We start from the raw sequence: 453152 nt of genomic DNA on the forward strand, positions 1-453152 counted from the left end.
GACTGGTAATGGCAAGCGGATCACCGAGCGGCCAACACACCAATCCACTGAGCAAAGCCGACAGACAGGCGGCCGGCATGATCGGGATATTCCGATACCGCCGCGCGATAACCATCATGATGGCCATACAGACGGTCATTCCAAATGCGAGGACATCGCCCAACAGTCCGCCTTCCACGCCTAGCCCCATCATCAGCGCCACACCGGCAAGAGCAAACAAACTTGCAATGATGGCGCTGCGCGTGGGTTGTTCATTCAGAACGAGCCAGCTCAAACCCGCGGCAACGAACGGGACCGTGGCGTAAATGACCGCGCCATGGGCGACGGTCGTGTGCCTGAGCGACGTGATGAAAAAGATCATTCCAATGGCGGATACGGCCGCGAACATCCATCCCGGCAAACCCATCGTTCGGAACGCCAGCCAACTCTTTCGACCTTCCAACGCGAAAATCACCAATGCAATAGCAATCGCGCCGAAGATGCCGCGCCACGCCAGCATCGTCCAGCTATCCAGTTGAATAAGCCGTGTGAAAAATCCTGCCGTGCTCCAAGCCACCGCAGAACCCGTAACAAACACCAGTCCCAGTCGATATCCCGCCGCACTCATCGATCCGCCTTTGATTGAACAGAAACAATATAGGCCCGCTGCTGACATCCTGGTGTCAGGAAACAATGAGATTTGAAATTGGATTTCTCGTTGCCCAATATGGCTTCTTCCCCTGCATGTAACCGACCGGCCGTTGACCACATTGAAGCTGAAGGTTGTTCAGCATTTTACAGGCCATACAACAGTAAAGCTCAATGAGCAGGTAGACCCTTTGTTTAGATACATTAATGTGAAATGGAACATTGGGGAGGACAATGCCCATAGCCAAAATTTTGAAGTCGATGAATTCCTTAAAATAGTCGATGGGATCGTCGCCGATCTCCAACATATAGCAGCCGAAGTTAAGCAAGCAAATTTAGCGCCATGAGTGAACGAGCCATAGCGGCAGCCATATGCAACCGATACCGAATGCACACCGGCTTTCAGGCAATATCACTCATCCTACGAGCGCCTGAGGAAATGGATGTGTGGATGAATGCGCTCACTGAAGAAGCACCAAAGCTTCAAAGGCCCCTGCCCGACAACGATCTTATAGCGGTGGCATGAGGATGCTTCGTTTTTCGATTATTGCTGCCTGTCTCGCTTACAGTCTTTGGCGTGCGGGCCGAGACTATTTGTTTTATCTGCGCAACAAGTGGGATTTTACAAAGGATAGCGGAATTTCATACGACTGGAATTCCGATGGTCCGCCAATCTGGCTTGGTCCACGACGACGGCTGTTTATGGCCCATCCAATCCAGCTTGCTATCAATGCGTTCTTTGCGTAGCACTTCTATCCCAATTGATTTGCGTCGCGTCGGAGGAAGCGCCATGCTCGACGCCTATAGAACTCACGGCGAACATTTCATTCTCGGTGACGGAAAAGTCTGTGCATCTGAAAAAAAGCCTCAACTTGCTACCGATCAAAAGTTGGTCAACTGAAGGTACGTCCATTAAGACTCTTCTGTCCTGACCGCTTCGAGGATTGCCCGACGGCAATCGAAGAAGTGTTCGTTCAATTGGTTGTCGAAGCGACCCGCGCCGGATGGCATCACGAGGAAGTATTAGCGGCGATCACAGCGGTTGCCGACATCACGACAATTGCCCTAGATACCAAGACTAAACTGTCAGTCTGCATTCTATATGTGGATAAACATACTGAAAACTGTTCTGGTGTTTGGCTCCGTCGCATACGTTGCGATTTATCTCGGCATGGTGTGTGCAGCATTTCGGCACTGAAACGGTATTGATTGATGAACGAGGCGACAAAAACAGTCAGATGGATCAAAGGAATAGCGGCCCTTGTTGTTACAACTTGGGTCTTTCTTGCTGTCCTGCCCCTGTTTGCACAAACATTTGGCTCCAATTATTTGCCATCCACTGATTGGATGGAAACGACCAAATCCTATGGGCTTGCCCTCGGTCTAATTATGGCTGTTGCAGTTTTTGTATTTGCTATCAAGAAAATCGACACCAACAAAGGAGAGCTGAGAAAGATCGGCGCAATATTGGTCGCGCCCTTCATGGGGTATTTTTTGGGGAGCACCCCAATTACTGTCGGCGTACCAATGATTGCCTCCATTGTCGCAGGTCATCACATCGAACTCCCGTATGAAGTCGTCCGAGCGGACGCTCCCAGCAACAGGGGGTGCAGCAGACCGATTGAACTCCAAGGTCTGCCATTTATGGTGAACAGTCTTTGTGGCTATTCAGACGACGTGAGACGAAATCTTAATCCGCACATGCGGATCATGGTCGAAGGCCGTGGAACCAGCATGGGTGTCCATGTGGCGACCTTTCATCTCATCAAGTGATGATTTCAAACCATAGAAACTACGATGGTCGAATTGTCCGATGCGGCAAGACATCAGACAGCGAGGAATACTGACTCCGGGACATGTAGGGATTACCGCCGCATCATATTGCTGCTTAATTTAGTGCGATAAATGTACCGCTGGTGGCGATGCATGATTCAATAGCAGGAAGCGCGCCATCTGTTCTTTCAAATGACCAAAATCGCATGTTCGGCCCGGTGAGGCCCGACAGTAATGGCCGAGAGGGACATGCCGAGTGTTCCGTAGTATCGGGTTAACACCTGCCTTCTCCCCTTACAGCCTATCCTTGCCGCCTCATCCATCAGCAAGGGAGGATATGCGATGGCGAAGATCCTGATGATCACCGGCGATTTCACCGAGGACTATGAAACCATGGTCCCGTTCCAGACGCTGCTTGCAACTGGCCACAGCGTTGATGCGGTTTGCCCCGGCAAGAAGGCCGGCGATACGGTCAAGACCGCGATCCATGACTTCGAGGGTGACCAGACCTATTCGGAAAAACCCGGCCACAATTTCGCACTGAATGCGGATTTCGATGCCGTCGACCCCGCACATTATGATGCGCTGGTCGTTCCCGGCGGCCGCGCGCCGGAATATCTGCGCATGAACCCGGACGTCATCAAGATGGTGCAGCACTTCTTCGACGCAGGGAAACCCGTTGCCGCCATCTGCCATGGTGCGCAATTGCTCGCCGCTGCCGGCGTTCTGAAGGGGCGGACCTGCTCGGCCTATCCTGCCTGCGCGTACGAAGTGACGGCATCAGGCGGCACCTTTGCCGATATCCCGGTGACAGAGGCCGTCACTGATGGCAATCTGGTAACAGCACCTGCGTGGCCTGCCCATCCGGCGTGGCTGAAGCAGTTTCTGGCGATCCTCTGACATCCGGAAGACGGGAGGCCCTTACAATGTGTGAGCTCTTTATCAAGGCCGATGCCAGTCAATGGCAGAGCCGTACGCACAGCCTACGCATTGACGGGGTCGCCACCTCGATCCGGATCGAAAACCATTTCTGGGATACGCTCGCCGAGATCGGCCAGCGCGACGGCATGACCGTCGCGCAACTCATCACGAGGCTCTGGCATGAGGCGATGGACGCCGACCACGACCTCGGCAACTTCACATCGTTCCTGCGCGTGTGCTGTGCGCGTTACCATGCCCTGATCGCCGCTGGCGAAATCTCGCAAGACCTCAACATCCCAATCGCTGACCACGCCGCCCGGGAAATCCTTGCCCGGGAAACGGCCCGGCGCAATGCCATCATGAATTGAACTCCTTTGAGGGCCTAGTCACAGGAACGATAGCGGTCCTGGCTGGTATGGTCAGTTCGGCATCGATGACCAAATTCAGGAAGAGCCTCCCGCGACAGTCCAGCAGAAAGGCTATCCCCGCGCATTTAAATGCCAACCCCATCGTCTTGCTTGCGCCGCCCATAATCCGTTGAAACGGCGGCAAGCAACTCAAAAGGCAATCGTCATTGCGCCGATACGACCGCCGGCGGTGTCCAGCTCCCATCAACGACCTCAGATCTCGGCCAATATGCCCGGATATAGAGTGAAAAATCACCCTCGCGCGGCGCAGGCAGCCAGTTGTCGCGATGTTCATCTGCAGGCGGCTTTGCCTGGACATAGACAGTCAGCGAACCGTCGGCATTGTATTTCAGGGACTTGTTCTTTGTACCCAGTGAATATCGCTTGATGTCGTTGGGCTCGAAGAAATGATGTTGGTTGTAGAGGGTGAGCGACCAGAAGCCATTGACGGCCGGCGTTGCGTCCTTCGGGAAGGTCACGGTGAAGCTGTCTTTTCCGTTGAGCCGCTTTCCCTTCTCATCGAAATCCTGGTAAAAATACTTGGTTTCATTCGAGGCATTGACGAAGATGTTTGATTTGGCAACGGCGGTACGGGTGAAGTAATCGGTCCCGAATGCGGCGTTGTTCGAGGTGGTCGTCCAATTGTGCGGCAGCGTCAGGCCGTAATTGTGAAAATCGAACAGCGGCTTCACCAACTGATTGTTCGCCTCGGCAGCAGCTTGAACCATCGCCTCCATAAGCGCCGGATCAGTCTTGGCCGCCTCAACAACAGCAAGAACCTGCGCATAGCGCGCCTCTTCGCCGGGCAATGGCGGGGCATCGGTCAATGCCAGTGGCAAGGTTTCAAAGAAGCTCTTCGGAACGACCCATTCGGTTTCAGCATCCCCCGAAGACGTCGCCGGAATTTTCGGTACTTTACGCCAATCATTCGTCTTGAACTTGCCGTCGAATTCAGAAAGCGGATAGGCAGCTATTTCACCGAGAACCTGCTGCACCGCGCGCTTGTCTTCGGGAGTGTCATCCTGAAAGACACGTGGGATTACATTGGCCGTGTTGGTGGAGGCGCGGAACACTTTCGTGATCCCTTTGGGTACTTCCCCCTGCCAGTTCGGTCCCACGAGCAGGTAGAAGCCGGGCATTGTCCCATACATTTTGCCGAGCGAAACAAAGCTGTCTGTCCTCAGATCAACGATCTGGTAAACCCAGAAACGGTCTCCAAAGTCCGGCACCTGTACAACGACAGGCGATTGATCCAGCGCGAGCATTCCCGCACCGTAAACGACATCCTGGTTTGGACAGGCAACGAGGCGCTCGTCCGGTTCGATATAGTCTGTCAGCATAGCCAGCCTGTTGAGAGGGGCCATGGGTGCCGCTCCGGCGATCACCGTTTCGGTTATCTTCGTAAATGTGAGGCGGCGATTGTACATGTTGACCAAGGGCCAGGCCCAGAAATAAGCGTCACGGGCAACCGAAGCCGCATATTCTTTGGTGATCCTTGTTCCAGCGACCGGACCGCTGGGCATCGCTGCCGACCAACGCGGCGAAGGCGAAAGCGGTGACGCGGCAACCACGGGAACCAGGCCGGCACCCGTCAAAAAAATGGCAGCACCTATCGTGGCCGTTCCATAAGTTCGATACATTTTCGTGTTCCTTATCAAGCTGCTTGGTGCGTCCGTTGTCATCTGTACTTGGTGATATCGCCAGGCTTCCACGACTTGTCGAAAAATGCCTTTGTTGGGCCGTAGAGGCGCAGGAGCGTGAACCAGCCCTTTCCAGGAATGGTGGCGATCCAGTTTTTCCCCTTACCCGGGGACTTGGGTCCGAAATAGATATCGGTCGAGCCATCCGCATTTGTGACGGGTTTATCCATCGTGTTTAGGGATGGAAACGGTTGTCCGTTGTCGAGTCCGGATCCCGTTATGGGATCGTAGACCGTCACCGACCAGAAGATTTTTGCAGGGATATTGGCGGGCAGCGTTAGTTTGTAGCTGGCATCGCCGGACAGGAATTGTCCATTGGCATCACGGTACGCGGCGGGATATTTTGCACCCACATTCTCCATGTTGATCGCCATGCCCGGGCTGGTCGAATATGCATAGGTGAAGAACCCGGTCCGCACGTCGATTTGCCGGAAGGAATCGCCAACGAATTCTGCATTGTCGGGAAACGGATTCAGCCACTGGCGATCCCCGTAATAGGTGTTGTTCTCGACGACTGCCGACGGCGCATAGGCAAATGTGTGCCCCATCCGCGATGCCGTGCGCGCGGCATCATCAAGGAGTTTCCTGGTCTTGGCGTCAGGAGCGAATGTCTTGCCTTTGACGATACCGATTGAAGCCGCCATGCCACGCATCTCAAAGTCAGACCGATCGACATATTCGTGATCGATGAAGCGGGAAAGCATATCGAAAGCGGTTCCGTCCTGGGGATAGAGCATATTGACGGCAACCCCCGAGGCGTCGGGGAACTCCATGGGTTTGGCACTGTCCTGTTTACCCAACGGATAGATTTTCGTCTGCTCCATGACCTTAACGGGTTCATCGAGCTGTTTTGGGTCCTTGAAGAACCCGCGCCAGAACACGAAGACACCGTAGGTCCCGGACCGATAGGTGAGATAGCCTTCCGGAACATCTCCCTTATAGTCAGGCGGCAAAATCAGATATTTGCCACCTTTCCCCTTGTCCGGTCCCGGAAGTCCCACATCGCCGGCCCATTTTCGACCGTCAATCTCACCTTCTGACGGAATGGGGCGCTGAAAAAAGTCGTCGATGATGCCCTGCAATCCCGGCGGCACTTCGATCACCATTGGACCGTCCTCCTTGAGGTCAAGATAACCCAAGGCATAGATAACGTCGGAGTTGGGCGTCGTGATCAGCGTCTTCGCGTCGAGGCGACGCTTGAAGATCGGCAGCACATTGTAGCCCTTGCCGAACTTTTTCTCCGACCCTTCCTTCATGCCATACATGTTGAGAGCGGGAAGTGCCCAGAGATAGGTTTGGACGGCGCGTTGGAAAAGCAGTTCATCCTGAAGTCGCGACGAATCCGCTTTCGATAGATAGCCCTTTACGAATGGCAGTTTCGCCAGTTCGCTATAATGATTTGAACCTGCCGCTGAATTCCCGGCAATTGCGGGCATCGCCGCGGCCAACACAAAAGCCAAAGCGGACAGAGGCAGTGTCCTGGCATACTTCAACGTTAACATTGAGGAGACTCCTGTTGCTCTTCGGCATCCGTCCGCCATTCATAATTTGGGGACAAGTACGTTACGGTAAAATTGGTCTCATTTACGCGAAGCGTTCTGCTTCACCCCGTGCGCTCGGCAGGATGACGTCAATCGATCCGGTTCGACTCGATCATTCCGCCAGCGAGGGTTGCAAGTCAGGCTTCCTGGTCGCCCATTGAATGCCAGACGAGCCTTCGCGGCGGGAGGCATTGAGCTCGCGACACGCGAGCCTCCAAATTTCGTTGACAGGTCGCCCTCTCCGCCCGAGCCACGTTGAAGGGCGACAGCAGAAAGCGTTCATCGCCCCAATATTTTATACCATCCAGAGGGCCTACAGATCGCACGCCGCTTTGCGCGGCAGCATCGCGCCGGGGATCTCGGGCTGCGTCCATTTTTGGGCAGCAGTGCCTGCATCATGCGGCCACAGCAGCGAGACGCGTAATATTAACAGTAACGTACTTGTTTCCTGGGTCTCGTAAATCACTATCCGGCTGCCGAATTCCCAATTTGTCCGGCCAACGGTCTGAACCAAGGAGAACGAGCCATGAGTGCAGCTGACGACATCGACGAGACCTCCCCTACATCCGAGACTGACATCTCTCCGCTCAATCTCAGTCGCCGCAGCCTTCTCATGGGCGGCACGGCACTCGCAGCCGCATCGATGATGACGTCAAGCGCGTCAGTCGGCACCGCGCAGGCTCAACAACAGCCCGCGACCCCGGGCGGCAAAAGGCCGAATATTCTCGTCATCTTTGGCGACGATATCGGCCAGACCAACCTCAGTGCCTATTCATTTGGCTTGATGGGATATTCGACGCCCAACATTGATCGGGTCGCCCGCGAAGGCATGATGTTTACCGACTACTATGCGGAGCAGAGCTGCACGGCGGGCCGTTCGACCTTCATTACGGGCCAATGCACCCTGCGCACCGGACTGTCAAAGGTGGGTTTGCCCGGCGCGAGCGTGGGTTTGCAAGCGAGAGATGCGACCCTCGCGGAGCTGCTCAAGCCGCTCGGCTATGCCACCGGGCAGTTCGGCAAGAACCATTTGGGCGATAAAGATGAATATCTGCCGACCAATCACGGCTTCGACGAGTTCTTCGGCAATCTTTACCACCTTAATGCCGAGGAGGACCCGGAGAACCACTTCTATCCTCAGGACCCGGAATTCCGCAAAAGGTTCGGTCCCCGTGGCGTGCTCAAAGCGTCCGCCGATGGCAAGATCGAGGACACCGGGCCGCTGACGAAAAAACGCATGGAGACAATTGACGACGAGACGTCCGCCGCCGCCATTGATTTCATGCAACGCAAGGCGAAGGCGGACCAGCCATTCTTCTGCTGGTTCAACTCAACGCGCATGCACTTTCGCACACATGTGCGCGCATCGCATCGCGACAAGCCGGGCCTCAATTCGAGAACGGAATACGCCGACGGCATGATCGAGCACGATGCGACCATCGGGCAGGTTCTCAAGGCAGTGGACGATCTTGGCATCGGCAACGACACCATCGTCATCTATACCACCGACAACGGCCCCCATCAGAACTCCTGGCCGGATGCCGGGACGACGCCGTTCCGCAGCGAGAAGAACACCAACTGGGAAGGTGCATTCCGCGTGCCTTGCATGATCCGCTGGCCGGGGCGGATCAAACCCGGCTCGGTCTCCAATGAGATGATCAGCGGGCTTGACTGGCTGCCGACCTTGATGGCAGCGGCGGGCGATCCGGACATCAAGGACAAGCTGCTCAAGGGCCATCAGGCCGGAAACAAAACCTTCAAGGTGCATCTCGACGGCTATAACCAGCTCCCCTACCTCACGGGCAAAGAGGAACGCGGGGCGCGCAAGGAGTTTATCTATTTCAATGATGATGGCGCGGTCGTGGCGCTGCGGTTCGAGAACTGGAAGGTCGTGTTCGAGGAACAGCGCGTCGAAGGCACGTTACGAATCTGGGCCGAGCCATTCACGCCCCTGCGTGTCCCAAAACTATTCAATCTGCGATCCGACCCCTATGAACGCGCCGATGTCACGTCAAACACCTACTACGACTGGCTCATGTCGGACGGCGCGGGAATTTTCCTGGCCGCACCACCCATCGTCGGTGCATTTCTGGCGACCTTCAAGGAGTATCCACCCAGTCAGCGCCCGTCGAGTTTCAGCATCGATCAAATGGTCGAGAAGCTGCAACGGAGTTTCGACACCGCAAAATAGCGATGCGGCAGCATCCGGCCAAAGAAAAGCCTTTGGCCGGATTGGATGCGAGGCTCTCGATCCAGCTCCACCGCGCGGGCGGCGACGACCAGAGCATTGCCGTTGCCGGCCTTAAAACGCTCCTGCGGACCAACCGTGATGATCTTGTCGCCATTCAATATCTGCCAGGCTTTGGTGCCCTGCATGAGGGCCTCATGCGCAACGGGTTCCTCGGGCGTTTCGGGCGGTCCATGCACCTTGATATTGTCCGGGCTCGCGACGAACTTCCCATGGATCGGTCCGACGCGTCTTGCGATCAAGTTGGAGTCCTGAAGATAGCCAACCCGTATAACCCTCTGTGATGAGATCGACGAAGCGATCACCGTAGCAGGTGTGGATTTGGAGCTGGGGGTGGCGTCACGCCATTTCCGCAAGGATGGGAGCGAAATGGGTCGATCCGAAAGAAAGCGGCACAGCAACCGCAAGCGGCCGCGAAGGTTACCGGCGGGCAAGACCGCTTTGCCAATGAAACCGTCAGGTCACTCAGTTCAACTTGAACTCACCATCGACGTGGCGCCATTCACTGGGGCCAATAAGGCGTCGATGGCAGTAGCGAACGGAATGCAGCGGGCCATCCAGTTTTCTTTGCCAGAAGTCCAGGAATTTCCTCATCTCGGGAAATTCCGGAGCAAGATCGTAGTCCTGCCAGATATAGGTCTGCAGAACGGATTGAAAATGGGGAATGCGGTATAGAATATGAGCAGTTGTGATACCGTAGCCCTTCAGCTGGCGTTCCATTTCTGACGAAAAGTGCATCGCAATCTCCGTTGTTCTCACATTGGAGATATGATGCCGCACTTGTTCGCCGACTTCAATGAAAAATCGATGGAATACACATAATAACCATTAGAATACAATATATTAGCAGCGATCGACCGTGACTGCTAATGTCTCGAGAATGCCACCTGTGTGCCTGTCCGGGTGAATGGCAATTCACTCGTCAAATCTCCACGCCGCGGCCAGGTCTGCACCCTGCCGGGTATCAGGGAGATTGTTGCTATTCACGGCTTACCTGCAAGGCAAAGCTCTTTCGGTGGCAGCTATACCCAGGCTCAGGTCTGTGATGCCCAACCAATCCGGTCATTGCTTGGCCGTCCATGACAGATCGCGCTCCCACCTGTCTCTATCGTGAGCTGACGCATGCGATTGGGCACCAAGCGGCTGACTTTCAGGACTTGCCGTGATCGAAAAAGTCCGGCTGCAATTTCCCGGATTTCAACAAATATTGGAGCGTGTATGCCACGGAAAGGGCATCGTCGAGTGCATCGTGTCCCTGCAGCGGGGGATGTTTCACATGATAGTAATCGGCAAGCCTGTTGCTGGGCGTCTTGGCCAAATCCTCAATTGGCATCCCGGCCGCAATCAGCAGCTTTACCGCATTATCGAACCGGCCAGCCGGAATGGGTGGCTGAATGCCGGCGACATAGCAACTGATGGCAACCATGTTCAGCTCATCCTTCCCCCACGACCAGAATCGCGCACCATTGGAGAAGCGATCGACGCCTGCCAGTGCGTCCTGCAACGGTACGCCCTCCGCTTCCATGGTTTCATCGGTGATCCCCGTCAGCTTGGTGAAAAACGGATCGAGTGCATATCTGTTGCCAAATCGGTCGACTGGCTGAACGTGAGATCGGTACGTATCCAAAAGAGGAAAATCTCCCTCCAGCCCGAGTTTCACCGCCCCGATTTGCGCAATAACCGGATCAGGATCATCAGCCGCACACCAGAATCGACGCTGGGACCCTTCGCGGCAAAGAAACTCGCAATCGAAAATGATGGCAGTCTGCATGGTTTGCGCTTCCCGGTTAAAGCGGGTGATTGACTATGATTGTCGCGTCGGCTGACTGCATCCCATTCATCTCCTTGCAGCCGCCGTGAGCATTGGCTGTGTCTTAAAACCGGTACGTCAAGCCCAGAACTGGCCCGGACAACCGCGTGTCATAGACATGGCCGCCACGCTCGCAAACGATATCAAGCACTTTGTAGCCTGCCAAGGCCTGCGGTGAGCGTCACATTGTTGGAGATGTGCCAGAAACGGCCCCATACATTGATAAAATGGCAATGGCAAATCTGTTCAAGCCCCCTTCACGCTTACAGTGTATTCTTGTGGATGCGCCCCTCCTTCATGATGAGCTGCATCGTCCGCTCAGGATCGGCGATCAAGGCGATGTCTTTGAGCGGATCGCCGTTGACCACCAGAATATCGGCATGGGCACCGGGCTCGATCCGGCCGAGCTTTCCCGGATAGGGATTGCGCGGTCCGGAAAGACCTGCGAGCTCGGCATTGCCGCTGGTCAGAAGCCGCAACACGTCGGTGTTATCATACCACCGGGCGAACTTGGCGAGCTGCTTGCCCTGCGTGGCGGTGCCCTTCGGGTTGAACAATATGTCGGTGCCAAGCGCCATCCGTACGTTGTGCTTGCGTCCCAGTTCGATCGCCCGGACCGTTCCGTCTGCGATCATCTGCTGCTGCGCGCGCTGTTCAGGTGAGGCGTAGGTGTTGGCATCTTCATCGGCAAGAAAAGGCTGGATGCTCCACCACGCGCCCGCATCTGCAATGCGCCTGACAGTCTCCTCGTCGGCAAGCTGGCCGTGCTCGATGGATTTGACGCCGCATGCGAGGGCGCGCTGAACGGCGGCGGACGTGTAAGCGTGGATGCACACATAGGTGCCCCAGTCCGTCGCCGCAGACACTGCTGCCTTCATCTCGGCTTCGGTATATTGGAGCGCATCAATCGGGTCGTAGGCAGAAGCAACGCCGCCGCCGCCCATGATCTTGATCTGGCTGGCGCCCAGCATGAGTTGCTCGCGCACCCGGCGCAGCACTTCCGCTTCTCCGTCGGCGATAGCCGAAATGCCCGCCTGCTCGGCAACGCTGAGATCGCTTTGCGCCGTTCGCGGCAGATCCGTGCGCATGCGAAAGTCGCCGTGTCCGGACGTCTGCGAGATCATGGCGCCGGAAGGATAGATACGCGGCCCCGCAATGCGCCCCTCATCGATGGCGCGTTTCAGGGCGAATGAAGGACCGCCCACGTCGCGGACCGTGGTGAAGCCACGCAGCACCGTGCGCTCTGCCTCTTGTGCGGCGACAAGGTGGACGTAAGGGATATCGGCAGTCATTGCCGCAATCTGTGAAATGCCCGCCAGGATCGAATGCCAATGCGCGTCGATCATGCCCGGCATCAGCGTCCGTCCGCCGCAGTCAACGACGTCGGCATCGGCAACCGTGTCTGCGGACGTGACCAGGGCCTTGATGAATTTACCTTCGACCAGGACACCCTGACCTTCGACAAGTTTTCCGCTTGTCCCGTCGAAAATATTCACATTGGTGAGCAGGATCGGTTTGGCGGGACTCTGCGCGAAGCCAGGGCTGACCATTCCAAGCACAGGAGCGGCAAGGCTCGCCGCGACACCTTTCAGAACGGAGCGGCGCGACAGTCCCTTGTCGACGCGTGCAAATAGCTGCTGTGCTCGCAGGCTGTGGCAGGCGCAGCCGCCTTCATGGCTCAAGTGCTGGTATTTCTGGCCCAGCCAAAACAGCAAGCGATACACTCCCGCCAGTTCCCTGGCTCAAGCCGGTCGATGATCGATAAGGCAGTTAAACCGATTTGACTTCCTCGAACAAGGAGACCTTTCAGTATCTGGTGGCAAAATACTTTGCTCTGCGGAATGAAAGGCGGCCATTTTGCGATTCAAGCCGACCTTCGTCTTCCATCTTCCTATCAGTACTCAAATATGACCCATGACAAAATACCACCCAATCCCCGCCGCTGACGAAATCAAAAGCGTCGGGATCATTCCAAGCTTGAAGCGGAAGATGGCAACGACGGAAGCAAGCGTCAGCAGCAACGATGGCACATTGATTGAATGCGCCACGGGAACATCCAGATTGATGCCATATGCCTGCCAGTGGATGATTTCGCTGAACAGCAGGTGAAGGGCAAACCAGATTGCCAGATTCATGATCACACCAACAACTGCCGCCGTGATTGCTGACATGGCTCCCGTCAGTGCTTTGTTGTTGCGCAAGCCTTCGATGAAGGGGGCTCCAAGAAATATCCAGAGAAAGCACGGAACAAAGGTGACCCAGGTCGTCAGGATCGACGCCAGTGTGGCAGCGGTCAGCGGAGACAGCGTACCCGGATCACGAAATGCGCCGATGAAACCGACAAATTGCACAACCTGTATTAAAGGCCCCGGCGTGGTTTCAGCCATGCCAAGGCCGTCGAGCATTTCGCCCGGCTTGAGCCAGCCGTAATTCTGCACAGCTTCCTGTGCCACATAGGACAGCACCGCATAAGCGCCGCCGAAGGTCACCATCGCCATCTTGCTGAAAAAGATACCGATCTGGCTGAACACATTATCCGGCCCGAGGATCAGGAGAAGGGCAGCAACAGGGATGAACCACAGGAGCAGGAAGGCGGCCGATATCTTCAACGACCAGAGAAGGTTTGGACGCGCGTGGGCCGGCGTCTCCTCGCCAAGGGCGGAATCCCGATCCGCAAGTCCGGGACCTGAACGTCCATGTCCGCCCCCCACCTGGAACAATGGCGATCCCGCACGCCCGCCAAAATATCCAATGATTGCAGCGGTCAGAATGATGAGCGGGAACGGCACACGGAATGCAAATATTGCCAAGAACGCCGCGACCGCAATAAGCACCATCACCCTATTCTTGAGCGCTCGTCTGCCGATCCTTGCGACCGCCTGCAACACGACGGCAAGGACCGCTGCCTTCAGGCCGAAGAACAATCCCTCAATGACACCGACAGTGCCAAAGATGACATAGATGTAGCTTAGGGCAAGTATAGACAGGAAACCCGGCAGCACAAATAGAACGCCTGCGACAAGGCCGCCCCTGGTCTTGTGCAGAAGCCATCCGATGTAGATGGCAAGCTGATGGGCTTCAGGCCCGGGCAACAGCATGCAGTAATTGAGCGCATGCAGAAACCGGCCCTCGCCGATCCATCGTTTCTCATCGACAAGGATGCGGTGCATCACCGCTATCTGCCCGGCTGGCCCGCCAAAGCTCAATGCGGCAATGCGCACCCAGACACGGACAGCTTCAGCAAAGGCAATATCGTGGTTCCCGGAGGTTGCCGAAGCAACCTCCCTTTCAGCGCCGACAATCTGGACCATCTCACGCTCCCGGCCTTCTGTTGGGCCAGTTATGTGTTTCGTCGGTGGCATCCCGGCACCATCGGTAAAACGCGTCGTAGAGTATCATGCCGGCTTCAAGCTGCTCCAGATCGTCGGAGTACATGCGCGACAGACCAAGTGATGCTGCCAGCAGCCCCGGTGCTTCCGGTGCAAGCTCAGGACGGGCCGTATCGGCACCTCGCACAATGGCCGCCAGCCGCGACAGCGGCTCGGCGTTCAATCCGAATTCTTCGATCATGACATCGAAGGTGCACAGCGCGCCGCGATGGCTCCAGAAGACATCCTCGATGTCGAAGGATGCCGCGTTGAACCGGTCGGCAACCGCTTCCACTTCCGCGGGCGTGACGAAAAGGAAGACTGCATCTGGATCAACAAAACGCCGGATCAGCCAGGGACAGGCAATCCTGTCCACCTTCGGCCGTGCCCGTGTCACCCATACCGTCCGTCCCTTCGGGTCGAGAGCAGGCAGTTTTGCCACGGGAACGAGAGGAAGCCCGGCATTGCTCCAGGCTTCATGGCCGCCGACCAGATTTTCCGCAGCGACACCATGATATCGCAACAGGGCAGCGGTGCCCTCGCTCAGTTTCTTGCCCTGCTGGCAGATGATGATTGACCGCTTGCCCTCAAGCTCATTTGCCCAGGTGTTGACGTTCCTGTGGGATCGCCGGCGCGCGCCGGGGATCAATCGCGGGTCAAGGTCAAAGTCCTCATCGATCCGCACGTCAATGAGAACCGGGCTGCCGGGTGTTCCGATCAGCCGTGCCAATTTATCATGTGTAATAGTTGTGGTCGAAGACATGTCGCGTCCTTCCGTCAAATCGGGTTTATTGGACGCGATACTTGGGCTGACGCCTCGTGGGGAGATCGCAATCCCCATGCGTATTAATTTGGCACGAACCGGAATTATGTCAAGTATAACCGAGCGGACATATGTTTCGGGGATAGGCACTTTGAGGCAAGTTCAGAAGTCACGCGGCCACACATCATGATAACGGTCTATAACAAAGGCATGGGCGTGTTTGAAACCCCTTCTGCCAGTTCCCTCCTCCCAGTGCGGATGATCATGTGCAAGTCCAGCATGACTGTGCTCAACCACATCAGGATCGCCTGCGGGCCAAACCAGGGCGGCTAACAGGAGAGAGAAGCCGGCGATGCCTGCCAGTACGACGAACGTGAATGACAGCCCGAATTCCGCTCCAAGCCATCCTGCCAGGGGATAAGTGATCAACCAGCAGGCGTGAGAAAGAGCAAACTGCGCTGCAAACAGTGCTGGCCTGTCCTCGGCGTGTGCGGAGCGTCTGAGCAGGCGGCCCGATGGTGTCTGCGCAACCGAGTAGCCAAGACCGAGCAAAAACCACAACACCAATAGTGGCACAAATGACGGCACTGCCACACCGGCAAGCAGCCCGGCGAACAAGACGACCACTCCTGCCAGCATCGCCCTGCGATCCGGAACTGTCTCAAGGAGACGAGGCAGAAGAAGCGCGGCAAGCATGGAACCGCCGCCAAAGGCTGCAAGCGCCAGTGCAGTCGACCGCTGTGTCAAGCCAAACTCGGATTGGATGATGACAACCGTGTTGACAATGACCATCGCCCCGGCAGCAGCAACACCCAGATTAATGGCAAGCAGTCCACGCAAGCGTGGTGTCGCCATGTAAATGCGCATCCCGCGTGTTGTACGGTCATAGATGCCACGCCGTTCAGATGGTTTCGGGCTGGGCAGCGTGACGGAGACAACAAGTGCAGCCGAAAACAGAAACCCGATAACCGTGCCGGCAAACAGGCTATGGAAACTGATGACCGTCAGAAGCGCCGCCGCCAGCATCGGACTGACGAGACTTTCCATGTCATAGGCGAGCCGCGACAGCGAAAGTGCCCGTGTGTAGTCCTTCTCTTCAGGCAGAACATCGGGGATCGTTGCCTGAAATGTCGGCGTGAAGGCGGCCGATGCCGACTGAAGCACGAAAATCAGGACATAGACCTGCCAAATCTCGCTGACAAACGGCAAGGCCATCGCTACGGCGGCGCGGACCAGGTCAAGACTGACAAGCATGGCACGTCTTGGCAACCGCTCGGCAAACGCAGCAGCAATCGGCGCAACACCTACATAAGCAATCATCTTGATGGCCAGGGCGGTACCAAGAACGGCGCCCGCGTCTTTTCCAGCAAGGTCATAAGCGAGCAGTCCGAGGGCAACTGTCGCCAGCCCCGTACCGATAAGGGCAATGACCTGTGCCGCAAACAAATGGCGGTATGTCCGGTTATAGAGAACGAAAAGCATCGTCGATCACGCCTTACAGATATTTGGTGATGGTCTTGAACTCATCAATCGAACCGCGCTGCTCAGTCGAAATCGAACTGACGGCATCTTCCAGGCAATGATCGATGTGGTCCTGAATCAGTGTTTTCTTGGCCTGACTGATGGCCTTTTCGACAGCGTGCAACTGCTGAGCGATGTCGACACAGGCTCGGCCGGTCTCGATCATCTCGATGACCTTCTTCAAATGGCCATCCGCCCGCTTCAGGCGAAGAGCTATTTCTCTGTGGTGGGAATGCTTTTGATCAATGTTCATCAGGCGTTCATATCCCCCCAGGGGGGATATGGTCAAGTGCGGGGCTCAGGATATCCGACGAGGTGGAGCGGAGAACGCATCAGCAAATACAATGCGGCGACGTGTGTGATCATCAGCAGGGGGACATAGATGATCGGAATCCAGTACGCGCCGGCCAACTGCCCCGCGAGCGCGGGAAGACCGAGCTGGATGCCGTGATAATAGTCAATGAGGATGTCGGCCACCCCCACCAGATTGAATGCAACGACAAACAGCTGGAAGAGCGGGCGCGTCCTGACGCTGAGAAGAGCCAGCATGGCCAACAGGCCGGTGGTAAAGTCGCCATAGGCGGCGACTGTCGCGAAGTCGGAGGGCAGATTGGGACCAACAACGCCCGGAATCATGAAGACGAGACCGAAGAAGCGAAAACTGTGCAGCGTGGCGATGGCACGTTGCGCCTCGGCCTGGTCCATGGACTTGAGCCTGGGCCAGACATAGGCGCCAAAGCAAAGCAGCCACGGGACGTAACCGAGAACCAGATGCACATTGAAGATGAATGCCGGGGACATTTTGGGTTCCTATCCATTCTGCCGGATGTCAGGTGACATGGCGGCCATGACCGGCCGTCGCGTGATGCCCTGACTTGCATACCGGTATAGGACTGCTTCCCGCGATCGACTATTCGCGATAATGTTGACGGGTTATGAAACGCAACTTCACAGTCAGGCAGGGCGCTCTCGACGGCGTCGAGGCGTTCCTGAGCGTCGCGCAGCACCGCAATTTCCGCAAGGCGGCTGCGGATCTTGCGGTGACGCCGTCTGCGATCAGTCAGGCCGTACGCACGCTTGAGTCCCGTCTTGGCGCGGCACTCTTCATCCGCACGACGCGCAGTGTCGGCTTGACCGAAGTCGGCGAACGGTTCCTTTCGCGCGCAAAACCCGCCTTCGAAGAACTTGTTGCGGCAAGCGAGATTGCACGCGATCTTGGGCGGCGACCGGCCGGACTGCTGCGGCTTGCGGCCCCCCGGGCCGTGGTGCCGATCCTGCTGGAGCCGCTGATCGCTTCCTTCTGCCAAGCCTATCCCGATGTCGAGGTGGAGATCGCCACGGGCGCGGAGCTGGTCGACATCGCTGCGGAGGGATTTGACGCCGGCATCCGGCTCGGCCAGTTCATCCAGGCCGATATGATCGCGGTGCAGCTGACGCCGTCGCTCCCGCTGGCCGTGGTCGGCAGCCCCGACTATCTGTACCGGCGGGGACGGCCGGAGCGCATCGACGATCTGCGCTATCATGCCTGCATCCGCATGCGCCGCTCGAACGGGTCGATCGCTCCCTGGTCCTTTGTCAGCGGCAACGAACCGGTGGACGTCGTGGTTTCCGGGCCTTTTATCGCCAACGACATGCCGACGGTGATTGGTGCGGCGGTGGAAGGATTGGGGCTCGCGCAGGTGCCCGGGCCCGTCGCCTCCAGCGCGGTGAAAGCGGGCAAGCTCATCGGGGTGCTCGAACAGTTCGCGCCGATGATGCCGGGTGTCTATCTCTATTATCCCAGCCGCCATCAAATGCTGCCGAAACTGCGCGCTTTCATCGATCACGTGAAGAGCCGCCCGGGTGCCGGCAACAAGCCGCAGTGATAGGGACGACAAGCCCAACACGCGAGATGACAATGCGCAGACATGGGGGCCGGTTTCCCGAGGAAGCGGCAATCCCGGGGTCAGTTGAGCGTCACGATGCCAATCGACGCCAGAATATTCTCGTGCTGGTCGCGGCTCACCACCATTGCCTTATAGGAAAACATCGACGCCAGGTCGATCTCATCGAAAGTTGCGTTTGCGAGAACCGCATTGTCGAGCGTGGCACCCGACAGATCGATATTGTTGATGCTGGAACCGATAAAACTTGTTCGGGTCAGATTGCTTCCCGCGAGGGAGACATCGCGGAGATCGCAATGTTCAAACCTGCTCTCCTCGTAGTTTCCAGGGACAAAAACGGCATATTGCATTTTGCAATCGGAAAAGCGCACGCCCCCGGTCAGGATCCGTTTGCCGACCTCTCGATGGACCCCAACTTCCAATGACATGCCGCTGGCGGCGCATTCCATGCACTCGAGGAGATAAGCATCACATTTATCAAGTTTGTTCAGGCTTAAATTGCTGCGTGAAAATTTGGCCTCGGTCAGATTGCAAAACGACCATTGGGATCCCGTTTGTTCGATCTCATCGTAGAATGAACAGTTTTGAAATTCAGCCTCGCGAAATGAGCAATGAACAAAACGGCAATTGATAAATTCGGACGAATGGATTTTACTCAGGTCGAAGTTGCAATTCTTGAAATGACAATTGCGGAATTGCGCTTCCACGATGTGATATTCACTCACGTCATCGCCATTGAAGCTCAGATTTTCGATCAAACCGGCTGATTGCAACGCGGTCTCTAAAGCTTCATTGGTCATTTTATTCGCCCCTTGGCTCCGCGTTACGAAATCTGCTTCTGTTTTATGCGCATGGAAGGCTCAAACAAGACGGAAAACTTAGTTCCACAGCGAAAGGATCACGCAATGGCAAAGAATACGATTTGTCTCTGGTTCGATAAGGATGCCGAGGAAGCCGCCCGCTTCTACGCCGGGGTGTTTCCTGACAGCACGGTGCGTGCCGTGTTTCGTTCACCCAGTGACTACCCATCCGGCAAACAGGGCGACGTGTTGACGGTCGATTTCACGGTTGCCGGCATTCCTTGTCTCGGTCTCAACGGGGGCCCTGTGTTCAAGCATAACGAAGCTTTCTCGTTCCAGATCGCCACCGACGATCAGGAGGAGACCGACCGCTACTGGAATGCCATCGTTGGCAATGGCGGCGAGGAAAGCGCCTGTGGCTGGTGCAAAGACAAGTGGGGGATTTCCTGGCAGATTACGCCGCGCGTGCTGACCGACGCGCTGGTGGCTGGCGGCGGCGAAGCAAAGCGCGCGTTCGATGCAATGATGGGCATGAAGAAAATCGACGTCGCCGCGATCGAGGCAGCCCGGCGTGGTTGACGCTGCAACGCGAACGCCAAGGACGACCATGTCCCGGCGCCGCTTTGCCGTCATCCGCTTGTCGCCATGCCCAACAATCTACTGCACCCGACAAGACTAAAGCGTCCTGGCTTTGGCTGTCCCGGTGCCGGGCTCCGCATCCGCACGCTTGCTGCGGATGCGCAAGACACCCAGCCCCGACCGGACATAGGGCGCGCACGCCGCTTTGAGAAACGCAATCGCCAGACTGCAAGCCGTTAAAACCAGATTAGCGTCCATCTGTGCCGCCTATTTGCAAACCATCCCATGAAAATCGGGCGCTGCCCCGGGAAAACGGCTCATTGCGCCCGCGGCGGCACACGATGCGGCGCCCACGGGTGTTTCCGCTCGGAATCGAGAAACATCGCCTGCTGATCCGGCGTCAACACCTCAAGCAATGCCGTTCTGGCTTGCTTGAAGATTTGCGCTTTCGCACCGCGCTCTATCGCAAGGTCCGCCATGCGATCCGCCGTCAATGGTGGCCTTTCATGCGGCTTGCCGGGTTCGTCTCTTGGTTTTTCCGGCAAGGATTCAGTGCCGGGACCAGCCGGCGACCGATCGACAAACGCCAGGAGCGTCGACGTATAGCGTCTCCAGGCATCCAGTTGTGCACTCTGGATGCCGACAATGGTCTCCTGGGCCGACAGCCAGCTTGCCAAGGGAAAGGCGCCATCCTTCGGCGGCCCCGCATGCCGCTCGCGACTATGCTCAGGGACAGCGGACTTGTCTGCCGGCTCCCCGCCGCACGCATTCTCGCCGTTGTAATCGTCATCGTCACCGAGAATGGATCGGGCGAGCTGGGTGAAGGAGATGCGGACAACGGTTTTATCCGGGATCACATTATCCGCGCGAGCCATCGGACCCGCCCCGCCCGAGCCCGTTGCAAGGCCAAGTACCATCGCTGCGGCCAATCCCGCCGTCAGAACCGTATGTGTCATTCGTCACCTCGCATCAGGGAAAGTCTTGCTGCTGGAACATGAAACGTGCGGGCGTCGGAAATCCGTCTCAATCATTTCGGAAACTTGCTCGCGGCCTTATTTTTGTAACTGAACGTAAACGAGCGCATATCCGGCAATGTTTCGTTACAAAATTGTTCTGCCGGGCTTTTGGAAAAACCGTTAGGAACGGCGATGCGATTAGAAATGCGTTGAGCGATGCAAACTGCAGCCCATATCATGGTCGTCGATGACGATGCCGAAATCCGTTCGCTTCTCGGGCGCTATCTGAGGGAGCAGGGTTTCCGCGTCTCAGTGGCCGCCAACCGGCGCGAGTTCGATGCGTTCTTCGCCGAGCGCAACCCGGACCTGCTTGTGCTCGATGTCCTTCTGCCGGATGGGTCCGGTCTCGATATCTGCCGGGTCATGCGCAGCCAGAGGCAGCAGGTTCCGATCATCCTGCTGACCGCGCTCAAGGAAGACGTCGATCGGATCATTGGCCTCGAAATCGGTGCCGATGATTATATGAGCAAACCATTCAACCCGCGTGAGCTGACCGCCCGGATCAAGGCAGTGCTGCGCCGGTCAAACGGTGACAAGCCGGCTGCGGAAGAAATCAGCACGTTCGAATTTGCCGGCTTTGTCGTCGAGCCGCGATTGCGCCGGGTGCTCGGTCCGTCGGATAGTGCGGTCGATCTGACTGGCGCGGAATTCGACCTCTTGAAGGTTTTCCTGGAAAGAGCGGGAAAGCTGCTGTCCCGCGACCAGCTGCTTGATCTGACACAGGGGCGTGACCGCGATCCGCTCGACCGGTCCATCGATGTCCTGATGAGTCGCCTGCGCAAGAAACTCGGCGACTGCGAGCAGCGTCCCTTGTTCAAGACCGTGCGCAACGGCGGTTATCAATTGACTGTTCCCGTCAAACTTATTGCCGTCCAACCATGAACTCCCTGCGCAACCGGATCGCCCTTCTGCTGTTTCTGGCGATTGTCACCGTGGTGCTTCTGGCCACGCTGACCGCCGTGACCGTGCTGCGCGGGCCTCCGCCCGAAGCCGTGCTGTCGCCGGTCATCCAGAAGATCAGTCCCGTCATCCGCATGATCGAGGCAAATCCGGCCAGCGCGGCGTCACAGGAATTTGCAATACAACCCATGCAGGCCCCCGGCTTTGACGACAGGCGGTTGTCCGGCATGTTCATGCGCGAGCTTGCCCAAGCCGGACTTACCCGGACAGTCATCGTCACCCGCAATGCTGGGCGGCAGGGCCTTGCCGCTTCGGTCAGGCTGCGGACAGGCATGTGGCTGGTTGTCGACGTTCCGGATATGACACCGCGCATGTGGTGGATACTGACGGCATGGATAACCCTCATCACGCTGGGCAGCACCGCCGTATCCATCTTTGCCGCATCGAAAATCACCAAGCCGCTCCTGCTCCTGGACAATGCGGTGACGGCGGTCAGCGCTGACGGGACCCTGCCCCATGTTCCGGAAACCGGTTCGCAGGAAGTCCGCGCCACGGCACAGACGATCAACCGGCTGTCGGAGAGGCTGAAAACCGCCACGGAAAGCCGCATGAGGCTGATTGCGGCGGCCGGTCACGACATGCGCACTCCGATGACCCGCATGCGGCTGCGCGCCGAATTCCTGCCGGATGATCCCGATCGCCAGAAATGGCTGAATGATCTGGAGGAACTCAGCAATATTGCCGACAGCGCGATCAGTCTTGTTCGCGAGGAAACAGTCCGGGATACATTCGCAAGCACGCGGCTCGATCTCACCCTGCGGGAGATAGCCGACGAACTTTCCGGTCTGGACATGAAGGTGAATGTCCAGAACCTTGCGCCACTGTCAATTGCGGCGAGCCCGCTGGCGCTGAAGCGGGCCTTGCGCAATCTCATCATCAATGGCGCGACCCATGGCAATGGTGCTGACATCGTCATGGAACAACGGCAGCAAGCGGCTGTGATCACCATCACCGACAATGGGCCCGGTATTCCGTCCGAACTCCTGGACAAGGTGTTTGAACCATTTTTCCGTGCGGACCGTTCGCGGCGCAAGACCGTGCTTGGCGCCGGTCTCGGACTGGCAATCGCCAAGGAGATCATCGAGCGTTTCGGCGGTACGGTCACCATTGCCAACCGCGAACCGTCGGGTCTTCTCCAGACCATCCTGTTCACCGTCGAAACGCGGCCGCAAGCTTAGTTTGGCCGGCGGCACGGGAAACACTGGTTAACGAAACCGCGGCAGCCAGAAATCTTCTGAAACCGGCGGAACGCATTCTCAACATCGTGTCCTGCAACTTTTGACCGACAGGCCACCGTTGGACCGACAGGGTCCAGCCGTTGCCCGTACAGGTTAAACGGGCCGCTCGAATGCGGCGCAAAGCGATTTGCGGAACGCCATGACGCCAGATCACCCATGCCGGAGCAGTGCGAGGTTCATGCGCGGCGCCTGCCTCGTCTTCGCCCTTGCCGGACTGTTGCCAATGTCCGCTCAAGCGGGTGTCGACAACAAAACCCTGCTTGATCAGGTGCTCAGCGAGCGCAGGCAGGCATCGGGACCCAGACAGGCCCACGCGAGCCCGCAGGATCCGCTTACCGTGAAATTGTTGTCGCCGTCGCAGGAGGAAACATTCCAGAACTGGTCGCTGCTTTGCCAGGAAATGGAGGCCGGGAATGATTGTTTCCTGTCGCAGACCCTTGTGGACAATCGGGTTCCCGACGGCAAAATACTGTTGCAGATCAACGGCATTGATGAAAACGGCGTGCGCGGACATGTGATGCTGCCATCCGGCTTCCTGCTGCAGGAAGGCATCACCATCCGCATCGGCACCGCATCCCTGCAATTTCCCCTGATGTCGTGCATACCGGAGGGGTGCGTTGCCGATATCCGTTTCAATCAGCAGCAATTGGCATTGCTGCAAACCAGCACGCAGGTCGATATCGCAATCATACTCAGGTCCGGCGAAGCCATGCATTTCCCGTTCGCACTGCAGGGGTTTCAATCGGCATTCCAGAAGATGAGCGCGGCCATCCGTCCATAGGACCTTCGCTGCACCGTGCCAAAACTGTTTCCGGTGCTGCCCACCCACCAGCAACGTTCGATTACAAAACGGCCGCCTGCAGCAAAAGTTCGAGACAATACGGACTGATTTTGGACATCGCCCGCAGGGAATGTCGAGCCCAACGCGCGCATCCGGTTGCCGCAATTCTTGAGTGCCCTTCCCGGAATGACAAGACAGAGTTTGGATAGTTGATGGCGGCAAGTTCAAAATTCACTGGTGCAGCGTCGGCGCTCGCCATTTCAGCGGTTCTGATAAATTCGGCAGCGATCGTTGCGACGGTCGCAGGGACGACGGCGGCGCAGGCGGCAACCGTCAGCCGCATCGACGTGCGCGGGAATGCCCAGGTGGATGCTCAAACGGTCAAGGACAATCTCGGCATCACGCCCGACAAGCCATTCTCCAGCGCCGATATCGATGCGGCAACCAAACGGCTGTTCAATACCGGCCTGTTCAGCGATGTGCGCATCACCCAGTCCGGCGGTGCGCTGATTGTGACGGTGTCTGAACACCAGATCGTCAATCAGGTCATTTTTCAGGGCAACAAGAAGATCAAGGATACGCAGCTTGCCCAGGCGGTAAAGCTGAAGCCGCGCAGCCCGTTTGATCAGCAGACGCTCGATGCCGACACCGAGGCTGTACGCGCTGCTTATCACAATACTGGCCGTAATGACGCGACGGTCAGTTCGCGCCTCATGAATCTGGATGGCGGCCGCGTCAACGTTGTCTTCGACATCAACGAAGGCGACCGTACCAAGATCGCCAACATCGTGTTTGTCGGCAACCGCGCTTTCAACACGCGCCGGCTGCGCGATTTGATGACGACACGCCGATCCAATTTCCTGTCCTGGCTGACGCGCAATGACGTCTACAGCGAAGAGCGGATGCGGGCGGATGAAGAAATCCTGCAGCGGTTCTACTACGAGCACGGCTATGCGGATTTCCGCGTGATTTCATCGACGGCCAATCTCGATGCGGCAACCAATGAATATACGATCACCGTTACGGTCGACGAAGGCGAAAAGTATACGTTCGGCGGCGTCGAAATCCAGAGTTCGGTCGACGGTGTCGATACATCGAAACTTGGCGGTTTGGTACACACAAAGGAGGGTACGACCTACAACGCCAGGGAAGTCGAGGATTCCGTCAGCAAGCTGTCGGAGCAGGTTGCCGGCCAAGGATATGCCTTTGCCAAGATCGACCCGCGCGGCGACCGCAATTTCCAGAACCATACGATTTCGGTCGTCTACAACATCGACCAGGGTCCGCGCGCCTATCTCGAACGCATTGAAATCCGCGGTAACGCGAAAACCCGGGATTACGTCATCCGCCGTGAATTCGATGTGAGCGAAGGCGACGCGTTCAATCAGGTTCTGATCCAGCGCGCCAAGAAGCGCCTGGAGCGTCTCGACTTTTTCCAGAGCGTCAATATCTCGACGACACCCGGTTCGCAGCCCGATCAGGTCGTGCTCATCGTCGATGTCGTCGAAAAATCATCCGGCGATTTTTCGATCGGCGGCGGCTACACTACCAGCGGGGATCAGTCCGGTCCCTCAGTCGAAGGCTCGATTACCGAGAAGAACTTTCTCGGGCGCGGTCAGTATCTGCGTCTGTCGGCTGGCACAACGCTCTTCAACAGCCAGAATTATCAGTCCTATGCCCTGTCCTTCACGGAGCCCTATTTCCTCGGCCAGCGCATTTCAGCCGGCTTTGATATCTACAAGCGGCAATCGGGTGTAACCGACAAATACCTGACGGACACGACGGGCGGATCGATCCGGTTCGGCCTGCCGATCAGCACGGATCTCACCGCCGGCGTGGCATACAACCTGTCGCAGCAGAAAATAACGATTGACGATGCGGCCCTGACCGCAAGCGGCGTTCCTGACCCGACACTGGTGTCGCAGGCCTATATCGATGCCGCCAGTCAGGGAACGTGGATCAAGTCGTCGGTCAGCTGGTCACTTGTCTACAACACCATCGATGATGGAAAAAACCCGCACGACGGCCTCTACGCGAAATTCGAACAGGAGGCGGCCGGGCTTGGCGGCGATGCCAGCTTTCTCAAAACCACCTTCAAAAGCAGCTTCTACAAGACGCTGTCGGCACAGCAGGATATTGTCGGTCTGGTTCGCGTCGGCGGCGGTTACATCAAGGAGCTCGGCAACAACGGGCTGAGCGTCTTTGATACGTTCCAGAGCAGCAGCGACATGATCCGCGGCTTCAGCTATGCCGGAATCGGCCCCCGCGACTCCCGTGTTACCGATGCGGACGGCAGCTTTGTCGGCGGCACGACCTATGTCAATGCAACTGCCGAAACCCAATTTCCCGTGCCTTTGATACCCGAAAGCGTTGGAATCAGGGGCGCTGTCTTTTCCGATGTCGCCACCCTGTTCGGCAGCGACAATGCCTACGCCATCAACACAGACATGCAATGGCGCGCTTCCGTTGGCGCCGGCATCATGTGGGCATCGCCATTCGGCCCCCTCCGGTTTGACTACGCCATTCCCGTGCTGAAAGTCGATGGAGACCAGGTGCAGAACTTCAGCTTCAACATGTCGAGCAAGTTCTGACGGTTGGTTTGATATGCGCCAGTGTCTCGCTTGACAGTCTCCCGCCCCGCATGAAACAAATCCGCGTACCAATTGCTGAAAGCAATCACATTGTACTTTGCTGCCGTTTCAGAGAAACCCATGCGGACCGTATTTCTGTGCCTGATCCTATGCATATTCTCGTCCGCTGCTTTCGCACAACGAACGATATACCTTACCTTCGACGATGGCCCGCTTGAGGGAACGTCGAACATCCTGGACGTCATTCAAGCGCAAAACGTTCCGGCCACGATGTTCATGGTGGGCTTGCATGCCGACGCGAGCAGCGAGCGGGCAGCATTGGTGACAAAGGCCAAGTCGATACCCTTCATCACGGTGGGCAACCACAGCTACACCCATGCGAACAATCACTATCGCCTTTTCTATTCCTCCGTTGAGGAGTTGCTGGCCGATCTGGCGCGCGCCAACACCTCGCTGGGGCTGACCGGCAACCCAATCCATGCGCGTCTGCCGGGACGCAATGTCTTCCGCCTTCCCGACCTGTCATCGGACGATCTGTCGATTGGCAAGCCGGAAGACCGGCGTGAAGAACCGGACTTCGAATTTGTCGCGGCGAGCGGTTATTTTCTCTACGGTTGGGATCACGAATGGGTCCATGAGAACAGCGGCAAACCTGTCCAGACCGTCGATCATTTGCTCGGCGAGATCGATCATCTCTTCGGCTTCGGCAAACTGGCCCAGCCCAACAAGCTGATACTTCTGATGCATGACGAGATGTTTCAGGACATGTTCAACGGTGCGGACAATCTGAAAGCGCTGATTACAGGACTGAAGGCCCGGGGTTATACCTTTGGCCGGATCAAGGATTATGACGCCGGCTGAACCTGCCCCGGCGTGCGCCCCTGCTCATGGCTGTTGAACTCCAGTATCACGTTGCAGCCGGTTTTCTGCTCCCCAAGGCTCAAGTCGATGCCATGCAGGCGCGCGATCGCCGCCACGAGGCTCAAGCCAAGCCCGTTGCCCGGTTCATGGCGGCTTCTTTCACCCCGGTGAAATCGCTGCAGCACCAGTTCCTTTTCCTGTGGGGGAATGCCGGGGCCGGTGTCTTCCACTGAAAGCCGCGGCCGCTTCAGATGCCCGTCCAGGCTGACTTTGACGGCGCCGCCACGCGGCGTGAACTTGATGGCGTTGTCGACAAGATTGCCCACGGCTTCAAACAGCAGGCTAGGATCGCCGAGAATGCTGAGGGGAACCGCACCGAAATCAACGGACAGTTCGACCCCGCGCTCCTCGGCAAGCGGCTCGTACAGGTCCACCGCATCCGATACGACGGTTTTCATATCCACCGGCACAAACCCTGCCCGGCGCGCACCGTCTTCAATCTCCGAAATACGCAGGAGCGCGCTGAACGTCTTCAACATTGATTGCGTTTCCACAATCGCGCCATCGACATATTCGGCATATTCATCTGCAGTCACCGCCCTGCGGCGGGCACGCTCCAGCCCCGCCAGCATGCGCGTCAGCGGGGTCCGCATATCGTGCGCGATATTGTCACAAACCCCTTTCACTTCGTGCATCAGCCGCTCGATCTCATCGAGCATCGAATTGACGACCTTCACCAGCCGGCGCACATCGCCGCTGCCGCCCAGGGCGGGCAGCCGCTGTGTCAGATCTCCGCTCATGATGTTGCGGGTCGCATCTGAAATCGTGTGGATCTGCCTGACGGAACCGGCACCGATAAACGCCGCACCGAGCAAGCCCAGGGCCGCCGTTACGGCAGCGCCCAGGATCATGGCGTTGGTGAGGACATCATTGAATTCGCGCAGCTCCCCGACATCCTGCGCAATGAGAAGCGTGTTGCCGGATGGCAATGACCTCATAACCCCGCGGAAATGCGCACGTTTGCCAGCCCTCAATGTCGCGAAATTGTGGGGATCTGGCTTGATCTTATCCGCTGCGGGCAAAGCCATGGGGCTGCCTGCAAGAAGCACACCGTGCGGGTCGAACAAGGAAATCGGGCGTTCCTTGACGGCGTTCACGGATTCCCTCGTCGCCAATCGCGACGTGATGGCCTGATCGTCAAGCGGGGAAAAGGTAGTGACCTCCCGCAGCAGCCACTCATCCGTGCGGTCTGTCAGAAAGTCGCGGGTTTCCCATGAAAGAAAGGCAAACAGCGCCCCTGATGCGACTGCAAAGAGAACCAGAAAAGCGATAGCCAGCCGGAAACTTGTTGTGTGTACGAGTTCAATCAGGCGCATCAAGCACATATCCCGAGCCGCGGACTGTTCTGATCACCGCCGCTGCTCCGGTGGCTTCGATCTTCTTGCGAAGCTTGCTGACATGAACGTCGATGACATTCGTCGGCTCGTCATAACGATAGTGCCAGACTTCCTCAAACAGCATTGTACGGGTCACGATCTGGCCCGCATGGCGCATCATGTATTCCAGCAACCGGTACTCTCGTGGCAGGAGATCGATGAGTTTTCCGGCCCGCTTCACGGTATGGGTCAGGAGATCGGCTTCCAGATCACCGGCGCGAAGCGACGTTTCCGGCATGGCGACCGACCGCCGCCGTGCCAGCACGTCGATGCGTGCCGTCAACTCCAGGAATTCGAACGGCTTGGTCAGGTAGTCATCGCCCCCTGCCTTCAATCCCCTGACCCGCTCGTCCACGGCGGAAAGCGCACTCAGGATCAGCACCGGCGTGTGGATGCCGGCAGCTCTCAGGGTCGACAGCACGCCCAGCCCATCCAGTTCTCCCGGCAGCATGCGGTCAAGAACGATGGCATCATACTTGCCCGTCACGGCTTCGAGCAGTCCCGCTCGGCCATCGGCGGCTATTTTGACGGCACAGCCATTGTCGATCAGCGCAGCTTCGATTTCGGACGCTGTCCGGACATCATCCTCGATTACAAGAATTGTCGACACGTCACCTCCATGAAAACGCCCAATTGAGATTGAATCTGAGAGGCGGGCCTTTGCTATACACCATAATTGGTGCGACCCTGATGCGACTTCGCCAAAACATTAAATGCATTTTATAAATGGAAACGTCATCCATGCGAATATTGATCGTCGAAGATGACAAAAAGACGGCGCGCTTCCTGACGCGCGGCCTGAACGAAAGCGGCCACGTGGCCGATCATGCCGCGGGCGGCGAACTCGGGCTGACCCTCGCAATGGAGGGCATTTATGACGTGGCCATCATCGACCGCATCCTTCCGGGCCTGGACGGTCTGGCCGTGGTTGCGGAACTGCGCCGGCTGAAGATCAATCTGCCGGTGCTGATGCTCAGCGGCATCGCCACCGCCAAGGACAGGATTGAGGGATTGCGCAGCGGTTGCGATGATTATCTCGGCAAGCCCTATGCATTTTCGGAAATTCTTGCCCGTGTCCAGGCATTGCAGCGACGAAACGACCGGACGGCTGGAGCCGATATACTGAGCGTCGGAGATTTGACGCTTGACGTGAAGAAGCGGCAGGCCGCACGCGCCGGTTCCGCCATTGACCTGCAGAACCGCGAATTTCTTCTTCTGCGCACGCTCATGCAGCATGCCAATGCGGTCGTTACCCGGTCCATGCTGCTCGAGGCGGCGTGGGATTATGATTTCGAGCCGAAGGGCAACATCGTCGACATGCATATTCACCGGTTGCGGAAGAAGCTGAACTCCGGTTTCGAAGAGTCCATTCTGCATACCATCGCCGGTGCCGGTTATCTCATCGGGCGGATGCCGGAAGACCAGGCGCTTGGCGGCGATTGACCTCACACCGTGCCCGGCGCGCACTTTCTAAAATACATTTCATGTTCGCGCGAAGTCGAGAGCATGACCAGGCATCCATTATCGGGGCAGCAGCAAAATTGATTGCCGCATTTTCTTGCCTCGGTGGTGCCAAAGATGGAATTAGACGCTGTTGTTTCTGTACAGAACCCCCGCCGGTTCTGGCCTATCGGGCACGTTGGCCGAAAACGACCCAATGGGCCGTCATGTGCTGCTCACGCGGCACGCTCGCCATCGGTTGATTGCGCCGTTGCCTATCTTGGTGCGTGCCCATGCTGAACCGCGGCCCCAATGAATTCCGTCAGGACGATGGTCATCTGAACGAGCCCGCCGAGCCGAGGCCGGGTGGCCGCAGCCGCCGCCGGTTTTTTGTGATCGGCGGCCTTGTCATGCTGGCCGCAGCCGGTTTCGCCGGACAGCACTATTGGTCGTCTCTGAACGGTCTCCCGGTAAAATCGGCTTCCGCGCCGACTGCTATCCCCGTCACCACCGGGAAAACCGACATTCGGGATCTATCGATTGAACGTTCCGCCCTCGGCACCGTGACAGCGCTGTCCACCGTGACGGTGCGAACCAAGGTCGATGGCCAGCTGCTCAATCTGGCCGTTCAGGAAGGTCAGGATGTCAAGGCCGGCGACGTCCTGGCCCGGATTGATCCGCGCCCTTATGAAGCCGAACTCGCCCGTGCCCAATCCACGCTGGCCAAGGACAGTGCCCAGCTGATTGTTGCAAAGGCCGATTATGACCGCGCGTCCAAGCTATCGAGTTCGGGCTATGGTGCAGTCCAGATCGCCGATACCGCCAAAGGTCAGGTGGCTATTCTGGAAGCAACGATTGCCGGCGATCAGGCCGCCATCGATGCCGCCAAGCTCAATCTGGAATTTGCGACGATCACTGCGCCGGTGAGCGGCCGCACCGGCCTGAAGCTGGTCGACGAAGGCTCGATGCTTCATGTATCGGACGCCGCGGGTCTCGTGACTATCACCAAGATGAAACCGATTGCAGTCCAGTTCTCGCTGCAGCAGGACGACCTTCCCGATCTCCTGGCCAGCCAGAACAGCGGCGAGCTGACGGTCGCCGTCGACAGCCGTGACGGACGACAACATCTTGCTGACGGCAAGATCACCGCCATTGACAGCCAGGTGGACCAGAATACCGGCATGATCAAGCTGAAGGCCACCTTTCCCAATGAAAACCTGAGCCTGTGGCCCGGCGAGCTGGTGACGGCGCGGGTGGTGACACGAACGGACCGCAACGTCATCGCCGCTCCCGCCTCGGCGATCCAGAACGGGCAGAGCGGACCATACGTCTTCGTTGTGAAGCCCGATAACAAGGTGGCGACCGTTTCCGTCGAAGCGGGTGTGACTGCGGGCGGATTTACCGCCTTGAAATCCGGTCTCGGGCCGGAACAGGACATCGTCGTCAGCGGACAATCCCGCCTGAGCGACGGCGCTTCGATTTCGGCAAAGAACGCCAAGCCGAATGTTGCAAGCGCTGCGGAGACAAAGCCATGAGCATCTCCGAGGTCTTCATCCGCCGCCGCGTGGGAACATGTCTGCTTGCACTGGGAATGATGCTTCTTGGCGCGGTCGCCTACTTCATGCTTCCCGTCGCCTCGCTGCCCCAGGTGGACTTTCCAACCATTCAGGTGGAAGCCACCCTTCCCGGCGCCAGTGCCAACACCATGGCAACATCGGTCGCCACGCCGCTGGAAAATCAGCTCTCCAATGTTTCCGGGGTCAATCAGATGACCTCGACCAGTTCTTCGGGCCGGACCAACATCACCATTGAATTCGATCTGTCGCGGGACATCAACGCCGCGGCGCAGGATATCCAGGCGGCCATCGGCGCGGCGGCGGGCAGCTTGCCCAAGAGCCTGCCAAGCCCTCCCACCTATCATAAATCCAACCCCGCCGAAGCCACGGTGCTGACGCTGGCCTTGACCTCCGACCGCCTTCCGCTCACCGAACTCGACCACTACGCCGAAGACATCGTTGCGCAGCAGGTGTCGCAGATGAACGGTGTGGGGCTCGTGGATTTTCACGGACCGCAGCGTCCCTCCGTGCGCATTCAGATCGACCCGGACAGACTGGCCGCACGTGGGCTCACTCTGGAGGATGTCCGCAGCATCGTTGGCAGCCAGACAGTCAATACACCCAAAGGCTCGATCAGCGGCGACGGCCGCACCACCGTCCTCGATGCCACGGACCAGATCGTCGATGTTCCGACCTACCGCAACACCATCATCGCCTACCGCAACGGCGCTCCGATCTACCTCAAGGATGTGGGCAAGGTGATCGCGGGGCCTGAAGACAACAAGCAGGCCGCATGGCTGCAGACGAAACGCTCGGTCATGATCGATGTTCACAAAATGGCCGGATCGAACATTCTCGAAACCATCAGCAACATAAAGGCCAGGTTGCCCGCACTGGAAGCCGGGCTTCCAGCTGGCGTCAAACTGTCAGTCGTCGGCGACCGCACGCAGATCATCGACGCATCGGTGTTCGACGTGCAGATCACGATGCTGATCACCGTCGCGCTCGTGGTCATGGTCATCTTTTCGTTTCTGCGAAACTTTTGGGCAACGCTCATTCCGAGCATAACGATCCCGCTGTCGCTGCTCGGCACGTTTTGCGTCATGTACCTTCTCGGCTACAGTCTGGATAATCTGTCGCTGATGGGACTGACAATTGCTGTCGGCTTTGTCGTGGACGATGCCATCGTCGTCATCGAAAACATTGTGCGCCACCTCGAAAACGGAAAATCCAAGCTGCAGGCCGCCATCGAAGGCGCGCGTGAAGTCAATTTCACGATCATCTCGATGACCATATCGCTTGTCGCCGTTTTCATCCCCATCCTGCTGATGGGCGGCATTGTCGGGCGCCTGTTCCGCGAATTTGCCGTTACGGTCAGCGTCGCGATCCTGATGTCCGGCCTGATATCCCTGACCGTCACGCCGATGTTGTGCGCCTGGCTGATCCGCGACGAGAAACACACATCGCACGGGCGCATCTTCAACTGGTCCGAGCGACTGTTCAATTCGATCACGCGCGCCTATGGCCGCGGACTGGATTTCGTTCTCCGGCACCGCAGCATCACGCTCGTCGTCACCTGCATCACCCTCGTATTGACGGTGTGGCTCTACGTCATCGTCCCCAAGGGATTCCTGCCCGAACAGGATACGGGTTTCATTCAGGCGCAGGCACAGGCAGCAACAGATATTTCCTTCGATGCGATGTCTGTCAAAATGCAGAACCTTGGCGACATCATCATGCGGGATCCGGCCGTCGACAACGTGGCCTACTGGATCAACCCCAGCCCTTCCACCGCCGTGGGACAGGTCCAGATCAATCTGAAGCCGTTCGGCCAGCGCAGCACCGCCCAAGCGGTCATGGCGCGCCTGAAGAAAGCCGTCGCGGGCATGGAGGGACTGACCCTCGGCATGCGGATACGTCAGGATATTCAGGTCGGCGGCCGCTCATCGGCATCGCAATACCAGTACACGCTTCAAGCTCAGGACACGGACGAACTGACCAAATGGGCTGCCGTCATGTCCAAGGCCCTCAGTTCATTGCCCGAGGTCCAGGACGTGATCTCCGACAAGCAGAACGAAGCCACGAGCGCGACACTGAACATCGACCGTGCCACCGCATCGCGTCTCGGCGTGAGTGTTCAGGCCATCGATGACACGCTCTACGATGCCTTCGGACAACGTCAGGTCGCAACCCAGTTCACGCAGGTCAGCCAGAACCACATCGTGCTCGAGGTCGACCCGCGCTACAGCCTGTCCACCGATGCACTCAATCATCTGTTCGTGCGCTCGTCGACGCTGAACCAGCTCGTTCCGCTGAGCCTGCTGGCATCCGTGAAAACAACCGTGTCACCGGTGACGATCAATCATCAGGGGTCAATGCCGGCAACGACACTCTCCTTCAATCTGAAGCCCAACATAGCCCTCGGCGACGCGGTGACGGCCATCCACACCGCGGAGTTGAAGGCAGGGCTCCCAATCACCGTCACCGGCACGTTCCAGGGTACGGCACAGGCCTTCCAGAGTTCCCTGAGCACCCAGCCATGGCTCATCCTGGCGGCGGTCATAGCGGTCTACATCGTGCTCGGCGTTCTCTATGAAAGTGCCATTCATCCTCTGACAATCATATCCACCCTGCCCTCGGCCGGTCTCGGCGCCTTGCTGGCCCTGCTGCTGTTCGGCCAGGACCTGTCCATCGTCGGGATGATCGGCATCATTCTCCTGATCGGGATCGTGAAGAAGAACGCGATCATGATGATCGACTTTGCCCTGGAAGCCGAGCGCCATCAGGGTCTGGCCCCGGCCGAGGCGATCCATCAGGCCTGCCTGCTGCGCTTCCGGCCGATCATGATGACGACCATGGCCGCTCTCCTCGGCGCATTGCCCCTGGCGCTCGGCACAGGCCCCGGCGCGGAACTGCGCACGCCGCTTGGCATTGCCATCGTCGGCGGACTTGTCGTCTCGCAGATCCTCACGCTCTTTACGACGCCGGTCATATATCTGGCGCTCGGCGGTTCGGGCAAAAAGGATTATGCGCTGGACGATACAACGCCTGATATGCTTCCCAGCAAAGGAACAGTTCTAACCCATTGATACAGAATATATTTTCAGGCGTCGCTCTCGGGATGACCGGAGAGCACGCCTGATTGTTTTTGTGCTCCTCGTGGCGGCGGCCGCGCGCCCTGTGTGCACAGGAATGCCATACTTGTCCTGTAAGGGTGCGCAGGATACGGTTGTTAACCGGCTTGCAAACCCAACGGCCCGTGATGGCCAGGAGATACCCATTGATGACTGTGCGAAACGCTATTTTCTCGTGTCTTTTCCTTGCGGCGCTGACTGGCCAGTCCGTCGCCGAGACACAGGATATCGCCGGAACCTATGTCAATGATACCGGCCGCACGAAGGTTCGGCTGAGTGACTGCGGCGCCGGGATTTGCGGCACGGTCGTCTGGATGAGCGCGCCCGTAAACGATGTGAAAAACCCCGATGCGTCCAAGCGCAACCGGCCTGTTGTCGGCATTCAGGCCGTAACGTTGAAGCCAAACGGCGTAGGAACCTATTCCGGAACCCTCTACAACACCGAAAATGGCCAGACCTATACGGGCAAGGCAAAGGTTTCGGACCAGGGCATAGAACTGTCCGGCTGCGTCCTTGGCGGATTGATCTGCAAGGTCTCGGTCTGGCGCCGCGCCGACTGAGCCGCCGCCAACCTCTATCCGCTGGCCAGCGCTTGCATGCCGCCGACAGCACACCTATGTGCAACGTGAGGCATTAACCGGCATTCACTGGAGGGCTTTCATGAGTCGTCGTGCTGCAGCTGTCGTCCTTGCAATCCTTGGCATTGCCGGTTCAAGCCCGATTGCATGGGCTGCCCCATCCGTCAATGCGGGCAGGAATGTACCGAGCACCACCACCCCTTTCACGGCAACGACCGTTGCACGTTTTGATACGCCGTGGGCCATAGCCTTCCTCCCCGATAGCCGCATGCTTGTTACGGAAAAGCCCGGCCGGCTTTTTCTGGTTACCCGCGAGGGAAGCAAGACGGAGATTAGCGGCGTTCCCAAGGTGGCCTATAGTGGCCAGAACGGCCTGCTCGACGTGGCGGTCGCGCCGGATTTTGCAAAGAAACCCGTCATTTACCTGACCTACGTGGAACCGGGGGCTGGCGGCAGCAGTCTCGCCCTCGCCCGCGCCGAACTCTCGCTGACCGGAAAGACCGCCGCATTGAAGGGGCTGGAGGTCATCTGGCGGCAGATGCCGAAGGGCAGCGGCGGCCAGCCCGGCGGAATCGTCGCGTTCTCCCCTGACGGTCGGCACCTGTTCCTCACATCGGGGGATCGCATGCGGCCAGACACCGCCCAAGACCCCGATCAGGCGCTGGGAAAAGTGCTGCGCCTCAATCTCGACGGATCGACCCCTCCCGACAATCCCTGGGCCAAGCAAGGCGGTATCAGAGCACAGATCTGGACCCTCGGGCATCGCAACCCCTACGGCCTTGCCTTTGATGCCAAGGGCAGGCTCTGGCTGGATGAAATGGGTCCGAAGGGCGGCGATGAACTCAACCTCCTGAAGCCGGGACGGAATTACGGCTGGCCGATTGTCTCCAACGGCGACAATTACAATGGGACACCCATTCCGCGCCATGATACCCGTCCGGAATTCGAAGCGCCTCTTGTCTACTGGACGCCGGTCATCGCTCCCGCCGGTCTTGCATTTTACCAGGGCGACCTCTTCCCGCAATGGAAAGGCTCGGCCTTTATCGGCGGATTGGTCGAGAAGGGCTTCGTGCGGATCAGCTTCGACGCCGATGGCGGCGCCCGGGAAGCGGACCGATGGGTGCTTGGCCATCGCATCCGCGATGTCGCCGTGGCACCGGACGGCGCGCTTTGGCTGATCGAAGACGAAAGCAACGGCCGCCTGCTGCGGCTGACGCCGAAATAGGAGCATGGCATCGTCAGTGCCGTTGCTTTGACGCAATGCTCACCGCGATATGAGCATCGGCAGTTCGGTGTTGGACAACAGCGATCGCGTCACGCCGCCAAACAGGATTTCGGTGGACCGCGGGTGACTATAGGCGCCGATGACCAGCAGATTTGCCCCTACCCCACGGGCTTCCCGCACAATCGCGTGAGCAACCGGTTCATTTGACGAAACGACGAGAACGGTCGCCGGCACATCGTGCTTAGCCAGATGGCTCAGGAGATCCGCGCCCGGCTCATGATTGCAATCGGCCGCAGCGCGACCGTTTTCGATGACCAGTATCGTGACCTGCTTTGCCGTCACGATAAACGGCATGGCATCGTAAACCGCCCGGCGCGCCTCCCGGCTGCCATTCCAGGCGATAACCACCTTGTCACCGATAGTCCCTCCATCCCACTCCCGCGGAACAACCAGAACGGGAATTCCCGTTGCAAGGAGCAATTGTTCGGCCGACCAGCTCATCGGAAGATCACCCAGCGGCGGTTGTGCGGCAACGATGAGGTCCGCATTCAGGCCTCGGACCATGTTCTGGTCATCAAGCCTGTCCTGCCATGCAACACGAAACTCGGAACCGACGCCCTCGGCTTCGGTTATCCGGGCGAAGTGCCGGCCCGACCTGATCAGTTTGTTCTCGTCAGCGCTTCTTTGGCGAACGATCACCTGTCGGATTGCTTCCGACCCGCGCGCAAAATTTTCGGATGCCGAGCCGTAGGCGGCCCGCGTCAAACCGTAAACACCGACGAGATAAGCCCCATGCTTCTTGGCGAGGCGCGCCGCGTGCGCACCAACTTTCTCGCCGGGGAGAGAGGCATCCAGGAAAACGACGATATCACGCCACACGGAAAGCATCGGAATACTCCTTGAACCATGTCCTTCTCAAGATATGGTATCGGGATTTCCATTTGTCACCCATCATGGGGCGTGCGGCGTGTTAAATTGTCGATATGGTTGAAATGCTTGACCACCTGCCTGTCAGGTGTCATTCGCCTTGCGGCTTACTTCCCGGCAAGCACACCATCCAGTGTTGAAGCGAGACATCCATCGCCGTTCTGATCACCGGCCATCCTGGTAAAAACCTCAGCCATGGCGTGGAAAAGCGCTGCGCCGGGATCGTCAGGTCCAAGGAACTCGGCAATCTCTTCCATCTCGGCAACCCATCGATAGGCCTTAGGGTACATATCGGGTATTGAGCGTTGAAAACGGGCGAGAAGCTCCGGCATGCTCTCCGCCATCTCGGCGTGCAGGCTTGCCGCGGAACCCGATCCGGCTGCGGCCAGCAGCATGGTCGTTCCAAGCCCGACCAGTCCCTTGTTGATGCCGGCATAGACCATCTTCAGGGCGGAGGCTGCACCGATCGAACCGTCGACGCGGTGGGTCCGCAAGCCGAGCGCCTTGAGACGGTTGACAATCCCCTCGTCACCGCCGCTCACATAGAATTTCGGTCCTGCATTATCGGGTTTCGGCGGCAGGCCGATAATAGCGCCATCGAGTATATCCCACCCTGTCCCGGACAGAACTGATGCGACTTCGCGCATCGAATGCGGATTGATCGCGTTGAAATCGATGAACGTGCCTTTGGCACCCGCTGCCGACAAAACCGTTGCGAACCCGTGCGCGACGCCGACCGCTTCCGCCGGAGGAACAATGGAAAATATCAGATCGGCCCTTGCGATATCGGCGATGGCTGCCGGTTCAATGCCCGCCGCCCGGACGCGGTCCAGTGTCCGCTGGCTTCGCCCTTCGGTAAAGGAAAGGACGCGGGCTCCGCCCTGTATCAGGCGTTGCCCGACGGCGCTGCCCATGGCCCCGGCTCCGATGATGGCGATGGTTGTCGGCATGAGTTCATCCTCAAATGATCTGAACACTCCGACCAAGCCTCGCCAAGCGCCGTTCGATTGTCAACGGCTCAATCAAGAGGCCGAAAGCCCTCGGATGCGCTCCAGCAGTGTGCGGACGGCACGCCGTGGGCTCCCCCGTTCTGTGATGGCATGGAATTTCAATTGGCTGGCTACCGGAGCGCCGGAAATCGGCACAAGGCTGCCGTTTTGGACAAATATCTCGCCATAGGGCGCGCGTAGGAGGGCCACACCGCTTCCCGCAGCCGCCGCATGCAAACCCAGATCATAGTCCGGATAGCGGCGATCCTGCGGACGCGGGCGATACCGGTGCCCGCGCTCGGCCAGCCAAATACGCCACGCATCGGGATAAGCGTCGTGAATAAGAGGATGGCGGAGAATATCGCCCGGCTCAGGTTCATCTCCCAAGACGAGGGCCAGCTCGGGCGATGCGACGGGAAGGAGGACTTCGTCGAAGAGCGGCATGGCCACACCATCGCTCCAGTCACCGCGGCCATAGCGTATCGCCACGTCAACCTCGCCGAGCGGCGCATATCGTCGGTCAAGCTCCAGTTCGATCCGCAGATCGGGTGGAGAGCCCTCCAGTTTGGCAAGGTTCGGCAAAATCCACAGCCGCGCGAAGGACGGCAGGACGCTGATCCTGACGGTTTCGGGCTGGCGGTTCTCCCGCCATTCAGCCGCCCCGCTATCGATCAGGTCAAGCGCCTGCTCGAACAACCGCACAAGCCGTTGCCCTTCGATCGTCAGGCGAACCCCGCGCCCGTGCCGTTCGAACAATGCCGTCCCGGCCCAGGCCTCGACAATGGCGACGCGCCGGCTGATAGCTCCATGCGTCAAATCGAGTTCATCGGCAGCGCCGGAGAACGAGCCGGTGCGATTGGACGACAGAACCGCCTGTATGGCATCGAAGGACGGGAGATCCGAGCTGTGCTTCATTCTCACAGCTCACGCCATATCAGCACTCTATGTCAAGTCTGGAACGTGTTTTACAGTCTCCGCATGACCTCATCCCGCCCCACACTTTTACCGATCCTGGCTATCTCCACGACCATTCTCGTCTGGGCGACAGCTTTTCCCGCAATCAAGCTTGCGCTCACACAACTGGAGCCCTTGCCACTCGCATCGATCCGCTATGCCATCGCCGCACTGCTGGCCGCGATATGGCTGGTCTGGAAGCGCCCTGCCCGCATGCCGCTGCCTCATTTCCTGCTCTGTGCCGGCTGTGGCATTGTGGGCGGCGCCGGTTACAGCGTTCTGCTGAATATTGGACAGCAAACCGTAGCGGCGGGCGCAGCAAGTTTCCTCATCAAGACTGAATCGCTCTGGATGGCGACATTCGCCGTCGTGCTCCTGAAGGAGCGGTTTCCGCCCATTGCCTGGGGCGGAACCCTGTTGTGTATTATCGGCATTGGCTTGATAGCCAGCGCACAGGCTGGCGGGCTGACCCTGAACTCAGGTGCCGCCTTTGTACTCGGCGCTGCCTTGTGCTCGGCAACGGGCTTCACGGTGCAGCGCCAGCTGGTTTCGCGCTATGGTGCCCTGCATGTGGCGGCCATCATGTTTGTATCAGCTGCGCTCGCGCTTTCGCCATGGCTGTCGCAGGCCATAGCGCAAACCGGCGATGCATCGCTTGCCGTGCAGGGCTGGATCGGCTTCCTCGGCATTTTTCCCACCGCAATCGGCCTGGTTTGCTGGGCCTATGCGCTCGGCACGTTCGGCGTCGCCCGGGCCGGAAACTTTCTCTACCTCATTGCCCCCATCGCCATGCTGATCGCCTGGCTCATTGCCGGCGAACCGCCGAAAATGAGCACGGTCCTTGGCGGCATGCTCATCCTGGCCGGGGTTGTAATCGTGAACATGCGCGGCAAGACAGTGCAGACACCGGTTGACGTCCGCACCGAAACGCCGGCGACCGATACCGCACCATTGCCTACAGCGTCGATAGTTTCAGACCAATCAGTCCCGCAACGATGAAGCCGACGCTTGCAAGCCGGAAAAGCGTGACCGCTTCACCGAGGAAGAATATGCCGACGAGGAATGCGCCGACCGCGCCGATACCGGTCCAGATGGCGTAGGCGGTGCCGAGCGGCAGGGATTTCATCGCCACGGCGAGCAAGCCAAAGCTGATGATCATCGTGACGATGGTGATCACACTCGGCACAAGCCGCGTGAAACCGTCGGACTGTTTCATTGTGGAAGCCCAAATCACCTCAAACAGGCCAGCAAGAGCAAGATAGATCCATGCCATGATCGTTCCTTTCACAGGGGTATTGGTTTCAGTGGCCGGGATGAAGCGCATCGTTCAGATACATGCATGTCAGCATCGCGAAGACGTAGGCCTGAATGAAAGACATCAGCAGTTCAAGTCCGGTCAGGGCGACGGCCATGGCCAGCGGCAGAACGGCGGCCAGAAGTCCGACGCCGCCCGCATCAACCAGATCAGCCACAAAGCCGGAAAACACTTTCAGGGTGATGTGCCCTGCCAGCATCACCGCAAACAGGCGCACGGAATGACTGAGCGGGCGTGACAGGTATGAGATGATCTCGATGGGGATAATCACCGGTGCGAGCACAACCGGCACGCCGGCCGGCATGAACAGCCTCAGGAATTTCAAACCGTGCCGCCGGAAGCCGTAAATGGTGACCGTGAGGAAAACGAGAATTGCCAGGGCAAAGGTGACAATGATCTGGCTGGTTACCGTAAAGGCATAGGGAAACATGCCGATCAGGTTTGCCACGAGGATGAAGATGAACAGCGAGAAGACAAACGGAAAGAACCGCATCCCCTGTTCACCCGCATTTTGCCGAAGCAGGCCGGCGACGAACTCGTACAGCATCTCCGCCGTGGACTGCAGACGTCCCGGATTGAGCCTGCGTTTGCGTATGGACATCATCAGGAACGCACTGGAAACAGCAACGGTCAGGACCATATAGGCGGACGCGTTGGTGAAGCTGATCTCATGGCCCGCGATCTCGGCCAGGCGGACGAGCGGCTTGATTTCGAATTGTTCGATAGGGCCAGCCATCACAGACCTCGCCCGGTCTGACGATGAGAGCTGGCTGGAACGGCGACGGTCAAACAGGAAAAATTCAGTCCGGTGTGGGACACCATCATCTCCTTCAATCGAGATAACGGGGCCGTCCCCATGCGCAACCATGACACAGGTCGTCCTGTGCATGGCTGTCCTAGCCGCCAATCCGCAGCAATTCAAGTCAACAAATCGTCAGATGCAGATCGAAGGGCCGGCTAGTCGACGGAAATCACCTCGCCCGTGCGCCGGTCGACGCTGACGCGAACATCATTGCCGCGCCGATCTGTCCCCTCCACGATGAAACGGGACCTCGTCCGGTCTATATTATCCACGTTGCGCAAACCTTCGGCGCGGGCGATCCGTACTGCTTCACGCTCGCTGATATCCATGCCGCGCCGCATGGGCCGCTCGGCACCCGGTTCGACAAGACGCACACCGCCCGGCCCGATTTCGAGTGATTGAGCGAAAGACGGGGCCGCCGACAGGACTGTCACCGCCGCAATGGCTGCAATAGCAAAATGTTTAAACATGATAGCCTCCCAAAGAACATTGTTAAAATGCATGGTCACCAAGGGAAACGCCAAGCGAGGGATGTTGTTCCGTTCAAATGCCCGAGGCTTGCTGATCTGCCGGCTTCTTGTCGTAGAAGAGTTCTCCCGTTCCCATGGTCAAATCGGCTTTCACCGCAGCGAAGTCGCTGGCCGATGTCCAGTATCGCAGGGTGATGGCGATGGATTCATCCGTGAGATCCGAGGCGAAGACCTGCGGGGCCGGATCCCGCAAAATGCGCTTGTCATTGGCGGTCAGCGCCACCAGGTTCTTGCGTATCCGGTCGATATCCTCGCCATGATCGGCCCCGAGTGTAATGTCATTGCGGCGGACACCGTTGCGCGTGTAGTTTTTGACGGGCTGGGTCCAAAGGGTTGAATTGGGCGCAAGGACATAGACGCCGTCCGCAGCCCGCAAGCGCGTGGCAAACAGCCCGATTTCCTCCACCGTACCGGAAATGCTGCCGACTTCGACATATTCCCCGATACGCAGAGGCCGCAAGGCCAGGAGCATGATGCCGGCCGCGATATTCTGCAGGGTCCCCTGCAGGGCAAGGCCAATGGCCAGGCCGACAGCGCCGATGGCGGCAATGACCGACGCGGTCTGAATGCCGAACTGGCCGAGCACCATGACCGCCACCAGTCCCAAAACCGCATAGCGGGCGATTTTTGAAAAGAAGCGGCGCAGTGTCAGGTCGAAGCCGCCGACCTTCCCCAATCCGGCATAAAGCCAGCGTTCCACCAGTCCGGCAACGATGTAGCCGATCACCAGCAGCAATATGGCGCCAAGGACCGAGAACGAATAGGTGACAACAAGCGCGCTTGCCTGATGAATACCGGTCTGTATGGCGGTGACAGCGTTTTGGGGATCAAGTTCCATAGGCCAATTCTCCTGATCAGAAACTGTGGGTGGGAAATATCAGAGTGTTGGGACGGTTCCTTCGTGAACTATTGCGTCAATCTCAAGGACATTGCATCCGCGATGTCCTTCCGCCCGTCGTTCCGGACATACTTTTGACAACCCATCCGGGCGATATGCCATTTCAGGGCTTGCGCCGAAACCCGCTGTCTGATTCTTTGCCGGACATTGGGGTACGGAGAGGCTTTGATTCTCCGAGTGAGCTCCGTCATAACATTACGTACCTGCACGCCGATACAGACCATCGGCCGGGAATAAGGATTGCACGATGTCAATTAACCTCAAGAAGCCGGAAATTTCCGAGATGAAGCCGAATATCACCGTGTTCGGTGTCGGCGGCGGCGGCGGCAATGCGGTTAACAACATGATCCGTGAAAACCTGCAGGGTACGCAGTTCATTGTGGCCAATACGGATGCCCAGGCACTGGCCATGTCCAAGGCAAGCCGGCTGATCCAGCTCGGCGCCAATGTGACGCAGGGGCTTGGCGCAGGCTCCCATCCGGAAATCGGACGGGCTGCTGCGGAAGAAAGCATCGATGAAATCATGGATCATCTTGCCGGCACGCACATGTGCTTCGTAACGGCAGGCATGGGCGGCGGCACCGGCACCGGCGCAGCGCCGGTCATTGCCCGCGCAGCCCGCTCGGCCGGCATCCTGACGGTTGGCGTCGTGACAAAGCCATTCTCGTTCGAAGGCACGCGCCGCATGCGCATGGCTGAAGAAGGTCTGGAAGAACTGCGCGACAGCGCCGATACGCTGATCGTGATCCCCAATCAGAACCTTTTCCGCGTCGCCAATGCGTCCACAACCTTTGCCGATGCCTTTGCCACGGCCGACCGCGTTCTCTATTCCGGTGTTGCCTGCATCACGGATCTGATGGTCCGCGAAGGCCTGATCAATCTGGATTTTGCCGACGTGCGCTCGGTCATGCGCGACATGGGCCGCGCCATGATGGGAACGGGCGAAGGCACCGGCGAAGGCCGCGCACAGGCAGCCGCCGAAGCTGCAATCGCCAATCCGCTTCTCGACGTGGAATCGATGAAGGGTGCCAAGGGCGTCCTGGTATCGATTTCCGGCGGACGCGACATGACCCTGTTTGAGGTCGATGAAGCCGCAACCCGTATCCGCGAAGAAGTCGACGATCAGGCCAACATCATTCTCGGCGCGACCTTTGACGATGCGCTGGAAGGCGTATTCCGGGTATCGGTGGTTGCAACCGGCATCGATGTTGCCCGCGCTGCCGCATTGTCTGATGCAGGCACACCCGGCTCCGTCCTGTCGATGACAAGACGCCAGGCCTGAATTCCCTTGCATGAAATCCCATACGGCGCCGCTTCCGGCGCCGTATGGGTTTAGACATCAGTCTTTTTTCTTGCCTGATTCTATATCCAGCGCTGCCTGCTCAAGAATCTTGCGAACCCGGTCCGCCTCCTCCGCATCCCAGCCGTGACTGTGCAGGTGGAGCGCGGTGCGCAGCGTGTCCATCGCGTGGGCGATGGCCTCCGGTGCGCGCTGTCCGGCCATGGAACGGGCAACCATGCCCATCCGCGTGCGGACCGCATCCACCAGGTTCTTGTTCTCGGCGAGATAGGCAAGCCCCTCCGCCGTGATGGTATACAGCTTTTTCGAGCCTTCGCTCGCCGCTGCCGTTACCTGCCCTATTTCCTCGAGGAAAGTCAGGGACGGATAGACAGAACCGGGGCTCGGCGCATAGGCGCCGCCGAACAGCTCTTCGATGTCCTTGATCAGCTCATAGCCATGGCGTGGCCGCTCGGCGACCAGCGCCAGCAGAACCAGACGCAGGTCGCCCGATGCGAACACCCTGCCTCCGCCGCCCCTGCGGCCGAAACGTCCGCCGCCGCCGGGTCCATCGTGACCGCCGCCGTGGCGGCCAAAACCGCGTCCCATGCCGTATATGACAAAACGCTCATCGCGTTCGTGCCGTTCGTGATGACAATTTCCAAACATTGCAAATTCTCCTTTCATGCACAAACGATATATCTTTTGAGTCTATCTGTAAATACAAACTTCAATATGCATCGGGTGCTTGCTCCGTTGGAAGGGCTAGGTGCATGATTGTGCTGAGGAAAAAATTGCAGTGCGAACCGGCAAAATGACCCGGAAACCGCGAAAACAGGCTCGGTCGTGAATGGAGGACCGGCGCCGCCTGATGCCGCCTATGTGACGCGCCTTGCGCATATCGTGGCCGGGCGATAGCAGTATATGCGGAAATCTCGCTCCTGCGAATGAAGCACGTAAGCCAATGTAAGGACGCTCAAGCATGCTCACCGTCTATGGCGAAGGTCGTGGGTTCCGTGTCGTTTGGCTGCTCGAGGAATTGGGATTGGCGTATCGGCTGCGCCCGGTCGATCTGCTCGCTGTCGGGAATGATCCCGATTTTCTTGCCATCAACCCCGCCGGCTTTATCCCGGCGCTACAGGACGGCGAGACGATCATGGTCGAATCGATCGCGATCCTCGAATACCTGCTCGCCCGCCACGGCCCGAGCCCGCTCGCCGTCGCGCCGGATGATCCGGCTTTCGCCGCCTATCTGCAATTCCTCCATCTGGGAGAGGCTGGGCTCGCTGAACCAATGAATGCCGTCTTCGTTGGTCGTGCGCTTGCGCCCGAAGCAGAGCGAAATGCCAGGGTTACACGCTGGGCACTGGAGACCTTTCACAGTCGGCTCGGATTGGTCATCCGGCGTCTCGCAGATCATCCGTTTCTCGCCGGAGATCAATTCACCGCTGCTGACATTTCAGTGAGCTACGCTCTTTTGTTTGGTCTGCGTACCGGCAACTATATCCCAGGTTCGGTCGAGCGTGCCTATCTCGCCCGCACGACGGCACGCCCCGCATACGCCCGAGCGATGGATATCTGCCAAGCCACCAAAGCTTGGGCGGAGCGATCACCGACGTTGTAGAGCCAAGTCGTGAATCCATGGAAGGGATTCGCGCGGGCGGTGTACCGCGTGTCGATGTCGAGGCTACGGTCCAATCAGCGGCGGCGGCGATCAATTTCCCGGGCTTCCTCCCGCGTTATGCCGATATCATCGAGCAGATGATCACTGAGCTTGCTGACCCGCGGATCGCCCGCCCGTTCTCCGCGATAACGCAGATAGATGTTCCAGATTGCCATCGCAGCGGTTTTGACGAATACCGCAAACGCGTTACCGCTGTGTCTTTGTAGTAGACCAGTCGTCTCTATATGGGACATAATAAATCTCCTATGGATGGTTTGTGAGCAAGCAATCGAGCGTCATGGTCGTGAACCGCTTGAGCGGTGCGATGCTGCCTTCCGTCTTCATACGGATCAGCGCCCCTTCATAGGCATCGATCAGAAAGGCTGCCGTCTCGTCGGGATCGAGATGCGCGGGCAATTCGCCCTGCGCGCGCGCCTGCCGCAGAACCGTCTGGAAATCGCGTTGCCACGCGGCGAAGGCCCGGTGCAGTTCCTGCCTGAGGACGTCGCTGTGGGCGGCAATCGATTGGGCGAGATTGCCGAGCAGGCAGCCGCCGATCGGATTCTCCCGGGCGAATTCCTGCTCGTAATATTCGAAATAGGCACGCAGGCGTTTAAGCGGCGTCTGGCTTTCATCGCCCAGGATCCGCGTCCGGACGATCTGGTTGCCCTCGGTGTAAAAGCCGAGGACTGCGGAGGCAAATTCCTCCTTGCTGGCAAAGAAATGGTAAAACGAGCCCTTCGGCACGCCAGCCGATTTGAGCACGGGGCCGATGCCCGCCCCTTCATAGCCATGTGAAAGCAGGGCTTTCAGCCCTTCCTCAATCAGTACGGTGCGTGTGTCGATCTTTCCCATGCCGCTAGAATAGACCAGTCGTCTAGTAAAGTCAAACATCCGGACGATTCCCGGCCGCGCGATGCGCATAAAAGCAAAAAGGCCCGCCGGACGGCAGGCCTTGTGCACTCTCTGAACGACAAGACGAAAATTACCGATGCCGGCCTGCGGCGGCCGCCCGAAGGAATCGCCGGTCGACCGGCTCGTTGTGCGTCACCATATCGGGCGAAGCATCTGCCAATCTGCGCAGGTTGCGCTCGCTTTCAAATTGCATCACCGACAATGCAATGCCGACGGAGGGCTTGCAGCGCCCATGCAGGGATGCCACCAGAATTTCGCGGCAGGAGAAAAAAGTGCTCAGATCACAGTTGGCGAGATAGGCGTCGACGGCGGCACGCGCATTCAGAAACGCCGATTTCCAGACCTCCATGATCTCGCTGTGCAGGACGACCGCAAGCCGCCATCGCTCGAGACGCTCAGCCGCATTGGCGGCACTGTGGTAGGAATCCAGACGCAGGCGCAGCGCGTCGCAGAGCGCGGCCAGCGGGCCGATCTCCTGTTGAATGACCGCTTCCGCACCCTGGATCAGTTTTGCGGTTTCCGGATGGGCATCTATAGGTTGGGATTTATCCCAATTGCTCGGCATAGTGGTCTATTCCCTCGAAAATGGAGGCACTTGAGGAGGCGCTTTCCTATGCGATGCGAAGTCCTGTCAGGCGTGCAGAACCAGAATTTCACCGCATGTACCGGTTCGATTTACTGGCATTCCGACTGTGGTTGTGCGATCAGCCTCTGCAGGATTGAAAACAGTTCGTACTTGTCCAAACTGTCATCGTCCTCCAGCAGAAGAGAACAGATATGCTGTGCCTTCGCCGCAAATTCTTCCAGCGTTTTTGCCGGATACCTCAACATGGCAACGCGCGCACGATGTTCCGCGTCGGTTGCCGCCGCCAGGCGCCGGTCTGACGATGCGTTGTCCTGTTCGGAGTCCGCACGATCGGTGCATGTCCGGACAATCCATTGCAATTCACGTCTGGAATGCCTGTGCCATTCAAGCACAGTTGCAATCGAAGCAACGCTTTCGGTCGGATCAACCCGGACACCATCGATGGTAATGATAGCCAAAGTCACGCCGCATACCCTCTCAATGCAACTCAATGCACCGTTTCGCGTTTCGGTCGGAACACTATGCGGTTATGTCCAGAAAAATAGGGACAACCCTGTCCCTATTTTGCGCTTTGCATAAATCGCACTACTCTGTAGACGCAACTCCTGTAATTTGAACAGAGTGGCGCGCAACTGTTGGTACGCGTGAGAGCGATGTCGGAACAAACGTCCAAGCATACACATGTGCTGGTCATTGAAGATCAACACCTCATGAGGCTGGCCCTGATCCATGAATTGCAGGCAGCATTGCCGGCATCCATTGTTCACGGCGCGGCCAATGTCACCATTGCGCTGGATCTGCTGGAGTCGCATCAGTTCGACCTTGTGGTCATTGACCCCGGCATGCCCGGCTATGACCCCAAATCGCAGGACGACCGCTTGGACGTTGTACAAGTCATCCTCGATCTTTCACCGGACGCAATCCATTTTGTCGTCACGGGTTCCGATACGGATGAAGAATGGGAGCATTGTCAGAAACTTGGCGTGGTTGGCTACCTCGCCAAGAACAATATAAGGCCAGGAGCCCTCGTCGACGTTCTGCAGGAGGTTGCAGAACGGGGCTACAGCGTGAGGTTGTCCAACGAAACAACGGCTCCACCGGAATTTTACCATTCCGGCCTCACGCCGCGTGAACAGGAAATACTCGGCTGGATGCGACAAAGACCGTCGGGGATCAGCCGCAAGGAAATATATGAACAGCTTGGGGAACGCTTTGATATAGACGCGGCATCGGCAGAAAAATACTACAAGCGAGCACGCGCAAAGCTTTTAAAAACCGGGCTCCTACCAAAGGGGTTATAATGGGGTTGGCTCTGGACATTAAAAAAACTGAAGAATCGATGGCAAAGGCAGTGTCGGAAGAACCCTTCCCTGCCGCCATCTCCAACGAAGACAAAGGCGCATCGCGCGCCTGGAAATATCTTGCATTCTTTTTCGCGGCACTGTGGATCGGTTCGCCGCTCTGGTACGGCACGGCATTCGCAAATGACGACCCTGCGGTCATTCAAATGCAGGACACGGCAGGCAAGCCTCTGGGGACCTTTACCCAGGAGCAGCTGAGACAGCAGTTTCCCATGCATGATCTGGTCACGGAAACGCCTTGGACCAACGGGGCAAAGGTGCATTTTCGCGGCCCTTCCCTGCAGGAAATGATTGCGAAATACAAAATCGGCGACAAAGCCAATCTCGAAGTTGCCGCATTCGACAATTTCATTGTAAAAGTCACGATGGAAGAAGTTGTTGAATTTGCGCCCATCATCGCAATTGAGAGAGCTTGTACCGATGCCGACAAGCAAAGCGGGGCCTGTACCAAGGATCAGAATTTCAGACCGTTGTCGCTCGATGATGGCGGCCCGTTCTACATTGTCTGGCCACTCTCCAAGCTTCCGAAAGCTTATGTCCCCGCACGCAACACGATATGGGTTTGGTTTGTTACCTCGATCCGTCCGGTTGACTGAACATGAAGCTGGATAAATACCTCGATCCGCTCTTCTACATCATTCTGATCAGCGCAGCTTTGGTGTGTTGCTGGTCATTCATCCGGGCGGACACGTATCGTATCCAGTCAAACGAAATCATGAGCCAGAGCTTCGAGGTCCAGGTCCGGGCTTCGCAGGCGCGCGAAAAGATTGCCAGCATCAAGGGTTACCTGACGCTGGCAACCCGGACAGGTGAAGTCGAGCCGCGCCTGCTGTCGGAGGTCACGCTCATGAACTTCAACCTCAAATCGCTGCAGCAGCTGGACTATGCCGATCGGTTCCTCGATGCACCCGATATTGCGGCCCTGCAAAAGACGATCTCGACGGTGGACACCGTACTGGTTCCGCAGATCAAGGCGGGAAACCAGTTCGACAAGGCGCTGAAAACCATACAGACAATCGAAACGGACATTTTTCGCACTGCCGGTTCGACACTGGCTCACAGCATCACCCTTCAGGGAACCGCGACAATTGCCGCGGATGTCGCCAGAAACAAGCTCTTGGGCGCCGCCGGCGCACTTATCCTGGTGGGATTGCTCATGCATCAGCGCAGCCTTCTGGCCCGGCGCAAGGATCAGCACATCCGCTCCTTCTCCACCCTGTTTGCCCACATGACCCGGACGCGGATTGCAGCCCTGCGTCTTTTTCTCGGCTATGTCGGCAACAACGCCATTCCGTCCTCTGAAATGACCGCGGCGGCCCGCAACACCATTGCCGAGCTTGAAAGCATCAATGAGGGATTGATGATGATCGGGCACTCCAAGACGCAGTTCCGCAAGGTGCCATTGGGCGAATTGCTTGCGGACATCGTGTCGAAGAGCGCGGTCAACCTGCAGCTGGACATCGATCAGGCCGCGCGCAATTCGCTTATTCCGGCATCGCAGTTCCACCTGATCATCGATGAACTTGTCCGCAATGCGATCAATGCCGTCGCCACCCGCGCCACCCCCGTCATTGCCATCAAGGCCAGTATCCACCGGCGCTTTCTGCAGCGCCCGCGGCTGATACTGGTCGTTGCCGACAACGGCATCGGCATGAGCCCGTCGACGCTTGCCAAGGCCAAGGAGCCGTTCTTTTCAACCAAGGCAGGCGTTCATCTTGGTCTCGGACTGACCAACTGCATGGAACTGGTGAAAACCATGGCCGGCAAGTTCAAGATCACCTCGACGCCCGATGTCGGAACCACCGTGCGCATCAGCTACGCCCTGGACAGTTAGGGTGCCGGCCATTTCCGAACAGAATAATTCGAATTAAACACAAGCGGGCATGGCTTTCTTCATTTGTTTCGGGCTTGAATACCGCTGCTTTCAACCGACCCGGCAAATGAGATGAATATCTACGCTCTATGGATGACCAAATTCGGCGCGCTCTCGCCCTTGAGACAGGTCGCGATCATGGTTGGCATGGCCACCATATCGTCGGATATTCTGGCTGCTCTGGCCTTTTACGTGATTGGCCTGCAGACGCCCTATCGCGTTGTCGGCGTCACCACCGTCATCGTTGTGCTGGTCAGCCTCCCCCTGGGTGCATTCCTCATCGGCCTGAACTTCAAGCTGAAGCAGCTTGCCGCCCAGCTTGATCTGGAATCCCGCCGTGACGATCTGACCGGGCTTCTCAACCGGGCGGAATTCTATCTGCAGACGCAGCGCTTGTTTCTCGCATCGAGGCCCATGGACAGTGCCGGGGCCCTCCTCTACATCGACGCCGATCATTTCAAGGCAATCAACGACCGGTTTGGCCATGCCACCGGCGACGAGGTCATCCATGAGATCGGCCAGGTGATCAAGGCGAACATCGGCGCACGGGATTTGGCGGCGCGGATCGGCGGCGAGGAGTTTACCGTATTTCTGACCGATGCGGATCTTGGCCGGGCCAACTGGATCTCGCATAAAATCCTCATTGCAGCCCGCACCATCGGCCGGGAACTGGAGCTCGACAGAACGCCAATCACCGTCAGCATCGGCATTGCCCTGCATGAACCCGGACAATCGCTGGAGGAAACCTTGGCTGTGGCCGACAAATATCTCTATTCAGCCAAGCATCAGGGCCGCAACCGCGTGGTTTACGGCTAGGGCATTTTCGTCCGGTGCAGGTTTTGGTTCGTGGTTCGACAAGCTCACCATGAGGGAGTTGGGTGGGCTGCAATGCTCATCGTAAAGGTTGCAGAGTATAACTACCTGCAATTCTCACTCTCCCTCATGGTGAGCTTCCTGAGCTCGTCGAAGGGCGAACCACGCGCCAGAGGTTTTGCAGCCATCAATATAGAAACCCGCGCCCTAACCCCTTCCGCCCGCAGAACTTTCCCACTATGGTCCGCGATGAGACTGGTCGAAACGGATCGGTCTTGGGGCTCGTAACCCCTCCGCAAGCGGTCGGTGTCGACCGCAAAGGCACCTCCTCAGCCCTATGGCCGGGAGGGCCCCGGCGTATGTCCAGAGCTTCGGCTTAAAGGCCGTGGCGGTCGTCTTGCGGCGGCTTACGAACCTCCCGGTCACCAGAGGCCAAACCTCGGGTGACCGCTTTCCTCGCGAGACAAGGGAGTGCACATGGACAACTACAATTTCTGGCAGGATTTGTTCGATACGTACCAGTCGCTATCCGACTGGCTCAAAATTCTGTGGCTGATCGTCCCGCCGGCCTTCGTGCTGGCGCTCGTAGCGCTGACCATGCGTTTCCGCATCGAGAGCAGAAAGGTGGAAAGACGTTTTGACGGCGAGTTGGTCTATTCCATCCACCGCGATGCGGATAACCGCGTCCACATTCTCCGGCATAGTCCGGGCGCGCAGGAAAGTCCCGCACTGCTCCTGCCCGATCCGGCAGGCACGAAAAAAGCGAAAGACTTCAGCCGATAGGCTCAAAAGGAAAAAGCGGGACATTCATCCCGCTTTCTGTTTTGCTTTGCCGTGATCAGCCCTTCAGGCGGGAATTGCAGAGGCTGTAATAGCCGCCGCCCTTCTGGATCCACTTGAGGCCGCCAAGCGTGTTGTTCTGCTTGTTGGCGTAATACTGCTCAAGGCACGTCTGCATACGGGCCTTGCCGGCGCTTTCGGTGGAATATTTGCTGGAAACGGCGCTCGGGAAAACAACGCCCTTTGGAGCAGCGGTCGTGGCTGCCGGCGGCTCATCCTTGTAGGTCGCCGTCTGCGGTGTCGGTGCCGTCTCATCGGCAGCAGCAGGAGCAGCGGCAGCTGTTGCACCGGCGGCACACTGGGTCTTACGGAAGTCATTCCACTTCACGTTGCCGAGTGTACCGGCGGTTTTTGCAGCCTGATACTTGGCACTGCACTCTTTCATGCTCAGGCCTGTCGCAGCCGGTGCGGCTGCAGCGGCTGGAGCGGCGGCCTTGGGTGCTGCGGCTGTCGCCTTGGCAGCGGGCTTGGTCGTGGCAGCAGGAGCCGCCGGCGCTGCTGCAGCGGCCGGTGAAGCATCGGCGCACTGGGTCTTACGGAAGTCGTTCCACTTCACGTTGCCGAGCGTACCGGCTGTTTTGGCCGCCTGATATTTGACACTGCATTCCTTCGCGGTCAGTGCATAGGCTGGCACAACCGTAAATGATGCCGCGCCAATAATTCCGGCGAGTATGAGATTCCGAGTGATAGTCATTTTTGAACTCCCTCAATTTCAACAGTGCAGATTCAGAAACTGTCACCAACTACAGGTTTCCCCAGAACCCATAGTCTTCCCATGTGATGAAATGATTATGGCTTAAATTTGAGAAGTAACCAACCAGAATCGTTCGGGGAAAATATTCACCAAACATGACAAATTATTACAAGATTTCAAATGATTACGAACGAGTTTTGTTAAAATACTACTTTATCAAACATGTCCGGCAAATAACAAGAAAATGGCGGGAGAAAAAGCAATCGGACCAGATCGAAAGAATCGCCTGCGAATAACCGTCTGCAGGTGCGCAGATCAATCTGCAGTTGCTGAATGGATCCTTGCCGCCAAGACACACTTATGCGCCATTTACGCAGCACGGTCTTTCGTTGTTATATGGGATAAACGCCTAATCTCCGGAAAAACTGTTTTATCAAGGACGCCGCATTGCCCATCTCCTCGCCCCGCCCGCTACCGGTATTCGCCTTCCGCAACTATAGCGTGGCAGAATTGTGGGCCGATGGCGTCGTCCACATCGCGGGTGTCACGCTGGCAATCATCGGATCGATTCTGCTTCTTGCCTTTGTTCCGGAGGAAGCAACCGCCGGCGCCTATGCGGCAACCGCAATCTATCTGGCGACCCTCGTTCTCTCCATGGCCCTGTCGGCGATGTACAACATATGGCCGATTTCCCCGACCAAGGGGTTTCTGCGGCGTTTTGACCATTCGGCCATCTATCTGCTGATCGCCGGTACCTACACCCCCCTCATGGCCAAGAGCGGCACGTGGTGGCTCCTGTCCATCGTCTGGTCGATTGCCATAGCCGGCGTCCTGTTGAAGCTGTTGATGCCCAACAGGTTCGACAGGCTTTCCATTGTTCTCTATCTTGCCCTGGGATGGAGCGGCGTTGCCGCCTATCAGGAACTGACGATTGCCCTGTCCGCCACGGTCTTGTGGCTGATCCTCGCCGGCGGCCTCGTCTACTCCTTCGGCGTCATCTTTCATGTGTTGGAACGGCTGCCCTTTCACAATGCGATATGGCACGGCTTCGTTCTGACGGCGGCAAGCATTCACTTTGCCGCCATATGCACGGCGGTCGCCTGAGTCCGCCCGGCACACTCCTGCCATTCTGGTGATAAATGCTGACATATCAGGCTTGAGACATCGCCTGAAATAGGACAAGCTCACGGGCGAACGAAAAGCTGCAAATTTTTCGTTGCATGATCTTTTCGCGAAAATAAATGCCCGGACCGATCACTGTAATCGTGATTAAAAGGTCGCCTCAACTCGGGATATGCAAAGGGAACGAAAAGAATGTCTACCAGCAAAACCTTTCTCGGCGTGGCGCTTGCTCTGGCGCTTTCTCTCGGATCTGCCAGTGCGCAGGTCGTTGTTTCTTCCAAGATCGATACCGAAGGCGGTGTCCTCGGCAACATTATCCTGGCCGTTCTCAACGCGAATAAGATTCCAACCACCGATCGCATCCAACTGGGCGCCACCCCGATCGTGCGCAAGGCGATCACGGCCAAGGAAATCGACATCTATCCCGAATATACCGGCAATGCCGCGTTCTTCTTCGAGAAGGCCGATGATCCAGCCTGGAAAGACGCGGCCAAGGCCTATCAGACCGCCAAGAAACTCGACTACGATGCCAACAAGATCGTCTGGCTGACACCCTCGCCCGCCAACAATACCTGGGCCATTGCCCTGCGCAAGGAAGTGGCGGACGCGGAAAAGCTGGCAACCCTTTCCGACTTCGGCAAATATGTCACCAAGGGCGGAACAGTGGTGCTTGCCGCCTCCTCCGAATTCGTCAATTCGGCTGCCGCCCTGCCGGCGTTCCAGACAACCTACGGCTTCAAGCTGAAGCCCGAACAATTGATCACCCTCTCCGGCGGCGATACCGCCGCGACCATTGCCGCTGCGGCCAACAAGACCAACGGTGCCAATGCAGCCATGGTTTACGGCACCGATGGCGGCATTGCGCCGTCCGGGCTGGTGGTTCTTCAGGATGACAAGGGTGTTCAACCGGTCTACCAGCCGGCGCCGATCATTCGCGAAGCGGTTCTGAAGGAACATCCGCAGATCGAAGCCCTGCTGAAGCCGGTGTTCGAAAAGCTCGATCTCGTCACGCTGCAGGAACTCAACGGCCGCGTACAGGTTGGCGGTGAACCGGCAAAGGCCGTTGCGGAAGACTTTCTGAAGAAAAACGGCTTCCTCAAGTAAATCCGCTCTTTGCCGGAATTGGGTGCGCCAATCGGAATCTCACCCTGTTCCGGCGAAAAGGAGGCCATGGCGTGCGTCTGGACAAACTCGGTGTCGCGATTGCCCTGATCGCCGGATATGCCGTGGCGGCGGCGCCCTTCGCCACGTTCCGTGCCAACCGGATCGTCGCCGGTGAACCGCAAACGCTGTTGGCGGCCTTGCCCTCCGGGGCGGGCCCCACGCTTCTGGCGGTCATTGCAGCAGCCGTTCTCATTGGACTGTTCCGCACGCCCTCGACACTGCGGCTGGCAGCCAGCTTTGCCGCCTTGGCCGCCCTGCTGCTGCTGATCGGCACGGCGGCCGACCATCTGACACCGCCGGGCAATACCTATGCGCGCGTGTCTCCCGCATCGGGCTTCTGGCTGCTGCTCTTTGCCTTCGCCCTGCTTGCGGCGGATGCCCTGACGCGTCTGCGCCCGACACCGCCGTTCCGCATCCTCGTCCTGGTCCTGGCCGGGGCCTTCCTCGGTTTTGTCCTGTTCACCGGCAGTTGGGACAAGTTGTCGATTCTCAAGGAATACAGCGCCCGCGCCGACAGTTTCTGGGCGGAGGCCAGCAAGCACGTGACGCTGGCACTCGGCTCGCTCGCCGCTGCGGTGATCGTCGGCATACCGCTTGGCGTCCTGTGTCACCGGGTGCAGAAGCTGCGCGCTGTCGTTTTGAACGTACTCAATATCGTCCAGACCATCCCTTCCATCGCTCTGTTCGGCATTTTGATCGCCCCGCTCGGCTGGATCGCTGCACACGTGCCGGGTGCTGCGGAAATCGGTATCAAGGGCATCGGCATGGCACCCGCCTTCGTCGCGCTGTTTCTCTATTCCCTGCTGCCAGTGGTGGCCAATACGGTGGTCGGGCTTGCCGGCGTACCGCCACAGGCCAATGATGCCGCGCGCGGTGTCGGCATGACAGAATGGCAGCGCCTGTTCCGGGTGGAATTTCCCCTGGCCTTTCCCGTGATCCTGACCGGCGTGCGCATCGTCCTTGTGCAGAACATCGGTCTTGCCACCATCGCCGCGCTGATTGGCGGCGGCGGTTTCGGTGTCTTCGTGTTTCAGGGCATCGGCCAGACCGCCATGGACCTGGTTCTGCTCGGGGCCGTTCCCACCGTGCTTCTCGCCTTTGCCGCGGCGATCATTCTCGACGCGGCAGTCGAACTCAGCTCCCCCTTTCACTCGAGGGCATCCGCATGATTGAAATCGAGAACATCACCAAGCGCTATGGTGCTGCAACGGTCGTCAACGACGTCTCGCTGGTCGTCGAGCCGCGAACGATCACCGTCATCGTCGGCACGTCGGGCTCTGGCAAGACCACGCTGATGCGCATGATCAACCGGCTGGTCGAACCGACAGCGGGCGTGATCAAGCTCGATGGCGAGGACAACCGTACCCTGCCCGGATACGAACTGCGCCGCCGCATCGGTTACGCCATTCAGGGTCATGGCCTCTTCCCGCACCGCACTGTCGCCCAGAATATCGCTGTGGTTCCCGAGCTTCTCGGCTGGGACAAGGCAAAAACCGATGCCCGCGTCAGCGAACTGCTTGCCCTGTTCCAGCTCGACCCGGAAACATTCGGCCCGCGCTATCCGCATGAACTCTCCGGCGGCCAGCAGCAGCGCATCGGCGTTGCCCGGGCGCTGGCAGCCGAACCCAATGTGCTGCTGATGGACGAACCCTTCGGCGCGCTCGATCCCGTCATACGCTCGAAGGCGCAGGAGGACCTGCTTGCCATCCAGAAACGGTTCGGCACCACGATCATTCTCGTCACGCATGACATGGAGGAAGCGATCCATCTCGGCCACAAGATCGCGGTGATGGATGGCGGCAACCTGCTGCAATATGCGACGCCGGCAGAAATTCTCGCCAATCCGGCGACGGATTTCGTCGCGACGCTGGTCGGCACCGGTGACCGGCCGTTCCGCTTCCTGTCCCTCAGTCCCACAGGTGATGCGGTGGAACCCGGCACAGCTGAGGGCGAAGCCATTCCGGCCTCTGCCACCCAGCGCGATGCCCTGGCCGAGCTCCTGTGGTCGGGCCGCCCCGCTTTGCCTGTCGTCAACGAGGCCGGAAAAGCCATCGGCCGGGTCACCGTCGATGGCCTGGTCAAGCGGGCATCGAGGCCCGCGGCATGAAACTGCGCCTGCCCACCATTCTGCGCATCGGCATTCTGGCGCTGCTGATCGTGTTTCTCCTGCGGCCCGATTGGTTTGAACCCATCTTTCGCCCGCTGACGCAGAACAACGCTCCGGTGATCTACAATCAGGGCAGCCTGCTGACCCTGACGCTGCTCCACCTGCGCACCGTTGCCATTGCAACGGCGGGCGCGACCATTGTGGCCGTCGCGCTGGCCATTCTGGTCACGCGCCCCTTCGGCGCGGAGTTTCTGCCGCTGTCCCGCAGTCTGGTGAACATCGGCCAGACATTTCCGCCCGTGGCGGTGCTCGCGCTTGCCGTCCCCGCCGTCGGCTTTGGTGAAAAGCCCACGCTGATCGCGCTGTTTCTCTACGGATTGCTGCCGATCTTCGAAAATTCGCTGACCGGCCTGACCACCCTGCCACCGACCGTCACCGATGCGGCGCGCGGCGTCGGCATGACCGGCTGGCAGCGGCTTGTCAAAGTCGAGCTGCCGTTGGCGATGCCGATCATTCTTGCCGGCATACGCCTCTCCGTGACGATCAATCTGGCGACGGCCACCATCGGCTCAACGGTTGCCGCCAAAACGCTGGGCGAAGTGATCATTGCCGGGCTGCAATCGAACAACCTCTCCTTTGTCCTGCAGGGCGGCCTGATCGTCGGTGTTCTCGCCGTCATGATCTATGACGGATTGTCGGCGATGGAACGTTTCATTTCGCGGCGCATGGGCCTTCTCCAGCAAAGCTGACCACCCCATATGCAAATGAGCCACAGACTGTTTCCCATACAGCCCCCATTGTAAAAGGACATGCGATGAGCACGACACGCAAGCTGCATCTTGGCGCCTTCATGCGGCCCGTCAGCATCCATACCGGCGCATGGCGTTATCCCGGCGCCTATGCGGATGCAAACTTCAATTTCGGGCATCTCAAGCGCTTCGCCCAGACGCTGGAGCGCGGCAAGTTCGACGCCTTCTTCATGGCCGACCATCTGGCCGTCTTGAACATGCCGGTGGAAGCGCTGAAGCGCAGCCACACGGTGACATCCTTCGAACCGTTCACCTTTCTTTCCGCCCTGGCCGGCGCGACGGAGCATATCGGGCTGATCGCCACCGCTTCGACGACCTTTGACGAGCCCTATCACATCGCCCGCCGCTTCGCCTCGCTCGACCATATCAGCGGCGGACGTGCGGGCTGGAACATCGTCACCACCTCCAACCCGGACGCCGCGCTCAACTTCGGGCTGGAGGACCACATGGAGCATGATGAGCGCTACCGCCGCGCCCGGGAATTCTTCGATGTGGTTACGGGGCTGTGGGACAGTTTTGCCGACGACGCCTTTATCCGCGATGCGGAGAGCGGCATCTATTTCGACCCGGAGCGCATGCATGTGCTCGACCACAAGGGCGAATTCCTGTCGGTGCGCGGCCCGCTCAACATCGCCCGTCCTGTGCAGGGCTGGCCGGTCATCGTGCAGGCGGGCTCATCGGAGCCGGGTCGCCAGCTTGCGGCCGAAACCGCCGAACTGGTCTTTGCCGCGCCAGGCCGTCTTGTCGACGGTCAAAGCCTCTATGCGGATATCAGGGCCCGCATGGATAAAATCGGGCGCCCGCGCGATCATTTGAAAATTCTCCCCGCTGCGTTTGTCGTGGTGGGCGATACGGTTGAGGAAGCCAAGGCAAAGCGCGCGCATCTCGACAGCCTTGTGCATTATGCCAACGCCGTCGGCTCCCTGTCGATTGCGCTTGGTCATGATGCCTCCGGTTTCGATCCCGATGGGCCTTTGCCCGAGATCACCGACACCAATGCCAGCAAGAGCAGTCTTGAACGTACGGTCAATCTGGCGCGGCGGGAGAACCTGACGGTGCGCCAGCTGGCGCAGCGCCTCGGCGGCTATGCCGGTCTCGCCTTCGTCGGGACGCCGGAAACCATCGCCGACGAGATGCAGCAATGGCTTGAGGAGGAAGGCTCCGACGGGTTCAACGTCATGTTCCCCTATCTGCCGGAAGGCCTTGATGATTTTGTCGAAAAGGTCGTGCCGGAACTGCAGCGGCGCGGCATTTTTCGCACCGAGTATGAAGGCAGGACGCTGCGCGACAATCTGGGCCTGCAGCGCCCCGCCAATCGTTTCTTTTAAATGCGGTGATCGAGCCGCTTGACCAGCCTGTCGCCCACCCACTGGATGCCGCAGACAAGGACAATCAGCACGATCACCACGGCAATCATGATCGAGGTTTCAAAGCGCTGGTAACCGTAGCGGATGGCCAGATCACCCAGACCACCGGCACCGATGGCACCGGCCATGGCCGATGCGCCGATCAGGGTGACGAGCGTTACCGTGAAACCGGCAACGATGCCCGGCAACGCTTCGGGCACCAGCACTTCGCGGATGATCGTCCAGCGGTTGCCGCCCATGGCGCGTGCGGCCTCGATCAGCCCGCGATCGACTTCGCGCAGCGACACCTCGGCAATCCGGGCATAATAGGGCGTCGCGCCGATGGACAGCGGCACGATGGCCGCCCACGTGCCGATGGACGTTCCGACAATGAACCGCGTTATCGGGATCAGCGCCACCAGCAGGATGATGAAGGGCACGGACCGAAAGGCATTGATGACAGCACCAAGCACACTGTTGACCCAGGGATTGGGCGCAATACCGCCACGGTCCGTTGCCACCAGAGCGAGGCCCAGCGGCAAACCGGCAGCCAGCGAGATCAGACCGGAGGCGCCGGTCATGACAAGCGTTTCCCAGATGGATTGAACGAGAAGATCAAGCATGACCGGTGACATAGCCGAGCACCTCCACACGGGCCGAACGGGCCTCGAGAAATTGAATGAATATCTGGACAGCACCGGCAGGCACTGCCGGAACCGCAAGATAAAGCCGGGCGACCGCTTGGTCCTGCACATGATCGACACCGCCATGCAGCAGGCGGAACGGCCGTGGCAGCTCGGCAAGCAATGTGCCCTGCGCCGCCGCACCGGCGAGATCGACACCCAGCACGGCTTCGCCGCCGGGTTCCGGCGATAGGGCATCGGCGATATGCGCCGGAAGCTGCGGGCGAATACCCGCCAGCAGGCTTCTGGTAATATCCGTCTGCGGATCGGCGAACACCGACCAGACAGGCCCCTCCTCGACGATCTTTCCGGCGTCGATAACCGCCACGCGGTCCCCGATGGAGCGGACCACCTCCATCTCATGCGTAATCAGCAGAATGGTGAGGCCAAGCTTGCGGTTGATATCCTTCAGCAGCGCAAGAATCGAACGGGTTGTCTCAGGATCAAGCGCCGATGTCGCTTCGTCCGAAAGCAGCAGCGCCGGGCGCGCCGCCAGCGCCCGCGCAATGCCGACGCGCTGCTTTTGCCCGCCGGACAGGGAGGACGGATAGGCCCTTGCCTTGTCGGAAAGGCCGACAAGATCGAGCAGTTCGCGCGCGCGGTTGAGCCGTTCAGCCCTCGGACGGCCCTCGATCTTCAGCGGCAGCGCCACATTTTCTTCCACCGTCTTGGCCGACAGCAGGTTGAAGTGCTGGAAGATCATGCCGATACGGCGACGGAAAGGCTGCAATTCCCGCTCGCTGAGCCCGGTGATCTGCCTGCCTTCGACGAAAATGGCGCCGGATTCCGGCCGTTCCAGCCCGTTCAGACAGCGGATCAGCGTCGACTTTCCCGCGCCGCTGCGGCCGATGATGCCGAGGATTTCACCCTTGCGGACCGTCAGGGACACACCATCCAAAGCCGGCGTTTCCCCAAAATGCCGCTTGACATTCTCAAGCCGCACGACAGCGTCGGCAAGCGGCGTATCGGCCATGATTGCACCCGTCTGGCCGGGAACGGAGACATGCGAGTTCATATGTTTTCCTCTTGGAGGGATGCCGCAACGGCACCCGCCTCAACCGGGAAAGCGGCCCGCGGCATATATCGATGCTGCGAGCCGCTTTGTCGTGATTGCTTGTAAGATCAACCGGTTATCAGTAAGCGCTGATACCTGTTCCCTTGTACACCTTGTCGAATTCCGTCTTGACCTTGTCGTTCTGATAGGAGGACACGAGGGTCTTCACCCATGGCTCCTTCTCCTGCCCGGCCTTCACGGCAATGAAGTTGCGGTAAGGATTGTCGGCGATCTTTTCCTGGGCGATACGGTTTGCCGGTGTCAGGCCGCTCTTCAGCGCCCAATCCGTATTGACCACGGCTGCGTCGAGATCTTCGACCGAACGGCCGACGATACCGGCGTCGAGTTCCTTGATCTTCACCTTCTTCGGATTCTCGGCAATGTCGGCAATGGTGGCGAGAATGCCCGTGCCGGGCTTGAGCTTGATGACGCCCTGGTCTTCCAGCACGCGCAGCGCACGGCCCTCGTTCGACGGATCATTCGGCACACCGATCACGGCGCCCTGCGGCAGTTCGGCAATCTTGCTGAACTTTTTGGAATAAAGGCCGATGGGCCAGACGCCGGTGTAGCCGACCGGAACAATGTGGTAGCCCTGCGTCTTGATCTGGTTGTCGAGATAGGGCTTGTGCTGGAATGCATTGGCGTCGAGATCGCCACGTTCCAGCGCTTCGTTCGGCTGGGTATAGTCATTGAAAACGACCGTCTGGATTTTCAGGCCGTTCTTGGCCGCTTCCGCCGTCACGACTTTCCAGACATCTTCGTCCTCACCGCTGATGATGCCGACCTTGATGGCCTTGTCAGCCGCCTGGGATGGCTGTGGCGCGGTGAAGCTGGCAATGGCGATGGCCGAAGCCGCCAGCGCAAACAGGCCCACGCGCCGCGTGATTTTCCCGTTTTTTCCGAGATTTTCTATGGTTTTTGTCATGTTCTGGCCCCCGTAGGCAGTGTGAATAGCGAAAAGAGAAACGTCTTGTTTCGTCCCGGATATTCGCGAATGCACACGGATTGAGCGAGGGATGGCTATCTTTTGTGCAGAGCAGCAGGCGAAAAACCTTTCAACAATTGCCGCAACCGGAGCTAGAATTTTCCACAATGTGGAATACAGCCGGGTTTTGCCGCGAAATGAATCTGCCAGCGGGTTTTGCATGGCGCGCCGCCGCCAGAAAATATATGCCTTTGAGCATCCTGCCCGCTACCCCCGCAAACCTGTCACAAAGGGATATTTCCCATGAGCCGCATTTCCCCGATTGTTTATGAAGACGCAGCACCGGATGTTCGCGCGGAGCATGACCGGGAGCTGCAGTTGCGCGGCCGCATGACCAATATGAAGCGCATCATGCTGCATTCACCCGTCGCCCACCGCATCTATGCCGAATGGTTCACCTTGCGCGATCTGCTGCGCCCGGCCCTGCCGGATCGCGCCATCTGGCTTCTGTCGCTCGCCATCGCGCAGGCAAGCCATGCGGATGTGCCCGTTACCTTTTTCCGCCGCGCGCTGATCGATTCTGGCCTGCAGCCCGAGACCATCATCCCGGATGCGGATGAAACGGTGCTGATGGACTTCGGCAAGGCCATTGTTGCCGATGCCAATGCGGTACCCCAGAGGCTGTGGAACAAATTGGCCGCGCGTTATGACGAGCCGACGCTGGTCAACCTTGTCGCCTTTGCCGGCATCATGATCGCCACGGCGGTCTTCACCAATGTGGTGGAGGTGGAGCTCGATCCGGAACTGCATTCCTACAGGGCATGAGCCGATTGCCATATCCGCGACCCCGGCCGTCATCTGGTCGGGATCGCAAATGATGCAGTGTGATTAAAGGGTTACATGCTTTTCATCAGGTCCGCACAGGCCTGCCAGGCCAAGCGTGGCAACGGCCGCAACGGCTGCAAACACCGCAACAGGCCAAAAGCTCGCCTCGGGAAGCAGGACCACAGCCAGCGTTCCAGCAGCCCCGACAATCACACTTTGGATGAAATAGTAGATGGCTGTCGCCGTTCCCGCGATATCGCCAAAGTCGCGCAAAGCCCCGTTTGCCGCAACGGCAGATGTCAATGATATGGCGCACGCCATGATCCACATCGGCACCATGAACGTTGCAATGGAGATTGGCAGGATTATCTGCCCCGCAATCAGCAACACCGCGCCGGCCAGGAACAATGCCATGCCCCTGACCAGACATCCCTGTTGGCCCCAGCGCCTGACGAATACACCACCGAAGCGGCTGCACACGATCATGACAAGGGCAACGGTTGCAAAGACGAGGCTGAACATGGTCGAGGACAAGCCAAGCGCCTGCATGAGAATGCGCGGCGCCGTCGAGAAATAGGTGAAGAATGTCCCCATGGCAGTGCTGAAACCCATTGTGTAGGTCCAGAACGTGACGCTGGAGAACACCCTGCCAAAACTGCCTTGGAGTGTCGCCGGATGTGTCTGTACCGGACATGTTTCGGGCCAACGCAGAAACGCATGCAGCCCGGACAAAGCAGCAAGGCCGGCAAGCAACCAGAAAATGGCCCGCCAGCCGAACATATGGTCAACCAGCGCGCCGATCATGGGTGCGAAAGCCGGGGCGAAGGCCAGCATGGAGCCGAACAGACCATAGATGATGGCGCCTTCCGGCCGCGCTGCATAGACGTCGCGGACAGTGGCAAAGGTTGCCACCAGGGCCGCCGCCCCGCCCGCCGACTGGAGAACCCGCAGCGCTATGAAAACGCCGGCCGAACTGGTCATGGCCAATCCGGCGGAGGCAAGCGCGAACAGGAATGCCCCGCCGAGCAGGACGGGCCTGCGCCCGATTCGGTCGGCCAGCGGGCCGAACAGCAATTGCCCGCAGCCAAGAACGATCATGTACAGGCTGAGTGTCAGCTGGATTGTTGCCGGTGTGGTTTGGAGAACCGAGGGCATGCGGACGACGACGGGCAGATAGATATCCATGCCCAGCGAAGCGAGCAGGTCAAAGGGAGCCATCAACAGCAAGGCCGCCGGCAGCGAATAAGTCCAATTTTTGGGGTAAAGCATAACAAAAAATCCCACGCGAACAGGAAGGTTCGGCGGCGATCATTGATCCCAACGCAAGAAGCATGGTGAGAACTTTGAATGCCGCAACAACGGTTGAAAACGGTTGTTACGGCCTAGCGGGTTGCGAGCGTGGTGGCTTTCATCGTAGGTGCAGCTCTCGGTTGAAGCGCCGATATAGAGCCGTGATGTGCGAGCGTCAAGCAGCTGCAAACATGGCCGTTTCATGGAAAAAAATTAATGTGGATGCACACAAAGAAAACACGGTCGATCAATATTCTGTGACTCGAGCAATGTTGGCATGACGTATAGCGCCGCGCATCTCATTGATTTGCAAGGGCTTGGCGAAATGCAAGCAGTGCTCAGGTGCAACCGTAGCGCGAGAAAACTTCGCGTCATGACGCGCTACAAAACGGGTTTGTAACTCAAAGGAAACGACCATGAGACTAGTTGCCACCCTTACCGCCACCGCGATCCTTGCCTTTGTCGGCACAAGCGCAATGGCACAGACTGCAGCCCCCGCAACGACAGCGCCAGCGACCACAACCGCACCGGCAACCACGATGAAGCCGGCGGCCAATTCCATGGCCAAGAAGCCCGCTACTGCCCCGGCTGCCACAGCAACCACCACCCCGGCCAAGACAGCCATCTCCAAGGCTTGCTCGGCTCAGGCTGATGCCAAGGGCCTGCATGGCAAGGAACGCCACAAGTTCCGCGCCGAATGCAAGAAGAACGGCGGCAAGAGCTAACGCCCGATCTGTCTGCTGGCGGGAGCGGCAAATCCGCCTCCCGCCAATTTATACCCGCCTGTCAGGCTTTCAGCCCGATATCGCTTGGGCGGTATCGTTTCCGTTCTGCTACAGTCGTTTGTGCCGCGGCAAAAACAGAGCAGACGACGAGGAACTGAATTCATGAGCAACCACCTGTTTGACGCCATCCGGCATGCCATTCCAGCCGGCAACACGGTGTTCATTGAAACAGGCGACGGCCGCACATGGACCTATGGCGACATGCTGCGCTGCTCCGGCCAGATCGCGAGCACCCTTGGCGACCTGGGCGTTGTGCCCGGCGACCGTGTGGCCGTTCAGGTGGAAAAAAGCGCCGAAGCCTTGATGCTCTATCTCGCCTGCATCCGCTGCGGTGCGGTCTATCTGCCGTTGAACACCGCCTACACCCTCGCTGAACTTGACTACTTCATCGGTGATGCCGAACCGCGTCTCGTCGTGGCAACTCCGCAGGCAGCCGATGGCATCAAGGCCGTGGCATCGAAATATGGAGCATCGGTTGAGACGCTCGATGACCACGGCGGCGGCTCGCTCATGCATATCGCAAGCGGTCAACCGGCGGATTTTCCCGACAGTCCAAGAGCACCGGACGATCTCGCCGCCATCCTCTACACATCGGGCACGACAGGCCGTTCCAAAGGCGCGATGCTGACCCATGACAATTTCCTGTCGAATGCCCTGACGTTGCGGGCCTACTGGCAGTTCACAGCCAAGGATCGCCTGATCCATGCTCTGCCGATCTTTCACACCCACGGGCTTTTCGTCGCCACCAACGTCATCCTGATGTCCGGCGCATCAATGTTCCTCTTGCCGAAGTTCGACCCGGCGGAAATCCTGTCGCTGATGCCGCGCGCCACCACCATGATGGGCGTTCCCACCTTTTATGTCAGGCTTTTGCAGAATGAGGGATTGACCCGCAATGCCGTCCAGGGAATGCGGCTGTTCATCTCCGGCTCGGCGCCTCTGCTTGCCGATACGCACCGCGCATTCCAGCAGCGCACCGGCCATGCCATTCTGGAACGCTACGGCATGACGGAAACCAATATGAACACCTCCAATCCCTATGACGGCGAGCGGATTGCCGGAACGGTCGGCTTCCCGCTTCCAGGCATTGCCGTGCGTATCACCGATCCAGAAACCGGCGCGATGCTCCCGGCCGATGCAACCGGTATGATCGAGGTCAAGGGGCCGAATGTGTTCAAGGGGTACTGGCGCATGCCGGAGAAGACCAAGGCGGAGTTCCGCGATGACGGCTTCTTCATCACCGGCGATCTCGGCAAGATCGATGCGGGTGGCTATGTGCACATTGTCGGCCGCGGCAAGGATCTGGTGATATCGGGCGGCTACAACATCTATCCCAAGGAAGTGGAAACCGAAATCGACCAACTGCCGGGCGTCGTGGAAAGCGCGGTGATCGGCGTTGCCCATCCGGATTTCGGCGAGGGCGTGACCGCCGTCGTGGTCAGGCACCCCGGCGCCGATATCGATGAGAAAGCCATTCTCGACGCGCTGCAGGATCGCCTTGCGCGCTACAAGCAGCCCAAACGGATCATTTTCGTCGATGACCTGCCGCGCAACACCATGGGCAAGGTGCAGAAGAATGTGCTGCGCGAACAGTACGGCAATCTCTATGCAAGTGGTCCGATTCTGACATTTGCATCCCGTTGATACAGGCCGTTCAGGCGAATGTCAGAATCAAAGGACCACTAGCAGCGATAAGATTCTAGTGGAACTTTGAATTCGACATTCGCATGCTGCGCGTCATGTGAAATGGGATGCGAATGTCAAATTCGTTCCACTAGTCGGGCGAACGCCTGAACGCCCGGTCCCGTTCGCCCTACCGGCTGACGATGGAGATTTTCCCGTCAGTGCCGACACTGGCGGCGATGGTGTCGTAGCTGGCGATTGTCGGGTGAGCGGTCGCAATCGCGTGCACCTGCGTCGCCGTCACCACGATGACCTCGGCACCTGCCGCCTCACCCGCTTGAATACCGGCTGGCGCGTCTTCAAAAACCAGACAATCCGCAATATCCACCCCGAGTTTTTCGGCACCGAGCAGATAGCATTCGGGATTCGGCTTGCCGACCGAGACATCCTCGGCCGTCACCATCGTTTGGGGAACAGGAATACCCGCAGCTTCCAGCCGCCGCAGCGCCAGTGCAAGGGGAGCCGATGTCACGATCGCCCAGCTCTGCGGCGGCAGAGAGTTCAGAAAAGCCACCGCTCCGGCAATCGCGACGATACCTTCAACATCGTCGATTTCCTCCCGCTCGATCTCCGCTGCCTCCGCTTCCGGGTCCACCCCCGGCAAAGCCAGCCGGCGGATCGTGTCGACACCGCGAACGCCGTGCATGGTTGGCAGGAACGTTTCCACATCAAGGCCCCGGCGGCGTGCCCAGTTGCCCCATATGCGCTCGGCGGAAGCCAGCGAATTGAGGATCGTGCCATCCATGTCGAAAAGCAGTGCCGCAAACGGCTTGCTGAAAACGGCGGAAGTGGTTGGAGACAATTTGAATTTCCTTTCATGGGCAAAACCACCGATACACAATTGCAGCGCTTGCCCGCAACGCCCGCCGTGCTAATTTCCGGCGCAAATCCGAATCCGGCAGCGCTGTGCGATTTCACGGCCGGAGCGCAGGGCGACCAAGGGGGACATCCATGTTTTCGCATGTTTACGTCGGCACCAATGATTTCGCGCGCGCGGTCGCCTTCTACACCCCGATCATGGAGATATTGGGCAATCAGCTGCGTTTTTCCGATCCGCAGAAACCGTGGGCAGGCTGGCAGCCGCGGAATGGCGGGCGCCCGCTCTTTCTCATCGGAACACCTTTTGACGGGGAACCCGCCCGATCCGGCAACGGTCAGATGATTGCATTTCTTGCGCCGGACCGGGCAAGTGTCGACAGCATCCATGCCCTGGCTCTGGCCAGCGGCGGCCGTTGCGAGGGCCCGCCCGACCTTCGGCCGCATTACCACGCGCATTATTACGGCGCCTATTTCCGCGATCCGGACGGCAACAAGATCTGTGTTTGCAACCACGACACGCCAGCGCTGCCCGCATGAGCATCACGCGTCTGACGCAGTTCTGGATCGGTGATCCTAACAATGGCCGGATCGGGATCTTTTCTGATATCAATGAGATGATTCTGCAGGAATTGAAGAACAAGACGATCGATCTGGCCTGACAAAGAAGCGGCAGATCATGACAGTGGGTTGGGAGGCACGCATGTCACTGAACGAAACGGTCGATCCGTACCGTAAAATAAGCCTGCGCATCATTCCTTTCATGATGGTGCTCTATCTCGTCGCATTTCTCGACCGGGTGAATATCAGCTTTGCGGCCCTCACCATGAACGACGATGTCGGCCTGACACCCTATGTCTATGGATGGGGTGCGGGCATCTTCTTTCTCGGCTATTTCCTGTTTGAAGTGCCCAGCAACGTCATTCTCGAAAAGGTCGGGGCGCGGCTGTGGATCGCCCGGATCATGATCACCTGGGGACTTGTCTCCGCCGCGATGGCCTTTGTACAGGGGCCATGGAGTTTCTTCATCCTGCGCTTTCTGCTCGGCCTTGCCGAGGCGGGGTTTCTTCCCGGCATGATCCTTTACCTCACATACTGGTTTCCGGCGGCGCAGCGGGCGAAATTCATCGGCCTGTTCATGGCAGCGGTGCCGCTGGCAAGCGCCGTCGGCGCACCGCTTTCCAGCCTGATCATCGGGATCGAGCATGCCTGGGGGCTGAAAGGCTGGCAGTGGCTGTTCATCATCGAGGGCATCCCGTCCTGCCTGCTCGGCCTTGCGGTGCTGCGCCTGCTGCCCAATGGCCCCGCGCAGGCACCCTGGCTGACACTGACCGAACGCCGCATCGTCCAGGAGAGACTGGACAAGGATCACCTCGCCCATTCCGGCCGCGCCCAGCACAGGCTCTGGCCCGCCCTGGTCGACAGGCGGGTGCTGCTCCTCGGCCTTGTCTATTTCGGCATCGTGATCGGGCTCTACGGCATCGGCCTGTGGCTGCCGCAAATGATCAAGGCGATGGGTTTTTCCAACACGCAGGTCGGCTTCATCACCGCGCTCCCCTATCTCGTCAGCGCCATCGCCATGCTGCTCTGGGGCAGGCACAGCGACAAAACCGGCGAGCGGGTCTGGCATGTCGCCATTGCCGCGGCGGTCAGCGCCATCGGCTTCATCGGCAGCGTCTATCTCCAGTCCAATCTGGTGGCCCTGCTCTGTCTCGGCATCGCTTCCATCGGCATCTATGCGAGCCTCGGACCCTTCTGGGCTATGCCACCGGTCTTCCTGCAGGGAACGGCGGCGGCCGGCGGCATCGCGCTGATCAATTCTGTCGGCAATCTCGGCGGTTTCGTCGGTCCCTATCTCGTCGGCTGGATCAAACAGAGTACCGGCAGTTTCCAGATCGGTATGGGCGTGCTTGCCTGCTGCCTTGCGGCAGCAGCAGTCATGGTCCTGTTTCTCGGCCGGGAGCTGAAGTCGAGCCGGCATGATGCGATAAGCTGACCCTTATTCGAACAGATCCGGATGGTTTTTCTCGACCTCCGGCAGAGCCCGCAATATTTCGGTGAGGTGGTGGCGCATCGCCGCTTCCGCCGCTTCGGGATCGGCTGCATCGATGGCGGTGACAATTGCCTGATGCTGCTGGATGAGAAGCTGCATGGCTGCCGCATTCAGCAGGGTAAGCTGGCAGGCCCGATCCATATGGGCCTTGAGGTTGCCGACGACCGACCACGCCATGGGGCAGCCCGCGCCTTCCGCAAGCGCAATGTGGAACTGCTCGTCGAATCTCTGGAAAGCGCTGTGGTCGGTTCGCGCGGCGGCACGCGCCTGCGCTTCAAGCGCCTCATCGATCTTTTCCCGGCTTGCCGGATCAAATGCTTCACAGGCACGGCGCACAACGGCACTTTCGATGACCTCGCGCAGAAACCGTGCCTCGCGCATCTTGGCAATGGAAATCTTGACCACCATCGTGCCCCGCTGCGGCAGCACTTCGACAAACTGCTGTTTGCTGAGTGCGATCAGGGCTTCGCGCACGGGCTGGCGCGACACGCCGTAGCGCTCGGCAATCTCCTGCTCCGACAAGCGCACGCCCGGATATAATTCCAGCGAAACAATGGCCCTGAGCAGCTCCTTTTCGAGCCGGTGCGCCGTTGAGCCACCACGGCTGAGATCAATCGTCAAACCTGCTCCTCCAATCCGCTTGCATTGCATCGATTACCATATCATACTACCATACTAGTATATGCCGTGCCAGCCGCGGTCAAGCGACGGCCTGTTTGTGAATCTGAATCCGGTGCCGGATAAACATGGCACCCATGCTGTTTCGCACAGGAATCCGCCTGAACCAAGCAAAGCGTGCATAGAGCCAGCAACACGGCGGGCGGATTGAGGAGTCCGCCATCGTGTCCGAAGCCGTCCTGAGGAAGAACGGCAGCATGGGGTGACGCCGATCATGTCTGGCGTCGGGAACAATCAAGGCCACGGGGAGTGGCCGATGTGGAGGAGAGACTATGAAGGATTTTCGCCTGACACGCCGTGCATTTGGCTTTGGCCTTGCCGGTGCCGGAACATTTGCCATTCTTGGCCGCGCGACACGCGCCGAAGCCGCCCCGGTGACCCTGCGCATGTCGTCGTCCCTGCCCGCCGATCCGAACTCGGCGCACTGGTTGTGGTATGACCGCTTCCAGAGCAGCCTGAAGAACAAGGCCGGCGATGCCGTCGAGATCAAATATTTCCCCGACAATCAGCTTGGCAAGGAAGCCGACATTGTCGGCCAGGTGAAGCTCGGCATTGTCGACATGATGATTTCCGGCTCCTCCATCTGGGGCACGCTTGCGCCGGAAATCGGTGTTCTCGATCTCGGCTATCTCTTCAATTCGATGGATGCGGCCGGACCGGTGCTCGATGGCAGCGCGGGCAAGGTGCTGAACGGCATTTTTGCCGACAAGATTGGCGTCGAGGTGGTCAGCTGGGCCTATAGTCTTGGCGGACGCAATGTGACGGCGCGCCAGCCCGCCAACACGCCCGAACTGCTGAAGGGACAGAAGATTCGCGTTCTGCCGGTTGCCAATTTCGTCGCGACGCTGAAGGCGATGGGGGCTTCGCCCACGCCGATGTCGCTGGGCGAAGTCTACACCGCCCTGCAAACGGGCGTCATTGACGGGCTGGAACATGATGCACCGACTGTCCTGGCGCTGAAGTGCTACGAGGTGGCCAAGCACATTTCCCTCACCCAGCATATCTGCAATCCGCAGACCATCGTCATCGGCAGGCGCGCACTGTCCAAAATACCGGCGGAACACCTGCCCGCCTTCCGCGAGGCCGCGGCGGAAGCCTCCGCCTTCCAGCGCAGCAAGGCAAACGAGATCGAAGCCAGCGCGCTGGCAAAACTGCGCGGCAATGGCGTGACGACGCACGAGGTCGACCGTGCCGCCTTCAAGCAGCTTGTCATGCCGCTCTGGGACGAGTTCGCCAAGGCCTACCCGAGCACCAAGCCCGTGCTTGAATCCATCACCAAGGCCTGAGGTCGCCCATGTCAGTCGAGGCCGCCTTGCCCACCGCCCATGCACCAGCTGTCAGGGGGGCGCCGTTTGTCGGCGCTCTCCTGCGCATCGTCGAAATTCTTGCTGCCATCGCCCTGGCCGCCGATCTCGCGCTGGTCATCATCGCCGTCCTCTGGCGCTTTGTCTTCAACGACACCATTCTGTGGGCCGATGAAGTCGCACGCATGCTGCTTATCACCGTCGCCTTCCTGGGTGGTGCTGCAGCGGTCGCCAAGGGCAATCATGTCGGTATCCGTATCCTGCGGGACAAGCTGGCGCCGCAGCATGCATCCCGCGTGGAAGCGGCCGGTTTGTGGATCGAACTCGGTGTGACACTCGCCGTGGCGGTTTTCGCCATTGAATATTGCGAGTCTGCCTCCACGCAGGTCACCTCCACCGGCCTGCCGCAAAACCTCTTCATGTATCCGCTTATTGTCGGCGGCTTCTGCATGGCCATTTTCACCGCGGCACGGCTGCTGGCCTATCCCAGGGCGGATATCGCAATGGGCCTGGCCGGGCTTCTTGTTCTGGCAGGTGTGGTGACACTCTGGTCAACACTTCTGCCTGATCATGCGCCCAGCCCGCTGGTTCTCATGCTCGGCGGGTTTGCCATTTGCCTGTCCAGCGGCATTCCCATTGCCTTTTCACTGTGCGTCGGCGCCTTGCTCTACATTCTCGGCGATGGCTTCATTCCATTCGCGGTGTTTGCCCAGCAGGCATCCAGCGGTATCGACAATTTCGTGCTGCTTGCCGTACCGTTCTTTGTCCTGACTGGCCTTGCCATGGAAGTGAACGGCATGTCGGTGCGGCTGATTGAGTTGCTGCGCCGGGGTGTCGGCGAGCGCAAGGGCGGGCTCAACATCGTCACCATTCTCAGCATGGTGCTGTTTTCAGGCATTTCCGGCTCGAAGCTGGCGGATGTGACCGCCGTCGGTACGGTCATGATCCCGGCCATGCGGAGGTCGGGCCATGATCCCTCCGAAGGCGTGGCCCTTCTGGCGGCCAGTGCCGTCATGGCGGAAACCATCCCGCCCTGCATCAACCTCATCATTCTCGGCTATGTGGCGAACCTGTCCATCGGCGGCCTGTTTGCGGCAGGCATTTATCCGGCAATCCTGATGGCTGGAGCCCTCATCCTTGGCGTCATCATCTTCTCCAAGAAAGCGCCGCCCGCCCCGGTGGAAACATCGGGCCGTAGTCTCAACAATCTCCTATGGAGCGGTGCAGTCAGCCTTGGTGTCATCGTCATCATTTTTGGCGGCTACCGCTCCGGCTTTGCAACGGCGACTGAAATCGGTGCCTTCGCCGTGGCCTATGCGCTCCTGGTCGGGCGCCTCGTGTTCCGGGAGCTGACATGGCGCAGCACAGTACACCTGTTCATCCGCTCCGCGACGCTTGCCGGTATGATCCTGTTCGTGGTGGCGGCGTCCCAGACCGTTGCCTTCTCGCTGACCATCGACCAGGTGCCGCACATGCTGGCGGAAGCCATGATCAACCTCAGCCACGGTGCTGGCTCCTGGGCATTCATCGTCGCCTCCATCCTGATCCTCATCGTCATGGGGGCGGCACTGGAAGGCGCACCGGCCCTGATCATCTTCGGCCCGCTGCTCATTCCGGTGGCGCAGAGCTTTGGCATCCATCCCCTGCACTACGGCATTGTGCTCATCGTCGCGATGGGGCTCGGCCTGTTCGCACCGCCATTGGGGCTCGGGCTCTACACGAGTTGTGCCGTGGGCGGCGTATCCCTGGAAGCGACGGTCAAGCCAATCGCCAAATATCTGGCGATCCTGTTCATATGCCTCTTGCTGATCGCGTTCATCCCGGACATCACATTGTCGCTGCCGCGCCATATGGGCTTTGTGCACTAGCGGGGAACCACAGCAATCTCGATCCCTTGCGGGAGGGATCGAGCCCCGCGTCAGGCCGTCTTTTCCTCGATTCTGGTATCGTCCTGAATTGCTTCGTCAGGTAAACAAAAAGCAAAGCTACATGAAGCACGCCTGAACGCATCAGCCACCGCCCGGGCAGACGAGTTCAGGCTGGCATCGCCGTGCATCAGAAACAGTTTCCGGGAAAATGGCGGATCAAGCGGACGCACGACACAGCCATCGACAATAGCCGGCAGCGCCAGTTCAGGCACCATGGCCAAGCCGACATGGGACCGGACCATCGAAAACAGCGTTTCCTTTTCCCTCACGCGCACGACAACATCGATTGCAACACCGGCCTCCTCAAGCATCGCGTCGATCTGCGGTCCGCACCCCGTTGCCGATACGACAAAGCGGGCATCCTGCAATTCGGCCAGGAATACGGTCTCGTGCCCGGCCAGGACATGATCGTGCGGAACGAGGAGAAGCAGTTTGTCCTCCATGAAGTGCTCGGCATTCAGACCATCGCATATACCGGCTATGCCGATGTCGATCAGGCCATTTCTGACCCATTCATGCACTTCCTGGTCAGTTCCATCCCAGATATCGAGCCGGATATCGGGAAAATTGCGGCGCAGGTCGCGCAAAGCCGCCGGCGTAATCCGCGACGCGATGCTGGCGACAACGCCGACGCGCACCGTGCCGCAGACATTCCGGTTCTGGCCGAGTTTCCGCAGCCGCTCAATGGCCTGCAGCACGCCGCGTGCTTCTTCGGCAACTTTCTGGCCCATCGCCGTCAGCTCCATATTGCCCCGCTGCCGCTCGATCAGCGGTGCGCCTATCGCGAGTTCCAGGCCGCGGATGGCGTGGCTGACGGCAGACTGGCTTACGCCGATCCGGTCGGCGCCGCGGGAAAACCCGCCTTCTTCCACGATAGCAATCAAAGCCTTCAGCATGGTCAGGTTGATATGAATCTTGCTCATGATGCGCGTCCAGAAGTTTTCATTTTACATGTTTCGATGGCCTATCTATCAGCTCCCCTTGTTTCCGGGCAAGTCAATTTTTTGTATTATAACCCGGTAAAATGCAAAATGAGGCGGCGCCATCCCTAACAGTCTCCCAGGAATCGCGGATTGCACCCCACATCGCCAAGCCACCGATGAACACCCGGCGGCACAGGCTCATACCCTGGCGAATGCAACTCAACTGACCATTGACAGGAAAAATCATGTTCAACCACTTCACGAAATTATGTGTCCGCACCAGCCTGATCGTGGCCATGATGGCAACAGCCGCATGGGCGCAGGAAACAGCGCTGCCCAAGAAGGACATTGCGGGCGCATCGGACAGCCCGGCACTGAAGCGCTATGAAGGCTCGCTCATCCTGAGCCATCTTCACCAGAAATTCACCGACTTCACCTTTCCGCTGTCTCCGCTCGTCGACACGGGCGAGAAGACCGAACAGAGCTATATGGAGATATTCAAGCCCAAGCAGAAGCAGACGGTCGAAGGCGAGCTGACCCGGCTCATTTATCTCACCCCCGAAGGCCGCTCCACGCTCGAGGTCACGCGGAACTATCAGGATGAAATCGCAGCGAAGGGCGGCAAGGTTCTCTATTCCTGCAAGGGCGAAGAATGCGGCGGCAGCGCCGATCTGTCGGCCCGCGTCCCCACGGGCGGCAATGAAGACACCAGCCTGATGATGTACTTCATCGACGAAAGCAAGCTGCAGGCAAAATTCGATGATGCATTGGGCTGCTCGGCCCTGCCGTACAAGATCGATGACCAGCGCTTTTTTGCAGCCAGCTTTCCGCAGGGCGGCGCGGACGCCTATGCGACGGTCCATACCTATCGCATTGCCAAGAGCTTCACCGACGATTGCGCCCGTTTCACCGACCGGACGATCGCCCTCGTCAACGTGGTGGAACCGGAAAAGCGTGAACAGAAAATGGTCACCGTCAATGCCCGCGAAATGGCAACGGCCCTCGATACCAGCGGCCGCGTTGCGCTCTATGGCATTTTCTTCGACACAGACCGGACCGATATCAAGCCGGAATCCGACGCCGCATTGGCGGAGATCGCCAACATGATGAAATCGAACCAGGACCTCAATGTTCTGATCGTTGGCCACACGGATGACGTCGGCAATTTCGACTACAATGTCGACCTGTCCAAGCGCCGGGCTGCATCGGTGACCAGAACGCTGGCGGATCGCTACGGTATCGCGATCGGGCGGCTGCGCTCCTTCGGTGCGGGCATGTCTGCCCCTACTGCAAGCAATGCAACCGAGGAAAACCGCTCAAAGAACCGGCGCGTTGAACTCGTCAAAATGCGCTAACACGCACAATCCGTTGGCGGCGCAAATGCCGCCAACGCGATGTGTTTCAGAGCTTTTAATCTCCGCAGGCGGTTGAATGGCCGACATGGCAATCAGGCACGCCAGCAGGTGTACATTCTCAAAGATCAAGCAGGACACTCATGTGGAACTTCAGTATCAGCCGTTCACTCGGCCTCATGGCGCGCACGGCCCCGTTCATCGCGCTTAGAATTGCGATCTATTTCGGCATGGTCATCGCCTATGTGCTTGTCACATCAACCGGCGCCGGTATCGGATGGGGTATCGGCGGCCTCGGCGACGAAAATTTCCGAGCCAATTCCATCTTCATCGGCGGGCTGTTGGGCTTCTGTATGACCGCAGGAGCACTCTATCTCATGCGGGAATATATCCTCTACGTCGTCAAGGCAGGGCATATTGCCGTGCTGGTGGAGCTCCTCGATGGCAGGCCATTGCCGGACAATCAGGGGCAGATCCAGTACGCCAGAGGCATCGTCGCAAACCGGTTTGCCGAGGCAAGCGTCCTTTTTGCCGTTGACCAGTTGATCAAGGGTGTGCTGACGGCCATCACCGGACTGGTGCAGGGTATCGCAGCCTTTCTGCCCCTTCCCGGCCTCGACCAGCTCATGTCGCTGATCCGGGCATTCCTGCGCATCGCCGTCGGCTTCATCGACGAGGTCATGCTTGCCTACATCATCCGGACCCGCAGCCCCAATCCCTGGCAATCGGCACAGTCGGCACTGGTGCTCTACGGCCAGAATGCGGGAACGATGCTGCGCAACGCCGCGTTCCTGACCGTCATCGTCTACGGCCTGTCGATCGCCGTGTTCCTGGTGATGCTGGCGCCGGCAGCGGCCCTGCTCTACTGGATTCCAGGCGGTTGGACATCAGGCGGTTTCCTTCTCGCCCTCATCTTTGCCTGGGCCGTCAAGGCGGCCCTCATCGAACCGTTTGCCATCACATGCATGATGCAGGTGTTTTTCCGGACGATCGAAGGCCAGTCGCCCAATCCCGAATGGGAAGCCAAGCTGTCGCAACTGTCCGGCAAATTCAGAAAACTCAAGGAAAATGCCGGTCTGGCGGCAACGGCATAAACCGCCAGGACACAAGACGGCCTGCACCCGGAGAGGAATGCCCGGGAGCAGGTCGCAATATCTCACGCGTGATGCCTGCTCACATCCGCATGAACATCGTCCAGAATCTGCTTCAGGACATCCAGCAACTGCCCGATCTGGTCAAGCGTGGCAATGAATGGCGGCGCCAGAACCACGGAGGCGCCGAGCGGACGAATGATGAAGCCGAGATCGCGCGCCGCCTTGGCGATCCGGTCCCCGACGCGATACTCCCCCGCATAGGCGGTCTTGGTTTTCTTGTCCGCCACCATCTCCAGCGCACCCATCAGGCCAAGGCCGCGCGCCTCGCCAACCATGGGGTGTTCGGCCAGCGTGCGCAATCCGGCCTGGAAAACCGGGCCGACCGTGCGAATGTTGTCGAGAATGCCCTCTTCCGTGATGATGCGGATCGCTTCCAGCGAAATGGCGCATCCAACGGGATGACCGCCGGTGGTATAACCATGCGGAAACTCTTCCCAGCGTTCGCAGGCGGCGGTCGCCCGCTTGTCCATGTCGGCCGACAGCATCACGGCGCCCATCGGGAAATAACCCGCCGACATGCTCTTTGATGCCACGATGATATCCGGCCGCAGGCCGACCGCCTGCGCCCCCCACAGATGCCCTGTCCGGCCGAAGCCGCAGATCACCTCATCGGCGACGAGCGGGATGCCATAACGCTGCAGAACCGGCTGGATCATGCGGAAATACCCATCCGGCGGCACGATGACACCGCCCGCCCCCATCACGGGCTCGGCGAACATGCCGGCAATGGTCTCCGGGCCTTCCGCCAAAATCTGCTGTTCGAGCCGGGCGGCAAGCCGGGCGCAATAGTCCTCATCGCTTTCACCCGGCAGCGCAAAGCGCCAGCTATGCGGACAGTCAAGGGTAACGATCTCGGCATTGGGCAGACCGAAGGCCCGCACGTAATCCTTGCCCGTCAACGCCGAGGCCATGACGGTGGCGCCATGATAGGCGTTCTTGCGTGTCAGCAGCTTGCGCCGTCTGGGCTGGCCTTCCGCCGCCCACATCATCCACAGGAGCTTGATGACGGATTCATTGGCATCCGAGCCCGAGTTTGTGAAAAAGACACGGCTCATCGGCACCGGCGCCAGTTCAAGCATGCGCTCGGCCAGAGCAACGGTGGGCTTCGAGTTACGGCCAAAGAAGGTGTGATAACCGGGAAACTGCGCATATTGCCGGGCGGCAACGTCGGCCAGGCGCGTTTCGGAAAATCCCAGCGTCATGTTCCAAAGGCCGGAGTTGCCCTCGAAATAGCGCTTGCCGGCGGTGTCGAAGATATAGGCGCCATCGCCTTTCTCGACGATGGCCGGTCCATCCTCTCGCAGTGATGCCAGATCCGAGAATGTATGGAAGAAGCTGCCAAGTTCCCGGCGCTCCCAAGACTGTACTGTTGCGTCCATGAATCCCTCCAGAAGTAACGATGCGTTGATCGCATCTGCGCTTCATGAGAATTCACATATTGCATTTTGTCAATACAAAATGCTTTTATTGACATTGCAGCATCATCACTTTGACGAACCATATATCGCAACAACATCTTGCGGCTCGGCATAAACATGTCCGCTTTCCGGTGTATTCACTACGATGTTTCTTGAAATGGGGATTTAGCCGGCATCAGGCGATACCAGCGTGAAAATTCTCTATTGCACTATATTTGAGATAAATGCGGAAGCGACCCAAGCAGAACACCAATGTCCTGCCTGCGGATCAGCACGGTGCCGCGACCGGCGGGTGACGTATCAGTCCTTTTCCAGGGAAAGATGCAAATCCCCCGCCCGGACCCGCTCAAGATCGTCCTCGATGTACTTGAATGTCTCATCCCTGGAGATTTGCAGATGCAGCCGCATCAGGGCCGCAGCCACCTGCCTCTCGCCGCGCAGCAGGGCTGCGATGATATTGCGGTGTTCACCGAGGGAGTCGCGGATGCGGTCGAGCCGGACAAACCCGATATATTCGTTGACCCGCCGGATGTTGTTCTGGCGCTCGATGGCGTCAACCAGATGCGCAGACTTGGCGCCGAGCGCGATCAGCCGGTGAAATTTGGCATCCAGATCGAAAAGCCGGCGCTGATCAACCTTTTCGATATTGGCGATTGTATTGGCATGATCGCGGTCAATCGCCTGAAAGGCCTCGACATCGACGAAGTAGGGATCGGCCAGAATGGTGGCCGGTTCAAGAATCTGGCGGAACTTGTATCCGCTCTCCAGGGCAGTGGCACTGACGTCGGCAAAAATCCATCCGTGACCGACGGACGGTTCGACCAGTTGGTCGCGCATCAGGCGACGCAGGGTCGACATGAGAATGCCGTGCGGAACCGCATATTTCTGCATCAGCGCCCGCTCGCTGATCACGCTGGCGAGCTGGCCGAGCGCCATGTCGCGCATCACCCTTTCATCCAGCAGCTCATTCTTCTCGGCATCCGTATCAAACACGTCGGCGCTTGCATCCGCGAGGCGAAACCCGCGGTGCTGCTCGTAGCTGACGACACCTTCATTCTGCAGCTGCCAGAGCACCTTGCGCACGGGCGTGCGCGAAATCCCCAGGGCATCGGCAATTTCCGCCTCATTCACCCGGTCGCCGACATGCAGGTCCTCACCGAACCGTCGTTGCAATTGATCGCGAATCCGTGTCTGAAGTGGTGTGTGCTTGGTCAAGTTCCAATACCCCTTGTAATATTAATTGTACTTTTTCCCAACAAAGAACTTTTATCAATCCTTATACGGTCATTTCCAACATAAAAACGCACTTTTCTGCTTCAAATCATCACATTTGTTCGTTTGCGGACCGCAATGGGGATATCTCCAGGCTGGCGCTAAGCCATTCATCAGCCCAGATCATGGCATTGGTCCATGTCCATGCCCGCATGCCCTGACGGGTTGCCGCTCGAAGAATCCTGTAGCGCTTCCATGTTAGCCGGAATAGGAATTGGCAAAAGGAAGGAATCAACCATGGCTCTACGCTTATTCGGATCACTCACCGCAATTGCCATGCTGGCTTTGACCGCCGGCACGGCGCCCGCCTGGAGCAGCGACAGCGTCCAGACGATTGCCTTTATCAGGCATGGTGAAAAGCCGGAAAAAGGCCTGGGCCAGCTCAATTGCCAGGGATTGAATCGCGCCCTCGCCCTTCCCCCGGTGATTGCCAGGACACTGGGCAAGCCCGATTATATTTTCGCACCGAACCCCTCCGATCAGAAGGAAGACGGCGGCGAGAACTATGACTACATCCGCCCTCTGGCCACGATCGAGCCGACGGCCATCTCGTTCGGCCTGCCGGTCAACGCGAGCATCGGCGTGTCCGAGCGCAAGGACCTTACCAAGGCCCTGAGCAAGCAAAAATTGCGCAATGCCCGCATTCTGGTCGCCTGGGAACACAAGAAAATCGACAACATCGTCAGCGACCTTCTCGAAGCCAACAATGGCGACGCCGGAGCCGTGCCGAAATGGCAGAAAGATGATTTTGACAGCATCTATGTCGTCACGATCACCCGAAATGGCGAAACGTCAAAATCGACGTTCGAAATCAAGCATCAGGGCTTGAACGGACAGCCGCAGACCTGCCCGCACTGACGGCACAGGCGTCGAATTCACGCCACCGCATCAGCCCATCAACGGTCGTTGCAATGGGCTGCATGTCTCCGCGCAATTTCCAGTTGTTCTCCGCGCCTATTACCAATAGTTTGGTGACGGGCTGATTGGGTTGTGACGGCATGTTTTGCGTGCCGTTTCGGGGGTAAAAATGATTTTTTGCGATTCAGCGGGACCGGTCTACTCGCCGCAAGACCTGGCAATCATGCGAAAGGCTTATGCTGAAGCTTTCCGCATGCTGGATCTTGGCCCGCGCTCAAAGGTCTATGCGCAGGAAATCTCCCTCATCGTCCTGCAGATCTATACATCAGGCGTATCGGATGTGACGCGGCTTGCCGCGCTTTCGCTTGACCGTGCGGTCCGCAAGAATTTTGAACTGCGCCTGACGCTCGATGCTGCGCGAGCCCATCAGCTGCGCCGCGAACAGGCCGAAGCGGCGGCACGCAAGGCTGCCCTGGTGAAGCCAGGGCCCAGCGCGCCGTACCGGCCCGGCTACACACGCGGCTGAAGCCAAAATCCGGTCGCTTGGCGTGCCTCTTGTTTTGACGTGGCAGCGCCTTGGGTATAAACCTGCACGGGCAACTTTCCTCGTCCCTGCAGTCTAAAATGCTCCGAAAATTCAACATTCGCCGCCTCGGTGTCCTTTCCATTCTTCTGGCACCCAGCCGGCTCCGGGCCTTTGCGCGCGGCAGCGAGCTCGGGCTTGTTCTGGCTGCTGCACTGATCGGTCTGGTTGCGGGTGTCGTGGTCACGGGCATGAGCCTGATCACCCAGGAAATGCATCAGCTCATTTTCAAGATCGAAGAAGGCGAACGCCTGAGTTCCATGAGCGCGCTGGATCAGATGATCGTTTTTTCCGCTCCGCTCGCCGGTGGCATTCTGCTCGGAATTCTGGTGCTGATCCTGGCCCGCTGGCGCAAGCGCCCCATGGTCGATCCCATCGAAGCCAACGCCTTGCATGGCGGCCGCCTTTCTCTCAACGACAGTATCATTGTCGCCGTGCAGAATGTCATTTCCAATGGTTTTGGCGCATCCGTGGGATTGGAAGCCGGCTATACCCAGCTGGCATCGGGCCTGGCCTCGAAACTTGGCCTGTCGCTGCAGCTGCGCCGGGCTGAACTGCGCATTCTCGTTGGATGCGGCGCAGCGGGCGCCATTTCCGCGGCTTTCAACGCACCGCTGACCGGATCGTTCTACGCCTTCGAGCTGATCATCGGCTCCTACACCATCACCAGCCTCGCGCCGGTTGTCGTGTCCGCCCTTGTCTCCACCATTGTTGCGCGCGCTCTTGTCGGCAGCGATTTCATGATTGACGTCGGCAGTTTCGGCACGGTCGTCACCGCCGATTATGTGCCGGCCCTGCTGCTCGGCATTCTCTGCGCCGGTGCAGGCATCCTGCTGATGAAGGGCGTCTCCTTTGTCGAGGAACTCGCCCGCAAAAGCTCGGTTCCATCATCGATCCGTCCGGCGATCGGCGGAGCTGTCGTGGGTGCGCTCGCACTGATTTCGCCGCAGGTGCTGTCCGGCGGTCATGGTGCCCTGCACCTCAATCTCGATCATACCGCAACCATTGCCTCGCTGCTTGGCATCCTCCTGCTCAAATCGACGGCCTCGGCAGTGTCCATCGGCTCTGGCTTTCGCGGCGGTCTGTTTTTCGCGTCGCTGTTCATGGGGGCGTTGCTCGGCAAGATATTCGCTTATTCCGCGCCCTTCATTTTTGCGCATGCCACGCTGACACCGGTAATCTACGCCGTGGTCGGCATGAGTTCCCTTGCGGTCGCCGTCATTGGCGGACCGTTGACCATGACCTTCCTGGCTCTGGAAATCACCGGGGATTTTCCGATCACCGCGCTGGTTCTGGCCGCCGTCATCACCGCGTCGCTGACCGTGCGCAACACCTTTGGCTATTCCTTCGCCACGTGGCGCTTTCATCTGCGTGGGGAAAGCATCCGCAGCGCCCACGATGTCGGCTGGATCCGCAATCTCACCGTCGACCGTCTGATGCGCCGGGATGTGCGCACCGCATCGACGCATATGACCATCGCCGATTTCCGCCACGATTTTCCCCTCGGCTCCACCCAGCGCGTTGTGGTTCTCGACGATGCGGGCAAATATGCCGGTATTGTTCTCGTACCCGAAGCCCATTCGGAAATTGTCGATGAATCGGCCCGCACCCAGGAAATCGGCAGCCTGATGAAATACCAGAGCGATTATCTGCACCCGCAGATGAATGCCAAGCAGGCGGTCGGCATCTTCGACAAGACGGAAAGCGAAGCGCTGGCCGTCATCGACAACCTCATCGAGCGCAACGTCGTCGGGCTTCTTACGGAAAGCCATACGCTGCGCCGCTACAGCGAAGAACTCGACCAGCGGCGGCGGGAGATTTCGGGTGAACTGTGAGGCCGGAAACGCGCTGAAACCATCACCGGCACGCCCCGGCCCGATACCTGCGGTAAACTTCATAAAACTGTCATCTGGCAGAAACGGAATATTCAAGGATAGGCGGAAATTATCCGGCGGCAATTTGCATCCATGCCGGAGTACCTCATGTCCTTCCAACCTGCCGAAATGCTGGTCCTGCGCCGTTTTGGTGACGATCAGCTCGTGACCCTCGCCAAGCTGGCCATAGAAACCGCATTCCAGCCCATCGTCGAGGCGGCAACGGGGGCGACCTTCGGCTATGAATCGCTTATGCGCGGGTTTGACCGGCTGGGTTTCGGTTCGCCGCCCGAACTGCTCGACAAGGCGCACGATGTCGGCCAGCTGGCCGAACTGGAACAGATGATCAATGGCCGGGCCTTTGCCGGGTTTTCCGGCCTGCCCGGCTTCACCCACCGCATGCTGTTCATCAATATCGACGCACGCCTGATCAGCCTGGGCACCAATTTCATCGAGCGCCTGACCCAGCAGCTGATCAAGGCCGGCATTCGTCCCTCCTCCATTTGTTTCGAACTGTCCGAGCGCTTCGACAACACCAAGGATGCGGCGTTCACCGCACTGATCAACAAGCTGCGCCATGGCGGCTTCAAGCTTGCCATCGATGATTTCGGCGTTGGGTTCAACGGGCTGAAACTGCTTTGCGACTATCCGACAGACTATGTGAAGATCGACCGCCACTTCATCTCTGGCCTCGATGCCAGCCCGCGCAAACGCCACATCGTCAAGCAGATTGTCCAGATGGGGCATATGCTGGGCGCACGCGTCATCGCTGAAGGCGTGGAGACCGAAGCCGAATATATTGTCTGCCGCGATCTCGGCTGCGATCTCGTCCAAGGATATTACATCGCGCGCCCCACCACCAATGTCGGGGAGCTGCAGGATATTTATCCCCATCTGGAACAGGCCGGTAGCGGGCGCCGCCAAACCACGACGCTCGACAGCATTCTCATCCGGGCGCAGGTGCAGCGCCTGCCCGCCGTGCGCGAGAATGACGATCTCGACAATGTCTTCGAGCTTTTCCGCAAAAACCCGCAGCAGAGCTTTTTTCCGGTGCTCAGCGCCAATGACGAGCCGCGCGGCGTTTTGCACGAATACCACGTCAAGGCGATGATCTATCATCCCTTCGGCCGCGATCTCCTGAAGAACCGCATTTATCAGCGCGGCATCTCGCATTTCGTCACCGGCACCCCGATCGCCGATCTCGATACGCCCGCCGAGCAGATGCTCAAGATTTTCGCCGGGATCGACGGCAGCGACTGCGTGATCCTTACCGAGAACCTGCGCTATGCCGGTGTGCTCTCCGCCTCGTCCCTGCTGAAAATCATCAACGAAAAGCAGCTGAAGACGGCACAGGACCAGAATCCGCTGACCGGCCTGCCGGGCAACCGGTCCATCCGCGACTACGTGCAGGATATCATGCGGGACAGTTCGGTGACCCGCTTCTTCTGCTATTGCGACTTCGACAATTTCAAGCCGTTCAACGACCATTACGGCTTCCAGAAGGGCGATCTGGCCATTGGCCTGTTTGCCTCACTGCTCCGCCATCATTTTGTCGGGGAAGACAAGTTCCTCGGCCATGTCGGCGGCGATGACTTCTTCATCGGCATGAGCGGCGGCAGCCGGGCGGAAATCGAGGAACGGCTGACCGCGCTCTTGGGCGATTTCCAGACCAATGTACTCGATCTCTATACGCCGGAAGACCGCGCCGCCGGTGCGATCCGCGCCCACGACCGATCCGGCGGCGAGCGCCACTTCCCGCTCATGCGCTGCAGCATCGCCGTGCTGGAGATCGCCGAAGGCCTCATGCATGCGGATGTCAATCGGGTCAGCGCATCCATCGCAGCGATCAAGGCTTCAGCCAAGGCCAATCCGTCGGGACTGGTGTTCAGCAATCTGACGGAAGTTTAACCGGCATTCTGGAAATTGCGGACATTCGACAGGATTTCCTTCGACAGCGCCGCGATCAGCTCGCCGTCGGCGCCCTTGCGCGGAACCAGCACGAATTCCACGTCCTCGAGTGTGGGCAGCCGGCCAGCGGGAAGCTCCTGCAAGCCTGCCGGAACCATGCTGCGCGGTTGCACCAAGACGCCCATGCCGGCTCTCGCTGCCGCAATCAGCCCGCTGAGGCTGCCGCAGGTACAGACGATGCGCCAGGGAATCTGGTGCTTTTCCAGCGTCTCCAGCGCTACGCGGCGGGTGATGCTCGGCGGCGGAAAGGCGATCAGCGGCAGCGCCTTCTGCTTTCCAACCAGACGCGCCGGATCGCGCGTCAGCCAGACCAGCGGCTCGCGATAGACTAGTTCGCCGCGCGGATCGCCAAGACGGCGCTTGGCCAGGACCAGATCGATCTCGCCCCGGTCGAGCATCTCGTAAAGGACACCGCTCAGGGACACGGTGAGTTCCAGGTCGACGGACGGGTGCGCCCGCCCGAAATCCTCCAGCACATCAGGCAGACGGCTGGTGACGAAATCCTCGGAAACGCCAAGGCGCAGATGGCCGCGCAAGCTGTTCTCGGCGAAAAGCGCCTGCACTTCGCCATTGATCGTCAGCATGGTCCGCGCATGGGCAAGCAGCGCCTCGCCATCCGGCGTCAGGGCAAGACGATGCGTATCGCGCTGCACCAGACTGCGGCCAAGCTGCGTCTCCAGCCTCTGGATGTGCTGGCTGACCGTGGACTGCCCAAGCCCCAGCTTTTTCGCCGCCATGGAAAAGCTGCCCATCTGCTCCAGGGCGACGAAACTGCGCAATTGCATGAGATCAAGCATATGAAATCCTGAATCATGATAAGTGTTATTCCTTGCATCCTATATCATGATAGTGGATGCTACCGCAAATCTATCGTACCGGAATGACCACCATGTCCCGTTTTTTGCCTGACAATTTCACCCTGATGCTTGTTGCGACCGTCGTGCTGGCATCGTTTTTTCCTGTCAGCGGCGTCGCCGCCGGTTATTTCGGTCTGGCGACGAAAGTGGCCATCGGGCTTCTGTTCTTCCTGCACGGCGCGCGCCTGTCGCGGGATGTGGTCATTGCCGGGTTCCTGCACTGGAAGCTGCATCTGACGATTCTCGCGGCCACCTTCGTGCTGTTCCCGATTTTCGGCCTGGCTGCCGGTGTGCTTGTGCCGACAATCCTGCCGCCTGCCTTCTATACGGGCATCCTGTTTCTATGCGTGCTGCCTTCAACGGTGCAGTCGTCCATCGCCTTTACATCGATTGCCGGCGGCAATGTACCGGCCGCCATCTGCTCGGCGTCCGCCTCGAATATTTTCGGCATGTTCCTGACGCCGCTTCTGGCGGGCGTGCTGTTTTCCGCCAGCGGTCACGCCGGGTTCTCGCTGGATGCGCTGCAATCCATTCTGCTGCAATTGCTGGCACCCTTCATCCTCGGACAGGTGCTGCAGCCATGGATCGGCGATTTCATCCGCAGCAAGAAGAAAATCCTGATGCCGGTGGATCGCGGCTCCATTCTGATGGTTGTTTATCTCGCCTTCAGCGAGTCGGTGAATGAAGGCCTGTGGAAGACCATGTCGCTGCGCGATCTTGGCGTGGTCATTGCCGTCAACATCGTGCTTCTTGCACTGGTCCTGCTCACGACCATGTATGGCAGCCGCTGGCTGGGTTTCTCCAAGGAGGACGAGATCGCCATCACCTTCTGCGGCTCGAAGAAGAGCCTTGCCAGCGGCGTGCCCATTGCCACGGTGATTTTCGCCGGTCAGAACATTGGCAGCATCGTGCTGCCGCTGATGCTCTTTCACCAGATCCAGCTGATGGCCTGTGCCGTCATTGCCCAGCACTATGCGGATGCCCGCAAGAAACAGGCATCCGCGGCATTGGTCCAATCCGCCGGGGATAAAAAGGCTGCAACCACCGCTGCCGGTTAGGCAGCGCGGGTTTCCAGGCTCGGATCGGCAAAGACCTGACCGAGCCAGACACCGCGAAGCGTGCGCGCGCTGACCACGAGCCAGACCATGGCAAGGGCGATCACCAGCACTTCCGCAAACAGGGCGATGCTGACGACCGGGAAAATATGGCTCAGGCGCAGGGTTGCCACGGCATAGACGCCCAGCGGGAATGTATAGCCCCACCAGCCCATGTTGAACGGAATGCCGTCGCGGAAATACCGGATGGTGATCATCACGGCCATGGCCAGCCACCACAGGCCGTATCCCCAGAGGATCACACCGGCAAGCAGGCTCGCGCCGGAGACAGCACTGGCGACAGCACCCAATCCATGGGCGGTGAAGATGTCGGGTGCATTGGCGCTGAGCACGAACATGCCGAGCGCGCCGGTCCCGATCGGTCCGAGGGCAAGCCAGCTCGACGCGGCCATGTTCGGCGCCGGCAGCTTGTGCAGCGCCATGCGCAGGAACAGCACAACGAGAATGCACATCGCCAGCGGCACGGACAGGGCCCAGAGCACATAGCTGGCAAGAAGGACGGAGAGCTGCGTCGAAGCATCGGCAATGTGCGGCAGGAGCAGGCCGCCACTGACCGCCGCAACTTCGCAGGCAACCACCGGCAGAAGCCAGACGGACGTCATCTGCTCCATCGCGTGGGATTGCCGGGTGAACATCATGAACGGTATGGCAAGGCCTATTCCGACGGAAAGGACCACGTCCAGCCACCAGAGCGCATAGGCGATGGCAATGGCGCTCTCGCCCAGCCGGGCAATACCGAACACCAGGAAACCGTTGATGATGGTCGCAAGCCCCATGGGAATGCAGCCGAAGAACATCGACATGACGGGATGATCGAACACCCGCTTCGCCTCTTGGCGATAGCGGAGCCAACGGGTGACATAGGCCAGGCTGCAGGCGGCGAAGAGCAACATATTGACCAGCCACAACGCCTCGCCCAGGGCGAACACCGCGGCTTGGCCGGGGAATTGCCCCAAGGCAATGGAAAGAATGCCCGTCCCCATCGTCGTTGCAAACCAGTTGGGCGTGAACTGACGGACAATACCCAGTCTTTTGGGCGCAATCGAACGGGGAACGGAGCGTGTCGAGGTCTCAAGCGTGGTCATGATGAATCTCTGCGTCATTGGCAGAGCATCCTTAGCAAGCGCCAACCCATCAATTCCAACGCATTAAACTTGTCAAACCAATCGACTAAATCGAATGATCGCCTATACCCGCTCTTCCGCAAGGGAAACAAAGGCATCCGCCGCCTTGCTGTGATAGCGCTCGCGGTGATGCAGGAGATAGAACGGCCGCGGCACGGTCGGATAGGCAACTTCCCGCAACAGTCTGGCGCGAAGCTTGGATGAGGCAACGCTGCGCGATATCAGCGTCGCTCCCACGCCGGCCTCGACAGCTCCGATCACCGCCTCGTTGCCCGGCAGCACCATGGCGATATCAAGCATGGTCACATCCATGTCCACTGCGCCAAGCAACTGTTCAAAAGCCGAGCGGGTGCCGGAGCCCTTTTCGCGCAGGACCCAGGCGACATCGCGGAAATCCCTCGCATCGACAGTGCGGTGCGCGGCCCATGGCTGACCGGCAGCAACCACGATCACCATGTCATCCGTCGCCACGACCCTGGTCGACAGCAACGCATGCTCAACCCTGCCTTCCACCAGCCCCAGTTCCGCCTCGCCCGCTTCCACGGCCGCCGCAACCTGCCGGGTGTTGCCAATGCGGATATCGAGCGTAATTCCGGGATAACGTTTCCTGTAAGCGGCCAGCATGTCCGGCAGCCAATAGCCGGCAATCGTCTGGCTTGCCATGATCGAGAGCTCACCGCGCATCAGACCGGCCAGATCGGTCAATGCGGTTTCGGCGGCCTTGGCCCGCGCGACCACGGCGACAGCTTCCTTTAGAAACACACGCCCGGTCTGGTTGAGAACGATGGAACGTCCGATCCGGTCGAACAGGGTGACGCCATGTCTGGTCTCAAGCGCGGTGATGGCTGCACTCACCGCCGACTGCGTCATGTTGAGAGCCGCCGCCGCATGGGTGATGTGCTCGCGCTCGGCAACCGCGATGAAGATGCGCAACTGGTCCAGCGTCATAAACAGTCTCTCAGCAAGGATTCGGCAACAGCTTCGCCAGATTACACATATTGCCGAGCCGCGCGGGGCCTAAATTTCCGGTTGCAGACAAAACAAAGGGGCCGCACACCGTGCAGCCCCTGTTTCGTCCAGCCCGGCCCGCCTATTACTGCGCCGCCGGCTGTGCCTGCACCCGGGACGCAATGGCTTCCATCAGCTTGGCAGCCAGGGTGTCATATTTTTCATCGTAATGATGATCGCCCTGCAGCTGTATCTTTTGCACCGTGCTGAGCGACGGGTCGTTGCAGGCGGTGTCATCCTCCTGCGTACCATAGACGCACAGCACCTTTGCCGGCGGCAGTTTGGCAACGGCGGGTGCCACCTCGTTGTCGCCGCCAAGACCGAGCCACGCGCCGACCGAAACCTGGAACGGCGTGGTTTCCTCCGTGCCGATCAGACCGACCATGGCGATGCGCTGCTGCAGGTGCTCGGGAATGAAGGGCCAGGCGAAGGGTACCGTGTTGGCCCCGAAGGAATAGCCGAGAAGAACCACGGGCAGCTTGCCTGTCGGATCGGCTTTCTTGATGATGCGGCCGATATCCTTGGCGATGTCTTCCGGCTTGCGCACCGACCAGTAATAGCGCAGGGAATCGACGCCGACGACATGCACACCCTCCTTGGCGATGATATCGCCGACGGATTTGTCGATATCGCGCCAGCCGCCATCGCCCGAGAAGAACACGGCGAGATATTTCGCCGGGCCGTTGCTGCTCGGAATATCGACGATCGGCAGGGTATCGGCGGAGGCATCTTCCTTGGCAATTTCCACTGCCGCGTCGGCCGCCATCTGCATGCGCTCAGGCTTAGCCGCAGCCAGCTTCTCCTGCGCCTTGAAATAACCGGGGGTCGGCGGGCCGGACGGTGCCGGATCGGCCTTTTCCCGCACGATCACCGCCGGATTGGGCAGGTCAGCATCATAGGAATAGCTGTAGCCCTGTCCGGCCACCGGCTCGAAATCCGCCCCTTCACAGGATGGCAGCTTGGTGTTGAGCGCAACGGTCGGGTCGAGCGCGACAGCCCCCGCAAGGGTTGCCGCCGGTGAATTGGCGACCGAGGCATAGGACATCACGCCGCCTTCACCAATGCCGATCATCACAGGATGCATATAGGTATCAAGAGAAATCATGCGCTGAGCTTCCTTCGCAAGGCCCTCAAGATCGGAGACGAAATAGGTGCATTCGCCCGTATCCTGATTGAGTTGCTGACGCCATCTTTCCAGATCGACCGTCAGGACGAGGAAACCGCGATCAAGCAGCAGCTTGGACAGCGCCTCGTCGTCAGCACGGATACCGCCGGTCTGCGACACGAGGATGGCAATACCGGTTGGTTTCATGCTCGGCTGCAGCAGCGGGACTTCGCTCAGGCGTTCGGACGTGACCAGAATGCGCCCGGATGTCCAGAAAGCAAGCCTTGGCACATAGCGATAGGTGACGGAAAGAATGATGCTGATAATCACAAGCGCAGCAACAAGATACAGATAAGGCCTGCGTAGAAATTTCATCGTTTAAAGACCTCGAAGGGGCTGCCGCTCACCAGATTCGTTGCATCGATCAGGGAACGTGGTGTGGCAAGGCCTGGGGGGCAAATCAGATAATAGGGTGTCCATTTCGGACCGAACTTATCCTTGAACGCGCGCAATCCGTCAAATCGATAAAATTCAGCACCACGCCGGTAGATGAACGAACCGATGCGGTTCCAGCGGGACGCGAGATGACTGTCGGAAAGGCCGGACAAGGGAGCCGCACCAAGATTGAACCACTCATAGCCCTCTGCCTTCGCCGCCATCAGCAGATTGGCAAACAGGCCATCCATGATCACGCTCGACGCATCCGGCCGGTGCCGCATCAGATCAACAGCAATTTCCTTCTGCCCCGCGCCGCGCCAGACATTGGCAAAGGCGACGATCGCGCCGTCCTTGCGCAGGACCGCGATGTCGAAATGCGAGAGGTAAGCCACTTCGAACGAGCCGAGCGAAAAACGCTTTTCGGAGCCTGATTTCATTTCCAGCCAGGCATCGGACACCTCGCGCAATTCGTCCATGACCGCCGGCGTCTGCTCCTTGGGCAGGATTTCAAAGGAAATGCCTTCCTTTTCCAGCCGCCTCGCCGCATAGCGCAGCGGCTGGCGTTTTGAACCCTCCAGCGAAAAATCGCGCAGTTCGACGCGCGCAACTTCGCCCAGCTTGAGCGCCGTCAGGCCCATATCGAGGAACAATGGCAGGCGTTCCGGTCCAACGCCATAGAAGACGGTACGGGCGCCAGTGCGGTCTGCCATGTCGCGAAATGCCCAGGCAAGCCCCCCGACGACCCCGTCATCCCCGCCGACCGGTTCGCCCATCGATACCAGGCTGCCACCGGAGCGGGCGAACATCACAAAGCCACGCCCCTTGCCGTCCATCAAAAACCGTTTGTCGCCCAGAAGCGCCAGCGCATCGGAGGCGCGCGGCGACTGCGCCACCAGATCCGGCACCTCTTCCGGAATGGGTTGGGCACGCAATTTGCCGCGCCCGACGCCATTGATCACGGTGTTGATGGTGATCGCCGCCAGCAGGGTCAGCAGCAGAACGCTGCCGCGCAGGAAGCGGGATGCCTGCGCATCCCAGGCAAATTCCCACCAGAGCTGGTTGGCATATTCCACATGGCGATAGGCGAAGAAGCCGAGCCACAGCACGGCAAAGGCCGTGGTGCCGATACTGGCGAGCCAGCCCCAGGTCAGCTTGAAGCTTTCCCCCATCGGCTTGCGGTAGAAGGAATCGCCAAACAGCAGGAGGACGCCTGCCATCAGGGTCAGGGCCAGTGCTTCTTCCCAGTCGAGCCCCTTTGCCAGGGAGAAGACCGCTCCAAGGCTGAAGAGAACAACGGCCATCACCCAGGCGCGCCACAGCCGCCGCGCCAGTCCCCGCGCCACGATGAGCAGCGCCAGACCGACGAAGCTCGCACCGAGATGCGACATTTCCAGGAACGGCATCGGCACGAAATCGGAGAGCACCTCCAGGCGGCGGGTGAAGTCCGGCGTGACCGAGGAAATCAGAAGGACAATACCGCCGAGAAAGGCGATACCGGCGGAAAGCGGCGGTATCAGCGTTTCGAACACCCGCACGGCCAGCATGGTCGGCCCGGCAATAAGGTGACGGCGGCGCAGTATTTCCGAGATGACGAAGCCGATGATGGCGACAAGGAACGGAATGAGGGTATAGATCGCCCGGTACGCCAGCAACGCAGCAATCGCGTCGGGATTTGTGCCAATCCCCAGACCGGCAATCATCGTGGCTTCAAACGCACCGATGCCACCCGGCGCATGGCTGATGATGCCGAGGGCCACGGCGACCACATAGATCAGCGCAAAGGCGGCGATACTGGGCACGGCCCCGTGGGGCATCAGGACATAGAGGGTTGCCGCCGCTGCGGCCACGTCGATCAATCCCGCAATGATCTGCAGCATGGCGCCCTGCGACGACGGCAGGCGCACGGAAACACGGCCGATACGCAGCGTCCGCTCGCGGCGCGACAGCCAGAAGAGCAGCACCGCGACCGCGAGAAGAACGGACGCACCGATCATCTGGTCGATCGCCGGACCGAACGACACAATCCAGGGAATGCGCGTGGGATCGATCACCAGCGCAACGGCAATCATGATGGTGAAGGCAAACCAGATCGCCAGCCATGACGTGCCGATGATCCGGCCGATATCGGCCACATTGATGCCTTCGGCGGCATAGACCCGGTAACGCAGCGCGCCGCCGGTCAGCAGCGAGAATCCGAGCGCATTGGAAATGGCATATCCGGCGCCGCCGGCCATGGCGGAGATATAATAGGGCACACGCTTGGGCGCGATGGTTTCCACAGCCACCACGTCATAGAGCGCGACCGCGGCAAAACTGACAAAGGTAAAGAACAGCGCCAGCAGCAATGTGCTGTTCGGTATCGCATGGATCGAATGCTTGACGGCCTTGAACGAAATCTCGCTGGACAAATGCGTCAGGACCAGCAGGCTGAGGACAGCCACGCCGACGCCGAAGAAGGCGAACATTGCCGATTTCGTCCGTTTTCCCCACGGCAATTTGAGCTGCGAGCGCGCGTTAATTCGCTGCAGCGCTTTCTCGTTGCTATGAACCGGAGACGTGGCGGGGTCAGAAATCAATGCGTCGTCTTTCCAATGGCGCCAAAATCCCCATGACTTTGGCCAGGCGTGATAAGCTATGTAATAATGGCGGCAGTATGCCACAACACAAACGCTCGATTTTGGCCGGGCCAAAATCGAGTGCACTATTGTGTGCTAGTTATTGCATTCTGATGAATTGCGCTACTGGGAGTAGGATTTGCTGCGCTAGGCCGCCTGATCCAGTGCAAGGTGGCGGTACGACCCCGGAGCCCGTACTCTTCCGACAGCTGCGGATGGCGGAGCAAGCCCCATCCCTTCGGCAATGGCCGTTGCCACCGAGTTGCTGTTCTGGATCAGGAACGAATAGCCCAGACCCGATGCGCGGATGCGCGACGCCACATCCACCGCTGCACGCCATTTTGTGGCGATGGCCGTATAATTTCCTTCGAGCAACAGTGTGGTGCGCGATGTCGGGCGCACATAGAACTCGGGGCAGTAGATCAGGTCGCGCTTGGAATAGTCGGTTACAACCGCCGTCAGCCGGCCGCGAATGGCGCAGTAGTTGAAACTGCCGTCCGCATTGGCTGCACCGCCATTGATCTCATAAAGCGGCCTGCCCGTCTCGTCGGTCCACACCACAAAATTATGGCTCGCAATCCCGGCAAAGCGCGGGATCGGATAGGAGCCAAAGAGAATGCGGTGGTTCATAAACGGGTGCTCTGGAGTTCTGGTTCGAGGAAATCAGAATCTTCAATAGACCATTTGATTTCAAAGACAACAGGGGCGTTTCTAACAAAAATGTCATACGGATTTGTTTAGCCGGAACACCATCAACCTACAGACACAAAACTGTCAAACTTGAGCGCCTGCCGGTCCATTTTGTCGCGGTTTGACGCTGACCCGCATAAAACTGATCGAGATATCCCCGCAGATCAGCGTCGAAATTTATTTTGCATGTTTTCGCTGCTGACACCGCGAAAACACTTCCCTTCGCTGGCAAAATTCAGCGCAACGGGTCTTGAGATCAGACGACCCGCGCCCGAATCTCGCCGATACCATCGACGCCGCCATGCATTTCATCGCCGCGGACGATGGCGCCCACACCGGCAGGCGTGCCGGAAAAGATCAGGTCGCCCGCCTTAAGCGTGAACAATGTCGAGAGATAGGCGATGGTTTCCGGGACATTCCAGATCAGTTGCCTGAGATCGCCACGCTGGCGCTCCTGACCGTTCACCTTGAGCCAGATGGCACCGGACGACGGATGGCCGATTTTTGCAGCCGGAACGATAGCGGAACAGGGTGCGGAAGCCTCGAATGCCTTGGCCACGTCCCACGGGCGCCCGAGTTTCTTGGCTTCCCCCTGCAAGTCGCGCCGGGTCATATCGAGGCCGACCGCGTAGCCGAAGACATGATCGAGTGCGCTGTCGACGGCGATGTCGGTTCCGCCCTTTCCCAGTGCAATGACCATTTCCATCTCATAGTGAACATCGCTGGAGCCGCTGGGATAGGGAAAATCGCCATTGCCGGTGACCAGCGCATCCGGATTCTTCTGGAAGAAGAACGGCGGCTCGCGGTTCGGATCATGACCCATTTCGATGGCGTGATCGGCGTAGTTTCGCCCGACACAGTAAATCCGGTGCAACGGGAACAGCTTTTCCGAACCGGTCACCTGCAAAACCGGCTGGGAAACGGGCTGGAAAACAAATTGATCGTTCGGCATTATGGGCCCTTCACATGAGATTGATGACCGTGATCGGATTCGATCTTGGCAAGCTGTTTGGCACGCTACACATGGTATAGAAGTCAGACAATCGTCCAATGCAATCCGGCAAATGCAGCGTCATTGTGCCCTGTAGCAGGAATGTTCAGCCTTTATGGATCAAAGATTCGTGCATGAAAGAACAGGCGTCACCGACGATGACGCGGGGTTGCTGGACCTGGTCCAGCATGCGTGTTTCCAGTATTTCTGGGACGGCGCTCATCCCCATAGCGGGCTCGCCCGCGACCGCACCGGTAAAAATGCCGACCCGAAGAACGATCTCGTTGCAGCAGGGGCGAGCGGGTTTGGTTTCATGGCCATTCTGGTGGCTGTTGAACGCGGCTGGATCGAGCGGCAGGCGGCCCTCGGCCGGATCGCCACAATGCTGACGGCGCTGGAACAGACCAAACGCTATCACGGCGTGTTTCCGCATTTCTTCCATGGCAGAGACGGGTCCACCATCCCCTTTTCCAGGCGCGATGACGGCGGCGACCTCGTCGAAACCGCGTTCTTGCTGCAGGGTCTGATCTGCGTGCGGCAGTATTTTGCCGCGCCAGCCCCGGAAGAGACGGCGCTGCGCGACCGGATCAACCATCTCTGGCACGCTGTCGAGTGGACAGCGCACATCAAGCATGACGAAAAGGTCCTGTACTGGCATCACAGCCCCCGCTATCACTTCGCCCGCAATGTACCGATCCGCGGCTGGAATGAAGCGCTGATCGCCTATGTCCTGGCGGCAGGCGCCCCAAGGCACGGCATTGATGCCGACATCTATCATGAGGGTTTTGCCACCGGCAGCCAGTTCATCAACGGGCGGGATTATTACGGCATCACCCTGCCGCTCGGCCCCGATTATGGCGGGCCGCTGTTCTTCGCCCATTATTCGTTCTGCGGCCTCGATCCGCGCGGGCTTTCCGACCACTATGCCAATTACTGGCAGCAGAACTGCAACCATGCCCGCATCAATTACCAGCACTGCGTCGAGAACCCGCATGGGTATCGCGGTTATGGCCCGGACAGCTGGGGCCTGACCTCGAGCCACGGCCCCACCGGCTATGTCGTCAGCTCTCCGGCCTCGGATTTCGGCCTGATCGCGCCCACGGCCGCCCTTTGCAGCCTGCCCTATCTGCCCGAGGAGGCCATGAATGCCTTGCGGCACTTTTTCCAACTGCCCCAGGCCAAGATGTGGGGACGCTTTGGCTTTGTCGACGCATTTTCACCGACCAGCGGATGGTTTGCCCGTACCTATCTCGGTATCGATCAAGGACCCGTGGTTGCCATGATCGAGAACCATCGCACCGGCCTGTTGTGGAACCTGTTCATGAGCGCTCCGGAAATTCAGGACGGGTTGCGCAAACTCGGTTTTTCCAGCCCGCATCTCGCCGCTGCCCGGCAGGAAATTTTGGAACCATTGGGCTGATTGTGCATTGCCACAAGCGGAGCGGCCGGCCACATTCTGCCGGATCGCGGCAGCCATCGGGGAGCATTCATGCAGGTTCATGCCGTTTTCAACCGCGATGGCGGCACCTTTCGCACCCTCGACATTGCGGCATTCGCCCTGAAGGCGAAAGAAATCTTCGAACAGCATGGCCATACCTTCCAAAGCGATATCGTGGCCGGCAAGGATATCGTGAAGGCGCTCGAGAATGCGGCCGCGAGGGATCGGGACGGCGTGCTGATGGCAGGTGGCGGCGATGGAACCATTTCCGCCGCTGCAGCCGTCGCCTGGAAGACCGGAATTCCGCTGGCAGTGCTGCCCGCCGGAACCATGAACCTCTTCGCCCGGTCGCTGAAAATACCGCTTGAACTGAATGCAGCGCTCGAGAGCGTCGCCAGCGGTGTGATAAGCGCAGCCGATATCTCGACCGCCAATGAGCGCGCTTTCGTGCACCAGTTCGCCATCGGCTTTCAACCGCGGATGATCAAGCTGCGCAACACGCTGGAATACAGTTCCCAGTGGGGAAAGCGCCTGGCCAGCATGCGGGCATTTGCCAAGGTGATAGGGCGTCCGCCCCGCTTTGCCGTCCAGCTGACCATCGACGGCGCATCAACCGAGCGGACAGTCTCGGCGATTTCCGTCTCCAACAACCCCTATGGCCGGGGCTTGCTGCCAATCGCCGACAGCCTGGATCAGGGGAAGCTTGGCGTGTACATCGCCGACCGGATATCGCTTTCATCCCTCGCCAAATTGGCCGCCACCGTCCTGATGGGGTCATGGCGCAACAACAACGACGTGGACGAGATATTGGCCGGGGAGGTCGACCTGCATTTTCCGCATCTTCATGGCCGTAAAAGAGCCACCATAGATGGTGAGCTCATCCCGCTGGAACGCGACGTCGTCATCAAGGTGCATGCGGGCGCGTTGCGGGTGCTGGTTCCGGCAGAGCCTTCACCCAAATGAAAACGGCGTGACTCTCGCCACGCCGCTTGAACGGAAGCTGGAGGCAATCAGCCTTCCTGCTGCTGCGCCTGCTTCTTCTTCGACTTCTTGGCTGGTGCTGCCGTGCCGCCAGCGGCTTTCTTGGCAGCAGCCGCCTCTTCCGCGGCAACCTGGTCGGCGCTCTTGGGCATTGTGTCGACGACGGAGCGGACTTTGCCCTTGTCGGTGACGGTGCACAGCGCATTGCGGATATCGACTTTCAGGGAGACTTCGTTGACGCCACCGCCGACAGCGCGTTCATCGACGGCCTTGATATTGCTCGCCGAAAGCACGTATTTGCTCGCTGCGGCAGCAATGCACGGCGCTGCGAGTTCCGAACTGACGGGCGGGCGGACCGGAGAGAATGTTGCGAATGTCGGGCCTGCACTCGGCTCGCCGGTTGTGGAACATGCGGCAAGGGGAATGAGAACTGCCAAGGGGGCAATCCGGCTTAGAATAGAGGTAGGCAGGCGCATGGCTTTCTCCGCAAAGTCTCGTCGCAGGATGATGTCTGTTTAGGCCGGAAACTATTCGCTTTTACCCATTTGTCTAGTGGCACAATCGCCACAATGGGACTTTATTGCCACAATCCCCAGATCGCTCCTTATGGTGTAACAGTGAGCATCCAGTTCAGAACGCCGCGCCAATCCGACATGCGGATGGGCGTTCCGTGGTTGCCTGTCTCGAAACGGACGAACCGCACCGGATAACCTTTCGTCGTACTGCGTATTTTCTGGTAGAACGCTTCCTGATTGTCGATCGCGAACACCGGATCGCGGCTGCCGTGACCAAAGAAAACCGGTATGCGCCGCTTGTAGGCGGGCGAACCGATGAACTTGTCCTCCCACAGGGAACCCAGCATTACCAAGCCGGAAATGTTTTTCGCTGCTTCCGCATCCTGCGCCAGTCCCCAGCACAGCGAGCCACCCATGGAACCGCAGGCGACAAACAGCTTTGCCTGCGGCGATTGCGACTTGAAGTAGGCAATGAGCCCGGCAACCTGTGCCACACCCTTGTCGCCAAAGTCGCGGAAATCGGGCGTGAGATAGAGCCCGCCATTGAGAACCATCAGGTTCTTGATGCGGTTGAAATTGCCGCCGAAGGTAAAATCATTCATGCCCTGCTGGCGGTTGCCGCCCTGCCCGTGCAGATAGATCGTGATCACGGATGCGCCGGGCTCGATTTTCCCTGCAGCCATCACCTTGACCGGGCCGATGGCGGTGGTCACCACCAGATCCTTCTGCATCCGCTTGGCGGCAAGATCGATATACCGGCGCTTGACCCGCAGTTCCGGCACATCGTCGCGGCCATTGATATCGCGCATCTCATTGTAATCGACCACGGTGTAGTCGCCGCCATCGGCTGTCTTCATGATGCCGGGATAGGCGAACAAGTCATCCTTGAAAGGCGCAAGCTGCGCGGCACATGCCGCGCTGGAAAGACCGATGGCAGCCAGCGCGCCAAGAAAAATAGTCCTGAACAAATGCAAATCCCCTGATTATCGTGCCGCTGCCACGATGGTGCCTCCGGCCAGCCGAAGCATATCGGGCGTGTCGACGTCAATGGCCGCCGCTTCGCCAAGCTCTACATCAATGACCGGAATATCGCCACGCTCCACCAGATGCCGTGCGCCGACATCGCCGGCCAGCGTAAAAACCTCGTCGAAGAGGAAGCGCGGCAGGATGACGGGATTGCCACGTTTGCCCTTGAAGGTTGCGCGGACGACCGTTTGCCCGCCGACACCCTGGAATTGCCGGATCATGGTTTGCAGATCGGACGCGGACAAGGCAGGCATATCCGCGAGCATGATCATGACGCCGTCCGAGGATGCCGGAACGTGACGGATGGCCGCGTGCAATGACGAGGCAAGCCCGCTGGCATGATCCGTGTTGAGCACAATGTTCACGGGCAGCCCGTCCAGCGCGGCGCTGCATTCCTGCGCCATGTAGCCGAGGACGGCAATCACCGGCTCGCCTCCGGCCTGGACGGCCAGTTCCGCTGACCGGCGGATCAGCGGCACGCCATCGAATGTGGCCAATAATTTGTTGGCGCCGCCCATGCGGCTCGACCGCCCGGCGGCAAGAACGGCTATGGCGACCGCCGGCCTTGGCAGCGGCGGCCTGGGGTCTCTTGGCTGTGGCCGGGTCGGAATTTCCATCAGGAGGCCGCCAACGCCCATACCGACAATATCCGCCTTGGTGACCGGAATATCGGCCAGGAGCCGGTCGATCACCCAGTCAAATCCATTTTCCTTCGGGCTTCGGGCACAGCCGGGCGCGCCAATAACCGGCTTGCCGCCGAGTTCGCCCAGCACCAGCAGGTTGCCGGGATCGACGGGCATGCCAACATGATGAACAATGCCCCCCACGTCCCGGATGGCTGCGGGAACCACGTCATCCCCATCGACCACGGCGGACGCGCCGAAAATGATCACCATATCGCTGTTGCGATGCATCTGCCGGATGGATGCCGCCAGCGCGGCTGTCTCGTGGACCGGGCGTAATTCTCCGATCAGGCTCCCGCCGCTGGCGCTCACACGCGCATCGACAACCCGCATGGTCTTGTCGAGCACCGAGGATTTCACCGACGCGAGCGTCGTCTGGATCAGGCCGACGCGCGCACCGGAAAAGGCATGAACACCAAAAGCATCACGCTGGTGTGCAAGCGTGGCGATTTCATCGAGAACGGCCTTCGATACGGCAAACGGGATGATCTTGATGGTGACAACCATCTGCCCCGGCTCCACCCGCTCGAATGGTTTGAGCGTGGCTATCGTGACCGACGCATCCACCGAATTGATCGCATTGATCAGGTCGGCATCCACCGTAAAAAGCCCGGCGGTCTGCGCGTAGCAGTTCACCCGTCCGGTGGAGGCAGGGCCGGCCTGAATGCCGAAGCACTGCAGGGCAGCGGTTATCTGCCGGGCGGCAGCATTTTCCTCGACGTCACCGGCATCAAGGCGCGCCGCCGTGACATGGGTAACACCGGCACCGCGCAATTGCGCGATATCGTCTCCAGTCAGGACATGTCCCTTTTTCAGCTTGACCGCGCCCGCATGGGTGGAATGGGCAAGAATGGCGCCGATGGCCTGATCGAGGGGGGTATCGCCGAAAATCATGCGGTCTTTTCCAGTGTTTGGGCCGTACGCAGCCGGCGTGCCCGGAAGGCCTTGATGACTTCCGCCAGCACGGCGACGGCAATTTCCGCCGGACTTGCCGCACCGATGTCGAGGCCGATCGGCGCATGGATGGCGGCAATGCTTTGCTCGTCCAGGCCGAGTGCCTGCAACCGCTCCACCCGCTTGGCATGGGTTTTGCGGCTGCCGAGCGCACCGATATAGAAGCATCCGGCCTTCACGGCCTGTTCCAGCGCATAATCGTCAATCTTCGGGTCGTGAGTCACCACGGCAACAGCCGTATAGGCATCGAGCGGGCGGCCTTTCAGCGCATCCTGCGGCCATTCGGCCAGAAGCCGCACATCGGGAAAACGGTCCGGCGTGGCGAAGGCCGTGCGCGGATCGATGATCTCCATGTCATAGCCCGCCAGCCGTGCCATCGGCGCAAGCGCCTGGCTGATATGCACGGCACCGATCACCACGAGACGCGGCGGCGGCAGGTGAACGTTGAGAAAGAACGACCGGCCGTCCACCGCGGCGACGCCGGACTGTCCGGACAGGAATGCCTTCGCGATCACTTCACCCAGTTGCCCGGCGACAGGATCGCCCTCCCGGATGACCCGGTCGCGGCCGTCGCCGAGATCCGTCAACAGCAGCGCCGCCCTGCGGGCCCGGCGTTCAATATTCAGTTTCTTGAGGCAATAGGGATCCATGATGCAATCTCAGCCAAGCCGTTCAACATAGACTTTGATGCGGCCGCCGCAGGACAGGCCGACCTGCCATGCCGTTTCGTCGGCAACACCAAACTCCAGCAGCCGGGGTTCGCCGGTGGTGATCACATCCATGGCCTCGGCGATCACCGAACCCTCGACACAGCCGCCGGAAACCGAGCCTTCAAAATTGCCCTTTTCATCAATGACAAGGTGGCTGCCGACCGGACGCGGCGCCGATCCCCAGGTTTCGATGACCGTGGCAATGGCAACGTCACGCCCGCCGGACATCCAGCGCTCGGCGACGAGCAGCGGATCGTGTTCACTTGTGCTTTGCTGTGTCATGGCCATGCCTCCCGTACCATTATGCGTATAAGCTGGGTTGCTGGGAAGAACTTTGCAACCAGCGCTTGGGATCATCGCGCTTTTCCGATGGGCGGCTCAATGCCTGGCACAAATCCTCCAGCGCATCGAGATTGTGCACGGCGCGAAAATCATCGACATAGGGCAGCATGGCCCTGACGCCGCGGGCGCGCGGCTCGAAACCTTCAAAGCGCAGCAGCGGGTTCAGCCAGATCAGGCGGCGGCAGGATTTTGCCAGCCGTTCCATCTCCGCCTCAAGCCCGCTGGTTTCCTCGCGCTCAAGGCCATCGGTAATCAGCAGCACCACCGCCCCCTGCCCAAGCACCCGGCGCGACCACTGACGATTGAACACACGCAGCGTCTCGCCGATGCGCGTTCCGCCCGACCAGTCGTGCACGGCGCCGGTGCAGTGCGCAATCGCATCGTCCGGGTCGCGGTAACGCAGCGGGCGGGTGATATTGCTCAGGCGCGTTCCGAAGACAAAACAATGCACACGGCGGCGCTTGGCCATCATCGCATGCATGAAATGCAGGAAAATGCGGGTATACTGGCTCATCGAGCCGGAAATATCGGCAAGAACCACCAGGGGCGGGTGAATTTCCCGCCGCGACCGGAATTTCGGCAGGATGAGGTCGCCGCCGGTTTTCAGGCTCGACCGCATCATCGCCCTGGGATCGATGCGCGGGCCCTTCGGATCGGCCCGGAAGCGACGCGTCGCCACTTCATCGACCGGCAGGCGGAGCTGATCCATGGCGCGCCGCGCCTGCGCCAGTTCATCGGCAGTCATCTGGGCGAAATCCTTCGACCGCAGCACTTCCCTGCCGGAAAAGGTGAAACGCGCATCGATATCGATATCCGGCGGCCGCTCTTGCGGCGCGTTGCGGGCCGTGCCCTTGAACAGCGCTTCAGCAACACGGGCTTCCGCGGCCTTCGGCTTCGACCGTTCCCGTGCCACGGCAACCGGCGAGAACATCGCCAGCATTTTCTCGATCAGCTCGCGCGAGCGCCAGTACAGCCGAAATGCCTCGTCAAAGGTGGCGTGATCCTCGCGCCTGGTGACAAGCACGCTGTGCAGCGTCCAGTAAAAATCGTCGCGCGAACCGATGCCGCCGGCAAGCACCGCCTCGATGGCGTCCTTGACCGCCGCCGGGCCGACCCGCAAACCCGCGTTGCGCAAGGTCCTGGCGAAATAGACGATGTTATCCGCCAGCCGGCTGTCCTGCCGGGGAATTTGCGGGGAAGAAGCGAATGTCTCCATGTCAAGCCGCGTTCAATTCTGCCTTGACCTCATCGAGAATGCGCCGTCCTTCGCCCGTTGCGATGCGCGCAATATCGTCCTGATATTTGAGCAGTACACCGATGGTGTCGGAGATGGTTTCCGGATCGAGCGCCAGCTTGTCCATTTCGGTCAGGGCCCCCGCCCAGTCGATGGTTTCGGCAACGCCGGGCAGTTTGAAGAGGTCCATGTCGCGCAATTTCTGCACGTAGCGGACAATTTCCGCCGACAGCCGCTCATTGGCGGCAGGCACCTTGCGCCGGACGATTTCCAGCTCCCGTTCCGCCGAGGGATAATCCACCCAGTGATAGAGACAGCGGCGCTTCAGGGCGTCGTGGATTTCCCGCGTGCGGTTGGTGGTGATAATGACAATCGGCGGTTCGGCGGCGACAATGGTGCCGAGTTCCGGCACCGTCACCTGATAGTCCGACAGAACCTCCAGCAGAAAAGCCTCGAAGGCCTCATCGGTCCGGTCCAGCTCATCGATCAGAAACACCGGCGCCCGGCCAGGTTGGCCCGAAAGCGCCTGCAGAACCGGCCGCCGGATCAGGAATTTTTCAGAAAAGACATTGCGTTCGATGGCTGTCTTGTCGGCTATGCCGGTCGCCTCATCCAGCCTGATCTCGATCATCTGCGCGGCGTAATTCCATTCATACACGGCGGAGGAGATATCGAGGCCTTCATAGCATTGCAGGCGGATCAGCGGCCGATCCAGTGTCGACGCAAGAACCTTGGCAATCTCGGTCTTGCCGACACCGGCTTCGCCTTCAAGAAACAAGGGCCGTTTCATCCGCAGGCTGAGAAACAGCACCGTCGCCAGCGCCCGGTCCGCCACATAGCCGCCGGTTTCAAGCAGTGCCAGCGTCGCGTCGATCGATTGCGGCAATGATGAAACAGTCTGGTCGGCCATGAAATCTCCGTTTTGGACCTATTCCCCTACACCATGATAGGAGCGGTTGAGATAGACAAGCGATTGGCCGCGCTCCCCGGTATTGAGCGCGGTGACCTTGCCATAGATGACATAATGCGTGGCAACCTCATGGGTGGCAATGATGCGGCAATCAAAACTGGCGAGTGCGTTCATCAGCACTGGCGCACCGGTCTGCAGCGTTTGCCACTGCCCGAGGGCGAACCGGTCCTCCTGCGGCAAATCCCCCTTGCCGGAAAAGGCCTCGGAAATCGCCCGCTGGTCCGCCGAAAGCACGTTCAGCGCGAAAACCTGGTTTTCGATGAAAAGATGATTGAATTCGTGTTGCCGGTTCAAACAGACCAGAATGGTGGCCGGATTGTCGGATACGGAACATGCGGCAGAAATGGTCACGCCGCGTCTGCCCGCCGGTCCATCGGTGGTAATGACGTGGACCGCTTCCGCAAAATGACTCATGGCATTGCGGAATGCGAGAGGTTCTATTTTCTGGTCCTTGGCGATGAGCACAGTTTTATTTCCGTTGTCCAAATCATCACTAACGCAACACGCGGCCGAACTATAGCTGTAGAATATTTTTTCTGCGGCTTGGACTCTTTCCGGCGGAACGAGCCAATATTATCGCGCTATGCTTACCCTTTTATATAGAGCCGGATTGCACAGAGTGAAGGAAACAGTTACCCAAATCGAAAGTTTCGTCATCCGCCATCTCGAAGGTACGGCAATATCGCAATGAATCCCATGATACGAGCCGCGACGCTTGGTCTGTGCCTGTTGTTCGGCAGCGTCGCCTATGCACAGGACAAGATCGGCGTCATTGCACCGCTCTCCGGTTCCTTTGCGCGGCTTGGCAATCAGTTGGTCGACGGTGCCAATGCCGCGGTTGCCGGCAACAAGCAGGGACAAGACATCAGCGTTGTGACCGCCGACGACAAATGCGATGCGGCAGGCGGGGCCGCCGCCGCCCGGGAAATGGTGCTGGCCAATGCGACGATTGTGGTCGGTTTTCTCTGCACGGAATCGCTTGAAGCCGCCCTGCCCATCCTCGGGCAGAAGGGCATTGCCGTCATTACACCCGGGGTTCGGGATTTGACCCTGACGGAAATGCGCGCAGATACGCCCTATCCGGTGTTCCGCATTGCCTCCTCCGAGCGCAATGCCGCCCGTGAGACCGGCGACATACTGGTGAACCTCTGGCGGACCACGCCCTTCGCCATCATCGACGACGGCACGATTTTCGGCCGTGAGATCGCCGCCACGGTGCGGGGGCGGCTGGAGGAAAAGGGCCTGAAGCCGGTGTTTGCCGATACCTACCGCCCCGGCCTCGACAATCAGAATGCGCTGGTCGGGCGCCTGAAGCGGGCCGGAGCGACACAGGTTTTCGTCGGCGGCGAACGGGATGATGTCGCTGCCATCGGTCGCAGCACCGTGGCGCTCAACTATCCCCTGACGATCATCGGCGGTGAATCGCTGAAAGCGACCGCCAGCGGCAGCGATCTGTCCGTGGGAACGCTGATGATCGCACCGCGCGATCCGGAGACCCTCGAAAGCGCCCGCAATGCCAGCAACGCCATGGAACTCGCCGGCAAGGTGCCCGAAGGTTATGCCATTCCCGCCTACGCCGCAGCGGAAGTTGCTGTCCAGCTGCTGACAACCGCGCAGGCCCAGGCCGCTTCCCTGTCCGATCTTCTCAGGAAAAACGTGTTTGAAACCGCCATCGGGCCCGTGCAGTTCGACGCCCACGGCGAGCGCATTGCCGATACGTTTCGCCTGCAGCGCTATGATGGAAAACAGTTCGTGCAGGAGACCAACTGATGCCGCTGAAGACAGGACCGCGCAACCTCATCACCGATGTCGCTGGTCTGAGCATCGGCAATACAGCGGATGCAACCATCAAATCGGGAACCACCGTCATCCTCTGCGATGAACCAGCGACAGCCGCCGTACAGGTTCTTGGCGGCGCGCCCGGCACCCGGGAAACCGATCTGCTCGAGCCGCACAACACGGTTGAAACCATCAATGCACTGGTTCTGTCAGGCGGTTCGGCCTTTGGCCTCGATGCCGCATCGGGCGTGCAGGCGGCCCTGCGCGAAAAGCGCATCGGCTTCAAGGTGGGCGGCCAGCGCATTCCGATCGTCCCTGCCGCCATCCTGTTTGACCTGATCAACGGCGGCGACAAGGATTGGGGCCTCTATCCGCCCTATCGCGAGCTTGGCTATCAGGCCGTGCAATCCGCATCGCGCGATTTTGCCCTCGGCAGCACCGGCGCCGGTACGGGCGCGCTGGTGACCGGCCTGAAAGGCGGGCTCGGCTCAGCCTCATCCATCCTGCCGAACGGCGCGACAATGGGCGCGCTGGTGGCCGTCAATGCCCTGGGATCGGTGACCGTCGGGCGCAGCCGCCACTTCTGGGCCGCTCCCTTCGAAATTGGCGACGAGTTCGGCGGACTTGGCCTGCCGCATCCGCTTCCCGCCGACGCGGCAGAGATCAAGACAAAATTCAAGGAAGCGGCAACGGATACCAACACGACCATCGGTGTCATCGCCACGGACCTGCAATTGACCAAGGCACAGGCCAAACGTCTCGCCATCGCGGCGCATGATGGTTTTGCCCGCGCCATCTGGCCCTCGCATACGCCATTCGACGGCGATCTGGTGTTTGCCCTTGCAACCGGCACCGCCGGCCGCGCGCCCGAGATCGACGAATTCATCGAATTGTGCGCAGCAGCGGCTTCCACCATGGCACGGGCCGTCGCGCGCGGCGTGTTTGCGGCAACAGCGGCTCCAAACGACCTGTTTCCTGTGTGGAACACCCGGCCCTGACGGTTTTCATTGTGCGGTCCGGACGCGCGTGGTAACGGGCGCGCACAACATTTCTACCGGAGAACGCCATGAGCCGCCCGCTTGTCATCGCCCCGTCCATTCTCGCTTCCGACTTTTCGAAGCTCGGTTCGGAAGTCACCACCGTGCTCAAGGCAGGGGCCGACTGGGTGCATATCGACGTCATGGACGGCCATTTCGTGCCGAACATCACCTTCGGTCCCGAAGTGGTCAAGGCCATCCGCCCGTTGACCTCAGCGGTTTTCGACACCCATCTGATGATTGCGCCGTGCGATCCCTATCTCGAGGCCTTTGCCAAGGCTGGCTCGGACATCATCACCATTCATGCCGAGGCTGGTCCGCACGCCCACCGCTCGCTGCAGGCCATTCGCGCCCTTGGCAAGAAAGCCGGCATCGCCATCAACCCCGGCACGCCAGAATCTGCCATCGAATATATGCTGAATGACGTCGATCTCATCTTGGTCATGACCGTCAATCCCGGCTTTGGCGGCCAGAAATTCATTTCCGAGACCCTGGACAAGATCCGCAAGGTCAAGGCGATGATCGGCGACCGCCCGATCGATCTGGAAGTGGATGGCGGGATCACCGCCGACACCGCCGGATTGGCAACACAGGCGGGCGCCAATGCGCTGGTTGCCGGTTCTGCCGTGTTCAAGGGCGGATCGGAAGCAAGCTACCGCGCCAATATCGAATTGATCCGCAACGCAACCATCAAGGGCTCGTGATGCGCCTTTCCCTCCTGCTTCGCGCCGCCCTCGCCGTTCTGGTCGTGGGTTTTTCGCCAGTGGCGGCACGGGCAGGAGACGTTGCAAAACTCGACATTCTTGGCTTTTCCAAAGACGGCAAGGTTTTTGCCTTCGAGGAATATGGTGTCCAGGATGGCTCCGGCTTTCCCTACGCCAACCGCTATTACATCGACACGGCGACCGACGCCTTTCTTCCCAAGACACCGGTGCGGGTGCGCCTCGACGATGAAAAGGCCTCTCTCGCCGATGCTCGCGAAAAGGCTGGCCGGGATGCACAGGGGCTCACCGGGCTTTCCGACACGGAACTGCGCGCCAATGCAGGCGATACGGTCGCAGCCAACCCGATCACCGAACTGTCGGCCGACAAGTTCAAGACAACGTTCAATCCGCGCCCGGTTTTCCCTCCCATGGACGAGCCGCTGACGGTGCAACTGCAGGAAATCGATGTCCCGCGTCCGGACAAATGCCCGGAACCGGAGATGTACAAAGGGTTTCGCCTGACGATCCAGCAGGGCGCATCCACCGATATCAGGACGCTACACGAAGATAAATCCATCCCGTCGAGCCGCAATTGCCCGCAAGGCTACAGCATCGGCGCCGTCCAGACTTTCTATCTGCCGGATGGCAAACCTGCCCTCGCGATTCTGATCGCTGTCCGTTCCATCGGCTTTGAAGGCCCCGATTACCGCTGGCTGGCGGTCACCACGCAACAGTGATTCCATGGCCATATAGCTGTGCAGGCTGAAAAGCCACGTTGAGTACGGCGGCTTGGTCTGTTAGAGCAGGTTTCACACTCATCCGCCCACCGATTGCCTATAGGAACACACAATGATCCCGCGTTATTCGCGGCCCGAAATGGTCGCCATCTGGTCCCCGGAAACGAAATTCCGCATCTGGTTCGAAATCGAGGCCTATGCCTGCGATGCACTGGCGGAACTCGGCGTCATTCCCAAGGAAGCTGCTGCGACAATCTGGGAAAAGGGCGGCGCTGCCACATTCGATATCGACCGCATCGACGAGATCGAGCGTGAGACCAAGCACGATGTCATCGCCTTCCTGACGCATCTGGCTGAGATCGTCGGTCCCGACGCGCGCTTCGTGCATCAGGGCATGACCTCGTCCGATGTGCTCGATACCTGTTTCAACGTCCAGCTGATGCGGGCCAGTGACATCCTTTTGGCTGACCTCGACAAGCTGCTGGCAGCCCTGAAGAAGCGCGCCTTCGAGCACAAGGACACGGTCACCATCGGCCGCAGCCACGGTATCCATGCCGAGCCGACGACGTTCGGCGTCAAGCTGGCACAGGCCTATGCCGAATTCGAGCGCTGCCGCACCCGTCTCGTGGCCGCACGCGCCGAGATCGCCACTTGCGCCATTTCCGGCGCTGTCGGCACCTTCGCCAATATCGATCCCTATGTCGAAGAACATGTGGCCAAGTCGCTGGGCATGGAGCCGGAACCGGTCTCCACGCAGGTCATCCCGCGTGACCGCCATGCCATGTATTTCGCCACGCTCGGCGTCATCGCCTCGTCCATCGAGCGTCTTTCCGTTGAAATTCGCCACCTGCAGCGCACGGAAGTTCTGGAAGCGGAGGAATATTTCTCCCCCGGCCAGAAGGGTTCCTCCGCCATGCCGCACAAGCGCAATCCGGTGCTGACGGAAAACATGACCGGCCTCGCCCGCATGGTGCGCGCCTTTGCCCTGCCTGCCATGGAAAATGTGGCGCTCTGGCACGAACGCGACATTTCGCATTCATCCGTCGAGCGCATGATCGGCCCGGACGCGACGATCACGCTTGATTTTGCCCTTGCCCGCATGACCGGCGTCATCGACAAGCTGCTGGTCTATCCGGACAACATGCTGAAAAACATGAACAAGTTCCGTGGCCTGATCCACTCGCAGCGCGTTCTGCTTGCCCTCACGCAGGCCGGTGTGTCCCGCGAGGATTCCTACCGCCTCGTCCAGCGCAACGCGATGAAGGTCTGGGAACAGGGCAAGGATTTCCTCGAGGAGCTGCTGGCCGACGCGGACGTCCGCGCCGCGCTGCCGGAACAGACCATCCGCGAGAAATTCGATCTTGGCTATCATACCAAGCATGTCGACACGATTTTCAGGCGCGTGTTCGGCGAAGCTTGAACGCGTCCCGTTAATCAAAAGAAAAGCCCGCGGTTTCGCGGGCTTTTTATTGGCAGAAAGCGGTCAGGCCTTTGCCGGTACGATGCGCATCACATTGCCCCAGGGATCGACGATTTCCCGCTCGCCCCGGGCATCGCTCGACACGAATTCGGCCCAGGCGAGACCGGAACGATCATTGTCCCGCTTGCCCGCACCCTTGCTCTGCCAGGAATTGGCAGCAACATGGTGATGGTAGCCGCCGGTCGACAGGAACACGGCACTGCCGCCGAAACCAGCGACGGTCTGCATGCCGAGCTCACGATGCCACCATGCCTCCGCGTCCCCGGCATTGCCGACCCGCAGATGCAGATGGCCAACCATGGCGCCATCGGGCGCGCCATTCCATTCCGCCGTATCCGGCTTCAGCTCGCCAAGCAGATTACCGACATCCAGCGCAGCGGTGCCCATCTCGACGGATGAACCGTTCCATTGCCAGTTCTCATGCGGGCGATCCGCATAAATCTCGATGCCATTGCCTTCCGGGTCCGTCAGATAGATGGCCTCGCTGACAATATGGTCCGATGCACCGACAATCGGTGTGCGCTGGTCGATGGCGCGCCGCGCCCACCGGGCAAGATCGACCCGGCGCGGCAGCAGAAAAGCCGTGTGATAAAGGCCGGCGCTGTGCGGATCGTCGGCACGGATCGCCGCCGCCTGCTCGATTTCGAGCAAAGGCATCTCACCTGCTCCAAGGATGATCGTCTGCCCCTTGCGGGAAAGCTCCCGCAAGCCGACAACCTCGCTGTAATATTTCGCCAGCTGATCGGCATCCCTCGCCTTGATGCCAACTTTTGACACATGGGTCGGGGCCGTTGCTGCAAAGGGAACGCTGTTCATATCTGTCTCCGCGCGGGCTGATCCCGCAATCGCCTGGAAAGCCAGCATTCCGGCACCGCTGACGACATCTCTGCGTGTGACCTTCATGTGCACTCCCGGCGATCCACCTGTTATACCGCCTCTAAAATCGGCCGTTACATCAACGGATACAAGCCATGCAGCGGCGAACAGCATGTTCACCATTCGCGAACCATCAAATCCGGATTGTTTACAATCTTGTGGCGTTGCGGTTCCCCGATATTTTTCCTAAATGGGGAGCATGAAAGTCAAAGACGCTGATATCCTCATCATTCCCGGTTACACCAATTCCGGTCCCGATCACTGGCAGACGCGCTGGGAGGCCAAGCTTTCCACGGCACGGCGCGTCGAGCAGAAGGAATGGTCGAAGCCTGTCCTTGCCGACTGGGTGGCGGAAGTGGTCAAATCCGTCAACGAAGCGACCCTGCCCGTTGTCGTTGTCGCACATTCCCTGGGGGTGCCGACCTTTGTGCACGCATTGCCGCAGATCGGCAGCAAGATCAAAGGCGCTTTCCTGGTGACGCCGCCTGACGTGTCAAACCCGAAAATCCGGCCGAAGCACCTGATGACATTCGGCCCCTACCCGCGCGAGCCTTTCACATTTCCATCCATCGTCGTTGCCAGCCGCAATGATCACTATTGCGAATATGCCGTTGCAGAAGACCTGGCGGCGGCCTGGGGATCCCTGTTCATCGATGCCGGTGAATCAGGCCACCTCAACGCCGAATCCGGCCATGGTCCGTGGCCGGAAGGCACGATGGTGTTTGCGAAATTTATTTCGCAACTATGATTTGATGGCTGCCAGTAATGTCTGCACACCCAGTTGCAGATAGGCCGTGTCGACGGAGATCGGCACATAGGTGAAACCGAGACCGGTGAACCGTTTTGCAAGCTCCGCATTGGGCGCGTAGATGCCGCAGAGTTTGCCTGCGGCGTGCGCCTTGGCGGCGATTTCCCGCAGCGGCTCGATGATCGCCTGCGACCCGGCATCCACCTCGGCACCGTTGCTCCAGCCGATGGAGAAATCCGCAGGGCCGACAAAAACGCCGTCGATACCATCGATGGCCAGAATACCGTCCAGCGCGGCAAAGGCGGCGCGTGTCTCGATCATGGCGAAAGCCAGCGTCTTGGCATTGACCTCAGTCAGATAGCCGCCGGAACCGCTGGCGCCATAGCTTGCCGGACGCCCGCGCAACTGCCCCCACGACCGCTCGCCGACTGGCGGATATTTCATGGAAGCAGCAAAACGCCGCGCATCTTCAACCGAATTGATCATCGGGGCGATAATGCCCTCGGCGCCGAAGTCCAGTGCCCGGCTTGCCATGTCGAACCGGTCGACGGGAATGCGCACCACCGTATGCTTGCCTGCGCTCTGGATGATACCGATGCTTTGCAGAACCGATTGCGTATCGAACGGGCCGTGCTGCATGTCGAGCATGAAGGCGGTGAAATCCGTCCGGCACAGGGTTTCCATGACCAGCGGATGAGGCAGGTTGCACCAGGCGGAAAAAACCGTTTCTCCCGCCCTCAGACGTGATGCTAGCGACATGATCTCTCCCGGAAATTGTTGCTTGTAGTCGAATCGCCTTGGAGTGAAGCAAAAACAACGGAATAGCACCAACAAAAAACCGCCCTGGAAGGGCGGTTTTTACGAAGACCGATCAGGACAGATCAGGATCCCTGGATCTGGCGGATGGCTTCTTCCAGCATTTCATCCATTGTACGGCGGATGCGGTGGTCGGATTTGTCGACACCTGCCGCATCGAAATCGGCACGGATCTTGCGGAACACGTCATCATCACCGGCTTCCTGGAAATCCGCCTTGATGACTTCAAGCGCATAGGCTTCCGCTTCTTCGCCGGTCTTGCCCAGCTTTTCCGCTGCCCAAAGGCCAATCAGCTTGTTGCGCCGTGCCTCTGCCCGAAAGCGAACCTCCGCGTCATGCGCATATTTGCTTTCAAAGGCATTTTCGCGATCTTCCATTGTCATCCTCTCTTGCTCCCGCAAAATGAATTGGTCATTCCGGTGAAAGATGCCTCCCCGGTCTTGGCGTTTTTAGGGCAAGTCCCTGATAGGCATTGTTTCTTAGGTTCATATAACCATTCTGCACGAAATCGGAAGTCTGAAATGAACCTCTTCAGGCAAACATGGGTCACATTGTCGTAAAAAGCCCATATAACCCATAAATCCGGGGACCTACTAAGGGATCGGCACCATTAATCTGGTCGAAATGGTACGAGGCCATTTGCTCGGATCCGAGGAGCAAAGGCGATGGGAATGTTTATCCATTCTCAAGTCCTTTGCGACGATGGAGCCGGGCAAATGGACCATATCCTACGGACGCCGAAACGGCTGCAAGCTGCAGTGTCGAGCCGCTCGGCCGGGGGAAAGACCCCGCCCTTCGCACCTCTCCTCGCATCTTCTTGCCGTTTCTGGCGCCATTTCGATCATATTAATGGTGCCGATCCCTAAAGTATCATTGTAGAATGCTTGCTTTTACGATAGTTAGCGCGCCAACATGACGGCTGTGACCAAGGCCGACCGATAACTCCAATACCAGAGACCTGCAATGAACCGTCGCCGCCGTGTCTACGAAGGCAAAGCCAAAATCCTTTACGAAGGACCCGAGCCAGGAACGCTTGTCCAACATTTCAAAGACGACACCACCGTGCTGCATCCAAAAAAGCACGAAGTCATTGATGGCAAAGGTGTTTTGAACAACCGGATTTCCGAGTACATTTTCACCCAGCTCAACCGCATGGGTATTCCGACGCACTTCATCCGCCGCCTCAACATGCGTGAGCAGCTGATCAAGGAAGTCGAAATCATTCCCCTGCAGGTGGTCGTCCGCAACATTGCGGCGGGTTCGCTGGCAAAACGTCTTGGAATCGAAGAGGGCACGGTCCTGCCGCGCTCGATCATCGAATTTTACTACAAAAACGACGTTCTGGACGATCCTATGGTCTCCGAAGAGCACATCACGGCCTTTGGCTGGGCTGCGCCGCAGGAAATCGATGACATCATGGCACTGGCCATTCGCGTCAACGACTTCCTCAGCGGCCTGTTCCTCGGCGTCGGTATCCAGCTCGTCGATTTCAAGATCGAATGCGGCCGTTTGTGGGAAGGCGATATGATGCGTATTGTCGTCGCCGACGAGTTTTCCCCCGATTCCGCCCGCCTGTGGGACAGCCAGACCAGCGAAAAGCTGGACAAGGACCGGTTCCGTCGTGATATGGGCGGTCTGATCGAGGCCTATCAGGAAGTCGCCCGCCGTCTGGGCATCATGAATGAAAATGAACAGTTGCGGCCAACCGGGCCGGTTCTCGTTAAATAATCGCTGATTGAACAATCTCGGAGAAGACGATCGATGAAGGCACGTGTCACTGTAACCTTGAAGAATGGCGTCCTTGACCCGCAGGGCAAGGCAATTGTCGGCGCGCTGGGCAGTCTTGGTTTCGATGGCGTTGCATCCGTACGCCAGGGCAAGATCTTTGATGTGGAGATCGACACCAAGGACCGCGCCGTTGCCGAAGCCAACGTCAAGGCGATGTGCGAAAAGCTGCTCGCCAATACCGTCATCGAAGATTACGCGGTGGAGCTCGTTTAAAAAATGAAATCAGCTGTCGTTCTTCTCCCGGGCCTCAATCGCGACCGTGACATGATTGCGGCGCTGACGAAGATCTCCGGCCAGGCACCGCAGACGGTCTGGCAGACGGACACGGAAATCCCCGATGTCGATCTGATCGTCATTCCCGGCGGGTTCTCCTATGGTGACTATCTGCGCTGCGGCGCCATTGCCGCGCGCATGCCCGTCATGCAGGCGATCCGCGAAAAGGCCGACAAGGGCGTCATGATCATGGGCGTGTGCAACGGCTTCCAGATTTTGCAGGAAGCAGGCCTCCTGCCCGGCGCCCTGATGCGCAACGCGTCGCTGAAATTCGTCTGCCGCGAAGTGAAGCTGGAAGTGACCAACGCCAACACCGCCTTCACCCGCGGCTATTCGCATGGCCAGATCGTCCGCTGCCCGGTTGCCCATCATGACGGCAATTTCTTCGCTGACGAAACGACTTTGGCCCGCATCGAAGGCGAAGGCCAGGTGGTTTTCCGCTATGCGGAGGGTACAAACCCGAACGGCGCCATGAATGACATTGCCGGTATCATCAGCGAAAAAGGCAATGTTCTCGGTATGATGCCGCATCCGGAGAACCTGATTGAGGCTGCCCATGGCGGCTCCGATGGCCGCGCCCTGTTTGCGGGCATTCTTGGGATTGCCGCCTGAGTAAAATTCTATACGCTTGAGCCATGCCGTTCCGGCCCGCCATGGGCCGGAACGGCACTCAAACGGAGGAATTGAGAATGAAACTGTATTCGCGGCCGCTCTCCCCCTACTCCTCGATTGTTCGTTGCATCGCCTATTACAAAAAGGCACCCATCAAGGTCGTAGCGCCGCCGCCGGGTTTTCCGATACCCGAAGAGTTCCGCAGCATTTCCCCGTTCAACCGTATTCCGGTGCTGATCACAGGCTCGGGCCTGACCATCATCGAAGCCACGGTAATCTCCGAATATCTCGAAGAACATTTTCCTGAACCGGTTCTGTTGCCGGCGGACTCGCGTGACCGCGCCGTGGTGCGCATGGCTGCCCGTATCGCCGAACTGGAAATCCTCGTTCCGGTCATGGAGCTTTTTGAGCTCGTTCACACCAAATCCAAGGACGATGCGCGCATCACCAAGCTTTTTGCCCAGCTGGAAGCCGGTTTGCGTGAAATCGAACACCGCATGGGAGATGGCCCCTATGCGCTGGGCAAGCAGATGACGATGGCGGATGCCTGGCTGACACCGATCCGCTTCCTGTTCAACCATTTCCGGGTGATGACGCGCCGCTCGCGCCTGCTTGAACCATTTCCGAAATTCGACGCCTATGAGCAACTGATTGTTCAGGATCCGGTGCTATCGCTGGTCTGGTTCGAGATGACGGATGCCTTGAAAGTGTTCCTCGGGGAACTTGAGGCAAGCTGATCAACCGCCCTTGTATCATTGGAGATAGCTGGATGAAAATGCAGACGATTGGCGTTGCCATGATGATTTCGCTCGTGGCGCTCGCCGGATGCCAATCACCCAGCAAGCCGGGGCCTGGCTCTCTGGCCTTCGGTTCGGACAAGGCCGCCCTCGCCACCATGGAGAGGGTGGCCCTTGCCGCCAATAATTGCTGGTTCAAGTCGAAGGATTCGGCGTTCAAGCCCTACCATCTCGCGCCGGAGCTGAATTCCTATTCCGGCCGCCCGCGCATCCTCGTCGTCCCGGCGGGCAACCCCGGCGGCCGTCCGCTGCTGGTCGTTCACGCGGAAGGCAACCCGGCCAAAGTTGAGGCCTTCGGCCCGCTGATGGGACATTCCATGGGAAATCGCATTGAATCCGACATACGCCGCTGGGCAGCAGGGCAACCGTCCTGCACCGCGCGCGGCTGAAGAATGAAAACGCAAGCCGGTGCGGTTGTGCACCGGCTTGAGGCATCACGTCGACAGATAACGGTCGAGATCGGCTTCGACATGATCGCGGGTCAAGGCAAGATCCTTGAGCCCTTCGTCGCTCAGCTTGCCGAGCTGCAGCCGCGTGCGCCGTTTCATCAGGGCGCTTTCCACCCAGCCGGCAAATTGTGACAGGAAGTCCGGCTGTGAAGCATAGGTCAGCCCCCGGATAGCGGGACGGTTAGGTTCTACAAAAGTCGTACCCATATGCGCCTCCCTGAAACGATTGAATATGCAATATATAGGTAAATCACAAAAGATTCATTCAATATTACTGAGGGCGGGTATCAGCGGTCCTGATCGCGGCGCGCAAGGCCGTTCGCACCGACCTGCAATTGTCCGCAGGGCTGCTGTTCGGCGCTTCGGTCCTGCCCTAATCCCAGAAGAAACGGCGTGACTCACGCAACGCGTCAAGAGGCGTCATTCCGATGTCCTTCAGCTGTTCAGCGGAAAGTTCACTCAGATGAATGCGGGTGTTGTGCTTTCTCACAGCCACGTACAACCATTCCATCATGCGGCGGAACGCCGCCGTATTGTCACCCAATACGCGTGTTGGCAAATCACGGCTTGCACGCTTTACATCGGAGCATTCTCTTTCAATTGCATCAATTGTACTCATAGCATCCATCCTATCAAGCCGAATTGACTCGAATTGTACCGCTAATTGTAATGGATTGACTCAATTGGAATCGCAATATACATAATTGTCACCATGACAAATTGGCTTCCAGAACTGAAACACGGCAAAGGCCCGCTCTATCTGCAGCTTGCGGAGCGGATTGAAGCGGACATTGCAGACGGCGTGCTTGCACCGGGCGCGAAATTGCCTCCGCAGCGCAATCTTGCCTTCGATATCGGGGTGACAATCGGCACGGTCGGTCGGGCGTACAATCTCATCCGCGAGCGCGGTCTTGTCAGCGGAGAAGTGGGTCGGGGCACCTATGTGATTGATCACAAGGAGACGAAGCTGATTGAGCTTCCACCCGCCCAGCACTCCGAACCCTTCGGCGGCACGCGCAGCGCCGTCATTGCGCCCGGCAATATCCGGCTCGACAGCACGGCAGCAATCGATGTCGGGCAATCGGTTGTGATGGACCGCTTTCTGCGGGATATCACCCGATCCTATCCCGGCGAAATCGCCAGCTATTCCCGCACCCTGCCCCCGTCATGGCAATGGGCGGGCAGCCGCTGGCTCGGGTCGGCGGACTGGCGGCCCGATGCCGCTTCGATTGTACCGACGCTCGGCGCGCATTCAGCCATTCTGGCGATCATTGCCGCGGTTACCACACCGGGCGACCGTATCGCCTTCGAGGATTTGACCTATTGTTCCGCCGCGCGCAGCGTCAATCTGATGGGGCGGCGCAGCATCATCATGAACACCGAGAACGGCAGCGCTACACCGGATGACTTTGAACGGCTCTGTGCGCAGCAGCACCCGAAGCTGGTGTTCCTGATGCCGTCGCTGCAGAATCCGACGGCCACAACCCTCTCCGAGGAACATCGCCGCGCCATTGTCGAGATTGCCCGGCGTTACAATGTCTGGATCATCGAGGACGAGATTTACGGTTCGCTCCTCTGCCTTGATCACGTCAAGCTTGCAGAACTGGCGCCGGAACGGACCTTCCACATTGGCGGCCTGTCGAAATCCGTTGCGGCGGGTGTACGCGGCGGCTGGGTTGCCTGCCCGCCGCATCTGGCATCGCGCGTGCTGACAGCCCACAAGATGGTCACCGGCGGCATGCCGTTCCTCATGGCGGAACTCGGGGCGCAACTGGTCAATTCCGGCGAGGCCGACGCCATCCGGGTCAAGGTCCGGGAAGAAACCACCGAACGGGAAGCGCTGGCAAGATCGATCTTTGCCGGTTTCGATATCAACTCGCATCCCTATTCGCCGTTTATCTGGGTGAAACTGCCGGAACCATGGCTGTCGGCGACCTTCAAGAGCGCGGCGCTCAATGAGGGTGTCCTCATTGACGACGAGGACGAGTTCAAGCCGGGCCGGACGGAAAAGACCTTCCACCGGGTGCGGTTTGGCTATTCGGTGCCTGCAACGCGCGGTGAAGTGGAAAACGGCCTGTCCATCCTGCGCCGTCTGATGGAAACCGACAATGCGAGCTATGACAGCTATTCGTGAGTGCTCTGAAGGCTATTGCGTAAGCATTGTGCGTGGTTCGACAAGCTCACCATGAGGGAGGGTCAGGATTGCAAGGAGTTATATTCTGCAACCTTTGCGATTGGCATTGCAGCCAAACCACTCCCCTCATGGTGAGCTTGTCGAACCACGTACCAAGCGCCATGCAAGGCTGATACGATTTACCATCCGACACCACCTGTTGACGAAACGCGGCAAGCGACAATTTTTCCGCCTTAGACGGTGTATTCCCCGCGCAAATTGCTCTAAGAGAACCCAAGAAAAGCGCAATGGAATTGGTATTACCGATGGTTCTCTCCAACACAATCCAGATCACGCCGGAACTCGTTGCTTCGCACGGGCTCAAGCCGGACGAATATCAACGCATTCTCGACCTGATCGGACGCGAACCCAGCTTTACCGAGCTCGGCATCTTCTCGGCCATGTGGAACGAGCATTGCTCCTACAAATCCTCGAAGAAATGGCTGCGTACCCTGCCGACAACCGGACCGCAGGTCATTCAGGGCCCCGGCGAAAACGCCGGTGTTGTCGATATCGGCGATGGCGACTGCGTTGTCTTCAAGATGGAGAGCCACAACCACCCCTCCTATATCGAGCCCTATCAGGGTGCGGCGACCGGTGTCGGCGGTATCCTGCGCGATGTGTTCACCATGGGTGCCCGGCCGATTGCGGCCATGAATGCGCTGCGCTTCGGCGCACCGTCACACCCGAAGACGCGCCACCTCGTGTCGGGCGTGGTTGAAGGTGTCGGCGGTTACGGCAATTCCTTCGGCGTTCCCACAGTCGGCGGTGAAGTCAATTTCGATGCCCGCTACAACGGCAACATCCTCGTCAACGCTTTTGCCGCCGGCCTTGCCAAGACCAATGCGATCTTCCTGTCCGAAGCCAAGGGCGTCGGCCTTCCCGTTGTCTATCTCGGTGCCAAGACCGGCCGCGATGGCGTTGGCGGTGCCACGATGGCATCGGCGGAATTCGATGAATCGATCGAAGAGAAGCGCCCGACCGTTCAGGTCGGCGATCCCTTCACGGAAAAATGCCTGCTTGAAGCCTCGCTGGAACTGATGGCATCGGGTGCCGTCATCGCCATTCAGGACATGGGCGCTGCGGGCCTCACCTGCTCCGCCGTGGAAATGGGCGCCAAGGGCAATCTCGGCATCCGGCTCAACCTCGATGACGTGCCGGTGCGCGAAGAGCGCATGACCGCCTATGAAATGATGCTGTCGGAAAGCCAGGAGCGCATGCTCATGGTTCTGCGTCCGGAAAAGGAAGCGGAAGCCGAGGCGATCTTCAAGAAATGGGGCCTGGATTTCGCCATCGTCGGCTACACCACGGACGATCTGCGCTTCCGCGTCATCCATCAGGGTGAGGAAGTCGCCAATCTGCCGATCAAGGATCTTGGCGATCAGGCGCCCGAATATGACCGTCCATGGATGGAACCCGGCAAGCATGCACCGCTGCCCGCTGCCAGCGTTCCCGATGTCGACGATTACGGCGCCGCACTGCTCAAGCTGATCGGCTCGCCCGATCTGTCGTCGCGCCGCTGGGTCTACGAACAATATGACACACTGATTCAGGGCAACTCGCTGCAGGTACCCGGCGGCGATGCCGGCGTCGTGCGCGTCGAGGGTCACCGCAGCAAGGCGCTTGCCTTCTCGTCCGACGTGACCCCGCGCTACTGCGAAGCCGACCCCTATGAGGGTGGCAAGCAGGCTGTGGCCGAATGCTGGCGCAACCTGACCGCTGTCGGCGCTGAACCGCTCGCTGCCACCGACAATCTCAATTTCGGCAATCCGGAACGGCCTGAAATCATGGGACAGCTGGTCAAGGCCATTGGCGGCATCGGCGATGCCTGCCGCGCGCTCGCCTTCCCCATCGTTTCCGGCAACGTGTCGCTCTACAACGAAACCAACGGCCAGGCGATCCTGCCGACACCCACCATTGCCGGTGTTGGACTGATCCCCGACTGGTCGAAGACAGCCAAGATCGGCGGCATGCACGACAGTGACGTGCTGATCCTGATCGGCGGCGACGGCACGCATCTCGGCCAGTCGGTTTACCTACGCGACCTGCATGGCCGTGCCGACGGCCCGCCCCCGCCGGTTGACCTCAACATCGAGAAGCGCAACGGCAATTTTGTCCGCTCGGCCATCCGCAACGGCCAGATCACCGCTTGCCATGACCTGTCCGATGGCGGCCTTGGCATTGCGCTCGCCGAGATGTGCATGGCTGCGGCCAAGGGCGCCAAGGTCACCGTCGGTGAAGGCCCGGCACATGCCCTGCTTTTTGGTGAAGATCAGGCGCGTTATCTCATTGCCGTTGCGCCTGACATGGCCAACTTCGTCACGCTCAATGCCGAGGGGTCGGGCGTTCCGTTCCGCAAGCTGGGCACTGTCGGCGGCAGCACATTGACGATCGAGGGCCTCGCCTCCATATCAGTAGCAGACCTGACAAAAGCACACGAATCGTGGTTCCCTGACTACATGAGCGGTCAGGACGGCGAAGAAACACAGGCTGCATGATCCTGTCCCGGTAAAGGACAGGCGAAAGTTTGGGAGACAGAACATGGCTATGGACGCGCGCGACATCGAGAAAATGATCAAGGACGCGATTCCTGACGCGCAGGTGACCATTCGCGATCTGGCAGGCGATGGTGATCACTATGCCGCGGAAGTCGTCGCCGAGAGTTTTCGCGGCAAGTCGCGCGTTCAGCAGCACCAGATGGTCTATGATGCGCTCAAGGGCAATATGGGGGGCGTCCTGCACGCCCTCGCCCTGCAGACCAGCGCCCCGGAATAATCACTTCGAATAATCACTTCTTTGCGAACACGGCGAGAATCGGCCCCACGGGGTCGATCCCGCCAATCAGGGTTTTGCGGTTATTGGCGACGGCCGAGATCGTACCGTCGAGAAAGAGCGCGTTGGCGCAATTCAGCCCATCCCTGAACAGACGGGCGAAACTTCCCAGACTCACCGGCTCGATGGATATCGCCAGGATGACCGTGTTGGCGTCGCGAACGCCGACGGCGTTGCGGATCAGGCGTGATGTTCCGTTCGGCTCGAATCGCGGATGCACCTGCCCGTTGATGACCAGCATCGGCCCCGACTGGGTAGCTATGCGGACATCGGGCTTTGCGGCATCAAACGCCGCTGTTTCCAGAATGCCGGCGGAACCATCCTTCCCGATGAAGAAAACCCCGTTCGGCTTCATGTAGAAATTGCCGTCGCCGTCATCGGTCTGCAGTTCCGATGTCTCCTTGCCATCCTCGACATAGAGGCCGACCGGAGAAAGGTCCTTTTCATACATGCCGGCATTCATCGCCAGGATCGGGCGTGTGTCCAGCAGCCGGGATTCCATGAACGTCTTCAGCGATCCGTAGGGTTCGCCGTCGGTGCCCGTGCGCACCAGATCGACGCGATGCGAGCGCAGGTCGATCTCGCAGACGATGGAATCGACATCCTCGAAGGTCATCTTCCGGCAAATGTCGGGCAGATCGCCATCGGAGATATTGATCGGCGGGTTGGGCGCAGGCTTGGGCGGTGATACCGGGCGCATGAACCAGAAAATTCCTCCCAAAATTGCCAGAACGACGAAGCTGACCGCTATAATGATACGAGATGACACAGTGACCAGCCTTGTTTTGCCAGATTTGAAGCGCTATTTGTTTAAACGAGATCAATTTGGACCATTGATGACGATTCGTTGTCATTTGGTATGAAAGGTTGCCGAAATGAGCGGTATCAATGAATTTATCGACAATGAGGTCAAGAGCAACGACGTCGTCCTTTTCATGAAGGGAACGCCGGGCTTTCCGCAGTGCGGCTTTTCGGGCCAGGTCGTGCAAATTCTTGACTACATCGGCGTCGATTACAAAGGCGTGAATATTCTGACATCCAATGAACTGCGTCAGGGTATCAAGGATTATTCCAACTGGCCGACCATCCCGCAGCTTTATGTGAAGGGCGAATTCGTCGGCGGTTGTGATATCATCCGTGAAATGTTCCAGGCGGGCGAGCTACAAACCCTGCTCAGCGAAAAAGGCATCGCCACAAAGGCGGCCTGACTACGCAACAGTTTCAATCGGTTCCGGGGAAATCCGGAATCATTTTCTCAAGGCGTCGGCTATTCCGACGCCTTTGTCTTTGTTTTGCAGGTCTCATAATGGATACCACCACCCCAACGACAGCGCCGCGCCTGATGGGCATGGGCAAGGTCGAATTCATCGGAATGATGGCCATGCTCATGGCGATCAACGCGCTTGCCATCGACATCATGCTGCCCGGCTTGCAGCAGATCGGCGCAAGCCTTGGCGTAACGAATGAAAACCACCGGCAATACGTGATTTCAGCCTATCTGCTCGGCTTCTCGGTATCGCAGCTGTTCTATGGCCCGCTGTCTGATCGCTTCGGCCGCCGCAAGCCGCTTCTGTTCGGTCTGGTTGTCTACGTCATCGCCGCAGCCAGCGCGGCCTTCGTGCCAAGCTTTGCCTCCCTGCTCCTCTTCCGCCTGATCCAGGGTATCGGTTCGGCCGCCACCCGCGTCATCACCATTTCCATCGTCCGTGACGTCTATGGCGGCCGGCAGATGGCCGAAGTCATGTCGCTGATCATGATGGTGTTCATGATCGTACCGGTGATCGCACCGGGCACGGGTCAGGCCGTCATGCTGTTCGGCGACTGGCACCTGATCTTCATGTTCATGGCCGTCGTGGCGGCGGCTGTGACCGTCTGGATGTATTTCCGCCTGCCGGAAACCTTTGACCCCGCCGACCGGCGTCCGTTTACGCTGGCATCGGTGGCGCAGGGCTTCAAGATCGTTCTGACCAACCGGGTGGCGCTCTGCTATACGCTGGCCAGCGCCTTCCTGTTCGGCTCGCTGTTCGGTTTCATCAACTCGGCCCAGCAGATCTATATCGGCATCTATGATCTCGGCATCTGGTTCCCGGTGGCGTTTTCATCCATCGCGATCATGATGGCGTTTTCGTCCTTCGTGAACTCGCGCTTTGTCGGCCGGTTCGGCATGCGCCGCCTGTCGCATGGTGCGCTGATGGGCTTCCTGACGATCAACACGGTCTGGCTGCTCCTGACCATATTCGGTCCGCATCCGACACCGTTCCCGATCTACCTCCTGCTCTTCGCCATGGCGATGTTCCAGTTCGGTTGGATCGGCTCCAACTTCAATGCGCTTGCAATGGAGCCGCTCGGCCACGTCGCCGGCACGGCATCGTCAGTGCTTGGGTTTATGGGAACGGCAGGCGGCGGCGCCATCGGCGCCATCATCGGCCAGTCCTATGACGGGACAACCCTGCCGCTTGTCATGGGTTTCTTCGTTGTTTCGGTGATCGGCCTGATGTTCGTGCTGATTGCCGAGAAGGGCAAGCTCTTCCATCCCCACAATCCGCGGGTTTAAACCCGCGGATTATTCAGACCAAAGAGTCCGGCGCAAATCCTGCCAGTTCGCCTTGTCGGGCGCAATCAGCAGGCCGCCGTCCAGATGCCTTGGAAGATAGGCGGAACCATCGAAGCGGGCCGCATGGCCGCCCGCTTCCTGATGGATGAGAACACCGGCCAGATGATCCCATGGCATCAGCTTGTTGAAGACGGCGAAATGCGCATTGCCCGATGCAATCAGCCGGTATTCATGCGCGGCACAGCGGAAACCGAACGATGCCTTGCACTTGGCATGGTTGCGCGCCAGCGTCGACCGCAGGGGATCGGCCAGGAACTGCCATGAAATGGCCCCTAGCATCTCGCTGACCGCTGCTGGCGGCGCGACAGACACTTTCTGCCTGACATTGAAGGCCGAGCGGATGTGGCTTCCCGCCCCTTTGACGCCGATGATCCAGTCCTTGCCGACGGGATCATGAATGATCCCGGCCACCGTCTCGCCATTGACAACGACCGCAAGCATCACGCCGAACAGCGGCACGCCGGTGGCAAAATTATAGGTGCCGTCGACCGGGTCGATGATGAAAGCCAGCGGCGCGTCCTTCAGCTTGCCGAGCAGCGATGCATCGAGTTCGCAGGCTTCCTCCCCCAGCACGAAGGCATCGGGATAACGCTCGCGCAGCCGCGCCGTGATCACCCGTTCGGCGCTGGTGTCGGCTTCGGTCACCAGATCAAGCGCCGAGGTCTTCTGCTTGATATCGCCGGTGCCGAGCTGGCGAAAGCGCGGCATGATTTCCTGAACCGCAACGGCGGCAAGCAGATCACTCAACCAATCGACGTCATTGTCATTAAACTGCACTGGCTTCGGCTCCATGTGTGGCAAGACCGGCAAAGTCGAAAATACTGCGGTCGAGAAGATGGCTCGGGCGTGTATTGGCGAGCGCGCGGATCATGATTTCCTTGCGGCCCGGCATGCGCTTTTCGATATCGGTCAGCATTGCCTTCATCATGTTGCGCTGCAGCCCGTCCTGACTGCCGCAGAGATCGCAGGGGATGATGGGAAACTGCATCGCGGCGGCAAATTTTTCCAGATCATCCTCGGCGCAGTAGCTGAGCGGCCGCAGCACCATGACGTCGCCCTCGTCGTTGAGCAGTTTCGGCGGCATCGCCGCCAGCCTGCCGCCGTGGAAGAGGTTCATGAAGAAGGTTTCAAGAATGTCCTCGCGGTGATGGCCGAGCACCAGCGCCGAACAACCCTCTTCCCGCGCCACACGGTAGAGATGGCCGCGCCGCAGGCGTGAACAAAGCGAGCAATAGGTCTGGTTTTCCTGCACCTTGTCCGTGACGATCGAATAGGTGTCCTTGTACTCGATACGGTGCTCAATGCCGTTCTTTTCAAGGAATTCAGGCAGGATATGCTTGGGAAAATTCGGCTGCCCCTGATCGAGATTGCAGGCCAGCAGTTCGACCGGCAGCAGGCCCCGCCATTTCAGGTCGAGCAGCAATGCCAGGAGCCCGTAGGAATCCTTGCCGCCGGATAGCCCGATCAGCCAGCGCTCGCCCGGCTTGACCATGGCAAAGTCATCGATGGCCTGCCGCGTATTGCGCAACAGGCGCTTGCGCAGCTTGTTGAACTCGACGCTGGACGGCACCCCGAGAAACATCGGGTGGCAACCGGCAGCATCGGTCAATTCCTGATCGTGAATGGTCATCGTAACACCTCTGGCGCCTTCATTGCCTTGGCTTGAAGGCGAAGGCAAGGGATGATTGCGGCTCAATCACCCCCCTCTGGGTTGCCACCCATCTCCCCCACAAGGGGGGAGATCAGCCTTCACAATTGTTTCAGTTAATCTTCAACGCTGAAAATGACGCGATATCCCCAATGCCGATGTGATCTCCCCCCTTGTGGGGGAGATGTCCGGCAGGACAGAGGGGGGTGAAAACCACCCTAATGCCCGAACACCGACCAGCCTGTCCGTTGCGCCAGCAGTTCCAGTGCAGCCGAACCAAGCAGTGAATTGCCGTTTTCGTTCAGCCCCGGCGACCAGGCGGCAATCGATGCCTTGCCCGGCGCAATGGCGAGAATACCGCCGCCAACGCCGCTCTTGCCGGGCAGGCCGACGCGATAGGCGAAATCGCCCGAGCCGTCATAGTGCCCGCACATCAGCATCAGCGCATTGATGCGGCGTGCCCGGCCCGATGACACCACACTGCCGCCACTCAGCGGATTGCGGCCCGCCGAGGCCAGATACAGCCCCGCATGAGCCAGTTGCCGGCAGGACATGGCAATCGCGCAATGGTGGAAATAGACGCCAAGCACGTGTTCGGCCGGATGGTTGAGATTGCCGAAGGAACGCATGAAATTGGCCAGCGCCACATTGCGATAACCCGTATTGGTCTCCGACCGCGCCACATCGTGGTCGATGGCGATGGTCTCGTCATCGGCGAGATAGCGGATGAACTGGACGATTTCGCCGATTGCCTCCTTCGGCAGGTGTCCGGCCAGGACGACATCGGCCACGGCGATCGCTCCGGCATTGATGAACGGATTGCGCGGCTTGCCCTTCTCCTGTTCGAGCTGGACGATGGAATTGAAGGCATTGCCCGAGGGCTCGCGGCCAACGCGCTTCCACAACCCGTCGCCGATCTTGCCGAGCGCCAGCGTCAGCGTGAACACCTTGGAAATACTCTGGATGGAAAAGGACGTGTCGGCATCGCCTGCGGTATGCACCTGACCATCGACGGTGCACAGGGCCAGCCCGAACTGTTTCGGATCGACCGTGGCCAGTTCCGGAATATAATCCGCCAGCTTGCCTTCGCCGATGCGGCTGGCAAGATCCTGATAGACACTGTCGACGACATCCTGAAGATCGGTCATGCGTGCTCCGGCAAGGGATAAGACAAAAAAAGCCGCCCGGATTTCTCGGGGCGGCTTTTCTTAAACTCAGAACTGCGTACTGCGCCATGCGTCCTATTGGACGCATAAAGGACGCAGTACCAACATGAGTGACGCATAATCCTTTCCAAAAATTCAAGAAGATTTTTGGGGTTATGCGTTACCGCGAATAGAATTCGACAACCAGGTTCGGTTCCATCTGTACGGCGTATGGCACATCGGAGAAGGCCGGAACGCGGGTGTACTTGGCAACCATCTTGTTGTGATCAACTTCGAGATATTCAGGAACGTCACGCTCAGCAAGCTGAACGGCTTCCAGAACGATCACGAGCTGCTTCGACTTTTCGCGCACTTCAATCACGTCACCTGCCTTGCAGATGTAGGACTGGATGTTGACGCGGCGGCCGTTGACGTTGACGTGGCCGTGGTTGACGAACTGGCGCGCTGCGAAGATCGTCGGAACGAACTTGGCGCGGTATACCACTGCATCCAGGCGCGACTCGAGCAGGCCGATCAGCTGTTCGCCGGTATCGCCCTTGCGGCGGGCGGCTTCTTCATAGGTCTTGCGGAACTGCTTTTCCGAGATGTCGCCGTAGAAGCCCTTGAGCTTCTGCTTGGCGCGCAGCTGTACGCCGAAATCGGAAAGCTTGCTCTTGCGGCGCTGGCCGTGCTGGCCGGGACCATATTCACGACGGTTAACTGGGGACTTCGGACGGCCCCAGATGTTTTCGCCCATACGGCGATCAATTTTATACTTGGACGATTCGCGCTTGCTCATCGCATTTCCTTTCAACCAAACACAAATCGAAGCTTGCGCCCCGATTCAAGGAAACGCGCCCTCCTCTGCCTCCTGTTTTTGAAGACTGACAGAATGATTCACGCACGCTTTGCGAAATCACTCACGGGACACGTCAAATGAAACGCAGAGCTGTTAAGCCCTGCGCTGGGGTGGCTTCTAGTGTGAAGGTTTCGCGATGTCAAGCGAGACGGCGCATTTCACGGGTTTATAAAGTTTGAAACCGATCCGGCGGATCAGACGTTAGGCTAGACGCTTAACAGGAGTAGAGCCGGAAATGACCCTATCCTTACAGCAGTCGCGCTGCTCGACATTGATCCTTTTATCCCTCACCGCATGTTTTGCAACAACGGCTTTGCTCGGCACGGCTGACATTGCCGATGCGCGCCAGCGGCGGCATCACAATGCCGCCAGCCGACCCGCGCTACCCGTTGTACCGCCGGTCCCGCAAAGCAAACCGGGCAGCGAGCCTGCACAGGAAACGCCCAAACCCGAAGAAAAGCCCGAGGTAAAACCGGCGGAGCAGTTCGGCCCGGATCGTCCGGCGGATGCCAAGTCTGATTCAAAGCCGGATGACGAAGACACGGCGGAGAAAGCCGATCCCGCAACGTCTCCCGACCGGGTATACCAGAATGCCTGTCCCGCGCTGATGAACGGCGATGTCCAGGGTGAAATCGTCCCGCCGCTTGCCGAAGGCACCTGCGGTGAACGCTCACCGCTCAGGATCACCGCCATCGGCAAGGACAATCCCGTAAAGTTTGCCGCGCCCATCACCACCAACTGCACCATGGCCGGAACGCTCGCCGACTGGATCGGCGATGTGGAGAAAGCCGCGCAGGCATCTTTCGGCGCCGGGATCGCAAGCATTGCAACTGGTTCCGACTACCAGTGCCGCAAGGTCAACAACGGCAATAAGGGCCGCGTATCGGAACACGCTTTTGCCAATGCGCTCGATATCGTTTCATTCAAGTTCACCAACGGCAAAACCACGGAACTCGGCTCCGGCTGGAAAGGCACGCCGGAAGAACAGGACTTCTGGCGCTCGATCCACAAGACGAGTTGCGAGCGGTTCATGACGGTGATCGGGCCGGAGGGCGACGCCGCGCATCAGGGCAATCTGCATCTCGATCTCGGCTGCCACGGCAAGGCATGCAAGGCGCGCATCTGCCAGTAGCGGCAGATGCGCCGCCATGTCATGTCTTCGGTTTGACCTTCTCGGGCAGACCCTTACGCGCCGTCTCGGCAAACTCTTCCAGCTGCTCTTCGCTCATCGATTCATACATGCTCTTCGATGCACCCTTAAGCTGGCTTTTCCGGGTTTCGCCGCGCTTGGCCGACAAGGCGGCCCCTGCAGCCTTCTGCTGCGCCTGGGATTTTGCAGGCATTGTCTGTCTCCCTGTCCGTTTCATACAGGGAAACAACGCTCATGCTGCGGGAGGGTTCCGAAATGGTCAGCTCTGCTGCGCCTCGTCGAAAACCGTGCGGGCTTGCCGCAAATGATCACGATTCCTTACCGCCCAGTCGCCCAGGGCACCGATGGGAACGGCAATCGAATGACCGATCGGGGTCAGCGCGTAGGTGACCTCCGGCGGCGATGTCGGCTTGACGGTACGCGATACCAGACCGTCACGCTCCAGCGACCGCAGCGTGACCGTCAGCATGCGCTGCGAAATCCCCTCCACCATGCGGCGCAGCACATTGAAGCGGCGCGGACCGTCCTGAAGATTGATGATCACCAGAAGGCTCCAGCTGTCGCCGACAATGTCGAGCACTTCCCGCATCGGGCATCTGCCTGCACTGTCGGCGACCATCGCAGCCGAGGTTGACAGCAGAGGCACATCGCCATTGGTTTTCGCATGTATACTCATCGGATAAAACCTCCAGTGTTTCCAGGCCGGTTACCTCAGTGTTCCCTGAAACGGAAAAAGTGCGTTCTTCACAGGAAGCAGCTTCTAGCATAGATGGTTATGAATAGTAACCAGAAAACAAACCGTACCCAAGCACTCAGGAGATCAAAATGAAAATCGCACTGATCGGCGCCACCGGCTTCATTGGCAAGGAACTGCTGCCGGAAGCTGTCTCGCGCGGCCATAGCGTGACAGCGCTCGTTCGCAATGCCGACAAGGTTGAAAAGCGCGAGGGCGTCAAGGCCGTCAAGGCGGATGTGCTCGATGTCGCCGACCTCACTGAAAAGCTGAAGGGCCACGACATCGTACTCTCGGCCTACAATCCGGGCTGGGGCGAGCCTGATATTCAGGCCATTCATATCAAGGCGAGCAAGGCAATCACCGAGGCCGCCAAGCAGGCGGGCGTCAAGCGCCTGATCGTTGTCGGCGGCGCAGGCAGCCTGTTGAATCAGGAAGGCAAGCAATTTGTCGATGGCCCTGATTTTCCTGCCGAATATCGTGAAGGCGCCCTCGGTGCCCGTCAGGCCCTGAACGACCTGAAGACGGAAAACGGTCTGGACTGGAGCTTTGTCTCTCCGCCATTCGCCCTCGTGCCTGGCCCACGCACCGGCACCTACCGGCTTGGCAAGGACAATCCCGTGGTCAACGCCGAAGGCCACAGCACCGTCAGCGTGGCTGACCTTGCCGTCGCCATTCTCGATGAAGCCGGGACGCCAAAACACGTCAGGCAGCGTTTCACCGTCGGGTACTGATATCTGATGGCATGACCACACAGCCGCCCCATCCGGGGCGGTTTCCTTTTGGTGCCTCGGCAACTCCAATGTGCGTTCTTCACAAGCAACCGGGCTGTGCTTACCTAAGCAGCAACACAAGACATGAAGGTGAAGATCATGGAACTCGGCATCTATACATTTGCGGGCATGAGCCCTGACCCGACGAGCGGCGTTGCCATCGATGCGCACCAGCGCATGCAGAACCTGCTGGAAGAGATGGAACTGGCGGATCAGGTTGGCCTCGACGTGTTCGGCATCGGCGAGCATCACCGCCCGGATTTCGTCATTTCCACACCCGCCGTGGTTCTGGCGGCGGGTGCTGCACGCACCAGGAATATCCGGCTGACCAGCGCCGTGACCGTCTTGAGCTCGGAAGACCCGGTTCGCGTGTTCCAGGAATATGCGACGCTCGACCTGATCTCCTCGGGCCGTGCGGAAATCATGGCGGGGCGTGGCTCGTTCATCGAGTCCTTCCCCCTGTTCGGCTATGACCTCAACGACTACGACGAGCTGTTCACGGAAAAGCTTGACCTTCTGTTGAAACTGCGTGCCAGCGAACGCGTGACCTGGAAAGGCAATCTGCGTGCGCCGATCAGCAATCTCGGCGTTTATCCGCGCCCGCTGCAGAACCCGCTGCCGGTATGGATTGCCGTTGGCGGCACCCCTGCTTCGGTCATCCGCGCCGGAACGCTCGGCCTGCCGCTCGCCATTGCCATCATCGGCGGCGAGCCGCACCGCTTTGCACCACTGGTCGAGCTCTACCGTGAAGCCGGGGCCAAGGCCGGTCATGCGCCGGAGACGCTGAAGGTCAGCATCAACTCGCATGGCTATGTCGCCGAGACATCGCAGGCCGCAGCGGATGGCTACTGGCCGTCCTATGAGGTGGTGATGAACAAGATCGGCCGCGAACGCGGCTGGCCGCCAAGCAACCGGGCGCAGTTCGAAGCAGGCCGCACGCCGCGCGGTGCGCTCCTGGTCGGCTCACCGCAGGAGGTCATCGACAAGATCATGCTGCAGCACAGCTACTTCAAGCATGATCGCTTCCTGCTGCAAATCGATCTGGGCAGCCTGCCGCACAGGAACACGCTGAAGGCCATCGAGCTGTTCGGCACAAAGGTTGCCCCGGTCATCCGCAAGGAGCTTGGCCAGCCCGCCAAGACGGAAGAAACGGCTTTGGCATAATACCAGCGGCGGCGGGGCTTCAGTCCCGCCGTTCACTGAAAATCAAGCCATGGCGAGCCCGAAACCCTGCATCAGGCGCCGGGTGGAAAAGTCCGGATTGCCCGAGGTGAACACGGCAATGTCGTCGCCATGCTCCGGTTCGCTGCCCGCACCGTTCGGCTTGAGCAGCGACAGGGCGCGGCGCGCGATCGCTTCAGCCGGATCGAGCCAATCCACCGGCCACGGCGCAAGACGCCGGAACACATTGGCCAGAAACGGATAATGCGTGCAGGCCAGAACGACGATATCGGTGCGCTTGCCATCCATTTCGACAAAGCACGGCGCGATTTCCGCCTCTATCGCCGCATCGTCGAGATGATCGCCGCGTATATGCGCTTCCGCCATGCGCGCCAGGTTCTGGCTGCCGACGAGCCGCACATGGCATTTCGTGGCAAAGGATTGGATGAGATCACGCGTATAGGCGCGCTTGACGGTGCCCGGCGTTGCCAGAACAGTGATAAGACCCGACGAGGTGCGCTCTGCCGCCGGTTTGATGGCGGGAACAGTGCCGACAAAGGGCACGGCCGGAAAGGCCCGGCGCAGATCATCCAGCACCAGCGTTGACGCCGTATTGCAGGGAATGATCACGATCTCCGGATCGTAGGTGGCAATGAAGCCCTCGAACAGGCCGAGAATGCGGGCGCGCAGCGGCTCTTCATCCCAGTCGCCATAGGGGAAACCGGCATCGTCGGCGATATAGACAAAGCGCCGGTCGGGGATGAGCACCCGCGCCTCGCGCAGGACGGTCAAGCCGCCAATGCCGCTGTCAAACGCAATGATCGGCCGGTCCGCTGTGTCACTCATCGCCTGGTATGTCCTCGCGTCCCGCTGGCTTGGCGGCCGTTTTCTTGGCCGCCGGTTTTTCCCGCTTGCGCCCTTCCGGTGCACCGGAGCCGCGCGGCGTCTTCGGGCTGAAATAATCCAGAGAGACAACGACGCCGCGCAGAAGCCTCAGTTCCGAGTCGGAAAAACCGGCACGGGTCAAAACGCCGCGCAGATTGTTGACCATGATCTCCTTGCGGGCCATGGGCCGGAAATAGCCGCGCGCCTGCAGCGCGTCTTCCAGATGGTTGAAAAAGCCCTGCAGCTGTTCCTTTGGCGCGGGCTCGAGTTCTGGACCGCGGAAAGCCGTGTCCGTTTCCTTCTCCAACCCTGACTTCATCCACTCATAGGACATGAGCAAAACCGCCTGTGCGATGTTCAGCGACGAAAATGCCGGGTTGACCGGAAATGTCACCAGTTCATCGGCGAGACTGACTTCGTCATTATTGAGGCCGAAGCGCTCGCGCCCGAAAAGAATCCCGGTTTTCTCGCCCCGGTTGAAGCGCTGGCGCAGTGTCTGCCCTGCTTCGACGGGTCCGCGCACCTGCTTGAACGCATCGCGTTCCCGCGCGGTCGTCGCGTAGACGAAATGCAGATCCTCGATAGCCGACGGCAGATCGTCATAGACCTTTGCCCCATCGATGATGTGGTCGGCACGGCTTGCGGCGGAGCGCGCCTTGTCGTTGGGAAATTCCTCGCGCGGCTTGACGAGGCGCAGTTCCGCCAGCCCGAAATTGGCCATGGCCCGCGCCACCATGCCGATATTCTCCGGCAATTGCGGCTCGACCAGGATGATTGCCGGCCCTTCGGCAATGAGTGTGCGCTGTCTGTCTGTACCTGCCATGATCAATCCATTGTGAATGCCGCCCTCATACAACGCGTTTTTTCAACGGGCAATCGTGCATCGGGCCTGTGCCCGGCTCATATTCCGCCAAGATTGCGATTAAACACTTAAAGCCAGTCTTTGCGTTCTGGTTTGCGAGTGCTATAGGGGCGCGAACCCTCAATGAAAACCGATGCTGGCATTCCCAGACCAGTAATAAAGAGGCTGATTATTCATGGCAAAGATCAAGGTTGCAAACCCGGTCGTCGAACTTGACGGCGACGAGATGACCCGCATCATCTGGCAGTACATCAAAGACAAGCTGATCCATCCCTATCTCGACATCGACCTGAAATATTACGATCTGGGCATCGAACATCGCGATGCGACCGACGATCAGGTGACCATCGATGCGGCCAATGCAATCAAGCAGTATGGCGTCGGCGTCAAGTGCGCCACCATCACGCCCGACGAACAGCGCGTTGAGGAATTCGGCCTGAAGAAGATGTGGAAGTCGCCCAATGGCACCATCCGCAACATTCTCGGCGGCGTCATCTTCCGCGAACCGATCATTGCCAAGAACGTTCCCCGTCTGGTTCCCGGCTGGACCCAGCCGATCATCGTTGGCCGCCATGCCTTCGGCGATCAGTACCGCGCCACCGATTTCCGGTTCCCCGGCAAGGGCAAGCTGTCGATCAAGTTTGTCGGCGAAGACGGCAAGACCATCGAACACGACGTCTATGATGCGCCAAGCGCCGGCGTTGCCATGGCCATGTACAATCTGGATGATTCCATCCGCGATTTTGCCCGTGCCTCGCTGAACTATGCCTATAACCGCGGCGTTCCCTGCTATCTCTCAACCAAGAACACCATCCTCAAGGCCTATGACGGCCGCTTCAAGGACATTTTCCAGGACGTGTTCGACGCCGAGTTCAAGGACAAGTTCGCCGAGAAGAAGATCACCTATGAGCATCGCCTGATCGATGACATGGTTGCCTCGGCGCTGAAGTGGTCCGGCGGCTATGTCTGGGCCTGCAAGAACTATGACGGCGACGTGCAGTCCGACATCGTGGCACAGGGCTTTGGCTCGCTCGGCCTGATGACCTCCGTGCTGATGACGCCGGATGGCCAGACGGTGGAAGCGGAAGCCGCTCACGGTACGGTGACACGCCACTACCGCCAGCATCAGAAGGGCGAGGAAACTTCGACCAACTCCATCGCCTCGATCTTCGCCTGGACGCGTGGCCTTGCCCACCGCGCCAAGCTCGACGGCAACACCGAACTCGACCGCTTTGCCAACACGCTGGAAAAAGTCTGCGTCGATACGGTTGAATCCGGTTACATGACCAAGGATCTGGCGCTGCTGATCGGTCCGGACCAGCCCTGGCTGTCCACCACGGGTTTCCTCGACAAGATCGACGAGAACCTGCGCAAGGCCATGGCTGCCTGATCAGGGGCCGCCTGATCTGGGCCGCCTGATCAGGCATCGCCATCGAACAACACAAGCCCCGGTTCGCCGGGGCTTTTCTTTGATCGCCTGGCTTTCCCCGCGGGGCTTCCCGGCCTCGATTCCTGGCCGGTCATTTCCCCGGCAGTTTTCCCGCAGCTCCATCTCCCTGCGGTTTTCCGATCCGGGAGCCCTTTTTACAGGACCTCCGGCCTGCCGGATTCCTCATCCGACCATCTCCTCATCCTATCATCCGGTTATCCCGCAATTTCTTTCGCCGGCATCCTGATCAACCGATCTCCTTATCTCCCCATCCCTCGCCGCCCATCCGCCGAAATCGCCTCCTGTTTACTGCCCCAAGCGATACCGCAAGCCGAGGTTTACGGGGCATTAGTCGTCGTCAATGTTCGCGTCCTCTTCGGCAGGCGCCTGCGCTTTTGCCGGTGGCGCCCTGATTGCGGCCGCGGGCGGCAGTTTCATGCTCGATTTGAGATCCAATACCCGGCGGAAGGCATGGGCCGGAATCCTGCCGACAATTTTCCCGGCCTTGCCAGCCAGTTCGAAGTCGAGCCCCTTCGTGGCGGCGGCAACAAAATCGGCCTCATCCATGGCCACCACGCCGGTTTCCTCGCGTATGGGCAGGCAGGGCCGAAAGAAACAGGCCACCCGTCTGCTCACCCCCTTTTCGAACCGCATCTGCCGGCCATAGCTCCAGGCCTGCGAGAGGTGACTTTTGCCCTGGCCGGTATAAAGCGTCTTGAATCCATATCCCACCGTCGTCGAATAGTAGGGCTGCGCGTTCAGCGACATGAACAGATCCAAATAGGCCAGGACATCCGGCCCGAAGGCCGTATCGCTGCGCATATGAACATCCTTGACGACCGTCGAGGTCTGGCAGGAAACCAGCAGCACCGCGGCGAACAGAAGAGCCAGTATTGTCTTCACGACAGTTCTCGAAATGAGTGGCTAAAAACAGTTTTTGAAAATGCGAAACAAAATTGCGATGCAGCAAAAATACCGGAAAATCAATCTCTTGCCCACCCAGCAATTAGTATAAGCGGGTGGCATTTCCGGCCGCATCACGCTGCGGCCGGAAAGACAATGCCTGGTGTCAGCCGGCGAGCGCGTCGCGTACGGCAGCCACGGCAGCCTCGGCCTTGGAGCCGTCGGGACCGCCGGCCTGCGCCATGTCGGGACGGCCGCCGCCGCCGGCACCGCCGAGCGCGGCGGACGCGATCTTGACAAGGTCGACGGCGCTGAACGTGCCGACGAGATCGTCGGTGACGCCGACAACCGCGCTGGCCTTGCCATCTTCCGACACGCCAATGAACGTCACGATGCCGGAACCGACGGTCTTCTTGGCATCGTCGGCCAGCGGCTTCAGGTCACGCGGATTGACGCCGGTAACCACCTTGCCGATGAAGCCGACACCATTGACTGTTTCGGACTGCGCGGCGCCATTGCCGGAGCCGCCAAGCGCCAATTGCTTGCGCGCCTCGGTGAGTTCGCGTTCCAGCTTGCGGCGCTCATCCAACAGCGCCGTCACGCGCGCCAGTGCGTCGGCAGGCGTGGACTTCAACGCACCGGCAATCGCCTTGACCCGGTCGTCCTGTTCTTCGAGGTAGCGGCGCGCGGCTTCGCCGGTCAGCGCCTCCATGCGGCGCACACCCGCCGCCACGGCGCTTTCCGAGACAATGCGGATCAGGCCGATATCGCCGGTGGCGCGCACATGCGTGCCGCCGCACAGTTCCGTCGAATAGCTCTTGCCCGATTTCTCACCGTGCAGCGCCGTTCCCATGGAAACCACGCGCACTTCATCGCCATACTTCTCACCGAACAGCGCCATGGCGCCTTCCGCGATGGCATCGTCGACCGCCATCAGGCGGGTGCTGACCGGTGCGTTCTGCAGGACGATTTCGTTGGCGAGGTCTTCGATGACGGCCAGTTCCTTGTCCGAAATCGGCTTCGGATGGGAAAAATCGAAACGCAGGCGATCCGGCGCAACGAGCGACCCCTTCTGCGCGACATGCGTGCCGAGGGTTTCGCGCAGCGCCTCATGCAGCAGGTGCGTCGCCGAGTGGTTGGAGCGGATACGCGTGCGGCGGGCGCTGTCGACCGTCAGTTCCACCGGAACATCCAGCTTCACCGTACCCTTGAGCACCTTGCCCAGATGCACGAACACCCCGTCATTCTTCTTCTGCGTGTCGGTGACAACAACGGTGAAGCCGTCACCGGAGATGATGCCGGTATCACCCTGCTGGCCGCCGGATTCGCCGTAGAACGGCGTCTGGTTGACCACGATGGCGATGGCCTCGCCTTCCCCGGCGCTGTCCACCTGCGCACCGTCCCGCACCAGTGCGGTGATGACGCCTTCGGCCTTTTCCGTCTCGTAGCCGAGGAATTCGGTGGCGCCGACCTTGTCGCGCACCGCAAACCAGACCGTTTCTGTCGCCGCATCGCCGGAACCGGACCAATGGGCGCGGGCTTCTGCCTTCTGCCGCTCCATGGCCGCCGCAAAAGCATCGGTATCGACAGCGATACCGCGCTGGCGCAGCGCATCCTGGGTGAGATCCAGCGGGAAACCGAAGGTGTCATAGAGCTTGAACGCGGTTTCGCCATCGAGACGATCGCCTTCGCCAAGACCTTCCGTGGCATCGCTGAGCAGGCCGAGGCCGCGATCCAGCGTCTTGCGGAAGCGGGTTTCCTCGAGCTTCAGCGTTTCCGAAATCAGCGCTTCGGCGCGGATCAGTTCCGGATAGGCCTGCCCCATCTCGCGGATCAGTGCCGGCAGCAGGCGCCACATCAGCGGCTCCTTGGCACCCAGCAACTGCGCATGGCGCATGGCGCGGCGCATGATGCGGCGCAGCACATAGCCGCGGCCTTCATTCGACGGCAGCACGCCATCGGCAATGAGGAAGCTCGATGAGCGCAGGTGATCGGCGATCACCCGGTGGCTGGCGCGGAATTTTCCTTCCGCCTTGACGCCGGTCGCATCTTCCGACGCGCGGATAAGCGCCCGGAACAGGTCGATATCGTAATTGTCGTGCTCGCCCTGCAGCACTGCGGCCAGACGCTCGAGACCCATGCCCGTATCGATGGACGGGCGCGGCAATTCAATGCGCTGCTCCTTGGTGATCTGCTCGAACTGCATGAAGACGAGGTTCCAGATCTCGATGAAGCGGTCGCCATCCTCGTTGGCGCTGCCGGGAGGGCCGCCCCAGATGTCTTCGCCATGGTCGTAGAAAATTTCCGAGCACGGGCCGCACGGGCCGGTATCGCCCATGGCCCAGAAATTGTCGCTGGTGGCGATACGGATGATGCGGTCATCGGACAGACCGGCGATCTTCTTCCAGAATCCGGCCGCCGCATCGTCCGTGTGGTAGACGGTGACGAGCAGCTTGTTCCTGTCGAGACCATATTCCTTGGTGATCAGGTTCCAGGCCAGACTGATCGCCTCTTCCTTGAAATAATCACCAAAGGAAAAATTGCCCAGCATTTCAAAAAACGTATGATGCCGGGCGGTATAGCCGACATTGTCCAGGTCATTGTGCTTGCCGCCGGCGCGCACGCATTTCTGCGATGTCGTGGCGCGGCTGTAGGGCCGCTGCTCCAGACCAGTGAAAACGTTCTTGAACTGCACCATGCCGGCATTGGTGAACATCAGCGTCGGGTCGTTGCGCGGCACAAGCGGGCTCGACGCCACGATCTCATGGCCGTTCTTCTTGAAATAGTTCAGAAATGTCGACCGGATTTCGTTGACGCCACTCATGTGCATTGCCTTCTGACTTGTCTCTAACCAAAGCGAAATAGCCCCTTTCTGCAACAAAAGGGCGGAACGCAACGCTTGTAGCGATGCGACCGCGGCCTGTCCAGAAAATCCCTGTGATAATGGGCCTTGCTTATGAACAGCACAGTCTTCGAATACGTGCACTCTCCCTCATGCTGAGCTTGTCGAAGCACGCAGAGCAGTTGTGCGTGCTTCGACAAGCTCAGCATGAGGGAGGCCTGCTCAATATGTGGGAAGGTAGCGCTGCGTGCGGTGAAGCACAGCCTCGGCCCGAGGGACGTTCTTACAGCGTGAGAGCATTTCAAAAGAAAAACCCGCATCCGGCGGCCGGATGCGGGTTTGAATTGCGGACCGCAACGGCCCGTCCTGGGAGATCAGCCTTCGGCGGCCTCGGGTCCGTCATTGTCCTCGATATCGTCCGGGCCCTTGTCCAGCATCTGCTCGGCAATCAGACCGGCATTCTGGCGCAGGACCAGCTCAATCTCATTGGCGACTTCGGGATTGTCCTTGAGGAAGAGTTTTGCATTGTCGCGGCCCTGCCCCAGACGCTGGGAATTGTAGGAGAACCACGAACCGGATTTTTCAACGATACCCGCCTTGACACCGAGATCGACCAGTTCGCCCGTCTTGGATACGCCTTCGCCATACATGATGTCGAATTCGACCTGCTTGAAGGGGGGCGCCAGCTTGTTCTTGACCACCTTGACGCGGGTCTGGTTGCCGACCACCTCGTCACGTTCCTTCAGCGCACCGATGCGGCGGATATCGAGACGCACCGACGCATAGAATTTCAGCGCATTGCCGCCCGTCGTGGTTTCAGGCGAACCGAACATCACGCCGATCTTCATGCGGATCTGGTTGATGAAGATGACCATGCAGTTGGAGCGGGAAATGGATGCGGTCAGCTTGCGCAGCGCCTGGCTCATCAGGCGGGCCTGCAGGCCAGGGAGAGAATCGCCCATCTCGCCTTCGATTTCCGCACGCGGGGTCAAGGCGGCAACGGAATCGACCACGAGAACATCGATCGCACCGGAACGCACCAGCGTGTCGGTGATCTCCAGCGCCTGCTCGCCCGTATCGGGCTGCGAGATCAGCAGATTTTCCAGATCCACGCCCAGCTTGCGGGCATAGACCGGGTCCAACGCATGTTCCGCGTCGACGAAGGCGCAGATGCCGCCCTTCTTCTGGGCTTCCGCAATCGTATGCAGCGCGAGGGTTGTCTTACCGGAGCTTTCCGGCCCGTAAATCTCGACAATGCGGCCTTTCGGCAGACCGCCGACACCAAGGGCTATATCCAGGGAAAGCGACCCGGTCGATACCGTCTCGATTTCCACAACCTGCTCATTGCGTCCAAGCCGCATGATCGAACCCTTACCAAAGGCTCTCTCGATCTGTGACAATGCCGCATCCAGCGCTTTCGTTTTATCCACCGAATTACCCTCAACTAACCGCAAAGAATTTTGAGCCATGTTACACTACCCCTGTGCTATCCATGAAGCCCGGATGCTCCGGCCTTTGAAGATATTTGTATCCGTTTTGTTCTCATTTGGCAATATGCACAAGCCATTGAAAAACAATAATAACACAAAAATGTTCTTAAAATGTTCCGAAAATGGGCTGCCTGCGCTTGTCCACATGTTCCTCGTGTCCGGGCAGCATGAACGGGAAAACCGCAGCCGGCAAATTCGAATCGTTGCGGCGATTGCGTCGGGGCAGCAGGCCATCTAGAGAAGGAAAGGACCAAGTGTCTTGCAATCGATCATTTTGTTCAGCAAAAGCCACCAACCATGACTCAGGATTACACACCGCTGCTGTTTGCTGTCGGCGGCGCCCATATGGACCGGCGCGGCCAGAGCAGCGTTCCCTTCATTCCCGGCGCTTCCAACCCCGGCATCATGCGCGAAGAGCCCGGCGGCGGCGTGTTCAATGCTTTGCGCCTTGCCGTGCGGCGCGGTGTGCGGGCTGAAATGCTGTCGGTGCGCGGCGGCGACCGGGTTGGCGATGTCATCGGCGCCGCCTTTGAGGCCGCCGGAATCAAGGACAGTTCCGCCGTGTTCATCGACCGGGCGACGCCGAGCTATACGGCGATTCTCGATGAACAGGGTGACGTGGTTGCGGCCATCGCCGATATGGCGCTGTATGAGCTCGCCCTGCCCCGGCAGCTCAGGCGGCGCAAGGTGCGCGATTCCATCGATGCCGCCGATGCGGTTTTCGGCGATGCCAATCTGCCGTCGGAAGCGTTGCAGAAACTGGCGGAGCTTGCCGGCGGCAAACCGCTCTATGCGCTGGCGATTTCCCCGGCCAAGGCGGTGCGGCTGCGGCCGGTTCTCGGCGGTCTCGCCTGCCTGTTCCTCAACCGGCGTGAAGCCTTTGCGCTGACGGGGCTCGGCGCTGATGCCAGCCTGCCCGATCTGCACCGCGCCCTGATGGCAGAGGGGCTGCAGGCGGCCGTTGTCAGCAATGGCGGGCAGGCTGCGCTGGTCTATTCCAGCGGCGGCGCATTTTCCCTTTTGCCGCCCGCGCTGACCGGCATTGCCGATGTGACCGGCGCGGGTGACGCACTGGCCGGCGGCACCATATCGGCGCTGATGCGCGGCCTTCCCCTCGCCGAAGCCGTGCGCGAAGGCTTTGCCGCCTCGGCGCTGACACTGCAAACCCATTCGGCAACGCCGATCTTCACATCCAGGATTTTCGACGCGGCCCTCGCGACCATACCGGAGGCCATCCCGCTCGCATGAGCCAACGGCCTGATACGACAAAGGAAAGAACCATGACCACAACAGCCCTCAACCCGTTCACCGACATTGCACCGGAGGTGCAGAAAGCGCTTGCCGCCGGGCAGCCGGTGGTGGCGCTGGAAAGCACGATCATCACCCATGGCATGCCCTACCCGGACAACAGCCGCATGGCCGCCGATGTCGAGACGATCATCCGCGATGGCGGTGCTGTCCCGGCAACCATCGCCATCATCGATGGCCGCCTGAAGATCGGCATTTCGGCCGAGGAACGTGAGGCGCTGGCGCAGGTCAAGGGCGCCATGAAGCTGTCGCGCGCCGATCTGGCGTTTGCACTGTCGGAAGGCCGCACCGGCGGCACCACCGTTGCCGCCACCATGCTGGCCGCACACATGGCCGGCATCAAGGTATTTGCCACGGGCGGCATTGGCGGCGTGCACATGGGCGCGGAGACCAGTTTCGACATATCGGCTGATCTGGAAGAATTGGGCCGCACCCCGGTGATCGTCGTCTCGGCGGGCGCCAAGGCGATTCTGGATATTGAAAAGACGCTGGAAGTGCTTGAAACCAAAGGCGTACCCGTTGTGGTGCATGGGGCGGACGTTCTGCCGGCCTTCTGGTCGCGCCAGTCGCATCTCAAGGCCCCCTTGCGCCTCGACACGCCGGAAGCCATCGCCAGGTTCCAGGCAACGCGCAGCGCCATCGGCGTCAACGGCGGCATGCTGATCGCCAACCCGATTCCGCTGGAAAGCGAAATTCCGGCCGACATCATGGGCGGATACATCCGTGAAGCCCTGTCGCGCGCCACAAAAAATGGCGTCACGGGCAAGGCCGTAACGCCATATCTTCTTTCGGAAATTCTCGACATCACCAAGGGCGAAAGCCTGAAGGCGAACATCGCCCTGGTAGAAAACAATGCACGCCTTGCAGCGCGCATTGCTGTCGCCCTGACACTGGTCAGGTAAGCGGCGAAATCTGCAGTTCGACGCGGCGATTCTGCGACCGGCCGGCTTCCGAATTGTTGGAAGCAATCGGCCGGTCCATGCCGAAGCCGCGAACGGAGAAACGCCGGTTGTCGATGCCCTGCTGGGTTAGGTAGTTCGAAACGGACAGCGCGCGGCGCTCGGACAGGAGCTGGTTGTACTGCTGGCCACCGACATTGTCCGTATGGCCATAGACATCGATGATGCTCCGGTCGAACTTGCGCAGCACCACTGCAACCGAATTCAGCGTTGCAAAGAACTGCGGCTTCACCGCATCCTGATCGGTAGCGAAGGTGATGTTCGACGGCATGTTCAGGATGATCTGGTCGCCATTACGGGTCACCGACACGCCGGTGCCCTGCAGCTGGGCCCGAAGCTCCGATTCCTGGCGGTCCATGTAATTGCCGACGGCACCGCCGGCCAGTGCGCCGATACCGGCACCGATCAGCGCCGCGTTGCGGCCGGATTTGCCACCGCCACCAACGGCGAGACCACCCAGCGCACCAACCGCTGCGCCAATTGCCGCGCCACCGGCCGTATTCGATATTTTTTGCTCGCCGGTATAGGGATCGGTGGTGGTGCAACCGGCCAAAAACGTCGCGGCAAGACAGCCGATGGCAAACTTCTTGATCATGGAATCAGGTCCCCGTTGGAAATGTTGCGAAATATAGCATCGAATACGGCAAAATATGGAAAGCAAACGGCTAAATCAGCCGTAGCCGCGCCATGGCCAGAGCATCGACAAATCGCCCGTTCTTGAAGGCATAATCCCGGTGCACGCCTTCCCGTTCGAAGCCGCATTTTTCGTAGAGACCGATGGCTTTGGCATTGTCGGCATGGACCGTCAATTCCAGGCGCCGGATGTTGAGCCAGTTGTCCGCCGCATCGATCAGGGCAAGCAGCAGCGCCTTGCCGATGCCGCGCCCGGTGAAATCGTCATGCACGCCGAGCCCGAGATGCGCGGTGTGCGCCCGCCTGCCATCGGAGCGATGCAGGCCCGCGTGGCCAACGATCTGCTGATCGATCTCGGCAACGATGCTTGTCGTCCCCGCGCCCAGACTTTCGAGCCATTTGCGGGTCTGCTCCGCACTTTGAAAGGGCAGGCGCAGAGTACCGGCACGAAAACCGGGTAAATTGGTCAATGCGTTGATCTGTTCAAAATCGGCGACACGCGCCGCCCGGATCGAGAACGCGCTATCGTGGGGTGGTGATAAAGGTTGGTCTTGCATCTTGCTCTCCGTTTGTTCGAGGAGAGCGAAGGTCAGACCCTGCTCGCCTCGTGGCAGGGTCTGGTGAAAGATCGCGTCGACGTCAGCGCAACAGCTCTCCACCACCCCTGAAAAGGAGTGCGGTACCAAGCATCATGATATTCGAACGACGGATCATGCCGCCATCTTTCACCACAATATCAGTGATTTCAAGAGCGTTTCTGATTCAAAACCTGATCCCGGTTCAAAAATTTTGACTGATATGCCGGGCGGAATTCGTTTGCGCCGGCGGTCTTATTCCAACATGCTCCGCGACACCCAAACGACACCGACAGGATTTCGCATGACTGAGACCTCACAATCACCCGTAGCAATCATCACCGGCGGCGGACGCGGCATGGGCGCAGGCATAGCGCGCGAGCTGCACGCCAGAGGCTACCGGCTCGGCCTGATGTCGCCGTCCGGCAGCGCCATCGAGCTGGCAGCGGAATTGGGTGCAATCGGCATCAAAGGTTCGGCTGGAGAAGCCAAGGATCTGGAAACGCTCGTCGCCAGGACAGCGGAAGCCTATGGGCGTATCGACGCCGTGGTCAACCATACGGGCCATCCGCCGAAGGGTGACCTCATCGACATCACCGACGAGAAATGGGCGCTTGGCAATGATCTGATGGTGCTGAGCGTCGTGCGCATGGCGCGGCTCGTCACACCCTATATGCTGAAGCAGGGCAAAGGCGCCTGGGTGAACATCACCACCTTCGCCGCCTTCGAGCCAAGCCTCGTCTTCCCGGTGTCCTGCGCCTATCGCGCCGCCGTTGGCGCCTATACAAAACTCTACGCGGATCGCTACGCCGCCGACAATATCCGCATGAATGCGGTGCTTCCCGGCTTTATCGACAGCCTCGATCACAAGCCGGGCACCGAGAGCGGCATCCCGATGAAACGCGTCGGCACCATGAACGAGATCGCCAAGACAACCGCGTTCCTGCTGTCGGACGATGCGGGTTACATCACGGGGCAGAACATTCGCGTGGATGGCGGGATCACCAAACACGTCTAGACAGCGTTAAGGGCAGCACATCGAAGGCTGCCCTGCCATATGGTGCGTGGTTCGACAAGCTCACCATGAGGGATGAAGTGGGTTGCAGGGAGCTAATCCTGCAATGTTTCCTAGTAGCCTTGCAGGCAAACCACTTCCCTCATGGTGAGCTTGTCGAACCACGCACCTCTTAATCCCGATCTACATCAGGTTGACGCCGAGGGCTTCACGCAGATGCCGCTGGCCGTTCGGGGTCACGGATACGGCGCGCGTGCCGTCGACGCGCCGGATCCAGCCCCTGTCGAAGCAGTGGCTGCACAATGCGGCACCGATGGCACCGGCCAGATGCGGGCGCCGCTCGCTCCAGTCGAGACAGGGGCGGCACAGGATGCGCCCCTTCTTCTGATGGATCGCACCGACATCCATGCCCAGCCTGTCGAAAAGCGACAGGCCGCTATCCGTCAGTTCACCCGCATCGAGCCCGAGTTCCAGATGCCCGGCCCCGACGAGCGCATCGGTGATCGACACACCGAGCTTTCCCGCCAGATGGTCATAGCAGGTGCGCCCGGCCCGCAATGCGGCATCGCGCGGCCCGGTGCGCACGGTCTTGCTGGGCGTGCCGGGTGTTGCAATCTGCATGATGCTTTCGATCATCTGTGCAACCGCTGGTGATGCCAGCCGGTGATAGCGGTGCCTGCCCTGCTTTTCCACCTGCAAAAGCCCGGCCTCCGTCATGCGCGTGAGATGGCTGCTGGCCGTCTGGGCCGTAATCCCGGCGAGCTGCGCCAGTTCACCCGCTGTCAGCGCGCGTCCATCCATCAGCCCCGTGAGCATGCTGGCGCGCCCGGGATCTCCGGCCAGCGCGGCGATTTCGGCAAATCTGGCTGTGTTCGACATGGCATTCTTCCGTGGCTGCTTCCGGGCCGATACTGGCCTGTCCACGGCAAGGATGCTTCGAAAACGCTCGAAGTATCAAGTACGTCCTCTATTCGCTTTCCAGCATTTCCTTGACCGACGTCGCCAGCTGCTTCAGCGAGAAGGGCTTTGGCAGGAAGCCGAATTTGGCATCTTCCGGCAGGTTGCGGGCAAAGGCGTCTTCCGCATAACCGGAAACGAAGATGAACTTGATATCCCCGTATTCCTTGCGCAGTTCGCGCAGCAGCGTCGGGCCGTCCATCTCCGGCATCACCACGTCGGAAACGATGATATCAACCTTGCCGCCCAGTTCCTTCATCACTTCAAGCGCTTCGACACCGCTGGACGCCTCGTGCACGGTATAGCCGCGCGACTGCAGCGCCCGCACACCGCCCATGCGCACCGCATCCTCGTCCTCGACGAGGAGAACCGTTGCCGAGCCGGAAAGATCGGTGGCCTTCTCGACCTTCTTTTCCTTCTTCGGCGCTTCAACCGCAATCACTTCACCTGCCGCGTTGAGGACCGGAGCCTCCACATGGCGCGGCAGGAAGATGCGGAATGTGGTGCCCTTGCCAAGTTCGGATTCGCAATGGATCGAGCCGCCGGTCTGCTTGATGATACCGTAGACCATGGAAAGCCCGAGACCCGTGCCCTTGCCGACTTCCTTGGTGGTGAAGAACGGTTCGAAAATCTTCTCGATGACCTCGGGCGGCATGCCGGTGCCGCTGTCCTGCACCTCGACCAGGACATAGTCGCCCGGCAGGAGATCGCGGTAGTTCAGCGCCGCGCTTTCGCTCTCGCCGATATTGCGGGTGCGGATGGTCAGATCGCCGCCCTCCGGCATGGCATCGCGCGCATTGACGGTCAGATTGACCACCACCTGCTCGAACTGGCCGAGATCGGCACGCACTGGCCACAGGTCACGGCCATGCTCGATCTTGAGGTTGACCTGCGTTCCCGCAAGCCGTGTCAGCAGCATGCGCACATCGGCGATGACATCGGTGAGGTCAAGCACTTCCGGACGCAGGGTCTGGCGCCGCGAGAATGCCAGGAGCTGCCGCACCAGCGATGCCGCGCGGTTGGCGTTCTGCTTGATGTTCATGATATCGGCAAAGGACGGATCGGACGCCCGGTGATTGGTGAGCAGCAGGTCGGACGACATGATGATCGCGGTCAGGACGTTGTTGAAGTCGTGGGCGATACCGCCCGCAAGCTGGCCGACGGCCTGCATCTTCTGGCTCTGGGCCATGGTGGCTTCGAGCGCCTTCTGCTCCGTGGTTTCGACAACGGAAACAATGGCCGCTTCCTCGGCACCCTCTTCCGAACCCGCATCGAAGACCGGGCTGATGTAGAAGCGCAGATGACGCTCCTCATGCCCGGGAATGACCGTATCCACCGGCGAAATCTCCGCCTTGCCGGCAAAGGCAGCGGCCAGCGCCCGGTCGAAAGCTTCTCTGTCGCGCTCATGCACGACGGTTTCCAGTGGCGTGCGCCGGTCGATGGCATCGCGGTCCACCACGGGCGAGAACAGGCCGAGGAACCGCGCATTGGTGCGCAGGATCTTGCCTGAAGCATCGACGGCGGCAATCGCCATGGACGCCGAGTTGAAAAAGCGGGTGAACCGCACTTCGGCGGCGCGCAGGGCGGCGGAATTGTCCTCGCCTTCGGCGCGGTTGAGCACGATTGTCCGGGTCGGGCCGCGCTTGCCGTCGCGCTGCGCCTGCACACGGTGATAGAAGCGCACGGCGAGGCTCTGGCCGTTCGCCTTGGCCAGATCGAGATCGATCACCGTGTTGCGGCTGGTACCCGGTTCCGTCTTCACCGCATTGATCAGCGCCATGCCGTTGCCCGCGACGACATCGCGGACCGTCATGGAACCCGGCGTGAACTTGGTCAGGTCAATCCCGAGCCATTCGGCCAATGTCGCATTGATATAGGTGATGCGCCCGTCAGGGTCGGCGGAGAAAAAGCCCGCCGGGGCATGGTCGAGGTGATCGATAGCCTCCTGAATATCCTGGAAATAGCGCTCCTGCTCGGCGCGCTCGGCGGAGATATCGGCGATCTGCCATGCAAAAACCGGCGCTGTCTGACCGGGAATACCCGCAACGGCACGGGCCTTGACGCGATACCAGGTCGGTATCGGCGCGCGCGCGGGGTCGAGCGGCCGCGACAGGCGCAGCTCCTCCTGGCCGGAAATACCGTCCCGCACCGCATTGGCCAACCGGTAGATCGGATCGGAAGCGGCGCTTTCACTGGAAAGGATGTGCTCTATCGCCCGGACATCGCTGGAATTGGTCACGCCCGTCAGCTGGGCATAGGCGCGGTTGGCGTAGACGATACGGCCCTTCTGATCGGTGACAACCGTGCCCTCGGGAAACGTATCGACAAAGGCGCGCGTCAGTTCATCGCTGGTGCCGCGCGGTGTGAACTGGATGACATTGATGGCCGAACCGAAGAGATAAAACACGCCGGTCATAGCCAGCGTGCCGAGCAGTCCCAGCAGGAACTGCTGCCCCAGCTGGTCGCGATAGATAAAATAAAGGATGGAAACGCCGACCAGCACAATGCCGAGAATGACAAGACGCAAGGCCGCCTTGATCGACTTTGTGTTCGCAATGATCGGTTCTGGATAAAGATCGTTGTTCGTCTCTTGAGACATCCGTCTCAAACCCCTTCTTTTCATCGCGGAAGCTGCCCGGGCAGGCCACAATATTTTGAACCGGCTGAGGTCCGTATGACCAATGCTGGTTCCGAATCGTTTGGATCATATCTTTGATGCCGTATAAACCCCAAGCGTGCAGAACCAGCCATTATTTCACGGTTTCGCACGGCAATTGCGGCACAAGATCGGCACGACCAGCCGATAGCCACAGGCCAGACGATGCGTCAGGGTTGCAGCAGGCAAAGGCTCGCACTAGTGTCACACAGATTATTGCTCCGGGTTCCATGTCGGGGGACGTGCCTTTTGGCCCGGAGAATGTAAAGGAGAGTTCGTCATGCATAATTGGCTGGTCGCTGTCGTCGGCGAAACCGCTGCCCCGATTGTCGGGTTCATCCTTCTTTTCGCACTGGTCATTGTCCTTCTGCTGCTGGTCTTTGCCGTTCTGCGGCGCGTCACCGGCGGAACCTTCGTCGCCGGAGGGCGCAACCGTCAGGTCCGCCTGTCGGTGACCGATGCCGCCGCTGTCGATAATCGCCGCCGTCTGGTTCTGGTGCGGCGCGACGACGTGGAGCACCTGATCCTGATCGGCGGTCCCAGCGATTTGGTGATCGAGCAGAATATCCGTCAGTTTGCCAAGCCGCAGTCGCGCGTCGAACCCGCAGCCACCATTGCTCCGGCGGATGCCGAGCCGAAGGCCGAGGCGCGGCCGGTTGAGGCACCCCGCCCGCAGCCCGTGGCTCCGGCGCGCGTTTCACCGCCCGTCACTCCGGTCAGCCGGCCCGCAGCGCCTGTGCAGCCTGCAACACCGCCCGCGCCGGTTCGTCCGGCCGCTCCGGTTCAAGCGGCGGCTCCGCAACGCGAAACGGTGCAGCCTGAACCACAGCGCCCCATCACGGCAGCAACGCCGCTGCCGCCCGTTCCACCCATGGCGCCCATTCCTCCGATCGCCAGTGCGCCCGATCCCGTCTCGCCGCCCGCCGCCGTGCAGCAGCCTGCCGGGTCACCCCATATCGAGGCGCCGCATAGGGACAATGGCTGGCAGCGGACGGCCTCGCCGTCCTTTGGTGCAAGCCAGCGCAGTGAACCGCACATCGATGCCCTGCCGCATTTTGACGAGACACATCCGGAAACCAAGACGCCTGTGGAAACCAGAACCACCACGGCGGCGGCATTCCCGTTCGCCGTGCAGAGTGAAGGCGTAAGGTCCATCCACGAAGATTCGTCGCTGGAAATTCTCGGGCCGGCCAAGGCTAAGGAACCGGACATCAATCTGGCGGACCTTGATTTCGGCGATGCGTTCGAGTCGGATCTCGAAGGCGAGCTCCACATCACGCCCGATGAGGAAGTGCGCAAGGAGACCGGCAGCATCGAGGACGAAATGGAGCGCCTGCTCGGCGATCTGTCCAGGCCGGAAAAGCGTTAGTCTTCTAAAGAGACTTCTCCAATAAAAAAGCCCGGATCGTTCCGGGCTTCTTTATTGGTTTCATCAAGGTCGCATCAATCGTCGCGGTAGACTTTCTCGCGTCGTTCGTGACGTTCCTGCGCCTCGATGGAAAGTGTAGCTATCGGCCGTGCATCCAGACGCTTCAAGCTGATCGGATCACCGGTCTCCTCGCAAAACCCGTATGTTCCGTCATCAATGCGCTGCAAGGCTGCATCGATCTTTGAGATCAGTTTGCGCTGCCGGTCACGCGCCCGCAACTCGATCGCACGGTCCGTTTCGGATGACGCACGATCAGCGATATCTGGCAGGTTCGCATTTTCCTGCTGCAGGATCTCAAGCGTTTCACGCGCCTCCCGCAGAATGTCGTTCTTCCAGTTGATTAGTTTTTCACGAAAATAGGATTTCTGCCGATCACTCATGAAAGGCTCGTCATCCGTGGGCTTATAGTCAAGATCGATAAGTTTATTCATCTTTGAATCACCCTGCACCTATGAGACGCGAGGAGGCCTATATAGGTCGTGTCACAAAGCCGCACAACTGCAAAACGACAGGCTGTTAAGGGATTCGAACAAAGCGATTTTGCTTAAATAATCGGCAAACAATCCGCCAAATACGGGCCATCTCGACTTAAAATGCGATATTCCGGCCGAAAATACGGCAAAATCCAGGTTTTGGCCGCCTGTATCCGCTGGCGCTGTTTAACCAATGCCTCGCAGAAATGCAGGCCGCCCATAAATAGGACAGTCCGGTTTTGCACAATTATTTGAGAATTGCGTCATTTGCCGCAGAGGTTTATCCATTCATTGTGCCCTAAAAGAACCAAAACACTGTGGGGTTAAGGGTCCAGACCCATTAATCTGATCGAAAGGGCGCCTGAAACGGCAAGAAGATGCGAGGAGAGGCGTGAAGGGCGGGGCCTTTCCCCCGACCGAGCGGCTCGACACTGCAGCTTGCAGCCGTTTCGGCGTCCGGAGGATATGGTCTTTTCGCCCGGCTACATCGTCGCAAAGGCTTGAAAATGAACCACATTGCCATCGCCTTTGCTCCTTGTATCCGAACGAAAAGCCTCATACCATTTCGACCAGATTAACGGGTCCGGACCCTAAAGATGAGCCAGGTCTATTTACTCCGCCATGCCAAAGCAGTCTGGCCATCTCCCGGGCAAAAAGACTTTGACCGGACTTTGGATTCCGTCGGGATTCAATCGGCAACCGTTCTGGGCGAAGAGATGAAGCGGTTCGGGCTGCGGCCGGACATCGTCCTCTGCTCGACCGCCGTTCGGGCAAGGCAGACACTGGAGCACATCGCCCTGCAGCCCTCATTCATTCTGGAAGACCTGGAAAAGCTCTATTCCGGCAGCGCCGACAACTATCTGACAGCCATCCGCATGGCGGGGCTTGAGTATGAAAATGCCCATTCCGTCATGCTGGTCGGCCATAATCCGATGATGGAGGATGTGGCCATTGCCCTTGCCGGGCGCGGCGATCCGCCCGCTCACCCCACCTTCGCAGCCGGTTTTCCCACAGCGGGGCTCGCCGTCATTGATTTTGCCGTTCCCCTGGCGGAAATCCGCCATGGAACCGGGACGCTGAGCACGTTCCTGTCGCCTTCCGAGCACCTCTGAAAAAAGCCAACGTCTTGTCATTGGACGTGTCACCCCTATATCCGGGCCGAGAACGGGCGAAAGTGCAGGACGATTGACTTGGGAACACTGACAACACTGACCGACGAGGCAAAGATCGCCCTCGATACACTGGCGGATCGGACCGCGGGGCTGGTTTCGCCCTCGCTCCGGCTTGGTGTGACCGGCCTTTCGCGGGCGGGCAAGACCGTTTTCATCACCGCGCTGGTGCACAACCTCATCCACGGCGGCAGGCTGCCGATGTTCGAAGCGCAGAAATCCGGCCGGATCGCCAAGGCCTATCTGGAGGAGCAGCCGGACGACGCGGTGCCGCGTTTCCAGTATGAGGACCACCTCAAGGCGCTCATCGAGGACCGTGTCTGGCCGGATTCCACCCGAGCCATTTCGGAGCTGCGGCTGACCATCGAATACGAATCCGCGTCGATGTGGAACCGCATGTTTTCCGGCGGCAAGCTTTCTCTCGATATTGTCGACTATCCCGGCGAATGGCTGCTCGACCTGCCGCTCCTCAACAAGTCCTATGCCGAATTCTCCAGCGACTCCTTCGATCTGGCGCGCCTTGAAAGCCGCCGCGAGCTGGCAAGCGAGTGGCTTGCCGTGGCGGATGCCATTGACGCCGATGCGCAGGCCGACGAAGTAACGGCGCAGCGACTTGCGCGCAGTTTCACCGGCTACCTCAAAGCGGGAAAGGCAGACGAGCGCGCATTGTCGACGCTGCCGCCCGGCCGTTTTCTGATGCCCGGCGATCTCGACGGCTCACCCGCCCTCACCTTCGCACCCCTGCCCAATCTCAAATCCGGCAAGTTCCGCCCCGGCTCGCTGGCCGCCATGATGGAGCGCCGCTACGAGGCCTACAAGACCCATGTGGTCAAACCGTTTTTCCGCGAGCACATTGCCCGGCTCGACCGGCAGATCGTGCTGGTCGATGCCATGCAGGCGATGAATGCGGGATCGTCCGCCATTGCCGATCTCGAGCGTGCCCTGACGGAAATTCTTTCCTGCTTTCGCCCCGGCAGCACCAATTTCCTCACCGGGCTTGTCCAGCGGCGCATCGGCCGCATTCTCATTGCCGCAACGAAGGCCGATCATCTGCACCATGAAAGCCATGACCGGCTGCAGGCCATCGTCCGCCGCCTGGTGGACCGGGCCGTCGGCCGTGCCGACTTTTCCGGCGCGAATGTCGACGTGCTGGCCATGGCGGCCGTGCGCACCACGCGCGAGGCAACCGTTACCCAGGGCAGGGAAATCCTCCCCGTCATCGTCGGAACGCCGCTGAAGGGCGAAACGATCGACGGCGAATACTTCGACGGCAAGACGGAAACAGCCATATTTCCCGGTGACTTACCGGAAAGACCGGATTCAATTTTCGAAGGACCGGAATCGGCTTCTGAAGATCCGGCCATTCGCTTCGTCCGGTTCCGTCCGCCGGTACTCGAAAAGACCGCAGAAGGGTTTACACTCTCGCTGCCGCATATCCGGCTTGATCGCGCGCTTCAGTTCCTGATCGGAGACCGCCTCGCATGACCGACAGCACCCCACGCAAACCCGCAGCCTTCCGCATGGCCCCGCCGGAGGCAACCGCGCACGCCAGGACGGAAACGACGCACAAACCCGCCGAAGCCCGCAGGCCCACCGCGATCAGGGATATCGCGGTGATCACACCGGCACCCGTTGATGTGTTCGACCTCGATGCCGCAACGGCAGATGAACTGGATGCCTTGACCCCGCCACCGGCCCTGCCGCGCAAAAAACGGTTCTCCTTTGCGTCGGTGCTGACCGGCTCCCTCGGCGTATTGGTATCGCTCGCCGTCGGGCTATGGGCCGACAATCTCATCCGCACCCTGTTCGAGCGCGCGCCCTGGCTTGGCTGGGCGGCGCTTGCCGTCGGCATCGTCGCCGCTCTCTCGCTTTTCGCCATCGTCATCCGCGAAACCCTGGCCCTGCGCCGCCTCGCGTCCGTACAATCGCTGCGCGATGAGGCGGCCAAGGCGGCGGCCGACAATGACGCACGGCAGGCCAAGACCGCCGTCGCGCGGCTGGTTACCATCGCCGAGACCATGCCGGCGACCGCCAAGGGCCGTGCCCTGCTGCACGACCTGCGCGACGACGTGATCGACGGACGCGATCTCATCCGCCTGACGGAAACCGAATTGCTGCGCCCGCTCGACCGGCAGGCGCGCGAGCTCATTCTCGCCGCTGCAAAGCGCGTTTCGGTTGTCACCGCCGTCAGTCCGCGCGCCCTCGTCGATATCGGCTATGTGATTTTCGAGTCGGCCCGGCTGATCCGCCGCCTGTCGGAACTCTATGGCGGGCGCCCCGGCACGCTGGGCTTCCTCAAGCTGACCCGCAACGTGATCGCCCATCTCGCCGTCACCGGCACCGTGGCCATGGGCGACAGCATCGTCCAGCAGCTTGTCGGCCACGGGCTCGCCGCAAAGCTCTCGGCGCGGCTGGGCGAAGGCGTCATCAACGGCCTGATGACCGCGCGCATCGGCATTTCCGCAATGGATCTGGTCCGCCCGTTTCCGTTCAATGCGGAAAAACGCCCGGGGATCAGTGATTTTATTGGGGATCTTGCCCGTATCGGCGGCGGGAAAAAACAATAATCCTGTGGACGGGGTTGCAATTTCGGCAGGAATGGCAACCATCCGTTAACCATTCCAACCGATGATCGGTCATCGTCATTTCAATGATTTGTGTTGAGTAACCCGAATGAAAACACGCGCAGCTGCCGCTACCATATCTTTGTTCGCATGCGCGCTCTTCGCGTTTTCCGCACAAGCCAAGGACAAAGACAAGGACGCCGAGTTCTTTCAGACCGTCGAAGGCCAGTGGGTTGGTCCCGGCGAGATCGTTGCCGGCAAGTACAAAGGCACGAAATTCACCTGCACGCTTGACGGTTCAACGCCCGATGAGACCGCAGGCATGACGCTGGACGGCAATTGCCGTGTCGGCATTTTCAACCAGCCGATGAAGGCAACCATCGCCCGTTCCGGCGGCACCTATAAGGGCACGTTCCTCGACGGTGCAGCGGGCAAGGGCCTTGATATCACCGGCGGCAGTGTTGCCGGCGACCGGGTTGTCCTGAACATCACCCGCAAACAGCTGACCGGCGCAATGCTGGCCAAGTTTACCGGCGACAACACGCTGAACGTCACCATATCCGTGCGGCTCGAAGATACGCTGATCCCGGTTGTCGGCATGACCCTGAAGCGGGTGGACAACACCGCGGTCAGCAGCATCGCCAAGAACTGATCAATCCGTTCGGTTGTCGCGCCACCAGCCCGCCTCGTCGCGGGCTTTTTCTATGCCGGAACGGTCACACAGGAGAGCCCATCCGGCAATGCTTTTGCCGCCGACCACAAGATCCGGCGCGATATCGCCGAGCGGCACCAGCACAAAGGCCCGTTCCGTCATGCGCGGATGCGGCAGTGTCAGCGTCGGGCTTTCAAAGTGCTCCCTGCCCTCATAGACCAGAAGGTCGATGTCGATGATGCGCGGCCCCCAGCGTTCGATCCGCTCCCGTTTCATCCTGCGCTCGATATCCAGCGTGGCCGCCAGCAAAGCTTCCGGTTCGAGGGATGTTTCGACACAGGCACAGGCATTGTGAAACCACGCCTGATCGATCTTTCCCCACGGCGGGGTCCGGTAAACCGGCGAAACGGCAGCAACCCGCGTATCATCGCGGCGGTCAAGGGCCTGCAGGGCTTCCGCCATCGACTGCACGGGTTCGCCGATATTGCCGCCCAGTCCCAGCCACGCCTTGTGCACGGGGCTCATGTTCCGGCACTCCGGGTTGCAAGCATGGCATCGGCAATGGCCAGCGCATCCCGGTTCATCCTGACATCATGCACGCGAAACACATCCGCACCGGCCAGCCGCAGGATCGCGGATGTCGCGGCCGTGACCACGTCGCGCTGGTCCGCATCGCGCCCTGTCACGGCGCCGAGAAAACGCTTGCGCGACGTACCCGCCAGGAAGGGATAACCAAAGGCCCGCAGCTCGCCGAACCGCCGCATCAGGGCGAGATTTTCCTCGGTTTCCTTGGCAAAGCCGAATCCGGGATCGAGCACGATCTGCTCTTGCGCCACCCCGGCAAGCTTCGCGATCTCAAGCGACCGGTTGAGGAAAGCGAACTGGTCAACGATGACATCCGGATCGCGCTCCCGCTCCCGGCCCGTATGCATGATGACAAGCCCGGCACCGGTTTCCGCCGCAAGATCGGCAATCGCCGGTTCGCGCTGGACACCCCACACGTCATTGACGATATGCGCACCGGCGGCAACGGCCAGCCGCGCGGTTTCCTCGCGATAGGTATCGACGGAAATGAGCACATCGGTTTGCCCGGCCAAGGCTTCAATCACCGGAAGTACCCGCGCTTGTTCGGTCCGGGGATCGACGCGGGTTGCGCCGGGACGGGTCGACTCGCCGCCGACATCGATGATGGTTGCCCCCTCGGCAATCATCGCCCTCGCCCCCTCGATGGCCTTGTCCAGCGCCAGATGCACGCCGCCATCGGAAAACGAATCCGGCGTGACATTGAGCACACCCATGATGACAGACACCGGCCCGAGCGTGAGGGATCGCCCATGCGCCAGACGCCACTCTCTTTGCATGGGATGCTCCTTTCAAGACTGTACTGCTGCCGTTGTTTTTGAACAGAACGACCGTCACGTCAATTCATCCGCAACGTTTTTGGCGCTACAGTATCGGCAGCACAGGCAGGCTTTGGCCGAAATGAAGGACCAGTCCCCATGAAAACGATCGTCAGAACGGCGGCTCTCGCACTTGCATGCCTGCTCGCGACAGAAAGCGCCAATGCGGCTGTGGTCCTGCGCAATTACAAGTATTTCACGCTGTCTGGTACCACCGCCGCCGATCTCGACCGCGAGTTGAGCCGGCGTGGTCCGCAACTGCACAAGACCGGGCCTCGCCATCCCGGCGCGACACAGATGCGGTTCAACACCAAGGTGAAATACGGCTCCGACGGCAAGAGCTGCCGGGTTGTCGAGGCAAACATCACCATTCACGCCCAGGTTCACCTGCCGCGCTGGAAACAGCGCGCTTCGGCCAAGCCCGATCTCGCCATGATCTGGGATACGCTATCTGCCGATGTCAAACGTCATGAAGAGAGCCATATCGTGATCGCCCGCACCGCCGCCGGCGATATGGAACGGGCGATGAAAGCCCTGCCCTGGCGCAGCAATTGCGAAGAGATGAAAGCCGATGCGGCCAAGCTCATGGTGAAGCTGATGAAGGAGCAGGACGCTGCGCAGATTCAGTTTGACCGCGTGGAGGGAAAGAATTTTGAGCGCCGCTTCGAACGGCTGCTCATATTCCGCATCCAGCGTGAGATGGAAAAGAAAAAGGGTTAGTGTGACCGGCGCTGACGCGCCGGTTCATCTTTCAAGCGACGCCCAGCTTCTTCTGCAGGCTGGTCGATGAGGTCGTATACTGGAACACCACCCGTTCGCCGGGGCTGACGATGCGCTTGGCCGCCTGGGTCATCAGCGCGGCCTCATGGAAACCGGAGAGGATCAGCTTGAGCTTGCCGGGATACCAGTTGATGTCGCCGATGGCGAAAATCCCCGGTTCCGACGTTTCGAAGGTTTCGACATTCACCGGTATGAGATTTTCATGCAGGTTGATCCCCCAATCGGCGATAGGGCCGAGTTTCATCGTCAAACCGAAGAACGGCAGCAGGCGGGTGACCGGAATCGCCGTCTCGCCCTCCGCGGCCTTGATCGTAGCGCTGGATAGTTGCCCATCGGCGCCCGTCAGGCCGGAAACCTGTCCAAGCTCAAACCGCACGCTGCCACGTTCGACCAGTTCGAACATTTTCTTGACGCTGTCGGGTGCCGCGCGGAATTCGGCACGGCGATGCACCACGGTCAGGCTGCGGGCGATGGGCTGCAGGTTCAGCGCCCAGTCCAGCGCCGAATCGCCGCCGCCGACAATCAGCACGTCTTCGTCACGGAACTCTTCCATGCGGCGCACCGAATAAAAGACGCTCTTGCCCTCGAAGGCCTCAATACCGGGAACCGGCGGACGCTTCGGCTGGAACGAGCCACCGCCGGCGGCGATCACCACCACTTTGGTCTCAAAAATCTCGCCTTCGTCCGTTTCCACGTGGAACTGGCCATCGGGCTGGCGCTCCAGCCGGGTGACCATGCGATTGAAATGAAATTGCGGCGCGAACGGCTTGATCTGCTCCATCAGTTTGTCCGTCAGACCCTGCCCGCTGATCTCGGGCCAGGCCGGAATGTCATAGATCGGCTTTTCCGGGTAGAGCTCGGCGCATTGGCCGCCGGGACGGTCGAGAATATCGATCAGATGGCATTTGAGATCGTAAAGGCCGAGTTCGAATACGGCAAAGAGGCCGACAGGCCCGGCACCAATGATCACAACGTCCGTTTTGGTTATTTCACTCATCGACAATTCCTCATGACAAACCAGTGCAGTATTTCATACCCGCCCGCGGTCTGGAATGGAGCAATTCTAATCGGTCGGTGAGAAAATATCAGGCAAAATATGCGGAATGTCAGGCCTGACGTTCCGGAACATGCACGACAAGCCCGTCCAGTTCATCGGAAACGCGAATCTGGCAGGACAGGCGCGAGCTCGGACGCACGTCATAGGCGAAGTCCAGCATGTCTTCTTCCATGGCTTCCGGCTCTCCGGCCGCGTCCTTCCATGCCCCATCGACATAGACATGGCAGGTCGCGCAGGCGCAGGCACCGCCGCATTCCGCGTCGATGCCCGGCACGGCGTTGCGGATGGCACTTTCCATCACGGTCGAGCCGTTCTCGGCTTCCGTTTCAATCCGGACGCCATCGAAAGTGACAAACGTGATCTTTGCCATGAAAAGAACCCCAAGCAGAAAAGTTACCGCTGAGATAGGGATTTGGGCAGGGAAGTCAATTGCACTCCCTGACGCAGCCTGGGGGGCCTGCCCCCGGGGCCGAGGCCCTAGCGCGTGATCGCCGCTATATAATCACGTACACCGTCGATTTCGGGATGAAGTTCGCTGAGCAGCTTCGTGTTGCCGGGCGACTGTTCAATCGATTCGGCCAGATCGGCCACACGGAAGGCACCAACGGCGCGCGCCGAACCCTTGAGCGATTTGGCAAGACGGACCCGTTCATCGGCATTGGCCTGGCTCAACCGGTTGACGATTCCGGAGATCTGCCGGGAGAACAGGCTGAGGATTTCGGTCTCGAGTGCGCGGTTGCCGAATGTCTCGCGGGTAAGATGCACAAGATCGATCGGCCGTTTGCGCGATGGTTTGGACGTTTCGCCGCCCGGCAGCGCAAAAGCCATTGACGCTTGTTGTGGCAGTGCCATGATACTCTCCTGAACTCAGACTCAAATGAATGCACAAGTTTAATCAAATGCCGGATATTCTGGGTTAAAGCGTGGCCGCTACCCCCCGAATTGGCCCGATGTGGTGAACGAAGGGTTAATTCAGGCATTCCGGCAAAATTTGGTTCGGGCCAAAAAAATTAACCTTGTGTTTAAACTTTTAAGCATTTCCCGAATCCATTGTTTCTTTCCAATCCATGTGCCAGTACGATAGACTTAAGGCGTAAAGAGTATGGCGCAGTCGACTCCACATGTGGTCACTGCCCAATATTGCGAGGTAAACATGGCCACAGCCCCGAAGAACAAAGCAGCGAAAGCCGAGGATGAACTTGGTGAAGCTCTTGAAAAGGCTCTAGAAATTGATTTCGATGAGTCGACACTCGGCATGGATATGGATCTTTCGCCAGTCGATGACGATCTGATCTCTTTCAACGATCTCGAAGCGCAGATTTCCCAGGCAGCGCAGGAACTGGCAGCGGAAAAACATATTCCGCCCGTCGTTCCGGAACCCGTAAAGCCCGTGGAAATCAAGGAAAGCCTTGCAGCGGAGAACACGATTCCGCTGCCGGCGCCCAAGCCGCAGATTCAGGCTGCCAACCCGATTCCCGCTGCTCCGCCCGCGCCGCCAAAGGCGCCCGCCGTGCCGCCGCAGACATTCAAGCCGGCAAATGACGATTTGCTGCAGAATACCCAAACGACCCGCTCGCCGGTTTCAAACCAGGCGCCGCGCTCCTATGGACTGGTCACCGCAATCGTCAGCGTGCTCTGGGCCGCCGGCGTTCTTGCGCTTGGTCAGGCGCTCTACGGCTCGTCCCTGTGGTCGATTCGGTCCTTCGCCGATTTTGCCGCTGCGCCCTATGCGATTGCGCTTGCCGTCGCGATCATCGTTCCGATCATGCTGTTCTGGGCCTTTGCCCTGATGGTGCGCCGCGCGCAGGAAATGCAGTATGCCGCCCGCTCCATGGCCGAAGCCGCCATGCGTCTTTCCGAGCCGGAAATGCTCTCGTCCGACCGCGTGGCCTCGCTGGGCCAGGCCGTTCGCCGTGAAGTCGCCGCGATGAGCGAAGGTGTCGAACGCACTCTCGCCCGTGCCGTTGAGCTGGAAACGCTTGTTCAGACCGAGGTCAACCAGCTGGAACGCGTCTATACGGACAACGAACACCGCATCCGCACGCTGGTCGACCGTCTTGGCGGCGAACGCGAATCGGTCATCGGCCATGCCGAACGGGTTCGTGCGTCGATCTCCAGCGCACATGAACAGCTGAAGGATGAACTGTCCCTGGCTGGCGATTCGCTGCGTGACAATCTGCTCAACGCCTCGACCAACCTGACCATGTCGATCAACCAGTCCGGCGATACGCTCATCGATCGCCTGACCCAGAGCGGGCACACAATTGCCGAATCGATCGGCTCGCGCTCCGACGACATCTCGGCCAAGATCACCACTTCGGGCGAAGCCTTTGCAAATCTTCTGGAAATGCGGATTGCAGCCCTGTCCGAACAGACCGATTCGGTGACGATGAAGCTGGCCGATACGCTGGATGGCCGCACCAACAGCATGCTCTCGCTGCTCGGCAACGCCACCCAGACCCTGGTCGGTGAATTCGATACGCGTCTCGCCGGGCTCGACACCACAATCAACGAGCGCGGCCGTTCCCTGCTCGCTGAATTCGAAACCCGCGCCCAGTCGCTGGATGCCAGCACCGAACGCCTGAATTCAGCGCTGGAAGCCCGTGCGCGCCAGATCAATGAACAGTTGATCGAACGTACCCGCGACATCGCCAAGACCTTCACTGACGGCCGCGCTTCGATTGACGGTATCGTCGACGAGACGAAGGCGAAGATCGGCAACGACCTGTCGAGCCTTTCCGAATCGGTTGGAAGCCTGCTGTCCACCAATACGACACTCTTTGCCGACAGGCTGGCCGAAAGCCGCGAAGCCCTCGCTGCGACCCTTTCCGGCGAAACGGAACGGGCTGCCTCGATCATTCGCGATCAGGCCGGACAGCTTGGCGACCATACGTCGACCCTGCGCTCCGTTCTCGAAACCAGCACGGCAGCCATCGGCCAGATCATCGACGGTCACACCGCATCGCTTGATGACCGCACCTCCGGTCTGCGTGCGGCACTGGCCGACAATGATGCCCGTATCGGCGCGACGCTCGATTCCCATGCCAAGGCCATCGAGGACCGCACGTCGGGCATGCATGCTGCATTCTCCGACACGGATGAAAAGATCCGCCAGACCCTGGACGAACATGTGCGCAGCATCGATGCCCGCAGTGCCGGCGTTGAAGCCGCGATCCTGGCTGGCGATGCCCGCATCGGCCAGACGCTCGAAGCCCATGCCAAGATCATGGACGACCGCACGTCCGGTATGCGCGCCGCCTTTGTCGACACGCATGCCAAGATTGCCCAGACTCTGGACCATCATGCCAAGAGCCTGGACGAACGCAATCAGGACATCCAGCTGGCTCTGGCTGGCAGCGATGCCAAGCTCGACGAGACGCTGGCTGCCCACACGCAGGCCATTGACGCCCGCAACGCGGAAATCCAGTCGACCCTGCTCAACAGCGGTGCGCGCATCGACGGCACACTCAGCGGCTTCATTGAATCCGTTGATGGCCGGACAAGCCGCATTGAAAGCGCATTGACCAGCAGTGACGAGCGCATCAGCAATGTCCTGGCATCGCATGCCAGCGCCATTGAGGACCGCACCGCCGGTATCGAACAGGCGCTTGCCAACAGCGATACACGCATCGGCAACACGCTTTCTTCCCATGCCTCGGCATTGGATGAGCGCACGGCGGCCATCCAGGCGGCGCTTGAAAACACCCATGCGCAAATCGGCCAGACCCTGGCCGGTCATGCGTCGATCATCGACGAACGCACTGCCGGCATCCGCTCTGTTCTCGACAGCAGCAATGCCCAGATCGGCAATGTGCTCACCTCGCACGTCACCGCCATCGACGAACGTGCCGCTGGAATCCGGGCAACGCTCAACGACAGCAATGCCCAGTTCGGCGATACGCTCGCCTCGCATGTCAATGCGATTGACGAACGGGCAGCCGCAATCTCGGCAGCGCTTTCGAACAGCAGTGCGCGCATCGATGACACGCTCGCCTCACATGTCGGCGCTATTGACGAGCGGGCTGCGACGATCACGTCGACGCTTGCCAACAGCACCGCCAAGATCGGCAGCACACTTGCCTCGCACGTCAACACGCTCGATGAGCGCGCGGCAGCCATCCAGGCAACGCTTGCCAACAGCAATGCCGGTATCAGCGATACGCTTGCCGCCCATGTCGGCACGATCGACGAGCGGGCCGCGGCCATCGCGGCAAGCCTCGCCGACAGCGATGCCCGCATTGGTGAGACACTCAACACCCATGCCAGCGTGCTCGACGACCGTATCAGCGGTATTCGCGCGGCAATGGAACATGGCAATACGACGCTCAGCCAGACCCTTGACAGTCAGGCCAGCGCCATCAGCGATCGTACCGTTGCCCTGCAGGCCGTTCTGCACGACAGCGCCGAAGTGCTCGCCAAGGCGTTCGAAACCCATGGCGGCACCATCGACGAACGCACGACGACCATGCAGAGTGCGCTCGCCATGGGTGTCGACAATGTCCGCAAGTCGCTTGAACAGAGCGCCTCGGTCGTTGCCCGCACCCTGCGCGACAAGATCACCGAAGCTGCTTCCACCCTCACCGGCGAAGCACAGAAGGCCGGTGAAGCACTCGACGGCCACGGCGAGGCATTCAGCCAGCGCATGAATGAAAGCCTGGCTGAAACCGAGAAGCGTCTTGGTCAGCGGGCAACGGAAGCCGCCGCCAATCTGGAAGCACTGGAAGCCCGCTTCACCGCGGCCACGGATTCCACCGCCTCCAAGCTGGCCGAAAGCACCCGCGAACTCAACGAAGTGTTGGCAGCCCGCTCGCAGGAAATCATCAGCATCCTCGACAACACGGCGCAGCCGCTCGTCGAGAGCCTTGCTGACAATGGCCGTACGCTCGCTTCGCAGCTTGTCGAAGCCACCACGGCGGCGACAGAACGCCTGCGCGTGGAAAATGCGGCCCTGATCAATGCCATCGCCAGCCGCACCGCGGAAACCATCACCGCTGTCCAGGAAGCCAAGGCAGGCCTGACCGACGACGTCAGCAACCTGATCGACCGCCTCTCCTCTTCCAATGCGAAGCTGGGCGAGCTGATCGACATGGCCACCAAGAACCTTGGCGACATCGACGGCCGCCTGCTCGACACGACAACCACCTTTGCCGAAAACGCAACGCGTGCGGCCGAGTCCTTCCAGTCCTCGACACGCCTGATTGACGGCAATATCGGCAAACTCTCGCAGCTGTCGAACACGACACTCGTCGACATTGCTTCCATCGCCAAGCGTTTCGACGACCATGGCAAGATGCTGGGTGCTGCATCGGAACTGATCAACTCGTCGCAGTCGAACCTCGCTTCGACCTTCGACGAACGTCAGGCCGCCCTGCAGAATCTGGCAACCGGTCTGGTGGAGAAATCCGAGCACATCGAAAAGACCATGCGGTCGTTCGAATCCCTCGTCTCTTCCGCCTTCGACCGGGCCGAAGGCCGTGCCACGCAGACAACCGAACAGATCCGCAATTCAATCGCGGAAGTTGTCGAACAGGCATCGCAGAAGTTCGCCAATGCGACGGACGAAATCCGCCGCTCCTCCGCTGCCATCCGTGCGGAACTCGAAGAGACCCGTTCCGAATTGCAGCGCGGCGTCATGGACATGCCGGAAGAAGCCAAGCAGTCGACCGCGCAGATGCGCAAGGCTGTTTCCGAGCAGATCAATGCGCTGAAGGAACTGTCGGAAATCGTGCAGAAGTCCGGACGCCTGACCGACGTCGGCGAAGCCCGTGCAGCCCGCGCCCCTGCTCCTGCCCGGACGGCAGCTGCCGTTGCACAGGCCCCGCAGCCGCAGCGCAGCGAGCCGGTTGCAGCACCACGCGCCGTTGCTGCGGCACCCGCTGCTCCGGCCCCGGCCATGCGCGGCAGCCTCGACGTGCGCGGCAACCCGGAACAGCCCAAGCAGGGCAATGGCTGGGTTTCCGACCTGCTCCGTCGTGCATCCAGTGATGAAGCTCCGGCCGAGCCAAAGGCAAAGGCGCCCGAGGCACGCTCGCCCGGTCAGGTGGTTGAATCGCTGAACTCGCTTTCGGTCGATATCACCCGTGCCATCGACCACGAGGCTTCGGTTGAACTGTGGCAGCGTTACCGCGCCGGTGAACGCAATGTGTTCACCCGTCGCCTCTACACGCTGAAGGGTCAGCAGACGTTTGACGAGATCAAGCGCAAGTACCAGGCAGACAGCGAATTCCGCCGTGCCGTCGACCGCTACATGGATGACTTCGAGCGCCTGCTGGAAGACGTTGCCCGCAATGATCGCGACAATGTCCTGACCCAGAACTACCTGACGTCGGATACCGGCAAGGTCTACACCATGCTGGCCCATGCGAGTAACCGCCTGCGCTAAGGCGCGTTACCAGCCGGAACTGAAAAACGCGGCCTCGGGCCGCGTTTTTTGTTGCCCGCGCACCAACGCCGGAGACAGGCCTGCAGCGAATGGAATATCTCCCGTTGCAGGCCGGCGGCTTCGGCGCTATACATGCCGCGTCGGAAAAGGCAGACTTGGTTTGGTAAGCCCAAGTCCTTTCGGAAACGGAAGCTCTGTCCCTGCCTCGTGCATGTGTTCCCCTCGACGAACAGCCAACGCTGTCCAAGCGTTTCTTGTTCGTCCGTGTGGTTCGCAGAACGATGAACCGCTCCGGTCGAACGACCACAAAGGAGTAGTTCATGCCCGATTTTCCCGAGATTTATGATGTTGTGATTGCCGGCGCAGGCCCTGTCGGCCTGTTTCTCGCCTGCGAGCTGCGCCTCGCCGGCCTCTCGGTCCTGGTGCTGGAGCAAGCCGAGAACCCGCACTCCCCCCTGAAAGGGCTGCCGTTCGGCATGCGCGGCCTTTCCGCCCCCACCGTCGAAGCCTTCTATCGCCGCGGCCTGCTGGATGATATCCCGGCCAAGCAAAAAGAACCATCGGATGGCAACAGGACACCGGCTACGGCGCATTGGGTGCAACAGCCGCGCCGCGCGGGCGGCCATTTCGCCGGCATCCAGTTTTTCCAGGACACGATCGACACCTCAAAATGGCCCTATCGCCTGCCCGGCCCTGCCGCCGCCAATCTGGCCACCACCATGCAGCAGGTGGAATCCGTCCTTGCCGCCCGCGCTGACGCAATGGGCGTCGAGATCAGGCGCGGCCTCGGCGTGGAGCGTTTCGACCAGTCGAACGATGGCGTGACCGTTCATACCGGCGGCACCGCCTTTCACGCACGCTGGCTCGTCGGCTGCGATGGCGGGCGCAGCACCGTGCGCAAGGCTGGCGGTTTTACGTTCACCGGCACCGATCCCGAATTCACCGGCTATTCCGTAGAGGTCGAGATCGCTGATCCGGACATGCTTGCCCCCGGCCGTCAGTATACGCCGACGGGCATGTACACCTACCAGAAGCCCGGTACCATCGCGATGGTCGATTTCGACGGCGGCGTTTACCACCGGACCCGGCCGATCACGCTCGACCACGTGCAGGCGGTGCTGCGCCGCGTCTCCGGCACCAGCGTCACATTGACGGCGCTCACGCTTGCCACCACGTGGACGGACCGCGCCTGTCAGGCCACCGCCTACCGCAACGGACGGGTGCTGCTCGCCGGTGACGCTGCGCACATCCATTCCCCGCTCGGCGGACAGGGATTGAATCTCGGGCTTGGCGACGCGATGAACCTGGGATGGAAGCTCGCATCAACGATCCGCGGCACCGCGCCGTCCGGCCTGCTCGACAGTTATGAGAGGGAACGGCACCCGGTTGGAGCGCAGGTGCTTGACTGGTCGCGTGCCCAGGTCGCGCTCATGCGGCCGAGCCGCAGTTCCCGTGCGCTCGAAGCCATCATGCGTGATCTCATCGATACGCGCGATGGTGCAACCTACTTCGCCGAACGCGTCTGGGGCGTGTCGCTCCGCTACGATCTAGGGGACAGCCATCCGCTCGTCGGTCGCAGCGCGCCCGACTTCGAGCTGGCCGACGGGACGTTCCTTGGCGGGCATCTTGGAAGCGGGAAAGGCCTTCTCCTGGACTTTGACGCCGCTGCACCGCTTCAGGCGCTGGCACGCCGCTGGGGCGGCCGGATCGGCTATCTCGCACAAGATGCCAGAAACCGGCTTGGCCTGCGCACCGTGCTCATACGCCCTGACGGTATCGTCGCCTGGGCCGGTGCGACCGCTTCCGATCTGAAAGACCTTGCGCAGACCGCGGCGCAATGGTTCGGCGAGCCTGAATAGGCAGGTGAACGATACGTGGTGCGTGGTTCGACAAGCTCACCATGAGGAAAGTGGTTTGGTTGCAAAGCCAGTCACAGGCGTTGCAGAACATGACTCCCTGCAGCCCACGTCATCCCTCATGGTGAGCTTGTCGAACCACGCACGCTGTTGCTTGCCGTGGTCCTCACGCCGTCTGCAGCGCCTTCTCTCCGCCGAACATCTCGCGGTAGGCGGTGGGCGTTGTTGCCAGCTGCTGGCGAAAATGATGCCGCAGGGTGGCAGCCGTGCCGAACCCGGTGGTCTCGGCGATGATCTCGACCGAAAGCGCGGATTGCTCGAGCAGTTCCCGTGCCTTGGCCAGCCGTTCTGACAGCAGCCACTTAGCCGGCGTCGTGCCTGTAGCGGCCTCGAAGCGGCGCAGGAAGGTGCGCGGGCTCATGCCCGCCGCCTTGGCCAGCGTTGCAATGGAAAAATCCTGCCTGAGCTCGGTGCGCATCCGCTCGAGCAGCGGCGACAGCCTCTTCCCCTCATGCGGGGGCGGCACGGCCCGTTCGACGAACTGCGCCTGCCCGCCTTCACGGTGCGGCGCCACCACAAGCCGGCGCGCCACCTTGTTGGCGGCCTCGGTACCAAAATCCCGGCGGATCAGATGCAGGCAGAGGTCAATGCCCGCCGCGCTCCCGGCAGAGGTCAGGACGCTACCCTCATCCACGTAAAGCACGTTGGGCTCAACCGCGATATCCGGATAGCGCTCTGCCAGGAGATCGGCATAACGCCAATGCGTCGTCGCCCTGCGCCCGGCCAGGAGACCGGCGGCCGCCAGGACGAACACACCGGAGCAGATGGAGAGAATCCGCGCGCCATTGGCATGCGCCCGCCAAAGGGCCTGTGCCAAAGCGTCCGGCACTGCATGCTCGACACCGCGCCAGCCCGGCATGATGATGGTGCCTGCCTGTTCGAACAGGTCAAGCCCGCCATCGGCCAGAATGCGCACGCCGCCGGTGGCGCGCAATTCGCCCACCTCGATACTGGCGACGGCGAACCTGTACCAGTCATCGCCCATTTCCGGGCGCGGCAGTCCGAACATTTCGACGACCAGGCCGAACTCGAACGTGCAGAGCCCGTCATAAGCAACGGCGACAACCAGCGGATTCTCAAGGCGGGGGGCAAGGGATGCGTTTGACATGATATCGACGATATATGGCAATCTTGCCAACTACCAGTGCCTTGTTGCTTGCCTTACGAATTGGGCAGCAACACAGGAGAACGCCATGAGCTACGTTACCGAAACCCCTGCCGCCGCACCACAGATTGTCATCGAGCATTTTTCCCGGCGTCTCGCGCTTGAGACCGATTGTGCCGATGTGGCCGCATCGCTGAAGGCGGGCGAACAGGATTTTGTCCTCCTGCACGTGGTGGGAACACCGGCGGCCTATGAACGTCGCCATGTGCCGGGAGCCATCCATCTTCCGCATCGCGAGATCACCGCCGAGCGCATGGCCGCATGGCCCAACGATACGCTGTTCGTCGCCTATTGCGCCGGTCCACACTGCAATGGAGCCGATCAGGCGGCGCTGAAACTCGCAAGACTGGGACGCCCGGTGAAAATCATGATCGGCGGCATTACCGGCTGGGCCGACGAGGAACTCCCCTTCGCCACCGGCCCGGCAGCGGGCGAGCACAAAAAGGTCGCCTGAGTTTCCGGTTTAGATAACGGACAGCGTCCAGGTGACGATATCGCCTGCGGCGCTGTCAAACGCATGGTTCAGTGCGGTGACATAGGCCGCATTGCCCTGGCCGCTGACCGGCGATGTCGAGCGGAACACGCGGGTTGCGCGCACGGCGCCGTTCTTGTCATTGAGGATCTTGATGGCGATCTCGACAACGGCCGTTTCCTTGCCCGAAGCATCGATATCGAACGTGCGGATATTGCTGATCACCTGATAATCGATGGCAAGGCCTTCGCCGGGACGGCCGACACCGCCGAAGCGGCCCGAGCTCTCGAAGGCCTGCACGAGCCGCGTCTGCACGATGTTCGGCAGGCGGTCGGACCACTGTGCGCCCTTCAGGAACGAAATGGCGTTCGGTCCGGAGCGGACAACGACATTCTCGCCATCAAGCGCTTTGAGGGCCGATGGCGCGGCGATCAGGATCTGCCGGCTGCCATGTTTTCTGGATGAAGTGTCGGACAGCGACGGGCCGGACAGATCGAATGTATCAAGCTTCTTGGTTCCGGCGCAGGCGGAAACGGACAAAGCCATCAGCAGAGCGGCAATTGTCGTTCTTGAATTCACCAATGGTATCATCCCTGTCACGCAAAGCTTCACGATTCATTAACCTTCATGCGATGCAGCATCGTCAAAGTCAACGGCGCGTGCGACCGTCATACTCCGGCACATTGCCGCTGCCGCCGAAAATCACCCGCTGCGGATTCTTCTCAAGATCGCTGATCGCCCGCTCGATGCGCTGGACCGACTGGCGGCTCTCGGTGACGAGCGCCTGCACGTCGCGCAAGCCCTGTCCGGAGAAGCGGTTGAGGTTGTCCGTGATCGGGCCGAGCTTGGTGTTGAGATTGTCGGCGACCTCGCGGTAGGATTTGAGTGTGTTCTTGGCCTCGGCAACAACACTGCCGTCCCCGTCGGACACCAGATTGTCGACCTTGGCCAGGACGCCATCGACCCGGGCGGAAGCGGCATTCAGGCGCGTCATCATTTCACGCGCCTCGCGCACCACCGACTGCACGTCCTCGGCGCTCTGGCTGAACTTGTCGATCACATCGGAGTTCTTGGCCAGCGCATCGGTGAACTTCTTGGTGTTGTTGACCGTATCGACCAGCGGCCCCTTCACCTCGGTGATGAAACTTTCGATCGAGCTCATCGCCGTGTTGACGCGTTCGAGAATGTCCTGCGCCTTCTGCAGAAGGTTGTTGACCACCGACGGATCGGCATCGATACGCGCGACAGCGCCATCCTTGTCGGCTTCTTCAAGCAGATTGGGTTCATAGACCTTGCCGCCCTTAAGCTCCACGAAAGCCAGACCGGTCAGGCCGGTAAAGCCGAGGGTTGCCTGCGTCGAGCGGGTGATCGGTGTCGTGCTGTCAATTTCCGCGGTGGCGATCACCGCGTCAGGATTGGTCTTGTCGATATTCAGGCGCCGCACGGTGCCAACCTTGATGCCGTTGAACAGCACCTGGCTGCCCTCGGCCAGGCCGGTGACCGAACCGGCAATGCGGATTTCCAGCGTCGTCATTTCCTGCCTGTCGCCGTAGCGGGCGATCCAGTAGACGAAGACGAACGCCGCGACGCAAACCGCAAGCGTGAAAATCCCGACCAGAACGTAGTTGGCTTTGGTCTCCATCGATTATTCCACCTAACCCTGTTCCTTCAGCAACGGCCCGGATTGCCGGGCGCTTTGCACACGATCAGACTTTCGCCTGCTGCTGCCGTTCGGTACGATCTGGCGCGCGCGCTTGCCATGAAAATATTCCTGAACCCACGGGTCATCAAACGTCAGCATGTCGTCGATGGTTCCTTCCACAAGAACCCTTTTCTTACCCAATACCGCGATTCGGTCGCAAACGGCGAACAGGCTGTCGAGATCGTGCGTGACCATATAGACCGTCAAACCCATGGTATCGCGCAGATTTGCGATCAGTTCATCGAAATCCGCGGCACCGATGGGATCGAGCCCCGATGTCGGCTCATCGAGAAAGACGATGTCGGGATCGAGCGACAAAGCGCGGGCGAGCGCCGCACGCTTGATCATGCCGCCAGACAGTTCCGACGGAAATTTCTCCGCCGTATCCGGTTTCAATCCAACGAGATCGATCTTGAGGCGCGCCAGTTCGTCCATCAGGCTGTGCGGAATGTCGAGATATTCACGCATCGGCACCTGAATGTTCTCCAGAACCGTCAGCGACGAGAACAAGGCACCGTGCTGGAACAGGACGCCCATGCGCATGTCGACGCTGAGTTTTTCCTGTTCCGTTGCATGATCGATGTCATGGCCGAAAATGCTGATATTGCCGTGCTGTTTCTGATTGAGACCGAGGATCGTCCGCATGAGGACGGACTTGCCGGTCCCCGATGCGCCGACAAATCCCAGTATCTCGCCGCGATAAACGTCGAGATTCAGGTGCTCAAGCACCGATGAACGGCCGAAGGACACGCTGACATCCTTGACCGAAAGGATGATATCGCTGGGCTCCTGCTCTCTGCTCTGGCCGTTGTCTGTCGAATTCATTCGCCTCGGGCGTCCCTGGATCTGAAAATCAGTACATAAAGCTCTGCGGGCCTTGTTGCCATCCATGCCGCATAGAAATGGCGTCCCGTGACAGCAGAAGCACTTGAATTGTTTGCTCTATCGGTCAACATCCCCCACACATATCGAGTCTCGGACTTGATGTCACTGTAGCAATTAGAGCCTTTCCTGCTTAAACAGAACCAGTTCTGTTTCCCGGATGGCGAGACAACCCACGAGGAAGGTAGCGAGGCCGATGTTTACCCATCGGACGAAGCTGCCTGACAAAGTGGGTGTCCGCCAGCCGGAAACCCGAAGGGCCGGGTGAATTTGGCCCAATTCCATCGGGCTTCGGCGTCGCCCGATGGAAAGGCATCGGCCTTGCCAAACCCCTCGACCTTGAACCAAATTCCCTCCGGCAGAACGATTCTTTTTAAGCAGGAAAGGCTCTAAGGCGCACATAATGACTGTTATCATGGAGATTACCGTTGAACGTTGGCCCATTGCCGGAACGTTTACAATCTCGCGGGGTTCCAAGACGGAAGCAGCCGTGGTGGTTTGTACCCTGCGCGACGGACTGCACACGGGGCGCGGCGAATGCGTTCCCTATGCCCGCTATGGCGAAAGCCTCGATTCCGTCTGTGCCGAAATCGAAAAACTGCGCAGCGTGCTCGCCGCAGGGGCCAACCGGCACGATTTGCCCGGTTTGATCGGCGCCGGCGCGGCCCGCAATGCCGTCGATTGTGCGCTCTGGGATCTCGAAGCCAAACGGACCGGCCGGCGCATTGCCGATATCATCGGCTTGTCGCCGCTCAAAGCCCTCACCACGGCCGTGACCGTTTCCTTCGGCGATGCACAGACCATGGCTGCCTCGGCCCGCGCCCTGTCGGGCCGTCCGGTCATCAAGGTCAAGGTGGGCGGCGAGGATGACGAAGATCGCATTCGGGCCGTAGCGGAAGCTGCGCCCGACAGCCGCATCATTCTCGACGCCAATGAGGGCTGGACCGACCGGAATATCGTCCGGCACATGCTGGCCGCCGCAAAGGCGGGGGTCGTGCTTATCGAGCAGCCGCTCCCGGCTGGCAAGGACGGCATTCTCTCGACAATCCCCCACCCCGTCCCCCTGTGTGCCGACGAGAGCGCCCACGGTACGGACGATCTGCACACCCTCCTTGGTCGCTACGACAGCATCAACATCAAGCTCGACAAGACGGGCGGCCTGTCCGAGGCCCTGCGCATGCAGAAACGGGCGCGCGAACTCGGGTTCGGCATCATGGTCGGCTGCATGGTGGGCACGTCCCTGGCCATGGCGCCTGCCATCCTCGTCGCGCAGGACGCCGACTTCGTCGATCTCGACGGTCCGCTGATCCTGAAGGAGGACCGCCAGCCCGGCCTCGTCTTTGAAGGCAGCCGCGTCTCGCCACCGCAATCGGAGCTTTGGGGCTAGCGCTCGCGCTGCTCCAATCGAAGCGAAACATTGGCCAGGACAAGCCCGACTGCCGCCAGTGCCACCATGGCATAGAAGCCATAGATGCCGGTGGCGCTGTAAAGCGGTCCGGACACCATGGTGACGATGGCCAGCGACGTGCCGATGAAGAAGGTGGATATGCCCTGCGCCGTTCCACCTTTCTCCTCGGGAATGGTCATGGCGATCATTTTCTGCATGCCGAGGAAAGACAGGGCGAAGGAGAAGGCATGCAGGCTCTGCACGACGAAAAAGCCGGCGACGCCGAGACCGGCGGGCACGATCAGCGGGAAGACGGTCCAGCGGAATATGGCGACGGCTGAACCGATCATCAGCACCCTGGCCGGATGCAGGCGTCCGAAAACCCGGCGAAAGCAGGTGAACATGATCACCTCGGCCACCACGGCGATGGACCAGAGCGCGCCGATCACCGTCTCTTCAATGCCGATGGACTTCCAGTAGATGGCCGAAAAACTGTAGCCGTAGGCGTGGCTTGCCTGCGTGATCCCCGTGGCGATCAGGAAGGTCACGAACGCCGGGCGGCGCAGCGCCCTGCCTGCATCCGCCATGTCGATATCCGACAGCGGCGACAGGCGGCGCGGCTTGCCGATGCGCGGCACCACGAAGCTCATGCCGCATGCGGCTACCAGCGCCCCCAGCAGCACCGTCGGGATGATCCACTCGCCCGTGTGCTGGATCAGCACACCGCCGGCAAAGGAAGCCAGCAGGAACGCAATCGATCCCCAGACGCGCATTCTGGCAAAATCCGCGCCGTAGCGGCGCACGCCTGAAAGCGCAATCGTGTCGGCCAGCGGAACCTGCGATGTCCACGGTGCGGCAAGCACCAGCGACACGACCAGTATCCCGAAGAAATTGAACGGCAGAAAGTAGAACGCCGCAACGATCACCGCCAGAACGGTGGCAATGGTCAGGATATGCGCCCGGTCGCTGGATTGATCAGCCAGAATGGAAACCAGCGGCGCGGCGATGACGCGCACGAACAGCGGCATGGACAGGACGATCGATATTTCCGTCGGCGACAGCGAACGGAACTCCAGCCACAGGGGGAAATAGGGCAGATGCAGGCCGCTTGAGATGAAAATCGCGAAATAAGCCAGAGCCAGCCGAAACTCGAACCGAGATGGCTTGTCGTGAAAAGTGTCCGCAGTGGCGGCTGTCATGGAGGAACTTTCGGAGGATCGAGGAACGGCGCACGAATATATGAATAGCCGTATTCCGAAATACCATGATTTGGCCCAACTGCCTAGAAACGCTGAAGGTTTTCCAGCTCAATTATCATGAATACAGAAAATATAAATTAGCCGGCGGAGGCGATCCTCGCAGCGTTCGCTTCGTGGCCGAGCTGCGGCTTGGCACCGGCAATCGCCGTGAGAATATCCTCGAATATATCGGCGCAGGCTTCCCAGCTGAATCCCTGCAGGGTGGCATCGGGATCGACGCGACCCATGGCAAGTGCGCCCAGCGCAGCCTCCTGCAGGTCGGTTGACAGAACGCCTGCGCCCGTCGCACCGATGACATCCTTCGGGCCGGCCACCGGATAGGCCGCGACCGGCAGCCCGCAGGCAATCGCCTCCAGCAGCACCAGGCCGAACGTGTCGGTGCGACTGGGAAAAACAAACACATCGGCACCCGCATAGTGGCGGGCGAGTTCCTCGCCCTCCTTCTTGCCGGCGAACACGGCGTCGGGAAATTTGCGCTTCAGCTCATCCATATCCGGCCCGTCGCCGACGACAAGTTTTGTTCCCGGCAGATCCAGCGCCAGAAAGGCTTCAAGATTCTTTTCCGGCGCAACGCGGCCGACGCAGAGAAAGACGGGATGCGCGAGACCAAGATCGACATCCGCCTGCGGCCGGAACAGATCGCGGTCGACACCGCGCGTCCACACGCGCAGCGTGTCGAAGCCGCGCTCGGTCAGTTCCTCGTAGATGGACTGCGTCGGGACAAGGCAGGTCTCGGCGGCATTGTGGAACCGGCGCAGAAAGCCGTAGGTCCAGGCCAGCGGAATGGGCAGGCGCTCGCGCAGATATTCGGGAAAACGCGTATGAAAGCTGGTGGTAAAGCGCCACTTGTTCTTCAGGCAGGCGCGCCGCGCCATGATGCCGAGCGGGCCTTCCGTGGCGATATGCACGAAGGCGGGCTGCAGCGCCTCGATCCGGGCTTTCACCGCCGCAGGATAGGTCAATGCCAGGCGGATTTCCGGATAGGTGGGGCATGGCGCCGAAGGATAGTCCGCGGGTGAGATGATCGTCACCTCGACGCCCCGCGCCTCCATCTGCTCGCGCAATTGGGTCAGGGTGCGCACCACGCCATTGACCTGCGGATGCCAGGCATCGGAGACGATGACCAGCCGCTTCATCGGATCGATCTCTGCAGGAGACGCCATTCAGGCTGCATTCGCCGCCTTGGGACGCTTGTCCTCGAGTTTGACGACAGGCGCAAAGCCCGCCTTCTCCCCGATCAGATGCGTCCAGGAGATGAGTTCCATCTTGCCGTCATGATGTTCGACAATGGCGGTGCAGCTTTCAACCCAGTCGCCGGTGTTGATGTATTCGATGCCGTCGATTTCTTCGATGGTGGCGTGGTGGATATGGCCGCAGATGACGCCGTCGGCGCCGATGCGCCGGGCCTCGTCGGAAACGACAGTCTGGAAGGAACCGATGAAGTTGACGGCCTTCTTCACCCGGAATTTCGCCCAGGCGGAGAACGACCAGTAGCGCAGCCCGAGCATGCGCCGCACCTTGTTCATGATGGTGTTGATGGCCAGCGCCGCATCATAGGCCCAGTCGCCGAGATAGGCGATGTGGCGGGCATTGCGCACGACGACGTCGAACTGGTCGCCGTGGATCACGAGAAATTTACGGCCGTCAGCCGTTTCGTGCATCGTGCGGTCCATGACCTCGATACCGCCGAAATGCGTGCCTTGGAAATCGCGCAGGAATTCATCGTGGTTGCCGGCGATGTAGAGGATGCGCGCGCCCTTGCGGCTCTTGCGCAGGAGTTTCTGCACGATGTCGTTGTGCTCCTGCGGCCAGTGCCAGCTGCGGCGCAGACGCCATCCATCAACGATATCGCCGACCAGATAGATCGTATCCGCATCGTGATACTTCAGAAAGTCCAGGAGGAAGGTCGCCTTGGCGCCTTTGGAACCAAGATGCACATCGGACAAAAAGAGCGTGCGAAACTTACGTGTCTCTGGCTCAACCATGAGGCTGATCTCCGTTCAGCGCCGGTACGCATCGGTACCTCTGGTCTGACAGAAACCTGATTCATGTCACAGTCTTATGACGCCGCTAAAAAGTCTATGGTTTCCTGCGATAAACACTTGTAACAAAATGGACTTCATTTATGGCTCTTCGTGTCATTTATGCATGCTAAAAAGATTGAATCGCAAATCCCAAGTTGCGACCAGCCAATTTCCGGAGGATATTATCCATGGCCAAGGACAATTCGCCCAACCAGTCCGACCTCGAAGAAAGCGCCCTGTTTTACCACCGCTTTCCTCAGCCGGGTAAACTGGAAATCCAGGCGACGAAGCCGCTTGGAAATCAGCGCGATCTTGCCCTTGCCTATTCCCCCGGTGTCGCCGCGCCCTGCCTGGCCATTCATGAAAACCCCGCTACAGCCGCCGATTATACCAGCCGCGCCAATCTCGTCGCCGTCATCTCCAACGGCACTGCCGTCCTTGGCCTTGGCAATATCGGCCCCCTCGCCTCCAAGCCGGTGATGGAAGGCAAAGCGGTTCTCTTCAAGAAATTCGCCGACATCGACGTCTTCGACATCGAGATCGACGCGCAGGAGATCAACAAGATCGTCGATGTCGTTGCCGCGCTCGAACCCACCTTTGGCGGCATCAACCTCGAGGACATCAAGGCGCCGGAATGCTTTGACGTGGAGGAAATCCTCCGTTCCAAGATGAACATTCCGGTGTTCCATGACGACCAGCACGGCACGGCGATCATCGTCGCCGCTGCCATCCTCAACGGCATGGAGCTGGCCGGCAAGGATCTGTCCAAGGTCAAGATCGTGGCGTCCGGCGCCGGTGCGGCAGCGCTCGCCTGCCTCAACCTTCTGGTCAAGCTCGGCGCCAACCGCAAGAACATCTGGGTCTGCGATCTCGACGGCGTCGTCTATGACGGACGCAACACGCTGATGGACCGCTGGAAATCCGTCTATGCCCAGAAGACCGATGCGCGCGTGCTGGCCGATGTCATCGGCGGTGCCGACGTGTTCCTCGGCCTGTCCGCGGCAGGTGTCCTGAAGCCGGAACTTTTGAAGCAGATGGCGCCGAACCCGCTGATCATGGCGCTGGCAAATCCCAATCCGGAAATCATGCCGGAAGACGCACGCGCCGCACGCCCCGACGCCATGATCTGCACAGGACGTTCCGATTTCCCCAACCAGGTCAACAACGTCCTCTGCTTCCCCTATATTTTCCGCGGCGCGCTGGATTGCGGCGCACGGGCGATCAATGAGGAAATGAAGATGGCGGCGGTCAAGGCCATCGCGGCGCTCGCCCGCGAGGAGCCATCGGATGTGGCGGCTCGCGCCTATTCCGGCGAAACGCCGACCTTCGGCCCCAATTATCTCATTCCCTCGCCGTTCGATCCGCGCCTGATCCTGCGCATCGCGCCGGCAGTGGCCAAGGCGGCCATGGAAACCGGCGTTGCCGACCGCCCCATCGAGGATTTCGAGGTCTATCTCGACAAGCTGAACCGCTTTGTCTTCCGCTCCGGCCTGATCATGAAGCCGATCTTCACCGCAGCGCGGACTGCCGAGAAGAAACGGGTGATCTATTCCGACGGCGAAGACGAGCGGGTTCTGCGCGCGGCACAGGTGGTGCTTGAGGAAGGCACGGCGATCCCGACGCTGATCGGCCGCCCGCAGGTCATCGAGACACGTCTCAAGCGCTATGGCCTGAAGATCAAGCTCGGCACCGATTTTGACATCATCAATCCGGAAGACGATCCGCGCTACCGCGACTATGTCGACCTTCTGGTGAACCTGACCGGCCGGCGCGGCACCACGCCGGAAGTCGCACGCACCATGGTCCGCGCCAGCGGCACGGTGATTGCAGCGCTGGCCATCATGCGCGGCGAAGCCGATGCCATGATCTGCGGTCTGGAAGGCCGGTTCGAGCGCCATCTGCGCAATGTCGACCAGATCATCGGCAAGCTCGAAGGCATCCGCAATTTCTCCGCACTCAGCCTTTTGATTTCACAGCGCGGTGTGCTGTTCCTGACCGATACCTATGTCAGCATCGATCCGACAGCCGAAGAGATTGCGGAAAAGACGGTTCTGGCCGCCAACGAAATCCGCCGCTTCGGCATCGAGCCCAAGGCCGCCCTGCTCTCGCACTCCAACTTCGGTTCGCGCGATTCCGAAAGTGCCGCCAAGATGCGCGCCGCTTCGGAAATCCTGCGCTCCAAGGCACCGGACCTGGAACAGGATGGCGAAATGCATGGCGATTCCGCCCTGTCGGAAATCCTGCGCGAACGTGTGCTGCCGCATTCCCGTTTGAGCGGCGAAGCCAACCTTCTGGTCTTCCCCAATCTCGATGCGGCCAACATCACGCTCAACGTCGTAAAGACGGTCACCGACGCACTGCATGTCGGGCCCATTCTGCTCGGCGCCGCCAAGCCTGTGCATATTCTGACGCCGTCGGTGACATCGCGCGGTATCGTCAACATGACGGCTCTGGCCGTGGTTGAGGCGTCACAGCGCCTGGAATAGCGCGCTGCCGTCTTATTGCTGCCGCACGTTCATGGATGGTTCAGGCGCAGTCAGCCAGGTAGGCTGCGCATGATCTTGCAGGACTAGACCATATGAAACGGTTCATACACTTCGCGGCACTCGCCATGGGCACGCTGCTGTTGTCAACACAACTGGCAGCGGCCCAGTCGGACGTTTGCAGCCGCATGGAACAGCGTCTGCGCGAACTCGACAATGATTTCGTCACCGACGAGTATGAGCTGAACCTGCGCCGCGACCGGGTGGAAGCTGCCATGGACGCCAACAATTGCTCGGCATCCTACGAGCCTGACCGCGAAGTCTTGCCGCGCGAAGTCGAACCGCGCGACGGGGAGCCCCGGCGTCGCCCCTATGAAGTCCTCGGAGGCCAGCGGCCGCTGGAAAACGAGCCGCTGGAAAGCACCGCGCCGGTCTACGGCGGACAATATCAGACGCTCTGCGTGCGCACCTGCGACGGCTATTATTTCCCCATTTCCTACGCGACGGGCGCGGAGAATTTCCACCGCGACGAAGCGCAGTGCCAGGCGCAATGCCCGGGCGCGAAACTGTTCTATCATTCGACCAACGGTGAAACCGTCGATCAGATGATTTCCCTGCGCGGCCAGGCCTATACGGATATGCCCAACGCGTTCAAATTCAGGAAAGTCGGCGCCAATGGCACGCCGCAATGCTCCTGCCAGCGCACGGCGGGCAATTACACCACGCTTGGAAATCCCAAGGAAATAGCCCGGCAACCAGCGCCGAAACCGGCGCCAGCGCAAACACAGCCAGCACTCAAACCGGCGGAACCGATCAAACCTGTCGAGCCAGTCAAGGCCGAACCATTGCCATCGGCCGAGCCGGCGAAAAACCCCGAACCGAACAAGCCAGCGGCACCGGCCGAGGCCAAGGCCGAACCGGCTGCGCCTGTGATAGAGCCGGAGAAAAAACCGTCATCGATTATTCAGCTGGGGACACCCGCCGTGCCGAAAGTCGAAGCGGAACAACCGAAACCGCTGTCACCGGACAAGCCGATCGATCCCAACCGCAAGGTCAGGGTCGTCGGGCCAACGTTCCTTCCCGACCAAGAAGGGGCAGTAAATCTGCGAGCTCCGGACCAGAAGCCAGCCCGGTAAGGGCAATGCGCAGGGGCATGAACAACGGCTTGCCCTTGCGTCCGCTCTGAACCTTCACCGCTTCCGTCCACTGCTTCCAGGTCTCGCGGCTCCACGGCTCCTGCGGCAACACGTCAAAAGCCGCCGCAACGAAATCATGGTCCTCTTCGGCAAGGACTTCGTCACTGACGGGACCGTCCTGGACGATCTTCCACCACAGCGCCGCATCGGCGACGCGCGTGAGATTGCCGCGCACCGCAAGCCAGAAGGCTTCGGCCTTGTCTCCTGTTATCCCCATGTCCCGCAGGCGTTCTTCAGCCACGTCGAACGGCATGGCGTGGATCAGCGTGCGGTTCAGCGTATCGAGTTCCGCCGGATCGAATTTCGAGGATGATTTCGATGTTGCCTTCGGATCGAAGATTGCGGCGAGCGATGCCATGTCGGGCATGGCGACCACATTCTCCGACGTTCCCGTCAGCACGGCGAGGCTGACCACGGCCATCGGCTCATAGCCGTCGCGGCGCAGGCTGCCGACGGACAGGGCGCCGGTGCGCTTGGACAAGCCCTCGCCCGACACCGTCGTCAGCAGATTGTGATGGCCAAGTGCCGGCGTTTTCGCACCGAGCGCTTCGAAAATGGAAATCTGCACGCCGCTGTTGGTGACGTGATCGTCGCCGCGGATGATGTGCGTGATGCCCATGTCGATATCGTCGACCACGGAGGTCAGCGTGTAGAGATAGGTGCCGTCTTCGCGCACCAGCACCGGATCGGAAAGCGATGCGAGATCGACGGTCTCTTCGCCGCGCACGATATCATCCCAGTGGACAATAGTGCGCGCAGGCGCGAACGGATCGTCCTTGAAGTTCGGCAGCAGGAAACGCCAGTGCGGACGATGTCCCTCGGCTTCCAGCTTCGCGCGATCCTCCGCCGTCAGTTTCAGCGCATCGCGGCCATAGACCGGCGGCAGGCGGCGCGCGAGCCGCAGCTTGCGCTTGCGTTCGAGCTCTTCCGGGGTCTCGTAGCAGGGATAAAGCACGCCAGCCGCTTTCAGCTTTTCGACAGCCGCATCGTAGAAGGCAAAGCGTTTCGACTGGTATTCCACCCGCACCGGCTTGATGCCAAGCCAATCAATATCAGCCGCGGTCGCTTCGGCATATTCGGTCTTCGAGCGCTCCACGTCGGTGTCATCGAAGCGCAGGATCAGTTGGCCATTGTGTTTCAGCGCGAACAGCCAGTTGAACAGGGCTGTGCGCGTGTTGCCGATGTGGATATAGCCGGTCGGAGATGGTGCAAAACGGACGGTGATGGTCATGCTTCGGGCATATCGGAACGACGCGTGAAGATCAATATGCGGACCATGAGGAGGTACGTTGCAAGACCGTCATGCGTCCTTCGACAAGCTCAGGATGAGGGAGACGGAAGGGTTGCAAGGCAATTGACGAAAGTCACAAAACCTCCGCTCCCTGCAAATCTCCAGCCTCCCTCATGGTGAGCCTGTCGAACCACGCACAATGATCACGCCAGCATTCTAGCCGTCATTGAGAACAAGACCCTTGGTCAGTTCCAGCGCCTGCCGTTCGAACAGGCTGCGGTAGATGCCGCCGTTCAGGCGGATCAGGGCTTCGTGGTTGCCCTCTTCCGCAATCCGGCCATGGTCGAAGACCAGCAGCCGGTCGAGCGCCCGCACGGTGGACAGCCGGTGCGCGATCACCAGGGTCGTCCGGCCCAGCATCAGCCGTTCCATGGCCTGCTGGATCAGCACTTCCGATTCCGAATCGAGGCTCGACGTTGCCTCATCCAGGATCAGAACCGGCGCATCCGCGAGGAAAGCCCGGGCAATGGCCACGCGCTGACGCTCGCCACCGGACAGCTTCACACCGCGTTCACCCACCAGCGTGCCATAGCCCTTCGGCAGGGCCATGATGAAGTCATGCGCGCTGGCCTGCCGGGCCGCTTCCTCGACCTCGCTTTGCGTGGCTGTCGGCCGCGCATAGGCGATGTTCTCGGCCAGCGTCCGGTGGAACAGGATCGGCTCCTGCTGCACGATGGCAATCTGCTGGCGCAGCGATGCCTGGGTGACGGTGGAAATATCCTGACCGTCGATCAGGATGTGCCCCGCCTTCACGTCGTGCAGGCGCTGGATCAGCTTGACGAACGTCGTCTTGCCCGAACCGGAGTGGCCGACAAGGCCGACGCGCTCACCCGCCCGGATCGTCACCGAGAACCGGTCATAGAGCGGTGCCCGATGCGCCCCGTAGTGGAACGTCACATTGTCGAACACGATCTTGCCATTGGTGATCTGGATCGGCTTGGCGCCGGGCCGGTCATCAATGCCGAGCGGCTGACTCTGGATGTCAACAAGCTCTTCCATATCGTTGATCGAACGCTGCAAATTGCGGATGTGCATGCCGACTTCCCGCAGGTAGCCCTGCAGGATGAAGAACGACGTCAGCACGAAGGTGATGTCACCCGCACTCGCCTGCCCCTTGGACCACAGCCACAGGGCAAAGCCGATGACCGATGCCCGCAGGATGAGCAGCAGCGAGCCCTGTGTCGTTCCGTTGCGGGTACCGCGGATCCACGTGCGCCGCGTCCGGTCCTGCCACTTGGCAAGAACTTTCAGCAGCCGTGCATCCTCGCGCTTTTCCGCGCCGAAACCCTTCACAACCATGTTGCAGCTGACCGCATCGGCCAGCGAACCGCCGAGCTTGGTATCCCAGCGATTGGCAAGGCTCGCCATCGGCGCGACATAGCCGAGCGACATCGCCACCGTCACGCCGACGAACACGAGGGATCCCAGGCCGATGATGACACCCATCATGGGCCAGTACCAGGCCATCAGCACGGTCGAGCCGACAAGCATGACAACGGACGGAAACAAGGCTACCAGCAGCGTATCGTTCAGCAGGTCGAGCGCCCACATGCCGCGCGTGATCTTGCGCACCGTCGAGCCGGCAAAGCTGTTCGCATGCCAGTCCGTCGAGAAGCGCTGGACACGGAAAAAGGCGCCGGAGGCAATCTCCGACATCATTTTCAACGTCAGCTTGACGATCGTCATGAAGGTGACGTGCCGCAGGATGATGGCACCCAGCGACAGGGCCATCAGGGTCCAGAACGCGGCCATCGCCGCATCCCAGGCAATCGCATCCGTTGCCGCGCCATTGACCACCGCGTCGACCAGCCGCCCCGAATAGAGCGGCGTCAGCACGTCGGCCAGTGTCGAGAGCAGCACTGCACCAAGAATAAGAGCCAGACGCACCGGCTGCTTCTGCCAGTGAATCCAGGTGAATCCGAGAACGCTGCGGAAGGCTCCGCCGCGCAAGGCGTTACGTAAAAATGCCATGACGATCGTCCGGTGCCAAAACGCACCGGCCTCAAATATGAATTTCAGACGAGAATGCCGCGCAACAGAACGAGGGAATCAATGCGGCACAATTGGCTTGGCGACTTGCCTGAATACAGGAAAGGCCAATATCGGCGATGAGTGTTCTTGACCGGTGAAGTCAATTGAAAAGCCCTGGGGCTTTTCATCATCACATGTCAGGAACGGACGCCGCCCCGAGGGGACATTGAAACAGCTGCCATTCTAAACCTCCCGGGCTTGATTGCCGGAGAGATGGCTTATAGGTGAATCGCAATCACGCGCCAAGCGCCTATTTTTTGTGCAGCCACTTTTCGAAATAAAGTGAGGCGCGATTGCAACACTAGACTTTAGTCGCAGTCAAAAACGACGATTGCGGGACGACCCGTGCGTGGTTCGACAAGCTCACCATGAGGGATGGAGAGGATTGCAGCGTGTTATATCCTGCACCCTTTGCGATTGGCATTGCAGCCAAATCACCTCCCTCATGGTGAGCTTGTCGAACCACGCACCCGACACATGCAATCAGCCCTATCCCCGATCACGGAACTTGTTGGTGATGGGATAACGCCGGTCGCGGCCGAAATTCTTCCGCGTCACCTTCACACCCGGCGCGGACTGCCGGCGCTTGTATTCGGCGAGATAGAGCAGGTGTTCGATCCGCTCCACCGTCTTGCGCTCATGGCCGCGCTCGACGATCTCGTCCACGCCCATCTCGTTCTCGACGAGGCATTCGAGAATGTCATCGAGCACCGGATAGGGCGGCAGCGAATCCTGATCCGTCTGGTTCTCGCGCAATTCGGCGGAAGGCGCCTTGCTGATGATGTTTTCCGGGATGACGATACCCGATGGACCGAGGCCGCCGGCGGGCACATTCCGGTTGCGCCATTCCGACATGGCGTAGACCTGCATCTTGTAGATGTCCTTGATCGGATTGTAGCCGCCGTTCATGTCGCCATAGAGCGTGGCATAGCCCACCGACATTTCCGATTTGTTGCCCGTCGTGACCACCATCGAACCGAACTTGTTGGAGATTGCCATCAGGATCGTGCCACGGGCCCGGCTTTGCAGATTTTCTTCGGTGATGCCCTCTTTCGTCCCTTCGAATGTCGGCCCGAGCGCTTTCAGAAAGCCTTCCACCGGCTCGAAGATCGGCACGATGTCGTAGCGACAGCCCAGCGCCTTGGCGCAGTCTTCCGCATCTTTCAGCGAATCCTTCGATGTATAGGTATAGGGCATCATCACGGCGCGCAGCCGCTCCTCGCCCAGCGCGTCGACAGCCAGCGCCGCGCAGATCGCCGAGTCAATGCCGCCGGAAAGCCCGAGGACCACATCCTTGAAGCCGTTCTTGTTGACGTAATCGCGCAGGCCCAGCATGCAGGCGCGATACTGCGCCTCCTCGCCCTCGGGGATTTTCGACATGGGGCCTTCCGAGCAGGACCACCCGCCCGTGCTGCGCCGCCACGTGGTGACAACAAGTTGTTCCTCGAACTGCGACATCTGGAACGCGATGTTCTTGTCCGGATTGAACGCAAACGAAGCACCGTCGAAAATCAGATCGTCCTGACCGCCGAGCTGGTTGGCGAAAATCAGCGGTAAACCGGTTTCGATCACCTGGCGCAGCACCACCTGATGGCGCACATCCACCTTGCCGTTGTAATAGGGCGAGCCATTGGGCACGCAGAGTATCTCCGCGCCGCTCTCGGCCAGTGTCTCGCACACGCCGAGGTCGCCCCAGATATCCTCGCAGATCGGAATGCCGATGCGGATGCCGCGGAAATTCACCGGCCCCGGCATCGGCCCCTGCTGGAACACCCGCTTCTCGTCGAACTCGCCATAGTTGGGCAGATCGACCTTGAAGCGTTCCGCAATCACCTTGCCGCCATCCAGCACCATGACCGAATTGTGCAGGCCGCTCTCGCGCCGCAGCGGCGTACCGATAATCACCCCCGGTCCGCCATCCGATGTGTCGGCCGCAAATTCTATTGCCGCCTTTTCGCAGGCTTCGATGAAGGCTGTCTTCAGCACCAGATCTTCCGGCGGATAGCCTGAGATAAACAGCTCCGTGAACAGGATGAGATCGGCGCCCTGCCGCGCGGCGTCGGCCCGTGCTTCACGCGCTTTTGCCAGATTACCCTTGATGTCACCCAGGACAGGATTGAGCTGGGCGATGGCGATACGGAGGATGTCGGGATTTTTGCTCATATTGAACATATATCATTTCGCTGGAGATTAAACAATGCGACTCACACGCGGTTTCAGGAAAGAAATACGTGCCATAGCGTATAGAACCAGACGATGGCGACGAGAACAACCGAGATCAGCACAGCCAGCGATCCGCAATCCTTGGCGATCTGGATGTCGCGCTGGAAATCCCGTGACACGGCGTTGCACGCCGCTTCAATGCCGGTGTTCAGCACCTCGATCATGATCAGGATAAGCACCGAGCCGGTCAGGACCAGGAAAACCAGCACGGATGGCGCAATCGCTGCCGCGACGGGAATCGAGAGGATGAAAAGGATGAGTTCCTGCTGAACCGCCTTTTCATGCACCGCCAGGTGCCTGAGCGCGCGCATGGAATTGACGAATGCCAGTATTAGCCGCTGCATGGTTTGCTCCCGTCCGTCCGTAACGGCAGCTATAAAGCCAGATCGGGCGGCGTCAATCCTTCACCCGTTCCCGGCCCCTCAGTCGCCCGCCACGACGATACCGCCGCCGCTCGCCACATATTTCGGCAGATCGTCGCCGATTTCGTAATAGTCGCCCTTGTCGCCGACGAAAATATGCACTTCGCCCTTGAGACTGGTCGGCTTGTCGAACGATCCGGCCATCACCGAGATGTAGTCGAGATCATGGTGTTTCCAGAACATCACCGATCCGCAATTGCGGCAGAAACCGCGCGCCGCATATTCGCTGGCGGCATACCATTTGATGTTTTCCTCACCCGTGATGGTGATGGCATCCTTCTGGACATTGGTCGCCGCATAGAAATGGCCGGATTGCTTGCGGCACTGCGAGCAATGGCAATAGACGATCCCGCGCAGCTTGCCATGCGCCTTGAAGCGGATGCCTCCACACAGACACGATCCACTATGCAATTCCGACATCAGGCGGACTCCTGTTCAAAACAGCAAAAGACTAGGCTTGCGCCAGCGTCCTGCCTTGCGCGATCACGCCTTTGCCGACCGTGTCAGCGACATGCGCAAAAGCGCGGCGCCGACGACGGCGGAAAGCAGTGATCCGAGCAGCACGCCCAGCTTTGTTTCATCCTGCAGCAGGGGCGAATTCGCATAGGCGAGGAGGCCAATGAACAGGCTCATGGTGAAGCCGATGCCGCACAGCATCGAAACCCCATAGATCTGGAACCAGCTTGCACCAGCCGGGCGTTCTGCCAGCCGCAACTTTATCGCCAGCAGCGCAAAGGCAAAGACGCCGATCTGCTTGCCGACGAACAGGCCGGCCGCCACGCCAAGGGGGACGGGATCGGCAAGGTTGGACAGCGAGACGCCGCTGAAGGACACGCCCGCATTGGCAAAACCGAAGATCGGCACGATGGCAAAGCCGACCCAGGGCTGGATGGCGTGCTCCAGCTTGAGCAGCGGCGATTCGGTTGCCCCCTGCCCGTCCTTGGCCCCGCGCATCGGAATGGTCAGCGCCAGGAGGACACCGGCCACCGTGGCATGCACGCCCGATTTGAGCACAAGAATCCACAGAATGACGCCGAGGACGAGGTAGGCCCAGAGCCGCACCATGCCGAGACGGTTCATGGCCATCAGGATGACGAAAACACCGGCTGCACCGGCAACGGCGGGAATATTCAGCCCGTCCGAATAGAACAGCGCGATGATGAGGACCGCGCCCAGATCGTCGATAATGGCAAGCGCCGTCAGGAAAACCTTCAGGGACAAAGGCACGCGCGAACCAAGCAGGGACAAAACACCGAGCGAGAAGGCGATATCCGTTGCCGACGGAATGGCCCAGCCCCGCGCCGTTTCGGTGCCGGCATTGAAGGCAAGGAAGATGGCCGCCGGAACGACCATGCCGCCGACCGCGGCGAAGCCCGGCAATGCGCGCCGTGACCAGCTGGACAACTGGCCGCTGATCATTTCACGTTTGATTTCCAGCCCGACCAGCAGGAAGAAGATCGCCATCAGCGCATCATTCACCCAGTGAAGAATACTCAGGCCGCCGACATAGGTCTTCAGAAGGCCGAAATAACCGTCACTGAGCGGTGAATTGGCAATGATCAGCGCCAGCGCGGCCACCACCATCAGGATGATGCCACCGGAGGCTTCGCTCTCGATGAAGGAACGGAAAGACGCTGTCAGGCGGATTCGGCGCGAAGGTTTTGTTGTCATGGAACCTTGATAGAATCCAAAGACATAAATTTCCAGCCAAAACGGCCCTGCGTTCTGACAGATGCGTGATCAGGTCAGGATTGTTACCCCAATCGCCCAAAACAAAGGGCGGCCCTTTTGGAGGCCGCCCTTGCCGTTCATGCCAGTTGTTCAGACGGATCAGCCGTTGACGGCGATCTTCTGCGGATGCGCGTTGCGCTCCTTCTTGAGAAGTTCTGCAACGAGGAACGCCAGCTCCAGCGCCTGGTCGGCGTTGAGGCGCGGATCGCAATGGGTGTGGTAGCGGTCCGACAGATCTTCCGCCGAAATCGCCCGTGCACCGCCCGTGCATTCCGTCACGTTCTTGCCGGTCATTTCGATGTGGATGCCACCGGGATAGGTGCCTTCCGCATGATGAACGGCAAAGAAGCCTTCAACTTCCTTCAGGATACGGTCGAAGGGCCGTGTCTTGTAGCCATTGGCCGTGATCGTGTTGCCATGCATCGGGTCACAGGACCAGACCACATCGCGGCCTTCCTTCTGCACGGCGCGGATCAGCTTGGGCAGATGGTCGCCCACCTTGTCATGGCCAAAACGGGCAATGAGGGTCAGGCGGCCGGGTTCGTTTTCCGGGTTGAGCAGATCGATCAGCCTGATCAGACCGTCGGGCTCCAGCGAAGGGCCGCATTTGAGGCCGAGCGGGTTCTTGATGCCACGGCAGTATTCCACATGGGCATGGTCCGGCTGGCGGGTACGGTCGCCGATCCAGATCATGTGGCCCGACGTGCCATACCAGTCACCGGACGTGGAATCCACGCGGGTCAATGCCTCTTCGTAGCCAAGCAGCAAGGCCTCGTGGCTGGTGTAGAAATCCGTCTCGCGCAGCGTGTGGTTGGTTTCCGACGTGATGCCGACGGCACGCATGAAGTCCATCGTATCGGAAATCGTGCGGGCCAGGGATTCATAACGCTCGCCCTGCGGGCTGTCCGAAACGAAGCCAAGCATCCACTGGTGCACGTTCTCGAGGTTGGCATAGCCACCCTGGGCGAAAGCGCGCAGAAGGTTCAGCGTTGCAGCCGACTGGCGATAGACCATTTCCTGGCGGTTCGGATCGGGGATGCGGGCAGCCTCGGTGAACTCCATGCCATTGATGATGTCACCGCGGTAAACCGGCAGCTCGATACCATCCTTGGTTTCCGTATCGGCAGAGCGCGGCTTGGCGAACTGACCGGCAATGCGGCCGATTTTCACGACCGGCTGCGATGCCCCGAAGGTCAGGACAACCGCCATCTGCAGGAACACGCGGAAAAAGTCGCGGATATTGTCCGCGCCATGCTCGGCAAAGCTCTCGGCACAGTCGCCGCCCTGCAACAGAAAACCCTGCCCTTTGGACACGGCTGCGAGCTGGCGCTTCAGCTTTCGCGCCTCACCTGCAAAAACCAGCGGCGGATAGGTACGAAGACGGCCCTCGACATCGCTCACAGCCTGAGCGTCCGGATAAAAAGGCGCCTGCTTGATTGGCTTGCCTCTCCAGGAAGTCGGTGTCCAGTTCTTCGTCATTATTGCACCTGTTTTCTATTGTCCGCACTGGGTAGCGGTGGTTTGCGTTTTCCGGTTGCTCCGGAAGGCGCTCATATAGTGGAAATATCCCTATTATACCAGTCCTGTTAAGGTTTGCGGCGGAAACACGAAATCGAGATTGTCGCAGGCGGCATTTTGATTTACGTTGACGTTAAAGTCAAAGTTGGAGCCGCCGATGCGCGACATTGCTTTTCAAGCCTCTGATGGCTTTCCCCTGCATGGCACCATGTTTGACGGAAAAGGTGCCGGGCCGGCGGTCCTGATCTCCTCCGCGGCCGCCGTTCCCAACACATTCTACCGGCACTTTGCCCATAAACTGCTCGATTGCGGTGCCTCCACGGTGCTGACCTACGATTATCGCGGCGTCGCGAAATCCGGAACGCCGAAGGGATGGACCACGCGCCTCGGCATGAAAGACTGGGGCGTGCTCGATTTTCCCGCGGCAGTCGATGTTCTCAAGCGCGCAGCCGGCGACAGGCCTCTGGTGGGCATCGGCCATTCCTATGGCGGCCTGGCGCTTGGCCTCAGCAACCGGTCTTCCGACTTTGCCCGCTATACATCGCTTGCTTCGCTCTCCGGCTATTACCGCTATACGGCCGAACCGTTTTCCGTCTTTGCCAAGATGAACTTCCTCGCCCTGCCCCTGGCGCTCTCGCTCGGACGCGTGCCCAAATGGAGCGGTATCGGCGAGGAACTGCCCGGCAGTGTCTTCCAGGACTGGGCACGCTGGTGCCGCAATCCCAATTTCCTTTTCGGCGACGCCAGAACGCCGGAGTCGAAGCATTTTCAGTCGGTGCGCACGCCCCTCCTTGCCGTCGGATTGACCGATGATCCCTGGGGAACGCCGAAGGCAATCGATCACCTTTTGACCCACTACGGCAATGCGCCGACAAACCAGCTGTGGCTATCCCCGCAGCAATCGACCGGCGGCGCAATCGGCCACCTCGGCTTCTTCCGCAAGCACCATACCGCCACGCTGTGGCCGCCCGTCATCGACTGGCTGCTGCACGGGAAGGTGCCGCACGGCGCAACGCACCGCGCCGAACAACGCGTTGCCTGAAGGAATGCGTTGATGTCTCAGGCGTAGGGCGTACCCGCCATTGCGGCTTTGAGGCCGAGGGTTCCCTGGTCGACAAGCCCGAGGAAGACGGCTGTCGCTTCCCGCGCATCCTGTTTCAGCTGAAAGGAGCGGTGCGCCTGGACGAAAGCCGTGGTCCATGTCGCCAGAAGCAGCCCGGCGGCAAGAGCGGCATCGGAATCGTCTGGTTCCCGCCCCGCGCTCTCGGACAGGGCCAGACTGATGGTCTGCGCAAGCTCGTCACGGATCGCTCTCGCCCGGGCCTTCAGGGTTTCACTGCCCTCGATCGTCGCCATGAAGGCCTGGCTCCTGACCGAAAACCGGAGATAAGGAACGTCCTCCGCAGCCAGCCGATGGGCCAGCAGACGCAATGTCTCGACCGGGGTGATGCCGGGCTCGCGCCGCTGCAACGCGTCACGCAGCATCTCGTGCCCCTCTTCCTCGCGATCGAAGAACATGTCCTCCTTGCGGGGAAAGTGATTGAACACCGTCATCCGCCCGACATCGGCGGCGGACGCAATCTCGTCTACCGTCACATGATCGAAGCCACGCTGCATGAAAAGCCGGGTGGCGGCGATGGAAATGCTTTGCCGGGTGGCGAGGCGCTTACGGGATCGGCGGTCGGATGGCACTGTCATGCCTCCGCTGATAGCACGATTTATATACTGAGTACAATTTTGTATTGACACGCAGCGCTGGATGATCCCATATAAGTGTACTGAGTACATATTAGGATCAAGTATATGAGAAATGACATTGATGTCGTGGTCGTGGGAGCCGGCCCAGTCGGGCTCCTCACCGCCATTGAACTAACTTTGGGCGGTGCGCGCGTTCTCGTGCTGGAGCGCCTCGCCACGCCGAGCCTGGAAATGAAGGCCGGCGGGCTCGGGCCATTGGGGCTTGAGGCGTTGCAGCGGCGCGGCATGACGGCCGCCATCGCCGCCGCCGAGGCGAGCAGTTTCGCGGCGATGGCGCAGTCCGGGCTGGACCCGCGGGCGAAAGGATCGAAGTACAGCGGCCATTTCGCCGGCCTTTCCCTGATCCGGAAGGATGCGCAGACAGAGCCGGAACGCCGCGCCCGCCCCGTGGACCAGCAGGCCCTCGAAGCCATGCTGGCCGACCGCGCACACGCGCTTGGAATCGATGTCCGCCGCGACTGTGAAGTCACCCACTTCATCCAGCATGCGGATGGCGTCGATGCGGAATGGACATCTCCCGCGGGCACAAACCATGTGCGCTGCGCCTACCTCATCGGATGTGATGGCGGACGCAGTTCGATCCGAAAAATGGCCGGCTTCGATTTTCCCGGCACGCCGCCCTCGTCCACCTTCTACCAGGCCGTTGCCGAAATCGATCATCCCGACCGCCTGGCACCGATGGGCTGGCGGCGCACGTCGGGCGGTATCTTCTCCTACGGGCCTTTCCCCGGCCGGCTGGTGATGATCGAATTCACCGGTGCGCCGCAGGACCGGCAGGCGCCGGTCACGCGGGAGGAGATCGAAGCGGTTCTGCGCCGTGTCAGCAGTGCCGATGTCCGCGTCAAGGCGCTCGAAAGCGGCAGCCGATGGACTGACAACACGCGGCTTGTCGACACCTACCGCCAAGGCCGGGTGCTGCTGGCCGGCGATGCGGCGCATATCCATACACCGTTCGGCGGTCAGGGCCTCAGTCTCGGGCTCGTGGATGCCGCAAATCTCGGCTGGAAGCTCGCCGCCGTCATTCGCGGCGAGATGCCCGAAACCCTGCTCGATACCTATACGGACGAGCGGCGCCCCGTTGCCGAAGCCGTTCTGGCAAACACGCTTGCCCAGATGGCCATCATGCGGCCCGATCCGCAGGCGGGCGCGATGCGCGATATCATCGTCAACCTCATGCAGTTCGATGACGTCAACCGCTTCATTGGCGAAATGATGAGCGGCCTCTCCATCCGCTACGATCTCGGCCCGGAACGGGACGAGGTTGGCCGGCTGACGGGCGACCGGCCGGTAAGCCCTGGCGATGCCGGAACCTCGCTCTACGATCTGATGCAGGATGGCATGGGCGTTCTGCTCGACGCCTCCGCCGGAGGGAAGGCCTCCAGCCTCGTTGCCGCCCGCACAGGAAGAGTGCGGTGCATCGCCGTCGATGCAGGACCTTCCCTGCTGATCCGTCCGGACGCCTGCATTGCCTGGGCGGGTGACAACGACAGCACGGACGGTTTGGAGCAGGCACTCCGGCGCTGGTTCGCGCCATCACAACCGTGACCCCGTCCGGGTCGAGCCTTTAGCGGAGCAAAGGCTCGATATCAATCAACGCGCGCGCCGTCGACGATCCGGTATGTCGGCTTGTACATTGTCACCAGTTCCTCGGCGGCAGTCGGATGCACAGCCATCGTCCTGTCGAAATCTTCCTTGGTGCATCCGGCCTTCATGGGAATGGCCAGGAGCTGTGCCATTTCACCCGCATCGGGGCCAAGAATGTGCGCGCCGACCACTTTCCGGCTGTCTGCATCGACAATCAGCTTCATCAGCATCTTTTCCGTGCTGCCCGACAGCGTATTGCGCATCGGGCGGAACACCGCCCGGTACACCTCGACCGCTTTGAATGCGCGCGCCGCGTCCTGCTCAGTCAGGCCGACAGTACCGATCTCCGGCTGCGAAAACACCGCTGTCGCGATCAGCGCGTGATCCGGCTGCGTCGGATTGTTCTTGAAGGCAGTCTCAAGGAAGCACATGGCTTCGTGAATGGCGACAGGCGTCAATTGCACCCGGTTGGTGACATCGCCGACCGCCCAGATGTTTTCCCTGCTCGTGCGGGAATAGCCATCCACCTTGATCGCACCCATCTCATCCACAGCAACACCAGCCGCCTCGAGACCGAGCGATGTCGTGTTCGGCACGCGGCCGATGGCCAGCATCACCTGATCGGCAACAATCGCATCACCGCCGGACAGATGCACCAGTTTGCGTCCATCATCCTGGCGTTCGACCCTGGTGATGATTTCCGTGCAACGGATATGAATGCCCTTTTCCGCCATGGCCGCATGCAGCATGTGGCGCAAATCCTGATCGAAGCGCGACAATATCTCCTTGCCGCGATAGACAAGCGTGGTGTCGACGCCAAGGCCATGGAAAATATTGGCGAATTCCACCGCGATATAGCCGCCGCCCTCGATGACAATGGCTTTCGGCAGCGTATCCAGATGAAACGCTTCATTTGAGCTGATGCAGAATTCATTGCCCGGCAGCGAGGGGTGCGGGCTTGGGTGACCGCCGACGGCGATCAGAATCTGGTCAGCGGTCACCTGCTTGCCGGTCTTGAGAATTTCGATCGTGTGATCGTCGATCAGCAAAGCGCGGCTCTCGAAAATCTCCACGTCGGAGTTTTCCAGCCCCTTGCGATAAAGCCCTTCCAGACGGGCGATTTCGCGGTCCTTGTTGGCGATCAGCGTCGGCCAGTCAAAGGTGTTCTTGCCAACGGTCCAGCCATAGCCTGCCGCCGCATCGAAATGTTCCTGGAATTGCGAGGCGTAGACGAAGAGCTTTTTGGGCACGCAGCCGCGAATGACGCATGTGCCGCCCATGCGGTATTCCTCCGCCAGCCCGACCCGCTTGCCCATGGCACCCGCCAGGCGTCCCGCGCGCACGCCGCCGGACCCGCCGCCGATGACAAAGAGGTCATAGTCATAGGTCGCCATTTGCATTCACTCCGAATCTGTTCCGCTGCTGATCACTTTATATGGGTTTATAACGCCGCTTTAAAAGAACAAAGCCCGGCTTGGACACCGGGCTTTGCAAATGGTCAGGAAGCGGAAAGGATCAGGGCTTCGGCTTGGCAGGCGCTGCCGGCTTGGCCGGAGCCTTTGCCGGGGCTTTGGCAGGCGCTTCCGGCGCTGCCGGTGTTTCGGGCGCGGGCGCCGGCGTTACCGGTGCTGTCGCCGCAGCGGCCGCAACGACCTTTTCGGCCACAGCCTGCGCAAGATCGCGGGCAATACCGGCGCGCCAGATGCTGGCGGCCTTCAACACTTCGCGCATTGCGATTGGGTCTTCAGACAGGAATTTCTTGCCTGCGGGAGAATTGTAAAAGCCGGTGATGGCGTTCAGCTCTTCTTCCGAAAACGACACGGCATAAGCACGGGCAGCTTCGTTTTCGAGATCCGCACGACGCGCCGCCAGGGCCAGTGCCTGCTCGTCCACGGTGGAGCTGATGATGGACTCAAGATTGGGATCTTTATCGATCAGCTGAACTTTCAGGTTCTGTGCCGCATCTGGCAAAATCCCGTCAAACATATCCGTCTTCTTCATCGCTGCAATTGCAGCGCGTGCGGCAGCAAGATGTGATGCGGTGATTTCCTGCGCCTGCGCGGTACAAAGACTGCCCAGCATGATCGCGATAGACAGAGGTGCAATCAAACGGCGAAAGCCAGTTGCTCGGTTCATGGATTTATTGCTCCGTTTTTCTCAAGACTTTGCCTGTCAAGGCTGTGTTCGTGTTCGTATGCCGTCAGCACCGGCCAGAATAGCCACGCGCGCCAGCCCTAGAAATAGTCCATGCTCCACAACGCCCGGTATGGCGTGCAGAGCGTTTGATAACGCTCTTGTATCCGGAATGCGGCCAAAAGATGCATCCAGGATCAAATGCCCGCCGTCTGTAACAAATGCTTCGCCTCCCGTCATCCTCAATGTAACGGAACCGGACAGATCAAGCGCTGCAGCAGCTTTTTCGATGGCGATGTGCGTTGCCGCAAGACCAAAACGGTTCACTTCAATCGGCAATGGGAACCTGCCGAGCACCTCGACATTCTTCGACTCATCCGCAATCACCAGCATTTGCGCCGACGCGGCAGCCACGATCTTTTCACGCAGCAGTGCGCCGCCGCCGCCCTTGATCAAGGCGAGTTCCGGGCCGATCTCGTCGGCTCCGTCAATGGTCAGGTCCAGCTCCGGCGTTTCTTCCAGCGTGGTCAGCCTGACGCCAAGCTCCCGGCACAGCGCCGCCGTGCGTTCCGACGTCGGCACGCCGATGACATCAAGGCCCGCGGCGACCTTTTCCGCCAGAAGGCGCACAAATTCTTCGGCCGTGGAGCCGGTGCCGATACCCAGGCGCATGCCATCTTTGACATAGGTCAGCGCTTCGGCAGCTGCCTTGATCTTCAGTGTCCTGGCATCCATCCTTGGCGCCCTCTCCCTGCTTTGACTTGACACTAGTGGTCCTATTCTGACATTCGCATATGGCGCGTGATGTCAAATGGGATGCGAATGTCACATTCGTTCCACTTGGCTCCCTAACACGTCAGACAGACGGGTCAAGGCTCGATACATGATTTCGCCCTATACATAAGCGGATCGTACCACGCCTGAAATGCATAAATCGCGGAACTCCTCATCCGAACCTTAAAATCGCAGGTGCACAGAATGTCCAAACCTATTGTTGTTTTCGATCTCGATGGCACCCTGGTCGATACCGCCCCGGACTTGCTCGACAGTCTCAACCACTGCCTCGAAGCGGCCGGCATGCAGAAAGTAGACCCGGTTGCGCTGCGCCGTTATGTCGGGCAAGGCGGCCGCGTGATGATCGAGCGGGCGTTCGAGGCACAGCAGAAAATTCTCAGCCCGGAACAGCTCGACTGGCTGGTCGGTCTTTTCCTCGAGCACTACGGCAAGAACATGCCCGGCCATTCCGCGCTTTACGACGGCGTGGAAGATGTGATGAACAATCTTGCCAAGGCCGGCTACCTCCTTGCCGTGTGCACCAACAAGTTCGAGGGCCTTTCCGTCAGCCTTTTGACGGCGCTCGGGCAGAAGCAGCGCTTTGCCGCCATATGCGGATCCGATACGTTCGCGTTCCGCAAGCCCGATCCCCGCCACCTCTTCGAGACCATCGCCAAGGCGGGCGGCGACCGCGACCGCGCCCTGATGATCGGCGACAGCCGGACAGACATCGATACGGCCAAAGCCGCGGGCATTCCCGTGATCGCCGTGGATTTCGGCTATTCCGACCTGCACGTGTCGAGCTACGAACCAAGCAAGGTCATTTCACACTATCGTGAATTGAACCTCGACCTCGCCGAACGTCTGATCAACGCGGTCAATGCCTGATTTGGCTTGAATCGGAAAGGCTTAGCTTTCCCGACGGCAAGTACCTGAAGATCCCGGATGGAACAAAGTCTGCAATCATGCGTTGCATATTTTGATCGATACCACGCCCATGGGTGTAGTATCCGCAGCCTATTCGCGCATTCATGACAACGAAGATGTGCATCTTCGGGATTTCAGGAGGAAATATGAGAAAGCTTGTTTCGTTGTTCACGGCGGCCGTCATGTCGATCGGCATGGTTTCCGCAAGCTCCGTGGCCAGTTATTCCGCCCCGATGGTGCCCTTGTCCATCGAAGGCTCGAATCCCGTCAAGCAAGTCCGGGATCACGGCAACTGGAGGATGCGCCATGGCTGGCGCGGCGGCGGTCATTGGCGCGGCAATCGCGGCTGGCACGGTAATCGCGGCTGGTATGGCGACCGGGGATATCGCGGCGACCGCTACTGGTACAGAGGCCATCGCGGATATCGCGACTACCGTCCCGGCTACCGCTATTATAACGGCGCATGGTTCCCGCTGGCTGCCTTTGCGGGCGGCGTGATCATCGGCAACGCCATCAACAATGACCGCGTTGTCAGACGCGGCTCGAGCTATCACACACGCTGGTGCTACAATCGCTACCGGTCCTACCGGGCGTATGACAATACATACCAGCCCAACAATGGCCCGCGCCGTCAGTGCGTTTCGCGATAAGGCGGAACAGAACGCGCTTGATTCACGTCCCCGGTCACCGCTGTGACCGGGGACGTACCGAAGCGTTGCCGCCTATGCTTTAGACGGAAGTAGCAGCCAATTTGCCTCAAACTCGCAACCATTGCCCATTTTTTGGGCGATTATCCGCGTTGCAGCGTAAATAGCGGAATGTGCTTGCATTTTTTTCCCAACGCGCTTGAATGATCGTGTGTGAAGGGGATTATGAGTGAAGCCATTTGATGAGATGATCAAAACCGGCGGTCAGGTACGCCCGCCATATGAACAACTGCAATGCTGGCTTAATACCCAGAACCCGGAACGGTTTGCGCAGAAGGCGCGCGATGCAGAAAATGTCTTCCGCAAAACCGGGATCACCTTCGCCGTCTACGGCGATGAGGAAGCGGCAGAACGCCTGATCCCCTTCGATATCATCCCACGCATCATCACCGGCAATGAATGGCGACGCCTGTCGCAGGGCATCGAACAGCGTGTGATGGCCCTCAACGCCTTTCTCGATGACATCTACCACCGCCAGGAAATCATCCGCGCGGGCCGCATCCCGCGGGAATTGTTCACCCACAACGATGCCTTCCTGCCGGAGATGGTCGGCTTCCGCCCGCCCGGCAATGTCTATACCCACATTATCGGCGTCGACATCGTCCGGACCGAAGAAAACCAGTTCTACGTTCTCGAAGACAATGCCCGCACGCCATCGGGCGTTTCCTACATGCTGGAAAACCGCGAAACGATGATGCAGCTGTTTCCGGAGCTGTTCCAGCAGATCAAGGTGCGGCCTGTCGAAACCTATCCCAAGCAGTTGCGCCAGTCCCTGGCCGCCGTCGCGCCACCCGGCTGCAACGGCACGCCGACCATCGCCGTCCTGACCCCCGGCATCTACAATTCAGCCTATTTCGAACACGCCTTCCTGGCCGACCAGATGGGTGTCGAGCTCGTCGAGGGCAGCGACCTGAAGATCGAGAACGGCAAGGTGGTGATGCGGACCACGGAAGGCAACCGCGCCATCGACGTGCTGTACCGGCGTGTCGATGACTCCTTCCTCGATCCCCTCACCTTCCGCCGCGATTCAGCGCTCGGCGTTGCCGGCATCATGGATGTTTACCGCTCCGGCAACATCACCATCGCCAATGCCCCCGGCACAGGCATCGCCGACGACAAGGCGCTCTATTCCTATATGCCGGAGATCGTCGAATTCTATACCGGACGCAAGGCAATCCTCGAGAATGTGCCGACGCACCGCTGTTCGGAACCGGATACGCTGAAATATGTCCTGGAAAACCTTGCCGATCTTGTCGTCAAGGAGGTTCACGGTTCCGGCGGCTACGGCATGCTGGTCGGGCCGGCGGCCACCAAGCAGGAACGCGAGGATTTCGCGCTGAAACTCAAGGCCAATCCGAAGAACTACATCGCCCAGCCGACGCTTGCCCTGTCGACGACGCCGATCATGACGGAAAAGGGCCTGGCGCCACGCCACGTCGATCTGCGCCCCTTCGTTCTCGTATCCGACCGCATCCGCATCACGCCGGGCGGCCTGACCCGCGTGGCGCTGAAAGAGGGCTCGCTCGTTGTCAATTCCAGCCAGGGAGGCGGGACAAAGGACACCTGGGTTCTCGACGACTGACCACTCTGAATGGGGAATGAGGGCTGCCACAGACGGCCCCATCAAGAAATAAAAGAGGGATACAACCAAAACATGCTTCTTGGTCGCACCGCGAATGGTCTCTACTGGATGTTCCGCTATATCGAGCGGGCAGAGAATATGGCACGCCTGATCGATGCCGGTTTGCGGATGGCTTTGACGAAAACCTCCGATGCGCCGGAGGAATGGTCCTCCGTGCTGATGAGCGCCGGGGTGAAAATCGGCTACGACGCGAAATACGGCGAATACAACGCCAGCCTGGTCTCGGATTTTCTGCTGCGCGACCTCGGCAATCCGTCCAGCGTGATGTCCTGCATCGAAACAGCCCGCTCCAATGCCCGCATGGTGCGCACCGCCCTCACCCGCGAAGCCTGGGAAAGCGTCAATGAAACCTGGATGATCCTCAAATCGACGCTCGCCGAGGCGGTTCCCGAAACGGATCTTCCGCGCGTCCTCGACCAGATCAAGCGTGAAACCGCCATCATCCGCGGTGCCTTCCACGGCACGATGCTGCGCAACGAGATCTTCAATTTCGCCCGTATCGGCACGTTCATCGAACGGGCCGACAACACGGCGCGCATTCTCGACGTGAAATATTACGTGCTGCTGCCGTCGATTTCCTATGTCGGCACGACACTCGACAATTTTCAGTGGGAGTCGATCCTGCGCTCCGTCTCGGCCCATCGCTCCTATCGCTGGGTCTACGACGTCGAATACAATCCGGTGAACATCGCCGATTACCTGATCCTCAATTCGCGCATGCCGCGCTCGCTGAACTTCTGTTACTCGAATATCGTCGACAATCTCACGTTTCTCGCCAATGATTACGGCAAGCGGCACGAGTGCCACGACATGGCGGAAAGCATCATGACACGGCTCGAAAACAACGACATCCGCACCATCTTCGACAACGGCCTGCATGAGTTTCTCAGTGACCTGATCTATCAGACATACGGCCTGGGCAGCAAAATTGCCGAAGCCTACAATTTCGATTGAACGCCATGCTCCTGACCATCAAACACACCTCGCGCTACCAGTATGATTTCCCGGTGCAGTATGCTGTCCAGCGTTTGCGCCTGCACCCCTCGAGCTCGCCCGGCCAGAAGGTCATCGACTGGACCGTGACGGTTCACGGCGCCGAGCAGGAAGCGAATTACCGCGACGGTTACGGCAACCGGACGCAGCTCGTGCGGCTTAACCGCGATGCGAGGGAACTGGTCATCGAGGCTGCGGGCCAGGTGGAGACGGAAGACCGCTCCGGCGTGCTCGGCAAGGTCTATAATTTCATGCCGATCTGGCTCTATGAGCGCGAAACCGCACTGACGAAGCCGGGAGATGCCGTCCGCCAGCTTGCAGCCAGCCTGAACGTCAAGGACGACAAGCTGGCGCTCATGCATGAACTGATGGACACGCTGCACAGTGCCGTGGCCTATACGCCGGGCACCACCGACATCGCCACGACGGCCGAAGAGGCGCTGACACTGGGAACGGGTGTCTGCCAGGACCACACCCATGTTTTCCTCGCCGTCGCCCGTGTCCTGAAAATTCCTGCCCGCTATGTCTCGGGCTATCTCATGATGCTCGACAGCATCGAACAGACCGCCACCCATGCCTGGGCGGAAGCCCATATTGACGGGCTCGGCTGGGTCGGTTTCGATGCCGCCAACAACATCTGCCCGAACGAGCATTATGTGCGCATCGCCTGCGGCCTCGACTACAATGAAGCGTCGCCCATTTCCGGCATGCGCTTCGGCCCGGGCATGGAATCGCTTGCCGTGGACCTCAATGTAGAGCAGTAATCGCCGGGATTTTTTAAATTCGGGATTCGCTATGACCTATTGCGTCGGGCTTAAATTGGATCGTGGTCTTGTGTTCATGTCGGACACCAGAACAAATGCCGGCGTCGACAACATCTCCACGTTCAAGAAGATGTACACATGGGCAAAGTCCGGTGACCGTGTCATCACGCTTCTGTCGGCCGGCAATCTTGCCACGACGCAGACCGTCATCAGCATTCTCAACGAACGCACCAAGATTCCATCCGAGCGGGCACCGTCGATCTTCGACATGCCCTCGATGTTCCAGACGGCGAAGCTGGTGGGCGATACGATCAAGAATGTGATCCATGACGTGGATTCCAATGGCCAGCGTGCCGATTCCTTCGGCGCCTCGATCATTCTCGGCGGGCAGATCAAGGGCGGCGAGCCGCGCCTGTTCCTGATCTATCCCGAGGGCAACTTCATCGAGTCATCACCCGACACGCCGTTCTTCCAGATCGGCGAGCACAAATACGGCAAGCCGATCATCGTGCGTTCCTACGATCCGGCCATGACGTTCGAGGAAGCAACCAAACTGCTGCTGGTGTCCTTCGATTCCACCCTGAAATCCAACCTGTCGGTCGGCTTGCCCCTGGACATGCAGTTTTACGCGGCGGACAGCCTCAAACTGGGCTTCGAAAAGCGCATCGAGCGCAACGATCCCTATTACGAGGCCATTTCCGACGGCTGGTCGCAGGCTCTCAAACTGGCGTTCCAGAGCCTGCCTTCCTTCGAGATCGATTAGGGTGCGTGGTTCGACAGGCTCACCATGAGGGGTGTGGTTTGGCTGCAATGCCAATCGCAAAGGTTGCAGAGTATAACTGCCTGCAATCCTGCCCCTCCCTCATGGTGAGCCTGTCGAACCACGCACCGGAGCTTTTGCAGCCAATCCATACAAAACGTCAAACCTTGGCCGCAAACTCACAGCCTAACCCCTTCCACCCACTCCACTTTCCCATTATGGTCCGCGATGAGGCCGGTCGAAACGGATCGGTCTTGGGGCTTCATAACCCCTCATACAGCGGTCGGTGTCGACCGCAAAGGCACCTCCTCAGCCCTATGGCCGGGAGGGCCTCGGCGTATGTCCAGAGCTTCGGCTTAAAGGCCGTGGCGGTCGTCTGTGTGCGGCTTATGAACCTCCCGGTCACCAGAGGATAACCCTCGGGTGACCACTTTCCTCGTGTGAAAAGGGAGTGAGCATGGACAATTACAATTTCTGGTCAAATCTGCTCGACACGTTCCAATCCTCGCCCGATTGGATCAAGGCGCTGTGGCTGATCGTCCCGCCCGCCTTCGTGCTGGCGCTCGTCGCCTTAACGCTGCGCTTCCGGATTGAGAGCAGGAAGGTGGAAAGACGTTTTGACGGCGAGCTGGTCTATTCCATTCACCGCGATGCGGGCAACCAGCTGCATGTCGTCAGCTACCTCAAGCCAGCGGGACATAACCCGTCGCTGCTTTTTCTCGATCAGGGCGACCGCGATGCTTTTGAACACCCGCAGGTCGAACCGCCATCCGAAAACCGGTAGCCTACAGCTTTGTGGTCTGGCACGGACGGACGTATGGCTCCAAATGCTAAATGTGTGAGATTAAACAGCACCGCCCGTTAATTAAAGAAATTGCATTTTTCTTTATTAATGACGATGGCTAATTAAGAAAGGCGCCCATGATGACGATCATCATTGGCTGCGGTCGCGGCTCGCAGCCTTTATCATCGCTTACAACTTCGCCCGCAAACCGGTAGCTTACAGCTTTGCCGTCGTCTGCGGAACGTCCGCCTGGCGCACCGCCGTCGTCTTGACGATGGCCTTTTCCATGTAGAGATCGCGCTGATAGACGTCGTCGAAATACTGGATGGCGCCCGTCCTGGCATCCGGCCACGCGGTGAAATACGAGACGTAAACCGGCAGCGGGTCCTTGACCCGGACGCTGCGCTCATTCTTGCCGAAATACTGGTTCAGTTCCTCGACCGGCACGCCGAGCACGGCCGCAGCCATGTCACGCGGACGTTCCAGACGGATGCAGCCGTGGCTAAGCGCCCGCATATCCCGCTTGAAGTAGGACTTTGCCGGCGTGTCGTGCATGTAGATGTCATGGCTGTTGGGGAACAGAATCTTCAGCTCGCCCAGCGCATTGTCGAGGCTCGGCTTCTGGCGGATGCCCACACCGCCGCCGCTCGAAGCCACCTGCGCCCAGTCCACGGCGCTTGATGGAATGACACGGCCGGACTTGTCATAGACCTCGTAACCGCTGTTCTCGAGATAGGAGGGGTTATTGAGAATTTTCGGCATCATCTCATTGAGAATGATCGACCGCGGCACGCCCCAGGACGGGTTGAACACGACGGTCTGGATCGTGTTGTCGAAAAAGTAGGTCTGGTTGGTCGGCGAACCGACCACGATGTTCATCGCCAGCTTTTCCGCATTGTCGTCAAAATACTGCGCGCGATAGGCCGGCTGGTTGATGAACACGTAGCGCTTGCCGAAATCGTGCGGCAGCCAGCGCAGGCGCTCCATGGAATAGAGAATGCGGTCACGCTTGGAACTGTTGGTCTCGCCCTGCAGCGAACTGATGGTGCCGCGCCCGATCACGCCATCGGGCTTCTTGCCCTGGCTGGTCTGGAAATCCTTGATCGCCTCGACCAGGCTCGGGTCATAAACCGTCGCATTCTCATGTTCCTGCAGCACGGCTTCATGCTTGGCGAGAAAATCCTTCGGCGCCTTCGCCTTGATCAAGGCGACCACGTTGCGGATTTCCGGGTTTTCCTCGCCGGGACGGATCATGGTGCCGGGCGCAACGCGCACTGTCGGCTCGGCACTGGTCCCGCCAAGCTCATGCAGATTCTGCTTCAGTTCCGCATACCATTTGTTCTGCGGCTCAAAACTCTTGAGCAGCGCAGCGGCATCATTGGTTGACGCAAGCTGCTCGATCACCGCACGCGGCTTGACCCGGTCAACGGCGAAATCGTGGAACCCGCTCAGCCGGTTCGGATTGATGCGCCCGTCACCCTGGTCCATCGCATAGCGCAGCGCCCGCGCCGACATGGTCAGTTCGAAATCCGCCAGTTCCTTCAGCCGCGCCGGGATGTTGGCCCGGTCATAATCATCGCTCGGCAGCTTGACCGCATAATCCTTTGGATCAAGCCCGTCGGCGCCCGCCGCATTGAACACCGCCGCGACCGCCTTGGCCTTGGCCGAGACATCATAGGAGGACGTCCAGATGGGCTGCTGTTTCAGGGCATAATAGGCAACGATAGCGTCCGCTATGTCCTTTTCCGCCAGAATATGGGCTTCCCTGATCTGCTCGAACTTCAGGCCGAACTGTTCCAGCGGAATCTGCGGTGCGGCATCCCGGTTCTGATTGGCCGATGCCGTCAGTTGCAGGTCGATCCTGGAAAAATCCACCCGCACCAGCCCGTCGGGTTTGTAATCGTAATTCTTCGGCGCGGTCACCGTCACGCGCTTGACGGGCGCTGCCCGGGCAACGGGCTGCTGCCGCGGCAGTTCAGGCTTCGGCGCATAGACCGGCTGTGCCTGTACGCGGCGGCTGCCAAACAGGAAATCCATCAAATTGTCGGCGGCCAGTGCCGGAGACATGGAAATGGCTGTGGCCGACAACATGGCAGCTACAAAAATCGCATGCTTTTTCGAATTGGAATTCATAATGCTCGCCCAGATGGTACAGTCACGCCCGCAACGGATGCAGGCCACGAATGGTGATTCACAGCCAGTTTCGCCGCATCCTATTTACAATCTTTTAACAATAACCCGCCCCTTCGATTTATATTCGCGCGCGCCGCTCGAGCACCCTGATGATGGCTATCGGCTCATTTAACGCGATTCACCGCAGCTTTCACACCGATTCGCGCATCACGGCCCTGACCCAATCAATTCTTTTGCAGAACATGCAATAATGTCACAGCTCAAGTGACGCGAAACTTGAATTGCGCTATTCGGCGCATAAATATTTCCAAGTATCCTTACTGTTGTTCATTATAGCATTAATAAGTACTTTGAGCACACCCGCCAAAGCAGGTTATAGTCTTCTGAAGAAAATATTTCTCACGGGAAAGCCCGCGCGGATATCGGTACTATTGCTCAGCAGCAGGGATCAGTGGCGATGACGGGTCACGACGGGCTCGCGGCTTAAACCTTTCGCCGCCAGTTCATCGAGATAGGCCTGCCAGCGCTCGTCGCGGTTGCGGCCGAGGTCGATCAGGTAATCCCAGCTGAAAAGGCCGGTATCGTGCATGTCATCGAAGGTGATGCGCACCGCATAATTGCCGACGGGGTCCATCTTGGCGATTTCGACATTCATCTTGCCCGGAACCGTCACACGCTGTTCCGGCGAATGCCCCTGCACTTCCGCCGATGGCGAAGCCACGCGCAGCAGTTCCGCGCTCAACATGTAGGTTTCGCCGGTATCGAATGCGATCGTCAGGGAACGGCGATCCTTGCTCACCCGCAGTTCCTTGGGCCAGGCAGTGGTCATGGCAGATGCTCCTTTATGCGCACTCTTCTCTATGCGCCCCGACATTTGGTCGCAAGTGAACAATCGTCCGCATGCGGAATCCTATAGAGACTGGACAAGCCGGGGCCGCCACCCTATCTCTTCTCAAGGAGGTTTGCTTGGACCACGTCGCATTGCTCGAGAAAACGGCTGTACAAACACCGATGGTTGATCCTTTCGGCAGGACGATCAGCTATTTGCGTGTGTCTGTCACCGACCGCTGCGACTTCCGCTGCACCTATTGCATGTCCGAGCACATGACCTTCCTGCCCAAGAAAGACCTTCTGACGCTGGAAGAACTGGACCGCCTGTGCACCGCCTTCATCGGAAAAGGCGTCAAAAAACTGCGGCTGACCGGCGGCGAACCGCTGGTGCGCAAGAACATCATGCATCTGATCGGTGAGCTGTCGCGCCATCTGCGCAGCGGTGCTCTCGAAGAATTGACCTTGACCACGAATGGCTCGCAGCTCGCCCGCCATGCGGCTGAGCTGGCCGAGCACGGCGTCAAACGCATCAATGTATCGCTCGATACGCTCAATCCGGAAAAATTCCACGCGATCACCCGCTGGGGCGATCTGGCGCGGGTGATGGAAGGTATCGACGCGGCGCAGGCTGCCGGCATCCGGGTCAAGCTGAATGCCGTTGCCCTCAAGGGGTTCAACGACCTGGAAATCCCGGAGATGATCCGCTGGGCCCATGGCCGCGACATGGACCTGACGCTGATCGAAACCATGCCGATGGGCGAAATCGATCTGGACCGGACCGATCAGTATCTGCCGCTGTCCATGGTCAGGGCCGACCTTGCCCGGCAATTCACGCTGGATGACATTCCATACAAGACCGGCGGCCCGGCACGTTACGCGCATATTCGCGAAACGGGCGGGCGCATCGGCTTCATCACGCCGATGACGCACAATTTCTGCGAGAGCTGCAACCGCGTTCGCCTGACCTGCACCGGCACACTCTATATGTGTCTTGGACAGGAAGACGCCGCTGACCTGCGCGCGCCGCTGCGCGCCTCGGAAGGCAATGACCTCTTGAACGAGGCGATCGACGAAGCCATCGGCCGCAAGCCGAAGGGGCATGATTTCATCATCGATCGCCGCCACAACCGCCCTGCGGTCTCGCGCCATATGAGCGTGACCGGCGGCTAGAGCATTTTCCAACATTCCGGATGCACGAAGCCTCGCCGCTTGATATATCAAACAGAGCGATTCCGGGGGAGAATCGCCTGCTCTCATTCGGATGAACGCCTTGGCGCTTACGCCCAATCTTCGCGGCAGCCTGTACATGGCCATCGGCATGGCTAGTTTCACCTTCAATGACGCGACAGTCAAACTGGTTGGCGCGCATATGAACATGGGCCAGGTGATGCTGGTGCGCGGCGTGATGGCGACCACGCTCATCCTGCTGCTCGCCTGGCGGCAGGGTATGCTGATACCGCTGCGCCACGCCTTGCACCGCATGACGATCCTGCGCGCCGTCGGCGAAGTCGTGGGAACCGTGAGTTTTCTCATCGCGCTTGTTCATGTTCCCCTCGCCCTCACCTCGGCCATTCTGCAGGCCCTGCCGCTGGCCGTCACGCTGGGCGCGGCGATGTTCCTCGGCGAACCCGTGGGATGGCGGCGCTGGATCGCCATCGCCGTCGGCTTCTGCGGTGTCCTCATCATTGTTCGCCCGGGTTACGAGGGCGTCAGCCCCTACGTCCTGCTGATCGCCGTAACCGTGATCTTTGCTGCGATGCGCGATCTCGCCACGCGGCGCGTGCCCAAAGCCATCCCGGTGCTGATGATATCCGCCCTGACATCGGCGGGCGTATCGCTGGCCGGCATCGGCCTGATCGGCCCGCTGGGCGGCTGGACGCCGATGACCTGGCTGAACACCGGCCTCCTGTTCTTCGCCTCCTGCTGCGTGATCGTCGCCTACCATTTCATCATTCTCGCCATGCGCGAGGGCGAAATTTCCTTCGTCGCACCGTTCCGCTACACAAGCCTCGTCTGGGCCATTCTTCTGGGTTTCCTGTTCTTCGGCGACCTGCCGGATTTTCCCATGATCATCGGCGCCATGATCGTTATTGGCAGCGGCCTCTATACGCTTTACCGTGAGCGGATTGTGGGACGGAGGCTGCCCGCCGCAACGGCTGTGGCGGCCGGTTCTTCGCCCGATGGAGTGTAAGCGGTGCGCATTGCAGGGATTATTCTGGCCGGCGGCCGCTCGAGCCGCATGGACGGGCACGACAAGGCGCTTTTGCCGTTCGGCACGGCGCGGCTGATCGATTTCATCGTCGCGCGCCTGTCACTTCAACTGGAAACCCTGGCCATCAACAGCAATGGCGATCCTGCGCCCCTCGCCGATCTGCGCCTGCCCGTTGTCGCCGACAGCGTCACGGGATTCGCCGGCCCGCTCGCCGGTATCGTTGCCGGCATGGAATGGGCCGCAGGCTGCGCGCTTCCCCTCACCCATATCCTGACCGTCGCCACGGACACGCCCTTCTTTCCGCATGATCTCGCCTCCAGACTTGGCGGGGCCATCGCCGATGCCCCGGATCACATCGCCGTCGCTGTCTCCGATGGGACATGGCACCCGGTGTTCGGGCTCTGGCCGGTTGCGATGAAGGAGGACCTGAAGCAATGGCTGCGCGATCCGGAGAACCGGCGGGTCCGCACCTGGATCGAAGATCACGCGCACCGCACGGTGGATTTTCCGCTGATGACGGCGCAATCAGGCGATTCATTCGATCCGTTCTTCAATATCAATCGCCCGGACGATCTCGGCCAGGCCCGGTCGATGATCGCAGAATCACGCGATTGGAAGACATGTTCATGACCCACCGCATCTTTGGCATCACAGGCTGGAAGAACTCGGGCAAAACAACCCTGACGGTCAAGCTCGTAACGGAACTGACGCGGCGCGGCTGGAAGATTTCAACCGTCAAACACGCCCATCATGATTTCGACATCGACAAGGAAGGCACGGATTCCTTCCGCCACCGCAAAGCGGGTGCCGGAGAAGTGGCCATTGTTTCCGACCGCCGCTGGGCGCTCATGCATGAACTGGCGGATGAGGCGGAACCGTCCCTCGAAGAGATTGTCGCGCGGCTTGCCCCATGCGATCTCGTTCTGGTCGAGGGCTACAAGCGCGAAGGCCACAAGAAGATCGAGACGCGGCGGCTGGAGGGACGCCCCGGCGGGAGCCTGGCGCAAAATGATCCCGGCATCGTCGCCATCGCCAGCGATTTTCCGGTGACGGACGAGCAGATTCCCGTCTTCGACCTGGATAACACGACAGGATTGGCCGACTTTATCGAGCATGAGATGGGGCTTGCCCGCTAGGCGGGTCAGGAAATGACGTTTCGCGCGGAAGCTGCGCAAGAAAAATATAATCCTCAAACAATTATGTGGTTTTGCCGTCCTGAATCGCCGCCCGGTAAAAGATTCCCGGTTGCTTTTATCAGAAAACTAGTGGGAATATCGCCGGTCAGGAGCAGCGAAAAAACTGCGACCTTGCCCGGAAGGCTGTCCAAAAGAACAGGGGAACAGCCGGGCCACAAAAGAGAGGTTGAATAATGCGTATCACCAAGCGTCTCGCACTCGGCGTTGCTGCCGTTGCCTTTGCATTGTCCATGGGAGCGGCCCATGCAGAGGACGCCCTGAAGCTGACCATCGCTTCAGAGGGAGCCTACCCGCCCTTCAACAACCTGACGCCGGACGGCAAGCTGGAAGGCTTTGACATCGATATCGGCAAGGCGCTTTGCGAAGAGATGAAGGCGCAGTGCACCTTCGTCACCCAGGATTGGGATGGCATGATTCCCGCCCTGCAGGCCGGCAAGTTCGATGCCATCATCGCATCCATGTCTATCACGGATGAACGCCTGAAGAAGGTCGATTTCTCCAAGAAGTACTACAACACGCCTCCGGGCATTGCCGTACCGAAGGATTCCAAGCTGAAGGACGTCACGCCGGAATCCCTGAAGGGCAAGACACTGGGCGTGCAGGCATCGACCAGCCACTCCAACTTTGCCGAAGCCAAATACAGCGGCGCCGACATCAAGATGTATCCGACCGCCGACGAATATAAGCTCGATCTGGCCAATGGCCGCATCGACGCTGCCATGGACGACTCCGTCGTTTTGGGTCAGTGGCTCGACAGCGATGCCGGCAAGTGCTGCAAGCTCCTTGGCACGATCACCCCGGATCCGGTCATCCATGGTCCGGGCGCTGGCGTCACTGTCAAGAAGGGCAACACGGCCCTGGCTGACAAGTTCTCCGCTGCCATCGCTGCGATCCGCAAGAACGGCAAATACAAGCAGATCAACGACAAGTACTTCAAGCTTGACGTTTATGGCGCCGAAAATTGATTTTAGCCTTGTGAATTGACCAAGGGGGATGGCGGATCTGTTCCGCCATCCCTTCCTGAACTCCATATTCGAACCTGAACTTTAAATTCAAAAATGACGGGCCGGCCCGAAAAATCGGGCACTGGGGAATGGCCTGCAAAAGAATGAAAGAAGCCTATGGGCTCAATTGCGTTATTGGGATTTGGTGAAGGCGGCTGGGGCCTGAGCATAGCAAGCGGCATTCTTGTGACTGTCACTCTTGCGCTTGCGACATTGCCCGTCGGACTGCTCATCGGATTTTTCGTCGCTCTCGGCAAACAGGCCGAAGAACCGTCCATCCGGCTTGCGGCCAATATGTACACCACGATCTTTCGTGGCTTGCCCGAGCTGCTCACCCTGTTTCTCGTCTATTTCGGCGCACAGATCGGCATCCAGAAGCTCGGCGTCCTGCTGGGTTTTTCCGGAACCATCGAAATCAACTCGTTTCTGGCCGGCATGTTCGCCATGGGCGCCGTGTTTTCGTCCTACGCCAGCGAGGTCTTTCTCTCCGCATTCCGCGCCATCCCGCGCGGCCAGTATGAGGGCGGCTATGCCATCGGCCTCTCCTACGGCCAGACAATGTGGAAAGTGGTCCTGCCGCAGCTGATCCGCGTCGCCCTGCCCGGCCTTTCCAATCTGTGGATGATCCTGCTCAAGGATACGGCGCTGGTGTCCGCGATCGGACTGGCGGATATCCTGCGCCAGACCGGCGTTGCGGCGCGCGTCACCAAACATGCCTTTCTGTTCTACGGTACGGCCTGCCTGATCTATCTGGTGCTCGCCATTCTCTCGTCCTTCGTGATTCATGCCATTGAACGGCGCACGACAGCCAGCGGAGTGCGGCGATGACCGAAAGCTTCCTCAATGCCCGCACAGCCGCGATAAGCCGCCCGCCCGCTCCGGCGAAACGCTGGACCAGGACGCGGATTATCGGCCATGTGCTCGTCGCGTTCTGGGCCGCCCTGATCATCGGGCTCCTGCTCGATCTCTATGCCGCCTGGGATATCGTTCTCATCCAGACCTATGGCCCGAAATACTGGCAGGGCCTGGTCACCACCCTGACGCTGGTATTCAGCTCCATTATTTTCGGGGCCATCCTGTCGGTCCCCGTGGCCTATGGCCGAATGACCAAGAACAAGATCGGCGCGGCGATCGCCTATGGCTACGTCTATTTCTTCCGCGGCACGCCGCTGATCGCCCAGGTCTTCCTGATGTATTACGGGGTCAGCGAGTTTCGCGGCTTCCTCGAAACAATCGGGCTGTGGTGGTTCTTCCGTGAAGCCTGGTATTGCGGCTTCCTGGCCTTCGCGCTCAATACGGCAGCCTATCAGGCGGAAATATTGCGGGGTGCCATCCAGAGCGTGTCGCTCGGGCAATGGGAAGGCGCGGCGTCCCTTGGCATCTCCAAATTCGTCACATTCCGCAAGGTCATCCTGCCCCAGGCGCTGATTGTTGCCCTGCGCCCCTACGGCAACGAGGTCATCCTGATGATCAAGGGGTCGGCCATCGTCGCCCTGATCACCGTCTACGATCTCATGGGCTACACCAAACTCGCCTATTCACGGACTTTCGATTTCCAGGCCTATCTCTGGGCCGCTATCATCTATCTGCTGCTGGTGGAAATACTGCGTCACATCTGGGACTGGATGGAACGCCGCATCACCCGGCATCTGATACGCTGATTCAACTGACTGAAAAGAAACAAATGATGCTGAAAATCTGGGGCCGCGGCAACTCGACCAATGTCAAGAAGGCACTTTGGGCGGCCGAAGAACTGTCCATTCCCTATGAAAATATTCCCGCTGGCGGTGCTTATGGCATCGTTGCCAGCCCGGAATATCGCGCCATCAACCCCAACAGCCGCGTGCCCGCCATTGAAGACGACGGCTTCGCACTCTGGGAGAGCAACACGATCGTGCGCTATCTCGCGGCGAAATACGGCAAGTCGACCTTGCATATCGAAGATGCCGCGGCGCGTGCCAGCGCGGAAAAATGGATGGATTGGGCCACGTCAAGCATCGCCATCCCCTTCCGCGACGTGTTCTGGAACACGGTGCGCCTCGCACCGGACCAGCAGGATCACGCCGCCAGGGACAAGGGTCTGGCGGAATGCAGCGCGATGTTTGCCATTGCCGATGCGACGCTGGCCTCCCAGCCCTATCTCTCCGGTGCAGACTTCGGTGTCGGCGACATCCCGCTTGGCTGTTTTGCCTATGCGTGGTTCGAGATGCCGATCAAGCGCCCCGATCATGCGCATCTGCTCGCATGGTATGAACGCCTCAAGAGCCGCCCGGCCTACCGGAAGGCCGTGATGACGCCGCTCACCTGACGGACTTACTGCGGCTTCAACCGCCAGATCCCCAGCAAGCCGTCCTGATAGGCCTTTTCGTCCGTCGGGATGGTAATTCCCTGCGTATCGGCCCATTTCTGCGCGAAATCGCGATAATTGGCTGAGAACACATTGCCGGACTGGCCGGTCGTCTGGATATAGGTCGACCGGTTGAGATCGGCCAGATCGAACAGGCCGCGATAGCTGCTGCCGTGCGTGGCACGGTACGGATTGCTTTCATCCGTGAGCTGCGATTTTGCCCGGTCGAGCGTGAAAGCGCCGCCGGAGGCCGGCACATCCACATTGAAGATGCGGTCGAGCGGGCTGACCTGCGCGAACGGCCGGTGCGCCCCATAGGCATAATGCAGCGCGCCCCAGTTCCATTTCGAACGGTCCGCCCCGAGGCGGCCATCGAGATCCTTCAGGGCATCGGCCAGCGCCAGGGCAAGCACGTCGCTGCAGCTTTCCTTCTCCGGCGTCCGCCCGTCGTCACACCAGTCGCGCGCCGGATTGGGTCCGAGCCAGCGCAGCATCGCCGACACCCGGACCTGCCAGTAGGTTGGGAACGCCTCGCCGAGATCATCCTCGACAATCCGTTTGGTGGCCGCGCGCAGCCAGGCATTGAACAGCAAGGGCTCGATGCGGTTGCGGTCTTCCACATAATCCCATTGGCTCAATTGCTTGAACGCGGCCTGATCGATGTCCTTTCGTCCTTCGATCAGCTTGAGCATCACCGGCCCCAGCACCGCATAGGCGTTGGAATAGGCATCGCCCTGCGCCTTGCGGTTGCTCTCCATCGATTGCCGGTCCGCGCCATAGATCAGTGCCTTGATCCGGTCGAACCGCCATGTCTCGTCCCAGTCGAATGTCAGGAAATGCGGATAGGCTGCATCCACCATCTTGGTATTGGCCGTGCCGATGACATTTTCCGGAGGGTTATAGCTGCGGGGCAGCTCCTCATAGGGAATGGTGCCTTTCCAGTCATAGGTCGCATCCCAGCCCGGCGACGGCGCACGCCCCATGATCCGGTTGGCCGGATCGCGGACCGGCACCCTGCCCGGTGCGATCAGCCCGATATTGCCGTCGACATCGGCAATCACAATCGATTGCATCGGCGTGACGAAATCGCGCATCCCGTTCTGGAAATCCGCCACACTGGCAAAATCCCAGAGTTTCAGGCCAGCCGATATGGTTCTGTCGTCATCGGCAAGTGCGGTCCATGCCAGCGCTGCAACCGTGTTGTCAGGCAGATAATGATCAAGACCACGATAGTCCGCAGGCAGTACCGGCCCGTGCCGCGTGACCAGCCGGTCGAAGGTCACGTCACTGCCGCCCTTGACCTTGATCGTGACAGGCTGCTTGCGGAACGGCGCAAAGCCCTCCGGCGTCTGATATTCATTCCGATTGGCCGGATTGATCCGTTCGACAAAAATATCCTGAACGTCGGAGCCGGTATTGGTGAAACCCCAGGCAATGCGATCATTGCGCCCGAGCAGCACCAAAGGCACGCCTGGAAGCGTCACGCCGACGAGATTCTTGCTGCTGCCATCGGCGTTCTTCACTTCCAGATGCGCCAGATACCAGACGGCAGGCGCCGTCAGCCCGAGGTGCGGATCGTTCTCCAGGATGGGCTTGCCCGTTTCGGTTTTCGCCCCGCCCACCACCCAGTTGTTCGATGCGCCGGTCGACATGACGGCATTGAGCGCGGCAAACCGCTGTTCAGCTTGCAAAGCGCCGGTCCTGATCGGCCCGCTTGGTAAGCCCAGAAGCTGCTTCAGGTCCGGCAGCGGCGGCGGTGCGTCATCGGCCACGGGCGGCAGGAGATCGGTGATTTCCGCGTCCGTCATTCCCAGCCGGGCAAATTTGAGACGCAACACTTCCTGATCGATATTGGCGGCCAAAGTCACGGACATCATCTTCAGCGTCACGATCACATCGGCCGCCGTCCATTCATCCGGCTTGTAGCCGAGGACGACAAATTCAGGCGAATATTTCGATGCGAAGGAGCGGCCCTTGCTGTTGATGAAGGCGTTGATGCCGCGCACATAGGCATCGATGCGCTTGCGATCCGCCGGATCGAGCGAAGCGGCCGACGCGACGGCGGATTCATAGACACCGAGCGACCGCAAAAACCGGTCCGTGGAAACCGTCTTGTCGCCGAACATTTCTGACAGGCGCCCCTGCCCGGCCATGCGGGTGACCTCCATCTGCCACAGGCGTTCCTGCGCGTGGACAAAGCCGAGAGCGGTCAGAACGTCCTCGACATTGCTGCCGACGATATGCGGCACCGCGTTCTTGTCCCGCGTCACCGTGACGGGCGCCGCAAGGTCCGTCAGCACCATCTCGCCGGTGGCCGGGGCCACCGAGCGGGCCAGCCAGACGTAACCGGCGCCTCCTGCGATCAGAGCGAGCGGAATGAGGGAAAAAACAATCCACAATAGGCCTTTGATGATCCGCCGCATTGTCCTAACCTCTCCCGCAATCCTTCGAACACATAGCCTATCTGACAGAGGAAATTACGGAATGGCAACAGTCACATTTATCGGTCTTGGTGTAATGGGTTACCCGATGGCGGGTCACCTGAAGACTCGTGGGGGCCATGACGTCACCGTCTTCAACCGCAATGGCGAAAAGGCCAAGAAGTGGGCTGATGAGTTTCACGGCAAGCATGCACCGACCCCCGGAGAAGCCGCTGCGGATAAGGATTTTGTCTTCTGCTGCGTCGGAAACGATGACGATCTGCGGGCTGTCACCACAGGCGAGAAGGGTGCTTTTCATACGATGAAGAAGGGCGCGATTTTCGTCGATCACACCACCGCATCGGCGGAAGTGGCGCGTGAACTCGATGCGGAGGCGCGCAAGCGCGGCTTCCATTTTCTCGATGCGCCGGTCTCGGGCGGCCAGGCCGGTGCCGAAAACGGCGTGCTGACCGTCATGGTCGGCGGCGAATCGGAAGCCTTCGACCGGGCAAAGCCGGTCATCGAATCCTTTGCCAGAATGGTCGGCCTCATGGGCCCCGCCGGTGCGGGCCAACTCACCAAGATGATCAACCAGATCTGCATTGCCGGTCTGGTGCAGGGGCTGGCCGAAGGCATTCACTTCGGCAAGAAGGCCGGCCTTGATATCGAGAAGGTCATCGAGGTCATTTCCAAGGGCGCAGCAGGATCGTGGCAGATGGAAAACCGCCACAAGACCATGAACGCCGGAAAATACGATTTCGGCTTTGCCGTCGACTGGATGCGCAAGGATCTGGGCATCTGCCTCGACGAAGCCGACCGCAACGGCGCACAGTTGCCCGTTACGGCATTGGTCGACCAGTTCTACAAGCAGGTGCAGACCATGGGCGGGAACCGCTGGGATACGTCATCCCTGCTGGCACGGCTGGAGAAATAGCCCGGCCGGGGCATCGGCCTGAGACGATCAGGCCGATGTCCCAGCAAACGCCTACCGGGCGCGCGAAATGTGCGCCACCAGGTCAAGGCAACGGCAGGCATAGCCCCATTCGTTGTCGTACCAGGCAACAAGCTTGGTCAACCCGCCTTCAATCTGCATGCCGGCGAGCGCGTCGAAGATCGATGAATGCGGATTGCCGCGCATGTCGGTCGAGACGACGGGTTCGTCGCAATAGGCAAGGATGCCGGCCATCGCGTTCGCCGCCTGCGTGCGGATCATCGCGCAGATGTCCTTGTAGGACACGTTTTCCCTGAGACGGCATGTGAGATCGATCATCGATACGTCAGAGACCGGCACGCGCACCGCCATGCCGTTGATCCGTCCGTTCAATTCAGGCACCACCTTGCCGACCATGCGCGCCGCGCCGGTCGTCGCCGGGATGATGTTCTCGAGGATACCGCGCCCGAAACGCCAGTCCTTGCGTGCCACGCCGTCGACCGTGTTCTGGCTCGACGTTGTGGCGTGAACCGTCAGCATCAGTGCTTCTTCGAGGCCGAAAGCGTCGTTCACCGCCTTGGCGAGCGGCGCGACACAATTGGTCGTGCACGAGGCGTTCGAGACAATGCTCTGGCCGGCATAGCCGGTCGCGTTGACGCCCATGACGAAGACCGGCGTGTCGTCCTCCGGCGGCGCCGAGAGCAGAACCTTGCCGGCGCCGCCGGAAAGATGTCCTTCCGCCGCAGCCTGCGTCAGGAAGCGGCCGGTCGCCTCGATAACCACATCGACACCCGCCTCGCCCCATCCGATTGTGCCCGGCTCCCGTTCGCTGAAGGCCCTGACCCTGCGGTCATTGATATCGAGCGCGCCGTCTGCGGCGCTTATGCTGCCCCGGAAACCGCCATGCACGCTGTCATATTTGAGGAGATAAGCGAGATGATCGGTTGGCAGCAGATCGTTGATCGCCACGATCTCGACGTCGTTGCGCGCCATCGCGGCCCGTAGAACCGTCCGGCCAATGCGGCCGAACCCGTTGATGCCGATACGGATTTTGTCAGTCATCGATTGTCCCTTTTGTCCAGGCGGAGAAATGGCGCGCCTCTTCTTCGAGAGGGATTGCTTTCCGTGCCGCTGAATTTTAGACTACTTCGCATAAAAATTTTTGCAACGAATTTATTGCGATACGGTACAAAAATGAAAGAGCAATCCGCCCGCGGCCGTCCGCGCCAATACGATGCCAAGGCTGCGCTCGGTGCCGCACTCCTCGAATTCCGGCGTCGCGGCTACACCGCCACATCGCTCGACCACCTGTCGGAGGCGACGAAAATGGCACGGCCGAGCCTTTATGCCGCCTTTGGCAACAAGCGCGCGATCTACCTGCAGGCCGTCGCCCATTACGCCGAGGACAGTGCCGAGCGCTGGAACCGCGCCCTCTTCGGCGAACCCTCGCTGGCAAAGGCGCTCAATGACTATTTTTTGATGATTGTTGCCATCTATTCGGAAGGGGATGACCGCCCGCTCGGCTGCCCCGTGCTCAGCGTCATCACCGGCGAGGCGACAGCCGACCCATTGATCGGCGCCGAACTGTTTGCCGCTCTCGGACGCACGGACGCGCGCTTCCGCGAGCGGATCGCGGCGGCGCGCGATGACGCCCAACTGCCGCCCGCGACCGACATCGATGCGGTCGCCGACTTGCTTGCCGCCCTGCAGCACAGCCTTGCGCAGCGCGCCCGCGCCGGGACGGCCCGGGCCGACCTTGAGCGCATCGCGCGCAACAGCATTGCGCTGATCCTCAAGGCCGCAGGCGCGACCACCGCGCCGTAGGCACCATGGCGGGTCTATGCGCCTGAGGCGATCAGGCCGATTCCTTTTCGATGCTCATGTAATCGAGCGGCAGTTCCGTCGTGTACTTGATCTGCTCCATGGCGAAGGCCGAGGACACGTCTCGAATGTCGATCTTGGCGATCAGGCGCTTGTACACGGCATCATAGGCGGCAATATCAGGCACGACGACCCGCAAGAGATAATCGACATCGCCGCTCATGCGGTAGAACTCGACCACTTCGGGAAATTCCTGCACCACTTCGGAAAAACGCTTCAGCCATTCATTGTTGTGCGCCCCGGTGCGGATCGACACGAACACCGTGACACGCGTATTGACACGGACAGGATCAAGGATGGCAACGCGGCGCTGGATCACGCCATCCTCTTCCAGTTTCTGGATACGGCGCCAGCACGGCGTCGTCGACAACCCTACCTTCTTGGCGACATCAGCCACCGCAAGCGTTGCATCCTCCTGCAGGAGGCGAAGAATTTTTCGGTCGAGTCTGTCCATGATCTCTTGTCCCTTTGGAATGGGATACTTTATGGTCCGTAATTCCCCCACCGTACAAGAAAAATATTCTAAACTTTATAAATCTGAAAAAAATTTCATCCGTAAACCGGTCAAATTAGAATCCTGACCTTCTGCCGGAGCACAGGGAGAACGTTCTGCTCGAACCATGGATTTCGGCGCAGCCAGCCGCTGTTGCGCCAGGACGGGTGCGGCAGGGGCAGAATCGAGGGTCCGGACGCCGCATCGAAATAATCCCGCCAGTGAAAGACCGTATCGGTCATGCTGGCACGGCGGCGCTTTCCCAGATGGTAGGCCTGCGCATACTGGCCGATTGTCAGGATAAGCTCGACTTGGCGCATGGCGGCGAAAACCTGATCGTGCCAGATGTGACGGCACTCCTTGCGCGGCGGCAGATCGCCGCCATGCGCATCATAGCCGGGGAAACAGAATCCCATCGGCACGATGGCAAATTTGTCCGGATCGTAAAATGCTGTGCGATCAACCCCGAGCCAGTCGCGCAACCTATCGCCCGAAGGATCGTTGAACGGCAGGCCACTGTTGTGAACGCGGATACCGGGCGCCTGCCCGCAGATGACGATGCGCGCGGTCTGCGACAGCACGCAGACCGGATTGGGCTCATGCGGCAAAGGCGGCAGATAATGCGGCGCATCCCGGCACAGGCGGCATGCCTTGATCTGCGCGGCCAGGACCTCAAGCGCCGGGGCTGGCATGGTCAGCGCCTCATGCCTTGGCACTCGGGCGGCTTGCAACGGCATCGTACCAGCGCTTCACATGCGTGACATGGCCGGGCATCTCGATCCGGGCAGGCTTGAAGAAGTCGATGGCCACAAGCCCGGTAATATCGGCGATGGAATAGTCGTCGCCCGCGATGAAGGCGTTGGTTGCAAGCTGCGCGTCGAGAATATCCAGGAATGCCACGGCCTTTGGCTTGTTTGCCTCGCCCCATGCGGGAATTTGCGGCACCTCCCATTCGATCATCGCCGGGTGGATATGACGGAAGGCGGCGGCGACGCTGGCAAACAGGTGCAGTTCCACCCGCCGCTGCCACATTTCCACCAGCGCCTTGCCAACCGCACCCCGGCCGAACAGGGCAGGTTCGGGATAGATTTCCTCGAAATAGCGCGAGATCGCCACGGACTCGGTGATAACAGTGCCGTCATTGAGTTCAAGCACGGGCAGGCGCTGCATGGGATTGAGCGCGGTCACTTCGGCCGAGCGATGCCCCATCGCGCCCATGTCGACAGGCACGAGCGGCACTTCGACACCCTTCTCCGCCAAAAATATGCGCACGCGCCGCGGGTTTGGCGCCCGTCCTCCATCATATAGCTTCACCAGATCTCTCCCAATTTCTCACGCACCCAGTCATAGACGCCATTGACGATATCGGCCAGCCGGTTCCGCGCCTCGGGCGGTGCTTCGATGTCCTGCTGGTGCATTTTCCGCCAATCCTGCGGCCTGTCGAAAGAACTTTTCCACAGACCCTTTCGTTCCGTCCGCGCCTGCATTTCCGCGTCGCGGTAGTCGCCATAGGCGACGGCCTGCCCGGTCTCGACCATGGCGCGGTTGAGATCAGCATCGCCCGCAAAACAGGTGCCGAGATCGCGCTTGTACTTGTCCCGCCCGCTTGTCTCGCAGCGGATGGGCCGGCCACCGATCAGCCTGACCAGCGCCTGCCGCGCCTCTTGCCCGCAGGCATAGCCGCCCTGCCCTTCGCCGCAACGCTGGGCGAGTTCCGGCGCATCGATCCCCTTGAGGCGGACATGCTGCCCCGTCACGACCACCGTATCGCCATCGATGACATAGGCCTTGCCCGTTATCTCCCGCACCTCGCGCGGCACCGACAACCGCGCCGCCAGCAGCGCAACCAGAGCGAAGAACACCAGCATCAGCAGATAGTCGGCCAGTTTCCTGGCGAGCGAACGCGGCGCCGCCGCAGGACGCCGCCAGCGCCGGCGATAACGGCCAAACCGCCCGTTCATTGCGACGTACCATCCATGCCGGTTGATTCTCCCCACCGATTGGCCAGATTTGAAAGTCTTTTAATCATTTATGAATAGGCTTGCGATGCAATGCTGCCGGAGTGCAGACAAAACGGCGATCTGGAACGGGGCGCATGGCATTACTCGACGCAATCAGTGCAGACAAAAACATTGTTGACCGGCGAAAACTGCCGCGCAACAAGGATTTGTCCGTTGTGGTTCGCCGCGCCCGCGACCGTCTGATGGAACATGCCGGCATCAGGCACTTCGAACGCGAACTGCTGTTCATGCACACCCGCGCGCTGATCGTCAACGCGGCAATGCTGCCGCTGTTCATCGCCCTGATCGCCGTGGCCGGCGTCCTCGCCGGATTTGGCCGGGACATGGTCGTCTGGGCCGGCATCACGATCGGCCTCTATATGGTGCTCGGCCTTCTCGCCCGCCGCCTGGAAAAAATCGGCATCACCAACGAACAGGTCAAGAACTGGCAGATCATCTATCTCGGCGGCCATTTTCTCACCAGCATGGGATGGGCGTATTTTTCCTTTCTGAGCTGTGCCACCTGCGGCATCAGCCTGTTTCCGGTCATTCAGGCGGTTGTCCTGATCCTGGCCATGGCGATTACCGCCATCATCTGTTCGGCCCTGCGCGCGGCCATCCTCGCGGCATTCACCGTGCCGGTCATCACCTACACGATCCTCGCCACCAGCCATCTGCAGAGCCCGATACAGGCGACGATGGTCGTCATGCTGTTTGCGGGGCTGGCCTTCTTCTATCTCGTGGCGACACGGCTCAACCGCTCGGTATCCGTCTCCCTTGCCCTGCAGGCGGAGAAGGATGCCCTGATCGCCGAGCTGGAAACGGCCAACGCCATGTCCGACGAAGGCCGCCGCCGCGCCGAGGAAGCCAATCTTGCCAAATCCCGTTTTCTCGCCTCCATGAGCCACGAACTGCGCACGCCGCTCAACGCCATCCTCGGCTTTTCCGAAGTCATGGCCAAGGAAGTGCTCGGGCCGATACAGAACGCCACCTATCGCGAATATGCCGGGGATATCCATACCTCCGGCGTCCACCTGCTCAACCTCATCAACGAGATCCTCGATCTGAGCCGGATCGAAGCCGGGCGCTACTCCATCAACGAGGAGCCGCTGCTCCTGACCGACATCGCCGAAGAATGCATCCACATGATGGATCTGAAGGCCCGCAACAAGGGGATACGGCTGCTGCCCCAGTTCGAAACCGGCATGTGGCCGATGCAGGCCGACGAGCGCTCCATACGGCAGATCGTCCTCAACCTTTTGGCCAATGCGGTGAAATTCACCCCGCAGAACGGCCGCATCGACATCAAGGTCGGCTGGACGGCGGGCGGCGGGCAGTATGTCTCGGTGCGCGACAATGGCCCGGGCATCCCGCCGGAGGAAATCCCGGTGGTCCTGTCCGCCTTCGGTCAGGGCTCCATCGCCATCAAGAACGCCGAACAGGGCACAGGCCTTGGCCTGCCCATCGTGCAGGCCCTCGTGCACATGCATGACGGCGAGTTCCACCTCTTCTCCAAATTGCGCGAAGGCACGGAAGCGCTTGCGGTTTTCCCGCGTGCGCGGGTCCTGCAAAACATGGATTCCGCCACGAAATCCGCCGCCGCCAAAAAAGTTGCCTAGAACACTCAGGTTCAATTTATTGTCATTTGCGCGTTATGCGGCACCCCGCCATTGCTGGCCCATTGCAACAGGTTCATATGGGGAAGCTTCATGAACGCAAATGGAAACAACCGTCCTCTGATCATTCCGGCCCTTGGCGGCATCTACACCGGCCTCGCACAATTTTCGGAAACGCTGCTGCGCGTCATTGCCGGCGGTGCACTTGTCGTGCACGGCTCGGGCAAGATCGCCAATCCGTTCGGCGCCGTCGAAATGGTCGAGGGTCTGGGCTTTTATCCCGGCGTGTTCTGGTCGCCGCTGCTGGCGGCAACGGAGTTTTTCGGCGGCATCCTGCTGGCGCTCGGCTTCCTGACGCGCCCTGCGGCCTTTGCCACCACCATCGTGCTGGCCGTGACAATCTATTTCCACTGGATCGCGCAGGGTCAGGGCTGGGCGGGTTCGGAAAAATCCATCCTGTGGGCGGCGATCCTGTTCTTCTTTGTCATCCGCGGCGCCAGCAATCATTCGGTCGACGCAAAAATCGGCAAGGAATTCTAGCCAGCAGTGCACCGCCGGCATGCGCCCCGCGTGCCGGCGGTATCACTCCGTCCGCTCAGGCGGCAAATCGGGCAATCACCATGCAGACGGCGGTGACCGCCAGCAGACCGGCTGCGATGCGGTGGGATATCTCCGGTTTTTTCCGCAACGCACCCTGCACCCCCGCTGCGGCGATGGCGGTGAGGATGCCGATCCCGAGAACCGTCTCGGAGCCTGACAGCCAGCTGCCGTGGTAAAGCCCCATCAGCGTGGCACCGCTCAAAAAGGCCACGGTCGCCGCCCCCATTTGCGGCCGGAAGAACTGCTGGCTTCCCGCACCGCCCGTACGGGCAAGCGTAAACGTCGATCCCGCCCAAAAGATTGATGACAGGACGTGAATGGCGAGCAAAATCATCAGAAAGACTGGCATGATGAACCTCCCTGTTGGCGTATTGACGCGAATTGGTATGTTGATCGATACGATCGAATAATACATAGATATCTAACCGTTCGATGTCAAAGGAATATGATGGAACCCGTACACCCACCCATCGGATTGCTGCTCGCACGCTCGGCCAAAGCTGTCAGCCGTGCCTTCGATGATGCCCTGGCCGCCGAAGGCGGCTCCGTATCGGTCTGGCTCATCCTGCTGGCGCTGATGCGCGGCGGCCACCGGATACAATCGGAACTGGCCGATGAGGTGGGCATCCAGGGCCCGACCCTGACGCATCACTTGAATGGCATGGAGGATGCAGGTCTTTTGCTGCGCAAAAGGGAACCGGACAACCGGCGTATCCACCGGATCGAGCTGACCGATGGCGGGCGCGCAATGTTTCATCGCCTGCGGCGTGTCGCCATGGCCTACGACGCGCGATTGCGCTCCGGCTTTACGGAAGCGGAGCTGGACATGGTGCGGGATTTGCTGGAGCGGCTGGCCGGCAACGCCAATCCAGCCCCCGGATGATTGGCCGGGGGCTGCTGCGCAAAATCTCAGTCCCGGTTGCTGACGCCTGCCTGGTCGAATGTCGCCATGCCGCTGTGGCAGAGCGCTGCCGCCTTGACGATACCGGCGGCGAGCGCCGCACCTGTGCCCTCGCCCAGCCGCATGCCAAGGTCAAGCAATGGCTTCTTGCCCAGCTTTTCCAGAACCTTGCGGTGGCCGGGTTCTGCCGAGACATGGCCGAACAGGCAATGATCGATGGCTTCCGGGTTGGCCGCATGCAGGATCGCGGCGGCCGAGGTGGCGACATAGCCGTCGATGATGACGGGAATGCGTTCAACGCGGGTCGCCAGGATGGCGCCCGCCATCGCCGCGATCTCGCGCCCGCCCAGACGGCGCAATACTTCCAACGGATCTTTCAGGTGTGAGCCATGCAGCGCCACCGCCGTGCGCACTGCATCGGCCTTGCGCTTCATGCCGTCACTGGTCGCGCCCGTGCCGGGTCCGACCCATTCCTCCGCCGTTCCGCCATAGAGGGCGTGGAAAATCGCCGCCGCAATGGTGGTGTTGCCGATACCCATTTCGCCGATGCACAGAAGGTCCGTACCACCCGCGATGGATTCCATGCCGAAAGCCATGGTGGCGGCGCAGGTCTTTTCGTCCATGGCCGCTTCTTCGGTGATATCGGCGGTGGGATATTCCAGCGCCAGATCGAAGATTTTCAGGCCGAGATCATTGGCGATGCAGATCTGGTTGATCGCCGCGCCGCCCGCCGCGAAATTTTCCACCATCTGCGCCGTCACCGATGACGGATAGGGCGAAACACCCTTGGCGGTGACGCCGTGATTACCGGCGAAAACCGCGACCAGCGGCCGCGTCACCTGCGGACGCGAGCGGCCTGTCCAGGCGGCCAGCCACTCGACGATCTCTTCCATGCGGCCGAGCGCGCCCGGCGGCTTCGTCAGGGTCGAATCGCGCTTGCGCACGGCGGCGACAGCGGCCTCGTCCGGTCCGGGCAGAGTTTCGATGAGAGTGCGGAAATCGTCAAATGGCAGGCCAGTGGTCATGATGTTCCTTGAACCAAGTCTTCATGGCAAATTATCGATGCACGTCCTATAAGCTTTGGCAGACAAAACGCAAAGGCCATCGGGCGGCATTGAATGTCGCGCCCCGGCCGCCGGCTTTGCTGAACGGGAACAGGTCATGGAACTGCTGAAGGAAACGATGCGCGCGCTGGCCTTTCTGTCGCGCTGGCCGGTATCGCCGCAATGGTTCGAGGATTATCAGGGCTCGCTGCACGACACGGTGCGCGGCTTTCCGCTCGCAGGTATCCTGATCGCCGTGCCCGCCGCGGTGGTCATCCTTGTCGGACACACCCTCGACCTGCCGGAATTCGTGACCGCGCTGCTGCTGGTCACCACCTCGATCATTGTCACCGGCGCCCTGCACGAGGATGGCCTTGCCGACGCTGCCGACGGCTTCTACGGCGGGAAAACCAGCGCGCGGCGGCTTGAGATCATGAAGGATTCGGCTATCGGCTCCTACGGAACGCTGGCGCTGATCCTCTCCGTGCTGCTGCGCATTGCGTTCTACATGGACATTCTCAGCGATCTCAGCCCCATTGCCTCCATCGCCGTTCTCGTGGCGACGGAGGCGGCAAGCCGGGCCATCCTGGTTAAATTCTGGCAGATGCTCCCCTCCGCCCGCTCCGGCGGCGTTGCCGACAGCGCGGGTACGCCGACGGAAGACGCCGCCAATTTCAGCCTGATCATCGGCGCGGTCATCCTCGTGATCGGCTATGGCGCAGCCGGGGGACCTTTTGCCGTGATCGTACCCGCCTGTCTCGCTGGATTGGTGTTTTATGGCTTTGCAGCCCTCTGCCGCGACAAAATCGGCGGGCAGACCGGCGATACTTTGGGGGCCATGCAGCAACTGGCAACGATTTCGCTTTTGCTCGGGCTTGTGATTGCGGTCTAACTGTACCAAATCTGGGATATGAGCACCATCGAGTCACCCTGCATCCTCGTCTGCGCCATCGATATGAAGACCGGCTATTGCTTCGGCTGCGGGCGCACGCGCGAGGAAATCGGTGCCTGGCTGACGATGACGCCGGACAATCGCCGGACGATCATGGCTGGCCTTGCCGCCCGTCTCGACGTCATCGAACGCCGCCCGCGCCGCGAAACCCGGCGCACCCGCATGGCCCGCGAGAAGGAACAGGAGATCTGATGCCCCGCCTGTTCTGGATCATCATCGCCCTCATCGCCGGAACAACCCTCCTCCTCATCGCCAACAATGGCAGCGGCACGACGCTGGGTCTGGCCAATGACCAGTTCGCCCGCCTTGCCTATATGAGCATCTGGGGCATCGTGATTGCGGCAGGCCTGCTCGGCTCCGGCATCCCGCTCAGCCACTTCCTGCGCAACATGGCCATGTGGCTGGTTATTCTGATGGCCCTGGTTGCCGGTTACCAGTATCGCTATGAACTGCAGGACATCGGCCACCGCGTCACGGCGGGGCTCGTTCCCGGCAGCCCGATTTCCGCAAGGGATGGCGATGGCGGCGTGACAGTGACGCTGGCCAAGGCGGAAAACGGTCATTTCGAGGTCAAGGGCTCGGTCAACAATGCCTCGATCGGCTTCATGGTCGATACCGGCGCATCCTCCATCGTGCTCTCCTATGACGATGCGCGGCGGGCGGGCCTCAATCCGGACAAGCTGGCCTACAGGACGCCGATCATGACGGCGAACGGCGCAGCCACTGCCGCGATCGTGATGCTGGACGAAATCAGGATCGGCGCCATCCTCCGGCGCAATATCCGTGCCATGGTCGCGCAGGAGGGCCGCATGGACGGCAGCCTGCTCGGCATGAATTTCCTCAACACCCTCAGCGGTTTTTCCGTGCGCGGCGATCGCCTGATCCTGTCGGATTAGACGCTTCAGGCGGCCTGGTCGGCCGATCCGGCCTGCACGGCTTCATAGGCACGGCGGATGACGCTGCTGTCCGCATCCGGCCTGTTGGCTTCAGTCGACAGGATCTGGCGCCAGCGCCGCGCACCGGCTGCACCGTGGAACATGCCGACCATGTGGCGGGCTATATGCGAGACGCGCCCGCCCTGCCGCACATGCTCATCCGCATAGGCGCACATATGGTCGATGATCGCATCGACCGATGCGGCCGGACGGGCATCGCCATAGATCGCCTTGTCCACATCGGCGAGCAACATGGGATTGTTGTAGGCGGCACGGCCGAGCATGACACCATCCACATGATTCAAATGCTGAAGCGCTTCATCGAGCGTCTGAATACCGCCATTGATCCCGATGAATTGACTCGGGTTTTGCCGCTTGAGCCGGTAGACACGGTCGTAGTCCAAGGGCGGAATATCGCGGTTTTCCTTCGGTGACAGCCCCTTGAGCCAGGCTTTGCGCGCATGCACCCACAGGGCATCGGCCCCGGCCGCGAACACGCCGCCAGCGAGATCGTCAAGCGCCGGTTCGATATCCTGATCATCGACGCCGATCCGGCATTTGACCGTGACGGGGATGGACACTGACTGCTTCATCGCAACGACGCAGTCGGCCACCAGATCCGGCGTTTTCATCAGGCAGGCACCAAACGTGCCGGACTGCACGCGGTCCGACGGGCAGCCGACATTCAGGTTGATCTCGCGGTAACCGAAGGTTTCCCCCACTCGCGCCGCTTCGGCGAGCTTGGCCGGATCGGAGCCCCCGAGCTGCAAGGCAACGGGGTGTTCAGCGCTGGAAAAACCCAGGAGCCGTTCGCGGTTGCCGTGGATAGCCGCATCCGCCACGATCATTTCCGTGTACAGCAAGGCATGGCGCGTGAACTGGCGGTGCAGCGCCCGACAATGGCGATCGGTCCAATCGATCATCGGCGCAACCGCAAAGCGGTTATGCGTGTAGCCATTGTTCTGTTCAGCCGTCATTGCCACGTCCGGATGCTTTCGATTGGTGTTGGCGCGTTTGCGCAATGCGCGATCGGCAATGTGACGGTCAAACGGCCGAATTCTCCCGGCCTTCGCCACAGATTGCGCCGCTCCTCATAATGCGCGGCGGCCGTTTTGTCCACCGGAGCATGACTTTCGCGCCGCAATGGCCCGGCCTGATAGGGTACATTCAGTAGCGTGATAAAACCGCAACAAAGTCTACCGAACCGCCGGTTCGGCATTTTTCAGTTTTACACCGTCATAAAAACCGGCCTAAAACAGATTCATCGATTTGCATGGAGGCTCCCGATGAACATCAAAGCTATTCTTCTTGGCTCGGCGGCGGCGTTGGTTGCCGTTACTGGCGCCCGCGCAGCGGATGCTATCGTGGTGGCGCAGCCAGAACCGGTTGAGTATGTTCGCGTCTGCGATGCTTACGGCAAGGGCTTCTTCTATATCCCCGGTACTGAAACCTGCCTGAAGATCGGCGGGTATGTGCGCTACGATGTCGGCGCGGGTGACAATGTCTACAGCGGCGGCGAATTCGGCACCTGGAACAAGCATCTGCGCACGGAAATCCGCTTCGATGCCCGCTCGGAAACCGAACTCGGCACGTTGCGTTCCTACATCCAGACCCGTTTCGAATACACCAATGGCGTGAACAGCGGCGGCACCATTCCGCAGGCCTTCATTGAGCTCGGCGGCTTCCGCATCGGTGTTGCCGACGAAATCTTCGGCTCATGGACCAATTATGCCGGCAACATCATCAATGACGATGTGATCAACTACAACAGCTGGGCAAGCAATCAGGTCAGCTATACCTACGCCGCGGGCAATGGCTTCTCGGCCATCATTGCCGCCGAACAGGGTTCGACCAATGACGGCTATTCCGGCTATGTCATCGACAGCTACCTGCCGCACATGATGGGCGGTGTGAAGTTCGAGCAGGGTTGGGGCGGCGTCAGTGCAATCGGCGGTTATGACTCCAACGTCGAAGAATTCGCCGGAAAGTTGCGCTTCGACCTGAAGTTCACCGATGCGTTCTCGGCCTTCGTCATGGGCGGCTATCAGTCCGGCTACGACACCACCCGCGTCAACCGCAACTTCCTCGCGCCATGGCACGGCGAGTGGGCTGCCTGGGGCGGACTGGCCGCCAAGGTTTCCGACAAGGCAACCATCAACGGTCTCGTCGGCTATGAATCGGAAGGCACCGTGGCTGCGGCTTTGAACGTTGCTTACGAGCTCGTCCCCGGCTTCACCATCACGCCGGAAGTGAACTACACCAAGTTTGACGGCGACCGGAAGGACACCTCGCTTGCCAATGGCGGCAACGATGATGCCTTCGGCGGCACGATCCGCTTCCAGCGCAATTTCTAAGGCGATCGAAGAGTAAACAAAACCGGGGGCTTGCCCCCGGTTTTTGCATATTCGGATAAGGCTCGTTCATATCTGCTCGGAAACGGCGGCAAATGCCGAGGATTTCCTGAGAACAGCGACAAACGCGCTGCCCGCGACGGCAACCTCGCCCGAATTGTCGATCATCACGGCATCGGAGGGATCGCACGGGTTTGGCGCAGCCCGCATCAGGCGGCGCTTGATTTCCTCGGCATCCTCGCGGCCGCGCGCGGCCAGACGCTGCGCCAGGACCTCGGGCGACGCGGTAATGTGCACGACGATGAAATTAGCATAGGACTGGCGCAACGCCGGCAGGACACCGCGCGACACATTGGCAATGGCCACCGCGCCCTGCTCAACCTGCTGGTCCACCGAGACGGGCAAGCCGTAGCGCAAACCGTGGGCTTCCCAGCAATGGCAGAACGCCCCTGCCCGCTGCGCGGCCAGAAACTCTTCCTCACCCAGGCTGTCATGGTCTTCCGCATCGACCGTCGATGGCCGTGTCACCACCCGGCGCACGAAATGGAAATCCGGCTGGCCGCGCAATGCGTCGCGGGCAAAATCCATGATCGTGTCTTTGCCCGCCCCGCTCGGGCCGACAACGGCGACAAACACACCGTTGCGCAACGGCGCCGATGCCGGATTGAGCGCGCGTTCGATCGTTGCCGCTGCCATCAGACCACCCGGCGGCCTTCGCGCCACACCGTGCGGACGACCGGAATGTGCTCGTCAACCCGGACCCGCACCAGATCGGCGCGCTTGCCGACTTCAATGACACCGCGGTCGTCGAAACCGACCGCCTCGGCCGGGTTCTTGGTCACCAGCCGCACCGCATCCGGCAGGGTGATCCCCTCGACCACGTCGCTCAGGAAGAATGTCGACTGGATCAGGCTGAACGGAATGTAGTCGGAGGACAGGATGTCGAGGTGGCCATGTTCGACCAGCTCACGCGCCGAAACATTGCCGGAATGCGAACCGCCGCGAACGACGTTCGGCGCGCCCATCAGCACGGCAAGACCGGCCTGCTTCGAGGCCGCCGCCGCTTCCAGCGTCGTCGGGAATTCCGCCACGTGGATGCCCTGCTCCACCGCTTCATCCACATGGGCTATCGTCGCGTCGTCATGGCTGGCCAGCACGATGCCGCGCTCGCGGCACAGATCGGAAATGGCTTTCCGGTGCGGTGCGGAATGGCGGGCCGATTCCTCCATGCGCTGTTCGCAGAACACGTTGAATTCGAGGTCGGACAGCTTCAGCTTGCGCTGGTAGTAATAGGCATAGGTTTCGAGGTCGACGAACTGACGCTGGCCCGGCGCATGATCCATCAGCGAGGCCAGCCGCACCCGGCTGTCATTGTCGAAGTAATGGAACCCGTCGAGGCAGTCGGCGACCGACACTTCGCAGCGCAGATGGAAATAGTGATCCGCGCGCAGGCGATCCTGCTGCACGCTGTCTTCAATCGCGTCGGCCAGCTTGCGGATTTCCCCGGCGGACATGTCCGCATCGCGGTCGAGGCCGATGCGCAGCGCATCGAGCACCGTGGTGATACCGGATGAGGCAATCTGTGCATCATGCGCAAGCACGGCTGCAATCGGGTTCCAGCGCACACGCGGACGCGGCGCATAGTGGCCTTCCAGATGGTCCGTGTGCAGTTCGACAAGCCCCGGAATGAGATAGTCGCCGCCAAAATCCTCGCCGCCCGATGCTGTCCCGGTTGAAATATCGGCAATCTTGCCGTCACGGATCAGGACGGACCCCTTGATGACGTCATCTTCGAGAACGATTTGCGCGTTGTTCAGGATCAATTCGGCGGACATGATCAGGCAGTCTTTCTACGGTTGGTTCCGGCCAGCGGATGCAGCGAGTGAATTTCAAAGGGGAAGCCCGGCTCGGCTTCCGTAAACAAAGCGAGATTGTTGATTTCGACTGGCTCTTCGAGGACTGGTTCCAGGAATTCACTCAAAATACGTTCGATTTTGGGCCGGTCACGCTCGGGAACCGGTCCCGTCAGGGTCATATGGAAGCGGAAATCCTCGAAAACATAGGGATAGCCCCATTGTTCCAGATTGCGGCGCTGGGCCGGCGACAGTTTTTCCGGGTTGCGGCGCTTGATCTCCGCTTCGCTCGGCGGCGCGCGGAAACGGTCGAAGGCCACGGTCACGTCATTGGCCAGCTGGTTCAGCCTGTCCACCGGTTCCTCCGGCACGAGGGCGAAAAAGCCGTCAAGATTGGCGATCGTCAGCTTGGGAATTTCGACGGGTTCGATGGAGGAGGCAAAATGCATGAGGGCCGAGAGAAGCTCGCGCTCTTCGATCCCGTCAGCCAGATGGAACGGCGCCTTCAGCGTCGCGTGGAAACCGTAGCGGCGCGCCGACTCGGTCAGCTGGGCAAAATCCTCGTGCGCCAGATCGCGGATCTGCGGCGGCCGCACCGGCTGGCCGGTGAAGGCGTTGCGGCCGAGCCAGTTTGCCGCCACTTTCAATAGCGGGTCGGCCGATGGCGGCGTGAAATAGATTGCATAGCGCATGGATGATTCCTCTGGAACAGTCTCGCGTTACGCTTCAAATATGACAAGCCTTTGAACGTCGAGATTTAGAGCAAGTTTTATTTATTCGGAGCCATTCTGTCGGAGGGAATTTGGTTCAAGATCGAGGGGTTTGGCGAGACCGATGTCTGTCCATCGGGCGAAGCCGAAACCCGATGGAATTGGGCCAAATTCACCCGGCCCTTCGGGTTTCCGGCTGGCGGCCACCCACTTTGTCAGGCAGCTTCGTCCGATGGGTAAACATCGGCCTCGCTGCCTTCCGCGTGGGTTGTCTCGCCATCCGAGAAACAGAATTGGCTCCGCATAAACAAAATTTGCTCTAATGTTGGCTCTTTCCGGTCAAACGGGATCGCAGCGCATTCGATATGCCGTCGAAAATGAATATCACAACGAGGATGAGGACGACCATATAGGCGACATTGTGCCAGTTGGTGTTGGTGCGCATCGCTTCCCACAATTTCAGGCCGATGCCGCCCGCCCCCATGGCACCGATGATGGTGGCCGAGCGCGTGTTGGATTCCCAGAAATACAGCGCCTGGCTGGCGAAAACCGGCAACACCTGCGGCAGGACACCGTAGCGCTGCACATTGGCCGGTGACGCGCCGACGGACTTGACGCCCTCGCGCTGCTTGTCGTCGATGTTTTCAAGCGTTTCCGAATAGACCTTGCCCAGCGTGCCTGTATCGGTGAAGAAGATCGCCGAAATACCGGCGAGCGGTCCCGGGCCAAAGGCGCGGGTGAAGAACAGCGCCCAGATCAGCATATCAACCGAGCGCAGGAAGTCGAAGAAGCGCTTGGTGATCTGGTTGGCAAAGACATTCGGCGTGATGTTGCGCGCGGCAATGAAGGCCAGCGGAAACGACAGCAGCGACGCCATCAGGGTGCCCATGAAGGCCATGACGATGGTCTGCAGCAGTTTTGTCCAGACATCGCCGTGCTGCCATGAGGAGTTGAACCAGATATTGTCGAAGGCAAGCGATGCATTCGACATTTCAGGCTTGATGCGCTCGCCGCTGACGATCAGCGAGGCCACCTCGCCAAAGGACTTGCCCCAGAACGGCGAACTCGTATCGAAGACGAAATTCGCCCAGCCGAGGAACCGGCGGCTTACCACGACCCGCTGCGGAATGATGTCGGCCTGCCCGGCAAAGCCGAAACTCACCGTCACCTGGTCTTCCTTCAGGGTTGCCCAGCCCGGCAGCGGCCCTTGGGGCTTGGCGCCGTCTGCCGCCAGCAGCACCGTCAGGGTCTCGCCGCCCCGCGTGACGATCACGCGCTGATCGTTGATGTCGAGCTTCTTGTCCGAACCGAAGAGGATAGCGACATTGTTGCCGTCCTTCACCACCCAGCTCGGGTTCGGATTGTCGCCGAGCTCAGAAAACCGGGGATAGCTGACGGTCGTGTCCGTCGGCCCCGGCCGAACCGTGGTCTTGATGGCATAGGACACCCAATCGCGGGCATAGAGTTCGGCACGCTGCCATTGGCCGCCGGCAAGCACGGTGCCGATGGAAAAGAACCACCAGCAATAGAACACATAGGCCACAATACCCGCTGCAATCAGAACAGGCATGAAACGGCGCCAGAACGGCGGATTGAAAACGGCGGGATACCGGGTTTCGAAATCGGCAATGGTGTCGGCTGTGATAGCGCTCATGATATTATCCTAACCACCGGCAGTGAAGGCCTGCTCGCCCACGAGGCGGCGGCGCAGCCATGCGGAAAACTGATCCACGGCAATGATCGTCACGAACAGGAGCAGGATGATCGCCAGCGTCTTGGCCTGATGCCCGCGTCCGATCGACAGGCGCAGCTCCTCGCCGATACCGCCGCCGCCAACCGCGCCGATGATGGTCGAGGCGCGCACGTTGATCTCAAGCCGCAGCAGCGCATAGGACATGAAATTCGGCATGACCTGCGGCACGATGCCGAAGCCGACGCGCTCGAACCAGTTGGCACCGACGGCGCGCAGCCCCTCATCCGCCTTCATATCGGCATTCTCGACCACTTCGAAGAACAATTTGCCGAGAGCGCCGATCGTGTGGATGCCGACGGCGAACATCGCGGGGATGGGCCCCAGCGACAGGATGGCAGCGAAGAAGCCGGCAATGACGATTTCCGGAAAGGCGCGCAGGATTTCCATATAACGGCGCGCGGCAAACCGGATGAAGCGGTTTTTCACAAGATTCTTGGCCGCGAGAAAACAGACCATGAAGCCGAAAATGAAACCGGCGAGTGTCGCCAGGATCGCGATATTGAGCGTTTCCAGCATCTTGTAGAAATATTCGGGCATGTAGAACCCGCCGAAGAGATAGACCCGCCCTTCCGGATAGTCATATTTCAGGCTTCCGTCGAAATAGGGCGACGGCAGATCGAACATGGCGCGCCAGACTTCCCATCCGTCGCGCGGAACCAGATCCCCGGCAAAATCGAAGAGATGCGGCAAACGGTCGAAGAACTTGCCCGCATTGGATTCATTGGCAAACCACAGGGACCCGGCAATGGTGACCAGCAGTCCTATGGCGATGATCCAGCTATAGGCACGGCGGCGTCCGGCAAGCTCCTGCCAGTGCCGTTCGATCTGGATGCCGTCGGACGACAACTCAGGGGAAGCGGTTCTGCTCATTGCAAACATCCTTCAAGGTGCCGCAAACAAAATCACGGCCAGATCCGCAGAACTGGCCGTGATGATGTGTGTCTGGCTTATCCGCCGATCTGCGCTTTGCGGGCGTCGATGATGGGCTGATAGAACTGGGTGTTGACCTCAGTATAGCTCTTGAAATCGCCGCCCATGGTGGCTGCGAAGCAGGCAGGATCGCTCTTCGGCAGATCGAGCATGAAGGCCTTGAACTTGTTCTTCAGGTCGGCATCCAGCGAGGTGCGGATAACGATCGGGCCGTTCGGGATCAGCGGCGACTTCCAGAGTTCGACGAAATCCTTCATGTCGATCAGGCCCTTGTCGACCATCTTGCGCAGATTGCCTGACGTATAGCCTTCGTCGAACTTGCCGACGCCGGAGCCGAATGTCGTGCCCGCATCGAACTTGCCGTCCTTGACGGCGAGAACGAGGTTTTCATGGCCGCCGCCGAAACCGGTTTCAGAGAAGTATTCCTTGACCGAGGTCTTGATGTCCTTCGGCAGCGAGGTAACGGGGATCAGGTAGCCGGATGTGGAGTCTGGATCGGCAAAGCCGAGCTTCTTGCCCTTCATGTCGGCCAGCGTCTTGATGCCGCTGTCCTTGCGGGCAACCATGATCGAATAGTAACCGGTCGCACCATCCGTCTGGACGGTGGTCAGGATCGGCTCGACAGCCTTCGGATTGGTCAGGTAGATCTTGGCAAAGCCAGAAGCGCCCAGTTCCGCATAGTCGAGGGTGCCGCCGAGCAGGCCCTGGATGACGCCATCATAATCCGTCGCCGGGAACAGTTTGACATCCTTGACGCCGAGAACCTTTGGCAGCTTGTCGACGATGCACTGGTAGTTGCGCAGACGGTCTGCTTCGTTTTCGCCGCCGATGATACCGACGCGAAAGGTCTCAAGGTTCTCGGCACGAGCCATCGAGCCTGCAAACACGGCGCTGATTGCAATCGCACCCATAAGGGCTTTCTTAAGCAACATGACTATCTCTCCTGTCAAAGCTTCCAGAGTTTTTTATGTGGACTTGAGCCCGTTACGTGGGCAAGCCGATCAGTCTGCACTGCATTTTCCAGCCATATCTGCCGGAAAACACTCTACCGCGCGGCCAAAATGGCCTCCAATTCGGGGATTGGTGTCGGCGCATGACGCGCAATGCTTGTCGATGTGATGGCTTCCGAGAAAGCATCCTTCAGGCCATCAGCACCATAGATACGGCGGGCGGCAGCCTCGGTCAGATCATCCGGCGTTCCGTCGAAGACCACCTTGCCGCCCTGCATGCCGATGATGCGCTCGCAGAAATGCCGCGCCGTATCGAGCGTATGCAGGTTGGTGATGACGGTGAGGCCCTCTTTTTCGTTGATGTCACGCAAGGATTCCATCACCACCTGCGCATTGCGCGGATCGAGGGAGGCGATGGGTTCGTCGGCGAGAATGACTTTGGGGTTCTGCATCAGCGCCCGGGCGATGGCGACCCGCTGCTGCTGTCCGCCGGAGAGTGTTCCGGCCCGCTGCAGGGCGGTTTTGGCAATATCGAGCCGCTCAAGGGCGGCGATTGCCATGGCACGTTCTTCGCGTGAGAATATGCCGAGAAGGCTTTTGATGGTGGATCGGTGGTTCAGGCGTCCAAGGAGGACATTGGTCAGGACATCGAGGCGGGGAACAAGATTGAACTGCTGAAAGATCATCGCGCAATCGCGTTGCCAGGTTCGCAGCGCCGAGCCGTTGAGCTTGGCCACATCCTTGCCGTCAAAGATGATCGACCCTTCGGACGGGTCGATCAGGCGGTTGATCATGCGCAGCAGCGTCGACTTGCCTGCACCCGAGCGACCGATGACTCCGACCATCTGCCCCTGCGGGATTTCAACATTGACATTGTCGATGGCAATATTGCTGCCAAAGCGACGCGTCACGTTTTCAATCTTCAGCATAGGCCAATCCTTGTTGGTATTGCCCTGTCCTAAAGCCCTAGTGTGAAGGTGCGATGGCACTTTTATTGCACTTACGTGACAACTGGGGATAGCAGAAGTCAGCCTGAATGTTTTTCGAGAAATGCCTCGATATCGAGGGCGCGAAAATCATCCAGAGCACCACGCAGGCGGGCATGGTCCCAGTCCCACCACGCCAGTGTTTGCAGGCGTTCCGCCGTCTTTTTGTCGAAACGGTCGCGGATTTTGCGGGCGGGAACACCGCCGACAATCGTATAGGGATCAACATCGCGTGAGACCACTGCCCCTGCCCCGATCACGGCGCCATCGCCGACGGTAACGCCGGGCAGAACCGTCGCGCCATGGCCGATCCAGACATCATGGCCGATACGCACCTGATTGGTCCGGCGCCATTCGAAAAACGATTCCTCCGGACCCGCATCGTCCCAGTAATCGCCGGCGCGATAGGTGAAGTGATGCAGCGTTGCCCGCCAGGTCGGATGGTTGGTCGCGTTGATGCGCACGCTCGCCGCGATGTTGGCGAACTTGCCGATCGTGGCGCACCAGACCGCACCGTCCTGCATGATGTAGGAATAATCGTCGAGTTTGGTTTCGCTGATGCGGCAGCGCTCGGAAATCTCCGTGTAGCGGCCGAGTTCGCTGTCCTCGACGTGCGCGGTCGCGTGAATGAGCGGTGTTGGGGAAAGCCGGGTCATGCTGCCTCGCTCTGCACGGCAAATGCGGTCACGTCGATGATGCGGTCGGCCACGGCCTCGCGCACATCCTCGTCGTGGAAGATCCCGAGCATGGCGATACCCGCTTCTTTTTTGCTGCGGATCATCGCAACGACCACTTCGCGGTTTTTGGCATCGAGCGAAGCCGTGGGCTCGTCCAGAAGCAGGATCGGGTGATCGGTGATGAAACCGCGCGCAATATTGACGCGCTGCTGTTCACCGCCGGAGAAGGTGGCAGGTGGCAGCGACCAGAGCCGTTCGGGCAGATTGAGCCCGGCAAGCAGGGCTGCAGCCTTGTCACGCGCTTCGGTGCGGTCGATACCGCGCGCCACCAGCGGTTCGGCAACAACATCGAGCGCCGACACGCGCGGCACGGTACGCAGGAACTGGCTGACATAGCCGATCATGTCGCGGCGCACGCCCAGAACCGTGCGCGGATCAGCGCTGGCAAGATCGACCAGCCGGTCGCCATAGGGCACGATGATCTGGCCTTGGTCGACGGCGTAATTGCCATAGACCATTTTGAGGATCGAGCTCTTGCCCGCCCCGGACGGACCGCCAAGCACGGCGCATTCACCCGCCTTGATGGAAAACGAGACATTCGCCACCACGGGCAGACGGATACCGTCGCGCAGATGCATGGTGAAGCTTTTGGCGACATCGGAAACAACGAGAGGTGTTGGCATGATGCTAGACCTGCAGGATGGAGGAAACGAGAAGCTGGGTGTAAGGCGCCTGCGGATCGTCAAGCACCCGGTCGGTCAGACCGGTTTCAACGATATGGCCATCCTTCATCACCATCATCCGGTGCGAGAGCAGCCGGGCAACCGCCAGATCGTGGGTGACGACGATGGCCGCAAGCCCGAGATCGCTCACCAGTCCGCGCAACAGATCGAGCAGACGGGCCTGCACCGACACGTCGAGGCCGCCTGTCGGCTCATCCATGAACACAAGCCGGGGATTGGTGACGAGGTTGCGGGCAATCTGCAGACGCTGGCGCATGCCGCCGGAAAAGGCGCGCGGCTGGTCGTCGATACGGTCTGAAGCAATTTCCACGCGGCCGAGCCAATCCGTCGCCGTCGCACGGATATTGCCATAATGCCGGTCGCCGATGGCCATCAGCCGCTCGCCGACATTGGCACCGGCGGAAACAGTCATGCGCAAGCCATCGGCCGGATTCTGATGCACGAAACCCCAATCGGTGCGCATGAGAAAGCGGCGTTCCGCCTCGCTCAGCCGGTAGAGATCACGGAACTGGCCGTCGCGCATGCGGTATTCCACCGAGCCCGCCGACGGGGCAAGACGCGTAGCCAGGCAGTTGAGCAATGTCGTCTTGCCCGACCCGGATTCACCGACAATCGCCAGCACTTCGCCCGGCCACAGCTCGAACGAGACATTCTGGCAGCCGATACGGCTGCCATAGAATTTGGAGAGGTCCTTGACCTTCAGAAGGGGTGTATCGCTCATATTCATTCTGCTGCCTCCGCAGTATCCGCCGCCAGCGCACCGCAGTGCCCCTTGGCCTGCCGGTCTTCACAAAAATCCGTATCCGAACAGACGAACATGCTGCCGCCCTTGTCGTCGAGAATGACCTCGTCCAGATAGCTGCCCTTCGCCCCGCACAGGGCGCAAGGCTGGGAAAATGTCTGGATTTCAAAGGGATGATCCTCGAAATCGAGACTGACGACTTCCGTATGGGGCGGAACCGCATAGATGCGCTTTTCGCGCCCTGCCCCGAAAAGCTGCAATGCCGGGGACATATGCATCTTCGGGTTGTCGAATTTCGGTGTTGGCGACGGATCCATCACATAACGCCCCTCGACCTTCACCGGATAGGCATAGGTGGTGGCGATATGGCCGTGGCGGGCAATGTCCTCATAGAGCTTGACGTGCATCAGGCCGTATTCTTCCAGCGCATGCATCTTGCGGGTTTCGGTCTCGCGCGGCTCCAGGAACCGCAGCGGCTCGGGGATCGGCACCTGATAGACGAGGATTTGGCCCGCCTGCAGCTGTGCTTCGGGAATGCGGTGGCGCGTCTGGATGATCGTGGCATCCGCTGTTTTCGTGGTCACGCGGACATTGGCGACTTTCTGGAAGAAAGCCCGGATCGACACGGCGTTGGTCGTGTCATCGGCGCCCTGGTCGATCACTTTCAAGGTATCGTCCGGTCCAAGAACGGCGGCGGTCACCTGCACGCCGCCGGTGCCCCAGCCATAGGGCATCGGCATTTCGCGCGAGGCGAACGGCACCTGATACCCCGGAATGGCAATGGCTTTCAGGATGGCGCGGCGGATCATCCGCTTGGTCTGTTCATCCAGATAGGCGAAATTATAGGTCGCTAGATCGGTCATTCTGCTGCCTCTTTGGTTTCGACGCCGGTGAGCCGGTTGCGCTCGTGTTCGGCGCGCATGCGCCGGATCAGATCGAGTTCGGCCTGGAAATCCACGTAGTGCGGCAATTTCAGGTGCTCGACGAAGCCCGTCGACTGCACGTTGTCACTGTGGGAAATGACGAACTCCTCGTCCTGCGCGGTGGCGGTGATATCTTCGCCCAGCTCCCTTGCCCGCAGGGCACGGTCGCACAGCGACATCGACATGGCCTTGCGCTCGCTCTGGCCGAACACCAGACCATAGCCGCGGGTGAACTGCGGCGGTTGCTTTGCCGATCCCTTGAACTGGTTGACCATCTGGCATTCGGTGACGCGGATGGTGCCGAGCGTCAGCGGGAAATCCAGCTCCGCCACCTCGAGTTCAACCTCGACCTCGCCGATACGGATTTCACCGACAAAGGGATGGCTGCGGGCGTAGCCACGCTGGGTCGAATAGGCGAGCCCGAGCAGAAAACCTTCATCGCCGCGTGCCAGTGCCTGCAGGCGCAGATCGCGTTCCAGCGGAAAGGTCAGCGGTTCGCGGGTCAAATCCCCGGCGACAGCGCCTTCCGGCAGGTCGCCATCTTCCTCGATCATGCCGTCATGGCCGAGGATGTCGGTGACCCGGGGTGTGAAAACCTCCGGCTCGTCGCGCTGGTCCGGCGCTGCAACCGGTGCATCCACGGCAAGCTCAGGATCGAGCAGACGGTGCGTGTAATCGAATGTCGGGCCCAAAAGCTGCCCGCCGGGAAGATCCTTGAACGTGGCGGAAATGCGCCGTTCGATCTGCATCTGCGCTGTTTCCAGCGCCTTGGTATAGCCGAAACGGGGCAATGTGGTCCGGTAGGCACGCACCAGGAAGATCGCCTCGATCAGATCGCCGCGCGCCTGCTTGATGGCGAGCGCCGCAAGTTCGGGATCGTAGAGCGAGCCTTCGGCCATGACCCGGTCGACGGCCAGCGACATCTGCTCGACAATCTGATCGAGCTGGATCGGAGCCACATCCCGGTCACCGCGGCGCCGGTCGGCCAGAAGCTTGTGCGCATTGCGGATGGCGGCTTCACCGCCCTTGACTGCAACATACATGGTTCAGGCCTCCGTCTTCTTGATGCGCGTGGTTCGGGGCAGCGCGGCAAGCGCACCCTTGCCGGCGAAGATCAGGTCGACACCGCGCGGGAAAGCCGCGCGATTGGCGATCCATTGATCGATGAACATTTTCGGCAGCTGGCTGGGTGAGAACGCCATGGAGTCCTTGATCCCAGGTCCTTCGAGAACGAGCGTTTCCGCGCCGTCGAAACCATCGATCTGCAGGATCAGCGTCGTCGAACGATCAGGGTATTCCGACGTGCCGCGGCAGAAGGATTCCAGCGAGGGCATCGTTGCCACATCGCTGATCAGGGCAAAATCCGCATCCGCCGGTTCGCCGGTCAGTTCGAGGCCGGTATGGAATTTCAGCCATCCCGTGCATGCCGTTGAACCGGAGATCGCCCGGTCGCACCACACGGTTGCGTCGTGATCGAACAGGGTCGCGGCAATCGACGCGGCCAGAGACGTCAGCGGTGCAGGCGGCACGGCGAGATCGCTCACGTCCACGATCCTGCCGGGATTGGCCATGGCGTCCATCAGCGCGCGGAAAACGGTTTGCGCGTTCAGCACGCTGTCGCTGAAACCGCCCTCGAAGATTTGTGTGTCCGAATGCATCAGTCGTCACCCCGTACCATTGTGAAAAAATCGACCTTGGTCGCAGCGGTCTCGGCGCGCTTTGACATGCGGTCGCGTTCGAGACGATCGGCAATCGGCGCAAGCACCGCGCGCTCCACCGCATCGCGGCACTCCGGCTGCTGCCACAGCGCATCGAAGACGGCGGCAAGCCGCACCTTTTCCCGGTGGCGGCCGAGCGCATAGGCATGGCCGACCGCACCATTGCCGAGCCGCACCGTTGCGCGCGTCACGGTCGCCTCACCCAGGTTGAAGGGCGCGCCGCCGCCGCCGATACGGCCGCGCAGCATGACGAGGCCGGTTTCCGGGCCGCGCAGGGTCTCGACCTCGGGCTTGTCGCCCCATCCGGCCCACAGGGCCGCTATTTCAGGCGCGGTCGCCTGCGCCAGCAAGGCCATGGCCGCCTTGCGCTGCAGATCCGGCCCGCTGCCGGTTTGCGTGGACTGAATATTTTCTTTGATCATTGACATCTCGCTCAGATTTGTCTATTTATCTATACAACTAGACAATAAACACACCTATAAATCCCGTCAATGACAGGAGCATGACAAAACGTGAAATCCGCACGATTCATCACCCGCAACAGCGGCGTTGCCATCTGGCGGCAGATTGCCGACCAGATTCGCGGCGATATCACGGCGGGCAAAATGCCGAGCGGTGCCAGGCTGCCGCCGGAGGTAACCCTGGCCGAACGCTTCGCGGTCAACCGCCACACCATCCGCAGCGCCATTGCCGCCCTGACCAAGGAAGGCGTGCTGCGCGCCGAACAGGGCCGCGGCACCTTCGTCGCCAACAGCAAGAAGCTGACCTACCGCATCGGCGAGCGGACGCGGTTTTCCGAAATCCTGGCGACGCAGGTGCGCGAGACCAGAGGCATATTGCTGGGTCACCGCATCGAGGACGCGGCGGGAGAAGTCGCCGCAGCCCTCGGCATGACGGGTGGCCAGGTGATCAGGATCGATTCCATGCACACGGCGGACGGCAATCCCGTTTCCTGCGCCACCGCGTGGTTCGATGCGGCGCGCGTGCCCAACGTGGCCGAGGATTATCGGGCGTCAGGTTCCATCACCGCCGCCCTGAAGGCGGCCGGCATCGACGATTACCTACGCAAATCGACCATTATTGCCGCGCGCCATGCGGATGCGGAGGATTTGCGGCACCTGCGCCTGTCGCCGGGCGCCATCGTTCTGGTCTCGACGGCGATCAATGTCGATATGGACGGCCATCCCATTGAATATGCCAGAAGCCGCTTTGCCGCCGACCGCATGGAGATCGCAATCGACGGCAAGTCGATGGTCTAGTTATCGGCAGTCGATTGCATTGCGCGTGGTGCGTGGTTCGACAAGCTCACCATGAGGGAGGTCGAGAGTTGCAGGGAGCCTTATTCTGCGACGTTCGCGATTGGCATGCAGCCAAACCACCTCCCTCATGGTGAGCTTGTCGAACCACGCACGATGGGAATGCCAAGCGTCAATTCATTCCTAATCCGTCACCGGCCCGCACCAGCCCGGCAGATAGCCGGCGGCATCGCCCTTGGCTTCCTTGAGGGCGCGGTTGAGAGCGGCGTCAAAATCGGCTTCCACCGTCTTGCGGCCTATCCGGCGCCGCAGAAAATCCGCCCAGAGGAACTCGCTGAACGGCGTGGTGTCCTTGGCATAGCCGCCGGCACGGCGCAGTTCACCCGCAAGGCTGCGGAACGGATCGTCGTCGAGATCCTTGATCGCCTTGGGAATGGCCGCATAGTCACGGCGTTTGCCCTCGGCATCGAAGGGATGCATCCAGCCGCGATTGTCGAGAACCACCATGAACGCATCCTTCTCCAGCGATGACAGGTCGCTGACGACAGTGACAAGAATGTGTTTTACCCCCTCCTCGTGCAGCGCGCGGGCAAGATGGTGATGGTCGATGACGTAATTGCGCCTGTTCGGTCCAAGCACCACGGGGATCATGTGTTCGCCGAGAAACTTGCCGCCCTTCTCGCCCTTCTGCTGGCGCCATTTCCTGCGCTTTTCGTCCACTTCGCGCATGCCGACGGTGATCTGGGTCGGCCGCAGATCCTTGATCGCAACCGGCGTTACAATGGGTTCTCTTGTTCCGGATATCTGCATGATCATTCCCCTACGCTTGGTGCCAGTTTTCGGATGGCATCATCGACACTGTGAAAGATGTTGCCCGGCCCGAGCAAGGCGATAAGCCCGAACCGGGACAAGGCATTCTGCGCCCGGACCGATTCCAGCCGGGCGATGGCGAATTTCACATCGGCGTTCCGGCAGTAATTTATCACGTCCGTCAGGGCCTGCGATGCCGTGTAATCGATCTCGATAATGCTGCTGGCTTCGAGGACAACGAGGTTGAGCGCCGGCCCGCTCGCATCGATGGTGCTGCACAGACCGCGCTTGAAATCATCGGCGTTGACAAAGGAAAGCGGCGCCTGGAACGCCACGACCAGCACACCGGGTATCTTCTCGCCGTCCTTGGCAGCGCTCGGCGGCCACCAGATCGAACTGCCGGGCACTTTTTCGAACTCGATGGGGCGGGCACGCATCACGGCCCACAGGCCATGCAGCAGCGACAGCCCGATGCCGATGGTCACCCCCGATTCGATGGGCAGGGCGACGATCGCCGCCATGGTGATGAGGATCAGGCCGAATTCGCCCCGCGCTTCCCGGTAGACAGCGATGATCGTCGGCCAGCGGATGATCCTCTGGGCGACAAAGAGCAGGATGCCCGCCAGGGCAGCGTGCGGCACGCTCGCCAGCAGCTGGCCGCCAAACGCCACCAGCGCCAGGACAATTGCCGCTGCGATCAGGCCGCTGATCTGCGACGTCCCGCCGGTCTCCGTGACAATCGCCGTGCGCGGCGGGCTGGCATTGACCGGAAAGGCGCCAAACAGCCCCGACAGGATGCTGCCTGCCCCCACGCCGACAAAATCGCGGTTGACGTCGGGCGCATCGCCGTTCTTGGACACGAAAGACCGTGTCGTGGCGGCCGTTTGCACCATCACCACCACGGCGACCAGCAATGCGAGGGGCAGCAGGCTGCGCAATTGCTCAAAACCGATCTGCGGCAGGGCAACATGCGGCAGGCTGTTGGGAAGCGGGCCGAGAACCGTCACGCCGCGGCTTTGCAGGCCGAGCAGCACCACCGCAAGGGTGGAGATGACAAGCCCCAGCAGGGCGCCGGGTATCCGCGCATTGATCCGCTCGGACAGGAACACGATCAGGAACACACCCGCCCCGATGGCAACGCTGTACGGGTTGATCTGTCCAGCGCTGGCAATGGTTGCCGAGACGCGCTGGAACACATCGCCCGACTGCGCGGCGATGCCCAGGAGGCCGGGCAATTGCGAGATGATGATATGGATGGAAATACCCGCGAGAAAGCCCGTCGTGACCGGCACCGACAGAAGGTCGGCAATCCAGCCGAGCCGGAAGATGCCGCTTGCCACAACGATCAGCCCGACAATCAGGCCGAGCGCCGCAGCCAGCAGACCGAATTCGGGCGAGCCGCTGCTGGCCAGCAGCGCAAGGCTGCCGGCAAAGATCGGCGTGATGGTTGAATCGGCCCCGGCGGAGAGATGGCGGCTGGCGCCGAAGATGGCAAAGGCCAGCGAACCCGCAATGAAGGCAAAGAAACCGATCTCGGGGGCAAAACCGCCAAGGCGTGCCGTCGCCATCTGTTCGGGGATGGCGATGGCCGCCAGCGTCAGGCCGGCAATGACATCGCCGTTGAGATCGGACAGCCTCCACCCCGCAAGCGAGCGGAACGGCAGCCAGTTCCTACCTCCGGTCGCCGGATTGGAAGCACTCACCTGTTTCACCGAACGCCTCCATTGGATTGATGCAGTCTACCACATGGTTTTGGCCGCGCGTGCGGCCCATTCATTGTCATAGGTTTCACCGCCCACGCGGTTTTCGCTCAGCGCCGCCAGCATCTGGCCCGGTGTCGGGAATTCCTTCGGCGAGCGGAATTTCTCCGGGTTCCACAATTCCGAGCGGATGAGCGCCCGCGCGCACTGGAAATAGGCTTCCTCGACTTCCATGACGAGAACGGAGCGCGGCGCCTTGCCATCCATGATGAAGCTGTCCAGCAGCGCCTGATCCGTATCGACGAACGCGCGGCCGTTCACACGGAAGGTCGTGTTGAGACCGGGAATGAGGAACAGCAGGGCGACGCGCGGATCGCGCACGATATTGCGCAGCGAATCGATGCGGTTGTTGCCACGCCGGTCGGGCATCATCAGCGTGCGCTCGTCATGGATGCGGACGAACCCGGCCAGATCGCCGCGCGGCGAGCAATCGAGCCCCTCCGGCCCGCTCGTTGCCAGCGCCACAAAGGGCGAACCTTCGATCAGTTGCCGGTATTCCGGAATGATGCGGTCCGCCACCTTGGCGGTCGATGCTTCCGCTATCGCGCCATTGCCGTAAATGACCTCAAGTTCATCAATTGTCGTAACGCGGGACAACGCAACCTCCTTCTGTGTCGTGCAAATGCGTTTGCCGCCTAACATCGCATGTTTAAGTCTTGATGACAGCCGGTATTTTTACCGAATGACAGCGGCATCGCACTCGTATATCAGTCGCACCGGATGCATGTTGAGGAGGTTTTCATGGGCGGGTTTGCAGCCATCGGCGAGTGTATGATTGAGCTGTCGGGAGCCAGTGGCGACCAGTGGCGCATGGGATTTGCCGGCGATACGCTCAACACCAGCTGGTATGTGCGCGCGCTCACCGACGCCGATTTTGCCGTCGATTACATCACCGCCTTCGGCGATGATCCGTTCTCGCTCAAGCAGCGGGCGTTCCTCGCGGAAAACGGCATCAACACCGCCCATAGCCCGGTTATAACAGGTGCACGTCCGGGCCTTTATGCCATCACGCTGACGGGTGTCGAACGCTCCTTCACCTATTGGCGCACCGATTCCGCCGCCCGCCATCTCGGCGACGATCCGCACGCCCTGGCGCTCAGCCTCGATGGGCGCAAGATCATCTATTTCTCCGGCATCACCATGGGTATCTTGAGCCCGAAGAGCCGCCAGAACGTGCTGAACGCCGTCAGCAATGCGCGCCGTCAGGGCACGCTCGTCGCCTTCGACGCCAATTACCGGCCGCGCCTGTGGGAAAACGCCGAGACGGCCAGACAGGCGCTGATCGATGCCTACCATGTCGCCGACATCGCCCTGCCGACCTTCCCCGATGAAAACGCCCTGTTCGGCGACGCCACGCCCGAAGAAACGGCCGCGCGCATCGCCAGCTATGGCGTGCGGGAAATCGTGGTGAAGGACGGCACCGACCCGGCGCTCGTGGTTGCGGACGACCGGCAAAGCCGCGTGCCCGCCGTCCGCGCCAACGCCGTGGACACGACAGGGGCCGGCGACAGTTTCAATGGCGGTTATATCGCTTCGCGTCTGGCCGGTCTTGCGCCTGTTGACGCCGCCGCCCGCGCCCACCGGGTCGCGGCGCGGGTCGTTGAGTTCCATGGCGCGCTGGCGCCAATGGGGGAAGCGCGCAAGGCCTTCAGCAGCTAGAAGCGGCCACCGTGTCGAACCACCCACCACGTATCACGATCTAAACCTTGTGTTTCTTGAAGGTGTAGCGGGTCATCTGGCTGTATGTCTCGTCCGGACGGAGGATCGACTGCGGAAAATACGGGAAATGCGTCGAATCCGGCCAGTTCTGCGCTTCAAAGCAGAACCCGGCATAATCGGCATAGATCTGCCCCGTCAGGCCGAGCGGCGGTCGCCCGCCCAGCGTATTGGCCGCGTAGAACTGCACACCCGGCTCCGTGGTCAGCACCTGCATCTCGATGTTGCTGCGCGCGCCCTTGGCGGATGCCACCCATTGCAGGGGATGGCGCTGGCTGGAAACGCAGAAATTGTTGTCATAGACAACCTGCTTGCCGTCCTCTTCCCGCCGGATCGTCCGGTATTCGCGGAAATCATGCGCCGTTCCCGCAACAGGCAGGACGCGCCCGTCCGGAAGCAGGTCGCCATTGACGGCGAGGTAAGCGTCAGCACCGATCTTGACCTGATGGTCCAGCACGTCGGTCAGGCCGCCATCGTCGAGATTGAAATAGCTGTGATGCGCCAGGTTGCAGATCGTCGGCTTGTCCGTCACCGCATCGAGGCGGATGGCCAGCGTCCCCTTGGATTCCAGCATATAGGTGCAGGTGATGGTGAGATTGCCGGGAAAGCCCATCTCGCCGTCGCCAAGCATGATCGTCAGCGTGACATAATCAGGACCGACGGCCACGACGTTCCAGGTGCGCCGTCCCGCCCCGGCATCGCCGCCATGGATGTTGTGGATGCCATGGAAATTGCGTTGCAGGGCAAAGGTCTGGCCGTCAATGACGAGTTCGCCATCGCGAATGCGGTTGACCGTCCGCCCGATGGTTGCCCCGAGATAGGGCGAATGCGCGGGATAGTCGGCAAAGTCCTGATAGCCGAGAACCAGCGGGTGATCGTGATCCTTGAGGCGCAAATCCTGGATGACTGCGCCCCAGGTCAGGATTTTGGCTGTCAGCCCGCCGCCCGAGATGGTGATGCGGTGAACTGCCTCGCCATCGGGCGTATGGCCGAAAATTTCCGTATGCATCAAACTTACAGCCCCAGGCCGCCGACGCAGATATATTTGGTGTCGAGATAGTCTTCGATACCCTGATGTCCGCCTTCCTTGCCGAGACCGGATTCCTTCAGGCCGCCAAACGGTGCTTCCACCGTGGTGATCATGCCTTCATTGACGCCGACCATGCCGTATTTCAGGCCTTCCGAAACCCGGAACACCCGGCCAAGGTCCTGCGTGTAGAAGTAGGAGGCAAGGCCGAACTGGGTGTTGTTGGCCAGATCGATCGCTTCCTGTTCCGTCTCGAATTTGTAGATGGGCGCGACAGGGCCGAAAATCTCTTCCGTGGTGAAGAGCATGTCGGGCGTGGCATCGCCGATCACCGTCGGTTCGAAGAAGCTGCCGCCGAGCGCATGGCGCTTGCCGCCGGTGACAATCCTGCCACCCTTCCCTTTGGCGTCGGCAATGAATTCCTCGACCTTGGCAACAGCCTTGTCGTCGATCAGCGGCCCCTGCTGCGTCCCCGCATCGAGACCGTTGCCGACCTTCAGCTTGTCCGTTGCCGCCGCGAATTTCTCGACGAAGGCGTCGTAGATGCCGGACTGCACGAGGAAACGGTTGGTGCACACACAGGTCTGGCCGGAATTGCGGAATTTGGCCGCGATCGCACCGTCCACGGCGCGGTTCAGATCCGCATCGTTGAACACGATGAACGGCGCATTGCCGCCCAGTTCCATCGACACCTTCTTCACGGTGTCGGCCGCCTGCTTGATCAGGATCTTGCCGATTTCCGTCGATCCGGTGAAGGTGATCTTGCGCACCAGCGGATTGCTGGTGATCTCGCCGCCGATTTCCGAGGCCGAACCGGTGAGAATGTTCACGACACCCTTGGGAATGCCGACCTCTTCGCACAGCGCACCCCACACCAGGCCGGAATAGGGTGTCTGCGTTGCCGGCTTGACCACGGCCGTGCAGCCGGACGCCAGCGCCGGGCCGATCTTGCGGGCAAGCATCGAGGACGGGAAATTCCATGGCGTGATCGCGCCAATGACGCCAAGCGGCTCTTTCGTCACGAGAATGCGCCGGTCGGCCCACGGCGACGGCACCACGTCGCCATAGGTGCGGCGCGCCTCTTCCGCATACCAGAGGATATAGGCCGCCGACATGCCGATCTCGCCCTTGGCTTCGGTCAGCGACTTGCCCTGCTCCAGCGTCAGAAGCTCGGCCAGCGCGTCCTGATTGTCGAGGAGGGCGTCGTGCAGCTTGCGCATCAGCTTGGAGCGTTCGAGCACGGATGTCTTGCGCCATGTCTTGAAGGCTTCGGCGGCGGCGTTGATGGCGCGCCGCGTTTCCGCCTTGCCGGAATTGGGAACGGTGCCGATCTTCAGGCCGGTTGCGGGGTTGATGACGTCAATCGTCTTGCCGGAATCTGCGGCCACCCATTCGCCATTGATCAGATTGGCCTGTTTCATGAACTGGCTGGATTTCTGCAACATCATGTTTCTCCCTGAAATGTAAGGCGGAGCGTTTGGTCCACTGATTTTGTGAGTTCCGTAAAAGGCAGCCCGGAGTGGCGCCCGTGGCCGTCACCCTGCTCCTTTTTCGTCAAAGCTGCAACAACCTTCCCTATCCGAAGAAGTGCGTCGCTATCGTGACCCAGAACACCATCGTCACCGCCGACAGCGCCGTCGCGATGACCATCGAGTTGGAAGCCAGGGCCTCGGCGGTCCGGAATTTTGTTGCTATGAGGTACGAATTCACGCCTGCCGGCAGTGCTGCCGATACCACGGCGATCTTGGCGGTGAACGGCGGCAGGCCGATGGCCAGCGCGAGCCCCAGCACGACCGCAGGCATGACGAAGAGCTTGATCGTCGCGATGACCAGCGACGCGGCGAGATGGCCGGATATGCCGAACTTCTTCAAGCCCATGCCCATGGCGAACAGCGCCACCGGTCCGGCGACACTCCCCAGGAGTTGCACCAGGGAATCGACGACGGACGGCAGGTGCAGGCCGGTCGAGCGCCACAGCCATCCCGCGAGAATGCCGAGAACGAAGGGATTGCGCAGGAGGCTGCGGAAAAACGACACGATGACCGTGCGCAGGCTCCCCTCTCCCTGGAACACGCCGTCCCGCCGCAGGGCGATCTCGTGCAGGGTGATCGAGGCGGCCATGACGCTCGGCATGTGAACGGCAACGATCAGCGACAGGATGGCAAACCCGTCCTGACCATAGACCCCGAGCATGAGCGGCATGCCGAGGAATACGAGATTGGAAAAGGCGCCGGAAACCCCGGCAACGACACCGGCGCGATTATCCCGGCCAAAGATCACCTTGATCGCCAGATCGGACAGCGCCCAGGCGACGGCAAGCCCGATGAAATAGGCGGCCCACAGGCCCCACGGGGCCGAACCGTGGAAATCCGCAGTCACCATGGTGCGGAACAGCAGCAGGGGAGCGGCGATCATGAAAACAAATTCGGAAAGCCCGTCGCCCACCCGTTCATCGAGCAGCTTGAAGTGCGCTGCGGCATAAGCCACGGCAATCACTCCAAAAACCACGATGATTGTTTGAACGAGACCCATTGTCTCCGCAATAGGCCCGCGGCAGTGCCTGCGCAAGGCAATCGAAGTTCTTCACTTTATTTTTTTTGGCCAAAACCCCATCTGCGCTGCTAAGGAGATTGAATGTTGAAGCATTCGCGATTTTACGTCCTTCCGGCACTCTCGCTCGTTCTGGGCGTATTCCTATCCATTCCAACGGCATTGGCGACCGATGCAGCCTGGGCCAGGCTGACGCGCGGCGGCTATACCGTCCTGCTGCAGGGCGCCGATGCGTCGGGCAGTTTGAGCCCCTCCACGGACACTTCCACCGACTGCACGCAGGTCCGCACGCTGTCCGACCGCGGTCATCAGCTGGCGCAGAAGCTCGGCGCCCGCTTTGCCGCAAAGTCGGTGCGAATCGACAAGGTTCTGAGCAGCCCCGTCTGCAACGCGCAGGAAACCGCCCGGCTGGCCTTCGGCGCAGCGCCCATGGAAATTGTCAGCGCGCTTGGACCTTTGGCGGATGACGACGCGGGAAAACAATCGCAGATTGACCAGATTCGCGCCATGATCGCGGAATTCAAAAGTTCCGGCAATCTGGTAATGATGACCGACCGTGCCAATATAACCGCACTGACCGGCATTGTTCCGCGCCCGACGGAAGCGGTGGTGGTCTCGCCTCCCGCAGCGGGTGAAACGGTTCATATTGCGGGCAGGATCATTTTCGACTGACGGCGGAATATGCTGGAGTAACAAGGGATAGGGCAATTCGGTCTTTCCCTTGGCCGTGAAAAACGCTAGATACCGCGTCATCAGACATCAGTGCCTTTACGAGGCACCGGAAGCAAAAGGAAACTGAATTGACCTCAACATTCGACAAGGTCGCCGATATCATCGCTGAAACCAGTGAAATCGACCGCGATTCCATCACGCCGGAAAGCCACACGATTGACGATCTCGGCATCGATAGCCTTGACTTCCTCGACATCGTTTTTGCCATCGACAAGGCCTTCGGTATCAAGATCCCGCTCGAGCAGTGGACGCAGGAAGTCAATGACGGCAAGGTTCCGACCGAGGAATATTTCGTGTTGAAGAACCTGTGCGCCAAGATCGACGAACTCGTCGCCGCCAAGAAGGCCTGATTTCTGGAAATCCATTCTAGTGGTACCATCCACCTAACCGGGTGCACCGTATAAGCGGTGTTGCGAGACAATGCAGAACAACACCGTCGTTATCACTGGCATCGGACTGATTTCATCCCTGGGTGAAGGCGCCGATGCCCATTGGCAGGCACTGAACGGTTCCGCCGGTCCGCGCGTCGATAGCGAGACGTTCAAGCCCTATACGGTTCACCCGCTCGGTGAGGTCGACTGGAACAACCAGATCCCGAAGCGCGGCGATCAGCGGCAGATGGAGACCTGGCAGCGCCTGGGAACCTATGCCGCCGGCCTCGCCCTCCAGGATGCCGGGATCAAGGACAATGAAGCGCTCTGCTCGACCATGGACATGGTCGTTGCCGCCGGTGGCGGCGAGCGCGATGTCACCGTCGACACCCAGATTCTGGCCGAAGCGCGTGTGCGCAACGATCTCGGCACCATGCTGAATGAAAAGCTGACGACGGAACTGCGCCCCACCCTGTTCCTGGCGCAGTTGTCCAACCTGCTCGCCGGCAATATTTCAATCGTCCACAAAGTGACCGGCTCATCGCGCACATTCATGGGCGAAGAAGGCGCCGGCATTTCCGCTCTCGATACGGCTGCGGCCCGCATCCGCTCCGGCCAGAGCACGCATGCGCTCGTCGGCGGCTCCTACAATTCCGAACATCCCGACATGCTGCTCGGCTACGAGCTCAACGGCATGCTGAAGACCGACGGCTGGGCACCGCTCTGGCAGCGTGAAGGCACGCCTGGCGGCGGCATCGTCACCGGTTCCGGCGGCGCATTCCTCGTTCTGGAAAGCGCCGAGCATGCGGCCAAGCGCGGCGCCCGCGTCTATGCGGCCATTGACGGCATCTACAGCGCGCAGATCCGCCGCAAGCGCGAAGACCTGAAGGAAACCATTGCCAAGCTGGTCGGTGCCGCCAGCGCCGACAGGCCTGCCGGGCTGATCGTATCCGGCGCAACCGGTGCGCACGGCATCACCGCAACGGAAAAGGCCGCGCTCGATGTGTTTGCCTCCGCCGCTGTGCGCGGCGTTGCCGGCAGGATCGGCCATCTGCGCGAAGCGCAGTTCCCGCTTGCCGTCGGCCTCGCAGCCCTCAGCCTGTTTCATGGGGCAGCGTTCCCGCCCATCGATGCAAAGCATGAAAAGGCCGCTTCCGGCGGTCTCGATACGGCACTGGCGACCTCGATCGGCGCAACCCGGGGCGAAGGCGTCGCTCGCCTCGTCAAAGTTTGAGAGATTGGCACATGTCCAAATACACTGACCATCTTGGCCGCCCGCTCGTTGCCGTCACCGGTCTTGGCGTTGTCTCCTCGCTCGGACAGGGCAAGCAGGATAACTGGGCCGCACTGACTTCGGGCACATCGGGCATTCACACGATCACCCGCTTTGCCCTCGACAATCTGCGCACGCAGATCGCCGGCACCGTGGATTTCCTCAAGGAGAGCGACGAAGGCGCGTCGGCGTTGTCGGAAAAACTGGCCTCGCTTGCCGCCGAGGAAGCCATCGCGCAGGCCGGTTTCGACACGGAGAATTTCGGCGGACCGCTGTTTCTCGCCGCGCCGCCGGTGGAACTCGAATGGCGCAACCGCTTCGCGCTCGACGCATTGGTGAAGAGCGAGGGCGAGCCGGGCTATGACCTGCTTCTCGCCGCCTGCCGCCGCGGAACGCAGGAAGCCATGTTCCACACCACCGAATTCGGCTATATCGCCGAGCGCCTTGCCGACACGTTCGGCACGCGCGGCCTGCCGATCACGCTGTCGACCGCCTGTGCATCGGGCGCCACCGCCATTCAGCTCGGCGTCGAGGCCATCCGGCGCGGCGAAAGCGACCGCGTCCTGTCCATCGGCACGGACGGTTCGGTTTCCGCAGAAGCGCTGGTCCGCTTCTCCCTGCTGTCGGCGCTATCCACCCAGAACAATCCGGCCCACAAGGCGGCAAAGCCCTTCTCAAAAGATCGCGACGGTTTTGTCATGGCCGAAGGTTCCGGCGCGCTTGTCATGGAATCGCTGGAATCAGCCGTCGCGCGCGGCGCCAAGATTCTCGGCATCATGCGCGGCTGCGGCGAAAAGGCCGACGATTTCCATCGTACCCGGTCGAAGCCCGACGGCTCGCCGGCCATCGGCGCGGTGCGTGCAGCGCTTGACGATGCGGGCATCAAGGAAGACGCGATCAACTACATCAACGCGCATGGCACCTCGACACCCGAGAACGACAAGATGGAATATCTCGCGCTCTCGACCGTCTTCGGTGAGCGCATTTCCACACTGCCGCTCTCGTCCAACAAGTCGATGATCGGCCACACGCTGACGGCTGCCGGTGCGATTGAAGCCGTGTTCTCGATGCTGACCATCGGGACGGGAACCATCCCGCCGACGATCAACTATGACAATCCCGATCCCGCCATCGTGCTCGATGTGGTGCCCAATGTGAAGCGTGAAGCCAGCGTCTCCGCCGTGCTTTCCAGCTCTTTTGGTTTCGGCGGGCAAAATACGTGTCTTGTCATGACGGCAGAACCGCACTAATCCCTCTCCGAAAAGGAAAACGGATAATATGCGCGCATTACAGCTGATCGAAGACCGCAAGCTCGAGATTGTCGACATTGCACCCCCGCCCCCGCCCGGCCCCGGTGAAGTAACGGTCAATATCAGGGCTGTCGCTCTCAACCACATCGACGTCTGGGGCTGGCGCGGCATGGCTTTTGCCAAGCGCAAGATGCCGCTGACCATCGGCGCGGAAGCATCCGGCGTGGTCGATGCCATCGGCCCCGGCGTTGCCAATCTCCTGCCCGGGCAGCTCGTGTCGATCTACGGGGCGCAGACCTGCGGACTGTGCCGCCCCTGCCGCGAAGGCCGCGACAATCTCTGCGAGCATGTCTCCGGCGTACACGGCTTCCATCTCGATGGCTTTGCCCAGGAAAAAGTAAATCTCAAAGCCCGCCTGCTGGTTCCCGCCCCTCCCGGCGTTGACGAGATCGGCGCAGCTGTTGCCCCCGTCACGTTCGGCACGGTCGAGCACATGCTGTTCGACAATGCCAAACTCGAACCCGGCGAGACCATTCTCGTGCATGCGGGCGGTTCCGGCATCGGTTCGGCGGCGATCCAGCTGGCCAAAAAAATCGGCTGCACGGTCATCACCACCGTCGGCTCCGACGAAAAGATCGAAAGAGCCAAGGCGCTCGGCGCCGACCACGTCATCAACTACCGCGAAGACCGCTTTGAAGGCGTCGTGCGCAAGCTGACCAAGAAGAAGGGCGTTGACGTCGTCTTCGAACATGTCGGTGCCGATACCTGGGCCGGGTCCATGCTGTCGCTGCGGCGCGGCGGAAGGCTGGTGACCTGCGGCTCGACCTCGGGCGTTTCCACCAGCATGAACCTGATGATGCTGTTCCAGCAGCAGCTGAAGCTGCTCGGCTCCTTTGGCTGCCGCATGGAGAACATGGCCGATGCCATGCAGAAGATGGCGCGCGGTCTGGTCCATCCGGTCATCGACACGGAAGTCGGTTTCGACGACATCGATACGGCATTGAAGCGGATGGAAGGCCGGGACGTCTTCGGCAAGATCATCCTGCGCGTCAACTGAGCCGCGCATGAATCTGAAATTCAAACTTGCCCTGTTCCGCTGGGGCCAGAAGCTGAAGACATTCAACTACTGGCTGTCGGCGCATGCGATTTTCGGCGTGCTGTTCCTCCTGCGGCTGCTGCCGGCGAAGGCGGCAACGAATTTCATCGATGCTTCGGCACGCCGCATAGGCCCGCTCATGGGGCGTCATCGCGTCGCCATGACTAATCTGCGCATGGCCTATCCGGAAAAATCCGAAGAAGAACTGCAGCTGATCGCCCGCGACATGTGGAGCAGCATGGCCCGCCTCACCGCGGAATATGTCTTTCTCGATGCAATCTTCGATTATGACCCGCACAGCGACACGCCGGGCCTGATCGAAGTGCAGGGCCGGGAAATCTTTGAGCGCATCCGCGACGAGAGCGACCGCCCGCATATCTTCTTCACGGCCCATTCCGGCAATTTCGAGCTGCTGCCGATCTGCGCCGCGACGTTCGATCTCAACGTCACCGCGCTGTTCCGCCCGCCGAACAATCCCTATGTCGCGAAGAAAATCCTCAGCGCGCGCCGCACCAATATGGGCCACCTCGTGCCGTCCAAGGCGGGTGCTGCATGGTCTCTGGCCAGCGTTCTCAACACCAACGGCAATGTCGGCATGCTGGTCGACCAGAAATTCCACCGCGGCGTTGCCTCGACCTTCTTCAACCGCCCCTGCAAGACCAATCCGCTTCTGGCCAAGCTGGCACGGCAGTATGATTGCGATGTCTATCCCGCGCGCTGCGTCCGCCTGCCCGGCGGCCGCTTCCGGCTGGAGCTGGAAGAAAAAATGGAACTGCCGCGCGACGAAACCGGCGCGGTCGACATCGCCCGCACGGTTCAGCTGGTCAATGACAAGGTCGAAACCTGGGTACGGGAATATCCCGGCCAATGGATGTGGTTCCACAAGCGCTGGAATGCCTAAGTGAGCGGCTGATGCCGCTCGCGCCGTCAATAATAATTCATCACCGCATGTTTCGCCTCGGCGAAGAACAGCCAGCGCTCGACGAACAGGCCGACGAGGTGCGTGAGAACGGCAATGATCATCAGGCAGAGGCCAAGAACACCGCCGACAGCCATCGCCGTCAGTAGCGCCAGAACCGGCAGCAGAATGCCGCTGACAAAGGCGATGGCCCAGAGTTTTTCAGCGTGTTTGCGCGCAACGCGAAATCCCATTTCCCGGGTGAGATAGTTGTCCAGCGCGTGCGGGCGTTCGAGCAGCCGCACTGTGCCGATACCGCCCAACCCGGTGGCGCTTTCCGGCGTCGACAGCGGGACCAGCGTCCTTGCCCGCTTGCGCCAGACCATCTTTGCCACAAGTGCCAATAGCAGAAGCAGCAATGCCAGGAGGTGCAGCGGCAATCCGTTCTGTCTGGCGAAACCGGATGCCAGCAGCGCCCCGCCCGCCAGGGAAAACAGCAGGAAGCAGAGCGGTGTCAGCCGGGTATGCCAGGAATCCACGGTTTTCAGCGATGCATAGATCATCGAGGTGCAATAGACCGTAACCAGCGCGCCGAGCACGGTGATCAGGCCAAGAATGCCATCCTGCCGGTTCATGAAGAGACAGAGAGCAGCGTTCGACGTCAGCGGAACGAAGGTGGCAATCGCCATCACGCCTTCGCGCGATAGCCAGCTCGACCGCCATTGGCTCAGTGCCCGCCATGCCCGCTGCGGGTTGCCGAGATGCAGGAGCGATGCCAGGAGCCCGATGCTGATCAGCGCGAGGGCTGTCACATAAGCGATTTTGGTCGGCAATGCCGACGGATCGAGAAATCCCAGCCCCAGCATGACGGCAAGGCCATAGCCAAGACCCGACAGCGTGGTGAAGATGATGATCGAATAGGCCGGATGCATTCAGTGCATCCTCGGGGTGTCAAAAAACAAATGCATGTTCAAATCCGGTCCAGCGTTTTGTCGAGCCAGGCAAAGAAGCCGCGCGCACCTTCGGTGTTCTCAGCCAAAGGAATCATCGGCGCGGCGCTGGCCAGCGATGTGCGGGCGCGTGGCGGCAGATATTTGTTGGTCGGCCGCGTCGCCTGCTCCGGCATCAGGTCAAAACCGCCCCGTTCCGCCACCATCACCGACACGTCGGACGTGGGATCACCGAGATCGCCGTAATGGCGGGCATTGGCCGGGCATGTGCGCACGCAGGACGGCACCCGGTCCTCCTGCTGCAGGGTTTCATTGTAGATCCGGTCGACGCACAGCGTGCATTTCTTCATCACCCCGGCCGCCAGGTCCATTTCGCGTGCCCCATAGGCGCAGGACCAGGCACACAGACCACAACCGATGCACTTGTCCTCGTCGACAAGCACAATGCCATCTTCGGCACGCTTGTACGATGCACCGGTCGGACAGACGGTCACACAAGGCGCGTCTTCGCAGTGCAGGCAGGATTTCGGAAAATGCACTACCCGCGCATCGCCCGCCTCGCCGATCACCTGCCCGCCGTCCGGCACCACCTCAAAACTGTGAATGCGGTTAAGAAAGGTGCCGGAAACATCGTCGCCGTAGGGATGCTGGTCCGACAGCGCGTTGCCATAGGCGCCGGTGTTCCACTCCTTGCAGCTGATGACGCAGGCATGGCAGCCGACGCATACATCGAGATCAATGACGAGGCCGAGCTTCTTGGCACTGCGGGTTTGCGGCAGGCTGGTCATGCCGTCCACTCCTGTCCGTAGCGTAATTGATCCACCGGTTCCGGCTGGCTGCCGGGCCGGTGCAGCGTCGGGAAATGCGGCTCGCTCACCGCCTCACCCGCCTCCGCTTTCTCGATCTGCACGCGCAAGTCGTACCAGGCCGCCTGCCCGGTGATCGGATCGGAATTCGACCAGCGCATGCCATCGGCTTTCGGCGGCAGCAGTTCATGGATGAGATGGTTGAGCAGAAAACCCTTGGTCGCCTCCGGGGCATGCTTGTCGAGCGCCCAGGCGCCGCTGCGCTTGCCGATGGCATTCCAGGTCCACATGGTCCTGCCGTTCACCGCCTCGGTGCGCGCGATCTCGCATTTGATGCGGCCGTGATGCGACGTCACCCAGACCCAGTCACCATCCTTCAGCCCCAGCGCGTCGCAAATGCCGCCGAGCACATAGAGCGGGTTCTTGGTGTGGATCTGCCGCAGCCACGCATTCTGCGATCCCCAGGAATGATACATCGCCATGGGGCGCTGCGTGATCGCATGGTAGGGGAAAGCCTCGGTATCGACGCCCTGTTCCTCGAACGGCCGGTACCACAGGGGCAGCGGATCGAAACATTCGAGCAGCCGCTGCCGGTATTGTTCCGGCGCAACCGGCTGGCGGGTGCCCAGCGCCGACAGGCGGAATTTTTGCAGCGTCTCCACATAGAGCTGGATCGTCACCGGCTGCGGCGTATCGAAAAAGCCGGTATCGATGGCGAACTGCTGGTAGGCGGCATTGTGGTGCTTGAAATACAGCGCCTCTTCCGGGATGTGCTTCATCCAGAAGGCGCCATTGCCGATGTAGTTTTTCAGCTGGTCCGGGTTCGGCGTTCCGCGCCCCTCGCCCGCCCCATCCGCATCGCGCCAGCCGGACAGCGGACCGATGCCCGGCTTGCGCTGGTGATTGACGATGTAATCGGCATAATCCTTGTAGAGCGCACCGCCCTGTTCATCGACGAAACCCGGCAATTTCAGCCGTGCACCGAGATCGATCAACACCGACTGGAAGCCGCGCACATTGCGGTCCGGCTCCAGCACAGGCCAGCGGATGGCATCACAGGCGGCTTCCGGCTCGGAAATGGGCCGGTCGAGCAGCGAGATGCAATCATGCCGCTCAAGATAGGTCGTATCGGGCAGCACCAGATCGGCATAGGCGACCATCTCCGAGGAATAGGCATCGGAATAGATGATTTTTGGAATCTTGTATTCGCCGGTCGCTTCGTCGCGCGCTTCCAGCATTTTGATGGTGCCGCGCGTGTTCATCGACGAATTCCACGCCATGTTCGCCATGTAGAGGAACAGCACCTCCACCGGATAGGGATCGCCCACATGGGCATTGGCGATCACCATATGCATCATGCCGTGCGCCGACAGCGGCGCTTCCCACGAAAACGCCTTGTCGATGCGCTGCGGCTTGCCATCCGCATCGACCAGCAGGTCTTCCGGCCCAAGCGGATAGCCGAGATGCGGCCCGGCCAGCGGCTTGCCCGGCGTCACGTGCTCCGCCCGGCCGTGCGGGCGCGGGTGCGCTGTGGCCGGTTTCGGATAGGGTGGCTTGTAGCGATAGCCGCCGGGGCAATCGATGGAGCCGATGATGGTCTGCAGCACGTGCAATGCCCGCGCCGATTGAAAACCGTTGGAATGGGCCGAGATACCGCGCATGGCATGAAAAGTCACCGGGCGGCCGATCATCACATCGTGCTGCTCGCCCTTCATGTCGGTCCATGGCTGGTTGAGGATGATCTCCTCCTCGAACGCCACCCGCGCGATTTCCGCAGCCAGCCCTTTGATGGTCGCTGCCGATATGCCGGTTTCAGCAGCGACGGCATCGGGCGCGTATTGCGGATCAAGGTACTTTTCCGCCATCAACCGTAGGACACTGCGCACTTTGCGGCCGTCATCCGTGGTGAAATCGGCGTTGAGATCGGCAACATGGCCCGGCTCGTCAAAACGCACCAGCGCACCCGTTTTGCGGTCACGCACCAGCGCCTTGCCGAGATCGTCACGCAGGAACAGGCCGTGATCCTCCTTGCCCTCGTCGTCAATCACCAGCCACGGCGCATTGGTGTAGCGCTGGAGATAATCGAGATCGATCTGGCCGTTGCGGAACAGTTCGTGAATGATGGCGAGGATCAGCAGCCCGTCCGTACCGGGGCGGATGCCGATCCAGTTGTCGGCCACCGCGGAATAGCCCGTGCGCACCGGATTGACCGAAACGAACCGCGCGCCGTTCTGCTTCAGCTTGGAAATACCCATCTTGATCGGGTTGGAATCATGATCCTCGGCGACCCCGAACAGCACGAACAGTTTCGTCTTGTCCCAGTCCGGCGCCCCGAATTCCCAGAATGCGCCGCCGATCGTGTAGATGCCCGCCGCCGCCATGTTGACGGAACAGAAGCCGCCATGGGCGGCGTAGTTGGGCGTGCCGAAATTCTGCGCCCAGAAACTGGTCAGGGCCTGCGACTGGTCGCGGCCGGTGAAGAAGGCCAACTTCTGCGGCGCGGTCTCACGCACCGGCTGCAGCCAGTCGACGGCAAGCGACAGCGCCTCCTCCCAGCTGATTTCCTTGAATTCGCCCGAGCCGCGCGGGCCGGTGCGCAGCAGCGGCGCCCGCAGCCGCGCCGGCGAATAATGCTGCATGATTCCGGCCGAACCCTTGGCGCACAGCACCCCCTTGTTGATCGGGTGATCGCGGTTGCCTTCGATGTAGCGGACCTTGCCGTCCTTCAGATGCACGTTGATGCCGCAGCGGCAGGCGCACATGTAGCAGGTTGTCTTGGCGATCGTATCCCCCACCGGCGCCGACAGGGCAATGTACGGTTCGGTTTGCATGGGGTGATTGCCTCGCTTGTCACAGAATCCCTGTTTTATAAGAACAATTCCAATCCACCAAACACACAAGCGACATTGCACAGAGAAATCGCCGCGATGCTACTGCCAAGAAGTTGCCTCTTGCCAAATCAGGACATGGCCTGATTTGATATACCAATGGATGAAAAACTCTCCCATGCCATTGAAAAACGCCGTGACGATCTTGTCGCGCTGACCCGTGATCTCATACGCTTTCCCACGGTCAATCCGCCGGGTGAAGCCTATACGCCCTGCGCCGAATTTATCGCGCAACGGTTGAAGAAGAGCGGTTTCGAGACCCAGCTGATTCGCGGTGAAGGCACGCCCGGCGACACGGACCGCTATCCGCGCACCAATATCGTCGCGCGTTTCGATGGCCGGACGCATGGCCAGACCGTACATTTCAATTCGCATATCGACGTGGTCGACGCGGGCGAAGGCTGGACGGTCGACCCGTTCGAGGGCGTGGTAAAAGACGGGAAAGTCTACGGGCGCGGCGCCTGCGACATGAAGGGCGGGCTTGCCGCTTCGATCATCGCCGCCGAAGCCTTTCTTGAAGTCTATCCCGACTTTGCCGGTTCCATCGAGATTTCGGGCACGGTGGACGAGGAATCCGGCGGTTTCGGCGGCGTCGCCTATCTCGCCAGCAAGGGCTTTTTCTCAAAACCGCGCGTCGACCACGTCATCATTCCCGAACCGCTGAACAAGGACCGCATCTGCCTCGGCCATCGCGGCGTCTGGTGGGCCGAGATCGAGACCAAGGGCGAGATTGCCCATGGCTCCATGCCGTTTCTCGGCGATTGCGCCGTGCGCCACATGGGCGCGGTGCTCGACGCCTTCGAAAAGGAACTGTTTCCGGCGCTCGACAAGAAGCAGACCCGCATGCCCGTGGTGCCGGAAGGCGCCAAGCGCTCCACCATGAACATCAATTCCATTCATGGCGGCCAGACCGATGACTATTCCGGCCTGCCCTCGCCCAACGTGCCGGATTCCTGCCGCCTGACCATCGACCGGCGTTTCCTGCTTGAAGAAGACATCACCGAGGTCAAGCGCGAGGTGACGTCGATCCTCGACCGGCTGCAATGGGAACGGCCGAAATTCCACTACAACATCCGCGACATCATGGAGGTGCAGCCGCTGATGACCGAGCGTGATGCACCTGTGGTCACCGCCGTTGCACAGGGCATACGCGACGTGTTCGGCAAGGAGCCGGAATATGTCATTTCGCCCGGCACCTATGACCAGAAGCACATCGCCCGCATCGGCCTGCTGCATGACTGCATCGCCTACGGGCCGGGTATTCTCGACCTCGCCCACCGGCCCGACGAATATGTGGGCATCGAGGACATGGTCGAGTCGGCAAAGGTCATGGCGCTCGGCCTGAAAGTTCTGCTGTCCGGCTCAATCTAGGCATGGTTCTCAAAACAAAAATGTGCTGATCTGCACGGGGTTTACGGCAAAGTCCTTGGGAGACGTTGAATGAACAAATTCTGGAAGTCGGCCCTTGCGGCCAGCGCGCTTGTCCTGCTTTCCGCCACCGCATCCCTTGCTGCCAAAACCGACCTCGTGCTGGGCGTCGTCTTGGAACCGCCGCACCTCGATCCGACTGCCGGTGCAGCCACGGCGATCGGCGAAGTGGTCTACGCCAATGTGTTCGAGGGGCTGACACGCATCAATGCCAAGGGCGAGGTTCTGCCAGCCCTTGCCGAGAGCTGGACCGTGTCGGACGACGGCAAGATCTATACCTTCAAGCTGCACAAGGACGTGAAATTCCACGATGGCACGGCCTTCGACGCGCAGGATGTCAAATTCTCGCTCGACCGGGCGCGCGACGAAAAATCCGTCAACCCGCAAAAGCCGCTGTTCGCGGCCATCGATACGGTGGAGGTCGTCGATCCTCTGACCGTCAAGGTCACGCTCAAACAGCCCAATGGCGATTTCCTCTACAATATGGGTTGGGCCGCCGCAGTCATCGTCGCGCCGGAAAGCGCCGACACCAACAAGGAAAAGCCCGTCGGCACCGGGCCTTTCAAATTCGACACCTGGGCGAAGGGCTCGCAGATCGTCATTTCGAAAAACCCAGCCTACTGGGGCACGCCGGTTGCCCTTGATAAGGCGACGTTCCGCATCATCCCCGATCCGGCCGCCGCGACGGCAGCACTGCTTGCCGGCGACGTGCAGGCGTTCCCTGTGTTCCCGAGTTATGAGGCCGTGCCGCAGTTTCAGGCCGATCCGCGCTTCAAGGTGGTCATCGGCACCACGGAGGGCGAGACCGTCCTTGGCATGAACAATCAGAAGCCGCCCTTCGACAATCTCAAGGTCAGGCAGGCGATCGGCCACGCCATCGATCGCAAGACCCTGATCGACGGCGCCATGTTCGGCCTGGGAACGCCCATCGGCTCGTTTTTCCCGCCGCACCACCCCGCCTATATCGACCTGACTGGAGAGTCCGCCTACGATCCGGCACTGTCGAAGAAACTGCTGGCGGAGACCGGCCATCCCAACGGCTTCAAGACCACGCTGAAACTGCCGCCTCCCGTCTATGCCCGCCGCGGCGGCGAGATCATTGCCGCGGAATTGCGTGAAATCGGCATCGAAGCGGAAATCATTCCGGTGGAATGGGCGCAGTGGCTCGAACAGGTGTTCAAAGGCAGGGATTACGACATGACCATCGTGTCGCACACCGAGCCGAACGACCTCAACATCTTCGCCCGCGACAATTACTATTTCAACTACACCAGCCCGGCCTTCCGTGAGGTGATCAAGCAGATCGAGGCGACCTCCGATAAGGCCAAGCGCACCGAACTCTACCAGCAGGCGCAAAAAATTCTGGCTGCCGACGCCCCGGTCGCCTTTCTCTTCCAGCTGCCGAAAACCGGCATCTGGGATGCCAAGGTCGAAGGACTGTGGGAAAACGGACCCATACCGGCCAATGACCTGACGGCAGTGAAATGGGCGGAATGATAGGTTGATGTATCTGGGTTCTTTCACCCCCCTCTGGGCTGCCGCCCATCTCCCCCACAAGGGGGGAGATCAGCCTACATTGCCGTCTTTGCAAAATCTGAAACGGCTCCTGTTGTGCGAAAGCGTTCATGTCGATGTGATCTCCCCCCTTGTGGGGGAGATGTCCGACAGGACAGAGGGGGGTGAGTATCCCCGTCTTCCATGCTGAATTACGTGTCGAAGCGGATCCTGATCGGCATCCTCACGCTTTTGGCCGCTTCCGTCGTCGTGTTCATCGTGCTGGAGGTCGTGCCCGGGGATCCGGCGCGGCTGATGCTCGGCATGAACGCCACCGAGGAAGCCGTGCGGGCCCTGCAGCAGCAGATGGGGCTCGATCAGCCCCTGCTCGTCCGCTATGCCAGCTGGATCGGCGGGCTCCTCGTCGGAGATTTCGGCAAATCCTATACCTATTCGGTTCCCGTCCTGAACCTCATCACCGAACGCATTGCCGTTTCTCTGCCGCTGGCCCTGATTTCGCTGTTTCTGTCGACAATCATCGCCATTCCCGTCGGCCTGTTTTCCGCGTCGCGGCGCGGCACGATGGCTGACAGCGGCACGATGGCGATTGCGCAGGTCGGCGTTGCCATTCCCAATTTCTGGTTCGCGCTGCTGCTGGTCTATGTCTTCGCCGTCAGCCTGCGCCTCGTTCCGGCGGGTGGCTTTCCCGGCTGGAATGCCGGTGTCTGGGCCGGGTTCAAATCGCTGATTCTGCCCTCCATCGCGCTTGGCCTGCCGCAGGCCGCCATCCTTGCCCGCGTCACCCGCTCGGCTCTGCTCGACGTGCTTGGCGAGGACTATATCCGCACGGCCCGCGCCAAGGGCCTCACCCGCCGCAAGGTGCTGTACCGGCACGCCCTGCGCAACGCCCTGATTCCGGTCCTGACCATTCTCGGCCTGCAGTTCGCCTTTCTGCTGGCGGGTACGATCATCATCGAGAATGTCTTCTACCTGCCTGGCCTCGGCCGTCTGGTGTTCCAGGCGATCACCCAGCGCGATCTCATCGTGGTCCAGGGCGTCGTCATGCTGCTGGTCGCCACGGTCATCCTCGTCAATCTTCTGGTCGATCTCTCCTATGCGCTGGTCGATCCGCGCTTGCGGGGCCGCTCATGAGCGCGCCCACGGAATGGCAGGCCAATATCTCGAAGGCCTTTTCCAACCGGTCCTTCGTCATCGGCCTGACGATCACGGTCCTGCTGGCATTGATGGCGGCGCTGTCCTTCGTCTGGACACCCTATGCCGTCGGCTCCTTCGACATTCTCGGCAAGCTGAAACCGTCGTCCTCGGCCCATTGGCTCGGCACGGACCATTTCGGCCGCGATATCCTGTCGATGATCATGGTCGGCAGCCGCAACTCCATCGCCGTGGCCTTCGTGTCTGTTGTGATCGGCGCCGGCATCGGTGTACCGCTCGGCCTGTGGGCGGCAGCAAGGGGCGGCATGATCGATGAAGCCCTGATGCGCTTCAACGATCTCGTCTTCGCCTTCCCGGCCCTGCTCTCCGCCGTCATGATCACCGCCGTGTTCGGCCCCGGCGCGATCAACGCCATCATCGCCATCGGCATTTTCAACATTCCGGTCTTCGCCCGCGTCGCCCGCGGCGCGGCGCTGTCGCTGTGGCCTCGCGAATATATTCTGGCCGCCCGCGCAGCGGGCAAGAGCAGCCTGCTCATCACCATCGAGCACATCCTGCCCAACATGATGAACATTCTTGTGGTGCAGGGCACCATCCAGTTCTCCCTCGGCATTCTGGCCGAAGCGGGCCTGTCCTATGTCGGCCTCGGCTCGCAGCCGCCGATGCCCAGCTGGGGGCGGATGCTGTTCGAGGCGCAGACCATGATCAGCCTGGCGCCGCACATGGCGCTTTATCCCGGCCTTGCCATCGTCATCACCGTGCTCGGACTCAATCTTCTCGGCGATGGCCTGCGCGATGTTCTCGACCCGAAAATGCGGCGGGAGCGGTCATGAACCTGCTTGAAATCAGCAAACTGACCCTGCGCATCGGCGCGTTCGAGGCGCTGAAAGGCATCGACCTTTCGGTGAGGACAGGTGAAATCCGCGCGCTTGTCGGCGAATCCGGTTCGGGCAAATCCATGACGGCGCTGAGCATCATGAAGCTGCTGCCGGGCGGCGCGCGCACCGGCGGGCAAATCAACTTCGGCGGCAGGGATCTGCTCACAGCCAGCGAAGCGGAGATGTGCCGCCTGCGCGGCAACGAGATCGGCATGGTGTTTCAGGAGCCGATGACCGCCCTCAACCCGGTCAAGACAATCGGCGAACAGGTGGCCGAAGGCATCAGGCTGCATAGCGGCGCAACCCGCGCCATCGCCGAGGAGCAGACGCGCGCCATACTCGACCGGGTCGGCCTGCCCTCGACAACATTTCCCCTCAGCCGCTATCCGCATGAACTGTCCGGCGGCCAGCGCCAGCGCGTGGTGATCGCCATTGCCTGTGCGCTCAAACCCCGCCTGCTGATTGCCGACGAACCCACCACCGCGCTCGATGTCGTCCTGCAGGCGCAAATTCTCGACCTACTGCAAAGCCTCGTCGACGAGGAACGGATGGGCCTCCTGCTGATCAGCCACGACCTCGCCGTGGTCGCGGGCATGGCCCATTCGATTACCGTGCTGCGGCATGGCGAGGTCATGGACACCGGCGAAACCACGCAGATCCTGAGCGAGCAGACGCATCCCTATACGCGCCAGCTGGCACAGGCCTCCATGCATGTACCGGAGCGCACCGCGCATCACCCGACCCAGGCAACCCCGGATGGCCCATTACTGGCGATCCGCAACCTCACGCGCACCTATCCGGGCCGCCGCAAGGGATTGTTCGGCCGCGATCCGGATTTCCGGGCGGTGGACGACGTCACTTTCGATATCAAGCCGGGGCAGTCCACGGCCCTTGTCGGGCGGTCCGGCTGCGGCAAGTCCACCCTCGCCCGCATGGTTCTGGCGCTTGACCGGCCGACTGACGGCCAGATTCATTTCGCCGGGCGGCGCATCGACAAGCTGGCGCCGGACGATCTGCGCCCGGTGCGGCGCAACATGCAGGTGGTGTTTCAGGACCCCTACGGTTCCTTCAATCCGCGCCACAAGGCCGAGCGTCTGATCGCGGAGCCGCTTTATCTGCTCGACCGCGAACTGTCCGACGGCGAGCGGCGCGACCGGGTGCACCGCGCACTGGAGCGGGTCGGCATCCCGCGCGCCGACAAGGACAAATATCCGCATGAGTTTTCCGGCGGCCAGCGCCAGCGGCTCGCCATTGCCCGCGCCATCATCACCGAGCCGAAACTTATTGTCGCCGACGAGCCGGTGTCCGCCCTCGATGTGTCGATCCGCGCGCAGATTCTCGATCTCTTCGCCGACCTCAACGACCGGCTGGGCATCGCCTACCTGTTCATCACCCACGATCTTGCCGTGGCGCGGGCCATCACGGATACGGTCATGGTCATGTCCGAGGGAAAGATCGTCGAGCGCGGCAAGACCGAGGAAATCCTGCGCCAGCCGCTGTCGGAGGCCGGCCGAGCACTGGTCCGCGCCTCACCCGACCTGCACAAGGCCCTCGCCCGCAGGATCACCGAGCAGGGCTAAAACAGCCCAAGAAAGAACAACACCAGCAGCACGCCCATGAAAAGCGCGGTTGCAACGCTGTAGACGCGCAGCGCCGCATCGATGTGCGCGGCACCGGCATCGCGATGGCCTGATCCGTTGAGCATCGGCTCGTTGGCAACCACGCCGCCATAGATGCGCGGTCCGGCAAGCGCGACATCGATGGCCCCGGCCATGGCCGCCTCGGGCCAACCCGCATTGGGCGAGCGATGCAGCCGCGCATCGCGCATCATCACGTCGAACGAACGGGCTGCGGCTTTTCCGCCATGCACGATCCACGCGGCCGCAGCGATCAGCAATCCGGTCAGGCGCGCCGGGATCCAGTTGGCGACATCATCCAGCTTGGCGGCGAACCGGCCAAAGTCGCGATGGCGGTCATTGAGATGACCGATCATCGAATCCGCCGTGTTCAGCATCTTGTAGGCGAGAAGCCCCGGCAGGCCGAGCAGCGCAAACCAGAACGCCGGGGCAATGATCCCGTCTGACGTGTTTTCGGCAAGGCTTTCAATCGCAGCGCGCGTGATGGCCGCCTCGTCGAGCACTTGCGGATCACGCCCGACAATCATCGACACGGCACGGCGCGCACCCACCAGCCCGTCATTGCGCAGCGCATCGGCAACCCGTGCGACGTGCTCGCCCAGGCTTTTCTGCGCCAGGAATACCGCGACGATCAGGGCTTCGATCAGCCCGCCGAACGGCGGAATCATCGTCAGCGCCCAATGGATCAGCACGCCGATACCAGCGGCGGCAAGCAGGAGGACGAGCATGGCGAGAAAACCGTTGCGGCGCTTTTCCTCCTCGGTATGCCCGGCCCTGTTGAAACGCTTGTCGATGAAGGCGATGGCCTTGCCGAACAGCACGACGGGATGCGGCACCCGCTGCCACAACCAGTCGGGATCGCCGACATAACGGTCCGCCAGGAGGGCAAGAAACAGAATCAAAAGGTTGATTTCCATGGATGATTCGATCCCGTTGATTCAAAATCTCAGCTTCGCACAGCGTCCATTGCTATAATGGCACGCTGCCGAAATGTCTCTGCGTCATTCTCATCCAGTGGCAGGCCAAAGCGCAACCACCGCGGTGCATAGGCGAATTTGCGCACCAGCACGTGCTGCGCGCACAAGGCCTCGAACAGGGCATGGGCGCGCCCGTGCTCGACCAGCGCAAACAGATCGGTACCCGCGATTTCCTTCAGGCCGATTCCGGAAAAAACCGCCGAGAGGACCTTGCGCCGGCGGGTCAGCCGGGCGCTGAAAGCGGCAAGTGCTGATGTGTCGGCAAAGGCGTGCCGGGCAATCGCCAGCGCCGGACCGGACACAGCCCACGGCCCCATGCGCTCCGTCAGCTTCGCCGCAAGCGGCGGGCTGGTCAGGGCAAAACCGAGCCGCAGGCCGGCAAGGCCGAAGAACTTGCCGAAGGATTTGAGTACGATCAGGCCATCGCGCCCGCACTGCGCGGCAATGCTGGTTTCGGGATGCGGATCGGCAAAGGCTTCGTCGACGATCAGGAAACCGCCCCGTACCTGCAATGTTCTGGCCAGCGCAATCAGCGTGTCCTTCGCAACAATGCGGCCGTCCGGATTGTTGGGATTGACGATCACCACCACTTTGGCGGAGTGCGGAATCCCGGAGACATCGCTGCACGGCGTTACTTTCCAGCCTGCGCGCTCGAACGAGGACTGGTGCTCCTGATAGGTCGGACCAACGATCGCCACCTCGCCGCGATCCGTCAGATCCGGCATGATCTGGATCAGCGCCTGCGTGCCCGGCGCCGCGGCAATGCCTGCGCCCGCCGAAGCGCCGTAGTAAACACGGGCTGCCTCAAGCGCCGCTGCCAGCAGGTTTTCATCGGGCAGACGGTTCCACACGTCCGGATGAATGGATGGCAGCGGAAAGGCCTCCGGGTTGATGCCGGTGGACAGGTCAATCCAGTCTTCACGCCGCCCGCCAAACCGGCTTATGGCGCGATCAAGCGCGCCGCCATGCTCAATCTGCATCATCCGGCCATATCGATCATGTGCATGTAGGAACCCGATACCGAGCCGACCCGCAGGCCCGCCTCGCCGAGATCTTCGCCCAGCGCATCGCGGACGCGAAACAGCCGCGCGGCATCCCCTTCGCGCACAATGCTGGCATAGTGGAATTCATGCGCGGTGAAGGGAAAGGGAAACGGCGAAGCCGCCAGCGGCTCGATCCGGCGGTAGCCCAGATGCATCCGGCGCTCGGCAAAGCTGGTCTGCAGCGGCAGCAGGCCGAGCATGCCATGGGCTTTTCCGGCGGCATCCTCGATGCTTTCACCCAGCACCATGTAGCCGCCGCATTCCCCGTAGATCGGGATGCCGCGCTGCGCCGCCTGGCGGATACCGGCGGTAAAATTGGCAGCCGCAGCCAGCTGTTCCGCATAAAGTTCGGGATAGCCGCCGGGCAGATAGACCGCATCGCTGTCCGCTGCCGGGGCTTCGTCGTTCAGCGGCGAAAAGAAACTGATCTGCGCACCGCGGCGGCGCCAGCCATCGAGCAGATGCAGGTAGGAAAAGGCAAAGGCATTGTCGCGCGCCACTGCAATGTGCTGGCCGAGCGGCGGCACGCGCGCAATATTGGCCATGGAGGCGACGGGCCCCAGACGCCCGGCGATCTGCTGCAGCGCGGCAAGATCGATCTGCCTCCCCATGACCTCGCCCGCATGGGCCATGAACGCATCGAGCGCGCAATGCTCCCCCGCCTGCACCAGCCCGAGGTGACGCTCCGGCAGATGCAGCCTCGGGTCGCGCGCAATGACGCCGAGAACCGGAATGCCGACCGGCTGCAGCGCGGCGCGCAGCATGGCCTCGTGCCGGGCGCTGCCGACGCGGTTGAGCACGAGACCCGCGATCATCAGCGTGCGGCGGAAATCCCGGAAGCCGCTGACCACGGCGGCAATCGAATGCGACTGCTTTGCGCAGTCGAGCACCAGAATGACCGGCAGCGACAGGCGCACGGCGAGATCGGCCGCCGATCCCTTGCCGTCCAGCGCACCGTCGAAAAGCCCCATCATGCCCTCGACCACCAGCGTCTTGCCGCCTTCCGCATGACGCGATGCCAGGGCGCTGATCAGGTCGGGCCGCATGGCCCAGGGATCAAGATTGATGCAGGGTACACCGCTGGCCACGCTGTGATAGGCCGGATCGATATAGTCGGGGCCCGCCTTGGCCGGCGCGATTTTCACGCCGCTGTCGCGCAGCGCGCGCAGCAAACCCAGCGTTACCGTGGTCTTGCCGCTTCCCGAAGCCGGGGCGGCGATGACAAAGCCCTTCATCCCGCATCCTTTTCGCGGCGTGTTCCCAGCGGATCGACCTGCAGCACACGCCCGTCCAGTGCCCCCAGCCAGTCGAGCGCATTGCGCAGGCGCACCACCTCGCCGATGACAACGATGGCGGGCGGGCGCAGTCCCGCCTGTTCCACAGCGTTCTCGGCCTGCGCAAGGGTTGTTTCCAGCACTGTCTGCGCGCCCGTCGTGGCATTGCAGACAAAGGCCATGGGTTCGTCCTTCGCGCGGCCCGCCGCCATCAGCTTGGCGGCGATCACGCCGATATGCTTCATCGCCATGTACATGACGATGACGGAGGAACCCTTGGCGATGCTCGCCCAGTCCATCGTATCGGGAATGAGGCCGGTTGCGTCGTGGCCGGTCAGAAAGGTCACGCTCTGGTTGGTCTCGCGGTGGGTCACCGGAATGCCCGCATAGGCGAGCCCGCCGATACCGGCGGTGATTCCCGGCACGATGCGGAAGGGAATGCCATGCTCGACCAGCGTCAGCGCTTCCTCCCCGCCCCGGCCGAAGACGAAGGGATCACCGCCCTTCAGGCGCAGCACCCGCTTGCCGGCCTTGGCCAGTTCCACCAGACGCAATGAGATATCGCGCTGCTGCGGCGAAGGCTTGCCGCCGCGCTTTCCGGCATATTCGAGTTCCGCGTCCGCACGGGCGAAGGAAAGGCATTCCTCGTTGACCAGCGCGTCATAGACAATGGCATCGGCCTGTTCGAGCGCATTGACCGCATGCAGCGTCAAGAGCCCGGGATCACCCGGCCCGGCCCCGACCAGCCAGACATGACCCGTTTCGAACTTCGGCAATTTTGACGTCACTGCGCTCATCGCGCTCCCCGTATCTGTTGCATCGCGCATAGCATAATTTTCCGCATCGCAAGCATGAACTTATCGGAAAAATCATGCAACTCTATCCCAAGCTGGTCTATAAGACGCGCATGAGCGACGAACCCGATGCCGGATTGCGAAAACCAGACGATGCCAACCCTGCTCCCCTGCGCCGGGGCTGGACCACGGGCGCCTGTGCGACCGCCGCAACCAAGGCCGCGCTGATTGCCCTGATAACGGGTGAATTTCCCGATCCGGTCGCCATCATCCTGCCAAAGGGCGAGGTCCCGCATTTTCCGCTGGCGCTCGAATCAATCGGCGACGGCTATGCCATCGCCGGGATCGTCAAGGATGCCGGCGATGACCCTGACGTTACCCATGGCGCCACCATCATCTCCACGGTCCATCCCGCCGCGCCCGGCAGCGGTATCCGGTTTGTCGCAGGCGAAGGCGTTGGCACCGTCACCCTGCCGGGCCTGCCGATTCCGCCGGGTGAAGCGGCCATCAACCCCGTGCCGCGCGCCATGATGACCGCCATCTGCGAGGAAATCTGCGCCCAGTACGACCTGCCCGCCGATCTTGTCGTGACCATCTCCGTACCGGAAGGCGAGGAACTGGCGAAGAAAACCTGGAACCCGCGCCTCGGCATCATCGGCGGCATCTCCATTCTCGGCACGACAGGTATCGTCCACCCCTTCTCCTGCGCGGCATGGATACACTCGATCCATCGCGGCATCGACGTATCCCGCGCCGCAGGGCTTACCCATGTGCTGGCGGCAACCGGTTCGACCTCCGAGGATGCGGCGCAGGCGATCTACGATCTGCCCGATATAGCGCTGCTCGACATGGGCGATTTCGCCGGGGGGCTCCTCAAATATCTGCGGGTCCACCCCATCGACCGGCTGACCATCGCGGGCGGCTTCGCCAAGCTGACCAAGCTGGCACAGGGCGCGCTCGACCTGCACTCCGCCCGCAGCCAGGTCAGCATGGCATTTCTGGCCGACGAAGCGGAAAAGCTTGGTTTCGACAAGGATATGAGGGAGCGGATTCTGAATGCCAACACCGCGCAGGAAGTGCTTGAAATGACTCAAGGGTTTGGCATCGACCTGCCGAAGTCCATCGCCGAAAAAGCCAAGGCCGTGGCGCTCGCCACCCTCAGGGGTGCGCCTGTCGCGGTGGAAATAATCGTGACCGACCGCAAGGGGACAATCCTTGCCCGCCTCTGATCGTCCTGTGCTTATCCTCGGCGGCACGGCGGAAGCGGTCAAGCTTGCCGCCGCGCTTGTCGCCCTTGGCTATCGGACAATCTCATCGCTGGCAGGCCGCACCAGCAATCCCGGCAGGATCGACGGCGACGTGCGCACCGGCGGTTTTGGCGGCGCGGACGGCCTTGCCGCCTATATCCGCAGGGAAGGCATAGCCCTGCTCGTCGATGCGACCCACCCCTTCGCCACGCAGATATCGGACAATGCGCGCGCGGCGGCGGATGCCACGGGCGTACCCTTCGTCCGGCTGGAGCGGCCGGACTGGCAGCGCAAGCCCGGCGATGCCTGGACCAGCGTCACAAGCCTTGACGAAGCGGTTTGCGCCATTCCCGCAAAGGCCCGGATATTGCTGGCGCTCGGCCGCCAGCACATCGCCCCCTTCTCCAGACGAAGCGACGTGTACTTTGTCGTGCGCATGATCGATCCGCCGGAAACGCCGCTCGACCTGCATGATTTCGAGCTGGAACTGTCCAAGCCGGGCAAGAAGGATGAGGAAGCCGCGTTTCTCACCCGCAAGCGCCTCACCCATATCGTCTGCCGCAACTCCGGCGGCGCCGCATCCTATGCCAAGATCGCCGCGGCGCGGGAGCTTGGATTGCCCGTCATCATGATCGAGCGGCCGCACCGCCCCACCGGTCACACCCTGCCCGACACATCAGGCGTCCTGCGGTTTATTGAGGAAACGCTGGGCTAGCGGGAGAGGTGTTGTTTGTGGGATTTAACACCCCCCTCTGGGCTGCCGCCCATCTCCCCCACAAGGGGGGAGATCACATCGGCATCAACGCTTTTGCCCATTTTGCAATGTCCTGAAACTATTCGAACGGTAATGACAGCTGATCTCCCCCCTTGTGGGGGAGATGTCCGGCAGGACAGAGGGGGGTGAAACTTTATCTCCCCTCAATGCCTGTCACTCCGAGCGTGACCGCAAGGTGTGGCTGTGGTCCTCGTGGTAAAGCGCGGAATCGCGGAACGCATCCGCCGACAGGCCCTTGCCGACAAAGATCATGGCCGAGCGCGTCAGGCCCGACTCCCGCACTTTTCCGGCAATATCCGCCAGCGTGCCGTGAATGAACTGTTCATCCGGCCAGCCGACGCGGTAGGCCACGATGACGGGGCAATCGGCGCCGTAGAGCGGCACAAGATCGGTCTCGATCCGGGGGAGGTTGCGGATGGAAAGGTGAATGACAAGCGTCGCGCCGGATTTGCCCAATGTCACGAGATCCTCGCCCTCCGGCATGGCCGAGGACTTCATCGAGGTGCGGGTGAGGATGATGGTCTGGCACACTTCGGGAACCGTCAGTTCCTTTTTCAACGCAGCGGCGGCGGCGGCAAAGGCCGGAACCCCCGGCGTCACGTCATAGTCGATGCCGAGCGCATCGAGCCGCCGCATCTGCTCGGCCACCGCGCCATAGATGGAGGGATCGCCGGAATGCACCCGCGCCACATCCTTGCCTTCCGCATGCGCCCGCTCGAATTCGGCGATGATCTCGTCCAGCGTCAGTGACGAGGTATCGACAACGCGCGCGCCCTCCGGCACCTCGGCCACCATTTCCGGCGGCACCAGCGATCCCGCGTAGAGGCAGACCGGGCAGGACTGGATCAGTTTCAGGCCGCGCACGGTGATGAGATCGGGGGCGCCGGGGCCGGCGCCTATAAAATGAACCGTCATTGTCTATCTCTTTCTTGCCAATGCAGCCGTTGCATGGGCGGATTTTGTCTTACCGATCACCAGCGCGCCGTCCGGTCCCGCAGCGGCAAGCGCTGCCGCTTCCGCGACGCCGTGGCTGCCTGTCAGTTCGAAGACACGCCGGGACGGATTGGCAAGGCGGGGCGTTTCCCGTTCCAGGGTTGCCGCATCGAAGCACAGGAAAGGCAATTGCCAAAGCGCAGCAAGCGCAACCATCGCCGGTTCAGCCGCGCGCGCATCGAGGGAATGGATACCTGTGAGATCGCCGGGCTTTACCCCGCCCGCATGCAGCACCGACTCGGCAAGGCTGCGCAGTTCCGCCGGATCGCATCCCCGCTCGCATCCAAGGCCCAGCGTGTAACGGGCTGCGCTCTTCGGCTCTTCAACCATCAATGCTGCTTGTGAAGCTCTTCCGGCGTCACGCCCAAAAGATCAGCCGTGCGGCGGATGAGATTGGCTTCCTTCGGATCGAGATCGTCATCGGCATTGGCGATCGTCAGCAGGTGCCGCAGCAGCATGACCTTGCGCTCGAACGGCACGTCGGCAAAAGCCAGCGCCGCCTGTTCACTGGAGGTTTCGTAGCCGAAATCCTTCAGATAGGCGGCTACTTCGCCGAATTCGTCGGGAGCAATGCCAAAATCATTGGAGGCAATGCGCAGGATCGCCGCATATTCCGACTTTTCGGTCTTGCCGTCAGCCAGCGCCACATGCATCAGAAGCAGGAGCTCCGCCGTCAGGACCGGATCATCGGCAACCTTCTGCACGGCACTCTTTGCGCCAAGAAATGCGGTGATGCGATCAAAGATGCTCTCGCTCATTGTACCCCCAAACTGTCTTCACGCGATAGATCGCAGCCCCGGCGGCTGAATTCAAGTGCGCAAACAACACACTAGAATGCGATTCGCACAAGCGGATCGCCTCAGCATTGAAATGTTCTCGCCAAAGCCGAAATTCCCTCTATGGTCCGGCGCATTCTCAAAGAGTCTCCCGCCATGCCCGCCTTCTTCGACAATGTTCCCGTACTTCTGATCCTTGCCGGCTTTGCCGCCGGTTTCATCGATTCCATTGCCGGAGGCGGCGGCCTGATCACCGTTCCGGCCCTGCTTCTGGCCGGCCTCTCGCCGGTGGAATCGCTGGGGACCAACAAGCTGCAATCGCTGTTCGGTTCCACCTCGGCAACCATAGCCTATGCCCAGAAGGGCCATGTGAACCTGAAGAAGCAGCTTCCATCGGCGTTCATGTCGTTCCTCGGTGCGGTGGCGGGTGCCCTCCTCGCCGGCTTTCTGCCCGGCGATCTCCTGCGCGCGTTCCTGCCGGTCCTATTGATCACCATCGCGCTGTATTTTGCCCTGAAGCCCAACATGGGCGATATCGACCGCGCCCACCGCATGACGCCGTTCCTGTTCGGCCTGGCCATCGTTCCCTTAATCGGATTTTACGACGGCGTGTTCGGACCGGGCGCCGGTTCGTTCTTCATGCTCAGTTTTGTCTCGCTGGCCGGTTACGGCCTGCTGAAGGCTACGGCTCACACGAAACTGCTCAACCTTGCCTCCAATCTCGGCGGCTTCACCACTTTCGCCTTTCTCGGCGTGATCAACTGGAAGGTCGGCCTGTGCATGGGTGTCGCCCAGTTCATCGGCGCGCGGGTTGGTGCGGGGCTGGCGATGAAGAACGGCGCAAAAATCATCAAGCCGCTGCTGGTGATCGTCTGCCTGGCGCTGGCGACAAAGCTGCTTCTGGACCCGAGCAATCCGATCCGCCTGTGGCTCGCCACGCTGTTTTAGCAGCGTGGCGTGAACATCGCCTCTAAAATTCGATGCCCTTCTGCGCCTTGATACCGGAACGGAAGGGATGCTTGATCATTTCCATCTCGGTGACGAGATCGGCAAACTCGATCAGTTCGTCCTTGGCATTGCGCCCGGTGATGATCACATGCTTCATATGCGGCTTCTGCTTGAGCACATCGATGATTTCCTCCACCGGCAGATAGTCGTAGCGCAGCGCGATGTTCAGCTCATCGCATAGGACAAGATCGGTTTCCTCATCGAGGATCATTGTCTTCGCCTGTTCCCAGGCATCCCGGGCCATAGCGATATCGCGGGCGCGGTCCTGCGTTTCCCAGGTAAAGCCCTCACCCATGGCCGAGATGGTAACCTGTTCGGGGAACTTCTCCAGAACCCAGCGCTCGCCGGTATCCCACGATCCCTTGACGAACTGGATCACGCCGATCTTCATGCCGTGGCCGAGCGCCCGGAAGACGACGCCGAAACCGGCGGTCGACTTGCCTTTGCCCTTGCCGGTATTGACGATGACCAGTCCCTTTTCATCGGTCTTGGTGGCAAGGATCTTGTCGCGCACGGCCTTCTTCTTGCGCATCTTGTCGGCGTGGCGCGCGTTGACTTCCTCTTCGGTCAGGTTCAACAGTTTCTGTGATTTTTCAGCCATTTGGCGTCTCCTTCCGAATCATTGTCTCAGGCGGCAAGCATGCCGAGTTCATAGCGCGCCGAGTTCGACCGCGGGGTCCAGAAGCCGCGCTGCACGGCCTCCTCCAGCTTTTCGGCGATATCCCGCAGCGCATGCGGGTTCTTGTCTTTCAGGAATGTCCGCACATCCTCGTCCATCAGGAACGCCTGATAGACCGCTTCGAAATGGTGCGTGCGCACGGCGCCCGTCGTGGCGGCGAAGGCGAAGAGATAGTCGACCGTTGCCGCCATCTCGAAGGCACCCTTATAGCCATGGCGCATAACCCCGGCGATCCACTTCGGATTGGTCACGCGGCCGCGCACGGTTCGCCCGATTTCCTCTTCGAGCGTACGGATGACAGGCTTTTCAGGACGCGAATGATCATTGTGGTAGATGGCTGGACGCTCGCCCGACAATTGCTCGACCGCCGCCGACATCCCGCCTTCGAACTGATAATAGTCATCGGAATCGAGCAGATCGTGCTCGCGGTTGTCCTGATTCTGCACCACGGCCTCAACGGTGCGCAGGCGCTCTTCGAGAAGACCGCGCTCCGCCTTGCCCTCTTCACCCGCGCCATAGGCATAGCCGCCCCAGACCAGCCACGCCTCGGCAAGGTCGTCGCGCTTGTCCCAGGTCTTTTCATCGATCAATGTCTGCAGACCGGCACCATAGGCACCGGGCTTGGACCCGAACACACGAAAGCCCGCCCGCTGCTTTGCCGTCTTCTCGTCGGCACCCTCCGCCACAAGCCGCGCCTGTTCGCTGCGCATGCGCAGGGCAATGGGATTGTCTTCCGCGTCTTCGGGCAACGCGCCGACCGCCCGCACCGCCGTGTCGAACAGTGCGATCTGGTCGGGGAACGCATCGCGGAAAAAGCCGGAGATGCGCAAGGTCACGTCGACGCGCGGACGGCCAAGCACGGCAGGCGGAATGATCTCGTATCCCGTGACACGCCGCGAAGCCATGTCCCAGACCGGTTTGACCCCGATCAGGGCCAGCGCCTGCGCAATATCGTCGCCGCCGGTGCGCATGTTCGATGTGCCCCAGGCGGTCAGTCCCAGCGAGGTCGGCCATTCCCCATGATCCTGCGTGTAGCGGCGGATCAAGAGTTCAGCCGATTTCTGCCCGAGTTCCCATGCGGCGGGTGTCGGTACGGCGCGGCTGTCGACGGAGAAGAAATTGCGTCCGGTCGGCAGAACGTCCGGACGTCCGCGCGTCGGTGCGCCTGACGGCCCCGGCGCCACAAAACGCCCGTTCAGCGCGGTCATGAGCCCGGTCATTTCCGCATCACCGCAGGCCATCACAGCCGGATGCAGGGTCGTGCGGATACCGTCCAGAACCGTTTGCGATGCCTGCCATTCAGCAGGGCAAGTGATTTCACCCGCCACCAGCTTTGCCGCCAGCAACTCGATGCGTTCCACCGTATCACCGGCAATGCGCCACGGATCGCTGGTGACAGCGTTCAGAATTATGGGCCGTTCCGCATTCCAGGGCGCTGCCATGTCGCAATCCAGCGGATCGAAACCGGCAAAGCCGAGATCAGCGGCGATGGCGCGCTGCAGGCTTTGATCAGCCCCGACGCCCGAACCGCGCGGCACGCGCGCCAGCGCGACCACCAGATCGGTGAGCAGGCGCCCTTCCGGCGACAGGCCGAAAATATGCAACCCGTCGCGGATCTGCATTTCCTTGAGGTCGCAGAGATAGGCATCGAGTTTTTGCAGGGCGAGATCGTCGGGATCGTGATCGTGAATGCCCGCATCGCTGTCGAGACCGATATCGCGGACGAGATCAAGTATCTGCACCTTCAGCCGCACGAGGCGGCGCGGATCGACGCCGGAGGCTTCGTAATATTCGTCGACCAGCACTTCGAGGTCCTTCAGCGGCCCGTAACTTTCGGCCCGGGTCAAAGGCGGTGTCAGGTGATCGATGATGACGGCGGCGGAGCGGCGTTTTGCCTGTGTGCCCTCGCCAGGATCGTTGACGATGAACGGATAGATATGCGGCACCGGCCCCAGCACGGCCTCGGGGAAACAGGTTTCCGACAGCGCCAGCGCCTTGCCCGGCAGCCATTCGAGATTGCCGTGTTTGCCCACATGCACGATGGCATGCGCATCGTAGACACCGCGCAGATAGGCATAGAAGGCGAGATAGCCATGCGGCGGCACCAGATCGGGCGAATGATAGGTGTCCTTCGGATCGATATTGTAGCCCCGTGCCGGCTGAATGCCGACCAGCACCGCACCGAACCGGCTGAGCGGCAGCGCAAAGCCGCGCGCCGCATCGAGGAAGAACGGATCGGCATCCGGCGCACCCCAGCGCGCCGTCACCTTCTCCTGAATCACCTGGGGAAGCGATTGAAAGAAGCTGTTGTATTGATTGAGCGAAATCGTCTCGCGGATGGCGCGCCCATCGCTGGCCGCATTGGTCGGCCCCGCCATCAGATGGTTGATCAGCGCTTCGCCATCGGCGGGCATATCGGCGATATCGTATCCGGCATCGCGCATGGATTTCAGCACCTGCCATGTACCGGCAGGTGTGTCGAGCCCGACGCCATTGCCAAGCCGTCCGTCCCGGTTGGGATAGTTGGCCATGACGAGCGCAACGCGGCGCTCATTCGGCTTGCTTGTCCGCAGGCGTGCCCAGTTCGCCGCGAGATCGGCGACGAAGGCGACACGGTCGGCCTGCGGTTCATGCATGACGATATTGGCCTGCACCGCCTCGTCGAAATGCTGCGCCGACTTGAATGAGACCGCACGCGACAGCACCCGGCCATCGACCTCGGGCAGGGCAACATTCATCGCCAGGTCCCGCGCGGAAAGCCCCTGATCGGACAGGCGCCACTGCTCGGCGCTGGAGCCGGAGAAGATGACCTGCAGCACCATCGCGCCATCATGTTCAAGCACGGTCGGCTTGCGCGCGGAACCGGGTGCAGAAACGGCAAACCCCGTGGCATTCAGCACCACGGCGGGCGGTGCTTCGGCAAAGATGCTCTCCAGCGTGGCGATGGAAACCGGATCCTTCAGGCTGGAGACAAACACCGGCAGCGGATTGAGCCCCTTGGCCCGCAACGCATCAAGCAAAGCGGCAACGGGCTGGGTCTGGCCGCTCTGCACCAGCGCCCGGTAGAAGCAGATGGCAACGACAGGCGCCCCTTCGATCCAGTCATGGCGCATCTGTTCCAGCGAAGGTGCTGAGTTGCCGGGCCACCACAACCCCGCCTTGAGCAGGGGCGCGGCCTCCTGCGGCTTCTCGCCGGAAGAAATCAGCGCCGCGCAATAATCGAGGAAACGCTGGGCATTCTGCGCCCCGCCCTCCAGCAGATAATGCCAGAGCGCATCGCGGTCAGGCCGGGCGACGGTTGAAAACCGGTCGAGCCCCGGATCGGGCTTGTCGTCTCCCGGCAACACCGCGAGCTGCACCTTGTGGTTGACCGCGCAGGCATGCAGCGCTTCGAGGCCATAGGGCCAGTAGCTCTCGCCGCCGATCACCCGCACAACGATCAGCCTGGCATGGCGCGCCGTCCGCTCAACATAGGCATCGACCGACATCGGGTGTGACAGGCTCATCATATTGGCGAGGCGCAGCGAAACCGCACCATCGCCCTGCCGCCGTGCGGCGGCAAGGCTCGCCAGTTCCGTATCGGCGGCGGACAGAAACAACACATCTCCCGGCGTCTGGCCGAGGTCGATGGCCTCGGTGCCTTCAGCGATGGTGCCTTTCTGGGCAAGCAGGAGATGCATTCAGTATCCTATCGTCAGGCAGCAGCAGCGGCGGTTAGCGCCGATGTGATGGCGTCATTGTCGATGTCGTGCAGTCCGATGACGACGAGACGGGTCTGCCGCTCTTCACCGGGGTTCCACGCACGGTCGAAGTAATGTTCGATGCGCGTGCCGACGGCCTGCACCACCAGCCGCATCGGCTTGCCGGGAACATCGGCAAAGCCTTTCAGGCGCAGGATATCGTGATCGGCAATCACGGCCTTCAGCTTCTCGACAAAGTTTTTGGGTTCGGCCACCGGACCAAGCCCGACAACAAAGCTTTCGAACTCGTCATGGTCGTGCTCTTCGCCCGCTTCATGGTCCATTTCATGGTGCGACTTGCGGTTGGCAATGTCCTCTTCGGTGCCGACGCCGAGACCGAGCAGCAGTTCATTGCTGAGCTTGCCGAAGCTGGCCGACACCATGTTGAGCGAACGCGACGAACGGCTCTGCACATCGCCGCGCACGCCGTCGAGCTGCTTGTCGCTGATCAGGTCGCTCTTGTTCAGGACGATCAGGTCGGCGGCACGGATCTGGTCCTCGAACAGTTCTTCAAGCGGGCTGTCATGGTCGAGCGATTCGTCCTGGATGCGCTGGGCATCCACCTTGTCGTGGTCATCGGCAAAGCGGCCTTCGGACACGGCGGAAGCGTCGATCACGGTAACGACACCGTCAACCGTCACCTGCGTCTTGATCTCCGGCCAGTTGAAGGCTGCAACCAGAGGCTGCGGCAGCGCGAGGCCCGAGGTCTCGATGACGATATGGTCCGGACGGTCCGGACGGTCGAGCAGCTTGGTCATGGTCGGGATGAAATCATCGGCAACGGTGCAGCAGATGCAGCCATTGTTCAATTCGATCACATCCTCGTCCCGGCAGGCTTCGATGCCGCAGCCCTTCAGCAGGCCGCCGTCGACACCGAGATCGCCAAACTCGTTGATGATGAGCGCAATGCGCTTGCCATTGGCATTTTCGAGCAGATTGCGGATCATCGTGGTTTTGCCCGAACCGAGAAAACCGGTGATGACCGTTGCTGGAATCTTCTGACCCTGCATATTCCTATCCCTTCATGGTGAGCGGCAGCCCGGCTGCCACGAAATAGACTGTCGCCGCGGCCTGCGCCACGGCCTGATGGAGACGTCCGGCATGGTCGCGAAAATCGCGCGCCATGCGGTTCTCCGGTACAATGCCGAGACCCACTTCGTTCGAAACCAGAACGATCGAGCCTTGAAGTTTCGGCAGCGCCTGCACGAGCTGCCGTGTCTCGGCGGTGATATCGCGCTCGGCCATCATCAGATTGGTCAGCCAGAGCGTCAGGCAATCGACGAGGATCGCTTTTCCCTCGGCTGCAACCCCCTGCAGGGTATCCACCAGATCGAGCGGCTCTTCGATGGTGTGCCAGGATGAACCGCGCTGCGCCTTGTGCAGGTCGATGCGGACAGACATTTCCTCGTCCCAGGACCTGCCGGTTGCGAGATAAACGGGCTCAAGGCCGGAAGCCATGATCAGGCCTTCGGCAAAGCTGGACTTGCCCGAGCGGGCACCGCCGAGAATGAAGGTCACGCCGTGATTCAGCTGGGGCATCGCCGTCACTGCAATCGCGATGATCCGTCAGGTACGATCAAGCGGAATGCGGGCGGGGAAACGAGCGCGTATACAATGCGAGCAGCCATAACAACCTCCGTGCTGGGCCTGAAGGGACACGACCCTTCGGTTCTTGGGCAGGATTACCCCCGAGCGCTTCCTGGGAAACGCTCTATGACTGGCAGGTCTCCTGGCTCGCGGGTCACAGGATGAATGCCGCCTTCCCGGTTTCCCAGTGGCTGCCGTCTGCATATGCGTCAGGCTTTGCATTGATCCTCGCCGCTCTACAGTCGCGGGGTCGGCTGCGGTGAGGTCGCCCTTGAGGGTACGACCGTCGCATTCCCTTTTGATCCCTTGGCCTTTGGCCAATATGGGAACCAATCATGGCTGGGACGTTATTCACCCCCCACGGGAAATGTCAATGGAATCCGCACGGTTTGCCCAGGGAGTAGTGGGTGGTTCGACAAGCTCACCATGAGGGAGGTTGAGGATTGCAGGGAGCCTGTTCTGCAATCTCCGCGATTAGCATTGCAGCCCACCCATCCCCCTCATGGTGAGCTTGTCGAACCACGCAACGCGGCACATGCAAGCAGCGCATCCACATCCAGCACTGTTTCAAGCTCGGCGGCGATACTATCCAGCGCGGCGTCCACCCCGGCCTTGTAGTCGAATGCTTCAGCGGCAATGCCCATCGTGCCCAGCAGCGCGGCGCGAAACCGGTCCGCCCCGAAAAGCCCGTGCAGATAGGTGCCGAAAACCTTGCCGTCCGCCGATATGGCACCGTCGTCGACGCCGTTGATGCGCACGGCCGGGCGCGAACAGTCCGGGCCGGTCGTCCGGCCCAGATGAATCTCGTAGCCATCGAGCGGCAGGTTAAACGGCAGCGATTGCGCCGCCACATTGCGCACGGTCTTTTCCGGCTCCATCACCGTATCGATATCGAGATGCCCGAGCCCTGCCGTCTCCGTCACGCTGCCCTCGATGCCGTCGGGATCGCGCACGGTTCTGCCCAGCATCTGGAAACCGCCGCAGATGCCGATGATATGGCCGCCGCGCCGCCGGTGCAGGTCGAGATCCCTGTCCCAGCCATTCTCGCGGAAGCGCAGGAGGTCGCCGATGGTGGATTTGGACCCCGGAATGATGACCAGTCCCGCATCGGCAGGCAGCCGCTCGCCGCTGCGCACCATCACCACATCCACCTGCGGTTCGGCCATCAGCGGGTCGAGATCGTCGAAATTGGCGATGCGGTCGAGCACCGGCACGGCGATCTTCAGCGCCCGGCCCTCGCCCTTCACCAGACGCTCCAGCACGACGGAATCCTCGGCTGGCAGCCGCGCCGCATCCTTCAGCCACGGCACCACGCCGAATGACGGCCAGCCGGTGAACTGCGTTATGGCTTTCAGTCCGTCATCGAACAGCGAGACGTCGCCGCGAAACTTGTTGATGATATAGCCGGCGATCATCTCCCGGTCTTCCCGCTGCAGGATCGCATGGGTGCCGACGAGCGAGGCGATCACCCCGCCGCGATCGATATCGCCGACCAGAACGACAGGCACGTTGGCGCGGATGGCAAAGCCCATATTGGCGATATCGCCCGCCCGCAGGTTGATTTCAGCGGGAGACCCCGCCCCCTCGACGATGACCAGATCGGCACCTTCACGGACGATGTCCCACGACGCCATGACCGCATCGAGCAGCTGCGCCTTGAATGTCTGGTAATCACGGCCTTTGGCCTGGCCCCAGACTTTGCCCTGCACGATGATCTGGCTGCCGGTCTCCGACTGCGGTTTCAAGAGCACCGGGTTCATATGTACCGAGGATGGCACGCCGCAGGCGACGGCCTGCAGCCACTGCGCCCGCCCGATCTCGCCGCCATCGTCGCTCACCGCCGCATTGTTCGACATGTTCTGCGGTTTGAACGGCCGGACCTTCAATCCGCGGTTGCGCGCAAGCCGGCAAAGTCCGGCCACCAGGACGGATTTACCAACATCTGACCCTGTTCCCTGCAACATGATTGCGTGCGTCATGGGCTTTGAGTAGCGGATATGTCTTTCTCTTCCTAGCCCCCGGCAAAACCTATCTGAATCGTTGCGCGGCCCCGCGCTTGCGATAGAGTGGAAATCAAGAGGAATACAGGGAGGTTATCATGGATGCGGTCGTTGATACGGCGTCCGGCCAGTTCGAACTCAACGAGGATCAGCTGGCGATTCAGGACATGGCGCGCGCCTTCGCGGCGGACCGCGTGGCACCGAACGCGCTGGCCTGGGACCGGGACAAGCATTTTCCCGCCGATGTGATTCGCGAGACCGGCCCGCTCGGCATGGGCGGCATCTACACCAAGGAAGAATTCGGCGGTTCGGGACTGAAACGCCTTGATGCGGTGCTGATCTTCGAAGCCCTGTCTGCCGCCTGCCCGGCCTTCTCCGCCTTCATCTCGATTCACAACATGGCGACATGGATGATCGATCTCTACGGCAATGACGAGCAGCGCCAGCGCTTCGTGCCGCAGCTGACCTCGATGGAATGGCTGGCGAGCTATTGCCTGACCGAGCCCAATTCCGGCTCGGATGCCGCCGCCCTCAAGACCCGCGCGGTGCGGGACGGCGACCACTATGTCCTCAACGGCGCCAAGCAGTTTATTTCAGGTGCCGGCGATACCGACCTTTACGTCACCATGGTGCGCACCGGTGAGGATGGCCCCAAGGGCATTTCGACCCTGATCATCCCGAAGGATGCGCCTGGCCTGTCCTTCGGTGCCAATGAACACAAGATGGGCTGGAATGCCCAATCAACCCGGCAGGTGATTTTCGACAATTGCCGCGTTCCCGTGGAAAACCGCCTCGGGGCGGAAGGTGATGGCTTCAAGATCGCCATGGGCGGGCTCGATGGCGGACGCCTCAACATTGCCGCCTGCTCGCTCGGCGGTGCCCAGTCCGCACTCGACAAGGCGGTCGGCTATGCGTCCGAGCGCAAGGCGTTCGGTAAGGCGATCAACCAGTTCCAGGCGCTGCAGTTCAAGCTGGCAGACATGGAAACCGAACTCTCGGCGGCACGCGTCCTGCTTTATACAGCCGCGTCAAAACTCGACCGCAAGGCGCATGATGCATCGAAATGGTCGGCCATGGCCAAGCGCTTCGTCACCGATACCGGCTTCAATGTTGCCAATGATGCGTTGCAGATTCATGGCGGCTACGGCTACCTGCACGATTACGGCGTGGAGAAGCTGGTGCGGGACCTGCGCGTCCACCAGATTCTGGAAGGCACCAATGAAATCATGCGGGTAATCATTTCCCGCTCGATGATGGGCCGCTGAACCACACCGCATCCGACACACAAGAACACTATCAGGGAGAATGCTGCGATGACGACAGTCGCTTTTATCGGTCTTGGCCATATGGGCAACCCCATGGCCGCCAATCTGGTCAAGGCAGGCCATAAGGTGCTGGGTTTTGATCTCCTGCCGGACAATCTCGCAACCGCCAAAGCCAATGGTGTGAGCATCGCGGCAAGCGCGCTTGCTGCCGTTGCCGACGCCGATGTCGTCATCACCATGCTGCCCGCGGGCAAGCACGTCCTGTCCGTCTATGCGGAGATCGCCGGAAAGGCCAAACCGGGCGCGCTGCTCATCGATTCCTCGACCATCGATGTCGATTCCGCCCGCAAGGCGCATGAGACCGCCAAAGCCCATGGCCTGCTCTCGGTCGACGCCCCGGTCTCCGGCGGCATCGGCGGTGCGGCAGCGGGCACCCTGACCTTCATGGTGGGCGGTGCGGCTGATGCATTCACTGTTGCCGAGCCGATCCTGAAACCCATGGCAGGCCGCATCGTCCATTGCGGCGAGCCCGGTGCCGGTCAGGCCGCCAAGATCTGCAACAACATGATCCTTGGCATTTCCATGATCGGGGTCAGCGAAGCCTTCACCCTGGCAGAAAAACTCGGCCTGTCGCATCAGGCGCTGTTCGACGTCGCCTCAACCTCGTCAGGCCAGTGCTGGTCGCTGACCACCTATTGCCCGGTCCCCGGCCCCGTGCCGACATCCCCGGCCAATAACAGCTACAAGCCGGGCTTTGCCGCCGCCCTGATGCTGAAGGATCTGAAGCTGTCACAGGAAGCCGCCAAAAGTGTCGGTGCCGCGACACCGCTCGGCCAGCACGCGGAAGAAATCTATGCGGCCTTCGGCGCCGCCGGGAACGAAGGTTCGGACTTCTCCGGCATCATCAATTATCTGCGCGAGGCCACGCGCGAAGGCTGACCGCGCCGGGAAAAGCCGGGAAATTTTCAAAATTTAGATTTGCTTAAGCTCTCGCTAACCTCGCGGTAACGATGTCCGGTTAAAACTTTGCATGGAGCGGACAAGACCCTGCTCCATGCTCCGGATCAGGTACTGCGTACCGGGGCTGTAATTTCTGCCAGCGTATTGTACGGCAGAAAGCCATGCGTCACTTGGCAAAAAACCGCACTGTTCCTTACGGACAGGGCGGTTTTTGACTTGGGTCTTCATCAGACAACAGCACAAAGAAAAACCGCCGCCCTGACAGGACAGCGGTTTCCGGAATAGTCCGATGCGTGGACGATCAGCCGGCCGAACGGGTCCAGATGAAGGAAACCGCCGACGCGATGCCGCTCCTGGCATTGCCGGATGGTGCATTGCGCTTTTCCGTGGCATTCCAGGCAATGTGGACGCGATTGTTGCGATTGAAGATGTAAAGCATTTGGGCACCTGAGGGTAAAAACATTTGTTGCCGCTCAAATGCGCTTTTTGCCTAAAGTTTGATCACGTTTTTTCGCCATGGCATGTCGCATTTACAGCAACGACCCGTGCAAATTTGCATGGCAGCCATGCTGAAACCGCATCCCTGTTACCGCAATTGCTGGTGTTCTCACGGAAACACCAGCAAAATCAACGATGGCGCGGATAGAAAAGCCGAAAACCTGCCTTAATTCAGCCTGCGCTGCTCAAACGCTTGTAATTGGCCCGCAGTGTTTTGCGGCCGGGTCGGAGCGCCGCCTGCGTCGCTTTATCGACGGTAGCCTGGGCAATGGCGGCGGGCGACTTGCCGCTCCACACATCCAGCCAGAATGTCGCTGCGGAATTCATGACGGAAATCTGCGCCGCGACGACACCGTCCGTCACCGCCGCCATTTTTTCGGACACGGCCCGGGTGGATTCCGGCTTGGATGACGTCTCCGTCATCCCCTCCAGCATCATCATCGGCAGGCGCATGGCGATGACCATCGATGCCATCTGCATGTCGTGAACGGGTGTACGGCGCTTCGTCGGAGATTTCATGCTTTGGACCCTTTTGGTTTGAACGCCGCATCGACCGGCGGTTTTAGAGCATCGTACCATAAATGGAACGCAGTTCTGTTTCTCGGATGGCGAGACAATCCACTAGGAAGGTAGCGAGGTCGATGCCTTTCCATCGGACGAAGCTGCCTGACAACGTGGTTGGGTCGGTCATCGTGCTTTCCCGTGCGTTGGAGCCTGGCAAACAGCCATCCGGAAACGCCGGATGGCGGGCGGTTGAAACCCAGATTGCGGCGGAAAACCGGAGAAAGTCCATTGGAATTCCTTCACGGGAAAATCCGGCGCTTAGAGCCAGTAAAACCGGGAAAAACCGCACCGCAGTGAATGAATTAATGAAGAAAAATCGCCTAAAGCATTGATCTTTCATCATCCGGCTTGTTACACTACCCCCATGAACATTGTGACATTCGGCTTCACAATAGGTTTTCCGGCGTCGTTATATCGACAGGTGCTGTCGCGATATACCTCATTAATTCAATGAAACCATTGCATTCTGATGCGATAAGGATGCCAAATGGCACATAAGCGAACGACTGGGTAAGGCAGTACCAAGTTAAGATTCGTACCGGGTGAACTGTCAAAACGAGTGGGAGACAAAACTGATGAAGAAGCTGCTTGCTTCAACTTTACTGGCCGCAGGGCTTTTCGGCTTTGCCGGAGCTGCTTCGGCGGCGGGGTGCGGGTCCGTCACCATCGCCAACATGAACTGGCAGTCAGCGGAAGCGCTGGCTAATCTCGACAAGCTTATACTCAGTGTAGGCTATGGCTGCGATGCCGAACTGGTCGCAGGCGATACGGTTCCAACCTTCACGTCGATGATCGAAAAGGGACAGCCCGATATCGCGCCGGAAGGCTGGCTCAACGCCGTCAAGGAGCCGCTGGACAAGGCGGTCAAGGAAGGCAAGCTGGTCTATGCCGCGCCTGCCATCACCGAAGGCGGCACGGAAAGCTGGTGGGTACCCAAATACTTTGCCGATGCGCATCCGGATATCAAGACGATCGCCGATGCCATGAAGCACCCCGAACTCTTCCCTGCGCCGGAAGACCCCAAGAAGGGCGCCGTGTTCAACTGCCCGTCGGGCTGGGCGTGCCAGATCACCACCGGCAATTTCTTCAAGGCCTATGAAGCCGAGAAACACGGCTTCACCCTCGTCGATACGGGATCGGCCGCAGGTCTCGATGGCTCGATTGCCAAGGCCTATGAGCGCAAGGAAGCCTGGCTCGGTTATTACTGGGGTCCGACGGCCATTCTCGGCAAATACCCCATGGTCAAGCTCGACAATGGCGTGCCGTGGGAAGAAAAGGAATGGAAGCGCTGCAACGTCGTTGCCGATTGCCCCGATCCGAAGCCGAACGGCTGGCCGAAGGCCGACATCTACACGATCGTCACCAAGAAATTTGCTGACGCTGCGGGTCCGGCCTTCGAATACCTGAAGAAGCGCCAGATTTCCAACGAGGAAGCCAACAAGCTCCTCGCCTGGATGGTCGACAATCAGGCAACCGGCGAAGACGGTGCCAAGTATTACCTGAAGAATAACGAAGCCACGTGGTCGAAGTGGGTTTCTCCGGAAGCCGCTGAAAAGATCAAGGCCGCGGTCAAGTAACCGCTGGATGCGGCGGAGATCTTCTTCGCCGCATCGCACCATCCCGAATGGGCCGAACGTTGCCGCGTCCGGTCGCGATGGTCATTTGATGACCCACAAAGAAGGGGACGCACCATATGGATTGGTTCTACTCATTCCCGAAAATGAATGACGAGACACTCCGCAATTTGAAAAAAACCATGGATGAGGGCTTCAAGGCCTTCACCCGCAGTTACGGCGATGTGATCGAGTCATTTTTCCAGCCGCTGCAATACTTCCTGATCCAGGCCGAAAAATTCATGACGACGACGCCCTGGCCGATCATGGTCCTGCTCATCGCCGGCATTGCCTGGCTCGCCAGCCGCAACTGGAAGATCGTTGCCGGAACGGTCCTCACCCTGCTCCTGATCGGCTATTTCGACATGTGGAGCGATGCGATGAAGACCATCGCGATGATCTTTGTCGGCACCGTCGTCTCCGTCGTTGTCGGCATTCCCATCGGCATCATCATGGCGCGTTCCGACGGCTTCCAGCGCATCGTCAACCCCATCCTTGACGTCATGCAGACCATGCCGAGCTTCGTCTACCTCATTCCCGTGGTCATGCTGCTCGGCATCGGCAAGGTGCCCGGCCTCATCGCCGTGGTGATCTACGCCATTCCGCCGATGATCCGCCTGACCAATCTCGGCATCCGGCTCGTCGACAAGGATGTGCTCGAGGCGGCCGATGCTTTCGGCTCATCGAGCTGGCAACGCCTGAGGAACGTGCAGATCCCCCTCGCCCTGCCCACCATCATGGCCGGCATCAACCAGACGATCATGATGGCGCTCGCCATGGTGGTCATTGCCTCGATGATCGGCGTCCAGGGCCTCGGCCAGCCGGTTCTGCGTTCGGTCAACGGCCAGTTCTTCTCGCTCGGACTTTTCAACGGTCTTGCCATTGTCGGCATTGCCATCATTTTTGACCGCGTCAGCCAGGCTTATGGCATGCGCCTTCAAAAGCACCAGGAGGTGGTTCATGGCTGATCGTTCCGTTCAGGGCGCCGGTATCCAGATCAAGAATCTCTACAAGATTTTCGGCCAGAAACCGGGAGCTTACGTCGATGCCGTCAAGAAAGGCATGACCAAGACCGAGCTCAACGAAAAATACAACCACGTGCTCGGCCTGCGCGATATCAATATCGATATGCCCGCCGGCTGCATCCAGGTGGTCATGGGCCTCTCGGGTTCGGGCAAATCGACGCTGATCCGCCATATCAACCGGCTGATCGATCCGACGGTCGGCGAGGTCATCATCGGCAACGCCGATGTCTGCAAGATGAACCAGAACGACCTGCGCGAGTTTCGCCGCCACAAGACAGCGATGGTTTTCCAGAAGTTTGCGCTGCTTCCCCACCGCACGGTGCTCGACAACACGGTCTATGGCCTGGAAATCCAGGGCCTGAGCCGGGCAAAGCAGGAAGAACAGGCCCGCCGCTGGATCGAGCGCGTCGGCCTGAAAGGCTTTGAGGAGAATTATCCCAATCAGCTTTCGGGCGGCATGCAGCAGCGTGTCGGTCTTGCCCGTGCACTGACCAATGACGCGCCGATCCTGCTCATGGACGAAGCCTTTTCCGCCCTCGATCCGCTGATCCGTATGGACATGCAGTCCGTCCTGCTCGACCTGCAGAAGGAAATCAAGAAGACCGTCGTGTTCATCACCCACGATCTCGACGAAGCGCTGCGGCTCGGCGACCGGATCGCCATCCTGCGCGATGGCGAGGTGGTCCAGCAGGGAACGGGACAGGATATCGTCCTGAAGCCGGCGGACGAATATATCTCGAGCTTCGTCAAGGAAGTGAACCGAGGCCGGGTGATCATGGTCGACACCATCTCGACCAAGGGCGACGGTTCGGCCAATGCAGGCGGCGTGACGGTTATGACCGGAACAATCCTCGAGGAAGCGGCCAAGACCATGACGGATGCCAACCAGCAGCACGCAACGGTTGTTGATGAGGCCGGCAAACCACTAGGCGTCATCAGCATGAACAACCTGATCCAGGCGATGGTCACCCCCATCAGCCATCTGACCCATCAAGCGGCGGAGTAGGCGTTCCCACCCCCCTCTGGGCTGCCGCCCATCTCCCCCACAAGGGGGGAGATCAGCTGTCATTGCTGTTTCAGCCAATCTTCAACATTGAAAATAATGGCAATGGCGTTGATGCCAATGTGATCTCCCCCCTTGTGGGGAGATGGGCGGCAGCCCAGAGGGGGGGTGAAATGTCATTTGGATAGAACTTATCCACGTTCTCCCATCCGCGCTTATCCTTCTCGTGTCCTTTCCGGCGGGAATGCTTCCGGAAACTTTCGCAAGTCGGGAAAGGATCGGCGCTTCGGCTTCACAGGGAGGAAAACCTGTGCGGTCGGGGAGGTTTGGCTCAATGGTTGCGCATTGGACGAAATCCTCAAAAACGTCGGGGCGGGTGGTCCCAGGATCGCAAGCATTGCATACCAGAATACCCAAGACCCGCGTTCCAGGGACCGCCCGTCTTTCCCACCTTTCAGCAGCCAGACGCGACAGCGGGCGTGGCAACGGAGAAGAGCGTTGCAGAACAATCATGCGTGGTTCGACAGGCTCACCATGAGGGAAGTCGAGGATTGCAAGGAGCACTATTCTCGCAACTTTTGCGATTAGCATTGCAACCAAACCACTTCCCTCATGGTGAGCCTGTCGAACCACGCACCACGCACTGTAAACCACGCAACCCGCCCATTTCACCCGTCCGCCACCCATGTCGCTTCCCTTGCGCTCGGCGTCGCTCAGGCCGCGCACGATTGCCCCGTCTCTGGCGATAGTGGCACCATCGCAAGTGAAGGGCATGAGCTATGAGTGAACCGGCAGCAGACATCGAAATCCCCGCAACGGCACGCGATCATGGCCGGCGTGGCGGACGCTCCCGCCCCCGCAGCGTTGAAAGCGGTGCTTTCGACCAGCCGCCGTTCCGGCAGCTGAAAATCCCGTTCACGCCAACCAAGATCATCTCCGACGACGAACTGGAATCGATCCACAATGCCTCGCTGCGCGTGCTGCAGGAGATCGGTGTCGACGTGCTGCATGATGGTGCGCGCGAGATCATGAAGGCGGCCGGCGCCGATGTGCGCCCCGGCTCGCAGCGCGTGCATTTCGACAGGGACATGATTCTTGAATATGTCGGCTATGCGCCGTCGGAATTCACCCTGCATGCCCGCAATCCCGCGCACAATGTGCGCTTCGGCGGCAACAACCTGATTTTCGCGCAGATGGGTTCGGCGCCCAATTGCTCCGACACGGACAATGGCCGGCGCTCCGGCAACCAGGCGGATTTCCGCAACTTCGTCAAACTGGCGCAGATGCACAACATTATCAACACCACGGGCGGTTATCCCGTCGAGCCGATCGACATCCATCCCTCGGTGCGCCACCTCGAATGCATCCGCGATCTCGCCACACTGTCCGACAAGGCCTTCCACATCTATTCGCTCGGCAAGGAACGCAACCTCGACGGCATCGAGATCGCCCGCCTTGCCCGCGGCATCAGCCAGGAGCAGCTGCAGAACGAGGCCTCCTGCTACACCATCATCAACACCAATTCGCCGCTGAAGCTCGACGTGCCGATGATGGAAGGCATTATCCATATGTCGGGCAACGGCCAGATCGTCATCGTCACGCCATTCACGCTGGCGGGCGCCATGGCGCCGGTGACCATCGCCGGGGCGCTGGTGCAGCAGAATGCCGAAGCGCTCGCCGGCATCTCCTTCACCCAGATGGTCAGGAAGGGAGCGCCGGTCGGCTATGGCGGCTTCACCTCCAATGTCGACATGAAATCCGGGGCGCCCGCCTTCGGCACGCCGGAATACATGAAGGCGCAGATGGTCGGCGGCCAGCTTGCCCGCCGCTACAAGATCCCCTACCGCACCTCCAATGTCTGCGCCGCCAATACGGTCGATGCACAGGCGGCCTATGAATCCGTCTTCTCGCTGTGGGGCGCTATTCAGGGCGGCGGCAATTTCATGCTGCATTCCGCCGGCTGGCTGGAAGGCGGCCTCTGCTGCTCCTATGAAAAGATGATCCTCGATTTCGACCTGCTGCAGATGGTGGCCGAGTTCCTGACCCCGCTCGATCTGTCGGACGACGCGCTGGGCATCGAAGCCATGCGCGATGTCGGCCCCGGTGGCCATTTCTTCGGCACCGCCCACACCCAGTCACGCTACAAGACGGCGTTCTACGCCCCGATCATTTCCGACTGGCGCAATTACGAGACGTGGCAGGAGGCGGGTTCGCCCACGGCCATCGAGCGCGCCAACCGGGTCTGGAAGGAGCGGCTCGCCACCTATGAGAAGCCCGCCATCGACCCGGCCATCGAGGAAGAGATCAATGCCTTCGTCGCCCGGCGCAAGGCCGAGGGCGGCGCGCCGACCGACTTCTGACCGCTGCACCGGACTCAAATTCTCAACACGTTGAATCACATTTCCATACAAGAGGCATAAGTGAATGAAATCGCACGTTAAAGCAGTAGTCATTGGCGGCGGCGTAGTCGGATGTTCGGTCCTTTACCATCTCGCCCGTGCCGGCTGGACCGATGTCCTGCTGATCGAACGCTCGGAGCTGACGTCGGGATCGTCCTGGCACGCGGCAGGCGGTTTCCACACGCTGAACGGCGATCCCAACGTCGCCAAGCTGCAGGCCTATACGGTCAGCCTCTACAAGGAAATCGAAGAACTCTCCGGCCAGTCCTGCGGCCTGCACCTGACCGGCGGCGTGATGATGGCCGACAGTCCCGAACGCATGGACTTCCTGCGCCTTGCCCATGCGCGCGGCCGCTATCTCGGCATGGATACGGAGCTGATCACCCCTTCCGAAGCCAAGGCCATGTTCCCGCTGATGGACGAAACCAATTTCGTCGGCGCCATGTGGGACCCGGTCGAAGGCCACCTCGATCCATCCGGCACCACCCACGCCTATGCCAAGGCCGCCCGCAAGCTGGGTGCTGAAATCTCCCTGCGCAACCGCGTCGTCGAACTGACGCAGGATGTCGACGGCACCTGGAATGTCGTCACCGAACAGGGAACCGTGAAGGCCGAACATGTGGTCAATTGCGGCGGCCTGTGGGCACGCGAAGTCGGCCGCATGGTCGGCCTCGAACTGCCGGTTCTGGCGATGGAGCACATGTATCTCCTCACGGAAGACGTGCCTGAGGTGATGGAGTTCAACCAGTCGACCGGACGCGAACTGATCGGCGTCATGGATTTCAAGGGCGAGATCTATACGCGGCAGGAACGCAACGGCATCCTGCTCGGCACCTATGAAAAGGCGGCCAAGCCGTGGTCGCCGGTCAACACCCCGTGGGATTTCGGCCATGAACTGCTGGCCCCGGATATCGACCGCATTGCCCCCTCCCTCGAAGTCGGCTTCAAGCATTTTCCCGGCATCGAGAAAGCCGGCATCAAGCAGATCATCAACGGCCCCTTCACCTTTGCGCCGGATGGCAACCCGCTCGTCGGCCCCGTTCCCGGCCTGACCAATTACTGGACCGCCTGCGCCGTCATGGCCGGGTTCAGCCAGGGTGGCGGCGTCGGCCTCGCGCTTTCCAACTGGATGGTGCACGGCGAACCCGGCTTCGATGTCTGGGGCATGGATGTCGCCCGCTTCGGCGAATGGGCCACGCTGCGCTATACCAACGCCAAGGTGCGCGAAAACTACTCGCGCCGTTTCTCCATCCGCTTCCCCAACGAGGAACTGCCCGCCGCCCGGCCGCAGCAGACCACGCCGCTCTATGACACCATGCTGGCGCAGAATGCCGTCATGGGCGATTCCTGGGGTCTGGAAACCCCGCTCTGGTTCGCACCCAAGGGCACCGAAGCCAAAGATATCGTTTCCTATCACCGCTCCAACGATTTCGAGCACATCGGCAATGAGGTCCGCGCCACGCGCGAGCGGGTCGGCGTCACCGAAATCGCCAACTTCGCCAAATACGAAGTCACCGGCAGCGGTGCGGAAGCCTTCCTGTCGCGCCTGATGACCAACACGATGCCGAAAGCCGGGCGTCTGGTCCTCACCCCCATGCTGAACGAGAGGGGCAAGCTGATCGGCGATTTCACCATCGCCAAGGCTGCTGAAGACCGTTTTCTGATCTGGGGCTCGTCCGCCGCTCAGCGCTATCACATGCGCTGGTTCCAGCGGCACCAGCCGAAAGACGGGTCGGTGCATATCCACCGCTTCGACCAGACGCTGGTCGGCCTGTCCATCGCCGGACCGAAAGCGCGCGACCTTCTCGCCAAACTCGTCGATGAGGACGTGTCGAACGCTGCCTTCCGGTTCATGGATTTCCGCGAAATGGCCGTCGGCGGTGCGCCCTGCAAGGTCAACCGCATTTCCTATACCGGCGATCTCGGCTACGAAATCTGGATGGAGCCGGCCTATCAGCGGCTGGTCTACGCCGCCATCAAGGCTGCAGGCGAAGAATTCGGCATCGTCGATTTCGGCATGCGTGCGCTGCTCTCCATGCGGCTTGAGAAGAATTTCCCGACCTGGTTCCGCGAACTGCGCCCGATCTACGGCGTTTATGAAGGCTCGATGGATCGTTTCATCAAGCTTGGCAAGAACGACTTCATCGGCCGCGAGGCCGCGGCGCAGGAAAAGGCCGAATTTGACGCCGGCACCAGCAAGAAGCTGCGGCGGGTCTCGCTGATCATCGACGTTCCGCACGGCAATGGCGCTGCCGATGTCATGGGCGACGAGCCGATCTGGGCCAGGGTCAGCAAGGATTACGGCGTCGTCGAGGCCGGGCATGGCATCGGCGCGCCGCGCTTCAACGATGCGGGCGCGGTCGTGTCCTTCGAGGGCGACAAGGGTGCGGTGCAAGGTGAATGGCGTGTGGTCGGATGGGTCACATCGGGTGGCTATGCCCATCATGTCGGCCATTCCATGGCGCAGGGCTATGTGCCCGCCGAGCTTGCCGACAACGAGAATGCCGGGCTGTTCGAGGTCGAGATTTTGGGTCTTCGCCGCGCCGCCCGCATCAACATCGAACCGCCGTTCGATCCATCCGGCGCCAAAATGCGCGGGTGATTGGGTCGTTGCAGAATCTGTGGTGCGTGGTTCGTGGATCTAAACAGCCACACCCTCGAACGCCGAGACAAAGGGCAGGCCCTTGCGTCTGCCCGTCCAGCCCACGACGATGAGCGCACTGGCGGCCTCATGGTGACGCTGGGCGAGCGCCCACGATTTGCAATCGATCGCTGCGACATCGGCACGGCCTGACGCCACCGCTTCGATGGACAGGCGGTGGCCGCCGGTCTCGACAAGCCGCGCAAACAGGTCGAACCCCTCGCCCCGCAGCGCCAGGTCGCGCTCGATGGCGAGATAGCCCGACATGGAATCAGGGCTGTTGAAGGCAAGACGCTTGCCGCGCAGGCGATCCACCGGCAGGACCGGCTCGCCGCCGCGCGGTGCCGGAACCGCCAGCCCCTCGCCCCGGCGCATGACAAGCGCGCTGGAATAGAACGCCTCGTCGCCGCCCGCCACGCCGGAATAGTCGTCCTGCCCCGCCACATGCACATGGGCGGCAAGGCCGAGCTCCATCGGTCCCCAGCACGTCTGGGCGAGCAGGAGCGCCGGATGGCGCCACAGGGTCGGCAGATCAAGTTCGTGGGGCGGCAGCGTCGCGGGATCGGGCGCAATCACCGCGCCCGAGGCATCGCGGATACCGCCGGGAACGGGCGGCAGGTCGCCATTGCGCCGCGTCAGGTAATCCGGTGCGTCAAAACCTTTGGCCCGCAGCCTGTCGCGCAGGACAAGCCACTGCGCATCCACTTCGGCGCGGCGTTCCGGCCAATCATACATCGGCAAGGCTGCAATAGGGGTCATGCGGGAATGTTACTCTGTCGGAGGCTCGGCGGGAATAGGCACGCTGGTGCCGCCCTGCAGGGAAATGCCGTGGCGGCGCGGATGGAAAGCCCGGGCCGTTGCCGGTTCGCGCCGCAGCACCGGATGCACGACCTCTTCCTTGCTGCGGAAAGCATAGGCGCGCAGGATCTCGAAATAGTTGCGGAAGACATAGCCGCCATTCATGGCTTTCCACTCTTCACGCTGCTCGCTGTAGAGCTTCGGCAGCTTGTACCACGGAACGGTCGGCCGCTTGTGATGGACGAAATGCAGGTTGTTGTTGAGGAACAGCAGCGCCAGCGGCGATTTCTCGACAATGATCGTGCGGCCATCCGGACGCTCGGACCATTGATGCTCGCAATAGGTGCGGATGGCGATGATCGACAACCCCGCATAGGCCGATGTCACGGCATAGAGCCAGAGCGGAATGCCGAACGCCAGCAACAGCGCAACCAGAACGACCAGCCCCGCAGCGTGCGACAACCATGCATTGCGGACCTTGCGGTCGCCGCCCGAAATCAGCCTGGCCTCGCTGATAAGAAAGCCGATCACCATGAGGACCGGCCCGATGACAACCCGGCCAATGAGCGTATTGTTCCAGCGCAGCAGGGTTTTCAGAGCATCCGGCAGTTTATCCCAGTCGCCCAGCGCCCGGTAATAGCTCTCCGGATCGTCATAGGGATCGGTCAGCCGTTCATCCGCATGGTGCTTCAGGTGCAAATGCTTGTAGCGGCGATAGGGATAGAACAGGCCGAGCGGCAGGGAGACGAGAAGCTCGTTCAGCCAGCCGCTGCGTGTGGGATGTCCGTGCAGGGCTTCGTGCTGCAGCGAGGAGTGAAACGCCACCGCCACCGCCATCAGCGCCAGAGCCGCGAACGGCATGGCGGGATAGAGGTATGCTCCGGCTGCGAACCACAGTCCGTAGCAGACGAGCATCAAGCCAATGGTTGGCCATTCGATGCCGGGGTGTTTGCGTTCCCGGCCGGTTTTGTCAGTTGGTTCTGCTGTATGTGCTTCTGATTCCATGACTTTCATGGTCTCACTGTCCAAAACTGTCAGCAATGATATTATTGTGAGAAACCGTTGATTTTGCGCACCAAATCTTGCATTTGTTGTACTCAGTAAACAAAGGAGCGGGAAAATGGACAAACGCGATCTGTCACGCCTGTTTCAGGAGCGGATCAGGAGTCTGCTCAACCGCAGCGGCGACAACCAGTCATCCTTCGCAGCGGCGGTCGGCATCGACCGCTCCGCCCTCTCCCAGCTCCTGTCCGGCCAGTCCACCCGCCTGCCGCGCGTCGAAACGCTGCTCAACATTGCCGAACGTTATGCCGTGTCGCTGGACTGGCTGCTGGGCCTCAGCCAGGACGAGGGCATCATCGGCGAACTGCGCGCCAGCATGGAGATCGAGGAGGGTGTCGACGGCTTTGAGCGCACGCTGCTGGTGCGCTGGCATGCGGAAGCCTCGGGCAGCAAGATCCGCTACGTCCCGGCCCGCATTCCCGATCTTCTGCGCACCCAGGCGGTGATCGCCTACGAGACATCGCTGGTGCACCGCGACCCCGTCACCCAGATCGCCGAAACCGCGTTCCGGCTGGACTACAACCGCCAGCCCGGCACGGACATGGAAGTGTGCATGCCTTACCAGACCCTGCGCGATTTCGCCAAGGGCGGCGGCATATGGGGCGACCTGTCCCGCGATATCCGGGAAGAACAGCTGCAGCAGATGAGCGTCCTGATCGACGAGCTTTACCCGTCCTTCCGGCTCTATCTGTTCGACGGGCGCGAGCGCTTCTCCGTGCCCTACACGGTCTTCGGCCCCTACCGCGCCGCGATCTTCGTCGGCGAGATGTATCTTGTCCTCAACACCACGGAAGCTGTCCTGACCATGCAGCGGCATTTCGACGGGCTGATCCGTGTGGCAAAGATCAACGCGCACGAGGTCGCCGCCTATGTCTCCACGCTTAAGGCCGAATGATGCGGCAGCACTTGTCGCAAATGAAGATTGACCACATATAAAGACTTCCTTATATCGTTATCTAAATAGCACCATAGGAACGCGCCATGACCACAGCCAATCCGCTTGCCGAACTTCTTGCTGAAAAAGGTGTCCTTCTGGCTGATGGCGCGACGGGCACGAACCTGTTCGCATCGGGTCTTGAGGCTGGAGAAGCCCCCGAACTGTGGAATGAAGCCCAGCCGGAAAAGATTCTTGCCTTGCATCAAGGCTTTGTCGATGCCGGGGCTGACATCATCCTCACCAATTCCTTCGGCGGCACGCGGCATCGCCTGAAACTGCATCACGCGCAGGACCGGGTTTTCGAGCTGAACAAGAAGGCCGCCGAACTCGCGCGTACCATCGCCGACAAGGCCGGGCGCAAGGTGATTGTCGCCGGATCGGTCGGACCGACGGGCGAGCTGCTGGTGCCACTCGGCGCACTGACCGAAGAGGACGCCGTTGCCGCCTTCACCGAACAGCTGGAAGGCTTGAAGGCCGGCGGCGTCGATGTCGCCTGGATCGAAACCATGTCGGCGCCCGGTGAAATCCGTGCCGCTGCCGAAGCGGCCGTCAAGGTCGGCCTGCCCTACGTCTACACCGGCTCGTTCGATACGGCGGGGAAGACCATGATGGGCCTGCCGCCGAAGGATATTCACGCCGTCGTCGATGGGCTTGCCGCGCGCCCTGTCGCCGTGGGCGCCAATTGCGGTGTCGGCGCCTCGGATATTCTCGCTTCACTGCTCGACATGTCGGAGGCCGATCCGCAGGCCACCATCGTCATCAAGGGCAATTGCGGCATTCCGGAATTCCGCGGCGCGGAGATTTTCTATTCCGGCACGCCGGAGCTCATGGCCGATTATGCCCATATGGCAATTGACGGCGGCGCAAAAATCATCGGCGGCTGCTGCGGCACCTCGTTCGTGCATCTGGCTGCCATGCGCAAGGCGCTCGACAGCCATGTCAGCGGCATCAGGCCGACGGTGGAGACCATCATCGAAACCATCGGGCCGATGCGCAACAAGCTTTCCGCCCATGCCGATGACCTGCCCAAGCGCGAGCGCCGCGGCCGCCGGGGCTGAAATCGCGCCATTTGAGGCCGTGTGGTGGTGCGTGGTTCGACAAGCTCACCATGAGGGAGCTTGTGGGCTGCAATCAAACCACTTCCCTCATGGTGAGCTTGTCGAACCACGCACAATGATTCTGCAATCCTTCGAGACAAAAATGGCCGGGAAATCCCGGCCATTTGCTTTTCGGCAATGCAACAAACCTATTTCTTAGCTTCCAGCGCATCGGCCAACCGCACCAGCGACAGGAATTCGCTGCGATAGCCGAAGGCATCGTCGCCGCGCGATCCCGCACCGAGCCTGGCGATATCGGCATAGCTGTAGCTCGCCAAACTATCCGTCCCGCGCAGCTTCTGACCGAAGGCGGCAACGGCCGTCGAGAACCACACATCGTCCGATGCGGCTGCCGAAACCTCATTGGCCTTGGTCACGGGCGTCGTGATCAGCTTGCTCACTTCCCCGTTCGGCAGCTTGTAGCGGATCTTGAAGAAGGCATATTCGTCCGATCCCGCTTTCGCATCGGCAGTTGCTGCATTGGGCTTGGCGTAGCGCAGATCATCGGTCAGCACCGCCGGACTGTTCTTCGGCGTGATCTCGTAAATGGCCGTCACCGTATGACCCGAGCCGATTTCACCGGCATCGATGCGGTCATTGTTGAAATCCTCGCGCTTGAGGGCGCGGGTTTCGTAGCCGATCAGCCGGTATTCCGCGACGGTCGCCGGATTGAACTCGACCTGGATTTTCACATCCTTGGCAATCGGAAACAGCGTCGAGGTTGCTTCCTGTACCAGCGTCTTCTCCGCTTCCGCCAGCGTATCGATATAGGCGGCGGTGCCGTTGCCGTTCTGCGCCAGGACCTGCATCATCTGATCGTTGTAATTGCCCACGCCGAACCCGAAGACCGACAGGAACACGCCGGATTTGCGCTCGTCCTCGATCAGTGTCTTCAGCTCATCGTCGCTGGACTGGCCGACATTGAAATCGCCATCGGTGGCCAGCATCACGCGGTTGACGCCGTCCTTGACGAAATTGGCCTTGGCGAGGCGATAGGCCTCCTTGATACCCGCTTCGCCCGCCGTCGATCCGCCCGCCTCCAGCCGGTTCAATGCATCGAAGATTTTTGCCTTGTCCTTTACCTCCGTCGGCTCCAGCACGGTCCCGGCATTGCCCGCATAGGTGACGATGGACACCTTGTCCTTGGGATCGAGCTTGCCCACCAGCATGTGGAAGGCGGATTTCAGCAGCGGCAGCTTGTCCGGCTCGTCCATCGATCCCGAGACATCGATCAGGAACACCAGGTTGGCGCGCGGCTTTTCCGCCGGGACGACATCATAGCCCTTGATGCCGATATGCATCAGCTTGGTGTTCTGGTTCCACGGCGTGGGCGTCACGGTAATCGTCGTGTTGAACGGTGTTTCGCGGCTCTGCGGCCCTTTCCAGTCATAGGGGAAATAATTGATCATCTCCTCGACGCGCACGCTGTCGGGATCGGGCAAGGCGCCGTCCTTCAGCGAACGGCGCACCATGGCATAGGATGCCGTGTCCACATCGATCGAAAATGTCGACACTGGATCATCGGCCACGCGCTTGACCGGATTGGTGTCGAACCGCTGAACCCGGTCGCCAGAGGGTTGCTGCGGGGCAATGCTGTCCTGCGCCATTTCCACGGCGGGTGCAGGCATGGGCGCCATCGCTACCGGCTTTTCGGCAGCCGTACCTGCCTGCCCGACGGTTTTCGAACTGCTGAGTGCCTCGATCTGCCTGGCAAGCGGCGCCTGCTTGACGGCTGGCTGAGACGGCGCAGCCGGTTCGACCATTGGCAGGGGTTGCGGCTGCACGGGTTTCGGCTCGTCGACCTGCGGCGGCTGCGCCTCTATCGTGACGGGAGCCTGCGGATCCCCCGCCAGCATGCGCGGATCGTGCATCATGGTCCAGGAGATGTAACCCGCGACCGGCAGGATCAGCAGGCCGCCGAGGGCCGATGTCGTCAGCAGCAATTTCTTTTCCATCGTTTCACTCCACAATTGGGTTGCGATGGAACTGAGACGCCGGATGATTCCGCTTCCTTGGGTCTGCACTGCGGTTTTTTTCGCATCGGCATTGTCGAACGCCCGCATCGCCGCATGCATGGCGGCGCGTCTGGCTGCATCGGATGGGCGCGGCGGTGTCAGTTTGCCGAGTTCGCTGAGTTTCTGATCGTCGGTCATGTCAAAAGCCCTCCGGCGCGCGCAGGATGCGCTTCAGCCGTTTCTTGGCATCGTGGATGTGCCACGAAACCGTGGCTTCGGCGCAATCCAGCACTTCGGCTGCGTGCGCATGATTCAAGCCCTCCCCATAGACCAGCAGGACGGCATCCGCGGTCTTGTCAGGCAATGTCTTGACCGCCGCCCACAGGGCGGTCACGTCATCATCCCCGGCATCGGGAGGTGGAGTGTCACTCAGCAATTCGCGGTGATAGGCCTCGGCCTTGCGCTTTTCACGCGCATGGCGGCGCAGGTGATCACGCGCGGCATTCAGCGTCATCCGGTAGAGCCAGGTGCGCAAGTGCCCCTCGCCGCGCCATTGCCGGATGGCACTACCGAGCTTGATGCAGACATCCTGCGCGATATCCTCCGCATCGTTGCGGTTGCCCGACCAGCGCCAGGCGATGCGGTGGATGAAGTCATAGTTCTGCTCGATCAGGAGCCCGAATGCGCTGCGGTTCCCTGCCCGCGCCTGCGCCACAAGGGTTGAACTATCCGCCGTGTCATCCGTCAAACCGGAAATATCCAAAATGCCTGTCACCCCGTTCATCGCAGCTTTGACGATGCGACGGCGTCAATCCTTGGGTGAAAAAATGCAATCAATCAAAATATTTTTTGGCTGACGTCAGGCGGCGGCAAACGCCGCCATGTGAAAGCGCTGCTGGTCCGCCGTATAGGCGTGTTCACGGCCCACGGGACAGGCCAGCCGGGCAAGACACCCGCCATCCATGCAAAGCGCGCCTTCCGGCACTGCCAGGTGACTGCGGCAGCGGTCCACAGCGAAGCGCGCGCCGTCGAAAGCATCGACCGGACAGGCGTGCAGGCAGGGCTTTTCGATGCAGCTATCGCAGGGATGATTATTCAACGGGACAGCGGGAAAACCGATTGCCCTGTCAAACAGCAGCGCCCCGCGAAACGCCTGCCAGAGCCCATATTCGGGATGAATCAGCAGCCCCAGCGGCGAGGCAGACAGGCCTTCCGCCCGCTTCGCCCATTGCTGGAAGGGCAGATAGGGCCTGTCCGACGGAAACACCGCCTGCCCGTCCAGTTCGACTGCGACACGCGTCAGCACCGCCTTGGACCATGCATCCAGCGGATCGGGCTGATGGCTGTGCGACTGCCGCCATTGTGTGAAATGCGGCCAGATCGATGAACCGAAATGGCCGATGAGCACCACGCTGCGGGTTGCAGCACCATGGTGCAGGCCGGGCGCGGCCTCACCCGGTCCAAACACGAAACCGCCGCGCGGAACGAGACCATGCGGTTCCAGCGCGGCGGTGATCTGGTCAAGGAACGGATCGGCAAAGCTCATCCGGGGCCCGGACCTTTGACAGCAGAGGCCCAGACTTCCTGATGGATCAGATTGGCCACTTTAGCCCGGCCGTCCTCGGGCTTCTTTCAGGTGAATGCGTCGGGCATCGACGCCTTCTTCTTGGCGATGAATTCCTTCAGCGATTCGTCGATGGCCGGATCGAGATAAGGCGCCTCGTAGCTTTCGAGCCAACGCCGCGCCAGCTCGTTGCCGCGCTGGTCGGCACGTTTTTCGCCTTCGGCCAGCCATTGCTCGTAGGAATTGTTGTCGGCAATGTTCGAGCGGTAGAACGCAGTCTGGAAATTCGCCTGCGTGTGGTCGCAGCCGAGATAATGGCTGCCCGGGCCCACCTGGCGGATCGCGTCCATGGCCTGGCCATTCTCCGAGAGGTCGACGCCTTCGGCAAATTTCTGCGCCATGCCGAGCTGGTCGATGTCCATCATGAACTTTTCATAGGAGGACACGAGACCGCCCTCGAGCCAGCCGGCCGAATGCAGTACGAAATTCGTCCCGGCCAGCAGTGTCGAGTTCAGTGTATTGGCGCTTTCATAGGCCGCCTGCGCATCGGAAACCTTCGAGGCGCAAAGCGAACCGCCGGTGCGGAACGGCAGTCCGAGACGCCGTGCCAGCTGTGCCGCGCCGTAGGAGACGAGCGAGGGTTCCGGCGTGCCGAATGTCGGCGCGCCGGACTGCATCGAAATCGACGAGGCGAAGGTGCCGAAAATCACCGGAGCGCCCGGACGGATCAGCTGGGTGAAGGACGCACCGGCCAGCACTTCCGCCAGAACCTGCGTCAGCGTGCCGGCGACGGTCACCGGGCTCATCGCTCCGGCGAGAATGAACGGCGTGACGATGCAGGCCTGGTTGTTGCGGGCATAGACCTTCAGCGCACCGACCATCGTCTCGTCGAAGACCATCGGCGAGTTCGCATTGATCAGGCTGGTCAGGACCGTGTTCTGGTCGAGATAGTCCTCGCCGAACACAAGCTTGCACATGGCAATCGTGTCTTCCGCGCGCTCGGGCGCGGTGACCGAGCCCATGAACGGCTTGTCGGAATATTTGATGTGCGCATAGATCATGTCGAGATGGCGCTTGTTGACGGGCACATCCACCGGCTCGCAAACGGTTCCGCCGGAATGGTGGATCGACGGCGCCATATAGGCGAGCTTCACGAAATTGTTGAAGTCCTCGATGGTCGCATAGCGGCGGTTGCCGTCGAGATCGCGCACGAAGGGCGGGCCGTAGACCGGTGCGAACACCGTGGCCTTGCCGCCGATCTGTACGGACCGTTCGGGATTGCGCGCATACTGCGTGTAGACCGAAGGCGCGGTTTTCAAAAGCGACCGGGGAAGCCCCTTGGGGAAATGCACCCGCTCGCCTTTGACATCGGCACCGGCTTCGCGCCAGAGCTGCAGGGCTTCCGCATCGTCGCGGAACTCGATGCCGACTTCTTCAAGCACGGTATCGGCATTGGCTTCGATCAGCGCCAGCCCTTCCTCATCCAGCACTTCATATTCGCGAATCTTGCGCGTGATAAAGGTGAGCGACTTGCCCGGGCCGCCGCCGGAACGGGCGGCACGGCGTGCAGCAGCGCCTGCACCGGCACCGCGCCCGCGGCGTCCGCCGCTTTCTGCAGTGTCCACGGGTGCGTCGGCTGGCGTTTCCTGATTCATTTTCTCTCTCCAGGCGCTTGATGCGCGGATTGGTTCTTCGGTCATGACCTCAACATCCAAATCCTACCCGCGACACATATCGGGGCGTTCCCGTGTGCGTCAAACAATGGCGCATGGAAGACAAACAGACAGTCGTTTTCGTCATTTACGAGGTCGCATTTAAGCAATGCGTTTTCAGCAACTTGCCCGATATGTTAAGGGAATGCCAGTACCGGTACAAAGCTGTGCATAACGCTTGAGAGGAAGAACACCCATGGCCGACGATGAAATCATTCTTTCGGAGCTTTCGGACGACGAACTCGTCGAACAAATGCACGACGATCTGTACGACGGATTGAAGGAAGAAATCGAGGAAGGCACCAATATCCTGCTCGAGCGCGGCTGGGTCCCCTACAGGGTTTTGACCGAAGCGCTCGTCGAAGGCATGCGCATCGTCGGCGAGGATTTCCGCGACGGCATCCTCTTCGTGCCGGAAGTCCTGCTGTCGGCCAACGCGATGAAAGCCGGCATGTTCATCCTGCGCCCTCTCCTTGCTGCCACCGGCGCGCCGAAACAGGGCAAGCTCGTCATCGGCACCGTCAAAGGCGACATCCACGACATCGGCAAGAATCTCGTCGGCATGATGATGGAAGGCGCGGGCTTCGACGTCATTGACCTTGGCATCAACAACCCGGTCGAGAACTATCTGGCCGCCATCGAAGAGCACAAGCCCGACATTCTCGGCATGTCCGCCCTGCTGACAACGACGATGCCCTACATGAAGGTCGTCATCGACACGATGAAGGAAAAGGGCATTCGCGACGATTACGTCGTACTGGTCGGCGGTGCTCCGCTCAACGAGGAATTCGGCAAGGCTGTCGGTGCCGACGCCTATTGCCGCGATGCGGCCGTGGCGGTGGAAACCGCCAAGGACTACATGAAGCGCAAGCACAACCAGATGTCCGGCGCCTGAACCGGAACAAAACGGCCGCATCCAAATGCGGCCGTTTTTCAAACATAATATGGGTTTGCTGAAATCGGCCTTCTCAGACCTGGGGATCAGTTGGCAGCTTTTACAACCCTGTGACCAGCGGACTGGGTCGCATTCACGGTATTGGCTGTATCTGCACCCATGCCGCGGATGGTGTTGGCGCAGCCGGCAAGAGCGACGACAGCAAGAACAGCGGCAATTGGTACAACGCGTGATAGTTTCATGGACAGGGTCTCCCGTTCTGATAGAATTTAATCAACGTTCGCATAACGCGATGGAGCGAAATCAGTTCCATGAATATAAGCCGGAACTCGAATAATACGCCGGAAAAGGTCCGGGTGATCGCCTGCGGCATGATTGCCCGCGAAATACTGGCCATCCGGGAGCAATTCGGCCTCGATCATATCGAACTGAAATGCCTGCCCGCCGTTTATCACCATTACCCCCAGAAAATCGCCCCATCGGTTGACCGGGCCATTGTACGGGCCAAGGCTGAAGGCATCAAGCGTATCTTCGTCGGCTATGCTGATTGCGGCACCGGCGGCCTGCTCGATCAGGTCTGCACGAAGCATGGCGTGGAGCGAATCGAGGGGCCGCATTGCTTCTCGTTCTATGTCGGCAACGACGCCTTTGCCTCCCGATGGGAGGACGACATGACGTCGTTTTTCATGACCGACTTCCTTGCCCGGCATTTCCAGGCCTTCATGGTCAAGCCGCTTGGCCTCGACCGGCATCCGGAACTGCGCGACATGTATTTCGGCAATTACACCAAGATGATCTACCTCGCCCAGACCGACGACCCCAAACTCAATGCCAATGCGGAACGGGCGGCGGAATTTCTCGGCCTTGCCTATGAGCGGCGCTTTACCGCCTATGGCGATCTGGTCCCCGCCCTGACACGGGCGGCGGCACCCGCCGCGCCTTGACGCTTTCCTTTCAGTCCCCAAATCGGCATGTTGCCTCCAACGGAATCGAATTCAAAGGACAGTTCCATGGTGTCTCGAAGCCTTTTTGCCGTCATGATCGGCCTGAGCATGCTGACCGCCGCCCATGCGGATGGCGCAATCACCAGGATCATCACCGCGTCTGACAGCAAGCGTCTCGAACAGTACGAGCAGACAAAGGCCAAGGCCCTGACGCAAGCCAGGGCGAGCGGGACTGCGGCGGATGTGCGCCTGGTCGATGACCTCTTGAAGCGGCCCGGCCTGCCGTTCAGCCAGGATTTCGACATGACCGGAAACTGGCAGTGCCGGACGATCAAGCTTGGCGGCACGGCCCCGACGCTCGTCGTCTATGGCTGGTTCAAGTGCAAGGTCACCGACGACGGCTCAGGCTGGGCGCTGGAAAAGGTGACGGGCTCGCAGCGCACCAAGGGCCGGTTCTACACCGAAAGCGACACGCGCCTGACCTATCTCGGCACCGGCTATGTCGCGGATCAGAAACCGGTGAAATACGGCGCAGGTCCGAAAACCGACGAAGCCGGCTATGCCTACCGCACCGGCAAGAACGCCTTCCGCATCGAATTCCCGGCACCCTATTACGAATCCCTGCTCAACGTCATGGAATTCAAGCGCTGAAGGCGACGCGTCATTGCAATGTCACCCCGGCCATTCATGGGGGCCGGGGTTGAATACAGATATCCCGCTAAAATCCCTGTCGCAAAAGCAACAATGGTGCACGTCGCATTTGAGGGCGCGCACGTCGTGAGATAGCAAGCTTAACCCCTGATTTTCCGGCAAAACGGTCCTCGTTGGAGGATAAAGTGCATGGCCGATCTCATTGTCGTTTATTGGCGGGACATTCCTGCTCAGGTGACCGTCAAAAAGGGACGCCAGGCCGCAAAACGTGAACTTCCTCTTCGATTTACTGAGGCCATCGACATGTGTGCGATGCGCATAGGCGCCAGGGATTCGGACGCCTATCTGGCAGAATGGCGCCGGGGAACACCGGTGCCGGTGAGTGACGATCTGGACGCGGAGGCTGATGCAGCCCTCGCCCGTATCGACAGCGAATATCATCGGGAGCGCCTTGTAGCGCTGGTAAAGGCAGGCGGACATGACAATTCATGAATTGAAAGCAAAGCCAATGACAAAGATCGCAGCATCCATCGAAGTGGCCGCGCGCCAGGCGATTGACTCACAGGACCTGCCGGGTCTGTTCCCGGAAGGGACACGTGTTTACATCACCGACATGGGCACCGATGGCGTGGACACGCTCACCGCTGCCGCCAAGCGCATTCATGATCTCGGCTACAAGCCCGTACCGCATTTCGCCTCCCGCCGCCTTGGAACAAGGGCAGCCCTGGAAACCCGCATCCGCCGCGCCGCTGAAGAAGCAGGCGTGACCGACGTGCTGGTCATCGGCGGCGGCCTCGAACGGCAGGCCGGCGAGTTCTCCTCCACTATGGAAGTGCTGGAAACCGGCTTTTTCGACAAATACGGCATCACCGAGATGGGCGTTGCCGGCCATCCCGAAGGCAGCCCGGAGTTTTCCGAGGCCGTGGCCCTTGAAGCCCTGCGCCTGAAGAAGAATTTCGGCGAGCGCACCGGCGCCCGCCTGCGCGTGGTCACCCAATTCGGTTTCGACGCCGAGCGTTTCATCCGCTATGCCGAATCCCTGCGCGAACATGGCGTTGATCTGCCGGTGCATCTCGGCGTTGCCGGTCCGGCCAAGATCACCACGCTGATCAAATATGCTGCCATGTGCGGCGTCGGCAACTCGATCAGCTTCCTGAAGAAGAACGCCCTGTCGCTGACAGCGCTTGCCACCAGCCATTCGCCGGAAGGCGTGGTCGGCCCGATTGAGCAGCACGTCATCAACAGCCCGGCCTCGGCCATCAAGCAGATCCACATTTTCCCGTTCGGCGGCCTGAAGAAGTCCTCCGAATGGCTGGTCGATCGCGGCTCCTGGACCGTCGCATCGGCACAATACGCATCCGCAGCATCCAACTAAGGATTTCCTGAATGACCCGCACGATCGTTGCTTCGGCGACCAGAGAAATCATCATCGGATTTGACCAGCCCTTCTGCGTGATCGGCGAGCGCATCAATCCGACCGGCCGCAAGAAACTCGCGGCCGAGATGATCGAAGGCAATTTCGACACGGTCATCAAGGACGCGCTGGAGCAGGTTGCTGCCGGCGCGACCATGCTCGACGTCAATGCGGGTGTTACCGCCGTCGATCCCAATGCGACGGAACCGGGCCTTCTCGTCAAGACCCTGGAAATCGTGCAGAACCTCGTCGACGTTCCCCTGTCCATCGACAGTTCGGTGACCGCTGCCATCGAAGCGGCACTGAAGGTTGCCAAGGGCCGTCCGCTGGTCAATTCCGTCACCGGCGAAGAGGAAAAGCTTGAAGCCATCCTGCCGCTGATCAAGAAATACAACGTTCCCGTCGTCGCCATCTCGAACGACGAGACCGGCATTTCCATGGACCCGGACGTGCGTTTCGCCGTTGCCAAGAAGATCGTGCAGCGCGCCGCCGATTTCGGCATTCCGGCGCATGACATCGTTGTCGATCCGCTGGTCATGCCGATCGGCGCACTCGGCGATGCGGGCCGTCAGGTTTTCGCACTGCTGCGCCGCCTGCGCGAGGAACTGAAGGTCAACACCACCTGCGGCCTGTCCAATATCTCCTTCGGCCTGCCGCATCGCCACGGCATCAATGCCGGGTTCATTCCCATGGTGATCGGCGCCGGCATGACATCGGCGATCATGAATCCCTGCCGTCCGCAGGAAATGGAAGCGGTGCACGCCGCCAACGTCCTCAACGGCACCGACGCCAACTGCACTTACTGGATCAAGAAGTATCGTGACCACCAGCCGGCGGCGGCCGGGGCAGCGCCTGCTGTTTCGGTGCCAGCCGACGCCAATGGCGGCGCACGGCGGCGCGGTGGCCGTGAAGCGCGGCGCGGCGCGACGGGTTGATTGGTTTGGAATGCCACGCTATTGGCGGCATCAGCCATTGTGCGTGGTTCGTGGTTCGACAAGCTCACCATGAGGGAGGGAGTGGATTGCAGGGAGCCTTATTCCGCGCCGTTCGCGATTGGCATTGCAACCAAACCACCTCCCTCATGGTGAGCTTGTCGAACCACGAACCACGCATAATGGCATTGCAGGCGAATGGCATGCGGGACTTGGAGCATTGATCGTGGACGCACCCGTGAAAGACAGTGAAGCATCGGCAAAGGACGCACTTGTCCTGTTCATGCCATCGGGCAAGCGCGGGCATTTTCCGGTCGGCACGACTGTGCTGGAAGCAGCGCGGACCCTGGGTGTCTATGTGGAAAGTGTCTGCGGCGGGCGCGGCATCTGCGGGCGCTGCCAGATCGACGTGCAGGAAGGCCGCTTCGCCAAGCATGGCATCACCTCCTCCAACGACCACATCTCCGAATTCGGCCCCAAGGAAAAGCGCTATGCCGAAAAGCGCGACCTGAAGGACGGTCGCCGTCTTTCCTGCTCGGCGACCATTCTCGGCGATCTCGTTGTCGACGTGCCGCAGGACGTGCAGGTCAATGCGCAGGTCGTGCGCAAGGATGCCGATACGCGCATCATCGAGCGCAATCCCGCCGTGCACATGTGCTATGTCGAGGTGGAAGAGCCCGACATGCACAAGCCGCTCGGCGATCTCGACCGCCTGAAGGCAGCGCTGGAAAAGGAATGGGGCATCCGCAATCTCGACGTGGACGCCTATCTCCTGCCGCAGATCCAGAAAATCCTGCGCAAGGGCGAATGGTCGGTGACCGCCGCCATCCACCACGACGAGGAAACATCGCGGCCGGTGATGATCGGCCTGTGGCCGGGCCTGAAGAACGAAGCCTATGGCATCGCCTGCGATATCGGCTCCACCACCATTGCCATGCACCTGTCGTCCCTGTTGTCGGTGCGCACCATTGCCTCGGCCGGAACGTCCAACCCGCAGATCCGCTTCGGCGAAGACCTGATGAGCCGCGTCTCCTACGTCATGATGAACCCGGACGGCCGCGAAGGCATGACCAATGCGGTGCGCGAAGCCATCAATGAACTGATCGGCAGGGTCTGCGCCGAGGGCAATGTCGCCCGCGAAGACATTCTCGATGCGGTCTTTGTCGGCAATCCGATCATGCACCACCTCTTCCTCGGCATCGACCCCACCGAACTCGGCGGCGCGCCCTTTGCGCTTGCCGTGTCCGGTGCGGTGCATCTGAAAGCCAGTGAAATCGGCCTTGCCATGAATCCCGGCTCGCGGGTCTATATGCTGCCCTGCATCGCCGGCCATGTCGGCGCCGACGCCGCTGCGGCGACGCTCGCGGAAGGCCCGCACCGGCAGGACGAGATGATGCTGCTCGTCGATGTCGGCACCAATGCGGAAATCGTGCTCGGCAACCGCCAGCGCACCGTTGCCGCCTCCTCCCCGACCGGCCCCGCCTTCGAAGGCGCCGAAATATCCGGCGGCCAGCGCGCCGCGCCCGGTGCCATCGAACGCGTGCGCATCGATCCCCTGACGCTGGAGCCGCGCTTCCGCGTCATCGGCACGGAACAATGGTCCGATGAGGCAGGCTTTGCCGAAGCGGTGCAGGCCAGCGGCATCACCGGCATTTGCGGCTCGGCCATCATCGAAGTCGTCGCGGAAATGTACCTTTCCGGCATCATTTCCGAAGACGGTGTGGTGGATGGCAGCCTTGCCGCCAAATCACCGCGCATCCGCCCAACGGGCCGCACCTTCTCCTATCTGCTGCACGAGGGGTCGCCGACCATCATCATCACGCAGAATGACGTGCGGGCGATCCAGCTGGCCAAGGCTGCGCTCTATGCCGGCGTCAAGCTGCTGATGGACAAGCAGGCCATCGACCATGTCGACCAGATCCGCTTTGCCGGAGCCTTCGGCTCCTTCATCGACCCGAAATACGCCATGGTGCTCGGGCTCATCCCCGATTGCGACCTCGACAAGGTGAAGGCCGTCGGCAATGCGGCGGGCACAGGCGCGCGCATGGCGCTGCTCAACCGCGATTACCGCCGCGAGATCGAAGACACCGTCACCCGCATCGAAAAGATCGAGACGGCGCTGGAGCCAAAATTCCAGGAGCACTTCGTCTATGCCATGGCGATGCCCAACAAGGTCGACCCCTTCCCCAAGCTGTCGCTGGCCGTCACCCTGCCGCCGCGCAAGAATGTCGGTGATGATGGCCAGGCGGGCGATGCCACGCCGCGCCGCCGCTCACGCGAGGACAGGGCCGCCCGCCGGTCACGGGAATAGAATAAATCCATTCACTTGAGTTTGCCGCGCGGGGAAATTCCGCTATCAACATCCACCATGATTGATTCCGGACCTGTTTTCCCATGATTGCCTGCTTTGACATCGGTGGCTCGGCCATCAAGGGTGCAATGGCCTATGCGCCCGAAGACATACGGCCGCTGCCGAAAGTGCCGACGCCCCTGCATGATTTCGACGCCTTTGCCGGTGCCATCGAAAAAATAGCGGCGGATGGCGGCGCCGATCCGACATCGCTGATCTCGATTTCCATCGCCGGGGTTGTCGACGCCGACAGCGGCAGGATCACCTGCGCCAATATTCCCTGCATCCATAACCGTCCGCTGGTAAAGGACCTCAGCGAGAAACTCGGCCGTCCGGTGCTTGTCGCCAATGATGCCGACTGCTTTGCCCTGTCGGAAGCCGTTGTGGGCGCCGGACGCGGCCACCGCGTGGTGTTCGGCATCATTCTCGGCACCGGCGTCGGCGGCGGGCTGGTCATCAACGGCAAGATTCATGAAGGTGCCGGCGGTTTTGCCGGGGAATGGGGCCATGGGCCGATTTCCGCGACCTGGGCCGGCAATCCGCCCATCGCCATTCCGCGCTATGCCTGCGGCTGCGGCCAGGTGGGCTGTGTCGACGCGGTGGGTGCGGCGCGCGGCATGGAGCGGCTGCACGCCCATATCCATGGCGTCGACCTGCCAAGCACCGAAATCATCGCCGCCTGGAACAAGGGCGACGCGGCGGCCGAGCGCACCATCGACTGCTACATCGACATCGTCAGCGGGCCGCTGGCCATGACGCTCAATGTCGTCGGCGCATCGGTTGTGCCCGTCGGCGGCGGTCTCGCCAATGCCGTTCCGCTGATCGAGCGGCTGGACCGGGCAGTGCGTGACCGCATCCTGTGGAAGACCGGCAAACCGCTGGTCATCCCCGGCGAATTGAAAATCGAACCCGGCCTGATCGGTGCCGGCGTTCTCGGATTGATGGGCGAAACAAAATGAGCGGCATTCTCCTGGAAGTCTGCGTCGATGATTCCAACGGCCTTGCCGCTGCGATAACAGGCGGCGCCGACCGGGTGGAACTGTGCTCGGCGCTGGAACTTGGCGGATTGACGCCGACACCGGGCCTGATCGGCCAGGCGATTGCCTCACCCATTCCGATCTATGCGATGATCCGCCCGCGCCCCGGCAATTTCGTTTTCGGTGAAGCCGATATCGATGCCATGCTGCGGGAAATCGACATGATCCGCAGTGCGGGCCTTGCCGGCGTCGTTCTCGGCGCGAACCACGCCAATGGCAGCCTCGACCATGCCACGCTGGAACGCCTCATGCGCAATTGCGACGGGCTGGGCGTGACGCTGCACCGGGCCTTCGATCTCGTGCCCGACCTCGGCGAAGCCGTTGAAACCGCTGTCGGACTGGGTTTCGAGCGTATTCTCACATCCGGCCGGATGCCGACCTCGGCGCAGGGGATCGGCGATCTGGAAACGACCTTCGCTTTCGCCGCCGGGCGGATCAGGATCATGCCCGGCTCCGGCGTGAACATCGGCAATGCGGACACACTCCTGCAGCGCATCCCATTCCGGGAAATCCATTCCTCCTGCGCGGTTCCGGCGAAACCCATCAGTGCCGCCGCGCAGCGGCTCGGATTCGAAACCGCCACGCAGAAACGCACCAGTGTTGAACTGGTCAAGGCGCTGAAGGCGTTTTGCCTCGCGCGGTGAGGTGTTGCATTAGCAACGTGCGTGGTTCGACAGGCTCACCATGAGGGAGGTTGCATTTTGCAGAGCACTGGATTCTCTCATGGTGAGCCTGTCGAACCACGCACCACACTCATGCAAATCAAGCCTTAAAGCTTGCCCGTCCGCTCATAGCCTTCAAAATACACCCGGAGATGCTGGGCGACGGCTTTGACATGCGCGCCCGCATTCTTGGCCACCAGCATACCGAGTTTCGATTCGCCGAGCGGCGGCAGGCCGTGTTCTGCGCCGAGTTCGACCATGTTGTCCTCAAGCAGGAATTTTGAAAACGGTGCCACGGCCAGATCAGCCACGATGGCGGCGCGCTGCCCCATCGTATGGGCGCTCATATAGGCGACGCGATAGTCCCTTCCGGCGCTTTCCAGCGCGCTGATGGCATTGGCGCGCCAGATGCAGCCCTCTTCCCACATGGACAGCGGCAGCGGATTGCGCTCATGCGCCGTGCCGCATTTCGCTCCGGCCCAGATGATATCCTCGGTCATCAGAACTTCGATCTCGTCGAGCTTTGCCAGCGTTTCATTGACATTGACCAGCGTCACGTCGAGCCTTTGTTCGTCGAGCCGCTTGCGCAGGCTGTTGCTCTGGTCGATGACCACATCCACCGTCACATCCGGGTGCGATTCGGCAAAGCGCTTGAGCACGAAGGGCAGCACCTTTTCGCCGACATCATCGGGTGCGCCCAGCCGTACCACGCCGGAAACCGTCGGAGTGATGAACTTGGCAACGGTTTCGCGGTTGAGCGCCAGCATGCGCCGGGCATAACCCAGCAGAAGCTCGCCGCTCGGCGTCAGCTTGACCGACCGCGCGTCACGCTCGAGCAGCACATGCCCCAGCGTCTCCTCCAGTTTCTTGATCTGCATGGACACTGCCGAGGGCGTGCGGAACACCGCATTGGCGGCGCTGGAAAAGCTGCCGGTTTCGGCAATCATGGCAAAGGTACGCAAGACGTCGAGATCGAGGATGGGAATGGGGTGCTGCATCGGTGCGGACATTGCGGCGTCTCCTTGATCAATTTTTCTGAATTATAGTGCTCTCTAATTTCGTTTGATTGAACATCAACTTGGGCAGATAGTCAAGATCACAGAACGGGCAGGCCGCAGAAAATGGCCGCCTGAAGCAAAAGGAGCAACAAAATGAGTGCCTGCAATGACCATTACATCGAACATCGGGCCAGCCTGAGCGCACGTCTGTTCGCCGCCGTAAGCCGCACGGCCGGAACCGTGGCATCGATCGCGGAAGCCTCGCGCAACACCATTGTCCGGCAGCGGCGTCTGCGGGCGACGGAAGCCGCGCTGGACAGCCTGCCGGAAAATATCCGTTTCGATATCGGCTGGCCGGATCTGTATGAACGTCAGATCGCGGCGGGCAATGACATCAACCGTACGCACCAATAAATCATGAAAATACAAGTGTAAGGGAGCAGACCGGGCCACGTCTGCTCCCTTTCCCATGCGCTCTACCTGCGCTTTTGCGACACAGGCAGGCACCCTTCCCTTTAGAATAATTCTATGGTTCTATCAGAAAAAAAGCTTAAGAGACCACGCCTGTAATTTGAAGACTCTACTTCAGGTGCGACATGGCCTCGTAGTAAAAAACGGGAACCTAGAGACATCATGAACCAGACGGGCCTCAACAAGCGGTCTTTTGTTTTTTTCCTCGTGCCGAACTTTTCGATGATCGCCTTTGCGACGGCCATCGAACCGCTCCGCATTGCCAATCGCATGCTCGGCTACGAGGCCTATCGCTGGCGCCTGGCGTCGGTGGACGGCAAGCCCGTCACCGCATCCAACGGCGTCGAATGCGCCGCCAATTCCTCGCTTGAGGATGAGCGCCGCTTCCTGACCGGCGAAGACCGCCCGTCCATGGTGTTCGTCTGCTCCGGCGTGCATGTGGAAAAATTCCAGAACAAGTCGGTCTATGCCTGGCTGCGCGAAGAGTTCAACCGCGGCGTGGCCGTCGGCGGCCTGTGCACCGGCGCGCATATCCTCGCCGCCGCCGGACTGCTCTCGGGCAAGCGCTGCGCGATCCACTGGGAAAACCTGCCCGGTTTTGCCGAATCGTTTCCGAAGGCCGATGTCTATGCCGACCTGTTCGAGGTGGACGGCAACATCTATACCTGCGCCGGAGGCACCGCAGCCCTCGACATGATGCTGAAGCTGATCGGCGACGATTTCGGCGACAACATCGTCAACCGCGTCTGCGAGCAGGCGCTGACCGACCGGGTCCGCAGCCCGCATGACCGCCAGCGCCTACCCTTGCGCGCCCGCCTCGGCGTGCAGAATTCCAAGGTTCTGACCATCATCGAACTGATGGAGGCACGGCTTTCCGAACCACTGTCGCTGATCGAGATTGCCGACCATGTCGGCCTGTCGCGCCGCCAGATCGAGCGCCTGTTCCGCCAGGAAATGGGCCGGTCCCCGGCGCGCTACTATCTGGAGATCCGGCTCGACCGTGCCCGCCACCTGCTGATCCAGTCGTCCATGCCCATCGTGGAAGTCGCGGTCGCCTGCGGGTTCGTGTCGGCCTCGCATTTCTCCAAATGCTATCGCGAGCTCTATGGCCGCTCACCGCAGCAGGAACGGGCCGACCGCAAGCAGCTGATGGCCGCTTAAGCCAGTCGGGATTGACTGCAACTCTGCGGTGCGTGGTTCGACAAGCTCACCATGAGGAAAATGGAGGATTGCAGTGAGCACTATTCTGCAAGGTTTGTGATTGATCTTGCGCCAAACCACCTCCCTCATGGTGAGCTTGTCGAACCACGCACAACCCAAAAGAAATGGCGCCCGTTCAGGCGCCATTTTCATTTCTCCATACAAGCGGAACCGGCTTAAGCCCTGAGGCGCTCGTTCTCCGTATCGAACGGCGCTTCCGGAATGACCGTCGCCTTGTGCGTCTTGCCGAGAATCTTGATCTCGAGCTGCGTGCCGAGTGCCGAATAATCCGGCTTGACCATGGCGAGCGCCAGGCTCTTGCCGAGGCGCCAGCCATAACCGCCATGCGTCGCACGGCCGATGAGCTGGCCATTGGCGTAGATCGGCTCGCTGCCGCGGGCATCGACATCCGATACACCGGGGACATGCACTTCGAGCGTGACGAAATTCCACTTCAGGCCATCCTCGCGGGCCTTCACAACGGCATCGCGGCCGATGAAATCACCCTTGTTGGGATGAACGAAACGGTCAAGGCCGCTTTCGAAGGCATTGTATTCGATCGAGAGTTCGCGCGGGATCAGGCGATAGGACTTTTCCACCGCCATCGCCGTCATCGCACGGATGCCGAACGGCTTGATGCCGAATTCCGCACCGGCTTCGAGCAGCAGGTCATAAATGGTGTTCTGCTGTTCAATGGGGTGATGCAGTTCCCAGCCGAGCTCACCGACAAAGTTGACGCGCAGGGCATGGGCCGTGGCCGTGCCGACGCTGATTTCCTTGCCCGACAGCCAGGGGAAGGCTTCGTTGGACAGGTCCGCACGGGTGATCTTCTGCAGAACCTCACGGCTCTTGGGCCCCGCAAGCACCAGCACGCCATACATCTGCGTGATCGGGCGGAGGGTTACCGAGCCGTCCGTCGGCAGGAGTTTGACCAGATAATCATGATCATGGTTCTCGTAAGCACCGGCGGATACCAGATAGAACTTGCCGGGCGCCCATTCATAGACCGTGAATTCGGAGCGCACCCCGCCCTGCTTGGTCAGGAGGTGGCACAGCGCAATGCGTCCCTGCTTCTTGGGAATGCGGTTGGCCAGAATGGAATCGAGCCATTCGCGCGCACCGGGGCCTGTTACTTCCATCTTGGCAAAGGCCGACATGTCGAGCAGGCCGACATTGCTGGTGACGTTCTTGATCTCGTTGCCGACATGTTCAAAGTAGTTCGAACGATGGAAGGACCAGAGTTCCTTCACCTTGCCGTCCTTGTCCGGCTTCGGATGGTTGTGGTTGAGCAGCACATCCGGCTTGTCGAGTTTTGCAACCTCGAGGCCATAGCCCTGCGGTGCAAACCAGTTGGCGCGCTCCCAGCCATAGACGGTGCCGAACACGGCGCCGAGCGCCTTCTGGCGGTCATAGGAGGGCGAACGCTTGAGCGGACGGGCCGCGCCGCGCTCTTCATCCGGGTAGTGCACCGAGAACACCTCGGCATAGGCTTCCTCGTTCTTTTCCTTGAGGTAGCCTTCCGTCGCATAGGGGCCGAAGCGGCGCGGATCGACGCCCATCATGTCGATGGAGGGCTCGCCCTCGACAATCCATTCGGCCAGCTGCCAGCCGGCGCCGCCAGCGGCAGTGACGCCGAAGGAATGGCCTTCATTGAGCCAGAAATTCTTCAGACGCGGGGCTGGACCGATGATGGGCGAACCATCCGGCGTATAGGCGATGGCGCCGTTGTAGACCTTCTTGATGCCGACTTCGCCAAAAGCGGGAACGCGGGCAATGGCGGTTTCGATATAGGGTTCGAGCCGGTCGAGATCCTCCTGGAACAGCTCGTACTCGCTGGCATCGGACGGGCCGTCGACATAGCAGACAGGCGCACCCTTTTCATATGGTCCGAGCAAAAGGCCGCCGTTTTCCTCACGCATGTACCAGGACGAATCGCTCTCGCGCAGCACGCCCATCTCCGGCAGGCCCTTGGCCTTGCGCTCGAGAATGGCCGGATGCGGCTCGGTGACGATGTACTGGTGTTCAACCGGAATGACCGGCACGTCAAGTCCGACCATCTTGCCGGTCTTGCGGGCAAAATTGCCGGTCGCCGAGACGACGTGTTCGGCAGTGATATCACCCTTGTCGGTCTTGACGAGCCACTCGCCCGAGGGCAGCTGCTCGATGCCGAGAACCGTGGTGTAGCGATAGATGGTTGCACCGCGATCGCGCGCGCCCTTGGCAAGCGCCTGCGTCAGGTCGGCCGGCTGGATATAGCCGTCTTCCGGATGCTGGATGGCGCCGAGAACGCCGTCCATTTCCGCCAGCGGCCAGATTTCCTTGACCTGTTCCGGCGTCAAAAGCTTGACCGGCACGCCGATCGTCTCGGCAACACCGGCATAATACATATATTCGTCCCAGCGGTCCTTGGTGCGGGCGAGACGGATGTTGCTGCAATTGGTGAAACCGACATTCATGCCGGTTTCCTCTTGCAGCTCCTGATAGAATTTCACGGAGTATTTGTGGATCTGGCCGACGGAATAGCTCATGTTGAACAGCGGCAGCAGTCCGGCCGCATGCCATGTCGAGCCGGAGGTCAGTTCCTTGCGCTCGATGAGCACGACATCGCTCCAGCCCTTCTTGGCCAGATGATAGAGTGTCGACACACCCACCACACCACCGCCGATCACAACTACACGCGCTTGGGTCTTCATTTCATTCTATCCTCTGATATCAATCGGTGGTCAGGCGGCACGCGCCATTTTCTGCACTATGCCGTTCGCACTGTCCATTGCTAAGGCCTGTTTGCGACATGGCCAAAACATGCCGCGACGCGCGGCAAACTGGCTGCGGTTTGTGCGAATTTCCGATCAAGGCAAGGGAATGATCTGCCGCATCGCGCATGGGAGCGACACCCTGAAAACGAACAGGCCCGAACTGTTTTGCACAGTCCGGGCCTTTAGCTCGGCAATCGGCGGTGGCCGGGTTACTTGATCGAAACCTTGCCGCCCTTGATTTCGATGGTTTCCGCACCGGTCAGGGCTTCGCGGTCACCATTGGGAAAGGTGACGAAACAGCCGCCGCTGCAAAATTCAACCGTGTCTCCGGCCGCGACCTGCAGCTGGGTTTTGCTCGACCCTTCGGTCACGACGATGGTCTGTGCGCTGGCATCGCTGTTCTTCAGGCTGGCGGCAAATGCAGGTCCGGCCAGAATAGTGCTCGTAAGAATGACAACTGCAAACTTGTTCATATCACCCCGGTGCTTCCACCGCCCCTGTTGCCTCGGGCTCAACTGGCCCTTTTCGACACCAGTTATAACGGGGTGAAACTGAACGGCAACTGAACGCCCCGTTATTTTTCCGTGATTTAGACGAAAGTGGGGCACTAGCCCCGCACACCGTTTCTCAGGACTTGGTCGTCTTCTTCACCGGTGCTTTCAGCTCCGCCTTCACCCGCTCGGTGATCATCTGCACGATCGCATCCGCGTCATCGAGGTGGATATTGACGTCGCGCTGCGGGAACGGAATTTCGATCCCCTCCTCGGCAAACCGGTCGACCAGCGCAAAGCGGATTTCATTCTGCACTGTGCCGGAATTCGACAGGTCAGCCAGATGCACCCGCATCTCGAAATCCATTCTGGAATCGCCCAGCGCCTTGAACTGCACGAAAGGCTCCGGATTTTTCAGGACAAGCGGATGGCTGCGGGCAATGTCCATCAGGATGGCATGCACGCGGCGCGGATCGACCTTGTAGGAAACGCCAATCGGAATTTCGACGCGCCCCAGCTTGTTGCGGTGGGTCCAGTTGCCGACATTGCCGTTGATGAAGGACGAGTTGGGAATGATGATCGACTGGCGCTGGAAGGTTTCCACCTCGGTCGCGCGCACGCTGATCTTCTTGACAATGCCGCCGACGCCGCTGGTTTCGATCCAGTCGCCGACCTTGAAGGGACGCTCGGCGAGCAGGATCAGGCCGGAGACGAAGTTGGAGACGATCGCCTGCATGCCGAAACCGATACCGAGCGACAGACCGCCGGCCACCAGCGCGAGGCTGGAGAGATTGATGCCCGCCGCCGAGATGCCGATGAGCCCGGCCATGCCGAGGCCGAGATAGCCGACCGCCGTGCGGATCGAGTTGCGCACGCCCGAATCCAGCTTGCCGCGCGCCATCACCCGCACATCCAGCCAGCCCTGGAACCAGCGTGTGAAGAAATAGAACAGCGCGAAGAGCAGGATGCCGACGGCAATGGCCACCAGCGAGATCGTCACCGAACCGATCTGGAAACCGGTGGCTATGGTGAGGAACCAGACCGTCATCTCGCTCCACTGGAAGCCCCAGAGCAGCAGGATCACCGGAATGCCGAGGAGAAGCACGAAAATATTGATGATGATGCTGGCGATCAGGCCAAGCTGATCGAGTGTCGAGTCATCGATGCCGAAGCGCTTCTGCACCGTGCTGCCGAGCACCGTGCCGCCCAGCGCATTCTCGTCGGCCACCGCGCGCGCCGTGAGGAAGCCCAGATACATCGTCACGAGCACAGCGCCATTGATGACGATCTGCTGCGAGACGAAACGGGCAAAACCGATATAGCCCAGCAGCGCGGCGATGATCGGAATGAGGCCGATGGCATAAAGGAATAGCCGCAGCGGCCTTGGCCAGCGCCGGGCTTCGCCGGTTTCCTCATTCTCGAGCGGTTTGAGAAATGCCATGGCGAGGATCAGCAGCCCGACCAGAACCGTTGCAAACAGGCTCTTGGCCACCGTCAGCGACAGGGGTGAGGATGCAATCTGGTTGACCGTATTGGCGAGATAATCGAGCCCCGTGATCGTCGCCGTGGCCGTGACCAGAACCATGAGAATGCGGCCCGGACGCGGTGCAACGCGCACCAGACGCCAGTTGGGCGCGCCCGGGCAAATGACGGCCTGGGCCAGCGCATGCACGAAATAGACGATGCCGATCACCGAAAACAGCGTGTAGATCAGCGACGCGATATCCGGCCGCAGCACATTGAAATAGCCGAGGAAAAAGTAGGTCGTGGCCAGGAATACGCCGACGGTCACCGACCGCATCAGGGTCGACCAGAAGGCAACAGCCAGACGGCTCAGATAGGAGGGTTCTTCAACCGCCGGATCGCGCAGATAGAGATGCCCCAGCAACCGCTGGCCGCCGATGAGAAGCACCAGGGCGGTTATCGCGGCAAAGAAGGCGGCGGCCAGCAGGGACTGCCATTTGAAGGTGATGACGAAGCGCCACCAGGACGAAATGAGCTGGTTCATCGTGCCCATTTCCCGGCCATAGGCGTCGATGACTTCGCTGCCGAGGGAATAGTTGATGTCGACGCGCTGCGACAACGTATTGGCAAAAAGCTCGCGCCGGGCATCGCCGATCGCATCGATCATCTTGTTGACTTCGAGCAGTTGGTCTTCGGTTTCGCCGAGAACCGCGTTGATCTCCGCCTTTTCCGTCGTCAGGCGGGTGCGTTCATCCGTGACGATCTTCGCTTCGGCCGGCTGCCCCTGGGCTGGCGGTGCGCCCAGCTGTTCCAGGCGGGCATTGATCTCGGTGATGCGCGGCCGGAACGAAACGCCGATATCCAGCAGTTTCTTGGCGCTCGCTTCCAGATCGAGGCGCAGATTGGCAAGCGCCGCGTCGGCATCGGCCTTCTGCTTGAATTTCTGTTCATAGGTCGAGATCTGCTTCTTCAGCGCATCGATGGCCGGGCGCTGTTCGGCGACGATGTTCGATTTGACGGCAGGCGCTGGCGCTGGCGCCACGGGCGCCGGCTCCGCTGCAGCGGGCGCAGGCTCCGGTGCAGGGGCTGGTGCGGGCGATGTGGCGGCCGGTTCTGGCGCCGGGGTCTGCGCCAAAGCCAGTTGCACCGGGGCCGCCAGAAACAGAACGGCGGCAATCGTCAGAAGAATCTGCCGAAGGAAAGATGAGATCACGGGTTCAGATCCATTTATGAACAGTTTGCTTCGTCGATTTGCCCGTTCATGTCGGCACAATCAAGGCACTTTCTGCTTTCATTCTCGCGACTGGTCGGCTTGTTGACAGTGCTCGCCGCTATCGTGATGACCATTCCAGCAATGCGACAGTAGCATAATGTCGGGGTAATCATGCATCGTCACACCTGCGGCAGGCCGGAAACTTGCCAAAGTCACAATTTTGCTCGCCTTCGCCTCGTGCTCATCTTGACCAGTACAGACGCACACTGTTGACTGGCACAATCGGGAAACAAACGTCCAACCGCAACAGATTCGCTTTCGAGACCAGAAGACCATGATCATCAAATGCCCCTATTGCGGCCCGCGCGACGTCATCGAATTCACCTATCAGGGCGACGCGACACGCCAGCGCCCCGACCCGGCCTCATCCGATCAGGCCGCATGGAACGCCTATGTCTATGAGCGGGCCAATCCCATAGGCGCGCACCGTGAGTTCTGGCTGCACAGCGGCGGCTGCCGCCAGCATCTGATCGTCACGCGCGATATGGCGACCCATGTCATTTCGTCCGTGGGCTTTGCCCGGGATGCCGTTGCCGCCGGGAAAGGCGGTGATCGCCCATGACCGCGTCACGGCTCCCCAAGGGTGGACGGATCGACCGCGCCAGGACGGTGCGGTTCACCTTCGACGGCAAGGCCTATAGCGGCCACCCCGGCGATACGCTGGCCTCGGCCCTCCTTGCCAATGGCGTGACGCTTTTCGGCCGCTCGTTCAAATATCACCGGCCGCGCGGCGTCTTTGCGGCGGGCAGCGACGAGCCGAATGCGCTCGTCACCGTTCTCAACGGCGATGTGCGCGAACCCAATGTCCGCGCGACGGAACTGGAAATCCATGACGGCCTCGTCACCGAAAGCCAGAACCGGTTTCCCTCGCTCGAACACGATGTCATGGCCATCAACCAGCTGGCCGGGCCGATATTGTCGGCGGGCTTCTACTACAAGACCTTCATGGGCCCGGCCATCGGCCCGCTGCGCAGCACCAAGGTCTGGATGTTCTTCGAAAAATTCATCCGCCGCGCCGCCGGTCTCGGCAAGGCAGGCATTGCCGCCGATCCCGACCATTACGAGCGCATGAACGCTTTCTGCGACGTGCTGGTGGTGGGCACCGGCCCCGCCGGACTATTGGCGGCGGAAGCCGCAGCGGAAACCGGCGCGCAGGTGATCATCGCGGAGGAACGGCCGGTTGCCGGCGGCGCACTGCTTGCATCGGCGGAACTGATCGACGGGCGCAACGCCGCAGTCTGGGCGCGGGAAAAGGCGGCAGCGCTCGCGGGCCGCGCCAATGTGCGTTTTCTCACCCGGACCTCCGTCTGGGGCTATTATGACGGCAATGTCCTGACCGCCATCGAGCATGTCTCCGATTTCAAGCCGAACCGCACCAAGGGGCAGCCGCGCCAGCGCCATTGGGTCATCCGCACCGGCAAGACCATTCTGGCAACGGGTGCGTTCGAGCGGCCGATCGTCTTTCCCGGCAATGACTGCCCCGGCGTCATGCTGGCCGATGCGGTCAGGCGCTATGCGGTCGAATATGGTGTGGCTGCGGGAACCAATGTGACGCTGTTCACCAACAATGACAGCGCCTATGAGGCAGCCCGCGCCATGGCACAGGCGGGCGTCAATATCGTTGCCATCGTCGATGTGCGCGCGGATGTGTCCGGCGCCTGCATCGAGATTGCCTTGGCGGCGGGGGCGGAACTGGTCCTCGGCCACGCCGTCACCGGCACCCATGCGGGCAAGACGCTCAGCTCCATCACCGTGCAGCATTTCAATGCGCAGACCGGCCATGTCTCCGGCACGGCGCGGGAAATCAAGACCGATTGCCTCGGCGTCTCCGGTGGCTGGTCCCCCGCGATCCATCTCGCCAGCCAGGCGGGCGGCAAGCCGGAGTGGGACGAGGATTTGCAGGCCTTCCTGCCGCCGGAGGCCAACCAGAACTGGGTGACGGCAGGATCCGCAGCGGGATACATGGATACGGTCAGCGTGTTCTCCGATGGCGCGACCAAGGGCACCTCCTCCAAGACCAAACCGAAGCTGCCTGCCGTCGACGCCCCGATGTTCGATGCATCGCCCGCCCCCGTGTTTGAAATCGAGCCCGCGGCCAAATCGCAAAAGGCATTCGTCGACTTCCAGCACGATGTCACCGCCGACGATATCCGCCTCGCCTACCGCGAGGGCTTCCATTCGGTCGAGCACCTGAAGCGCTACACCACGCTCGGCATGGCGACGGACCAGGGCAAGACATCAAACATTCCCGGCCTTGCCATCATGGCCGATGTGCGCGGCATTACCATTCCGGAGGCGGGCACCACCCGCTTCCGCCCGCCCTTCACGCCTGTATCCTTCGGTGCTATCGCCGGTGAGCGCTATGGCGACCTGCGGCCACACCGGCTGACCCCGATGCATGACTGGCATCTGGCCAACAGCGCCAAGACCTATGAAGCCGGCCTGTGGCACCGCCCGATGATTTATGGCAGCCATGGCGAGACGGTCGAACAGGCCTATGTGCGTGAAGCGCGCGCGGTGCGCCAGAGCGTGGGGATTGTCGATGTTTCGACCCTCGGCAAGATCGACATTCAGGGTCCGGACGCGGGCGAACTGCTCGACCGTGTCTACACCAACATGTTTTCCACCCTGCCGGTCGGCAAGGCGCGCTACGGCCTGATGCTGCGCGAGGACGGCATTGTCTATGATGACGGCACCACCTGGCGGCTCAGCGAAACACAGTTCCTGATGACGACCACAACGGCCAATGCCGGAAATGTCATGCAGCATCTGGAGTTTTATCTGGATTGCGTCTGGCCGGACCTGCGCGTGCACCTGACCTCGGTCACCGATGTCTGGGCCGGGACGGCCGTGTCGGGCCCGAAGGCCCGGGCTGTTCTGGAAGCCTGCGTCACGGGAACCGGTGTCGACAATGCAACCCTGCCGTTCATGGGCATCGTGCATGGCTTTATCGGCGATGTGCCGATCATGATCTGCCGCCTCTCCTTCTCGGGCGAGCTGGCCTATGAAGTCTATTGTGGCGCCGGCTATGGCACGCAGGTCTGGGAAGCGCTGCTCGAAGCGGGCAAACCCTTTGACATCATGCCTTACGGGCTGGAAGCGCTGGGCACGCTGCGCATCGAGAAGGGCCACGTCACCGGTGCCGAAATCGATGGCCGCACCACCGCGCACGATCTGCATCTCGACTGGATGCTCTCGAAGAAGAAGCCCTATATCGGCTCCGGCATGAAGGACCGCGCGGGATTGAACGATGAAAACCGCCTGTCGCTTGTCGGCCTGATTTCGCTGGACAACCAGTCGATCAACGGCGGCAGCCATATCGTCAGCGATGCGGCGCCGCGCGAACCTGCCGACAGTTTCGGCCACGTCACTGCGGCCTGCTATTCCCCGGCGCTCGGCAAATACATCGCGCTGGCGCTGGTCAAGCACGGCACATCGATGATCGGCAACCGTGCCTATGCGACGGACCTTCTGCGCGGCAAGCACGGCGCCGTCGAGATCGTCAGTCACCACATGTTTGATCCAGAGGGGAGCCGGATGCATGGCTGAACCACAATCGCCCCTCGGCCACGTCTTTGTTCCGGGTGACCACGGCAACTCCGCCGGCGGCATAGGCCTTGTCCTGACCGAGCGCAACGACGTTTCCATCGTGCAGGTGACCGCATGGCGCGGGACCATCCCCGCCGTCCTGACCGCCATCGGCAATGTAACCGGATTGAATGTCGCGGACAAACCCGGCGCCGGGCGCAGTGCGGGCGAAAAATCCGCCTTCGGTTTCGCGCCCGGACGTTATTTCGTCGTGAGCCCGTCCGCTGATCTGGAAGACCGCCTGCGCAGGGCCGTACCGCTGGAAACCGGCACGATCGTCGATCTGACCCATGGTCGCACCGCCATTCGCGTCAAGGGCCCGTGGTCGGAATGGGTGCTGTCGAAGCTGTTTGCCATCGACTTTTCCGAACACGGCTTTCCCGTCGGCTTCGGCCGCGCCACGCTGCACCACGATATCCACGCCAATATCCAGCGGATCGATGCGGAGACCTTCGACCTCTACGTGTTCCGCACCTTTGCCCGTTCGTTCTGGCAGACGCTGGGGCATGCGGCGGCGGAGGTCGGCTACCGCGTCGAATAAGCAATTTCCGGCTTGTCGCTCGTTATGATGCGAGCAGGCTCTTCGCCGGTTTTCCCGCGATATAGACTTCCGCAATGGTGCGGTCGTCGCCCATGGTCTGCATCAGGAACAGCTCTTCAACCAGCGTTTCCACCGTTTCCATGCGCAAGCGCATGGCCGGGGTGGAGCGGGCATTGAGCACGATGCAGTCCGCTTCCGCGCCCGGCGTGAACGAGCCGATGATGCCCTGCAGCGACAGCGCGCGGGCATTGCCCAGTGTCGCCTGATAATACGAGCGCAGGGGGTGATAGCGCTGGCCCTGAATGTTCAGGATCTTGTAGCCCTCATCCAGCGTGCGCAGCATGGAATAGGAGGTGCCGCCGCCGATATCGGTGGCAATCGCATGGCGCACCGGCGGATGGGACGCCTCGAGGCGCGCCAGATTGAACAGGCCGCTGCCGATGAACAGGTTCGAGGTCGGGCAGAAGACTGCGACGGACCCGCTATTGGCGATGGCAGCAATTTCCGCATCGGTCAGGTGGATGCAATGGCCAAGCAATGTCTTGGGACCAAGCAGGCCGTAATGCTCATAGACCTGCGTATAATCCCGGCTCCACGGAAACAGCTCCGCTACGAAGGCAATCTCGGCGGTGTTTTCACACAGATGCGTCTGCACGTGCAGATCAGGATATTCGCGGGCCAGCGCCCCGCTCATCTCCAGCTGTTCCGGCGTCGATGTCGGTGCAAAGCGCGGCGTGATGGCATAGAGCTGGCGCCCGGTTCCGTGCCATTTGCCGATCAGTTCCTTGCTGTCGTCATAACCCGACTGCGCCGTGTCGAGAAGACCGGGCGGCGCATTGCGGTCCATCATCACCTTGCCCGCGATCATGCGCATGTTGCGCCGGTCCGCCTCGGTGAAAAATGCCTCGACCGACGCCTTGTGCACGGTGCAATAGGCGGCGGCCGTGGTGGTGCCATGGCGGATCAGCTCATCGAAGAAAGCCGAGGCGATGCGCTGCGGATGGCCCTGATTGGAGAATTTCTGCTCCTCGACAAACGTGTATTTGTTCAGCCATTCCATCAGTTCGCCCGCATAGGAGGCGACAACCTGCATCTGCGGGTAATGGATGTGGGTATCGATGAAGCCCGGCATGATCAAATGCGGGCGATGGTCGACGACCTCGACATTCCGGCCTTCGCCGGCGCGCAGGCGGGCATAGTCGTCAATGGCCCAGATCTTGCCGTCGCGGATCAGCAGTCCGCCATCCTCGATATAGGTGAATGCGTCCGGACTGGCGTCGCCCGCCAGCGGCTCGTCGTGAAACGTCAACAGACGTCCGCGTAACAGAAGTTCGGTCATTGCGTGGATTTTCCCGATACCGCAGAACGATACCACGCCACGATCCGGGACCGCTCGGCATCTGTCATCTGCGTCAGATTTCCCGGTGGCATGGCGTGGCTGGCACCGGCGAACAGATAGACCTGGCTGGCATGAGTCGCAATCAGTTCGTCCGTATCGAGGCGAATTCCTTTGGGCGCGTGCATGATCCCTTCAAAGGACGGCTCCGCCGCATGACACATGGAACAGCGTCCCATGACGGTGTCGCGCACCTCCTGAAAGTTCTGCGCGGCGAGAAAGGGCGCAGCGGCGCTCGAGACTTTTTCCGGCCCCTGCAGGACCTTCGGCACGGTCGACAGCCAGATGATGACGATGAACAGCACGACCGAGGCCAGCCACGTCCAGTGCGGATTGCCGGTTCCGGCATGTTTCGAGTTGAAATAGTGGCGGATGAGCACGCCGATGATGAAAATCAGCGCGGCGATGACCCAGTTGAACTCCGTCGAACTCGCCAGCGGATAATGGTTGGACAGCATCAGGAAAATGACGGGCAGCGTCAGGTAATTGTTGTGGGTCGAGCGCTGCTTGGCCTGTTTCCCGAGCTTCGGATCGGGCGTCTTGCCGGCGATCAGATCGGCAACGACCTTCTTCTGGTTCGGAATGATCAGAAGGAACACATTGCCCGACATGATCGTGGCGGTGAATGCGCCAAGATGCAGGAAGGCGGCGCGGCCGGTGAACAGATGCGTATAGCCCCATGCCATGACGACGATGACCGCATAGAGGATGAGCATCAGCGCCGTGTCATTGTTTGCCAGCGGCGACTTGCACAGGAGATCGTAGATCAGCCAGCCGAGCCCGATCGACGCGAGCGAAATCAGGATGGCGACCGGCGTCGAGACGTCAAGAACATTGCGGTCGATGAGATAAAGGTCAGCGCCGGCATAATAGACGATGCACAGAAGCGCGAAGCCCGAGAGCCACGTGGCGTAGGACTCCCACTTGAACCAGATCAGATGTTCCGGCATGTGCGGCGGCGCGACCATGTATTTCTGGATGTGATAGAAGCCGCCGCCATGCACCTGCCATTCCTCGCCGTTCACCCCCTGCGGCAGGCCCTGATGGCGGCGCAGCCCCAGATCAAGCGCGATGAAATAGAAGGATGAGCCGATCCAGGCGATTGCAGTGATCACATGCAACCAGCGGGCGGCAAAGCTGAGCCATTCCCAGAAAATAAGGTAATCCATCGGGGCCTCATGCAAAGCATCACAATGCGTGTGTTCGCGGCCCGATGCAAGGTGATGGCTGCAAGATCAATGCGTGGTTCGACAAGCTCACTATGAGGGAGGTTGGGGATTGCAGGGAACACCATTCGGCAACGTCCAGGATGGCGTTTCAGCCCACCCAGTTCCCTCATGGTGAGCTTGTCGAACCACGCACCCCAAATCATGCAATGCTGCCATCTACTTGGAATCGTGAAAGATAATCCCGAGTGTATGGCGCTGGCCGCTGCACACCCGGCTCACACCATGGCGCATGTTGACCCGGTAATAGCCGCGCGATCCCTTGACGGGGCGCTGGCTGACCGGAAAGACCACGCCGTCACCCTGCCGCAGCGGCACCACCTCCGCCCGCGACTGCATGCGCGGACGCTGCTCGGTCAGGACAAATTCGCCGCCAGTGAAATCCGTGCCAGGCTCTTTCAGCAGAAACGCCACCTGCAGCGGGAACACGTGAATACCATAAATATCCTGATGCAGGCAGTTGTAGTCGCCCGCGCCATATTCCAGCAGCAGCGGCGTCGGCCGGTCCTGTCCGGCGGCATGACAACGCTCAATGAATGCCTGATGCGCATCGGGATAGCGGATATCGATGCCCATCTGCTCGTTCCAGCGGTTGGCGATGCGGGCCAGCGGCGGATAAAGCGCTTCACGCAACCCGTGGACAATTTCGGGGAGCGGATAGGAGAAATATTTGTACTCCCCCTGCCCGAAGCCGTGCCGGGCCATGACGATGCGCTTGCGGAAAATCGTATCGTCGGGATAGCTATCCGCCAGCGCCGTGCATTCGGCGCGCGACAGGACATTGCGCAGAATGGAGCAGCCGAAAGCCTCCATCTCCGTTTGTGCGGCGGTCCAATCGATCGGGCTCATGTCTGGCATTGCAGCATCCTTACTCACGCAGAAATTCCTGCACAGGAGACCGCAGTTATAGCCGATCAACCACCCGTTTCCTGCGCAGAGCACGATGAAAGGGCCTGCGCTTCACAAAAACGACGGTTTTTTTGTCCATGAGGCCGGGCACACGACGATTTTAAGTGACTCGGCTTGCCGGACTTCATAAATAGAGTCGCAACGGGGTCTGACAGACCGCGAACGGGAACTGCTGGAAACGCATATGGGCTTGAACAGAAATGGCAAATCAGAAAGGCGTGGATCCGCTCCGCTGCTGATTTCTATCTTCTGGCTCATTGCGACCCTTGGCGCCGTCTATATCGCCGCTCCCGAAACGGATCTGCGCAACAACCGCGCCAGCGCACCGGTCCGCGACGATGCCCGCCTTGCCCATGAGAGCGACAATCGCTCCGCCCCCGTGCAGAACTCCATGCGTATCGCTGCGCTCGAAGCCCTGCACCTGAAAATCAAGAGCGGCGTGCGTGCCGATACGAATTCCCATGACGGCATTCTGCCGGACGGGATTTCCCTGATTCTGGCCGGCGCACAGCCAGCCACACCCTCCGAAACCGGTTCAAGCCTGGCGCTTGACCGCATCAGCGTTTTCAGCGCCCGGGCTCCCCCCGCCGCGCTTGCCTGAGGCAATCCGTTGCTCGGCAACGGTTCCAACGCAACACCATCGGCAGCCGCCCGGAACAAACGCGACCATTTCCCGGCAGCCTCGCCGCAATTCATGACGGAACACTGATATGCGCACTTCGAAATGGGTTCTTGGAACCTATATTTTCATCATTATTGCGGGCATCATCCTCGCACTGCCCAATATTTTCACCAAGGCACAGCTCGATGCCTTGCCCAACTGGCTGCCCAAGAAGCAGATTTCGCTTGGTCTCGATCTTCGCGGCGGTTCCTATCTCGTTCTTGAAGTGGACGCCGCAGCCCTGAAGAAGGACCGCGTCCGCGCCATGCTGGACGATGCGCGCAACAAGCTGCGCACCGAACGCATTCAGGCGCAGTCAGTCCGCATCGCCGGTGATTCCGTCATCGTCACCATTGCCGACCAGGCACAGCGCGACCGCGCCGTGACGGTTCTGAAGGAACTGACGGCCCAGGTCGCACAGGTCGGCTTCGCCGCCCCGGTCAGCGACATCGACATCACCTCCGCCGACAACACGATCCGTCTCACCCTGACGGATGCCGGCATGAAGGACAGGCTCGACAACGCCTTGCAGCAGAGCCTTGAAATCGTCCGCCGCCGCGTCGATCAGGTCGGCGTTGCCGAACCCTCGATCCAGCGCGTCGGTTCCGACCGTATCGTCGTCCAGCTTCCCGGCCTGCAGGACCCGTCCCAGCTGCGCGCGCTGCTCGGCAGCACGGCCAAGATGACGTTCCACATGGTCGCCGACCGCAATTTCGGCGATACGCCGCCGCCCGGCATTTCCATCCTGCCGGATGCGAAGAATCCCGGCCAGACCTATCCGGTCGAGGACCGCGTTGCGCTCAGCGGCGAACGCCTGACCGACGCCCGCGCCGCCTTCGACCCGCAGACCAACCAGCCGATCATCTCGTTCCGCTTCGACAATGTCGGTGCGCGTCAGTTTGCCGAAATCACCAGCCAGAATGTCGGCCGTCCCTTCGCCATCGTTCTCGACGGCAAGGTGCTGACCGCGCCGGTCATCCAGGTGCCGATCACCGGTGGTTCCGGCCAGATCACCGGCAATTTCACGGTGCAGGATACGGTGACAACCGCCGCCCTGCTGCGCGCCGGTGCCCTGCCCGCGCCATTGACGGTCATCGAAGAACGCACGGTTGGTCCTGATCTCGGCGGCGACGTCATCAAGATGGGCATCCTGACCGGTCTTGTCGGCTTCGCCCTCGTGGTCGGCTTCATTTTCGTGCTCTACGGCGCATGGGGCTTCATCGCCAACCTGGCGCTGGCGCTCAACGTCATCCTGACATTCGGCGTGCTCAGCCTCATCGGCGCCACCCTTACCCTGCCCGGCATCGCCGCCATCATCCTTGGCATCGGCTTTGCGGTGGATGCGAACATTCTGATCAACGAGCGTATCCGCGAAGAAGCCCGCAAAGGCATCGGCGCCATGGCCGCCGTCGACCGCGGCTTCAAACACGCCTACGCCACCATCGTCGATGCGAACGTCACGCACCTGATTTCCACGCTGCTGCTGTTCCTGTTCGGCACCGGCCCGATCCGCGGCTTCGCGGTCACCATGGTCATCGGCACGCTGATTTCCATGTTCACCGCCGTGACCGTCGTGCGCATCGTGATGACGGCCATCGTCCGCCGCCGCAAGATGAAGACCATCCACATCGAGCACGTGGTCAAGCTGGTTCCGGAGACCACGAAAATCTCCTTCATGAACGCCCGCTTCTTCGGTATCGGCGTCTCGATCTTCCTGTCGATCGCCTCGGTGATCCTGTTCATTCATCCCGGCCTCAACTACGGCATCGACTTCAAGGGCGGTATCCAGGTTGCCGTCACCACGTCGAAACCCGCTGACCTTGCCACCATGCGCAGTTCGCTGGAAGCACTCGGCCTCGGAGAGGTCGTGCTGCAGCAGGCCGGCGGCGACAATCAGGTCCTGATTCGCGTCCAGCGCCAGGATGGCGGCGAAGAAGCCCAGACGGCGGCCGTGACCAAGGTCAAGGCCGCGGTCGAACAGCTCGATGCCGGCGTGAAGATCGAAAGCTCGGAAGTCGTCGGACCGAAGGTCAGCCAGGAACTGGCGCGCTCGGGTGTCCTGGCGGTCATCCTCGCCAGTATCGCCATGCTGCTCTATATCTGGTGGCGGTTCGAGTGGCACTTCGCCCTCGGCGCGATTGCGACGCTCATTCTCGACACGACGAAGACGGTCGGCTTCTTCGCCCTGATGGGGCTGGACTTCAACCTCACCGCCATCGCCGCGCTTCTGACGATGATCGGCTACTCCGTCAACGACAAGGTGGTGGTCTATGACCGCATGCGCGAGAACCTGCGCATTCACAAGAAGATGCCGCTGCGCCAGATCATCGACATGAGTATCAACCAGACGCTGGCCCGTTGTATCTACACCTCCGTCACCATCTTCCTTGCCATGCTGCCCATGGCAATCTGGGGTGGCAAGGCCGTGGAAAACTTCGCGCTGCCGATGCTTTTCGGTGTCGTGATCGCCACGAGTTCGTCGATCTTCATCGCAGCGCCGATCCTGCTGCTCTTGGGAACATGGTGGGAAAAGAACCACCAGCACCGCATCGGATCGAGCGAGACACCGGCCGTGAAGAGCTGAGCGGAGCCTGATCTGAGCTCTCCAAGCTAAATATCTGCGGCGTATGAAAAAAATTGCATTTCATGCGCCGCAGAACGACAAAAGTTGTTTGCAAGACATCATGTGTACGCAATACTGAGGCAGTCATTGGCTGCAGACAGATTGACTCTATTATTTTTCATCACGACCCAGGGGGAGACACCGACATATGCCTCATGAAACGCCGCTGATTGCGACAATCGTTGTGGGCCTTGTGGTGGCCTTCATCTTCGGTGCGATTGCCAACCGTCTGCGCGTTCCTCCCCTTGTCGGTTACCTGCTTGCCGGTGTCCTTGCCGGCTCCCACACCCCCGGTTTTGTCGCCGATCAGGAACTGGCGGCTGAACTCGCCGAGATCGGCGTCATTCTGCTGATGTTCGGCGTCGGGCTGCATTTCTCCCTGAAGGATCTGTTGTCGGTCCGGGCCATCGCCATTCCCGGTGCCATCGTCCAGATCGTCGTGGCAACCCTGCTCGGCGCCGGGCTTGCCTGGATTCTCGGCTGGAGCATGCAGGCGGGCTTCGTCTTCGGTCTCGCTTTGTCCGTTGCCAGTACCGTCGTGCTTTTGCGCGCCATGCAGGAGCGACGCCTGATCGAGACGGAGCGCGGGCGCATCGCCGTCGGCTGGCTGATCGTCGAAGACCTGGCCATGGTTCTGGCACTGGTACTGCTGCCGGCCATTGCCGATGCCGTCAACGGCAAGAACCCGGCGGTCGAGGCCGCTGCCCATATCGCCAGCGACCCCATCGTCGCCTATTTCAATCTCGGCATCGGCGGCATCATCGGGCTGACGCTCGGCAAGGTTGCGGCCTTCGTCGCCGTGATGCTGATCGTCGGCCGCCGTGTCATCCCGTGGACACTGCATGCCATTGCCCATACCGGCTCGCGCGAACTGTTCCGGCTCGCCGTGCTGGCCATTGCGCTTGGTGTGGCTTTCGGCGCGTCGAAACTGTTCGGCGTCTCGCTGGCGCTCGGCGCCTTCTTCGCCGGCATGATCATGAGCGAATCCGAACTCAGCCACCGGGCGGCAGAGGAATCCCTGCCGCTGCGCGATGCTTTCGCCGTGCTGTTCTTCGTCTCCGTCGGCATGCTGTTCGACCCGATGACCATCATCAACGATCCGCTGCCGCTTCTGGCAACGCTTGCGATCATCGTGGTGGGCAAATCACTGGCAGCCTTCTTCATCGTGCTGGCGTTCGGTTATCCCACAGGGACCGCCCTGATCATTTCGGCAAGTCTGGCGCAGATCGGCGAGTTCTCGTTCATTCTGGCGGAGCTGGGTGTCGGGCTCGGCATGCTGCCGCAGGAAGGGCGTGATCTCATTCTCGGCGGCGCCATCCTGTCGATCCTGCTCAATCCGGTCGTCTTTGCCGGGGTGGGATATCTGAAACCGTGGCTGGAAAAACGCTCCGCCTCGGCAACGGAAGCCAGCCCCGAGACGACGGTCGTCGAGGAACCCGACGTGGAAGAGCTGCAGCCGACCACCCTCACCAACCACGCGGTGCTGATCGGTTACGGCCGTGTCGGCAGTCTGGTGGGCGATGCGCTGAAGGAAGTCGGCAAGCCGTTTCTGGTGATCGAAGATGCCGACAAGACCGTGGCAAAGCTGCGCGATGACGATGTGGAAACCATTGTCGGCAATGCCGCCAATGGCGATGTGCTGGCCGCGGCCAACCTTGCCGAAGCCCGGCAGCTGATCATCGCCATTCCGAACGCCTTCGAAGCCGGGCAGATCGTCGTCAAGGCGCGTGCCGCCAACCCGGCCATCAGCATCCTGGCACGCGCGCATTCGGACGCCGAGGTCCAGCATCTGCAGGATCTGGGTGCCGACGCGGTGATCATGGGCGAGCGGGAAATTGCCCGGGGGATTGTCGCGCATATTCTCGATCTCGACAAACCGAAGCCGGAGGAGCCCTTATCGGCATAACCAAAGAAAAAACGGGGTTCGCGGCGCAAGCCAGGTGAGAATGATTGGACGGGAATGGGTATGAAGTTAAAGGATTATATATGGCCGGTGATCGGCTTGGCCGCTGTTGCTGTCTCCGCGTGGCTCCTCTACCGGGAGTTGCGGAGCATATCTCTTGAGGATGTGATCCACAGTCTCTATGCGATTCCGACCCACCGCTGGATTCTGGCTGCCCTTGCCTCCCTGCTCGCCTACGCCGCCCTTGCAGGCTATGACCGGATTGCCCTTCTGCATCTGCGCCGCAAGATTTCCTGGCTGTTCATCACCCTTTGCTCCTTCACCACCTATGCACTCTCGCACAATATCGGCGCGTCGGTGATCTCGGGGGCGGTGGTGCGCTATCGCGCTTATTCCTCGCAAGGGATGAGCGCGGCGGAAATCGCCCTGCTCATTGCCTTCTGCTCCTTCACCTTCATGCTCGGCACGATCACCCTGAGCGCATTCGTGCTTCTGATCGAACCGGAAATATTGCAGCGCTTCAACAATGAGCTGCCGCTTTCCCTCAGCTATCTCCTCGGCTTCGGCGCCCTCGCCTTCGTGCTGCTCTACGTCTTCGGCAGCTGGCTGCAGCTGCGCCCGCTGCGCATCCGCAAGTTCACGCTCGAATATCCGCGCCTGACCGTCGTCGCCCAGCAGCTGATCGTCGGGCCGCTGGAACTGATCGGCGCCGCCGCCATTATCTATTTCACCCTGCCCGAAGCGGGCAATCCCGGCTTTCTCATCGTGCTCGGGATTTTCCTCATCTCGTTTTCCGCCGCCCTTATTTCCCATGCACCGGGTGGCCTCGGCGTACTGGAACTGGTCTTCCTGACCGGGCTTCCCGACATGAACCAAGCTGATGTGCTGGCCGCGCTGATCATCTTCCGCCTGTTCTATCTGCTGATCCCCTTTGCCCTGTCGCTGCTCGTCGTCCTGTTCTTCGAGCGTTCGCAGTTGCTCCTGCGCTTGTACAAGAAGGACAGCGAGACCTGAGCCGTCAGCGCCGGGCCGATTTCACGATTCCGGATTTTCGCATTGGAATTTTTTTCCAATACACCCCGACTTTAGACCCCCATTCCTTCAAAGAATGGGGGGCGGCACCTATTTTCAGGCTGTGATTTCAACATTTCCTCCCCAAGCTGGAAGGATGGGTGCCTGATGACAACATTGATCATTCCCGGATATCTCGGCTCTGAGAAAGGCCATTGGCAACGGCAGTGGCTGGCCGATGACGATACCGCCCGCCTTGTCGAACAGGATGACTGGGAAAACCCGGTTCTGTCGCAGTGGCTGCACGTGCTCGAGGCGGCGATCTCGGAAACACCCGGCGCCATTCTCGTTGCTCATAGCCTGGGCTGCGTGCTCGTCGCCCATCTGGCCAGCCGTCCCTCCGCCGCCCATGTGGCAGGCGCCGTGCTGGTGGCACCCGCCGATGCCGAGCGCATGGCGGTGCAGGACCCGAAGTTCCGCAGCTTTGCCCCGCTGCCGCGTCACGATTTCGGCTTTCCCTCCATCGTCGCCGCCAGCCGCGACGATCCCTACATGTCGTTCAACAAGGCACAGGCACTGGCGGATATCTGGGGCTCGGGATTTGTCGACATGCGCCTTGCCGGCCATATCAATGTTGCCAGCGGTTTCGGCGCATGGCCGGAAGGCTATATCCTGGCGCAGTCCATGCGGCGGCCGGACGATGCCCTTCGCACCAGGCGGGCGGCGTAAAGCGTCTAGCCGGCCTGCTTGCGTTCCAGAACATATTTGAGGATGAGCGTGACCACCGCGATCAACGCCAGGGTCGACGAGGCGGCAAAGGCCCCGGTGACGTTGTAGTCGTTGAACAGCAGTTCGATCTGCAGCGGCAGCGTGTTGGTCTGGTCGCGAATGGCGCCTGATACCACCGACACGGCACCGAACTCGCCCATGACACGCGCATTGCACAGCACCGCGCCATAGAGCAGCGCCCAGCGGATATTCGGCAGCGTGACATAGAAGAACGTCTGCAGCCCTGTTGCCCCGAGGGTGATGGCCGCTTCCTCGTCCTCGCTGCCCTGCGCCTGCATGAGCGGAATGAGTTCGCGTGCCACGAACGGGCTGGTGACAAACAGGCTGACCAGAAAGATCGCCGGGACCGTGAACATGATCTTGATGTCATAGCTCTCCAGCAGCGGACCGAGCAGACCCTGGCTGCCATAGAGGAAAAGATAGGTCACACCCGCGACAATCGGCGAGACGGAGAACGGAATCTCGATGAAGGTGATCAGCAGCCGGCGGCCGGGAAAGCGGAAACGCGTGACCAGCCAGGCGACGCAGATGCCGAAGACCATGTTGATCGGCACCACGACGATGGCCGTCAGCACGGTCAGCCAGATCGCATGCAATGTCGCGGGCTGGGTTATCTGCGCGATATAGACGGAGATGCCCTCACGCAGCGCATAGGTAAAAATCACCGCGATCGGCACGCCGATGAACAGCGCCGACAGGGCCATGGCGGCGAGGATCAGCAGCCAGTGCGCCGTGCGGGCCGGGCGCTGGCCATGCCGCCGGGACGACTGCATTTTGGCCGGGGCGGCGGGATCAGCTGCGGTCTGCATAACGGAGCTGCCAGGCTTGAATGGAATTGGTGACAAAGAGCATCAGGAACGCCATCACCAGCATCACGGTGGCGATGGCCGCCGCGGCGGGATAGTCATATTCATCAAGGCGGATGAACACGAGCAGCGACATCACCTCGGTCTCGAACGGCAGATTGCCTGAGATGAAGACGATGGCGCCGAATTCGCCGAGGCTGCGGGCAAAGGACAGGCTGCATCCGGCAATAAATGCCGGGAAAATCGCGGGCCAGATCACCCGCGCAAAAATCTGCCAGTTGGTCGCGCCGAGCGACCGCGCCGCTTCCTCGACATCAACAGCCACATCCTCCAGCACCGGTTGCACCGTGCGGATGACAAAGGGAATGCTGGTGAACATCATGGCGATGGCGATGCCGAGCGGCGCATAGGCGACCTTCACCCCCAGCGGTTCGAGATAGCGGCCGAACCAGCCATTGGCGGAAAAGACGGTGACGAGCGCAAGGCCGGCAACGGCGGTCGGCAGGGCGAACGGCAGGTCAACCACCGCATCCAGCAGCCGCCGCCCCGGAAATTCGTAGCGCACCAGCACCCAGGCGAGCAGCAGGCCGAACAGCGCATTGAACAGCGTAGCCAGCAACGCGGCGCCGATGGTTATCTGGTAGGTTGCAACCGCGCGCTCGGACGAAATGATGGTCCAGAAATCCGACCAGCCGAGATTGACCGATTTGTACAGCATCGCCAGCAGGGGCAGCGCCACGATGATGGCGAAGTACAGCAGCGTCACGCCGAGGGTCAGGCTGAACCCCGGCAACAGTCCACGCTGGCTGGATTTTGAAAACAACGGCATGCTGGGGTTCTAAAGCCTGTTCGCGTGAAAGCAAGCGAGTGGTTAAAAAGAATGCGGCGGCACAGCCAACGCCATGCCGCCTTCGGGTTCATCAGCCACTGATCAGCGCTTGGTGAACACCTTGTCGAGGATGCCGCCCTCAGCGAAATGCTCCTTGGAGAGCTTGTCCCAGCCGCCGAAAACGTCCTCCACGGTCACCAGACGCGTCTCGGGGAACTGCGCGGCATATTTCGCCTTGATGGTCTCGTCATGCACGCGGTTGAAGTTCTGGGCGAGAATGTCCTGCCCTTCCGGCGTATAGAGGAATTTGAGATAGTTTTCGGCAATTGCCCGCGATCCGCGCTTGTCGACGACCTTGTCGACAACAGTGACGGGAAACTCCGCCAGCAGGCTGACCGGCGGTATCACCGCCTCATACTTGTCTTCGCCCAGCTGCTTGCGCGTGCCCAGCACTTCCGCTTCAAACGTGATCAGCACATCGCCGATGCCGCGTTCGGCAAAGGTCGTGGTTGCGGCACGCCCGCCCGTGTCGAACACCGGCACGTTGGCAAAGAGTTTCTTGACGAAATCCTGCGCCTTGGCCTGGTCCTTGTTGTTGGCCTCAAGCGCATAGGCATAGGCGGCCAGATAGGTGTAGCGCGCATTGCCCGAGGTTTTCGGATTGGGAAAAATCACCTTCACATCGTCGCGGACGAGATCATCCCAGTTCTTGATGTGCTTCGGATTGCCGGCGCGCACCAGAAAGGCCGGCAGGGAATAATAGGGCGAGGAATTGTTCGGCAGGCGCGACTGCCAGTCGGCGGGAATGAAATTGCCCTTGTCGTGCAGCACCTGCACGTCGGTGACCTGATTGAAAGTCACGACATCGGCTTCCAGCCCTTCCAGGATCGAGCGGGCCTGTTTTGACGATCCCGCATGCGACTGGCTGACGGTGATGTCCTTGCCAGCCGCTTTCTTGTAGGCCGCCGTAAAGGCCTTGTTGACCTGTTCGTAGAGCTCGCGCGAAACATCGTAGGACACGTTGAGGATTCCGGTCGGCTCTGCGGCTTTCACCGGTCCGAGGCCGAGCGCCAGAGCAACCGTGGCGTAGACGAACAGTTTTTTCATTGCATTCTCCCAAGCAGCCAGCACGGATCGTGCTGTCGAAATGAACCCAGCCCCATCCAACCCAGCGATGTCATAGGAGAACGGATATTTTTTCTGAGAATGCCGCCAAATCTCCGGGAGCGGAAGAATTGGAATTCCAACAATACCTTTTTTCTTAAAACTTTATACCAAGAAATGACTAAAATGAAATATTCGCCCGGTCTATCCGGGCCGGTTCCGCAATCCGCTTCCACCCCGCGATGCCGCGAGGCAGCGTCGTGAACAAAAGCGCGGCTTACCAGAAGCCGCGATGCTGCCAGCACCAGAGGAAATCCTCCTCGGTCCAGTTGCGATGACGCTTGGCCGAGGCCTCGTCGCTGTCCCGCTTCTTCGCATCCCGTGTATCGGTATCGAGTGTTTCCGAGGCGAATACCTCGCGCCACAGGCGTTCCGCCCGATTAAAGATGCCTGATACTTCACTGTACATTGCGACCTCCAGGGAACAATTGGGTTGCAGAGTGCAGCTGCCTCCAGGAGACAACCGATACCCGATGATGACCGGTTGTAAAAATTTGTCAACAATCACTACCGGTTTAATCGTGTATCGATTTTAACGCTTTCGCAACTTTTCGGGCGCTTAATTCTTAATGAATGATTATTTTTCAGAGCCTTAACAGCCATTTTTAAGACATTTGGCCGCCATGAAAAAACTCTATTCTTTAACACTTTAACACTAGAAAATGTCACGCGAGGGACTATGACTGCATCTCACAGGGTGGTCAGGCAACAATCATGATTTCGCAGAAAGCCAAATATGCGCTCCGGGCGCTTGTCGTTCTCGCCAGAGCCGATGCCGAAAAGGCCCTTTTCATTTCGGACATCGCGGAAGAACAGAACATTCCGAAGAAGTTCCTGGAACAGATCCTGCTCGACCTGAAACATCAAGGCATCGTCATGAGCCGCCGCGGCAAAATGGGCGGCTATCTCCTGCTCAAGCAGGCGCAAGACATCACCTTCGGTGAGGTCCTCAGGCTGATCGACGGGCCGATTGCGCCCCTGCCGTGCCTCAGCAAGATTGCCTACCGGCGCTGCGAAGACTGCGACAGCGAGGACAAGTGCGAAATCCGCCATGTCTTCAGCGAAGTCGCCAATGTCACGCGCGGCGTGCTCGATAAGACCACAATTGCCGATTGCCTCGCCTATGGCGATGGCGGCAAGCTGGCAGCCGTGCTCGACAGCTAGATCTTTCAATCGGGATTCTTACTGGTTTCCGCTCGTTCTCCGACGCGTGTGGTGCGTGGTTCGACAAGCTCACCATGAGGGAGGCTGTTTGGTGCAAGACCAATTGCAAGCGTTGCAGAATATGCTCCCGGCAATCCTCACCCTCCCTCATGGTGAGCTTGTCGAACCACGCGCCAAGCAGTATGCAGCCCAAGAACCAACATCAAGGAACACCATGACCGCCAACGATCCGGAAACACTGGCCTTTTACGCCGATGAAGCGGTGCGTTACGCCAACCAGTCGCAAGCGCGCGCGTTTGACCATCTCGACGCCTACCTCGCCCTGCTGTCTCCCGGCGCCAGAATTCTTGAGCTTGGCTGCGGCGGCGGTGACGACACTGCGCATATGCTTGCCCGCGGCTTTGACGTGGTGCCGACGGATGGCTCGCCCGAAATCGCCGCCGAAGCGCAGAAGCGCCTGGGCATTGCCGTCGATGTCTTGCAGTTCGAGCATATTGCAGCGGACAATGCCTATGACGGCGTCTGGGCCAGCGCCTGCCTGTTGCACGTGCCGCGCGCCGGCCTGCCCGCTATCATCAGCCATATCAACCGCGCCCTCAAACCCGGCGGACGGTTCTTTGCCAGTTTCAAGGCCGGTACGGCCGAAGGCCGCGACCGCTTCGGCCGCTACTTCAACTATCCCTCGCCGCAATGGCTGCGCCAGGCCTATGGCGAAGATCGCTGGCACGGCATCGATATCGCTGCGCTGATGGGCAGCGGCTATGACCGTGAGCCGACGCAATGGCTGCACGTCATCGCCACCAAACGGCCCTGATCAGGTAAAGACAGCTTTTCCGATGACCGGCGTTGATGGCACCGCCACATCGCGCGGCTCCAGCATGCCCGCGTGAAAGGCCATGTGCCCGGCATCCGCCGCCTTGGCGAAGGCGGTCGCCATGGCGACAGGGTCGGCAGCCTTGGCAACGGCGGTGTTGAGCAGGATGGCATCAAAACCGAGTTCCATCACCGTGGCGGCATGGGACGGCCGGCCGAGACCGGCATCGACGATGAGCGGCACCTCGGGGAAATGCCCGCGCAGGGCACGCAGGGCATGCAGATTGAGCGGGCCAAGCGCCGAGCCGATGGGCGCGCACCACGGCATCAGCACCTCGCACCCCGCCTCGAGCAGGCGCTCCGCCACGACCAGATCGTCCGTCGTATAGGGAAACACCTTGAAGCCGTCCCCAGTCAGGATCCGCGCTGCTTCCACCAGCGCAAACACATCCGGCTGCAGTGTGTCGTGATTGCCGATGACTTCGAGCTTGATCCAGTCGGTGGCAAAAATATCCCGCGCCATCTGGGCGGTCAGCACCGCTTCCTTGACCGTGTGGCAGCCCGCCGTATTCGGCAGCACATGCACGCCGAGCGACTGGATCAGCGACCAGAACTTGTCGCCGGACTTGCCGCCCGCCATTTCGCGCCGCAGGGAGACCGTGACGATCCTGGTTTCCGATGCCTTCACCGCATCCATCAGGATCGCCGGTGACGGATATTGCGCGGTGCCAAGCAGGAGGCGCGAGGACAGTTCGGTGCCATAAAGGGTCAGCATGGCTCAGCCTCCCTGCCGGGGGGTGAGGATTTCCACCCGGTCGCCTTCATTCAGCGCCACGGCAGCGCGCGCGGTCGCCCGCACCAACTCGCCGTTGAGCGCGGTCGCCAGCCATTCGCCCTCATACTCAAGTTCGCCGAGCAAATCGGCCAGTGTTTTGGCCGCAACCTCGTGCGGCTCTCCATTGACGATCAGTCTCATGATCAAGCTACCTTCTCTGCGTCAAAAGCCATCGCCGCCGCCTGCATCGCCATGGCAGGCGCCAGCAAAAATCCGTGCCGATACAATCCGTTGATGCTGATCACCCGGCCATCCCGCTCAACGCGCGGAAAATTGTCCGCATAGGCCGGGCGCACGCCGACACCGGTCTCAATGATCGCTGCCTCGCCGAAGGCCGGATGCAGGCTGTAGGCGGCATTGAGCAGTTCCATCATCGACCGGGCGGTGACCGGCCCCGTCGCATCGCTTTCGATCATCGTCGCGCCGACCATGAAGAGGTGATCGGCGCGCGGGACGATGTAGACGGGAAAACGCGGATGGATCAGCCGGACAGGCCGGGCCAGCGCGATGTCGCGGGTTTGCAGGATGAGCATTTCACCGCGCACCCCGCGCAGATCCGGCTTGGCCGTGGAATAACCGGTGCAGTCGACAATGCGGTCGAATTTGCCCTCGTCCCGCTCGTTCTCAAAGCGAACGCCTGATGCGGCGAGCTTGGCCGCCAGGGCTGTCAGGGCGCGGCGCGGATCGAGATGCGCTTCGTCCCGGAAAAACAGCCCCCGGCGGAACCGCCCCGCAAGGTCGGGTTCGAGACTGCCCAGTTCCTGCGCGTCCACGCCGGCAAAACCCGAGGTACGCGAGGCGAAGCGGTCCAATTCCCCGGCATCACGCGCTGGCGCCAGCACCAGTGTCCCGTTGCGCACGACGCGCCCTGGCAGGGCCGCCTCCCACCAGGAGGCAGCCTTCAATCCGAGTTCCAGCACCTGTTCATCGGCACTTTCCCGCTCGCAATAGGGCGCAAGCATGCCGCCCGCATACCAGGAGGCGGTCGACGACGTGTCGCGGCGCGGGTCGAAGACGGTCACGTCTGCGCCCCGCGCCATCAGTTCATGTGCGGCGGTGAGCCCGGCCACGCCAGCGCCTTTGACAAGGATGCGCATCAGAAATCGTCACCCCCGACCGGTATGGGCACAGCTGCTGATTTCAGCGGCATGTAGAGATCGCCGCCCTGCCGGAATTTTTCCGCCATGGCCGACATGCCCTCCTTCTGCGCTTCGGCGCGGATATCGTGGGAAATCCGCATCGAACAGAATTTCGGCCCGCACATCGAGCAGAAATGCGCCACCTTGTGCGCCTCTTTCGGCAATGTCTCGTCGTGGAACAGCCGCGCCGTTTCGGGATCGAGCGACAGGTTGAACTGGTCTTCCCAGCGGAACTCGAAGCGTGCCCGCGACAGGGCATCGTCCCGCACCTGCGCCGCCGGATGGCCCTTGGCAAGGTCCGCCGCATGGGCGGCGATCTTGTAGGTGATCACCCCGATCTTCACATCGTCGCGGTTGGGCAGGCCGAGATGTTCCTTCGGCGTGACATAGCAAAGCATGGCGGTGCCGAACCAGCCGATCATCGCCGCACCGATCCCCGACGTGATGTGATCATAACCGGGCGCGATATCGGTGGTGAGTGGTCCCAGCGTGTAGAACGGCGCCTCACCGCAGACGGCAAGCTGCTTGTCCATGTTCGCCTTGATCTTGTGCATCGGCACGTGGCCGGGGCCCTCGATCATCACCTGGCAGCCCTTGGCCCAGGCAATCTGCGTCAGTTCCCCCAGCGTCTCCAGCTCGGCAAACTGCGCCGCATCGTTCGCATCGGCGATGGAACCCGGCCGCAGCCCGTCACCCAGCGAGAAGCTGACATCATAGGCACGGCAGATATCGCAGATTTCCTCGAAATGCTCGTAGAGGAAACTTTCCCGGTGATGATGCAGGCACCACTTGGCCATGATCGAGCCGCCACGCGACACGATGCCGGTGACACGGTCGACGGTCAGCGGGATGTAATGCAACCGAACACCCGCATGGATGGTGAAATAATCGACACCCTGCTCCGCCTGTTCGATCAGCGTGTCGCGATAGACCTCCCACGTCAGGTCTTCGGCAATGCCGCCGACCTTTTCCAGCGCCTGATAGAGCGGCACGGTGCCGATCGGCACGGGGGCGTTGCGGATGATCCATTCGCGGATATTGTGGATGTTGCGGCCGGTCGACAGGTCCATCACCGTGTCGGCACCCCAGCGGATGGCCCAGACCATTTTTTCCACTTCCTCCGCCATGGAGGAGGTCACTGCGGAATTGCCGATATTGGCGTTGATCTTGACCAGGAAGTTGCGGCCGATGATCATCGGCTCGAGTTCGGGATGGTTGACATTGGCGGGAATGATCGCCCTGCCCCGGGCAATCTCCTCGCGGACGAATTCCGGTGTGACATAATCCGGCACCGACGCGCCGAAGGAATTGCCGTCGCGCTCCAGCTGCGCCCGCGCCGCGTCGCGGCCAAGGTTTTCACGGATCGCCACATATTCCATCTCGGGCGTGATGATCCCCGCCCGGGCATAGGCGAGCTGCGTTACGGCTTTATCGCCCTTCGCCCGCAATGGCCGGTTGCGTACCGGGAACTCCGGGGTCAGCCGTTCACCGGTGACGAAGCCATTGTCCTCCAGCTTGACGTGGCGGCCGTCATAGGCGGCAAGGTCGGCATGGCCGGCAAGCCAGCTTGCGCGGATGCGCGGCAGGCCTTTGGCGATATCGATGGCAACATTGGCATCCGTATAGGGCCCGGACGCGTCGTACACCGTCACCGGCGGCTCGCCCGCTGTCGGATGCACCGATATCTGGCGCAATGGCACGCGGATATCCGGATGGATATGGCCGGGTTTGTAAATTTTGATCGAGGCCGGCAGCGGTCCTGCCGAAACGGTTGGGGTAATTGCGGTCATCATCAGGCTCCTAAGCAATCAAGCGTGGAAACCCAGTTCTGTGCCGGAAGGATGAAAAGAGATTGCGAATCCGGATACGGATGTGCCGAGGCTGACTCGCATGACTTTCGCACCGTCCCTACGCCAGTATGAACTGGATCAGGTTCAACGGGTCACTGCGCTGCAAAAGCCAGCAGAATCTCAGCCCCTTGTCGGGACCCCCCTGGTGAATGTCTTGAATTGAACGCCCGATCCGCCATTTGTCAAGCGAATCGGTAAAATCGTGTGTGTGGCGCCCGGTCGATTCCAGGCGCCTTGACCGGATCAGGCGGCGCGCAGCGGCTTCAACGCATTGCTCCACTTGAGCAATTCGCCAATCATGGTGTTGGCGCTGGCGGTCACCAGTTCATTGGCCTGGAAGACGCCTTCATCGTTGATGAACTGCTGGTACGCCGGAACGGGAACGCCTTCGGGAATGGGAACCATCCGCAGGCCTGCGATGAGACCCTTGACCGATTCGACCGAGCGCAGGCCGCCCGACACGCCGCCATAGCTGACGAAGCCGACCGGCTTGTAGTTCCATTCCTGCCAGAGATAGATGATCGCATTGGTCAGGGACGGCGGAGCGAAATAGTCATATTCCGGCGTCACGAACACGATCGCATCGCCCGCCTCGATCAGCGCGCTCCACTTTTTCGTGTGCGCATGCTCATACTTGCGGGCGCGCGGGTGGTTGGGCTCGTCGAAAACCGGCAGGTTGAGATCCGCCAGGTCAATCAGAACAGGCTCGAACTGGCCGTCCTGGCTGGCAAAATCATGGAACCACTTGGCAACCGGCTGACCGGCGCGGCCCGGACGGGTGCTGACGTGGACGATGTTGAGCTTGGGTGCCATTGAAAGGTCTCCATAAGGCTTGACGAGTATGGAGCATGCATAGGCGCGGCGTGATGCGGCGCACAAGAAGGCACTTTTTTGAAACCGGGTAATATCGATGTGAAGACGATAGTTATGGCGGAGTCTTCACAAAACGAAACCCGCTCCAGCATGGCTCGCTGTGCGGGTTCTGTCGCGTTTTGCAAGGACCGGAAACTCCGGTCATTGATTATCGGTTGTTGTTGAAATCGCTGGAAGCGGCACCTGGACGGGCAACGCGTTCTTTCTTCTTCGGACCAGGAAGCAGACCTTCACGCTGTGCCTGCTTGCGCGCTGCCTTGCGGGCGCGGCTGACGGCTTCAGCCTTTTCACGGACACGGCGCTCGGACGGCTTTTCAAATGCCTGGCGCGCCTTCATTTCGCGAAAGAGACCTTCGCGCTGCATCTTCTTTTTCAGGACCCGGAGGGCCTGTTCAACATTGTTATCACGGACGAGAACTTGCAATCGTTTTCCTTACCCATGCTTGTCTCGTCTTGCGGGCGTAAGCGTCACAATCAGACAAGCGTTTGATGAATTACCACAACGGCAATCCCGAGAAGCGCGGACTTTATTCATTCCCGCGCTAAAAATCCAGTGCACGGGAGCAGTTTTACTGACATCCACTTCATTTCATCCCGGCAAATTCAATATTTCCGCCGGGATGAACCTGTCGCTTTGCCAAATCCGCCGCATCGGACGGTTTCGGCAGGGAATCAGATGGCAGCGGTGATGATGATTTCGACGAGATAATCCGGGGTCGCCAGCTTGGCTTCGCCGGTGGCGCGCGCAGGCGTGTTGGCCGGATCGACCCAGGCATCCCAAACCGCATTCATTTCGGCAAAGTCCTTCATGTCGGCCATCCAGATGATCGCCTGCAGGATCTTGGACTTGTCGGAACCGGCTTCCTTCAACAGGCGCTCGACCGAAGCCAGGACGTCCTTGGTCTGCTCGGTGACGCTCTTGCCCGGTGTACCTACCTGCCCTGCGAGATAAACCGTGTTGCCATGGATAACGGCCTGGCTCATGCGTGGACCGACTTCAATACGACGAATGCTCATGGAAAGCTCCTCTAGCAGTTTGGGTAGATCGATATTGGACAGGCATATAAGAAAAAAGGGCCATTCGGCCCTGTTCAAGGCGTTATAGTTGGGGCCCGCCGGAAAGCAACAAAAATCATCGGTTCCGCCCACGGTTTTCGTTTGCCCCGCCCCCTGAAGCGAGCGGCCGCAAGGGTTTGGATCCTCCGTCCGCTGCACCATTGTTAACCATGGGAAAGCGGAGGCAAGGGATGCTGCGGAAACCGGCTGCTTCTGTCGCGATGTGTCTTGCGGGCTCAAGGCGCCGCTGCATACTCGACCATTCCATGGCTACTGCGCTGTTGATAGCGGAAGCGTCGGGCGGACCAGCCGCGAACCCTAGGAATTTGATTTTGTACTTGCGATATGATGCAATATTAAGCTTATCTATGATAACGTGCCCTACAATTCGACGGGAGTGATAAGTAATTGATATATCCATTCGTTGAAAACATAAGATATGGTGACCGATCTATACCATTCTGCATCGCCGATGAGATCGGATATCATTGGTATGTTGCAGTTGGCAACAATTATACTGGATTTCGCGAGCGTTGCATTTACTTGATCGAACCGGGATCGCATGTTGTTGACTGCGGCTCCCATCACGGATTGATGACTGTGCTATTCGGCCAGAAAGCGGGTCCCGCCGGCAGGGTGACCGCTTTTGACGCGCTGCCATTCAATGCGGGTGTCGTGCAGCGGAATGCCGAGCTGAACGGGCTGGCAAATGTGGTGACCCACGGCAAGGCCGTCGGGCAGAAAACGGGCACCCACAAGGTGTTGGCCCCGCACAGCAACGTCATCCTCAACGATATCAATGTGCATGCTCCCGATGGTGACCTGATTGTCGACGTCATCGCGCTGGACGATGCGGATTTGGGCAAGGTGGATTTTCTCAAGATCGACGTGGAAGGGCACGAGGTTGCTGCCCTGAAGGGCGCCCGCGGCGTGTTGCAGCAGCTGCCGTTTCTCGACATCGAAATTCACAACTTCATGCAGGTCGACGCGCGTACCCACTGCTTTGCCATCATGGAAGCCTTGCCGGCCGGCAGATATCTTTTTTCCATCGACGAGGATCCCGAATGGCACGAGGCGCATGAGATCGACATGAATTACCTCATCGGCCTGCCCAACCCTCATCTTCTGGCCAAGCCAAAACAGCGGGTGCTCTAGAATCGCGGTAAAATGAGAAAACCCCAAGCCATTGATATGACCTGGGGTTCTGATTGGTGGGCACAGTAGGGATCGAACCTACGACCCGCTGATTAAGAGTCAGCTGCTCTACCAACTGAGCTATGTGCCCGTCAGCCGCTTTGACGACCGAAGGTGGGGGCTCTATAACGGGGCAAAACCGGCCTGTCCAGCCCTTCTTGAAAACTTTATGTCAGCTTTGAACAATAAGTTGTTTAAACAAAAAGCTGTCCCTCCGCCGTCTTGACCGCCGAACCGCCGATACGCCCGCCGGCAAGCTTCTGGTCGGCGATATCCAGTTCCAGCCGCAATCGCGATGGACGGCCCATTTCCTGGCCCTGTTCCAGCCACAGCCGCAACAATCCGTCGAGCGGCTGGTCAAAATGCTGGATGGCCCCGGCAAAGGCTGCCGTGGCGGAACCCGTTGCCGGGTCCTCGTAGGTGCCCTCGTCGCTGACAAACATCCGCGCATGAAAATTGCTGTCGTGCAGTGTCGTTTCGCGGCAATAGAGATAAACGGGCAGCTGGCGCCCGTCGATCACAGGCGCGGCCTTTTTCATGGCGTCCTGGTTGATTCGAATCCGCCCCGCAGCCGCCAGCCCGTGAATCGGGATCAGCAGGTAAGGCACGCCGGCATCCCAGACGGTCGGCACGTGATTCTCAAAGCCGATCTCCTTGGGTTCGAGACGCAGGGCATTGGCCAGCGCGATCCTGTCGGGATTGTACGGCACCTGTTCCGGCAGCTTGGGAAGATCGAATTCGGCAAATGCTCCCGCCTTGCTGAGTTTCACGCCGCAGCGGACGGGCCCGATCTTCTCTTCCAGGATGATCAGCGTTTCCTGATCGCTCGCCACATCGGGAAACCGGCTTTGCGCCAGGGCGATGGCGGACCCGACGGTCGGATGACCGGCGAACGGCATTTCGTAATCGGGCGTAAAAATCCTGATCTGCGCCGTATGGGCAGGATTGTCCGCCGGCAGGACGAACACCGTCTCTGACAGATTGAATTGCCCGGCAATCCGCTGCATGGCGGCATCGTCCAGCCCGGCTGCATCGTGCACAACCGCAAGGGGATTGCCCGTCAGGACCTTGTCGGTGAAAACATCATAGACCTGATAGTGCCGGCCGCTCATTTGCATACTCCTCGTCAAACCCTCGGCGAAAGTAGACACTGGAGAGAGCTGTTCAAGATAAACCTTGTGACGGTGACATTCCAGCCTGCAGGCCATCTGGTGCGTGGTTCGACAAGCTCACCATGAGGGAGGTGGTTGACTGCAAGTTCAATCACAAACGTAGCAGAATAGAACGCCCTGCAATCCTCACTCACCCTCATGGTGAGCTTGTCGAACCACGCACGGCAGAAATGCAACATTGCCTCTCTCGGTTCATGACCTGAAGTGCCAGTCGCCAAAGGTAGCGAAGGTCCGCGGCGTCGCCTCTCCCATCTCGCCGGCCGCCGAAATGGCACAGACGCCGTCCAGTTCCGGATCGGCCTGGGCGGCAATGGTGGCGCGAATGGATGCGAGCAGTTCATCCCCGGTCTGCCGGAAATAATAACGCCGGAACACGGCAATGCTCCGCTCCACCCTGACGAGATAGGCCATGTCGTCCCGGCGCGATGCGGTGCCAAGATCGATGCCGGTTTCCTCGGCCACCTCGCGCTGGGCATTGCCGTCGAAATCCACCTGATCGCCCACGAGATCGCCCGCATCGAACGATCCAGCCGGGAAATACACCCGTCCCGCCGCCGATGTCGCGGCGCCCATCTGCCCGGCAATCAGCCTGTTGTCGGCCGATACCATGACCCCGACGCTGAAGATGTGCCAAGGCTTTGCAGCCGTGCGGTTGCGCTTCCAGTGCATCATCGTGGCAAAGGTGGTGCGCCTGTAAGCCGCGCGGAAAATATCGGCGTCGATCCCTGCCTGTTCAGCCAGGAAGAACGAGCCGTCGAACAGCGTGGGATTGGCCGCCAGTTCGCGTGTCCAGTTTGCGACAATGTCAGCGCGATGCTGAACATCGTAGGCGAGAGGCCCCTCCTCCACGCGCACAATGGCCTGACGGATCGGGATGACGGCTGCTTCGGGAATGGTGTGCATGGGTCAGATGACGTTGAACGTGACGGCAACGGGGCAGTGATCGCTTGCCTTGGGGCGATCCCAGCCGATTCTGGGAAACAGCTCGACCTTCTGGTCCGGCGGGAAAATCGTGCGGTATGGCTGGCCGCGCCGGATGATGTCGGGCACAACCTTGCTGTTGGTTCTGGCCAATGCGGGCGACGCGAGGATGTAATCGAGCTGGCACAGGTGGCGCTCCTCCGGGCCGCGCGTATGGTACAGCGTCCAGCGATCCATCACCGGACGGCGTTCCACCAGATTTTCGCAGAACCCGCCGTCCAGCAGCACGTCGACGCTGCTCGTCGCCTCGCGCACCGGCTCAAACGTGTATCCGGCCAGCGAATCGCCGCCAATGACAATGCGTTCGCGATAATCGTTGAAATCGCCGCAGATCACCCAATGCTTGCTGGCCGAACCGCCGCTATCGGCAAACCGGTCCTCGATGATCCGCCGCACCGCCTTGGCTTCGGCCACGCGCACCGGCATGGAGGCGGTGCGCCCGTCCAGCCCGTTGCGCGGCGGCCCCATGGATTTGAAATGGCTGACAAACAGCGTCAGCGGCCGCCCGCCGATACGCACGTCGATCTCCAGGCAGTCGCGCTTGAAAATGCGCTCATGCGGCTCAAGCCCGAGCGCCGCGATTTCGGCGTTGTACAGACCGAAATCATTATAGGTCACATGGGCATGGCTGGTCATTTCGATGAATTCGATCGGCTCACCGTGCCGGGTCTGGTCGCGCATCAGCACCGCCACGTCGATGCCGCGGCTGTCATTGCCTTCCAGCATGTATTTGTGCCGATAGCCCTCGCCGACCATCTTGAAGAGATAGCCGAACTCGAAGGCATTCAGTGCACCGATATTGTCGACTTCCTGCAGGCAGAGAATATCCGCATGCGTTTCGGCGATGGCAAGCGCCGTCAACTGGCGCGTGTCGTCCGCATGGGCGATGGCCCGCGCCTGTTCCAGCTGCCGGTACTGTTCCTCGTCATTGATCTGGAACAGCTGCAGCGTCCGGTCCTTGTTCAGATTGTTCTTGAAGCCGGAGAAATCAAACCTGTTCATCAGATTTTCGACGTTGAATGTGGCGATGCGTACAGACATTCACATACCCTGAATTATGAAACCGACAGTCGAAGCAGGACGTTGGTGCGAGCCTAGCCTGATTGCCGCACTACAACCAGTGGTCCGATTCTGACATTTGCATTCCTTTGATACAGGCCATTCAGGCAAATGTCAGAATCAAAGGACCACTGGCAACCATATAACTCTAGTGGAACTTTGAATTTGACATTCGCATGCACCGCGCGATGTCAAATGCGACGCGAATGTCAAATTCGTTCCACTAGTGCCGAAACCGTTACCGCAGGGATTTCCGCTTGGCGGTGGCGGCGGGGTGCGTAAAGGCCTATATTAGGGAAAACAGCATGGACATGACGATGATGAAGACCCTGATCACAGCCCTCGCCGCCTTTGGCCTTGCCCTGACCCTCGGTCTCGGCGCCGCGTCTGCGCAGGTCCAGCCCTATCGTCCGGCCCCGCGCGGCAATGATCCGGTTCCACTGCAGCCGCTGATTCTCGGCACCGACAGCCCGGCCAACCTTGCCGGGCCCAATTGCACGGGCTCGGCGCGGTGCAACGATTTCCGCACCCGCCGGCCCATCATCTCGCCGACGACCCGCACCCAGGCGCAGATCTGCCAGGACCGCTATCAATCCTACCGTGCCTTCGACAATACCTACCAGCCCCTGAGCGGGCCGCGCCGCACCTGCACGCTGCAATGAAAAAAGGCCGATAGATCGCTCTATCGGCCTGATTCCCGGAAAGGTCGAAGACCTTAGTTCTTGGCTTTGTCGACCAGCTTGCTGCTGCCGATCCATGGCATCATGCCGCGCAGCTTTTCACCGACTTCTTCGATCTGGTGCTTGTCGTTGTTGCGGCGGATGGCCTTGAAGCGCGATGCGCCGGCCTTGTATTCCTGCATCCAGTCGGAGGTGAACTTGCCGGTCTGGATGTCGGTCAGGACGCGCTTCATCTCGGCCTTTGTTTCGGCAGTGATGATGCGTGGGCCGGAGACATATTCGCCCCACTCGGCCGTGTTGGAGATCGAATAGTTCATGTTGGCGATACCGCCTTCATAGATCAGGTCGACGATCAGCTTCACTTCGTGCAGGCATTCGAAATAGGCCATTTCAGGCGCATAGCCGCCTTCAACCAGCGTTTCGAAGCCGGCGCGGATCAGTTCAACGAGGCCGCCGCACAGAACAACCTGCTCACCGAACAGATCGGTTTCGCACTCTTCGCGGAAATTGGTTTCGATGACGCCCGAACGGCCGCCGCCGACGCCGCAGGCATAGGACAGCGCGAGGTCATGCGCATTGCCCGAGGCATCCTGATGGATGGCGATGAGGCAGGGAACGCCGCCGCCCTTCTGGTATTCGCCGCGAACCGTGTGGCCGGGGCCCTTCGGTGCGATCATGACAACGTCAACGGTCTTCTTCGGCTCGATCAGGCCGAAATGCACATTGAGGCCGTGGGCAAAAGCGATGGCAGCGCCGTCGCGGATGTTGTCGGCGATGTGATCCCTGTAGATGTCGGCCTGCAGTTCGTCCGGCGTCGCCATCATCATCAGGTCGGCCCATTTTGCCGCTTCGGCAACGCTGACGACCTGGAAGCCGTCGGCTTCGGCCTTCTTGGCGGTGGCAGAGCCTGGACGCAGGGCAATGCGCACGTCCTTGGCACCGGAGTCCTTCAGGTTCAGCGCATGGGCGCGGCCCTGCGAACCGTATCCGATAATGGCAACCTTCTTCGACTTGATCAGGTTGATGTCTGCATCGCGGTCATAATATACGCGCATTGATTTCTTCCCTTCAGCGTTGCGTACAGCGGCCTTAAGCGGCCCCGTTGGTATGAGCTCCGTACAGAGCGAAAAACTGCTGTGTCGCGCGCCGGGCCTCGCCGTCGATTGCCACATCAGTCAACTCGAACCGGTCGCCAAGCAGCAACCGGATTTGCACATCCCGGACGACCAGTCCGAAAAAGGTGCGAAATGCTTCTTCCGTATCGTCGAATGCCAGCAGTCCGGCTTCACGCCCGACCTCGAGCAGCGGCATCAGGCGGCGCGCCATGGCAAACGGCCCGTTCTCCAGGACGATGGCGCCGAGATCGCGCTTGTCGCTGCCCGCATGGCTTACGGCCACGCGGTTGAGTGCCACGGAAATCTTGCCGGAGAGAACGCGCAGCCAGTCCGACGCAAAGCGTTCCAGCCCGCTGGTCAGCGACGACAGATCAAGTCCGTCGCGCCTGACCGTGACGCCGCGCACCTTCGACGCCTGCCACTGGACCGTCGCGGTCAGGAGCCCGTCCCGGTCGCCGAACCATTTGTAGAGGGTTTCCTTCGAACAGCTGGCGCGGCGCGCCACGCTGGTCATCGTCAGCGCGTCCCCCGCCTCCACCAGCAGGCCAAGCGCCGCATCGAGAACGTCGCGCTGACGCTCTGTCAAGGGGCTGTCACTGGCTTCCGCAGCAGATTGCACGAGGCTTCTTCCATTCGTTTTCACGGCTTCACTTGCCGTACCGTACGTTACGGTTCGGTTCTAGAGCCATGAAAATCGTTTGGCAAGTGGGGATGAAAAAGATTTCTAGAACCAGGCTTTTTCCTGCAAACCGATTGGCCGGAACGGGTCGATAAGAGTACCCGATACCATCGATGCCAGAAGCTGCGGCGCCGGCGGAATACGCGCCACGGTTGGAACCACCCAATCGCGTGCAAAGGGCAGCAGGGTCGAATCCGACTGGTAGAACGGGGTGAATGCCCGCGACAGGGCCTGGAAGCCGCGTACATGCGTCCGGCGGGAGGCGGCATAGGCGGACAGCGCCGCATCGAGCGCCGTGGATGTGGCAAGGGCATGGGCAAGTGCCCGCGCATCCAGCAGCGCCATGTTGGCGCCCTGCCCCAGCTGCGGGCTGGTGGAGTGGGCCGCATCGCCGATGACGGCGAGGTGACGCCCGGCGGGCATGGCCAGCGTATGGTGGCCATAACGCGCCAGCGTCATATCGTCGAAACCGCCGATCTGATCGGTATAGGCCGAGCATTCCGGCCAGAGCGACAGCACCCGGTCCTTCCAGCTTTCGATCCCCGCAGCGCGCAGAGCCTCCGCTTCATCCGGCTTTGTGCTCCAGAAGAATGCCGCCATGTCATCGCCGCCCACCTCGGTCCTGCCAATCGGCAGAACGCCGATCATCACGCCAGCCCTACGGTAGCGCTGCAGCAGCGAGCGCGTGTCAAACCCCTCCCCGTGCCATTTCAGCGATGTCCAGAAGGCGCCGTATGTCAGTGGCACCGGTTCGCAGGGATGGATGGCAAACTGCTTGAGCCGCGAGCGCGAGCCGCTGGCATCGACGACCAGATCGAAGGTGCCGATGCTGCGGCCGGTACTGGCCATCAGCCATGCCCGGCCGTTGCCCGTGTCCATCGTGACGACGTCGACATTGGTCTTGATATCGATACGCGCCTGCAGCACCGCCTGGTACAGCACATCGAACAGGGCGGCGCGATGCACGGCAATGCCGTAGCGTCCGCTTTTCAGTGCCGCATACCGGACATCCAGCACCGCCCGGCCGGACAGGGCATCGGCGCCGTAGAGCCGGTCGATCTGGTTGCCGAGCCCGGAAATGCTGTCGAACAGCCCGAGATCATCAAGCACCGTCAGGCCGGTGGGTTGCAGGATGAGGCCGGAGCCGAGGGGCGAAGGGGCGGCAAACCGTTCGAGCAGTTTGACATCATGCCCGGCGCGATGAAGATAGAGCGCGGTGGCAAGCCCCGCGGGCCCTGCACCGACAATGGCAATCCGCTGTTTTTTCAATCTGACCCTGCCCGTTTGCTGCAACGGGCATACAGACGCGATGCGGGTCTTTCAACCCGATATCGCGTCTCGCCGGTTCAGATGTTTACCTGTGTTCCGATTTCCACGACGCGGCCGGTCGGAATCTGGAAATATTCCGTGGCATCGCTGGCGGTGCGCGCCAGCGCGATGAACAGGCGGTCCTGCCAATGCGGCATTTCCGAACGGGCTGATGCCTTCAGCGAGCGGCGCGACAGGAAGAAGGACGTGGTCATGATGTCGAACTTCCAGCCCTGCTTGCGGCAGATCGCCAGCGTGCGCGGAATGTTCGGGCGCTCCATATAGCCGAAGGTCAGCGTGACGCGCATGAACAGGTCGTTGATCGGCTCGATCTTGACCCGCTCGCTCTTCTTGACCAGCGGCGACGGCGCGGTGATGACCGTCAGGATCACATTGTTCTGGTGCAGCACCTTGTAGTGTTTCAGGCTGTGCATCAGGGCTGTCGGGGTGCTCTTGGGATCGCCTGTCAGGAACACGGCGGTTCCCGGCACCAGCGGCGGCGGGTTCTGCGCCATCTTCTTCGAGATCAGATCGAGCGGCACTTCGCCCTTGCGGGTCTTTTCGAACAGCTGACGGCTGCCGCGGACCCAGGTGAACATCACCAGGATGATAAGGAATGCCACCACGAGGGAAGCCCAGCCGCCATCGACAACCTTGATCAGGTTGGCGCTGACGAATGTCAGGTCAACGATGATGAAGCCGACGGTCAGGCTGACGGCCACCCAAAGGCGCCACTTCCAGATGCGGCTCATGACGATGAACAGCAGGATCGTCGTCACCAGCATGTTGCCGGTCACGGCAATGCCGTAGGCCGAGGCCAGGTTGGTCGAGCGCTCGAAGCCAAGGACGAGCAGGACAACCACGAGGCCGAGCAGCATGTTGACCCGCGGCAGGTAAACCTGGCCGGACTGCTTCTCGGAGGTGTGTTCGATGTTGAGGCGCGGCAGGAGATTGAGCTGCACCGCCTGGCGCGACAGCGAATAGGCACCCGAGATAACCGCCTGACTGGCGATGACGGTGGCGGCGGTGGCCAGAAGCACCATCGGCAGCAATGCCCAATGCGGGAACATTTCGAAGAACGGGTTTTTGGCCGACTCGCCATGCGCCAGAATGAAGGCGCCCTGACCGAAATAGTTCAGGAGCAGACAGGGGAAGACGACCCAGACCCAGGCCGTGGCAATCGGCTTGCGGCCGAAATGGCCGAGATCCGCATAGAGCGCTTCCGCACCGGTCACCGCCAGGAACACCGTGCCGATGGTCGGGAACGCCGTTGCCGGGTTTTCGAGGATGTAATCCACCGCGTAATACGGGTTGGCGGCGGCAAAAATGCTGATATCGTCGAACAGGTGCCATGCACCGAAAAAGCCGATGGCCAGAAACCACAACAGGGTGATCGGGCCGAAAATCGTGGCAACGCGCGCCGTCCCGAAACGCTGGACGGAAAACAGCGTCAGCAGGATGACCAGCGTGATGGGCACCACGAAGGGTTCCAGCGACGGAGTGACGATCTCCAGACCTTCAACCGCCGACAGCACCGAAATGGCCGGGGTGATCACCGCATCGCCGTAAAACAGCGACGCACCGACAATGCCGAGACCGAGAATGAGCTGTGGCCGGGATTTGAAACTCGAGCGCGCCAGCGCCATCAGCGACAGGATACCGCCCTCGCCGTCATTGTCGGCGCGCAGCACGAAAAAAACATATTTGATGGTGACGATCAGGGTCAGCGCCCAGAAGATCATGGAGACAACACCGAGAATATCGGTCCTGCTCAGGAATCCGTCGAGCGATGCGGCATGAAGCGCTTCGCGAAAGGCGTAGATCGGGCTTGTCCCGATGTCGCCATAGACAACGCCGAGGGCGCCTAGCACAAGAACCGGAAATGCTTCTTTGTGATGCGGTTCCGGTTCATAGGCGGCGGTACCGTTTAAACAGTTCTCGTCGCCAACTTGCTGGTCACTCATACAGGTTTTCCCTCGCTCCGACAGCGTGGGCGGACGAGTTAGTCGTGTTGCACCGCAATATCAATCGCCATTTTAACATAGCTGTCATCCCACGTTATGCAAAAACGCATGGCAACGCAAATCCTGTACGCGAATCAACGTACTAGACTTGAAGCGCATTCATGAATCTTTCCACAGCCCGCGACATACCGTGCGTCAAAGCATCGGCTGTCAGCCCGTGACCAATGGAAACCTCCACCAGATTTGGCACTCTTTTGACCAGAGCAGGCAGATTGGCGACCGTCAGATCATGCCCGGCATTGACGGCAACGCCCGCCTTCGCCGCCGCTTCAGCGGTCTTCGCCAGCCGGTCGAGCTCCAGTGCCTCGCGGCGCGGATCGTCATGCGCACCGCCATAGGGGCCGGTATAGAGTTCGACGCGATCCGCCCCGAGCGCCTTGGCGAGCGCCGGTGCAGCCGGATCGGCATCGATGAACAGGGATACCCGCGCCGACTGGTGTTTCAGCTGCCGGATGATCGGCGCCAGGAAATCGCCGTCCTTCTTCAGGTCCCAGCCATGATCGGACGTGGCCTGCGCCGGATCGTCCGGCACCAGCGTGACCTGCTCGGGCTCGTTCTTGGCGACGAGATCGAGAAACTGCGCCGTCGGATACCCTTCGATGTTGAATTCGGCCTGCGGAAACTCGTCATCGATCAGGGCGCGGATCTCCGGCAGGTCGGAGAAGCGGATATGCCGCTCGTCCGGACGCGGATGCACGGTCAGGCCCGCAGCACCGCCGGCCAAGGCCACGCGGCCAAGCCCGATCACACTGGGCCAGGGCAGGTCGCGGCGGTTGCGCAACATGGCGATTGCATTGAGGTTCACGGAAAGGGAAGCTGTCATGCTGAAGTCCAATGTTTTTTCTTGTCCTGATCTTTACAGCAGAAAACGAACATTAAACATTGGAATCTGGTACGACCCGAAAGATGTTCGCAGGCCCGCCCCTCGCCTCGCAAGTTCTTGCCCGCAAAGAGTACGATTTGATGAGCCCATCCGATTTTTCCTCACCGCTTTTTGCCCAATGGCGCGCGCATGCCGCATCCGACTGGTCCGCCTATGTCGACCACGCCTTTGTGCGCGGCCTCGGCGACGGTTCCCTGCCCCAAACGGCTTTTCTGCACTATCTCGTCCAGGATTACATCTTTCTGTTCCACTTCTCGCGGGCCTGGGGCATGGCTGTCCTGAAGGCGGAAAGCCATGAGGAACTGGCGCTGGCATCGGCAACGGTCCATGCACTGGTCAACCATGAAATGCCGCTGCATATCGAGATATGCGCGAAGGCCGGGATTCCGCGCGAGAGGCTGCTGCAGACCGACGAGGAACCGGAGAACCTCTCCTATACCCGCTATGTCATCGATGCCGGATTGTCGGGTGACTTCCTTGATCTCATTGTGGCTCTTGCACCCTGCGTCATGGGTTATGGCGAAATCGGCGCGCGTCTTGCAGCGACCGCATCGGCAGGCAATCCCTATCAACCCTGGATCGATGCCTATGCGGGCAAGGACTATCAGGAGGCCTGTCACGCGGTCGGACGGCTCATCGAAAGCAGTGTCCATGCCCGGCTCGGCCCGTCACCGCAAATGTCCGGGCGCTGGAAGACGCTCAACCGCCGTTTCCGTGTGGCGACACGGCTGGAGGCCGGATTCTGGTCGATGGGAATGCGAGGCGCGGCCCTTGCTCAATAAACCGGGGCAAGCGCATGATCGGCCCATTCCTCGCGGGGAATGGACTTGCCTACTGTGAATTCAAAGGATTGAACCTGCTGCGTTTCCGGCGATATTCCGCAGTTGAACGCCAGGTTGTACCAGTTTCCACCGCTGCGCATGGCTGCGCCCGTGGCGGTTATGACACCGGATTTAACCTTCGTAGCGGCCATGGCATAGGCGATGACCCGATCCGGCTTGAAGCTTTTGTCCCATTTCGCCACTTGCGCCATGGCTTCCAGATTGCAGATCTGTTCAAGCCTCGTGCCAAGTTCCAGCGTTGGCAGCGCTTCGCGCGTCTGCCGGCTGCGTGGATCGGCCAGCACACCCGCCGACAGCATGGTCGCCGCTTTGCGCATGGCCGGCTGCTCCATTGCAGCGGAGGCCGCTTCCTGCCTTGGCGCCGGCAGAGCATCGGGAAGCGGCGCGGATGCAGGAGGGAGAACAGGCAGATCGGCGGGTTTTGTTTCCGGAGCCGCCGCCGGTACGATCTGAAGATCGATGGTCTCTTCCAAGGGCGCATTGAACCGAAATGGCCTCGCCAAGGCGATGAGAGCCAGTACAAGCAAAAGGTGCAGCACAGCAGAGACAATGACGCCGCTGGTGCTTGCCTCCCTCAATGGGGCATTCGCAAAGGTTTCGCCTGCCACCAAGCTCACCGAACTCACTCTCCCGGCCGACTGTTCACATCACACAGAACAAAGACACGCTCTTCAAGTGAACGCAACGCGCGATTGGAGTCAGGGTTGATGCCGCAGCAGGGAGGATGTGCCTGCGGCGAAGCCCATTTTCTCGTAGAACGGGATGAGGCGATCCGGGCAGTAAAGCTCGAAGCTTGCCATGGACTGGAGCTTCTCATGGCCTTTGATGCGCTCCATGATCTTTTGCCCCAATCCTGTCCCGCGGAATTTTTCATCAACAATCACATCGAAGATCATGGCCTTGTAGACATAGTCGGTCAGAACGCGGGCAAAACCCACCAGCTTGCCCTCGGCGCAGCAACCGATGACAATGTCGCAGTGATCCAGCATGCGCACGACATCGTCGAACTGCCGGTTCTTGGTCCACCATTCATTCCGGTAGAGTGCGTGAAGCTCCTGCCGATGGGGGCCTTCTATCCGGTCAATCCACTGCAAATCCATATTCGCCCCTCCCGGCAGACAAGACTTTAACGCACCACCGTCAGCCGTTCGGCCGCGCGGGTGATGGCCGTGTAGAGCCAGCGGTCGCGCGTATCGCGGAAAGCAAAGCTCTCATCGAACAGCACGACTTCGTTCCACTGCGAGCCCTGCGCCTTGTGGGTCGTCAGCGCGTAGCCATAGTCGAAATCGTCGTAGCGCTTCTTGGTCTGCCACGGAATTTCCGTATCGGGATCCTCGAACTGCGCCTTGAGCAGCTTGATCTTGGCAACGCCCCTGCCCGGCTCTTCATCCTCCGGCGCCACCAGCAGGTTGATGCCGGGTTTGACGGTCTCCCGCGAGGAGGTCATGACCTTCCACAGCGAGCCGTTGAGCAACCCCTTGGCCGGATCGTTGCGCAGGCACACCAGCTTGTCGCCCGCCTGCGGAAAGGAAGCGCTGAACCCTTTGAGCTCGCGCAGACGCTGATTGTAGCGGCGGCGGGTGCGGTTCGTACCCACCAGCACCTGATCGGCGCCGAGCACCAGATCCTGCGTCACCTCGTTCTTGGAGATGACCTTGGCAGCACCGAAATCGCCGTAGCCGAATTCACGTCCCTCGCGCACGTCAAGCGCCAGGCGCAGGATCGGGTTGTCGCGCGCCTGCCGGTGGATTTCGCTGAGCAGGAAATCCGGCTCGTGTTCGGTGAAGAAGCCGCCACCGGATATGGGCGGCAGCTGGCCGGGGTCGCCCAGCACCAGAATGGGCGTGCCGAAGCTCATGAGATCGCGGCCGAGCTGCTCATCCACCATCGAGCACTCGTCGACGACGATCAGCTTGGCCTTGGCAACCGGGCTTTGCCGGTTGAGTGAGAAAGTCGGAGCGATGCTGGTCTTGCCGGTGGTTTCATCCTCGACAGCCTCTTCGCCGCGCGGGCGATAGATCAGCGAATGCAGCGTCCGCGCATTGGCAGCGCCCTTCGAGCGCAGGACCTGCGCGGCCTTGCCGGTGAAAGCGGCGAACTGCACGTCCCCGTCAATATGCTCGGCGAAATAGCGGGCCAGCGTCGTCTTGCCGGTACCGGCATAGCCGAAAAGCCGAAAAAGCGGGCTGCGCCCGTCTTTCAGCCATTTGGAAACGGCGCCGAGCGCCTCATCCTGTTGTGGTGATAATTGCATGGCCCTGACTGACAGGATTCGCCCGCAAAGGGCAAGGAAAATGGGTGAATGCTGTCTTATACTATAGATTATCCGGGTTTCCCGGACGGATTTTGCCCGTTCCGGAATAACCGGTTTCCGTGTCGGTCATGCGGAATTCGTCGCCCTTCACCTGCAGGCGCCAGCAGACCTTCTGCTCCTCGCCCTCATAGAGCAGACAGAGCGTGTCATGCTCCAGCGTCCACTCGCCCGCATAGGCCATGCCGTTGGTCAGCACCTTGTCCGGCTTGCAGCATTCGATCAGCTTGCCGCGCGATTTGCCGTCTGTACCCAGAAACTCGGTGAAGTTGAACGGCGGCTGCGCCTTGACTTCGCCGGTGATGGTCGCGCCGGTCAAGAGCTTGCGCAGGTCCTGTTCGGTGGTTGCGGGCCAGGGCGCGTCCTGCGCCCGGACAGGCGCGGAAAAACTGGCCGCTGCCACAAGCATCCATGCAATCGCTGCGCGGCGGACCGTCAAAGCTCCATGCATCTCAAGACCTTTCCGGATCATTTTCCAGCCTGATCGGCTGACCGTGCGGGGTTGCGTGGGCCGCACGTTGCCATGAAGCGGCGAGATCATCAACATCCGTCGACTTTGCCACGTTCTTGGCCGCAACGAGGGATTCCAGTGCCGCGACCCAGCGATGGTAGTAATCACTGCCGTCCTCCAGCGCACCGGGCCGTTTCAGTTCGGTGGAGAGCGCCTGTGCCCACTCATTCCAGCCGAACAGTCCCCGGCTGTGCAGGGCCAGCACCATGGCGAAGGCTTCCGCCTGCCACGGCTCGGCAAAAACCGGCGCATCGATCCCGTCGCCCAGCCCTTGCGAATGCGCAATCAACTCACGCAGGCTCAAGATAGCTCTCCCAGGCATCAATGCTGACGGTCAGGGTCGGATCGGCGCCCTCGCCCCAGATCTCGGCCGCCGCGAACACGACGGTGTAGACATATTGCGGGTTCTCGCCTTGGCCATGCGCATTGGTATCCGGGAAGACGAAGCCTTCGTGCACGGCTTCCACCGTGCCGGTTTTCCCGCGGGCGTAGCGCGGCAGCCGCGTGTGCGTTTCGGGGCTGAAGTTGCGGGTTTTGACGCGATCGCCCGCATGGAAACGCGGTTCCTGTCCGACCGGACGGTCGCAGGGACCGCCCTTCGCCAGAACCGCGGCAACATTCTCCGCTTGCAGGGTGCGCTTGTGCTCGGTTCCCTTGCCAAGCGAGTGACCCTGCGCCAACTCCGCATCGGTCACGAAACCATGGCGCTTCAGCAGCACTTCCAGCGCCTTGGTCCAGATTTCGTAATAGCTGGAGGAATAATAGTCGGCGGGATGCAGGCTTTCGCGCGCGTGGCGGCTTTCGTCGATGTTCCAGTGCCCCATGGCTCCGGCGGCGAGCGTCAGACCCAGCGCCCGCTTTTCCCACGCCGCATGGAAATAGGGCTCGTCCTTCTCCGGATTGACCGGGCCGAAGCCCATCTGCCCGCCAAGATCCTGCGGCCCGTTCATGCCACCTCCGGCACACGGGCGAGCCCCGTGCCGATCATCGAATCGCGCGTCACCAGCGTGGCCAGCCGTTCCTCGCTCCAGCCATCGGTGCCTTCCGGGCGCAGCGGGATGATCAGGTAGCGCAACTCGGCGGTGGAATCCCAAACACGGATGTTGGTGGTATCGGGCAGAACCAGATCAAACTCCGCCAGCACGCCGCGCGGATCGATGACGGCGCGCGAGCGGTAAGGCGGCGACTTGTACCAGACGGGCGGCAAGCCGAGCACCGACCATGGGTAGCAGGAACACAGCGTGCACACGACAAGATTGTGGGTTTCCGGCGTATTGAACACCGCCTGCATATGCTCGCCCTGACGGCCGGTATAGCTCAGCGACGCGATGGCTGCGGTCGCATCGCGTCTCAACCAGGCATTGAATTCCGTATCGACCCACGCCTTGGCCACAACCTTCGCACCGTTGCGGGGACCGACTTTGGTCTCATAGGTCTCGACAATGGCATGGATCGCCTCGGGATCGACAAGGCCTTTTTCGGTCAGGATCGTTTCGAGCGCCCGCACCCGTGCGGCCATGGGATCGAGTTCATTGTCGTGGTGGTGATCGTGATCATGGGACATGGTGGAAACTTATGCGCCTCCCGCATTTCGTGCAAGATCAGCGCAGCATCGGCCAGAGACTGGCGACAAGCAAGGCCGCCATGCTGATATTGAACCATTTCAGCCGCGCCGGGTCCGACAGCCAGCCGCGCATGAACTGGCCGAAGGCCGCCCAGCTTGACACCGAGGGCACGTTGACCAGAGCGAAGGCAATGCCGACAATCAGCACCGTGACGAGATAGGCCTGCGGCGCGGTATAGGTCGCCATCGCCGTCACTGCCATCACCCAGGCCTTGGGGTTCACCCACTGGAAGGCGGCGGCCTCAAGGAATGTCATGGGACGGGCATTGCCATCGACCGTGCCGAGCGAGCGCGACGTCGCGATCTTGTAGGCGAGATAGACCAGATAGGCGCCGCCGGCGAATTTGAGGATCGTGTAGACCAGCGGGATGGTCTGGATCAGGGCGCCAAGGCCAAGACCGACGCCGATCAGCAGCGAAAAGAAGCCGCTGCCGATGCCCAGCATATGCGGAATGGTGCGCCGGAAGCCGAAATTCACCCCGGACGCGAGCAGCATCAGATTGTTGGGCCCCGGCGTGATCGACGTGACGAAGGCAAAAACGAGGAGCGTAAAAAAGATTTCGAGCGACATGACAAACCGGATCTGATGCGTGGGGAAGATTTAAGCTTCGGGTTCATGTCGCTCAATCGCAATCTTGTCAGGGATACAATTGCGTATCCCTGAGTCCGATTGCCGCTGAAGCCTACATGCCCTGCGGGCCGCGGTTCATGGCGGCGACACCGGTCCGGCAGATCTCGACGAGACCCAGCGGCTTCATGATGGCGATGAACTGGTCGAGCTTCGATCCCTTGCCGGTGATTTCGAAGATGAAATGTTCCGTCGTGGCATCCGCCACCTTGGCGTGGAACGCATCGGCAAGACGCAGCGCTTCGTTGCGGTTCTCGCCGAGCCCTGCCACCTTGACCAGCGCCAGCTCGCGCTGGATCGGCTTTTCATTGCCAAGCTCGTCGGCGCGCACCGACAGGTCGACCACCCGGTGCACCGGCACGATGCGTTCGAGCTGATGGCGGATCTGGTCGAGCACATGCGGGGTGCCGCGCGTCACGATGGTGATGCGCGACAGGTGTTGTTCATGCTCGGTTTCCGAGACGGTCAGGCTTTCAATGTTGTAGCCGCGGCCGGAAAACAGGCCGATCACCCGGGCAAGGACGCCGGGTTCGTTGTCAACGAGAACCGATAGCACCGTGGTGATCGGTAGCTCCGTCTCCTTGGCAATGAAATATGCCGAGCCGGAGGCTAGATTTTGAGCGTTCATATTGTTGGTCCTCTCCGGTTTCTTAAACGAGCTGCCGTCCCTTGGCATCGATGGCATTGGCAACGGCTTCATCCGTCGCTTCGTCAGGCAGGAGCATTTCATTATGCGCCTTCCCCGACGGAATCATCGGGAAGCAGTTTGCCAGATTGGCCACGCGGCAATCGAACAGAACCGGTTTCTTCACGTCGATCATTTCCTGAATGGCATCGTCGAGATCGCCCGGTTTTTCACAGCGGATGCCGTGGCCGCCATAGGCTTCCGCCAGCTTGACGAAATCGGGCAACGCCTCCGTATAGGAGTGCGACAGGCGGTTGCCATGCAGCAATTGCTGCCACTGGCGCACCATGCCCATATACTGGTTGTTCAGGATGAAGATCTTGATCGGCGCTTCGTACTGCACCGCCGCGCTCATTTCCTGCATGGTCATCTGCACCGAGGCATCGCCGGCAATGTCGATGACCAGCGAATTGGGATGGGCAATCTGCACGCCCAATGCCGCCGGCAGGCCATAACCCATGGTGCCGAGGCCACCCGACGTCATCCAGCGGTTGGGCTTTTCAAAACCATAGAACTGTGCCGCCCACATCTGGTGCTGGCCGACTTCCGTCGTGATGAAGGTGTCGCGATCCTTGGTCAGCGCATAGAGCCGCTCCAAGGCATATTGCGGCATGATCACGTCCTTGTTGCGTGTATAGGACAGGGACTTGCGCGACCGCCATTTGTCGATCTGCGCCCACCATTCGCCGATCGCCTTCTTTTCAGGCTTTTCGGACGAAGCGCGCCACAGCCGGACCATGTCTTCCAGAACCCGGCCGACATCGCCAACCACGGGAATGTCGACGCGAACCGCCTTGTTGATCGAGGACGGGTCGATATCGATGTGGATTTTCTTCGAGTTGGGCGAGAAGCCATTGAGGCGCCCGGTGATGCGGTCGTCGAATCGCGCACCGATGCAGACCATAACGTCGCAATCATGCATCGTCATGTTGGCCTCGTAGGTGCCGTGCATGCCCAGCATGCCCAGCCAGTTCTTGCCCGATGCCGGATAGGCGCCGAGGCCCATCAGGGTCGAGGTTATCGGGAAATTGGTCAGCTCCACCAGTTCGCGCAGCAGATGGCTGGCCTGCGGGCCGGAATTGATGACACCGCCACCGGAATAGATGACCGGACGCTTGGCGGTCGCCATCAGGGCAACGGCCTGCTTGATCGCCTCAATATCGCCCTCGATCTTCGGCCGGTAGCTGGTGCGCGGCGCGGTTTCCGGCGGCGTATAGAAGCCGGTTGCGAACTGCACGTCCTTCGGCACGTCGACAAGAACCGGACCCGGACGGCCGGTGCGCGCCACATGGAAGGCTTCGTGCAGGATGCGCGCGAGATCGTTGACGTCCTTCACCAGCCAGTTGTGCTTGGTGCATGGACGCGTGATGCCGATCGTATCGCATTCCTGAAACGCATCCGAGCCGATGAGCGTGGTCGGAACCTGGCCGCTGATGCAGACCAGCGGGATGGAGTCCATCAAGGCATCCTGCAGCGGCGTCACCGCATTGGTCGCTCCGGGGCCGGATGTGACCAGCATCACGCCGACCTTGCCGGTAGAACGGGCATAACCCTCCGCCGCGTGACCGGCGCCCTGCTCATGGCGAACCAGCACGTGGTTGATCTTGTCCTGCTGATGCAGCTCGTCATAAATGGGAAGGACCGCACCACCCGGATATCCGAAAATGTCCGTCACGCCCTGATCGATGAGTGCCTGAATGACCATTTCGGCACCGGTCATCTCCCGTCGTTGCGATGTGTGGTTGTCACTATCCTGCTTGTCTGCGGTCATCGATCTCTTCCCGTGTATTCTGCGGCTCTCGGCCTTCCAGAAGGTGTTTTCGTTTAGCGTAAGGTTTGGAAATAAAAAAGGCCCCCGAAGGAGCCTGTGTTTCGCGCATGGGAGCTTCCGCCGGGTGCTTACAACACCCTGCCCATGCGCGGTCCCACGACGATAAGAACTGTTTTCATGGTCGCGGACGATAATTAAGCAAATTCTATCCGTCAACGGCAAAATTCAGGAAATTGAAATGTTCGCAAACAAAGCAATGCTTTGGCGCAACATCCTTCAAATGTGAAATGCATCGCTAAGATATTCTCAATGCCTTGCGCTTAAGGTTCAATTCCGTTGCCAAGTCCCAGGATTGACCACGACCCATGAGCGCCGAAGCCCTGCCCTCTGCACAACAAAGACCGATGGTCCGCAACCGGACCGATGGGCACGTCATCGAATGCAACGGCGACAAGGCCATCATCCACGCCAAGACCGGCCCGTCGATCACGGCATCGGACGATTACTGGTCTGTCGGCCAGCTTATCTCCATTCAGGTTGCCGACAGCCGTGTGGTTGGTCTTGTCTACAAGGTTGAGCTGCCCAACGCCGAATGGCAGCAGGATGTCGATCAAAGCATCCATATCCATGTGGAACTCGTCGGCCAGGTCGATGCGCATATCGACGGCAAATTGCGCTTCTCCTCGGGCATCACCACCTATCCGCACATGGGCGCCATCGCTCACCGTATCCGTGCTGCCGATCTCGCCACCATCTACACCACGTCGCTGAAGAACACGGTTTCCATCGGCCACCTCTCGCAGAATGCCGATATTCCGGCGCTGATCTCGGTCGACAGCCTGATCTCCCGCCATTTCGCCGTGCTGGGCAGCACGGGCGTCGGCAAATCCAGCGCCGTGACCCTGCTTTTGCGCAAAATCATTTCGCAGCGTCCCGATCTGCGCATCCTCATTCTTGATCCGCACAACGAATTTGCCAGCGCGTTTCCCGATCTCGCCATCTCCATCGACTACAGCACCTTCGATTTGCCGTACTGGATGTTCAAGCTGGAGGAATTCGGCGAAGCCGTGTTCCGCGGACGCCCGCAAATCGCGGCTGAAATCGATATTCTGCGCGATCTCATTCCGCTCGCCAAAGAACGTTTTGCCAATGTGGAAGCGGCAGCCACGTCGTCCCTCCTCAGGAAAGAACGTGACTTTGCCTCGATGACAGCCGATACGCCGACGCCCTACCGGATGGCGGATCTGATCAAGCTGCTGGAAGAGCGCATCGGCCAGCTCGACGGCAAGACAGACCGGCCGACGATGAAGGCGCTGCGCTACCGCCTGCAGGCACTGGTCGCCGATCCGCGCTACCGCTTCATGTTCTCGGCCCCGGCAACGCTCGATACGATGCGCCAGACCGTCGGCCACATTTTCCGCGTGCCGAAAAACGACCGGCCCATCTGCGTGTTCCAGCTGGCGGGTTTGCCGTCGGAAGTGGTGAACTCCGTCGCCTCGGTTCTCTGCCGGATGGCCTTTGACCTCGCCGTTTCCAGCGATGGCAATGTGCAGACGCTTGTCGTGTGCGAGGAAGCACACCGTTATATCCCCGCCGATACCAGCGCCGGGTTCTGGCCGACGCGCCAGGCCATTGCACGCATCGCCAAGGAAGGCCGCAAATACGGCGTCTATCTCTCCGTCATCACCCAGCGGCCGGGCGAGCTGGACCCGACAATCCTCTCCCAGTGCAGCACGGTCTTCGCCATGCGGCTCGGCAATGAGCGCGACCAGGAAATCGTCCGCGGCGCCATCAGCGGCGCGTCGCAAAGCGCCGTCGGCTTCCTGTCGTCGATCGCCAACCGCGAAGCGATCGCCTTCGGTGAGGCCGTGCCAACGCCCATGCGCATGATGTTCGAAACCATTGCGCCGGAACATCTGCCCGCCGCGCATATGACGCAGCAGCAGGAAGCCGTGCGCAGCGGTGACAGCCACGTTTCGCTCGACATGATCCTCGGCCGGATGCGCCAGCTGAATGCGGCCGACAGCACCACGACCGAACATGCATCGGCCGGTTTTCAGGCCTCGGAAAAACCGGCGATGGTGCAGCGCCCTGCGGCACCCATTCCGCCGGAACCAGTCCGGAGCCAGTGGCGCGCGGCCGAATCCGCCCCGATCATCGAAGAGCCGCGCAAACCGGCGCGATCCGAGAGCGAAGGGTTTCGCGCCAGCGATCTCATCCGCAGCTTCCGCACTGACAAGACTTAAGGGCCGGGATAGGCGATCCGCTCCCAGTCGTCGCCGAGCTGGTTGCGGAACCAGGTCATTTGCCGCTTGGCATATTGCCGCGTCGCAATGGTCGACAGCTCGGCTGCCTGGGCAGGCGTGATCGTGCCTGCCAGCATCCTGGCGATTTCACCGACCCCGATGGCGCGCATGGCGGGCAGATCGGAGGACAATCCGAGCGCCAGCAGGGCTTTGACCTCCTCCACCGCTCCCTTCTCCAGCATGGTTGCAAACCGCAGCGCGATCCGTTTGCCAAGCCAGGCCCGGTTCGGGTCGATGACGATCTTGCGGGCCGAGGCCGCATCGATCAAAGGCGTGCCGGTTTGCTTCTGCCAATCGATGATCGACCGTCCCGAAGCATCGATCACTTCCAGCGCCCGCACGACGCGCTGGCTGTCGGTGGAGCGCAGCACTGCTGCCGCCCGCGGATCTTTTTCGCTCAAAATGGTGTGCAGCTGCTGCGCTCCGACCTGCGCGTCCTGCGCGCGCCAATAGGCCCGCACATCATCGGGAATGTCCGGCATGGCCGAGAGGCCGCCGAGCAGTGCGCGGAAATAAAGCCCGGTGCCGCCGACAAAGATCAGCGGGCGGTCAGCCGCAGCTTGGGTTTTCAGCAAATGTTCGACATCGGTGAACCAGCGGCCGGTGGAATAGGCTTCGGACGGCGGGACATGGCCATAGAGGCAATGCGGCGCTTGCAGAAGATCATCCGGCCCCGGCCGTGCGGTAAGCACATCGAGCACGCCGTAGACCTGCATGGAATCGGTATTGACGACCCAGCCGCCGGTCTCCTCGGCATAGCGCAGCGCCAATGCCGACTTGCCGCTTGCCGTCGGTCCGGCTATCAGGATTGTCTGTCTTCTTGTCACACCAATCGTCCAATCGGGAAATGCTCATGCCCTTGATGGCCACGCTTATCGCCAATCCGGCTTCACCCCGTCTCAGCGCATCGCTCGGGATTAAAGCCTCAGCGGCACTCAATGCAACAGGACTTTACTGGCTGGCCGACGGAATTGCCTGCGATCTCGCCCTGCGCACAGGCTCTGACCCGGTGGAGGCCCATGCGGAACTGGCGCGGATCGTCGATGGCGAGCCCATCGACATCGTCGTGCAGGAACAGGATACACGGCGCAAGAAAATCCTGATCGCCGACATGGATTCCACCATGATCCAGCAGGAATGCATCGACGAACTGGCCGAAGAGGCCGGCCTGCGCGACAAGGTGGCGGCCATCACCGCCCGCGCCATGAATGGCGAGATCGCCTTCGAGCCCGCCCTGCGTGAACGGGTGGCACTGCTCAAGGGCCTGCCCTATTCCGTCATCGACAAGGTCATCGCCAGCCGCATCACCCTCATGCCCGGCGGACCGGAGCTTGTCCGCACCATGAAGAAGCACGGGGCCTATACGGCGCTGGTTTCGGGCGGCTTCACCGTCTTCACCCAGCGCATCGCCGCCATGATCGGCTTTCACGAGAACAGCGCCAATACGCTCATCGACAATGGTGAAACGCTCACCGGCGAAGTCACCGAACCCATCCTCGGCCGCGAAGCCAAGGTCGCTGCGCTCCTGTCCATCTGCGAACGCTTCAATCTTGCGCCGGACGAGGCCCTTGCCGTCGGCGACGGCGCCAATGATCTCGGCATGCTGCAGCTGGCCGGCACAGGTGTCGCATTGCACGCCAAGCCGTCGGTCGCGGCGCAGGCAAAGGTCCGGGTGGATCATGGCGACCTCACCGCGCTGCTCTATATCCAGGGCTATCGCAAGACCGACTTTGTCATCTGACAGCGCCGGAAACAAAAAAGGCGGACATTGGCCGCCTTTTTGCTGAGGTCGTTGAGACGTCAGTTCATCTGCAAAGTCACGAAGCGCAATTCGCCCGTCTTGGATGCCAGCATCAAAAGGGCATTCTTGCGGCCTTCATCGCGCAGCTTCTCGATACGGGCAGCCACGTCTTCCGGTGTCTTGACGGCTTCCTGGGCAATATCGACGATCACGTCGCCCGCTTCGATCCGCTTGTTCGCGGCAATCGATTGGGCCTGCACTTCGGTGATCAGAACGCCCTCGACCTCCTTGGCAATGCCGAATGTCTTTCTGCTGTCATCGTCGAGCACGCCGAGCGTCATGCCGAGGACATCCACATCCTGCGCGGCGTCTTCATCCTGGTCGGTCTGCGACTGGGATTTCTCCTTGGTCTTGGCATCGGTCGTATCTTCCAGCCGGCCGAGCGTGACCTTGACCGTCTGTTCCTTGCCCTTGCGCACCACGACGACATCGACTTCCTTGCCGACAGGGCTTTCCGCCACGGCGCGCGGCAGATCCTTGACATTGTTCACCGGCTTGCCGTCGAACTTGGTGATGACGTCACCGGGCAGGATGGAGCCGTTGGCCACGGGACCGCCGTCAATGATACCGGCAACCAGCGCGCCCTTGCTGGAGGTCATCCCCAGGCTTTCGGCGATATCGTCGGTGACCGGCTGGATGCGCACGCCAAGCCAGCCGCGCTGCACTTCGCCATGGTCGCGCAATTGCTGGATCACACCGGCGGCGAGGTCCGCCGGAATGGCAAAGCCGATGCCGATCGATCCGCCGGTCGGCGAAATGATCGCCGTGTTGATCCCGATGACCTGCCCGTACATGTCGAACAGCGGGCCGCCGGAATTGCCCCGGTTGATCGCCGCATCCGTCTGGATGAAATTGTCATAGGGGCCGGAATTGATGTCGCGGTTGCGGGCGGAAACGATACCAACCGTCACGGTACCGCCAAGACCGAAGGGGTTGCCGATGGCCATGACCCAATCGCCGATACGGGCCTTTGAGGAATCGCCGAACTTGACCGCGACCAGCTTGTGCTTTTTCGGGTCGACCTTGAGCACCGCCAGATCGGTTTTGGTGTCCTTGCCGACCAGTTCCGCCTTCAGCTTCGACCCATCGGTGAAGTTCACCTCGATATCGTCCGCATCGGCGATCACATGATTGTTGGTCACGACGATGCCCTGCTCCGCATCGATGACAAAGCCGGAGCCCAATGACTGAACCTTGCGGGACGGATTGTTCTCACCCGGCTTCTGCTTGCCGAAATATTCGTCGAAGAACTCCTGGAACGGTGATCCCTCCGGGACTTTCGGCATGGGAACCGGTCCGGAATCGCCATCCTGCCCCTTGATGGTCTGCGATGTCGAAATATTGACCACCGCATCCAGCAGACCCTCGGCGAGATCGGCGACGGACGCCGGGCCCTGGGCTTTCGGCTGCGCCGATTGTGCTGCCGCGATGGTCACAAAGGCGGGCGTCACGCTCGTGGCGGACAGGGCAATCAGCGCGATTGCCGCGGTGGCAGAACGGAAAATCGGGCGACCAGGAGTGAAAACCATGCGTTCGGGCCTTTGTCAGTGTGCTCGGATTAAAAAAAAATAGCGATGAATTACAACAGAGCCGCGAGAGTAGACGAAAATATGGCCGTCAGACTGCAAGTCTGATCAAGTTTGGTAATGGCGGGCCCGCCATTACCCCCGTGCGAGCCAGACGATACCCACGCCGATGGCAACAGACGCGACACCGGCCATGCGCAGAAAGCCATCCGGCTGTCCGCTGACGTCCCGCGCGACGCGCTTTGCGATCAGCGGGAAACAGCCGTAGAGCAGCCCCTCGAAGACGAGGAACAGCCCTACAGCATCCAGAAAGTCGATCATACCTGGCCTGCCCCTATTGCGGGGCAGGTTTTGCAGCGGCCGGCGCTGGCGGAACAGCGCCACCATTGGCATCCTGGAAATACCGGAAGAACTCGGAATTGGGCGAAAGCACCATCGTTGTTCCGGCATTGTCGAGGGCTGTGCCATAGGCAGCCATGGATCGGTAGAACGCGAAGAAATCCGGATCCTTGGAGAAGGCATCGGCAAAGATCCGGCTGCGCTCGCCTTCACCCTCACCGCGGGCGATTTCCGATTCCTTGCGGGCTTCCGCAATGATCTCGACCACCTGGCGATCGGCAATCGCCTTGATGCGCTGGGCAGCTTCACGGCCGCGGGCACGCAGGAATTCAGCCTGGGCAAGACGCTCGGCCTTCATGCGCTCGAACGTCTGCTGCGACACTTCCTGGGTCAGGTCGGTCCGGCGAACGCGCACATCCGCAATCTCGAGACCCAGCGATTCCGCATCCGGACGCAGCTGTTCGCGCACTTCACGCATCATGCCGGCACGCTCGTCGGAAAGCGCGGCTTCAAATCCACGCAGACCGTAAACGCTACGCAAGGATGCATCGAGACGCGTGCGCAGACGGGCCTGTGCGAATTCCACATCGCCCGACACCGTCTGGCGGAACTTGCGCGGATCGGTGATCCGGTAGACCAGGAAGGCATCGACTTCGTAGAACTTGCCGCCCGAAACCTGAACACGGATATTGTCCAGTTCAAAGCTCAGCAGACGATCTTCGATCATCTGGACATTGTCGGCTTCAAGAAAGCCGAACGGCAGCTTGAAATAGATACCGGGCTGGGTCTTCACATCGACGATCTGGCCGAAGCGCAGGACAATCGCCTGCTGACGTTCATTGACGACGAAAACCGAGGAATAAACCAAAAGGGCGATGAATGCGATGAGACCCGCAATAAGAGGAAGACGGTTCTGGCTCATTACTTTGTCCCCTCAGTCGGGCGCTGCTGCTTTGTGATCTCCGACAAGGGCAGATAGGGCACGACCCCCTGACCGTTCTTCTGGTCGACAATCACCTTGTTCGAGTCCTTCAGCACACGTTCCATCGTTTCGAGGAAAAGACGCTTGCGGGTCACTTCCGGCGCCTTCACATACTGGTCATAGACCGATGTGAAGCGCTGGGCCTCACCCTGTGCTTCCTGCACGATGCGGTTCTTGTAGGCGGCCGCATCTTCGCGGATCTGCGCGCCTTCACCGCGGGCCTGACCGAGTTTCTGGTTGGAATACTGGTTCGATTCCTCGACAAAGCGGTCTTCGTCCTGTTCGGCACGCTGCACTTCATCGAAGGCATCGGCCACTTCACGCGGCGGCGACGCATCCTCGATGGAGACGGCATTGACCTGAACACCGGCGCCGTAATCATCCAGTGTCTTCTGGATGATGCCGCGCACGTCGTTGGCGATGCCAGCACGATTGTCGCGGAAAATGTCCTGCGCGGGGCTGCGGCCGACGATTTCACGCATGGCGCTCTCGGAAACCTGCTGGACCATGTTTTCCGGACTCTGCACATGGAAGAGGTAAGCAACCGGGTCGGAAACGCGGTAAAGAATGGAGAACTGAACATTCACGATGTTCTGGTCGCCGGTCAGCATCAGGCCTTCCTTGGCACCAGACACACCCTGCCCGCCGATGTTCTTCTGCTTCTCGACGATCTGGACCTTTTCATAGGTCTCGATGGGCCAGAGATGGAAGTGCAGGCCGGGCTCGGAAATATCCGCCTTCGGCTTGCCGAAGCGCAGTTCGACAGCGCGTTCATCCGGCTGGACCGTGTAGATCGACTGGAAAAGCCAGAAGGCAACCAGGGCAAGCGCCGCCAATCCGAAGATCGTCGAGCTGCTGCCGGTGCCGCCGGGAAGTGCCTGGCGCAGACGGTCCTGGCCACGGCGGATAATATCTTCAAGGTCGGGCGGATTGCCTCCGGGACCTCCGCCTTGCGGCTTCTGGCCCCATGGACCACCGCCGCCGCCATTGTTGTTACCGCCGCCACCCCAAGGGCCGCCGCCACCGTTCTGATTACTCCAGGGCATTCCTACCTCATGTTTTGGAACGAGATTCGCCACCCCATGGCAACGTCCCGCTAACCCGATATCCCGTTTATAGGGATCGCAAGGCGCGCTTTCAACGCGCAGCGCGGTTTTTCATGCTAATTTGGTAAAAAGTCGAACGATTATGACCGCTTATCACGAAATTTTCATATTGATTGCCGGATAAGCAGCAAATTCTAGCGTCGTTCGTAAATCGTGTACCGGGTCGGATAATTATCTTTTTCACCCGCCGGGAATTCTTCCTGAAACACTTCGTTCCAGTTCTTCGGATCGATGGGAGGGAAAAACGCGTCGCCCTCGATATTGGCCAGAACCCAGGTGACGTGAAGACGGTGCGCCCGATCCAGGAGCTGGCGATAAATCTCGCCGCCGCCGATAACGCAGATTTCATCCACCTTGTCCGCCGCCGCGTGGCTGCCGGCAATCATCAGCGCCTCATCCACGGAACGGACCGCAATGACGCCGTCCACGGCAAAGGCGGGATCGCGGGTGATGACGATGTTGGTGCGTCCCGGCAGCGGCTTGCCGAGCGTATCCCAGGTCTTGCGCCCCATGATGATGGGTTTGCCCATGGTGACCGCCTTGAACCGCTTCAGGTCGGAGGACAGGCGCCACGGCAGGCCATTGTCACGGCCGATAACCCCGTTCTGCGCGACGGCAACAACAAAACTGATCATTGGACCCATTCCTTCCGGGAAAGCAGACAGCGTAAACCAAAGAGCGCGAGCAATTCGACCAGATCAACGGGTCCTGACTCTAGACGGCGATCGGCGCCTTGATGCTCGCTTCGGCCACATAGTTCTCAAGACTGAAATCGTCGAATGTGAAAGCAAAGAGGTCTTTCACGTCGGGATTAAGGCGCATGACCGGCAAAGGACCCGGCGTGCGGCTCAATTGCAGCCGCGCCTGCTCGAAATGGTTGGCATAGAGATGCGCATCGCCCAGCGTGTGGACGAAATCACCCGGCTGCAGACCCGTGACCTGCGCCACCATGAGGGTCAGCAGGGCATAGGATGCGATATTGAACGGCACGCCGAGGAAAATATCGGCGGAGCGCTGGTAGAGCTGGCAGGAAAGCTTTCCGTCGGCCACGTAGAACTGGAACAGGCAGTGGCAGGGCGGCAGCGCCATTTCATCGACGAGCGCCGGATTCCATGCGGAAACGATCAGACGCCGCGAATAGGGATTTTGCTTTATCGCACTGACAAGATTCGCAATCTGGTCGATATGCCGGCCATCGGGCGCAGGCCAGGAGCGCCACTGATAGCCATAGACCGGCCCGAGATCGCCGTTCTCGTCGGCCCATTCATCCCAGATCGTCACGCCGTTTTCCTTGAGATAGGCGATGTTCGTTTCGCCTTTCAGGAACCACAGCAGCTCGTGGATGATGGATTTGAGATGCAATTTCTTGGTCGTCAGGGCAGGAAAACCCGCCGACAGATCGAATCGCATCTGGTAGCCGAAAACGGAACGTGTGCCTGTCCCGGTACGGTCGCCGCGGTCGACGCCGATATCGAGCACATGCTGAAGAAGATCAAGATAAGCGCGCATGGCTTCTCTTTAGCAGATTCGTTTCACGAAGCAGTAAAACTTCTGTGTGATCCACAAGCACGGGCGGCAAAAATCCCCGGCGAATCACCGGGGATCCATTTCGGTCCACCCAACGCTCAGAGGCTGCCGAGCAGTCCGAGCTCTTTTGCCGTCAGATAATAGAAGGTGACCCGGCCCTTGGAACGGTGATCTTTCATCTTTTCGCAGACGGCGTGAATGGCAGCATCGGCCTTGGCAGCATCGGTAACGCCGAGCTTCTTGCCAACCCAACTGGTACGAACACGGGCCAATTCTTCCGGATCCGAGCAGGAAACCAGCGAAGAATCCCGGTTGCGCAGGGCAATTCCGAGATGTTTGACGATTTTTGTGACAATCGCCTCGTCCGCACCCGCATCGTAATGACGTACATCTGCTAGATAGTCACTCATGAAAAAATCCCCTGATTGTTGGTTTCAATGCCCAGGCACTGAAACCCTCCCTGACACAAAAGACACCGCACAACCGGCAGCTGCATAACGCGATGACTCGTTAGACACAGGAAACATTCCCCAGCTACAGGAACCTGTCAATGCCGCTCTTTCATTTCGCCGCGACACCACCTATATAGGTCTTGCTGGCTTCGGCCAGCTATGGTGATAAACGGACGATACAATAAGCCTATTGGACCCGGGGGCGGTACCCGGCGCCTCCACCAGAGTGCAGTTGCACGACTGCATTGTGGCGGGGGCGAAATAGGATCGACAAGGGTGTAAAAATCGCTCTTTTGCCCGGCATAGTACCACCGTTATCGGGCTAACTCAGTAGTTGCAAACGACAACTATGCGGAAGCACGTCTCGCTGCTTAATTGCGGTGTGATCGCTTCAAATTAAGTCCTAGGGGTTCGCACTTCTAGGCGGGGTTCGGAGGTACCTGGCAACAGAAACCTCCACCTTTCCCCTTTTTGAAAATCCGCCATGCCGCAAGCCGTCTTCAGGCTTTGCGCATCCTGTTGCGTCAATCGTCCTGCGCTGCAGAAATGCAGAAGGCCCGGAACTTATGGTTCCGGGCCTTCGTCTGAGTGGATGAGCGAGGCTGCTTACTCGGCAGCGGCTTCCGCTTCGACAACGCGGCGGCGCGCGATTGTCAGCTGCGTCAGAATGAAGGCGGCCACGGCGCACAGGCCGATACCCGCGGCCATCGGCAGTGCCGTGCCGTTGAAGAACAGACCGGCGATTACCATCGCAACGGCTGCCGTCACGAAGTGCAGTGTTCCCATCAGGGCTGACGCCGTACCGGCAATCTCGCCGTGATCTTCAAGCGCAAGCACCGCGGTCGTCGGAATGACCAGACCGAGGAAGCCGTAACCGATGAACAGGAATGTCGCCAAGACCGGCAGCTGGTTGAAGCCCAGCGCCATGACGACAACCATGGCCGCCATGGTGAACGAGAAGGCCGTCAAGGCCATGCGCATCACCCGCACCAGGCCGAAACGGTCGCCGAGCCAGCCGGTCAGCTGCGATACCGTGAAGAACGACACCGCATTGATCGAGAAGGCGATGCTGTACTGTGTCGGCGTCAGGCCGTAATGGTCGATCAGCACGAAGGGCGAGTTGGCGAGGTAAACGAGGAAGCTCGAGATACCCAGCCCGCCGATGAAGGTCAGCGTCAGGAAGTTGCGGTCGCTGAGCAGCAGGCGATAGGCCGCCATGGCGCTGCCAAGGCTGCTTTCCACGCGTGCGGCCTTGGGCCGGGTTTCCTTCAGCTGTGTCGACAGGAGGATCAGCCCGATGAAGGCGGCAATCGTCACCGCCCAGAACACGCCGCGCCAGCCGTAGAAGCTGATGACGGCACTGCCCGTCAGCGGCGCAAGGATCGGCGAAATGCTGAAGACCAGCATCAGCAACGACATCAGGCGCGCCGCCTGGACACCCGTGTGCATGTCGCGAACGATGGCGCGCGGAATGACCATGCCGGTCGCACCGCCGATGCCCTGCAGGAAGCGGAAGGCAATCAGCGTTTCGATGTCATTGGACAGTGCGCAGCCGACGCTGGCCACGGCAAACAGGCCGATGCCCATATAGAGCGGCGCCTTGCGGCCCCACATGTCGGAAAGCGGCCCATAGATCAGCTGGAAGATGGCGAAGGAAATGAAGAACGCCAGAAGGCTCATCTGCACGACATTGTTTTCGGCGCTGAGATCCTTGCCGATGGACGGCAGCGCCGGGAGATACATGTCGATCGCAAATGGCCCGATGGCCGACAGGAGACCAAGAATGAGGGCCGTACGAAAGAAAGAGGTCGTCATGGTGTTCATCTTTCAGAAAACGGCAGCGCGAAGCTCATCGGCTTCTGCGCCGCATTGCTCTCAGGAGAGGTTCAGAATTTTTCACCTGCGATGGAGCGGCGCGGCTTGGGAGGACGCTCTCTCCATCACAAAACAGTGTGTCAATGTTTTTAGACACAACTGTCAAATTAGACACTATTGTCTAAAACGTCAATGCGCATTATCTTCGGTTCATGACAAATCCAAAAGAAGCAGCGCACAAGGCGACCGGCCATACCCAACGTGGTCAATGTTCAAAACGTCTATCGATATTGGATGCAGCGGCCGAGGTATTTTGCCGGGAAGGCTTTGCCGGAGCGAGTATTGACGAAATCGCTGTGGAAGCGGGCGTTTCGCGCCAGACTATATACAACCACTACCGGGAAAAGGAAACACTCTTCACCGCCGTGGTCGAAGACGTGATGAACCGCACCAATGCCAGCCTCTTCTCGATATTGGCGACATTTCCCGACAAACCCGACAATCTGGAAGACGATCTGAGCGCATTTGCGGTGCGGCTCGCCCAGAATTGCCTGTGCAACCAGGACGGAAAGTTCCTGCGCAAGCTGGTGCAGTCCGAGGGCGAGCGCTATCCGCAGCTGTTCGAGGGCTGGCGCAGGCACGGCCCCGGCAAGATCGGAACCGCCCTCGCCGCGCTGTTTGCCCGCCTCTCCCATGGCGGCGGCCTGCAGATGGATGATTTCGATCTGGCCGCCCGGCAGTTCCTGGCCCTGGTCAATGCCGATCTGCAGATGATTACGCTCTTCGGCGAATCGCCGACCGGGAAACAGCTGGACAATGCCGCGCGCAATGCCGTGCGCACCTTCCTGCGGGCCTATTCCGCCCCCGCAGGCAATCCGGCAATGGGTGCGGACAACGGGCCCCAACGGGCACGGCAAGCTTAATTTAAGCCTGGAGCTTACAACCAGTCGCAATTCCTTTATCCATGCGCCATAATGGCTCAAACCTGTTTGTCATCTCTGCTTGACAGAGAGGGGCGAATCCATGGGATAAGAGTGCATGCCACAAGATATGATCCGTTACGATATACTGGCCCAGGAAGCGCTGCGCGGCGTTATCCGCAAAGTCCTTGGTGAAGTTGCCAAGGCTGGTCTTCCTGGCAACCATCATTTTTTCGTCACGTTCCTGACCGGTGCGGCGGGCGTGCGCATTTCGACGCGTCTGCACGAAAAATATCCCGAGCAGATGACCATCGTCCTGCAGCACCAGTTCTGGGACCTGCAGGTCACCGATACGCTGTTTGAAGTCGGCCTGTCCTTCGGCGACGTGCCGGAACGTCTGGTCGTGCCGTTCTCCGCCATTCGCGGCTTCTACGATCCCTCCGTCAACTTCGAACTGGAGTTCGACGTCGAGGTGGAAGAAACCGTCGGCGACAACGATCAGGGCGTTACCAGCATTGCACCGGTGCAGCCCGCCGAAAAGCCGAAGACGGCAACGTCCGGCGCCAAGCCGAAACCCGCAGCCAAACCGGCCAAGAAGCCGGCCAAGGCAGGCGGCGAGAAAGCCGATGCTCCGCGCGAAGAAACGGGCGAGAAGGCATCCGCATCGGTCGTTTCCCTGGATTCATTCCGGAAGAAGAAGTAACGCGCCCATGGCCGACATCGTCAACCTGCGACAGTTCAAAAAGCGCAAGGCGAAGGACGCGAAGGAGCAGAGTGCGGCCGAGAACCGGATTGTGTTTGGCCGCACCGGGACCGAGAAACAGTTTGAAAAGAACGCCAGCCGCAAAACGGAGCGGTTTCTCGACAGCAACCGGCTTGAGGGTCGCGTACCACCCGCCGGCAAGGACAAGCCTTGAGCCTTGTCCGCAAACGGTCCGTGACAATCCGCGGGCACCGCACCAGTTTTTCCCTTGAAGACCCTTTCTACGCGATCATCACCTCCATCGCGGACGACCGCAAGATCACGCTCGCCCGCCTGATTGCCGAAATCGACGAGGGCCGCGACCGCGACTCCAACCTGTCTTCGGCCCTGCGCATCTACGTGCTCGACTGGGTGATGAACGGGATGAAAACCGCTTCCTAAGAAGCTGATTTGATTCGCGGTGTTATAGTCACCCGGCATTCTGCATCGCCGTCATGCGTGGTTCGACAAGCTCACCATGAGGGAATCCAGCGCTCTGCAGATTGCAACTTTCCTCATGGTGAGCTTGTCGAACCACGCACAATGGTTTTGCCAGCCGCCGGCCCTACTGAACCGTTGGCCCGAGCGTCTTCAAAAAATCATCCACGGACTGTTTGTTGAGGGCACCGCTTCCCTGCTGCGGCGGAACCTGCGCACCGCCGGTGGGAGCCGACTGCTGCTCGCGGGCCTTCCGGGCCGCATCTTCCGCAGCCTGCTTCTCGGCGGCAGCCTTTTCAGCGGCGGCTTTCTCGGCAGCGGCTTTCTCGGCCGCAGCCCTTTCAGCCGCCTGCCGCTCCGCCTCGGCCTTTGCCGCCGCTTCCTGTTCCGCCTTCAGCCTGGCTTCTTCGGCAAGCCTCTGCCGTTCCGTGGCCTTGCTCTGGAACAGCAGGGCTTCGCGGCGCAGCCGCTGCTTTTCAACCAGCGATGCCTGCATGGTTTCGACGCGCTGCTGCTCGCGCTCCAGCGTGCGCTGCGTCAGGAACTGTTCCAGCGGCTGGCGGTTCAGCGTCCATTTCGGCGCGCGCCACGGCCCCTCTCCCTTGAACTCGACAACCGGCTCGGCACCGGCAACCACCAGCTTGCCCGGATCGAACGCATAGCGCCCCTGCGAGGCCATGGTCATGTCGGGGAAATTCAGCCGCAGATCGGCATTCAGCGACGCACCGGGGCTTTTCAGCTGGAATGTCGATGTCCGCGCCGTGCCGCCGGCAATGGTAAAGGCAAACTCGGCCGCACCCGCATTGAACGGCCCGGCATGCAGATATTTGCCGATGACGCCATTCACGCTGGCAGCGGTGATCGGGCCCGCCAGCCCGTCGGCATCGTCCAGAATAGGCTTGAGCGCGCCGGGATTGATGGTATCGACGGCCAGATCATCCACCGAAACGACGCCCGAACCGGCAACCGACGCCATCATGTCGGCGATGGAGGTGCCGGTTGCGTTGACCGAGGCGACGATCTTGGCTGTGCCCATCAGCGGCTCATGGTCGTCAGGCGTGTAGAGATCATCGAGGGAGGCCTGCTCCAGCGTGAACTGACCGGCCGCCAGACCGGTACCGCTCGTGTTGCGCAGCTCGAACGTGCCCTTGACGGTGCCGCCGAGAATCTCGCCCTGCGTTTCATCGAGCCGCAGATAGCCGTCCTTCAGCGATGCGGTGGACTGCAGCTTGCCCATCCGTCCGAGAACACCGGCGTCCGCCTCGTCAGCCTTGATCTTGAGATTGAAATCGGCCGGGAACAGCGGCGCCTTGGCAAAGGTTTCCTTCGGCCAGTGCGTTTGCCCGCCCGCGTCGACAGCACCGGTGCCGAGCATGAACTGCGCCACGGCGGGAAGGTCGATCCTGCCCAGCGCCAGATTGCCCTGGATATCGGGTGTGCCGTTGTTCACGCCGAGATCGAGACGGCCGGCAATCTTGGTGTCATGCACCTTGCCGTTCAAATCCGGCAGCACCAGCCGGCCCTTGGCGAGCTGGAAGCTGCTGGCCATGTCGACCGGCATGCCGTTGCCAAATCCCGGCAGCGAATAGCCGGCTGTCGCAAGATACGGCTCCAGATCGCTGGCCTTGATCGACGCGCGCCCTTCACCGTTCAACAGGCCGTTGCTGCTGCGCAAACTGCCGTCGAGGAGCGCCTGACCATCCGGCGCTTTCAGCGCAAGCTGCGTCTGGATGCCGTCCTTGCCATTGCCTTTCAAGGCAAGGTCCGCCTCCAGCTCACCGGCAAAGCCGAGCGGCAGCGCGGGAAGTCCGATCAGGGCCATCAGGTTCTCGCCGTGATCCGTGCGCGCATTCATCGTCAGTTCCAGCACACGGAACTTGTCGGTACCCTGGCTCGTCGTGCCGGAAAGCGTGATATCCATGCCACCGGTTTTCCCCGCCGCGCTCAGCGACAACTCATCGGCGGCATCCTTGCCATGCAGCGCATTGGCGATGATGCTCAGCTCCGTTCCGTCAAACAGTCCGGGAAACCGGGCCGCATGCTCGTTGAGCGCTGCAAGGAACGGGAAGTCGGGAAACTGCGCCGCCAGCGCCGCAACGAACGGCGCCATGTCATCCGAGAGAACCGTTGCATCCAGCGAACCGGAAGGCTCGGCCTTGAACGGCGCGATCTTGCCGGTTGCGGTAATGGTCGCCCCGGACACATTGCCCACGGTCAGGCGGTCGATATCGAAGACGCCGTCGCGCAGACGAAAGCCGGTATCGAGCGATTCTGCCACCAGCCCGCCATGGCTGACCGGCCCGGCTTTCACCCGCACATCGAGATCTTCACCCGCCAGCTGCGGTGCGCCCTTGCCCGCCTCCGATGGCGTGTTGCGGCCGAAGATGGCGGCAAAGGCTTCCAGCGCATCGCCATCCAGCGCACCACCATCCAGCGTCAGCTGGGTCAGCGGCACGGATTCGCCCTTGGCGCTGCGGATCAGCGATCCCTTCAGCGAGGCGCCGCCAAGCGCCACTTCCAGATTGTCGATGCGCTGCAGGTCGTCGTGCAGTTTCACATCACCGGAAAAACCCGCCCCGGCCAGCCGCCGGATCGATTCGTCCACCGTATCGGTCAGCCAGGCGGCGAGACCTGAGGGCTGGCGCGATGCGACAAGCAATTTGCCGTCAAAACCGAAATCCTCGCCGATCTGCAGCATACCGCTGGCCTCGAACTGGGTTCGTCCCGGCAGTTCCGCCCGCAGCTGGTTGATCTTCCAGGCGCCGCCCGAGGGTTCCGCGTCGATCCGCACCGAGCGGATGGTGGTGTCGCCCGCCACGATGGCCGGAAGTTTCAGATCGATGCTGCCCGGAACCGTTGGAATGGGCAGCTGGTCCATCAGCCGGCGGAACACGCCCAGCCGCTGCGCGGCCGTGTGCGGTGTCGGCTTGCTGCCCTTGCTGTCCTCGTTCTGGTTGTCGAACGTGACCTGCTGGCCATCCGCCTTGATTTCAAACCGCGGGTTCCTGCCATAGTCGAAAAGCGCGTTGCCATTGACGATATAGGGATCGTCAACCGTCCCCTGCTCCATCCGGAACTCCGGAATGGTCACGCTGGCATGATCGGCCTCGAAGCGCCCGGTCACGCGCACGCTGGAAAGAAGCGGCTTGTCCTCGGCCGGCGTCCCCTTGCCCGCCGCCTTGGGCGCTGTCTCGTCAGCCGAACGGATGTTGATGCTGCCGGCATATTTCAGCGCGCCCTTGTCAAGCGTCACCCCGCCGTCGGTCTCGAGCACCGCCGGAATGCCGTCAGGGATAATGCGTGCATGCACGTTGAGCGAGCCGTCCGGCTTCAACTGGCCGGTGGAAGCGGAAACGCTGGTCCGCTCCCCGTTGAAAAGCAATGTGCCATCGAATTTCCACGGACCGCTCAGCTTGGTCGCGGACACCGTCGCATTGAGATCGTTCACGGTGCGCACTGTCGCGGTGGAGGCGTCGCGCACCAGCACGGAGCCGTTGGTGATCCGCACGTTTTCCAGCTTGACCTGCGTCGAGCCGAACGATGTCTGTGGCCGGATGGCCCAGTCGACCACGCCGTTGCGGTCGATATTGACCGAAGCGGTCGGCTTCTCCAGCCGCATGTCGAAAATGAGAATCTCGCCGCGCAGGAACGGCGCAAGTTCCGCGTCCATCGAAAACTTGTCGATGGTCATGACCGGCGCCGATCCGGGGTCGCCCACCTTGACGTCGGAAAAGGTCACCGATGGAAACGGCAGAAGCCGGGCGCTGGCCGTCCCGGCAACCGTGACGGGCCGCCCGAGCAGCGCCGATGCCTCCCGTTCAAACGAGGAGCGGTAGCCGGCCCAGTCGACAAAATACGGCACCACCAGTGCCGCGGTGAGCACCAGTACCAGTAGTCCGCCGATCAGAACAAAAAGGCGCGCCAGTGTTTCAACTCCATTCTTACGCGTTGGGCACCGTATACACCGCACCGTTCACAAATTGGGCGAAGATGCGGAATCAACGTGCAAAGTTACAGACGTAAGATCTTGCCGGGATTCATGATATTGCCCGGATCGATAGCCCGCTTGATCGTTTCCATCACGTCGACCGCACCGCCAAGCTCGAGTCGGAGGAATTTTATCTTGCCCTGGCCGATGCCGTGCTCGCCCGTGCAGGTTCCGTCCATGGCAATCGCCCTGAGATTGAGACGCTCGACAAAGGCTTCCACGTTCTGGATTTCCTCCGGATTCTTGTCGTCGAACAGGATCAGCACATGGAAATTGCCGTCGCCCGCATGACCGACAATCGGCGCGATCAGCCCGCTCGCCGCAATATCCTTCTCGGTCGCGACGATACATTCGGCCAGGCGCGAAATCGGCACGCACACATCCGTCGACAGCGACTGCTTTCCGGGCGCCAGCGTCATGCAGGCGAAGTAGGAATTGTGCCGCGCCGACCACAGCTTTTCCCGCTCTTCCAGATTGGCCGTCCATTTGAACGGGCCGCCGCCATTGGCCGCGGCAATCTCGCCGAAGAGTTCCGCCTGTTCGGCCACACCGGCGTCACTGCCGTGGAACTCGACAAAGAGATAGGGAGCAACCGGATAATCAAGCTTGGAATAATTGATCATCGCCTGCATCTGCAGGCTGTTGACCAGCTCGATACGCGCCACGGGAATGCCCATCTGGATGGTCTCGATCACCGCATTGCAGGCGCTTTCGAGATCCGGAAACGCACAGATGCCGCCGGAGATCGCCTGCGGAATGCCGTAGAGCTTCAGCGTCAGCTCGGTGATGATGCCGAGTGTGCCTTCGGAGCCGACGAGCAGCCGGGTGAGGTCATAACCGGCAGACGTTTTCTTCACCCGTTTTGCCGTGCTGATCAGGCGCCCGTCCGGCATGACGGCCTTCAGCGCCAGCACGTTTTCGCGCATGGTGCCGTAGCGCACGGCATTGGTGCCCGAGGCACGCGTGGCAGCCATGCCGCCAAGGCTGGCATTGGCGCCGGGATCGATCGGGAAGAACAGGCCGGTATCGCGCAGATATTCGTTGAGCTCCTTGCGGGTGATGCCCGGCTCGACCACGACATTGAGGTCTTCGGTATAGACCTTGAGAATGCGGTTCATCCGCGACAGGTCGATGGACACACCGCCCGCCGGCGCATTCACATGGCCTTCCAGCGATGTGCCGGTGCCGAACGGAATGACCGGCACCTGCCACTCGCCGCAGAGGCGCACCACTTCCTGAACGTCTTCGGTCGTTTCGGCGAAAACCACGAGATCGGGGGCCTGGTTCGGAACATAACTGGTGGTGTGGCCATGCTGCTCGCGGATGGATTTGCCCGTCTGCGCGTTGTCACCAAACCTTTTCTTAAGAATCGAAACAACGGTCGCAATACCATTTTCATTGCGCACCATTGCTCCTGCATCAGCCAATGCCATTCCAGTCTCCAGAATTCCAATCGAGGATTCGTCCAATTCACGTGCATTTTCAGTCACTGCACGCGACTTGTCCAGTTGTAACTCTGTGTGAGAGAACCGCAAGGGTTGGGGAAGAAAGTCCGTGAGATAATCTCAATCAGCACAGCGGGATGATGCTGGTGGTGGTGGTGCGTGGTTCGACAAGCTCACCATGAGGGATGTGGTTTGGTTGCAGCATCAATCGAAGACCTTGCAGAACGCAATCACCGGAAGCCCACAACCTCCCTCATGGTGAGCTTGTCGAACCACGCACCCCTTCACTCCTCATCGTCGTCGCTGGGTTCCCAGTCGGTGACCCGGACAAAGCGCTCCTGTTCGCCGGTCCGTTCAAACACGCTGCCGACCGGCGAGTCGAGCAGCGGAATGATGCTGGGATCGTAATTGGCGATGGTGTTGACGTCGAAAATCCCGCTGTTGTCCGGGTCTTCCATATAGTCGTCGCTCTCGAAGCCCGAGAGAAAACGCCAGCCGCTGTCCAGTGCGTTGTCAGGATCCTCGCGGTACATGAAGCGCACGGGATAGCCGTCGATTGTGATCGTATCGGTTGCGATACAGCCGCCGTAATTGCGGACCAATGGCCGTATCTCGTCTTTGCTGAGTCGATAGGTTTTATCCATGCCTGATTTTAATTGATCGTCAGCGACTTGGCGAGTCTGCGGAAGCGGTCGGCAAATTTATCCTTTTCGCTGCCCCGCACGATCAGGATGGCGCGAACGTAGCGGTCACCGGCAAACCGGGCGATCTGGGCGACGTAAAGCGTATCTCCGCTGGTCGCGTCCTTGGCGCTGCCGTCAATATCCACCCATTCGCCGCCATCGGCCGGCGCGCTGCTTTCATTGTCCGAGCGGACATCCTTGATCCCGGTCAGCGACGCAAAGGCCTTCCTGGCAAAGTCCATGCGTGCGGCAGCCTCGGGCGCATTGCCGAGATTGGACGCGATGATGATCACCGGCTGCGCCGCGCTGGCGGGTACATCCTGCGGTCCGTCGGTCAGGAGATAGGTTGCCCCGGCAATGGCACGGATCGGACGAAATCCGGCGAGATCGCCGACCTTGAACGGCAGGGCGGCGATCTGTTCCTCAAGGGTTGGCGGCGTGCGCACCGCGATCGAGCGCAATGTGTCCTCGACATCCGCATCCGATGGCGCACCGGCAACCCCGTCGGGAATTTGCATGGTGACCATCGTCGTGGTTGTCGGCGCCTGCGACAGGACAATCCATTTGCGGTATTTGATGCCGGAGGCAATCTGGCTGCCGTGAATATACTTGGCCGCCGACGCGCCCTTGACCTGCCAGTCCTGTGCGGCACCGCTGACAACGATGCCCGTGGGCGCCAGACCTTCCGCATTGAACTTGGCGGAGATTTGCGCATAGGCATCCACCGGCAGCTCAGTCAGCACAATGGTCGCGCCCATCGCCGGGTCTTCAAACCCGCTGAACGTCGACGACGGCTGCATGTTCCGGGGGATGACCAGGCCGACGCTGGAGCCTTCCGGGAAAACAGCCTCCTGCGCAAAGCCCGCCTGCACATGCGCAAGCGACATCATCATGAAGACCAGAAGGGCAGTAATGTAGCGCATGAAGGCATTTCCCGTCGCGTTCCGTTGTTGTGACTAGCAGTGCCCGGAACGGTCTGGCAAGCCATTGGTTTCATGGGGACGGGAAATGTGTGATGTATGACTCATAGTGCGTGGTTCGACAGGCTCACCATGAGGGAGGTGGTTTGACTGCAAAGCCAATCTTAGACGTTGCAGAATAGTGCTTCCTGCAATCCGCCACATCCCTCATGGTGAGCCTGTCGAACCACGCACCGTGAGGCTTTTCAGCTCAGATATTTCTTGAAGAACGCCACCGTGCGGCTCCAGGCGAGATCGGCGGCTTCCTTGCTGTAGCGGGCGGTGGACGTATCGTTGTTGAACGCGTGGTTGACGCCGTCATAGACCTCGATGTCAAACGTCTTGCCGTTGTCCTCAAGCGCTTTCCTGTAGCCGTCAATGCCCGCATTGATCCGCGTATCGAGGCCCGCATAGTGCAGCAGCAGCGGTGCCTTGATTTTTGCGACATCCTCGGTCTTGGGCTGGCGGCCGTAATAGGCCACCCCGGCATCGAGGTCCGGCGAATTGACGGCCAGATCATTGACCAGCCCGCCGCCCCAGCAAAAGCCCATCACGCCGACCTTGCCATTGGCATACTTGACCGATTTGAGATAGGCGATCGTCTCGACGCCTTCGGCAATGGTCTTTTCGGGGTCGAGATTGGCAATCAGATCGCGCGCCTTGTCTTCGTCCGAAGGCGTGCCGCCGGCCGACGACAGGAAGTCCGGGGCGAAAACCGTAAAGCCTTCCAGTGCCATGCGCCGGGCGATATCGCGGATATGCCTGTTGAGACCGCGATTTTCGTGAATGACCACGACCACCGGCAGTTTCGCCGTCGTGTCGGTCGGGCGTACGCTGTAGCCTTTCATGTCTCCCGCCGGGCCGGAATGAATGACGTCCTTGGTGAGCAGCCGCGGATCGTCGGACGCGACAACCGCAGCCTGTGCCGAATTTGCCGCCAGCATCGGTGCAATGATCGCAGCTGCGGCGCCGGAGCCCGCCAGCTTGGCGAGCTTGTCCATGAAGGACCGCCGGTCGAGGGTCAGATGCGTGTATTCGTCATAAGCATCGACCATGGCCTGACTGATCGTAGGAGTTTTCTTCGGCTTGTCCATTGTGGCTCTTTCCATCGAAAAGGACTGCCGGGCCATCAAACCCCCGCCGTTTCCCATCACCCTTTCAGGCGATGCGAAAGGACACCGGTGGAGAGCGCAACGCCGAGTCCAGTCATCACTGTGGCGTCAATTTCCCAGACGCCGACCGCCTCGTCAAGGCAGGCAGCACCGGATTGCCCCGGCGCTGTCCCGCATGCAAAACCTACTTGTCCTCGCAAAAGCTGATCCGGTTGCTGAACGGATCGATCACATGCACCTCGCGGCCCCAGGGCGCTTCTTCGAGACCCGGCTTCATGAAGCGGTAGTTCCTGGCATGAAGCTCCTTGTGAAACGCTTCGATGCCCGTCATGCGCACGAAAACCCGGGCGCCCGGACTGGCATCGCCGGAATGTTCACTCAGATGCAGCGTCAGGCCGGAGCGCGTCACCTGACAGTAAAGCGGCATGTTGTCCTCGAACCGGTGCTCCCAGTCGAGGGTGAAGCCGAGATAGTCCAGGTAGAATTCCTTGGCCTTATCAACGTCGAAAATCCGCAGGATTGGGTTGGCCGGTCCAAAGGAGATGGCTCCCTTCGGTGCAGGCCCGTCCTCCGCGATCTTTGCCGCCAGCACGTTCCAGTTGCCGAGACCGAACCCGGCGGCAACAAGCTCCAGACCGTCACTGTGGGAAATCTCGATATTCTTGGCGGCAAGCGCCTGTCGCAGCGATTTGGCCATCGCCTTGGCATCATGAAATGTACGCATCGTCTATCCTTCATAGGGGTGAACGCGGAAAGTCAGTGCCCGCATTGCCGACCCGTTCACCATGCAAAGGATGAAACGCAGCATCGTTCGATACATTCACCATGGGTTGAACCCCCGCGAGCGGCTGGCCGTATCTGCCTGGTGAATTGATATGAGCAGTTTTACGCCGCGTCAACTGGATTAAAACAGTCAACAAAAACCCTCCCGGCTGCCGACCGGGAGGGTGCGATGGTGCGCCCAGCCTATTTCGGCAGGGTATAGGCGATGACGTAGTCACCGGCCTTGGTGTTGATCGAGCCGTGGCCACCGGCGACGATGACGACGAACTGCCGCCCGTCGGGCAGCGCATAGGACATGGGTGTGGACTGTCCGCCCGCCGGAAGACGCCCTTCCCACAGCTGCTTGCCCGTGGTCACGTCATAGGCCCGCAGATAATTGTCGACCGTTGCGCCAAGGAATGCGACGCCGCCCGCCGTGATGATCGGGCCGCCCAGCCCCGGCACCCCGACCTTGAGCGGCAGGGGCAGCGGCGAGGAATCGTACACCGTGCCGTTGCGGTGCTTCCAGGCGATCTTGCCTGTGCGCAGGTCCGCCCCCGCCACGTAGCCCCAGGGCGGGGTCTGGCATGGCAGGCCGAGCGGCGAGACGAACGGTCCCATCACCACCGCATAGGGTGCGCCTTCATTGCGGTTGAGCCCCTGCTCGCTGCCCTTGGTGCCCGCACCCGGCGCCGGCACATCGGCGCGCGGCACGAGCCGTGAAGTGAAGGCCAGATAGGTCGGCATGCCGAACATCACCTGCCGCTCCGGATCAACCGCCACGCCGCCCCAGTTGAACACGCCGAAATTGCCGGGATAGATCAGCGAGCCCTGCAGCGACGGCGGCGTATAACGCCCTTCATAGCGTAGCTTGAGGAAATGGATGCGGCAGGCGAGCTGGTCGAACAGCGTCACGCCCCACATGTCCTTACCCTGCAGCGGTCGCGGTATGAATGTCAGGCCGGAAACCGGCTGTGTCGGCGCGGTGTGGTCGCCCTCGATGGCACCGCCGGGGGCAGGCACCTCCTCGACCGGAATGATCGGCTCGCCCGAACGCCGGTCGAGCACGTAGATATCGCCCTGCTTTGTCGGACCGACCAGTGCCGGAACCGCTCCGCTTGCGGTGTTGATGTCGACAAGGCTTGGCTGCGAGGGCACGTCCATGTCCCAGAGATCGTGATGCACGGTCTGGCGCACCCAGCGCATCTGCCCGGTGTTGAGATCGAGCGCCACGATGGAGGACGAGAATTTCTCCACATTGGCGGACCGTCCGGCGCCAAGCTGGTCCGGCGTCTGGTTGCCGAGTGGCACATAGAGCAGCCCGAGTTTTTCATCCGCGCTGGAAATCGACCAGCTGTTGGGGGAGTTGGCGGTGTATTTCTGTCCCTCCGGCAGCGGCGTCGTCACATCGGGATTGCCGGAATCCCAGTTCCACACCAGCGCGCCGGTATTGATATCGAAAGCGCGGATGACGCCGGACTGTTCGTGGATCGAATAGTTGTCATTAACTGCGCCGCCGACAATGATCTTGCCCGCGGCAATGACCGGCGGCGAGGTCGAATAGTAGTACCCGGCGGGGTTATAGGGCATGCCGGTTTCCAGATGGATGGTGCCCTTGTCGCCAAAGGCCGGGCAGACCTGGCCATTGGCCGCATCGAGCGCGATCAGCCTTGCATCGGCGGTCGGCATATAGACCCGCTCGGCGCAGGGTTGTCCGGCCGCGACGGTGGCATCGGCATAATAGGACACGCCGCGGCAGGTCTGGTGCTGCCGGTCGTCATTGTCCTTCACCTGCGGATCGAAGCGCCATTTTTCCTTGCCGCTGGCCGCATCGAGCGCGATGACGAAGTTGTGCGGCGTGCAGATATAGAGCGTGTCGCGCACCTTGAGCGGTGTCACCTGATAGGTCGTTTCCGGAATATCGGTGGAGCGGCGCACATCGCCGGTCTGGTAGGTCCAGGCCACCTGCAGCTTGGCGACATTGTCGGGCGTGATCTGCTTCAGGGGCGAATAGCGCTGGCCGTAGAGGCTGCGGCCATAGAAGTGCCAGTCGTTATTGGGCACGCCGCCGATATCGGGCGTGGCGGTCACCGCCTCCCGGCTCAGCTGGCCGGGAAGATCGAGCGGATCCCGGGTCATGGAATAGCCGGCAACGCCGAACGCCACCAGAACGGCCAGCCAGAGCGGTGCTGCCCCCAGAGAGGCAGAGCCGGCATCGGCACGGGTCAACCGGCCGCGCACCCACGGCGTCAGGAGCCAGAGCCCGAGCAGGATGATCACGCCGCCACGCGGCGCCAGCTGCCACCAGTCGAAGCGGATTTCCCAGATGGCCCAGCCCAGCGTGCCGATCACCAGCAGCGCATAGACCGGCAATGCGGCCGAGCGCCGCCGGAAGAGGAGAATGGATGTGACGAGAAAGGCGAGCGCGGCGATGACGTAGTACCAGCTGCCGCCGAGGACGGCGAGCCAGACGCCACCCGCACCCAGGGCAGCTGCAATGATCAGAAAAAGGAGAGCCGTCAGAGTGATTGCCATGGCAGGGATCCTTTCCAAGCTCAATCAAGATCGAATGGTCCTGACATGAGGCTGCGAACGGGCCATCGGCTGCCAGATTCCTCTCTGACCTAGGCGTATGCCCTAATTCAGAACGGCGCAATATCAACGATTGCAAATTTCAATCGCAAGTTTCAGGGGGAAACTCTGCGCTAAATGCTGTATGTTCTTGCTTTGTATCGGATCGGTCTGGTTTTTCGATGCCGAATCACTACATTGGAGTGAAATGTCCGGATTGCCTGACGATATACCGTTCTTCGATGAACCTGATGCGCCTCGCCAGCCGCAGGGCATAGCTGCACGCGCCATGCAGGCGCGCGGCGCGCCGCCCTATCTCAATGGCCTCAACCCGGAACAGCGCCTTGCGGTTGAAACCACCGAAGGGCCGGTGCTGGTTCTCGCCGGAGCCGGAACCGGCAAGACACGGGTGCTGACCTCACGCATCGCCCACATCCTCTCCCTCGGCAAGGCCTATCCCAGCCAGATTCTTGCGGTGACCTTCACCAACAAGGCGGCGCGCGAGATGAAGGAGCGCATCGGCGTTCTCGTCGGCGGTGCCGTGGAAGGCATGCCTTGGCTCGGCACGTTCCACTCCATCGGCGTCAAGCTGTTGCGCCGCCATGCGGAACTGGCCGGCCTGCGCTCGGATTTCACCATTCTCGACACGGATGATGTCATCCGCCTGATCAAGCAGATCATTCAGGCCGAAGGGCTCGACGACAAACGCTGGCCTGCCAAGCAGTTCGCGCTGATGATCGACGGCTGGAAGAACAAGGGCCTCGGCCCGGAGGAAATCCCCGAGGGCGATGCCCGCGCCTTTGCCAACGGCAAGGGCCGCGAACTCTATACCGCCTACCAGAACCGCCTGAAGACGCTGAACGCCTGCGATTTCGGCGACCTGCTCTGCCATCCCATCCGCATGTTCCGCGCCTATCCGGATGTGCTGAAGGAATATCACGCCAAATTCCGCTACATCCTCGTCGACGAGTATCAGGACACCAACACAGCCCAGTACATGTGGCTGCGCCTGATCGCGCAGGGCTCGAAGAATGTCTGCTGCGTCGGCGATGACGACCAGTCGATCTATGGTTGGCGCGGTGCCGAAGTCGACAATATCCTGCGCTTCGAGAAGGATTTTCCCGGCGCGGTCGTGATCCGCCTGGAGCGCAATTACCGCTCGACGGCGCATATTCTCGGCGCGGCGTCGTTCCTCATTTCCCACAATGAGGGCCGCCTCGGCAAAACCCTGTTCACCGATGCGCCGAATGCCGAAGACGCCAAGGTCAATGTCCACGCCGCCTGGGATTCCGAAGAGGAAGCCCGCGCGGTCGGCGAGGAAATTGAACAGGCGCAGCGCAGGGGCCACAACCTCAATGATATGTCGATCCTCGTGCGCGCCTCCTTCCAGATGCGCGAGTTCGAAGACCGTTTCGTCACCCTCGGCCTGAATTACCGCGTCGTTGGCGGCCCGCGGTTCTACGAGCGCCTCGAAATCCGCGATGCCCTCGCCTATTTCCGCGTCGTGGCCCAAGGGTCCGATGACCTTGCGCTCGAGCGCATCATCAACACGCCCAAGCGCGGCCTCGGTGAAGCCGCCGTGCGGCAGGTGCATGACTATGCCCGCGCCCGCGATATCGGCATGCTCGATGCCGCCGCCGATCTGGTGCAGACGGAAGAGCTGAAGCCCAAACCCCGTTCCGCCCTGCGCGAAGTGGTTGAAAACTTCCATCGCTGGCAATCTTTGATTGATTCAACGCCGCACACCCAGCTCGCCGAAATGATTCTCGATGAATCCGGCTATACCGCCATGTGGCAGGCCGACCGTTCGGCGGAAGCGCCGGGCCGGCTGGAAAACCTGAAGGAACTCATCCGCTCCATGGAGGAGTACGAGTCCCTGCGGTCGTTCCTCGAACACGTGGCTTTGGTCATGGACGCCGAGCAGAATGAAAATCTCGATGCGGTCAACATCATGACGCTGCATTCGGCCAAGGGGCTGGAATTCGAAACCGTCTTCCTGCCCGGCTGGGAGGAAGGTCTGTTCCCGCATCAGCGCGCACTGGATGAGGGCGGCCGCTCCGGCCTTGAGGAAGAGCGGCGGCTTGCCTATGTCGGCCTGACGCGCGCCAAGAAGAACCTGCATATCTGGTTCGTCTCCAACCGGCGCATCCACGGGCTCTGGCAATCGACCATCCCCTCCCGTTTCCTCGAGGAACTGCCGGAAGCGCACGTGGAAGTTGTTGCGACAGGCAATTCCTATGGCGGATACGGTTCCGGCGGCGGCTATGGCCAGTCACGCTTCGACCGCGCCGATCCGTTCGAGAACACCTATTCGACGCCCGGCTGGCAGCGCGCCCAGCAGAACCGTTCTGACGCCACGCGCAACAATTGGGGCTCGCGCTCCGGCGCAAAGGTCGAGCGCATCGGCTATGGCGAGACGGATTCCGGCCACGGCGCCGGACGCGGCTCGGTCAAGGGCCGCATGATCGACGGCGAGCTGGTGGCCAAATCCGTCAGCGAAACCCCGTCGAATTTCGACGTCGGCGACCGGGTGTTCCACATCAAGTTCGGCAACGGCAATGTCTCATCCATCGAAGGCAACAAGCTGACCATCGATTTCGACAAGGCCGGGCAAAAACGCGTGCTCGACAGTTTTGTGAAGCAGATCTAGGCGGGCTGGGTTCTTTCACCCCCCTCTGGGCTGCCGCCCATCTCCCCCACAAGGGGGGAGATCACATCGACATCAGTGATTTTACGTAATTTTCGATGTTGAAGATTAGTTGAAACAGCTGTGAAAGCTGATCTCCCCCCTTGTGGGAGGAGATGTCCGGCAGGACAGAGGGGGGGGGTGTAAACCCAACGGAAACACCCCAACTCTATTCCGGCTTGCCCTTGGTCCAGGTGACATTTCCGGCAAACAACGGAATCGTGGCGATGGAGGTTTTGGCGGACCCGTCCTGCACCTGGCTGGCATGGGCGAGATAGATCAGCGCATTGTTCTGCTTGTCGTAGATGCGGGTGATGTTCAGCTTTTTCCAGATCAGGCTGGTGCGTTCGGAAAACACCCGCTCACCGCCCTCGCCCAGCTTGATGTCGCCGATGACGATAGGGCCGGTCTGCTGGCAGGAGATCGACGCATTGGACGGATCCTCGAACCAGTTGCCCTTCTGCAGCCGGTCGATCACGCCGCGCGAGAACGAGGCGAGATGGCAGGTGACGCCCTGGATCTTCGGGTCGGCAACCGCATCGATGACGATGTCATTGCCCAGCCAGTCGACGCCGACCTTGCCGACCTCCTCCGCCTGAGCCGGCAGTATGGCGGCGCCCAGTAGGGCCAGAGCAGCGAGCATATGCTTCATCGAGAATCTCCTGAAATGGTTGGGCTTGCCAGACACAGTTGGATACGGCGTTGCGGAATTGCAAGCAGAACGGCCCGCCGCCCCTATCGTTCCCACTTCGCCAGAAAATCCTCGATGCTCAGCGACTGGATATCGGGGATGGCCTCGAAAATCGTCGTCGCGGGCCAGTCCCACCAGGCCAGCGCCATCAGGCGTTCGGCAATGGCGGCGGGAAAACGCGGACGGATCAGGCGCGCCGGATTGCCCGCGACGATGGTGTAGGGCGCCACGTTTTTGGTCACCACCGCATTGGCGCCGATCACCGCGCCGTGGCCGATGCTGATGCCGGGCATGATGACTGCGCCATGGCCGATCCACACATCATGGCCGATGCTGACGCGCTTGGCCTGCCGCCGGGCACGGAAACCGAAATCGACCCCCTGATACCGGAAAAACTCATTGGGGCGATAACTCACCTTATGTGTGGTCAGCCGTTCCATCGGATGTTCCAGCGCGTTGATGCGCACGTTGGAGGCGATGGAGCAGAAGCGGCCGATATCCGCATAGATGCCTTCGCTGTGGCGTTCGATGTAGGAAAAGTCCCCCATCGTCACATCGCGCAGGATCACCCGCTCGCTGACCTCGGCGAAACGGCCGAGCTTGACGCCCTTGAGCTGTGCCGTCGGGTGGATGCGCGGTTCGGGATTCTGGAAGCGGAGGTCGTCGGGATCAGCCATCGTGCTTTCTCAAATAAGGTTGCGGCAATTCTTTTGCATAAAAGCCGGTGAAATCCTATAATCCCCGTATGAAATCATCCTATTCCATCAGCCCATCGCGATTGACGCTCTACACGACACTGGCACTCTTTGCAGCCATGGCGACGGGCGCAACCTTTGCCGCATGGTTCAACCATGGCGATACGATCTTCCTGTCGCTGATCCAGGCTGGTCTTTCCTGGTGCATATAGAAGCGCCAGCACAGCCCCCAGAGGAAATGTACTTATGAACAGACGTCTGATGCCGTTTCTTGTCGTGGCGATCATGCTGCTGGCCGCCGCGGCCGGATGGATCACGTTCCAGTCCTACCGCCATCAGCCGGGCTCCGCCAATGCCGGCCCCTTCGGCGTACCGTTTAAGCTCGTGACCATGAACGGCGAGCCGGTTACCGAGGCGGCGTTCCGGCAAAAGCCGTCGGCGGTGTTCTTCGGCTTCACCCATTGCCCGGAAATCTGCCCGACCACCCTGTTCGAACTCGATGCCTGGCTGAAGCAGCTCGGGCCCGAAGGCCAGAATATCAACGCCTATTTCGTCACCGTCGATCCCGAACGCGATACCGCCGATGTCATGAAAACCTATGTCGGCAATGTCTCGGACCGTATCACCGGCATAACGGGCGATCCCGACAAGATGGCGGCGATGCTGAAAGGCTATAGCGTCTATGCGCGCAAGGTGCCCACCGAGGGCAGCGACTACACCATGGACCACACCGCCTCGGTCTTTCTTCTGGATAGCAAGGGCGGTTTCTTCGGCACCATTGCCTATGGCGAAAATCCTGATACGGCTGTCGCCAAGCTGAAACGTCTGGCCAAGAGCTAGAGACCACCCCGAAAGTACACGACCCGATGACCCAGACCCGCCTGTTCCTCACCGCTGGCAAGATCGAAGCCGACCGCGTGTTCGACCTGCTGCAGCTCGCCTTCGAAGAGGATGGCCTGCCGATTTCCACTTTCGAAGTGGACGAGGATGCGGAAATCTTCGACGTCTCGGTCTATACGTTCGAGCCCGACGAGATCGAGCCGCGCATCCGCGATATCCTGGGCAGCCATGCCGTCAAGCTCGACGTGCAGCGCGAACAGGTACCCGATATCGATTGGGTCGCCCATTCGCTCGAAGGCCTCTCGCCGGTGCGTGCGGGACGGTTCTTCGTGCACGGCTCGCACGACCGCGACAAGCGCCGCATCAACGATCTCGGTATCGAGATCGACGCCGGTCTTGCCTTCGGCACCGGCCACCACGGCACCACCTCCGGCTGCCTCGACATGATCGGCGAAGTCATCCGCCGCGAACATCCGCGCAATGCGCTGGATCTGGGCACCGGCAGCGCCGTGCTGGCCATCGGCATTGCCAAGCTTGCCCCCATTCCGGTTCTGGCGACGGATATCGATCCGGTGGCCGTGGCGGTGGCGCAAGACAATGTGGTGAAGAACGGCGTCGCTGCGCGCGTCCAGACGGAGACGGCCACGGGCTTCCATCACCCGGCCATGCGCTTTGCAGCGCCATTCGACCTGATCGTCGCCAATATCCTCGCCCGCCCGCTGATGCAACTCGCGCCAGAAATGCGCAGGCATCTGGCCTGGGGCGGATCGCTCATTCTCTCGGGCATTCTGGAAACCCAGCGCGACAAGGTGCTGGCGGCCTATCGCGTGCAGGGTCTTTTCCACCAGAAGACGCTGCGGCGCGAGGGCTGGGTCACCCTGCACCTCAAGGCGAAATCCACCTACTGAATCAAAAGGGCAGCGAAAGCTGCCCTTTGTTTTCGGCGCATTAGATGATGCGCTTGGTTCCCGCGCACATACCGTCCTGAAAAACCCGGTGCAAACCGCGCGCCTCCATTGCCTCCGCCGTGATCGAAAGATAGGTTCCATCACCCAACAGCAGAGGTTTGCATCACCATGTTCCAGTCGTTTGAGGTCGTCAGCAATCCGGCCACCGGCGCCCCGCGCGTCGCCAAGCTGCGCGCCGAACTCGAAGCCCTCGGTCTTGACGGTTTTCTCGTTCCCCGCGCCGACGAACACCAGGGCGAATATGTACCGCCCCGCGCCCAGCGCCTCGCATGGCTGACCGGGTTCACCGGTTCCGCCGGTGTCGTGCTTGTCCTGAAAAACAAGGCGCATCTCTTTGTCGACGGCCGCTACACGCTGCAGGCCGCCGAGCAGACCGATCCTGCGGTTTTCACCGTGGAAAGCCTGGTGGAAACGCCGCCGCCGGTCTGGCTGCGCAACAGTGGCCGCAAACTGACCATCGGCTTTGACCCGTGGCTGCACACCATTGCCGAAACCAAGGCGCTGCGCGAAGCGCTGGAAGCCAATGGCGGCACGCTGGTGGCGGTCGAGCACAATCTGGTCGATCTGGTCTGGGAAAACCAGCCTGCCCCCCCGCTCGAAGCCGTGACCATCCAGCCGGAAAAATATGCCGGGAAACTCGCCAGCGACAAGCTGAAGGAACTGGCCGAAGCGGTGGAAAAGGCCAAGGCTGACGCAACCGTCCTGACCGATCCTTCCTCCATCGCCTGGGCTTTCAACATCCGCGGCAATGATGTGAGCAATACGCCGCTGCCCCTGTCCTTCGCCATCATTCCGGTGTCCGGCGAACCGCTGCTCTTCATCGACAAGCGCAAGCTGCCCATCGAGACGGAGGCTTACCTGACCCAGCTCTCAACACTGCGCCCGCCATCGGCCCTTGAAGCGGATGTCGCCAGCCTCGGCGCACAGGGCAAGGCCGTGATGCTTGACCCGGCGCTGGCAGCGGAAAAACTGCGGCTCGTGGTCGACCATGCCGGCGGCAGAATTGTCGAGGGCACGGATCCCGCCCGCCTGCCCCGCGCCCTGAAAAACGCCGCTGAACTGGCCGGTGCACGCAAAGCGCATGAGCGCGACGGCATTGCCATGGTCTCGTTCCTGGCCTGGGTCGACGCGCAGGCACCCGGCACCATTGACGAGATCGATGCGGCGAAGAAACTGGAGGAAACCCGCCGCAGCGTGGCGGAAGGGTTCCAGATGCCGCTGGAAAACCTCTCCTTCGACAGTATTTCCGGCGCGGGGCCGAATGGCGCTTTCGCCCATTACCGCGTTAACACCCAATCGAACCGCACGTTGCAGGATGGTGAGCTCTATCTCATCGACAGCGGCGGCCAGTACCGCGACGGCACAACCGACATCACCCGCACCCTGCCGGTCGGCAAACCGACCGAGGATATGAAGCGCAAGTTCACGCTGGTGCTCAAAGGCGTCATCGCCATCACCACCGCGCGCTTCCCCAAGGGCACGCGCGGCATGGACATTGACGTGCTCGCCCGCATCGCCCTTTGGAAGCAGGGCTATGATTACGGCCACGGCACCGGCCATGGGGTCGGCTCATTCCTGTCGGTGCATGAGGGTCCGCAGAGCATTTCCAAGCGCGGCACGCATGAACTGCTGCCGGGCATGATCCTGTCCAACGAACCCGGCTACTATAAGCCCGGCGGCTACGGCATCCGCACGGAAAACCTGCTCATTGTCACGGAACCTGTCGTCCCCGAGGGCGGCGATATCCCAATGATGGGTTTCGAAACGATCACGTTCTGCCCGATCGACAAGCGGCTGATCGATACCAGCCTGCTGGTCCGGGAAGAACTGGTATGGCTCGATTCCTATCACGCGAAGGTGCGCGAGGTTCTGCTGCCGCACACCGTTGCTGCCGACCGCGACTGGCTGATCAAGGCGACCGAACCGCTCGGATAACTCAGACGGGAAGCTGGCGCAGCAGGATGATCATGGCTGCGCCGGCGAGAAACATCGTCAACGCATTAAACCGCAGGGAAACCAGCCCGGCAAACACCAGCGCAACCACGCCGCGCCAGTCCGCCGTGGCGATGGCGGGGGCCACCAGCGTCGTCAGAACCGCGGCGGGCACGGCATTGAGTGCCACTTCGACGCGCGGATGCACGCGGTCGAAGCGCGACAGCACGAGATGACCGCCGATGCGGGTCAGGAACGTCAGCACGGCACCGGCAAGGATGATCCAGAAGATCGTCGACATCTCAGTTCTCCCCCGTAGTTTTATCGGGTTTCGCCACGATCACGGCGGTCAGGATACCGGCGAGCGCGCCGATGCTGACATGCCAGGGCGAACCGATGGTCTTGGCCGCCACAATCGATGCGATGCCGCTGGCAATGACGATGGGCGCCCAGTTGGAGCGTTTGCGGAACCCCATGACTAGGCCGAGGAAATAGATCGGCAACAGCATGTCGATCCCCAGCGCATGCGGATCCTTGATCAGATTGCCGAAGAGCCCGCCGATCCACGCTTCCACCACCCACATCACATAGATCGGTGTCGCCACGCCGAGATACCAGGCAAAGGTGACGCGCACACCGGACTCCGCCCGCTTTTCGGTCTCCGCATATTGCGGATCGGTCAGCAGGAAATAGCTCAACAGGCTTTCGGGAATGGTGAAATGGCCGATGCGGCGGCCGACGGCAGCCGAATACAGCACGTGGCGGAAGTTGACCGCGAAGATGGAAAAGACGATCAGCCAGGCCGGAATATTGTGGCCGAACAGCTCGATGCCGACCATCTGGCTCGCACCGCCAAAAATCGCCGCGCTCATCAGCACCGCTTCGAACACGGTAAAGCCGTTGTCGATGGCAAGCGCGCCGAACAGCAGGCCGAAAGGCGCCGAGGCAATCATCACGGGAAGCCCGCGACGGAACCCCTGCCAGAATTCCACGCCAAAGCCTGCCCGCCGCGCAACGGTGGTTTCGTCTTGATATGTTTGTTCGCTCATGATGAGCGTGGTCTAAGGCAGGTTGGCCAGCCTGTCACGTGAGAATTGTTGATCGCTATCATCAATGTTGCTGCAGCGTCGAACGGCCTGGCCAACTGCGTCGATGGTGTGCGCGGTTCGACACGCACACCAGACCCGGCTATCGGCTGAACTTAGAACTTCTGGGTCAGCGAAATGCGGAAGCTGCGGCCCACTTCGGCGTAACGGTCGGCCACCGCGAGATTGATATCGTTCGGGACATCCGTGGCATTCCAGTATTTCTTGTCGAAGACGTTGAAGACACCGGCCTGAAGCTTCATGCCCTTGGCAAACTTCGGCTCCCAATAGGCTGTCGTATCGACGATGCCATAGCCGGGAGCAACGAAACCGCCGCCGCTGACCTTGTCGCGCGCTGCGGCCATCGTCAGCGACACATCGGCACCCCAGCTGTCGGCGTTATAGCCGAGGCCGACAATCGCGCGGATCGGCGGGATGGAGTTCAGATATTCCTGAGTTTCGGTGTTCTTGCCCTGCGAAACGGCAACCGATGCCCATGTCACCCAGTTCTCGGCGAAATTGACGCGGCCATTGAGTTCGGCACCGTAGATCTGCACGCGATTGAGATTGGCATAGCCGGTGATGCCGCCAACCGGATACTCGCCGCCCGGCGGCGCAATGGTCACGTTGTCGATGAAGTTGCGGTAGTAATTGTTGAAGACGCTGGCCGACAGCGCATATCTGTCACTCTCATACTTGGCGCCCACCTCGAAACCGTTGCTGGTCTCGGCCTTCAGGCCGGGATTGCCGACACGGGCATAGGAACCGGGCGCGCCGTAATTCTGGAACAGTTCCTGCGCGGACGGCGCGCGGAAGCCCTGCGCCCATTGCACATAGAAATCCAGCTCGCTGGTGGCATGATAGGTCGCCCGCAGCTTCGGCGTAAAGCGCGAATCGCTGTTGGACGCCGGCAATGTCCCGTTAAAGTTGGGGCCATGCTCATAGGCTGCAGTCGACTGCGGATTGTGCTCGTACCAATCGAAACGTCCGCCCGGCGTCAGGGTCAGACGGCCATTCAGAAGCTCGATATCGTCCTCGGCATAGATGCCGAATCCGGTCGACTGCACGTCTGGCATATCGGAACTGTTGGCATGCAGCATGCGGCAGGTCTGCGGGCCGAAAGGCTGGGGCAGTTTGGTCCAGTCGACACTCGGGCAATTGTCGACGCCCGCCGCATACTGATGCATGTTCTGCCGGTAGATTTCCGTACCGATGCGGAACTTGTGCCTGATGTCGCCGATCTCGGCTTCCTTGACCACGTAGCCGGTAAAGCCATAGGCATCGAGGTTCAGCTCGTTGTCGCGCTTGTATACGCCCGAGGGGAAGCCATAGCGGAACGGGTCACCACGAATGATCCGCGCCCTGGCATCCGGCAGGCGGATGGCATCGGTCGTATTGGTCAGGGTCTGCTGCGTCCAGTAGGCAACGGCGTGCGCCTCATCCACCCAGCCGCCCTTGTCCGGGGCGATGTAGTCATAGCTGCCGGAAATGCGCTTGCGCTCATAGTTCTCGCCGGACTTGAAGCTGTCGGGCACATAGGCCGATGTCGTTCCGATGAAATTGTCCGAATCGGAATCTTTCTTGAAGATTTCGCCGGTCAGGCCGAAACGATGGCCGCCCTCGACATTCTGGTAGAGTTTTACCAGCACATTGCCCTGATCGTAATCGAGTGGATTGGCCTCTGTGCGTCCAGTGCCATAACCGCCGATATCACCGGGGGTATCTTTTTCGTGCCCCTGGCGATACCCACCCTGTACGAGGAATTCCGTGTTGCCGGCGCGCGCCGCCACCGCCGCATTGCTGCGCCAGCTGCGATCGCCGCTGTCATAGGTGCCTTTGGTCAGAACGCCCCAGTTGCGCCCATCGCTGATGACATCGGACGGGTCGAGCGTGCGCATCTGGACAACCCCGCCCAGCGCGCCCGAACCGTAACGGCTTGAGTCGGCGCCCTTGGTGATGTCAATCTTGGAGAGCCCGTCGAAATCAAAACCGTCGAGACCGCCCTGCGTTCCGCGCGGATCGGAAATCCACGGCACGCGGATGCCATCGATCGTCGTCAGCACCCGGTCCTGGTCGAGACCGCGCAGATTGATACTCTTCGAGGTGGAGTTGAAATTGACGCCCGCATCGACCCGGCGCCCCAGATCCTGGAAATTATCGACCATGCGTTTCTGGATAGTTTCCCGCTCGGTCGTCGCCGTCAGCGGCGTCGCCTCCGTGCCGCTCTGATTGCGCTTGAGCACAATCGGTGCCAGCTCGATTGTTTCGCCCGTTGCCGGTGCGCTTTGCGCAAACGCTGCGCCCGTGCCCAACCCCACAACCAGCAGGGTACCCGCGCTACCGCACATCAGGCGCGCAAGCATGTTCCGTGTCAAAACCATATCCAAACCCCCGAGAGAATGCTTGGCTGGCTTAACGTTGAGCGCGAAGACCGCGCCGTGTTCATGGCTTGCTGAGCGGAAATTATCTGCGTGTATTCACGCTGTACATTTGTTCAGTACAAAAACATGACTATAAAAGTCAATATTAAATACACCGATTATTTCAGGCCGATTTATTGGCCGCAACGGTGTTGCCGCAGCACCACATTTGTCCCGTCGGCACATCAGGAAACCAGCGTTCCCTCGATCTTTTTTCCCCAGTCGATGAGCGGCTTGGCCTTCAATGCAAAGGCGAAGAGTTCGTCGGCAAGCGCCGGCGAGGTAATGCCATCCGGATCAATGGGATGGCGCACGACGAAATGCCGGTTGCGCAGGGCTTCGACAAGGTCGGGATCGGTCACCGTTTCGAAGCCGCGCGGCGTGCGCTTCAGGCGGTCGTAATCGCTTAAGGTCAGTCCGCCCTTTTTCAATGCGGCCACCATGGCGCGGTAGTTCTCTGGCTTGTCGACGATGGCCTTGCGCATCGCTGCGAGAAGCTCCGGCTTCTGCTGCCACCACGCGACGGCGGCGTAGCAGCCCTTGTAGTCCTCCAGGCCGACGCAGACGTAGAAACAGCCTGATTCGGCCCATTTGCTGCCATCGGACGAAAGCAGTGCGGAGAGATGCCGGTTGTAGGGGCTCTTGTCCTTGGCAAAGCGCGTATCCCGCTTGATGCGGAACTGCGATTTCTTGCGGTCACCCTTGAACGGCAATCCGGCCTTTTCAAACCGGGCGATCAGATCATCGATAAGGTCGCCCAGCGGCTCGTGCAGGTGGGCTTCGAACAGATCCTTGTTCTCAACGAACCACTCCCGGTTCTGGTGAAAATCCAGCGCCTTGAGGAAGGGCAGCGCCTTGTCGCCAAAGCCTTTGAAAACCGTCTCGCTCATGCGCCCACCAGGGTAAACCAGGCATCTTCATCGATGACTTCGATGCCGAGGGACTGTGCCTGCGTCAGCTTGGAGCCCGCCCCCGGCCCGGCCACCACCAGATCGGTCTTTTTCGAGACGGACCCGGCTGTCTTGGCGCCGTAGCGTTCGGCCATGGCTTTCGCTTCATCCCTCGACATGCGCTCCAGCGAACCGGTGAAGACAATGGTCTTGCCGACAACCGGCGAATTGCTGACCGTGCGCACCTCTTCGTCCAGCGGCGTGACTTCCGCCAGCAGGGCAGCCAGCGCCGTCCGGTTGTGCTCTTCCGCATAGAAATCGACGAGTGCCTCGGCCACGATGCTGCCGATGCCGTCCACCTCGTTGAGCTCGCGCCAGGCGTCATTGCCCTTGTCGGATTTGTCCGCCGGCAGGGTTGCCGCCTGCGCAACGGCTGCCAGCGCCGCATAGGAGCGATAGGCCTTGGCCAGCCGCTTGGCATTGACCTCGCCGACATGGCGAATGCCCAGACCATAGATGAAGCGGCTCAGCGCCACCTGCCGCCGGTCATCGATCGCGTCATAGAGTTTCTTCACCGACACCGCGCCGAAACCATCGATGTTTTCCAGCTTCGCCAGCGATGCCGCCTGCCGTTTCTTCAGGGTGAAAATATCCGCAGGCGTGCCGATATGCAGGGCCGGATCGTCCGATTTGAAGAAGAACTCGACCTGCTTTTCGCCAAGCCCCTCAATGTCGAAGGCATTGCGCGAGACGAAGTGCCGGATGCGCTCCACCGCCTGCGCCGGGCAGATCAGCCCGCCGGTGCAGCGCCGGACCACTTCCCCCTCTTCGCGCACCGCATGCGAGCCACAGGCCGGGCAGGTATCCGGGAAGACATAGGCGGACGGGCCGCGCGGCTTGTCCGCGACGATATCGACGATCTGCGGGATGACGTCGCCCGCCCGCTGCACCACGACGGTATCGCCGACGCGCAGGTCCCGCCCCTCGCGGACAGGCTGGCCGTTCTGGCCGATGCCTTTGATATAGTCCTCATTGTGCAGGGTCACATTGGTGACGACGACACCGCCCACGGTAACCGGTTCAAGCCGGGCGACAGGGGTCAGCGCGCCGGTCCGCCCGACCTGAATGTCGATGCCGCGCAGGATGGTGATCGCCTGTTCCGCGGGGAATTTGTGGGCAATGGCCCAGCGCGGACTGCGGGAGACAAAGCCCAGCCGCTGCTGCAAAGCGAGATCATCGACCTTGTAGACAACGCCGTCGATATCATAGCCCAGCGTCGCCCGCTGTTCCTCGATCTGGTGATAGTGCCTGACCAGGCCATCCACCGTCTCGAACTTCTGCATCAGCGGATTGACGCGGAAGCCGTAGGACTTGAATGCCTCCACCATGCCCATCTGCGTTGCCGCAGGCATGGCGCTGACCTCGCCCCAGGCATAGGCGAAAAACTGCAGGGGCCGCGATGCGGTGATCGTCGCGTCGAGCTGGCGCAGCGATCCCGCCGCCGCGTTGCGCGGATTGGCGAAGACCGGCTTGCCATCCTGCGTCTGGCGTTCGTTCAGCGCGGCAAAATCCGCATGGCTCATATAGACTTCGCCGCGCACCTCCAGCACCTCGGGCGGATTGCCGCCCAGCACATTGGGTATGCTCGCGACCGTGCGGGCATTGAGCGTGACGTTTTCGCCCGTCGTCCCGTCGCCGCGGGTGGCGGCGGTGACCAGGCGGCCCATCTCGTAGCGCAGCGACAGGGACAGTCCGTCGATCTTCGGTTCGGCGGTGATTTCAACCGGCGCGCTGGCGCCCAGCTTGAGGAAACGGCGGATGCGGTCGACAAAATCCTGCACGTCCTGATCGGAAAAGGCATTGTCCAGCGACAGCATCGGAATGGAATGCGTGACCTTGCCGAACTTTTCAGAGACCGTCGCACCGACCTTGTTCGACGGGGAGTCCTCGCGCTTCAGGTGCGGGAAACGCTGCTCGATGGCAAGGTTCCGCCGCCGCAGGGCGTCATATTCCCCATCGGATATCGTCGGCGCATCTTCCGTGTTGTAGCGGTAGTCGTGCTGGGCAATCTCAGCCGCCAGACGGCCAAGTTCCTCTGCCGCTTCTGCTTCGCTCAATTCTTCTACGGGAATGTCTGCCATGGCCTGTCCGACGCTGAAAATACGGATTCGGCGGGAGATTAACTGAAGCGGCGCGCAAATGCACCGTTCAAAATCGACGGGATTCGCAGGTTGCAGTCAGCTCCTGCCACAACCCGCTCTGCATGAAGATGGTGCGTGGTTCGACAAGCTCACCATGAGCGAGGTTTGTATTCTGCAGGACGCCAAGTTCCCTCATGGTGAGCTTGTCGAACCACGCAGCGCAGGCGTGCAACCCGCTCAGGAGGCAGCAGCGCTGTTCTCACGCAGAAGCCGCACCGCGGCGGCACGTGCTTCATCCGTGACGCTGGCACCCGCCAGCATCCGGGCAATTTCTTCCTGGCGGTCGCCCGTTTCCATCGCATGGATGGACGTGGCAACACGGTCATTGCCCCTGGCGGATTTGGCGATGAGAAAATGCGTCTGCGCCCGTGCCGCCACCTGCGGCGCGTGGGTGACCGACAGCACCTGCACCCGGTCCGACAGGCGGCGCAGCCGCTGGCCGATGGCATCGGCCACGGCACCGCCAACGCCCGTGTCGATTTCGTCGAACACCAGTGTCGGCGCCGAACCGCGATCGGCCAGCGCCACCTTCAACGCCAGCAGGAAGCGCGACAGCTCGCCGCCCGACGCCACCTTCATCATCGGCCCCGCGCGGGTGCCGGGATTGGTCCGCACCCAGTATTCGACCGTATCGATGCCCTCGGGCAGGCGGTTTTCCGGGTCCGCCGCCATCTCGACGATGAATTCGGCCCGCTCCAGCTTCAGCGCCGGAAGCTCGGCCATGACGGCTGCCTTGAGGTGACCGGCGGTTTCGTGCCGCTCCCGTGACAGGGTCGCCGCCGCCTCGTCATAGGCTGCCCGCGCCGCGACAGCTTCCTTTTCCAGCGCGCCGAGCCGCTCGGCGCCCGCATCGATATCCGCGAGATCCGCATCCATCTTGTCGCGCAGGCCGGCGAGATCATCCACCGGTACGGAATATTTGCGGGCGGCACCGCGCAGGGCGAAAAGCCGCTCTTCCGTCTGCTCGAGAACACGCGGATCGAAATCAATGGCACGGATCGCCTGTTCAATGCCGTTCTGCGCTTCCGTCAGGGCGTTGAGCGCCTCGTCGATGGCCTTGACCACCGGTTCCAGCAGCTGTGGCGCTTCCGGCACCTTGCGTTCCAGCCGCCGCACGAGGCTCGCCAGCGACGGAACCGGGGAACCCGAGCCCGACAGCACCTCGTTGGCATCGTTGACATCGCCAGCGATCTTTTCCGAGCGCATCATTTCGGTGCGCCTGGTGGCCAGCGCCTCTTCTTCCAGCGGTTCCGGATCGAGCTTTGTCAGTTCGTCGACGGAGGCCCGCAGATAATCCGCCTCGCGCGTCGCCGCCTCAACCTTGGCGCGGTGCCGCACCAGCGTGTTTTCCGCATCCCGCCAGGTCTTGTGCAATGAGCGGACCGTTGCCGCCTTGGTTTCCAGCGAACCGAAAGCGTCGAGCAGTGTACGGTGAATATCGATATCGATCAGTGCGCGGTCATCGTGCTGGCCATGGATTTCGACCAGTCTCCGGCCGAGCTCCTTCAACAGCGTGACGCTTGCGGCCTGATCGTTGATGAAGACGCGGCTGCGGCCATCCGATGTCTGCACGCGGCGCAGGATGATGTCGCCGTCATCGCTGATGTCGTTGTCGCGCAGGAGTTCGCGGGCGGGATGGGCACCGGCCACGTCGAACACAGCCGTTACCTGCCCCTGCTCCGCGCCGTGGCGCACCAGCGAGGCATCGCCGCGCGCGCCGAGGGCGAGCGACAAGGCATCGAGAAGGATGGATTTTCCGGCGCCGGTCTCGCCGGTGAGTACCGACAAGCCATCGCGAAACTCAATGTCGAGCCGTTCAATCAGAACAATATCGCGGATCGACAGGTGCGAAAGCATGAATCGCTCAGGTTAATAGTGGATCAGGCGCCATTTTTCTTGCTGCCCACGATCGTCTGGGCAGCCTGTGACAGCCAGGAACCGGCATTCTGGCGCGGCTCCAGACCGCCGCTCTGCAGCAGCTTGTAGCTGTCCTTGTACCACTGGCTGTCCGGGTAGTTCTGTCCGAGTACCGCTGCGGCCGACTGCGCCTCGCTGGTCAGACCCAGCGCATAATAGGCTTCGGTCAGGCGTGCCAGTGCTTCTTCGACATGGCGGGTGTTGGAATACTGTTCGACAACGCCGCGGAAGCGCTTGATCGATGCCAGATATTCCTTGCGTTCCAGATAATAGCGGCCGACCTGCATTTCCTTGCCGGCGAGCTGATCGCGGCCGAAACGGATCTTTTCCTTGGAATCGTCGACATATTCCGACTGCGGGAAACGCTCGACGACTTCATTGAACGCCGTGATGGAGCGGCGTGTCATTGTCTGTTCGCGCGTCACGTCCGGGATCTGGCGGTAATAGCACAGGCCGGTGATGTAATAGGCGTAGGCGGCTTCCGGCTGCGTCGGATACAGCGCGATGTAGCGCTTGGTCATGGCGAGCGAGTCGTCATACTTGCCGGCACGGTAATTGGCGAAAGCACCCATCACCAGCGCCTTGCGGGCGAATTCGGAATAGGGATGCTGGCGGTCGACGGCATCGAACTTCTTGGCGGCCTCGTCCAGGCGCCCGGCATTCAGATTGGCGAGGGCCTGGTTGTAGAGCACATCGGCGGGCTCGATTGTGTCGACATAGGCCGACAGGTCGAGGTCCTTATCGTTCGAGGCACAACCGGAAATGGCTGTTGCACCGGCAACGGACGCCATAAGAAGGGCCAACCGGGCCTTGCTGCCAAACCCTGCACTCATCGACATTCTGCAACTCGCCATTCTGTCTTAGGCCCCATTCAAGAAATTAGAGCATTCTGCGCAAATCCGATATCACGTTTGCGCATCATGCTCTAGATACTGTCAAACTCACTGTCAGTTGCGCGTTCTTAAACCACAAGCCAACAGAATCAGCAATCTTATTGCCATCTAATCGTCCAAATTTGTGGCGGAGGCAGAAATGAGTTGCGAAAAGAACATATTCCCTTATTTCGGCAGCGACATATGCCCTACCCGGTAAATCCTGGTCGCCTCATCGGCCTGTTCCGGCTGCTCCGCAGCCCACAGCCGGAAACGCACCACCGTCCATGTGGTCGGCTCAAAACCCGCCACGGATGCAAGAATACCGTCGTGTTCGCCATCCCGTAACACCCGCCCGCTTTCCTGTTTGCGTCTTTCGCCCAGGGGCATGGAGGCGTCGACCGGCACAATCTCCCGCGTCGCAAACGCCGCCCGCGACACGTCGGGCGACACGAAGGCCTGCCAGACAAACCAGGACTTTACCTGCGGCCGGCCGAACGCGCCCGACACGCCGGCAAACCCGTCCCCGCCGAGAAAATTGTTCAGGCCCTCCACATCGTCCCACAGGTAAAACGGCGCATAGAGGTTGTCACGGCTGCGGGTTGCATCCGTGCGGCGGGCCGACAGATAGGCCTTGAAGCGCAGATGCGGATAATTGTCGAGCAGATGCCCTTTCTCGGCGATCCGCCGGTCGATGATCCCCATGTCATAATCGGCAGGCAGGGTGAAACTGTATTGCATCGCGATCATGATCGTTCTCCTCATCGTATGACGGGTTCAAGCCAATGCACCGACTTGCCGTCATGCACGGCCTGAATGCTGACATAGGAGAACGCGCTGTCAGCGCTGGCGCCGTGCCAATGGCGTTCATCCGGAGCGAACCAGACGCAATCCCCGGCCCGCAATTCTTCAACCGGTCCGCCGTCCCTCTGGGCAACGCCGACGCCGGACAGGACATAGAGGAACTGTCCGCGCGGATGGGTGTGCCAATGGGTGATGACCGAAGGGTCGACGGTGGCACGCATCACGGTGTTCTCACCTTCGCTTTCGCTTTCCAAGAGCATTTCCGCCCAGAACGGCGCGGAAGATATGCCCTCCGGCGCGCGTCCGATTGCCGTCCCTGCCCGCCGTATTGTCATTTCCGCCGGACAGGCCTTTGGTTTCGTGGTTATGTCGTTCATGGACTGATTTCCTGTACTGAGAAAAGCCGGGTCAGGCGACTTCGAGCATCTGCATGCCGCCATTGCTGAAGGACCATTCATCGCGCGAGGACGTGCTGATGATGATCATGACATCCTCGGGGCGCACGCCAGGAGAAACCGCAAGCTTCGCGACAAGCCGCTCGTAGAACGCCTTCTTCGTCGCCGCATCGCGCGGTTTGCCGATGGTAATGGCAAAGATGATGAAATCGTCGGAGCGCGGGCCGCCGAGATAATGGCGGTCGAAAATGAACTCGTTCGGGCGGTGCTGGTGGATGACCTGGAAAAGATCGTTCTGCGGAACATTGAACGTCTCTATCATCGCCTGATACAGGCTGTCGGACACGGCTTTCAGATAATCATCAGACTTGCCCTGCATGAGGGAGATACGGGCGAACGGCATGGAACGATCCTCTTTGTCTGGCGCCCCGGCACATGGTGTGAAGCGCAATTGAACTTGACGGAACCGTTCTAGCACCGCACAATCATCCTGATAATCAGAAATATATGGATCGATGATCCTGAAAAATTGGACAATATATATGCGCCGGACCATATTCGACCTGGATGTTCTGCGAACCTTCACGACGGGCGTCGACCTTGGCAGTTTTGCCAAGGCAGCCGACAGGCTCGGCCGGTCGACCTCTGCGGTCAGCGCCCAGCTGAAAAAGCTGGAGCAGCAGGCGGGAACGCCGATCTTCCAGAAATCCGGGCGCGGCCTCGCCCTGACCGACGCGGGCGAGACGATGCTCGCCTATGCAAGGCGCCTGCTCGACCTCAACGACGAAGCGGCGAGCGCCATTCACGGCATCGAACTGGAAGGCTGGGTACGGCTCGGCCTGCAGGAGGATTTCGGCGAAACCCTGCTGCCCAATATTCTCGGGCAGTTTGCGCGGGCTCATCCCAAGGTGCGCATCGAAGCGCGCGTGGCCCGCAATGCGGAACTGCTTGAGCGCGTCGCATCCGGCCGCCTCGATCTCGCACTGGCCTGGAACAACAGCGCACCGCTGTCCAACAGCGAACGGGTCATGGAGGTTCCCATGCGCTGGGTCGGCTCCATCAATCCCGACATGGTGTGGCAGAAGTCCGGCAACGAACCCCTGCCGCTGGCCGCCCTCGAAGCGCCCTGCCTGTTGCGCACCGCCGCCATCAATGCGCTGGATCGCGCCGGCATCGCCTGGCGCCTGGCGTTCATCAGTCCGAGCCTGGGCGGCCTGTGGGCCGCAACGGCGGCGGGGCTCGGCCTCACCATCCGCACGCCGATCGGCTTGCCGGGAACGGTGCAGGCTATACCGCCTGGGGCAAACGGGCTGCCCCTGCTGCCAAATCTGGGATTGGATCTGTACCGGGCCGATGCGGAACCGTCGCCGGTCACGGCCCGGCTGGCATCGATCATCCTGCAGGCATTGCACGAGTCAGTGCGTGTGGGAGCAAAGGCCGCGTAAACCGGTTGGTGCAAGACTGGCTAGACAGCCCAGGGTGCAAACACCGGTGCATGGACAGCGACGAGTGATGCACCGCGCCCCGGGATGCCCGCTGTTTCGACGATCTCGAACGCAGAGTGATCGGACAGCAGTGCCCGCAGCGCCATGGCATTCAGGCGGTGGCCGCCGCGATAGGAGCGGAAGCAGCCGATGAACGGCGCCCCTGCCAGGGCAAGATCACCAACGGCATCCAATGTCTTGTGGCGCACGAACTCATCGGGAAAACGCAGGCCGCCGGGATTGATGACCGTATGGTCATCGCCGATGACAAGTGAATTATCCAGTGACGAACCGAGCGCCAGCCCGGCAGCCCAGAGCTTTTCCACATCGCGCATGAACCCGAAGGTGCGGGCGGACGCAATCTCGTCGCGGAACACCGCCTCGCTCATATCCGCGGCAAAGATCTGCCTGCCGATGATGGGTGTATCGAAATCGATCTCCACCTCGTAGCGCGTGCCGTCGTGGGGGACGAACTCCGCCCAGGAGGCACCGGCCTCGATGCGCGACGGCTTAAGCACGCGGATATAGCGCCGCCGGGCTGTCTGCTGGACCAGCCCCGCCTCATCGAAAGCCACGAGGAAGGCGGCCGACGTGCCATCGACGATCGGCACTTCCGGCGCATCGATCTCGATGATCAGATTGTCGATCCCTGCCCCGGATATCGCGGCCATCACATGTTCAACGGTGCTGACGGTCGCGCCGCTCCGCTTGCCCAGCGTGGTGCTGAGATCCGTCGTGCCGACTTCCGAGACCAGCGCCTTGATGGCATGGCTGCGCCCTTCGCCATCCTGCCGGTGAAAGACAATGCCCGTATCGGCGGCGGACGGCGCGAAGGTCATCGTGACGGGTGCGCCACTGTGGACGCCAACGCCGGACAGCGAAACCCGCTCTGCAATGGTCGTTTGATAGTCGCGCAACTGAGACCCCATGCCCTGCTCTGCCCCATGCCCTGCTTTGGCCATGTCATCATTCAATCAATCTGTGCCGTTCTGCCAGAATCAAGGTGAACCGCAGCTATTTTGCGCCGGACGATACAATTGACGCGGCGTCAGGCAAAATCACGGTTTCGGCAGTCCCGCAACGGTCCTGCACGGACAAGAGCTAGGTCGTTTCCGAGGTTTTTCAATAGTTTGAACGAAAAAACCCGCCATTGGGACAATGGCGGGTTTCATATTTCTTAACAATACGTGATCGGATCAGTTGGCCTGGCGGCGCAGGAATGCCGGGATTTCCAGCTGATCGTCTTCCGACGACTGGCGCGACTGGGGCTGAACACGGCCCTGTTCGTCCAGCTGTCCGCGGCGCGGTGCATAGATCGATGCATCCTGCGACAGCGGGCGGCGCGGCTCTGCCGGGCGCATGGCCGGTTCGCGCGGCTGTGCCGGTTCAAGCCGTGCAGTGTCGTCTTCGCGGCGGGTCAGGCCGGCGGTCAGACGCTTCAGCAGACCCATCGGGCCACGGTCTTCGTGGCTGTCATAGGATGCCTGGTCGCGGCCGTGATCACGCGCATTGAGTTCCGCCTGAACAACCGGTGGGAAGTCGGACACGTTTGGCATGCGCGGTGCCGGTGCAGGCTGCGCGACGGGCGCTGCCTGCATCTGAACCTGCGGCTGCGGTGCCGGCTGGTGGACAGGCTGCTGCGGTGCTGCGGCAACCGGCGCATCGAACACTTCCGGAGCAGGTGCCTGGAAAATGCGGCTCTGCGGACGGAATTCCTGTTCGGCCGGCTGCGGTGCGCGCTGCGGCATTTCCATTTCCGCGGCGCGGATGGCGTCGGCGACCGGATCGGCAAGGCGGGCTGCCGGCTGCTGCACGACAGGGCGCGGCGCAACAGTCTCGACCCGTGCGGCCGGCTGCTGGACCGGCTTGGCAATCGGCTTCATCGGCTGGCGAAATTCGATCGGCGCAGGGGCCGACTCTCCCAGCTGCTTGTCGATGCCTGTTGCCACGACCGAAACGCGGATGATGCCTTCGAGGCTTTCGTCGAAGGTTGCGCCGAGGATGATATTGGCATCCTGATCGACTTCTTCGCGAATGCGCGTTGCCGCTTCATCGACTTCGAACAGCGTCATGTCACGGCCGCCGGTGATCGAGATCAGCAGGCCCTTGGCGCCACGCATCGAGGTTTCGTCGAGCAGCGGGTTGGCAATGGCAGCTTCGGCAGCGGCCATGGCGCGGCCATCGCCGGATGCTTCGCCCGTGCCCATCATCGCCTTGCCCATCTCGCGCATCACCGAACGCACGTCGGCGAAGTCGAGGTTGATCAGGCCTTCCTTGACCATCAGGTCGGTGATGCAGGCAACGCCGGAGTAGAGAACCTGGTCGGCCATGGCGAAGGCATCGGCAAAGGTCGTCTTGTCATTGGCGATGCGGAAGAGGTTCTGGTTCGGAATGACGATCAGTGTGTCGACATTCTTCTGCAGGTCCTCGATGCCCATATCGGCGGTGCGCATACGGCGCTGGCCTTCGAAATGGAAAGGCTTGGTGACGACACCCACGGTCAGGATGCCTTTTTCGCGGGCGGCGCGAGCAACAACGGGCGCAGCGCCAGTACCGGTACCGCCACCCATGCCGGCCGTGACGAAGCACATGTGCGTGCCCTGCAGGTGATCGTTGATTTCATCGATGCATTCTTCAGCGGCGGCGCGGCCGACTTCCGGCTGCGAACCGGCGCCCAGACCTTCGGTCACTGCAGCACCGAGCTGAATGAGACGTTCAGCCTTCGACTGCGACAAGGCCTGCGCATCCGTATTGGCCACAACAAACTCAACACCGCGCAAACCGGCATTGATCATGTTATTGACCGCGTTGCCACCGCCACCGCCAACACCAAACACGGTGATCCGGGGCTTAAGCTCGGTAATGTCCGGCTTTTGCAGATTGATGCTCATTTGTTTGTTCCTTTTTCCTTTACCGCTTCGCCGCCGCGGTATCTTTTTTGGGTTTCCCCGGATTGATCAAAAACTCTCTTTCAGCCACTGGCCGATACGCTGAAAACGCCCACCCGTACCCGTCATCAGCGATGATGAACCGGCCTTTACAGAACGCTCCTCAATTCCTGCCACCTGCGGATAGATCAACAGACCGACCGCTGCGGAGAAAGCTGGCCCCTTGGCTGCTTCGGGAAGCCCCGTCACACCCAGAGGACGGCCAATACGTACGTTGCGGGCCAGAATACGGCGCGCCACTTCAGGCAAACCCGCCAGCTGGCTGGCTCCGCCTGTCAGGACAACACGCTTGCCGACAATCTGGCCGTAGCCGGACTGGTTGAGGCGGTCGCGTGCCAATTCCAGTGTTTCTTCGACGCGCGCCCGGATGATGCGTGTCAGCACCGCGCGCGGATATTGGTTGGGAACGTCGCGGCCGTCATTGCCGAGCGGCGAGACGCTGATGAGATCGCGGTCATCGGCAGCGCTTGGCAGGGCCGAGCCGTGCATGACCTTCAGCCGTTCCGCGTCGTCCATATGGGCGGAAAGACCGCGCGCCACATCCATCGTCACGTGATTGCCGCCGATGGCGATGGCATCCGCATGGATGAACTTGCCTTCGGAGAACACGGAAATCGTCGTGGTACCGCCGCCCATGTCGATGCAGGCCGCGCCCATTTCCGCTTCGTCGTCGACGAGCGCTGAAAGGCCGCTGGCGTAAGGGGTTGCAATCATCGCCTCGACCGAGAGGTGGCAGCGGTTGACGCAGAGTTCGAGGTTGCGCAGCGGCGCCGCATCGGCGGTCAGCACATGCATCTCGACCCCAAGCGTGTCGCCGATCATCCCCAGCGGGTCGCGGATGCCCTTCTCGCCATCGAGCGCATAACCGATGGGCAGCGAATGCACGAGGTGGCGTTCCGTCGCCAGCGCCTGCTTGGCACCGGCGGCAAGCACCCGGCGGATATCGGACTGGTCGACTTCATGGCCGCCCAGATTGATGCTGGCGGAAAAGCTTTCGCTCTTCAGGCGTCCGGCGGAAATATTGACGATCATCGAGTCGACGGTGAGGCCAGCCATGCGTTCGGCCGCATCGACCGCCAGGCGGATGGCCTGTTCCGCCGCGTCGAGATTGACGATGACGCCTGATTTGATGCCGCGCGATTTCTGGTGGCCGATGCCGAGCACCTCGATGCGATGGGTGCGGCCGGGCAGATGCGCGCTTTCCTCACGCGGACGCAGCCGGGCGATGATGCAGCACACCTTGCTTGAACCGATGTCAAGAACCGTCAAAGACCGCGTCCGTTTTGCGGAGGCAGCTCCAGTCGACGTGCTCTTTCCGTTCAGAATACTCATATACGCTTCTCCGAACGCTTAGGCGCCTTGTCCCGCGCCTTCAAAAACTCTACGCGCTGCACCATCGCATCTGGCGTCAGCTTCAAAACAACCCGGTCGGCAAGCCGCATGTCGACCGACGAGATCGCCCGGGACAACAGCCCGTCCTTCCGGTCCATCTTCACGATATCGGCCAATGCCTGATCTATACGGAATTCCGGCAGCATCACTGTCACGCCGTTCTTCAGGATCAGATCCCAGCGCCGGTCGCCGACGCGGGCATAGGCCCGGACCTGCGACACGACATCCGGAAATGCTGCAATCTGCGCGAACAGCATTTTCGCCTGCTTGTCGGCACCCACGCCCATGATCAGCGGCAGCGCCGAATGGCGGCCGGACGAATAGGGGACGATCACGCGGCCATCCTCGTCGATGATCGACAGATCATCGCCGTTCTGCCAGACAGCCAGGGCGGAGCGCTCGTGAATCGAAATTTGGATCGTGTTCGGATAGACCTTGAACACATCGACGGATTCAACCCAAGGCAGGGTTGCCACGGCCTTCTGCGCATCGGCGGCACTCAGGCCGACCAGCGAGGTCTCGCCATCGAGGCCCAGCGCGCCGAGCACGTCGATCTCGGAGGTTTCCTTGTTGCCGACCACTTTCACGTCTTCGATGGCAAAACCGAAGGTCGATGTCGTTACCTTGACCACCTCGGGAGCATGGCCACCAAGAATGGCACCGTAAGCGCCGGTCAGAGCCAGAAAGACGACAGCACCGAGGGTTCCCGTATGGTTGGGGATATGAACCTCCCCTTCAACCATGCGGGTGAAGACGCGCACAGGCTTGCGCAGGAATTTCGGCAGGACGAAGCGGAAACGGCCAAAAGCCGCCATCCTGTCCGAAGACACTGGCGCCACACCCCGCGGGTGTCCTTTTTTGCCCTTCAACGCAAACACGATGCGTCCTCCACCATCCAACTCAACAATTCACCGAAGGTATGCCCCGCGGCTTTGGCGATATCAGGTACAAGAGATGTTGGAGTCATGCCCGGCTGGGTGTTTATCTCCAGCCAAATCAGTTCGCCATCTTCGGAAAAACGGTCGTCGTAACGGAAGTCCGACCGGCTAATCCCTTTACATCCAATTGCCTGATGCGCCTTGAGTGCTAGTGTTTGTATTTTTTGGTAAATTTTTAGTGAAATTTTAGCCGGACACACATGATTTGATCCGCCTGCAACATATTTTGAATCATAATCGTAGAACTGATGACCCACGGGAATGATTTCACACACCCCGATGGCCACATCGCCCATCACGGCGCATGTCAGTTCGCGACCATGGATGTAGCGCTCGACCATGACGGTGTTGCCATATTTCCATTCCGCCGAGGTGATCACCTGCGGCGGATGCGACTGATCCTCCTTAACGATGACGACACCGAAGCTCGACCCCTCATTGACGGGCTTGACCACATAGGGCGGCTTCATCGGATGTTTCGTGGTGAAATCGAAACGGTTCATCACCTTGGCTTCGGCCACGGGAACACCGGCAGCCCTGGCGATGGTCTTCGCCTGCTCCTTGTCCATGGCCAGCGCCGACGCAAGCACGCCGGAATGGGTATAGGGAATTTCCAGATATTCGAGGATACCCTGGATCGTACCGTCCTCGCCGAAAGGACCATGCAGCGCGTTGAACACCACATCGGGGCGCAGCTCAGCCAGCACGCTGGCGATGTCGCGGGTCACGTCAACGCGCGTGACCGGATAGCCCTCGGCCTCCAAAGCATCGGCGCAGGCATTGCCCGAGGAGAGACTCACCGGACGCTCCGATGAAAATCCGCCCATCAGCACCGCAACATGCTTTTTCGCCATGAAGGCAACCCCTTGTACACATCCCCATCAAAGCCGAAAAACGACATGAGTCTCCGCACGCCCGGCGATCAAGACCGCAGGCACCCGAGGCTGACCAAATCAGCCGACTCAAATCAGTTAACGCTTGCCCCTAAAGAATCAGAGAGTTGATTCCGTGACAAGTCCCCTTTGATTCAACAATGAAATTTGGCGTAAAAAAAAGTGTTTGCGATTCGATTTCGGAAACAAAATCAGAGGCAAACGCGCCTCTGATTCAACGTAAAAAAATTTCGGTTTTTGCTACAAAAGCTGCCCCATATACTCCTGCACTTCCTGGCCGGGACGGAAAAGCCCCAGACGCTTGATTTCCCAGTGCAGATGGATGCCGGAGTTTTGCAGCACGAGTGAGCGGATCGTCTCGCCGAGGGTTTCAAGGTCATGACCGCTGGCCGTGCCGGTATTGATCATGAAATTGCAGTGCATCGGCGACATCTGTGCACCGCCGATCATCAGGCCGCGACCGCCCGCCGCGTCGATTTCCTTCCAGGCGGATGTGCCTTCCGGGTTCTTGAAGGTCGAGCCGCCGGTCTTCTCGCGGATCGGCTGCACGGTCTCGCGGTGCTGCTGCACCGCATGCATCGCCGCCTGAATGGCATGGGTTTCGCCGGGTGTTCCTTCCAGCAATGCGGAGGTGAAGATCAGGTCGCCGGCTGCGCCGCAATGGCGATAGGCATAACCCATGTCGGCATTGGACAGGATATGCACATTGCCTTTGCGGTCGAGTGCCCGTACCTCAACCACCCGCTCGCGCGTCTCGACCCCGTTGGCACCGGCGTTCATGCGCAGCGCGCCGCCCAGCCCGCCGGGAATGCCGTGGTAAAAATGGAAGCCGGCGATCTTCGCCTCGAGCGCCGCCGCGGCAAGCCGCTTGTCCGGGGTCGCGGCACCCGCCCGCAACTGCGTATCGCCGACGCGTTCGACCTCGCCGAAGCCCTTGGCGGAGAGGCGCACGACAAAACCGGGGACGCCGCCGTCGCGCACCAGAAGGTTGGAACCGATGCCGACGACAAGGATGGGATATTCTTCGGGAACGGCCTGCAGGAAGGCTGCGAGGTCTTCCTCGTCGGCGGGCTGGAACATGACTTCCGCCGGGCCGCCGGCGCGGAACCAGGTCACCTTTTCCATGCCCATATTGGGCGTCAGCCGCCCGCGCAGCCCCGAGAAACGATCCCCCAGCTTGCCAAGCAGGGCCTCGCCGTCAATCCTTGAAGACATGATATCCTTCCAGCAGTTCGATCGTGAGGCACCACGGCCTCACGCAACCGCAAAATCTAAAGCGCAGCCAGCTCCTTTGGCAAGGCATAGGCCCATTGGGTGATGTTGCCGGCACCCAGGAAAACCACGAAATCGTCGGGCTTGGCGATGGTGGCGATCAAGGGCGCGATGTCCTGCGGACCCGCGATATACCGCGCGTCGCGGTGTGCCGCCGTCTTGATGCGGGACACCAGCGCTTCCGATGTTACGCCCTCGATCGGGTCTTCACCTGCGGTATAGACCGGCGCGACGATCACGGTATCGGCATCATTGAAGCACGCCGCAAACTCGTCAAAGAGGCTGGCCAGACGGGTAAAGCGATGCGGCTGGACAATGGCGATCACCCGGCCCTTGGCGGAATCGCGCGCCGCCTTCAGCACGGCCTTGATCTCGACCGGATGGTGGCCGTAATCGTCGAACACATCGACGCCCTTCCACGAACCGGTATGGGTAAAGCGCCGCTTCACGCCGCCGAAAGACGACAGGCCCTTCTTGATGTCCTCGGCGGAAATGCCGAGTTCATGCGCCACGGCAATCGCCGCTGTCGCGTTCGACACATTGTGCCTGCCGGGCATCGGCAGCCGCAGGCCCTTGATCTCAGTGGTCTCGCCAGTCTTGCGCTTGGCAATCTGCACGTCGAACTGCGAGGTCGGACCATCGACCACGAGATTGACGAAACGCACGTCGGCTTGCGGGTTTTCACCATAGGTGATGACGCGGCGGTCCTCGATGCGCGACACCAGCGACTGCACTTCCGGATGGTCGAGGCACATGACGCCGAAGCCGTAGAACGGCACGTTCTCGACGAACTGCCGGAAGGCTTCGCGCACCCGGTCGAACGTGCCGTAGTGATCGAGATGCTCCGGATCGATATTGGTGACCACGGCGATATCGGCAGGCAGCTTCAGGAAGGTGCCGTCGCTCTCGTCGGCTTCCACCACCATCCATTCGCCCGCACCCATGCGGGCATTGGTGCCATAGGCATTGATGATGCCGCCATTGATGACGGTCGGATCGAGATTGCCCGCATCGAGCAGCGTTGCCACCATCGAGGTGGTCGTGGTCTTGCCGTGCGTACCGCCAATGGCGACCGCCTGACGGAAGCGCATGAGTTCGGCCAGCATTTCGGCGCGGCGCACGATGGGCAAAAGTTTTTCGCGCGCGGCAACGAGTTCCGGATTGCTCTTCTTGATCGCCGTCGACACCACGATAACCTCGGCGTCGCCGAGATTATCCGCATCGTGTCCGACAAAGACCTCGATCCCCTTGTCACGCAGACGCTGCACATTGGCGCTGTCCGCTTGATCGGAACCCTGGACCTTGTAGCCGAGATTGTGCAGGACTTCGGCAATGCCGCTCATGCCGATACCGCCGATACCGATGAAATGAACAAGACCGATGTTGAGCGGCATCTTCATGGACGCACTCCTTTTTTGAAAACTTCAGAAGGAGACGAGGTCATAGCGAACTCATCTCACCGCAAGGGATTGGCCGGATGCAATAGCCTCTGTGAGGTCGGCAAGCAACCTTGCAGCGTCCGGCTTGCCCGTCGAGCGGGCTTTTTCCGCAATAAATGCCAGCCGCGTCGGTTCGTGCATGGCGCTGGTCAGGATATGGGCGATCCGCTCCGGCGACAGTTCCGACTGCTTGATGACATCGGCTCCCCCCGCGGCCTGCAAGGCAGCGGCATTGGCCGCCTGATCATGGTCAAGCGCATGCGGGAAGGGAACCAGAATAGCCGGGCGGCCGATGGCGGCGATTTCCGACACGGTCGAGGCGCCGGAACGCGACATGACGAAATGCGCATCGGAAATGCGCCGCGGCATATCCTTGAAGAACGGCGCGACCTCGGCCTTGACGCCCATGGCCTGATAGGCGGAGCGCACCTGCGCCTCGTCCTCGGCGCGGGCCTGCTGTGTCAGCACCAGACGGGCCCGGTCCTCCGGCGACAGAAGCTGGATGGCAGCGGGAATGGCAGTTGAAAAGTATGACGCGCCCTGACTGCCGCCGAACACCAGAAAATGAAACGGCTGGTGCGCCTGCGACGCCTTGTAGGCGTTGCCGACTTCCGCCAGCACGGCCGGGCGAACGGGATTGCCCGTCACCACGATCTTGCCGGCATAGGGGCCCTCGCCCTGCGGCAGGAACCCGCCGGCAATGGCATTGACGCGGGCAGCCAGCGCTTTGTTGGCACGGCCCATCACGGCATTCTGTTCGTGGATGAGCGTCGGGATTTTCAGCGCCGTCGCCGCATAGAGCGGCGGCAGGGTCGGATAGCCACCGAAGCCCGCCACCAGCTTCGGCTTCAGGCGCCGGAACAGTTTGCGGGAATCGAGATTGCCCTGCCAGAGCGTCCAGAAGGTGCGGACGAGAGAAATCGGGTTGCGCCCGCCGATGGTGGCCGAGCGCACCATATGGATTTCCTTGGCCGGAAAGCTCCCGGCGAACCGTTCGGCGCGGTCATCGGTCGCCAGATGGATATCCCAGCCGCGTTCGATCAGCACATGCGCCAGCGCTTCCGCCGGAAACAGGTGCCCGCCCGTGCCCCCGGCACACAGAACAATAATCCCCTTCGACATCAGTCCCTCAGATAGCGTTGGCCAGTGACGGCGTTTTCGTGTTTGCCAGCGTCGCCGATCGCCTGCCCTCGGGTCTGCGCCTTGTCAGCGCCAGCAGCAGTCCCGTCGAAATGGCCACCGAGATGAGCGACGAGCCGCCATAGGAGATGAACGGCAGCGTCATGCCCTTTGCGGGCATCAGGTGCAGGTTCACCGAAATATTGATGATCGACTGGAAGCCGAACAGGATGACGAGGCCGGAGACGGCAAGGCGGGTGAAATCGTCCCGCTCCTTCAGCGCGATCGACAGGCCACGAATGACGATGAAGGCGAAGATCAGCACGATCAGCAGGCAGAGCGCGATGCCATACTCCTCGGCGGTCACCGAGAAGATGAAGTCCGTGTGGCTGTCAGGGATGATGCGCTTGATGGTGCCTTCGCCCGGGCCCTGCCCGAGCCAGCCGCCACGGATGATCGCCTCGCGTCCGGCATCCACCTGGAACGTATCGCCTTCGCCGGTCATGAAACGGTCGATACGGCCCGCCACGTGCGGGAAGATCGTGTAGGCGCCGAAGAAACCGGCAACGCCGAGAACGCCAAGGCTGATGATCCACAGCCACGGCACACCGGCCATGAAGAACATGGCGCCCCAGGTGATGGCGGTCAGAATGGTCTGGCCAAGGTCGGGCTGTGCCACCAGCAGTGCCGCGACAACGCCGAACAGCACCATGGAGAAGAAGTTGCCGGGGATATCCTTGCGCCGCTCATTCTCGGAAAACAGCCAGGCGCAGACAATGACGAAAGCCGGTTTCATGAATTCGGATGGCTGGATGGAGATGCCGGCCAGCGACACCCAGCGGCGTGCGCCCTTGACTTCGATGCCGAAGAACAGGGCGCCAACCATCGCCAGCATGGAAAGACCGAGCAGGATGATGGCAAAGCGCCGGATGGTGCGCGGCGCCATGAACGACACGGCGAACATGACGAACACCGCAGGCACCATGAACATCGACTGGTGCTTGACGAAGTAAAAACTCTCAAGGCCGATGCGCTCGGCAACGGCGGGGCTTGCGGCAAACGAAAGCAGGATGCCGAGGCCCATCAGGCTGAGGCAGGCTGCCAAAAGGAAACGGTCAATCGTCCACCACCAGTCGGCTACGGGTCCACGGTCAATGCGGCTTACCATCAATTCGCTCCCTGGATAGGTGATGCGCCCGCAAGCGCCAATACGGCGGAGCGGAAGGCCTCGCCGCGTTTCTCGAAATTCTGAAACTGGTCGAAACTGGCACAGGCGGGCGACAGCAGAACCACAGCTTCCTGCGATCCGTCGCCGGCCGCATCGCGCGCGGCATGTTCCACCGCGGCAGCGATCGTGCCTGAAATTTCATACGGCGCCGCCTCGCCCAGCGTTGCCGCGAATTGCGGTGCCGCCTCGCCGATCAGATAGGCCTTGGCGATACGCGGGAAAAAGCCGGACAGCGAGGCAATGCCGCCTTCCTTGGGCAGGCCGCCGGCAATCCAGTAGATACGCTGGAAGGACGACAGCGCGGGCGCGGCCGCATCCGCATTGGTCGCCTTGGAATCGTTGACGAACAGCGTCCTGCCCTGCCGCGCCACCTGCTCCATGCGATGCGCGAGGCCGGGAAAGGTTTTGAGGCCCGCATTGATCTCATCCGCCGAGAGGCCGACGGAACGGCAGGCGGCAAAGGCTGCCAGCGCGTTCTGCGCATTGTGCTCGCCGCGCAGCGACCCGATGCCCTGCAGCGAGGCGACGGCAGTTTTCGCGCCGTTTTCAGCGAGATACAGCGTCGCCCCGTCGGCGAAATAGCCGTTCGGGATAGGCAGGCGCTTGGAGATGCGGATCACCGGTTTGCCGGCACGCTCCAGCCGGTCGGCAATCGCCGCGCAGAAACTGTCGTCGACACCGACAATCGCCGTCTCGCTGCCCGCCACCAGCCGTTCCTTGATCTCGGCATAGTGCTGCATGGTGCCGTGCCGGTCGAGATGATCCGGCGTCAGGTTCAGAAGGATACCGGCGGTTGGATTGATCGACGGTGCCAGATCGATCTGGTAGGACGAGCATTCCACGACATAGTGGCGGCCATCCGCTGGCGGCTCCAGCGTCATGACGGCGGTGCCGATATTGCCGCCCAGCTGCATGTCGCGGCCCGACGCCCTGATGATATGGGCGATCAGCGCCGTCGTCGTCGACTTGCCGTTGGTGCCGGTGATGGCGATGAACGGGCTGTTCTTTCGCGCCAGATTGCGCTCGCGCACGAAGAGTTCGACGTCGCCGATGATTTCAACGCCTGCGGCGCGGGCGAGATCCACCGTCCAGTGCGGACGCGGATGGGTCAGCGGCACGCCGGGCGACAGAACGAAGGAGGAAAACTGCTTCCAGTCGACGAGACGCAGGTCACTGGTTTCGATGCCGGCAGCCAGCGCCCGCGCAACGCTTTCGGGATTGTCGTCCCAGGCGATGACCTTCGCACCGCCCGCGGCAATCGCCTTTGCCGTCGCAATACCCGAACCGCCGAGCCCGAAGAGCGCGACGGTCTTGTCCAGCATGGAGTGGGCAGCGATCATGCAACTGGCCTTATCTGAGCTTGAGTGTGGAAAGGCCGATCAGCGCGAGAATGACGGCGATGATCCAGAAACGGATCACGACCTGGCTCTCGGTCCAGCCCTTCTTTTCGAAATGATGGTGGATCGGCGCCATCAGGAACACGCGTTTTCCCGTCAGCTTGAACGAGGTAACCTGGATGATGACCGACATGGCTTCCATGACAAAGACGCCGCCAATGATGGCCAGAACGATTTCGTGCTTGGTGGCAACGGCGACGGCACCGATGAGACCGCCCAGCGCCAGCGATCCGGTATCGCCCATGAAAATGGCGGCGGGCGGTGCATTGAACCAGAGAAAGCCGAGACCCGCGCCGATGACAGCGCCGAGAACCACGGCGAGTTCACCCGTGCCGGGTGTGAAATGGATCTGCAGGTAATCGGCAAAGATCGCATTACCGGCGAGGTAGGCGATCACCCCGAACGAGGCCGCGGCGATCATCACCGGAACGGTGGCAAGGCCATCGAGACCGTCGGTGAAATTGACGGCATTGCCCGCGCCGACCATGACGAAGGCGGCAAAGGGAACGAAGAAAATGCCGAGATTGAGGATCAGCTGCTTGGCAAAGGGGAAGGTCAAGGACGAAGAGAACGGTTCCTGCCCCGCCCACATGATGGCAAGACCGGCGAGCGCAGCGACCAGAAACTCGATGCCGAGGCGCGCGCGGGCTGAAAAGCCCTTGAACGACTGTTTGCTGACCTTGAGATAATCATCGTAGAAGCCGATGGCCCCGAAGCTCACGGCAACCAGAAGCACGACCCAGACATAGATGTTGGACCAGTTGGCCCAGAGCAGCGACGAGATCAGGATACCGGTCATGATCATCAGGCCGCCCATGGTCGGCGTTCCGGCCTTCTTGAAGTGGGTTTGCGGGCCGTCCGCACGGATCGGCTGGCCGCGACCCTGCCGGACACGCAGGGAGTCGATGATGCGGGGACCGAACAGAAACACGATCAGCGCCGAGGTGATCAGCGCGCCGCCGGTCCTGAACGTGATGTAGCGGAACACGTTCAGAAATTGGATATGTTCCGCCAGACCGGCCAGATAATAAAGCATAGACTATGTCCCCATCCCGTAAGCTCACTCGGCAGGACCGGCGGGCTCCACGGCGTTGTACTTCTGTAGGATTGCCTTGACGATCCGGACAAAACCGATTCCTTTCGATGATTTGATCATGATCACATCACCGGCCCTGATCGTGTTCAGCAGATTTGACTGCAATTCGTCGACGCTCTGCCTGTATTCGGCGTGAAATTCAACCGGCAAGGCGGCTTTAAGCGCCGCCATTTCAGGTCCGCCAAGAAAAACCATGTTGATATGATTGGCCGTGATGACCGGCGCCAGGTCCGCATGCAGCTTCGGCGCCTGCTTGCCGAGTTCCAGCATGTCGCCGAGCACGGCAATGCGGCGCCCCTTACCCGTGGGCACGGCGGCAGCCAGAAGCTCTATCGACGCGCGCACCGAAGCCGGATTGGCGTTGTAGCTCTCATCGATCAGCGTGAACGTGCCGTTGCCGATTTCGAGCAGATGGCGCGCACCGCGCCCGCTTTCCGGCCGCAGCGATGCCAGCGCCAGCGTGACCTTGGTCATGTCGGCGCCGGTCAGATGCGCCGCGCCGAGCACTGCCAGAACGTTCTGCACGATATGCCTGCCCGGAGCGCCGACCTTGACGACGGCTTCGGAACCGGCAAGCCGCACGGTCATGCAGGAGCAGGCATCGTGCAGCTTGAGCGCGCGCAGGCGGTAATCCGCCCGGGCATTCTCACCAAAACTCTTGATGTGCTCGACACCGGCATTGCGCGCCAGCGTTTCCAGAAGCTTGTAGTGCTTGTCGTCGCGATTGAGCAAGGCATAGCCGCCGGGTACAAGCCCTTCAAAAATCTCGGCTTTTGCCGTCGCGATTTCCTGCAGGTTCTTGAAATGTCCAAGATGCGCCGGAGCGATCAGCGTGACGATTGCCACGTGCGGGCGAACCATTTTCACCAGGGGGCGAATCTCGTCCGCATGGTTCATGCCGATTTCAAAAACACCGTAATCCGTGTCCTCGGGCATGCGGGCGAGCGTCAGCGGCACACCCCAGTGATTGTTGAACGAGGCAACCGATGCATGCACCTTGCCCGAATCCGCCAGGACGTGCCGCAGCGCTTCCTTGGTGGTCGTCTTGCCGACGGAGCCGGTCACGGCGATGATCTGGGCATGGGAGCGTTCGCGCGCCGCAAGGCCGAGCCGCGTCATGGCTGCCAGCACGTCATCGACCACGATCATCGGGGTCTTGAGTTTGCCGAGCGCAGGCAGCTTCACTTCCGCAACCACGAGCAGCGCCGCACCGGCGGCCACCGCCGCCGTGGCAAAATCATGCCCGTCGAGCGCATCGCCCTTGATGGCGAAGAACGCCTCACCCTTGCGCAGGGTGCGCGTATCGATGGAAATCCCGGTAATGCCTTCGGGCAGCGCGCCAACCGGACGGCCGTTCATGGCCTCAATCATGGCTTCGGAGGTCCAGAGCAGACTCATGGATTGCGCTCCCGGGCCAGACGGTCCTTCAGGGCCTGGGCGACTTCCGTGTGATCGGAGAACGGCAGCACGACGGTGCCGACGGTCTGGCCTTCTTCGTGGCCCTTGCCCGCGACAATCAGCGTATCGCCGGATTTCATCATGGCAACCGCCACGCGGATCGCCTCATGCCGGTCGCCGATCTCCTGCGCGCCGGGAGCGGCGGCGAGAATTTCAGCGCGGATGGTGGCGGGAACTTCCGAGCGCGGATTGTCGTCGGTCACAATGACGACATCGGCAAGGCGGGTGGCGATTTCGCCCATCATCGGGCGCTTGCCCTTATCGCGGTCGCCGCCGCAGCCGAACACCACAATGACGCGCCCTGTCGTGAAGGGACGGACCGAGGTGAGCACGTTTTCCAGCGCATCGGGCTTGTGGGCGTAATCGACATAGGCGGGCGCCCCCTCTTCCGTCGCACCGACGAGATCGAGCCGTCCCGGCGCGCCCTTCAGCCGCTCAAGGCCGCGCATGGCGGCGGCCGCGGGAACTCCGGTGGCAATGGCAAGCCCTGCGGCCACAAGACCATTGGCCACCTGGAAATCTCCTGCCAGCGGCAGGGTGATCTCAAAGATTTCGCCGGCAATCTGCACTTCCACATGCTGGCGGAACCGCTCATGCTCGACACGCTTCAGCGTGATGAATTCGCCCTTGCGGCCGACCGTCAGAACCTTGCAACCGGCTTCGGTGGCCGCCGCAATGGTCGGCTTGGAAAAGGGATCGTCAGCGAAAATGACGGCGGGCGCGCCCTTCGGCAGCAGTTCCCTGAACAGACGCAGTTTGGCGGCGTGATATTCCTCGACCGTCGGATGATAATCCATGTGGTCACGGCCAAGATTGGTGAAAGCACCGGCCGACAGCTTCACACCATCGAGGCGGCGCTGGTCAAGGCCATGCGACGAGGCTTCCATGGCCGCATGGGTGACACCCTCTTCCACCAGCTCGCTCAGCAGCTTGTGCAGCTCGACGGGGTCGGGCGTGGTCAGCGAACCGTAATCATTGCGCGTCGGCGAAACCACGCCTGTCGTGCCGATGCTGGCCGAGGCGAAACCGGCATTGGCCCAGATCTGGCGGGTGAAGGATGCCACCGATGTCTTGCCGCTGGTGCCGGTGATGGCGACCATCACATCCGGCTGCACCCGGTAGAAGCTGGCAGCCGCAAGCGCGAGCGCACGGCGCGGATCGTCCACATAGATGATCGGGGCGGAGACGTTGCTCAGCTTGGAATCGCTGGCGGCAACGATGATCGCAGCGCCGCGTTTTGCTGCATCGGCGGCATAAACGCTGCCGTCCGCCTTCGAGCCTTTCAGGGCCGCGAAGAGGAAGCCGGGCTTGACCTCACGCGAATCGGAAGTCAGGCCATTGATCGTCGTTTCCCCGAATTCGGAGATTGCCAGGGCAGGTATGCCGTTCAATTCTTTCAGTTTCATGACCGAATCTGCTTTACTCATCACTGTCGTAGGAAACCTGCAATGGCGCGACTTGTTGGCCGAAATCGGGCTTTACCCCAAGAAACGATGCGGATCTGCGGATAATTTCCGCCACCATGGGTGCCGCGTTGAAGGCTGCGATACCGCTGCTCTGCCCTTCGGCAGGCTTTGGTTCGTCGATAATGGTCAAAACGACATATTCCGGTTTTTCGATCGGAAAGGCCGCCACGAAGGCGTTGAACCGCAGATCCTTGGCATAGCGGCCATTGACGACCTTGTCCGCCGTACCCGTCTTGCCGCCGACGCGGTAGCCCTTGACGTTGGCGTTGCGGCCCGAGCCGGTATCGCCGTTGAGCTTGTAGAGATATCGCATGTCATCGCTGGTTTTCGGCTTGATGACCTGTTCGGCCATGGTCTGTGCCTGTTCCAGCGTGCGCGGCAGGAAGGTCGGTTCGATCAGCCGGCCGCCATTGACCAGCGCCGCGGCGCCGACCGCCGTCTGCAGCGGTGTCGTGGCCATGCCGTGGCCGAAGGAGATCGTGATCGAATTCACCTTCTTCCACACTTTCGGCGAATAGGGCTTGGCGACCTCGGGCAGTTCCGTCTTCATCGGATCGAGCAGGCCGAGACGCGTCAGGAACGCCCGGTGATTTTCGATGCCCACCGCATCGGCTTCCCGTGCCGAGCCGATGTTGGAGGAGAAAACGAAGACTTCCGGCAGGGTCAGCACACGCGCCTTGCCGTGGAAATCGTGGATCGTCTGGCGGCCGATGGTGATCGGGCGCGTCGCATCATAGGTGGTGTTCAGTGTTGCCCCATGGTCGAGCGACATGGCTGTCGTGAAGCTCTTGATCGTCGAACCCATCTCGTAAAGACCGGCCGACATGCGGTTGAGGTGGTCCTTGTCGAGCGCATTGAACGGGTTGTTCGGATCAAAATCCGGCGCCGAGGCCATAGCCATCACTTCGCCGGTGTTGACGTTGAGAACAACGGCACCCGCCGCAATGGCGCGGTACTTCTGCATCGCATTGACCACGACGTCGCGCACCACGTGCTGGACGCGCAGGTCGATCGACAGGCGCACCGGCGCCAACGAACGCCCGTCGGCAAGGCCGACATCGCGCAGGTCCGACAGCCCCTGTGAGTCGATGTACTTCTCCATGCCGGCAATGCCCTGATTGTCGATATTGACGAGACCAAGGATATGCGACGCCGTCGGGCCGCCGGGATAGAAGCGTGATTTCTCCGTGCGGAAGCCGATACCGGGAATGCCCAGCGCCATGATCTGGCTCTTCTGCTGCGGTGTCAGGCCGCGCTTCAGCCAGGCAAAGCCTGCGCCGCTCTTCAGACGGCTGTAGGTCTGTTCGAAGTTGAGATCCGGCAGGACGGTCGACAGCAGCTCATAGGCTTCATCGGGATCGATGATCTTGCGTGGCTCGGCATAGAGCGATGCGGTCTTGATATCGGTTGCCAGCACTTCGCCGTTACGGTCGAGAATATCCGGACGCGAGGCTAGAACGGTGCCGGTCGGACCGTTATAGCCGGTGGTATCCTCCTGCATCCCGTAGAAAATCAGGCGTCCGCTGATAACGCCATAAATGCCGATAAAGCAGATCATGGCCATCATCACGCGGTTGCGTGCGCGATTGCCCGTCTTCTTCTTGCGCGCATCCATTTCGAATGCCGGTGCCGTTCCGTTTTCCAGCTGCGCTGTTTTCCGCTTGATCCAGATGCCCATCTTAATGCGCCGCCCCCTTCGGTTTCGCGCCGGGGACGGCCGCAACGGTTGCCCTGCGCACGCTGCCGGTCTTGATCGTATCGGTCTTTTTCACGGCTGGCCCCGCATCGGCCTCGGTGATGAGGTTGGCGACGTCATCGATCTTTTCGGCGGCGGGCTTGGCTTTCGGAATCTCGTTGATGTTGGCGATCTGCTGCGCCTCGACCGGCTGCAGGTTGAGCTGCCCCTGGAAGGAGGCAACCAGCTTCTGCAGGCGGTTTGGCTGCGTCAGCAGGCTCCAGTCGGCCTTCAGGAGGTCAATCGTATCCTTCTCGTCGGCGATCATCCGCTGGATCTTGTGCACTTCCGTCATCTGCTTTTCAGCATCGTGCTTGATTTTATAGGTGATGCCGGCCGCTGCGATCATCAGCCCGATCAATATGATGTCGAAGGTGCGCAGCATGGATCAGCTCCTCGCCGTTTCATGAAAATGCGGAAGATTGGGCAGGCCGTAGATCGAATGATCTTCAGCCAGCGGCGGGTTTTCGGTGCGGATGGCCGCACGCAGCTTGGCCGAGCGCGCACGCGGATTGCTTTCCGTCTCCGCCTCGGTCGGCGCAACCACGCCCTTGCCGATGGGGGTGAAGCTTGCCAGACGCACCTGCACCTGCGGCAGATGGCGCGAACCGCCGCTCGAACCGGCGCGGTCGTTGAAGAAGCGCTTGACGATGCGGTCCTCGAGCGAATGGAAGGTCACGACAACCAGGCGGCCGCCCGGCTTGAGCGCCCGCTCGGCCGCATGCAGCGCGCGGACGAGTTCGCCCAGTTCGTCATTGACGAAAATGCGCAGTGCCTGGAACACGCGCGTTGCCGGATGGATCGGAATCTTCGGATTGCGCCCAACCAGCGCCTCGATGGCATTGGCCAGATCGCGGGTGCGGTGAAAAGGCTCGGTGGTGCGGCGCTTTTCGATCATGCGCGCGATGCGGCCGGCATGGCGCTCCTCGCCGAGGAAATTGAAGATGCGGGCAAGATCGCCCGTCTTGAGGCGGTTGACCACGTCGGCGGCGCTTGGGCCTGAACTTGACATGCGCATGTCGAGCGGACCGTCCTTCTGGAAGGAAAAGCCGCGCTCGGCCTCGTCGATCTGCATGGAGGACACGCCGATGTCCAGCACGATGCCGTCGGGAGCACCCAGCAATGCAACCTGATCCAACGTGGAAAACGCGCCCTGCACCAGCGTGAGGCGGCCCGCATGGGCCTTTTCCAGCGCCCGCCCGGCTTCGATAGCCGAGGGATCGCGGTCGATGGCCGTCACCGACGCGCCGGTATCAAGAATACGGCGGGTATAACCGCCCGCACCGAACGTGCCGTCGATGATCAATTGACCGGGACCGGGCTTCAGTGCGGCGATGACTTCATCGAGCAGGACGGGTATGTGGCGCGCTTCATCCTGACCGCCCGCACCCGCCATCACCTGTTTCCTGTCTGATTGTCCAGATTTTCCAGCCGCCGCCGCTCCATCAGGCGTTGACGTACCTTTGCCCGATGCGTTTCGAACTGCTCCGGCTGCCACATCTGAAAATGCGTGTTCGCCCCCGCAAAGGTCACATCGGTCGTGATGCCCGTATGCTCGCGCAGGAAATCCGTCACCGTGATCCGTCCATCCGCGTCCAGCTTGAGAAAGCCGCCATCCGCATGCAGGTAGAAAGACATATCGTCTGCCATTTCGGCGAAGGGATCCTCGCTCTCCAGCCGCTTGTCGAAGCGCGTCAGCAGATCCGGTCCGCCCGCATCGAGGGCAGGAAGATGCAGGGAGCGCAGGGCGTACAGCTCCGTGTGGCCGGCCTGCTGGATGATCGAACGGAAATGCGCCGGCACGGAAACCCGTCCCTTCGCATCGATCCTGTTCGTCACATGTCCGAGGAACCGGTTCAAAACGCAACACCGCCGTTTCCGCCACGAAGGCCTGTTTCATTTCTACCCCTGCTCCACCCCTGGGAGCCCCATCAATAGCCGCGGAAGCATTGGCCGAACGGGCCGAATGCAAGCCCTGGCATGCCAAATCCAATGTCGGGAAACACCGTGTCGACTGAACGCTACTGATGAAACCAATCGATATCATGGGGCACTATGGGCGTCAATGGGATTAGAGAACACATGGTGGGAGCAAGCCTGCAATCAGACGCACTTCCGGCGATTCTGAATTTATGGCTCATTAAGCTTAATGAACGGTTAGGAAACCGGTTGGGCGGCACGATTGAAGCCTTTGCGGAGGCGTGGTGCGTGGTTCGACAAGCGCACCATGAGGCAAGTGATTTGGTGACAAGCCCAATCGGAAAGATCGCAGAACTTGGCTTCCTGCAATCCTCATCTTTCCTCATGGTGAGCTTGTCGAACCACGCACGATGCATCTGCAGTCGCGTGCAACCGTAAGAAGGATGAAGTGTCAGCTGGCCTGTAAGCCGGGTTCTGTATGGCCGGACTTGCGTCCGGCGCGGCAGCCATTCATCTTGGACGGATGTTGCCATCCGCCTCCTGCAACCTACCCGGACGACTGACCGGAAACTGATCGCCAGGCTTTCGCCTGACACGCCGTCCCTATTCGGTTTTGCTCCCGGTGGGGTTTACCTTGCCGTTCCTGTTACCAGCAACGCGGTGGGCTCTTACCCCACCCTTTCACCCTTACCCCGTCATTCCTTGCGCCCAACCGGCAATGATCCGGCGCAACGAAAGACGGGGCGGTTTCCTTTCTGTGGCACTTTCCCTGGGGTCGCCCCCGCCGGACGTTATCCGGCACCGTGTTTCCCTGGAGCCCGGACTTTCCTCACATGCCGCCTTTCGGCTTCTGACATGCGCGGCTGCCCGGCCAGCTGACGAAGCGTATAAAAGGGTTTCGCAGCAAAAACGCAAATGAAAAAGGCCGGATTGGTTATCCGGCCTTCATCTTTGAATAGGTCACCAACGGTTTTAGTTGGAAGCCATTTCCATTTTCACCTTGGCGCAGTAGTTGGCCGAGACCGGATTCATGCGCGTTGCGCCATGACCGGCATTGTAGCGCAGGATGGTGCCGCAGGTCGTGCCGTTGCCGAGCTTGTGCGCCCCGGCAAGATATTTCATGCCCCAACGGATATTGGTTTCGGGATTGTAGAGCGCCTGGCGGGTGCCGGTGTAGCCAAGGCCGCGCGCCGTTTCGAGCTTGATCTGCATCAGGCCGATTTCGCCGGCGCTGCCGGTCATGTCGGCGCGGTAGTTGCTTTCCACCCGGACCACGGCATTGGCGAGGGAGGCCGGGACGCCGTAGGACGCGGCGTAGGAATTGATGATCGTCGTATATTTCATCGATCCGGCGGCCGATGGGATGCTGCCCGTTGTCATCGTGTCGACATTGGCGAGATTCCTGTGGCGCACCTTGGTTCTGAGCCGGACCTTGGTTTCGACAACCGGACGCTTAGATGACGCCAGGGTCTTCTTGCTGGAATGGGTCTTTACGACGCTCTTTTTACCCTTGCTTGCTGTCTGGGCAGTCTTGGCGGATTTCCCGCCTTCTTTATCCTTTTCCGCTGCGGCCCGCTTGGCCTTGAGGTAGTCCATCAGGTTTGTCGGCTCTGCCGGACTGCTGTATGCTGAATTTGCGCCAAAGAAGGCCGTCGCCCCAACAAGGGCGAGAATCATACCAAATTTTTTTGTCATCGTTTTCCGTCTAAATCGCTTGGGCAATACGAGCGCACTGCCGGACCCCGTTCCGCGCCAAAAATCTAAAAGGGCATTACCGGAACAATGTCCAAGGATGTGACGGTCCAATGCAGCCGAATATGGGTCGGCCAAATAACAAAGTGTAACACATTGAAATATATAGGTTGCAGTGCACAAATAAACGCCGGGAAAGCGTTTTTTTACAGGGAGTTAAGCATGAAGCGCGGGAAGTGCGGAAAGTACCCGATGCAGGGTTTCGATGGTTGACATGTCGGCGACTCCGTCGACTTTTTCCGGGCGAAAATGGCGCTGGAACGCTAAAATGCCTAATTCTGTCGACCGTCCGAACACACTGTCGATAGGCACATCATAGCCGTAGAGCGCCAGCATGCTCTGCAAAGCCTCGACCGGCTGACCCTGGTCGCCGAGGGAAAAGAAGCGTCCGCCGCGAACCGGCGATGGCTGTACCCAGTGCCCCACGCCAGCATTGTAGAGGATCGGCCACGGGAATTTTTCGCCGGGATCGATCTTGCGTGCGGGCGCGATATCGGAGTGGGCGAGCACGTTTTCCGGGCGCATCTTGTGGCGCGACACAATCCCCTTGCACAGGTCAATCACCGCGTCGATCTGCGCATCGCCGAAATCGGGGAAATTCAGCAGCGGTCCCCCATTGACGATCTCGATGCCGATGGAGCGGGAATTGATATCCGTCTCGCCCTTCCAGTAGCTTTGTCCGGCATGCCAGGCGCGCTGGCTTTCCGGCACGAGCTGAACGACGCGCCCGTCCTCGTGCACGACGTAATGGGCGGAAACTTCGCTTTGCGGGTTGGTCAGCCAGCCCTCGGCCGCCTCCCCGGTTTCCATGCCGGTATAATGCAGGACGAGATAGGACGGATGCTTGCCGTCCTTGCGCGGGCCAAAATTCGGTGAGGGATGCACTTCCGCGCGTAAATGGTCCGGTTTAAACGCGTTCATATGCCTTCAAATCTTTTTCGACTTTTTCCCAGGCCGCATTGATAGCGGCAATGCGCTGATTGGCAATAGCGACGAATTCCTCCGGCACGCCGCGGGCAATCAGCATGTCCGGATGATTTTCCCGCACCAGCGCCCTGTAGCGCTTGCGGGCGTCTTCGAAACTGACATCCCGCGCCAGACCGAGAACCACAAACGGGTCCGCCTGTCCCCGCCCGACATGCCGTGCCAGAATGCTGTCGAACTGGTCTTCATCGAGCGCGAAAATCTCGGCGACCGTGCCCAAGAAGATCAGTTCCTTGTCATGCAGCGAGCCGTCAGCCTTGGCGATGTGGAAAAGGCCGTCGAGAATATCTTCGAGCATCTTGCAGTTCGGCTTGCCGGTACCGCACAGGGAGGCCAGTTGCGCCGCATAGGTCTCGTAACCCGCCACATCCTGCTTGGCGAGATTGTAAAGCCGGGTCACCTGATCCTGGTAGCGCGGCGGAACATGGAAGATCTCGTGAAATGCCTTGACCTCGACTTCGGTGACGACACCGTCAGCCTTGGCCATTTTGGCCGAGAGCGCAATCATGGCGATGGAGAATGCGACACGCCTGCGGGTTTCGGGGTCTCCCTCGAAGGCCGTGCGCACGGCTTCGATGATGCTGGAGAAAGCATCGATGGCAGTGCTGGTAATGAAGTCGCTGATACGGCGCCAGATTGACATGGTACTGTTTTATTCAAATTCTTTCGCAATTGCGAGAGCCATCTGGAACAAGCCGGGCAGACCGGTTGCCGCACCTGTCAAAATGCAATGGCCGGCGCGAAGCCGGCCATTCTTATCGGGGATAGCGGCTCTTACTGAACGCCGAGCGTGTCCTTCATGACTTTTTCTGCAGCATCCGCAGCGGCCTTGATCTGGTCGGCCGTCTGGCCGGCAGCCTTGGCCGCATCTTCGGCAGCCTTGCGGGCGGTGGCGACAGCAGCCTGTTTCTGCTCAGCCGTCATGGTCGCAGCCTGCTCTTTCAGCTTCTTCAGAGTATCCGCCGCATTCATCGGCGCTGCTGGCGCTGCGGGTGTCGCCGGAGCCTGCGTTGTGGACGGCGTTGCCGGAGCGGCAGGCTTGGCCGGTGTTGCAGCAGGCTGTTCGGTCGCTGCCGGAGCCTTCTTTTCCTCTTCCTTCTTGCCGCAAGCGGTCAGTGCAAGAAGCGAAACCATACCAAGTGAAATAAGTAGTTTGCTGTTCATGGGTATACCCTCTCCGTTTCAACCAAATACGTCCCTCACGCAGTTATCTTACCTCAATTGAGGCAAAGTTGGGTCTTGTTTTAAAGTTCGGTTAACTTTTCATCGGAGAGCCGCAAAATGGGCAGTAATCCCGGCGTTTCCGGTGGGTTGTGCCAAGCCTGTTCTTTTGCAAAACTTGCCCTATCCGATCCCACGCCAGCAGAGTGCCCCGCATGTCCCATACCCCTTTGATTCGCGTCCTGACGGCGCACGATGCCGCCGCCTTCCAGGCCCTGCGCCTGCATGGCCTTGAGAGCACACCGGAAAGTTTTGGCTCGAGCTACGAGGATGAGGTCGGCCGCACGCCCGCCGAGATTGAGCGCATGCTCGACGGCAGGCCCAATGCCGTGTTCGGTGCCTTTGCCGGGACCGAACTGGTCGGCATGGCCGGCTTCGCGACGACGGCCAAGGTCAAACAGAAGCACAAGGGCCTCTTGTGGGGCGTTTTCGTTCATGCGGACTGGCGCGGCCACGATCTTGGCAGGAAGCTGACACTGGCGGTCATCGGCCATGCCCGGGATCACGTCGACACACTGCACGCAACGGTCATGGCAGCCAACCTGCCCGCCCGCACGCTCTATCTCGGATTGGGCTTCACGGTTTTCGGCTTGGAAAAGGATGCCCTGCGTATCGACGGCCAATCCTACGATGATGAATTGCTGCGGCTCGATTTGCGTTGATACCGCAGGCAAAAATCGTCACGCCATCTTGAAAATGAAACGGATTGGGTTTATATCGCCAGATAATAATTAGCACACTACTTATTGTCTGGCTATGATATGACCCCGATGACGCCCCGCGATACCTATATTGACGAGCTTTCGAAAGTCAGCCGCAAGATCCGCACATTGTTCGATGCGCGGGTCAAACAGCGCGGTCTTACCTTTGCGCGCGCCCGGACCATGATGCTGCTCGACCGCATGGAAATCCTCAGCCAGAAGGATCTGGCGGAGGAATTGGAAATCGAAACGCCCACCATGGTGCGGCTGCTCGACGGCCTGGAAAAACAGGGCTTTATCGAGCGGCGCTCCGTGGACGGCGACCGCCGCGCCAAGCAGATCGTCATGACGCCGCTGGGTGCGGAACTGGCCAGCGAGGTCAGCCAGCTGGCGCAGGAATTGCGCGCAGAGTTTCTGAATGGCGTGGACGAGACGGCACTTGTTGCCGGACTTGAGGTCATGCGTGCCATCAACCGCAACATCGGCGACATGGACAAGGATCAGAACGGATGATCCGCGAGGCAGAATTCGTCGGGTATGACCCGCTGAAGCTGCAACCGGAACCGCCGGAGGAAGCGGTGCTGCCCGCTGCAACGCCGCCGGCCCCGCCACCCGCCATCAGCCCCTACCGCTCCGCCATCTATATCGCCGCCTCGACGCTGCTCTCCCTCACGCAAGGGCTGGGCATGAACCTCATCGCCACCAATGTGGCGCAGATCCAGGGCTATCTCGGCGCAACCAATACCGAAACCACATGGCTGATCGCCGCCTACATGGCGCCGAATGTCAGCCTTTCCGTCGCACTGATCAAAATCCGCAACCAGTATGGCTTGCGCAACTTTGCCGAACTGAGCATTGCCGGTTTCGTTCTCGTTTCGCTGATGCACCTGTTCGTCACCGACCTGCAATCGGCCATCATCATCCGCTTTTTCAGCGGCGTTGCCGCATCGCCCATGTCGAGCCTCGCTTTCCTCTACATGCTGGAGGCCTTTCCGCCGGCGCGCAAACTCACCGTCGCCGTGTGCCTCGTCCTCACCAACATCTCGCTCGCCTCGCCGCTCGCCCGGCTGCTGTCGCCCACCCTTCTGGAATTCGGCCAATGGCAGGGTCTCTACATGTTCGAGATATCGCTTGCCTTCATCGCCTTCGCCACGATCTACCTGCTGCCGCTCACACCCGTGCCGCGCGCCAAAGTCATCGAAAAGCTCGACATTGTGAGCTACCTGCTGATTGCCATCGGCTTTGGCTGTACCGCCGTCGTGCTCGTGACCGGGCGCCTCTACTGGTGGGCGGAAGTGCCATGGCTCGGCATTCTTCTCGCCATTGCCGTCATCACGGTCACCACGGCGGTCGTCATCGAACTCAACCGGGAAAAGCCCCTGCTCGACATCCGCTGGATCGCCAGCCGGGAAATGCTGCATCTGGCAGGGACGATCCTGCTGTTCCGGCTGATCGTTTCCGAGCAATCCACCGTTGCCACCAATTTCTTCCAGAACCTCGGTTTGCTGAACGAGCAGATCGCCGCGCTCTATGGGGTGATGATGGTGTCGATGATCGTGGCAGGCCTGTGCTGCGCCGCGGTGATGAAGCCGGAACGCGGCCCTGCCATCCATGCGGTGGCGCTGGTCTTCCTGATCGTCGGTTCCTACATGGACAGCCAGGCGACAAACCTGACGCGCCCCGACAACATGTATCTGAGCCAGGCGCTGATCGCGGCGGCCACGGCCATCTTCCTGCCGCCCGCCATGTCGGCCGGCCTTACCTCCGCCCTGAAACGGGGGCCGAGCTATATCCTCAATTTCATCATCGTATTCCTGGCGACGCAAAGCCTCGGCGGATTGCTCGGAACCGCCGTCTTCGGCAGCTTCGTCACGATCCGCGAGAAATTCCACTCCAACGTGCTGGCGGAACATATCGTCCTGTCCGACCCGCTCGTCGCCCAGCGTGTCACGCAACTGGCGAACGGCTATGGCCGGGTCATCACCGACAAGGCACTGCTCAATGCCGAAGGGATCGCGCTCCTGTCGCTGCAGACGACGCGTGAAGCCAATATCCTTGCCTATAACGACGCATTCTTCCTCATTGCGGCGATCTCGTTCTTTGCCCTCGTCGCCCTTCTCACCCATGTCGGCTTTCGCTATGCCGCCGGAAAATTCATGGCTCCGCGCGTGACCGGCGAAACCGCCCAACCAAGTTCATAAGATCATGTGCCGATTGCTCCGCAACACCGCCACCCTCACCGCCATTCTTCTCGGCCTTCTCGGCCTTGTGCTGGTTCTCTATGCATGGCGGCTGCCGCCCTTCAACAGCAATGTTGAGATCACCGAGAATGCCTATGTCAAAGGCTACGTAACCCTCATCAGCCCGCAGCTCAGCGGATACATCGTCGACGTGCCGGTGCAGGACTATCAGCAGGTCAAGGAAGGACAGCTGCTGGTACGGATCGATGACCGCATCTATGCGCAGAAGCTCGAACAGGCCAAGGCGACACTGGCAAGCCAGCAGGCAGCCCTCAGCAATTCGACCCAGCTGGAAAGGGCGGCGGAAGCGCGTATCGGTTCCAGCCAGGCACAGCTCGACAGTGCCAATTCGGGCCTGCGGCGCACGCAGGCCAACTGGGCCCGCATCGAACCGCTTGCCATCAAAGGCGTCATGACGAAGAGCGATGCCGATCAGGCCGAAACCGCGCTGGAACAGGCACAGTCGGCGGTCACCCAGGCGCAGGCGGCGCTGGAAGTTTCCAAGCAGGACCTGGAGACCATCAAGGTGAGCCGCGGCTCGCTGGAAGCCGCCGTCGGCGGAGCCGTGGCAGCCGTCAATCTCGCCGAGATCGACATGACCAACACAAAAGTCCTCGCACCGCGCGACGGTACGGTTGGCGAAGTGGGTGCGAAACTCGGGCAGTACGTGACCGCAGGAACGCAGCTGATGGCCGTGGTGCCGCCGGATGTCTGGATCATCGCCAACTTCAAGGAAACTCAGCTCAGCGATATCAGGATCGGCCAGCCCGTGACGTTCACGGTGGACGCACTCAATCGCAAGCGCCTGAACGGCCATGTCGAGCGCTTCGCGCCGGCCACCGGCTCGGAATTCAGCGTGCTCAAGCCCGACAATGCGACCGGCAATTTCACCAAGGTTGCCCAGCGCATTTCCGTGCGCATCTCCGTCGATCCCGGCCAGGACCTGGCGCAGTATCTGGCGCCCGGCATGTCGGTCGTGGTGCGAACCGAGCTGGAAAAATAGGTTTGCGCCGTGTTTTTTTCTAATGCCACGGGGGTTTAGCCGCATAAGCAGAATCAATCCGGCAGGCACGTGATTCAAAACCGTCACGGCTTTGTTACATCGAAATGTTAGGCGGAGAGGAATTTCCAACAAAGGGGATTCGATCCGATGCCGTTTGCGAAACAGCCCGACAGCGCCACGGCGCCGCGGCATGAAAAAGTTCAGAACGCCGTACGCCAGAACAGGCTCCTGTCAAAAGCCGGACTTTCCGAACGGCTGTTTGCCCATGTCTTCAAGGGCCTCGTCTATCCCCAGATATGGGAAGACCCGGAGGTCGACATGGAGGCGCTGCAGATCCATTCCGGCCATCGGATCGTTACCATCGCGTCGGGCGGCTGCAATGCCATGTCGTACCTGACCGCCGATCCCGCCAGCGTCGAGGCGGTCGATCTGAACACGGCCCACGTGGCGTTCAATCGCCTGAAACTCGCCGCCGTCACCCGCCTGCCCAACTACGATGCCTTTTACCGCTTCTACGGCACGGCGGACGACAAGGCGAACCTTGCCGCCTATGAACGCTTCATCCAGCCGCATCTCGACGGCACCAGCCGCGCCTATTGGGAAAAGCGGATGCTGTCCGGCCGCCGGCGCATCACCATCTTTTCGCGTGACCTCTACCGGCATGGCCTGCTCGGACTGTTCATCGGCATGGGTCACCGCGTTGCAAAACTCTACGGCATCGACCCCCGCGACATCCTCAAGGCAGCGACGATCGAAGAGCAGCGCGCCTATTTCGACCGCGCCCTCGCCCCGCTTTTCGACAAGCGGATGGTGCGCTGGGCAACCAAGCGCAAATCCTCGCTGTTCGGCCTTGGCATCCCGCCGCAGCAGTATGATGCACTGGCAACGGCAGGCGACGGCAACATGGCGCTGGTGCTGCGCCGCCGCCTGGAAAAACTCGCCTGCGGCTTCCCGCTGTCGGAAAACTATTTCGCCTGGCAGGCCTTCGGGCGCGGTTACAGCGACAATGCCGAAACCGGCCCGCTGCCGCCCTATCTCTCACGCAACAATTTCGAGAACGTGCGCGACCGCGCCGGGCGCATGAGCGTCGTCAACGCATCGTTGACGGAGTTCCTCGCGGCCAAGCCCGCAGGTTCCGTCGACCGCTTCATCCTGCTCGACGCGCAGGACTGGATGAACGACAAGCAGCTGAACGAACTCTGGCATGAAATCACCCGCACGGCCGCTGCCGGCGCGCGCGTCATTTTCCGCACCGCGGCCGAGCCCACCATCCTGCCGGGCCGCATCGACGACGCCCTGCTTGCGCGCTGGGATTACCGGGAGGAACAGTCTCTCGACCTGCATGCCCGCGACCGGTCGTCCATCTATGGCGGCTTCCATCTCTATCTGCTCAAGGATTGACACCGATGTTTGCCAAGATCGAACATGGACCGCTGATGGATCGCGTCTACCGGCACCAGCGCCACTTTTATGACGCCACGCGCAAATACTATCTGCTCGGACGCGATCCGATGATCGCAGGCCTGATGCCGCCGGCCAATGGCAGCATCCTGGAGATCGGCTGCGGTACCGGGCGCAATCTGGTCATGGCCGGAGCCGCTTATCCCACGACAAAGCTCTATGGCATCGACATTTCCAATGAGATGCTGACGACAGCCCGCAAGAAGGTGATGGCTGCCGGCCTGGGCGAGCGCACCGAACTTGCCTATGCCGATGCGGCAAAATTCGATCCGTCCGCCCTGTTTGGCCGCGCCCAGTTTGACCGGATTTTCATCTCCTATGCGGTGTCGATGATCCCGCAGTGGGAAAGCGTCATGCGCGAAGCGGTCAACCATCTGGCTCCCGGCGGCCAGCTGCATATCGTCGATTTCGGCGATCTCGCGGACTTGCCCGGAGCCGCGAAAACCGCCCTCTACAAATGGCTCGAATGGTATCACGTCACGCCGCGCAACAACCTGTTCGAGGTTGCGCAGGACATCGCAGCCGCCACCGGCGCGCACGCCGAAGCACGACGGCTCTATCGCGGCTTTGCCTGGATTTCGATCATCAGCCGCCCGGGCTGAGGCAATCATCCCGCCGTGCGTGGTTCGACAAGCTCACCATGAGGGAGATTGAGGATTGCAGGGAGCCATATTCTGCAACTTATCAGATTGGCACTGCCGCCAAACCACCTCCCTCATGGTGAGCTTGTCGAACCACGCACAACAGGATTGTCCCCCTATTTGCAGAGATCGCCCTTGGCGACAACCGAGCTTGGCGCAGCGAGGCAGTAGAGCTTGGTGATATTGGAGGACGTGCGCTCGCCGAGCGGATTAGGGTCCAGTTCATCGCCGCTTTGCGATTGCAGCAGCTCGCAATCGCTGCGCAGCAGGCACATTACCGGGATACGCGCCATCGCCGTCGCTGTCTTGAACATGCCGCGCCTGCCGTCCATGGCACCTGTATTGTGCACGCGGTACCACTGGTGCGTGCGGGAAATGCGGTAGAACGAACGCGGGTTCGAGAGGATGGCGAGCCGCGACAACAGGTCGTTATCGGCGAAAAGATCGACGACCTGCCCGTCATAGGGCTCGGTCAGCCGGAAATTATTCGATACGAACGTCGAATTGAAGACAATCGCCGCCGTGCACGGAAACGCCGCAGCCATGTGCCGGGCAAGGCCTCCGCCCAGTTCATGCCCAACGGCGATATAATCGATGGGCAAGCCGTCCGAATTCTTCTGCGCCTCGGCCCTGACCTTGGCAAACTCCTGGCGTGCGGTGCGGTACTGATCCCATGGGTTGATGATCTGGGTGAAATAGCTCAGCTCGCTGATGAACCCCGGAATGCTCGCCAGACCGTCGGCACCGCGGAACACGATCATGTAGGACATGCGGTCCGAACTGCGGCGGCGATAGACTTCCGCGTAAAATCCGCCTGCCCTGGCGATGGGGTCGCCAAACGGCTCCCAGCCGAAATATTCGGTCTTCAGGTCAAAATGATGCCGGGCAATCGGCTTGTAAACGTTCGACGCATAGGCGGCATAGACACCGAAGTAATCCGAAATCAGCTCGTTGTTGTAGCCGGGATAGCCGCGGTAGTTCTTCCAGAAGCTCGGCACCGTGGGACGAACGCAGTTTTCCGCATGGCTGTTGCCGATCCCCAGCTCCGGCCGGTCGATCGTCACCCATGCAGCCACCGTCGCATTGGCAAGGCCAATGACGCAGATGACAAGTACAGCCCAGCCAATTTTCCTGATCATACGCTTCCCCGGATCGGTCAAATGGCCGTGCTGCCAGAACGTTTGCCGCCTGTTATATCAAACACGAAGATGTGACCCATCATACCCCGCAACTCTCATACAGATATCACATTGAAAAATCATGACAAAGGAAAGGCATACTACCATCAACCATAATCTCCGCCGGTCATGATCTGTTAAGCATAATGCCGCATGAGTGGAAAAATAAGGAATGCCCCTTCACGATTCGAGTACGGACCGCCATTGATGAAGCGACTTGCTGCTGGATTATTGACCCTTCTTCTCGCCGGTTGCACGACGGTCGACTACGATTTTTCCGATGCAAAGAAGCGGGCCTCGCCTGCCCCGCTGCAACAGATCGCAGCGCCCGCGGGCAAGATCAATGCGCCGCGTTTCAACGACAGCAATCCGCATGACTGGAAAGGCAGAACGCCCTGGCACTACCCGGTGCACGGAACGGACGTCTCCAAATACCAATCGACCATCGATTGGGCGGCCGTGCGCGGCAATCGCATCTCGTTTGTCTTCATCAAGGCCACGGAAGGGGCGGACCGGGTCGATGACCGCCTCGCCGACAACTGGCAGGCCGCACGCGCCGCAGGCATTCCGCGCGGCGCCTACCACTTCTACTATTTCTGCCGTACCGCCAAGGAACAGGCGCAGTGGTTCATCCGCAACGTGCCGAACGATCCCGGAGCCTTGCCGCCGGTGCTCGACATGGAATGGAACGCCGCATCGCCGACGTGCAAGCTGCGCCCCAATGCGGCGGTGGTGCGCAGCGAAATGCGCGTCTTCATCGACATTCTCGAACGCCATTACGGCAAGCGGCCGATCATCTACACCACCGTCGACTTCTTCGACGACAACGACCTGCGGCAACTGGCCGGCTATCCGTTCTGGTTGCGCTCGGTTGCAGGTCATCCCGATGAAAAATACGGGCCGCATCCCTGGACGTTCTGGCAGTATACCGGAACCGGCTCCATCCCTGGCATTCGCGGCGATGCGGATATCAATGTGTTTGCCGGTGACGAAACCGCCTGGAAGCAGTGGCTTGTGCGCAACAAGGTGCGATAAAGTCACACCGGACCTCTTCTCGCAATTCTGTGACTTCACGAGGGGGACATAATCGTGCATTAGCAGGACAAGCTCGCGCGCCTGCTGGCGCCCCCTGTTACCAACGAGATTTCCCTGATGAACAAACTATCGATCGCTCTTGCCGCCGCACTCCTTTCTGCGACAAGTTCTGCTTATGCACTGGACCAGATCAACCACCAGCAACCGGCAGCTGTAAAACCTGCCTGCGGCGGCGAGATGGAACCCTGGTTCAACGGCCTTATCGCCGAAGCAAAAGCGGCAGGCGTGACCGACAAGGGCCTCGGCGAACTTCTCAAGGCATCGCTTGACGACAAGGTTCTGCAGCGTGATCGCGCCCAGGGCGTATTCAGCCAGACCTTCCTGACATTCTCGACCCGCATGGTGTCGGATTACCGCCTCAAGCAGGGTGCAGCCAACCTGAAGAAATATGCCGATACATTTGCCAGGGCAGAGTCCGAATATGGCGTGCCGGGCCCGGTGATTGCCGCCTTCTGGGGGCTGGAAACCGATTTCGGCGCGGTGCAGGGCGATTTTGACACGCTGAACGCGCTGCTCACCCTCTCCTTCGATTGCCGCCGTCCGGAGTTGTTCCGGCCGCAGCTGATCGCCCTGCTCAAGCTGTTCGACAAGGGCGTGGTCGATTCCAAGACGACCGGCGCATGGGCGGGCGAGATCGGCCAGATGCAGATGTTGCCGACCGATTATCTGGAGCGTGGCGTCGATGGCGACGGGGACGGCAAGGTCGACCTCAAGAACAGCGCGCCGGACGCCATCATGACGGCGGCCCGCGTGCTGCACGATCTCGGCTGGCGCAAGGGCGAGCCCTGGCTGGAGGAAGTCAAGCTGACCCGGGATCTCCCCTGGGAAAACGCATTGCGGACAAACCGCCTCCCCCATTCCAAATGGGCCGAATGGGGTGTGATGGGCATGAAGGGACCGCTCGGTCCCGACAATGGCGATGCATCCCTCCTGCTGCCGATGGGCCGCAAGGGACCGGCATTCCTGTCCTATGCCAATTTCGACGTTTTCGTCGAATGGAACAAGTCCATCATCTACGCGACAACCGCCGCCTATTTCGCCGCGCGCCTTGCCGGTGCCGGTCCGCTTGAGCCGACCACGCCGGAGACGGGCCTCACGCAGGAACAGATGAAGGAACTGCAGACCAAGCTCGCCGCCCGCGGCCACGATATGGGCCCGAAGATTGACGGCGTGTTCGGCATCCTGACCCGCGATGCCGTGCGCGACGAACAGATGCGCCTCGGCCTGCCTGCTGACGCCTGGCCCACCCCGGAATTGCTCAGCAAGCTCTGAGAGAGCTAGGGTCAGGACCTATTAATCTGGTCGAAATGGCGCCTGACCTTAGTCCCCCCGGTGTTCGGCGGGAGCCATTGTTTCCAGCGAAGCAAAACCCTCCGGCCGCTCGCCCTCGTCGAACGGTGTTTCCACCTCGACGAACGTATCGGGATAGAAACCGTTGAAACGGGTGCGCAGCGACAGGGAATAGGCGCCGATATTGCCGATTTCGATCCAGTCGCCGGTGGCGACCGTCTCCGGCAGCCAGAACGGCCGTGACAGGATATCAACGGAATCGCAGGTCGCGCCGCAGACGCGGAACGGCACGATGTCCCGGACATTGCCGCTGCGATGCTTGTGCGCGGGGTCGGGTATGAACCGCGCCGGCAGGGTGATCTTGCCGGTCCACGAATCCGACAGCGACGCCCAGATGCCGTCATTGATGTAAAGCCGCCTGCCCTTGCGCAGGAGCACGCGCACGATCAGCGAGAAGGCGCGCGCCACGATCACCCGGCCCGGCTCCGCCACCAGCGGCAGATCGTCAAACCCCCATTCCTTGATGTCGCCGCGCAGGCGCGACATCAATTGCCCGAGCGACGGCATCTCCACATGCTTGCGCTTGGGATCATGGCCGTATTCGGCCGGGAAACCGCCACCGACGTCGAGCCCGGCCAGCGGCACGCCCGCACGGTTGCGCACCCAGTCGGCCGACCGCAGGGCGCGTTCATAGGTGTCGGGATCCTCGATCTGGCTGCCGACGTGGAAGCAGATGCCGACCTTGTAGCCGATCTTGTGCAGCCGCTGCAGAAGCTCGACCGCATGGGCCGGTGTTGCACCGAATTTCTTGGACAGTTCATAGGCCGCATGGCCCTTGGTCTGCAGCCGCACGTAAAGGGTGATGCTGCCCGGATCGATATCGAGCGCACGCACGATACGCGTTATCTTGGCGATCTCGTCCTCGTGGTCGACGGCCAGGATGCGGATGCCATAGGTTTCAAGCGCCAGGCGGATATCCGACTGGGCCTTGATGGGATGCATGTAGAGCATATGCGCATTCGGGGCGACCTTGCGTACCGCGGCGAACTCGCCCGGCGATGCCACATCGAATGTGTTGATGCCGTTGCGCGCCAGCGTTTCCAGGACCAGATTTTCGCCATTGGTCTTGACCGCATAGGCAGTCTCGCCGGGAAACATCTGCATGAACTGGTGCGCGTCTTCGACCAGCACATCCGGCCGAAAGCAATAGACGGGTTGATCGGGCCGCAGGGTAAGTGCTGCATCGCGGGCCGTGGCGAATCGTTGCATCTTGATCTTCTGCTCCATGCATAACTCTTAGCAAGAGCAGATGACGGACGAAAGTCGCTTTCTCATTGCAAGAAACGGGTGGCAATTTACCGGCGCGCGCCTAGAAATATCCGGTGCAGATCCGAATCGGGGGATTATCCGTGGCCGTAAACCAGACAACATCAGCCAATCCGCTTGCCATGACCGGTTTTGTCTGGCTGCAACTGCTGCTGCTGGGGGCCATATGGGGCGGTTCGTTCTTCTTCGCCAAAATCGCGGTGCACGTGATTCCGCCGCTGACGCTCGTCCTGTTTCGCGTCGCCATCGCCGCCGTTGCCCTGCACATCTATCTCCTCGCCCGCGGCATCCGGTTCTGGGATTATCGCCGGCACGCCCTCGGCTTTGCCGGACTGGGGCTCCTGAACAACGTCATTCCCTTTTCGCTGCTGTTCATCGGCCAGACGGCGCTCGGTGCCGGGCTGGAATCGATCCTCAACGCCACGACGCCGATCTGGACGGTGATCATCGCCACATTCCTTACCGTCGATGAAAAGATCAGCGCCAACAAGATCGCCGGTATCCTTCTCGGCGTCTTCGGCACGGTGGTGATGATCGGGCCCGGCGTGCTCTCCGGGTTGGGCGGACCGTTGTGGGCGGAAATCGCCGTGCTCACCGCCACCCTCTCCTATGCCTTCGCCAGCATTCTCGCCAAACGGTTCAAGGGTATTCCGCCAACGGTGACGGCAACCGGCCAGATGACGGCCTCGACGCTGATCATGATCCCTGTCGTGCTTCTCTCCAGCGGCATGCCGGATTTTGCCGCACCCGATCAGGGCGTCTGGGCGGCCGTGTTCAGCCTCGGCCTGCTCTCCACCGCCTTCGCCTACATCCTGTTCTTCTCCATCGTCCGCGCCGGCGGCGCCACCAATGCCTCGCTGGTCACGCTGGTAGTTCCCGTCAGCGCGATCCTGCTTGGAACAGTTTTTCTCGGGGAGGAACTGGGTTTGAAGGATTTTGCCGGCATGGCGCTGATCGCCCTTGGCCTTCTGACCATTGACGGCAGGCTGCTCGCAGCGTTGCAAAAACCGCGAAAAAGATAGAGTTTTCAACAAATCCTAACGGGTACGGCTTGGTATTTCCCGGTCTGGATTGCGGCGCAACTGTGTCATAAATCGGTGAGAAAACACGCGCGTCGCGTTTTTGGTGCAATGCAAAAATAAACCAAATTCCCGGTCATTTTATCGTGAATTGACGATTTTTCATTCCTGTAAATGTGTTTCATTTCAGAAACTTACCATTGCAGAGCAAAAAATTTCTACAGATCATGTCACACCGCGGTAACATTTCCGCTTTTTCTGTGGCAATTTTCCGCTATGCTAAGACGGTTAACTGCAGGAGACAAACTATGGGACTTACGCGTTCGATGAACGTCCTCATGATCTGTGCAGCGTTCGCATTTATCGGTGCAATGGTCGTAGGACTCATACCCTGATTGAAAAAAAGAGCGCCGTGGAGATGGTCTCTGACCGTTAAGAAGGTGACAGACAAATTTGGATGGCCCGGTTGCAGCAACCGGGCCATTTCCAATTTAATGCTATTGCCCGATATCAGGCGGCGCCGGCCAATGCCGGTTCCAGCGGCGCGCTGGCAGGGCGGATGCCGATGAGATGGCAGATGGCGAAGGCAAGGTCGGCCCGGTTCATCGTGTAGAAATGGAAATCCTGAATGCCGCGCTCGACCAGATCGAGAACCTGCTCGGCAGCCACAGCCGATGAAACCAGCGCATGGGTCTGCGGATCGTTTTCCAGCCCCTCGAACCGCTCGGCCAGCCATGCGGGGATGTGAGTCCCGGCCTTCGAGCAGAAATTGGTGACCTGCGTGAAATTATGGATCGGCAGGATGCCCGGCAGGATCGGAATATAGATACCGGCGCGGCGGACCTTTTCGACATAACGCTCGTAAAGATCGTTCTCGAAGAAGAACTGCGTGATCGCCCGCGTCGCGCCATTGTCGACCTTGCGCTTGAGCATGTCGATATCGGTGGCGAAATCCGGGCTTTCCGGATGCTTTTCCGGATAGGCGGAAACGGAAATGTCGAAATCGGCAAAGGCCTTCAGCCCGGCGACGAGATCCGCGCCGTTTTCATAACCGCCGGGTGTCGGCTTGTAATGGGCACCGACGCCACCGGCCGGATCGCCGCGCAGGGCAACGAAGCGCTTCACACCCATGGCCGCAAATTCGCGCACCACGGTATCAACCTCTTCCTTCGTCGCATCGACGCAGGTCAGGTGCGCGGCGGCGTTCACGTCCGTTTCGGTCAGGATGCGCTTGATCGTGCGGGCCGTGCGCTCGCGGGTGGAACCGCCGGCGCCGTAGGTTACCGACACGAATTCGGGATTGAGCGGCGCAAGGCGCGTCACGGTTTCCCACAGGCGCTCTTCCATCACCTCGGTCTTCGGCGGGAAGAATTCAAAGGAAACCTTGATATTGGTTCCAAGGTCGGCACGGCGGGATTGGCGGAAAAAGCTCATCAGACACTCTCCGTTACGCGGGAGGTTAAAGCGGGATCAGCGATCAGCAGGCGTGGGTCGCGTGCCAACCACAGTTTGACGGTCAGTTTGTCTTTGTCTTTTGGTTCGAGTTCGATGCTGTTTTCCAGCGCCAGCCCGGCCTCGGTCAGCCAGTCACGCATCTGGTTGTCGTTGAAGCCAAGCCGTATATGCGCATGGCTGTCCCGCAGGAATTCAAGATCGTGCGGGGCGAAATCGACGATCAGCATGCGCCCGCCCGCACGCAAGGCGCGTGCGGCCTCGCGGATGGCCTCGGCAGGATTGTCGAGGAAGTGCAGCACCTGATGAACGGTCACCAGATCGAAGGACTCCCGGTCAACCGGCAGCGAATAGACATCGCCCTGGCGGACCTGCGCATTGGTGATGCCGGACCGGTCGAGATTGGAGCGGGCAATGGTCAGCATGTCGCGATTGATATCGATGCCGACGCCGCGTACGTAAAGCGGGGCAAACAGTTCGAGAAGACGGCCGGTGCCGGTGCCCACGTCAAGCATCGCTTGGAACGGCGTGCGCCCGATGATCTTCGTCAGCGCGGCTTCCACCGCGCCATCCGGCACATGCAGCGAACGGATAGCGTCCCAGCTGGTGGCATTGGCACTGAAATAGGCAGCGGCCCGCTCGCGGCGCTGCAGCTTCACCGAGCCGAGCCGCTCGATATCACGCTCCAGCAACGGATCGGACACATCAAGACGATCGAGCAGGATCCGGGCGATATCGCCAACCACCAGGGATTCAGCGAGGCGGAAATAGGCCCAGGAGCCCTCCTGATAACGGTTGATCAGATTGGCTTCGAACAGCAGCTTGAGATGGCGGGAGACGCGCGGCTGCGACTGCCCGAGGATGGAGGTCAGATCGGAAACCGTCAGATCCCCCCGGGACAACAGCGCCAGAATGCGCAGGCGGCTGGGTTCCGCCGCTGCCTTCAGCGTATCGACCATCAGGTCAAGATTGAGATCACGTTTGTCCATCAAGGTATCCTCAAAAGATATAAAGATATGTTTATGTGAGAAATACAGATTTGGCAAGTTTTGTTTTTCCGTTGACGGCAAATTTCGTCGCGTCTGAAATAGGCTGGTATATCGATCAGCGAATCGGCGGGAAGAGAGTGCAATGAGTTCAGGAACCAACCGCCAAAGGGCTATCGGCAAGGCGCTGACGCTGCTTTTGCCGGCCGTGCCCTATTCGGATTCCGAGCCCATACGCGCCGCCGCCACAGCACCGCACATGAAAAGCCTGCCGCCACCCATTGCGGTGTGGCTGGCCACGGTCGCCCACGTCCGCCATCAGCACACGGATTACGATGCGCTACGCGACGAGGGCTACGACAAGGAGTCGGCCCGGTTCTTCGTGCTCGAAGCCATCAACCGGAAATTGACGGAATGGCGGGCGACGCGGCTGCTGGATCCGGACGAGGACGACCCGAGCTGACTTCGGCGCCGGCATTCCACTGATCTTCATAGATGAGCTGGTCCAGCGGCAGCCGTTCGCGCCAGCCGCGCTTTTGCAGCTCCGGCTGATCGTAGAGCTGGTCGACATAGCCGATGCAGAGATAGGCGATGATCTCGACATGATCGGGGATGGCCAGAATGCGGCGCATGTCCCGGTCGTGGTAGATGCTGACCCAGCCGACGCCGATGCCTTCCGCCCGCGCCGCCAGCCACAGGTTCTGCACGGCACAGACGGTGCTGTAGACGTCCATCTGCCGGTTATGGGTGCGCCCCAGAACGACATCGCCGCCGCGTGTCCGGTCGCAGGTGATGCACAGATTGACCGGCGCCTTCACGATGCCCTCAAGCTTCAGCGATGCATAGAGCGCCTGCCGCTCGTCGGTGAACATGGCCTTTGCTTCGGCATTGGCGCGGGTAAAGGCCCGGTGCACCTCGGCCTTGCGCGCCGCATCGCGGATGAGAATGAAATTCCACGGCTGCATGAACCCCACCGACGGCGCGTGATGGGCGGCATCGAGCAGCCGCAGCAGCACCTCGTCGTCGACGGGCCTTGGCAGGAACTGGTCGCGCACATCGCGGCGGGTATGGATGGCTTTGTAGACGGCGGCGCGCTCGTCCGCGGAAAAATCGGCAGCGGCCACGGGACCACAGGCAGAATCATGCATCGTTTGCTCCCAACAATGCGAGGACCAGGTTGCCCTGACCCCAGACACCTCCCCGCTGTCCATGCGGTTTCGGCTATCCGGTCCGGCCGGTCTTCTGACTGAGGTTCACCTGAACCGCGCGCCTTCCGGGTTTCCCCGTGGCAATCTGCGCGGCCCATCCCCTATACAGCGTTGGGCACGTGCCGGATTTGCACCGGCTTCCCGATTCTCCTGCATGCAGGCACCGGACCTGCATTCCATTCGCCACAGATCGGCGAAGGACGCAAGCATCAGCCGGGATAAATCCATTGCTCCGGCAGACGCGCATCGATTTTTTCGCCGGAACGGATGATTCCCGGCACTTCAACCCAGACGACGATGCCGCGCAGCCGCTTCGACGCCTTGACGAAGTCAAGCGCCGTCGCGGTGTGATCGGCGGTCTGCGCCCGCTCGGCGATGGAGCGTCCGGCGACCTTGCACGGCGCGTTCTGTCCGTCGACCTTCAGCGTCACGCCGCCTTCGAAGAACAGCAATGTGCGCGGCGGCAGCATGGAAAGCGAGGGAATGCCATCGACAACCATGTTGGCGCCGATCCATTCGGGCTTGATGTGCGCCAGACCCATGGCCTTAGCAATGGCTTCGAGTTCGTCTACCGCCAGAATGGAAATATGCCGCTCATTGCGCATTTCGGTACCGCGCGGGTACCAGGGTTCGCGCCCGCCGGACCGGCGCGTCAGGCCCGCGTGATAATCGCCGCGGATGCCTTCAAAGGTGAGATCGAGCGTGTCCGTGGCAGCGGTGACAAAACTGTCTTTCGGCGCCTGGAACAGGCCGCTCACCCGTCCGACAATCTTGCGGGCCGGAAGGATGTCCGTTCTGGTTGCGAAAAGGTCTGTCATGACGGCACTCCGGTGAAATCAGCCGCATCTTAGGAAAATTGCTTGTTAAAACCAGCCAATATCACTGATGGAAACGTCAAAATTGGTGATGGGAGGGCGTTGCCGCCCTCCCGGTCGCATCAGCGTGTCAGAGGCTTGTAGCTCGGACGCTTCGGATTGACGCTGTCCGGTCCGAGACGACGGATCTTGTCGTTCTCATAGTCCTGGAAGTTGCCTTCGAACCATTCGACGTGGCTGTCGCCTTCGAAGGCCAGGATATGCGTCGCCAGCCGGTCGAGGAACATGCGATCGTGGCTGATGATAACGGCGCAGCCGGCGTATTTTTCCAGCGCGTCTTCCAGAGCCGCAAGCGTTTCGGTGTCAAGATCGTTGGTCGGTTCGTCGAGCAGTAGGACATTGCCGCCGGATTGCAGCATCTTGGCAAGATGCACGCGGTTACGCTGACCGCCGGAGAGATTGCCGACCTTCTGCTGCTGGTCACCGCCCTTGAAGTTGAACGCCGAGACATAGGCGCGCGAATTCATCTCGTTCTTGCCGATCTTGATGATTTCATTGCCGCCGGAAATTTCTTCCCAGACATTCTTCTCCGCCGCGAGGTGATCGCGGCTCTGGTCGACGTAACCGAGATGAACCGTTTCACCGACGCGGATCGAGCCGGAATCCGGCTTTTCCTGTCCGGTGATCATCTTGAACAGCGTGGTCTTACCCGCACCGTTCGGACCGATGATGCCGACAATACCGCCGGGCGGCAGCTTGAAGGTCAGATTTTCGATGAGAACGCGGTCACCGAAGGATTTGGTAAGGTTCTCTGCTTCGATAACCACCTGACCGAGGCGTTCGCCCGCCGGAATGATGATCTGCGCATCGCCGGGACGCTGTTCATTGGCGGCATCGACCAGCGCGTCATAGGCCTTGATGCGGGCTTTCGACTTGGCCTGACGTGCCTTGGGGCTGGCGGAAATCCACTCGCGCTCGCGCTCCAGAGCCTTCTGGCGCGAGTCGTCCTCGCGGCCTTCCTGCTGCATGCGCTTGGCCTTCGCACCGAGATAGGCGGAGTAATTGCCTTCGTAGGGGATGCCGCGGCCGCGGTCGAGTTCGAGAATCCAGCCGGTCACATTGTCGAGGAAGTAGCGATCATGCGTGATCAGCAGGACGGAGCCGGCATATTCGCGCAGGTGCTTTTCCAGCCAGGCGGTGGTTTCGGCGTCAAGGTGGTTGGTCGGCTCGTCGAGGAGCAGAAGATCGGGCTGCGAGAGGAGCAGGCGGCACAGTGCCACACGGCGGCGCTCACCACCGGACAGCTTTTCCACGCCGGAATCACCGGGCGGGCAGCGCAGCGCTTCCATGGCCATTTCCACCTGGGATTCCAGATCCCAGAGGTTCTTGGCGTCGATGATATCCTGCAACTTGGCGCCTTCATCGGCGGTTTCGTCGGAATAGTTCATCATCAGTTCGTTGTAGCGGTCGAGAACGGCCTTCTTGTCCGCGACGCCATCCATGACGTTGCCCATCACGTCCTTGGTGGGATCGAGATAGGGTTCCTGCGCGAGGTAACCGACCGTGGCACCGTCAGCCAGCCAGGCTTCGCCGGTATATTCCTTGTCCATGCCGGCCATGATCTTGAGGATCGTCGACTTACCCGCACCGTTCGGTCCGAGGATACCGATCTTGGCGTCGGGGTAGAAGGAAAGATGGATGTTTTCGAGAACCTTCTTGGTTCCGTATGCCTTGTTCAGGCCGGCCATATGGTAAATGAATTGGCGTGCCATAACGCGCGTCACTCCGATGTTCGGGATTTTTGGGACATGAATTTGCGCCGTATGTAGGCGAAAGGGGCGCGGGTGGCAATGCACGCGGCATTTATTTCGGGATTGCCGGGCGTTTTACGGGGTATTTGCATTCCTGTCGAACCACACACAACGGAAATGCAAACCGTCCTTCAGAATGAGCGAAACCGGGTGCGGATATTTCCGTCACCCGGTTTCCCCTCTGGTGCCGCATTTGGGGAGCGTCCTCTTCCCCCCGGAACGGCCATGTAACTGGCAAGCGCCTGGATATCCCGGTCCGGACAATCATCCCCCGACGCCGCAAATCAGCGTTCTGTCAGCCGTGAAAGCCGGGGACGATCGAGAGAAGACACAGGATCCAATCTCTTTCGGAAAGAAGTTTTGCGGCAAGTTTTTGTCGTTTGCAAGAGGTTTTGCAAAATAAAATTGCAGCACAAAAGGCGTGATTATTTATTGTGCAAAAACCCATGGAGATACCCGAATTTACGCAGAATTTATTGTGGATTGACTAATCACGCGCCACCCTTTCAATTGATCGCGGGAGGCATGAATGGGTTTTGCAGACATCGAAACGGTCCGGTCGCCGACGGGTGCGGCGCTTGCCATGCGCTTTTCACCCGCCGCAGGCAGCGGCACAGCCATTATCCAGATCAGCCACGGCCTTGCCGAACACTGCCTGCGCTATGGCCGTTTTGCCGAGCATCTCAACAGGCACGGTTTTCATGTCTACGCCCACGATCATCGCGGCCACGGCTATACCAAAGCCGATGGCGCGCCGCCCGGCCGTTTCGCCGAGCGGGACGGCATGCGCCTGGTGCTCGAGGACATGGACGCGGTGAATGCCGCGGCCCGCGCCCGTCACCCCGGCCTGCCGCTTGTTCTCTTCGGCCACTCCATGGGCGGCCTGATCGGTCTCAATTACGTGCTGGGCTATCAGCAAAAGGTCGATGCCGCCGCCATCTGGAACGCCAATTTCTCTGCCGGGCTTGCCGGACGGCTGGCGCAGGGCATCCTGCGGGCCGAACGCATGCTGCTTGGCTCCGATGTGCCGAGCATGCTTCTGCCGAAATTGACCTTTCAGGCCTGGGCACGCGGCATCATGGATGCCCGCACACCATTTGACTGGCTGTCACGCGACCCTGATGAAGTGGACGCCTATATCGCCGATCCCCTGTGCGGCTGGGATGCCTCGGTCAGCATGTGGCGCGATGTCTTCGGCTTCACCTTTGCCGGAGCCGACAACAGC

The 453152-nt window shown here is 60.4% G+C and carries 428 protein-coding genes, 1 tRNA gene, 2 other RNA genes, 1 pseudogene and 3 riboswitches (1 of these 435 running past the window's edge); of the genes and pseudogenes, 183 read left to right on the forward strand and 249 right to left on the reverse strand.

Annotated features, from left to right (window positions below; all coding sequences use genetic code 11):
• The coding region (locus ACP7B1_RS09795) for a DMT family transporter (RefSeq protein ID WP_426136897.1) at window positions 1-607 on the reverse strand (607 nt) is incomplete at its 3' end.
• A gap of 1232 nt (window positions 608-1839) precedes the next feature.
• On the opposite strand from ACP7B1_RS09795, the gene ACP7B1_RS09800 reads away from it, so the two are divergent.
• The 3 genes from ACP7B1_RS09800 (at window position 1840) to ACP7B1_RS09810 (ending at window position 3689) form a co-directional block, all read left to right on the forward strand.
• The gene (locus ACP7B1_RS09800) at window positions 1840-2400 is read left to right on the forward strand and encodes a hypothetical protein (RefSeq protein ID WP_346306612.1); all 561 of its coding nucleotides are present in this window, start codon (window positions 1840-1842) and stop codon (window positions 2398-2400) included.
• 342 nt (window positions 2401-2742) lie between these two features.
• Window positions 2743-3300 carry a DJ-1/PfpI family protein gene (locus ACP7B1_RS09805; protein ID WP_346306611.1) on the forward strand — a complete coding sequence of 186 codons (558 nt, stop codon included), beginning with the start codon at window positions 2743-2745 and terminating at the stop codon, window positions 3298-3300.
• Window positions 3301-3326: 26 nt separating this feature from the next.
• Window positions 3327-3689, forward strand: a complete 363-nt coding sequence (locus tag ACP7B1_RS09810; protein WP_346306610.1) for a ribbon-helix-helix domain-containing protein — start codon at window positions 3327-3329, stop codon at window positions 3687-3689.
• A 203-nt stretch (window positions 3690-3892) separates the two neighbouring features.
• On the opposite strand, the gene ACP7B1_RS09815 is transcribed toward ACP7B1_RS09810, so the two are convergent.
• Window positions 3893-5410, reverse strand: a complete 1518-nt coding sequence (locus ACP7B1_RS09815; protein ID WP_426136898.1) for a DUF1254 domain-containing protein — start codon at window positions 5408-5410, stop codon at window positions 3893-3895.
• Window positions 5407-6879, reverse strand: a complete 1473-nt coding sequence (locus ACP7B1_RS09820) for a DUF1254 domain-containing protein (protein ID WP_426136933.1) — start codon at window positions 6877-6879, stop codon at window positions 5407-5409. The genes ACP7B1_RS09815 and ACP7B1_RS09820 overlap by 4 nt, the downstream gene beginning before the upstream one ends.
• A gap of 703 nt (window positions 6880-7582) precedes the next feature.
• On the opposite strand from ACP7B1_RS09820, the gene ACP7B1_RS09825 reads away from it, so the two are divergent.
• A complete protein-coding gene (locus tag ACP7B1_RS09825; RefSeq protein ID WP_346306613.1) occupies window positions 7583-9160 on the forward strand; it encodes an arylsulfatase in 1578 nt (525 codons plus the stop codon).
• A gap of 71 nt (window positions 9161-9231) precedes the next feature.
• Here the strand turns inward: ACP7B1_RS09825 and ACP7B1_RS09830 are convergent.
• The 9 genes and pseudogenes from ACP7B1_RS09830 to ACP7B1_RS09870 form a co-directional block, all read right to left on the reverse strand.
• A pseudogene (locus ACP7B1_RS09830) lies at window positions 9232-9660 on the reverse strand (substrate binding domain-containing protein); the annotation flags it as partial.
• A gap of 22 nt (window positions 9661-9682) precedes the next feature.
• Complete coding sequence (locus ACP7B1_RS09835; protein ID WP_346306607.1) at window positions 9683-9955, reverse strand: usg protein; 273 nt, start codon at window positions 9953-9955, stop codon at window positions 9683-9685.
• A 412-nt stretch (window positions 9956-10367) separates the two neighbouring features.
• Entirely contained in the window at window positions 10368-10988 is a 621-nt protein-coding gene (locus ACP7B1_RS09840; protein WP_346306606.1) for a 3'-5' exonuclease, read from the reverse strand.
• Window positions 10989-11290: 302 nt separating this feature from the next.
• Window positions 11291-12742, reverse strand: coding sequence for an amidohydrolase family protein (locus ACP7B1_RS09845; protein ID WP_346306605.1), 1452 nt, complete (start codon window positions 12740-12742; stop codon window positions 11291-11293).
• A gap of 186 nt (window positions 12743-12928) precedes the next feature.
• Window positions 12929-14338, reverse strand: coding sequence for a chromate efflux transporter (chrA, locus tag ACP7B1_RS09850; protein WP_346306604.1), 1410 nt, complete (start codon window positions 14336-14338; stop codon window positions 12929-12931).
• 1 nt (window position 14339) lies between these two features.
• Entirely contained in the window at window positions 14340-15158 is an 819-nt protein-coding gene (locus ACP7B1_RS09855) for a sulfurtransferase/chromate resistance protein (RefSeq protein WP_346306603.1), read from the reverse strand.
• A gap of 162 nt (window positions 15159-15320) precedes the next feature.
• Complete coding sequence (locus tag ACP7B1_RS09860) at window positions 15321-16640, reverse strand: MFS transporter (RefSeq protein ID WP_346306602.1); 1320 nt, start codon at window positions 16638-16640, stop codon at window positions 15321-15323.
• A 13-nt stretch (window positions 16641-16653) separates the two neighbouring features.
• Complete coding sequence (locus ACP7B1_RS09865; RefSeq protein ID WP_346306601.1) at window positions 16654-16932, reverse strand: metal-sensing transcriptional repressor; 279 nt, start codon at window positions 16930-16932, stop codon at window positions 16654-16656.
• A gap of 32 nt (window positions 16933-16964) precedes the next feature.
• Window positions 16965-17480 (reverse strand): hypothetical protein, encoded by a 516-nt coding sequence (locus ACP7B1_RS09870; RefSeq protein WP_346306600.1) that lies wholly within the window; start codon window positions 17478-17480, stop codon window positions 16965-16967.
• A gap of 134 nt (window positions 17481-17614) precedes the next feature.
• Here ACP7B1_RS09870 and ACP7B1_RS09875 point away from each other — a divergent pair, with 134 nt between their 5' ends.
• A complete protein-coding gene (locus ACP7B1_RS09875; RefSeq protein WP_346306599.1) occupies window positions 17615-18544 on the forward strand; it encodes a LysR family transcriptional regulator in 930 nt (309 codons plus the stop codon).
• Window positions 18545-18624: 80 nt separating this feature from the next.
• Here the strand turns inward: ACP7B1_RS09875 and ACP7B1_RS09880 are convergent, their stop codons facing one another.
• A complete protein-coding gene (locus tag ACP7B1_RS09880; protein ID WP_346306598.1) occupies window positions 18625-19362 on the reverse strand; it encodes a pentapeptide repeat-containing protein in 738 nt (245 codons plus the stop codon).
• Window positions 19363-19467: 105 nt separating this feature from the next.
• Between ACP7B1_RS09880 and ACP7B1_RS09885 the strand changes: the two genes are divergently transcribed.
• Window positions 19468-19941 (forward strand): VOC family protein, encoded by a 474-nt coding sequence (locus tag ACP7B1_RS09885; RefSeq protein ID WP_346306597.1) that lies wholly within the window; start codon window positions 19468-19470, stop codon window positions 19939-19941.
• A gap of 96 nt (window positions 19942-20037) precedes the next feature.
• On the opposite strand, the gene ACP7B1_RS09890 is transcribed toward ACP7B1_RS09885, so the two are convergent.
• Together ACP7B1_RS09890 and ACP7B1_RS09895 are read right to left on the reverse strand one after the other, a co-directional pair.
• A complete protein-coding gene (locus ACP7B1_RS09890; protein ID WP_346306596.1) occupies window positions 20038-20199 on the reverse strand; it encodes a hypothetical protein in 162 nt (53 codons plus the stop codon).
• A 59-nt stretch (window positions 20200-20258) separates the two neighbouring features.
• Window positions 20259-20897 (reverse strand): hypothetical protein, encoded by a 639-nt coding sequence (locus ACP7B1_RS09895; protein WP_346306595.1) that lies wholly within the window; start codon window positions 20895-20897, stop codon window positions 20259-20261.
• Window positions 20898-21113: 216 nt separating this feature from the next.
• On the opposite strand from ACP7B1_RS09895, the gene ACP7B1_RS09900 reads away from it, so the two are divergent.
• The 5 genes from ACP7B1_RS09900 to ACP7B1_RS09920 all read left to right on the forward strand — a co-directional run bounded on the left by ACP7B1_RS09900 (window position 21114) and on the right by ACP7B1_RS09920 (window position 27388).
• Complete coding sequence (locus tag ACP7B1_RS09900; RefSeq protein ID WP_346306594.1) at window positions 21114-21839, forward strand: response regulator; 726 nt, start codon at window positions 21114-21116, stop codon at window positions 21837-21839.
• Window positions 21836-23095, forward strand: coding sequence for an ATP-binding protein (locus ACP7B1_RS09905; protein ID WP_346306593.1), 1260 nt, complete (start codon window positions 21836-21838; stop codon window positions 23093-23095). The genes ACP7B1_RS09900 and ACP7B1_RS09905 overlap by 4 nt, the downstream gene beginning before the upstream one ends.
• 238 nt (window positions 23096-23333) lie before the next feature.
• On the forward strand, window positions 23334-23936 hold the full coding sequence (locus tag ACP7B1_RS09910) for an invasion associated locus B family protein (protein ID WP_346306592.1): 603 nt from the start codon (window positions 23334-23336) through the stop codon (window positions 23934-23936).
• A gap of 212 nt (window positions 23937-24148) precedes the next feature.
• Window positions 24149-26527: an outer membrane protein assembly factor BamA gene (gene bamA / locus ACP7B1_RS09915; RefSeq protein WP_346306591.1), complete on the forward strand. Its 2379-nt coding sequence runs from the start codon at window positions 24149-24151 to the stop codon at window positions 26525-26527.
• Window positions 26528-26647: 120 nt separating this feature from the next.
• Complete coding sequence (locus ACP7B1_RS09920) at window positions 26648-27388, forward strand: polysaccharide deacetylase family protein (RefSeq protein WP_346306590.1); 741 nt, start codon at window positions 26648-26650, stop codon at window positions 27386-27388.
• Here ACP7B1_RS09920 and ACP7B1_RS09925 read toward each other — a convergent pair.
• Complete coding sequence (locus ACP7B1_RS09925) at window positions 27373-28764, reverse strand: sensor histidine kinase (RefSeq protein WP_426136899.1); 1392 nt, start codon at window positions 28762-28764, stop codon at window positions 27373-27375. The genes ACP7B1_RS09920 and ACP7B1_RS09925 overlap by 16 nt on opposite strands.
• Window positions 28751-29434, reverse strand: a complete 684-nt coding sequence (locus tag ACP7B1_RS09930; RefSeq protein WP_403175791.1) for a response regulator transcription factor — start codon at window positions 29432-29434, stop codon at window positions 28751-28753. The genes ACP7B1_RS09925 and ACP7B1_RS09930 overlap by 14 nt, the downstream gene beginning before the upstream one ends.
• Before the next feature lie 131 nt (window positions 29435-29565).
• Between ACP7B1_RS09930 and ACP7B1_RS09935 the strand changes: the two genes are divergently transcribed.
• From ACP7B1_RS09935 to ACP7B1_RS09955, 5 genes are all read left to right on the forward strand, one after another.
• A complete protein-coding gene (locus ACP7B1_RS09935) occupies window positions 29566-30267 on the forward strand; it encodes a response regulator transcription factor (RefSeq protein ID WP_346305032.1) in 702 nt (233 codons plus the stop codon).
• A 290-nt stretch (window positions 30268-30557) separates the two neighbouring features.
• A complete protein-coding gene (locus ACP7B1_RS09940; RefSeq protein ID WP_346305033.1) occupies window positions 30558-31799 on the forward strand; it encodes an efflux RND transporter periplasmic adaptor subunit in 1242 nt (413 codons plus the stop codon).
• Window positions 31796-34909 (forward strand): efflux RND transporter permease subunit, encoded by a 3114-nt coding sequence (locus ACP7B1_RS09945; RefSeq protein ID WP_426136900.1) that lies wholly within the window; start codon window positions 31796-31798, stop codon window positions 34907-34909. The genes ACP7B1_RS09940 and ACP7B1_RS09945 overlap by 4 nt, the downstream gene beginning before the upstream one ends.
• A 194-nt stretch (window positions 34910-35103) precedes the next feature.
• Complete coding sequence (locus ACP7B1_RS09950) at window positions 35104-35514, forward strand: DUF2147 domain-containing protein (protein ID WP_346305222.1); 411 nt, start codon at window positions 35104-35106, stop codon at window positions 35512-35514.
• A 100-nt stretch (window positions 35515-35614) separates the two neighbouring features.
• Window positions 35615-36757 carry a PQQ-dependent sugar dehydrogenase gene (locus ACP7B1_RS09955; protein WP_346305221.1) on the forward strand — a complete coding sequence of 381 codons (1143 nt, stop codon included), beginning with the start codon at window positions 35615-35617 and terminating at the stop codon, window positions 36755-36757.
• A 39-nt stretch (window positions 36758-36796) separates the two neighbouring features.
• On the opposite strand, the gene ACP7B1_RS09960 is transcribed toward ACP7B1_RS09955, so the two are convergent.
• From ACP7B1_RS09960 to ACP7B1_RS09970, 3 genes are all read right to left on the reverse strand, one after another.
• Entirely contained in the window at window positions 36797-37645 is an 849-nt protein-coding gene (locus ACP7B1_RS09960) for a universal stress protein (RefSeq protein WP_346305220.1), read from the reverse strand.
• 146 nt (window positions 37646-37791) lie between these two features.
• Window positions 37792-38634, reverse strand: coding sequence for an NAD(P)-dependent oxidoreductase (locus tag ACP7B1_RS09965; RefSeq protein ID WP_346305219.1), 843 nt, complete (start codon window positions 38632-38634; stop codon window positions 37792-37794).
• A gap of 72 nt (window positions 38635-38706) precedes the next feature.
• Window positions 38707-39588 carry a LysR substrate-binding domain-containing protein gene (locus ACP7B1_RS09970; protein ID WP_346305218.1) on the reverse strand — a complete coding sequence of 294 codons (882 nt, stop codon included), beginning with the start codon at window positions 39586-39588 and terminating at the stop codon, window positions 38707-38709.
• Between the two features lie 63 nt (window positions 39589-39651).
• Here ACP7B1_RS09970 and ACP7B1_RS09975 point away from each other — a divergent pair, with 63 nt between their 5' ends.
• Window positions 39652-40626 (forward strand): DMT family transporter, encoded by a 975-nt coding sequence (locus ACP7B1_RS09975; RefSeq protein WP_426136901.1) that lies wholly within the window; start codon window positions 39652-39654, stop codon window positions 40624-40626.
• Here the strand turns inward: ACP7B1_RS09975 and sugE are convergent.
• The 4 genes from sugE to ACP7B1_RS09995 all read right to left on the reverse strand — a co-directional run bounded on the left by sugE (window position 40583) and on the right by ACP7B1_RS09995 (window position 43112).
• Window positions 40583-40900: a quaternary ammonium compound efflux SMR transporter SugE gene (sugE, locus tag ACP7B1_RS09980; protein WP_223613041.1), complete on the reverse strand. Its 318-nt coding sequence runs from the start codon at window positions 40898-40900 to the stop codon at window positions 40583-40585. The two genes, ACP7B1_RS09975 and sugE, sit on opposite strands and share 44 nt — an antisense overlap.
• A gap of 28 nt (window positions 40901-40928) precedes the next feature.
• Window positions 40929-41678, reverse strand: coding sequence for a F0F1 ATP synthase subunit A (locus ACP7B1_RS09985; protein WP_346305216.1), 750 nt, complete (start codon window positions 41676-41678; stop codon window positions 40929-40931).
• Between the two features lie 221 nt (window positions 41679-41899).
• The gene (locus tag ACP7B1_RS09990; protein ID WP_223613039.1) at window positions 41900-42214 is read right to left on the reverse strand and encodes a PepSY domain-containing protein; all 315 of its coding nucleotides are present in this window, start codon (window positions 42212-42214) and stop codon (window positions 41900-41902) included.
• Between the two features lie 73 nt (window positions 42215-42287).
• Window positions 42288-43112, reverse strand: coding sequence for a mechanosensitive ion channel family protein (locus ACP7B1_RS09995; RefSeq protein ID WP_346305215.1), 825 nt, complete (start codon window positions 43110-43112; stop codon window positions 42288-42290).
• Between the two features lie 307 nt (window positions 43113-43419).
• Between ACP7B1_RS09995 and ftsZ (ACP7B1_RS10000) the strand changes: the two genes are divergently transcribed.
• Window positions 43420-44454: a cell division protein FtsZ gene (gene ftsZ, locus ACP7B1_RS10000; RefSeq protein WP_223613037.1), complete on the forward strand. Its 1035-nt coding sequence runs from the start codon at window positions 43420-43422 to the stop codon at window positions 44452-44454.
• A gap of 57 nt (window positions 44455-44511) precedes the next feature.
• On the opposite strand, the gene ACP7B1_RS10005 is transcribed toward ftsZ (ACP7B1_RS10000), so the two are convergent.
• Window positions 44512-45120 carry a PadR family transcriptional regulator gene (locus ACP7B1_RS10005; RefSeq protein WP_346305034.1) on the reverse strand — a complete coding sequence of 203 codons (609 nt, stop codon included), beginning with the start codon at window positions 45118-45120 and terminating at the stop codon, window positions 44512-44514.
• A 313-nt stretch (window positions 45121-45433) separates the two neighbouring features.
• Here ACP7B1_RS10005 and ACP7B1_RS10010 point away from each other — a divergent pair, with 313 nt between their 5' ends.
• The gene (locus ACP7B1_RS10010) at window positions 45434-46075 is read left to right on the forward strand and encodes a glutathione S-transferase family protein (protein WP_346305035.1); all 642 of its coding nucleotides are present in this window, start codon (window positions 45434-45436) and stop codon (window positions 46073-46075) included.
• A 74-nt stretch (window positions 46076-46149) separates the two neighbouring features.
• On the opposite strand, the gene ACP7B1_RS10015 is transcribed toward ACP7B1_RS10010, so the two are convergent.
• The 4 genes from ACP7B1_RS10015 to ACP7B1_RS10030 all read right to left on the reverse strand — a co-directional run bounded on the left by ACP7B1_RS10015 (window position 46150) and on the right by ACP7B1_RS10030 (window position 48079).
• The gene (locus tag ACP7B1_RS10015) at window positions 46150-46368 is read right to left on the reverse strand and encodes a DUF1127 domain-containing protein (protein WP_346305036.1); all 219 of its coding nucleotides are present in this window, start codon (window positions 46366-46368) and stop codon (window positions 46150-46152) included.
• 10 nt (window positions 46369-46378) lie between these two features.
• A complete protein-coding gene (locus ACP7B1_RS10020; protein ID WP_426136902.1) occupies window positions 46379-47008 on the reverse strand; it encodes a TetR family transcriptional regulator C-terminal domain-containing protein in 630 nt (209 codons plus the stop codon).
• A 91-nt stretch (window positions 47009-47099) separates the two neighbouring features.
• Window positions 47100-47594: a hypothetical protein gene (locus tag ACP7B1_RS10025; RefSeq protein WP_346305038.1), complete on the reverse strand. Its 495-nt coding sequence runs from the start codon at window positions 47592-47594 to the stop codon at window positions 47100-47102.
• Between the two features lie 110 nt (window positions 47595-47704).
• Window positions 47705-48079, reverse strand: coding sequence for a hypothetical protein (locus ACP7B1_RS10030; RefSeq protein ID WP_346305039.1), 375 nt, complete (start codon window positions 48077-48079; stop codon window positions 47705-47707).
• Window positions 48080-48268: 189 nt separating this feature from the next.
• On the opposite strand from ACP7B1_RS10030, the gene ACP7B1_RS10035 reads away from it, so the two are divergent.
• The 5 genes from ACP7B1_RS10035 to ACP7B1_RS10055 all read left to right on the forward strand — a co-directional run bounded on the left by ACP7B1_RS10035 (window position 48269) and on the right by ACP7B1_RS10055 (window position 52445).
• Window positions 48269-48916: a response regulator transcription factor gene (locus ACP7B1_RS10035; protein WP_288193163.1), complete on the forward strand. Its 648-nt coding sequence runs from the start codon at window positions 48269-48271 to the stop codon at window positions 48914-48916.
• On the forward strand, window positions 48916-49572 hold the full coding sequence (locus ACP7B1_RS10040) for a hypothetical protein (protein ID WP_346305040.1): 657 nt from the start codon (window positions 48916-48918) through the stop codon (window positions 49570-49572). Before ACP7B1_RS10035 ends, ACP7B1_RS10040 begins: the two co-directional genes overlap by 1 nt.
• Window positions 49573-49574: 2 nt before the next feature.
• Window positions 49575-50810: a sensor histidine kinase gene (locus ACP7B1_RS10045; RefSeq protein WP_223613028.1), complete on the forward strand. Its 1236-nt coding sequence runs from the start codon at window positions 49575-49577 to the stop codon at window positions 50808-50810.
• 111 nt (window positions 50811-50921) lie between these two features.
• Complete coding sequence (locus ACP7B1_RS10050; RefSeq protein WP_346305041.1) at window positions 50922-51665, forward strand: GGDEF domain-containing protein; 744 nt, start codon at window positions 50922-50924, stop codon at window positions 51663-51665.
• Window positions 51666-52139: 474 nt separating this feature from the next.
• Window positions 52140-52445: a hypothetical protein gene (locus ACP7B1_RS10055; protein ID WP_346307796.1), complete on the forward strand. Its 306-nt coding sequence runs from the start codon at window positions 52140-52142 to the stop codon at window positions 52443-52445.
• Between the two features lie 55 nt (window positions 52446-52500).
• Here the strand turns inward: ACP7B1_RS10055 and ACP7B1_RS10060 are convergent, their stop codons facing one another.
• The gene (locus ACP7B1_RS10060; RefSeq protein ID WP_346307797.1) at window positions 52501-53196 is read right to left on the reverse strand and encodes an antifreeze protein; all 696 of its coding nucleotides are present in this window, start codon (window positions 53194-53196) and stop codon (window positions 52501-52503) included.
• A gap of 453 nt (window positions 53197-53649) precedes the next feature.
• Between ACP7B1_RS10060 and trhA the strand changes: the two genes are divergently transcribed.
• The 6 genes from trhA to ACP7B1_RS10090 all read left to right on the forward strand — a co-directional run bounded on the left by trhA (window position 53650) and on the right by ACP7B1_RS10090 (window position 59726).
• Window positions 53650-54300, forward strand: coding sequence for a PAQR family membrane homeostasis protein TrhA (gene trhA, locus ACP7B1_RS10065; protein WP_346307828.1), 651 nt, complete (start codon window positions 53650-53652; stop codon window positions 54298-54300).
• A gap of 210 nt (window positions 54301-54510) precedes the next feature.
• Window positions 54511-55422 (forward strand): glycine betaine ABC transporter substrate-binding protein OsmF, encoded by a 912-nt coding sequence (osmF, locus tag ACP7B1_RS10070; RefSeq protein ID WP_288193157.1) that lies wholly within the window; start codon window positions 54511-54513, stop codon window positions 55420-55422.
• A 71-nt stretch (window positions 55423-55493) separates the two neighbouring features.
• A complete protein-coding gene (locus ACP7B1_RS10075) occupies window positions 55494-56651 on the forward strand; it encodes an ABC transporter permease (RefSeq protein ID WP_346307798.1) in 1158 nt (385 codons plus the stop codon).
• Window positions 56648-57589, forward strand: coding sequence for an ABC transporter ATP-binding protein (locus tag ACP7B1_RS10080; RefSeq protein WP_346307799.1), 942 nt, complete (start codon window positions 56648-56650; stop codon window positions 57587-57589). The genes ACP7B1_RS10075 and ACP7B1_RS10080 overlap by 4 nt, the downstream gene beginning before the upstream one ends.
• Complete coding sequence (locus tag ACP7B1_RS10085; protein WP_223613021.1) at window positions 57586-58338, forward strand: ABC transporter permease; 753 nt, start codon at window positions 57586-57588, stop codon at window positions 58336-58338. Before ACP7B1_RS10080 ends, ACP7B1_RS10085 begins: the two co-directional genes overlap by 4 nt.
• A 65-nt stretch (window positions 58339-58403) precedes the next feature.
• The gene (locus tag ACP7B1_RS10090) at window positions 58404-59726 is read left to right on the forward strand and encodes an LLM class flavin-dependent oxidoreductase (protein ID WP_346307800.1); all 1323 of its coding nucleotides are present in this window, start codon (window positions 58404-58406) and stop codon (window positions 59724-59726) included.
• Here ACP7B1_RS10090 and ACP7B1_RS10095 read toward each other — a convergent pair.
• From ACP7B1_RS10095 to ACP7B1_RS10105, 3 genes are all read right to left on the reverse strand, one after another.
• The gene (locus ACP7B1_RS10095; RefSeq protein WP_346307801.1) at window positions 59723-60379 is read right to left on the reverse strand and encodes a methionine ABC transporter permease; all 657 of its coding nucleotides are present in this window, start codon (window positions 60377-60379) and stop codon (window positions 59723-59725) included. The genes ACP7B1_RS10090 and ACP7B1_RS10095 overlap by 4 nt on opposite strands.
• Window positions 60360-61442 carry a methionine ABC transporter ATP-binding protein gene (locus ACP7B1_RS10100; RefSeq protein WP_346307802.1) on the reverse strand — a complete coding sequence of 361 codons (1083 nt, stop codon included), beginning with the start codon at window positions 61440-61442 and terminating at the stop codon, window positions 60360-60362. The genes ACP7B1_RS10095 and ACP7B1_RS10100 overlap by 20 nt, the downstream gene beginning before the upstream one ends.
• Window positions 61443-61560: 118 nt before the next feature.
• On the reverse strand, window positions 61561-62406 hold the full coding sequence (locus ACP7B1_RS10105) for a MetQ/NlpA family lipoprotein (protein WP_346307803.1): 846 nt from the start codon (window positions 62404-62406) through the stop codon (window positions 61561-61563).
• Between the two features lie 91 nt (window positions 62407-62497).
• On the opposite strand from ACP7B1_RS10105, the gene ACP7B1_RS10110 reads away from it, so the two are divergent.
• Together ACP7B1_RS10110 and ACP7B1_RS10115 are read left to right on the forward strand one after the other, a co-directional pair.
• Window positions 62498-62713, forward strand: coding sequence for a hypothetical protein (locus ACP7B1_RS10110; RefSeq protein ID WP_346307804.1), 216 nt, complete (start codon window positions 62498-62500; stop codon window positions 62711-62713).
• Window positions 62710-63231: a hypothetical protein gene (locus ACP7B1_RS10115; RefSeq protein WP_346307805.1), complete on the forward strand. Its 522-nt coding sequence runs from the start codon at window positions 62710-62712 to the stop codon at window positions 63229-63231. The genes ACP7B1_RS10110 and ACP7B1_RS10115 overlap by 4 nt, the downstream gene beginning before the upstream one ends.
• 63 nt (window positions 63232-63294) lie before the next feature.
• Here ACP7B1_RS10115 and cml read toward each other — a convergent pair whose 3' ends face one another.
• Window positions 63295-64500 carry a CmlA/FloR family chloramphenicol efflux MFS transporter gene (gene cml / locus ACP7B1_RS10120; RefSeq protein WP_346307806.1) on the reverse strand — a complete coding sequence of 402 codons (1206 nt, stop codon included), beginning with the start codon at window positions 64498-64500 and terminating at the stop codon, window positions 63295-63297.
• A gap of 437 nt (window positions 64501-64937) precedes the next feature.
• Here cml and ACP7B1_RS10125 point away from each other — a divergent pair, with 437 nt between their 5' ends.
• Both ACP7B1_RS10125 and ACP7B1_RS10130 read left to right on the forward strand, forming a co-directional pair.
• A complete protein-coding gene (locus ACP7B1_RS10125) occupies window positions 64938-65246 on the forward strand; it encodes a PsiF family protein (RefSeq protein WP_288193145.1) in 309 nt (102 codons plus the stop codon).
• 162 nt (window positions 65247-65408) lie between these two features.
• Window positions 65409-66950, forward strand: coding sequence for a malonyl-CoA synthase (locus tag ACP7B1_RS10130; protein WP_346307807.1), 1542 nt, complete (start codon window positions 65409-65411; stop codon window positions 66948-66950).
• 169 nt (window positions 66951-67119) lie between these two features.
• On the opposite strand, the gene ACP7B1_RS10135 is transcribed toward ACP7B1_RS10130, so the two are convergent.
• Entirely contained in the window at window positions 67120-67791 is a 672-nt protein-coding gene (locus tag ACP7B1_RS10135) for an HAD family hydrolase (protein ID WP_346307808.1), read from the reverse strand.
• 149 nt (window positions 67792-67940) lie between these two features.
• Between ACP7B1_RS10135 and ACP7B1_RS10140 the strand changes: the two genes are divergently transcribed.
• The 3 genes from ACP7B1_RS10140 to ACP7B1_RS10150 are packed head-to-tail and all read left to right on the forward strand — an operon-like array spanning window position 67941 to window position 69801.
• The gene (locus ACP7B1_RS10140) at window positions 67941-68345 is read left to right on the forward strand and encodes a VOC family protein (protein WP_346307809.1); all 405 of its coding nucleotides are present in this window, start codon (window positions 67941-67943) and stop codon (window positions 68343-68345) included.
• On the forward strand, window positions 68342-68467 hold the full coding sequence (locus ACP7B1_RS10145) for a hypothetical protein (RefSeq protein WP_346307810.1): 126 nt from the start codon (window positions 68342-68344) through the stop codon (window positions 68465-68467). The genes ACP7B1_RS10140 and ACP7B1_RS10145 overlap by 4 nt, the downstream gene beginning before the upstream one ends.
• Window positions 68468-68508: 41 nt before the next feature.
• Entirely contained in the window at window positions 68509-69801 is a 1293-nt protein-coding gene (locus ACP7B1_RS10150; protein ID WP_346307811.1) for an MFS transporter, read from the forward strand.
• A 3-nt stretch (window positions 69802-69804) separates the two neighbouring features.
• Here ACP7B1_RS10150 and ACP7B1_RS10155 read toward each other — a convergent pair whose 3' ends face one another.
• Window positions 69805-70479 (reverse strand): GntR family transcriptional regulator, encoded by a 675-nt coding sequence (locus tag ACP7B1_RS10155; protein WP_223613010.1) that lies wholly within the window; start codon window positions 70477-70479, stop codon window positions 69805-69807.
• Window positions 70480-70808: 329 nt separating this feature from the next.
• Between ACP7B1_RS10155 and ACP7B1_RS10160 the strand changes: the two genes are divergently transcribed.
• Both ACP7B1_RS10160 and ACP7B1_RS10165 read left to right on the forward strand, forming a co-directional pair.
• Window positions 70809-71822: a TRAP transporter substrate-binding protein gene (locus tag ACP7B1_RS10160; RefSeq protein ID WP_346307812.1), complete on the forward strand. Its 1014-nt coding sequence runs from the start codon at window positions 70809-70811 to the stop codon at window positions 71820-71822.
• A gap of 8 nt (window positions 71823-71830) precedes the next feature.
• On the forward strand, window positions 71831-73708 hold the full coding sequence (locus tag ACP7B1_RS10165) for a TRAP transporter large permease subunit (RefSeq protein WP_346307813.1): 1878 nt from the start codon (window positions 71831-71833) through the stop codon (window positions 73706-73708).
• Between the two features lie 50 nt (window positions 73709-73758).
• Here the strand turns inward: ACP7B1_RS10165 and ACP7B1_RS10170 are convergent, their stop codons facing one another.
• Window positions 73759-74691, reverse strand: coding sequence for a LysR family transcriptional regulator (locus ACP7B1_RS10170; protein WP_346307814.1), 933 nt, complete (start codon window positions 74689-74691; stop codon window positions 73759-73761).
• A gap of 245 nt (window positions 74692-74936) precedes the next feature.
• Between ACP7B1_RS10170 and ACP7B1_RS10175 the strand changes: the two genes are divergently transcribed.
• The gene (locus ACP7B1_RS10175; protein WP_346307815.1) at window positions 74937-76046 is read left to right on the forward strand and encodes an OmpA family protein; all 1110 of its coding nucleotides are present in this window, start codon (window positions 74937-74939) and stop codon (window positions 76044-76046) included.
• Between the two features lie 140 nt (window positions 76047-76186).
• Entirely contained in the window at window positions 76187-77137 is a 951-nt protein-coding gene (locus tag ACP7B1_RS10180) for a hypothetical protein (RefSeq protein WP_346307816.1), read from the forward strand.
• Between the two features lie 62 nt (window positions 77138-77199).
• On the opposite strand, the gene ACP7B1_RS10185 is transcribed toward ACP7B1_RS10180, so the two are convergent.
• Together ACP7B1_RS10185 and ACP7B1_RS10190 are read right to left on the reverse strand one after the other, a co-directional pair.
• Window positions 77200-78576: an aminotransferase gene (locus tag ACP7B1_RS10185; RefSeq protein ID WP_346307817.1), complete on the reverse strand. Its 1377-nt coding sequence runs from the start codon at window positions 78574-78576 to the stop codon at window positions 77200-77202.
• 339 nt (window positions 78577-78915) lie between these two features.
• Complete coding sequence (locus ACP7B1_RS10190; protein ID WP_346307818.1) at window positions 78916-79830, reverse strand: GntR family transcriptional regulator; 915 nt, start codon at window positions 79828-79830, stop codon at window positions 78916-78918.
• A 294-nt stretch (window positions 79831-80124) separates the two neighbouring features.
• Here ACP7B1_RS10190 and ACP7B1_RS10195 point away from each other — a divergent pair, with 294 nt between their 5' ends.
• The 4 genes from ACP7B1_RS10195 (at window position 80125) to ACP7B1_RS10210 (ending at window position 85110) form a co-directional block, all read left to right on the forward strand.
• Window positions 80125-80745, forward strand: a complete 621-nt coding sequence (locus tag ACP7B1_RS10195; protein WP_346307819.1) for a hypothetical protein — start codon at window positions 80125-80127, stop codon at window positions 80743-80745.
• Between the two features lie 223 nt (window positions 80746-80968).
• Window positions 80969-81271 (forward strand): hypothetical protein, encoded by a 303-nt coding sequence (locus tag ACP7B1_RS10200; protein ID WP_346307820.1) that lies wholly within the window; start codon window positions 80969-80971, stop codon window positions 81269-81271.
• Window positions 81272-81369: 98 nt separating this feature from the next.
• Window positions 81370-83163, forward strand: a complete 1794-nt coding sequence (locus ACP7B1_RS10205) for a chloride channel protein (RefSeq protein ID WP_346307821.1) — start codon at window positions 81370-81372, stop codon at window positions 83161-83163.
• 147 nt (window positions 83164-83310) lie between these two features.
• Window positions 83311-85110 carry a GGDEF domain-containing protein gene (locus ACP7B1_RS10210; RefSeq protein ID WP_346307822.1) on the forward strand — a complete coding sequence of 600 codons (1800 nt, stop codon included), beginning with the start codon at window positions 83311-83313 and terminating at the stop codon, window positions 85108-85110.
• Here ACP7B1_RS10210 and ACP7B1_RS10215 read toward each other — a convergent pair.
• The gene (locus ACP7B1_RS10215; RefSeq protein WP_346307823.1) at window positions 85107-85967 is read right to left on the reverse strand and encodes a LysR family transcriptional regulator; all 861 of its coding nucleotides are present in this window, start codon (window positions 85965-85967) and stop codon (window positions 85107-85109) included. The two genes, ACP7B1_RS10210 and ACP7B1_RS10215, sit on opposite strands and share 4 nt — an antisense overlap.
• A gap of 92 nt (window positions 85968-86059) precedes the next feature.
• Here ACP7B1_RS10215 and ACP7B1_RS10220 point away from each other — a divergent pair, with 92 nt between their 5' ends.
• Window positions 86060-87085, forward strand: a complete 1026-nt coding sequence (locus ACP7B1_RS10220; protein ID WP_426136903.1) for a bile acid:sodium symporter family protein — start codon at window positions 86060-86062, stop codon at window positions 87083-87085.
• Here ACP7B1_RS10220 and ACP7B1_RS10225 read toward each other — a convergent pair.
• The 6 genes from ACP7B1_RS10225 to ACP7B1_RS10250 all read right to left on the reverse strand — a co-directional run bounded on the left by ACP7B1_RS10225 (window position 87082) and on the right by ACP7B1_RS10250 (window position 95074).
• The gene (locus tag ACP7B1_RS10225; RefSeq protein WP_346307825.1) at window positions 87082-88245 is read right to left on the reverse strand and encodes a TDT family transporter; all 1164 of its coding nucleotides are present in this window, start codon (window positions 88243-88245) and stop codon (window positions 87082-87084) included. The two genes, ACP7B1_RS10220 and ACP7B1_RS10225, sit on opposite strands and share 4 nt — an antisense overlap.
• A gap of 84 nt (window positions 88246-88329) precedes the next feature.
• Entirely contained in the window at window positions 88330-89214 is an 885-nt protein-coding gene (locus ACP7B1_RS10230) for a LysR family transcriptional regulator (protein ID WP_346307826.1), read from the reverse strand.
• 145 nt (window positions 89215-89359) lie between these two features.
• Window positions 89360-90754, reverse strand: coding sequence for a virulence factor family protein (locus tag ACP7B1_RS10235; protein ID WP_426136904.1), 1395 nt, complete (start codon window positions 90752-90754; stop codon window positions 89360-89362).
• On the reverse strand, window positions 90751-93282 hold the full coding sequence (mprF, locus tag ACP7B1_RS10240; protein WP_426136905.1) for a bifunctional lysylphosphatidylglycerol flippase/synthetase MprF: 2532 nt from the start codon (window positions 93280-93282) through the stop codon (window positions 90751-90753). The genes ACP7B1_RS10235 and mprF overlap by 4 nt, the downstream gene beginning before the upstream one ends.
• Window positions 93283-93579: 297 nt before the next feature.
• The gene (locus tag ACP7B1_RS10245; RefSeq protein WP_223612993.1) at window positions 93580-94062 is read right to left on the reverse strand and encodes a hypothetical protein; all 483 of its coding nucleotides are present in this window, start codon (window positions 94060-94062) and stop codon (window positions 93580-93582) included.
• Between the two features lie 316 nt (window positions 94063-94378).
• On the reverse strand, window positions 94379-95074 hold the full coding sequence (locus ACP7B1_RS10250; RefSeq protein WP_346308076.1) for a fumarylacetoacetate hydrolase family protein: 696 nt from the start codon (window positions 95072-95074) through the stop codon (window positions 94379-94381).
• Between the two features lie 169 nt (window positions 95075-95243).
• Here ACP7B1_RS10250 and ACP7B1_RS10255 point away from each other — a divergent pair, with 169 nt between their 5' ends.
• On the forward strand, window positions 95244-96533 hold the full coding sequence (locus ACP7B1_RS10255; RefSeq protein ID WP_426136906.1) for a glucoamylase family protein: 1290 nt from the start codon (window positions 95244-95246) through the stop codon (window positions 96531-96533).
• A 69-nt stretch (window positions 96534-96602) separates the two neighbouring features.
• The gene (locus ACP7B1_RS10260) at window positions 96603-97514 is read left to right on the forward strand and encodes a diacylglycerol kinase family protein (RefSeq protein WP_346308078.1); all 912 of its coding nucleotides are present in this window, start codon (window positions 96603-96605) and stop codon (window positions 97512-97514) included.
• Window positions 97515-97561: 47 nt separating this feature from the next.
• Here the strand turns inward: ACP7B1_RS10260 and ACP7B1_RS10265 are convergent, their stop codons facing one another.
• The 8 genes from ACP7B1_RS10265 to ACP7B1_RS10300 all read right to left on the reverse strand — a co-directional run bounded on the left by ACP7B1_RS10265 (window position 97562) and on the right by ACP7B1_RS10300 (window position 104425).
• Complete coding sequence (locus ACP7B1_RS10265; RefSeq protein ID WP_105732466.1) at window positions 97562-98008, reverse strand: hypothetical protein; 447 nt, start codon at window positions 98006-98008, stop codon at window positions 97562-97564.
• 128 nt (window positions 98009-98136) lie between these two features.
• Complete coding sequence (locus ACP7B1_RS10270; protein WP_346308079.1) at window positions 98137-99015, reverse strand: alpha/beta hydrolase family protein; 879 nt, start codon at window positions 99013-99015, stop codon at window positions 98137-98139.
• 15 nt (window positions 99016-99030) lie between these two features.
• On the reverse strand, window positions 99031-100650 hold the full coding sequence (locus ACP7B1_RS10275) for a molybdopterin-binding/glycosyltransferase family 2 protein (RefSeq protein ID WP_346308080.1): 1620 nt from the start codon (window positions 100648-100650) through the stop codon (window positions 99031-99033).
• Entirely contained in the window at window positions 100647-101360 is a 714-nt protein-coding gene (locus tag ACP7B1_RS10280; RefSeq protein ID WP_346308081.1) for an XdhC family protein, read from the reverse strand. The genes ACP7B1_RS10275 and ACP7B1_RS10280 overlap by 4 nt, the downstream gene beginning before the upstream one ends.
• 9 nt (window positions 101361-101369) lie before the next feature.
• A complete protein-coding gene (locus ACP7B1_RS10285) occupies window positions 101370-101702 on the reverse strand; it encodes an XdhC family protein (RefSeq protein WP_223612986.1) in 333 nt (110 codons plus the stop codon).
• Between the two features lie 19 nt (window positions 101703-101721).
• Window positions 101722-102978 (reverse strand): VWA domain-containing protein, encoded by a 1257-nt coding sequence (locus ACP7B1_RS10290; protein ID WP_346308082.1) that lies wholly within the window; start codon window positions 102976-102978, stop codon window positions 101722-101724.
• Between the two features lies 1 nt (window position 102979).
• Window positions 102980-103906, reverse strand: a complete 927-nt coding sequence (locus ACP7B1_RS10295) for an AAA family ATPase (RefSeq protein WP_403176049.1) — start codon at window positions 103904-103906, stop codon at window positions 102980-102982.
• Window positions 103907-103924: 18 nt separating this feature from the next.
• A complete protein-coding gene (locus ACP7B1_RS10300) occupies window positions 103925-104425 on the reverse strand; it encodes a flavin reductase (RefSeq protein ID WP_374042771.1) in 501 nt (166 codons plus the stop codon).
• Window positions 104426-104662: 237 nt separating this feature from the next.
• Here ACP7B1_RS10300 and ACP7B1_RS10305 point away from each other — a divergent pair, with 237 nt between their 5' ends.
• The 5 genes from ACP7B1_RS10305 (at window position 104663) to purB (ending at window position 109643) form a co-directional block, all read left to right on the forward strand.
• Window positions 104663-105736 (forward strand): branched-chain amino acid ABC transporter substrate-binding protein, encoded by a 1074-nt coding sequence (locus ACP7B1_RS10305; protein WP_346305304.1) that lies wholly within the window; start codon window positions 104663-104665, stop codon window positions 105734-105736.
• The gene (locus tag ACP7B1_RS10310) at window positions 105736-106743 is read left to right on the forward strand and encodes a P1 family peptidase (RefSeq protein WP_346305303.1); all 1008 of its coding nucleotides are present in this window, start codon (window positions 105736-105738) and stop codon (window positions 106741-106743) included. Before ACP7B1_RS10305 ends, ACP7B1_RS10310 begins: the two co-directional genes overlap by 1 nt.
• Before the next feature lie 68 nt (window positions 106744-106811).
• Window positions 106812-107486, forward strand: a complete 675-nt coding sequence (gene rpe / locus ACP7B1_RS10315) for a ribulose-phosphate 3-epimerase (protein WP_346305302.1) — start codon at window positions 106812-106814, stop codon at window positions 107484-107486.
• Window positions 107486-108223 carry a DUF2259 domain-containing protein gene (locus ACP7B1_RS10320; protein WP_346305301.1) on the forward strand — a complete coding sequence of 246 codons (738 nt, stop codon included), beginning with the start codon at window positions 107486-107488 and terminating at the stop codon, window positions 108221-108223. The genes rpe and ACP7B1_RS10320 overlap by 1 nt, the downstream gene beginning before the upstream one ends.
• Before the next feature lie 112 nt (window positions 108224-108335).
• Window positions 108336-109643, forward strand: a complete 1308-nt coding sequence (purB, locus tag ACP7B1_RS10325; protein ID WP_223612979.1) for an adenylosuccinate lyase — start codon at window positions 108336-108338, stop codon at window positions 109641-109643.
• 63 nt (window positions 109644-109706) lie between these two features.
• Here purB and ACP7B1_RS10330 read toward each other — a convergent pair whose 3' ends face one another.
• The gene (locus ACP7B1_RS10330; protein ID WP_426136907.1) at window positions 109707-110606 is read right to left on the reverse strand and encodes a VOC family protein; all 900 of its coding nucleotides are present in this window, start codon (window positions 110604-110606) and stop codon (window positions 109707-109709) included.
• Between the two features lie 172 nt (window positions 110607-110778).
• Here ACP7B1_RS10330 and ACP7B1_RS10335 point away from each other — a divergent pair, with 172 nt between their 5' ends.
• Window positions 110779-111327, forward strand: coding sequence for an RBBP9/YdeN family alpha/beta hydrolase (locus ACP7B1_RS10335; RefSeq protein WP_223612977.1), 549 nt, complete (start codon window positions 110779-110781; stop codon window positions 111325-111327).
• Here the strand turns inward: ACP7B1_RS10335 and ACP7B1_RS10340 are convergent.
• Entirely contained in the window at window positions 111322-112086 is a 765-nt protein-coding gene (locus tag ACP7B1_RS10340) for an HpcH/HpaI aldolase family protein (RefSeq protein ID WP_346305300.1), read from the reverse strand. The two genes, ACP7B1_RS10335 and ACP7B1_RS10340, sit on opposite strands and share 6 nt — an antisense overlap.
• A gap of 122 nt (window positions 112087-112208) precedes the next feature.
• Window positions 112209-112526: a DUF1476 domain-containing protein gene (locus ACP7B1_RS10345; RefSeq protein ID WP_223612975.1), complete on the reverse strand. Its 318-nt coding sequence runs from the start codon at window positions 112524-112526 to the stop codon at window positions 112209-112211.
• 580 nt (window positions 112527-113106) lie between these two features.
• Between ACP7B1_RS10345 and purC the strand changes: the two genes are divergently transcribed.
• The 5 genes from purC (at window position 113107) to ACP7B1_RS10370 (ending at window position 116002) form a co-directional block, all read left to right on the forward strand.
• A complete protein-coding gene (purC, locus tag ACP7B1_RS10350) occupies window positions 113107-113871 on the forward strand; it encodes a phosphoribosylaminoimidazolesuccinocarboxamide synthase (RefSeq protein ID WP_105732451.1) in 765 nt (254 codons plus the stop codon).
• A gap of 33 nt (window positions 113872-113904) precedes the next feature.
• Entirely contained in the window at window positions 113905-114144 is a 240-nt protein-coding gene (gene purS, locus ACP7B1_RS10355; RefSeq protein ID WP_105732450.1) for a phosphoribosylformylglycinamidine synthase subunit PurS, read from the forward strand.
• A gap of 3 nt (window positions 114145-114147) precedes the next feature.
• Window positions 114148-114816, forward strand: coding sequence for a phosphoribosylformylglycinamidine synthase subunit PurQ (gene purQ / locus ACP7B1_RS10360; RefSeq protein ID WP_346305299.1), 669 nt, complete (start codon window positions 114148-114150; stop codon window positions 114814-114816).
• Between the two features lie 77 nt (window positions 114817-114893).
• On the forward strand, window positions 114894-115553 hold the full coding sequence (locus tag ACP7B1_RS10365) for a glutathione S-transferase family protein (RefSeq protein WP_288194611.1): 660 nt from the start codon (window positions 114894-114896) through the stop codon (window positions 115551-115553).
• Between the two features lie 32 nt (window positions 115554-115585).
• On the forward strand, window positions 115586-116002 hold the full coding sequence (locus tag ACP7B1_RS10370) for a hypothetical protein (protein ID WP_223612973.1): 417 nt from the start codon (window positions 115586-115588) through the stop codon (window positions 116000-116002).
• Between the two features lie 45 nt (window positions 116003-116047).
• Here the strand turns inward: ACP7B1_RS10370 and ACP7B1_RS10375 are convergent, their stop codons facing one another.
• Both ACP7B1_RS10375 and ACP7B1_RS10380 read right to left on the reverse strand, forming a co-directional pair.
• On the reverse strand, window positions 116048-116269 hold the full coding sequence (locus ACP7B1_RS10375; protein WP_346305298.1) for a DUF1127 domain-containing protein: 222 nt from the start codon (window positions 116267-116269) through the stop codon (window positions 116048-116050).
• 166 nt (window positions 116270-116435) lie between these two features.
• A complete protein-coding gene (locus ACP7B1_RS10380; protein ID WP_346305297.1) occupies window positions 116436-116681 on the reverse strand; it encodes a DUF1127 domain-containing protein in 246 nt (81 codons plus the stop codon).
• Window positions 116682-116774: 93 nt separating this feature from the next.
• Here ACP7B1_RS10380 and ACP7B1_RS10385 point away from each other — a divergent pair, with 93 nt between their 5' ends.
• From ACP7B1_RS10385 to ACP7B1_RS10395, 3 genes are all read left to right on the forward strand, one after another.
• On the forward strand, window positions 116775-118196 hold the full coding sequence (locus ACP7B1_RS10385; protein WP_346305296.1) for a PLP-dependent aminotransferase family protein: 1422 nt from the start codon (window positions 116775-116777) through the stop codon (window positions 118194-118196).
• Between the two features lie 305 nt (window positions 118197-118501).
• Window positions 118502-120733 (forward strand): phosphoribosylformylglycinamidine synthase subunit PurL, encoded by a 2232-nt coding sequence (purL, locus tag ACP7B1_RS10390; RefSeq protein WP_346305308.1) that lies wholly within the window; start codon window positions 118502-118504, stop codon window positions 120731-120733.
• A gap of 43 nt (window positions 120734-120776) precedes the next feature.
• Window positions 120777-121010 (forward strand): BolA/IbaG family iron-sulfur metabolism protein, encoded by a 234-nt coding sequence (locus ACP7B1_RS10395; RefSeq protein ID WP_223612969.1) that lies wholly within the window; start codon window positions 120777-120779, stop codon window positions 121008-121010.
• 13 nt (window positions 121011-121023) lie between these two features.
• Here ACP7B1_RS10395 and ACP7B1_RS10400 read toward each other — a convergent pair whose 3' ends face one another.
• On the reverse strand, window positions 121024-121767 hold the full coding sequence (locus ACP7B1_RS10400) for a phosphodiester glycosidase family protein (RefSeq protein ID WP_346305295.1): 744 nt from the start codon (window positions 121765-121767) through the stop codon (window positions 121024-121026).
• A 175-nt stretch (window positions 121768-121942) separates the two neighbouring features.
• On the opposite strand from ACP7B1_RS10400, the gene grxD reads away from it, so the two are divergent.
• Window positions 121943-122275, forward strand: coding sequence for a Grx4 family monothiol glutaredoxin (gene grxD / locus ACP7B1_RS10405; RefSeq protein WP_105732441.1), 333 nt, complete (start codon window positions 121943-121945; stop codon window positions 122273-122275).
• A gap of 140 nt (window positions 122276-122415) precedes the next feature.
• On the forward strand, window positions 122416-123621 hold the full coding sequence (locus tag ACP7B1_RS10410) for a multidrug effflux MFS transporter (RefSeq protein WP_346305307.1): 1206 nt from the start codon (window positions 122416-122418) through the stop codon (window positions 123619-123621).
• A gap of 9 nt (window positions 123622-123630) precedes the next feature.
• Here the strand turns inward: ACP7B1_RS10410 and ACP7B1_RS10415 are convergent, their stop codons facing one another.
• The 4 genes from ACP7B1_RS10415 to rpsD form a co-directional block, all read right to left on the reverse strand.
• Window positions 123631-124458 (reverse strand): inositol monophosphatase family protein, encoded by an 828-nt coding sequence (locus tag ACP7B1_RS10415; protein WP_346305294.1) that lies wholly within the window; start codon window positions 124456-124458, stop codon window positions 123631-123633.
• Window positions 124448-125311 carry a tRNA 2-thiocytidine(32) synthetase TtcA gene (gene ttcA, locus ACP7B1_RS10420; RefSeq protein WP_346305293.1) on the reverse strand — a complete coding sequence of 288 codons (864 nt, stop codon included), beginning with the start codon at window positions 125309-125311 and terminating at the stop codon, window positions 124448-124450. Before ttcA ends, ACP7B1_RS10415 begins: the two co-directional genes overlap by 11 nt.
• A 236-nt stretch (window positions 125312-125547) precedes the next feature.
• Window positions 125548-126477 carry a glutaminase gene (locus ACP7B1_RS10425; protein WP_346305292.1) on the reverse strand — a complete coding sequence of 310 codons (930 nt, stop codon included), beginning with the start codon at window positions 126475-126477 and terminating at the stop codon, window positions 125548-125550.
• 178 nt (window positions 126478-126655) lie between these two features.
• Window positions 126656-127273 carry a 30S ribosomal protein S4 gene (rpsD, locus tag ACP7B1_RS10430; RefSeq protein ID WP_105732437.1) on the reverse strand — a complete coding sequence of 206 codons (618 nt, stop codon included), beginning with the start codon at window positions 127271-127273 and terminating at the stop codon, window positions 126656-126658.
• A gap of 295 nt (window positions 127274-127568) precedes the next feature.
• Between rpsD and ACP7B1_RS10435 the strand changes: the two genes are divergently transcribed.
• Window positions 127569-128465: an extensin family protein gene (locus ACP7B1_RS10435; protein ID WP_346305291.1), complete on the forward strand. Its 897-nt coding sequence runs from the start codon at window positions 127569-127571 to the stop codon at window positions 128463-128465.
• Between the two features lie 19 nt (window positions 128466-128484).
• On the opposite strand, the gene ACP7B1_RS10440 is transcribed toward ACP7B1_RS10435, so the two are convergent.
• Together ACP7B1_RS10440 and ACP7B1_RS10445 are read right to left on the reverse strand one after the other, a co-directional pair.
• Complete coding sequence (locus tag ACP7B1_RS10440) at window positions 128485-128676, reverse strand: DUF3008 family protein (RefSeq protein ID WP_346305290.1); 192 nt, start codon at window positions 128674-128676, stop codon at window positions 128485-128487.
• A gap of 66 nt (window positions 128677-128742) precedes the next feature.
• Complete coding sequence (locus tag ACP7B1_RS10445; protein ID WP_346305289.1) at window positions 128743-129159, reverse strand: helix-turn-helix domain-containing protein; 417 nt, start codon at window positions 129157-129159, stop codon at window positions 128743-128745.
• Between the two features lie 149 nt (window positions 129160-129308).
• Here ACP7B1_RS10445 and ACP7B1_RS10450 point away from each other — a divergent pair, with 149 nt between their 5' ends.
• A complete protein-coding gene (locus ACP7B1_RS10450; RefSeq protein WP_346305288.1) occupies window positions 129309-129950 on the forward strand; it encodes an NAD(P)-dependent oxidoreductase in 642 nt (213 codons plus the stop codon).
• Window positions 129951-130088: 138 nt separating this feature from the next.
• Entirely contained in the window at window positions 130089-131153 is a 1065-nt protein-coding gene (locus ACP7B1_RS10455; protein ID WP_346305306.1) for an LLM class flavin-dependent oxidoreductase, read from the forward strand.
• Between the two features lie 42 nt (window positions 131154-131195).
• Here the strand turns inward: ACP7B1_RS10455 and murI are convergent, their stop codons facing one another.
• Entirely contained in the window at window positions 131196-131996 is an 801-nt protein-coding gene (gene murI, locus ACP7B1_RS10460) for a glutamate racemase (RefSeq protein ID WP_346305287.1), read from the reverse strand.
• Window positions 131989-132858, reverse strand: coding sequence for an RNA methyltransferase (locus tag ACP7B1_RS10465; protein ID WP_403176141.1), 870 nt, complete (start codon window positions 132856-132858; stop codon window positions 131989-131991). Before ACP7B1_RS10465 ends, murI begins: the two co-directional genes overlap by 8 nt.
• Window positions 132859-133072: 214 nt before the next feature.
• Here ACP7B1_RS10465 and ACP7B1_RS10470 point away from each other — a divergent pair, with 214 nt between their 5' ends.
• Complete coding sequence (locus tag ACP7B1_RS10470) at window positions 133073-134287, forward strand: NADP-dependent isocitrate dehydrogenase (protein WP_223612958.1); 1215 nt, start codon at window positions 133073-133075, stop codon at window positions 134285-134287.
• A gap of 387 nt (window positions 134288-134674) precedes the next feature.
• On the opposite strand, the gene ACP7B1_RS10475 is transcribed toward ACP7B1_RS10470, so the two are convergent.
• The 3 genes from ACP7B1_RS10475 to recA all read right to left on the reverse strand — a co-directional run bounded on the left by ACP7B1_RS10475 (window position 134675) and on the right by recA (window position 139540).
• Window positions 134675-135229 (reverse strand): hypothetical protein, encoded by a 555-nt coding sequence (locus ACP7B1_RS10475; RefSeq protein WP_346306868.1) that lies wholly within the window; start codon window positions 135227-135229, stop codon window positions 134675-134677.
• Window positions 135230-135395: 166 nt separating this feature from the next.
• Complete coding sequence (gene alaS, locus ACP7B1_RS10480; RefSeq protein ID WP_426136908.1) at window positions 135396-138053, reverse strand: alanine--tRNA ligase; 2658 nt, start codon at window positions 138051-138053, stop codon at window positions 135396-135398.
• A gap of 392 nt (window positions 138054-138445) precedes the next feature.
• A complete protein-coding gene (recA, locus tag ACP7B1_RS10485; protein ID WP_403176154.1) occupies window positions 138446-139540 on the reverse strand; it encodes a recombinase RecA in 1095 nt (364 codons plus the stop codon).
• A 318-nt stretch (window positions 139541-139858) separates the two neighbouring features.
• Here recA and ACP7B1_RS10490 point away from each other — a divergent pair, with 318 nt between their 5' ends.
• Window positions 139859-140809: a carbohydrate kinase family protein gene (locus tag ACP7B1_RS10490; protein WP_346308049.1), complete on the forward strand. Its 951-nt coding sequence runs from the start codon at window positions 139859-139861 to the stop codon at window positions 140807-140809.
• A 32-nt stretch (window positions 140810-140841) separates the two neighbouring features.
• Window positions 140842-141771 carry a pseudouridine-5'-phosphate glycosidase gene (locus tag ACP7B1_RS10495; protein ID WP_346308048.1) on the forward strand — a complete coding sequence of 310 codons (930 nt, stop codon included), beginning with the start codon at window positions 140842-140844 and terminating at the stop codon, window positions 141769-141771.
• Here the strand turns inward: ACP7B1_RS10495 and ACP7B1_RS10500 are convergent.
• Both ACP7B1_RS10500 and ACP7B1_RS10505 read right to left on the reverse strand, forming a co-directional pair.
• Window positions 141764-142423 carry an OmpA family protein gene (locus ACP7B1_RS10500; protein WP_223612953.1) on the reverse strand — a complete coding sequence of 220 codons (660 nt, stop codon included), beginning with the start codon at window positions 142421-142423 and terminating at the stop codon, window positions 141764-141766. The two genes, ACP7B1_RS10495 and ACP7B1_RS10500, sit on opposite strands and share 8 nt — an antisense overlap.
• A 70-nt stretch (window positions 142424-142493) precedes the next feature.
• A complete protein-coding gene (locus tag ACP7B1_RS10505; RefSeq protein WP_403176171.1) occupies window positions 142494-143018 on the reverse strand; it encodes a GNAT family N-acetyltransferase in 525 nt (174 codons plus the stop codon).
• 322 nt (window positions 143019-143340) lie between these two features.
• Here ACP7B1_RS10505 and ACP7B1_RS10510 point away from each other — a divergent pair, with 322 nt between their 5' ends.
• Window positions 143341-144054 (forward strand): SDR family oxidoreductase, encoded by a 714-nt coding sequence (locus ACP7B1_RS10510; RefSeq protein ID WP_346308046.1) that lies wholly within the window; start codon window positions 143341-143343, stop codon window positions 144052-144054.
• 180 nt (window positions 144055-144234) lie between these two features.
• Here ACP7B1_RS10510 and ACP7B1_RS10515 read toward each other — a convergent pair whose 3' ends face one another.
• Window positions 144235-144930 (reverse strand): ArsR/SmtB family transcription factor, encoded by a 696-nt coding sequence (locus ACP7B1_RS10515; RefSeq protein ID WP_346308045.1) that lies wholly within the window; start codon window positions 144928-144930, stop codon window positions 144235-144237.
• Window positions 144931-145018: 88 nt separating this feature from the next.
• Entirely contained in the window at window positions 145019-147607 is a 2589-nt protein-coding gene (cckA, locus tag ACP7B1_RS10520) for a cell cycle histidine kinase CckA (RefSeq protein ID WP_403176182.1), read from the reverse strand.
• A gap of 337 nt (window positions 147608-147944) precedes the next feature.
• On the opposite strand from cckA, the gene ACP7B1_RS10525 reads away from it, so the two are divergent.
• Window positions 147945-149033 carry a hypothetical protein gene (locus ACP7B1_RS10525; protein ID WP_346308043.1) on the forward strand — a complete coding sequence of 363 codons (1089 nt, stop codon included), beginning with the start codon at window positions 147945-147947 and terminating at the stop codon, window positions 149031-149033.
• A gap of 74 nt (window positions 149034-149107) precedes the next feature.
• On the opposite strand, the gene dksA is transcribed toward ACP7B1_RS10525, so the two are convergent.
• Entirely contained in the window at window positions 149108-149524 is a 417-nt protein-coding gene (dksA, locus tag ACP7B1_RS10530) for an RNA polymerase-binding protein DksA (protein WP_091877580.1), read from the reverse strand.
• A gap of 638 nt (window positions 149525-150162) precedes the next feature.
• On the opposite strand from dksA, the gene ACP7B1_RS10535 reads away from it, so the two are divergent.
• From ACP7B1_RS10535 to ACP7B1_RS10550, 4 genes are all read left to right on the forward strand, one after another.
• Window positions 150163-150678, forward strand: coding sequence for a histidine phosphatase family protein (locus ACP7B1_RS10535; protein WP_346308042.1), 516 nt, complete (start codon window positions 150163-150165; stop codon window positions 150676-150678).
• A gap of 78 nt (window positions 150679-150756) precedes the next feature.
• Window positions 150757-152220, forward strand: coding sequence for a YcjX family protein (locus tag ACP7B1_RS10540; protein ID WP_426136909.1), 1464 nt, complete (start codon window positions 150757-150759; stop codon window positions 152218-152220).
• Window positions 152217-153302 carry a TIGR01620 family protein gene (locus ACP7B1_RS10545; protein ID WP_346308040.1) on the forward strand — a complete coding sequence of 362 codons (1086 nt, stop codon included), beginning with the start codon at window positions 152217-152219 and terminating at the stop codon, window positions 153300-153302. The genes ACP7B1_RS10540 and ACP7B1_RS10545 overlap by 4 nt, the downstream gene beginning before the upstream one ends.
• A 106-nt stretch (window positions 153303-153408) precedes the next feature.
• Window positions 153409-153951, forward strand: a complete 543-nt coding sequence (locus ACP7B1_RS10550; protein WP_223612944.1) for a hypothetical protein — start codon at window positions 153409-153411, stop codon at window positions 153949-153951.
• Here the strand turns inward: ACP7B1_RS10550 and folK are convergent, their stop codons facing one another.
• Complete coding sequence (gene folK / locus ACP7B1_RS10555; RefSeq protein ID WP_346308039.1) at window positions 153952-154476, reverse strand: 2-amino-4-hydroxy-6-hydroxymethyldihydropteridine diphosphokinase; 525 nt, start codon at window positions 154474-154476, stop codon at window positions 153952-153954.
• A complete protein-coding gene (folP, locus tag ACP7B1_RS10560; RefSeq protein ID WP_346308038.1) occupies window positions 154473-155312 on the reverse strand; it encodes a dihydropteroate synthase in 840 nt (279 codons plus the stop codon). Before folP ends, folK begins: the two co-directional genes overlap by 4 nt.
• A gap of 138 nt (window positions 155313-155450) precedes the next feature.
• On the opposite strand from folP, the gene ACP7B1_RS10565 reads away from it, so the two are divergent.
• Window positions 155451-156071: a DUF922 domain-containing Zn-dependent protease gene (locus tag ACP7B1_RS10565; protein WP_346308037.1), complete on the forward strand. Its 621-nt coding sequence runs from the start codon at window positions 155451-155453 to the stop codon at window positions 156069-156071.
• A 31-nt stretch (window positions 156072-156102) separates the two neighbouring features.
• Here the strand turns inward: ACP7B1_RS10565 and ACP7B1_RS10570 are convergent, their stop codons facing one another.
• The 3 genes from ACP7B1_RS10570 to ACP7B1_RS10580 all read right to left on the reverse strand — a co-directional run bounded on the left by ACP7B1_RS10570 (window position 156103) and on the right by ACP7B1_RS10580 (window position 158040).
• Window positions 156103-157128, reverse strand: coding sequence for an NAD(P)/FAD-dependent oxidoreductase (locus ACP7B1_RS10570; protein ID WP_346308036.1), 1026 nt, complete (start codon window positions 157126-157128; stop codon window positions 156103-156105).
• A 109-nt stretch (window positions 157129-157237) separates the two neighbouring features.
• Window positions 157238-157558, reverse strand: a complete 321-nt coding sequence (locus ACP7B1_RS10575) for a 2Fe-2S iron-sulfur cluster-binding protein (protein ID WP_240370589.1) — start codon at window positions 157556-157558, stop codon at window positions 157238-157240.
• 107 nt (window positions 157559-157665) lie between these two features.
• Window positions 157666-158040, reverse strand: coding sequence for an Hpt domain-containing protein (locus ACP7B1_RS10580; protein WP_346308035.1), 375 nt, complete (start codon window positions 158038-158040; stop codon window positions 157666-157668).
• A 301-nt stretch (window positions 158041-158341) separates the two neighbouring features.
• Here ACP7B1_RS10580 and ACP7B1_RS10585 point away from each other — a divergent pair, with 301 nt between their 5' ends.
• Both ACP7B1_RS10585 and ACP7B1_RS10590 read left to right on the forward strand, forming a co-directional pair.
• Window positions 158342-163570 (forward strand): kinesin, encoded by a 5229-nt coding sequence (locus ACP7B1_RS10585; protein WP_426136910.1) that lies wholly within the window; start codon window positions 158342-158344, stop codon window positions 163568-163570.
• A 320-nt stretch (window positions 163571-163890) separates the two neighbouring features.
• On the forward strand, window positions 163891-165429 hold the full coding sequence (locus ACP7B1_RS10590; RefSeq protein ID WP_346308033.1) for an FAD-dependent monooxygenase: 1539 nt from the start codon (window positions 163891-163893) through the stop codon (window positions 165427-165429).
• Between the two features lie 163 nt (window positions 165430-165592).
• Here the strand turns inward: ACP7B1_RS10590 and ftrA are convergent, their stop codons facing one another.
• The gene (gene ftrA, locus ACP7B1_RS10595) at window positions 165593-166594 is read right to left on the reverse strand and encodes a transcriptional regulator FtrA (RefSeq protein ID WP_426136911.1); all 1002 of its coding nucleotides are present in this window, start codon (window positions 166592-166594) and stop codon (window positions 165593-165595) included.
• A gap of 85 nt (window positions 166595-166679) precedes the next feature.
• On the opposite strand from ftrA, the gene ACP7B1_RS10600 reads away from it, so the two are divergent.
• On the forward strand, window positions 166680-167105 hold the full coding sequence (locus tag ACP7B1_RS10600) for a rhodanese-like domain-containing protein (protein ID WP_346308032.1): 426 nt from the start codon (window positions 166680-166682) through the stop codon (window positions 167103-167105).
• A gap of 9 nt (window positions 167106-167114) precedes the next feature.
• Here ACP7B1_RS10600 and ACP7B1_RS10605 read toward each other — a convergent pair whose 3' ends face one another.
• From ACP7B1_RS10605 to ACP7B1_RS10615, 3 genes are read right to left on the reverse strand one after another with little or no spacing between them, the layout of a single operon-like run.
• The gene (locus tag ACP7B1_RS10605) at window positions 167115-167714 is read right to left on the reverse strand and encodes an ABC-type transport auxiliary lipoprotein family protein (protein WP_426136934.1); all 600 of its coding nucleotides are present in this window, start codon (window positions 167712-167714) and stop codon (window positions 167115-167117) included.
• A gap of 58 nt (window positions 167715-167772) precedes the next feature.
• The gene (locus ACP7B1_RS10610; RefSeq protein WP_346308030.1) at window positions 167773-168765 is read right to left on the reverse strand and encodes an MlaD family protein; all 993 of its coding nucleotides are present in this window, start codon (window positions 168763-168765) and stop codon (window positions 167773-167775) included.
• Window positions 168766-168777: 12 nt separating this feature from the next.
• A complete protein-coding gene (locus ACP7B1_RS10615) occupies window positions 168778-169650 on the reverse strand; it encodes an ABC transporter ATP-binding protein (protein WP_288192495.1) in 873 nt (290 codons plus the stop codon).
• 460 nt (window positions 169651-170110) lie between these two features.
• On the opposite strand from ACP7B1_RS10615, the gene dgcA reads away from it, so the two are divergent.
• Entirely contained in the window at window positions 170111-171094 is a 984-nt protein-coding gene (gene dgcA / locus ACP7B1_RS10620) for an N-acetyl-D-Glu racemase DgcA (protein ID WP_346308029.1), read from the forward strand.
• Here dgcA and ACP7B1_RS10625 read toward each other — a convergent pair.
• The 3 genes from ACP7B1_RS10625 to ACP7B1_RS10635 all read right to left on the reverse strand — a co-directional run bounded on the left by ACP7B1_RS10625 (window position 171091) and on the right by ACP7B1_RS10635 (window position 174338).
• Entirely contained in the window at window positions 171091-172293 is a 1203-nt protein-coding gene (locus tag ACP7B1_RS10625; protein WP_346308028.1) for an MFS transporter, read from the reverse strand. The genes dgcA and ACP7B1_RS10625 overlap by 4 nt on opposite strands.
• A gap of 137 nt (window positions 172294-172430) precedes the next feature.
• Window positions 172431-173489: a glycosyltransferase family 4 protein gene (locus tag ACP7B1_RS10630; RefSeq protein ID WP_223613477.1), complete on the reverse strand. Its 1059-nt coding sequence runs from the start codon at window positions 173487-173489 to the stop codon at window positions 172431-172433.
• 27 nt (window positions 173490-173516) lie between these two features.
• Window positions 173517-174338 carry a UDP-2,3-diacylglucosamine diphosphatase gene (locus ACP7B1_RS10635; RefSeq protein ID WP_223612928.1) on the reverse strand — a complete coding sequence of 274 codons (822 nt, stop codon included), beginning with the start codon at window positions 174336-174338 and terminating at the stop codon, window positions 173517-173519.
• 227 nt (window positions 174339-174565) lie between these two features.
• Here ACP7B1_RS10635 and ACP7B1_RS10640 point away from each other — a divergent pair, with 227 nt between their 5' ends.
• Window positions 174566-176863: an NADP-dependent malic enzyme gene (locus tag ACP7B1_RS10640; protein WP_346308027.1), complete on the forward strand. Its 2298-nt coding sequence runs from the start codon at window positions 174566-174568 to the stop codon at window positions 176861-176863.
• Between the two features lie 92 nt (window positions 176864-176955).
• Window positions 176956-177996 carry a DUF2865 domain-containing protein gene (locus ACP7B1_RS10645; RefSeq protein WP_346308026.1) on the forward strand — a complete coding sequence of 347 codons (1041 nt, stop codon included), beginning with the start codon at window positions 176956-176958 and terminating at the stop codon, window positions 177994-177996.
• On the opposite strand, the gene gltX is transcribed toward ACP7B1_RS10645, so the two are convergent.
• The 7 genes from gltX to ACP7B1_RS10680 form a co-directional block, all read right to left on the reverse strand.
• Entirely contained in the window at window positions 177914-179287 is a 1374-nt protein-coding gene (gene gltX, locus ACP7B1_RS10650; protein WP_346308025.1) for a glutamate--tRNA ligase, read from the reverse strand. The two genes, ACP7B1_RS10645 and gltX, sit on opposite strands and share 83 nt — an antisense overlap.
• A gap of 216 nt (window positions 179288-179503) precedes the next feature.
• On the reverse strand, window positions 179504-181318 hold the full coding sequence (locus tag ACP7B1_RS10655; protein WP_346308024.1) for an ABC transporter ATP-binding protein: 1815 nt from the start codon (window positions 181316-181318) through the stop codon (window positions 179504-179506).
• A 549-nt stretch (window positions 181319-181867) separates the two neighbouring features.
• A complete protein-coding gene (locus tag ACP7B1_RS10660; RefSeq protein WP_346305027.1) occupies window positions 181868-183541 on the reverse strand; it encodes an NAD+ synthase in 1674 nt (557 codons plus the stop codon).
• 53 nt (window positions 183542-183594) lie between these two features.
• The gene (locus ACP7B1_RS10665; RefSeq protein ID WP_346305026.1) at window positions 183595-183945 is read right to left on the reverse strand and encodes a diacylglycerol kinase; all 351 of its coding nucleotides are present in this window, start codon (window positions 183943-183945) and stop codon (window positions 183595-183597) included.
• Between the two features lie 78 nt (window positions 183946-184023).
• Complete coding sequence (locus tag ACP7B1_RS10670; RefSeq protein ID WP_223612922.1) at window positions 184024-184443, reverse strand: GFA family protein; 420 nt, start codon at window positions 184441-184443, stop codon at window positions 184024-184026.
• A 63-nt stretch (window positions 184444-184506) separates the two neighbouring features.
• Complete coding sequence (gene nhaA / locus ACP7B1_RS10675) at window positions 184507-185694, reverse strand: Na+/H+ antiporter NhaA (RefSeq protein ID WP_403176265.1); 1188 nt, start codon at window positions 185692-185694, stop codon at window positions 184507-184509.
• A 159-nt stretch (window positions 185695-185853) separates the two neighbouring features.
• The gene (locus ACP7B1_RS10680) at window positions 185854-187233 is read right to left on the reverse strand and encodes a class II 3-deoxy-7-phosphoheptulonate synthase (protein WP_223612920.1); all 1380 of its coding nucleotides are present in this window, start codon (window positions 187231-187233) and stop codon (window positions 185854-185856) included.
• Between the two features lie 196 nt (window positions 187234-187429).
• On the opposite strand from ACP7B1_RS10680, the gene ACP7B1_RS10685 reads away from it, so the two are divergent.
• Window positions 187430-188314, forward strand: coding sequence for an alpha/beta hydrolase family protein (locus tag ACP7B1_RS10685; RefSeq protein WP_346305858.1), 885 nt, complete (start codon window positions 187430-187432; stop codon window positions 188312-188314).
• 17 nt (window positions 188315-188331) lie between these two features.
• Here ACP7B1_RS10685 and ACP7B1_RS10690 read toward each other — a convergent pair whose 3' ends face one another.
• Window positions 188332-188970: a TetR/AcrR family transcriptional regulator gene (locus ACP7B1_RS10690; RefSeq protein WP_426136912.1), complete on the reverse strand. Its 639-nt coding sequence runs from the start codon at window positions 188968-188970 to the stop codon at window positions 188332-188334.
• A 105-nt stretch (window positions 188971-189075) separates the two neighbouring features.
• On the opposite strand from ACP7B1_RS10690, the gene ACP7B1_RS10695 reads away from it, so the two are divergent.
• Window positions 189076-190575 (forward strand): FAD-dependent oxidoreductase, encoded by a 1500-nt coding sequence (locus tag ACP7B1_RS10695; RefSeq protein WP_346305860.1) that lies wholly within the window; start codon window positions 189076-189078, stop codon window positions 190573-190575.
• Between the two features lie 41 nt (window positions 190576-190616).
• Here ACP7B1_RS10695 and gor read toward each other — a convergent pair whose 3' ends face one another.
• The 3 genes from gor to rpiA form a co-directional block, all read right to left on the reverse strand.
• Complete coding sequence (gor, locus tag ACP7B1_RS10700; RefSeq protein ID WP_346305861.1) at window positions 190617-192008, reverse strand: glutathione-disulfide reductase; 1392 nt, start codon at window positions 192006-192008, stop codon at window positions 190617-190619.
• Window positions 192009-192129: 121 nt separating this feature from the next.
• Window positions 192130-192750, reverse strand: a complete 621-nt coding sequence (locus ACP7B1_RS10705; RefSeq protein WP_223612915.1) for a DUF2059 domain-containing protein — start codon at window positions 192748-192750, stop codon at window positions 192130-192132.
• A gap of 36 nt (window positions 192751-192786) precedes the next feature.
• The gene (gene rpiA, locus ACP7B1_RS10710; protein WP_346305862.1) at window positions 192787-193482 is read right to left on the reverse strand and encodes a ribose-5-phosphate isomerase RpiA; all 696 of its coding nucleotides are present in this window, start codon (window positions 193480-193482) and stop codon (window positions 192787-192789) included.
• A gap of 243 nt (window positions 193483-193725) precedes the next feature.
• Between rpiA and ACP7B1_RS10715 the strand changes: the two genes are divergently transcribed.
• The 7 genes from ACP7B1_RS10715 (at window position 193726) to ACP7B1_RS10745 (ending at window position 200098) form a co-directional block, all read left to right on the forward strand.
• Window positions 193726-194409 (forward strand): HAD family hydrolase, encoded by a 684-nt coding sequence (locus ACP7B1_RS10715; RefSeq protein ID WP_346305863.1) that lies wholly within the window; start codon window positions 193726-193728, stop codon window positions 194407-194409.
• Window positions 194410-194594: 185 nt separating this feature from the next.
• The gene (locus ACP7B1_RS10720; RefSeq protein WP_346305864.1) at window positions 194595-195098 is read left to right on the forward strand and encodes a BA14K family protein; all 504 of its coding nucleotides are present in this window, start codon (window positions 194595-194597) and stop codon (window positions 195096-195098) included.
• 226 nt (window positions 195099-195324) lie between these two features.
• On the forward strand, window positions 195325-196737 hold the full coding sequence (locus ACP7B1_RS10725) for a circularly permuted type 2 ATP-grasp protein (protein ID WP_223612911.1): 1413 nt from the start codon (window positions 195325-195327) through the stop codon (window positions 196735-196737).
• A gap of 72 nt (window positions 196738-196809) precedes the next feature.
• Window positions 196810-197751, forward strand: coding sequence for an alpha-E domain-containing protein (locus ACP7B1_RS10730; protein ID WP_346305865.1), 942 nt, complete (start codon window positions 196810-196812; stop codon window positions 197749-197751).
• A gap of 5 nt (window positions 197752-197756) precedes the next feature.
• A complete protein-coding gene (locus ACP7B1_RS10735; RefSeq protein WP_346305866.1) occupies window positions 197757-198554 on the forward strand; it encodes a transglutaminase family protein in 798 nt (265 codons plus the stop codon).
• A 31-nt stretch (window positions 198555-198585) separates the two neighbouring features.
• The gene (locus ACP7B1_RS10740; RefSeq protein ID WP_346305867.1) at window positions 198586-199317 is read left to right on the forward strand and encodes a proteasome-type protease; all 732 of its coding nucleotides are present in this window, start codon (window positions 198586-198588) and stop codon (window positions 199315-199317) included.
• Between the two features lie 454 nt (window positions 199318-199771).
• Window positions 199772-200098 (forward strand): hypothetical protein, encoded by a 327-nt coding sequence (locus ACP7B1_RS10745; protein WP_346305430.1) that lies wholly within the window; start codon window positions 199772-199774, stop codon window positions 200096-200098.
• Window positions 200099-200314: 216 nt separating this feature from the next.
• On the opposite strand, the gene ACP7B1_RS10750 is transcribed toward ACP7B1_RS10745, so the two are convergent.
• Window positions 200315-202189, reverse strand: coding sequence for a L,D-transpeptidase family protein (locus ACP7B1_RS10750; protein WP_346305431.1), 1875 nt, complete (start codon window positions 202187-202189; stop codon window positions 200315-200317).
• Between ACP7B1_RS10750 and ACP7B1_RS10755 the strand changes: the two genes are divergently transcribed.
• The gene (locus tag ACP7B1_RS10755; protein ID WP_346305432.1) at window positions 202170-202403 is read left to right on the forward strand and encodes a hypothetical protein; all 234 of its coding nucleotides are present in this window, start codon (window positions 202170-202172) and stop codon (window positions 202401-202403) included. The two genes, ACP7B1_RS10750 and ACP7B1_RS10755, sit on opposite strands and share 20 nt — an antisense overlap.
• A 276-nt stretch (window positions 202404-202679) precedes the next feature.
• Here ACP7B1_RS10755 and ACP7B1_RS10760 read toward each other — a convergent pair whose 3' ends face one another.
• Entirely contained in the window at window positions 202680-203060 is a 381-nt protein-coding gene (locus ACP7B1_RS10760) for a DUF971 domain-containing protein (RefSeq protein ID WP_346305433.1), read from the reverse strand.
• A gap of 182 nt (window positions 203061-203242) precedes the next feature.
• On the opposite strand from ACP7B1_RS10760, the gene moaA reads away from it, so the two are divergent.
• The 8 genes from moaA (at window position 203243) to ACP7B1_RS10800 (ending at window position 209782) form a co-directional block, all read left to right on the forward strand.
• Window positions 203243-204232 carry a GTP 3',8-cyclase MoaA gene (gene moaA / locus ACP7B1_RS10765; RefSeq protein ID WP_403177704.1) on the forward strand — a complete coding sequence of 330 codons (990 nt, stop codon included), beginning with the start codon at window positions 203243-203245 and terminating at the stop codon, window positions 204230-204232.
• A 91-nt stretch (window positions 204233-204323) separates the two neighbouring features.
• Window positions 204324-205253, forward strand: coding sequence for a DMT family transporter (locus tag ACP7B1_RS10770; RefSeq protein ID WP_346305434.1), 930 nt, complete (start codon window positions 204324-204326; stop codon window positions 205251-205253).
• Window positions 205254-205256: 3 nt separating this feature from the next.
• On the forward strand, window positions 205257-205904 hold the full coding sequence (gene mobA / locus ACP7B1_RS10775; RefSeq protein ID WP_346305435.1) for a molybdenum cofactor guanylyltransferase MobA: 648 nt from the start codon (window positions 205257-205259) through the stop codon (window positions 205902-205904).
• A complete protein-coding gene (gene mobB / locus ACP7B1_RS10780) occupies window positions 205901-206410 on the forward strand; it encodes a molybdopterin-guanine dinucleotide biosynthesis protein B (RefSeq protein ID WP_223612902.1) in 510 nt (169 codons plus the stop codon). Before mobA ends, mobB begins: the two co-directional genes overlap by 4 nt.
• Before the next feature lie 233 nt (window positions 206411-206643).
• A complete protein-coding gene (locus ACP7B1_RS10785; RefSeq protein ID WP_223612901.1) occupies window positions 206644-207435 on the forward strand; it encodes an ABC transporter substrate-binding protein in 792 nt (263 codons plus the stop codon).
• Window positions 207436-207591: 156 nt separating this feature from the next.
• Window positions 207592-208302 (forward strand): ABC transporter permease, encoded by a 711-nt coding sequence (locus ACP7B1_RS10790; RefSeq protein ID WP_346305436.1) that lies wholly within the window; start codon window positions 207592-207594, stop codon window positions 208300-208302.
• A complete protein-coding gene (locus ACP7B1_RS10795) occupies window positions 208299-209135 on the forward strand; it encodes an ABC transporter permease (RefSeq protein WP_346305437.1) in 837 nt (278 codons plus the stop codon). The genes ACP7B1_RS10790 and ACP7B1_RS10795 overlap by 4 nt, the downstream gene beginning before the upstream one ends.
• Window positions 209136-209161: 26 nt before the next feature.
• Entirely contained in the window at window positions 209162-209782 is a 621-nt protein-coding gene (locus tag ACP7B1_RS10800) for a glutathione S-transferase (RefSeq protein WP_346305443.1), read from the forward strand.
• A 5-nt stretch (window positions 209783-209787) separates the two neighbouring features.
• On the opposite strand, the gene ACP7B1_RS10805 is transcribed toward ACP7B1_RS10800, so the two are convergent.
• Window positions 209788-212244 carry a penicillin acylase family protein gene (locus ACP7B1_RS10805; RefSeq protein WP_346305438.1) on the reverse strand — a complete coding sequence of 819 codons (2457 nt, stop codon included), beginning with the start codon at window positions 212242-212244 and terminating at the stop codon, window positions 209788-209790.
• 61 nt (window positions 212245-212305) lie between these two features.
• Here ACP7B1_RS10805 and ACP7B1_RS10810 point away from each other — a divergent pair, with 61 nt between their 5' ends.
• On the forward strand, window positions 212306-213175 hold the full coding sequence (locus tag ACP7B1_RS10810) for an NAD(P)-dependent oxidoreductase (RefSeq protein ID WP_346305439.1): 870 nt from the start codon (window positions 212306-212308) through the stop codon (window positions 213173-213175).
• Between the two features lie 51 nt (window positions 213176-213226).
• On the opposite strand, the gene gap is transcribed toward ACP7B1_RS10810, so the two are convergent.
• Window positions 213227-214234 (reverse strand): type I glyceraldehyde-3-phosphate dehydrogenase, encoded by a 1008-nt coding sequence (gap, locus tag ACP7B1_RS10815; RefSeq protein WP_346305440.1) that lies wholly within the window; start codon window positions 214232-214234, stop codon window positions 213227-213229.
• Window positions 214235-214366: 132 nt separating this feature from the next.
• On the opposite strand from gap, the gene ACP7B1_RS10820 reads away from it, so the two are divergent.
• The gene (locus ACP7B1_RS10820) at window positions 214367-214996 is read left to right on the forward strand and encodes a TetR/AcrR family transcriptional regulator (RefSeq protein ID WP_426136913.1); all 630 of its coding nucleotides are present in this window, start codon (window positions 214367-214369) and stop codon (window positions 214994-214996) included.
• A 31-nt stretch (window positions 214997-215027) separates the two neighbouring features.
• On the opposite strand, the gene ACP7B1_RS10825 is transcribed toward ACP7B1_RS10820, so the two are convergent.
• The 4 genes from ACP7B1_RS10825 to ACP7B1_RS10840 form a co-directional block, all read right to left on the reverse strand.
• Window positions 215028-215507, reverse strand: a complete 480-nt coding sequence (locus ACP7B1_RS10825; protein ID WP_105732368.1) for an Lrp/AsnC family transcriptional regulator — start codon at window positions 215505-215507, stop codon at window positions 215028-215030.
• 110 nt (window positions 215508-215617) lie between these two features.
• The gene (locus tag ACP7B1_RS10830; protein ID WP_346305444.1) at window positions 215618-216238 is read right to left on the reverse strand and encodes a uracil-DNA glycosylase family protein; all 621 of its coding nucleotides are present in this window, start codon (window positions 216236-216238) and stop codon (window positions 215618-215620) included.
• Between the two features lie 10 nt (window positions 216239-216248).
• Window positions 216249-216860 (reverse strand): glutathione S-transferase, encoded by a 612-nt coding sequence (locus tag ACP7B1_RS10835; RefSeq protein ID WP_346305445.1) that lies wholly within the window; start codon window positions 216858-216860, stop codon window positions 216249-216251.
• A complete protein-coding gene (locus ACP7B1_RS10840; RefSeq protein ID WP_346305446.1) occupies window positions 216857-217507 on the reverse strand; it encodes a thermonuclease family protein in 651 nt (216 codons plus the stop codon). The genes ACP7B1_RS10835 and ACP7B1_RS10840 overlap by 4 nt, the downstream gene beginning before the upstream one ends.
• A gap of 134 nt (window positions 217508-217641) precedes the next feature.
• Here ACP7B1_RS10840 and ACP7B1_RS10845 point away from each other — a divergent pair, with 134 nt between their 5' ends.
• Together ACP7B1_RS10845 and ACP7B1_RS10850 are read left to right on the forward strand one after the other, a co-directional pair.
• On the forward strand, window positions 217642-219165 hold the full coding sequence (locus ACP7B1_RS10845; RefSeq protein WP_346305447.1) for a sensor histidine kinase: 1524 nt from the start codon (window positions 217642-217644) through the stop codon (window positions 219163-219165).
• Between the two features lie 90 nt (window positions 219166-219255).
• Window positions 219256-219702 carry a DoxX family protein gene (locus tag ACP7B1_RS10850; protein WP_223612889.1) on the forward strand — a complete coding sequence of 149 codons (447 nt, stop codon included), beginning with the start codon at window positions 219256-219258 and terminating at the stop codon, window positions 219700-219702.
• A 55-nt stretch (window positions 219703-219757) separates the two neighbouring features.
• Here ACP7B1_RS10850 and ACP7B1_RS10855 read toward each other — a convergent pair whose 3' ends face one another.
• Complete coding sequence (locus ACP7B1_RS10855; protein WP_346305449.1) at window positions 219758-220111, reverse strand: hypothetical protein; 354 nt, start codon at window positions 220109-220111, stop codon at window positions 219758-219760.
• Between the two features lie 99 nt (window positions 220112-220210).
• Here ACP7B1_RS10855 and ACP7B1_RS10860 point away from each other — a divergent pair, with 99 nt between their 5' ends.
• Complete coding sequence (locus ACP7B1_RS10860) at window positions 220211-220645, forward strand: MarR family winged helix-turn-helix transcriptional regulator (RefSeq protein WP_346305450.1); 435 nt, start codon at window positions 220211-220213, stop codon at window positions 220643-220645.
• Between the two features lie 26 nt (window positions 220646-220671).
• Here ACP7B1_RS10860 and cobT read toward each other — a convergent pair whose 3' ends face one another.
• Window positions 220672-221691, reverse strand: coding sequence for a nicotinate-nucleotide--dimethylbenzimidazole phosphoribosyltransferase (gene cobT / locus ACP7B1_RS10865; RefSeq protein ID WP_403177711.1), 1020 nt, complete (start codon window positions 221689-221691; stop codon window positions 220672-220674).
• Window positions 221692-221824: 133 nt separating this feature from the next.
• On the opposite strand from cobT, the gene ACP7B1_RS10870 reads away from it, so the two are divergent.
• The 3 genes from ACP7B1_RS10870 to ACP7B1_RS10880 are packed head-to-tail and all read left to right on the forward strand — an operon-like array spanning window position 221825 to window position 223554.
• Window positions 221825-222598 (forward strand): adenosylcobinamide-GDP ribazoletransferase, encoded by a 774-nt coding sequence (locus ACP7B1_RS10870; protein WP_346305451.1) that lies wholly within the window; start codon window positions 221825-221827, stop codon window positions 222596-222598.
• Window positions 222599-222616: 18 nt separating this feature from the next.
• Window positions 222617-222850 (forward strand): DUF1289 domain-containing protein, encoded by a 234-nt coding sequence (locus ACP7B1_RS10875; RefSeq protein WP_346305452.1) that lies wholly within the window; start codon window positions 222617-222619, stop codon window positions 222848-222850.
• Complete coding sequence (locus ACP7B1_RS10880) at window positions 222850-223554, forward strand: TIGR02281 family clan AA aspartic protease (protein WP_346305453.1); 705 nt, start codon at window positions 222850-222852, stop codon at window positions 223552-223554. The genes ACP7B1_RS10875 and ACP7B1_RS10880 overlap by 1 nt, the downstream gene beginning before the upstream one ends.
• Window positions 223555-223559: 5 nt before the next feature.
• On the opposite strand, the gene dusA is transcribed toward ACP7B1_RS10880, so the two are convergent.
• On the reverse strand, window positions 223560-224570 hold the full coding sequence (dusA, locus tag ACP7B1_RS10885; RefSeq protein ID WP_346305454.1) for a tRNA dihydrouridine(20/20a) synthase DusA: 1011 nt from the start codon (window positions 224568-224570) through the stop codon (window positions 223560-223562).
• 309 nt (window positions 224571-224879) lie between these two features.
• Between dusA and ACP7B1_RS10890 the strand changes: the two genes are divergently transcribed.
• Complete coding sequence (locus tag ACP7B1_RS10890) at window positions 224880-225947, forward strand: porin (RefSeq protein WP_346305455.1); 1068 nt, start codon at window positions 224880-224882, stop codon at window positions 225945-225947.
• Between the two features lie 66 nt (window positions 225948-226013).
• On the opposite strand, the gene phnN is transcribed toward ACP7B1_RS10890, so the two are convergent.
• The 14 genes from phnN to phnG form a co-directional block, all read right to left on the reverse strand.
• The gene (gene phnN, locus ACP7B1_RS10895) at window positions 226014-226643 is read right to left on the reverse strand and encodes a phosphonate metabolism protein/1,5-bisphosphokinase (PRPP-forming) PhnN (RefSeq protein ID WP_426136935.1); all 630 of its coding nucleotides are present in this window, start codon (window positions 226641-226643) and stop codon (window positions 226014-226016) included.
• Window positions 226640-227779, reverse strand: coding sequence for an alpha-D-ribose 1-methylphosphonate 5-triphosphate diphosphatase (locus ACP7B1_RS10900; protein WP_346305457.1), 1140 nt, complete (start codon window positions 227777-227779; stop codon window positions 226640-226642). Before ACP7B1_RS10900 ends, phnN begins: the two co-directional genes overlap by 4 nt.
• Window positions 227780-227781: 2 nt before the next feature.
• Window positions 227782-228489: a DUF1045 domain-containing protein gene (locus ACP7B1_RS10905; protein WP_346305458.1), complete on the reverse strand. Its 708-nt coding sequence runs from the start codon at window positions 228487-228489 to the stop codon at window positions 227782-227784.
• Between the two features lie 337 nt (window positions 228490-228826).
• Complete coding sequence (phnE, locus tag ACP7B1_RS10910; protein WP_346305459.1) at window positions 228827-230161, reverse strand: phosphonate ABC transporter, permease protein PhnE; 1335 nt, start codon at window positions 230159-230161, stop codon at window positions 228827-228829.
• Window positions 230162-230170: 9 nt separating this feature from the next.
• Window positions 230171-231130, reverse strand: coding sequence for a phosphonate ABC transporter, permease protein PhnE (phnE, locus tag ACP7B1_RS10915; RefSeq protein WP_346305460.1), 960 nt, complete (start codon window positions 231128-231130; stop codon window positions 230171-230173).
• 77 nt (window positions 231131-231207) lie between these two features.
• Window positions 231208-232119, reverse strand: coding sequence for a phosphonate ABC transporter substrate-binding protein (phnD, locus tag ACP7B1_RS10920; protein ID WP_223613473.1), 912 nt, complete (start codon window positions 232117-232119; stop codon window positions 231208-231210).
• 116 nt (window positions 232120-232235) lie between these two features.
• Complete coding sequence (phnC, locus tag ACP7B1_RS10925; protein ID WP_223612877.1) at window positions 232236-233069, reverse strand: phosphonate ABC transporter ATP-binding protein; 834 nt, start codon at window positions 233067-233069, stop codon at window positions 232236-232238.
• Window positions 233070-233167: 98 nt separating this feature from the next.
• Window positions 233168-233782: a DapH/DapD/GlmU-related protein gene (locus tag ACP7B1_RS10930; RefSeq protein ID WP_346305461.1), complete on the reverse strand. Its 615-nt coding sequence runs from the start codon at window positions 233780-233782 to the stop codon at window positions 233168-233170.
• Window positions 233779-234486 (reverse strand): phosphonate C-P lyase system protein PhnL, encoded by a 708-nt coding sequence (phnL, locus tag ACP7B1_RS10935; RefSeq protein WP_346305462.1) that lies wholly within the window; start codon window positions 234484-234486, stop codon window positions 233779-233781. The genes ACP7B1_RS10930 and phnL overlap by 4 nt, the downstream gene beginning before the upstream one ends.
• 4 nt (window positions 234487-234490) lie before the next feature.
• On the reverse strand, window positions 234491-235267 hold the full coding sequence (gene phnK / locus ACP7B1_RS10940; protein WP_091877674.1) for a phosphonate C-P lyase system protein PhnK: 777 nt from the start codon (window positions 235265-235267) through the stop codon (window positions 234491-234493).
• Between the two features lie 2 nt (window positions 235268-235269).
• Window positions 235270-236151: an alpha-D-ribose 1-methylphosphonate 5-phosphate C-P-lyase PhnJ gene (locus tag ACP7B1_RS10945; RefSeq protein WP_346305463.1), complete on the reverse strand. Its 882-nt coding sequence runs from the start codon at window positions 236149-236151 to the stop codon at window positions 235270-235272.
• On the reverse strand, window positions 236148-237254 hold the full coding sequence (locus ACP7B1_RS10950) for a carbon-phosphorus lyase complex subunit PhnI (protein WP_346305464.1): 1107 nt from the start codon (window positions 237252-237254) through the stop codon (window positions 236148-236150). The genes ACP7B1_RS10945 and ACP7B1_RS10950 overlap by 4 nt, the downstream gene beginning before the upstream one ends.
• Before the next feature lie 3 nt (window positions 237255-237257).
• Entirely contained in the window at window positions 237258-237869 is a 612-nt protein-coding gene (gene phnH, locus ACP7B1_RS10955) for a phosphonate C-P lyase system protein PhnH (protein ID WP_346305465.1), read from the reverse strand.
• Window positions 237869-238357, reverse strand: a complete 489-nt coding sequence (phnG, locus tag ACP7B1_RS10960) for a phosphonate C-P lyase system protein PhnG (RefSeq protein ID WP_346305466.1) — start codon at window positions 238355-238357, stop codon at window positions 237869-237871. The genes phnH and phnG overlap by 1 nt, the downstream gene beginning before the upstream one ends.
• An 84-nt stretch (window positions 238358-238441) precedes the next feature.
• Here phnG and phnF point away from each other — a divergent pair, with 84 nt between their 5' ends.
• The gene (gene phnF / locus ACP7B1_RS10965; protein ID WP_346305467.1) at window positions 238442-239188 is read left to right on the forward strand and encodes a phosphonate metabolism transcriptional regulator PhnF; all 747 of its coding nucleotides are present in this window, start codon (window positions 238442-238444) and stop codon (window positions 239186-239188) included.
• A 180-nt stretch (window positions 239189-239368) separates the two neighbouring features.
• Here the strand turns inward: phnF and ACP7B1_RS10970 are convergent, their stop codons facing one another.
• Genes ACP7B1_RS10970 through ACP7B1_RS10980 form a run of 3 tightly spaced genes read right to left on the reverse strand, consistent with a single transcriptional unit; the run spans window position 239369 to window position 242352 of the window.
• On the reverse strand, window positions 239369-239989 hold the full coding sequence (locus ACP7B1_RS10970) for a ParB-like protein (protein WP_346305495.1): 621 nt from the start codon (window positions 239987-239989) through the stop codon (window positions 239369-239371).
• Between the two features lie 8 nt (window positions 239990-239997).
• A complete protein-coding gene (locus ACP7B1_RS10975; protein ID WP_426136936.1) occupies window positions 239998-241698 on the reverse strand; it encodes a SulP family inorganic anion transporter in 1701 nt (566 codons plus the stop codon).
• Window positions 241699-241734: 36 nt separating this feature from the next.
• Window positions 241735-242352 (reverse strand): pyridoxamine 5'-phosphate oxidase family protein, encoded by a 618-nt coding sequence (locus ACP7B1_RS10980; protein WP_346305469.1) that lies wholly within the window; start codon window positions 242350-242352, stop codon window positions 241735-241737.
• Between the two features lie 144 nt (window positions 242353-242496).
• On the opposite strand from ACP7B1_RS10980, the gene ACP7B1_RS10985 reads away from it, so the two are divergent.
• Window positions 242497-243414 carry a sugar kinase gene (locus tag ACP7B1_RS10985; protein ID WP_346305470.1) on the forward strand — a complete coding sequence of 306 codons (918 nt, stop codon included), beginning with the start codon at window positions 242497-242499 and terminating at the stop codon, window positions 243412-243414.
• Between the two features lie 40 nt (window positions 243415-243454).
• Here ACP7B1_RS10985 and ACP7B1_RS10990 read toward each other — a convergent pair whose 3' ends face one another.
• The 3 genes from ACP7B1_RS10990 to ACP7B1_RS11000 form a co-directional block, all read right to left on the reverse strand.
• Window positions 243455-244480, reverse strand: a complete 1026-nt coding sequence (locus tag ACP7B1_RS10990) for an aldose epimerase family protein (protein WP_346305471.1) — start codon at window positions 244478-244480, stop codon at window positions 243455-243457.
• Between the two features lie 5 nt (window positions 244481-244485).
• Window positions 244486-245943 carry an NAD-dependent succinate-semialdehyde dehydrogenase gene (locus tag ACP7B1_RS10995; RefSeq protein ID WP_346305472.1) on the reverse strand — a complete coding sequence of 486 codons (1458 nt, stop codon included), beginning with the start codon at window positions 245941-245943 and terminating at the stop codon, window positions 244486-244488.
• A gap of 130 nt (window positions 245944-246073) precedes the next feature.
• Window positions 246074-247030: an AEC family transporter gene (locus ACP7B1_RS11000; RefSeq protein WP_346305473.1), complete on the reverse strand. Its 957-nt coding sequence runs from the start codon at window positions 247028-247030 to the stop codon at window positions 246074-246076.
• 102 nt (window positions 247031-247132) lie between these two features.
• Between ACP7B1_RS11000 and ACP7B1_RS11005 the strand changes: the two genes are divergently transcribed.
• The 6 genes from ACP7B1_RS11005 (at window position 247133) to ACP7B1_RS11030 (ending at window position 252671) form a co-directional block, all read left to right on the forward strand.
• Window positions 247133-247720: a histidine phosphatase family protein gene (locus ACP7B1_RS11005; protein WP_346305474.1), complete on the forward strand. Its 588-nt coding sequence runs from the start codon at window positions 247133-247135 to the stop codon at window positions 247718-247720.
• 128 nt (window positions 247721-247848) lie between these two features.
• Entirely contained in the window at window positions 247849-248130 is a 282-nt protein-coding gene (locus ACP7B1_RS11010; protein ID WP_105732333.1) for an acyl carrier protein, read from the forward strand.
• 70 nt (window positions 248131-248200) lie between these two features.
• Window positions 248201-249385, forward strand: coding sequence for a beta-ketoacyl-ACP synthase (locus tag ACP7B1_RS11015; RefSeq protein ID WP_346305475.1), 1185 nt, complete (start codon window positions 248201-248203; stop codon window positions 249383-249385).
• A gap of 11 nt (window positions 249386-249396) precedes the next feature.
• On the forward strand, window positions 249397-250674 hold the full coding sequence (locus ACP7B1_RS11020) for a beta-ketoacyl-ACP synthase (RefSeq protein WP_346305476.1): 1278 nt from the start codon (window positions 249397-249399) through the stop codon (window positions 250672-250674).
• A 28-nt stretch (window positions 250675-250702) separates the two neighbouring features.
• Entirely contained in the window at window positions 250703-251731 is a 1029-nt protein-coding gene (locus ACP7B1_RS11025) for a zinc-binding dehydrogenase (protein WP_105732330.1), read from the forward strand.
• Between the two features lie 7 nt (window positions 251732-251738).
• Window positions 251739-252671, forward strand: a complete 933-nt coding sequence (locus ACP7B1_RS11030) for a lipid A biosynthesis lauroyl acyltransferase (RefSeq protein ID WP_288192545.1) — start codon at window positions 251739-251741, stop codon at window positions 252669-252671.
• Between the two features lie 26 nt (window positions 252672-252697).
• Here ACP7B1_RS11030 and ACP7B1_RS11035 read toward each other — a convergent pair whose 3' ends face one another.
• From ACP7B1_RS11035 to ACP7B1_RS11045, 3 genes are read right to left on the reverse strand one after another with little or no spacing between them, the layout of a single operon-like run.
• Window positions 252698-253600, reverse strand: coding sequence for a dimethyl sulfoxide reductase anchor subunit family protein (locus tag ACP7B1_RS11035; RefSeq protein WP_346305477.1), 903 nt, complete (start codon window positions 253598-253600; stop codon window positions 252698-252700).
• A gap of 38 nt (window positions 253601-253638) precedes the next feature.
• A complete protein-coding gene (locus tag ACP7B1_RS11040) occupies window positions 253639-254406 on the reverse strand; it encodes a 4Fe-4S dicluster domain-containing protein (protein WP_346305478.1) in 768 nt (255 codons plus the stop codon).
• Complete coding sequence (locus tag ACP7B1_RS11045; protein WP_346305479.1) at window positions 254403-257255, reverse strand: molybdopterin oxidoreductase family protein; 2853 nt, start codon at window positions 257253-257255, stop codon at window positions 254403-254405. The genes ACP7B1_RS11040 and ACP7B1_RS11045 overlap by 4 nt, the downstream gene beginning before the upstream one ends.
• Window positions 257256-257411: 156 nt before the next feature.
• Here ACP7B1_RS11045 and ACP7B1_RS11050 point away from each other — a divergent pair, with 156 nt between their 5' ends.
• From ACP7B1_RS11050 to ACP7B1_RS11070, 5 genes are all read left to right on the forward strand, one after another.
• A complete protein-coding gene (locus ACP7B1_RS11050; protein ID WP_346305480.1) occupies window positions 257412-258683 on the forward strand; it encodes an acetylornithine deacetylase/succinyl-diaminopimelate desuccinylase family protein in 1272 nt (423 codons plus the stop codon).
• A gap of 69 nt (window positions 258684-258752) precedes the next feature.
• Window positions 258753-260237, forward strand: coding sequence for an ABC transporter substrate-binding protein (locus tag ACP7B1_RS11055; protein ID WP_346305481.1), 1485 nt, complete (start codon window positions 258753-258755; stop codon window positions 260235-260237).
• A gap of 201 nt (window positions 260238-260438) precedes the next feature.
• Window positions 260439-261386, forward strand: a complete 948-nt coding sequence (locus ACP7B1_RS11060) for an ABC transporter permease (protein ID WP_346305482.1) — start codon at window positions 260439-260441, stop codon at window positions 261384-261386.
• Window positions 261383-262240: an ABC transporter permease gene (locus ACP7B1_RS11065; RefSeq protein ID WP_346305483.1), complete on the forward strand. Its 858-nt coding sequence runs from the start codon at window positions 261383-261385 to the stop codon at window positions 262238-262240. The genes ACP7B1_RS11060 and ACP7B1_RS11065 overlap by 4 nt, the downstream gene beginning before the upstream one ends.
• The gene (locus ACP7B1_RS11070; RefSeq protein ID WP_346305484.1) at window positions 262237-263865 is read left to right on the forward strand and encodes a dipeptide ABC transporter ATP-binding protein; all 1629 of its coding nucleotides are present in this window, start codon (window positions 262237-262239) and stop codon (window positions 263863-263865) included. The genes ACP7B1_RS11065 and ACP7B1_RS11070 overlap by 4 nt, the downstream gene beginning before the upstream one ends.
• On the opposite strand, the gene cbiB is transcribed toward ACP7B1_RS11070, so the two are convergent.
• Genes cbiB through cobA form a run of 4 tightly spaced genes read right to left on the reverse strand, consistent with a single transcriptional unit; the run spans window position 263862 to window position 268013 of the window.
• Entirely contained in the window at window positions 263862-264839 is a 978-nt protein-coding gene (cbiB, locus tag ACP7B1_RS11075) for an adenosylcobinamide-phosphate synthase CbiB (RefSeq protein ID WP_346305485.1), read from the reverse strand. The genes ACP7B1_RS11070 and cbiB overlap by 4 nt on opposite strands.
• 29 nt (window positions 264840-264868) lie before the next feature.
• Window positions 264869-265879, reverse strand: a complete 1011-nt coding sequence (gene cobD, locus ACP7B1_RS11080) for a threonine-phosphate decarboxylase CobD (protein ID WP_346305496.1) — start codon at window positions 265877-265879, stop codon at window positions 264869-264871.
• Window positions 265879-267177 carry a cobyrinate a,c-diamide synthase gene (locus ACP7B1_RS11085; RefSeq protein WP_346305486.1) on the reverse strand — a complete coding sequence of 433 codons (1299 nt, stop codon included), beginning with the start codon at window positions 267175-267177 and terminating at the stop codon, window positions 265879-265881. The genes cobD and ACP7B1_RS11085 overlap by 1 nt, the downstream gene beginning before the upstream one ends.
• Complete coding sequence (gene cobA / locus ACP7B1_RS11090) at window positions 267174-268013, reverse strand: uroporphyrinogen-III C-methyltransferase (RefSeq protein ID WP_288194817.1); 840 nt, start codon at window positions 268011-268013, stop codon at window positions 267174-267176. The genes ACP7B1_RS11085 and cobA overlap by 4 nt, the downstream gene beginning before the upstream one ends.
• A gap of 110 nt (window positions 268014-268123) precedes the next feature.
• On the opposite strand from cobA, the gene ACP7B1_RS11095 reads away from it, so the two are divergent.
• Both ACP7B1_RS11095 and ACP7B1_RS11100 read left to right on the forward strand, forming a co-directional pair.
• Window positions 268124-269239, forward strand: coding sequence for a cobalt-precorrin-5B (C(1))-methyltransferase (locus ACP7B1_RS11095; protein ID WP_346305498.1), 1116 nt, complete (start codon window positions 268124-268126; stop codon window positions 269237-269239).
• On the forward strand, window positions 269226-269972 hold the full coding sequence (locus tag ACP7B1_RS11100; protein WP_346305487.1) for a cobalt-precorrin-6A reductase: 747 nt from the start codon (window positions 269226-269228) through the stop codon (window positions 269970-269972). The genes ACP7B1_RS11095 and ACP7B1_RS11100 overlap by 14 nt, the downstream gene beginning before the upstream one ends.
• A 213-nt stretch (window positions 269973-270185) precedes the next feature.
• Here ACP7B1_RS11100 and cobM read toward each other — a convergent pair whose 3' ends face one another.
• From cobM to ACP7B1_RS11115, 3 genes are read right to left on the reverse strand one after another with little or no spacing between them, the layout of a single operon-like run.
• Window positions 270186-270947, reverse strand: a complete 762-nt coding sequence (cobM, locus tag ACP7B1_RS11105) for a precorrin-4 C(11)-methyltransferase (RefSeq protein WP_426136914.1) — start codon at window positions 270945-270947, stop codon at window positions 270186-270188.
• 3 nt (window positions 270948-270950) lie between these two features.
• Window positions 270951-271355: a cobalamin biosynthesis protein gene (locus tag ACP7B1_RS11110; protein ID WP_346305489.1), complete on the reverse strand. Its 405-nt coding sequence runs from the start codon at window positions 271353-271355 to the stop codon at window positions 270951-270953.
• The gene (locus ACP7B1_RS11115) at window positions 271355-271783 is read right to left on the reverse strand and encodes a TerB family tellurite resistance protein (RefSeq protein ID WP_223612848.1); all 429 of its coding nucleotides are present in this window, start codon (window positions 271781-271783) and stop codon (window positions 271355-271357) included. The genes ACP7B1_RS11110 and ACP7B1_RS11115 overlap by 1 nt, the downstream gene beginning before the upstream one ends.
• Before the next feature lie 174 nt (window positions 271784-271957).
• Here ACP7B1_RS11115 and ACP7B1_RS11120 point away from each other — a divergent pair, with 174 nt between their 5' ends.
• Entirely contained in the window at window positions 271958-272749 is a 792-nt protein-coding gene (locus ACP7B1_RS11120; protein WP_223612847.1) for a TSUP family transporter, read from the forward strand.
• A 22-nt stretch (window positions 272750-272771) separates the two neighbouring features.
• Here the strand turns inward: ACP7B1_RS11120 and cobO are convergent, their stop codons facing one another.
• The 5 genes from cobO to ACP7B1_RS11145 form a co-directional block, all read right to left on the reverse strand.
• Window positions 272772-273410: a cob(I)yrinic acid a,c-diamide adenosyltransferase gene (gene cobO, locus ACP7B1_RS11125; protein WP_426136915.1), complete on the reverse strand. Its 639-nt coding sequence runs from the start codon at window positions 273408-273410 to the stop codon at window positions 272772-272774.
• A gap of 26 nt (window positions 273411-273436) precedes the next feature.
• Window positions 273437-277168, reverse strand: coding sequence for a cobaltochelatase subunit CobN (gene cobN, locus ACP7B1_RS11130; RefSeq protein WP_426136916.1), 3732 nt, complete (start codon window positions 277166-277168; stop codon window positions 273437-273439).
• A gap of 14 nt (window positions 277169-277182) precedes the next feature.
• The gene (gene cobW, locus ACP7B1_RS11135) at window positions 277183-278238 is read right to left on the reverse strand and encodes a cobalamin biosynthesis protein CobW (RefSeq protein WP_346305492.1); all 1056 of its coding nucleotides are present in this window, start codon (window positions 278236-278238) and stop codon (window positions 277183-277185) included.
• A gap of 4 nt (window positions 278239-278242) precedes the next feature.
• The gene (gene cobU / locus ACP7B1_RS11140) at window positions 278243-278767 is read right to left on the reverse strand and encodes a bifunctional adenosylcobinamide kinase/adenosylcobinamide-phosphate guanylyltransferase (RefSeq protein WP_346305493.1); all 525 of its coding nucleotides are present in this window, start codon (window positions 278765-278767) and stop codon (window positions 278243-278245) included.
• A gap of 163 nt (window positions 278768-278930) precedes the next feature.
• Window positions 278931-279164: riboswitch (cobalamin riboswitch) on the reverse strand.
• A gap of 151 nt (window positions 279165-279315) precedes the next feature.
• Window positions 279316-280794 (reverse strand): cobyric acid synthase, encoded by a 1479-nt coding sequence (locus tag ACP7B1_RS11145; protein WP_346307452.1) that lies wholly within the window; start codon window positions 280792-280794, stop codon window positions 279316-279318.
• A 119-nt stretch (window positions 280795-280913) separates the two neighbouring features.
• Between ACP7B1_RS11145 and ACP7B1_RS11150 the strand changes: the two genes are divergently transcribed.
• Both ACP7B1_RS11150 and mmsB read left to right on the forward strand, forming a co-directional pair.
• A complete protein-coding gene (locus tag ACP7B1_RS11150) occupies window positions 280914-282080 on the forward strand; it encodes an isobutyryl-CoA dehydrogenase (RefSeq protein WP_346307453.1) in 1167 nt (388 codons plus the stop codon).
• Between the two features lie 48 nt (window positions 282081-282128).
• A complete protein-coding gene (mmsB, locus tag ACP7B1_RS11155; protein ID WP_346307454.1) occupies window positions 282129-283019 on the forward strand; it encodes a 3-hydroxyisobutyrate dehydrogenase in 891 nt (296 codons plus the stop codon).
• A gap of 322 nt (window positions 283020-283341) precedes the next feature.
• Here mmsB and ACP7B1_RS11160 read toward each other — a convergent pair whose 3' ends face one another.
• Both ACP7B1_RS11160 and ACP7B1_RS11165 read right to left on the reverse strand, forming a co-directional pair.
• Window positions 283342-283479 (reverse strand): hypothetical protein, encoded by a 138-nt coding sequence (locus ACP7B1_RS11160; protein WP_203117525.1) that lies wholly within the window; start codon window positions 283477-283479, stop codon window positions 283342-283344.
• A 230-nt stretch (window positions 283480-283709) separates the two neighbouring features.
• Window positions 283710-284057, reverse strand: a complete 348-nt coding sequence (locus ACP7B1_RS11165; protein WP_346307455.1) for a hypothetical protein — start codon at window positions 284055-284057, stop codon at window positions 283710-283712.
• 620 nt (window positions 284058-284677) lie between these two features.
• Here ACP7B1_RS11165 and ACP7B1_RS11170 point away from each other — a divergent pair.
• From ACP7B1_RS11170 to ACP7B1_RS11190, 5 genes are all read left to right on the forward strand, one after another.
• Entirely contained in the window at window positions 284678-285679 is a 1002-nt protein-coding gene (locus ACP7B1_RS11170; RefSeq protein ID WP_223612837.1) for an ABC transporter substrate-binding protein, read from the forward strand.
• A 116-nt stretch (window positions 285680-285795) separates the two neighbouring features.
• Window positions 285796-286683 (forward strand): proline/glycine betaine ABC transporter permease, encoded by an 888-nt coding sequence (locus ACP7B1_RS11175; protein WP_346307456.1) that lies wholly within the window; start codon window positions 285796-285798, stop codon window positions 286681-286683.
• A complete protein-coding gene (locus ACP7B1_RS11180) occupies window positions 286676-287746 on the forward strand; it encodes a quaternary amine ABC transporter ATP-binding protein (RefSeq protein WP_346307457.1) in 1071 nt (356 codons plus the stop codon). The genes ACP7B1_RS11175 and ACP7B1_RS11180 overlap by 8 nt, the downstream gene beginning before the upstream one ends.
• Window positions 287747-288522: 776 nt before the next feature.
• Window positions 288523-290103, forward strand: coding sequence for a trimethylamine methyltransferase family protein (locus tag ACP7B1_RS11185; protein ID WP_346307922.1), 1581 nt, complete (start codon window positions 288523-288525; stop codon window positions 290101-290103).
• A 64-nt stretch (window positions 290104-290167) separates the two neighbouring features.
• Window positions 290168-292744 carry an FAD-dependent oxidoreductase gene (locus ACP7B1_RS11190; protein ID WP_346307923.1) on the forward strand — a complete coding sequence of 859 codons (2577 nt, stop codon included), beginning with the start codon at window positions 290168-290170 and terminating at the stop codon, window positions 292742-292744.
• Between the two features lie 39 nt (window positions 292745-292783).
• Here ACP7B1_RS11190 and ACP7B1_RS11195 read toward each other — a convergent pair whose 3' ends face one another.
• Window positions 292784-293542 (reverse strand): phosphate/phosphite/phosphonate ABC transporter substrate-binding protein, encoded by a 759-nt coding sequence (locus ACP7B1_RS11195; protein ID WP_346307924.1) that lies wholly within the window; start codon window positions 293540-293542, stop codon window positions 292784-292786.
• 9 nt (window positions 293543-293551) lie between these two features.
• On the reverse strand, window positions 293552-294586 hold the full coding sequence (locus ACP7B1_RS11200) for a fatty acid desaturase (RefSeq protein WP_346307925.1): 1035 nt from the start codon (window positions 294584-294586) through the stop codon (window positions 293552-293554).
• Between the two features lie 115 nt (window positions 294587-294701).
• Between ACP7B1_RS11200 and ACP7B1_RS11205 the strand changes: the two genes are divergently transcribed.
• Both ACP7B1_RS11205 and bmt read left to right on the forward strand, forming a co-directional pair.
• A complete protein-coding gene (locus ACP7B1_RS11205; protein WP_346307926.1) occupies window positions 294702-295538 on the forward strand; it encodes a helix-turn-helix transcriptional regulator in 837 nt (278 codons plus the stop codon).
• Between the two features lie 86 nt (window positions 295539-295624).
• Window positions 295625-296638, forward strand: coding sequence for a betaine--homocysteine S-methyltransferase (gene bmt / locus ACP7B1_RS11210; protein ID WP_346307927.1), 1014 nt, complete (start codon window positions 295625-295627; stop codon window positions 296636-296638).
• A 188-nt stretch (window positions 296639-296826) separates the two neighbouring features.
• On the opposite strand, the gene ACP7B1_RS11215 is transcribed toward bmt, so the two are convergent.
• The 4 genes from ACP7B1_RS11215 to ACP7B1_RS11230 form a co-directional block, all read right to left on the reverse strand.
• The gene (locus ACP7B1_RS11215) at window positions 296827-298830 is read right to left on the reverse strand and encodes a YfbK domain-containing protein (protein ID WP_346306717.1); all 2004 of its coding nucleotides are present in this window, start codon (window positions 298828-298830) and stop codon (window positions 296827-296829) included.
• 1 nt (window position 298831) lies between these two features.
• A complete protein-coding gene (locus ACP7B1_RS11220) occupies window positions 298832-299407 on the reverse strand; it encodes an RNA polymerase sigma factor (protein ID WP_346306716.1) in 576 nt (191 codons plus the stop codon).
• Between the two features lie 84 nt (window positions 299408-299491).
• Window positions 299492-300178 (reverse strand): 4Fe-4S dicluster domain-containing protein, encoded by a 687-nt coding sequence (locus ACP7B1_RS11225; RefSeq protein ID WP_346306715.1) that lies wholly within the window; start codon window positions 300176-300178, stop codon window positions 299492-299494.
• A gap of 86 nt (window positions 300179-300264) precedes the next feature.
• A complete protein-coding gene (locus ACP7B1_RS11230) occupies window positions 300265-301851 on the reverse strand; it encodes a trimethylamine methyltransferase family protein (RefSeq protein ID WP_346306714.1) in 1587 nt (528 codons plus the stop codon).
• A gap of 253 nt (window positions 301852-302104) precedes the next feature.
• Between ACP7B1_RS11230 and ACP7B1_RS11235 the strand changes: the two genes are divergently transcribed.
• Window positions 302105-302803, forward strand: a complete 699-nt coding sequence (locus ACP7B1_RS11235; protein WP_091877729.1) for a corrinoid protein — start codon at window positions 302105-302107, stop codon at window positions 302801-302803.
• An 86-nt stretch (window positions 302804-302889) separates the two neighbouring features.
• On the opposite strand, the gene ACP7B1_RS11240 is transcribed toward ACP7B1_RS11235, so the two are convergent.
• Window positions 302890-303045, reverse strand: coding sequence for an entericidin (locus ACP7B1_RS11240; protein WP_223612824.1), 156 nt, complete (start codon window positions 303043-303045; stop codon window positions 302890-302892).
• A 69-nt stretch (window positions 303046-303114) separates the two neighbouring features.
• On the opposite strand from ACP7B1_RS11240, the gene ACP7B1_RS11245 reads away from it, so the two are divergent.
• From ACP7B1_RS11245 to ACP7B1_RS11280, 8 genes are all read left to right on the forward strand, one after another.
• A complete protein-coding gene (locus ACP7B1_RS11245) occupies window positions 303115-303747 on the forward strand; it encodes a DUF1638 domain-containing protein (RefSeq protein ID WP_346306712.1) in 633 nt (210 codons plus the stop codon).
• A 66-nt stretch (window positions 303748-303813) separates the two neighbouring features.
• Window positions 303814-304398 carry a DUF4893 domain-containing protein gene (locus ACP7B1_RS11250; protein WP_346306711.1) on the forward strand — a complete coding sequence of 195 codons (585 nt, stop codon included), beginning with the start codon at window positions 303814-303816 and terminating at the stop codon, window positions 304396-304398.
• Between the two features lie 189 nt (window positions 304399-304587).
• Complete coding sequence (locus ACP7B1_RS11255; protein ID WP_091877734.1) at window positions 304588-304890, forward strand: virulence factor; 303 nt, start codon at window positions 304588-304590, stop codon at window positions 304888-304890.
• 16 nt (window positions 304891-304906) lie between these two features.
• Complete coding sequence (locus ACP7B1_RS11260; RefSeq protein WP_346306710.1) at window positions 304907-305773, forward strand: methylenetetrahydrofolate reductase; 867 nt, start codon at window positions 304907-304909, stop codon at window positions 305771-305773.
• An 11-nt stretch (window positions 305774-305784) separates the two neighbouring features.
• The gene (locus ACP7B1_RS11265; RefSeq protein WP_346306709.1) at window positions 305785-306747 is read left to right on the forward strand and encodes a methyltetrahydrofolate cobalamin methyltransferase; all 963 of its coding nucleotides are present in this window, start codon (window positions 305785-305787) and stop codon (window positions 306745-306747) included.
• A gap of 280 nt (window positions 306748-307027) precedes the next feature.
• Window positions 307028-309055, forward strand: a complete 2028-nt coding sequence (locus ACP7B1_RS11270; protein ID WP_346306718.1) for an ASKHA domain-containing protein — start codon at window positions 307028-307030, stop codon at window positions 309053-309055.
• 83 nt (window positions 309056-309138) lie between these two features.
• A complete protein-coding gene (locus tag ACP7B1_RS11275) occupies window positions 309139-310053 on the forward strand; it encodes an ROK family protein (RefSeq protein WP_346306708.1) in 915 nt (304 codons plus the stop codon).
• Window positions 310050-310775, forward strand: a complete 726-nt coding sequence (locus ACP7B1_RS11280; protein WP_346306707.1) for a copper homeostasis protein CutC — start codon at window positions 310050-310052, stop codon at window positions 310773-310775. Before ACP7B1_RS11275 ends, ACP7B1_RS11280 begins: the two co-directional genes overlap by 4 nt.
• A gap of 125 nt (window positions 310776-310900) precedes the next feature.
• Here ACP7B1_RS11280 and ACP7B1_RS11285 read toward each other — a convergent pair whose 3' ends face one another.
• Window positions 310901-311803, reverse strand: a complete 903-nt coding sequence (locus ACP7B1_RS11285; protein ID WP_105732281.1) for a LysR family transcriptional regulator — start codon at window positions 311801-311803, stop codon at window positions 310901-310903.
• A gap of 141 nt (window positions 311804-311944) precedes the next feature.
• Here ACP7B1_RS11285 and ACP7B1_RS11290 point away from each other — a divergent pair, with 141 nt between their 5' ends.
• Window positions 311945-312205, forward strand: a complete 261-nt coding sequence (locus tag ACP7B1_RS11290; RefSeq protein WP_346307789.1) for a hypothetical protein — start codon at window positions 311945-311947, stop codon at window positions 312203-312205.
• A 219-nt stretch (window positions 312206-312424) separates the two neighbouring features.
• Window positions 312425-313423, forward strand: coding sequence for a GlxA family transcriptional regulator (locus ACP7B1_RS11295; RefSeq protein WP_182549277.1), 999 nt, complete (start codon window positions 312425-312427; stop codon window positions 313421-313423).
• Window positions 313424-313638: 215 nt separating this feature from the next.
• Here the strand turns inward: ACP7B1_RS11295 and ACP7B1_RS11300 are convergent, their stop codons facing one another.
• The 3 genes from ACP7B1_RS11300 to ACP7B1_RS11310 form a co-directional block, all read right to left on the reverse strand.
• Window positions 313639-316155, reverse strand: coding sequence for an FAD-dependent oxidoreductase (locus ACP7B1_RS11300; protein ID WP_346307788.1), 2517 nt, complete (start codon window positions 316153-316155; stop codon window positions 313639-313641).
• A 272-nt stretch (window positions 316156-316427) separates the two neighbouring features.
• The gene (locus ACP7B1_RS11305; protein ID WP_223612814.1) at window positions 316428-316691 is read right to left on the reverse strand and encodes a hypothetical protein; all 264 of its coding nucleotides are present in this window, start codon (window positions 316689-316691) and stop codon (window positions 316428-316430) included.
• A 154-nt stretch (window positions 316692-316845) separates the two neighbouring features.
• The gene (locus ACP7B1_RS11310) at window positions 316846-319386 is read right to left on the reverse strand and encodes a mechanosensitive ion channel family protein (protein ID WP_346307787.1); all 2541 of its coding nucleotides are present in this window, start codon (window positions 319384-319386) and stop codon (window positions 316846-316848) included.
• 334 nt (window positions 319387-319720) lie between these two features.
• Between ACP7B1_RS11310 and ACP7B1_RS11315 the strand changes: the two genes are divergently transcribed.
• The 3 genes from ACP7B1_RS11315 to ACP7B1_RS11325 are packed head-to-tail and all read left to right on the forward strand — an operon-like array spanning window position 319721 to window position 323575.
• Window positions 319721-320008 carry a sarcosine oxidase subunit delta gene (locus tag ACP7B1_RS11315; RefSeq protein ID WP_346307786.1) on the forward strand — a complete coding sequence of 96 codons (288 nt, stop codon included), beginning with the start codon at window positions 319721-319723 and terminating at the stop codon, window positions 320006-320008.
• A complete protein-coding gene (locus ACP7B1_RS11320) occupies window positions 320005-322995 on the forward strand; it encodes a sarcosine oxidase subunit alpha family protein (RefSeq protein WP_346307785.1) in 2991 nt (996 codons plus the stop codon). The genes ACP7B1_RS11315 and ACP7B1_RS11320 overlap by 4 nt, the downstream gene beginning before the upstream one ends.
• Window positions 322988-323575 (forward strand): sarcosine oxidase subunit gamma, encoded by a 588-nt coding sequence (locus ACP7B1_RS11325; RefSeq protein WP_346307784.1) that lies wholly within the window; start codon window positions 322988-322990, stop codon window positions 323573-323575. The genes ACP7B1_RS11320 and ACP7B1_RS11325 overlap by 8 nt, the downstream gene beginning before the upstream one ends.
• A gap of 22 nt (window positions 323576-323597) precedes the next feature.
• On the opposite strand, the gene guaD is transcribed toward ACP7B1_RS11325, so the two are convergent.
• The 3 genes from guaD to ACP7B1_RS11340 form a co-directional block, all read right to left on the reverse strand.
• On the reverse strand, window positions 323598-324914 hold the full coding sequence (gene guaD / locus ACP7B1_RS11330) for a guanine deaminase (RefSeq protein WP_346307783.1): 1317 nt from the start codon (window positions 324912-324914) through the stop codon (window positions 323598-323600).
• On the reverse strand, window positions 324911-326140 hold the full coding sequence (locus ACP7B1_RS11335) for a urate hydroxylase PuuD (RefSeq protein ID WP_223612808.1): 1230 nt from the start codon (window positions 326138-326140) through the stop codon (window positions 324911-324913). Before ACP7B1_RS11335 ends, guaD begins: the two co-directional genes overlap by 4 nt.
• Window positions 326141-326356: 216 nt before the next feature.
• Entirely contained in the window at window positions 326357-327010 is a 654-nt protein-coding gene (locus ACP7B1_RS11340; RefSeq protein ID WP_426136937.1) for a 2OG-Fe(II) oxygenase, read from the reverse strand.
• Window positions 327011-327290: 280 nt separating this feature from the next.
• Between ACP7B1_RS11340 and ACP7B1_RS11345 the strand changes: the two genes are divergently transcribed.
• The 5 genes from ACP7B1_RS11345 to ACP7B1_RS11365 all read left to right on the forward strand — a co-directional run bounded on the left by ACP7B1_RS11345 (window position 327291) and on the right by ACP7B1_RS11365 (window position 334033).
• On the forward strand, window positions 327291-327707 hold the full coding sequence (locus tag ACP7B1_RS11345) for a hypothetical protein (protein ID WP_346307129.1): 417 nt from the start codon (window positions 327291-327293) through the stop codon (window positions 327705-327707).
• Window positions 327708-327816: 109 nt separating this feature from the next.
• Complete coding sequence (gene secD / locus ACP7B1_RS11350) at window positions 327817-330351, forward strand: protein translocase subunit SecD (RefSeq protein WP_346307130.1); 2535 nt, start codon at window positions 327817-327819, stop codon at window positions 330349-330351.
• A gap of 187 nt (window positions 330352-330538) precedes the next feature.
• Entirely contained in the window at window positions 330539-332296 is a 1758-nt protein-coding gene (gene ybaL / locus ACP7B1_RS11355; protein WP_223612804.1) for a YbaL family putative K(+) efflux transporter, read from the forward strand.
• A 60-nt stretch (window positions 332297-332356) separates the two neighbouring features.
• A complete protein-coding gene (locus ACP7B1_RS11360) occupies window positions 332357-333307 on the forward strand; it encodes a lysylphosphatidylglycerol synthase domain-containing protein (RefSeq protein ID WP_346307131.1) in 951 nt (316 codons plus the stop codon).
• A 162-nt stretch (window positions 333308-333469) separates the two neighbouring features.
• A complete protein-coding gene (locus ACP7B1_RS11365) occupies window positions 333470-334033 on the forward strand; it encodes an alpha/beta hydrolase (RefSeq protein WP_426136938.1) in 564 nt (187 codons plus the stop codon).
• A gap of 5 nt (window positions 334034-334038) precedes the next feature.
• On the opposite strand, the gene cysW is transcribed toward ACP7B1_RS11365, so the two are convergent.
• The 5 genes from cysW to ACP7B1_RS11390 all read right to left on the reverse strand — a co-directional run bounded on the left by cysW (window position 334039) and on the right by ACP7B1_RS11390 (window position 337301).
• A complete protein-coding gene (gene cysW / locus ACP7B1_RS11370; RefSeq protein ID WP_426136939.1) occupies window positions 334039-334866 on the reverse strand; it encodes a sulfate ABC transporter permease subunit CysW in 828 nt (275 codons plus the stop codon).
• Between the two features lie 19 nt (window positions 334867-334885).
• Window positions 334886-335728 (reverse strand): sulfate ABC transporter permease subunit CysT, encoded by an 843-nt coding sequence (cysT, locus tag ACP7B1_RS11375; RefSeq protein ID WP_346308060.1) that lies wholly within the window; start codon window positions 335726-335728, stop codon window positions 334886-334888.
• 102 nt (window positions 335729-335830) lie between these two features.
• Entirely contained in the window at window positions 335831-336835 is a 1005-nt protein-coding gene (locus tag ACP7B1_RS11380) for a sulfate ABC transporter substrate-binding protein (RefSeq protein WP_346308059.1), read from the reverse strand.
• Window positions 336832-337137: a hypothetical protein gene (locus ACP7B1_RS11385; RefSeq protein WP_403176671.1), complete on the reverse strand. Its 306-nt coding sequence runs from the start codon at window positions 337135-337137 to the stop codon at window positions 336832-336834. The genes ACP7B1_RS11380 and ACP7B1_RS11385 overlap by 4 nt, the downstream gene beginning before the upstream one ends.
• Entirely contained in the window at window positions 337110-337301 is a 192-nt protein-coding gene (locus tag ACP7B1_RS11390; protein ID WP_223612799.1) for a hypothetical protein, read from the reverse strand. Before ACP7B1_RS11390 ends, ACP7B1_RS11385 begins: the two co-directional genes overlap by 28 nt.
• 305 nt (window positions 337302-337606) lie before the next feature.
• Between ACP7B1_RS11390 and ACP7B1_RS11395 the strand changes: the two genes are divergently transcribed.
• The gene (locus tag ACP7B1_RS11395) at window positions 337607-338056 is read left to right on the forward strand and encodes an RrF2 family transcriptional regulator (RefSeq protein ID WP_223612798.1); all 450 of its coding nucleotides are present in this window, start codon (window positions 337607-337609) and stop codon (window positions 338054-338056) included.
• A 214-nt stretch (window positions 338057-338270) separates the two neighbouring features.
• Window positions 338271-338870 carry a class I SAM-dependent methyltransferase gene (locus tag ACP7B1_RS11400; RefSeq protein ID WP_346305908.1) on the forward strand — a complete coding sequence of 200 codons (600 nt, stop codon included), beginning with the start codon at window positions 338271-338273 and terminating at the stop codon, window positions 338868-338870.
• Here the strand turns inward: ACP7B1_RS11400 and ACP7B1_RS11405 are convergent, their stop codons facing one another.
• From ACP7B1_RS11405 to ACP7B1_RS11435, 7 genes are all read right to left on the reverse strand, one after another.
• The gene (locus ACP7B1_RS11405) at window positions 338871-339644 is read right to left on the reverse strand and encodes a thiazole synthase (protein WP_346305902.1); all 774 of its coding nucleotides are present in this window, start codon (window positions 339642-339644) and stop codon (window positions 338871-338873) included.
• 3 nt (window positions 339645-339647) lie between these two features.
• Window positions 339648-339845 (reverse strand): sulfur carrier protein ThiS, encoded by a 198-nt coding sequence (thiS, locus tag ACP7B1_RS11410; RefSeq protein ID WP_163365481.1) that lies wholly within the window; start codon window positions 339843-339845, stop codon window positions 339648-339650.
• A gap of 2 nt (window positions 339846-339847) precedes the next feature.
• The gene (gene thiO, locus ACP7B1_RS11415) at window positions 339848-340801 is read right to left on the reverse strand and encodes a glycine oxidase ThiO (RefSeq protein WP_346305903.1); all 954 of its coding nucleotides are present in this window, start codon (window positions 340799-340801) and stop codon (window positions 339848-339850) included.
• On the reverse strand, window positions 340801-342633 hold the full coding sequence (thiC, locus tag ACP7B1_RS11420) for a phosphomethylpyrimidine synthase ThiC (protein WP_346305904.1): 1833 nt from the start codon (window positions 342631-342633) through the stop codon (window positions 340801-340803). The genes thiO and thiC overlap by 1 nt, the downstream gene beginning before the upstream one ends.
• Window positions 342634-342730: 97 nt before the next feature.
• A riboswitch (TPP riboswitch) is annotated at window positions 342731-342847 on the reverse strand.
• Between the two features lie 89 nt (window positions 342848-342936).
• On the reverse strand, window positions 342937-343506 hold the full coding sequence (locus tag ACP7B1_RS11425) for an NADPH-dependent FMN reductase (protein WP_346305905.1): 570 nt from the start codon (window positions 343504-343506) through the stop codon (window positions 342937-342939).
• A gap of 208 nt (window positions 343507-343714) precedes the next feature.
• A complete protein-coding gene (gene rpsU, locus ACP7B1_RS11430) occupies window positions 343715-343990 on the reverse strand; it encodes a 30S ribosomal protein S21 (protein ID WP_105732257.1) in 276 nt (91 codons plus the stop codon).
• A gap of 248 nt (window positions 343991-344238) precedes the next feature.
• Window positions 344239-344583 (reverse strand): RidA family protein, encoded by a 345-nt coding sequence (locus tag ACP7B1_RS11435; protein ID WP_105732256.1) that lies wholly within the window; start codon window positions 344581-344583, stop codon window positions 344239-344241.
• A 582-nt stretch (window positions 344584-345165) separates the two neighbouring features.
• Between ACP7B1_RS11435 and ACP7B1_RS11440 the strand changes: the two genes are divergently transcribed.
• A complete protein-coding gene (locus ACP7B1_RS11440; protein WP_346305906.1) occupies window positions 345166-345777 on the forward strand; it encodes an FkbM family methyltransferase in 612 nt (203 codons plus the stop codon).
• Between the two features lie 54 nt (window positions 345778-345831).
• Here the strand turns inward: ACP7B1_RS11440 and ACP7B1_RS11445 are convergent.
• The 4 genes from ACP7B1_RS11445 to ACP7B1_RS11460 all read right to left on the reverse strand — a co-directional run bounded on the left by ACP7B1_RS11445 (window position 345832) and on the right by ACP7B1_RS11460 (window position 349010).
• A tRNA-Lys gene (locus ACP7B1_RS11445) sits at window positions 345832-345907 on the reverse strand.
• A gap of 103 nt (window positions 345908-346010) precedes the next feature.
• A complete protein-coding gene (locus ACP7B1_RS11450; protein ID WP_426136917.1) occupies window positions 346011-346928 on the reverse strand; it encodes a PhzF family phenazine biosynthesis protein in 918 nt (305 codons plus the stop codon).
• A gap of 252 nt (window positions 346929-347180) precedes the next feature.
• On the reverse strand, window positions 347181-347891 hold the full coding sequence (locus tag ACP7B1_RS11455; RefSeq protein ID WP_346306238.1) for an NUDIX hydrolase: 711 nt from the start codon (window positions 347889-347891) through the stop codon (window positions 347181-347183).
• Window positions 347892-347894: 3 nt separating this feature from the next.
• Window positions 347895-349010, reverse strand: a complete 1116-nt coding sequence (locus tag ACP7B1_RS11460; RefSeq protein WP_346306239.1) for an endonuclease/exonuclease/phosphatase family protein — start codon at window positions 349008-349010, stop codon at window positions 347895-347897.
• Between the two features lie 323 nt (window positions 349011-349333).
• Between ACP7B1_RS11460 and ACP7B1_RS11465 the strand changes: the two genes are divergently transcribed.
• Window positions 349334-349690, forward strand: a complete 357-nt coding sequence (locus ACP7B1_RS11465; RefSeq protein ID WP_346306240.1) for a BA14K family protein — start codon at window positions 349334-349336, stop codon at window positions 349688-349690.
• A 53-nt stretch (window positions 349691-349743) separates the two neighbouring features.
• Here ACP7B1_RS11465 and ilvC read toward each other — a convergent pair whose 3' ends face one another.
• From ilvC to ACP7B1_RS11490, 5 genes are all read right to left on the reverse strand, one after another.
• On the reverse strand, window positions 349744-350763 hold the full coding sequence (gene ilvC, locus ACP7B1_RS11470) for a ketol-acid reductoisomerase (RefSeq protein WP_346306241.1): 1020 nt from the start codon (window positions 350761-350763) through the stop codon (window positions 349744-349746).
• A 34-nt stretch (window positions 350764-350797) separates the two neighbouring features.
• Window positions 350798-351442: a TetR/AcrR family transcriptional regulator gene (locus tag ACP7B1_RS11475; RefSeq protein ID WP_346306242.1), complete on the reverse strand. Its 645-nt coding sequence runs from the start codon at window positions 351440-351442 to the stop codon at window positions 350798-350800.
• Window positions 351443-351547: 105 nt separating this feature from the next.
• Window positions 351548-352771 carry an NAD(P)/FAD-dependent oxidoreductase gene (locus tag ACP7B1_RS11480; RefSeq protein ID WP_346306243.1) on the reverse strand — a complete coding sequence of 408 codons (1224 nt, stop codon included), beginning with the start codon at window positions 352769-352771 and terminating at the stop codon, window positions 351548-351550.
• Between the two features lie 77 nt (window positions 352772-352848).
• Entirely contained in the window at window positions 352849-354774 is a 1926-nt protein-coding gene (locus ACP7B1_RS11485) for a potassium transporter Kup (RefSeq protein WP_223612784.1), read from the reverse strand.
• A gap of 142 nt (window positions 354775-354916) precedes the next feature.
• Window positions 354917-355657, reverse strand: coding sequence for a pyridoxine 5'-phosphate synthase (locus ACP7B1_RS11490; RefSeq protein WP_346306964.1), 741 nt, complete (start codon window positions 355655-355657; stop codon window positions 354917-354919).
• Window positions 355658-355797: 140 nt separating this feature from the next.
• Here ACP7B1_RS11490 and ACP7B1_RS11495 point away from each other — a divergent pair, with 140 nt between their 5' ends.
• Window positions 355798-356499 carry a TenA family protein gene (locus tag ACP7B1_RS11495; RefSeq protein WP_346306963.1) on the forward strand — a complete coding sequence of 234 codons (702 nt, stop codon included), beginning with the start codon at window positions 355798-355800 and terminating at the stop codon, window positions 356497-356499.
• On the opposite strand, the gene ACP7B1_RS11500 is transcribed toward ACP7B1_RS11495, so the two are convergent.
• The 10 genes from ACP7B1_RS11500 to ACP7B1_RS11545 all read right to left on the reverse strand — a co-directional run bounded on the left by ACP7B1_RS11500 (window position 356493) and on the right by ACP7B1_RS11545 (window position 364089).
• On the reverse strand, window positions 356493-357176 hold the full coding sequence (locus tag ACP7B1_RS11500) for a DUF930 domain-containing protein (RefSeq protein WP_346306962.1): 684 nt from the start codon (window positions 357174-357176) through the stop codon (window positions 356493-356495). The genes ACP7B1_RS11495 and ACP7B1_RS11500 overlap by 7 nt on opposite strands.
• 81 nt (window positions 357177-357257) lie before the next feature.
• A complete protein-coding gene (locus ACP7B1_RS11505; RefSeq protein WP_346306961.1) occupies window positions 357258-357659 on the reverse strand; it encodes a GNAT family N-acetyltransferase in 402 nt (133 codons plus the stop codon).
• Window positions 357660-357685: 26 nt separating this feature from the next.
• Window positions 357686-358813 carry an ATP-dependent RecD-like DNA helicase gene (locus ACP7B1_RS11510; protein WP_346306960.1) on the reverse strand — a complete coding sequence of 376 codons (1128 nt, stop codon included), beginning with the start codon at window positions 358811-358813 and terminating at the stop codon, window positions 357686-357688.
• A 61-nt stretch (window positions 358814-358874) separates the two neighbouring features.
• On the reverse strand, window positions 358875-359342 hold the full coding sequence (locus ACP7B1_RS11515) for a hypothetical protein (RefSeq protein ID WP_426136918.1): 468 nt from the start codon (window positions 359340-359342) through the stop codon (window positions 358875-358877).
• Entirely contained in the window at window positions 359323-359703 is a 381-nt protein-coding gene (locus ACP7B1_RS11520) for a nitrile hydratase accessory protein (RefSeq protein ID WP_426136919.1), read from the reverse strand. The genes ACP7B1_RS11515 and ACP7B1_RS11520 overlap by 20 nt, the downstream gene beginning before the upstream one ends.
• A complete protein-coding gene (gene nthB / locus ACP7B1_RS11525) occupies window positions 359672-360331 on the reverse strand; it encodes a nitrile hydratase subunit beta (RefSeq protein WP_346306957.1) in 660 nt (219 codons plus the stop codon). Before nthB ends, ACP7B1_RS11520 begins: the two co-directional genes overlap by 32 nt.
• On the reverse strand, window positions 360328-360945 hold the full coding sequence (nthA, locus tag ACP7B1_RS11530; protein ID WP_346306956.1) for a nitrile hydratase subunit alpha: 618 nt from the start codon (window positions 360943-360945) through the stop codon (window positions 360328-360330). The genes nthB and nthA overlap by 4 nt, the downstream gene beginning before the upstream one ends.
• Before the next feature lie 37 nt (window positions 360946-360982).
• Window positions 360983-361576 (reverse strand): LysE family translocator, encoded by a 594-nt coding sequence (locus ACP7B1_RS11535; protein WP_346306955.1) that lies wholly within the window; start codon window positions 361574-361576, stop codon window positions 360983-360985.
• Between the two features lie 112 nt (window positions 361577-361688).
• Window positions 361689-362261, reverse strand: a complete 573-nt coding sequence (ilvN, locus tag ACP7B1_RS11540) for an acetolactate synthase small subunit (protein WP_346306954.1) — start codon at window positions 362259-362261, stop codon at window positions 361689-361691.
• 22 nt (window positions 362262-362283) lie between these two features.
• Window positions 362284-364089, reverse strand: coding sequence for an acetolactate synthase 3 large subunit (locus tag ACP7B1_RS11545; RefSeq protein ID WP_403176774.1), 1806 nt, complete (start codon window positions 364087-364089; stop codon window positions 362284-362286).
• 365 nt (window positions 364090-364454) lie between these two features.
• Here ACP7B1_RS11545 and ACP7B1_RS11550 point away from each other — a divergent pair, with 365 nt between their 5' ends.
• Window positions 364455-366335 (forward strand): ATP-binding protein, encoded by a 1881-nt coding sequence (locus tag ACP7B1_RS11550; protein WP_346306952.1) that lies wholly within the window; start codon window positions 364455-364457, stop codon window positions 366333-366335.
• Here the strand turns inward: ACP7B1_RS11550 and miaA are convergent.
• Window positions 366332-367228 (reverse strand): tRNA (adenosine(37)-N6)-dimethylallyltransferase MiaA, encoded by an 897-nt coding sequence (miaA, locus tag ACP7B1_RS11555; RefSeq protein WP_426136940.1) that lies wholly within the window; start codon window positions 367226-367228, stop codon window positions 366332-366334. The genes ACP7B1_RS11550 and miaA overlap by 4 nt on opposite strands.
• A 20-nt stretch (window positions 367229-367248) precedes the next feature.
• On the opposite strand from miaA, the gene serB reads away from it, so the two are divergent.
• Window positions 367249-368136: a phosphoserine phosphatase SerB gene (gene serB, locus ACP7B1_RS11560; protein ID WP_346306950.1), complete on the forward strand. Its 888-nt coding sequence runs from the start codon at window positions 367249-367251 to the stop codon at window positions 368134-368136.
• Window positions 368137-368195: 59 nt separating this feature from the next.
• On the opposite strand, the gene ACP7B1_RS11565 is transcribed toward serB, so the two are convergent.
• The 7 genes from ACP7B1_RS11565 to ACP7B1_RS11595 all read right to left on the reverse strand — a co-directional run bounded on the left by ACP7B1_RS11565 (window position 368196) and on the right by ACP7B1_RS11595 (window position 374086).
• Window positions 368196-369725 (reverse strand): DegQ family serine endoprotease, encoded by a 1530-nt coding sequence (locus tag ACP7B1_RS11565; RefSeq protein WP_346306949.1) that lies wholly within the window; start codon window positions 369723-369725, stop codon window positions 368196-368198.
• A 132-nt stretch (window positions 369726-369857) separates the two neighbouring features.
• Entirely contained in the window at window positions 369858-370043 is a 186-nt protein-coding gene (locus ACP7B1_RS11570) for a DUF2065 domain-containing protein (RefSeq protein ID WP_223612770.1), read from the reverse strand.
• A 13-nt stretch (window positions 370044-370056) separates the two neighbouring features.
• Window positions 370057-370983, reverse strand: coding sequence for a protease modulator HflC (gene hflC / locus ACP7B1_RS11575; protein ID WP_346306948.1), 927 nt, complete (start codon window positions 370981-370983; stop codon window positions 370057-370059).
• Complete coding sequence (gene hflK / locus ACP7B1_RS11580; RefSeq protein ID WP_105732232.1) at window positions 370983-372089, reverse strand: FtsH protease activity modulator HflK; 1107 nt, start codon at window positions 372087-372089, stop codon at window positions 370983-370985. Before hflK ends, hflC begins: the two co-directional genes overlap by 1 nt.
• A gap of 194 nt (window positions 372090-372283) precedes the next feature.
• Window positions 372284-372793, reverse strand: a complete 510-nt coding sequence (locus tag ACP7B1_RS11585) for a dihydrofolate reductase (protein WP_346306947.1) — start codon at window positions 372791-372793, stop codon at window positions 372284-372286.
• Window positions 372794-372863: 70 nt separating this feature from the next.
• Window positions 372864-373658, reverse strand: a complete 795-nt coding sequence (locus ACP7B1_RS11590; protein ID WP_346306946.1) for a thymidylate synthase — start codon at window positions 373656-373658, stop codon at window positions 372864-372866.
• Window positions 373659-373774: 116 nt separating this feature from the next.
• Window positions 373775-374086, reverse strand: a complete 312-nt coding sequence (locus tag ACP7B1_RS11595; protein WP_223612766.1) for a DUF2853 family protein — start codon at window positions 374084-374086, stop codon at window positions 373775-373777.
• 145 nt (window positions 374087-374231) lie between these two features.
• Between ACP7B1_RS11595 and ssrA the strand changes: the two genes are divergently transcribed.
• Window positions 374232-374589, forward strand: a transfer-messenger RNA (tmRNA) gene (gene ssrA / locus ACP7B1_RS11600).
• A 145-nt stretch (window positions 374590-374734) separates the two neighbouring features.
• Here ssrA and ACP7B1_RS11605 read toward each other — a convergent pair.
• Complete coding sequence (locus ACP7B1_RS11605) at window positions 374735-375943, reverse strand: multidrug effflux MFS transporter (RefSeq protein WP_346306945.1); 1209 nt, start codon at window positions 375941-375943, stop codon at window positions 374735-374737.
• A 212-nt stretch (window positions 375944-376155) separates the two neighbouring features.
• On the opposite strand from ACP7B1_RS11605, the gene ACP7B1_RS11610 reads away from it, so the two are divergent.
• The 4 genes from ACP7B1_RS11610 (at window position 376156) to ACP7B1_RS11625 (ending at window position 378007) form a co-directional block, all read left to right on the forward strand.
• Entirely contained in the window at window positions 376156-376866 is a 711-nt protein-coding gene (locus ACP7B1_RS11610; protein ID WP_346306944.1) for a TetR/AcrR family transcriptional regulator, read from the forward strand.
• Window positions 376867-376981: 115 nt separating this feature from the next.
• Window positions 376982-377566 (forward strand): SspB family protein, encoded by a 585-nt coding sequence (locus tag ACP7B1_RS11615; RefSeq protein ID WP_223612763.1) that lies wholly within the window; start codon window positions 376982-376984, stop codon window positions 377564-377566.
• 7 nt (window positions 377567-377573) lie between these two features.
• On the forward strand, window positions 377574-377780 hold the full coding sequence (locus tag ACP7B1_RS11620; protein WP_346306943.1) for a DUF4169 family protein: 207 nt from the start codon (window positions 377574-377576) through the stop codon (window positions 377778-377780).
• Window positions 377777-378007, forward strand: coding sequence for a ribbon-helix-helix domain-containing protein (locus ACP7B1_RS11625; protein ID WP_346306942.1), 231 nt, complete (start codon window positions 377777-377779; stop codon window positions 378005-378007). Before ACP7B1_RS11620 ends, ACP7B1_RS11625 begins: the two co-directional genes overlap by 4 nt.
• A gap of 163 nt (window positions 378008-378170) precedes the next feature.
• Here ACP7B1_RS11625 and ACP7B1_RS11630 read toward each other — a convergent pair whose 3' ends face one another.
• The 7 genes from ACP7B1_RS11630 to ACP7B1_RS11660 all read right to left on the reverse strand — a co-directional run bounded on the left by ACP7B1_RS11630 (window position 378171) and on the right by ACP7B1_RS11660 (window position 389527).
• On the reverse strand, window positions 378171-382013 hold the full coding sequence (locus ACP7B1_RS11630; RefSeq protein ID WP_346307676.1) for an AsmA family protein: 3843 nt from the start codon (window positions 382011-382013) through the stop codon (window positions 378171-378173).
• Window positions 382014-382054: 41 nt separating this feature from the next.
• Window positions 382055-383464 (reverse strand): FAD-binding oxidoreductase, encoded by a 1410-nt coding sequence (locus ACP7B1_RS11635; protein WP_223612759.1) that lies wholly within the window; start codon window positions 383462-383464, stop codon window positions 382055-382057.
• Between the two features lie 296 nt (window positions 383465-383760).
• On the reverse strand, window positions 383761-384120 hold the full coding sequence (locus ACP7B1_RS11640; RefSeq protein ID WP_223612758.1) for a DUF2185 domain-containing protein: 360 nt from the start codon (window positions 384118-384120) through the stop codon (window positions 383761-383763).
• Between the two features lie 8 nt (window positions 384121-384128).
• The gene (locus ACP7B1_RS11645; RefSeq protein WP_346306669.1) at window positions 384129-385082 is read right to left on the reverse strand and encodes a hypothetical protein; all 954 of its coding nucleotides are present in this window, start codon (window positions 385080-385082) and stop codon (window positions 384129-384131) included.
• Between the two features lie 242 nt (window positions 385083-385324).
• Window positions 385325-386227, reverse strand: coding sequence for a dienelactone hydrolase family protein (locus ACP7B1_RS11650; protein ID WP_426136920.1), 903 nt, complete (start codon window positions 386225-386227; stop codon window positions 385325-385327).
• A gap of 187 nt (window positions 386228-386414) precedes the next feature.
• Entirely contained in the window at window positions 386415-386954 is a 540-nt protein-coding gene (locus ACP7B1_RS11655) for a glyoxalase superfamily protein (RefSeq protein WP_346307857.1), read from the reverse strand.
• Between the two features lie 242 nt (window positions 386955-387196).
• Window positions 387197-389527: a glucose/quinate/shikimate family membrane-bound PQQ-dependent dehydrogenase gene (locus ACP7B1_RS11660; protein ID WP_346307856.1), complete on the reverse strand. Its 2331-nt coding sequence runs from the start codon at window positions 389525-389527 to the stop codon at window positions 387197-387199.
• A gap of 244 nt (window positions 389528-389771) precedes the next feature.
• On the opposite strand from ACP7B1_RS11660, the gene ACP7B1_RS11665 reads away from it, so the two are divergent.
• Window positions 389772-392213 (forward strand): ATP-dependent helicase, encoded by a 2442-nt coding sequence (locus ACP7B1_RS11665; RefSeq protein WP_426136921.1) that lies wholly within the window; start codon window positions 389772-389774, stop codon window positions 392211-392213.
• A 205-nt stretch (window positions 392214-392418) separates the two neighbouring features.
• Here ACP7B1_RS11665 and ACP7B1_RS11670 read toward each other — a convergent pair whose 3' ends face one another.
• Together ACP7B1_RS11670 and ACP7B1_RS11675 are read right to left on the reverse strand one after the other, a co-directional pair.
• Complete coding sequence (locus ACP7B1_RS11670; RefSeq protein ID WP_403176842.1) at window positions 392419-392901, reverse strand: CreA family protein; 483 nt, start codon at window positions 392899-392901, stop codon at window positions 392419-392421.
• 83 nt (window positions 392902-392984) lie between these two features.
• Complete coding sequence (locus tag ACP7B1_RS11675; RefSeq protein WP_130270017.1) at window positions 392985-393617, reverse strand: DapH/DapD/GlmU-related protein; 633 nt, start codon at window positions 393615-393617, stop codon at window positions 392985-392987.
• Window positions 393618-393685: 68 nt separating this feature from the next.
• Between ACP7B1_RS11675 and ACP7B1_RS11680 the strand changes: the two genes are divergently transcribed.
• The 4 genes from ACP7B1_RS11680 (at window position 393686) to ACP7B1_RS11695 (ending at window position 397378) form a co-directional block, all read left to right on the forward strand.
• Entirely contained in the window at window positions 393686-393847 is a 162-nt protein-coding gene (locus ACP7B1_RS11680) for a hypothetical protein (protein ID WP_223612750.1), read from the forward strand.
• Between the two features lie 34 nt (window positions 393848-393881).
• Window positions 393882-394475, forward strand: coding sequence for an SCO family protein (locus ACP7B1_RS11685; protein WP_346307853.1), 594 nt, complete (start codon window positions 393882-393884; stop codon window positions 394473-394475).
• Window positions 394476-394501: 26 nt separating this feature from the next.
• A complete protein-coding gene (locus ACP7B1_RS11690) occupies window positions 394502-395383 on the forward strand; it encodes a 50S ribosomal protein L11 methyltransferase (protein ID WP_346307852.1) in 882 nt (293 codons plus the stop codon).
• 168 nt (window positions 395384-395551) lie between these two features.
• A complete protein-coding gene (locus tag ACP7B1_RS11695) occupies window positions 395552-397378 on the forward strand; it encodes an aminopeptidase P family protein (RefSeq protein WP_426136922.1) in 1827 nt (608 codons plus the stop codon).
• 1 nt (window position 397379) lies between these two features.
• Here the strand turns inward: ACP7B1_RS11695 and ACP7B1_RS11700 are convergent, their stop codons facing one another.
• The 10 genes from ACP7B1_RS11700 to ACP7B1_RS11745 form a co-directional block, all read right to left on the reverse strand.
• Complete coding sequence (locus tag ACP7B1_RS11700; protein ID WP_130270011.1) at window positions 397380-397676, reverse strand: AzlD family protein; 297 nt, start codon at window positions 397674-397676, stop codon at window positions 397380-397382.
• Window position 397677: 1 nt separating this feature from the next.
• Window positions 397678-398424, reverse strand: coding sequence for an AzlC family ABC transporter permease (locus ACP7B1_RS11705; RefSeq protein ID WP_346304869.1), 747 nt, complete (start codon window positions 398422-398424; stop codon window positions 397678-397680).
• Window positions 398425-398576: 152 nt separating this feature from the next.
• Window positions 398577-400841 carry a TonB-dependent hemoglobin/transferrin/lactoferrin family receptor gene (locus ACP7B1_RS11710; protein WP_346304868.1) on the reverse strand — a complete coding sequence of 755 codons (2265 nt, stop codon included), beginning with the start codon at window positions 400839-400841 and terminating at the stop codon, window positions 398577-398579.
• Window positions 400842-401065: 224 nt separating this feature from the next.
• The gene (locus ACP7B1_RS11715; RefSeq protein WP_346304867.1) at window positions 401066-401770 is read right to left on the reverse strand and encodes a TIGR02453 family protein; all 705 of its coding nucleotides are present in this window, start codon (window positions 401768-401770) and stop codon (window positions 401066-401068) included.
• A complete protein-coding gene (gene ligA / locus ACP7B1_RS11720; RefSeq protein ID WP_426136923.1) occupies window positions 401767-403911 on the reverse strand; it encodes an NAD-dependent DNA ligase LigA in 2145 nt (714 codons plus the stop codon). Before ligA ends, ACP7B1_RS11715 begins: the two co-directional genes overlap by 4 nt.
• A 237-nt stretch (window positions 403912-404148) precedes the next feature.
• The gene (recN, locus tag ACP7B1_RS11725) at window positions 404149-405828 is read right to left on the reverse strand and encodes a DNA repair protein RecN (RefSeq protein ID WP_346308148.1); all 1680 of its coding nucleotides are present in this window, start codon (window positions 405826-405828) and stop codon (window positions 404149-404151) included.
• A gap of 23 nt (window positions 405829-405851) precedes the next feature.
• Entirely contained in the window at window positions 405852-406721 is an 870-nt protein-coding gene (locus tag ACP7B1_RS11730; protein ID WP_223612741.1) for an outer membrane protein assembly factor BamD, read from the reverse strand.
• A gap of 225 nt (window positions 406722-406946) precedes the next feature.
• A complete protein-coding gene (locus ACP7B1_RS11735; RefSeq protein WP_346308149.1) occupies window positions 406947-407510 on the reverse strand; it encodes a DUF4865 family protein in 564 nt (187 codons plus the stop codon).
• Window positions 407511-407521: 11 nt separating this feature from the next.
• Window positions 407522-407941 carry a cupin domain-containing protein gene (locus ACP7B1_RS11740; protein WP_346308150.1) on the reverse strand — a complete coding sequence of 140 codons (420 nt, stop codon included), beginning with the start codon at window positions 407939-407941 and terminating at the stop codon, window positions 407522-407524.
• A gap of 31 nt (window positions 407942-407972) precedes the next feature.
• On the reverse strand, window positions 407973-408362 hold the full coding sequence (locus ACP7B1_RS11745) for a tautomerase family protein (RefSeq protein ID WP_346308151.1): 390 nt from the start codon (window positions 408360-408362) through the stop codon (window positions 407973-407975).
• A 139-nt stretch (window positions 408363-408501) separates the two neighbouring features.
• On the opposite strand from ACP7B1_RS11745, the gene ACP7B1_RS11750 reads away from it, so the two are divergent.
• A complete protein-coding gene (locus tag ACP7B1_RS11750; protein WP_346308152.1) occupies window positions 408502-409404 on the forward strand; it encodes a LysR substrate-binding domain-containing protein in 903 nt (300 codons plus the stop codon).
• A 20-nt stretch (window positions 409405-409424) separates the two neighbouring features.
• On the opposite strand, the gene lpxC is transcribed toward ACP7B1_RS11750, so the two are convergent.
• The 22 genes from lpxC to ACP7B1_RS11860 all read right to left on the reverse strand — a co-directional run bounded on the left by lpxC (window position 409425) and on the right by ACP7B1_RS11860 (window position 433644).
• Window positions 409425-410372 carry a UDP-3-O-acyl-N-acetylglucosamine deacetylase gene (gene lpxC / locus ACP7B1_RS11755; protein WP_346308170.1) on the reverse strand — a complete coding sequence of 316 codons (948 nt, stop codon included), beginning with the start codon at window positions 410370-410372 and terminating at the stop codon, window positions 409425-409427.
• A 267-nt stretch (window positions 410373-410639) separates the two neighbouring features.
• On the reverse strand, window positions 410640-412334 hold the full coding sequence (gene ftsZ / locus ACP7B1_RS11760) for a cell division protein FtsZ (RefSeq protein ID WP_223612736.1): 1695 nt from the start codon (window positions 412332-412334) through the stop codon (window positions 410640-410642).
• Window positions 412335-412400: 66 nt separating this feature from the next.
• Window positions 412401-413723 (reverse strand): cell division protein FtsA, encoded by a 1323-nt coding sequence (ftsA, locus tag ACP7B1_RS11765; RefSeq protein WP_182549367.1) that lies wholly within the window; start codon window positions 413721-413723, stop codon window positions 412401-412403.
• Window positions 413720-414661: a cell division protein FtsQ/DivIB gene (locus ACP7B1_RS11770; protein ID WP_426136924.1), complete on the reverse strand. Its 942-nt coding sequence runs from the start codon at window positions 414659-414661 to the stop codon at window positions 413720-413722. The genes ftsA and ACP7B1_RS11770 overlap by 4 nt, the downstream gene beginning before the upstream one ends.
• The gene (locus tag ACP7B1_RS11775; RefSeq protein WP_346308154.1) at window positions 414649-415575 is read right to left on the reverse strand and encodes a D-alanine--D-alanine ligase; all 927 of its coding nucleotides are present in this window, start codon (window positions 415573-415575) and stop codon (window positions 414649-414651) included. Before ACP7B1_RS11775 ends, ACP7B1_RS11770 begins: the two co-directional genes overlap by 13 nt.
• A 279-nt stretch (window positions 415576-415854) precedes the next feature.
• Window positions 415855-416829 carry a UDP-N-acetylmuramate dehydrogenase gene (murB, locus tag ACP7B1_RS11780; RefSeq protein WP_346308155.1) on the reverse strand — a complete coding sequence of 325 codons (975 nt, stop codon included), beginning with the start codon at window positions 416827-416829 and terminating at the stop codon, window positions 415855-415857.
• Window positions 416830-416885: 56 nt separating this feature from the next.
• Window positions 416886-418286 carry a UDP-N-acetylmuramate--L-alanine ligase gene (gene murC / locus ACP7B1_RS11785; protein WP_346308156.1) on the reverse strand — a complete coding sequence of 467 codons (1401 nt, stop codon included), beginning with the start codon at window positions 418284-418286 and terminating at the stop codon, window positions 416886-416888.
• Window positions 418287-418337: 51 nt separating this feature from the next.
• The gene (gene murG / locus ACP7B1_RS11790) at window positions 418338-419447 is read right to left on the reverse strand and encodes an undecaprenyldiphospho-muramoylpentapeptide beta-N-acetylglucosaminyltransferase (protein ID WP_426136925.1); all 1110 of its coding nucleotides are present in this window, start codon (window positions 419445-419447) and stop codon (window positions 418338-418340) included.
• A gap of 7 nt (window positions 419448-419454) precedes the next feature.
• Window positions 419455-420612, reverse strand: coding sequence for a putative lipid II flippase FtsW (gene ftsW, locus ACP7B1_RS11795; RefSeq protein ID WP_105732195.1), 1158 nt, complete (start codon window positions 420610-420612; stop codon window positions 419455-419457).
• Entirely contained in the window at window positions 420612-422012 is a 1401-nt protein-coding gene (murD, locus tag ACP7B1_RS11800) for a UDP-N-acetylmuramoyl-L-alanine--D-glutamate ligase (RefSeq protein WP_346308158.1), read from the reverse strand. The genes ftsW and murD overlap by 1 nt, the downstream gene beginning before the upstream one ends.
• A 10-nt stretch (window positions 422013-422022) precedes the next feature.
• Complete coding sequence (mraY, locus tag ACP7B1_RS11805) at window positions 422023-423105, reverse strand: phospho-N-acetylmuramoyl-pentapeptide-transferase (protein WP_105732193.1); 1083 nt, start codon at window positions 423103-423105, stop codon at window positions 422023-422025.
• A 24-nt stretch (window positions 423106-423129) separates the two neighbouring features.
• Window positions 423130-424563 carry a UDP-N-acetylmuramoylalanyl-D-glutamyl-2,6-diaminopimelate--D-alanyl-D-alanine ligase gene (locus tag ACP7B1_RS11810; RefSeq protein ID WP_223612729.1) on the reverse strand — a complete coding sequence of 478 codons (1434 nt, stop codon included), beginning with the start codon at window positions 424561-424563 and terminating at the stop codon, window positions 423130-423132.
• A complete protein-coding gene (locus ACP7B1_RS11815) occupies window positions 424560-426029 on the reverse strand; it encodes a UDP-N-acetylmuramoyl-L-alanyl-D-glutamate--2,6-diaminopimelate ligase (RefSeq protein WP_403176960.1) in 1470 nt (489 codons plus the stop codon). The genes ACP7B1_RS11810 and ACP7B1_RS11815 overlap by 4 nt, the downstream gene beginning before the upstream one ends.
• Before the next feature lie 13 nt (window positions 426030-426042).
• Window positions 426043-427704 carry a peptidoglycan D,D-transpeptidase FtsI family protein gene (locus ACP7B1_RS11820; RefSeq protein WP_288192470.1) on the reverse strand — a complete coding sequence of 554 codons (1662 nt, stop codon included), beginning with the start codon at window positions 427702-427704 and terminating at the stop codon, window positions 426043-426045.
• A 64-nt stretch (window positions 427705-427768) separates the two neighbouring features.
• A complete protein-coding gene (gene ftsL / locus ACP7B1_RS11825; RefSeq protein ID WP_288192400.1) occupies window positions 427769-428209 on the reverse strand; it encodes a cell division protein FtsL in 441 nt (146 codons plus the stop codon).
• Between the two features lie 3 nt (window positions 428210-428212).
• The gene (rsmH, locus tag ACP7B1_RS11830; RefSeq protein WP_346308160.1) at window positions 428213-429220 is read right to left on the reverse strand and encodes a 16S rRNA (cytosine(1402)-N(4))-methyltransferase RsmH; all 1008 of its coding nucleotides are present in this window, start codon (window positions 429218-429220) and stop codon (window positions 428213-428215) included.
• The gene (gene mraZ / locus ACP7B1_RS11835; protein WP_346308161.1) at window positions 429220-429684 is read right to left on the reverse strand and encodes a division/cell wall cluster transcriptional repressor MraZ; all 465 of its coding nucleotides are present in this window, start codon (window positions 429682-429684) and stop codon (window positions 429220-429222) included. The genes rsmH and mraZ overlap by 1 nt, the downstream gene beginning before the upstream one ends.
• A gap of 507 nt (window positions 429685-430191) precedes the next feature.
• Window positions 430192-430623, reverse strand: an RNA gene (gene rnpB, locus ACP7B1_RS11840) — RNase P RNA component class A.
• Between the two features lie 93 nt (window positions 430624-430716).
• Complete coding sequence (locus tag ACP7B1_RS11845; protein ID WP_426136926.1) at window positions 430717-431439, reverse strand: lytic transglycosylase domain-containing protein; 723 nt, start codon at window positions 431437-431439, stop codon at window positions 430717-430719.
• Between the two features lie 213 nt (window positions 431440-431652).
• The gene (locus ACP7B1_RS11850) at window positions 431653-432417 is read right to left on the reverse strand and encodes an N-acetylmuramoyl-L-alanine amidase (protein ID WP_346308163.1); all 765 of its coding nucleotides are present in this window, start codon (window positions 432415-432417) and stop codon (window positions 431653-431655) included.
• Window positions 432404-433123 carry a DnaJ family molecular chaperone gene (locus ACP7B1_RS11855; protein WP_346308164.1) on the reverse strand — a complete coding sequence of 240 codons (720 nt, stop codon included), beginning with the start codon at window positions 433121-433123 and terminating at the stop codon, window positions 432404-432406. Before ACP7B1_RS11855 ends, ACP7B1_RS11850 begins: the two co-directional genes overlap by 14 nt.
• Before the next feature lie 131 nt (window positions 433124-433254).
• Entirely contained in the window at window positions 433255-433644 is a 390-nt protein-coding gene (locus ACP7B1_RS11860; protein ID WP_288192394.1) for a hypothetical protein, read from the reverse strand.
• Between the two features lie 212 nt (window positions 433645-433856).
• On the opposite strand from ACP7B1_RS11860, the gene ACP7B1_RS11865 reads away from it, so the two are divergent.
• The 6 genes from ACP7B1_RS11865 to ACP7B1_RS11890 all read left to right on the forward strand — a co-directional run bounded on the left by ACP7B1_RS11865 (window position 433857) and on the right by ACP7B1_RS11890 (window position 439708).
• Complete coding sequence (locus tag ACP7B1_RS11865; RefSeq protein ID WP_346308165.1) at window positions 433857-434363, forward strand: GNAT family N-acetyltransferase; 507 nt, start codon at window positions 433857-433859, stop codon at window positions 434361-434363.
• A 108-nt stretch (window positions 434364-434471) separates the two neighbouring features.
• Window positions 434472-434915: a MarR family winged helix-turn-helix transcriptional regulator gene (locus tag ACP7B1_RS11870; RefSeq protein ID WP_223612719.1), complete on the forward strand. Its 444-nt coding sequence runs from the start codon at window positions 434472-434474 to the stop codon at window positions 434913-434915.
• The gene (locus tag ACP7B1_RS11875; RefSeq protein WP_346308166.1) at window positions 434912-436603 is read left to right on the forward strand and encodes an MFS transporter; all 1692 of its coding nucleotides are present in this window, start codon (window positions 434912-434914) and stop codon (window positions 436601-436603) included. Before ACP7B1_RS11870 ends, ACP7B1_RS11875 begins: the two co-directional genes overlap by 4 nt.
• A gap of 4 nt (window positions 436604-436607) precedes the next feature.
• Window positions 436608-437645 (forward strand): HlyD family secretion protein, encoded by a 1038-nt coding sequence (locus ACP7B1_RS11880; protein ID WP_346308167.1) that lies wholly within the window; start codon window positions 436608-436610, stop codon window positions 437643-437645.
• A 147-nt stretch (window positions 437646-437792) separates the two neighbouring features.
• Complete coding sequence (locus ACP7B1_RS11885) at window positions 437793-439046, forward strand: DUF3419 family protein (RefSeq protein ID WP_346308168.1); 1254 nt, start codon at window positions 437793-437795, stop codon at window positions 439044-439046.
• Between the two features lie 5 nt (window positions 439047-439051).
• Window positions 439052-439708: a class I SAM-dependent methyltransferase gene (locus tag ACP7B1_RS11890; RefSeq protein WP_346308169.1), complete on the forward strand. Its 657-nt coding sequence runs from the start codon at window positions 439052-439054 to the stop codon at window positions 439706-439708.
• 155 nt (window positions 439709-439863) lie between these two features.
• Here ACP7B1_RS11890 and ACP7B1_RS11895 read toward each other — a convergent pair whose 3' ends face one another.
• A complete protein-coding gene (locus ACP7B1_RS11895) occupies window positions 439864-440886 on the reverse strand; it encodes a hypothetical protein (protein ID WP_223612714.1) in 1023 nt (340 codons plus the stop codon).
• Window positions 440887-441132: 246 nt separating this feature from the next.
• On the opposite strand from ACP7B1_RS11895, the gene ACP7B1_RS11900 reads away from it, so the two are divergent.
• Entirely contained in the window at window positions 441133-441960 is an 828-nt protein-coding gene (locus ACP7B1_RS11900) for a glycoside hydrolase family 25 protein (RefSeq protein ID WP_223612713.1), read from the forward strand.
• Between the two features lie 237 nt (window positions 441961-442197).
• Window positions 442198-443292, forward strand: coding sequence for a lytic murein transglycosylase (locus ACP7B1_RS11905; RefSeq protein ID WP_403177755.1), 1095 nt, complete (start codon window positions 442198-442200; stop codon window positions 443290-443292).
• 48 nt (window positions 443293-443340) lie between these two features.
• Here ACP7B1_RS11905 and ACP7B1_RS11910 read toward each other — a convergent pair whose 3' ends face one another.
• Window positions 443341-444579: an alanine racemase gene (locus ACP7B1_RS11910; protein ID WP_346306681.1), complete on the reverse strand. Its 1239-nt coding sequence runs from the start codon at window positions 444577-444579 to the stop codon at window positions 443341-443343.
• Between the two features lie 179 nt (window positions 444580-444758).
• Here ACP7B1_RS11910 and ACP7B1_RS11915 point away from each other — a divergent pair, with 179 nt between their 5' ends.
• A complete protein-coding gene (locus ACP7B1_RS11915; protein ID WP_346306682.1) occupies window positions 444759-445658 on the forward strand; it encodes a DMT family transporter in 900 nt (299 codons plus the stop codon).
• Between the two features lie 507 nt (window positions 445659-446165).
• On the opposite strand, the gene metF is transcribed toward ACP7B1_RS11915, so the two are convergent.
• Both metF and ACP7B1_RS11925 read right to left on the reverse strand, forming a co-directional pair.
• On the reverse strand, window positions 446166-447089 hold the full coding sequence (gene metF, locus ACP7B1_RS11920; RefSeq protein WP_346306672.1) for a methylenetetrahydrofolate reductase [NAD(P)H]: 924 nt from the start codon (window positions 447087-447089) through the stop codon (window positions 446166-446168).
• Entirely contained in the window at window positions 447089-448096 is a 1008-nt protein-coding gene (locus ACP7B1_RS11925; protein WP_223612709.1) for an ArsR/SmtB family transcription factor, read from the reverse strand. The genes metF and ACP7B1_RS11925 overlap by 1 nt, the downstream gene beginning before the upstream one ends.
• Window positions 448097-448238: 142 nt before the next feature.
• Here ACP7B1_RS11925 and ACP7B1_RS11930 point away from each other — a divergent pair, with 142 nt between their 5' ends.
• The gene (locus tag ACP7B1_RS11930; RefSeq protein ID WP_105732169.1) at window positions 448239-448556 is read left to right on the forward strand and encodes a DUF2293 domain-containing protein; all 318 of its coding nucleotides are present in this window, start codon (window positions 448239-448241) and stop codon (window positions 448554-448556) included.
• On the opposite strand, the gene bluB is transcribed toward ACP7B1_RS11930, so the two are convergent.
• From bluB to ettA, 3 genes are all read right to left on the reverse strand, one after another.
• Window positions 448489-449241, reverse strand: coding sequence for a 5,6-dimethylbenzimidazole synthase (gene bluB, locus ACP7B1_RS11935; RefSeq protein WP_346306673.1), 753 nt, complete (start codon window positions 449239-449241; stop codon window positions 448489-448491). The genes ACP7B1_RS11930 and bluB overlap by 68 nt on opposite strands.
• 67 nt (window positions 449242-449308) lie before the next feature.
• Window positions 449309-449484: riboswitch (cobalamin riboswitch) on the reverse strand.
• A 26-nt stretch (window positions 449485-449510) separates the two neighbouring features.
• Window positions 449511-450119, reverse strand: coding sequence for an MOSC domain-containing protein (locus ACP7B1_RS11940; RefSeq protein WP_346306674.1), 609 nt, complete (start codon window positions 450117-450119; stop codon window positions 449511-449513).
• A gap of 119 nt (window positions 450120-450238) precedes the next feature.
• Window positions 450239-451888: an energy-dependent translational throttle protein EttA gene (gene ettA, locus ACP7B1_RS11945; RefSeq protein WP_346306675.1), complete on the reverse strand. Its 1650-nt coding sequence runs from the start codon at window positions 451886-451888 to the stop codon at window positions 450239-450241.
• A 568-nt stretch (window positions 451889-452456) separates the two neighbouring features.
• On the opposite strand from ettA, the gene ACP7B1_RS11950 reads away from it, so the two are divergent.
• Window positions 452457-453152 carry the 5' portion of an alpha/beta fold hydrolase gene (locus ACP7B1_RS11950; protein WP_426136927.1) on the forward strand. Its footprint extends 273 nt past the window's final position, so only the first 696 of its 969 coding nucleotides appear in the window; it begins with the start codon at window positions 452457-452459; its stop codon lies beyond the right edge, outside the window.

Origin of the sequence: Phyllobacterium sp. SL163 (assembly GCF_049896885.1) — a bacterium.
Taxonomy (GTDB): Bacteria; Pseudomonadota; Alphaproteobacteria; order Rhizobiales; family Rhizobiaceae; genus Phyllobacterium; species Phyllobacterium calauticae.

Coding starts and splice junctions, on each gene's coding strand:
- ACP7B1_RS09800 (WP_346306612.1), top strand. CDS start 1,840: ATGAACGAGGCGACAAAAACAGTCAGATGGATCAAAGGAATAGCGGCC.
- ACP7B1_RS09805 (WP_346306611.1), top strand. CDS start 2,743: ATGGCGAAGATCCTGATGATCACCGGCGATTTCACCGAGGACTATGAA.
- ACP7B1_RS09810 (WP_346306610.1), top strand. CDS start 3,327: ATGTGTGAGCTCTTTATCAAGGCCGATGCCAGTCAATGGCAGAGCCGT.
- ACP7B1_RS09815 (WP_426136898.1), bottom strand. CDS start 5,410: ATGACAACGGACGCACCAAGCAGCTTGATAAGGAACACGAAAATGTAT.
- ACP7B1_RS09825 (WP_346306613.1), top strand. CDS start 7,583: ATGGGCGGCACGGCACTCGCAGCCGCATCGATGATGACGTCAAGCGCG.
- ACP7B1_RS09835 (WP_346306607.1), bottom strand. CDS start 9,955: ATGCACTTTTCGTCAGAAATGGAACGCCAGCTGAAGGGCTACGGTATC.
- ACP7B1_RS09840 (WP_346306606.1), bottom strand. CDS start 10,988: ATGCAGACTGCCATCATTTTCGATTGCGAGTTTCTTTGCCGCGAAGGG.
- chrA (WP_346306604.1), bottom strand. CDS start 14,338: ATGGTCCAGATTGTCGGCGCTGAAAGGGAGGTTGCTTCGGCAACCTCC.
- ACP7B1_RS09855 (WP_346306603.1), bottom strand. CDS start 15,158: ATGTCTTCGACCACAACTATTACACATGATAAATTGGCACGGCTGATC.
- ACP7B1_RS09860 (WP_346306602.1), bottom strand. CDS start 16,640: ATGCTTTTCGTTCTCTATAACCGGACATACCGCCATTTGTTTGCGGCA.
- ACP7B1_RS09865 (WP_346306601.1), bottom strand. CDS start 16,932: ATGAACATTGATCAAAAGCATTCCCACCACAGAGAAATAGCTCTTCGC.
- ACP7B1_RS09870 (WP_346306600.1), bottom strand. CDS start 17,480: ATGTCCCCGGCATTCATCTTCAATGTGCATCTGGTTCTCGGTTACGTC.
- ACP7B1_RS09875 (WP_346306599.1), top strand. CDS start 17,615: ATGAAACGCAACTTCACAGTCAGGCAGGGCGCTCTCGACGGCGTCGAG.
- ACP7B1_RS09880 (WP_346306598.1), bottom strand. CDS start 19,362: ATGACCAATGAAGCTTTAGAGACCGCGTTGCAATCAGCCGGTTTGATC.
- ACP7B1_RS09885 (WP_346306597.1), top strand. CDS start 19,468: ATGGCAAAGAATACGATTTGTCTCTGGTTCGATAAGGATGCCGAGGAA.
- ACP7B1_RS09890 (WP_346306596.1), bottom strand. CDS start 20,199: ATGGACGCTAATCTGGTTTTAACGGCTTGCAGTCTGGCGATTGCGTTT.
- ACP7B1_RS09895 (WP_346306595.1), bottom strand. CDS start 20,897: ATGACACATACGGTTCTGACGGCGGGATTGGCCGCAGCGATGGTACTT.
- ACP7B1_RS09900 (WP_346306594.1), top strand. CDS start 21,114: ATGCAAACTGCAGCCCATATCATGGTCGTCGATGACGATGCCGAAATC.
- ACP7B1_RS09905 (WP_346306593.1), top strand. CDS start 21,836: ATGAACTCCCTGCGCAACCGGATCGCCCTTCTGCTGTTTCTGGCGATT.
- ACP7B1_RS09910 (WP_346306592.1), top strand. CDS start 23,334: ATGCGCGGCGCCTGCCTCGTCTTCGCCCTTGCCGGACTGTTGCCAATG.
- bamA (WP_346306591.1), top strand. CDS start 24,149: ATGGCGGCAAGTTCAAAATTCACTGGTGCAGCGTCGGCGCTCGCCATT.
- ACP7B1_RS09920 (WP_346306590.1), top strand. CDS start 26,648: ATGCGGACCGTATTTCTGTGCCTGATCCTATGCATATTCTCGTCCGCT.
- ACP7B1_RS09925 (WP_426136899.1), bottom strand. CDS start 28,764: ATGCGCCTGATTGAACTCGTACACACAACAAGTTTCCGGCTGGCTATC.
- ACP7B1_RS09935 (WP_346305032.1), top strand. CDS start 29,566: ATGCGAATATTGATCGTCGAAGATGACAAAAAGACGGCGCGCTTCCTG.
- ACP7B1_RS09940 (WP_346305033.1), top strand. CDS start 30,558: ATGCTGAACCGCGGCCCCAATGAATTCCGTCAGGACGATGGTCATCTG.
- ACP7B1_RS09945 (WP_426136900.1), top strand. CDS start 31,796: ATGAGCATCTCCGAGGTCTTCATCCGCCGCCGCGTGGGAACATGTCTG.
- ACP7B1_RS09950 (WP_346305222.1), top strand. CDS start 35,104: ATGACTGTGCGAAACGCTATTTTCTCGTGTCTTTTCCTTGCGGCGCTG.
- ACP7B1_RS09955 (WP_346305221.1), top strand. CDS start 35,615: ATGAGTCGTCGTGCTGCAGCTGTCGTCCTTGCAATCCTTGGCATTGCC.
- ACP7B1_RS09960 (WP_346305220.1), bottom strand. CDS start 37,645: ATGCTTTCCGTGTGGCGTGATATCGTCGTTTTCCTGGATGCCTCTCTC.
- ACP7B1_RS09965 (WP_346305219.1), bottom strand. CDS start 38,634: ATGCCGACAACCATCGCCATCATCGGAGCCGGGGCCATGGGCAGCGCC.
- ACP7B1_RS09970 (WP_346305218.1), bottom strand. CDS start 39,588: ATGAAGCACAGCTCGGATCTCCCGTCCTTCGATGCCATACAGGCGGTT.
- ACP7B1_RS09975 (WP_426136901.1), top strand. CDS start 39,652: ATGACCTCATCCCGCCCCACACTTTTACCGATCCTGGCTATCTCCACG.
- sugE (WP_223613041.1), bottom strand. CDS start 40,900: ATGGCATGGATCTATCTTGCTCTTGCTGGCCTGTTTGAGGTGATTTGG.
- ACP7B1_RS09985 (WP_346305216.1), bottom strand. CDS start 41,678: ATGGCTGGCCCTATCGAACAATTCGAAATCAAGCCGCTCGTCCGCCTG.
- ACP7B1_RS09990 (WP_223613039.1), bottom strand. CDS start 42,214: ATGTTTAAACATTTTGCTATTGCAGCCATTGCGGCGGTGACAGTCCTG.
- ACP7B1_RS09995 (WP_346305215.1), bottom strand. CDS start 43,112: ATGGAACTTGATCCCCAAAACGCTGTCACCGCCATACAGACCGGTATT.
- ftsZ (WP_223613037.1), top strand. CDS start 43,420: ATGTCAATTAACCTCAAGAAGCCGGAAATTTCCGAGATGAAGCCGAAT.
- ACP7B1_RS10005 (WP_346305034.1), bottom strand. CDS start 45,120: ATGTTTGGAAATTGTCATCACGAACGGCACGAACGCGATGAGCGTTTT.
- ACP7B1_RS10010 (WP_346305035.1), top strand. CDS start 45,434: ATGCTCACCGTCTATGGCGAAGGTCGTGGGTTCCGTGTCGTTTGGCTG.
- ACP7B1_RS10015 (WP_346305036.1), bottom strand. CDS start 46,368: ATGTCCCATATAGAGACGACTGGTCTACTACAAAGACACAGCGGTAAC.
- ACP7B1_RS10020 (WP_426136902.1), bottom strand. CDS start 47,008: ATGTTTGACTTTACTAGACGACTGGTCTATTCTAGCGGCATGGGAAAG.
- ACP7B1_RS10025 (WP_346305038.1), bottom strand. CDS start 47,594: ATGCCGAGCAATTGGGATAAATCCCAACCTATAGATGCCCATCCGGAA.
- ACP7B1_RS10035 (WP_288193163.1), top strand. CDS start 48,269: ATGTCGGAACAAACGTCCAAGCATACACATGTGCTGGTCATTGAAGAT.
- ACP7B1_RS10040 (WP_346305040.1), top strand. CDS start 48,916: ATGGGGTTGGCTCTGGACATTAAAAAAACTGAAGAATCGATGGCAAAG.
- ACP7B1_RS10045 (WP_223613028.1), top strand. CDS start 49,575: ATGAAGCTGGATAAATACCTCGATCCGCTCTTCTACATCATTCTGATC.
- ACP7B1_RS10050 (WP_346305041.1), top strand. CDS start 50,922: ATGAATATCTACGCTCTATGGATGACCAAATTCGGCGCGCTCTCGCCC.
- ACP7B1_RS10055 (WP_346307796.1), top strand. CDS start 52,140: ATGGACAACTACAATTTCTGGCAGGATTTGTTCGATACGTACCAGTCG.
- ACP7B1_RS10060 (WP_346307797.1), bottom strand. CDS start 53,196: ATGACTATCACTCGGAATCTCATACTCGCCGGAATTATTGGCGCGGCA.
- osmF (WP_288193157.1), top strand. CDS start 54,511: ATGTCTACCAGCAAAACCTTTCTCGGCGTGGCGCTTGCTCTGGCGCTT.
- ACP7B1_RS10080 (WP_346307799.1), top strand. CDS start 56,648: ATGATTGAAATCGAGAACATCACCAAGCGCTATGGTGCTGCAACGGTC.
- ACP7B1_RS10085 (WP_223613021.1), top strand. CDS start 57,586: ATGAAACTGCGCCTGCCCACCATTCTGCGCATCGGCATTCTGGCGCTG.
- ACP7B1_RS10090 (WP_346307800.1), top strand. CDS start 58,404: ATGAGCACGACACGCAAGCTGCATCTTGGCGCCTTCATGCGGCCCGTC.
- ACP7B1_RS10095 (WP_346307801.1), bottom strand. CDS start 60,379: ATGTCACCGGTCATGCTTGATCTTCTCGTTCAATCCATCTGGGAAACG.
- ACP7B1_RS10100 (WP_346307802.1), bottom strand. CDS start 61,442: ATGAACTCGCATGTCTCCGTTCCCGGCCAGACGGGTGCAATCATGGCC.
- ACP7B1_RS10105 (WP_346307803.1), bottom strand. CDS start 62,406: ATGACAAAAACCATAGAAAATCTCGGAAAAAACGGGAAAATCACGCGG.
- ACP7B1_RS10110 (WP_346307804.1), top strand. CDS start 62,498: ATGGCTATCTTTTGTGCAGAGCAGCAGGCGAAAAACCTTTCAACAATT.
- ACP7B1_RS10115 (WP_346307805.1), top strand. CDS start 62,710: ATGAGCCGCATTTCCCCGATTGTTTATGAAGACGCAGCACCGGATGTT.
- cml (WP_346307806.1), bottom strand. CDS start 64,500: ATGCTTTACCCCAAAAATTGGACTTATTCGCTGCCGGCGGCCTTGCTG.
- ACP7B1_RS10125 (WP_288193145.1), top strand. CDS start 64,938: ATGAGACTAGTTGCCACCCTTACCGCCACCGCGATCCTTGCCTTTGTC.
- ACP7B1_RS10130 (WP_346307807.1), top strand. CDS start 65,409: ATGAGCAACCACCTGTTTGACGCCATCCGGCATGCCATTCCAGCCGGC.
- ACP7B1_RS10140 (WP_346307809.1), top strand. CDS start 67,941: ATGTTTTCGCATGTTTACGTCGGCACCAATGATTTCGCGCGCGCGGTC.
- ACP7B1_RS10145 (WP_346307810.1), top strand. CDS start 68,342: ATGAGCATCACGCGTCTGACGCAGTTCTGGATCGGTGATCCTAACAAT.
- ACP7B1_RS10150 (WP_346307811.1), top strand. CDS start 68,509: ATGTCACTGAACGAAACGGTCGATCCGTACCGTAAAATAAGCCTGCGC.
- ACP7B1_RS10160 (WP_346307812.1), top strand. CDS start 70,809: ATGAAGGATTTTCGCCTGACACGCCGTGCATTTGGCTTTGGCCTTGCC.
- ACP7B1_RS10165 (WP_346307813.1), top strand. CDS start 71,831: ATGTCAGTCGAGGCCGCCTTGCCCACCGCCCATGCACCAGCTGTCAGG.
- ACP7B1_RS10170 (WP_346307814.1), bottom strand. CDS start 74,691: ATGAGCAAGATTCATATCAACCTGACCATGCTGAAGGCTTTGATTGCT.
- ACP7B1_RS10175 (WP_346307815.1), top strand. CDS start 74,937: ATGTTCAACCACTTCACGAAATTATGTGTCCGCACCAGCCTGATCGTG.
- ACP7B1_RS10180 (WP_346307816.1), top strand. CDS start 76,187: ATGTGGAACTTCAGTATCAGCCGTTCACTCGGCCTCATGGCGCGCACG.
- ACP7B1_RS10185 (WP_346307817.1), bottom strand. CDS start 78,576: ATGGACGCAACAGTACAGTCTTGGGAGCGCCGGGAACTTGGCAGCTTC.
- ACP7B1_RS10195 (WP_346307819.1), top strand. CDS start 80,125: ATGGCTCTACGCTTATTCGGATCACTCACCGCAATTGCCATGCTGGCT.
- ACP7B1_RS10200 (WP_346307820.1), top strand. CDS start 80,969: ATGCGAAAGGCTTATGCTGAAGCTTTCCGCATGCTGGATCTTGGCCCG.
- ACP7B1_RS10205 (WP_346307821.1), top strand. CDS start 81,370: ATGCTCCGAAAATTCAACATTCGCCGCCTCGGTGTCCTTTCCATTCTT.
- ACP7B1_RS10210 (WP_346307822.1), top strand. CDS start 83,311: ATGTCCTTCCAACCTGCCGAAATGCTGGTCCTGCGCCGTTTTGGTGAC.
- ACP7B1_RS10215 (WP_346307823.1), bottom strand. CDS start 85,967: ATGCTTGATCTCATGCAATTGCGCAGTTTCGTCGCCCTGGAGCAGATG.
- ACP7B1_RS10220 (WP_426136903.1), top strand. CDS start 86,060: ATGTCCCGTTTTTTGCCTGACAATTTCACCCTGATGCTTGTTGCGACC.
- ACP7B1_RS10225 (WP_346307825.1), bottom strand. CDS start 88,245: ATGACGCAGAGATTCATCATGACCACGCTTGAGACCTCGACACGCTCC.
- ACP7B1_RS10230 (WP_346307826.1), bottom strand. CDS start 89,214: ATGACGCTGGACCAGTTGCGCATCTTCATCGCGGTTGCCGAGCGCGAG.
- ACP7B1_RS10235 (WP_426136904.1), bottom strand. CDS start 90,754: ATGAAATTTCTACGCAGGCCTTATCTGTATCTTGTTGCTGCGCTTGTG.
- mprF (WP_426136905.1), bottom strand. CDS start 93,282: ATGTTCGCCTTCTTCGGCGTCGGCGTGGCTGTCCTCAGCCTGCTGGTC.
- ACP7B1_RS10245 (WP_223612993.1), bottom strand. CDS start 94,062: ATGAACCACCGCATTCTCTTTGGCTCCTATCCGATCCCGCGCTTTGCC.
- ACP7B1_RS10250 (WP_346308076.1), bottom strand. CDS start 95,074: ATGCCGAACGATCAATTTGTTTTCCAGCCCGTTTCCCAGCCGGTTTTG.
- ACP7B1_RS10260 (WP_346308078.1), top strand. CDS start 96,603: ATGCAGGTTCATGCCGTTTTCAACCGCGATGGCGGCACCTTTCGCACC.
- ACP7B1_RS10265 (WP_105732466.1), bottom strand. CDS start 98,008: ATGCGCCTGCCTACCTCTATTCTAAGCCGGATTGCCCCCTTGGCAGTT.
- ACP7B1_RS10275 (WP_346308080.1), bottom strand. CDS start 100,650: ATGATTTTCGGCGATACCCCCCTCGATCAGGCCATCGGCGCCATTCTT.
- ACP7B1_RS10280 (WP_346308081.1), bottom strand. CDS start 101,360: ATGGATCCCTATTGCCTCAAGAAACTGAATATTGAACGCCGGGCCCGC.
- ACP7B1_RS10285 (WP_223612986.1), bottom strand. CDS start 101,702: ATGACACAGCAAAGCACAAGTGAACACGATCCGCTGCTCGTCGCCGAG.
- ACP7B1_RS10290 (WP_346308082.1), bottom strand. CDS start 102,978: ATGGAGACATTCGCTTCTTCCCCGCAAATTCCCCGGCAGGACAGCCGG.
- ACP7B1_RS10295 (WP_403176049.1), bottom strand. CDS start 103,906: ATGGCCGACCAGACTGTTTCATCATTGCCGCAATCGATCGACGCGACG.
- ACP7B1_RS10305 (WP_346305304.1), top strand. CDS start 104,663: ATGATACGAGCCGCGACGCTTGGTCTGTGCCTGTTGTTCGGCAGCGTC.
- ACP7B1_RS10310 (WP_346305303.1), top strand. CDS start 105,736: ATGCCGCTGAAGACAGGACCGCGCAACCTCATCACCGATGTCGCTGGT.
- rpe (WP_346305302.1), top strand. CDS start 106,812: ATGAGCCGCCCGCTTGTCATCGCCCCGTCCATTCTCGCTTCCGACTTT.
- ACP7B1_RS10320 (WP_346305301.1), top strand. CDS start 107,486: ATGCGCCTTTCCCTCCTGCTTCGCGCCGCCCTCGCCGTTCTGGTCGTG.
- purB (WP_223612979.1), top strand. CDS start 108,336: ATGATCCCGCGTTATTCGCGGCCCGAAATGGTCGCCATCTGGTCCCCG.
- ACP7B1_RS10330 (WP_426136907.1), bottom strand. CDS start 110,606: ATGAAGGTCACACGCAGAGATGTCGTCAGCGGTGCCGGAATGCTGGCT.
- ACP7B1_RS10335 (WP_223612977.1), top strand. CDS start 110,779: ATGAAAGTCAAAGACGCTGATATCCTCATCATTCCCGGTTACACCAAT.
- ACP7B1_RS10340 (WP_346305300.1), bottom strand. CDS start 112,086: ATGTCGCTAGCATCACGTCTGAGGGCGGGAGAAACGGTTTTTTCCGCC.
- ACP7B1_RS10345 (WP_223612975.1), bottom strand. CDS start 112,526: ATGACAATGGAAGATCGCGAAAATGCCTTTGAAAGCAAATATGCGCAT.
- purC (WP_105732451.1), top strand. CDS start 113,107: ATGAACCGTCGCCGCCGTGTCTACGAAGGCAAAGCCAAAATCCTTTAC.
- purS (WP_105732450.1), top strand. CDS start 113,905: ATGAAGGCACGTGTCACTGTAACCTTGAAGAATGGCGTCCTTGACCCG.
- purQ (WP_346305299.1), top strand. CDS start 114,148: ATGAAATCAGCTGTCGTTCTTCTCCCGGGCCTCAATCGCGACCGTGAC.
- ACP7B1_RS10365 (WP_288194611.1), top strand. CDS start 114,894: ATGAAACTGTATTCGCGGCCGCTCTCCCCCTACTCCTCGATTGTTCGT.
- ACP7B1_RS10370 (WP_223612973.1), top strand. CDS start 115,586: ATGAAAATGCAGACGATTGGCGTTGCCATGATGATTTCGCTCGTGGCG.
- ACP7B1_RS10375 (WP_346305298.1), bottom strand. CDS start 116,269: ATGGGTACGACTTTTGTAGAACCTAACCGTCCCGCTATCCGGGGGCTG.
- ACP7B1_RS10380 (WP_346305297.1), bottom strand. CDS start 116,681: ATGAGTACAATTGATGCAATTGAAAGAGAATGCTCCGATGTAAAGCGT.
- ACP7B1_RS10385 (WP_346305296.1), top strand. CDS start 116,775: ATGACAAATTGGCTTCCAGAACTGAAACACGGCAAAGGCCCGCTCTAT.
- purL (WP_346305308.1), top strand. CDS start 118,502: ATGGTTCTCTCCAACACAATCCAGATCACGCCGGAACTCGTTGCTTCG.
- ACP7B1_RS10395 (WP_223612969.1), top strand. CDS start 120,777: ATGGCTATGGACGCGCGCGACATCGAGAAAATGATCAAGGACGCGATT.
- ACP7B1_RS10400 (WP_346305295.1), bottom strand. CDS start 121,767: ATGCGCCCGGTATCACCGCCCAAGCCTGCGCCCAACCCGCCGATCAAT.
- grxD (WP_105732441.1), top strand. CDS start 121,943: ATGAGCGGTATCAATGAATTTATCGACAATGAGGTCAAGAGCAACGAC.
- ACP7B1_RS10410 (WP_346305307.1), top strand. CDS start 122,416: ATGGGCAAGGTCGAATTCATCGGAATGATGGCCATGCTCATGGCGATC.
- ttcA (WP_346305293.1), bottom strand. CDS start 125,311: ATGACCATTCACGATCAGGAATTGACCGATGCTGCCGGTTGCCACCCG.
- ACP7B1_RS10425 (WP_346305292.1), bottom strand. CDS start 126,477: ATGACCGATCTTCAGGATGTCGTCGACAGTGTCTATCAGGATCTTGCC.
- rpsD (WP_105732437.1), bottom strand. CDS start 127,273: ATGAGCAAGCGCGAATCGTCCAAGTATAAAATTGATCGCCGTATGGGC.
- ACP7B1_RS10435 (WP_346305291.1), top strand. CDS start 127,569: ATGACCCTATCCTTACAGCAGTCGCGCTGCTCGACATTGATCCTTTTA.
- ACP7B1_RS10440 (WP_346305290.1), bottom strand. CDS start 128,676: ATGCCTGCAAAATCCCAGGCGCAGCAGAAGGCTGCAGGGGCCGCCTTG.
- ACP7B1_RS10445 (WP_346305289.1), bottom strand. CDS start 129,159: ATGAGTATACATGCGAAAACCAATGGCGATGTGCCTCTGCTGTCAACC.
- ACP7B1_RS10450 (WP_346305288.1), top strand. CDS start 129,309: ATGAAAATCGCACTGATCGGCGCCACCGGCTTCATTGGCAAGGAACTG.
- ACP7B1_RS10455 (WP_346305306.1), top strand. CDS start 130,089: ATGGAACTCGGCATCTATACATTTGCGGGCATGAGCCCTGACCCGACG.
- murI (WP_346305287.1), bottom strand. CDS start 131,996: ATGAGTGACACAGCGGACCGGCCGATCATTGCGTTTGACAGCGGCATT.
- ACP7B1_RS10465 (WP_403176141.1), bottom strand. CDS start 132,858: ATGGCAGGTACAGACAGACAGCGCACACTCATTGCCGAAGGGCCGGCA.
- ACP7B1_RS10470 (WP_223612958.1), top strand. CDS start 133,073: ATGGCAAAGATCAAGGTTGCAAACCCGGTCGTCGAACTTGACGGCGAC.
- alaS (WP_426136908.1), bottom strand. CDS start 138,053: ATGAGTGGCGTCAACGAAATCCGGTCGACATTTCTGAACTATTTCAAG.
- recA (WP_403176154.1), bottom strand. CDS start 139,540: ATGGCTCAAAATTCTTTGCGGTTAGTTGAGGGTAATTCGGTGGATAAA.
- ACP7B1_RS10490 (WP_346308049.1), top strand. CDS start 139,859: ATGACTCAGGATTACACACCGCTGCTGTTTGCTGTCGGCGGCGCCCAT.
- ACP7B1_RS10495 (WP_346308048.1), top strand. CDS start 140,842: ATGACCACAACAGCCCTCAACCCGTTCACCGACATTGCACCGGAGGTG.
- ACP7B1_RS10500 (WP_223612953.1), bottom strand. CDS start 142,423: ATGATCAAGAAGTTTGCCATCGGCTGTCTTGCCGCGACGTTTTTGGCC.
- ACP7B1_RS10505 (WP_403176171.1), bottom strand. CDS start 143,018: ATGCAAGACCAACCTTTATCACCACCCCACGATAGCGCGTTCTCGATC.
- ACP7B1_RS10510 (WP_346308046.1), top strand. CDS start 143,341: ATGACTGAGACCTCACAATCACCCGTAGCAATCATCACCGGCGGCGGA.
- ACP7B1_RS10515 (WP_346308045.1), bottom strand. CDS start 144,930: ATGTCGAACACAGCCAGATTTGCCGAAATCGCCGCGCTGGCCGGAGAT.
- cckA (WP_403176182.1), bottom strand. CDS start 147,607: ATGTCTCAAGAGACGAACAACGATCTTTATCCAGAACCGATCATTGCG.
- ACP7B1_RS10525 (WP_346308043.1), top strand. CDS start 147,945: ATGCATAATTGGCTGGTCGCTGTCGTCGGCGAAACCGCTGCCCCGATT.
- dksA (WP_091877580.1), bottom strand. CDS start 149,524: ATGAATAAACTTATCGATCTTGACTATAAGCCCACGGATGACGAGCCT.
- ACP7B1_RS10535 (WP_346308042.1), top strand. CDS start 150,163: ATGAGCCAGGTCTATTTACTCCGCCATGCCAAAGCAGTCTGGCCATCT.
- ACP7B1_RS10545 (WP_346308040.1), top strand. CDS start 152,217: ATGACCGACAGCACCCCACGCAAACCCGCAGCCTTCCGCATGGCCCCG.
- ACP7B1_RS10550 (WP_223612944.1), top strand. CDS start 153,409: ATGAAAACACGCGCAGCTGCCGCTACCATATCTTTGTTCGCATGCGCG.
- folK (WP_346308039.1), bottom strand. CDS start 154,476: ATGAGCCCCGTGCACAAGGCGTGGCTGGGACTGGGCGGCAATATCGGC.
- folP (WP_346308038.1), bottom strand. CDS start 155,312: ATGCAAAGAGAGTGGCGTCTGGCGCATGGGCGATCCCTCACGCTCGGG.
- ACP7B1_RS10565 (WP_346308037.1), top strand. CDS start 155,451: ATGAAAACGATCGTCAGAACGGCGGCTCTCGCACTTGCATGCCTGCTC.
- ACP7B1_RS10570 (WP_346308036.1), bottom strand. CDS start 157,128: ATGAGTGAAATAACCAAAACGGACGTTGTGATCATTGGTGCCGGGCCT.
- ACP7B1_RS10575 (WP_240370589.1), bottom strand. CDS start 157,558: ATGGCAAAGATCACGTTTGTCACTTTCGATGGCGTCCGGATTGAAACG.
- ACP7B1_RS10580 (WP_346308035.1), bottom strand. CDS start 158,040: ATGGCACTGCCACAACAAGCGTCAATGGCTTTTGCGCTGCCGGGCGGC.
- ACP7B1_RS10585 (WP_426136910.1), top strand. CDS start 158,342: ATGGCCACAGCCCCGAAGAACAAAGCAGCGAAAGCCGAGGATGAACTT.
- ACP7B1_RS10590 (WP_346308033.1), top strand. CDS start 163,891: ATGCCCGATTTTCCCGAGATTTATGATGTTGTGATTGCCGGCGCAGGC.
- ftrA (WP_426136911.1), bottom strand. CDS start 166,594: ATGTCAAACGCATCCCTTGCCCCCCGCCTTGAGAATCCGCTGGTTGTC.
- ACP7B1_RS10600 (WP_346308032.1), top strand. CDS start 166,680: ATGAGCTACGTTACCGAAACCCCTGCCGCCGCACCACAGATTGTCATC.
- ACP7B1_RS10605 (WP_426136934.1), bottom strand. CDS start 167,714: ATGATACCATTGGTGAATTCAAGAACGACAATTGCCGCTCTGCTGATG.
- ACP7B1_RS10610 (WP_346308030.1), bottom strand. CDS start 168,765: ATGGAGACCAAAGCCAACTACGTTCTGGTCGGGATTTTCACGCTTGCG.
- ACP7B1_RS10615 (WP_288192495.1), bottom strand. CDS start 169,650: ATGAATTCGACAGACAACGGCCAGAGCAGAGAGCAGGAGCCCAGCGAT.
- dgcA (WP_346308029.1), top strand. CDS start 170,111: ATGACTGTTATCATGGAGATTACCGTTGAACGTTGGCCCATTGCCGGA.
- ACP7B1_RS10625 (WP_346308028.1), bottom strand. CDS start 172,293: ATGACAGCCGCCACTGCGGACACTTTTCACGACAAGCCATCTCGGTTC.
- ACP7B1_RS10630 (WP_223613477.1), bottom strand. CDS start 173,489: ATGAAGCGGCTGGTCATCGTCTCCGATGCCTGGCATCCGCAGGTCAAT.
- ACP7B1_RS10635 (WP_223612928.1), bottom strand. CDS start 174,338: ATGGTTGAGCCAGAGACACGTAAGTTTCGCACGCTCTTTTTGTCCGAT.
- ACP7B1_RS10640 (WP_346308027.1), top strand. CDS start 174,566: ATGGCCAAGGACAATTCGCCCAACCAGTCCGACCTCGAAGAAAGCGCC.
- ACP7B1_RS10645 (WP_346308026.1), top strand. CDS start 176,956: ATGAAACGGTTCATACACTTCGCGGCACTCGCCATGGGCACGCTGCTG.
- gltX (WP_346308025.1), bottom strand. CDS start 179,287: ATGACCATCACCGTCCGTTTTGCACCATCTCCGACCGGCTATATCCAC.
- ACP7B1_RS10655 (WP_346308024.1), bottom strand. CDS start 181,318: ATGGCATTTTTACGTAACGCCTTGCGCGGCGGAGCCTTCCGCAGCGTT.
- ACP7B1_RS10660 (WP_346305027.1), bottom strand. CDS start 183,541: ATGAGCAAAAATCCCGACATCCTCCGTATCGCCATCGCCCAGCTCAAT.
- ACP7B1_RS10665 (WP_346305026.1), bottom strand. CDS start 183,945: ATGCAGCGGCTAATACTGGCATTCGTCAATTCCATGCGCGCGCTCAGG.
- ACP7B1_RS10670 (WP_223612922.1), bottom strand. CDS start 184,443: ATGTCGGAATTGCATAGTGGATCGTGTCTGTGTGGAGGCATCCGCTTC.
- nhaA (WP_403176265.1), bottom strand. CDS start 185,694: ATGACAACAAAACCTTCGCGCCGAATCCGCCTGACAGCGTCTTTCCGT.
- ACP7B1_RS10680 (WP_223612920.1), bottom strand. CDS start 187,233: ATGACGAAGAACTGGACACCGACTTCCTGGAGAGGCAAGCCAATCAAG.
- ACP7B1_RS10685 (WP_346305858.1), top strand. CDS start 187,430: ATGCGCGACATTGCTTTTCAAGCCTCTGATGGCTTTCCCCTGCATGGC.
- ACP7B1_RS10690 (WP_426136912.1), bottom strand. CDS start 188,970: ATGACAGTGCCATCCGACCGCCGATCCCGTAAGCGCCTCGCCACCCGG.
- ACP7B1_RS10695 (WP_346305860.1), top strand. CDS start 189,076: ATGAGAAATGACATTGATGTCGTGGTCGTGGGAGCCGGCCCAGTCGGG.
- gor (WP_346305861.1), bottom strand. CDS start 192,008: ATGGCGACCTATGACTATGACCTCTTTGTCATCGGCGGCGGGTCCGGC.
- ACP7B1_RS10705 (WP_223612915.1), bottom strand. CDS start 192,750: ATGAACCGAGCAACTGGCTTTCGCCGTTTGATTGCACCTCTGTCTATC.
- rpiA (WP_346305862.1), bottom strand. CDS start 193,482: ATGGATGCCAGGACACTGAAGATCAAGGCAGCTGCCGAAGCGCTGACC.
- ACP7B1_RS10715 (WP_346305863.1), top strand. CDS start 193,726: ATGTCCAAACCTATTGTTGTTTTCGATCTCGATGGCACCCTGGTCGAT.
- ACP7B1_RS10720 (WP_346305864.1), top strand. CDS start 194,595: ATGAGAAAGCTTGTTTCGTTGTTCACGGCGGCCGTCATGTCGATCGGC.
- ACP7B1_RS10730 (WP_346305865.1), top strand. CDS start 196,810: ATGCTTCTTGGTCGCACCGCGAATGGTCTCTACTGGATGTTCCGCTAT.
- ACP7B1_RS10735 (WP_346305866.1), top strand. CDS start 197,757: ATGCTCCTGACCATCAAACACACCTCGCGCTACCAGTATGATTTCCCG.
- ACP7B1_RS10740 (WP_346305867.1), top strand. CDS start 198,586: ATGACCTATTGCGTCGGGCTTAAATTGGATCGTGGTCTTGTGTTCATG.
- ACP7B1_RS10745 (WP_346305430.1), top strand. CDS start 199,772: ATGGACAATTACAATTTCTGGTCAAATCTGCTCGACACGTTCCAATCC.
- ACP7B1_RS10755 (WP_346305432.1), top strand. CDS start 202,170: ATGGCTGTGGCCGACAACATGGCAGCTACAAAAATCGCATGCTTTTTC.
- ACP7B1_RS10750 (WP_346305431.1), bottom strand. CDS start 202,189: ATGTTGTCGGCCACAGCCATTTCCATGTCTCCGGCACTGGCCGCCGAC.
- ACP7B1_RS10760 (WP_346305433.1), bottom strand. CDS start 203,060: ATGACCACTGCCTGGCCCAAGGAACTGCGGGTGAGCAAGGATCGCCGT.
- moaA (WP_403177704.1), top strand. CDS start 203,243: ATGGTTGATCCTTTCGGCAGGACGATCAGCTATTTGCGTGTGTCTGTC.
- ACP7B1_RS10770 (WP_346305434.1), top strand. CDS start 204,324: ATGAACGCCTTGGCGCTTACGCCCAATCTTCGCGGCAGCCTGTACATG.
- mobB (WP_223612902.1), top strand. CDS start 205,901: ATGACCCACCGCATCTTTGGCATCACAGGCTGGAAGAACTCGGGCAAA.
- ACP7B1_RS10785 (WP_223612901.1), top strand. CDS start 206,644: ATGCGTATCACCAAGCGTCTCGCACTCGGCGTTGCTGCCGTTGCCTTT.
- ACP7B1_RS10790 (WP_346305436.1), top strand. CDS start 207,592: ATGGGCTCAATTGCGTTATTGGGATTTGGTGAAGGCGGCTGGGGCCTG.
- ACP7B1_RS10795 (WP_346305437.1), top strand. CDS start 208,299: ATGACCGAAAGCTTCCTCAATGCCCGCACAGCCGCGATAAGCCGCCCG.
- ACP7B1_RS10800 (WP_346305443.1), top strand. CDS start 209,162: ATGCTGAAAATCTGGGGCCGCGGCAACTCGACCAATGTCAAGAAGGCA.
- ACP7B1_RS10805 (WP_346305438.1), bottom strand. CDS start 212,244: ATGCGGCGGATCATCAAAGGCCTATTGTGGATTGTTTTTTCCCTCATT.
- ACP7B1_RS10810 (WP_346305439.1), top strand. CDS start 212,306: ATGGCAACAGTCACATTTATCGGTCTTGGTGTAATGGGTTACCCGATG.
- gap (WP_346305440.1), bottom strand. CDS start 214,234: ATGACTGACAAAATCCGTATCGGCATCAACGGGTTCGGCCGCATTGGC.
- ACP7B1_RS10820 (WP_426136913.1), top strand. CDS start 214,367: ATGAAAGAGCAATCCGCCCGCGGCCGTCCGCGCCAATACGATGCCAAG.
- ACP7B1_RS10825 (WP_105732368.1), bottom strand. CDS start 215,507: ATGGACAGACTCGACCGAAAAATTCTTCGCCTCCTGCAGGAGGATGCA.
- ACP7B1_RS10830 (WP_346305444.1), bottom strand. CDS start 216,238: ATGCCAGCCCCGGCGCTTGAGGTCCTGGCCGCGCAGATCAAGGCATGC.
- ACP7B1_RS10840 (WP_346305446.1), bottom strand. CDS start 217,507: ATGAACGGGCGGTTTGGCCGTTATCGCCGGCGCTGGCGGCGTCCTGCG.
- ACP7B1_RS10845 (WP_346305447.1), top strand. CDS start 217,642: ATGGCATTACTCGACGCAATCAGTGCAGACAAAAACATTGTTGACCGG.
- ACP7B1_RS10850 (WP_223612889.1), top strand. CDS start 219,256: ATGAACGCAAATGGAAACAACCGTCCTCTGATCATTCCGGCCCTTGGC.
- ACP7B1_RS10855 (WP_346305449.1), bottom strand. CDS start 220,111: ATGCCAGTCTTTCTGATGATTTTGCTCGCCATTCACGTCCTGTCATCA.
- ACP7B1_RS10860 (WP_346305450.1), top strand. CDS start 220,211: ATGGAACCCGTACACCCACCCATCGGATTGCTGCTCGCACGCTCGGCC.
- ACP7B1_RS10870 (WP_346305451.1), top strand. CDS start 221,825: ATGGAACTGCTGAAGGAAACGATGCGCGCGCTGGCCTTTCTGTCGCGC.
- ACP7B1_RS10875 (WP_346305452.1), top strand. CDS start 222,617: ATGAGCACCATCGAGTCACCCTGCATCCTCGTCTGCGCCATCGATATG.
- ACP7B1_RS10880 (WP_346305453.1), top strand. CDS start 222,850: ATGCCCCGCCTGTTCTGGATCATCATCGCCCTCATCGCCGGAACAACC.
- dusA (WP_346305454.1), bottom strand. CDS start 224,570: ATGACGGCTGAACAGAACAATGGCTACACGCATAACCGCTTTGCGGTT.
- ACP7B1_RS10890 (WP_346305455.1), top strand. CDS start 224,880: ATGAACATCAAAGCTATTCTTCTTGGCTCGGCGGCGGCGTTGGTTGCC.
- ACP7B1_RS10900 (WP_346305457.1), bottom strand. CDS start 227,779: ATGTCCGCCGAATTGATCCTGAACAACGCGCAAATCGTTCTCGAAGAT.
- ACP7B1_RS10905 (WP_346305458.1), bottom strand. CDS start 228,489: ATGCGCTATGCAATCTATTTCACGCCGCCATCGGCCGACCCGCTATTG.
- phnE (WP_346305459.1), bottom strand. CDS start 230,161: ATGAGCGCTATCACAGCCGACACCATTGCCGATTTCGAAACCCGGTAT.
- phnE (WP_346305460.1), bottom strand. CDS start 231,130: ATGAGCAGAACCGCTTCCCCTGAGTTGTCGTCCGACGGCATCCAGATC.
- phnC (WP_223612877.1), bottom strand. CDS start 233,069: ATGCTGAAGATTGAAAACGTGACGCGTCGCTTTGGCAGCAATATTGCC.
- ACP7B1_RS10930 (WP_346305461.1), bottom strand. CDS start 233,782: ATGACCCGGCTTTCCCCAACACCGCTCATTCACGCGACCGCGCACGTC.
- phnL (WP_346305462.1), bottom strand. CDS start 234,486: ATGCCAACACCTCTCGTTGTTTCCGATGTCGCCAAAAGCTTCACCATG.
- phnK (WP_091877674.1), bottom strand. CDS start 235,267: ATGAGCGATACACCCCTTCTGAAGGTCAAGGACCTCTCCAAATTCTAT.
- ACP7B1_RS10945 (WP_346305463.1), bottom strand. CDS start 236,151: ATGACCGATCTAGCGACCTATAATTTCGCCTATCTGGATGAACAGACC.
- ACP7B1_RS10950 (WP_346305464.1), bottom strand. CDS start 237,254: ATGTATGTTGCAGTCAAGGGCGGTGAAGCCGCCATCCGCAATGCGCAC.
- phnH (WP_346305465.1), bottom strand. CDS start 237,869: ATGCATTCGGACACACAAATCTTCGAGGGCGGTTTCAGCGACAGCGTG.
- phnG (WP_346305466.1), bottom strand. CDS start 238,357: ATGTCAATGATCAAAGAAAATATTCAGTCCACGCAAACCGGCAGCGGG.
- ACP7B1_RS10985 (WP_346305470.1), top strand. CDS start 242,497: ATGGGCGGGTTTGCAGCCATCGGCGAGTGTATGATTGAGCTGTCGGGA.
- ACP7B1_RS10990 (WP_346305471.1), bottom strand. CDS start 244,480: ATGCATACGGAAATTTTCGGCCATACGCCCGATGGCGAGGCAGTTCAC.
- ACP7B1_RS10995 (WP_346305472.1), bottom strand. CDS start 245,943: ATGTTGCAGAAATCCAGCCAGTTCATGAAACAGGCCAATCTGATCAAT.
- ACP7B1_RS11000 (WP_346305473.1), bottom strand. CDS start 247,030: ATGGGTCTCGTTCAAACAATCATCGTGGTTTTTGGAGTGATTGCCGTG.
- ACP7B1_RS11005 (WP_346305474.1), top strand. CDS start 247,133: ATGTTGAAGCATTCGCGATTTTACGTCCTTCCGGCACTCTCGCTCGTT.
- ACP7B1_RS11015 (WP_346305475.1), top strand. CDS start 248,201: ATGCAGAACAACACCGTCGTTATCACTGGCATCGGACTGATTTCATCC.
- ACP7B1_RS11020 (WP_346305476.1), top strand. CDS start 249,397: ATGTCCAAATACACTGACCATCTTGGCCGCCCGCTCGTTGCCGTCACC.
- ACP7B1_RS11025 (WP_105732330.1), top strand. CDS start 250,703: ATGCGCGCATTACAGCTGATCGAAGACCGCAAGCTCGAGATTGTCGAC.
- ACP7B1_RS11030 (WP_288192545.1), top strand. CDS start 251,739: ATGAATCTGAAATTCAAACTTGCCCTGTTCCGCTGGGGCCAGAAGCTG.
- ACP7B1_RS11035 (WP_346305477.1), bottom strand. CDS start 253,600: ATGCATCCGGCCTATTCGATCATCATCTTCACCACGCTGTCGGGTCTT.
- ACP7B1_RS11040 (WP_346305478.1), bottom strand. CDS start 254,406: ATGACCAGCCTGCCGCAAACCCGCAGTGCCAAGAAGCTCGGCCTCGTC.
- ACP7B1_RS11045 (WP_346305479.1), bottom strand. CDS start 257,255: ATGCAAACCGAACCGTACATTGCCCTGTCGGCGCCGGTGGGGGATACG.
- ACP7B1_RS11050 (WP_346305480.1), top strand. CDS start 257,412: ATGGATGAAAAACTCTCCCATGCCATTGAAAAACGCCGTGACGATCTT.
- ACP7B1_RS11055 (WP_346305481.1), top strand. CDS start 258,753: ATGAACAAATTCTGGAAGTCGGCCCTTGCGGCCAGCGCGCTTGTCCTG.
- ACP7B1_RS11060 (WP_346305482.1), top strand. CDS start 260,439: ATGCTGAATTACGTGTCGAAGCGGATCCTGATCGGCATCCTCACGCTT.
- ACP7B1_RS11065 (WP_346305483.1), top strand. CDS start 261,383: ATGAGCGCGCCCACGGAATGGCAGGCCAATATCTCGAAGGCCTTTTCC.
- ACP7B1_RS11070 (WP_346305484.1), top strand. CDS start 262,237: ATGAACCTGCTTGAAATCAGCAAACTGACCCTGCGCATCGGCGCGTTC.
- cbiB (WP_346305485.1), bottom strand. CDS start 264,839: ATGGAAATCAACCTTTTGATTCTGTTTCTTGCCCTCCTGGCGGACCGT.
- cobD (WP_346305496.1), bottom strand. CDS start 265,879: ATGCAGATTGAGCATGGCGGCGCGCTTGATCGCGCCATAAGCCGGTTT.
- ACP7B1_RS11085 (WP_346305486.1), bottom strand. CDS start 267,177: ATGAAGGGCTTTGTCATCGCCGCCCCGGCTTCGGGAAGCGGCAAGACC.
- cobA (WP_288194817.1), bottom strand. CDS start 268,013: ATGAGCGCAGTGACGTCAAAATTGCCGAAGTTCGAAACGGGTCATGTC.
- ACP7B1_RS11095 (WP_346305498.1), top strand. CDS start 268,124: ATGAGCGACGAACCCGATGCCGGATTGCGAAAACCAGACGATGCCAAC.
- cobM (WP_426136914.1), bottom strand. CDS start 270,947: ATGACGGTTCATTTTATAGGCGCCGGCCCCGGCGCCCCCGATCTCATC.
- ACP7B1_RS11110 (WP_346305489.1), bottom strand. CDS start 271,355: ATGGTTGAAGAGCCGAAGAGCGCAGCCCGTTACACGCTGGGCCTTGGA.
- ACP7B1_RS11115 (WP_223612848.1), bottom strand. CDS start 271,783: ATGAGCGAGAGCATCTTTGATCGCATCACCGCATTTCTTGGCGCAAAG.
- ACP7B1_RS11120 (WP_223612847.1), top strand. CDS start 271,958: ATGCCCGCCTTCTTCGACAATGTTCCCGTACTTCTGATCCTTGCCGGC.
- cobO (WP_426136915.1), bottom strand. CDS start 273,410: ATGGCTGAAAAATCACAGAAACTGTTGAACCTGACCGAAGAGGAAGTC.
- cobN (WP_426136916.1), bottom strand. CDS start 277,168: ATGCATCTCCTGCTTGCCCAGAAAGGCACCATCGCTGAAGGCACCGAG.
- cobW (WP_346305492.1), bottom strand. CDS start 278,238: ATGCAGGGTCAGAAGATTCCAGCAACGGTCATCACCGGTTTTCTCGGT.
- cobU (WP_346305493.1), bottom strand. CDS start 278,767: ATGCCCCAGCTGAATCACGGCGTGACCTTCATTCTCGGCGGTGCCCGC.
- ACP7B1_RS11145 (WP_346307452.1), bottom strand. CDS start 280,794: ATGACGCACGCAATCATGTTGCAGGGAACAGGGTCAGATGTTGGTAAA.
- ACP7B1_RS11150 (WP_346307453.1), top strand. CDS start 280,914: ATGGATGCGGTCGTTGATACGGCGTCCGGCCAGTTCGAACTCAACGAG.
- mmsB (WP_346307454.1), top strand. CDS start 282,129: ATGACGACAGTCGCTTTTATCGGTCTTGGCCATATGGGCAACCCCATG.
- ACP7B1_RS11160 (WP_203117525.1), bottom strand. CDS start 283,479: ATGCTTTACATCTTCAATCGCAACAATCGCGTCCACATTGCCTGGAAT.
- ACP7B1_RS11165 (WP_346307455.1), bottom strand. CDS start 284,057: ATGAAATCTCCGACGAAGCGCCGTACACCCGTTCACGACATGCAGATG.
- ACP7B1_RS11170 (WP_223612837.1), top strand. CDS start 284,678: ATGAAGAAGCTGCTTGCTTCAACTTTACTGGCCGCAGGGCTTTTCGGC.
- ACP7B1_RS11175 (WP_346307456.1), top strand. CDS start 285,796: ATGGATTGGTTCTACTCATTCCCGAAAATGAATGACGAGACACTCCGC.
- ACP7B1_RS11180 (WP_346307457.1), top strand. CDS start 286,676: ATGGCTGATCGTTCCGTTCAGGGCGCCGGTATCCAGATCAAGAATCTC.
- ACP7B1_RS11185 (WP_346307922.1), top strand. CDS start 288,523: ATGAGTGAACCGGCAGCAGACATCGAAATCCCCGCAACGGCACGCGAT.
- ACP7B1_RS11190 (WP_346307923.1), top strand. CDS start 290,168: ATGAAATCGCACGTTAAAGCAGTAGTCATTGGCGGCGGCGTAGTCGGA.
- ACP7B1_RS11195 (WP_346307924.1), bottom strand. CDS start 293,542: ATGACCCCTATTGCAGCCTTGCCGATGTATGATTGGCCGGAACGCCGC.
- ACP7B1_RS11200 (WP_346307925.1), bottom strand. CDS start 294,586: ATGGAATCAGAAGCACATACAGCAGAACCAACTGACAAAACCGGCCGG.
- ACP7B1_RS11205 (WP_346307926.1), top strand. CDS start 294,702: ATGGACAAACGCGATCTGTCACGCCTGTTTCAGGAGCGGATCAGGAGT.
- bmt (WP_346307927.1), top strand. CDS start 295,625: ATGACCACAGCCAATCCGCTTGCCGAACTTCTTGCTGAAAAAGGTGTC.
- ACP7B1_RS11215 (WP_346306717.1), bottom strand. CDS start 298,830: ATGACCGACGATCAGAAACTCAGCGAACTCGGCAAACTGACACCGCCG.
- ACP7B1_RS11225 (WP_346306715.1), bottom strand. CDS start 300,178: ATGAGCTTTGCCGATCCGTTCCTTGACCAGATCACCGCCGCGCTGGAA.
- ACP7B1_RS11230 (WP_346306714.1), bottom strand. CDS start 301,851: ATGAATCAGGAAACGCCAGCCGACGCACCCGTGGACACTGCAGAAAGC.
- ACP7B1_RS11235 (WP_091877729.1), top strand. CDS start 302,105: ATGGCCGACGATGAAATCATTCTTTCGGAGCTTTCGGACGACGAACTC.
- ACP7B1_RS11240 (WP_223612824.1), bottom strand. CDS start 303,045: ATGAAACTATCACGCGTTGTACCAATTGCCGCTGTTCTTGCTGTCGTC.
- ACP7B1_RS11245 (WP_346306712.1), top strand. CDS start 303,115: ATGAATATAAGCCGGAACTCGAATAATACGCCGGAAAAGGTCCGGGTG.
- ACP7B1_RS11250 (WP_346306711.1), top strand. CDS start 303,814: ATGGTGTCTCGAAGCCTTTTTGCCGTCATGATCGGCCTGAGCATGCTG.
- ACP7B1_RS11255 (WP_091877734.1), top strand. CDS start 304,588: ATGGCCGATCTCATTGTCGTTTATTGGCGGGACATTCCTGCTCAGGTG.
- ACP7B1_RS11260 (WP_346306710.1), top strand. CDS start 304,907: ATGACAAAGATCGCAGCATCCATCGAAGTGGCCGCGCGCCAGGCGATT.
- ACP7B1_RS11265 (WP_346306709.1), top strand. CDS start 305,785: ATGACCCGCACGATCGTTGCTTCGGCGACCAGAGAAATCATCATCGGA.
- ACP7B1_RS11270 (WP_346306718.1), top strand. CDS start 307,028: ATGCCATCGGGCAAGCGCGGGCATTTTCCGGTCGGCACGACTGTGCTG.
- ACP7B1_RS11275 (WP_346306708.1), top strand. CDS start 309,139: ATGATTGCCTGCTTTGACATCGGTGGCTCGGCCATCAAGGGTGCAATG.
- ACP7B1_RS11280 (WP_346306707.1), top strand. CDS start 310,050: ATGAGCGGCATTCTCCTGGAAGTCTGCGTCGATGATTCCAACGGCCTT.
- ACP7B1_RS11285 (WP_105732281.1), bottom strand. CDS start 311,803: ATGTCCGCACCGATGCAGCACCCCATTCCCATCCTCGATCTCGACGTC.
- ACP7B1_RS11290 (WP_346307789.1), top strand. CDS start 311,945: ATGAGTGCCTGCAATGACCATTACATCGAACATCGGGCCAGCCTGAGC.
- ACP7B1_RS11295 (WP_182549277.1), top strand. CDS start 312,425: ATGAACCAGACGGGCCTCAACAAGCGGTCTTTTGTTTTTTTCCTCGTG.
- ACP7B1_RS11300 (WP_346307788.1), bottom strand. CDS start 316,155: ATGAAGACCCAAGCGCGTGTAGTTGTGATCGGCGGTGGTGTGGTGGGT.
- ACP7B1_RS11305 (WP_223612814.1), bottom strand. CDS start 316,691: ATGAACAAGTTTGCAGTTGTCATTCTTACGAGCACTATTCTGGCCGGA.
- ACP7B1_RS11315 (WP_346307786.1), top strand. CDS start 319,721: ATGATCATCAAATGCCCCTATTGCGGCCCGCGCGACGTCATCGAATTC.
- ACP7B1_RS11320 (WP_346307785.1), top strand. CDS start 320,005: ATGACCGCGTCACGGCTCCCCAAGGGTGGACGGATCGACCGCGCCAGG.
- ACP7B1_RS11325 (WP_346307784.1), top strand. CDS start 322,988: ATGGCTGAACCACAATCGCCCCTCGGCCACGTCTTTGTTCCGGGTGAC.
- guaD (WP_346307783.1), bottom strand. CDS start 324,914: ATGACCGAACTTCTGTTACGCGGACGTCTGTTGACGTTTCACGACGAG.
- ACP7B1_RS11335 (WP_223612808.1), bottom strand. CDS start 326,140: ATGGATTACCTTATTTTCTGGGAATGGCTCAGCTTTGCCGCCCGCTGG.
- ACP7B1_RS11340 (WP_426136937.1), bottom strand. CDS start 327,010: ATGGAGGCTTTCGGCTGCTCCATTCTGCGCAATGTCCTGTCGCGCGCC.
- ACP7B1_RS11345 (WP_346307129.1), top strand. CDS start 327,291: ATGGGCTTGAACAGAAATGGCAAATCAGAAAGGCGTGGATCCGCTCCG.
- secD (WP_346307130.1), top strand. CDS start 327,817: ATGCGCACTTCGAAATGGGTTCTTGGAACCTATATTTTCATCATTATT.
- ybaL (WP_223612804.1), top strand. CDS start 330,539: ATGCCTCATGAAACGCCGCTGATTGCGACAATCGTTGTGGGCCTTGTG.
- ACP7B1_RS11360 (WP_346307131.1), top strand. CDS start 332,357: ATGAAGTTAAAGGATTATATATGGCCGGTGATCGGCTTGGCCGCTGTT.
- cysW (WP_426136939.1), bottom strand. CDS start 334,866: ATGCAGTCGTCCCGGCGGCATGGCCAGCGCCCGGCCCGCACGGCGCAC.
- cysT (WP_346308060.1), bottom strand. CDS start 335,728: ATGCCGTTGTTTTCAAAATCCAGCCAGCGTGGACTGTTGCCGGGGTTC.
- ACP7B1_RS11380 (WP_346308059.1), bottom strand. CDS start 336,835: ATGAAAAAACTGTTCGTCTACGCCACGGTTGCTCTGGCGCTCGGCCTC.
- ACP7B1_RS11390 (WP_223612799.1), bottom strand. CDS start 337,301: ATGTACAGTGAAGTATCAGGCATCTTTAATCGGGCGGAACGCCTGTGG.
- ACP7B1_RS11395 (WP_223612798.1), top strand. CDS start 337,607: ATGATTTCGCAGAAAGCCAAATATGCGCTCCGGGCGCTTGTCGTTCTC.
- ACP7B1_RS11400 (WP_346305908.1), top strand. CDS start 338,271: ATGACCGCCAACGATCCGGAAACACTGGCCTTTTACGCCGATGAAGCG.
- ACP7B1_RS11405 (WP_346305902.1), bottom strand. CDS start 339,644: ATGCTGACCCTTTATGGCACCGAACTGTCCTCGCGCCTCCTGCTTGGC.
- thiS (WP_163365481.1), bottom strand. CDS start 339,845: ATGAGACTGATCGTCAATGGAGAGCCGCACGAGGTTGCGGCCAAAACA.
- thiO (WP_346305903.1), bottom strand. CDS start 340,801: ATGCGCATCCTTGTCAAAGGCGCTGGCGTGGCCGGGCTCACCGCCGCA.
- thiC (WP_346305904.1), bottom strand. CDS start 342,633: ATGACCGCAATTACCCCAACCGTTTCGGCAGGACCGCTGCCGGCCTCG.
- ACP7B1_RS11425 (WP_346305905.1), bottom strand. CDS start 343,506: ATGGCACCCAAGCTCAACATCGTCCACGTCAGCACCCGTCCGGGCCGC.
- ACP7B1_RS11435 (WP_105732256.1), bottom strand. CDS start 344,583: ATGAGCATTCGTCGTATTGAAGTCGGTCCACGCATGAGCCAGGCCGTT.
- ACP7B1_RS11450 (WP_426136917.1), bottom strand. CDS start 346,928: ATGAGCGGCCGGCACTATCAGGTCTATGATGTTTTCACCGACAAGGTC.
- ACP7B1_RS11455 (WP_346306238.1), bottom strand. CDS start 347,891: ATGCACACCATTCCCGAAGCAGCCGTCATCCCGATCCGTCAGGCCATT.
- ACP7B1_RS11460 (WP_346306239.1), bottom strand. CDS start 349,010: ATGTCTGTACGCATCGCCACATTCAACGTCGAAAATCTGATGAACAGG.
- ACP7B1_RS11465 (WP_346306240.1), top strand. CDS start 349,334: ATGGACATGACGATGATGAAGACCCTGATCACAGCCCTCGCCGCCTTT.
- ilvC (WP_346306241.1), bottom strand. CDS start 350,763: ATGCGCGTATATTATGACCGCGATGCAGACATCAACCTGATCAAGTCG.
- ACP7B1_RS11485 (WP_223612784.1), bottom strand. CDS start 354,774: ATGAGTGACCAGCAAGTTGGCGACGAGAACTGTTTAAACGGTACCGCC.
- ACP7B1_RS11490 (WP_346306964.1), bottom strand. CDS start 355,657: ATGACAGCTTCCCTTTCCGTGAACCTCAATGCAATCGCCATGTTGCGC.
- ACP7B1_RS11495 (WP_346306963.1), top strand. CDS start 355,798: ATGAGCCCATCCGATTTTTCCTCACCGCTTTTTGCCCAATGGCGCGCG.
- ACP7B1_RS11505 (WP_346306961.1), bottom strand. CDS start 357,659: ATGGATTTGCAGTGGATTGACCGGATAGAAGGCCCCCATCGGCAGGAG.
- ACP7B1_RS11510 (WP_346306960.1), bottom strand. CDS start 358,813: ATGCAATTATCACCACAACAGGATGAGGCGCTCGGCGCCGTTTCCAAA.
- ACP7B1_RS11515 (WP_426136918.1), bottom strand. CDS start 359,342: ATGATCCGGAAAGGTCTTGAGATGCATGGAGCTTTGACGGTCCGCCGC.
- ACP7B1_RS11520 (WP_426136919.1), bottom strand. CDS start 359,703: ATGCCTGGGAGAGCTATCTTGAGCCTGCGTGAGTTGATTGCGCATTCG.
- nthB (WP_346306957.1), bottom strand. CDS start 360,331: ATGAACGGGCCGCAGGATCTTGGCGGGCAGATGGGCTTCGGCCCGGTC.
- nthA (WP_346306956.1), bottom strand. CDS start 360,945: ATGTCCCATGATCACGATCACCACCACGACAATGAACTCGATCCCATG.
- ACP7B1_RS11535 (WP_346306955.1), bottom strand. CDS start 361,576: ATGTCGCTCGAAATCTTTTTTACGCTCCTCGTTTTTGCCTTCGTCACG.
- ilvN (WP_346306954.1), bottom strand. CDS start 362,261: ATGAACGCTCAAAATCTAGCCTCCGGCTCGGCATATTTCATTGCCAAG.
- ACP7B1_RS11545 (WP_403176774.1), bottom strand. CDS start 364,089: ATGACCGCAGACAAGCAGGATAGTGACAACCACACATCGCAACGACGG.
- ACP7B1_RS11550 (WP_346306952.1), top strand. CDS start 364,455: ATGAGCGCCGAAGCCCTGCCCTCTGCACAACAAAGACCGATGGTCCGC.
- serB (WP_346306950.1), top strand. CDS start 367,249: ATGCCCTTGATGGCCACGCTTATCGCCAATCCGGCTTCACCCCGTCTC.
- ACP7B1_RS11565 (WP_346306949.1), bottom strand. CDS start 369,725: ATGGTTTTCACTCCTGGTCGCCCGATTTTCCGTTCTGCCACCGCGGCA.
- ACP7B1_RS11570 (WP_223612770.1), bottom strand. CDS start 370,043: ATGATCGACTTTCTGGATGCTGTAGGGCTGTTCCTCGTCTTCGAGGGG.
- hflC (WP_346306948.1), bottom strand. CDS start 370,983: ATGAGCCAGAACCGTCTTCCTCTTATTGCGGGTCTCATCGCATTCATC.
- hflK (WP_105732232.1), bottom strand. CDS start 372,089: ATGCCCTGGAGTAATCAGAACGGTGGCGGCGGCCCTTGGGGTGGCGGC.
- ACP7B1_RS11585 (WP_346306947.1), bottom strand. CDS start 372,793: ATGGGTCCAATGATCAGTTTTGTTGTTGCCGTCGCGCAGAACGGGGTT.
- ACP7B1_RS11590 (WP_346306946.1), bottom strand. CDS start 373,658: ATGCGCGCTTATCTTGATCTTCTTCAGCATGTGCTCGATATCGGCGTC.
- ACP7B1_RS11595 (WP_223612766.1), bottom strand. CDS start 374,086: ATGAGTGACTATCTAGCAGATGTACGTCATTACGATGCGGGTGCGGAC.
- ACP7B1_RS11605 (WP_346306945.1), bottom strand. CDS start 375,943: ATGACGACCTCTTTCTTTCGTACGGCCCTCATTCTTGGTCTCCTGTCG.
- ACP7B1_RS11610 (WP_346306944.1), top strand. CDS start 376,156: ATGACAAATCCAAAAGAAGCAGCGCACAAGGCGACCGGCCATACCCAA.
- ACP7B1_RS11615 (WP_223612763.1), top strand. CDS start 376,982: ATGCCACAAGATATGATCCGTTACGATATACTGGCCCAGGAAGCGCTG.
- ACP7B1_RS11620 (WP_346306943.1), top strand. CDS start 377,574: ATGGCCGACATCGTCAACCTGCGACAGTTCAAAAAGCGCAAGGCGAAG.
- ACP7B1_RS11635 (WP_223612759.1), bottom strand. CDS start 383,464: ATGGCATTGGCTGATGCAGGAGCAATGGTGCGCAATGAAAATGGTATT.
- ACP7B1_RS11640 (WP_223612758.1), bottom strand. CDS start 384,120: ATGGATAAAACCTATCGACTCAGCAAAGACGAGATACGGCCATTGGTC.
- ACP7B1_RS11645 (WP_346306669.1), bottom strand. CDS start 385,082: ATGCGCTACATTACTGCCCTTCTGGTCTTCATGATGATGTCGCTTGCG.
- ACP7B1_RS11650 (WP_426136920.1), bottom strand. CDS start 386,227: ATGGAAAGAGCCACAATGGACAAGCCGAAGAAAACTCCTACGATCAGT.
- ACP7B1_RS11655 (WP_346307857.1), bottom strand. CDS start 386,954: ATGCGTACATTTCATGATGCCAAGGCGATGGCCAAATCGCTGCGACAG.
- ACP7B1_RS11660 (WP_346307856.1), bottom strand. CDS start 389,527: ATGGCAATCACTCTGACGGCTCTCCTTTTTCTGATCATTGCAGCTGCC.
- ACP7B1_RS11665 (WP_426136921.1), top strand. CDS start 389,772: ATGTCCGGATTGCCTGACGATATACCGTTCTTCGATGAACCTGATGCG.
- ACP7B1_RS11670 (WP_403176842.1), bottom strand. CDS start 392,901: ATGAAGCATATGCTCGCTGCTCTGGCCCTACTGGGCGCCGCCATACTG.
- ACP7B1_RS11675 (WP_130270017.1), bottom strand. CDS start 393,617: ATGGCTGATCCCGACGACCTCCGCTTCCAGAATCCCGAACCGCGCATC.
- ACP7B1_RS11680 (WP_223612750.1), top strand. CDS start 393,686: ATGAAATCATCCTATTCCATCAGCCCATCGCGATTGACGCTCTACACG.
- ACP7B1_RS11685 (WP_346307853.1), top strand. CDS start 393,882: ATGAACAGACGTCTGATGCCGTTTCTTGTCGTGGCGATCATGCTGCTG.
- ACP7B1_RS11690 (WP_346307852.1), top strand. CDS start 394,502: ATGACCCAGACCCGCCTGTTCCTCACCGCTGGCAAGATCGAAGCCGAC.
- ACP7B1_RS11695 (WP_426136922.1), top strand. CDS start 395,552: ATGTTCCAGTCGTTTGAGGTCGTCAGCAATCCGGCCACCGGCGCCCCG.
- ACP7B1_RS11700 (WP_130270011.1), bottom strand. CDS start 397,676: ATGTCGACGATCTTCTGGATCATCCTTGCCGGTGCCGTGCTGACGTTC.
- ACP7B1_RS11705 (WP_346304869.1), bottom strand. CDS start 398,424: ATGAGCGAACAAACATATCAAGACGAAACCACCGTTGCGCGGCGGGCA.
- ACP7B1_RS11710 (WP_346304868.1), bottom strand. CDS start 400,841: ATGGTTTTGACACGGAACATGCTTGCGCGCCTGATGTGCGGTAGCGCG.
- ACP7B1_RS11715 (WP_346304867.1), bottom strand. CDS start 401,770: ATGAGCGAGACGGTTTTCAAAGGCTTTGGCGACAAGGCGCTGCCCTTC.
- ligA (WP_426136923.1), bottom strand. CDS start 403,911: ATGGCAGACATTCCCGTAGAAGAATTGAGCGAAGCAGAAGCGGCAGAG.
- recN (WP_346308148.1), bottom strand. CDS start 405,828: ATGCTTTCGCACCTGTCGATCCGCGATATTGTTCTGATTGAACGGCTC.
- ACP7B1_RS11730 (WP_223612741.1), bottom strand. CDS start 406,721: ATGAGTGCAGGGTTTGGCAGCAAGGCCCGGTTGGCCCTTCTTATGGCG.
- ACP7B1_RS11735 (WP_346308149.1), bottom strand. CDS start 407,510: ATGATCGCGATGCAATACAGTTTCACCCTGCCTGCCGATTATGACATG.
- ACP7B1_RS11740 (WP_346308150.1), bottom strand. CDS start 407,941: ATGAACGACATAACCACGAAACCAAAGGCCTGTCCGGCGGAAATGACA.
- ACP7B1_RS11745 (WP_346308151.1), bottom strand. CDS start 408,362: ATGCCGTTCGCCCGTATCTCCCTCATGCAGGGCAAGTCTGATGATTAT.
- ACP7B1_RS11750 (WP_346308152.1), top strand. CDS start 408,502: ATGCGCCGGACCATATTCGACCTGGATGTTCTGCGAACCTTCACGACG.
- lpxC (WP_346308170.1), bottom strand. CDS start 410,372: ATGGGGTCTCAGTTGCGCGACTATCAAACGACCATTGCAGAGCGGGTT.
- ftsZ (WP_223612736.1), bottom strand. CDS start 412,334: ATGAGCATCAATCTGCAAAAGCCGGACATTACCGAGCTTAAGCCCCGG.
- ftsA (WP_182549367.1), bottom strand. CDS start 413,723: ATGAGTATTCTGAACGGAAAGAGCACGTCGACTGGAGCTGCCTCCGCA.
- ACP7B1_RS11775 (WP_346308154.1), bottom strand. CDS start 415,575: ATGGCGAAAAAGCATGTTGCGGTGCTGATGGGCGGATTTTCATCGGAG.
- murB (WP_346308155.1), bottom strand. CDS start 416,829: ATGTCTTCAAGGATTGACGGCGAGGCCCTGCTTGGCAAGCTGGGGGAT.
- murC (WP_346308156.1), bottom strand. CDS start 418,286: ATGAAGATGCCGCTCAACATCGGTCTTGTTCATTTCATCGGTATCGGC.
- murG (WP_426136925.1), bottom strand. CDS start 419,447: ATGTCGAAGGGGATTATTGTTCTGTGTGCCGGGGGCACGGGCGGGCAC.
- ftsW (WP_105732195.1), bottom strand. CDS start 420,612: ATGGTAAGCCGCATTGACCGTGGACCCGTAGCCGACTGGTGGTGGACG.
- murD (WP_346308158.1), bottom strand. CDS start 422,012: ATGATCGCTGCCCACTCCATGCTGGACAAGACCGTCGCGCTCTTCGGG.
- mraY (WP_105732193.1), bottom strand. CDS start 423,105: ATGCTTTATTATCTGGCCGGTCTGGCGGAACATATCCAATTTCTGAAC.
- ACP7B1_RS11810 (WP_223612729.1), bottom strand. CDS start 424,563: ATGAGTCTGCTCTGGACCTCCGAAGCCATGATTGAGGCCATGAACGGC.
- ACP7B1_RS11815 (WP_403176960.1), bottom strand. CDS start 426,029: ATGAAACTGAAAGAATTGAACGGCATACCTGCCCTGGCAATCTCCGAA.
- ACP7B1_RS11820 (WP_288192470.1), bottom strand. CDS start 427,704: ATGGATGCGCGCAAGAAGAAGACGGGCAATCGCGCACGCAACCGCGTG.
- ftsL (WP_288192400.1), bottom strand. CDS start 428,209: ATGCTGCGCACCTTCGACATCATATTGATCGGGCTGATGATCGCAGCG.
- rsmH (WP_346308160.1), bottom strand. CDS start 429,220: ATGGCGGGTGCGGGCGGTCAGGATGAAGCGCGCCACATACCCGTCCTG.
- ACP7B1_RS11845 (WP_426136926.1), bottom strand. CDS start 431,439: ATGACAAAAAAATTTGGTATGATTCTCGCCCTTGTTGGGGCGACGGCC.
- ACP7B1_RS11850 (WP_346308163.1), bottom strand. CDS start 432,417: ATGAACGCGTTTAAACCGGACCATTTACGCGCGGAAGTGCATCCCTCA.
- ACP7B1_RS11855 (WP_346308164.1), bottom strand. CDS start 433,123: ATGTCAATCTGGCGCCGTATCAGCGACTTCATTACCAGCACTGCCATC.
- ACP7B1_RS11860 (WP_288192394.1), bottom strand. CDS start 433,644: ATGAACAGCAAACTACTTATTTCACTTGGTATGGTTTCGCTTCTTGCA.
- ACP7B1_RS11865 (WP_346308165.1), top strand. CDS start 433,857: ATGTCCCATACCCCTTTGATTCGCGTCCTGACGGCGCACGATGCCGCC.
- ACP7B1_RS11870 (WP_223612719.1), top strand. CDS start 434,472: ATGACGCCCCGCGATACCTATATTGACGAGCTTTCGAAAGTCAGCCGC.
- ACP7B1_RS11875 (WP_346308166.1), top strand. CDS start 434,912: ATGATCCGCGAGGCAGAATTCGTCGGGTATGACCCGCTGAAGCTGCAA.
- ACP7B1_RS11880 (WP_346308167.1), top strand. CDS start 436,608: ATGTGCCGATTGCTCCGCAACACCGCCACCCTCACCGCCATTCTTCTC.
- ACP7B1_RS11885 (WP_346308168.1), top strand. CDS start 437,793: ATGCCGTTTGCGAAACAGCCCGACAGCGCCACGGCGCCGCGGCATGAA.
- ACP7B1_RS11890 (WP_346308169.1), top strand. CDS start 439,052: ATGTTTGCCAAGATCGAACATGGACCGCTGATGGATCGCGTCTACCGG.
- ACP7B1_RS11895 (WP_223612714.1), bottom strand. CDS start 440,886: ATGATCAGGAAAATTGGCTGGGCTGTACTTGTCATCTGCGTCATTGGC.
- ACP7B1_RS11900 (WP_223612713.1), top strand. CDS start 441,133: ATGAAGCGACTTGCTGCTGGATTATTGACCCTTCTTCTCGCCGGTTGC.
- ACP7B1_RS11905 (WP_403177755.1), top strand. CDS start 442,198: ATGGAACCCTGGTTCAACGGCCTTATCGCCGAAGCAAAAGCGGCAGGC.
- ACP7B1_RS11910 (WP_346306681.1), bottom strand. CDS start 444,579: ATGCAACGATTCGCCACGGCCCGCGATGCAGCACTTACCCTGCGGCCC.
- ACP7B1_RS11915 (WP_346306682.1), top strand. CDS start 444,759: ATGACCGGTTTTGTCTGGCTGCAACTGCTGCTGCTGGGGGCCATATGG.
- metF (WP_346306672.1), bottom strand. CDS start 447,089: ATGAGCTTTTTCCGCCAATCCCGCCGTGCCGACCTTGGAACCAATATC.
- ACP7B1_RS11925 (WP_223612709.1), bottom strand. CDS start 448,096: ATGGACAAACGTGATCTCAATCTTGACCTGATGGTCGATACGCTGAAG.
- ACP7B1_RS11930 (WP_105732169.1), top strand. CDS start 448,239: ATGAGTTCAGGAACCAACCGCCAAAGGGCTATCGGCAAGGCGCTGACG.
- bluB (WP_346306673.1), bottom strand. CDS start 449,241: ATGCATGATTCTGCCTGTGGTCCCGTGGCCGCTGCCGATTTTTCCGCG.
- ACP7B1_RS11940 (WP_346306674.1), bottom strand. CDS start 450,119: ATGACAGACCTTTTCGCAACCAGAACGGACATCCTTCCGGCCCGCAAG.
- ettA (WP_346306675.1), bottom strand. CDS start 451,888: ATGGCACGCCAATTCATTTACCATATGGCCGGCCTGAACAAGGCATAC.